The 461,373-nt window shown below is 73.6% G+C and carries 341 protein-coding genes, 1 pseudogene and 1 riboswitch (2 of these 343 running past the window's edge); of the genes and pseudogenes, 133 read left to right on the top strand and 209 right to left on the bottom strand.

Annotation, left to right across the window (positions count from 1 at the left end):
* Window positions 1–714, bottom strand: partial view of an ABC transporter ATP-binding protein gene (locus GA0070562_RS07370; RefSeq protein WP_091417448.1) — the 5' portion only. 1,224 nt of this gene lie to the left of the window's left edge; the window shows 714 of its 1,938 coding nt (coding positions 1–714); its start codon is at window positions 712–714; its stop codon lies off the left edge, out of view.
* A 247-nt stretch (window positions 715–961) separates the two neighbouring features.
* On the opposite strand from GA0070562_RS07370, the gene pgi reads away from it, so the two are divergent.
* Window positions 962–2,596 (top strand): glucose-6-phosphate isomerase, encoded by a 1,635-nt coding sequence (gene pgi, locus GA0070562_RS07365; protein ID WP_091418453.1) that lies wholly within the window; start codon window positions 962–964, stop codon window positions 2,594–2,596.
* Window positions 2,597–2,640: 44 nt separating this feature from the next.
* On the opposite strand, the gene GA0070562_RS07360 is transcribed toward pgi, so the two are convergent.
* Together GA0070562_RS07360 and GA0070562_RS07355 are read right to left on the bottom strand one after the other, a co-directional pair.
* Complete coding sequence (locus tag GA0070562_RS07360; protein WP_091417445.1) at window positions 2,641–3,051, bottom strand: hypothetical protein; 411 nt, start codon at window positions 3,049–3,051, stop codon at window positions 2,641–2,643.
* A gap of 37 nt (window positions 3,052–3,088) precedes the next feature.
* Window positions 3,089–3,631, bottom strand: a complete 543-nt coding sequence (locus GA0070562_RS07355) for a GNAT family N-acetyltransferase (protein WP_091417441.1) — start codon at window positions 3,629–3,631, stop codon at window positions 3,089–3,091.
* Window positions 3,632–3,690: 59 nt separating this feature from the next.
* Here GA0070562_RS07355 and GA0070562_RS07350 point away from each other — a divergent pair, with 59 nt between their 5' ends.
* Together GA0070562_RS07350 and GA0070562_RS07345 are read left to right on the top strand one after the other, a co-directional pair.
* Complete coding sequence (locus GA0070562_RS07350) at window positions 3,691–5,025, top strand: SWIM zinc finger family protein (RefSeq protein ID WP_091417438.1); 1,335 nt, start codon at window positions 3,691–3,693, stop codon at window positions 5,023–5,025.
* Window positions 5,022–7,577, top strand: a complete 2,556-nt coding sequence (locus GA0070562_RS07345; RefSeq protein ID WP_091417435.1) for a hypothetical protein — start codon at window positions 5,022–5,024, stop codon at window positions 7,575–7,577. The genes GA0070562_RS07350 and GA0070562_RS07345 overlap by 4 nt, the downstream gene beginning before the upstream one ends.
* 175 nt (window positions 7,578–7,752) lie before the next feature.
* On the opposite strand, the gene GA0070562_RS07340 is transcribed toward GA0070562_RS07345, so the two are convergent.
* From GA0070562_RS07340 to GA0070562_RS07325, 4 genes are all read right to left on the bottom strand, one after another.
* Complete coding sequence (locus GA0070562_RS07340) at window positions 7,753–8,205, bottom strand: DUF4383 domain-containing protein (RefSeq protein ID WP_091417432.1); 453 nt, start codon at window positions 8,203–8,205, stop codon at window positions 7,753–7,755.
* A gap of 79 nt (window positions 8,206–8,284) precedes the next feature.
* Window positions 8,285–9,430 carry a GTPase HflX gene (hflX, locus tag GA0070562_RS07335; protein ID WP_091417429.1) on the bottom strand — a complete coding sequence of 382 codons (1,146 nt, stop codon included), beginning with the start codon at window positions 9,428–9,430 and terminating at the stop codon, window positions 8,285–8,287.
* A gap of 31 nt (window positions 9,431–9,461) precedes the next feature.
* Window positions 9,462–9,929 (bottom strand): EVE domain-containing protein, encoded by a 468-nt coding sequence (locus GA0070562_RS07330; RefSeq protein ID WP_091417425.1) that lies wholly within the window; start codon window positions 9,927–9,929, stop codon window positions 9,462–9,464.
* A gap of 49 nt (window positions 9,930–9,978) precedes the next feature.
* Entirely contained in the window at window positions 9,979–11,259 is a 1,281-nt protein-coding gene (locus tag GA0070562_RS07325; RefSeq protein ID WP_091418451.1) for a hypothetical protein, read from the bottom strand.
* A gap of 299 nt (window positions 11,260–11,558) precedes the next feature.
* Between GA0070562_RS07325 and GA0070562_RS07320 the strand changes: the two genes are divergently transcribed.
* The 5 genes from GA0070562_RS07320 to GA0070562_RS07305 all read left to right on the top strand — a co-directional run bounded on the left by GA0070562_RS07320 (window position 11,559) and on the right by GA0070562_RS07305 (window position 15,887).
* On the top strand, window positions 11,559–13,034 hold the full coding sequence (locus GA0070562_RS07320) for an NAD(P)/FAD-dependent oxidoreductase (RefSeq protein WP_091417422.1): 1,476 nt from the start codon (window positions 11,559–11,561) through the stop codon (window positions 13,032–13,034).
* 69 nt (window positions 13,035–13,103) lie between these two features.
* A riboswitch (SAM riboswitch) is annotated at window positions 13,104–13,214 on the top strand.
* A gap of 33 nt (window positions 13,215–13,247) precedes the next feature.
* A complete protein-coding gene (locus GA0070562_RS30880; protein ID WP_255474118.1) occupies window positions 13,248–13,373 on the top strand; it encodes a hypothetical protein in 126 nt (41 codons plus the stop codon).
* A gap of 107 nt (window positions 13,374–13,480) precedes the next feature.
* Complete coding sequence (locus GA0070562_RS07315; protein WP_091417419.1) at window positions 13,481–14,335, top strand: ABC transporter substrate-binding protein; 855 nt, start codon at window positions 13,481–13,483, stop codon at window positions 14,333–14,335.
* 38 nt (window positions 14,336–14,373) lie between these two features.
* Complete coding sequence (locus tag GA0070562_RS07310) at window positions 14,374–15,150, top strand: amino acid ABC transporter permease (protein ID WP_091417415.1); 777 nt, start codon at window positions 14,374–14,376, stop codon at window positions 15,148–15,150.
* Window positions 15,147–15,887, top strand: a complete 741-nt coding sequence (locus GA0070562_RS07305) for an amino acid ABC transporter ATP-binding protein (protein ID WP_091417412.1) — start codon at window positions 15,147–15,149, stop codon at window positions 15,885–15,887. Before GA0070562_RS07310 ends, GA0070562_RS07305 begins: the two co-directional genes overlap by 4 nt.
* A 64-nt stretch (window positions 15,888–15,951) precedes the next feature.
* On the opposite strand, the gene GA0070562_RS07300 is transcribed toward GA0070562_RS07305, so the two are convergent.
* The 22 genes from GA0070562_RS07300 to GA0070562_RS07195 all read right to left on the bottom strand — a co-directional run bounded on the left by GA0070562_RS07300 (window position 15,952) and on the right by GA0070562_RS07195 (window position 36,679).
* A complete protein-coding gene (locus GA0070562_RS07300) occupies window positions 15,952–16,872 on the bottom strand; it encodes a carbohydrate ABC transporter permease (protein WP_091417408.1) in 921 nt (306 codons plus the stop codon).
* Entirely contained in the window at window positions 16,869–17,894 is a 1,026-nt protein-coding gene (locus GA0070562_RS07295) for an ABC transporter permease (RefSeq protein ID WP_091417405.1), read from the bottom strand. Before GA0070562_RS07295 ends, GA0070562_RS07300 begins: the two co-directional genes overlap by 4 nt.
* Window positions 17,891–19,570, bottom strand: a complete 1,680-nt coding sequence (locus GA0070562_RS07290) for an extracellular solute-binding protein (RefSeq protein WP_091417402.1) — start codon at window positions 19,568–19,570, stop codon at window positions 17,891–17,893. Before GA0070562_RS07290 ends, GA0070562_RS07295 begins: the two co-directional genes overlap by 4 nt.
* 107 nt (window positions 19,571–19,677) lie before the next feature.
* Complete coding sequence (locus GA0070562_RS07285; RefSeq protein WP_091417399.1) at window positions 19,678–20,367, bottom strand: RibD family protein; 690 nt, start codon at window positions 20,365–20,367, stop codon at window positions 19,678–19,680.
* Entirely contained in the window at window positions 20,364–20,993 is a 630-nt protein-coding gene (locus tag GA0070562_RS07280; protein ID WP_091417396.1) for a GTP cyclohydrolase II, read from the bottom strand. The genes GA0070562_RS07285 and GA0070562_RS07280 overlap by 4 nt, the downstream gene beginning before the upstream one ends.
* A gap of 69 nt (window positions 20,994–21,062) precedes the next feature.
* A complete protein-coding gene (locus GA0070562_RS07275) occupies window positions 21,063–21,959 on the bottom strand; it encodes a lysylphosphatidylglycerol synthase transmembrane domain-containing protein (protein ID WP_225853238.1) in 897 nt (298 codons plus the stop codon).
* A gap of 138 nt (window positions 21,960–22,097) precedes the next feature.
* Window positions 22,098–22,907: a small ribosomal subunit Rsm22 family protein gene (locus tag GA0070562_RS07270; RefSeq protein WP_091417389.1), complete on the bottom strand. Its 810-nt coding sequence runs from the start codon at window positions 22,905–22,907 to the stop codon at window positions 22,098–22,100.
* Window positions 22,904–23,941 carry a glycosyltransferase family 4 protein gene (locus tag GA0070562_RS07265; RefSeq protein WP_091417386.1) on the bottom strand — a complete coding sequence of 346 codons (1,038 nt, stop codon included), beginning with the start codon at window positions 23,939–23,941 and terminating at the stop codon, window positions 22,904–22,906. Before GA0070562_RS07265 ends, GA0070562_RS07270 begins: the two co-directional genes overlap by 4 nt.
* 4 nt (window positions 23,942–23,945) lie before the next feature.
* A complete protein-coding gene (locus GA0070562_RS07260) occupies window positions 23,946–24,344 on the bottom strand; it encodes a 6-pyruvoyl trahydropterin synthase family protein (protein WP_091418448.1) in 399 nt (132 codons plus the stop codon).
* Between the two features lie 2 nt (window positions 24,345–24,346).
* Window positions 24,347–25,366 (bottom strand): zinc-dependent alcohol dehydrogenase, encoded by a 1,020-nt coding sequence (locus tag GA0070562_RS07255; protein ID WP_372443302.1) that lies wholly within the window; start codon window positions 25,364–25,366, stop codon window positions 24,347–24,349.
* 49 nt (window positions 25,367–25,415) lie between these two features.
* Window positions 25,416–25,688, bottom strand: a complete 273-nt coding sequence (locus GA0070562_RS07250; protein WP_091417380.1) for a hypothetical protein — start codon at window positions 25,686–25,688, stop codon at window positions 25,416–25,418.
* 95 nt (window positions 25,689–25,783) lie between these two features.
* On the bottom strand, window positions 25,784–26,839 hold the full coding sequence (locus GA0070562_RS07245) for an ABC transporter ATP-binding protein (protein ID WP_091417376.1): 1,056 nt from the start codon (window positions 26,837–26,839) through the stop codon (window positions 25,784–25,786).
* The gene (locus GA0070562_RS07240) at window positions 26,836–27,633 is read right to left on the bottom strand and encodes an ABC transporter permease (protein WP_091417374.1); all 798 of its coding nucleotides are present in this window, start codon (window positions 27,631–27,633) and stop codon (window positions 26,836–26,838) included. The genes GA0070562_RS07245 and GA0070562_RS07240 overlap by 4 nt, the downstream gene beginning before the upstream one ends.
* Window positions 27,630–28,412 (bottom strand): molybdate ABC transporter substrate-binding protein, encoded by a 783-nt coding sequence (gene modA, locus GA0070562_RS07235; protein WP_091417371.1) that lies wholly within the window; start codon window positions 28,410–28,412, stop codon window positions 27,630–27,632. The genes GA0070562_RS07240 and modA overlap by 4 nt, the downstream gene beginning before the upstream one ends.
* Window positions 28,409–28,810: a TOBE domain-containing protein gene (locus GA0070562_RS07230; RefSeq protein WP_091417368.1), complete on the bottom strand. Its 402-nt coding sequence runs from the start codon at window positions 28,808–28,810 to the stop codon at window positions 28,409–28,411. The genes modA and GA0070562_RS07230 overlap by 4 nt, the downstream gene beginning before the upstream one ends.
* 94 nt (window positions 28,811–28,904) lie before the next feature.
* Complete coding sequence (locus GA0070562_RS07225; protein ID WP_091417364.1) at window positions 28,905–31,055, bottom strand: heavy metal translocating P-type ATPase; 2,151 nt, start codon at window positions 31,053–31,055, stop codon at window positions 28,905–28,907.
* Between the two features lie 108 nt (window positions 31,056–31,163).
* Entirely contained in the window at window positions 31,164–31,640 is a 477-nt protein-coding gene (locus GA0070562_RS07220) for a macro domain-containing protein (RefSeq protein WP_091418445.1), read from the bottom strand.
* A 29-nt stretch (window positions 31,641–31,669) separates the two neighbouring features.
* Window positions 31,670–32,050, bottom strand: coding sequence for a DUF1622 domain-containing protein (locus tag GA0070562_RS07215; protein WP_091418442.1), 381 nt, complete (start codon window positions 32,048–32,050; stop codon window positions 31,670–31,672).
* A 90-nt stretch (window positions 32,051–32,140) separates the two neighbouring features.
* Window positions 32,141–32,806, bottom strand: a complete 666-nt coding sequence (locus tag GA0070562_RS07210; RefSeq protein WP_091417361.1) for a TcmI family type II polyketide cyclase — start codon at window positions 32,804–32,806, stop codon at window positions 32,141–32,143.
* A 53-nt stretch (window positions 32,807–32,859) separates the two neighbouring features.
* Window positions 32,860–34,086, bottom strand: a complete 1,227-nt coding sequence (locus tag GA0070562_RS07205) for a cytochrome P450 family protein (RefSeq protein ID WP_091417357.1) — start codon at window positions 34,084–34,086, stop codon at window positions 32,860–32,862.
* Window positions 34,083–34,403 carry a putative quinol monooxygenase gene (locus GA0070562_RS07200; protein ID WP_091417354.1) on the bottom strand — a complete coding sequence of 107 codons (321 nt, stop codon included), beginning with the start codon at window positions 34,401–34,403 and terminating at the stop codon, window positions 34,083–34,085. The genes GA0070562_RS07205 and GA0070562_RS07200 overlap by 4 nt, the downstream gene beginning before the upstream one ends.
* Window positions 34,400–36,679, bottom strand: a complete 2,280-nt coding sequence (locus tag GA0070562_RS07195) for an FAD-dependent oxidoreductase (protein WP_091417349.1) — start codon at window positions 36,677–36,679, stop codon at window positions 34,400–34,402. The genes GA0070562_RS07200 and GA0070562_RS07195 overlap by 4 nt, the downstream gene beginning before the upstream one ends.
* 182 nt (window positions 36,680–36,861) lie before the next feature.
* On the opposite strand from GA0070562_RS07195, the gene GA0070562_RS07190 reads away from it, so the two are divergent.
* Window positions 36,862–37,620, top strand: a complete 759-nt coding sequence (locus GA0070562_RS07190) for a class I SAM-dependent methyltransferase (protein ID WP_091417346.1) — start codon at window positions 36,862–36,864, stop codon at window positions 37,618–37,620.
* Window positions 37,621–37,753: 133 nt separating this feature from the next.
* On the opposite strand, the gene GA0070562_RS07185 is transcribed toward GA0070562_RS07190, so the two are convergent.
* Both GA0070562_RS07185 and GA0070562_RS07180 read right to left on the bottom strand, forming a co-directional pair.
* Complete coding sequence (locus tag GA0070562_RS07185; protein ID WP_091417343.1) at window positions 37,754–40,468, bottom strand: helix-turn-helix transcriptional regulator; 2,715 nt, start codon at window positions 40,466–40,468, stop codon at window positions 37,754–37,756.
* 95 nt (window positions 40,469–40,563) lie between these two features.
* Window positions 40,564–41,451 carry an alpha/beta hydrolase family protein gene (locus GA0070562_RS07180; RefSeq protein ID WP_091418440.1) on the bottom strand — a complete coding sequence of 296 codons (888 nt, stop codon included), beginning with the start codon at window positions 41,449–41,451 and terminating at the stop codon, window positions 40,564–40,566.
* Between the two features lie 134 nt (window positions 41,452–41,585).
* Here GA0070562_RS07180 and GA0070562_RS07175 point away from each other — a divergent pair, with 134 nt between their 5' ends.
* Window positions 41,586–42,911, top strand: coding sequence for an aminotransferase class V-fold PLP-dependent enzyme (locus tag GA0070562_RS07175; protein ID WP_091417339.1), 1,326 nt, complete (start codon window positions 41,586–41,588; stop codon window positions 42,909–42,911).
* A gap of 13 nt (window positions 42,912–42,924) precedes the next feature.
* Here the strand turns inward: GA0070562_RS07175 and GA0070562_RS07170 are convergent, their stop codons facing one another.
* From GA0070562_RS07170 to GA0070562_RS07135, 8 genes are all read right to left on the bottom strand, one after another.
* Entirely contained in the window at window positions 42,925–43,806 is an 882-nt protein-coding gene (locus tag GA0070562_RS07170) for a DUF1963 domain-containing protein (protein WP_225853237.1), read from the bottom strand.
* 55 nt (window positions 43,807–43,861) lie between these two features.
* Window positions 43,862–45,016, bottom strand: a complete 1,155-nt coding sequence (locus GA0070562_RS07165; RefSeq protein ID WP_091417336.1) for a glycoside hydrolase family 26 protein — start codon at window positions 45,014–45,016, stop codon at window positions 43,862–43,864.
* A complete protein-coding gene (locus GA0070562_RS07160; RefSeq protein WP_091417332.1) occupies window positions 45,010–46,878 on the bottom strand; it encodes a glycosyltransferase family 2 protein in 1,869 nt (622 codons plus the stop codon). Before GA0070562_RS07160 ends, GA0070562_RS07165 begins: the two co-directional genes overlap by 7 nt.
* 105 nt (window positions 46,879–46,983) lie before the next feature.
* Window positions 46,984–48,090 carry a glycosyltransferase family 39 protein gene (locus GA0070562_RS07155; protein ID WP_091417329.1) on the bottom strand — a complete coding sequence of 369 codons (1,107 nt, stop codon included), beginning with the start codon at window positions 48,088–48,090 and terminating at the stop codon, window positions 46,984–46,986.
* Window positions 48,091–48,297: 207 nt separating this feature from the next.
* The gene (locus GA0070562_RS07150; RefSeq protein ID WP_091417325.1) at window positions 48,298–50,622 is read right to left on the bottom strand and encodes a beta-xylosidase/alpha-l-arabinosidase; all 2,325 of its coding nucleotides are present in this window, start codon (window positions 50,620–50,622) and stop codon (window positions 48,298–48,300) included.
* A gap of 39 nt (window positions 50,623–50,661) precedes the next feature.
* On the bottom strand, window positions 50,662–51,528 hold the full coding sequence (locus tag GA0070562_RS07145; RefSeq protein ID WP_091417322.1) for a carbohydrate ABC transporter permease: 867 nt from the start codon (window positions 51,526–51,528) through the stop codon (window positions 50,662–50,664).
* Window positions 51,525–52,523 (bottom strand): carbohydrate ABC transporter permease, encoded by a 999-nt coding sequence (locus tag GA0070562_RS07140; RefSeq protein WP_091417319.1) that lies wholly within the window; start codon window positions 52,521–52,523, stop codon window positions 51,525–51,527. Before GA0070562_RS07140 ends, GA0070562_RS07145 begins: the two co-directional genes overlap by 4 nt.
* Window positions 52,520–53,788, bottom strand: coding sequence for an ABC transporter substrate-binding protein (locus GA0070562_RS07135; protein WP_225853191.1), 1,269 nt, complete (start codon window positions 53,786–53,788; stop codon window positions 52,520–52,522). The genes GA0070562_RS07140 and GA0070562_RS07135 overlap by 4 nt, the downstream gene beginning before the upstream one ends.
* Before the next feature lie 177 nt (window positions 53,789–53,965).
* Between GA0070562_RS07135 and GA0070562_RS07130 the strand changes: the two genes are divergently transcribed.
* Both GA0070562_RS07130 and GA0070562_RS07125 read left to right on the top strand, forming a co-directional pair.
* A complete protein-coding gene (locus tag GA0070562_RS07130) occupies window positions 53,966–54,970 on the top strand; it encodes a LacI family DNA-binding transcriptional regulator (protein ID WP_091417312.1) in 1,005 nt (334 codons plus the stop codon).
* A 210-nt stretch (window positions 54,971–55,180) separates the two neighbouring features.
* On the top strand, window positions 55,181–56,374 hold the full coding sequence (locus GA0070562_RS07125; RefSeq protein ID WP_091417308.1) for an endo-1,4-beta-xylanase: 1,194 nt from the start codon (window positions 55,181–55,183) through the stop codon (window positions 56,372–56,374).
* A 69-nt stretch (window positions 56,375–56,443) separates the two neighbouring features.
* Here GA0070562_RS07125 and GA0070562_RS07120 read toward each other — a convergent pair whose 3' ends face one another.
* The 4 genes from GA0070562_RS07120 to GA0070562_RS07105 all read right to left on the bottom strand — a co-directional run bounded on the left by GA0070562_RS07120 (window position 56,444) and on the right by GA0070562_RS07105 (window position 58,981).
* On the bottom strand, window positions 56,444–57,004 hold the full coding sequence (locus tag GA0070562_RS07120) for a DUF5872 domain-containing protein (RefSeq protein ID WP_091417304.1): 561 nt from the start codon (window positions 57,002–57,004) through the stop codon (window positions 56,444–56,446).
* Between the two features lie 37 nt (window positions 57,005–57,041).
* Window positions 57,042–57,596, bottom strand: coding sequence for a hypothetical protein (locus GA0070562_RS07115; RefSeq protein ID WP_091417301.1), 555 nt, complete (start codon window positions 57,594–57,596; stop codon window positions 57,042–57,044).
* A gap of 67 nt (window positions 57,597–57,663) precedes the next feature.
* Window positions 57,664–58,377, bottom strand: coding sequence for a hypothetical protein (locus GA0070562_RS07110; RefSeq protein WP_091417297.1), 714 nt, complete (start codon window positions 58,375–58,377; stop codon window positions 57,664–57,666).
* Window positions 58,370–58,981: an RNA polymerase sigma factor gene (locus GA0070562_RS07105; protein ID WP_091417294.1), complete on the bottom strand. Its 612-nt coding sequence runs from the start codon at window positions 58,979–58,981 to the stop codon at window positions 58,370–58,372. The genes GA0070562_RS07110 and GA0070562_RS07105 overlap by 8 nt, the downstream gene beginning before the upstream one ends.
* Before the next feature lie 40 nt (window positions 58,982–59,021).
* Here GA0070562_RS07105 and GA0070562_RS07100 point away from each other — a divergent pair, with 40 nt between their 5' ends.
* Together GA0070562_RS07100 and GA0070562_RS07095 are read left to right on the top strand one after the other, a co-directional pair.
* Window positions 59,022–60,596 (top strand): FMN-binding glutamate synthase family protein, encoded by a 1,575-nt coding sequence (locus tag GA0070562_RS07100; RefSeq protein WP_091417290.1) that lies wholly within the window; start codon window positions 59,022–59,024, stop codon window positions 60,594–60,596.
* A 56-nt stretch (window positions 60,597–60,652) separates the two neighbouring features.
* A complete protein-coding gene (locus tag GA0070562_RS07095; protein ID WP_244253764.1) occupies window positions 60,653–61,855 on the top strand; it encodes a sugar efflux transporter in 1,203 nt (400 codons plus the stop codon).
* A gap of 12 nt (window positions 61,856–61,867) precedes the next feature.
* Here GA0070562_RS07095 and GA0070562_RS07090 read toward each other — a convergent pair whose 3' ends face one another.
* Complete coding sequence (locus GA0070562_RS07090) at window positions 61,868–62,518, bottom strand: class I SAM-dependent methyltransferase (protein ID WP_091417284.1); 651 nt, start codon at window positions 62,516–62,518, stop codon at window positions 61,868–61,870.
* A 175-nt stretch (window positions 62,519–62,693) separates the two neighbouring features.
* On the opposite strand from GA0070562_RS07090, the gene GA0070562_RS07085 reads away from it, so the two are divergent.
* The 3 genes and pseudogenes from GA0070562_RS07085 to GA0070562_RS30980 form a co-directional block, all read left to right on the top strand.
* Window positions 62,694–62,924, top strand: a complete 231-nt coding sequence (locus tag GA0070562_RS07085) for a DUF2188 domain-containing protein (RefSeq protein WP_071094595.1) — start codon at window positions 62,694–62,696, stop codon at window positions 62,922–62,924.
* A gap of 235 nt (window positions 62,925–63,159) precedes the next feature.
* On the top strand, window positions 63,160–68,622 hold the full coding sequence (locus GA0070562_RS07080) for an ATP-binding protein (RefSeq protein WP_091417281.1): 5,463 nt from the start codon (window positions 63,160–63,162) through the stop codon (window positions 68,620–68,622).
* Window positions 68,623–68,760: 138 nt separating this feature from the next.
* A pseudogene (locus tag GA0070562_RS30980) lies at window positions 68,761–68,910 on the top strand (SCO5389 family protein); the annotation flags it as partial.
* Window positions 68,911–68,945: 35 nt separating this feature from the next.
* On the opposite strand, the gene GA0070562_RS07070 reads toward GA0070562_RS30980, so the two are convergent.
* The gene (locus tag GA0070562_RS07070; protein WP_013286817.1) at window positions 68,946–69,350 is read right to left on the bottom strand and encodes a Fur family transcriptional regulator; all 405 of its coding nucleotides are present in this window, start codon (window positions 69,348–69,350) and stop codon (window positions 68,946–68,948) included.
* A 228-nt stretch (window positions 69,351–69,578) separates the two neighbouring features.
* Between GA0070562_RS07070 and GA0070562_RS07065 the strand changes: the two genes are divergently transcribed.
* Genes GA0070562_RS07065 through GA0070562_RS07055 form a run of 3 tightly spaced genes read left to right on the top strand, consistent with a single transcriptional unit; the run spans window position 69,579 to window position 72,012 of the window.
* Window positions 69,579–70,142 (top strand): copper chaperone PCu(A)C, encoded by a 564-nt coding sequence (locus GA0070562_RS07065; RefSeq protein ID WP_091417277.1) that lies wholly within the window; start codon window positions 69,579–69,581, stop codon window positions 70,140–70,142.
* Window positions 70,139–71,365 (top strand): Dyp-type peroxidase, encoded by a 1,227-nt coding sequence (locus GA0070562_RS07060; protein WP_091417273.1) that lies wholly within the window; start codon window positions 70,139–70,141, stop codon window positions 71,363–71,365. The genes GA0070562_RS07065 and GA0070562_RS07060 overlap by 4 nt, the downstream gene beginning before the upstream one ends.
* A gap of 20 nt (window positions 71,366–71,385) precedes the next feature.
* Window positions 71,386–72,012: a copper resistance CopC family protein gene (locus tag GA0070562_RS07055; protein ID WP_091417270.1), complete on the top strand. Its 627-nt coding sequence runs from the start codon at window positions 71,386–71,388 to the stop codon at window positions 72,010–72,012.
* 115 nt (window positions 72,013–72,127) lie between these two features.
* Here GA0070562_RS07055 and GA0070562_RS07050 read toward each other — a convergent pair whose 3' ends face one another.
* From GA0070562_RS07050 to araB, 9 genes are all read right to left on the bottom strand, one after another.
* The gene (locus tag GA0070562_RS07050) at window positions 72,128–73,117 is read right to left on the bottom strand and encodes a LacI family DNA-binding transcriptional regulator (protein WP_175438669.1); all 990 of its coding nucleotides are present in this window, start codon (window positions 73,115–73,117) and stop codon (window positions 72,128–72,130) included.
* A 317-nt stretch (window positions 73,118–73,434) separates the two neighbouring features.
* Entirely contained in the window at window positions 73,435–75,504 is a 2,070-nt protein-coding gene (locus GA0070562_RS07045) for an RICIN domain-containing protein (protein WP_091417266.1), read from the bottom strand.
* A 248-nt stretch (window positions 75,505–75,752) separates the two neighbouring features.
* Window positions 75,753–77,255, bottom strand: coding sequence for an L-arabinose isomerase (gene araA, locus GA0070562_RS07040; RefSeq protein WP_091417261.1), 1,503 nt, complete (start codon window positions 77,253–77,255; stop codon window positions 75,753–75,755).
* Between the two features lie 26 nt (window positions 77,256–77,281).
* Window positions 77,282–78,274: a galactofuranose ABC transporter, permease protein YjfF gene (yjfF, locus tag GA0070562_RS07035; RefSeq protein WP_091417258.1), complete on the bottom strand. Its 993-nt coding sequence runs from the start codon at window positions 78,272–78,274 to the stop codon at window positions 77,282–77,284.
* The gene (locus GA0070562_RS07030) at window positions 78,271–79,341 is read right to left on the bottom strand and encodes an ABC transporter permease (protein WP_091417255.1); all 1,071 of its coding nucleotides are present in this window, start codon (window positions 79,339–79,341) and stop codon (window positions 78,271–78,273) included. The genes yjfF and GA0070562_RS07030 overlap by 4 nt, the downstream gene beginning before the upstream one ends.
* Complete coding sequence (locus GA0070562_RS07025) at window positions 79,338–80,879, bottom strand: sugar ABC transporter ATP-binding protein (RefSeq protein ID WP_091417251.1); 1,542 nt, start codon at window positions 80,877–80,879, stop codon at window positions 79,338–79,340. Before GA0070562_RS07025 ends, GA0070562_RS07030 begins: the two co-directional genes overlap by 4 nt.
* 72 nt (window positions 80,880–80,951) lie before the next feature.
* Window positions 80,952–81,947: an ABC transporter substrate-binding protein gene (locus GA0070562_RS07020; RefSeq protein WP_091417248.1), complete on the bottom strand. Its 996-nt coding sequence runs from the start codon at window positions 81,945–81,947 to the stop codon at window positions 80,952–80,954.
* A 100-nt stretch (window positions 81,948–82,047) separates the two neighbouring features.
* Window positions 82,048–82,728: an L-ribulose-5-phosphate 4-epimerase gene (locus GA0070562_RS07015; protein WP_175438668.1), complete on the bottom strand. Its 681-nt coding sequence runs from the start codon at window positions 82,726–82,728 to the stop codon at window positions 82,048–82,050.
* On the bottom strand, window positions 82,725–84,407 hold the full coding sequence (araB, locus tag GA0070562_RS07010) for a ribulokinase (RefSeq protein ID WP_091417244.1): 1,683 nt from the start codon (window positions 84,405–84,407) through the stop codon (window positions 82,725–82,727). Before araB ends, GA0070562_RS07015 begins: the two co-directional genes overlap by 4 nt.
* Before the next feature lie 640 nt (window positions 84,408–85,047).
* On the opposite strand from araB, the gene GA0070562_RS07005 reads away from it, so the two are divergent.
* A complete protein-coding gene (locus GA0070562_RS07005) occupies window positions 85,048–86,703 on the top strand; it encodes a glycoside hydrolase family 27 protein (RefSeq protein WP_091417242.1) in 1,656 nt (551 codons plus the stop codon).
* Window positions 86,704–86,762: 59 nt separating this feature from the next.
* Here GA0070562_RS07005 and mmsB read toward each other — a convergent pair whose 3' ends face one another.
* The 7 genes from mmsB to rph all read right to left on the bottom strand — a co-directional run bounded on the left by mmsB (window position 86,763) and on the right by rph (window position 96,658).
* Complete coding sequence (mmsB, locus tag GA0070562_RS07000) at window positions 86,763–88,013, bottom strand: multiple monosaccharide ABC transporter permease (protein WP_091417239.1); 1,251 nt, start codon at window positions 88,011–88,013, stop codon at window positions 86,763–86,765.
* On the bottom strand, window positions 88,010–89,548 hold the full coding sequence (gene mmsA, locus GA0070562_RS06995) for a multiple monosaccharide ABC transporter ATP-binding protein (RefSeq protein ID WP_091417233.1): 1,539 nt from the start codon (window positions 89,546–89,548) through the stop codon (window positions 88,010–88,012). The genes mmsB and mmsA overlap by 4 nt, the downstream gene beginning before the upstream one ends.
* Window positions 89,549–89,630: 82 nt before the next feature.
* A complete protein-coding gene (gene chvE / locus GA0070562_RS06990) occupies window positions 89,631–90,770 on the bottom strand; it encodes a multiple monosaccharide ABC transporter substrate-binding protein (RefSeq protein ID WP_091417176.1) in 1,140 nt (379 codons plus the stop codon).
* 201 nt (window positions 90,771–90,971) lie between these two features.
* Window positions 90,972–92,324: a glycoside hydrolase family 10 protein gene (locus tag GA0070562_RS06985; protein ID WP_091417173.1), complete on the bottom strand. Its 1,353-nt coding sequence runs from the start codon at window positions 92,322–92,324 to the stop codon at window positions 90,972–90,974.
* A gap of 184 nt (window positions 92,325–92,508) precedes the next feature.
* Window positions 92,509–93,603: an oxidoreductase gene (locus GA0070562_RS06980; protein ID WP_091417170.1), complete on the bottom strand. Its 1,095-nt coding sequence runs from the start codon at window positions 93,601–93,603 to the stop codon at window positions 92,509–92,511.
* Between the two features lie 42 nt (window positions 93,604–93,645).
* Entirely contained in the window at window positions 93,646–94,014 is a 369-nt protein-coding gene (locus tag GA0070562_RS06975; protein ID WP_091417166.1) for a MerR family transcriptional regulator, read from the bottom strand.
* A 49-nt stretch (window positions 94,015–94,063) separates the two neighbouring features.
* Window positions 94,064–96,658: a rifamycin-inactivating phosphotransferase gene (gene rph, locus GA0070562_RS06970; protein WP_091417163.1), complete on the bottom strand. Its 2,595-nt coding sequence runs from the start codon at window positions 96,656–96,658 to the stop codon at window positions 94,064–94,066.
* Between the two features lie 299 nt (window positions 96,659–96,957).
* On the opposite strand from rph, the gene GA0070562_RS06965 reads away from it, so the two are divergent.
* Both GA0070562_RS06965 and GA0070562_RS06960 read left to right on the top strand, forming a co-directional pair.
* A complete protein-coding gene (locus GA0070562_RS06965; protein WP_091417160.1) occupies window positions 96,958–101,106 on the top strand; it encodes a SpoIIE family protein phosphatase in 4,149 nt (1,382 codons plus the stop codon).
* Entirely contained in the window at window positions 101,103–101,402 is a 300-nt protein-coding gene (locus GA0070562_RS06960; RefSeq protein WP_091417157.1) for an STAS domain-containing protein, read from the top strand. The genes GA0070562_RS06965 and GA0070562_RS06960 overlap by 4 nt, the downstream gene beginning before the upstream one ends.
* A gap of 31 nt (window positions 101,403–101,433) precedes the next feature.
* Here GA0070562_RS06960 and GA0070562_RS06955 read toward each other — a convergent pair whose 3' ends face one another.
* Both GA0070562_RS06955 and GA0070562_RS06950 read right to left on the bottom strand, forming a co-directional pair.
* Complete coding sequence (locus tag GA0070562_RS06955) at window positions 101,434–102,315, bottom strand: universal stress protein (RefSeq protein WP_091418429.1); 882 nt, start codon at window positions 102,313–102,315, stop codon at window positions 101,434–101,436.
* Between the two features lie 21 nt (window positions 102,316–102,336).
* Window positions 102,337–105,051 (bottom strand): cation-translocating P-type ATPase, encoded by a 2,715-nt coding sequence (locus GA0070562_RS06950; RefSeq protein ID WP_319616876.1) that lies wholly within the window; start codon window positions 105,049–105,051, stop codon window positions 102,337–102,339.
* A gap of 110 nt (window positions 105,052–105,161) precedes the next feature.
* Here GA0070562_RS06950 and GA0070562_RS06945 point away from each other — a divergent pair, with 110 nt between their 5' ends.
* The 4 genes from GA0070562_RS06945 to GA0070562_RS06930 all read left to right on the top strand — a co-directional run bounded on the left by GA0070562_RS06945 (window position 105,162) and on the right by GA0070562_RS06930 (window position 107,994).
* Window positions 105,162–105,974, top strand: coding sequence for a hypothetical protein (locus GA0070562_RS06945; protein ID WP_372443294.1), 813 nt, complete (start codon window positions 105,162–105,164; stop codon window positions 105,972–105,974).
* Window positions 105,975–106,015: 41 nt separating this feature from the next.
* The gene (locus GA0070562_RS06940) at window positions 106,016–106,204 is read left to right on the top strand and encodes a ribonuclease (protein ID WP_091417150.1); all 189 of its coding nucleotides are present in this window, start codon (window positions 106,016–106,018) and stop codon (window positions 106,202–106,204) included.
* Window positions 106,205–106,238: 34 nt separating this feature from the next.
* Window positions 106,239–106,712 (top strand): hypothetical protein, encoded by a 474-nt coding sequence (locus GA0070562_RS06935; protein ID WP_091417147.1) that lies wholly within the window; start codon window positions 106,239–106,241, stop codon window positions 106,710–106,712.
* Window positions 106,713–106,788: 76 nt separating this feature from the next.
* Complete coding sequence (locus tag GA0070562_RS06930; protein WP_254663748.1) at window positions 106,789–107,994, top strand: MFS transporter; 1,206 nt, start codon at window positions 106,789–106,791, stop codon at window positions 107,992–107,994.
* 48 nt (window positions 107,995–108,042) lie between these two features.
* Here the strand turns inward: GA0070562_RS06930 and GA0070562_RS06925 are convergent, their stop codons facing one another.
* The gene (locus GA0070562_RS06925; protein WP_091417144.1) at window positions 108,043–110,223 is read right to left on the bottom strand and encodes a carbohydrate-binding module family 20 domain-containing protein; all 2,181 of its coding nucleotides are present in this window, start codon (window positions 110,221–110,223) and stop codon (window positions 108,043–108,045) included.
* A 412-nt stretch (window positions 110,224–110,635) separates the two neighbouring features.
* On the opposite strand from GA0070562_RS06925, the gene GA0070562_RS06920 reads away from it, so the two are divergent.
* Window positions 110,636–112,282: a right-handed parallel beta-helix repeat-containing protein gene (locus GA0070562_RS06920; protein WP_091417139.1), complete on the top strand. Its 1,647-nt coding sequence runs from the start codon at window positions 110,636–110,638 to the stop codon at window positions 112,280–112,282.
* A 40-nt stretch (window positions 112,283–112,322) separates the two neighbouring features.
* On the opposite strand, the gene GA0070562_RS30605 is transcribed toward GA0070562_RS06920, so the two are convergent.
* Window positions 112,323–112,958 carry a hypothetical protein gene (locus GA0070562_RS30605; protein WP_244253763.1) on the bottom strand — a complete coding sequence of 212 codons (636 nt, stop codon included), beginning with the start codon at window positions 112,956–112,958 and terminating at the stop codon, window positions 112,323–112,325.
* 244 nt (window positions 112,959–113,202) lie between these two features.
* On the opposite strand from GA0070562_RS30605, the gene GA0070562_RS06910 reads away from it, so the two are divergent.
* Window positions 113,203–113,505, top strand: a complete 303-nt coding sequence (locus GA0070562_RS06910) for a hypothetical protein (protein WP_091417136.1) — start codon at window positions 113,203–113,205, stop codon at window positions 113,503–113,505.
* Window positions 113,506–113,552: 47 nt separating this feature from the next.
* On the top strand, window positions 113,553–114,167 hold the full coding sequence (locus GA0070562_RS06905; RefSeq protein ID WP_091417132.1) for a helix-turn-helix transcriptional regulator: 615 nt from the start codon (window positions 113,553–113,555) through the stop codon (window positions 114,165–114,167).
* 96 nt (window positions 114,168–114,263) lie between these two features.
* On the opposite strand, the gene katG is transcribed toward GA0070562_RS06905, so the two are convergent.
* From katG to GA0070562_RS06890, 3 genes are all read right to left on the bottom strand, one after another.
* Complete coding sequence (gene katG / locus GA0070562_RS06900; RefSeq protein WP_091417130.1) at window positions 114,264–116,540, bottom strand: catalase/peroxidase HPI; 2,277 nt, start codon at window positions 116,538–116,540, stop codon at window positions 114,264–114,266.
* Window positions 116,537–116,992, bottom strand: coding sequence for a Fur family transcriptional regulator (locus tag GA0070562_RS06895; RefSeq protein ID WP_091417126.1), 456 nt, complete (start codon window positions 116,990–116,992; stop codon window positions 116,537–116,539). Before GA0070562_RS06895 ends, katG begins: the two co-directional genes overlap by 4 nt.
* Before the next feature lie 135 nt (window positions 116,993–117,127).
* The gene (locus tag GA0070562_RS06890) at window positions 117,128–118,129 is read right to left on the bottom strand and encodes a glycoside hydrolase family 11 protein (protein ID WP_091417122.1); all 1,002 of its coding nucleotides are present in this window, start codon (window positions 118,127–118,129) and stop codon (window positions 117,128–117,130) included.
* Window positions 118,130–118,648: 519 nt separating this feature from the next.
* On the opposite strand from GA0070562_RS06890, the gene GA0070562_RS06885 reads away from it, so the two are divergent.
* Entirely contained in the window at window positions 118,649–120,232 is a 1,584-nt protein-coding gene (locus GA0070562_RS06885) for a ricin-type beta-trefoil lectin domain protein (protein ID WP_091417119.1), read from the top strand.
* A gap of 31 nt (window positions 120,233–120,263) precedes the next feature.
* Here the strand turns inward: GA0070562_RS06885 and GA0070562_RS06880 are convergent, their stop codons facing one another.
* The 5 genes from GA0070562_RS06880 to GA0070562_RS06860 form a co-directional block, all read right to left on the bottom strand.
* Complete coding sequence (locus GA0070562_RS06880; RefSeq protein ID WP_091417116.1) at window positions 120,264–120,743, bottom strand: hypothetical protein; 480 nt, start codon at window positions 120,741–120,743, stop codon at window positions 120,264–120,266.
* Window positions 120,744–120,787: 44 nt separating this feature from the next.
* The gene (locus tag GA0070562_RS06875; protein WP_091417112.1) at window positions 120,788–122,440 is read right to left on the bottom strand and encodes a class I adenylate-forming enzyme family protein; all 1,653 of its coding nucleotides are present in this window, start codon (window positions 122,438–122,440) and stop codon (window positions 120,788–120,790) included.
* Between the two features lie 116 nt (window positions 122,441–122,556).
* The gene (locus GA0070562_RS06870) at window positions 122,557–123,321 is read right to left on the bottom strand and encodes an ABC transporter permease (protein ID WP_091418421.1); all 765 of its coding nucleotides are present in this window, start codon (window positions 123,319–123,321) and stop codon (window positions 122,557–122,559) included.
* A 23-nt stretch (window positions 123,322–123,344) separates the two neighbouring features.
* Window positions 123,345–124,322, bottom strand: coding sequence for an ATP-binding cassette domain-containing protein (locus tag GA0070562_RS06865; RefSeq protein WP_091417109.1), 978 nt, complete (start codon window positions 124,320–124,322; stop codon window positions 123,345–123,347).
* An 85-nt stretch (window positions 124,323–124,407) separates the two neighbouring features.
* A complete protein-coding gene (locus GA0070562_RS06860) occupies window positions 124,408–125,568 on the bottom strand; it encodes a glycosyltransferase (RefSeq protein WP_091417105.1) in 1,161 nt (386 codons plus the stop codon).
* Between the two features lie 71 nt (window positions 125,569–125,639).
* Between GA0070562_RS06860 and GA0070562_RS06855 the strand changes: the two genes are divergently transcribed.
* A complete protein-coding gene (locus GA0070562_RS06855; protein ID WP_091417102.1) occupies window positions 125,640–126,578 on the top strand; it encodes a 3-oxoacyl-[acyl-carrier-protein] synthase III C-terminal domain-containing protein in 939 nt (312 codons plus the stop codon).
* Window positions 126,579–126,598: 20 nt separating this feature from the next.
* The gene (locus GA0070562_RS06850) at window positions 126,599–127,642 is read left to right on the top strand and encodes a 2-hydroxy-acid oxidase (protein WP_091417098.1); all 1,044 of its coding nucleotides are present in this window, start codon (window positions 126,599–126,601) and stop codon (window positions 127,640–127,642) included.
* On the opposite strand, the gene GA0070562_RS06845 is transcribed toward GA0070562_RS06850, so the two are convergent.
* The 6 genes from GA0070562_RS06845 to GA0070562_RS06820 form a co-directional block, all read right to left on the bottom strand.
* Window positions 127,547–128,572: an aminotransferase class I/II-fold pyridoxal phosphate-dependent enzyme gene (locus GA0070562_RS06845; RefSeq protein ID WP_254663747.1), complete on the bottom strand. Its 1,026-nt coding sequence runs from the start codon at window positions 128,570–128,572 to the stop codon at window positions 127,547–127,549. The genes GA0070562_RS06850 and GA0070562_RS06845 overlap by 96 nt on opposite strands.
* Window positions 128,572–129,846, bottom strand: a complete 1,275-nt coding sequence (locus GA0070562_RS06840) for an FAD-dependent oxidoreductase (protein WP_091417092.1) — start codon at window positions 129,844–129,846, stop codon at window positions 128,572–128,574. Before GA0070562_RS06840 ends, GA0070562_RS06845 begins: the two co-directional genes overlap by 1 nt.
* Window positions 129,843–131,543: a prenyltransferase/squalene oxidase repeat-containing protein gene (locus tag GA0070562_RS06835; RefSeq protein WP_091417089.1), complete on the bottom strand. Its 1,701-nt coding sequence runs from the start codon at window positions 131,541–131,543 to the stop codon at window positions 129,843–129,845. The genes GA0070562_RS06840 and GA0070562_RS06835 overlap by 4 nt, the downstream gene beginning before the upstream one ends.
* Entirely contained in the window at window positions 131,540–132,577 is a 1,038-nt protein-coding gene (locus tag GA0070562_RS06830) for a UbiA family prenyltransferase (RefSeq protein ID WP_091417085.1), read from the bottom strand. The genes GA0070562_RS06835 and GA0070562_RS06830 overlap by 4 nt, the downstream gene beginning before the upstream one ends.
* Entirely contained in the window at window positions 132,574–133,593 is a 1,020-nt protein-coding gene (locus GA0070562_RS06825) for a polyprenyl synthetase family protein (RefSeq protein WP_091417081.1), read from the bottom strand. The genes GA0070562_RS06830 and GA0070562_RS06825 overlap by 4 nt, the downstream gene beginning before the upstream one ends.
* A 251-nt stretch (window positions 133,594–133,844) precedes the next feature.
* On the bottom strand, window positions 133,845–134,870 hold the full coding sequence (locus GA0070562_RS06820; RefSeq protein WP_091417077.1) for a methyltransferase: 1,026 nt from the start codon (window positions 134,868–134,870) through the stop codon (window positions 133,845–133,847).
* 162 nt (window positions 134,871–135,032) lie between these two features.
* On the opposite strand from GA0070562_RS06820, the gene GA0070562_RS06815 reads away from it, so the two are divergent.
* Window positions 135,033–135,896 (top strand): TauD/TfdA dioxygenase family protein, encoded by an 864-nt coding sequence (locus tag GA0070562_RS06815; RefSeq protein WP_091417074.1) that lies wholly within the window; start codon window positions 135,033–135,035, stop codon window positions 135,894–135,896.
* A gap of 7 nt (window positions 135,897–135,903) precedes the next feature.
* On the opposite strand, the gene GA0070562_RS06810 is transcribed toward GA0070562_RS06815, so the two are convergent.
* Complete coding sequence (locus GA0070562_RS06810) at window positions 135,904–137,115, bottom strand: cytochrome P450 (protein WP_091417071.1); 1,212 nt, start codon at window positions 137,113–137,115, stop codon at window positions 135,904–135,906.
* A gap of 157 nt (window positions 137,116–137,272) precedes the next feature.
* Here GA0070562_RS06810 and GA0070562_RS06805 point away from each other — a divergent pair, with 157 nt between their 5' ends.
* Window positions 137,273–138,436: a nucleotide disphospho-sugar-binding domain-containing protein gene (locus tag GA0070562_RS06805; protein ID WP_091417069.1), complete on the top strand. Its 1,164-nt coding sequence runs from the start codon at window positions 137,273–137,275 to the stop codon at window positions 138,434–138,436.
* A gap of 10 nt (window positions 138,437–138,446) precedes the next feature.
* The gene (locus GA0070562_RS06800; RefSeq protein ID WP_091417064.1) at window positions 138,447–139,649 is read left to right on the top strand and encodes a cytochrome P450; all 1,203 of its coding nucleotides are present in this window, start codon (window positions 138,447–138,449) and stop codon (window positions 139,647–139,649) included.
* A gap of 3 nt (window positions 139,650–139,652) precedes the next feature.
* On the opposite strand, the gene GA0070562_RS06795 is transcribed toward GA0070562_RS06800, so the two are convergent.
* Window positions 139,653–141,062 (bottom strand): condensation domain-containing protein, encoded by a 1,410-nt coding sequence (locus GA0070562_RS06795; protein WP_091417061.1) that lies wholly within the window; start codon window positions 141,060–141,062, stop codon window positions 139,653–139,655.
* 65 nt (window positions 141,063–141,127) lie between these two features.
* Here GA0070562_RS06795 and GA0070562_RS06790 point away from each other — a divergent pair, with 65 nt between their 5' ends.
* The 3 genes from GA0070562_RS06790 (at window position 141,128) to GA0070562_RS06780 (ending at window position 143,501) form a co-directional block, all read left to right on the top strand.
* Entirely contained in the window at window positions 141,128–141,808 is a 681-nt protein-coding gene (locus tag GA0070562_RS06790; RefSeq protein ID WP_091417058.1) for a 4'-phosphopantetheinyl transferase family protein, read from the top strand.
* Window positions 141,809–141,894: 86 nt separating this feature from the next.
* Window positions 141,895–142,176, top strand: coding sequence for a phosphopantetheine-binding protein (locus tag GA0070562_RS06785; RefSeq protein WP_091417054.1), 282 nt, complete (start codon window positions 141,895–141,897; stop codon window positions 142,174–142,176).
* 11 nt (window positions 142,177–142,187) lie between these two features.
* Window positions 142,188–143,501 (top strand): glycosyltransferase family 2 protein, encoded by a 1,314-nt coding sequence (locus GA0070562_RS06780; protein WP_091417049.1) that lies wholly within the window; start codon window positions 142,188–142,190, stop codon window positions 143,499–143,501.
* A 49-nt stretch (window positions 143,502–143,550) separates the two neighbouring features.
* On the opposite strand, the gene GA0070562_RS06775 is transcribed toward GA0070562_RS06780, so the two are convergent.
* The 4 genes from GA0070562_RS06775 to GA0070562_RS06760 all read right to left on the bottom strand — a co-directional run bounded on the left by GA0070562_RS06775 (window position 143,551) and on the right by GA0070562_RS06760 (window position 147,418).
* Complete coding sequence (locus tag GA0070562_RS06775; protein ID WP_208576304.1) at window positions 143,551–144,783, bottom strand: beta-ketoacyl-[acyl-carrier-protein] synthase family protein; 1,233 nt, start codon at window positions 144,781–144,783, stop codon at window positions 143,551–143,553.
* Window positions 144,784–144,854: 71 nt separating this feature from the next.
* Entirely contained in the window at window positions 144,855–145,115 is a 261-nt protein-coding gene (locus tag GA0070562_RS06770; RefSeq protein ID WP_091417045.1) for an acyl carrier protein, read from the bottom strand.
* Between the two features lie 96 nt (window positions 145,116–145,211).
* Entirely contained in the window at window positions 145,212–146,465 is a 1,254-nt protein-coding gene (locus GA0070562_RS06765; RefSeq protein WP_091417039.1) for a cytochrome P450, read from the bottom strand.
* Complete coding sequence (locus GA0070562_RS06760) at window positions 146,456–147,418, bottom strand: PaaX family transcriptional regulator (RefSeq protein WP_091417037.1); 963 nt, start codon at window positions 147,416–147,418, stop codon at window positions 146,456–146,458. The genes GA0070562_RS06765 and GA0070562_RS06760 overlap by 10 nt, the downstream gene beginning before the upstream one ends.
* A gap of 255 nt (window positions 147,419–147,673) precedes the next feature.
* Here GA0070562_RS06760 and GA0070562_RS06755 point away from each other — a divergent pair, with 255 nt between their 5' ends.
* From GA0070562_RS06755 to GA0070562_RS06635, 25 genes are all read left to right on the top strand, one after another.
* Window positions 147,674–149,023, top strand: a complete 1,350-nt coding sequence (locus tag GA0070562_RS06755; protein ID WP_244253808.1) for an extracellular catalytic domain type 1 short-chain-length polyhydroxyalkanoate depolymerase — start codon at window positions 147,674–147,676, stop codon at window positions 149,021–149,023.
* A 145-nt stretch (window positions 149,024–149,168) separates the two neighbouring features.
* Window positions 149,169–149,549: an ArsR/SmtB family transcription factor gene (locus tag GA0070562_RS06750; RefSeq protein ID WP_091418419.1), complete on the top strand. Its 381-nt coding sequence runs from the start codon at window positions 149,169–149,171 to the stop codon at window positions 149,547–149,549.
* Window positions 149,503–149,970: an SRPBCC family protein gene (locus tag GA0070562_RS06745; RefSeq protein WP_091417031.1), complete on the top strand. Its 468-nt coding sequence runs from the start codon at window positions 149,503–149,505 to the stop codon at window positions 149,968–149,970. Before GA0070562_RS06750 ends, GA0070562_RS06745 begins: the two co-directional genes overlap by 47 nt.
* Complete coding sequence (locus GA0070562_RS06740; RefSeq protein WP_091417028.1) at window positions 149,963–150,388, top strand: DUF6069 family protein; 426 nt, start codon at window positions 149,963–149,965, stop codon at window positions 150,386–150,388. The genes GA0070562_RS06745 and GA0070562_RS06740 overlap by 8 nt, the downstream gene beginning before the upstream one ends.
* Before the next feature lie 133 nt (window positions 150,389–150,521).
* Complete coding sequence (locus GA0070562_RS06735; protein WP_091417025.1) at window positions 150,522–151,652, top strand: ABC transporter permease; 1,131 nt, start codon at window positions 150,522–150,524, stop codon at window positions 151,650–151,652.
* On the top strand, window positions 151,649–152,374 hold the full coding sequence (locus GA0070562_RS06730; protein WP_091417023.1) for an ABC transporter ATP-binding protein: 726 nt from the start codon (window positions 151,649–151,651) through the stop codon (window positions 152,372–152,374). The genes GA0070562_RS06735 and GA0070562_RS06730 overlap by 4 nt, the downstream gene beginning before the upstream one ends.
* Window positions 152,375–152,434: 60 nt before the next feature.
* Window positions 152,435–153,019, top strand: coding sequence for a TetR/AcrR family transcriptional regulator (locus GA0070562_RS06725; protein ID WP_091417020.1), 585 nt, complete (start codon window positions 152,435–152,437; stop codon window positions 153,017–153,019).
* A 490-nt stretch (window positions 153,020–153,509) separates the two neighbouring features.
* A complete protein-coding gene (locus GA0070562_RS06720) occupies window positions 153,510–155,537 on the top strand; it encodes an oxidoreductase (protein WP_091417018.1) in 2,028 nt (675 codons plus the stop codon).
* A gap of 63 nt (window positions 155,538–155,600) precedes the next feature.
* Window positions 155,601–156,677 carry a class I SAM-dependent methyltransferase gene (locus tag GA0070562_RS06715; protein ID WP_091417014.1) on the top strand — a complete coding sequence of 359 codons (1,077 nt, stop codon included), beginning with the start codon at window positions 155,601–155,603 and terminating at the stop codon, window positions 156,675–156,677.
* Complete coding sequence (locus GA0070562_RS06710) at window positions 156,677–156,988, top strand: hypothetical protein (protein ID WP_091417013.1); 312 nt, start codon at window positions 156,677–156,679, stop codon at window positions 156,986–156,988. The genes GA0070562_RS06715 and GA0070562_RS06710 overlap by 1 nt, the downstream gene beginning before the upstream one ends.
* Window positions 156,988–157,374: a nuclear transport factor 2 family protein gene (locus GA0070562_RS06705; RefSeq protein WP_091417010.1), complete on the top strand. Its 387-nt coding sequence runs from the start codon at window positions 156,988–156,990 to the stop codon at window positions 157,372–157,374. The genes GA0070562_RS06710 and GA0070562_RS06705 overlap by 1 nt, the downstream gene beginning before the upstream one ends.
* 132 nt (window positions 157,375–157,506) lie before the next feature.
* A complete protein-coding gene (locus tag GA0070562_RS06700; RefSeq protein WP_091417007.1) occupies window positions 157,507–158,619 on the top strand; it encodes an ABC transporter substrate-binding protein in 1,113 nt (370 codons plus the stop codon).
* A gap of 25 nt (window positions 158,620–158,644) precedes the next feature.
* A complete protein-coding gene (locus GA0070562_RS06695) occupies window positions 158,645–159,475 on the top strand; it encodes an ABC transporter ATP-binding protein (RefSeq protein ID WP_175438667.1) in 831 nt (276 codons plus the stop codon).
* 12 nt (window positions 159,476–159,487) lie between these two features.
* Window positions 159,488–160,348, top strand: coding sequence for an ABC transporter permease (locus tag GA0070562_RS06690; protein ID WP_091417004.1), 861 nt, complete (start codon window positions 159,488–159,490; stop codon window positions 160,346–160,348).
* A 100-nt stretch (window positions 160,349–160,448) separates the two neighbouring features.
* Window positions 160,449–161,195: an SDR family NAD(P)-dependent oxidoreductase gene (locus GA0070562_RS06685; protein WP_091417002.1), complete on the top strand. Its 747-nt coding sequence runs from the start codon at window positions 160,449–160,451 to the stop codon at window positions 161,193–161,195.
* 36 nt (window positions 161,196–161,231) lie between these two features.
* Window positions 161,232–162,596: a M20/M25/M40 family metallo-hydrolase gene (locus tag GA0070562_RS06680; protein ID WP_091416999.1), complete on the top strand. Its 1,365-nt coding sequence runs from the start codon at window positions 161,232–161,234 to the stop codon at window positions 162,594–162,596.
* A complete protein-coding gene (locus GA0070562_RS06675) occupies window positions 162,593–163,420 on the top strand; it encodes an alpha/beta fold hydrolase (protein WP_091416995.1) in 828 nt (275 codons plus the stop codon). The genes GA0070562_RS06680 and GA0070562_RS06675 overlap by 4 nt, the downstream gene beginning before the upstream one ends.
* Entirely contained in the window at window positions 163,417–163,881 is a 465-nt protein-coding gene (locus GA0070562_RS06670; RefSeq protein WP_091416993.1) for an Ohr family peroxiredoxin, read from the top strand. The genes GA0070562_RS06675 and GA0070562_RS06670 overlap by 4 nt, the downstream gene beginning before the upstream one ends.
* The gene (locus GA0070562_RS06665; protein ID WP_091416990.1) at window positions 163,868–164,857 is read left to right on the top strand and encodes an EamA family transporter; all 990 of its coding nucleotides are present in this window, start codon (window positions 163,868–163,870) and stop codon (window positions 164,855–164,857) included. The genes GA0070562_RS06670 and GA0070562_RS06665 overlap by 14 nt, the downstream gene beginning before the upstream one ends.
* A gap of 45 nt (window positions 164,858–164,902) precedes the next feature.
* Window positions 164,903–165,760: an IclR family transcriptional regulator gene (locus GA0070562_RS06660; protein WP_091416988.1), complete on the top strand. Its 858-nt coding sequence runs from the start codon at window positions 164,903–164,905 to the stop codon at window positions 165,758–165,760.
* Window positions 165,753–166,952: a CaiB/BaiF CoA transferase family protein gene (locus GA0070562_RS06655; protein ID WP_091418413.1), complete on the top strand. Its 1,200-nt coding sequence runs from the start codon at window positions 165,753–165,755 to the stop codon at window positions 166,950–166,952. Before GA0070562_RS06660 ends, GA0070562_RS06655 begins: the two co-directional genes overlap by 8 nt.
* Before the next feature lie 31 nt (window positions 166,953–166,983).
* A complete protein-coding gene (locus GA0070562_RS06650; RefSeq protein WP_091416985.1) occupies window positions 166,984–167,823 on the top strand; it encodes a cyclase family protein in 840 nt (279 codons plus the stop codon).
* A complete protein-coding gene (locus tag GA0070562_RS06645; RefSeq protein WP_091416983.1) occupies window positions 167,816–169,222 on the top strand; it encodes an MmgE/PrpD family protein in 1,407 nt (468 codons plus the stop codon). The genes GA0070562_RS06650 and GA0070562_RS06645 overlap by 8 nt, the downstream gene beginning before the upstream one ends.
* Before the next feature lie 22 nt (window positions 169,223–169,244).
* Entirely contained in the window at window positions 169,245–170,708 is a 1,464-nt protein-coding gene (locus GA0070562_RS06640) for a dihydroorotase (RefSeq protein ID WP_091416978.1), read from the top strand.
* Between the two features lie 12 nt (window positions 170,709–170,720).
* Window positions 170,721–171,578 (top strand): HpcH/HpaI aldolase/citrate lyase family protein, encoded by an 858-nt coding sequence (locus tag GA0070562_RS06635; protein ID WP_091416975.1) that lies wholly within the window; start codon window positions 170,721–170,723, stop codon window positions 171,576–171,578.
* Between the two features lie 58 nt (window positions 171,579–171,636).
* On the opposite strand, the gene GA0070562_RS06630 is transcribed toward GA0070562_RS06635, so the two are convergent.
* The 13 genes from GA0070562_RS06630 to GA0070562_RS06570 form a co-directional block, all read right to left on the bottom strand.
* Window positions 171,637–172,272: a GntR family transcriptional regulator gene (locus tag GA0070562_RS06630; protein WP_013286904.1), complete on the bottom strand. Its 636-nt coding sequence runs from the start codon at window positions 172,270–172,272 to the stop codon at window positions 171,637–171,639.
* Between the two features lie 29 nt (window positions 172,273–172,301).
* Window positions 172,302–173,051, bottom strand: coding sequence for an SDR family NAD(P)-dependent oxidoreductase (locus tag GA0070562_RS06625; RefSeq protein WP_091416970.1), 750 nt, complete (start codon window positions 173,049–173,051; stop codon window positions 172,302–172,304).
* A complete protein-coding gene (locus tag GA0070562_RS06620; protein ID WP_091416967.1) occupies window positions 173,048–174,205 on the bottom strand; it encodes a CaiB/BaiF CoA transferase family protein in 1,158 nt (385 codons plus the stop codon). Before GA0070562_RS06620 ends, GA0070562_RS06625 begins: the two co-directional genes overlap by 4 nt.
* Window positions 174,202–175,086, bottom strand: a complete 885-nt coding sequence (locus GA0070562_RS06615) for a hydroxymethylglutaryl-CoA lyase (RefSeq protein WP_091416965.1) — start codon at window positions 175,084–175,086, stop codon at window positions 174,202–174,204. The genes GA0070562_RS06620 and GA0070562_RS06615 overlap by 4 nt, the downstream gene beginning before the upstream one ends.
* Window positions 175,083–175,514, bottom strand: a complete 432-nt coding sequence (locus tag GA0070562_RS06610; protein WP_091416962.1) for a GlcG/HbpS family heme-binding protein — start codon at window positions 175,512–175,514, stop codon at window positions 175,083–175,085. The genes GA0070562_RS06615 and GA0070562_RS06610 overlap by 4 nt, the downstream gene beginning before the upstream one ends.
* Before the next feature lie 10 nt (window positions 175,515–175,524).
* Window positions 175,525–176,733, bottom strand: a complete 1,209-nt coding sequence (locus tag GA0070562_RS06605; protein WP_091416958.1) for a CaiB/BaiF CoA transferase family protein — start codon at window positions 176,731–176,733, stop codon at window positions 175,525–175,527.
* Window positions 176,730–177,029: a NifU family protein gene (locus tag GA0070562_RS06600; RefSeq protein ID WP_052166116.1), complete on the bottom strand. Its 300-nt coding sequence runs from the start codon at window positions 177,027–177,029 to the stop codon at window positions 176,730–176,732. The genes GA0070562_RS06605 and GA0070562_RS06600 overlap by 4 nt, the downstream gene beginning before the upstream one ends.
* A complete protein-coding gene (locus GA0070562_RS06595; RefSeq protein ID WP_091416954.1) occupies window positions 177,019–178,059 on the bottom strand; it encodes an amidohydrolase family protein in 1,041 nt (346 codons plus the stop codon). The genes GA0070562_RS06600 and GA0070562_RS06595 overlap by 11 nt, the downstream gene beginning before the upstream one ends.
* Entirely contained in the window at window positions 178,056–179,153 is a 1,098-nt protein-coding gene (locus GA0070562_RS06590; protein WP_091416950.1) for an ABC transporter permease, read from the bottom strand. The genes GA0070562_RS06595 and GA0070562_RS06590 overlap by 4 nt, the downstream gene beginning before the upstream one ends.
* Window positions 179,150–179,926 carry an ATP-binding cassette domain-containing protein gene (locus GA0070562_RS06585; protein WP_091416947.1) on the bottom strand — a complete coding sequence of 259 codons (777 nt, stop codon included), beginning with the start codon at window positions 179,924–179,926 and terminating at the stop codon, window positions 179,150–179,152. The genes GA0070562_RS06590 and GA0070562_RS06585 overlap by 4 nt, the downstream gene beginning before the upstream one ends.
* The gene (locus tag GA0070562_RS06580; protein WP_091416943.1) at window positions 179,923–181,131 is read right to left on the bottom strand and encodes a substrate-binding domain-containing protein; all 1,209 of its coding nucleotides are present in this window, start codon (window positions 181,129–181,131) and stop codon (window positions 179,923–179,925) included. Before GA0070562_RS06580 ends, GA0070562_RS06585 begins: the two co-directional genes overlap by 4 nt.
* Window positions 181,132–181,401: 270 nt before the next feature.
* The gene (locus GA0070562_RS06575; RefSeq protein WP_091416940.1) at window positions 181,402–181,779 is read right to left on the bottom strand and encodes a metal-sulfur cluster assembly factor; all 378 of its coding nucleotides are present in this window, start codon (window positions 181,777–181,779) and stop codon (window positions 181,402–181,404) included.
* Complete coding sequence (locus tag GA0070562_RS06570; protein WP_091416937.1) at window positions 181,776–182,885, bottom strand: amidohydrolase family protein; 1,110 nt, start codon at window positions 182,883–182,885, stop codon at window positions 181,776–181,778. Before GA0070562_RS06570 ends, GA0070562_RS06575 begins: the two co-directional genes overlap by 4 nt.
* Before the next feature lie 337 nt (window positions 182,886–183,222).
* Between GA0070562_RS06570 and GA0070562_RS06565 the strand changes: the two genes are divergently transcribed.
* From GA0070562_RS06565 to GA0070562_RS06540, 6 genes are all read left to right on the top strand, one after another.
* Window positions 183,223–184,068, top strand: a complete 846-nt coding sequence (locus GA0070562_RS06565) for an ATP-binding cassette domain-containing protein (RefSeq protein ID WP_091416934.1) — start codon at window positions 183,223–183,225, stop codon at window positions 184,066–184,068.
* Between the two features lie 44 nt (window positions 184,069–184,112).
* Window positions 184,113–185,219 (top strand): sugar ABC transporter substrate-binding protein, encoded by a 1,107-nt coding sequence (locus tag GA0070562_RS06560; RefSeq protein WP_091416930.1) that lies wholly within the window; start codon window positions 184,113–184,115, stop codon window positions 185,217–185,219.
* Window positions 185,220–185,280: 61 nt separating this feature from the next.
* A complete protein-coding gene (locus tag GA0070562_RS06555; RefSeq protein ID WP_175438666.1) occupies window positions 185,281–186,207 on the top strand; it encodes an ABC transporter permease in 927 nt (308 codons plus the stop codon).
* Entirely contained in the window at window positions 186,204–187,223 is a 1,020-nt protein-coding gene (locus GA0070562_RS06550; protein ID WP_091416923.1) for an ABC transporter permease, read from the top strand. The genes GA0070562_RS06555 and GA0070562_RS06550 overlap by 4 nt, the downstream gene beginning before the upstream one ends.
* 47 nt (window positions 187,224–187,270) lie before the next feature.
* Entirely contained in the window at window positions 187,271–188,476 is a 1,206-nt protein-coding gene (locus GA0070562_RS06545) for a CaiB/BaiF CoA transferase family protein (protein ID WP_091416921.1), read from the top strand.
* Window positions 188,477–188,513: 37 nt separating this feature from the next.
* Window positions 188,514–188,933 (top strand): GlcG/HbpS family heme-binding protein, encoded by a 420-nt coding sequence (locus GA0070562_RS06540; RefSeq protein ID WP_091416916.1) that lies wholly within the window; start codon window positions 188,514–188,516, stop codon window positions 188,931–188,933.
* A 53-nt stretch (window positions 188,934–188,986) separates the two neighbouring features.
* Here GA0070562_RS06540 and GA0070562_RS06535 read toward each other — a convergent pair whose 3' ends face one another.
* Window positions 188,987–189,616, bottom strand: a complete 630-nt coding sequence (locus tag GA0070562_RS06535; RefSeq protein ID WP_091416912.1) for an enoyl-CoA hydratase/isomerase family protein — start codon at window positions 189,614–189,616, stop codon at window positions 188,987–188,989.
* A 9-nt stretch (window positions 189,617–189,625) separates the two neighbouring features.
* Entirely contained in the window at window positions 189,626–190,393 is a 768-nt protein-coding gene (locus GA0070562_RS06530; RefSeq protein WP_091416908.1) for an enoyl-CoA hydratase-related protein, read from the bottom strand.
* A gap of 215 nt (window positions 190,394–190,608) precedes the next feature.
* Between GA0070562_RS06530 and GA0070562_RS06525 the strand changes: the two genes are divergently transcribed.
* Genes GA0070562_RS06525 through GA0070562_RS06475 form a run of 11 tightly spaced genes read left to right on the top strand, consistent with a single transcriptional unit; the run spans window position 190,609 to window position 202,325 of the window.
* On the top strand, window positions 190,609–191,763 hold the full coding sequence (locus GA0070562_RS06525; RefSeq protein ID WP_091416904.1) for an acyl-CoA dehydrogenase family protein: 1,155 nt from the start codon (window positions 190,609–190,611) through the stop codon (window positions 191,761–191,763).
* Window positions 191,760–192,593 carry a cyclase family protein gene (locus GA0070562_RS06520; protein ID WP_091416900.1) on the top strand — a complete coding sequence of 278 codons (834 nt, stop codon included), beginning with the start codon at window positions 191,760–191,762 and terminating at the stop codon, window positions 192,591–192,593. Before GA0070562_RS06525 ends, GA0070562_RS06520 begins: the two co-directional genes overlap by 4 nt.
* Entirely contained in the window at window positions 192,590–193,228 is a 639-nt protein-coding gene (locus GA0070562_RS06515; RefSeq protein ID WP_091416896.1) for a TetR/AcrR family transcriptional regulator, read from the top strand. The genes GA0070562_RS06520 and GA0070562_RS06515 overlap by 4 nt, the downstream gene beginning before the upstream one ends.
* Complete coding sequence (locus tag GA0070562_RS06510; RefSeq protein ID WP_091416894.1) at window positions 193,225–194,559, top strand: phenylacetate--CoA ligase family protein; 1,335 nt, start codon at window positions 193,225–193,227, stop codon at window positions 194,557–194,559. Before GA0070562_RS06515 ends, GA0070562_RS06510 begins: the two co-directional genes overlap by 4 nt.
* Complete coding sequence (locus GA0070562_RS06505) at window positions 194,559–195,725, top strand: thiolase family protein (RefSeq protein WP_091416889.1); 1,167 nt, start codon at window positions 194,559–194,561, stop codon at window positions 195,723–195,725. The genes GA0070562_RS06510 and GA0070562_RS06505 overlap by 1 nt, the downstream gene beginning before the upstream one ends.
* On the top strand, window positions 195,722–197,125 hold the full coding sequence (locus GA0070562_RS06500) for a 3-hydroxyacyl-CoA dehydrogenase NAD-binding domain-containing protein (protein ID WP_091416885.1): 1,404 nt from the start codon (window positions 195,722–195,724) through the stop codon (window positions 197,123–197,125). Before GA0070562_RS06505 ends, GA0070562_RS06500 begins: the two co-directional genes overlap by 4 nt.
* On the top strand, window positions 197,122–197,952 hold the full coding sequence (locus GA0070562_RS06495; RefSeq protein ID WP_091416873.1) for an SDR family oxidoreductase: 831 nt from the start codon (window positions 197,122–197,124) through the stop codon (window positions 197,950–197,952). Before GA0070562_RS06500 ends, GA0070562_RS06495 begins: the two co-directional genes overlap by 4 nt.
* On the top strand, window positions 197,949–198,743 hold the full coding sequence (locus GA0070562_RS06490) for a CoA transferase subunit A (RefSeq protein ID WP_091416871.1): 795 nt from the start codon (window positions 197,949–197,951) through the stop codon (window positions 198,741–198,743). Before GA0070562_RS06495 ends, GA0070562_RS06490 begins: the two co-directional genes overlap by 4 nt.
* Window positions 198,740–199,468 (top strand): co-chaperone HscB, encoded by a 729-nt coding sequence (locus GA0070562_RS06485; RefSeq protein WP_091416869.1) that lies wholly within the window; start codon window positions 198,740–198,742, stop codon window positions 199,466–199,468. The genes GA0070562_RS06490 and GA0070562_RS06485 overlap by 4 nt, the downstream gene beginning before the upstream one ends.
* Window positions 199,465–201,579: an acyl-CoA dehydrogenase family protein gene (locus GA0070562_RS06480; RefSeq protein WP_091416866.1), complete on the top strand. Its 2,115-nt coding sequence runs from the start codon at window positions 199,465–199,467 to the stop codon at window positions 201,577–201,579. The genes GA0070562_RS06485 and GA0070562_RS06480 overlap by 4 nt, the downstream gene beginning before the upstream one ends.
* Window positions 201,576–202,325: an enoyl-CoA hydratase gene (locus tag GA0070562_RS06475; RefSeq protein ID WP_091416863.1), complete on the top strand. Its 750-nt coding sequence runs from the start codon at window positions 201,576–201,578 to the stop codon at window positions 202,323–202,325. Before GA0070562_RS06480 ends, GA0070562_RS06475 begins: the two co-directional genes overlap by 4 nt.
* A gap of 69 nt (window positions 202,326–202,394) precedes the next feature.
* Here the strand turns inward: GA0070562_RS06475 and GA0070562_RS06470 are convergent, their stop codons facing one another.
* The 7 genes from GA0070562_RS06470 to GA0070562_RS06440 form a co-directional block, all read right to left on the bottom strand.
* Window positions 202,395–203,294, bottom strand: a complete 900-nt coding sequence (locus GA0070562_RS06470; protein WP_091416860.1) for an ROK family protein — start codon at window positions 203,292–203,294, stop codon at window positions 202,395–202,397.
* A 95-nt stretch (window positions 203,295–203,389) separates the two neighbouring features.
* Entirely contained in the window at window positions 203,390–204,844 is a 1,455-nt protein-coding gene (locus GA0070562_RS06465) for an argininosuccinate lyase (RefSeq protein ID WP_091418411.1), read from the bottom strand.
* 47 nt (window positions 204,845–204,891) lie between these two features.
* Window positions 204,892–205,713, bottom strand: coding sequence for a creatininase family protein (locus tag GA0070562_RS06460; protein WP_091416857.1), 822 nt, complete (start codon window positions 205,711–205,713; stop codon window positions 204,892–204,894).
* Window positions 205,701–207,449 carry an ABC transporter permease gene (locus GA0070562_RS06455; RefSeq protein ID WP_091416854.1) on the bottom strand — a complete coding sequence of 583 codons (1,749 nt, stop codon included), beginning with the start codon at window positions 207,447–207,449 and terminating at the stop codon, window positions 205,701–205,703. Before GA0070562_RS06455 ends, GA0070562_RS06460 begins: the two co-directional genes overlap by 13 nt.
* Window positions 207,446–208,519, bottom strand: coding sequence for an ABC transporter ATP-binding protein (locus tag GA0070562_RS06450; protein WP_091416847.1), 1,074 nt, complete (start codon window positions 208,517–208,519; stop codon window positions 207,446–207,448). The genes GA0070562_RS06455 and GA0070562_RS06450 overlap by 4 nt, the downstream gene beginning before the upstream one ends.
* 61 nt (window positions 208,520–208,580) lie before the next feature.
* Window positions 208,581–209,633, bottom strand: coding sequence for an extracellular solute-binding protein (locus GA0070562_RS06445; protein WP_091416845.1), 1,053 nt, complete (start codon window positions 209,631–209,633; stop codon window positions 208,581–208,583).
* A 250-nt stretch (window positions 209,634–209,883) separates the two neighbouring features.
* Window positions 209,884–211,032, bottom strand: a complete 1,149-nt coding sequence (locus GA0070562_RS06440; protein WP_091416842.1) for an ROK family transcriptional regulator — start codon at window positions 211,030–211,032, stop codon at window positions 209,884–209,886.
* 522 nt (window positions 211,033–211,554) lie between these two features.
* On the opposite strand from GA0070562_RS06440, the gene GA0070562_RS06435 reads away from it, so the two are divergent.
* Entirely contained in the window at window positions 211,555–214,275 is a 2,721-nt protein-coding gene (locus tag GA0070562_RS06435) for a sugar-binding protein (RefSeq protein ID WP_091416839.1), read from the top strand.
* A gap of 94 nt (window positions 214,276–214,369) precedes the next feature.
* On the opposite strand, the gene GA0070562_RS06430 is transcribed toward GA0070562_RS06435, so the two are convergent.
* Window positions 214,370–214,948, bottom strand: coding sequence for a VanZ family protein (locus GA0070562_RS06430; protein ID WP_091416836.1), 579 nt, complete (start codon window positions 214,946–214,948; stop codon window positions 214,370–214,372).
* A 590-nt stretch (window positions 214,949–215,538) separates the two neighbouring features.
* On the opposite strand from GA0070562_RS06430, the gene GA0070562_RS06425 reads away from it, so the two are divergent.
* Together GA0070562_RS06425 and GA0070562_RS06420 are read left to right on the top strand one after the other, a co-directional pair.
* Window positions 215,539–215,835, top strand: a complete 297-nt coding sequence (locus GA0070562_RS06425; protein WP_091416833.1) for a DUF1540 domain-containing protein — start codon at window positions 215,539–215,541, stop codon at window positions 215,833–215,835.
* 150 nt (window positions 215,836–215,985) lie between these two features.
* Window positions 215,986–216,768 (top strand): DUF2470 domain-containing protein, encoded by a 783-nt coding sequence (locus GA0070562_RS06420; protein WP_091416830.1) that lies wholly within the window; start codon window positions 215,986–215,988, stop codon window positions 216,766–216,768.
* On the opposite strand, the gene GA0070562_RS06415 is transcribed toward GA0070562_RS06420, so the two are convergent.
* The 4 genes from GA0070562_RS06415 to GA0070562_RS30210 all read right to left on the bottom strand — a co-directional run bounded on the left by GA0070562_RS06415 (window position 216,765) and on the right by GA0070562_RS30210 (window position 220,076).
* Entirely contained in the window at window positions 216,765–217,988 is a 1,224-nt protein-coding gene (locus GA0070562_RS06415) for an MFS transporter (protein WP_091416825.1), read from the bottom strand. The two genes, GA0070562_RS06420 and GA0070562_RS06415, sit on opposite strands and share 4 nt — an antisense overlap.
* Window positions 217,988–219,403: an FAD-dependent oxidoreductase gene (locus GA0070562_RS06410; protein WP_091416822.1), complete on the bottom strand. Its 1,416-nt coding sequence runs from the start codon at window positions 219,401–219,403 to the stop codon at window positions 217,988–217,990. The genes GA0070562_RS06415 and GA0070562_RS06410 overlap by 1 nt, the downstream gene beginning before the upstream one ends.
* A 97-nt stretch (window positions 219,404–219,500) precedes the next feature.
* Window positions 219,501–219,830 (bottom strand): ArsR/SmtB family transcription factor, encoded by a 330-nt coding sequence (locus GA0070562_RS06405; RefSeq protein ID WP_091416818.1) that lies wholly within the window; start codon window positions 219,828–219,830, stop codon window positions 219,501–219,503.
* 84 nt (window positions 219,831–219,914) lie between these two features.
* A complete protein-coding gene (locus GA0070562_RS30210) occupies window positions 219,915–220,076 on the bottom strand; it encodes a hypothetical protein (protein WP_175438665.1) in 162 nt (53 codons plus the stop codon).
* Between the two features lie 77 nt (window positions 220,077–220,153).
* On the opposite strand from GA0070562_RS30210, the gene GA0070562_RS06400 reads away from it, so the two are divergent.
* The 5 genes from GA0070562_RS06400 to GA0070562_RS06380 all read left to right on the top strand — a co-directional run bounded on the left by GA0070562_RS06400 (window position 220,154) and on the right by GA0070562_RS06380 (window position 223,345).
* Entirely contained in the window at window positions 220,154–220,537 is a 384-nt protein-coding gene (locus GA0070562_RS06400) for an ArsR/SmtB family transcription factor (protein ID WP_091416814.1), read from the top strand.
* 79 nt (window positions 220,538–220,616) lie between these two features.
* Complete coding sequence (locus tag GA0070562_RS06395; RefSeq protein ID WP_091416810.1) at window positions 220,617–221,342, top strand: arsenate reductase/protein-tyrosine-phosphatase family protein; 726 nt, start codon at window positions 220,617–220,619, stop codon at window positions 221,340–221,342.
* Complete coding sequence (gene arsB / locus GA0070562_RS06390) at window positions 221,339–222,424, top strand: ACR3 family arsenite efflux transporter (RefSeq protein ID WP_091416806.1); 1,086 nt, start codon at window positions 221,339–221,341, stop codon at window positions 222,422–222,424. Before GA0070562_RS06395 ends, arsB begins: the two co-directional genes overlap by 4 nt.
* A 58-nt stretch (window positions 222,425–222,482) precedes the next feature.
* Entirely contained in the window at window positions 222,483–222,890 is a 408-nt protein-coding gene (locus GA0070562_RS06385; protein ID WP_091416802.1) for an arsenate reductase ArsC, read from the top strand.
* Between the two features lie 149 nt (window positions 222,891–223,039).
* A complete protein-coding gene (locus GA0070562_RS06380) occupies window positions 223,040–223,345 on the top strand; it encodes an ArsR/SmtB family transcription factor (RefSeq protein ID WP_244253760.1) in 306 nt (101 codons plus the stop codon).
* 61 nt (window positions 223,346–223,406) lie between these two features.
* On the opposite strand, the gene GA0070562_RS06375 is transcribed toward GA0070562_RS06380, so the two are convergent.
* On the bottom strand, window positions 223,407–224,714 hold the full coding sequence (locus GA0070562_RS06375) for an FAD-binding oxidoreductase (RefSeq protein ID WP_091416794.1): 1,308 nt from the start codon (window positions 224,712–224,714) through the stop codon (window positions 223,407–223,409).
* Between the two features lie 46 nt (window positions 224,715–224,760).
* Between GA0070562_RS06375 and pdxR the strand changes: the two genes are divergently transcribed.
* Window positions 224,761–226,203 (top strand): MocR-like pyridoxine biosynthesis transcription factor PdxR, encoded by a 1,443-nt coding sequence (pdxR, locus tag GA0070562_RS06370; protein WP_091416791.1) that lies wholly within the window; start codon window positions 224,761–224,763, stop codon window positions 226,201–226,203.
* A 227-nt stretch (window positions 226,204–226,430) separates the two neighbouring features.
* Window positions 226,431–228,671, top strand: a complete 2,241-nt coding sequence (locus GA0070562_RS06365; protein WP_254663746.1) for an MMPL family transporter — start codon at window positions 226,431–226,433, stop codon at window positions 228,669–228,671.
* A 56-nt stretch (window positions 228,672–228,727) separates the two neighbouring features.
* Here the strand turns inward: GA0070562_RS06365 and GA0070562_RS06360 are convergent, their stop codons facing one another.
* The 23 genes from GA0070562_RS06360 to GA0070562_RS06250 form a co-directional block, all read right to left on the bottom strand.
* Entirely contained in the window at window positions 228,728–230,032 is a 1,305-nt protein-coding gene (locus GA0070562_RS06360; RefSeq protein WP_091416784.1) for a methylaspartate mutase, read from the bottom strand.
* Window positions 230,029–230,496, bottom strand: a complete 468-nt coding sequence (locus tag GA0070562_RS06355) for a cobalamin B12-binding domain-containing protein (protein ID WP_225853066.1) — start codon at window positions 230,494–230,496, stop codon at window positions 230,029–230,031. The genes GA0070562_RS06360 and GA0070562_RS06355 overlap by 4 nt, the downstream gene beginning before the upstream one ends.
* On the bottom strand, window positions 230,493–231,116 hold the full coding sequence (locus GA0070562_RS06350) for a DsbA family protein (RefSeq protein ID WP_091416781.1): 624 nt from the start codon (window positions 231,114–231,116) through the stop codon (window positions 230,493–230,495). The genes GA0070562_RS06355 and GA0070562_RS06350 overlap by 4 nt, the downstream gene beginning before the upstream one ends.
* Before the next feature lie 21 nt (window positions 231,117–231,137).
* A complete protein-coding gene (locus GA0070562_RS06345) occupies window positions 231,138–231,953 on the bottom strand; it encodes an alpha/beta fold hydrolase (protein ID WP_175438664.1) in 816 nt (271 codons plus the stop codon).
* A 76-nt stretch (window positions 231,954–232,029) separates the two neighbouring features.
* Window positions 232,030–232,287: an acyl carrier protein gene (locus tag GA0070562_RS06340; RefSeq protein ID WP_225853065.1), complete on the bottom strand. Its 258-nt coding sequence runs from the start codon at window positions 232,285–232,287 to the stop codon at window positions 232,030–232,032.
* Between the two features lie 27 nt (window positions 232,288–232,314).
* Window positions 232,315–232,797 carry a 3-hydroxyacyl-ACP dehydratase FabZ family protein gene (locus tag GA0070562_RS06335; protein ID WP_091416774.1) on the bottom strand — a complete coding sequence of 161 codons (483 nt, stop codon included), beginning with the start codon at window positions 232,795–232,797 and terminating at the stop codon, window positions 232,315–232,317.
* Window positions 232,790–233,209 carry a 3-hydroxyacyl-ACP dehydratase FabZ family protein gene (locus GA0070562_RS06330; RefSeq protein ID WP_091416770.1) on the bottom strand — a complete coding sequence of 140 codons (420 nt, stop codon included), beginning with the start codon at window positions 233,207–233,209 and terminating at the stop codon, window positions 232,790–232,792. The genes GA0070562_RS06335 and GA0070562_RS06330 overlap by 8 nt, the downstream gene beginning before the upstream one ends.
* A gap of 84 nt (window positions 233,210–233,293) precedes the next feature.
* Window positions 233,294–234,034 (bottom strand): 3-oxoacyl-[acyl-carrier-protein] reductase, encoded by a 741-nt coding sequence (gene fabG / locus GA0070562_RS06325; protein ID WP_091416767.1) that lies wholly within the window; start codon window positions 234,032–234,034, stop codon window positions 233,294–233,296.
* Complete coding sequence (locus tag GA0070562_RS06320; protein WP_091416763.1) at window positions 234,034–234,276, bottom strand: MbtH family protein; 243 nt, start codon at window positions 234,274–234,276, stop codon at window positions 234,034–234,036. The genes fabG and GA0070562_RS06320 overlap by 1 nt, the downstream gene beginning before the upstream one ends.
* Complete coding sequence (locus GA0070562_RS06315) at window positions 234,273–249,287, bottom strand: non-ribosomal peptide synthetase (RefSeq protein WP_139135440.1); 15,015 nt, start codon at window positions 249,285–249,287, stop codon at window positions 234,273–234,275. Before GA0070562_RS06315 ends, GA0070562_RS06320 begins: the two co-directional genes overlap by 4 nt.
* Window positions 249,288–249,292: 5 nt before the next feature.
* Window positions 249,293–258,508, bottom strand: a complete 9,216-nt coding sequence (locus GA0070562_RS06310; RefSeq protein ID WP_091416755.1) for a non-ribosomal peptide synthetase — start codon at window positions 258,506–258,508, stop codon at window positions 249,293–249,295.
* Window positions 258,509–258,615: 107 nt separating this feature from the next.
* The gene (locus GA0070562_RS06305) at window positions 258,616–259,404 is read right to left on the bottom strand and encodes an ABC transporter permease (RefSeq protein ID WP_091416752.1); all 789 of its coding nucleotides are present in this window, start codon (window positions 259,402–259,404) and stop codon (window positions 258,616–258,618) included.
* The gene (locus GA0070562_RS06300; RefSeq protein WP_091416749.1) at window positions 259,401–260,363 is read right to left on the bottom strand and encodes an ATP-binding cassette domain-containing protein; all 963 of its coding nucleotides are present in this window, start codon (window positions 260,361–260,363) and stop codon (window positions 259,401–259,403) included. The genes GA0070562_RS06305 and GA0070562_RS06300 overlap by 4 nt, the downstream gene beginning before the upstream one ends.
* Window positions 260,364–260,406: 43 nt before the next feature.
* Window positions 260,407–261,423, bottom strand: a complete 1,017-nt coding sequence (sbnB, locus tag GA0070562_RS06295; protein ID WP_091416745.1) for a 2,3-diaminopropionate biosynthesis protein SbnB — start codon at window positions 261,421–261,423, stop codon at window positions 260,407–260,409.
* Window positions 261,424–261,439: 16 nt separating this feature from the next.
* On the bottom strand, window positions 261,440–262,429 hold the full coding sequence (gene sbnA / locus GA0070562_RS06290; RefSeq protein WP_225853064.1) for a 2,3-diaminopropionate biosynthesis protein SbnA: 990 nt from the start codon (window positions 262,427–262,429) through the stop codon (window positions 261,440–261,442).
* A 269-nt stretch (window positions 262,430–262,698) separates the two neighbouring features.
* Window positions 262,699–263,646: a beta-ketoacyl-ACP synthase 3 gene (locus GA0070562_RS06285; RefSeq protein ID WP_091416742.1), complete on the bottom strand. Its 948-nt coding sequence runs from the start codon at window positions 263,644–263,646 to the stop codon at window positions 262,699–262,701.
* Between the two features lie 22 nt (window positions 263,647–263,668).
* Window positions 263,669–264,385, bottom strand: coding sequence for a 2-hydroxychromene-2-carboxylate isomerase (locus tag GA0070562_RS06280; RefSeq protein ID WP_091418401.1), 717 nt, complete (start codon window positions 264,383–264,385; stop codon window positions 263,669–263,671).
* Window positions 264,382–265,284, bottom strand: coding sequence for a hotdog family protein (locus tag GA0070562_RS06275; RefSeq protein ID WP_091416738.1), 903 nt, complete (start codon window positions 265,282–265,284; stop codon window positions 264,382–264,384). The genes GA0070562_RS06280 and GA0070562_RS06275 overlap by 4 nt, the downstream gene beginning before the upstream one ends.
* The gene (locus GA0070562_RS06270) at window positions 265,281–266,105 is read right to left on the bottom strand and encodes an alpha/beta fold hydrolase (RefSeq protein WP_175438663.1); all 825 of its coding nucleotides are present in this window, start codon (window positions 266,103–266,105) and stop codon (window positions 265,281–265,283) included. Before GA0070562_RS06270 ends, GA0070562_RS06275 begins: the two co-directional genes overlap by 4 nt.
* Window positions 266,102–267,019 (bottom strand): beta-ketoacyl synthase N-terminal-like domain-containing protein, encoded by a 918-nt coding sequence (locus tag GA0070562_RS06265; protein WP_091416730.1) that lies wholly within the window; start codon window positions 267,017–267,019, stop codon window positions 266,102–266,104. Before GA0070562_RS06265 ends, GA0070562_RS06270 begins: the two co-directional genes overlap by 4 nt.
* Window positions 267,009–268,136 (bottom strand): beta-ketoacyl synthase N-terminal-like domain-containing protein, encoded by a 1,128-nt coding sequence (locus tag GA0070562_RS06260; RefSeq protein ID WP_091416725.1) that lies wholly within the window; start codon window positions 268,134–268,136, stop codon window positions 267,009–267,011. Before GA0070562_RS06260 ends, GA0070562_RS06265 begins: the two co-directional genes overlap by 11 nt.
* Entirely contained in the window at window positions 268,114–269,235 is a 1,122-nt protein-coding gene (locus tag GA0070562_RS06255; protein ID WP_091416722.1) for a beta-ketoacyl synthase N-terminal-like domain-containing protein, read from the bottom strand. The genes GA0070562_RS06260 and GA0070562_RS06255 overlap by 23 nt, the downstream gene beginning before the upstream one ends.
* On the bottom strand, window positions 269,232–270,440 hold the full coding sequence (locus GA0070562_RS06250; RefSeq protein WP_091416717.1) for a beta-ketoacyl-[acyl-carrier-protein] synthase family protein: 1,209 nt from the start codon (window positions 270,438–270,440) through the stop codon (window positions 269,232–269,234). Before GA0070562_RS06250 ends, GA0070562_RS06255 begins: the two co-directional genes overlap by 4 nt.
* Before the next feature lie 280 nt (window positions 270,441–270,720).
* On the opposite strand from GA0070562_RS06250, the gene GA0070562_RS06245 reads away from it, so the two are divergent.
* The 3 genes from GA0070562_RS06245 (at window position 270,721) to GA0070562_RS06235 (ending at window position 273,124) form a co-directional block, all read left to right on the top strand.
* Window positions 270,721–271,266, top strand: coding sequence for a DUF3995 domain-containing protein (locus GA0070562_RS06245; protein WP_091416714.1), 546 nt, complete (start codon window positions 270,721–270,723; stop codon window positions 271,264–271,266).
* 164 nt (window positions 271,267–271,430) lie between these two features.
* Complete coding sequence (locus tag GA0070562_RS06240; RefSeq protein WP_175438662.1) at window positions 271,431–272,447, top strand: sensor histidine kinase; 1,017 nt, start codon at window positions 271,431–271,433, stop codon at window positions 272,445–272,447.
* Window positions 272,448–272,467: 20 nt separating this feature from the next.
* Entirely contained in the window at window positions 272,468–273,124 is a 657-nt protein-coding gene (locus GA0070562_RS06235; RefSeq protein WP_225853063.1) for a response regulator, read from the top strand.
* A gap of 60 nt (window positions 273,125–273,184) precedes the next feature.
* On the opposite strand, the gene GA0070562_RS06230 is transcribed toward GA0070562_RS06235, so the two are convergent.
* Window positions 273,185–273,967: an AfsR/SARP family transcriptional regulator gene (locus GA0070562_RS06230; RefSeq protein ID WP_091416704.1), complete on the bottom strand. Its 783-nt coding sequence runs from the start codon at window positions 273,965–273,967 to the stop codon at window positions 273,185–273,187.
* 265 nt (window positions 273,968–274,232) lie between these two features.
* On the bottom strand, window positions 274,233–274,763 hold the full coding sequence (locus GA0070562_RS06225; RefSeq protein ID WP_208576252.1) for a hypothetical protein: 531 nt from the start codon (window positions 274,761–274,763) through the stop codon (window positions 274,233–274,235).
* Between the two features lie 229 nt (window positions 274,764–274,992).
* Here GA0070562_RS06225 and GA0070562_RS06220 point away from each other — a divergent pair, with 229 nt between their 5' ends.
* The gene (locus GA0070562_RS06220; RefSeq protein ID WP_091416700.1) at window positions 274,993–275,667 is read left to right on the top strand and encodes a pyridoxamine 5'-phosphate oxidase family protein; all 675 of its coding nucleotides are present in this window, start codon (window positions 274,993–274,995) and stop codon (window positions 275,665–275,667) included.
* Window positions 275,668–275,715: 48 nt separating this feature from the next.
* Here GA0070562_RS06220 and GA0070562_RS06215 read toward each other — a convergent pair whose 3' ends face one another.
* A complete protein-coding gene (locus tag GA0070562_RS06215) occupies window positions 275,716–276,621 on the bottom strand; it encodes a helix-turn-helix domain-containing protein (RefSeq protein ID WP_244253759.1) in 906 nt (301 codons plus the stop codon).
* 297 nt (window positions 276,622–276,918) lie between these two features.
* Between GA0070562_RS06215 and GA0070562_RS06210 the strand changes: the two genes are divergently transcribed.
* From GA0070562_RS06210 to GA0070562_RS06185, 6 genes are read left to right on the top strand one after another with little or no spacing between them, the layout of a single operon-like run.
* A complete protein-coding gene (locus GA0070562_RS06210) occupies window positions 276,919–277,293 on the top strand; it encodes a cupin domain-containing protein (protein ID WP_091416694.1) in 375 nt (124 codons plus the stop codon).
* On the top strand, window positions 277,286–278,650 hold the full coding sequence (locus GA0070562_RS06205) for a class I tRNA ligase family protein (RefSeq protein WP_091416691.1): 1,365 nt from the start codon (window positions 277,286–277,288) through the stop codon (window positions 278,648–278,650). The genes GA0070562_RS06210 and GA0070562_RS06205 overlap by 8 nt, the downstream gene beginning before the upstream one ends.
* Window positions 278,643–279,686 carry an NAD(P)/FAD-dependent oxidoreductase gene (locus tag GA0070562_RS06200; protein ID WP_091416688.1) on the top strand — a complete coding sequence of 348 codons (1,044 nt, stop codon included), beginning with the start codon at window positions 278,643–278,645 and terminating at the stop codon, window positions 279,684–279,686. The genes GA0070562_RS06205 and GA0070562_RS06200 overlap by 8 nt, the downstream gene beginning before the upstream one ends.
* Entirely contained in the window at window positions 279,686–280,945 is a 1,260-nt protein-coding gene (locus GA0070562_RS06195; RefSeq protein ID WP_091416684.1) for a SidA/IucD/PvdA family monooxygenase, read from the top strand. Before GA0070562_RS06200 ends, GA0070562_RS06195 begins: the two co-directional genes overlap by 1 nt.
* Before the next feature lie 5 nt (window positions 280,946–280,950).
* The gene (locus GA0070562_RS06190) at window positions 280,951–281,325 is read left to right on the top strand and encodes an avidin-fold protein (protein ID WP_244253758.1); all 375 of its coding nucleotides are present in this window, start codon (window positions 280,951–280,953) and stop codon (window positions 281,323–281,325) included.
* Window positions 281,318–282,013, top strand: coding sequence for a LysE family translocator (locus tag GA0070562_RS06185; protein ID WP_091416678.1), 696 nt, complete (start codon window positions 281,318–281,320; stop codon window positions 282,011–282,013). Before GA0070562_RS06190 ends, GA0070562_RS06185 begins: the two co-directional genes overlap by 8 nt.
* A gap of 58 nt (window positions 282,014–282,071) precedes the next feature.
* Here GA0070562_RS06185 and GA0070562_RS06180 read toward each other — a convergent pair whose 3' ends face one another.
* Genes GA0070562_RS06180 through GA0070562_RS06170 form a run of 3 tightly spaced genes read right to left on the bottom strand, consistent with a single transcriptional unit; the run spans window position 282,072 to window position 287,138 of the window.
* A complete protein-coding gene (locus tag GA0070562_RS06180) occupies window positions 282,072–283,595 on the bottom strand; it encodes a class I SAM-dependent methyltransferase (protein ID WP_091416675.1) in 1,524 nt (507 codons plus the stop codon).
* 34 nt (window positions 283,596–283,629) lie between these two features.
* Window positions 283,630–285,420 carry an ABC transporter ATP-binding protein gene (locus GA0070562_RS06175; RefSeq protein WP_091416672.1) on the bottom strand — a complete coding sequence of 597 codons (1,791 nt, stop codon included), beginning with the start codon at window positions 285,418–285,420 and terminating at the stop codon, window positions 283,630–283,632.
* Window positions 285,417–287,138 carry an ABC transporter transmembrane domain-containing protein gene (locus GA0070562_RS06170; RefSeq protein WP_091416669.1) on the bottom strand — a complete coding sequence of 574 codons (1,722 nt, stop codon included), beginning with the start codon at window positions 287,136–287,138 and terminating at the stop codon, window positions 285,417–285,419. The genes GA0070562_RS06175 and GA0070562_RS06170 overlap by 4 nt, the downstream gene beginning before the upstream one ends.
* A gap of 170 nt (window positions 287,139–287,308) precedes the next feature.
* Between GA0070562_RS06170 and GA0070562_RS06165 the strand changes: the two genes are divergently transcribed.
* On the top strand, window positions 287,309–289,339 hold the full coding sequence (locus tag GA0070562_RS06165; protein ID WP_091416665.1) for an acyl-CoA dehydrogenase family protein: 2,031 nt from the start codon (window positions 287,309–287,311) through the stop codon (window positions 289,337–289,339).
* 36 nt (window positions 289,340–289,375) lie between these two features.
* Here the strand turns inward: GA0070562_RS06165 and GA0070562_RS06160 are convergent, their stop codons facing one another.
* Together GA0070562_RS06160 and GA0070562_RS06155 are read right to left on the bottom strand one after the other, a co-directional pair.
* A complete protein-coding gene (locus tag GA0070562_RS06160) occupies window positions 289,376–290,353 on the bottom strand; it encodes an HAAS signaling domain-containing protein (RefSeq protein ID WP_175438661.1) in 978 nt (325 codons plus the stop codon).
* Window positions 290,350–290,688 carry a PadR family transcriptional regulator gene (locus tag GA0070562_RS06155; protein ID WP_091416661.1) on the bottom strand — a complete coding sequence of 113 codons (339 nt, stop codon included), beginning with the start codon at window positions 290,686–290,688 and terminating at the stop codon, window positions 290,350–290,352. The genes GA0070562_RS06160 and GA0070562_RS06155 overlap by 4 nt, the downstream gene beginning before the upstream one ends.
* A gap of 429 nt (window positions 290,689–291,117) precedes the next feature.
* Here GA0070562_RS06155 and GA0070562_RS06150 point away from each other — a divergent pair, with 429 nt between their 5' ends.
* From GA0070562_RS06150 to GA0070562_RS06140, 3 genes are all read left to right on the top strand, one after another.
* Window positions 291,118–292,362, top strand: coding sequence for a cellulose binding domain-containing protein (locus GA0070562_RS06150; RefSeq protein WP_091416657.1), 1,245 nt, complete (start codon window positions 291,118–291,120; stop codon window positions 292,360–292,362).
* Between the two features lie 287 nt (window positions 292,363–292,649).
* A complete protein-coding gene (locus GA0070562_RS06145) occupies window positions 292,650–294,842 on the top strand; it encodes an ATP-binding protein (protein WP_091416654.1) in 2,193 nt (730 codons plus the stop codon).
* Entirely contained in the window at window positions 294,839–296,875 is a 2,037-nt protein-coding gene (locus GA0070562_RS06140) for an ATP-binding protein (protein ID WP_091416650.1), read from the top strand. Before GA0070562_RS06145 ends, GA0070562_RS06140 begins: the two co-directional genes overlap by 4 nt.
* Before the next feature lie 4 nt (window positions 296,876–296,879).
* On the opposite strand, the gene GA0070562_RS06135 is transcribed toward GA0070562_RS06140, so the two are convergent.
* From GA0070562_RS06135 to GA0070562_RS06075, 13 genes are all read right to left on the bottom strand, one after another.
* The gene (locus GA0070562_RS06135; protein ID WP_091416646.1) at window positions 296,880–299,309 is read right to left on the bottom strand and encodes a hypothetical protein; all 2,430 of its coding nucleotides are present in this window, start codon (window positions 299,307–299,309) and stop codon (window positions 296,880–296,882) included.
* Window position 299,310: 1 nt separating this feature from the next.
* Window positions 299,311–299,946 (bottom strand): helix-turn-helix transcriptional regulator, encoded by a 636-nt coding sequence (locus GA0070562_RS06130; RefSeq protein WP_175438660.1) that lies wholly within the window; start codon window positions 299,944–299,946, stop codon window positions 299,311–299,313.
* A gap of 119 nt (window positions 299,947–300,065) precedes the next feature.
* The gene (locus tag GA0070562_RS06125; RefSeq protein WP_393352779.1) at window positions 300,066–300,365 is read right to left on the bottom strand and encodes a YbaB/EbfC family nucleoid-associated protein; all 300 of its coding nucleotides are present in this window, start codon (window positions 300,363–300,365) and stop codon (window positions 300,066–300,068) included.
* Window positions 300,366–300,418: 53 nt separating this feature from the next.
* Window positions 300,419–303,706, bottom strand: a complete 3,288-nt coding sequence (locus GA0070562_RS06120; RefSeq protein WP_254663745.1) for a right-handed parallel beta-helix repeat-containing protein — start codon at window positions 303,704–303,706, stop codon at window positions 300,419–300,421.
* A 4-nt stretch (window positions 303,707–303,710) separates the two neighbouring features.
* Window positions 303,711–306,866, bottom strand: a complete 3,156-nt coding sequence (locus tag GA0070562_RS30600) for a hypothetical protein (protein WP_091416635.1) — start codon at window positions 306,864–306,866, stop codon at window positions 303,711–303,713.
* 7 nt (window positions 306,867–306,873) lie between these two features.
* Entirely contained in the window at window positions 306,874–308,229 is a 1,356-nt protein-coding gene (eccB, locus tag GA0070562_RS06110) for a type VII secretion protein EccB (protein WP_091416631.1), read from the bottom strand.
* A gap of 6 nt (window positions 308,230–308,235) precedes the next feature.
* A complete protein-coding gene (eccD, locus tag GA0070562_RS06105; RefSeq protein ID WP_091416628.1) occupies window positions 308,236–309,645 on the bottom strand; it encodes a type VII secretion integral membrane protein EccD in 1,410 nt (469 codons plus the stop codon).
* Between the two features lie 13 nt (window positions 309,646–309,658).
* Window positions 309,659–313,618: a type VII secretion protein EccCa gene (eccCa, locus tag GA0070562_RS06100; protein ID WP_091416624.1), complete on the bottom strand. Its 3,960-nt coding sequence runs from the start codon at window positions 313,616–313,618 to the stop codon at window positions 309,659–309,661.
* Window positions 313,615–314,013 carry a hypothetical protein gene (locus tag GA0070562_RS06095; RefSeq protein ID WP_091416619.1) on the bottom strand — a complete coding sequence of 133 codons (399 nt, stop codon included), beginning with the start codon at window positions 314,011–314,013 and terminating at the stop codon, window positions 313,615–313,617. The genes eccCa and GA0070562_RS06095 overlap by 4 nt, the downstream gene beginning before the upstream one ends.
* A 2-nt stretch (window positions 314,014–314,015) precedes the next feature.
* Window positions 314,016–317,471, bottom strand: coding sequence for a hypothetical protein (locus GA0070562_RS06090; protein ID WP_091416615.1), 3,456 nt, complete (start codon window positions 317,469–317,471; stop codon window positions 314,016–314,018).
* A 42-nt stretch (window positions 317,472–317,513) separates the two neighbouring features.
* Entirely contained in the window at window positions 317,514–318,359 is an 846-nt protein-coding gene (locus GA0070562_RS06085) for a hypothetical protein (protein ID WP_254663744.1), read from the bottom strand.
* A gap of 126 nt (window positions 318,360–318,485) precedes the next feature.
* Complete coding sequence (locus GA0070562_RS06080) at window positions 318,486–318,788, bottom strand: WXG100 family type VII secretion target (RefSeq protein WP_091416607.1); 303 nt, start codon at window positions 318,786–318,788, stop codon at window positions 318,486–318,488.
* Window positions 318,789–318,825: 37 nt separating this feature from the next.
* The gene (locus GA0070562_RS06075) at window positions 318,826–319,146 is read right to left on the bottom strand and encodes a WXG100 family type VII secretion target (protein ID WP_091416604.1); all 321 of its coding nucleotides are present in this window, start codon (window positions 319,144–319,146) and stop codon (window positions 318,826–318,828) included.
* A 252-nt stretch (window positions 319,147–319,398) separates the two neighbouring features.
* Between GA0070562_RS06075 and GA0070562_RS06070 the strand changes: the two genes are divergently transcribed.
* The 9 genes from GA0070562_RS06070 (at window position 319,399) to GA0070562_RS06030 (ending at window position 344,969) form a co-directional block, all read left to right on the top strand.
* Window positions 319,399–319,809, top strand: coding sequence for a YbaB/EbfC family nucleoid-associated protein (locus tag GA0070562_RS06070; protein ID WP_091416601.1), 411 nt, complete (start codon window positions 319,399–319,401; stop codon window positions 319,807–319,809).
* The gene (locus GA0070562_RS06065; RefSeq protein ID WP_091416598.1) at window positions 319,806–320,702 is read left to right on the top strand and encodes a WXG100 family type VII secretion target; all 897 of its coding nucleotides are present in this window, start codon (window positions 319,806–319,808) and stop codon (window positions 320,700–320,702) included. The genes GA0070562_RS06070 and GA0070562_RS06065 overlap by 4 nt, the downstream gene beginning before the upstream one ends.
* Window positions 320,703–320,728: 26 nt before the next feature.
* Window positions 320,729–340,759, top strand: a complete 20,031-nt coding sequence (locus GA0070562_RS06060) for a DUF6531 domain-containing protein (protein WP_091416595.1) — start codon at window positions 320,729–320,731, stop codon at window positions 340,757–340,759.
* Window positions 340,760–340,837: 78 nt separating this feature from the next.
* Window positions 340,838–341,161, top strand: a complete 324-nt coding sequence (locus GA0070562_RS06055) for a YrhB family protein (protein ID WP_091416592.1) — start codon at window positions 340,838–340,840, stop codon at window positions 341,159–341,161.
* Between the two features lie 63 nt (window positions 341,162–341,224).
* Window positions 341,225–341,590 (top strand): type VII secretion system-associated protein, encoded by a 366-nt coding sequence (locus tag GA0070562_RS06050; RefSeq protein ID WP_091416589.1) that lies wholly within the window; start codon window positions 341,225–341,227, stop codon window positions 341,588–341,590.
* Window positions 341,587–342,087, top strand: a complete 501-nt coding sequence (locus GA0070562_RS06045; RefSeq protein ID WP_091416586.1) for a type VII secretion system-associated protein — start codon at window positions 341,587–341,589, stop codon at window positions 342,085–342,087. Before GA0070562_RS06050 ends, GA0070562_RS06045 begins: the two co-directional genes overlap by 4 nt.
* Window positions 342,084–343,007 (top strand): hypothetical protein, encoded by a 924-nt coding sequence (locus GA0070562_RS06040; protein ID WP_091416583.1) that lies wholly within the window; start codon window positions 342,084–342,086, stop codon window positions 343,005–343,007. Before GA0070562_RS06045 ends, GA0070562_RS06040 begins: the two co-directional genes overlap by 4 nt.
* Window positions 343,008–343,134: 127 nt before the next feature.
* Complete coding sequence (locus tag GA0070562_RS06035) at window positions 343,135–344,073, top strand: hypothetical protein (RefSeq protein WP_091416580.1); 939 nt, start codon at window positions 343,135–343,137, stop codon at window positions 344,071–344,073.
* The gene (locus GA0070562_RS06030) at window positions 344,070–344,969 is read left to right on the top strand and encodes a GlcNAc-transferase family protein (protein ID WP_091416576.1); all 900 of its coding nucleotides are present in this window, start codon (window positions 344,070–344,072) and stop codon (window positions 344,967–344,969) included. Before GA0070562_RS06035 ends, GA0070562_RS06030 begins: the two co-directional genes overlap by 4 nt.
* Here the strand turns inward: GA0070562_RS06030 and GA0070562_RS06025 are convergent, their stop codons facing one another.
* The 3 genes from GA0070562_RS06025 to GA0070562_RS06015 form a co-directional block, all read right to left on the bottom strand.
* The gene (locus GA0070562_RS06025) at window positions 344,970–347,159 is read right to left on the bottom strand and encodes a S8 family serine peptidase (RefSeq protein WP_254663743.1); all 2,190 of its coding nucleotides are present in this window, start codon (window positions 347,157–347,159) and stop codon (window positions 344,970–344,972) included. It abuts the gene before it with no gap.
* A 176-nt stretch (window positions 347,160–347,335) separates the two neighbouring features.
* Window positions 347,336–347,767 carry a hypothetical protein gene (locus tag GA0070562_RS06020; protein WP_091416571.1) on the bottom strand — a complete coding sequence of 144 codons (432 nt, stop codon included), beginning with the start codon at window positions 347,765–347,767 and terminating at the stop codon, window positions 347,336–347,338.
* 40 nt (window positions 347,768–347,807) lie between these two features.
* Entirely contained in the window at window positions 347,808–348,209 is a 402-nt protein-coding gene (locus GA0070562_RS06015; protein WP_139135439.1) for a hypothetical protein, read from the bottom strand.
* 509 nt (window positions 348,210–348,718) lie between these two features.
* Here GA0070562_RS06015 and GA0070562_RS06010 point away from each other — a divergent pair.
* The gene (locus tag GA0070562_RS06010) at window positions 348,719–351,403 is read left to right on the top strand and encodes a CHAT domain-containing protein (protein WP_139135438.1); all 2,685 of its coding nucleotides are present in this window, start codon (window positions 348,719–348,721) and stop codon (window positions 351,401–351,403) included.
* Window positions 351,404–351,526: 123 nt separating this feature from the next.
* Here GA0070562_RS06010 and GA0070562_RS06005 read toward each other — a convergent pair whose 3' ends face one another.
* The gene (locus GA0070562_RS06005; RefSeq protein ID WP_091416558.1) at window positions 351,527–352,267 is read right to left on the bottom strand and encodes an alpha/beta fold hydrolase; all 741 of its coding nucleotides are present in this window, start codon (window positions 352,265–352,267) and stop codon (window positions 351,527–351,529) included.
* 183 nt (window positions 352,268–352,450) lie between these two features.
* On the opposite strand from GA0070562_RS06005, the gene GA0070562_RS30875 reads away from it, so the two are divergent.
* The gene (locus GA0070562_RS30875) at window positions 352,451–352,780 is read left to right on the top strand and encodes a TetR/AcrR family transcriptional regulator (RefSeq protein WP_091416556.1); all 330 of its coding nucleotides are present in this window, start codon (window positions 352,451–352,453) and stop codon (window positions 352,778–352,780) included.
* On the opposite strand, the gene GA0070562_RS05995 is transcribed toward GA0070562_RS30875, so the two are convergent.
* The gene (locus GA0070562_RS05995; RefSeq protein ID WP_091416553.1) at window positions 352,683–353,588 is read right to left on the bottom strand and encodes an AraC family transcriptional regulator; all 906 of its coding nucleotides are present in this window, start codon (window positions 353,586–353,588) and stop codon (window positions 352,683–352,685) included. The genes GA0070562_RS30875 and GA0070562_RS05995 overlap by 98 nt on opposite strands.
* Window positions 353,589–353,742: 154 nt before the next feature.
* Here GA0070562_RS05995 and GA0070562_RS05990 point away from each other — a divergent pair, with 154 nt between their 5' ends.
* Complete coding sequence (locus tag GA0070562_RS05990) at window positions 353,743–354,048, top strand: putative quinol monooxygenase (protein ID WP_091416550.1); 306 nt, start codon at window positions 353,743–353,745, stop codon at window positions 354,046–354,048.
* A 54-nt stretch (window positions 354,049–354,102) separates the two neighbouring features.
* On the top strand, window positions 354,103–355,071 hold the full coding sequence (locus tag GA0070562_RS05985; RefSeq protein WP_091416547.1) for an alpha/beta hydrolase: 969 nt from the start codon (window positions 354,103–354,105) through the stop codon (window positions 355,069–355,071).
* A gap of 61 nt (window positions 355,072–355,132) precedes the next feature.
* Here the strand turns inward: GA0070562_RS05985 and GA0070562_RS05980 are convergent, their stop codons facing one another.
* On the bottom strand, window positions 355,133–357,166 hold the full coding sequence (locus GA0070562_RS05980) for a hypothetical protein (protein WP_091418394.1): 2,034 nt from the start codon (window positions 357,164–357,166) through the stop codon (window positions 355,133–355,135).
* 165 nt (window positions 357,167–357,331) lie between these two features.
* On the opposite strand from GA0070562_RS05980, the gene GA0070562_RS05975 reads away from it, so the two are divergent.
* A complete protein-coding gene (locus GA0070562_RS05975) occupies window positions 357,332–360,091 on the top strand; it encodes a matrixin family metalloprotease (RefSeq protein WP_139135437.1) in 2,760 nt (919 codons plus the stop codon).
* A gap of 12 nt (window positions 360,092–360,103) precedes the next feature.
* Here GA0070562_RS05975 and GA0070562_RS05970 read toward each other — a convergent pair whose 3' ends face one another.
* The 5 genes from GA0070562_RS05970 to GA0070562_RS05950 all read right to left on the bottom strand — a co-directional run bounded on the left by GA0070562_RS05970 (window position 360,104) and on the right by GA0070562_RS05950 (window position 372,017).
* Window positions 360,104–361,999: an ABC transporter ATP-binding protein gene (locus GA0070562_RS05970; protein WP_091416539.1), complete on the bottom strand. Its 1,896-nt coding sequence runs from the start codon at window positions 361,997–361,999 to the stop codon at window positions 360,104–360,106.
* A gap of 118 nt (window positions 362,000–362,117) precedes the next feature.
* Window positions 362,118–366,377, bottom strand: a complete 4,260-nt coding sequence (locus GA0070562_RS05965; protein WP_091416535.1) for an FG-GAP repeat domain-containing protein — start codon at window positions 366,375–366,377, stop codon at window positions 362,118–362,120.
* Between the two features lie 139 nt (window positions 366,378–366,516).
* Window positions 366,517–368,220: a bifunctional 3-(3-hydroxy-phenyl)propionate/3-hydroxycinnamic acid hydroxylase MhpA gene (gene mhpA, locus GA0070562_RS05960; RefSeq protein WP_091416532.1), complete on the bottom strand. Its 1,704-nt coding sequence runs from the start codon at window positions 368,218–368,220 to the stop codon at window positions 366,517–366,519.
* Window positions 368,221–368,335: 115 nt separating this feature from the next.
* Window positions 368,336–371,440, bottom strand: a complete 3,105-nt coding sequence (locus GA0070562_RS05955) for an ATP-binding protein (RefSeq protein WP_254663742.1) — start codon at window positions 371,438–371,440, stop codon at window positions 368,336–368,338.
* 34 nt (window positions 371,441–371,474) lie between these two features.
* Entirely contained in the window at window positions 371,475–372,017 is a 543-nt protein-coding gene (locus GA0070562_RS05950; RefSeq protein ID WP_091416528.1) for a DUF1697 domain-containing protein, read from the bottom strand.
* 177 nt (window positions 372,018–372,194) lie between these two features.
* Here GA0070562_RS05950 and GA0070562_RS05945 point away from each other — a divergent pair, with 177 nt between their 5' ends.
* Window positions 372,195–372,608, top strand: a complete 414-nt coding sequence (locus tag GA0070562_RS05945; RefSeq protein ID WP_091416525.1) for a DUF4260 domain-containing protein — start codon at window positions 372,195–372,197, stop codon at window positions 372,606–372,608.
* 8 nt (window positions 372,609–372,616) lie between these two features.
* On the opposite strand, the gene GA0070562_RS05940 is transcribed toward GA0070562_RS05945, so the two are convergent.
* The 4 genes from GA0070562_RS05940 to GA0070562_RS05925 all read right to left on the bottom strand — a co-directional run bounded on the left by GA0070562_RS05940 (window position 372,617) and on the right by GA0070562_RS05925 (window position 375,718).
* Entirely contained in the window at window positions 372,617–373,258 is a 642-nt protein-coding gene (locus GA0070562_RS05940) for a M23 family metallopeptidase (RefSeq protein WP_091418387.1), read from the bottom strand.
* A gap of 52 nt (window positions 373,259–373,310) precedes the next feature.
* On the bottom strand, window positions 373,311–373,760 hold the full coding sequence (locus GA0070562_RS05935) for an HAD domain-containing protein (RefSeq protein ID WP_393352785.1): 450 nt from the start codon (window positions 373,758–373,760) through the stop codon (window positions 373,311–373,313).
* Between the two features lie 61 nt (window positions 373,761–373,821).
* Window positions 373,822–374,769 (bottom strand): hypothetical protein, encoded by a 948-nt coding sequence (locus GA0070562_RS05930; RefSeq protein ID WP_091416519.1) that lies wholly within the window; start codon window positions 374,767–374,769, stop codon window positions 373,822–373,824.
* A gap of 91 nt (window positions 374,770–374,860) precedes the next feature.
* The gene (locus GA0070562_RS05925) at window positions 374,861–375,718 is read right to left on the bottom strand and encodes an SDR family NAD(P)-dependent oxidoreductase (protein WP_091416516.1); all 858 of its coding nucleotides are present in this window, start codon (window positions 375,716–375,718) and stop codon (window positions 374,861–374,863) included.
* Window positions 375,719–375,883: 165 nt separating this feature from the next.
* On the opposite strand from GA0070562_RS05925, the gene GA0070562_RS05920 reads away from it, so the two are divergent.
* From GA0070562_RS05920 to GA0070562_RS05905, 4 genes are all read left to right on the top strand, one after another.
* Window positions 375,884–376,810 carry a helix-turn-helix transcriptional regulator gene (locus GA0070562_RS05920; RefSeq protein ID WP_091416513.1) on the top strand — a complete coding sequence of 309 codons (927 nt, stop codon included), beginning with the start codon at window positions 375,884–375,886 and terminating at the stop codon, window positions 376,808–376,810.
* Window positions 376,811–376,876: 66 nt separating this feature from the next.
* On the top strand, window positions 376,877–377,566 hold the full coding sequence (locus GA0070562_RS05915) for a 4'-phosphopantetheinyl transferase family protein (protein WP_091416510.1): 690 nt from the start codon (window positions 376,877–376,879) through the stop codon (window positions 377,564–377,566).
* Between the two features lie 108 nt (window positions 377,567–377,674).
* Window positions 377,675–377,860, top strand: coding sequence for a Trm112 family protein (locus GA0070562_RS05910; RefSeq protein WP_091416507.1), 186 nt, complete (start codon window positions 377,675–377,677; stop codon window positions 377,858–377,860).
* Between the two features lie 245 nt (window positions 377,861–378,105).
* Window positions 378,106–379,404, top strand: coding sequence for a zinc metalloprotease (locus tag GA0070562_RS05905; RefSeq protein WP_139135436.1), 1,299 nt, complete (start codon window positions 378,106–378,108; stop codon window positions 379,402–379,404).
* Between the two features lie 70 nt (window positions 379,405–379,474).
* Here GA0070562_RS05905 and GA0070562_RS05900 read toward each other — a convergent pair whose 3' ends face one another.
* Window positions 379,475–379,891, bottom strand: coding sequence for a nuclear transport factor 2 family protein (locus GA0070562_RS05900; protein WP_175438659.1), 417 nt, complete (start codon window positions 379,889–379,891; stop codon window positions 379,475–379,477).
* Between the two features lie 180 nt (window positions 379,892–380,071).
* On the opposite strand from GA0070562_RS05900, the gene GA0070562_RS05895 reads away from it, so the two are divergent.
* Window positions 380,072–381,640 (top strand): class I adenylate-forming enzyme family protein, encoded by a 1,569-nt coding sequence (locus tag GA0070562_RS05895; RefSeq protein ID WP_175438658.1) that lies wholly within the window; start codon window positions 380,072–380,074, stop codon window positions 381,638–381,640.
* Window positions 381,641–381,681: 41 nt separating this feature from the next.
* Here GA0070562_RS05895 and GA0070562_RS05890 read toward each other — a convergent pair whose 3' ends face one another.
* Window positions 381,682–383,091, bottom strand: coding sequence for a cation:proton antiporter (locus GA0070562_RS05890; RefSeq protein WP_091416494.1), 1,410 nt, complete (start codon window positions 383,089–383,091; stop codon window positions 381,682–381,684).
* Between the two features lie 100 nt (window positions 383,092–383,191).
* On the opposite strand from GA0070562_RS05890, the gene GA0070562_RS05885 reads away from it, so the two are divergent.
* Together GA0070562_RS05885 and GA0070562_RS05880 are read left to right on the top strand one after the other, a co-directional pair.
* Window positions 383,192–383,908, top strand: coding sequence for a PIG-L deacetylase family protein (locus GA0070562_RS05885; protein WP_091416491.1), 717 nt, complete (start codon window positions 383,192–383,194; stop codon window positions 383,906–383,908).
* A 36-nt stretch (window positions 383,909–383,944) separates the two neighbouring features.
* Window positions 383,945–384,718, top strand: coding sequence for a class I SAM-dependent methyltransferase (locus GA0070562_RS05880; RefSeq protein WP_175438657.1), 774 nt, complete (start codon window positions 383,945–383,947; stop codon window positions 384,716–384,718).
* A gap of 66 nt (window positions 384,719–384,784) precedes the next feature.
* On the opposite strand, the gene GA0070562_RS05875 is transcribed toward GA0070562_RS05880, so the two are convergent.
* From GA0070562_RS05875 to GA0070562_RS05860, 4 genes are all read right to left on the bottom strand, one after another.
* A complete protein-coding gene (locus GA0070562_RS05875) occupies window positions 384,785–385,987 on the bottom strand; it encodes a cytochrome P450 (RefSeq protein WP_175438656.1) in 1,203 nt (400 codons plus the stop codon).
* A gap of 106 nt (window positions 385,988–386,093) precedes the next feature.
* A complete protein-coding gene (locus GA0070562_RS05870; RefSeq protein WP_091416480.1) occupies window positions 386,094–388,505 on the bottom strand; it encodes an ABC transporter ATP-binding protein/permease in 2,412 nt (803 codons plus the stop codon).
* On the bottom strand, window positions 388,502–389,440 hold the full coding sequence (locus GA0070562_RS05865; protein ID WP_091418385.1) for an ABC transporter permease: 939 nt from the start codon (window positions 389,438–389,440) through the stop codon (window positions 388,502–388,504). Before GA0070562_RS05865 ends, GA0070562_RS05870 begins: the two co-directional genes overlap by 4 nt.
* Before the next feature lie 53 nt (window positions 389,441–389,493).
* A complete protein-coding gene (locus GA0070562_RS05860) occupies window positions 389,494–391,077 on the bottom strand; it encodes an ABC transporter substrate-binding protein (RefSeq protein ID WP_091416476.1) in 1,584 nt (527 codons plus the stop codon).
* A 169-nt stretch (window positions 391,078–391,246) separates the two neighbouring features.
* On the opposite strand from GA0070562_RS05860, the gene GA0070562_RS05855 reads away from it, so the two are divergent.
* A complete protein-coding gene (locus GA0070562_RS05855) occupies window positions 391,247–391,627 on the top strand; it encodes a VOC family protein (protein ID WP_091416473.1) in 381 nt (126 codons plus the stop codon).
* Between the two features lie 70 nt (window positions 391,628–391,697).
* Here the strand turns inward: GA0070562_RS05855 and GA0070562_RS05850 are convergent, their stop codons facing one another.
* Both GA0070562_RS05850 and GA0070562_RS05845 read right to left on the bottom strand, forming a co-directional pair.
* Window positions 391,698–392,915, bottom strand: coding sequence for a cytochrome P450 (locus GA0070562_RS05850; protein WP_091416470.1), 1,218 nt, complete (start codon window positions 392,913–392,915; stop codon window positions 391,698–391,700).
* Window positions 392,916–394,127, bottom strand: coding sequence for a cytochrome P450 (locus GA0070562_RS05845; RefSeq protein WP_091416466.1), 1,212 nt, complete (start codon window positions 394,125–394,127; stop codon window positions 392,916–392,918).
* Between the two features lie 84 nt (window positions 394,128–394,211).
* Here GA0070562_RS05845 and GA0070562_RS05840 point away from each other — a divergent pair, with 84 nt between their 5' ends.
* On the top strand, window positions 394,212–395,354 hold the full coding sequence (locus tag GA0070562_RS05840; RefSeq protein ID WP_175438654.1) for a winged helix DNA-binding domain-containing protein: 1,143 nt from the start codon (window positions 394,212–394,214) through the stop codon (window positions 395,352–395,354).
* Window positions 395,355–395,501: 147 nt separating this feature from the next.
* Complete coding sequence (locus tag GA0070562_RS05835; protein ID WP_139135435.1) at window positions 395,502–396,737, top strand: glycosyltransferase; 1,236 nt, start codon at window positions 395,502–395,504, stop codon at window positions 396,735–396,737.
* A gap of 58 nt (window positions 396,738–396,795) precedes the next feature.
* Here the strand turns inward: GA0070562_RS05835 and GA0070562_RS05830 are convergent, their stop codons facing one another.
* From GA0070562_RS05830 to GA0070562_RS05720, 23 genes are all read right to left on the bottom strand, one after another.
* Window positions 396,796–397,566, bottom strand: coding sequence for a TylF/MycF family methyltransferase (locus tag GA0070562_RS05830; RefSeq protein ID WP_091416457.1), 771 nt, complete (start codon window positions 397,564–397,566; stop codon window positions 396,796–396,798).
* A gap of 140 nt (window positions 397,567–397,706) precedes the next feature.
* Entirely contained in the window at window positions 397,707–399,239 is a 1,533-nt protein-coding gene (locus tag GA0070562_RS05825; RefSeq protein ID WP_091416453.1) for an MFS transporter, read from the bottom strand.
* An 84-nt stretch (window positions 399,240–399,323) separates the two neighbouring features.
* Window positions 399,324–399,968, bottom strand: coding sequence for a TetR/AcrR family transcriptional regulator (locus GA0070562_RS05820; protein WP_091416450.1), 645 nt, complete (start codon window positions 399,966–399,968; stop codon window positions 399,324–399,326).
* A 76-nt stretch (window positions 399,969–400,044) separates the two neighbouring features.
* Window positions 400,045–401,169 carry a DegT/DnrJ/EryC1/StrS family aminotransferase gene (locus GA0070562_RS05815; RefSeq protein ID WP_091418383.1) on the bottom strand — a complete coding sequence of 375 codons (1,125 nt, stop codon included), beginning with the start codon at window positions 401,167–401,169 and terminating at the stop codon, window positions 400,045–400,047.
* Entirely contained in the window at window positions 401,166–401,777 is a 612-nt protein-coding gene (locus tag GA0070562_RS05810) for a dTDP-4-dehydrorhamnose 3,5-epimerase family protein (RefSeq protein WP_091416446.1), read from the bottom strand. The genes GA0070562_RS05815 and GA0070562_RS05810 overlap by 4 nt, the downstream gene beginning before the upstream one ends.
* Before the next feature lie 35 nt (window positions 401,778–401,812).
* A complete protein-coding gene (locus GA0070562_RS05805; protein WP_276526474.1) occupies window positions 401,813–402,814 on the bottom strand; it encodes a Gfo/Idh/MocA family protein in 1,002 nt (333 codons plus the stop codon).
* On the bottom strand, window positions 402,793–404,223 hold the full coding sequence (locus GA0070562_RS05800; RefSeq protein WP_091416443.1) for an NDP-hexose 2,3-dehydratase family protein: 1,431 nt from the start codon (window positions 404,221–404,223) through the stop codon (window positions 402,793–402,795). Before GA0070562_RS05800 ends, GA0070562_RS05805 begins: the two co-directional genes overlap by 22 nt.
* A gap of 143 nt (window positions 404,224–404,366) precedes the next feature.
* A complete protein-coding gene (locus tag GA0070562_RS05795; RefSeq protein ID WP_091416439.1) occupies window positions 404,367–404,771 on the bottom strand; it encodes a DUF3224 domain-containing protein in 405 nt (134 codons plus the stop codon).
* Window positions 404,772–404,813: 42 nt separating this feature from the next.
* Entirely contained in the window at window positions 404,814–405,566 is a 753-nt protein-coding gene (locus tag GA0070562_RS05790) for a thioesterase II family protein (protein ID WP_091416435.1), read from the bottom strand.
* Between the two features lie 7 nt (window positions 405,567–405,573).
* The gene (locus GA0070562_RS05785) at window positions 405,574–406,815 is read right to left on the bottom strand and encodes a hydroxymethylglutaryl-CoA synthase family protein (RefSeq protein WP_254663740.1); all 1,242 of its coding nucleotides are present in this window, start codon (window positions 406,813–406,815) and stop codon (window positions 405,574–405,576) included.
* Window positions 406,812–407,072 (bottom strand): acyl carrier protein, encoded by a 261-nt coding sequence (locus GA0070562_RS05780; protein ID WP_091416431.1) that lies wholly within the window; start codon window positions 407,070–407,072, stop codon window positions 406,812–406,814. Before GA0070562_RS05780 ends, GA0070562_RS05785 begins: the two co-directional genes overlap by 4 nt.
* Window positions 407,069–408,031, bottom strand: coding sequence for an LnmK family bifunctional acyltransferase/decarboxylase (locus GA0070562_RS05775; RefSeq protein WP_254663739.1), 963 nt, complete (start codon window positions 408,029–408,031; stop codon window positions 407,069–407,071). The genes GA0070562_RS05780 and GA0070562_RS05775 overlap by 4 nt, the downstream gene beginning before the upstream one ends.
* A gap of 23 nt (window positions 408,032–408,054) precedes the next feature.
* On the bottom strand, window positions 408,055–429,291 hold the full coding sequence (locus GA0070562_RS05770) for an SDR family NAD(P)-dependent oxidoreductase (protein ID WP_091416428.1): 21,237 nt from the start codon (window positions 429,289–429,291) through the stop codon (window positions 408,055–408,057).
* Window positions 429,292–429,304: 13 nt separating this feature from the next.
* Window positions 429,305–442,162 carry a non-ribosomal peptide synthetase gene (locus GA0070562_RS05765; RefSeq protein WP_217493415.1) on the bottom strand — a complete coding sequence of 4,286 codons (12,858 nt, stop codon included), beginning with the start codon at window positions 442,160–442,162 and terminating at the stop codon, window positions 429,305–429,307.
* 160 nt (window positions 442,163–442,322) lie between these two features.
* Window positions 442,323–443,267 (bottom strand): DUF6039 family protein, encoded by a 945-nt coding sequence (locus GA0070562_RS05760; RefSeq protein WP_091416421.1) that lies wholly within the window; start codon window positions 443,265–443,267, stop codon window positions 442,323–442,325.
* Window positions 443,264–445,600, bottom strand: a complete 2,337-nt coding sequence (fabD, locus tag GA0070562_RS05755) for an ACP S-malonyltransferase (RefSeq protein ID WP_091416418.1) — start codon at window positions 445,598–445,600, stop codon at window positions 443,264–443,266. Before fabD ends, GA0070562_RS05760 begins: the two co-directional genes overlap by 4 nt.
* A 12-nt stretch (window positions 445,601–445,612) precedes the next feature.
* Window positions 445,613–446,386 (bottom strand): enoyl-CoA hydratase-related protein, encoded by a 774-nt coding sequence (locus GA0070562_RS05750; protein WP_091416413.1) that lies wholly within the window; start codon window positions 446,384–446,386, stop codon window positions 445,613–445,615.
* Between the two features lie 20 nt (window positions 446,387–446,406).
* Complete coding sequence (locus tag GA0070562_RS05745) at window positions 446,407–447,321, bottom strand: DUF6039 family protein (RefSeq protein WP_208576407.1); 915 nt, start codon at window positions 447,319–447,321, stop codon at window positions 446,407–446,409.
* 116 nt (window positions 447,322–447,437) lie between these two features.
* The gene (locus GA0070562_RS05740) at window positions 447,438–448,172 is read right to left on the bottom strand and encodes a Crp/Fnr family transcriptional regulator (protein ID WP_208576406.1); all 735 of its coding nucleotides are present in this window, start codon (window positions 448,170–448,172) and stop codon (window positions 447,438–447,440) included.
* A complete protein-coding gene (locus GA0070562_RS05735; protein ID WP_139135434.1) occupies window positions 448,169–449,308 on the bottom strand; it encodes an alpha/beta fold hydrolase in 1,140 nt (379 codons plus the stop codon). The genes GA0070562_RS05740 and GA0070562_RS05735 overlap by 4 nt, the downstream gene beginning before the upstream one ends.
* 53 nt (window positions 449,309–449,361) lie before the next feature.
* Complete coding sequence (locus GA0070562_RS05730; protein WP_091416403.1) at window positions 449,362–450,309, bottom strand: chlorinating enzyme; 948 nt, start codon at window positions 450,307–450,309, stop codon at window positions 449,362–449,364.
* 45 nt (window positions 450,310–450,354) lie between these two features.
* Entirely contained in the window at window positions 450,355–452,163 is a 1,809-nt protein-coding gene (locus tag GA0070562_RS05725) for an amino acid adenylation domain-containing protein (protein ID WP_244253919.1), read from the bottom strand.
* A gap of 432 nt (window positions 452,164–452,595) precedes the next feature.
* A complete protein-coding gene (locus GA0070562_RS05720) occupies window positions 452,596–453,177 on the bottom strand; it encodes a Crp/Fnr family transcriptional regulator (RefSeq protein ID WP_091416396.1) in 582 nt (193 codons plus the stop codon).
* Between the two features lie 418 nt (window positions 453,178–453,595).
* Between GA0070562_RS05720 and GA0070562_RS05715 the strand changes: the two genes are divergently transcribed.
* Window positions 453,596–455,134 carry a class I adenylate-forming enzyme family protein gene (locus GA0070562_RS05715; protein ID WP_175438652.1) on the top strand — a complete coding sequence of 513 codons (1,539 nt, stop codon included), beginning with the start codon at window positions 453,596–453,598 and terminating at the stop codon, window positions 455,132–455,134.
* A gap of 27 nt (window positions 455,135–455,161) precedes the next feature.
* Here the strand turns inward: GA0070562_RS05715 and GA0070562_RS05710 are convergent, their stop codons facing one another.
* Window positions 455,162–455,986, bottom strand: coding sequence for a Rossmann-fold NAD(P)-binding domain-containing protein (locus GA0070562_RS05710; protein WP_091416389.1), 825 nt, complete (start codon window positions 455,984–455,986; stop codon window positions 455,162–455,164).
* A complete protein-coding gene (locus tag GA0070562_RS05705) occupies window positions 455,983–456,396 on the bottom strand; it encodes a nuclear transport factor 2 family protein (protein ID WP_091416386.1) in 414 nt (137 codons plus the stop codon). Before GA0070562_RS05705 ends, GA0070562_RS05710 begins: the two co-directional genes overlap by 4 nt.
* A 105-nt stretch (window positions 456,397–456,501) precedes the next feature.
* On the opposite strand from GA0070562_RS05705, the gene GA0070562_RS05700 reads away from it, so the two are divergent.
* Window positions 456,502–457,050, top strand: a complete 549-nt coding sequence (locus GA0070562_RS05700) for a TetR/AcrR family transcriptional regulator (RefSeq protein WP_091416383.1) — start codon at window positions 456,502–456,504, stop codon at window positions 457,048–457,050.
* 18 nt (window positions 457,051–457,068) lie between these two features.
* Here the strand turns inward: GA0070562_RS05700 and GA0070562_RS05695 are convergent, their stop codons facing one another.
* Together GA0070562_RS05695 and GA0070562_RS05690 are read right to left on the bottom strand one after the other, a co-directional pair.
* Window positions 457,069–458,205 carry a hypothetical protein gene (locus GA0070562_RS05695; protein ID WP_091416380.1) on the bottom strand — a complete coding sequence of 379 codons (1,137 nt, stop codon included), beginning with the start codon at window positions 458,203–458,205 and terminating at the stop codon, window positions 457,069–457,071.
* A gap of 147 nt (window positions 458,206–458,352) precedes the next feature.
* The gene (locus tag GA0070562_RS05690) at window positions 458,353–459,393 is read right to left on the bottom strand and encodes a DUF4034 domain-containing protein (protein ID WP_091416377.1); all 1,041 of its coding nucleotides are present in this window, start codon (window positions 459,391–459,393) and stop codon (window positions 458,353–458,355) included.
* Between the two features lie 108 nt (window positions 459,394–459,501).
* On the opposite strand from GA0070562_RS05690, the gene GA0070562_RS05685 reads away from it, so the two are divergent.
* On the top strand, window positions 459,502–459,858 hold the full coding sequence (locus GA0070562_RS05685; protein ID WP_091416373.1) for a nuclear transport factor 2 family protein: 357 nt from the start codon (window positions 459,502–459,504) through the stop codon (window positions 459,856–459,858).
* Window positions 459,859–459,872: 14 nt separating this feature from the next.
* On the opposite strand, the gene GA0070562_RS05680 is transcribed toward GA0070562_RS05685, so the two are convergent.
* Together GA0070562_RS05680 and GA0070562_RS05675 are read right to left on the bottom strand one after the other, a co-directional pair.
* Window positions 459,873–460,244, bottom strand: coding sequence for a nuclear transport factor 2 family protein (locus GA0070562_RS05680; RefSeq protein ID WP_091416370.1), 372 nt, complete (start codon window positions 460,242–460,244; stop codon window positions 459,873–459,875).
* Between the two features lie 200 nt (window positions 460,245–460,444).
* Window positions 460,445–461,373: the 3' portion of a glycoside hydrolase family 64 protein gene (locus tag GA0070562_RS05675; RefSeq protein WP_091416368.1), read on the bottom strand. It continues 664 nt past the right edge of the window; the window shows 929 of its 1,593 coding nt (coding positions 665–1,593); its start codon lies off the right edge, out of view; it ends in the stop codon at window positions 460,445–460,447.

Raw genomic sequence — 461,373 nt, 5'->3', positions numbered from 1 at the left:
CCAGTCGACGTGCTGGCGGCGGGCCATCCGCACCGCCGTCACCGCCTCCGGCGCGGCGGCGACGACCAGGCAGGGCAGCAGCAGCGGGTGGATGATCGTCACGGCGGTGGCCGTGGCGATCACGCCGACCACGCCGGTGACCAGGTTGACCGTGTCGTTGACCAGGGAGCCCGCCTCGGCCAGTCCCCGGTCGCGGGCGCGGTCCATCTCCTCGGCGAAGCCGGCGTCGTCGAAGGCCGCCAGTTCCACGGCGGACGTCGTCTCGAACAGCCGCCGCTCCACTGTGAAGTTGATCTGCGGTACGAGCCGGGCCTGCGCCCATCCGGCGGCGATGGTCAGCGCGCCGCGCCCGGCGACGGCGGCCGCCGCCACTGCCAGGGCGGGCAGCGCCGCCCGGATCCGGTCCGGTGTCGGACCCGCCGCGAACAGTTGGTGGAGCACTCCGGTGGTGGCGAGCAGGCCCAGCGTGGTGAGCACGCCGGCGGCGACGTTGAGGCCCAGCGAGGCGGCGGTGTCCCGGCGGCTGGTCGCCCAGGCGAGACTGATCGCCTCGCGGATCAGCGCGGGCAACCGGCGCGCCACCGACCAGAAGCCGGTGTGGGCCAGTTCGGTGGCCCGGTGCATCCAGTGCGGATCGACGAGCTCGGGCAGGGTCGTCTCCCCTACCGGTTCCTCCGGCTCGGACGGCGGACGTGGACGGATCACCCCGGCCATGGCACCCCCTCGACGCGTTCGGGCAGCAACGCTGGATACTACGGTCCGCTATCGAAGGATGTCACTCAGTAACCGGCGTGTCGTACAGACGTCCCAACGGCGTGTCCCGGAGCGGTGGCCGGAAACACCCGCCCACACGGTGATCGCGGCCGGGTCGCGTCGCGCGCGACCGGTCCGGGTGGCAGGCTTGTGGGGTTCGCCGGCGCAGGCCGGCCGACCGCCCGTCGTGAAGGAGAAGATCGACCCGATGGCTGTGGACGTCACCACCACCGACGAATGGCAGGCGCTGCGCAAGCACGCCGAGGCGATGCGCGGCACGCACCTGCGCGACCTGTTCGCCGCCGACGGGCAGCGGGGTGAGCGGCTCACCGGTGAGGTCGCCGACCTGCACGTGGACTACAGCAAGAACCTGGTCACCGACGAGACGATCGCGCTGCTCGGCGCGCTCGCCGAGCGGGTCGGGCTGACCGACCGGATCGCGGCCATGTTCGCCGGCCGGCACATCAACGTCACCGAGGACCGGGCGGTGCTGCACACCGCGCTGCGCCTGCCCCCGGACGCCTCGCTCACCGTGGACGGCCAGGACGTGGTCGCCGACGTGCACGCCGTGCTGGACCGCATGGCGGCGTTCGCGCAGCGGGTGCGCTCCGGCTCGTGGCGCGGCCACACCGGGGAGCGGATCACCACAGTGGTCAACATCGGCATCGGCGGCTCCGACCTCGGGCCGGTGATGGCGTACGAGGCGCTGAAGGCGTACCGGGACGCGGGCATGAGCTGCCGCTTCGTGTCCAACATCGACCCGACCGACATCCACGACAAGACCGCCGACCTGGACCCGGCGAGCACGCTGTTCGTGGTGGTCTCCAAGACGTTCTCCACCCAGGAGACGCTCGCCAACGCCGACCAGGCGCGGCGCTGGCTGCTCGCCGGGCTGGACGCGGACGACGACGCGGTCGCCCGGCACTTCGTCGCGGTCAGCACCAACGAGCAGCGGGTCCGGGACTTCGGCATCGACCCGGAGAACATGTTCGGCTTCTGGGACTGGGTGGGCGGACGCTACTCGCTGCCGTCGGCGGTCGGCCTGTCGGTCATGCTGGCGATCGGGCCGGACCGGTTCCGCGAGATGCTGGCCGGCTACCACGCTGTCGACGAGCACTTCCGGTCCGCCCCGGTGGAGCGCAACGTCCCGGCGCTGCTCGGCCTGCTCAACGTCTGGTACACCGACTTCCTCGGCGCGGAGACCCACGCCGTGCTCCCCTACTCGCAGTACCTGCACCGGTTCCCCGCCTACCTGCAGCAGCTCACCATGGAGAGCAACGGCAAGTCGGTACGCGTCGACGGCTCGCCCGTGACGTACCCGACCGGGGAGATCTTCTGGGGCGAGCCGGGCACCAACGGCCAGCACGCCTTCTACCAGCTCATCCACCAGGGCACCCGGCTGATCCCGGCGGACTTCATCGCGTTCAGCCGGCCCAACCACGACCTGGGCGACATGCACGACCTGTTCATGTCGAACTTCTTCGCCCAGACCGCCGCGCTGGCGTTCGGGCGCACCCGGGAGCAGGTGGAGGCCGAGGGCACCGCGCCCGAGGTGGTGCCGCACCGGGTGATGGCGGGCAACCACCCGACCACGTCGATCCTGGCGCCGAAGCTCACCCCGTCGACGCTCGGCCAGCTGATCGCGCTCTACGAGCACATCGTGTTCACCGAAGCCGCGATCTGGGACATCAACGCCTTCGACCAGTGGGGCGTGGAGCTGGGCAAGGTGATGGCCAACCAGCTCGCGCCGAAGCTCACCGGCCCGGACCCGGACCTGGCCGACGTGGACACCTCGACCGCCGAGCTGATCCGGCGCTACCGGGCCGAGCGCGGCCGGAGCTGACCGCATGCCCGTGGCGTCCCGCGTACACGGCGGGACGCCACGGGTCAGCGGCGCAGCAGGTCGGCGTGCGCGGCGCGCAGCCGGGCCAGCGCCGGGTCGCCGGCCGGGGCGCGGCGGTCGAGTTCGGCCCACGCCTCGGCGAGCGCGTCGGCCAGCGCCCGCAGCTCGGCGGCGTGCCGCCGGCTGGACTGCCGGTGCAGCTCCTCCAGGCGGCGGGCCCAGCCGGCGCTGATCGCGGCGACGCGTTCGGCGTCGGCGCGGGCCTGGGCCCCGGTGCGGGCGGCGGACGCGGGCACGATCGCGGCGACCGGCCGGGGATCGCCGTCGCGGGTGACGAGCGTGACGGTGTCGGTCAGCTCGGCCAGGGAGACGAGCTGGGTGAGCCGGGTGCGGACCTCGCGCAGCGGCAGGGCGCGCGGCTGGGGGGACCGGTCGGCCAGTGCGGGGACAGCCATGGACACATGTTCACGTCCGGGTACGACAAATTCCCGGTCAGGCGGTCCACTCCGGTGCCAGGACGGACCATACCTCCAGGTCGGCGCGCCCGTCGGGCGTCGGTGCGGCTCCGCGCATGACGCCGTCGCGGCTCATGCCGAGCCGCCGCGCGACGGCGACGCTGCGCTCGTTGCCGGCCTTCGTGACCCACTCGACGCGGTGGATGCCGCGCTCCCGCACCGCCCAGTCGATGACGAAGCGGGCGGCGCTGGTGACCAGGCCCTGCCCCTCGGCGCCGGGTTCCAGCCAGCAGCCGGCCTCGCACACCCCGCGATCGGTGCTCAGTGACACGAACAGCACGCCGCCGACGAGCGTGCCGCGCTGCCAGATGCCCCAGATGCCGCCGTCGTCGCGGGCCCACCGGTCGGCGTACGCCTGCAGGACCTTGCGGGCCGACTCGGCGTCGGTGGCGACGAAGGACGCGCCGACCCAGGGCGAGATGTGGTCGCGGCAGCGGTCGAGGTTGGCCAGGAACTCCTCGGCGTGCCAGGGCGACAGTGGACGCAGCTCGGCGTCGTCGGTGAGGGCGTGGGCGAACATCCGAGGAAGCTAGCAGGACCGTCGTCGTTTTGTCGGTCGGTCCCTCTACGGTCGGCGCCGTGAACGCCGTCCAGACGTACCGATATCTTCAGCCGTCCGCGCTGCGCACCGCCGGTCTCGACCTGCAGACCTGCGGCGGCCCGGCGGCCAACCCGCGCTTCTTCGCCGGGTTCCTCACCGCCCCGGCCGCGGCGGCGGCCGGGCTGCTCGCCGTCGCCGAGGTGGCCCGTACCCGCTACTACCAGCCGGTCAACCCGGCCAGCCTGGACCCGGTGGTGACCGGCAGCCGGGGTCGCCTGCGGTTCGAGTCGTTCTCCGGCTGCTGCGGGGTGTACGCGCGGATGGACGTCCTGCCGGCCGGGCTCGACGGGGACATCAGCGGCCACGGCACCACGAACGTGGACGTGAACCCGCCGTTGCGGGAGGCGCTGGCCCGGGTGGGCGGCATCGAGCCGCTGCACGTGGCGGTCGGCCCGGAGGACCTGACGGTATCCACGATGGACGGCTCGGTGGTCGAGCGGAAGGTGCCGCTGCCCGGCCGCTGGCTGCGCGGTTTCGCCGAGGTGCACGTGCTCACCGCCGGCTTCGAGCCGCGCGCCGAGATCGCGGCGGCGGAGGCGGCGGCGTTCCTGCGGCGGCTGCCCGCCGCCGGCGACCGCAGTGTGCTGTGGGCGGTGCCCGCCGGGCGTACGCTGCGGCTGACCTCCCGCCCGGTGCCCGGCGCGGTCTGCCTGGCCGGCGCGGGCCGGCTCGCGGCGCTGCGCGGCGTGCTGCGCCACGCGCGCACCCTGCGGGTGTACGGCCCGGCGGCGCGGGCCGGCTCCCCCGCCGTGCCGAGCACGTGGGAGTTGGACACCGGGGCGCTGCGGCTGTCGCTGACGCTGTCCCCCGAGCCGTACCGGGGCTTCTCCGGCGAGGGGGCGGCCCTGGCGGCGCTCGCGGGCGACGACGTGGTCGACGACGCGGAGCTGGTCGGCGCGCTGCTCAACTGGGATCCGACGATCGACGTGGCCGCGCTCGCCGACGCCGCCGCGCTGCCCGACGAGCGGGTGCGCGCCGCGCTCGCCCAGTTGGGCACCGCCGGGCGGGTCGGTTACGACGTGGCCGACGGGGCGTACTTCCACCGGGTGATGCCCTACGACGCGGGCCGCGTGGAGCGGGACAACCCGCGGCTGGTCGGCGCGCGTGCGCTGGTCGAGCGCGGCGCGGTCGAGCGAGACGGCGAGAACGCGACGGTACGCACCGACGCCGAGACCTACCGGGTACGCCGGCACCCGAACGGCGCGTACTCCTGCACCTGCCGCTGGTGGGCGCGGCACCGCGGGCAGCGAGGGCCGTGCCGGCACGCGCTGGCCGTGTCGATGGTCGCGGCGCCGGTGGAGGTACTGTCGTGACCGGCTTCGTCGAGGCGGTGGTGCGCGGCAGGATGTCGGAGGTCCGGTCGGCCCTGGCCGGGTTGGACGAACCGGCCCGGCGGGCGCTCGGCGACGAGCTGGTCGCCGACGTGCGCCGCAGGCGGGACGCCTGGTGGTGGCAGGGCGAGGCGGCAACGCTGGCGGTGGCTGCGGTGGGGACGCTGAGCACCCCGACGAAGGTGGCCGCGCTGCTCGGCCGCCGCTCGGTCTGGCTGAGCGGCGTCGACGCGGCGCCGGTGGTCGACACCGCCCGGGAGCGCGGGGTGACCTGGCTGGCCGAGGTGGCGCACAAGCTGGCCGACCGACTCCCCCGAGACCGGATGGTCGCGGGCTGGCCGTTCGTCGCCGGTCTCCTGCTGGCGGAGAAGGCGCCGCCGCCGACCGGGGACGACTTCGTGCGAGGGTGGGCCGCCGCGCAGGGCTGGCCGGATCCGCGCGGAACCCGTCCGCCGACTGTGGACCGGCTGCGGGCGGACCCGTTCCTCGACGCGCTGTTGCCGCGCCTGTTCGAGGTGGACGGGGTGGGCACCGAGCTGGCCCGCGGCGACGGCGCGGGCACGGACTCGAATGCGCTGCCCCGGGCGCTGGCGGCGCTGGCGGCGGAGGGCCGGCTCGACCGGGCGGCCCTGCTCAACGGCGTCCTCGGCCGGTTGCTGCGCGGCGACCGGCCGGGCGCGCTGCGCCCGTTCCTGGCGCTGCACGACCTGCTCGCGCCGACCCCGGACGAGGTGGCGGTGCGGTCGAACGCCTATCTGCGGCTGCTCGCCGACGGTCCCGGACCGGTGGCCCGCACCGCCCAGCGGACGCTACGGGAGGCCGGTGACGCCGCCGAGCCGGAGGCGCTGTGGGAGGCCGCCCGGACGGTCCTGGCCCGGCCGGAGAAGGCGCTGGTCCGGGCGCAGGTGTCCTGGCTCGACCGGCTGGCCCGGCAGCACCCGGATCAGGCCCCGGAGATCGGCGCGGTGCTCGCCGTGGCGGCCGACCACCCGGACGCCGGCCTGCGCGAACGCGCGCTGACGCTGGCGCAGCGGCACGGTCACCGGCCGGTTGCCGTAGCCACGGTGGTCGAGGCCCACGACGACCTGCCGCCGCCGCTGCCGGCAGCGGCCGCCCCGCCGCCGATCGCCGGGGTGGACGAACTGGTCGAGGAGATCGCGGCGTCGCTCGGCCGGCGCTGGCCCGCGCTGACGACGGAACGCGTCATGGACGGCCTGGTCCGGCTCGGCACCGCCGACCGGGAGCGGCTCACGGCGGCGCTGCTGCCGGTGGTACGCCGCGAGCAGGTCGGCGTGTGGGACCATCCCTGGGCGGTGTCCAACCAGTCGGTGCAGATGCACGGGCTCCTGCTGGCCGTCTGCGGTGCGCCCGAGGCGGCGACCCGCCGCGACCAGTGGAGCACCCTGCTGGCCGATTCCCGCCCACGCGCGCCGCTGCCGTTGCGGGGCGGCCCACCGGTTCCGGCCACGCGTCGACCCGCGCCCGTCCAGCTCGCCTGCACCCGGCTGGCCGAGATCGGACAGCGGCTGGACGGACGCGACGACCCGGGCCTGCTGTCCGCGCCGACCTCGGTCACCGGGGCGATCGAGCCGGTGGTGCTCTACGAACGGCTGGCCGCGCTGGGTGACCGTCCGGCGTGGCGCTGGGATCTCGCACAGGCCCTGCTGCGCCTGCCGGCCGGCCTAAACGAGCCGCTGGCCGAACGCGCCGCGGCGCTGCGCACGCCGGCCGGTGACGAGCTGGCCCGCTGGCTGCGCGGCGACGCCGTGCCGGCCACGGCGCAGCAGGTGGTGACAGTGGGCCGGCGGGCGCGGTCGGCCGGGTACGACTGGGGCTACGACCAGCTGCCCGAAGGGCGGACGCTCGTCGCGCTCACCCCGCCGGACGGCGTCGAGGACCGGCTCGGCCTGCTCACCCTGAAGCCCACGCCGATCGGCCGGTGGACCGACGGCTGGGGCGACGTCTGGCCGGCCGTCCTGCCCGGGCACCGGGGCGTGGTCGCCGCCCACGTGCTGCCCGAGGTGGCCGGCGCCGCTCAGGAGGACACCCTCGGGCACGGCGCGGTCCTGCCGGTGCTGGCCGAGTGCACGGGAGTGGGCGGCCCGGCCCTCGATCTGGCGCTGGCCTACGGGCTGTGCGCCCGCCACGAGGCGGACCGGGTGGCCGCGCTCGACGCGGTGCTGATCCTCGCCGCCGCCGGTGACCTGGACGCGCCCGCGACCGGCGGGCATCTCGGCGCGCTGGCGGCCGGCGGGCAGGTGACGCTGACCCGGGCGGTCACCCCGCTGCGCGACGCGGTCGCGGCGGGTGCCCGGCTGAGCGTGTGGCGGCTGCTCGCCGCGGCGTTGCCGCCGTTGCTGGCCGCCCCGGCGCCACCGCGGGGCACGCCGGACCTGCTCGCGCTGGCGGCGGAGACGGCGACCGCGACGGGCGTCCGGATCGAGGTGCCCGGCCTGGCCGACGTGGTGGCCCGGGGTGGTGGAAGCCGGCTGGTCGCCGAGGCCCGGCGACTCGCCGTCGCCGTGGCCGCCTGAACCTACGCCTCGTCACCCGAGCGGGCAGCGGGCCGGTACGCGGATGCGCGCCGGCCCGCCGTCTCAGGGCAGAACTCGTGCGTCCCGACCGAGTCGGCTACCACGCCCGGCGCGTCGGGTTGTCAGGCGCGGCGAGTCCGGGGCGGGTTGTGAGGCGCGACGCCCGGGCGGGCTGTCAGGCGCGACGCCCCGGGCGGCGGGTGAGCGCCACCCCGAGGGCGATCATGCCGACGCCGAGGAACAGGTGCAGCCAGTTGTCGGCGCCGTTGAGCGGCACGAAGTTGGCGCCGCTGTCGTGGTCGATCACCAGGCCGTAGAGCCAGAGCACCAGGTAGATGGCGCCGCCGCCGATCAGGTACGCGCGGGCGCCGGAGACCGTCCGGGACAGCGCCAGCCCGGCCACGCCGAAGAGCAGGTGCACGATGTTGTGCAGGACCGACACCTGGAACAGGCCCAGCAGTTTCGCCCGTGACTCGTGCCCGGCGAACATCATCGTGTCGTAGTTCGTGGTGATGCCGGGGATGAACCCCAGCACGCCCACCACCAGGAAGACGATGCCGACCACCAGGGCGGCCCGGCGTACCGGGGACGCGGGCGCGTTGCGGGCGACGCGGGAAGAACCGGCCATGAGTGACACCTCCGTTGCCGAAGTCTTCCGTGCTCACTGCGGCCGGGGAGCCGAATCCGTCCGGATCCCCGGATCGAGATCAGCGACTCAGCCGGGCGGCCAGTTCGGCGCGCAGGCGGTCGACGCCCTCACCGGTCACCGCCGACACCGGCACCGCCTCCGGGCAGGCCCGGCAGAGCGCGTCCACCCACTCCGGCGGCGCAACGTCGATCTTGTTGAGCACGAGCAGCTCGGGCAGGTCCCCGGCGCCGATCTCGTGCAGGACGCCGTGCACGGTGGTGATCTGCTCCAGCGCGTCCGGAGCCGAGGCGTCGACCACGTGTAGCACGAGGTCGGCGCCGGTCACCTCCTCCAGCGTCGAACGGAACGCGTCCACGAGCTGGTGCGGCAGGTGCCGGACGAAGCCCACCGTGTCGGTGACGGTGTAGGTGAGATCGCCGGTGGAGATCCGCCGGACCGTCGGGTCGAGCGTGGCGAACAGGACGTCCTGCACCGGCGCGTCGGCGCCGGTCAGACGGTTGAGCAGGGCGGATTTCCCGGCGTTCGTATAGCCGGTGATCGCGACCGAGGGCACACGGTTGCGGGCCCGCCGCCCCCGTCGGCGTTCCCGGCGCCGGGACAGCTCGGCCACGTTGCCGCGCAGCCGGGTGGCCCGCTGCCGCAGCCGGCGTCGCTGCGTCTCCAGCTTCATCTCACCGGGGCCGCGCACGCCCATGCCGGCGCCGCCGGCCATCCGGCCACCGCCCACCCGGGACATCGACCGGCCGTCGCCGCGCAGCCGGGGCAACTGGTACGCGATCTGGGCCAGTTCGACCTGCAGCCGGCCCTCGCTGGTGCGGGCGTGCTCGGAGAAGATGTCCAGGATGAGCGCGGTGCGGTCCACCACCCGTACCCCGGTTCGCTCCTCCAGGTTGCGCACCTGGCCGGGGCTCAGCTCCCCGTCGGCGATCACCACGTCGGCCCGGTTGCGGGCGGCCACCTCCGCCAGCTCGTCCGCCTTGCCCGCGCCCACGAAGGTGGCCGGGTCCGGCTTGGCGCGGTTCTGCACCACCGCGCCGGCGACGGCGAGCCCGTCGGTGTCGGCCAGGCGCCGCAGCTCCGCGAGCGAGGTGTCACTTCCCGGGCCGCTGCCGTCGCTCTGCTCCGGGTGCACCGCGACCAGCACGGCCGTCGGCCGCCGTCCCGCCGTCGCGGCGGCGTCGCCCATCAACCACGTCCCGGCCATCGCCCACCTCGCCTCTGAAGGTGGCTCCGATCTACCCCGCAGCTCCCGGCCCATGCGCCCCGTCGGGCAGGTAGCCGCACAGTGCCTCGAACTGGGCCACGGTCAGGTAGGACGGGTTCGCCGCCTGCGGTTGCCGCAGCACCTCCGCGCCGGCCAGCCGCGGGTCGGCCCGCAGCAGGTCGCGGCGTACCCGCAGCGGCTCGTCCAGGATCGTCAGGTCCAGCGGCGCGGTCCACGGCCGGCCCGGCGCACCGGGCTCGGAAGCGGCGGCGATCCGGCCGACTCCCCAGACGCCGTACGGCACCCGGCCCCGGCTGCCGCTGGCCCAGAACACCACCGGCTGGCCGGCGCGCATCAGGCGTACCCGGTAGCCGGGGCGGACGCACCAGCCGGTCACGCGCGGGTCGGCGGCGAAGCGGGCCGTCAGGTCCGCCGCATCGGCGTTGCCCTTGATCAACCACGCACCGAGGTCGTCCAGGGTCACCCGCCGATCGGTCATCCGCCCATTCTGCGGCCCGCCCGGCCGTCCCGCGCGGTGGCGACGGCGGTCAGATGATCAGGTGGGTCCAGTAGGTGAGCCAGACCGCGAACAACGCACCCTGGAGCAGCGCCAGCGCGGCGGTGAGCCAGCCGTCGAGGCCGGGCCGCCGCGCCCAGCGGGCCAGCACGAACGCGACCGGGAAGGCGGCGAGCAGGTAGCGCAGCAGGCTCTTGTACACCGGCGGCCCCATCGACAGCGGCACCAGCACCACGACGAGCGTGTAGACCAGATACGGCCAGTCGGCCCGGCGGCGCAGCCCGACGGCCGCGACCGCCACCATCGCCACGGCGATCCAGACCCGCAGCGCGTCGGCGGAGTTGCCGCCGAACAGCGCGGAACCGGCCACTCCCAGGGGGTTCTGCAGCCGGATCCCCCAGCCGGTCTCCTGGGCGTGCTGGTAGGCGAACCAGTCGCCGCTCTGCCAGCGGCAGAACGCCATGAACGTCAGCCAGCCCGCCGGCACCAGCAGCAGCGGCCAGCCCTGGCGCAGCAGGCGCGGCCACGCCCGGGGTCCGGCCCGCCAGCCGTGCTCGCGCAGCAGCACCAGCGCCAGCGGCACCACCACGAGGAAGCCGACCGAGCGGCTCATCGCCAGGAAGTAACCGATCACGCCGACGAGCAGCCAGCGGCTCCGCTCGGCGTACCAGAAGGCGGCCAGCGCGAGGCAGACGAACAACGACTCGGTGAGCGCCGCCTGGAACAGGAACGCGGTCGGCAGGAGCAGCAGGTACCGGACCGCTCGCCGGGCGTCGTCCGGTCCGGCGCCGCCGAGCAGCCGGCCCCCCAGCCGGTACGCGAAGTAGAGCTGGAACACCAGCGCCACGTTGCTGATCAGCAGCAGCGCCCAGGCGGTGTGCCCGCCGAGCAGCGGCGCGAGCGGCCGGGCCAGGAACGGGTAGAGCAGCGGGAAGCCGAAGTCGGTCCAGGGCCGGTCCAGCGGCAGCCGGGCCAGGTGGTCGTAGAGGAACGAGTCCCAGGCGAACCAGAGCGAGATCCAGCGGTGCGACGAGATCGCGTCCTGCTGCTCCCGCATGCCGGTCTCGTCCGCCGGCGGTGCGCCCGGCACCCCGTCCCAGGCGGTGAGCACCAGCACGCCGACCAGGGTGAGCACGAGCTTCGAGCCGACGAAGACGGCGAGCACGAATCCCCAGGGCTCGGGCACCCGGCGGGCCGCCGAGGACGCGCGCGTCCACCACCGGGTACGCCCGGAGCGCGCAACGCCGCGGTGGCCGCCCGCGCGGCCGGCCCCGGCCGTGCCGCCGGCGTCGGCCCGCCGCTCGTCCGCCATCACGCTCCCACCGGTCGGCCCCTGGCCGACGTGCCCGGCCGGAAACCCGGCCCGCATTCCCCATCCGGCCCCGCCCACACCCGCACGGCCCCGGCCCCGGCCCCGGCCACGTCGATCATGAGGTTGGCGGCGACAAATCGGACGCCAGACACCGTCAACTTCATGATCGACGGGGCCGAGCGGGGCGGTGAGAGGGCTGAGCGGCCGGCGGATCGGTGTGGGCCGGCAGGTGAAGTTGCCGGCAGGACGGGTAAGGGCGGTGCCGCATCGGCAGGCTGGCGGCGGGGGGCGCGGACGGCATGGGTGATGGCGACGGAACCGTGATCATCGGGGCGGGACCGGCCGGGTTGACCGCCGCGTACGAGTTGCTGCGGCACGGTCGGCCGGTCCGGGTCTACGAGGCCGATGACGTGGTCGGCGGGATCAGCCGGACGGTGGAGCGTGACGGCTGGCGGTTCGACATCGGAGGGCACCGCTTCTTCACGAAGGTGGCCCGGGTCGAGGACTTCTGGCACGAGATCCTGCCGGACGAGGACTTCCTGCTCCGGCCGCGGATGAGCCGGATCTACTACCGGGGCGCGCTGTTCGACTACCCGCTCAACGCCGGGAACGCGCTGCGCAACCTCGGGCTGCTGGAGGCGGCACGCTGTCTGGGCTCGTACGGCCGGGCCCGGCTGCGCCCGCCGAAGGACCAGTCGCACTTCGAGGGGTGGGTGTCGGCGCGGTTCGGCTGGCGGCTCTACTCGATCTTCTTCAAGACGTACACGGAGAAGGTCTGGGGGATGCCGGCGGACCGGTTGCAGGCCGACTGGGCCGCCCAGCGGATCAAGAACCTGTCGCTGGCGACGGCGATGCGCAACGCGCTGCTGCCCCGGCGCAACCGCACGGACGTGACCAGCCTGATCGAGGAGTTCCAGTACCCGAAGCACGGCCCGGGGATGATGTGGGAGCGCTGCGCCGAGGAGGTCGCCAGGCGCGGCGGCACGGTGCGTACCGGCGCCTGGGTGACCGAGGTGCACCGCGATCCGGCCGCGCGGCGGGCCACCGCGGTGACGGTGGCCGACGCCGGCGGGGAGCGCACGGAGCCGGCCGCGCACGTGATCTCCTCGATGCCGATCTCCGCGCTGGTGCGGGCGATGCGCCCGGAGGCGCCGCCCGAGGTGCGGGCCGCCGCCGACGACCTGCGGTACCGGGACTTCCTGACCGTGGCGCTGGTGGTGCCGGAGGAGTTCTCGTTCCCGGACAACTGGATCTACGTGCACGACCCGGCGGCCCGGGTGGGCCGGATCCAGAACTTCGGCTCGTGGTCGCCGTACCTGGTCAAGGACGGGCGGACCTGCCTGGGGCTGGAGTACTTCGTGTTCGAGGGCGACGAGATGTGGCGGACGCCGGACGCCGAACTGGTCGGGTTCGCCACCGCCGAGCTGGAGCGGCTGGGCCTGGTCAAGCCCGGGTGCGTGGAGGCGGGCTACGTGGTCCGGATGCCGAAGGCCTACCCGGTCTACGACGAGCGGTACCAGCACAACGTCGACGTGATCCGGGACTGGCTGGCCGCGTACGTGCCGAACGTGCACCCGGTCGGCCGCAACGGCATGCACCGGTACAACAACGCCGACCACTCGATGCTGACGGCGATGCTGACCGCGGAGAACATCGCGCACGGCGCGGAGCACGACGTCTGGACCGTCAACGTGGAGCAGGACTACCACGAGCAGCGCAGCCCGTCGCGGCACGGCACCGGCCGGGACGCGCCGGTCGTCCCGGCCCGGCGGTAAGGCCCCGGGCGTGAGGGTGGTCATAACGGCTGGACGGCAGCCACGGCGGTGCTGCTAGCCTTCTGGGCAGGTCATGAGCGCCAGCGCGAAGCCCCGGCTCGCTGGCCGGCAACCCTCCTCCGCGGTGGGGTGCCCCGGGTGAAGACCAGGCACCGGCAGCCGCCGGTGCAAGCGTGGCCTGGCACCCAGGTCAGCAACAGACCAGGGAGACCGATGTCTGCACCAACCTCCACCCCCTCCGGCGACGTCGCCGCGTACCCGGCCCGCTTCGCGCTGGTCAAGCGCCGTCACGTCGACCTGATGCGGGTGTGCAGCGACGCCTGTCGCCTCGCGCGCTGAGCGAACGCCACCCTCCTTTCCCCGATCCACCCTTCTCCGGCCCGGCCGTCCGTCCGGCGGGCCGGCGTCGACGCGCGCCGCGCGTCCATCCACTCTGGAGAGACATCGTGCGTTTCCGTACCGTCCTGACCCGTGCCGCCGCCGTCGGCGCGGCCGCCCTGCTCGCCGTCACCGCGCTCACGGCCTGCGGCAACGACGACACCGCCGCGGCCGACAACCCGTACGGCCTGCTCCAGCCCGGCGTGATCCGCGCCGGCACGCTCACCGACGCCCCGCCGAACGTCTTCCTCAAGGACGGGAAGTTCACCGGCTTCGACAACGAGCTGCTGCGTGCCGTGGCCGACAAGATCGGCCTGAAGGTGGAGTTCGTCGGCACCGACTTCTCCGGCCTGCTCGCCCAGGTCAACAGCGGCAAGTTCGACGTGGGCAGCTCCTCGATCACGATCACCGAGGCGCGGAAGAAGACAGTCGACTTCGGCAACGGCTACGACTTCGGCTACTTCGGCCTGGACGTGCCCGCCGGCTCCTCGATCACCGGGTTCGACCAGCTCACCGGCAAGCGGGTCGTGGTCGTCCAGGGCACCGTGCAGGACGACTACGCCACCAAGCAGAACCTCGACCCGGTGCGGGTGCCGGACTACAACAGCGCGATCAACCAGCTCAAGGCCGGCACGGCCGACGCCTGGATCGCCCCGGCCGAGATCGGCGACAAGTCCGCCGCCGACAGCAACGGCAAGATCAAGGTCGCGGCGAAGCAGCTCAGCCCCACCCCGACCGCGTACGCGGTGGCCAAGGGCGACGACAAGCTGCGCGAGGCGCTGAACAAGGGCCTGGACGAGGTGATCGCCGACGGCACGTGGAGCCGTCTGCAGGCCGAGTACTACCCGGGGCGGCCGGTCCCGGCCGACTTCAAGCCCGGCAGCGGGTCGGTGGCGGTGCCGTCGCCGTCGGCCGCCTCCTGAACCGGTAACCGAGCACGAGCGGGGCGGACGGAGCGGACATGGATCCACTGAGCACGCTGTGGGAGACGTTCTTCGACTGGGACTCGATGCGCGAGGCGCTGCCCGAGATGCTCACCGTCGGGCTGCCCAACACGCTCACCCTGGCGGTCTCCGCCGCCCTGCTCGGCTCGGTGCTGGGCATGCTGCTGGCCGTCGCCGGCATCTCGCGTACCCGATGGTTGCGGTGGCCGGCGCGGGTCTACACCGACGTGTTCCGCGGCCTGCCGGCCGCGGCGACCATCCTGCTCATCGGCGTCGGCCTGGCGCCGCTCGGCATGCAGGTGTGGGGCCCGAACCCGTATCCGCTGGGCGTGCTGGCGCTGTCGCTGATCGCCGCCGCCTACCTGGGTGAGATCTTCCGGGCCGGCATCCTGAGCGTGGAGGCCGCCCAGTTGGAGGGCGCACGGGCGCTCGGCTTCTCCTGGGGCGAGGCCATGCGCCTGGTGATCATCCCGCAGGGCGTACGCCGGGTGCTGCCCGCGTGGGTCAACCAGCTCATCGCGCTGATCAAGGACTCCAGCCTGGTCTACTTCCTCGGCCTGCTGGCCAGCCAGCGGGAGCTGTTCCGGATCGGGCAGGACTACGCGGCCAACACCGGCAACCAGTCGGCGCTGCTGCTGGCCGGGTTGTTCTACCTGTTGCTGACCGTGCCGCTGACCCACGCGGTCAACTGGCTGGACCGGCGCCTGCGGCAGGGCCGGCCGGCCGCGCCGCCCGAGCCCGAGCCCGACGCCGAGCCGGTCGACGTCACCCCGTCCGGGAGGGAACCGCGATGACCACCACCACGACCTCGGTCAGCCTGGCCGTCCGCGACGTGCACCTGGCCTTCGGCGCGCACCGGGTGCTGCGCGGCGCGGACCTCGACGTGGCCCGGGGCCGGGCGGCCTGCGTGATCGGCCCGTCCGGCTCCGGAAAGTCGACGCTGCTGCGCACCATCAACCGGTTGATCGAGCCGGACCGCGGCGACGTGCTGCTGGACGGGCGCAGCGTGCTGCGCGACGACCCGGACGCGCTGCGCCAGCGCATCGGCATGGTGTTCCAGCAGTTCAACCTGTTCCCGCACCTGAGCGTGCTGCGCAACATCACGCTGGCGCTGCGCAAGCTCAAGAAGCTCGGCGAGGACGAGGCGGTGGCGCTCGCCCGCGCCCAGCTCGACCTGGTCGGTCTGGCCGGCAAGGCCGACGCGCGGCCGGCGCAGCTCTCCGGCGGCCAGCAGCAACGCGTCGCCATCGCGCGGGCGCTCGCGCTGCGCCCGCAGGTGATGCTGTTCGACGAGGCGACGAGCGCGCTGGACCCGGAGCTGGTCAAGGGCGTGCTCGCGGTGATGGCGGACCTGGCCGCCGCCGGGATGACGATGGTCGTGGTCACCCACGAGATGGGGTTCGCGCGCAGCGTCGCCGACACGGTGGCGTTCATGGACGCGGGCGTGGTGCTGGAGGCCGGGCCGCCGGAGGCGGTGTTCGAGGCGCCGGAGCACCCCCGTTTGCGGCGCTTCCTGTCCCAGGTGCTCTGACGCGCCCAGGTGCTTTGACGCGCCCAGGTGCTTTGACGCGCCCGACGCGCGGTGAGGCGCCGCCTCAGCCCTTCACCGCGCCGATCAGCACGCCCTTGACGAAGTGCCGCTGGATGAACGGGTAGACCGCGACGATCGGCGCGACGGTCAGCACCACCACCGCCATCTTGACCGCCTCGGTCGGCGGCATGGTCACCCCGCTGCTGGCGCCGGAGGTGTGCGGGGCCTGCCCGGCCAGCAGGTAGCTCTGGAGCACCCGCTGGATCGGGTACATGTCGTTGCGGTCGATGAACAGCAGCGCGTCGAACCAGACGTTCCAGTAGCTGACCGCGTAGAACAGGCCGACCACCGCGATCACCGCGCGGGACAACGGCAGCACGATGCGCGCGAGCGTCCGGAAGTCGCTCGCGCCGTCGATGCGGGCGCTGTCCAGCAGTTCCGACGGGATGCCCTGGAAGAACCCGCGCACCACGACCAGGTTGAACACGCTGATCGCCGGCGGCAGGACGAGCGCCCAGATGGTGTCCTTCAGGCCCAGCCCGGTGACCACCAGGTAGCGCGGCACCAGCGGCGGGTAGACCAGGAACGGGATCAGGAAGTACGCGAGCAGCCAGCGGTGTCCCAGCGAGCCGGGGCGGGACAGCCCGTACGCGGCGAGCACGGTGACCGTCAGCGCGATGGCGGTGCCGAAGACTGTGACGAGCGTACTGATCCACAGCGCCCGGGTGACCGCGCCACCGGCGAAGATCGTCTCGTACGCGGATGTGTCGACGCCGCGGGGCACGACCACCAGGCCGCCGGCCCGCGCGATGGTCTCCCGGGAGGAGAGGCTGGTCACCAGGATCACCCAGAGCGGGAACAGCACGCCCGCCACCAGCACGGTGAGCACGACGGCCTTGAGCCCCTGACCGACCGGTGTGGGCGGTTCCTGCCACACCGGCCGGCGGGATCGGTCGCCGGAGGGCCGGCGGATGAGAGTGGTCATGACTTCGAGTAGATCCCTCGTTCGCCGAGCATGTGCGCCACGCGGTTCGCGGCCAGGATCAGCACCAGCCCGATGACGGCCTTGAACAGTCCGGCCGCAGCGCCGTAGCCGTAGTTCCCGGTGGCGATGGAGAAGTGGTAGACGAAGGTGTCGAGCACCTCGGCGGCCTGCCGGCCGACGGCGTCGCGTTGCAGCAGGAACTGCTCGAACCCGACCGAGAGCGCGTCGCCCAGCCGCAGGATGAGCAGCAGCACGATCACCGGGCGCAGGCCGGGCAGCGTGATGTGCCACAGCCGCCGCCACCGGCCGGCGCCGTCGGCGGCGGCGGCCTCGTAGAGGTTCTGGTCGATGGTGGACAGCGCGGCCAGGAAGACGATGGTGCCCCAGCCGACGTCCTTCCACACCGCCTCGACGGTGACCAGCACGATGAACGTGTCCGGATTGGTCATCACGTTCCACGGCTGCAGCCCGGCCTCGCGCATGCTCTGGGCGAGCAGCCCAGCCCCGCCGAGCATCGCCACGAAGAACGTGACCACCAGCACCCAGCTGAAGAAGTGCGGCAGGTACACGATGGTCTGGATCAGCCCGCGCAGCCGGCTGGACAGCAGGTTGTGCAGCGTGATCGCCAGCAGGATCGGCAGCGGGAAGAAGAAGACGAGCTGGAACGCGGTGATCGCCAGCGTGTTGCGGAACGCGTCCCAGAACGCCGGGTCTTCGAACAGCAGCTGGAACTGCCCGAATCCGATCCAGTCGCTGTGCAGGAACGCCTGCCACGGGTTGTCGCCCAGGTAGGGGTTGTAGTCCTGGAACGCGATCACGTTGCCGGCGATCGGCAGGTAGCTGAAGATCAGCAGCACGAGGAAGCCGGGCGCCACCATGGCGAGCAGTTGCCAGTCCCGGCGCAGCCGGGTGCGCAGCGGCACCCGGCGGCGGGACGGGCGACGGCGGGGCGGGCGGCCCGGTGGGGCCGGCGCGTCCGGCCGGGCCCGTTCGGGCCCGGCCAGGACGGCCGGCTCGTTCACCGGCCCTCCTTGGACAGCGAGTCGGCGAGCAGCTTGCGGGCCTCCTCGCCGCCGTTCGCCTTCCACTCCTTGACGATGGCGTCCACGTCGGCGAGCGGACGGCGGCCGCGCAGCACGTCGGTGAACTTGTCCTCGGTGGGCACCTGGTTGGCCTTGTAGGCGGCGGGCATCTCCAGCTTCACCCCCGCCCAGGGGTTGGGCTCCATGTGCTTGACCATCTCGTTGGAGTACGCGAGCACGTCCGGCACGAAGCGCGGGGTGTCCGGGAACGGCCCGATGGTGGGGTTGCGGCCGCTGATGAAGAAGTACTGGTTGGCGATCTCCTTGAACGCCAGGTCCGTCTTCACCGGCCCGTTCGGCGACGGGGTGTGATGCTTGCCGGCGACGCCGAAGTCCCGCAGCTGCGCCTCCTGGCTGCCCAGCGGCGCGGAGCACCAGTTGATGATCCGCAGCAGCTCCTGGACCCTGTCCTTGCCGAGGCCCTTCTTGACGAACGTGTAGGAGATCGGCTCGTCGTCGCCCCAGACCAGCGGGTCGCCGCCGGTGGCGGAGAAGATCGGCACCGGCTGGATGTTGAGCCGGGGGTTGGTCTTCTGGTGCTCGGCCTGGGCGCCCTGCCAGAAGCCGACGCCGTCCTGGAGGAACACGATCGCACCGTTCTTGGCGAAGAGCTGCTTGGCGTCCGCGCCCTTGCTGGCCACGATGTCCGGGTGGACCAGGCCGTCCGCGTAGATCTTCGCCATCACCTCCAGCGCGCGGCGGAACTCCGGGGTCTCGTACTTGAACTCGGGGGTGCCGTCGGACTTGACCCGCCATCCGCCCTTGTGGCCCGGCACCCGGTGGAACATCTGGATCATGGCGAAGACGTCGTTGAACGCCCACACCTTGCGCGCCGGGTCGGTCACCTGCTTGGCCGCGGCGAGCAGGTCGTCCAGGTTCGCCGGCACGGCCAGGCCACGCGCGTCGAGCACGTCCTTGCGGGTGAACAGCGCCCACGGGAACGGCCCGTCGGTGGGGTTGGGCACCGACATGAGCCGCTCGTTCCAGACCGCCCGCCGCCAGGCCCCGGTGGGGAAGCTCGCCAGCATCGGGTACGCGGCGGCGGCGTCGCCGCTGAGGTGGTCGGTCAGGTCCTCGAAGAGCACCTTGATGGCGTCGGCGAAGCGCGGGATCTTCTCCACCTCCCACCCCGGTACGCACAGCAGGTCCGGCACGTCGCGCGCGCCGAGCATCGCGTTGAGCTTGTCGGCGTACGTGTTGCCGTCCTGGATGGTGAAGTTGACGGGCGTGCCCAGCTCGGCGTTCACGGCCTGGAGGTAGGCGCTCTGTGCCACGCCGGGCGGCGCCGGACCCCAGGCGGGGGTCATCGCGGTGACCTGCTTGCCGCTGGTGCCGGGCTTGTCGGTGACGGCGTCGATCAGATTCGCCGGGTAGCGGGTGTAGCCGTCGGGCACCGGGCGCGTACCCGTGATGTCAGGTGTGATGCCGCCGGGCAGGTCCTTGCGGGTGGGCAGCAGGCCGGAGACGGCGTCGAGGTTCTGGGCGGCGCCGGAGCCGGCCGGCTTCTCCGAACAGCCGGCGAGCAGCGGGCCGGTGGCGGTGGCGGCCACGCCGAGGCCGACCAGGCCGAGGAAGCGGCGGCGGGATGAGCCCGGGTCGGGGTGGTGCGCGGTCATCGGTCCCCCTTCGGGAAGGGAAGCGCAGTGGATTAGTTCGTATGGATGGTCAACAAACTAATCACGACCGTGAGCTTGCACAAGGGCGGACCGGATCGATACGGCGGTCAGGCCGGACAGCGGTCGGACAGCGCGTAGCGGGTGAGGACCACGTCGCCGATCTGGCGCACCTCAACCACCCGGGCCCGACGGCCCGGGTGCCACGGGAAGCGACCGTCCCCGACGAAGCGCGGCGCCCGCCCGTCCCCCACGAAGAACGGCGCGACCACCAGGTGCAACTCGTCGGCCAGGCCGGCGGTGAGGAACTGGCGGTGCATCGAGCCGCCGCCCTCCACCATCAGGCGCGTCACCCCGCGCCCGGCCAGGTCGGCCACCACCGCCTCCGGGGTGGCCGGCTCGCCCGCGTCGACCACTGTCGACACCGCGCCCACCTGCTCGCGGGCCTTGTCCACCACGCCGGTCGGGCAGTACACCAGCTTGAGGCCGTCGCCGACGGTGAAGAACCGGGCCCGCGGGTCGAGGTCGCCGCTGCCGGTGACAGTCACCTTCACCGGCGACGGCGGCAACCCGCGCGCCACCCGCTCGGCGCGGCGGCGCTCGCTGCGCACCAGCAGGCGGGGGTCGTCGCGGCGCACTGTGGCCGCGCCCACCATGATCGCGTCACACCCGGCCCGGATCGCGTCCACCCGGTCCAGGTCGTCGTCGTTCGACAGCAGCAGCCGCTCGGTGGTCGCGTCGTCGATGTAGCCGTCGATCGACATCGCGCAGCTGAGCAGCACGTACGGACGGGTGGTCACGGCACGAACGGCAGGTCGAGGGCGTGGTCGGCGCGGGTCACCTTGGCCGCCAGGTAACCGGCGTTGGCAGGCGACAGGTGCACGCCGGTGGACACCCGGTCGGCCACCGTCACGCCCAGCCGTTCGAGCTGGGCCGCCTTGTCCGGGTTGTTGCTGAGCAGGGTCACCCGGTCCACGCCCAGCGCGGCGAGCATCTGCGCGGCCACCGTGTAGTCGCGCTCGTCCGCGCCGCGCCCGAGCGCCAGATTCGCCTCGTACGTGTCCAGGCCGCCGTCCTGGAGCGCGTACGCGTCGAGCTTGGCGTACAGGCCGATGCCGCGCCCTTCCTGCCGCAGGTAGAGCAGGTAGCCACCGGCCTCGGCGATCCGCTCGACCGCCTCGCGCAGTTGCGGCCCGCAGTCGCAGCGCTGGCTGCCGAACACGTCCCCGGTGAGGCACTCGCTGTGCGGGCGGACCAGCGGCGGGTCGGCGTCGGCGTGCTCACCGAGCCCGAATGCCAGGTGCTCGCGACCGTCGACGAGACCGTGGAAGGTGTGCACGCGGGCCGTGGTCACGTAGCCGTCGGGGAACCGGAGCGGAACCGTGACGCGGGTCCGGACCGTCGCGGTGGGCAGCGTTTCGTCCATGGTTCTCCTGTCGTCCGGTCGCCGGGCGGACCCGGCGACGCACACCTCGCTCCCCCACCGTAGGCGGGATCACCGACAGTTGCCGGGCTCGCGCCGGGGCGTCCGCCGTGCCAGCAGCACCGCGGCGCCGGGCAGGCTGGCCACGAGGACCAGCGCGCCGTACACCGTGCCGGTCGCCACACCCTGCGCGGCGGTCAGCCCGGCCGAGGCGAACGCCCAGGCGGCCACCCCCTCGCGCGGCCCGAATCCGCCCACGTTCAGCGGCACCGCCATGGCCAGCAGGGCGAGCAGCGTCAACGGCAGCAGGTGCGACAGCGGCGCGTCCGCACCGGCCGTGCGCGCGGCCACCACGAACGTGGCCAGGTGGCCGGCGAACACCACTGTCGAGGCGATCACCACACCGGCCCAGGTCCGGCGGCCCAGCACTCCGGAGCGGACGTCGGCGAGCGCGGTCCGGGCCGCCCGGGCGAAGCGGGACGCCCCGGAGCGGGGCACCGCGCGGGCGGCCAGCACCAGCGCCAGCGCGACCACGGCCAGCACGGCGGCCAGCACCGGCAGGTACCGGCGCACCGGCGACGGGAACGCGGCCAGCAGCGCCACCGCGATGACCACCTGCACCACCTGCCCGGCGGTGCGCTCCCACACCACCGCCCGGACGCCGCGGGCCACGTCGCCGGCGTCGCGTCCGTGCCGTACCGCCCGGTGCACGTCGCCGAGCACGCCGCCGGGAAGCGTGGAGTTGAGGAAGACCGCCCGGTAGCAGTGCGCCACGGCGGCTCGCATCGGCAGGCGTACGCCCAGCCCACCGGCGACGAGCGACCAGCGCCAGGCGCAGCAGACGGTGGTGATCACGCCGATGCCGAGCGCGGCGGCCAGCGCCGGCGCGTCAATCAGCCGCAGCCCCGCCAGGAACGGGCCGGTGCCCACCGAGGCGACGAGCGCGGCGAGCACCGCGAGCCCGAGCAGCGGGCGTACCCAGGCCCGGCCCGGCCGGGCCGGGCGCGGGGCGAGCGTGACGGCCGGTACGGGTCCGGCAACGGCGACGTGTGACAAACGGTCCTCCCTTGTTCCCACCGGTTGTCACGTGCCGACGGCCGGTACGGTTCAGCCGGCGAGCAGGTCGGCGTGATGCAGCACCACCTCGAGCCGGCCGGCGGCGGCCTCGGTGAGCCGCCACTTCTGATACGTCGCGGCGGGCCCGGACAGATGCGGTCGTTCCTCGACCGCCGCGCCGATCCAGCCGGTGAGCCACTCGGCGGCCAGTTCCGCCTGCTCCGGGCCGAGCCGCCAGGGGGTGGACCGCACGCGCGTCTCGACGCCGTGGCGGCGGAACGCGGTCACGGCGACGTCCACCGCGTCGGGTCCGAGCAGGATCCGTCCGTCGACGGTACGGCGCTGGTGGGCGTTGAACGCGGCGGTCAGCTCGGCGTCGAGCGGGTCCGGCGGGGTGAACTCGGCCCGTCCGGTCACGGTGAGCGCGAACAGCGTCGGGTGACCGGCGCAGGCCGCCACCATCCGCTCGACCTCCTCGGCGGTGAGCATGTCCAGCAGCGCGGACGCGGTGACCAGGTGGGCGTCGGCCAGGTCGGCGGCGGTCAGCCGGGTGACGTCGGAGCCACGCGTGGTCACGGTGACCTGGGCGCCGTCGGCGGCGGTGAGCCGTCCGGCCCGGGCCAGCGCCAGCAGGTCCGCGTCGCGTTCGTGCAGCACCCAGCGTTGCGGGCCGGGCAGCCGGGGCGCGAGCCAGCGGGCCATCGAGCCGGTGCCGCTGCCCAGGTCGTGCACGACGAGCGGCCGGTCGGCGGGCAGCCGGTCGCGGACCGCGTCGGCCAGCTCGGCGCTGCGGGCCGCCGCGTCGGCGGGCTCGCGCAGCCGCAGCCAGTCCGCGAAGCCGGGCGGGAGTGAGGTGGTCATGCCTCGGTCGCCTCCTTGAGCGCCGTCGCCAGCCGGTCCACTGTGACCGGCCAGCCGGTGAGGGTGTGCCGCCGCTGCCGGGCGGCGCGGCGCAGCCGGTCCCGCAGGCCCGGATCGGTGAGCCAGCGGCGCAGCGCCGCGGCGGTCGCGCCCGGGTCGCCCGGCGGCACCAGCAGACCGGGCCGGTCGCCGCCGGGGGCGTGCCCGAGCGTGTCCGGCAGGCCGCCGGTGTCGCTCGCCAGCACCGGTACGCCCCGGGCCAACGCCTCGGTGACCACCATCCCGTACGTCTCCCGCCGGGAGGGCGCAACCAGCAGATCGGTGGCGGCGTACGTGGCGGCCAGGTCGGGGCCGGTGCGTGGACCGGTGAGCCGGACCCGGCCACCGAGACCGGTGGCGGTCAGCCGAGCGCGCAGCCGGTCGGCGAACGCCCGGTCCCGGTCCGGCGGACCCACCCAGTCGCAGGTCCAGTCGAGGTCCGCGACCTCGGTGAGCGCGGCGGCGAGCACGTCGTGGCCCTTGACCGGGGTGACCGCCGCGACGCAGAGCAGCCGTCCCCCGCCGGGCGTGCCGGAGGCGACGGGCGCCGGGTCGACGCCGGGCGGGGCGACAGTCACCCGTCCGGGTGACAACCGGTAGCGGTCGAGCAGCCGATCGCGGGTCCACTCGCTGGTGGCGACCACGGCGGTGGCCGCCGCCAGCGACCGCGCCTCCGTCTCGCCCTCGATCGGCAGGTGCACCAGGATCACCAGGCGCAGCCGCGCGGCGTGCGGGGCGAGCACGTCCGGCACGGTCGAGGCGACCAGTCCGTCCAGCAGCACCGGAACGCCGTCGGGCAGCCCGCCGAGCAGCCCGGCCAGGTCGGCGCGTTCCCGTGGCCCCGGGTGCGGCCAGCCGCCCGGCACCTGGTGCTCGCGTACCGTCCAGCCGCGCCCGGCCAGGCCCCGGCAGACGTGGCGGTCGTAGGCGTTGCCGCCGCTGGGGTCCGCCGGGTCGTCGATGTCGCCCGGCAGCACCACGTGGACGGCTGTCATCCGGTCAGAGCGACCGCTCGTAGCTCGCCCACGCGATGTGCGACTCGTGCAGGGTGACGGTGATCCCGGCCAGACCGCGCGCGCCCTCCCCCAGCCGGCCGTCGTGCACCGCGTCGGCGAGCCGGTCGGCGATCGTCCGCGCGAGCACCTCGGTGGTGGTGTTCACCCCGGCGAAGGCGGGCTCGTCGTCCAGGTTGCGGTAGTTCAGCTCGGCGAGCACGGCCTTGAGCTGCCCGGTGGCCAGCCCGATGTCGACCACGATCCCGTCGTCGTCCAGCTCGGCGCGGCGGAACGTGGCGTCGACGACGAACGTCGCCCCGTGCAGCCGCTGGGCCGGGCCGAAGACCTCGCCGCGGAAACTGTGGGCGACCATCATGTGGTCCCGGACGGTCACGCTGAACACGATCACTCCTCGCCGTAGGTGATGAGATGACACAGCGCCGGCAGCTCACCAGAGGCGAGCCGGTCCAGCACGTCGGGCAGGTCGTCGAAGCGGGACCGGCCGGTGAGCAGCGCGTCGAACGCCGGGTCGGCCAACAGGTCCAGGGCGAGCGCGAGCCGGTCGGCGTAGCTGCGATCGGCCCGCCGGGGCGACACGGTGCCGACCTGGCTGCTGCGGATGCCCAGCCGTCGGGAGTGGAACGCGCCGCCCAGCGCCAGCGTGACCGGGCGGTCGCCGTACCAGCTCAGCTCCAGCACCGTGCCCTCGGGGCGCAGCAGCTCCAGGCCGCGTTGCAGTCCGTCGGAGGTGGCGCTGGCGTGCACCACCAGGTCGCGCTCTCCGGTCGCGTCGGCCGGGGCGGCGAAGTCGGCGCCGAGCGCGGCGGCCACATCGGCGCGGGCCGGGTCGGCGTCGACGAGTTCGACCCGGACGCCGGGGAAACGGGCCAGCAGCGCGGTGACCGCGCAGCCGACCATCCCGCCGCCGATCACCGTGACGCGGTCCCCGACCAGCGGCGCGGCGTCCCAGAGCGCGTTCACAGCGGTCTCCACGGTGCCGGCCAGCACCGCGCGCTCCGCCGGCACACCGTCCGGTACGACAGTCACGGCGTCCGCCGGGACCACGTACGCGCTCTGGTGCGGGTACAGGCAGAAGACGGTACGGCCGAGCAGCCCCTCGTCGCCCGCCTCGACGGTGCCGACGCTCAGGTAGCCGTACTTGACCGGGGCCGGGAAGTCGCCCTCCTGGAACGGCGCGCGCATCGCGTCGTGCTGGTCGGCCGGGACACGGCCGGTGAACACGAGCGTCTCGGTGCCGCGGCTGACGCCGGAGAAGCGGGTACGGACCAGCACCTCACCTGGACCCGGCGCGGCGAGCCGGACCGGCCGGATCTCGCCCTCGCCGGGGGCGCGAAGCCAGAACGCGTGGGCGTCGACCGTCACGAACTCTCCTCTTCCCCGCATTCCGACCGAGTTGTCGATCATAAACACGGAAGCGGGGCGTCCACGGTTCGAACCGCCCGCGACCCGATGCTCAGGCGGCGCGCCGGCGCTGCTCCGTACGCCAGGTTTCGGGCTCGGCCCGGTCGGCGTGCCGGTCCCCGGCCAGTTCCATGGCCCGGTGGGCGGCGGTCAGCGCGTCACACGGCGCGACCTGACCGTCACACAACAGGCTCTCGCACCGGCCGGACTCGTCGGGCCGGTGGGCGGCGGCCACGTCGTACGCGGCCCGCCAGAGCAACGGGTCGGTGACTCCCCGTGGCAGGTCGGCGTCCTGACTGGACCTGTTGCGGATCGTGTCGGGCACCGTGTCCCCCTTTGCGTCGTCGCTACCGTCCCAGTGACCGGTTGAGCGCAGATCAAACCTCTCACCTGCGCACATGCCGCGGCCAGCGGTGTTTGTCACGCCGGGTAGGCGCGCGTCTCGGCCGCCTTGACCGCCGCCCAGACCGGCCGCCCGGGAATCAGTCCGAGGTGGGCCGCGGCGGCGGGCGTGACGTCGGCGGCGACCTCGACCGGCCCGGTGAGCTGCACACGCAGGTTGTCGCCGTGGCGTTGCACGCCGGTCACGGTGGCCGCCCAGACGTTGCGTGGACTGCCCTCGGGCCGGGACGGGTGCAGCGCGACGGCGGCCGGCGGGTAGGCGACGAACGCCTCACCGTGGACGGTGTCGGCGGTGGTGAGAGTCAGCTCACCGACTGTGACGGCGTGCCCGTCGGCACGGCCGCGGTGCAGGTTGAGGCCGACCAGCCGGGCCACGTAGTCGGTGCGTGGCCGGGCCGTGACGGTGGCCGCGTCGCCCTCCTGGACCACCCGGCCGTGCTCCACGATGACCAGTCGGTCGGCGAGCACGAGGGCATCGAGGGGGTCGTGGGTGACCAGCAGTGTCGCGCCGGGGTGCGCGCCGAGGTGGCGCTGGAGTTCGGCGCGGGTGTCCAGCCGGGTCCGCGCGTCGAGCGCGGCGAGTGGCTCGTCGAGCAGCAGCAGCGCCGGGTCGACGGCGAGCGCGCGGGCCAGCGCGACCCGCTGCGCCTGCCCGCCGGAGAGCTGCCGGGGCCGGCGCCGGGCCTGGTCCCCGAGGCCGACCCGGTCCAGCCACTCCTTGGCCCGGGCGCGGGCGGCACGCTTGTCGGCGCCCCGGCGGCGCGGCCCGAACGCCACGTTGTCCAGCGCGCTGAGGTGCGGGAACAGCAGATAGTCCTGGAACACCACGCCGACCGGCCGCCGCTCCGGTGGCGTCCACACCCGGCGGTCGGGCCGGTCCAGGTCGGCGCCGTCGAGCGTGAGGTGACCGGCGGCGAGCGGGTGCAGCCCGGCGAGCACCCGCAGCGCGGTGGTCTTGCCGGCGCCGTTCGGGCCGAGCAGCGCCACCACCTCACCGGCGGCGATGCGCAGCCGCACGTCGAGGGTGAAGCCGTCCCGCTCGGCGACCAGGTGCGCGTCCAGCAGCGCGGTCATGTGCTGCCGACCCAGCGGTCGCGCAGCGCGGCGAGGATGACCACGGAGACGGTGAGCAGGATCAGGCTCAGCACGATCGCGGCCTGGAGGTCGGTCTCCAGCGCCAGGTAGACCGCCAGCGGCATGGTCTGGGTGCGGCCGGGATAGTTGCCGGCGAACGTGATGGTGGCGCCGAACTCGCCGAGCGCGCGCGCCCAGCAGAGCACCGCGCCGGCCGCCACGCCCGGGGCGACGAGCGGCAGCGTGACCCGGGTGAAGGTGGTGAACCGCCCGGCGCCGAGCGTGGCGGCGGCCTCCTCGTACCGGGGGTCGGCGCCGCGCAGCGCTCCTTCGACGGCGATGACCAGGAACGGCATGGCCACGAACGCCTCGGCCAGCACCACCCCGGCGGTGGTGAACGGCAGCGTCACGCCGAACGTCTCGTCCAGCCACGACCCGATCAGCCCGCGCCGGCCGAAGACCAGCAGCAGCGCCACGCCGCCGACCACCGGCGGCAGCACCAGCGGCACCGTGACCAGCGCCCGGACCAGCCGCCGCCCGGGGAACTCCACCCGGGCCAGCAGCCACGCCAGGGGTACGCCGAGCACCACGCAGAGCAACGTGGCGACGGTGGCGGTCTCCAGCGACAACCGCAGCGCGGTGAGCACACCCGGTTCGGTCAGCCGCCGGGGCAGCGTGGTCCAGGGCGCCCGGAGCAGCAGACCGGCCAGCGGCAGGACGAGGAAGGTCAGGCCGAGCCCGGCGGGCACGAGCAGGGCGATCGGCACCCGCTGCCGGCGTACTGTGCGGCTCATCCGCCGGGCGGGGCCTGGAACCCGGCGGCGGTGAGCACGGCGAGCCCGGCGTCGGAGCGGACGAAGTCGACGAAGGCGCGGGCGCCGGCCGGGTTGCCGGCGGCGCGCAGCACCACGATCGGGTAGTCGTTCACCGCGCGCGCGGACTCGGGGAACTCGACCGCGTCGAGCCCGGGTGCGGCGCGTACGTCGGTGCGGTAGACAAGCGCGGCGTCGACCTCGCCGAGGCGCAGCTTGGCCAGCGCGCCCTTGACGTCCTGTTCGAGCGTGGCGGGCGTCAGCCGCACACCCGCCGCGTCGACCGCGGTGCGCGCGGCGGCGCCGCAGGGCACCTGCTCGGCGCACAGCGCCACCTTGACACCGGGTCGGGCCAGGTCGGCCAGGCCGCCGACCCGGGCCGGGTTACCCCGGGGTACGGCGACGACGAGCTGGTTGCGGACCAGCACGGCCGGTTCGCCGGTGGCGTCACCGGCGTCGGTGACCGTCTTCATGGTGGCCGGGGAGGCGGCGGCGAACACGTCGGCGGGTGCGCCCTGGGTGATCTGGGTGGCGAGCCCGGAACTGCCGCCGAAGTTGAACGTGACGCTGCTGCCCGGGTGGGCGGCCTCGTACTCCTTGCCGAGCCGGGTGAACGACTCGGTGAGCGAGGCGGCGGCGAACACCGTCACCGGGCCGGCGACGTCGGGCCCGGCCGGTTCGTCCGCGCCGCCGCACCCGGTCAGGCCGAGCGCCCCCACCAGCGCGGCGGCGAGCGCGGCGCGGATCCACCGTACGGTCACGGGCTGGTCCTTCCCCTGGGGGTGGAGGCGCGCTCGACCACGACGGTGGTCGACTTGATCACCGCGACGGCGACGGAGCCGACCTGGAGGTCGAGGTCGTCGACGGCCTCGCGGCTCATCAGCGACACCACCCGGAACGGCCCCGCCTGGATGTCGACCTGGGCCATCACGGTGTCCTTCACGACGGCGGTGACGATGCCGCGCAGCCGGTTGCGGGCCGAGGACAGTTCGGGGTGGCCGGGGGCGCGGACGAACGCGGCGACGTCGGCGCCGTCGAGCACCCGGTGGCCGTGCTCGTCGCGGGTGGCCGGCAGCCTGCCGGCGTCGATCCAGCGGCGGACCGTATCCGCGCTGACCCCGAGCAGCTCGGCTGCCTCGCCGATCCGGAACACCGTCACGCGCTCACCCTAACGGGCCGCAGGTGCGGGCCGGAAGGGGCAGTATCGCTCGCAACCGCGGGCCTCCGGCCGGTTCAGGGCCCGGAACTGCGGCTCATTCGGCAGGCGCGATCCGGACCCGGCGCAGCAGTTGGGCGTTGAGCGCCACCACGATGGTGGAGGCGGACATCAGCACCGCGCCCAGTGCCGGGCTGAGCGCGATTCCCGCCCAGGCCAGCACACCGGCGGCGAGCGGGATCGCGACCACGTTGTAGCCGGCCGCCCAGGCCAGGTTCTGCCGCATCTTGCGGTACGACGCGCGGGACAGCCGGATCACGCCGCCGACGCCGCGCGGGTCGGAGCCGGCGAGCACCACCCCGGCGGACTCGATCGCCACGTCGGTGCCCGCGCCGATGGCCAGCCCGACGTCGGCGCGAGCCAGCGCCGGGGCGTCGTTCACGCCGTCGCCGACCATCGCCACCGTGAGTCCGCGACCGCGTAGCTCGGCCACCGCCTTGTCCTTGTCGGCGGGAAGCACCTCGGCGAAGACCTCGTCGACGCCGGGCCGGAACCCGAGGTCGGCGGCCACCGCCTCGGCGACCGGGCGCGCGTCGCCGGTGATCATCACGATCTTGCGTACGCCGAGGTCGCGCAGCTCGGCCACGGCGGCCCGCGCCTCCGGGCGGACCTGATCCTCCATCGCGAACGCGGCGGTCACCTCCGGCGGGCCGCCCTCGGGCAGCCGGACCAGGTGCAGCACAGCGGCGCCCCGGCCCGACCATTCCCCGGCCGCACGGCGCAGATCGTCCGGCACCGGGGCGCCCAGTTCGCGCAGCAGCGCCGGCCCGCCGACCGCCCAGTCCACGCCGTCCACTGTGGCCCGCACGCCACGGCCGGCCAGCGCCCGGAAGCCGCGCGCGACCGGACGCGCCGGGCCGGCCTCGGCCGCAGACGTCGGCCCGGCGTCGGGCTCGGCCGCAGACGTCGGCCCGGGAGGGGTCGGCCCGGCGTCGGACCCGGCCGGGGACGTCGACCGCGCGTCGGCGGCGGCGACGAGCGCCCGGGCCAGGGGGTGCTCGCTGTCGGCCTCCACCGCGCCGGCCAGGGCCAGGGCGGCGCCGGAGTCCAGCCCGGCGGTGGTGGCCACGCCGGTGACCGTGTGCCGGCCGGTGGTGAGCGTGCCGGTCTTGTCGAACAGGACGGTGTCGACGGTGCGCATCCGCTCCAGCGCGAGCCGGTCCTTGACCAGGATGCCGGCGCGGGCCGACAGCGCGGTGGACAGCGCCACCACCAGCGGGATCGCCAGGCCGAGCGCGTGCGGGCAGGCGATCACCAGCACGGTCACGGTCCGTACCACCGCCTGGTCGGGGTCGCCGAGCAGCGCCCAGACCGCGAACGTCGCCAGGCCGGCGAACGCCGCCAGGTAGAACAGCAGCGCGGCGAACCGGTCGGCGAGCACCTGCGCGCGGCCGCCGGATGCCTGCGCCTGCGCCACGAGCCGCCCGATGCCGGCCAGCGCGGTGTCCGCGCCGACCGCCTCGACGCGTACCCGGATGGTCGAGTCGGTGGCCACGGTGCCGGCGACCACCCGGTCACCGGCGGAGCGGGCCACCGGCCGCGACTCCCCCGTGATCATCGACTCGTCCAGCTCGGCGGCGCCCTCGACGATCCGCCCGTCGGCCGGCACCCGCCCGCCCGGCCGGACCAGCACCAGGTCGTCCACCCGCAGCTCGGCGACCGGCACCGGATGCGGCCGCCCCGCGTCGTCCAGGCGCTCGGCGTCGTCGGGCAGCAGCGCAGCGAGCGCACCCAGCGCACCGCGTGCCTGCCCGACGGCCCGCATCTCCTGCCAGTGGCCGAGCAGCATGATGGTGACCAGCGCGGCCAGCTCCCACCAGAAGTCCAGGTCGAACAGGCCGATGCTGGTGGCTGCCGAGGCGACGTACGCGACCACGATCGCCATCGAGATCAGCAGCATCATCCCGGGGGCACGCTCGCGCAGCTCACGCAGGCCGCCGGCGAGGAACGGCCAGCCGCCGTAGAGGAAGACCACGGTGCCGAGCACCGGGCCGACCCAGCGCACGCCCGGGAAGTCCAGCGAGTAGCCGAACCAGTCCATCACCATGTGGCTGGTGACGACGATCGGCACGGTGAGCGCCAGGCTCAGCCAGAACCGGCGGCGGAACTGCTCCGGGTCGTGCCCGGCGTGGCCGCCGCCATGACCGCCACCGTGGTGGCCGGTGTCGTGACCAGATCCGTGCTCCATCGCACCACCATACCCCCTGGGGGTACCAGTCGGCATTGGCTCGGCGAAGTGGCGGAGACAGTGCCCGTCGATACCGTCACGTGGCGCGACGGAATCGATCAGCTCAGATCAGGAACGGTCGTAGACGGTCACCGGGATGCCGCGCTCGGACAGCGCGCGCCGGATCAACGGCTCGATCCGCTGCCACGAGCCGCCGGCCAGCCCGCAACCGATACGGGGCATGTGCACCGACGCGCCCAGTTCCTCGGCCTGGACGGCCAGCGCGGCGAGGCAGCGCTCCACCGCGTCGTACCGGATCGGCGGACCGGCGCTGCCCCGGCGCATTCCGCGCTGGCCCACCATGTTGGCCACCCACAGGTCCGGCGCGACCCGCACCAGCCGGACGGCGCCCAGCCCGAAGTCGTTGCCGGCCCGCTGCCGGTGCCACTCCCGGTAGTCACGTTCCGGCTCCGGCCAGCGCCGCGAGACGGCGAGGACGAAGCCCTTTCCCCAGCCGCCCAGATCGTTGCAGACGTGGGCGATGATCTTGCGCCCCTTCGCCTGCGGGCTGGTCGCGTCGCCGCGCGCGATTCGGAGTTCCGCCACGCACGGATACTGCCGCAGGCGTACGACGCTCACTGGGGGCGGGCGCCCACGCTCGGCCGCTCGGCCGGAGTCCGGCCCTGCCAGGGCCAGCGGCCGTCCAGCTCCACCTCCAGCGAGAAGCTGAGGAACGTACGGACCAGCACGATCAGCGCCAGCACGCCGACGCTGGTGAACGTGGGCGACACCGCGACCGTACGGATGATGTCGCCGCCGACCAGGAACTCCAGGCCGAGCAGGATGGCCCGGCCGACCCCCTGCCGGTACGCCCGGTAGTGCGCGACCACCTGCCGGGTCCGGGCGCAGCGCACCGCGAACACCGCCGTGGCGACCGCGACGCCGAACGCGATGACGAGCACCCCGGCCAGGTCCAGCAGCGCCCCGACGTGCTGGACGATCTCCTTCGTCGACACCGGCACCCCCGCACCAGCCTGGCGTACGGCCGGTGGCGGGGGCGGCGTTTCCGCGCCCCCGCCACCCGGTGGGCGGGAGCGCGGATCGGGTCAGTCCTGGGCCTGCCAGCGGTAGAAGACGCCGGCGACGGAGTCCTGCGGGCCCTGCCACCGGTCCGGCCGGTACGGCTCGATGTACGGGCCCAGGTCCTGCATCACCTTGCCGAAGGCCGGCTTGTCGCCGTGCCGGTCGCGGGTGGCCTCGGCCGCCGACGACTCCTGTTCGAGCAGGTGCACGTAGACGTCGTCGATCGAGTAGAGCCAGCGGCCGGTGACGCCGAGGTCGGCCGGGAGCGAACCGGCGTCGGACTCGCCGAAGACCCGTGCCACGTCCGGCTCGGCGCCCGGCTTGATCCGCCCGACGATCACGGTGAGCGTGGTGTCGGCGGGCGGCTCGCCCTCGGGCGCCCAGTGGTAGAACTCCTTGGCCACCGAGTCCGACGGGTTCTTCCAGTAGCGCGGGTACGGCGTGACGTACGGGCCGATCTCCTCGGCGATCTTCTGGAAGGCGGGCAGGCCACGGGTCTGCCCGGAGATCCGCGGGTCCTGCTCCCGCTCGATCACGTGGATGTAGAGGTCGTGGTGCGACAGCAGGTACCGGCCGATGACGCCCAGGTCCTGCGGCCGGGTGGCCTGGTCGTAGTGGCCGAACACGCCGCCGACGATCTGCTCGCTGCCGGGGACCATGTGACAGACGATCACGTTGCGGAAGACCATGACTGCTCCTTGATGATTGCGACGGAGGGCGGCGGCGCGAGGCGGCGGCGCCGTCAGGCGGTGAAGGTGACCGGCAGTTCCAGCAGGCCGCGGAACGGCGAGGCGGCCGGTAGCCGGCGCACCTCGGCGAGCGGTACGCCCAGACGCAGCCCGGGCAGCCGCCGCAGCAGCGCGCCGAGCGCGAGTTCGGCCTCCATCCGGGCCAGCGAGACGCCCAGGCAGTAGTGGACGCCGTGACCGAACCCGAGGTGCGGGCCCCGGACCCGGCGCAGGTCCAGCCGGTCCGGGTCGGCGAAGTGCGCCGGGTCGTGGTTGGCCGCGTTGATCGCCACCCCGACGATCGCGCCGCGCGGGATGCGTACGCCCTGGTAGTCGACGTCCTCGGTGGCGATGCGCGGGCTGGCCACGGGCAGCGGCCCGTCGAACCGGAGCAGCTCCTCGATGGCGGCGGGCAGCAGGCGGGGCGTTGCGCGCAGCAGTTCCATCTGCTCTGGGTGGGTCAGCAGGGCCAGTACGGCGTTGCCGAGGAAGTCGGCGGTGGTCTGGTGCCCGGCGAACAGCAGCAGGAAGGTGGTGGTCACCAGTTCCGCCTCGGACAGCGTCCCGTCCTCGTCGACCGCCTTGATCAGCGCGCCGATGATGTCGTCGGCCGGGTCGTCGCGCTTGGCGCGGACCAGCCCGGCCAGGTACTGGTGCAGCCGGAGCTGGGCCTCCTGCACCGCCGCCCGCTCCTGGGCCGGAGGTCGGCTGGTGGAGCCGGAGGTGCGGATGACCTGGGTCCAGTCCAGCACCCGGTCATGGTCGGCCGGCGGCACACCGAGCAGTTCGCAGATGACTGTCATCGGCAGCGGGATGGCGAACTCGTGCATCAGGTCCGCCTCGCCGTGCGGCGCCATCTTGTCGATGAGCTGGTCGACGATCGACGCCACCCGGGGGCGCAACGCCTCGATCCGCCGGGGCGCGAACGCCTGCGACACGACCCGGCGCAGCCGGGTGTGCTCCGGCGGGTCGGAGTTGAGCATGTTGCGGTTCAGGCCCTCGGAGTTCGGGCCGAAGATCTTCAGGTAGTGCTGCTCCGGGCCGTACAGGTCCTTGGACAGGCGCGGGTCGGTCAGCGCCGTGCGCGCGTCGTCGAAGCGGGTGATCAGCCAGGAGTCGAAGCGCGGCGAGCCGACCGGGCAGACCGGCCGGTCCGCGCGCAGCCGGGCCAGGGTGGGGTACGGATCGGCCGCGAACGCGTCGGTGTAGAGCTCGCTCGCCGGCAGCACGTCGTCTGTCATCGCCCCTCCCCCGGCTCGCCGGTCACGCTGTGCAGCACCTGGTAGGTGTGCCGGTCGGCGGACTCGCGCAGCTCGCGGATGATGCTCAGCAGCCGGTCCCGGTGTGTGCTGCGGCCGAACGCGTCGAGCCGCTCGCGGTCCGCCCAGTCGCTGATGATCAGGTAGCTGCGTGGGTCGTCGGCGTCGCGGACCAGGTCCTGGTGCAGGCAGCCGTCCAGCGTGCGGATCTGTTCGGCCGCGGTGAGCCACTCGGCCTCGAAGCGCTCCTCGCAGCCCTCCCGGGTCCGCATCGACAGCACGGTCCGGACCCGGCTCACCTGGCGCTCCCGAACACCAGGTGCAGGTGCTTGCGCAGCGCGTCCGGGTCGACGGGCGCGCCCCGGAACCCGACGTGCCCGTCCGGGCGGATCAGGTACAGACCGGTGCCGTCCAGCCCGTACGCGGCGCGGAAGCGCCGCTCGGCGTCGCGTACCACTGGTGGGTCGAGCAGTCGCGGTTCGTCGGCGTCCGGGTCGAGCAGCAGGTACGCCTCGATTTCCCCGCCGGCCAGCCGGCGCGCGTCGGCGCACAGCCCGGTGAACGCGGCCAGCTCCCCCGCGCCGGCGGTGCCGTCGGCGTAGAGCAGCAGCGTGTGGCGGGTGCCCCGGGTCAGGTCCCGCAGTCGCAGCGGGTGGCCGACGCCGCGGCGGCGCAGCCCGTCCACGTCCGGCGCGCGGTCGCCGGGGCGGGGCGCGTCACCGAGCGCTGCCGGGTCGGCGACGGTCTCCCCGACCAGCGGGCTGCCGGCGTAGCTGAGCAGCATGGACATCTCCTGGAGGAACTGCCGTTCCAGGTCGGCGCGGTCCACCTCCTCGGTGCCGGCCATCCGCACCGCGCGGCCGACGATCTCCTCGCCCTCCGGCCGCCGTTCGGTCTCGTAGCTGTCCAGCAGGCCGGGCGCGGCGAGCCCGCGTACCGCCAGGGCCAGCTTCCAGGCCAGGTTCCAGGTGTCCTGGATGCCGGTGTTCATGCCCTGCCCGCCGGCGGGCGGGTGCAGGTGGGCGGCGTCCCCGGCGACGAACACGCGGCCCTCGCGGTAGCGGTCGACGATGCCGTGGCTGATCCGGAACACCGAGGACCAGCGCAGGTTGCTCGCCCGGGTACCGGGTGGCGCGAGGCGGTCCAGCGCGGCCTGCACGTCGGAGATGGTCGGCTCGTCGAGTTCCTCGCTGAACCCGGGCGGGGCGTCGCGCCCGCCGGTCTGGGCGAAGAACCGGGGCGGGGCGAGGGTGGCGATGCGGTAGCGGTGCTCGCCGCGCAGCGGTACGCAGACCAGCATCCCGTCCATCTGCCCGTCGGTCATGTGCAGGAACCGCAGCAGGTGCCCGTCCGGCATGTCCCAGTCCACGTCGACGTCCACCAGCATGAACAGCTGCGGGAACCGGCCCAGCCCGCCGGTGAAGGTGAGCCCGAGCCGCTCCCGTACCCGGCTGTGCGCGCCGTCGGCGCCGACCAGGTACGCCGCGCGTACCGTCTCGGTGCCGCCGTCGGCGGTCCGGACGGTGGCGGTCACGCCCTCGGCGTCCTGGGTGAAGTCGACCAGTTCGGCGCCGCGCTGCGGGCGCACCCCGAGCGTGGCCAGCCGGGCGGTGAGGATCCGCTCGGTCTCGTACTGCGGCAGGCCGAGGTGGGCGTACGGCAGGCCGGGCAGCTCCCAGCTCATCCGGTGGGTCTGCTCGCCGTTGACGAAGACCATGTTGCCGGTGAGCCAGATGCCGGCGTCCATGGCCTCCCGGACGACGCCCTGCTCCTCCCAGATCTCCATGGTGCGGCAGTGCACGCCGATCGCCTTGTCCGCGTGACCGGGCGGGGTGACCTGTTTGTCGATCACCAGGCAGTCGATGCCCCGCCGGGCCAGTTCGACGGCGGCGGTCAGCCCGGTGGGCCCCGCCCCGACGACGAGTACGTCTGTTGTCCTGTGCACGTCGGCCTCCCAGCCCGTGGTGGGGTGTCGGCGGTCGTCCGCGTCGGGCACGACGTGGAACAGCCGGCGCCGGATGTCGAGAAGGAACGGTGCGATCGGTCCGGCCTGCGCCGAGGCGTGGGCCGGGTCGCCGATCCAGGCGAGGAACGGCGCGGCGCCGTCCCACTCGGCGAAGATGTGGTGGATGTCCGAGCCGGGTTCGCGCAGCAGCTGTTCGCGGCGGTAGCCGGGTATCGAGGTCATCCGCCGGACCACCTCGGGGTAGCCCCGATGGAACTCGGCGAGCCGGTCGAGCGGCACTGTCAGCTCGACGTCCACGTAGACCGGGCCCGTTCCGTCCCCGGTCTCGCGCATCAGCGGGTACTCGGGGCCGTCCGCCGGCTCGGCCAGCGGCCGGAGCAGGCCGGCCAGGCGGGCCGCCACCGGCCCGCGCCGGTACGCGCGCAGCGCCGCCTCGTCGGCCCACTCGGTGACGACGACGAAGCCGCTCGGGTCGAGGGCGTCGCGCAGCAGCTCGTGCCGCAGGTTGCCGGCCAGGGCGCCGAGCTGCCCGGCGACCGTCTCGAAGGCCGGCCCGACCGCGGGCTCGCAGCCGGTGCGCGCGCGCAGCCGGAGCATCGTCCTGATCATGCAGCCCCCTCGAACGGTGCCGTCGTCGTGCCGCGACCCTGCCGCAGCGCGCGTCACCCGCTCGTCACCGTCGGCCCGCCGCACGTCCGGTCCCGGTGACGCCGTCGGGACGCTCCCCACTTATTGCAAAAGTTTGGCAACAAGCCTCGACAGGGCCCCTAGCGGTAACTATCGTGAGCGGCATGACTCCTTACGACTTGGACGTGCGCGCCTGGCAGGACAGCTGGGACCGGCAGCAGGAGACGTTCATGCCGGACCGGGAGCACCGCTTCGACGCGATGCTCGACGCCGTCGAGGCGGTCACCGGCGACCGGCCGCCGCGGGTGCTCGACCTGGCCGGCGGCACCGGCTCGATCAGCCTGCGGGCGCTGGCCCGACGGCCCGACGCCGAGGTGACGGTGCTCGACCTCGACCCGGTGCTGCTCACCCTCGCCGAGGCGGCGCTGGCCGGCCGGGCCACTGTGGTGACCGCCGACCTCAACCGGTCCGACTGGGCCGCCACCCTGCCGCACCGCGACTACGACGCCGTACTCACCGCCACCGCCCTGCACTGGGTGGACGGTCCGCGCCTGGCCGAGCTCTACCGCGAGATCCGCGACGTGCTGCGCCCCGGCGGCGTGTTCGTCAACGCCGACCACATGCCCGACGACGCGATGCCGACGCTCACCGCACGGCTCGGCGAACGCGCACGGGCGCGCCGGGACGCCCGGCACCGCGCCGGCGCGGCGCTGTCCTGGCCGGACTGGTGGGCGCAGGCGGCCGACGACCCGGTGCTCGGCCCGCTCGTGGAGAAGCGGCGGCAGATCTACCCGACCGGGCACAGCCCGGAGTGGAGCCCGCCCGCGGCGTGGCACCTGGACGCGCTGCGCGCGGCCGGCTTCGCCGAGGCCGGCGTGCTCTGGCGCGGCGGCGGGGACGCCGCGGTGGCCGCGCTGCGCTGACGGCGTCGCGGCCGGACACCGCTCGCCCCCCGGCCCGGCCCGGCCCGACTCGCCGCCGGGGCTCGGCACAGCCCGCGCGTGGCCGGGCGCGACGACGGCCGCGACACGACGCGCACCGAGCCGGCCCGCCCGATCAGGACAACAGGCGGGCCAGTTCGGTACGCGAGCGCACGCCGAGCCGGTGGAAGACGTTGCGCAGGTGGTGGTCGACGGTCCGGGTGGACAGGCACATCCGGGTGGCGATCTCCCGGTTGGTCGCCCCTTCCGCGACCAGCCGGGCGATGTGCAGCTGCTGCCCGGTCAGCAGCTGCTCCGGACCGTGCCGCACCGGCCCGACCGACTCCCCCGCCGCGCGCAACTCCTCCCCCGCCCGGTCGGCCCAGACGGTCGCGCCGAGCAGCGTGAACGCCTCCCGGGCCCGGTGCAGGTGCGCGCGGGCGTCCCGGGGCCGGCGCCGGCGGCGCAGCTCGCGGCCGAACAGCAACTCGGTGCGGGCGCGCTCGAACCGGTCGGTGTCGGCCGGGTGCAGCCGCAGCGCCGCGTGGAACTCCCGTTCGGCCTCCGGGCCGCCGCGCGGCGCCAGCAGCGCCCGGCAGCGCGCGGCGAGCGCCCGCCGCGACGGGCTCGCCGTGCTGCTGGCCCAGTGGTCGAACACGGCCAGCGCGGCGGCCGGCCGCCCGCCGTCGTGGGCGGCGGCCTCCACCAGGTACGGCGTGGCCATCACCTGGACCAGCACCTGCCCCCGGCCGGTGCCGGTACGGGCCAGCGCGGACAGCCGGGCCACCGCGTCGGCGTACCGGCCGTCGATCAGGTCCAGCACGCCGAGCGCCCAGCGGGCGTACGCGTCCGGCCGGCTCCCCGGCGCGGCCCCGTCACCGATCTCGGCGATCCGGGCCAGCGCGGCGTCCCGGTCGGCGCGGACCGCGGCCAGCACGGCCAGGATGCCGAGGTGCACCTGGGCGCACACGTGCTGGCCACCGGCGCGGGCGGCGTGCACGCCCTCGCGGGCGGTCTCCGCCGCGGCCTCGTGCCGGCCCAGCCAGTATTCGGCGACGGCCCGCAGCTCCAGCGCCCGGGGCAGCAGGGACAGCTGGCCGCGCGAGCGGGCCACCTCCACCGCCCGGCCGGCGAGCCGGTGCGCGGGACCGTCCACGGCGACCAGCAGGGCGGCCGCGGCGGCGCAGACGAGCGCGCCAGGGGTGAGCGCGGGCCCGGTCAGCCGGCCGCCGATCACGACGACCCGGCGCAGCGCCGGGCCGCCGCGCGCGTGGTCGCCGCGCAGCGTCGCCCCGACGCCCTCGGCGAACGTGGCGAGCAGGTCGAGTTCGGGCGGGTCGCCGGGCCGCCGCAGCGCCTCGGCCCGGCGGGCCACCTCGGCGTACCGGTACTGGTCGCCGGTGACGCAGATGGCCTCGCCGGCCCGGACCAGCGCCAGCAGCGCGGCCCGCCGGTCGGCCGGCGCGATCGCGTCGGCGGCGGCCAGCAGCGTGGCGACCGCTGCGGCGGGCGCGTCGCAGCGCAGTTGCATGTCGCCGCGGAGCAGGTCGGCCCGGCCGTGCGCCGGTCCCGCAGTCAGGCGCCGTAGCAGCCCTCGGGCCTGGTCCGGGTCGCCGGCGGTCCAGGCGCACCGCGCGGCGGCGATGGTCAGCTCGGCGGCGCGGCCGGGGTCGGGGCTCAGTTCGGCGGCGCGGCGCAGCACGACCGCCGCGGCGGCGCGGTCCGGCACCTCGTCGACCGCCGCCGTCAGCTCGGCGGCGAGCACGTCGGACGGACAGTCGGCGGCGGTGGCGTGGCGCAGCGCCCGGCCCAGCGCGCCCTCGGCCAGCGTGCCGGCCAGCAGCAGGTGGGCCGCGCGCAGGTCGGCGAGCGGCGCGACGGCGGTGATCATCGTCCGGGCGAGCGGGTGCGGGAACGTCACCCCGCCGGGCCCGGTGCGCAGCAGGCCGGCCGCCTCGGCGGGGGCGAGCGCCTCGAGCGTCAGGCCGGCCGCCCACGCGGCACGGACGAGCGTGCCCGGGTCGTCACCGGGGTCGAGCGCGGCCAGCAGCACCATCCGCCGGGTCGGTACCGGCAGCCGGTCCAGGCGGGCCCGGTACGCGGCGGCGAGCGCGCCGTCCACCGGCGGCGCGTCGGGCAGCGGCGCCTCGCCTCGCCACTGGCCGGGGGTGAGGCTGCCCGCCAGGTCGGCGAGCGCGGCCGGGCTTCCTCGGCTGAGCGCGGCCAGCGCGGCGGCCACCGGCGCGGGTGGCCGCTCCCGCAGCCCGGCGAGCATCGCGCGGCACTCGTGGGCGTCCAGCGGGCGCAACCCGTGGGCCGGTACGCCGTCGACAGTGGCCGGCGCGGTGGCGCTCAGCAGCATCGCCACCGGCAGCCGGCGCAGCCGGCGCGCCACCACGGCCAGCGTCCAGGCGCTCTGCGGATCGCCGGTGTCGAGGTCGTCCACCGTGCACAGCAGCGGCCGGTCCGCCGCCACGGCGGCGAGCAGGGACCGCACCGCCGCGGCCAGGGCCAGCCGCTGCTCGGCCGGGCACCCGTCGCCGCCGAGCGCGCGGCGCAGCAGCCGCCGCTGCCGCACCGGGAGCGCCGCGTCCGCGTCCAGCACCGGGTCGAGCAGGCGGTGCAGCCCGGCGTAGGGCAGTGTGGCCTCGTCGGCCAGGCCGGCGCCGGCGAGCACCGCGCGCTGCCCGGCCCACCTGCGGGCGTACGCCAGCAGGGCGCTGCGCCCGGAGCCGGGCGGCCCGTGGAACAGCAGCGCGCCGCCGTCGTCGCGGTCGAGGAGGCGGCGGATCGCGTCGCACTCGTCGTCCCGACCCCGCAAGGCTATGTGCACTGTCGATGCAGAAACCATGCATCCAGTGTCACCTATGGGCAACCCGTCGGAAAAGAGGCGGACACGCTGTCGGGGTGGCCGCCGTACGGCGGCCACCCCGACAGCGGTGGGGTTCAGGAGCTGGGGCAGGTGTTGCGGTACTCCTGGATCGCCGACCCGCTCGGGCCCGGGCAGAGGAACTGCTCGTAGCGGGTGTCGTCGTCGACGAACCGCTTCAGCCAGGCCACCATCTGCTTCGCCGTCGGCGTGTTCGTCGTCTGCGGGAAGAAGTGGCTCGCGCCGTCCAGCTCCAGGTACGCCTTCTCCGAGGACGCCGGGATGCTGTTGTAGAACGGGATCGAGTGGGTCGCCACCGGCGCCACGCTGTCGGTCTCGCCGCCGATGATGAGCGTCGGCACCCGCACCTCGGACCAGGTCTTGTCCAGGTTCCACGGCGCGAGCGGGACGGCGGCCTGCAACGACGGCCGGGCCGCCGCGGCCTCCAGGCTGCCGCCGCCACCCATCGAGTGCCCGGCCACGGCGAGCCGCGAGGAGTCGATCCGGCCGCGCACCGAGCTGCGCTGGGTCAGGTAGTCCAGCGCGGCCAGGAGCTGGCGGCCCCGGCTGTCCGGCTGGTCCAGCCGGGTGTTGGTCTCGATGCCGATCACCACGAAGCCGTGCGAGGCGATCCGCGGTCCGAGCCAGCTCAGGCTGGACCAGGCGGCGGTGTAGCCGGGCGAGATGGCGACCGCGCCGAAGGTGCCCTCGGCGGTGCTGGTCGGGTAGTAGATGACGCCGCCGCCGAAGCCGGTCACGCTCAACGACGAGACGTTGATCGACGAGGTGGCGAACGGGCCGCGGCTGGCCTCCAGGATGGCGCTCGTGGGCGCCGGGCCGCGCTCGTAGGGGCTGGCCGCGCTCGCCGCGGCCGGGACGGCGAGGGCGCCGCCGGTGGCGAGCAGTGCCGCCACGGCGAGACGGGCGAGGGCACGGACGGGGGTACGGGAACGGGTGGTGGGCACGTCGGTCACTCCTTGCGCCGGAATTACATCGACATGCGTCAGCATCCGCGTCCGGGCCACCGGCGCGCATCGGTGAAATCACCGGTCCCCGGGCGGTGACCCGGCCGTGACGTGCACGGCGGACGATGGACCCCATGCATCCGACCCGACGGCCCCTGACCCGGCGGCACCTGCTCGGCGCGACCGCGGCGGCCGGCGTCACCGGCCTGGCCACCGGCTGCGACCCGGACCGCCCGGCGGGCGGGACCGCGGTGTCCGACGACGCGCCCGCCCTGGATCCGGCCAGCTGGGACAGCGTCCGCGCCCAGTTCGCGCTCGACCGCTCCCGGGCGCACCTGGCCACGTTCGTCTTCGCCCCGCACCCGGCCCCGGTACGGGCCGCCGTGGCCACCCACCGCGCCGGCCTCGACCGGGACGCCTCCGGCTACCTGGCCGCGAACGAGGAACGGCTGGACCGGGCGGTGCTCGCCGCGGCGGCCGGGCACCTCGGCGCCCGCTCGGACCACATCGCGCTCACCGACTCCACGACCATGGGCCTCGGCCTGCTCTACGGCGCGATCCGGCTGCGACCGGGCGACGAGGTGCTGACCACCGAGCACGACTTCTACGCCACCCACGAGTCGCTGCGGTTGCGCGCCGAACGCGACGGGGTGACCGTACGCCGGGCCCGCCTCTACCGCGACGCGGCCACGGCCGGGGCGGACGAGATGGTCGCGGGCCTCACCGCGGCGCTCACGCCGCGTACCCGGGTGGTGGCGCTGACCTGGGTGCACTCCAGCACCGGCGTGAAGCTGCCGGTACGCCGGCTGGCCGAGGCGGTCCGCGAGCGCAGCCCGGAGGCGTTGCTCTGCCTCGACGCGGTGCACGGCTTCGGCGCCGACGCGTCCACACCCGAGCAGCTCGGCTGCGACGTGCTGGTCTCCGGCTGCCACAAGTGGCTGCTCGGGCCGCGCGGCACCGGCCTGGTCTGGGCCGCCGAGCGGGCGTGGGCCCGGATGACGCCGGTGATCCCCAGCTTCGACGGACGCGACATCGGTCGCTGGCTCGCCGGCGGCACGGGTGGGCAGCCCGTGCCGCCGGGCCCGGCGCACACGCCCGGCGGCTACCACAGCTTCGAGCACCGCTGGGCGCTCGCCGACGCGTTCGCGTTCCACCGGCGCATCGGCCCGGCCCGGGTCGCCGAGCGCACCCGGGAGCTCGCCGGCCGGCTCAAGGAGGGGCTGGCCGGCATCCGGGGCGTCCGGCTGGTCACGCCGCGCGCCGCCGACCTGTCCGCCGGTGTGGTCTGCTGCGAGGTGCCCGGCGTGCCGGTGGGCGAGGCGGTGAACCGGCTGTGGTCGGCCGGTGTGGTCGCCAGCAGCACCCCCTACCGGCCGTCGTACCTGCGCTTCGGCGCGACGATCGCCAACGGCGAGCAGGACGTGGAGGCGGCGCTGCGGGCGGTCCGCACGCTGGCGTGAGCCGGCACGGTCGTCACTCGGTGAACTCGCAGAAGGACAGCGCCCTGTCGAACCGCCGGGCGGCGAGGTCGTCGTGGCGGATCAGGAACCGCGCGTTGACGAACTCCTCGTCCGGCACGCCGAACTGGGCCAGCGGCACCCACTCGCGCATCACCCGCTGCCGTTCCTCGTACAGGGCCACCATCTGCTCCGGGCGGGGCAGGGACCTCGCCTGCCGCTCCCGCTCGGGGTCCATCATGATCACCTCAGGGGGGTCCTGCGCCGAGATGGTGTAGCCGCCGATGAAGACGTCCTCCGGCAGCCACCAGTTCCGCTCCGGCCAGAGCTGCTCGAGCAGCGCGCTCATCTGCTTGAGGTGCGGCATGTCGCGCAGGAGCTGGATCTGGGTGGCGCTCAGCCACTCCTCCGAGCGGTCGAGCCAGTCCGGCAGCTCCGCCTGCAGCCCCGCGTACATCTCGTGCTCGGGGGCGAGGAACGGCTCCATCTCGGTGTCGGCGGGCACGACGTACTCACCGTCCACCGTCTCGGCGCCGGCCGGGACGTACACGACCCGCGCGAACTCCTGCTCGGGCTCGATGCCGCAGGCGTCCAGTGCGCTCTCCTGGTCGAGGAAGAACAGCAGCGTGCCGTCTGCCGGCAGGGCGAGGTCGGGCACCCGGGGCAGCGCCGCGCAGTCGAGCCGGAGCAGGAACGGCAACGGGAAACCCTCCGAGCACGTGGGCCACGGCATGCCCACCGGCAGCCGCGGCCGCCCGCCCCGCCGCCCGACATGCACACCCTCCTCGCGCTGGCAGGCGTGGATCTGGAACCGGATCAGCTCCGCGAAGCGGGCCACCTCGTCCTCGGGCACACCCTGCTCGATCGCCGCCCGCCGGAATTGATCTCTCTCGTCCATGATCGTGGAGAGTAGCCGCACCGTCCGACATGGAGTGTGCCCGGCACGGGCGGGATCAGGGCCCGGCGCGCGGCCGCACCGCCGGTGACCAGGTCACGTCGTAGCGCTCGGCGGCCACCGCCTCGGCGAACGCGGTCGCCGCCGCCGGTGAGCCGGCGATGCGCCAGTCCTTCTCCTTGTCCACCTCGAACCAGATCAGCCCGATCAGGTTCGGATAGCGGGGCAGGGCGCGGAACGTGTCCCGGATCCACCGCGCCTTGTACCCGGCGGCGTCGGCGGCGCCGGTCTCGGTGACCACGAGCGGCTTGCCGGTGACCTTGCGGATCTCCGCGATCGTCGGACCGAAGATCTGGTCGAACGACCAGTACGTCTTGGTGAACGCGCCGCTGCCGTAGTAGCCGGTGACGCCGACCCAGTCGACGAACTCGTCGCCCGGGTAGAGGCCGGTGAGCCCGGCTGTCGTCTTGTCCCAGCGGGCGTTCGGGCTCCACACCCAGGTGACGTTCGTGGCGCCGGCCTCGGCGAAGAGGTCGTGCACGTGCCGCCAGGCCCGGACGTAGTCGCCGGGGCGGTTGCCGTTGGCCCGCTCGCACCAGGGGTACCAGTCGCCGTTCATCTCGTGCGCGAAGCGGATCGCCACCGGGTAGCCCAGCGACCGGACGCCGTCGGCCCAGGAGCGCACGTACGCGTCGAAGTCGCCGCGCGCGATGCGGGCCAGCCGGTAGTCCGGCTGGGTGGCGCGCAGCCGGTCGATCTGCCGGTCGGTCAGGCCGGTGCGGCGGGCCGCCTTGTCGACCGTGTGGTCCCACGGCTCCCAGCCGAGCATCGGCATCATGCCCCGCTCGGCGATCCGGTCGAACAGGCTCCGGTCGAAGGCGGCCGACGCCCAGTCGGCACCGAAGAGCATCACCTGCGGCGACCGCCCGGCCGCCTCGGCGAACCGGTCCACCGGCGCGAAGTCGTACGGGCCCTTGTCGGTCATCACCCCGAAGAACGCCTGCCCGGCCGGGGGGAACGGGCCGCCACGCGGGCTCGGCACGACCGCGGCCGGCACGTCGGTGCTCGCCTGCGGCGTCGCCGGGGCGGGCCGCCGCGCCGAGGCGCCCGTGCCCGGGTCGCGCCACGCGCCCGGCGCCACCACGAAGGCGTACGCGAGCAGCAGCAACCCGGCCAGCGCCAGGCCCATCCGGGGCAGCGTCGGCCTCAGCACGGCACACCGCCGTCGGTCACGGCCCGAGGCACCACCTGCGGTTCCCGGGCCGGTTCGGCGGCCCGGTCCCGCCGGGCCCGCAGACTCTCCGCCCAGGAGATCAGCGGTGGGGCGAGCCCGGTCAGCAGCGTCAGCGCCGGCCAGACCCGCAGCAGCGGGTAGTCGTGGTCGAGCGCGAAGCTCGCCGCGAGCAGCCCGGCGGCGGCGAGCGCCCAGCACAGGTGCAGCCGGAACGTGCGCGGCGACTCGACGGTGCGCAGCGCGCCCTTGGCGGTGACCACGAAGCCGAGCTTGCGGCGCAGCAGGGCGCCCACCGCCGCGGCCACGTAGACCGGGCCGGCGAACAGCGCGAGCGCCATGCCGACCATGCCCACCTCCTCGCGCTCGTGCGGGGCGATGTTGAAGCGGCGCAGCCAGAGCCAGAGCAGGAACCAGGTGCCGATGGTAGAGCCCCACAGCGTCGCCCAGACCTGCGGGTCGAGCCGGCCCGCGTCGACGCCGGTCAGCAGGTACAGCGCGGTGGCGGCGTTGCCCAGCAGCAGGCTCACCGCCACGCTCGGGTAGTAGAACTGGAGCAGCCGGTACTGCCAGCGACGGCGGGACGGCAGGTCGCGCGGCGTACGCAGCTCGCGCCGGAGCAGGATCTCGCAGATCCCGGCCGCCCAGCGCTTCTGCTGGTTGAAGTAGTCCGCCCAGGAGGTCGGTCCCTCGCCGAGCGCCACCACGTCCGGGGTGTAGACGCCCTTCCACCGGTTGCCGGTGGCCGGGTTGACGGCGGCGTGGACGCGGATGCTGGTGAGGTGGTCCTCGATGATGGAGTCCTGGTAGCCGCCGATGGTCCGCCAGGCCGCCGGCCGGTAGAGGTGGCCGGTGCCGGTCAGCAGCGGCGCGTCCAGGCCGTTGCCGCCCCGGGCGATCAGCCCGTTGTAGAGGTACTGCTGCACCGAGGCGCCGTGGGCGACGAAGTTCTGGTGCATGTTGCCGTAAACCTGGGGGGTCACCACGAACGCGACGTCCGGGTCGCGGAAGTAGCCGAGCGTGCGTTCCAGGAAGTTCGGCAGCGGCACGTGGTCCGGGTCGACGTTCGCGACCACGTCGTAGCGGTGCTCGTGCTCGGCCCGCCAGGCGTTGTGGTTGCCGGACTTGGTCCGGGCGCGGAACTCGCCGCCGGGCCGGTTGTACTCGGGCCGGCCCTTGCGGGTGAAGTGGCGTACGCCCAGCCGCGCGGCCATCGCCCGTACCGCCGGGTCGTCGCCCTCGTCGAGGATCCACACGTCGACGTGCCCGCAGTAGACGATCTCCCGCAGCCGGCGCAGCGTCCGCTCGGCGACCTCGATCGGCTCCTTGCTCGGCACGATGGTGGTGAGCAGGGCGACCCGCAGGCCGACCGGCGGGTCGACCGGCACCGGGTCCCGGGCGTGGTACGCGAAGACCCAGACCACCACGTTCTGCGCCAGGCGGATCAGTTCGACGCCGACGACGACGCAGAACGCGAGCCGGGCGGCGACGGTCTGCCAGCCGCCGAGCCCGACGACGCCGGGGCCGGGCACGTGCTGGGGCAGCAGCAGCCAGCCGACGAAGACCAGCCCGGCGGCGCTGTTGACGAGCACCAGCAGCGTCAGGACCAGTCGCGCGGCGACCGAGGCGGCGGGGCGGAACTCGACCGCCGCGTCGGGGCGTCGGGGCGGGCGCAGCGGGCCGGCGGTGGCGCCGCAGCGCGCGTACGCGAGGCGGGCGCGGACGTTGCGCTGCCGGCGGTCCGGATCGGCGGGCGTCCCGGGCGGGGCGGGCGCGATCGGGCGGGCGCCCGGTGTCCCGGCCGTCGTGGCGCGGGACGGGCGTGTATCGGCGGCGACGGCCACGTTTCCCCCATGGTCTGCATCCGGCTCAGGAGCCGTCCGAATGCTAAGCCGACAATCAACCGCAAAAAGGGCGAATCAGGCAGACATCGCCCGTTCGTCGACGGGTCACGACGGGAGTTGCGCCGCCACCCCGAGCACCGCGACGAGAGCCAGCACGGCGAGCGCACCGGCGGCACGCGCCCGGGACAGGGCGACCCCGCCGAGCACCGCCCAGGCCGGCACCGTGAACAGCAGGTTCGCCGCCGACCAGACCGGCACGGCCTGCGCCAGCCCCAGCAGCGCGAGCGCCGGCACCAGCGCCCAGGCGGTGCAGATCGCGGCCGGGTACCGCAGCGGAAGGCTGAACAGGGCCAGCCCGGCCAGCACACCGCCGAGCGCGGCGACGCCGAACAGTTCCCCGGGCGTGGCCGCGAGCACCGCGGCGGCCGGCCGCGCGCCGGACGCCAGGCGCCCGCCGTCGCGCAGGGCGGAGCCGAGCAGCGCGGCGAGCGGGAGCAGCCCGAGGGCCACGGCGGCGAGCCACCGGAGAGCACCGGGGCGACGGAACGCCAGCACCGCCCAGCCGTGACCGGCGAGCAGCAGCAACGCCACCGGCTGGCACAGACCCAGCAGCAGCACCGCGCCCGCGTAGGGCAGGAGCCGGCGCGGACCCGGCCGGTCGAGCAGGGGCAGCAGCAGCCAGGTGGCCAGCACGGCGGCGAAGACCGCCAGGGCGTACGGCTGCGCCTCCTGCGCGTACCGGGTCGAGGTCGGCAGCACCGCGAAGATCACCCCGGCCGGCAGGCCGGCGGCGGGCGTGGCGGTCCGGGCGGCGAGCGCGCCGACGAGCGCGGCGGCCCCGACCATGGCCAGCAGGGACGGTACGCGCAGCGCGAGGTCCGCCGCGCCGAACAGCGCCGCCCAGCCGCGCATGAGCAGGTGGTACGGCCCGAGCGCGACGTCGCCGGTCAGCGCGGCGCCGATCCCCTGCCACTGCGACGTGGCCGCGCGCCGGGTCGCCAGTTCTCCGGCGCTCGGTCCCGATGTCGTGATCCGGGCGACGCCGAACGCGCCCATCAGGACCGCCGGCACCAGCCACGCCGCGATCCGCCATCGGAGCACGCCGGTCGCGGCGCGGACGGCGGCCCGGCGTGGCCGGTCCTCCTCGCCCCACGGGTCCTCGACCGCTGCGTCCCCGAGCCGGGGCAGGACCATGGTGTCCGCGTCCATCATCGTGACTCACGCATCCCTGTGGGTGCCGGCGACCGGGATCCAGCCGGCCGGGCGGCGAGACGCGAACCCGCGCACGGCGGGCGGCACCGGAAGCCCCGGCTCACGGGCTGGATGACATCCTGGAGCCTACTGAGTCAAAAACGACATAACGCCAATATGCGCTGAAAGGGTCCGCCGACCGCCCCGTGGACGACCGGCGGACCCGGCTCAGCGAAGGTCGGTCGTGGTCCAGCGGGGCGAGTCGGCGGTGACCGCGACGGTGTCGCCGGTCAGCGTCGTCCGCGCCTGGGCGTCACGCCGGGCGCTCGTGCCCACCCAGACGTCGACCTCACCGGGCTCCACCACGCGGGTCAGCGTGCGGTCGCTGAACGCCAGCCGCGTGGTCGGCACGGTCAGCTCGACCGTGACCGAGGCGCCCGGCTCCAGGCGCACCCGCCGGTAGCCGAGCAGCTGCGCGACCGGCCGGGTCACCGAGGCGACCAAGTCCCGGCCGTAGAGCTGCACCACGTCGTCACCGGCGACCGGGCCGGTGTTCGTCACACGCACCGACACCCGCAGCGCCCCGTCGGTCGGCACCTCGGCCGGCACGGTCAGATCGGCGTACGCGAACGTGGTGTAGGACAGCCCGTGCCCGAACGGCGCCACCGGCGTCGCCGGCAGGTTGGTGCCGTTCATACCCTCGCCCAGCTCCGGGTGCAGGTACGAGTACGGCTGCGCGCCGGCCGAGCCGGGCAGGCTGACCGGCAGCCGGCCGGACGGGTTGACCCGCCCGGAGAGCACACCCGCGATCGCCCCGGCGCCCTCCTCACCCGGGAAGAACGTCTGCACCACCGCCGCGCACCGGGTCAGCGCCCAGCCGAGCGCGTACGGGCGGCCGGTGAGCAGCACCAGGACGACCGGAGTGCCGGTGTCCAGCACCGCCTCGACGAGCTGCCGCTGCACGCCGGGCAGCTCCAGGTCGTCCCGGTCGCACCCCTCGCCGACCGTGCCGCGCCCGAACAGGCTGGCGTGGTCGCCCATCACGAGGACTGCCACGTCGGCGGCGGACGCGGCGGCGACCGCCTCGTCGAACCCGGACCGGTCCGCCGAGTCCACCGCGCAGCCGGCCGCGAAGGTGACCCGGTCGGCGCCGAACTCGCCGCGCACCGCCTCCAGCACGGTCGGCACCTCGAAGCCGGTCTCCACACCCGGGTGGTGGGCCAGCACGTGGTTGAGGAACGAGTAGCAGCCGAACAGCGCGCCCTGCCGGTCGGCGTTCGGCCCGACGACCGCCACCCGGCGGCCCGCCGGCAGCGGAAGCACGCCCTCGTTGGCGACCAGGACGACCGACTCCTCGGCGAGCCGGCGCGCGATCGACCGGTGCTCCGGCGAGTCGAGGTCGATCGCGCCCGGCGGCTGGTCGTCGAACGTGGCGTCGAGCAGTCCGAGTTCCTGCTTCTGGCGCAGGACGCGCAGCACCGCCCGGTCGACGAGCGCCTCGTCGACAGTGCCGGCCCGCACCGACTCGGTCAGGGTCAGGTAGGCGTCGCCGGTGGGCAGTTCGATGTCGAGACCCGCGCTCAGTGCCTGCACGGCCGCGTCCGCGTTGTCGGCCGCGACGTGGTGCAGCAGGTTGAGGAAGGCGACGCCGTAGTAGTCGGCCACCACCGTCCCGTCGAAGCCCCACCGGTCCCGCAGCAGGTCGGTGAGCATGGTCGGGTCGGCGGCGACCGGCACGCCGTCGATCTCGGCGTACGAGTGCATGACGCTGCGGGCGTCACCGTCGCGGATCGCCATCTCGAACGGCGGCAGCAGCACGTCGGCGAGTTCCCGGGGACCGGCGTGCACGGGCCCGAAGTTGCGCCCGGCCCGCGAGGCGGAGTAGCCGGCGAAGTGCTTCAGTGTCGCGAGCACGCCCTGCGACTGGAGTCCTCGCACGTACGAGGTGCCGATGGTCCCGACGAGGTACGGGTCCTCGGCGATGCACTCGTCGACCCGGCCCCAGCGCGGGTCCCGGATCACGTCCAGCACCGGGGACAGCCCCTGGTGGATGCCGAGCGCGCGCATCGAGGCCCCGATGGCCGCCGCCATCTCGGTGACCAGGTCGGGGTCGAACGCGGCGCCCCAGGCCAGCGGCGTCGGGAAGGTGGCCGCCTTCCACGCCGACAGGCCGGTCAGGCACTCCTCGTGCACGATGGCCGGGATGCCCAGCCGGGTGCCCGTCACCAGGTCCCGCTGGAACTTCCACAGCCAGGCCGCGCGGGCCGCGGAGTCGACCGGGCGGGTGCCGTAGGGGCGGGTCAGGTGACCCAGCCCGTGGCGGGAGAAGTCCTCGAGCCGGCCGGTGTCGGCGAACTCGCCCTGCAGGGGCGCGACCGCCTCACCGTCCTCCTTCTCCCAGAACCCGACGATCTGCGCGACCTTCTCCTCGATCGTCATGCGAGCGAGCAGTTCCCGTACGCGCGTCTCGGGGTCGTGTCCGTCCGGCCGGTCGTGGCCCGAACCTGCCTGAGCCGGTACCGGCCCGTCCACCACCGCGTGGACCTCTGTCATGGTGTGCCTTTCCACTGGTTGTGCTGGTACCGCTGCCGCTCAGCCCTTGACCGCGCCCTGGAGACCGCCCACGATCTGCTTCTCCGCCAGGGTGAAGAACAGCAGCGCCGGCAACATCGCCAGCGACGTGAAGGCGAGGACCCCCGCGGTGTCGGTGGTGTACTGGCTGGAGAAGTTCTGCACGCCCAGCGGCAGGGTGTGCAGGTTGACGTCCCCGAGGACGAGCAGCGGCAGGAGGAACGCGTTCCAGCTCGCCACGAACGCGAGGATGCCGACGGTGACGACCGCGGGCCGCGACAGCGGCAGCACGATCCGCCAGAGGAAGCCGAGCCGGCCGGCGCCGTCGATGGCGGCCGCGTCCTCCAGCTCCCGCGGGATGGCCGACAGGAACGGCCGCAGGATGACGATCGTGAGCGGCAGCGAGAAGGCCACCTGCGGAAGGATCACCGCGTAGTAGGAGTTGATCAGGTTCAGGTCACGCAGCAGGAGGTACAGCGGCAGGATCGCCGCGCCGGCCGGGAAGAGCAGGCCGAGGGTGAAGAAGGTGTAGAGCGCCTCGCGTCCCCGGAACGTGTACCGGGCCAGCACGAACGCGGCGGCCATGCCGAGCACCACCACGCCGAGCGTGGTGCCGAGCGCGACCACCGCGCTGTTGAACGCCTGCCGCCAGAACCCGCTCTGCGTGAGCACCCGGTAGTAGTTCTCCCAGACCCACGGGTCCGGCAGGCCGGCCGGGTCGTCCACGATCTGCGGCGTGGTGCGGAAACCACCGATGACGACGTACACGACGGGCGCGATCGACACGGCCGCGACCGCGAGCGCCAACGCGTACGTCAGCGGCGTGTTCCACTGCACCGGCCGGCGCCCGGCGGAGGGGGCGGGTACGGAGTTCACGGCCACTGTCACTTCACCTTCCGGGTGATGGCGCCCTCGATGTCACGGCGGAGCAGGAACCGCTGGAACAGCAGCGCCGCGACGAAGGAGATGACGAACAGGATCACGGCCACCGCGTTGCCGTAGCCCCACAGCCGGGCGAAGAAGCCGTTGTCCACCATGTACGTGGCCATGGTGGCCGAGGCGCCGAGCGAGCGCACCGCGGGCACTGAGGTCACCCAGACCATGTCGAAGACCTGCAACGAACCGATCATCGACAGGAACATCCAGATCCGGATGGTGGGGCCGAGCAGCGGCAGCGTGACGTGGCGCTGGATCTGCCACCAGCTCGCGCCGTCGATCTCGGCCGCCTCGTTCAGCTCCGGTGGCACGTTCGACAGGCCGGCGAGCAGGAGGATGATGGCGAAGCCGACGTACTTCCAGGTGAGGACGAACAGCAGCGTCCAGATGACCACGTCGAGGTCGGCCAGCCACGCCTGCACGAAGCCGCCCAGTCCGACCGACCGCAGCAGCGCGTCGAGCGTGCCGCCGTCGGTCAGGATCAGCTTCCACATGATGCCGACGGTGACCTCGGCGAGCACGTACGGCACGAAGACCAGCAGGCGGAAGGCCGAGCGTCCGCGGAAGCGGCGGTTGAGCAGCAGGGCGATGCCGAGCGCGACGGGCCCCTGGATGAGCAGCGAGCCGAACACGATGATCGCGTTGTTGCGCAGCGCGTCGAGGAAGATCGGGTCCTGGAACGCGAGCGCGTAGTTGCGGAAGCCGACGTACTCGGTGGGCGGGCCGACGCCGCGCCAGCGGAACAGGCTGTAGTAGAACGCGAAGCCCATCGGCACCAGCACGAACAGCACGTAGATGAGGACCGCCGGCGTGGTGAGCCCGATGATCTCGTACCACTTGCGGCGGGTCTCGGCGCGGCGTGAGGCGGCTCGTGCGCCGGGCCGGAGGCCCGCCGGCGGCGCGGTCACGCCGCCGGCGGGCATACGGGTCTGCGATGCGGACGTCACTTGCTTGCGGCCGCCTTCATGGCCGAGACGACCTTCTCAGGTGTCCCGTTGCCGGCGAAGATCGCGACGATCGCATCGTTCATCGCGTTGCCGACGGTGCTGCCGAAGGCGGTGTCGAGCCAGAGCTGCACGTAGGTGGCCGAGGAGGTGGACTCCAGGATGGACTTCAGGGCCGGGTCGGTGACGCCGTCCGCCGCGCCCTTGGCGACCGGCAGGCCGGTGCCGGTGGCGGCGTAGCCCTTCTGCACCTCGGGGCTGACGAGGTACTTGAGGAACTCGACGCACTCGGCCGGGGCGTTCTTGGAGCAGGCGAAGCCGTCGCCGCCGCCCAGGGCGGCCTTCGGGTCACCCGCGGAGCCGGAGATCGCCGGCACCGGGAACCAGCCGAGGAACTTGCCCAGGGCCGCCTTGTCGGTGGCGACGGTGTCCAGGGTGCCGCGGTTCCAGTCGCCCATCAGCTCCATCGCGGCCTTGCCGTTGGCGAGCAGGCCGTTGGCGCTGGTCGGGTCGTTCTGACCCGGCGTGGCGATGAAGTTGTTCTGGAACGGCTTGGTGTCGATGAAGGCCTTCAGGTCCTGCCCGGCCTTGACGAAGCACGGGTCGTCGAAGGTCCGGTCCTTGGTGGCCTTCTTCAGCGTGTCGACAGAGCAGGCACGCAGCGCGAAGTTGTACCACCAGTGCGCGGCGGGCCACTTGTCACCGGCGCCGAGGGCGATCGGGACGACGTTGATGGCCTTGAGCTTGGCGACCGCGGCGTTGAGTTCCTCGAAGGTGGTCGGCGGCGCCGTGATGCCCGCCTTCGCGAACATGTCCTTGTTGTACCAGATGCCCTCGATGCCCATCCGGTACGGCAGGCCGTACTGCTTGCCCTCCACCTGCCAGATCTCGGCGGCGTTGCCGATGTCGGCGACCTCGCCCTTCACCTGGTCGGTGATGTCCTTGAGGTAGTCGGCCTCGACCTGCTCGCGCATCTCGCCGCCGCCCCACGCCTGGAAGACGTCCGGCGGGTCGTTGCTCAGCAGCGCGGCGGGCAGCCGGGTGCGCTGGAGCTGGTTCGTCTCGATCGCCTCGATCTCGATCTTGACGGTCGGGTGGGCGGCGGAGAAGTCCTTGGCGACCTTCTCCCAGTACGTCTTGCCGGGCCCGTCCTGCGAGGCGTTGTGCCACCAGGTCAACGTCACCGGGTTCTTGTAAAGCTCGCTCTCGGCGGCCTTCTCGTCGTCGCCACCACCGCTGCACGCGGAGGCCAGCAGAGCGCTTGTCACAAACAGTGCCAGGACGGCACCAGCACGGCGCTTCATCGCCATAGATGTCTCCTCGACCACTTAGCCGGGTTACCTGCCGGGGAGTTTTACAGGGCCGTAACGTGAAGTCAATCGGTATCGATAACGTTTTCGACATCGTCTTCGATCCGGCCGGGAGCGCCCTCTATCATCGTCGGCGTGGTGTTCGAGCAGCGCGTCAAGATGTCGGACGTGGCACGTACGGCCGGCGTCTCGGTGGCAACCGTATCCAAGGTTGTCAATGGCCGGTACGGCGTCGCGCAGGCCACCGTCGAGCGCGTCCAGCAGGTCATCCACGAGCTCGGGTACGAGGCCAGCCTGGGGGCGCAGAGCCTGCGCAGCCACCGCACCAACGTGCTGGGCATCCTGGTCGCCGAGTTCGAGCCGTTCTCCACCGAGCTGCTCAAGGGCGCGTCCCGGGAGGTCGCCGGCAGCGGTTACCAGCTGCTCGCCTACTCCAGCGGTGACGGCGAGGGCGCGGCCATAGGGTGGGAGCGGCGCTCGCTGGCCCGGCTGTCCGGCACGCTCATCGACGGCGCGGTGATCGTGACGCCGACCGTGGTCGAGACCAAGCACGGCTTCCACGTGGTGGCCGTCGACCCGCACACCGGCCCGTCCGGCCTGCCCACGGTCGACTCCGACAACTTCGCCGGCGCGGTGCTGGCCACCGATCACCTGCTGTCGCTCGGGCACCGGCGGATCGCGCACATCAGTGGCCGGCCCGACCTGGAGTCGGCCCGCCTGCGCGAGGCCGGGTTCCGCAAGGCGATGGCCGACGCGGGCGTGCCGGTGGACGAGCGGCTCGTACGGGTCGGCGGCTTCCGTACCGAGACCGCCGCCAGCACGGCCGCCGAACTGCTCGCGCTCCCCGACCGACCGACCGCGATCTTCGCCGGCAACGACCTCTCGGCGATCTCCACCGTGGACGTCGCCCGCGGCCTCGGCCTCGGCGTACCGGACGACCTGTCGGTCATCGGCTTCGACAACATCCCCGAGTCGGCACTCGTCGACCCTCCACTCACCACGATCCGGCAGCCGCTGCAACGCATGGGCGCCGAGTCGCTGCGCCTGCTGATCGACCTCATCGCGGGCGTCGAGAGGGACACGCACATCCAGCTCCCTACCGAGCTGGTCGTCCGGGCCTCCTGCCGCGCGCTGCGCTGAGGCACCACCTCACCCACACGGTCCGGGTGATTGACGGACGGCTATCGGCGTCCGTAATGTTTCGGGCTACTTCCGGAAGCCAGACCGGAAGTTTCGGAAGCCCGCACCGTCCGTCCACCCGGGCGCCCGCCGGTCCGTTCCACGCCGCGGCGTTCCCGGCACCGCCACCGCCGGCCCCCGGCTGTGCGCACCCTCCCGAAAGGAACGACCATGAAGCTGAGACGTTGGCTCGCCGCAGGCGCCGTCGCCGTCGTGACCGCCACCGCCCTCAACGTCGTACCCGCGACGGCCGGACGGCCGTACGACCCGGCCGCGCAGAGCCTGCGGGAGCTGGCCAAGCGCCACGGCCTGTACGTGGGCACCGCCGTGGACATGGCCGCTCTCAACGACGCCGCCGAGCCGCGGTACCGCGAACTGGCCGCGTCCGAGTTCTCCACGGTCACCGCCGAGAACGTGATGAAGTGGGAAAGCCTCGAACCCACCCGGGGCACCTACAACTGGGGCCCGGCCGACGAGCTGATCGACTTCGCCCGCAAGAACAACCAGCGGGTCCGGGGCCACGTGCTGGTCTGGCACAACCAGTTGCCCGCGTGGCTGACCAGCGGCGTCGCGGACGGCTCGATCAGCAAGGCCGAGCTGCGCCAGATCCTGCGCAACCACATCACCGCCGTGGTCACCCACTTCAAGGGCAAGATCTGGCAGTGGGACGTGGTGAACGAGGCGGTCAGCGACCCCTGGGACACCCCGTCCACCCTGCACTACAAGGGATTCTGGGCGCAGAACCTCGGGCCCGGCTACATCGCCGACGCGTTCCGCTGGGCCCGCGCCGCCGATCCGAAGGCGCTGCTGTTCTACAACGACTACAACATCGAGGCGTTCGGCTCCGGCAACCCGGCCGACGACAAGACGCAGTTCGTCTACAACATGGCCCGTGACCTGCGGGCCAAGGGCGTGCCGATCGACGGCGTGGGCGCACAGGGCCACCTGGGCACCCAGTACGGCAACTTCAGCACGCTCCAGGTGGCCGCGGCGCTGCGCAAGTTCGCCGGGCTCGGGCTGGCCACGGCCCTCACCGAGGTGGACGTGCGCAGCCAGATCACCGAGGGGGTGGAGGCCGGCGACTCCGCGGAGATCAACCCGCGCCTGCAGGCGTCCGCGGCGAACTTCAGCGTGCTGATGCAGGCCTGCCTGGCCGAGCGGCACTGCCTGTCGTTCACCCTCTGGGGCTTCACCGACAAGCACTCCTGGGTGCCCGGGGCGTTCTCCGACCCGCCGGAGGGCCTGGCCACCGTGTACGACGAGAACTACCAGCCGAAGCTCGCGTACCACGAGCTGAAGTCGGACCTGATCTTCTCCGGTCCGCCCTACGTGCTGCCGCGCATCCCGCAGCACCCGCGCCGCTAGACGACGAGCGCACCACGGCGGGGCCGGTCCGGTGACCGGCCCCGCCGCCTGTGTCCGGCCGGTCCGCGCTCACGCCGCCCGGCGCCGGCCCAGTTCCGACTCCAGCCGTCCGATGAGCGTCTTTCGGGCCTTGCCGCCGCGCTCCCGGCGCAGCGCCGCGTCGAGCTGGCGGGTGTCGAGGTCGCGGACCAGCTTGACCGCCTCGGTCACCGGCAACTCGTTGATCTGCTCGGCGGCCGTGGCGTCCCGGCGGGCCCGCTTCGCCGGGCCCGTGTTCGGCACGTACTGGCGGCCGGAGCGCGACGCGCGGCGCTTGCAGGTGTCGGTGGCGCGCCGTTCGTTCTCCGACAGCTCCTCCCACGCCTGTTCGGGCAGGTAACGGCGGGTTTCGCCGCCGTTGCGGGCGCGCGTGTCACCGCTGCGGGTCTGCCACTTCTCGCCGCCCCAGCGTTGCAGCGAGCGCTGCCGTGCGTCCTTCGGGCCCTCGAATCCCCCGCCGGCCTTCTTGTACTCGTTCGTCAGCAGCTGCGACTTGCGGGCCGACCACTGCCCCGGCCGTCCGCCCTTGTCGGAGGCGCGGATCTCGGCCTTGAGGCGCTCCCGCAGTTCCGGCTCGGTGTACTTCGCCATGACGCAGCGTTACCCGGACCGGCAGCGGCCATGCCGGTCAGCGGGGCGCCGGCCGGTAGACCAGATCCATCGTGTCGGTGCGGCCGGACCAGTCCAGTCGCAGCCGCCAGCACCCGGCGGCCGGCAGGTCGACGATGGACGGCCCGGGTCCGCCGTCCACCTCCCGGACGACCGGGGTGTCCGTCCCGTCCCGCGTCGCGGTGATCACCAGCGGGGTCCGCTGCGCCGGATCGGACCGGCCGGTCTCGGGGCGGGCCACCCAGAGGATCTTGTTGTTCGCGCCGTCGTCGCGCGCGTGCACCAGCGGGTACGCGAACAGGATCGCGACGATGTCGCCCCGGGTGCCGAAGACGTGCCGCACCCGGGTGTCGCCGCTGAACCCGGCGTCCGCCCAGTCCGGCAGCCGGCCGGTCTCCAGCCGTTCGGCGCAGGCCGCAGGCACGGCCGGTTCGGTGGCGGACGTGGTGGCCGGAACCGTGGCGGGCGTGGTGGCCGGAACCGTGGCGGGCGTGGTGGCCGGGACAGCGGCCGGGCCGCTGCAACCGGCCAGCAGCAGGACCGACACCAGCAGGACTCTTCTCGGAACGGACATCCGGCCTCCCCCGTCGACGACTCTCGTCTTCAGGACACCGCCCGGCGCCCCGAGGTTCCCGCCGCGCTCACTCCACCGAGGACGCGACGTCGAGCGCCTGCTCACGGGTGAGATCCCCCTCCAGCCGGTAGCTCACCCCGGCCCGCTCCCAGATCAACGTGGCGGCGGACAACCGCGCGGTGGCGACCCGTTCCGTGCCCGAGCGGTCCACGTACGCGAGCGCGTGCGGACCCCCGACCCAGATCGCGAACTCGCCGCCGACCTGGGTGAGCGTCACGTCCGCCCCGGCGGACCGCTTGTGGAACACGATGTCGAGCGAGCCGTCGAAGGCGTCCAGCCGGACCGTCCCGCCGCGGTAGAGCAGGCTGACGACCCGGTGGGCGCCGGTGCCGTCCGGATCGGCGACGAGCACGCGTTCCGGCGCGCCGAGGCGGGCCGGCACCCGGATCGGGAAGCGGACCTGCCGCTGCGCCTCGGCGAGCGCGACCTGGTGCTGCGCGGGCAGCGGTGAGGGCGTGCCGGCGGGTGGCGGCGCGGGTGCGGTGTCGACGACGACACCGGAGAACCGCAGCAGCCCGGTCACCGCGCCGGCGACCGCCGCCCGGCCCGGGGGCAGCGCCGCCACGAGCAGGGCGGCGAGCGCGGCGGCCAGCACGTACCGCCACCGCCGGCGCGGCGCCGGCGCGTCGAGCCGGGCGCGGACCCGCGTGGTGAGGTCGGGCGTACGCGCCGGCTCCAGCCAGCCGGTCAGCTCACGAAGCTCCCGTTCCAGGTCATCCACGTTGCGCCCCCTCCCGGTCCAGCAGGGCACGCAGCTTCGCGAGCGCCCGGTGGGTCCGTGACTTCACGGTGCCCCGGGGCAGCCCCAGCACGGTCACCGTCTCGTCCTCCCCGAGGTCGAGCAGGTAGCGGCAGACGATCACCTCGCGGTCGCGCTCGGGTAGCCGGCGCAGCGCCCCGACCAGCGCGGCCCGTCGCTCGGCCGCCAGCACGGCGCCGAGCCCGTCGTCGGCGGTGACCGTCGCGACCGGGTCGGCCGCCGCCGCGCGCAGCGTCAGCCCGTCCCGCCGGTTGCGCGTCCGGTGCAGGTTCCGGGTCTCGTTGGCGACGATCGCGAGCAGCCAGGACCGGAACGACGCCTCGGACCGGTAGCGGGACAGTTTCCGGTACGCCTTCACGAACGCCTCCTGGACCACGTCCTCGGCGTCCGGACCGGCGCCGAGCAGCACCGCCGTCCGGTACGCGGACGCGGTGTGCCGGGCGACCAGGGCTTCGTACGCCTCCCGGTCGCCGGCGCGTACGCGGGTGACGAGTTCTTCGTCGTCCAGGGCAGCCTCCGCCGTCGGTCTGCTTCCATGACACCGCCCGGGGCGGCCGGGTTCCATCCGGCGTTTGACCGGGTGCCGGGCCGGAAAGAGTGGCGGGATGAGCTGGGCGAGAAGAGCCGTACCCGCAGCCGTCGCCGCCGTCGCCGCGCTGGCGGCGCGGGACCTGCTGCAACGCGACCACGCGCTGCGCCGCAACTTCCCGGTGCTGGGCCGGGCCCGGTACCTGATCGAGTCGATCGGCCCGGAGCTGCGGCAGTACATCGTGGCCGGCAACGACGAGGAGCGGCCGTTCACCCGCGACCAGCGGCGCTGGGTGTACGCCTCGGCCAAGCAGGAGAACAACTACTTCGGTTTCGGCACCGACAACGACATCGAGCACACCGCCGGCTATCCGATCATCAAGCACCGCACGTTCGGCCGGGCGGTGCCGCCGTCGGCGCCGACCGCCGGGCACGACGTGACGCTGCCCTGCGCCAAGGTGCTCGGCGCGGCGCGCGGCCGGGCGCACGCGTTCCGGCCGGAGTCGGTGGTGAACATCTCCGGGATGAGCTTCGGGTCGCTGTCCGGCAACGCGGTGGAGGCGCTCAACCGGGGCGCCGCGCTGGCCGGCTGCCTGCACAACACCGGCGAGGGCGGGCTGTCGCCGTACCACCGCAACGGCGGTGAGCTGGTCTTCCAGCTCGGCACCGCGTACTTCGGCTGCCGCGACGAGCGCGGCCGGTTCAGCCTGGAACGGCTCAAGGACCTCGTCGCGGCCGAGCCGGTACGGGCGCTGGAGATCAAGCTGAGCCAGGGCGCCAAGCCGAGCCTGGGCGGCCTGCTGCCGGCGGCGAAGGTCTCCGCCGAGATCGCCGCCACCCGGGGCATCCCGGCCGGCCGCGACTGCGTCAGCCCGTCCCGGCACGCCGAGTTCTCCGACTGCGACAGCCTGCTGGACTGGGTGGAGCTGCTCGCCGCCGAGACCGGTCTGCCGGTCGGCATCAAGTCCGCGGTCGGCGACCTGGGGTTCTGGGAGGAGCTGACCACGCTGATGCGCGACACCGGGCGCGGCGTGGACTTCGTGACCGTCGACGGCGGCGAGGGCGGCACCGGCGCCGCACCGCTTATCTTCAGCGACTCGGTCTCGCTGCCGTTCCAGCAGGGCTTCTCCCGGGTCTACCGGACGTTCGCCGAACGCGACCTGCACGAGCAGGTGGTGTTCGTCGGCGCCGGCAAGCTCGGCCTGCCGGACAACGCGGTGGTGGCGTTCGCGCTCGGCGCCGACATGGTCAACGTCGGGCGGGAGGCGATGCTGGCGATCGGCTGCATCCAGGCGCAGAAGTGCCACACCGACACCTGCCCGACCGGCGTCGCCACGCAGAACGCCTGGCTGGCCCGGGGTCTGGACCCGGCCCGCAAGTCGGTGCGGGCCGCGAACTACATCCGTACGCTGCGCCGCGACCTGGTGAAGGTGGCCGAGGCGTGCGGCGTCGAGCATCCCGGACTGATCGGCACCGACTCGGTGGAGATCCTCGACGGCCGGACCTCGTCGATCCCGCTGGACCGGGCGTTCGGCTACCGGCCGGAGTGGGGGATGCCGTCGGCAGCGGACCGGGCGGAGATCGTCCGGCTGATGACGGCCGAGGCCCCGCAGGGCGGCAGCGCACCGCCCTCCCCCACCGCCGTCGGCTAGCCCGGACAGCGGAAACTCGGTCGGCCGCCGCACCGCCGCCGCGTACAGTCCGCCGCATGGCTGTGGACACGAGGCCGGCGGTGCGCGCCGGCCGATTCCGGCTGCTCCCGCTGGGTGTGGTGTTCCTGACCGTCGGCCTGTCCACCGCCGTGGTGCTGCCGTTCCTGTCGCTGTTCCTCGACCGGGAGGTCCACGCCGGCCCGTTACGGGTGACCGTGTTCCTGGTCGTCGCCCCGCTGTCCGGCGTGGTCGCCTCCGCGCTGATCGGCCGGCTGTCGGACCGCCGGCCGATCCGGCGCGCGCTGCTGGTCGGCGCCGCGCTGGCCGGCGTGGTGGGCACGGGCCTGACCGCGTACGTCCGCGACTACTGGATCCTGCTGGCGCTGACCGCGACCGCCACGGCACTGGCGAACTCGCTGTTCCCGCAGTCGTTCGCGTACACCCGGGCGCTGTTCGACAGGGACGATCCGGCGCGGGCCGCGTTCGGCGTCAGCCTCATGCGTACCGTGTTCTCGCTGGCCTGGGTGGCCGGGCCGGCGCTGGCCGCGGTGCTGCTCGACGTCGGCGGCTTCCGCCTGGTGTACGGCATGGCCGCCGTCATGTACGCGCTGGCCGCGCTGGTGGCCGCGTTCCGGCTGGAGGAGCTGCCGCTGCCGGCGCGGCCGGTCGCGGCCGATTCGGACGGCGCCGCGCCCGGCCCGCCCGGCGCGTCCCGGCTGCGGCTGGCGCTGACGGCGCTCACGTTCGTCCTGCTCCAGTGCCCGCTGACGGTCGGCGTGCAGGCGATGTCGCTGTTGATCGACACCGAACTGAACGACGACCCCTCCCGCGCCGGCCTGGTGCTGGGCCTGTGCGCGGCGCTGGAGATCCCGCTGATCCTCGGGCTGGGCGCGCTGACCGCGCGGGTCCGGCTGCGGACGCTGGTCCTGGTCGGCGGCGCCTGCGGGGTCGCCTACTACGCGACCGCCGCGCTGGCGCCGAGCGTGCCGTTCCTGCTGTTCGCGCAGCCGGTGAACGCGCTGTTCATCGCCGCGGTGTCCGGCGTCGGCATCGCCTACGTGCAGGATCTGCTGCCGGGCGAGCCGGGCCGGGCCACCACGCTGTTCACCAACACGTTCCCGATCGGGGCCATGCTCGCCGGGCCGTTGCTCGGGATCTCCGCGCAGGTCGGCTACCGGTGGGCGTACGGCATGAGCACCGCGCTGTGCGCGGCCGGGCTGCTGGTGCTGCTGCTGACCCGGCCGTCCGCGCGGGCCTGACCGGCGCGGCGGTCAGCGCCGCCGCACCAGCACCACGTGGTCGATCAGCTCGCCGGTCTGGCCGTCCGGGCCGGTGGCGGTACGGCGCGCCGCGCCCAGCCGCTCGGTGTCCCAGCCGTCCGGGTCGAGGTTCATCGCGGCCAGGATCTCCTCCGGTTCGGCGAACCGGTGGTGGCCGGTGTCGGGCCCGGCCCAGGGCGGCGGCGCGCCGTGCTCGACGACGAGCAGCCGGCCGCCGGGCGCGACCGCCTCGGCCGCCGGGGGCAGCACCTTCTCCCGGGGCAGGACCAGCGGCGACTGGAAGAACTGCGCGGACACCAGGTCGTAGCGGCCGGGCGGGAAGCCCTGGGTGAGGTCGTGCCGGACGGTGGTGATCCGGTCGGCCACCCCGGCCCGCTCGGCCTCCACGGCGAGGCGGTCCAGCGCGACGGACGAGATGTCCACGGCGGTGACCCGCCAGCCCTTCGACGCGAGCCACACCGCGTCGCCGCCCTCGCCGCTGCCCAGGTCGAGCACGGTGCCCGGGGTCAGCGTGCCGGCCACCTCGGCCAGGACGGGGTTGACCCGGCCGCTCCAGATCCGGTCCCGCTGGCCGTACCGCTCGTCCCAGAACCGGGCCGGGTCGGTGTACGCCGGGTGCTCGTGGTGGTGGTGCCCCGTCATGTCTGCCTCCTCGCCGCCGGTCGTCTCCCGACCGGCCCCGCCATCGTGCGTCGCCTCGGACCGAACAGCAAGGAACCTTGCCGTTCCGGCAAACCGCTGAGCGACCGCAGGATTAACGCACCGCGCCCGTGGGCAGACATTTGTCATCGGACACGCGAACGAGGGAGCTGACGGCATGGCGAAGGGCGACATCGACACCTACCAGCAGGACGGGCAGTGGAAGAACCGCCCGGAGGGCAACGAGCGCGCGACCAGCCGCCACGACACCAAGGCGGAGGCCGAGGCGGCCGGCCGGGAGATGGCGGCCGAGCGCGGCACCGAGCACGTGATCAAGAAGCAGGACGGCACGATCGGCGAGAAGAACACGTACCCCCGCAGCCGCGACCCCCGGGAGATCCCGGGCTGAGCACGCAGCGCAGACGCCATACGGCGCCGGACCCGAGCGGGTCCGGCGCCGTATCGCGTACCGACGGGTAGTGAGTGGCTGGCTAAAAACTTTTGTTCGGTTCCCACAACGGTCCCCGCTCAGGCTTCGGCCGTTACGACATGGCGCCGCCCGCGCACAGGCGGAAAGGTGAGGCGAGCCGGGGGCATCGCCGCGCCCGGCGCGCAGGAGTGGGTCAACCGAAGGGGACGGTCACGTGTTCACCCGTGTCGCCATCGTCAACCGTGGTGAGGCCGCGATGCGGCTCATCCACGCGGTCCGGGAACTGGCCGCGGAGACCGGCAGCCGGATCGAGACCGTCGCGCTGTACACCGACGTCGACCGTACCGCCACCTTCGTCCGCGAGGCGGACGTCGCCTACGACCTGGGCCCCGCGTCCGCCCGCCCGTACCTCGACCTCAAGGCCTTGGAGCGCGCGCTGGTCGAGACCGGCGCGGACGCCGCGTGGGTCGGCTGGGGTTTCGTGGCCGAGGACCCGGCGTTCGCCGAACTGTGCGAGAAGATCGGCGTGACGTTCGTCGGGCCGAGCCCGGACGCCATGCGCAAGCTCGGCGACAAGATCGGCGCGAAGCTGATCGCCGAGGAGGTCGGCGTGCCGGTCGCGCCGTGGAGCCGCGGCGCGGTGGAGAGCCTGGAGGACGCGCTGCGCGCGGCGGCCTCGATCGGCTATCCGCTGATGCTCAAGGCCACAGCCGGTGGCGGCGGGCGCGGCATCCGGGTCATCCGCAGCGATGCCGAGCTGGCCGACGCCTACGAGCGCACCAGCCAGGAGGCGGCGCGGGCGTTCGGCAGCGGCGTGGTGTTCCTGGAGCGTCTGGTCACCGGCGCCCGGCACGTCGAGGTCCAGGTGATCGCGGACGGCCAGGGCACCGCGTGGGCGCTCGGGGTACGGGACTGCTCGGTGCAGCGGCGCAACCAGAAGGTGATCGAGGAGTCCGCCTCGCCGGTGCTGAGCCCGGACCAGACCGCGGAGCTGAAGGCGTCGGCGGAGCGCCTGGCGGTGGCGGTCGGTTACCGGGGCGCGGCCACTGTCGAGTTCCTCTACCACCCGGGCGACCGGCTGTTCGCGTTCCTGGAGGTCAACACGCGCCTGCAGGTCGAGCATCCGATCACCGAGTCGACCACCGGATTCGACCTGGTCAAGGCGCAGCTGCACGTGGCCGGCGGCGGCCGGCTGAGCGGTGAGCCGCCGGTCGAGCGCGGGCACGCCATCGAGGCGCGGCTCAACGCCGAGGACCCGGACCGCGACTTCGCCCCCTCCCCCGGCCGGATCACCCGGCTCGACCTGCCCGCCGGTCCCGGTATCCGGGTCGACACCGGGGTCAGTGAGGGCGACACCATCCCGGCCGACTTCGACTCCATGATCGCCAAGATCATCGCGTACGGCCGGGACCGGGACGAGGCGCTGGGCCGCCTGCGCCGGGCCATGGCGAACACCACTGTGGTCATCGCCGGCGGCGCGACGAACAAGAGCTTCGTGCTCGACCTGCTCGACCAGCCCGAGGTGATCGACGCCAGCGCGGACACCGGCTGGATCGACCGGGTACGCGGCGAGGGCCGCCTGGTCGCGCACCGGCACTCCGCCGTGGCGCTCGCCGCCGCCGCGATCGAGGCGTACGAGGAGGACGAGACCGCCGAACGGCAGCGGCTGCTGTCCACCGCGGCCGGTGGACGTCCGCAGGTGCAGCACCGCAGCGGCCGGCCGCTGGACCTGAAGCTGCGCGGCGTGACCTACCGGATGCGGGTGGCCCGGGTCGGCGCGCACCGGTTCCGCGTCGGCGTCGAGGCCGGGGGCGACGTCCGCACCGCCGACGTCGAGCTGGACCGCTTCGACCGGCACACCGGCCAGATCGCGGTGAACGGCGCCCGCTTCCGCCTGCTCACCGACACCCACGGCCCGATCCACCTGGTCGAGGTGGACGGCGTGACGCACCGGATCAGTCGCGACGAGGGCGGCGTGCTGCGCTCCCCCATGCCGGCGCTCGTGGTCGCCACGCCGCTCCAGGTCGGCGCGGAGGTCGAGGCCGGCGCGCCGGTGCTGGTGCTGGAGGCGATGAAGATGGAGACGGTGCTGCGGGCGCCGTTCCGGGCCCGCCTCAAGGAGTCGTCGGTGGCGGTGGGCACCCAGGTGGAGGCGGGCGCGCCGCTGCTGCGCCTGGAGCCGGTCGCCGAGGACGACGCCGAGGCCGCCGACGGCCCGGCCGGTCCCGTTGTCGAGCTGGACCTGCCCGTGGCGCCGGCGGACGTGCCGGCGCGGTCCCGGGCCGAGCGCGGCCAGGAGGACCTGTGCGCCCTGCTGCTCGGCTACGACGTCGACCCGCACGACGAGCGCCGGGTGCTCGACGACTACCTGGACGCGCGGCGCGCGGCCACCGAGGCGGGGCACCGGCCGCTGGCCGAGGAGCTGGAGCTGGTGAACGTCTTCGCCGACCTGGCCGAGCTGAGCCGCAACCGCCCCGGCGACGACGGGCCGGCCGGGCACGTGCACAGCGCCCGCGAATACTTCCACACCTACCTGCAGAGCCTCGACGTCGAGCGGGCCGGTTCCCCGGAGTCGTTCCGGACCCGCCTCGCGAAGGCGCTCGCCCACTACGACGTCACCGAACTGGACCGCTCCCCCGAGCTGGAGGCCGCGGTCTTCCGGATCTTCCTGGCCCAGCAGCGGGCCGCCGCGGACGCCGCGGTGATCGCCACGCTGCTGCGCTCCTGGCTGCGCGAGCCGCCGCCGGACGAGGCGCTGCGTGAGCCCGCCGGCCTCGCGCTGGAGCGCCTCGTCGCGGCGACGCAGGTCCGCTTCCCGGTCGTCGCCGACCTGGCCCGGGGCGTGGTGTTCGCCTGGTTCGCCCAGCCGCTGCTGCGCCGCAACCGGGCCCGCGTCTACGCCCAGGTCCGCACCCACCTGCGGCACCTCGACGCGCAGCCGGACGCGCCGGACCGCGCCGAGCGGATCGCCGAGATGGTCCGCAGCACCGAACCGCTGGTCCGGCTGCTCGGTCAGCGCCTGGTCCGCGACGACCTGGACAACGTGGCCATGCTGGAGGTGCTGACCCGCCGCTACTACGGCAACAAGGCGGTCACCGAGGTCCGCACCCGCACCACCGGTGGTTGCACGTTCGTGGTGGCCGGGCGGGACGGGTCGAGCGTGGTCTCGGCCGCCGTACGCTTCGACGCGCTCGGCGACGCGCTGCGCGGCCTGGCCGAGGTGGCCCGCGACTGCGAGGCCGTCGACGCGGACGTCTACCTGGCCTGGGAGAACCAGCCCGCGGACCTGGACGCCACCGCCGCCGCGCTGCTGGACGTGGTCAACGCGCACCCCCTGCCGCAGCAGGTACGCCGCCTCACCACCACCGTGGCCGGGCGCGGCGGCGCGGTGATGCACCACCACGTCACGTTCCGCCCCGCCGAGGGCGGCGGGATGGCCGAGGAGCGGCTGATCCGCGGCCTGCACCCGTACATCGCGCAGCGGATGCAACTGGAACGGCTGCGCGAGTTCGACCTGACCCGGCTGCCGTCGCTGGACGAGGAGGTCTACCTGTTCCAGGCGGTGGCCCGGCAGAACCCGTCCGACCAGCGGCTGGTGGCGTTCGCGCAGGTGCGTGACCTGACCGGGCTGCGGGAGCAGGACGGCCGCCTGGTGGCGCTGCCGACCACCGAGGACACGGTGGCGGCCTGCATCGACTCGATCCGCCGGGCGCAGTCGCGGCGGCCGTCGAAGTCGCGGTTCCCGACCAACCGGATCGTCGTCTACGTGTGGCCGCCGAGCGAGCTGACCCGCGAGGAGATGGAGCTGATCGCCGGGCGGGTACGCCCGACCACTGTGGGCGCCGAACTGGAGGAGATCCTGTTCATCGCGCGGCAGCGCGACCGCCGTACCGGCGAGCTGACCAAGGTGGGCGTGCGGATCACGTTCGACGTGAGCGGGCACGCGCAGCTGACGGTGGGCGAGCCGCCGGCCGAACCGGTCGAGCCGCTGGACGACTACCGGCTGAAGGTGCTGCGCGCGGCCGGCCGCAACACGGTCTACCCGTACGAGCTGACCGGCCTGCTGGGCGACTTCGTCGAGCACGACCTGGACGCCGACCACCAGCTGGTGCCGGTGGACCGGCCGAAGGGCCGCAACACCGCCGCGATCGTGGCCGGAGTGGTGACCACGCCGACGCCGCGGCACCCGCAGGGCGTGACCCGGGTGGTGCTGCTCGGCGACCCGACCAAGTCGCTGGGCGCGCTGTCCGAGCCGGAGTGCCGGCGGGTGATCGCCGCGCTGGACCTGGCGCAGCGGATGGGCGTGCCGCTGGAGTGGTACGCGTTGAGCGCCGGCGCCCGGATCTCGATGACCTCCGGTACGGAGAACATGGACTGGGTGGCCGCGGCGCTCAAGCGCATCGTCGAGTTCACCCAGGACGGCGGTGAGATCAACATCGTGGTGGCGGGCATCAACGTCGGTGCCCAGCCGTACTGGAACGCCGAGGCGACGATGCTCATGCACACCAAGGGCGTGCTGGTCATGACGCCGGACTCGGCGATGGTGCTCACCGGCAAGCAGTCGCTCGACTTCTCCGGCGGCGTCTCCGCCGAGGACAACTTCGGCATCGGCGGCTACGACCGGGTGATGGGCCCGAACGGGCAGGCGCAGTACTGGGCGCCGGACCTGCCGGCCGCGCGGGACGTGCTGATGGCGCACTACGACCACACCTACGTCGCGCCGGGCGAGCACGCCCCACGCCGGGCCGTCACCATGGACCCGGTGGACCGGGACGTCTGCGGCTACCCGCACGCGGTCGCCGGCAGCGACTTCGCCACGGTCGGCGAGATCTTCTCCGCCACCGCCAACCCGGACCGCAAGAAGCCGTTCGACATCCGTACCGTCATGCGGGCGCTCGCGGACCAGGACCACCCGGTGCTGGAGCGGTGGGCCGGCATGGCCGACGCGGAGACCGCTGTGGTGCAGGACGTGCACCTCGGGGGCATCCCGGTGTGCCTGCTCGGCATCGAGTCCCGCTCGGTGCCCCGGCACGGCTTCCCGCCCACCGACGGCCCGGACACCTACACCGCGGGCACGCTGTTCCCGCGCTCGTCGAAGAAGGCCGCGCGGGCGATCAACGCGGCCAGCGGCAACCGGCCGCTGGTCGTGCTGGCCAACCTGTCCGGCTTCGACGGCTCACCCGAGTCGATGCGCAAGCTGCAACTGGAGTACGGCGCGGAGATCGGCCGGGCGATCGTCAACTTCCGCGGCCCGATCGTGTTCTGCGTGATCTCGCGCTACCACGGCGGCGCGTTCGTGGTATTCTCCAAGGCGCTCAACCCGGACATGACGGTGCTGGCGATCGAGGGGTCGTTCGCCTCGGTGCTCGGTGGCGCGCCCGCCGCGGCCGTGGTGTTCGCCGGCGAGGTCGCCGCCCGCACCGCCGCCGACCCCCGGGTACGCGACCTGGAGGCGAAGGTCGCCGCCGCGGCCGGCACCGAGCGGGCGACGCTCACCGCCGAGCTGGACGAGCTGCGCTCGTCGGTGCGGGCGGAGAAGCTGGGCGAGGTGGCCGCCGAGTTCGACCGGGTGCACAGCATCCAGCGCGCGGTCGAGGTCGGTTCGGTCGACGCGGTGATCCGCGCCGCCGAGCTGCGTCCCCGTGTCATCGAGGCGATCGAGGCGCGCCTGCGCTGACACGTTCCACCGCCGGACGGCGGGCGGGCCTGCGGGTCCGCCCGCCGTTTCGCGTGCGCCGGTGCCTGACGGGCTGCCGGCCGCGTGGCGCGCTCAGTTGGGAATGGAAGCCGTGTTCGTTAGCGCTCCGGAGGAGACATGTCGTTCGCCGACAACGTGGTGCCGCCGCCCGGCGACGCCAAGCGCGGGCAACTGCTGCGCGCGCTGGCCGGCGACGCGATCCGCGCCGGCCTGGAGCGGCACTTCGGGGTGACGCCGGCGTTCCGGAACTGCCACCGGTCGCCGCGTTCCGTCCCGGCGCGGGCGGGTCATCGCGCGAGGGCTCAGGCGGCGCAGCGGTCGCAGGTGCCGAAGATCTCCAGGGTGTGCCCGACGTCGGTGAAGCCGTGCTGCGCGGCGACCTGGTCGGCCCACCGCTCCACGGCCGGGCCGGCCACCTCCACGGCCCGGCCGCAGCGGCGGCAGACCAGGTGGTGGTGATGGCGGCTCTGGCTGCACCGGCGGTAGAGGTGCTCGCCGCCGGGCAGCCGGGCCGAATCGATCTCGCCGTTGTCGACGAGCATCTGGAGCGTCCGATACACCGTGGTGAGGCCGACCTTCGCCTGCCGCTGGACGAGCATCTGGTGCAGCTGCTGCGCGCTGTGGAAGCCGTCCAACTCCCGCAGCAGCGCCAGCACCTCGGCGCGCTGGCGGGTGTTGCGGGTCGCCCCGGTCGTCGCCTGGGTCACCGTCGCCTCCCTCGTCCGGGCGCCCGCCCGGCACCCTCGTCCGGCCGCGGCCGCGCCCGGCGCGCCACGTGACACCCGGAACCATTATGCCTTCCGGACGCACCGCCGATCCCGGGTCCACGACGGTCCGCCGGCCGGGTGTGACGTGCCTGACCGCCCCGGCCGGAACTATCCGGCGTACCGCGCCGACCAACGGTACGAACACCGGATCTTCGAGGGGACGACGTCATGCCCAGCACCACCACCCGCCGGTTGCCGCGCACGGCGGCCCTGATCGGCGCCGCCGTGCTCGCCGCGTCGGTCACCGCCTGCGGATCCTCCGGCACGGAGTCCACCGCCCCGGCGGCATCGGGCTCGACGTCGGCGGCGGCGAGCGCGGCGGCGGGCGTGCTCACCGTCCGCGACCCGTGGGTGAAGGCCGCCGACAAGGGCATGACCGCCGCGTTCGCCACGCTCGCCAACGACGGCGACACCGACGTCACGATCACCGGGGTGAGCACCGACGTGTCCCGGGCCGAGATCCACGAGATGGCCATGACCGACGGGAAGATGGCGATGCGGCAGAAGCAGGGCGGCGTCGTGGTCGCCGCCCGGTCCCGGGCCGCCCTGGAACCCGGCGGCGACCACCTGATGCTGATGGACCTCACCCGCCCGGTGCGGGCCGGCGACCAGCTCGACATCACGCTCACCTTCGCCGACGGCCGGACCCAGACGTTCACCGCCGTGGCGAAGCCGTTCACCGGCGCCCAGGAGACGTACGCGCCCGGACACGGCGCGAGCCCGGCCTCATGACCGGCACCGGCGCACCCGCCCGCCGGGTGAGCCGGCGTGGCCTGCTCACCGGCGGCGCGATGGCCGCCGGGGGCGCGCTGGCCGGCGCGGGCACCCTTGCCGCCGTCCGTCCCCAGGGGGTACGCCCCGACAATCCCGTTCCGGTGGCACAGGTGGGCAGCGCGGTCGAGCCGTTCCACGGCGCCCGGCAGTCCGGGGTCACCACCGACCCGCAGGCGCATGCGGCGTTCGTCGCGTTCACGCTGCGCCCCGGCACCGACCGGGCGGCGCTCGGGCGGATGCTGCGGCTGCTCTCCGACGACGCGGCCCGGCTCACACAGGGCCGCCCGGCGCTGGCCGACACCGAGCCCGAACTGAGCGTGCTGCCGGCCCGGCTCACCGTCACGTTCGGCTTCGGTCCCGGGCTCTACGCCGCCGCCGGGCTCGACGAGCGCCGGCCCGCCTCGGTGGCCGAGCTGCCCGCGTTCGGCATCGACCGGCTGCAACCCCGCTGGTCCGGTGGGGACCTGCTGCTCCAGATCTGCGCCGACGACCCGCTCACCGTCGCCCACACCCAGCGGGTCCTGGTCAAGGACAGCCGCCCGTTCGCCGTCGTCCGCTGGGTGCAGCAGGGGTTCCGCCGGGCGGCCGGCGCCGAGCCGGGGCGTACCCAGCGCAACCTGTTCGGGCAGCTCGACGGCACCGCCAACCCGAAGCCCGGCGCGCCGGCCGACACCGCGGTGTGGGTGACCGACGGACCGGACTGGCTGCGCGACTCGACCACCCTCGTGGTGCGGCGGATCAGCATGAACCTGGAGACCTGGGACCTGCTGGGCCGCAGCGACCGGGAACTCGCCGTCGGGCGGCGCCTCGACACCGGCGCGCCGCTGACCGGCCGGACCGAACACGACGAGCCGGACTTCGCCGCGCTCGGCCCGGACGGGCTCACCGTCATCCCCGACTTCTCGCACCTGACCCGCGCCCGCGTCACCGACGACCGGCAGAAGATCCTGCGCCGGCCCTACAACTACGACGGCGTGCCGACCCCCGAGGGGAACGCGGACAGCGGGCTCGTCTTCGCCTCGTACCAGGCCGACATCGCCCGCCAGTTCCTGCCCGTCCAGCGCCGGCTCGCCGAGCGCGACCTGCTCAACGAGTGGACCACCCCGATCGGCTCCGCCGTGTTCGCCGTACCGCCCGGCTGCCCCGAGGGCGGCTGGATCGGCCGGCAACTGCTCGGCTGACCACCACAGGAAGGCGCGTCATGCGTACCCGATCCGTCACCGCGCTGCTCGCCGCGGTCCTCACCGCGCTGCTGCTGGTCCCGGCCACGCCCGCGGCGGCGCACAACTCGCTCCAGGGGGCCACGCCCGCGCGCGACGCCCGGCTCACCGCCGCGCCCACGCAGGTCACGCTGCGGTTCCTGCAACGGCTGAACCCCTCCTTCACCACCATCACGGTCAGCGACGCCGGCCAGCGCAAGGTGCCCACCTCCGCGCCGGCGGTGGACGGCGTCACCGGCACGGTGACGATCGACGAGCCGCTGGGCAACGGCACCTACACCGTCGCCTACCGGGTGGTGTCCCGCGACGGCCACCCGGTCCAGGGGTCGTACCGCTTCACCGTCGCCGACCCGGCCGCGCCCGCGCCGTCGGCTTCCGCGTCGGCGGCGGCGCCCGCGTCGACCGGCGCGGACACCGCGGCGGGCGCGGGCAGCGCGTCCGGCGGCCCGTCGGCCGTGGACGAGCCGGACGCCTCCGGTCCGCGGGCCGGCGACGACGGCCCGCCGGTCGCGCTGCTCGCCGGTGGGGCGGTCGCCGGGCTGCTCGTGGTCGCCGGGATCGCGCTGCTGGTCGCGCGCCGGGCGCGCGCTCGTCGCACGGACCACTGACGACCGGACGCACGGCGGGATCGGCGGCGGGGTGCACGGGCCCTCGGCGGGCCGGCCTCGGGTGAGCGAGCGCCGGCCCCTCAAGCGGGCCGGCGACGGTGAGCAGGCCGCGGGCTCAGCGGGCGGGCGGCGGGCCGACGCTGCGGCGCGGCACCAGCGTCGGCGCGATCGTCTGCCGCAGCGGCCCGACGGTCGGCGACTCGATCTGGGCCAGGAGCAGGTCGAGGCTGGCCGCTGCGACCGCGCCGAAATCCGGCCGCACCGTGGTGAGCGGCGGGATGAAGTACGCCGCCTCGGGCACGTCGTCGAACCCGACCACGCTGATGTCGTCGGGGACCCGGCGGCCGTGCTCGTGCAGCGCCCGCAGCACGCCCAGCGCCAGGTGGTCGTTGGCGGTGAAGACGGCGGTGACCTCCGGCATCCGGGCCAGCATCTGCCCGCACCGGTAGCCCGCCGCCGCTGACCAGTCCGCCGGGACCAGCGGGGGGATCTCGGCGCCCGCCTGCCGCAGCGCCTCGCGCCAACCCTCGATGCGGCCGGCACTGTCGAACCAGTCCGACGGGCCGGACACGTGCCAGACGGTGCGGTGCCCGGCGGCGAGCAGGTGCTCGGTGGCCGCCCGGGCGCCGGCGACCTGGTCGACTGTCACCAGTGGGATCGGCCGCCGTGGGTCGCCGTCGACTGTCACCAGCGGTACGTCCTGGGGCAGCCGTTCCAGCGCCTCGCCGGCGGACTCGACCGGCGCGATAACCACTATGCCGGCGACCCGGTGCGCCAGGTGCCGTTCCACGGCGGCCGAGATGGAGCGGTGGTCGAGGTCGCTGACGCTGCCGACGCTCACCGCGAAACCGGCCTCGGCGGCCGCCTGCTCCAGCGCGGCCAGCAGTGACGCCGGGCCGTAGAGCGTGGTGTTCTGCGCGACCACGCCGATGACCTGGGACCGGCCGGTCACCAGCGCGCGGGCCGCGCGGTTGGGCCGGTAGCCGAGTTCGGTGATGGCGGCCTGCACCCGCAGCCGGGTCTGCTCACGCACGTTGGGATGCCCGTTGAGCACCCGGGAGACCGTCTGGTGCGACACCCCGGCGAGGCGGGCCACGTCCGTCATCGCAGGACCGCGCACGGCCACCTCACTTTCGCCACTGCCCGCGGCCACACCCGGTCGATCTCGACCGGACCGGCCCGGGTGGCGACAGTCTACGCCAGCGGTCCCATCGGTATCGGCACCGTGGGTCGACCGTTCCCACCGTGGCGGGGCGATATCGCGGAATCGGCCGACGGCTCATTCCCTTCCGATACGCAGCGGCGTGAACAGGCTGCTCGGGAGCGGTGGAATTGAGCCCGGGGTGCGGCATTTCCGGCGATTGCCGGTGCCCCACCCCGGGCTATTGAAGATGTGTCAACGGCCGCGAATGGTGACCGTTGTCACGGTGTTGTCAGCGAGAACTGCCGCACCGTCACCGCGCCACCGAGCGATTGGGTGGCGTAGTTGAAGAAGCCGAACCGGTACCCCATGAAGAACTGCCACGCGTTGTTGAGCGTCAGCGCGTTCCCGAGCGGTACGAAGTTCACCCCGTCGGTGCTGTACGAGAAGCGCGCCTGCCGTCCCGAGCCGGGCCGGATGTCGGCGTTGGCCCGCAGCCAGATCCGCCCGCCGGACACCGCCGCACTGGCGATCTCCGTACCGGTGCTGGTGGTGTTCCAGTTGTTCGAGCCCATGGTCAGGCCGTTCGTCATCACCACCCGGGTCGCGCCGTTGTCACGCCGTACGCCGATCCAGGCCGAACTGTCCCGCAGCATCGCCAGGCCGGCCCGGTCACCGTCGCGCATGCCCGAGTAGTCCAGCTCGATCGTGCCGGTCGAGGTGGGGCCCTGGATGCGGTGGGTCAGCGTGTTGCGGGCCCGGTACAGGTCGTTCGTGACACTCGCGGTCTGCAGGCGCAGGCCGTCGTTCACCGACCACCGGCTGTTGTCCGGGTTGTGGTTCCACTCGTACTGCACGCCGAGCGTGGTGCCGGAGAACGTGTCGGTGCCGGTGAGCGGCTTGACCGGGCGGGTCGGCAGCGGGTTGGGGTAGCTCGCACCCCAGGCGCCGTTGACGGTCTGCACCTGCGGCCAGCCGTCGGAGGTCCAGGTGATCGGCGCCAGCGTCGGCATCCGCCCGCCCGGGTACGCGTCGGTGAACGCCATGTAGTACCAGGCGCCGGTCTGCGTCTGCACCAGCCCGCCCTGGTGCGGCACGCCGCCGCCGGAGATCGGGCCGGGCAGGTTGAGCAGCACCTGCCGCTGCTCGTACGGGCCGAACGGGCCGTTCGTGGACTTCAGCACGTACTGGCCGTTGGCCGGACGCGTCAACCAGATGTAGTACGCGCCGTTGCGCTTGTAGAAACGCGCGCCCTCCAGCGTGCCGATGCTCGACGGCGTCTGGTAGACCTGCTGGGCCCGGACCTGGCTGCGCCCGTCGGCGGAGAGCTGGGCCACGCTGATCGTGCCGTTGCCGTACGCGACGTACATGGTGTCGTTGTCGTCGATCAGCATGCCGGCGTCGTAGTAGCAGTTGGGGATGGTGGCCAGCCGGCTCCACGCGCCGTCGACGGCGCCCGCCGTGTAGATGTGGGTCTGCGCGAAGTCGATGCAGCCGGCCCAGTAGAACGTGCGGTTGCTCGGCCGGTAGTTCAACGTCGACGCCCAGATGCCGTCCACGTAGGCGTGCTCGCTGGCACTCAGGTCGTACTTCGAGCCGAAGTCCAGCCGCGGTACGGAATGCCCGGCGAACTCCCAGTTCACCAGGTCCCAGGAGCGCAGCACCGGCGCGCCGGGCGAGTAGTGCATGGTGGAGGCGGACATGTAGTAGACGTCGCCGACCCGGATGATGTCGACGTCGGCGAAGTCCTGCCAGACGGCCGGGTTGGTGAAGCTGCCGCCCGGGTTGCCCGGGTTGTCGCCGACGCGGACGAGCTGCCACTGCTGGTTCGCGCCGTTCCAGTCGTCGTACTGGACGATGTTGCCGCCGTCGGCGGTGGAGGCGTTCTGCACCTCCATCACCTTGTTCGAGTTCCGGTTGATCAGCCGGACGTACCCGCTGTCGGAGTCGGCCAGCCGGAACTGCTGGTTGGTGCCGCCGTGGTCGGTCCACTGCACCACCGCCGCGCCGTTGGCGGTGGACGCGCCGGTCACGTCGAGCACCTTGCCCGAGTGCCGGGAGCGCAGCCGGTAGTAGCCACCGCCGGAGTCCACGAACTGCCACTGCTGCCAGGCGCCGTCGTTGCGCGTCCACTGGGTGATCCGCGCGCCGTCGTTCGTCGCCTGGTTGTACAGGTCCAGCGCCTTGCCGCTGTTGCGGTTCACCAGCACGTAGTACGCGCTGGTGTCCACCGTGGCGGCCGATACCGGCGCGGGCACGGCACCCACCACCACGCCGCCGACAAGCAGCGCCACCACCCCGGCCAGCAGCCGGGACAGGCTTCCACGTCCACGGGACAGTCGAGCCGTCACCACGATCCTCCTTCGTCGACCGGAGCCCGGGCGCGGCGGCACGCGCCGACGACGGCAGCGTTATCGCTAACAGCGACGCCCACCCAGGCGAGAGTCGGATCCCTGGCAACTGCGGCGCAGATCGCGCCCGGAACGGCCCGCGAGCGGTGCCGGTGACCCTATCCATCGACTGTGAGCGATAACATGCCGTTCGTCAAGGCGTAACGTGCCGCCCGCCGCGCGGGCCGGCACGGACGGCGCGCGGCGGCTCAGAAACCCCGGGCGAGCCGGTAGTACGCCTGGTTCCAGCGCAGCTCGTCGGCGAAGCGGTGCGGGCGCGTCTCGGCGTCGATGACCACCAGCTCGGTCCGCGCCATCGCGGCCAGGTCGCGCAACTCCTCCATGCCGACGGCCTGGGAGAGCACTGTGTGGTGCGGCGCGCCGGCGGTGATCCACGCCTCCGCCGAGCCGGCCAGGTCGGGCTGCGGACGCCAGACCGCGCGCGCCACCGGCAGGCGGCGCAGCGGGTGCGGCGGCGGCACCACGTCCACCGCGTTGGCGACCAGCCGGAACCGCTCTCCCATGTCCGCCATGCCCAGCACGACCGCCGGGCCGGGCGCCGCGTCGAAGACCAGGCGTACCGGATCCTCCCGCCCGCCGATGCTGAGCGGGTGCACCTCCGCGCTCGGCACGTCGGCGGCGATGCTCGGGCACACCTCCAGCATGTGCGCGCCGAGGATCAGCTCCTGACCGAACGTCAGGTCGTAGGTGTAGTCCTCCATGAACGAGGTGCCGCCCGGCACACCGACGGCCATCGCCTTGAGCGTGTGCACCAGCACCGAGGTCTTCCAGTCCCCCTCGCCGCCGAAGCCGTAGCCGTCGGCCATCAGGCGCTGCACCGCGATCCCGGGGAGCTGGCGCAACCCGCCGAGGTCCTCGAAGTTCGTGGTGAACGCCCGGAAACCACCGGCGTCAAGGAACGCGCGCAGGCCCAGCTCCTGGCGCGCCGCGTACCGCAGCGAGTCGTGCCGGTCCCCGCCGGGCCGCAGCTCGGACGCGACCCGGTAGGTGTCGTCGTACTCCTTGACCAGGTCGTCGACCTGGGCGTCGGGCACCTGGTCGACGGCGGCGACCAGGTCGTTGACGCCGTAGGTGTTGACCGAGACGCCGAAGCGCAGCTCCGCCTCGACCTTGTCCCCCTCGGTGACCGCGACGTCGCGCATGTTGTCGCCGAAGCGGGCCAGCCGCAGCGTCCGCACCGCCGACCAGCCGATCGCGGCGCGGGCCCAGGCCGCGACCCGCCCGACGACCCGGGGGTCGGTGACGTGGCCGGCGACGGTCTTGCGGGCCACCCCGAGGCGGGTCTGGATGAACCCGAACTCCCGGTCGCCGTGCGCGGCCTGGTTGAGGTTCATGAAGTCCATGTCGATCTCGTCCCACGGCAGCGCCACGTTGGCCTGCGTGTGCAGGTGCAGCAGCGGCGTGCGCAGCGCGTCCAGCCCGGAGATCCACATCTTGGCCGGGGAGAACGTGTGCATCCAGGCGATCACCCCGACCGCGCCCTGCGCCGCCGCGTCCCGGCAGGCCGCGAGGATGTCCGCGCTCGAGGTGAGGACCGGCTTCCAGACCACGCGTACGGGGATGTCCGGCGACTCGTCCAGGCGCGCGGCGATCTGCCGGGACTGCTCGGCGACCTGCCGCAGGGTGTCCTCGCCGTAGAGGCCCTGGCTGCCGGTGAGGAACCAGACCTCGGGCTGGGGGTGAGTTGCCATGTTGTTGCCTTCCGCGCTAGGAACCGTCACTTGAACCGGATGCCGATGAGGCGCTGGAGGAGGATGAACGCGAAGAGCAGGCCGCCGATCACGATCTTGGTCCACCAGGAGTTGAGGCTGCCGTCGAACGTGATCAGGGTCTGGATCACGCCGAGCACCAGCACGCCGAGCACGGTGCCGAAGACGTACCCGGAGCCGCCGGTGAGCACGGTGCCGCCGATCACCACGGCGGCGATCACGTCCAGTTCCATCCCGACGGCGATCAGCGGCGCGCCGGAGAGCGTGTAGAACGACAGCAGGATCCCGCCGATCGCCGAGCAGAGCCCGCTGATCGTGTAGACGGCGATCCGGGTCCGCGCCACCGGCAGGCCCATCAGCAGCGCCGACTGCGCGTTGCCGCCGACCGCGTACACGTTGCGGCCGAACCGGGTGTACGCCAGCACGTACGCCGCGATCAGCACCACCGCGAACGCGATCAGCACGCTGATCGACACGAAGTTGCCGGCCGGATCGCCGATGCGCTGCTGCGACATCGAGGTCCAGAAACCGTCGGTGATGGAGATCGAGGAGTCGCTGATGAACGTGCACATGCCCCGGGCGAAGAACATCCCGGCGAGTGTCACGATGAACGGCTGGATCTCGAAGAAGTGGATCGCGCAGCCCATCAGGAAACCCAGCGTCGGGCCGATCAGCAGCGCGATCACCAGCACCAGGGCCGCGGGCAGGCCGTCGCGCAGCAACGACGCCGACACCATCGCGGTCATCGCCACCACCGAGCCGACGGACAGGTCGATGCCGCCGGTGAGGATCACGAACGTCATGCCCACCGCGACGACGAGCAGGAAGCCGTTGTCGATGAAGACGTTGAAGACGACCTGGACGTTGGAGAAGGCGCGGTACTGGGACACGCCGATGCCGTACATGACCAGCAGCAGGGCGAGCGTGGCCAGCACCGGGACGTGCCGCCGGGGCAGGCTGGGCCGCCAGGACCGGCCGGTGGTCAACGACGTGCTGCTCATGCCGGCACCTGCTCCTTCTCCCGCTGCGGGGCCGCCGGGCCGGGTTCGGCCCCGCGCCGTCGCCGGCGCAGCCGGGCGCGGAACGCCGGGGCCTGCACGAGGCAGACGGCGATGACGACGACCGCCTTGAACAGCAGCGACGTCTGCGGCGAGATGTTCATGGCGTACACGGTGGTGGTCAGCGTCTGGATGATCAGCGCGCCGAGGACGGTGCCGCCGAGGGAGAACCGGCCGCCGGCCAGCGAGGTGCCGCCGATGACGACGGCCAGGATCGCGTCCAGCTCGATCCACAGGCCGGCGGCGTTGCCGTCGGCGCTGGAGACGTTGGCGGTGACCATGAAACCGGCGAGCGCGGCGCAGACGGCGCTGATCACGTAGACGAGGAAGACGATGCGCCGCGACCGGATGCCGGCGAGGCGGCTGGCCTCGGCGTTGCCGCCGACCGACTCGACGATCAGCCCGAGCGCGGTGCGCCGGGTGAACGCGGCCACGAGCAGCGCGGCGGCGAGCGCGATCAGGATGGCCAGCGGCAGCGTCAGGAAGTGCCCGAGCCCGATCGCCCGGTACGGCCCGGAGTTGATCGTGATGATCTGGCCCTCGGTGACCAGCTGGGCGATGCCCCGCCCGGCCACCATGAGGATCAGCGTGGCGATGATCGGCTGGATGCCGATGACCGCGACCAGCACCCCGTTCCACGCTCCGAGCACCAGCGCGGCGCCGAAGGCCAGGGCGAGCGCGGTGGCCACCGTGGCCGGGCTGTTCTGGTCGGCCGCCCCGCTGATGTGCAGGCAGGCGATCGCGCCGCTGATCGCGCAGAGCGAGCCGACCGACAGGTCGATGCCGCCGGTGGCGATGACGAGCGTCATCCCGAGCGCGACCAGGATCAGCGGCGCGCTCAGCCGGAGGATGTCGATGGGCGTGCCGTACAGGTGGCCGTTCTTGACCTCGACGGCCAGGAAGCCGGGACGGTAGACGGTGTTCGCGGCGATCATCACCACGAGCACCAGCGCCGGCCAGAACAGGCGGTGGGCGGTCAGCGGGCGGAGGCGGTCGGCGACGGCGGTCATCGGGTCACCTCCTCCCGGGGCGTTCCACTGGCGATGGTGCGCATGACGCGGTCGGCGTCGAGCGTGTCGTCGTTGTCGAGCTGGGCGACCATCTCGCGGTCGCGCATCACCGCGACCCGGTGGCTCAGGCGCAGCACCTCCTCCAGCTCGGCGGAGATGAACAGCACCGCCATGCCGCCGTCGGAGAGCTGCACCACCAGCTTCTGGATCTCGGCCTTGGCGCCGACGTCGATGCCGCGGGTCGGCTCGTCCAGGATCAGCAGGCGCGGCTCGGTGATCAGCCAGCGGGCCAGCAGCACCTTCTGCTGGTTGCCGCCGGAGAGGTTGCGCACCGGCAGCTCCGGGTTGGCCGGACGGATGCTCAGCGCCTCCACGTACCTGCGGACTAGCTCGTCCTGGCGGCGGCGCGGGATCGGACGCAGCCAGCCGCGCGCGGCCTGCATCGCCAGGATCATGTTCTCCCGGACCGACAGCTCCGGGACGATGCCCTCGGCCCGGCGGTTCTCCGAGCAGAACCCGACGCCCTGGGCGATGGCCTGCATCGGGTTGCGCACCGGCGCCCGGCCGCCGTCGAGCCGGACCTGGCCGTGGTCGGCCCGGTCCGCGCCGAAGATCAGCCGCGCCACCTCGGTCCGGCCGGAGCCGAGCAGGCCGGCCAGGCCGACCACCTCACCGGCGTGGATGCGCAGGCTGAACGGGGCGACCGCGCCGCGCCGGCCCAGCTCGGCGGCGTCCACGAGCGGTGCCTCGCCGCCGGCGTCGACCGTGGCGCGCTTCTGCTGCTCGTCGAGCCGCTCCAGCACGTCCAGCTCCTGCCCGATCATCTTCTCGACCAGGCTGAACTGCGGCAGCTCCTCGGTGCGGTACTCCCCCACGAGCCGGCCGTTGCGCAGCACCGTGATCCGGTCGGCGATGCCGTAGACCTGGTCGAGGAAGTGGGTGACGAACAGGATCGCGATCCCCTCGTCACGCAGTTGCCGCATGATCCGGAACAGCTGCGCGACCTCACCGGCGTCCAGGCTGGACGTCGGCTCGTCCAGGATCAGAACCTGGGCCTGCACGTCGATCGCCCGGGCGATGGCGACCATCTGCTGGACCGCGAGCGAGTACGAGCCGAGCGGAGCGCTGACGTCGAGGTCGAGGTCGAGCCGGGCCAGCAGGTCGCGGGCCCGGCGGCGCATCTCGCCCCAGCGCACCGCGCCGAGCCGGCGGGGTTCCCGGCCGATGAAGACGTTCTCCGCCACCGACAGGTTGGTGCAGAGGTTGACCTCCTGGTAGACGGTGCTGACACCGGCTGCGGCGGCCTGCATCGGACCGGTGAACGAGACCTGTTCGCCGTCGAGCGTGACGACGCCCGCGTCGGTCCCGTAGACGCCTGTCAACACCTTGATCAGGGTGGACTTGCCGGCGCCGTTCTCACCCATCAGGGCGTGGACCTCGCCCGGGAACAGCCGGAAGTCGACGTCGTGCAGCGCGCGGACCCCGGGGAAGGTCTTGCTGATACCGGTCATGGTCAGGACCGGACGGTTACCCGTCATCCCATCGGACCTCTTCTTCGACGGTGGTGGTACGGGGGCCGCCGTCCGGTGCGACGGCGACCCCCGGGTGGCTCAGTACTTGCGGTTGGGCAGTGCCTCCTTGGCCTGCTCCTGGGTGAACGTGGTCTCCTCGGTCTCGATCCGGGCGGGCACTTCCTCGCCGGCCTTGACCTTCTTGGCCAGGTCCATCAGCTGCGGGCCGAGCAGCGGGCTGCACTCGGCGATGAAGTTGAACTTGCCGTCCGCGAGGGCCTGCATGCCGTCCTTCACCGCGTCGACGGTGATGATGGTGATGTCCTTGCCGGGCGTCTTGCCGGCCGCGGTGATCGCCTCGAGCGCGCCCAGGCCCATGTCGTCGTTGTGCGCGAAGAGCACGTCGATCTTCGGGTTGGCCTTGAGGAACTGCTCCATCACCTGCTTGCCGCCGGCGCGGGTGAAGTCACCGGACTGCGAGGCGACGATCTTCAGGTTGGGGTTGGCGGCGATCGCCTCGGCGAAGCCCTTCTTCCGGTCGTTCGCCGGAGCGGAGCCGGTGGTGCCCTGAAGCTCCACGATGTTCACCGGGCCGGACGCCGCCTTCTTCTGCTCGACCAGCCACTCGCCGGCGAGCCGGCCCTCCTTGACGAAGTCCGAGCCGAGGAACGTCTTGTAGAGCGACTTGTCGGCCGAGTCGACGGCGCGGTCGGTCAGGATCACCGGGATCTTCGCGTCCTTGGCCTCCTTGAGCACCGTGTCCCAGCCGGACTCCACCACCGGCGAGAAGGCGATCACGTCGACCTTCTGCTGGATGAAGTTGCGGATCGCCTTGATCTGGTTCTCCTGCTTCTGCTGCGCGTCGTCGAACTTCAGCTCGATGCCGGCCGCTGCCGCCGCCTCCTTGATCGAGGTGGTGTTGGCGGTGCGCCAGCCGCTCTCGGCGCCCACCTGGGAGAAGCCCAGGACGATCTTGTCGTTGCCGTCGCCGGAACCGCCGCCGGTGTCGCTGTTGCCGCACGCGGCCACGCTGGCGGCGAGCAGCACGCCGGCGAACGCCGCGATGACCGTGCGTGCCGTGCTCCTGCTTCTCATCGATTCTCCTCCGGGGTTGGATGTTCCGGGCGCGCGAGCCGGCGGAAGCCGGAGCGGCCCGGGTGTGGTGGTGGTGAGGGGTGCGCGGCGCTGTCCGGGGTCAGTGCGCCGGCGGGCGTTGGCCGTACACGTTCTGGTAGCGGTCGTAGAGCGAGTCGATGTCGGCCGGTGCGATCGGCACCGGCTGCCCGAGCGCGCGGGCCAGGTGTGCGGTACGGGCGACGTCCTCGCACATCACCGCGGCCTTGACCGCCGCCCGGGCGTCCTTGCCGATGGTGAAGACGCCGTGGTTGCGCATGAGCACCGCCGGTGAGCGGTGCCCGGACAGCGTGCTGACGATGCCCTTGCCGATGTCGTCGCCGCCGATCAACGCGAACGGGCCGATGGGGATCTCCCCGCCGAACTCGTCGGCCTGCGCGGTCAGCCAGCACGGGATCGCCTCGCCCCGGGCGGCCCAGGCGGTGGCGTATCCGCTGTGGGTGTGCACGACGCCGCCGACCTCGGGCATCGCGCGGTAGACGTAGGCGTGCGCGGCGGTGTCGCTGGACGGGGACGTGCCGTCGACGACCGTGCCGTTGAGGTCGCAGACCACCATGGTCTCGGCGGTCAGGTCGTCGTAGTCGACCCCGCTGGGCTTGATGACCATCAGCTCCTGACCGGGTACGCGGGCCGAGACGTTCCCGGAGGTCCAGGCCACCAGGTCGTAGCGGGTCAGCTCGCGGTGCAGCCGGGCCACCGTGTCGCGCAGCGCGGCGACCTGGCGGGTCACCTCGGTGTTCATCCGACCACCTCCAGGGTCGCGGCGGTACGGTCCGCGGCGGCGTCGACGGCCGCGTTCCGGATCGCCCGCAGGCGGAGCATGACGTCGTTCGCGCCGCGACCGAAGTGGTCGTGCAACGCGCGGTACTCGGCGTACAGGGCGTCGTAGGCCCGCACGTTCTCCGGGACGGGCCGGTAGACCGCCTCGTCGATGCGCCCCATGGCGTCGGACGCCTCGTGGATCGTCGGGTACGCCCCGGCGGCCACCGCCGCGTGGATGGCCGAGCCGAGCGCCGGGCCCTGGGCGGAGCCGATGATGCTCAGCGGCCGGTTCGTGACGTCGGCGTAGATCTGCATGAGCAGCCGGTTGGAGGTGAGCCCGCCGGCCACCACCAGATCGTCGACCGGCACGCCGGCCTGCGCGAACGCCTCGACGATCATCCGGGTGCCGTACGCGGTGGCCTCCAGCAGCGCCCGGTAGACGTCCGGCGGCCGGGTGGCCAGCGTCAGCCCGACGACCATCCCGCTGAGGTCGTGGTTGACCAGCAGGGACCGGTTGCCGTTCCACCAGTCCAGCGCCACCAGGCCGTGCGCGCCGACCGGCTGGGCGGCGGCGGCCTCGGTGAGCTGCTCGTGCGAGTCGAAACCGGCCGGGGCGGCGTGGCGTACGAACCAGCCGAAGATGTCCCCCACGCCGCTCTGCCCGGCCTCGAAGCCCCAGGCGCCGGGGCTGATGCCGCCGTCGACCACGCCGCACATGCCCGGCACCTCGGCGGGGTGCGTGCCGTTGAGGACGTGGCAGGTGGAGGTGCCCATGATGGCGACCAGCCGGCCGGGCCGCAGCGCCTGGGCCGCGGCGGCGGTGACGTGCGCGTCGACGTTGCCGGCCGCGACCGCGATGCCCTCGGGCAGGCCGGTCCAGGCGGCGGCGCGGGCGCTGAGCGTGCCGGCGCGCGCGCCGAGCGGCAGCAGCGGACCGTCCAGCTTGGTCACGAAGTCGGCGAAACCGGGGTCGAGCGCGGCCAGGTAGTCGGACGACGGGTACCGGCCGTCCTGCCGGATGCCCTTGTAGCCCGCGGTGCAGACGTTGCGCGTCTCGGCGCCGCAGAGCTGCCACACGATCCAGTCGGCGGCCTCGACGAAGCGCTCGGCCCGCCGGTAGACCTCCGGGTCCTCCTCCAGGATCTGCAGGCCCTTGGCGAACTGCCACTCCGCGGAGATCTTGCCGCCGTAGCGGCCGAGCCACGGCTCGCCGCGTTCGGCCGCCAGCGCGTTGATCCGGTCGGCGTGCGGCTGCGCGGCGTGGTGCTTCCAGAGCTTCACCCAGGCGTGCGGCCGGTCGCGCAGCTCGGGCGTCTCGCACAGCGGCGTGCCGTCGGCGAGCGTCGGGAGCACGGTGCAGGCGGTGAAGTCGGTGCCGATGCCGACCACCCGGGACGGGTCCACGCCGGCGTCGGCGAGCGCGGCCGGGACCGCGTGGCGCAGCACGTCGCGGTAGTCGTCCGGGTCCTGGAGGGCCCAGTCCGGGGGCAGCGGCGGACCGCCGTCGGGAAGCGCGGTCTCGATGACCCCGCGCCGGTACTCGTGCACCGCCGTGCCGAGTTCGGCGCCGTCACGGACGCGGACCACCAGCGCCCGTCCGGACAGCGTGCCGAAATCGACCCCGATCACGTACCGGTCGGACGCGTCCACTTCGCTCATTTGTCCCTCCGCCGTGTCACGGAGTTAGTGTTAGCGCTCACATATACATCCGTCAAGACACGTCCAAGCAACAGCTGCGTAACGAGCGGCGGCGCCCGGGACCGGCGTCCACCGCCCCGCGCGGACCGGCCCGGCCGCCGGCCGGGAGATCCACGCCGACGGCGCGGCCCGACTTCGGGCCGGCGGCCTGTTAACGACAACAATCGATGGAACTTCCGGAAATTCTCTCGGCGCTCCCGCCACCCCGGGTCCGAACGCCCGGACGCCGCCGCCTGACCGCTCAGAGGGCCGCTCAGCGGCTCTTTTCCTCGCCGCGACGCCCTCGGCAGCCAGCCGTCCCGGGTCGCCCGAGGGCCGCCAGCCTATTTACAGTGTTTGATGTCAGCGATAACATTTCGCCATCCCCACGCACTGTGGCGCCGCTGTCCGGGAAACCCCGGCGCCGCAGTCGGGCGGCGACGGACGGCGACCCCGTCGACCGCCGGAACCCCACCACCCACGAGCGCCCGCCGGCACCGACCGGCCGCTGGAACTGCCGTGCCGCGTCCGTCCCCTGGACCACGGGCGACGCCGTGCGACCGGCGGGCCGCTCCCTTCCGGGCACCGGCACGGACGGCGCCCGGCCACCGAGGAGGACCCAGTGCGCAAATGGACCCGACGGACGCTCGCCGTCCTGGGCGTCGCGGCGGTGGCGCTCGCCGCCACAGTCACCGACCAGGCCGTGGCCCCGCGTCCCGCCCGGGCGCTGGACAACGGCGTCGCCCGTACCCCGCCGATGGGGTGGAACACCTGGAACACCTTCGGCTGCAACATCAACGAGACCCTCATCCGGCAGACCGCCGACGCGATCGTCAGCAACGGCCTGCGCGACCTCGGGTACAAGTACGTCGTCGTGGACGACTGCTGGTTCGACCCGAACCGGGACGCGCAGGGCAACCTCCAGGCGCACCCGCAGCGGTTCCCCAGCGGGATGAAGTCGCTCGGTGACTACCTGCACGCCCGCGGCCTGCTGTTCGGCATATACCAGGTGCCGCTGGACAAGACCTGCGCCCAGGTCGGCGGCGCGTTCCCCGGTGCCACCGGCAGCCTCAACCACGAGTACCAGGACGCGCGGCAGTTCGCCGCGTGGGGCGTGGACTACCTCAAGTACGACTGGTGCTCCGGCACCGGGACGATCAACGACCAGGTGGCGCGGTTCGGCATCATGCGTGACGCGCTGGCCTCCACCGGCCGGCCGATCGTCTACAGCATCAACCCAAACAGCTACCACGCCAAGACCGGGCCGCAGCGCAACTGGAGCGACGTGGCGAACCTCTGGCGGACCACCGAGGACATCACCAACGCGTGGAACACCGGCCAGACCAACGGCTACCCGATGGGCATCCAGAACATCGTCGACGTCACGGTGCCCCTGGCCGGGTACGCCGCCCCCGGCGGGTTCAACGACCCGGACATGCTCGAAGTCGGCCGAGGGGGCATGAACGACACCGAGATGCGCAGCCACTTCGCGCTCTGGTCGATGCTCGCGGCGCCGCTGATGATGGGCAACGACGTACGTTCGGCGAACGCGGCCACGCTGGCGATCCTGCGCAACGCGAACCTGGTCGCGATCAACCAGGACACGCTCGGCCGCCAGGCGGTCCAGGTCTCCTTCGACGGCACCCGGCGGGTGCTGGCCAAGCCGCTCGCCAACGGCGACGTGGCGGTCGCCCTGTTCAACCAGGGCGGCTCGACCACCACCGTCTCCACCACGGCGGCGGCGGTCGGCAAGAGCGGCAGCTCGTTCACGCTGCGCGACGCCTGGACCGACGCCACCTCCAGCACCAGCGGCGCGATCTCCGCCAGCGTCCCGGCGCACGGCACCGTGGTCTACCGGGTCAGCGGCGGCGGCACCACCACCCCGCCGCCGGTCCCGACCACGTTCCGGCTGCGCAGTGAGTCGTCCGGCCGGTGCCTCGACGTCGACAACGCCGGCACCGCGAACGGCACCGGAACGCTGATCTGGGACTGCCACAACAACGCCAACCAGCAGTTCACCGCCAGCGGGCAGGCGTTGCAGGTGCTGGGCAAGTGCCTGGACGTGCCGACGAACGCGACGGCCGGCACGCGGGTGCAGATCTGGGACTGCAACGGCGGCACCAACCAGCAGTGGACGATCAACGGCAACGGCACGGTGAGCAACGTGCGCTTCCCGTCCCTGTGCCTCGACGTCGACAACGCGGGCACCGCCAACGGCACCCGCGTGATCGTCTGGACCTGCCACGGCAACACCAACCAGCGGTGGAGCCGGGTGTGAGCGGCTGCGGCCGGTGAACGGCGGTCGGCCGGACGAAGGGGCGAGCGTCCGGCCGGCCGTCACCGGGCGCCGGCGGCCCGGCGCTTGTTCCAGATGTCGAACGCCACCGCGACGAGGAGCACCAGGCCCTTGACCACCGACTGGACGGACTGGTCGACGCCCATGAGCTGCATCCCGTTGCTCATCACCGCCATGATCAGGCCGCCCACCATGGCGCCGACCACGGTGCCGACGCCGCCGGTGACGGCCGCGCCGCCGATGAACGCCGCCGCGATCGCGTCCAGCTCGAACATGTTGCCCGCCGCCGGCTGGGCCCCGTTGGACCGGGACGAGTAGATCACGCCCGCCACGGCGGACAGGAAGCCCATGTTGACGAAGATCCAGAAGTTGACCCGCTTCACCCGTACGCCGGACAGCATCGCCGCGGGCAGATTGCCGCCGATCGCGTACACCTGACGGCCGAACACCGTACGACGGGTGAGCAGGCCGTAGATCAGCACCAGCACGGCGAGCACGATCAGTACGATCGGCAGGCCCCGGGCGTGGGCGAGCTGCCAGGCGAACCACATGACCACGGCGCCGACCACCACGATGCGCAGGACGAACAGCGGGAACGACTCCACCGGCTGCTCGTGGCGCACCCGGGCGACCCGGGTCCGGAACACGCTCACCGCGTACCCGACCACGGCGAACGCGCCGATGAACAGCGTGAAGGCGTCGAAGCCCTGACCGCCCAGCAGGCCGTTGAGGAAGCCGGCGGCGACCCGCTGGTACTCCTCCGGGAACGGCGACAGCGAGATGTTGTCCAGCACGCGCAGCGTCAGGCCACGGAACAGCAGCATGCCGGCCAGGGTGACGATGAACGCCGGGATGCCGGCGTACGCGACCCAGAGCCCGTGCCACGCGCCGACCGCGACGCCCACCGCGAGCGCGGCCAGGACGCCGGCCCACCAGGGCATGCCCTCACGGATGACGAGCACCGCCGATACCGCTCCGGTGAGCGCCACCACCGATCCCACGGACAGGTCGATGTGCCCGCCGATGATCACGATGACCATGCCGATCGCGAGCACCAGGATGTAGGAGTACTGCAGGACGATGTTCGTCAGGTTGCCGGGGCTCAGCGAGACGCCGTCGGTGAGGACCGCGAACAGCGCCACGATCACCACCAGCGCGATGTAGATGCCGCTCTGCCGCAGGTTGCCCAGGATCAGCGCGCGCGGGTCGCTGGTGCCGGTGTGCAGGGTCGCCGCCGCGCCGGTGTCCGGAGTGGCGATCTTCGAGGCGGGGGGAGGCTTCGTGCTGGTCATCGGACGAGATCCCTGTCCTTGGTCATGAGTTCCATCAGGTTCTCCTGGGTGGCCTCGGCCACCGGCATCTCCCCGGTGACCCGGCCGGCCGCCAGGGTGTAGATCCGGTCGCACATGCCGAGCAGCTCGGGCAGTTCGGAGGAGATGAGCACGACGGCCTTGCCGTCGGCCACCAGCCGGTTGACGATCGTGTAGATCTCGAACTTCGCGCCCACGTCGATGCCCCGGGTCGGCTCGTCGAGGATCAGCACGTCCGGGTCGGTGAACAACCACTTCGCCAGCACGACCTTCTGCTGGTTGCCGCCGGAGAGCTTACCCACGACCGACATCACCGTCGGCGCCTTGATGTTCATGTCGCGCCGGCCCTGCTCGGCGACCTGGATCTCACGGTTGCCGTCGATCCAGCCACGCCGGGCCAGCTTGTCGAGCGCGGCGGCCGAGACGTTTCCCCGCACGTCGTCGATGAGGTTGAGGCCGTAGTGCTTGCGGTCCTCGGTGGCGTACGCGATGCCGTTCGCGATCGCCTCGGCCACCGTCCGCGCCCGCACCTCGCGGCCCCTGAGGAAGAGCCGGCCGCTGATGTCCCGGCCGTACGCCCGGCCGAACACGCTCATCGCCAGCTCGGTGCGCCCGGCGCCCATCAGGCCGGCGATGCCGACGACCTCCCCGGCACGCACGTGCAGCGAGGCCCGGTCGACGACCAGGCGGTCCTGCGTCGGGTGGCGCACCGACCAGTCCTCGATGCGCAGCACCTCGTCGCCGGGCGTCACGCTGCGGGTCGGGTAGAAGGCGGCCAGGTCGCGCCCGACCATGCCGCGGATGATCCGGTCCTGGGTGACGGCGCCGTCGGACATGTCCAGCGTCTCGACGGTACGGCCGTCGCGGATCACCGTGGTCGAGTCGGAGACAGCGGTGATCTCGCCGAGCTTGTGCGAGATCATGATGCAGGTGATGCCCTGGTCGCGCAGCCGGCGCATCAGGTCCAGCAGGTGCGCCGAGTCGACGTCGTTGAGGGCGGCGGTCGGCTCGTCGAGGATCAGCAGCCGGACCTTCTTGGACAACGCCTTGGCGATCTCCACGAGCTGCTGCTTGCCGACACCGAGCTGGATGACCGGGGTGACCGGGTTCTCGTGCAGCCCGACCGACCGCAGCAGCGCCGCGGCCTCCGCGTTGGTCCGGTGCCAGTCGATGAGTCCGCCGCGGCCGCGGCGCTCGTTGCCGAGGAAGATGTTCTCGGCGATCGACAGGTAGGGCACCAGGGCGAGTTCCTGGTGGATGATGACGATGCCGCGGGCCTCGCTGTCCTGGATGCCCCGGAACCCGACCGGCTCGCCGTCGAAGACGATCTGGCCGTCGTAGCTGCCCGCCGGGTAGACGCCGGACAGCACCTTCATCAGGGTGGACTTGCCGGCGCCGTTCTCACCGCAGATCGCGTGGATCTCGCCGCGCCGTACGGCGAGCGAGACGTCCTGCAGCGCGGTCACGCCCGGGAAGGTCTTCGTGATGCCACGCATCTCGAGGATGTGATCGCTCATGGGTATCCGTCCTGCTCGTGGTCGTGGTGTCCGGAGCGGACGGGCCCGGTGGCGCGACGGCCGCCGGGCCCGTCGCCGCGGGTCAGCCGGCCCGGCCCGCGGCGACCTCCTGCTCGGTCAGGTAGCCGGAGTCGATCAGGACGGACTTGATGTCCTCCTTGTAGACGGTCTGCACCGGCAGCAGGAACGCGGGCACGACCTTGACGCCGTTGTTGTACGCCTTGGTCTCGTTGGCCTTCGGCTCCTCCTTGCGCAGGAACGCCTCGGCGGCGATGACCGCCTGCTCGGCCAGCAGCCGGGTGTCCTTGAACACCGTCGAGCTCTGCACGCCGTCGTTGACGAGCTTGACCGAGGCGACCTCGGCGTCCTGGCCGGTCACCACCGGCATCTTCTTGGCGCCGCCGCGGTATCCGGCGTTCTGCAGCGCGGTGATGATGCCCCGGGACAGGCCGTCGAACGGCGACAGCACGCCGTCGACCTTGCTGCCGTCGTTGTAGCTGGAGGTGAGCAGGTCCTCCATCCGCTTCTGCGCGGTCTCCTGCTGCCAGCGCAGGATGGCGGCCTGCTCGATCTTGGTCTGCCCGGACTTGACCTTCAGCGTCCCGGCGTCGAAGTACGGCTTGAGCGTGTCCATCGCGCCGTTGAAGAAGAACCCGGCGTTGTTGTCGTCGAGCGAGCCGGCGAACAGCTCCACGTTGAACGGACCGGTCGCGGTGCCCTTGGCGCCGTCCTTGGTGAGCAGGCCGAGCCCGACCAGGAGCGCGTTGGCCTGCGCCACGCCGACCTTGTAGTTGTCGAAGCTGACGTAGAAGCTGACGTTCGGGCTGTTGCGGATGAGCCGGTCGTAGGAGATCACCGGGATCTTCGCCGCCGCGGCGGCCTGGAGCTGGCCACTGAGCGCGGTGCCGTCGATCGGGGCGATGACCAGCACGTCCGCGCCCTGGGTGATCATCTGGTCGATCTGCTGCGACTGCGTCGGGATGTCGTCCCCGGCGTACTGCAGGTCGACCTTGTAGCCCTTCGCCTGGAGTTTCTCCTTCACCGAGTTGCCGTCGGCGATCCACCGTTCCGAGGTCTGCGTCGGCATCGAGACGCCGATCGTCAGGTCGCCGGGCTTGGCCGAGTTGGTGTCTCCGCCGCCTCCCGCGCCCTCGCCGCTGCAGGCGGCCAGGCTGATCGCGAGCGCGGCACCGCTGAGTGCGGCCAGAAGTCGTCTGCGCACGAGCGTCCTCCCTGTCGTGGCGGTCCCTGTGACACAGGTAACCCTCACGGGGAGTGTTAACGCTCACAAGTTGCCCCGTCAACCAATCGCGCGAAATGCGCACGTCTCTTTCTCGTAACAGAGACGGCAGTCCAGGTCGGACGGGGCGCCGTGGCGGAGCACCGCGGGGGCGACCGTGCGTCGCCCCCGCGGTGGCCCGGCTCAGGTCGCGGAGCAGGTGGGCGTCATGCCCGATCCGCTGCCGTTGCCCTGGAACCCGAACTCGGTGCTCTGGCCGGCGCCGAGCTGGCCGTTGTAGTCGACGTTCGCGAACCGCACCGTGCCGCTGTTCCCGCTCGCGGTGGCGCTCCAGGTGTTGGTGATGCTCGCGCCGCCCGGCAACGTCATGGTGACAGTCCATCCCCGGGTGCCCGACGAGCCGGCTGTCACCTTCACGTTGGCAACGAAGCCACCGGTCCAGGAGTTCAGCGTCACCGAGGCCGAACACCCGCCCTGACCCGGCGGTGGCGTCGTCGGGTTGTTCGGCGGCGGGGTCGTGGTCGGCGGCGGGTTGTTCCCGCCCGCGTTGAGCGCGTCCAGCACAGCGTTGTACGCCGCCTTCTTGTTGCCGGAGCAGTCGAACAGCAGCGCGTTGTCCGAGCCGCGCCACGAGTCGCAGTCCCGTACGCCCCACACCGTGATGCCGGTGCAGCGCGACACCGCCAGGCAGGCACGGGTGACGGCGGCGTAGATGTTCGCCTGGTTCCCGCCGGTCATCACGTCCAGCTCGGTGATCTGCACCTCCACGCCCAGGTCCGCGAAGCGCTGGAGGTTGGCCTGGTAGTCACCGGGGATCGTGGTGCCCAGGTGCGACTGGAAGCCGACGCAGTCGATCGGCACGCCACGCGACTTGAAGTCGCGGACCATGTTGTAGATGCCCGTCGACTTCGCGTTGATGCCGTCGGTGTTGTAGTCGTTGTAGCAGAGCTTCGCGCCCGGGTCCGCGGCGCGGGCCGCGCGGAACGCGGCCTCGATCCAGTCGTTGCCGGTGCGCTGCAGGTTCGAGTCGCGACGCCCGCCGCTGCCGCCGTCGGCGAACGCCTCGTTCACCACGTCCCAGGCGTAGATCTGCCCCCGGAAGTGGGTGGCGACCTGGGTGACGTGGTTGATCGCGGCGTTGCGCAGCGCGCTGCCGGACAGACCCTGCGCCCACGACGGCTGCTGCTGGTGCCAGAGCAGCGCGTGCCCGCGCACCGACATCCCGTTCGCGCGGGCGTGGCTCACCAGCCGGTCGCCACCGCCGTAGCTGAACCGCCCCTGCTGCGGCTCGGTGGCGTCCCACTTCATCTCGTTCTCGGCCACCACGGAGTTGAACTCGCGGTTCAGCACCGTGGCGTACGTGTTGTCGGACAGCTTGCCGGTGGCGACAGCGGCGCCGAAGTAGCGGCCCTTCTCGGCCGCCGCCGCGCGCAGCGTGGTGCCGGCGCTCGCGGACGGCGCCAGGGCCACCGCCATCCCGGCGGCGAGCGCGCCGGCCAGGATGCCGGTGGTCAGCAAGGCTCTCTTTCGTCTCATGCGGATTCCTCTTCCGGGGGTTGCGCGATGGTGGTGGTGCGACTCCTCGACCCCCGCGTCCGGCGGCGGTGGTGTCGAGGTACGACCAGCGCGGCTCGCCCGGTGAGCCTTGCGGCGCTCATGCCCTGCCATCGACTGTGAGCGATAACATCCCCCGGCGTCAACCCCTGCGAGCACCCCGGTCCTAGGGGTACACGTCCTCGTGCGCCTTGCGGTAGTCGACGATCTCGCCCAGCCGGCCGGCGGCGGCGTGCGTCGCCCACGCCGGGTTGCCCAGCAGCGCGCGGCCGAGCGCGACCAGGTCGAACTCCCCGTCCACCAGCCGCGTGGCCAGGCCCGCCACCGACTCCGGACCGTCCGGGCGCAGGAAGTCCCGCCGCAGCCCGACCGAGCCCACGGTGATCGACGGCAGACCGGTGAGCCGCTTCGCCCAGCCGGCCAGGTTCAGCCCCGAGCCGGGGAACGCGGGCTCCCAGAAGCGACGTTGCGAGGCGTGCAGCACGTCCGCGCCGGCCTCGGCGAACGCGGTGAGGATCTGCGCCAGCTCGGCCGGGGTCTCGGCGATCCGCGCGTCGAACGCCCGCTCCTTGAACTGGGAGAACCTGACGATCACCGGGCGGCCCGCCGGGACCTGCGCGCGGACCGCACGCACCACGGCAGCCGGGAACGCCGCACGCCGCGCCGGTGACCCGCCGAACGCGTCGGTCCGGCGGTTCGTGTACGGCCACAGGAACTCGTCCAGCAGGTAGCCGTGCGCGGCGTGGATCTCGATCGCGTCGAACCCGGCCCGCACGGCGACCCGGGCCGCGTCCGCGTACGCCGCCAGCAGCAGGTCCGCGTCGGCGGCGGTCATCGCGTGCGGCGCCCGGCGGCCCGGCTCGCGTACCCCCGAGGGGGTCCACGCCGGACGGCCGTCGACCGGCTCGCGGAGGCTGCCCAGGTGCCACAGCTGCGCGGCGATCCGGCCGCCGGCGGCGTGCACAGCCTCGACCACGCCCCGCCAGCCGGCCTCGGCCGCACCCGCCGTCATCCGGGGCACGGTGTCCGCGTGGCCGGCGCTGGGATGGTCGACGAGCACGCCCTCGGTGACGATCAGGCCGATGCCCGCCGCGGCGCGGCGCCGGTAGTAGTCCGCCATCTCCGGCGTCGGCACGCCACCCGGCGCGCGGTTACGGGTCATCGGCGCCATCACGAAGCGGGACGGCAACGGCAGTCCGGCGACGGTGACGGGTTCCAGCAGCGGCGCCACCGGCGATGCGGTGTCCAGGGTCGCGTTCATGACCGGACGTTAGGAGTTGACACCGGTGTCAAGGGCAAGCGCTCAGGCGGCCGGATCCCGGGTGTCCTCGGTCACGCTCATGTCGGACACCACGTCGTCGAGCACCGCGACGGCGTGCGCGAGCCGTGCCATCTCCGCGGTCATCCGGGTCCGCTCCTCCCGCAGCCGGTCGGTGAGCCACGAGGTGCGGATCTCCGGATCGGTCACGCAGGGCAGCAGCTCGGCCATCCGGCGGCTGCTCAGCCCGGCGTCGAACAGCCGCTGGATGAGCCGGACCCGGTCCACCGCCGACTCGGCGAAGACCCGCTGCCCGCTCGCGGTGCGCATGGCGGCGAGCAGGCCCTGCTGCTCGTAGTACCGGATGGACCGGGCACTGACCCCGGTACGCGCCGACAGCTCCCCGATCCGCATCGCGCCTCCCCCGCTCGCCGGAGTTCCATCATCGAGCATGCCGCACCGGTCAGGACAGCAGCTCGACGTACCCGTCGGTGCCGTGCACGCGGATCCGCCCGCCGTCGGGGATCAGCCTGGTCGCGTCCGGCACCGCCACCACTGCGGGCAGGCCGTACTCGCGGGCGATCACCGCGCCGTGCGTCATCAGGCCGCCCACCTCCGTCACCAGGCCCGCGGCGCCCACGAACAGCGGCGTCCAGCTCGGGTCGGTGTGCGCGGTGACGAGGATGTCGCCCGGCTCCAGGTCGGCGCCGGCCAGGTCCGCCACCACCCGCGCCCGCCCCTCCACGACGCCGGCTGAGACCGGCAGCCCGACCAGGGCGCCGGCGGGCACGTCGTCGCGCCGGTACGAGCCGTTGATCGCCTCGCCCTCGGAGGTGAGGACCCGGGGCGGGGTGAGCGCCTGGTGCGCCCGGAACTCCTCCCGGCGCCTGCGGATCAGCCCGACGTCGACCCGGCCGGTGGCCGCGACCTCGCGGAACTCGTCGAACGTCAGGTAGAAGACGTCCTCGGCAGCGGCGAGCACACCGGCGCGCGCCAGCCGGCCGGCCTCGGCCATGAGCGCCTGCTTGTAGACGGCGTAGCGGCTCACGATGTCGTACTTCGGGTACTCGCGGTAGCCGACGAACGTCCGTACCCGCTCGATCATCGCCTGCGTCTCGGCGGCCCTGCGCTCACCGTCGGGCAGCGCGCGCAGGCGGTCGAGCACCTCCCGGGCCTTCTCCTCGGCCCGCTCCCGGCCGTGGGCGAAGCGGCGCGCGGCCGCGCCCGGTGCGAAGTTGCGGACGTTGTCCAGGATCAGCGGCACGAGCGTGGCGGGACGCTCGCTCCACCGGGGCCGGGTGATGTCGATCTCGCCGACGCAGCGCATGCCGTACCGGTCGAGGTAGCCCTCGACGGCCGCGCGCGCCTGCGCGCCGCCCGGCAGTTTCGGCAGCTCGTCCAGGAACCCGTCGTCGGCGACGTCCCGCAGGAAAGCGACCACCTCGGGGTACGCGCGGATCACGTCGGCCACGTCGAGCAGCGCCAGCCCCATCTCGGAGGTGACGTTGCCGGGCGCGGACAGCGTGAGCGTGTCGGCCGCGTCGCGCTCGCCGAGCCACTCCCCCAGCTTGTCGTTGAGCCACCAGGTGGCCTGCATCCCCGCCATGATCGCCTGGCCGCTCAGCGGATCGGTGAGCACCCGCTTGTGCTCGGCGAACGCCTCGACCAGGAAGTCGAACAGCTCTGGTCCGGTCCGGGCGCTGATGTCGCGGCGCAGGGCGGCGAGGGACTCCCGGCTGCGCTCGACGAGCGTGGCGACGATCGCCGGGTCGGTGTCGATCGGGGGCGGCGGGCCGCCCGCGGGCGGGCCGGCCGGGGCCGGGTCCGGCGCGGGCGGCACGACGTCCCGGGCGAGGACCGTCTCCAGCGCGTCCCGGGTGAGCGGGTCGGCCCGGCCGATCATGCCCAGGAACGCGGTACGGCCCGCCGGGGTGGACAGGTGCGGCGTGGCGTCGACGAACAACCGGCCGCCCGCCTCGTGCATCGGCGCCATCGCGGTGAGCCGCCACATCGACAGGCCCAGCGGCTTCATGGCGTCGGTCATCATCTGCTGGTGGCCGACCGACAGGTAGACGTGGAACCGCCCGTCGACGGCGGCCGCCGGCACCGGGAACAGCGTGGTGATCGGCCGGCTCTGCAGGACGTGAATGTCGTCGCCGGTCAGGGCCCACTCGATGTCCTGCGGGCACCCGAAGCGCGCCTCGATCCGCCGGCCCAGCGCGGCGAGGCGTACCGCCTGCGCGTCGGTCAGCGCGGCAGACGCCTGGCGCGCCGGGTCGACCGGCGTCTCCCGGGTGCCGCCGCCCGGCGCCGCGTGCACCGCCCGCGACTTCGCGCCGATCGTCCGGCCGGCCACAGCGCCGTCGCGCACCGTGAAGACGTCCGGGTTCACCAGGCCGGAGACCAGGGCCTCGCCGAGACCGAAGCCGGCCTCCACCGAGACCACCGTCCGGTTCCCGGTGACCGGGTCGGCGGTGAACATTATCCCGGCCGCGTCCGGGAAGACCATCCGCTGGACCACCACGGCCATGTCCACGGCCCGGTCGTCGATGCCGTGGCGCCGCCGGTAGGTCACCGCCCGGTCGGTGAACAGCGAGGCCCAGCAGCGGCTGACGTGCCGCAGCAGCTCTGCCGTGCCGACCACGTTCAGATAGGTGTCCTGCTGGCCCGCGAACGAGGCGGTCGGCAGGTCCTCCGCCGTCGCGCTCGACCGCACCGCGTACGCGGCGTCCGGACCGAGCCGGGACAGCGCGGCGGTGACCGCCGCCGCGACGTCGGCGGGCAGCGCGGTCCGCTCGACTGCGCGACGGACCTCGGCGGCGGCCGTCCGGATCGCCGCCGGGTCGTCCGCGTCCGCGCCGGCGAGCCGGTCCAGTGGACCGGTCAGCGACGGTGTCCACGCCACCAGCCGGAAGGCGTCCGTCGTGACGCAGAAACCACTGGGTACGCGCACCCCGTCGATCCGCGTCAACGCCCCCAGATGCGCGCCCTTGCCGCCGACCGCGCCGATCCGCGACTCGTCCACCTCGTGCAGTTCCCACACGTACCGTCCGGTCATGCCGTGCCCCCGTTTTCGCAGCTCAACCCGCATCGGCCGATGATTGTGCGGCATGACCGGGGCCTTGCGGCAAGGCCCGGGGTGCGGTATATGTTGATAGTGGCGAGGAGACCTGTCTCTTTGCCTTTCTTTTTGTGGTCGTCACGTCCCCCTGCCCTGACCCGCCGCCGTCACGTGAGTCAGATCTCCCCGCCCCGGGTGGAGTGCCGAGGGCGCCACGGGGCAAGAAGCGACCACGAGGCCGCGGTGCGACATGGCCCGGACGAGCGGGATCGGGTGGGGTGGGGGAGACTCGTGCGATGAGCGGCGCTGACACCGACCCGCGTACGCGTGCCGACGTCTTCGCCGTCGACGGTGAGATCGGGCCGGACCTGGCGCGGGTCCGCTGGTCGAAGCACCCCCTGGGGCCGCCGGACACCTGGCCGCAGAGCCTGCGGACCGCGGTGCGGATCCTGCTGTCCTCCCGGTTCCCGATGTGGATGGCCTGGGGGCCGCAGCTCACCTTCTTCTGCAACGCCGCCTACCGGCGGGACACGCTCGGCCGCAAGTACCCGTGGGCACTGGGGCGCCCGGCGAACGAGGTGTGGGCGGAGATCTGGGACGACATCGGCCCCCGCGTCGACACCGTGCTGCGCACCGGCGAGGCGACCTGGGACGAGGGCCTGCTGCTGTTCCTGGAGCGGGCCGGCTACCGCGAGGAGACGTACCACACGTTCTCCTACAGCCCGTTGCGCGCCGACGACGGCAGCCTGGTCGGGATGCTCTGCGTGGTCAGCGAGGACACCGAGCGGGTCATCGGTGAGCGGCGGATGGCCACGCTGCGCGACCTCGGCTCGGACCCGAGCGTCATCCGCACCGAGCAGGAGACGCTCGCGTTCGTCAGCCGCCAGCTGGCGCGCAACCCGCAGGACCTGCCGTTCACCCTCACCTACCTGTACGACGGCGACGGCGGCGCCCGGCTGGTGGAGGCGACCGGGCTGGCGGCGGACCACCCGGCGGCCCCGGCCACGCTGTCCCCCGGCGACCCGGCCGCCCCGTGGCCGGCCGACGCCCTGACCGAGGGCGATCCGGTGCGGGTCGCGCTCGACGGCCCGGCCTTCACGGACCTGCCCACGGGTGGCTGGCCCGCCGCGCCGACCGAGGCGCTCCTGGTGCCGCTGCGGCAGCAGGGCGGGGCGCCGTACGGGTTCCTGGTCGCCGGGCTGAACCGCTACCGGGCGCTGGACGACGGGTACCGCGGCTTCGTCGAGCTGACCGCCGGGCATCTGGCCACCGGCATCGCCAGCGCCCGCAGCTACCAGGCGCAGCAGCGGCGCGCCGAGGAGCTCGCCGAGCTGGACCGCGCGAAGACCGCGTTCTTCTCCAACATCAGCCACGAGTTCCGCACCCCGCTCACCCTGATCATGGGCCCGCTGGACGAGCTGCGCGGCCGGTTGCAGGGCGCCGACGAGCGGGTCCGCGCCGAGCTGGACGTGATCCGCCGCAACGGGCTGCGCCTGGGCAAGCTGGTAAACAGCCTGCTCGACTTCTCCCGAATCGAGGCCGGGCGGATGCAGGCCCGCTACGAGCCGGTGGACCTGGCCGCCGTGACCGCCGACCTGGCGAGCGTCTTCCGGTCGGCGATCGAACGGGCCGGCCTGTCCTTCGAGGTGGACTGCCCGCCCCTGTCCGAGCCGGTGCACCTGGACCGCGGCATGTGGGAGAAGGTGGTGCTCAACCTGCTCAGCAACGCGCTGAAGTTCACCTTCGACGGCACGATCGGGGTGGAGCTGCGCGACGAGGGCGTCTCGGCGGTGCTGCGGATCTCCGACACCGGCATCGGCGTCCCCGCCGACGAGATGCCGCGCCTGTTCGAGCGGTTCCACCGCATCGAGAACGCCCGCTCCCGTTCCGACGAGGGCAGCGGGATCGGCCTCGCCCTGGTCAAGGAGCTGGTCATGCTGCACGGCGGCGACATCGACGCGGACAGCGCGGTGGGCCGGGGCACCACCTTCACGATCCGGTTGCCGTTCGGCACCGCGCACCTGCCCGCCGACGCGCTCGCCCCGGCGGGAAACGGCCGGACGCCGGCGTCGGCCGAGCCGTTCGTGCAGGAGGCGCTGCGCTGGCTGCCCGCCGACCCGGGCGACGCCGTCGCCGGGGACACCCCGGCCGACGGGCCGGTGCAGCCGCTGCCCGGCGGGGCGCCGGCCCGCGTCCTGGTGGCCGACGACAACGCCGACATGCGGGAGTACCTCACCCGGCTGCTGCGCTCGGCCGGGCACGAGGTGCAGGCGGTCGCCGACGGGCGGGCCGCGCTGGACGCCGCCCGCGCGCACACCCCCGACCTGGTGGTCAGCGACGTGATGATGCCCCGCCTCGACGGCCTGCAGCTGGTCGCCGCGCTGCGCGCCGACCAGCGTACGGCCGGTACTCCGGTGCTGCTGCTGTCCGCCCGCGCCGGTCAGGAGGCCTCGATCGAGGGGTTGGAGGCCGGCGCCGACGACTACCTGGTCAAGCCGTTCCCGGCCGCCGAGCTGCTGGCCCGCGTACGCGCGAACGTGGAGCTGGCCCGGCTGCGCAACCACCACGCCCGCTGGCGTACCGCGCTCGTCGACTCGTTGCAGGAGGCGTTCTTCGTCTGCGACGAGGAGGGCGCGGTCGTCGAGATCAACGCGGCGTTCACCGGCATCCTCGGCTACGGCACCGAAGGGCTGCCCTACCCGGCGGTGCACCCCTGGTGGCCGGACCGGGAGGCCGAGCCCGAGGCGCACCGCCAGGTGGCGGCCGCGTTCTCGACGCTCGTGGGGCAGACCCGTGGCACCTACACCGTGCCGGTCACCCACCGCGACGGGCACCGGATCTGGATCTCGGCCGCGTTCAACCAGGTCAACGACCCGGACAGCGGCCGCCGGATGATCGTCGGCACGTTCCGCGACGTCACCGCGGAGCACTACGCCGTGCAGCGGGAGACCGCCCTGGCCGGGCTCAGCATGCGGCTGTCGCAGGCGGACGACCTCACCGACGCGCTGCTCGGGGTGCTGGACGAGCTGCGCAAGCTGTGGCGGGCCGCCGGCGTGCTCACCGCCGTCTTCAGTGACCTGCCGACCCCCGACGTGACCGCCACCGACCCGGCGGCACGCTGGGACACGTTGCCGCAGGAGCGTCGTCAGGCGTTGCTCGCGCTGCGGGACACCCCGCTGCTGACGCCGGTGGCGACGCGTACGCACGGCGCCGGCATCGCCGTCGAGCACCCGCACGGCACCATGGCGCTCTGGATCGACCTGGGCGAGAAGCGGCCCTTCACCGAGCAGGACCAGACCCTGCTGGCGCTGCTGGCCGGCCACATCGGTCAGGGACTGCACCGGGCGCACCAGATCGACCAGCAGCGGGAGACCGCCCTGGCCCTGCAACGGGCGATCCTCGGCCCGGCGCAGCTGCCCGCCGGGTTCGCGGTCCGGTACTCCCCCGCCGCGATGCCGCTCAAGGTCGGCGGCGACTGGTACGACATGGTGGAACTGCCGGACGGGCGGATCGGCATCGTGGTCGGCGACTGCGTGGGACACGGCCTCGGGGCCGCGACAGTGATGGGCCAGCTGCGCAGCGCCTGCCGCGCGCTGCTGTTGCAGGATCCGAGCCCGGCCCGGACGCTCGCGGCCCTGGACCGGTTCGCCGCGCTGCTGCCGGGCGCCTCCTGCGCCACCGTCTTCTGCGGCGTCCTCGACCCGGCCACCGGCCAGATGCGCTACTCCAGCGCCGGTCACCCACCGGCCATCGTGGTCCGCGCCGACGGCACCCCCGAGCTGCTGCAACACGGCCGGTCCCGGCCGCTGGCCGTACGTCCGGGCCAGGAACGCCCGGAGGCGGAGGCGACGGTGCAGCCGCGGGCCACCCTGATGCTCTACACCGACGGCCTGGTGGAACGGCGCCGCCAGCCGATCACCGCCGGCATCGCCCGCGCCACCGACGCCATCCAGCGGGGGCACCGCGCGCCGGTCGAGGTCCTGGCGACCGAGATCATGGAACGGCTCACCCCCGACGGCGGCTACCACGACGACGTGGCCCTGCTGCTCTACCGCCACCCCGGGCCGTTGGAGCTGGAGTTCCCCGCCGAGTCGACCCGGCTGGCCGAGGTCCGCACCGCGCTGCGGGGATGGCTGGACCGCTGCGGGCTGGCCCCGGCCCACGCCTACAACATCCTGGTGGCGGCCGGTGAGGCGTGCGCCAACGCGATCGAACACGGGCACCGCGACGATCCGGGCGGGCGGATCCGGCTGCGCGCCGCCGCCACGGCCGGCGACCTGCGCCTGAGCGTCACCGACAGCGGCCGATGGCGGGACCGGAACCGGCCTCCCGACCCGCACCGCGGCCGGGGACTTGTGCTCATGCGCGCGCTGATGGACAACATCAGCGTCACCCCGGGAGCCACCGGCACCACAGTCGACATGCAGGCGAGGATCACGCCATGAGCACGTCCCTGACCCTGACCACGAGCGACAGTCCCGACGGCGCCCGCGTGCTGGCCGCCGTCGGTGAGATCGACATGAGCAACGCGTCTGCCTTCGCCGACGCGCTGGCCGAAGCGGTACGCCCCGACGGTGAGCCTCTGGTCGTGGACCTCACCAAGGTGGAGTACCTGGACAGCGCCGGGCTGGCCGCGCTGTTCCCGCACGCCGGCCGGATCGCGCTGATCGCGGGCCCGCTGCTGGAGCCGCTACTGACCATCTCCGGGCTGGCCGACCTCACCACGGTCCGCAGCGCCTGACGCCGTCGCGGCGTCAGGCGCCGTCGCGGCGTCAGGCGCGGTCGCGCACGATCATCAGCGGCGAGTGGGCGTGGTGCAGCACCGCGTGGCTGACCGAGCCGAGCAGCAGCCCGCCGAGCGCGCCCCGGCCGTGCGCGCCGACCACCACCAGCTGGGCGTCCTTCGACTCCTCCACCAGCACCCGGGCCGGAGCGCCGCGGATCGACCGCTGCCGCACCGGCACGTCCGGGTAACGCTCGGCCCAGCCGGCGATCGACTCGGCGACGACCCGCCGGGACTCCTCGGCGAAGGCCTCGGGGTCGTACACCAGCGGCAGGATGTCGCCGGGGCCGATCGGCGTGGGGTACAGCCAGGCGTGCACCACGATCAGCGGCGCGCCGCGGCGGGCGGCCTCCTCGTACGCGGACCCGACCGCCGCGGTGGACAGCTCGGAGCCGTCGACACCGACCACGACCGGGCCGTCGGCGCGCGCCTCGCCGCGCGTCACCAGCACCGGGCACTGCGCGCGGGCCGACACCTGGAGCGTGACCGAGCCGATCAGCAGGCCGGCGAACCCGCCCAGGCCGCGGTGGCCGAGCACGATCAGCGCGGCGTCGCGGGACTCGGCGACCAGCACCGCCGCCGCCGCGCCGTCGACCACCACGCCGGTGACCGGCACGTCCGGCGCCACCTTGCCGGCCTCGGCGACCGCCTCGGCGACGCACCGCTCCGCCTGGTTGCGCAGGCCGGCGCCGGCGGGCGCGCCCGGGGCCGGGGTGAGCGGCGCGCGGGTCAGCGGCCAGATGAACGCGTGCACCACCTGCAGCGGCCGGTTCCGGTCGGCGGCCTCGCGGGCGGCCACCCGGACCGCGTCCAGCGAGGCGGCCGACCCGTCCACGCCCACCACGACGGGGGCCCGCGAGTGGATCGTCATGACGTCCTCCTTCACTCGTCCTCAGCCTGCCCGTCCGGCGGCCGACCCGGCAGGGCCAGCGGTCCCGGCGTTGGGGTCGTCGGTCCCGGCGTTGGGGTCGTCGGTCCCGGTCCGGGAGGCGTTGCTCCCGCGGAAGCGGCGGGTCAGCCGCAGCACCAGACCGGGCAGCACGCCGATCGCGGCGCAGGCGAGCAGGTCGAGCGCGCCGAGCGGGGACGTGCCGAGCAGCTCCCGAAGCGGCGGCAGCAGCACGCCCGCCACCTGGAGGACCGCGGAGACCGCGACCGCCACCGGCAGCGCGAGGTTGCGCTCGCGCGAGCCCGGGGTACGGGTGGCGCGAACGGCCAGCGCCACACCGAGCTGGGCCAGGCCGAGCACCACGAACACCACCGACTGCCACGGCCGGTCCGCCGCGGCGGCCCACACGCCGGCGCCGAGCGTCGCCGCGGCGATCAGCCCGCCGGTGAGCAGCACGTCCCGGCCCAGGCCGCCGCCGAGCACCGACTCCTGCGGCGAGCGGGGCGGCCGGCGCAGCGTGCCCGGCTCGGCCGGTTCCGCGCCGAGCGCCACACCGGGAACGCCGTGGGTGAGCAGGTTGATCCAGAGGATCTGCGCCGGCAGCAGCGGCACCGGCAGGCCGAACAGCGGGCCGAGCAGCATCACCGCGATCTCGGCGACGCCACCGGCGAGCGCGTACCGCAGGAACCGGCGGATGTTGTCGTAGATCCGGCGGCCCTCGCCGATGGCGGTCGCCACAGTGGTCAGGTCATCGTCGACGAGCACCAGGTCGGAGGCCTGCCGGGCCACCTCGGTGCCGCCGCCCATCGCCACGCCGATGTCCGCGCGGCGCAGCGCCGGGGCGTCGTTGACGCCGTCGCCGGTCATCGCCACCACGTGCCCCTGGGTCTGCAGGCCGGCGATGATGTCGAGCTTCTGTTCCGGCTGGGTCCGCGCGTACACCCGGGTCTCGGGGTGGGCGCGGCCGGGGTCGCCGTCGTCGCCGTTCGCCAGCGGGTCGCCGTCGCGCCAGAGCCCGAGCCGCCCGCCGATGGCGGCGGCGGTCGCCGGGTGGTCGCCGGTGATGAGGACCAGCCGGATGCCGGCCTCCTCGAAGCCCGCGGCGATGCCCGGCGCCGCCGCGCGCAGCGGGTCGCCGACCGCGACCAGGCCCAGCGGGCGCAGGCCGGCCGGTCGGGCCGGGTCCGGCAGGGTGTCGACCACTGCCGAGGCCACCGCCAGCACCCGCAGCCCTTCGGTGGCGAGCCGGTGCGCGGCGCCGGTCAGCTCGGCCAGTTCCCCGGCGTCGGCGTCCACCAGCGGCGCGGCCAGCAGGTTCTCCGGCGCGCCCTTGCAGACCACCAGGTAGCGCCCGTCGCAGCGGCGGTGCACCGTGGTCATCCGGCGCAGGTCCTGGTCGAACGGCGCCTCCGCCACCCGGGGCCAGGCCTCGCGGGTGGTGTCCGGGTCCAGGCCGCAGCGGGCGCCGAACGTGACCAGCGCCGCCTCCAGCGGGTCACCGATCGCGGTCCACTCCGGCCGCTCGTCGGTCGGCGGCGTCACTGTGGCGTCGTTGCAGAGCAGCCCGGCGCGGGCGAGGGCGCGCAGTTCCTCCGGGGCGCTCACCGGTTCGCCCCGGTGGTGCACCTCGCCGTCGGGCGCGTAGCCGGTGCCGGTGACGGCGTAGCGGTCGCGGCCGGGGACGACGGCGTACTGCACCGCCATCCGGCCCTCGGTGAGCGTGCCGGTCTTGTCGGAGGCGATCACGGTGACCGAGCCGAGGGTCTCCACCGCGTGCAGCCGGCGGGGGATGGCCCGGCTGCCGGCCATCCGGCGCGCGCCCAGGGCGAGCGCGAGCGTGACGACAGCGGGCAGCGACTCCGGCACGGCCGCCACCACGAGGCTGACGGCGGTGACCGCCATCTGCGTGACCGGCCGCCCGTCGAGCACGCCGATCGCGAAGACCAGCCCGGAGAGCACCACGGCGGTCAGGCCGAGCACCCGGCCGAGCGAGGACAGGCGTCGTTGCAGCGGGGTGGGCGCCGGCCGGGTCGCCGCGACCAGGGCGCTGATCCGGCCCAGTGCGCTCGCCGCGCCGGTTCGCACCACGGTCCCGGTGGCGCGACCGGTGGTGACCACCGTGCCCGCGCTGGCCTCCTCCCCCGCGACCCGGGCCACCGGCACCGACTCGCCGGTCAGCGCCGACTCGTCCAGGCTGAGGCGTACCGCGTCGGTGAGGTCCAGGTCGGCGGGCACCACGTCGCCGGCTTCCAGCCGGACCAGGTCGCCGCGGACCAGGTCGGCGGCGGGCAGCACGAGGTCACGGCCGTCGCGGACCACGCGCGCGGTCGGTGCGGCGAGCCGGTCCAGCGCGGCGACCGCCCGGTCGGCGCGTACCTCCTGCACCACGCCGATCGCCGTGTTGATCAGGACGACCAGCACGATCACGGCGGTGTCCGGGTAGTCGCGCAGCAGCGTGGTCACCACGGCGGCGGCCAGCAGGAGCGCCACCAGCGGGTCGGTGAGCTGGCGGAACACCCGGCCGGCCAACCCGCGCTTGCGCGGCGCGGCCACCGTGTTGGGCCCGTCGGCCCGCAGCCGGGCGGCCGCCTCGGCCGAGCCGAGCCCGGTCGCGGGGGCCGGCGAGATCTCGGTGGGCGTCGTCGCCGCAGCAGGCCCGCCGTTGATCACCACATCGTCCTCCATGTCGTCGCCGCCCACGCCGGGCGATCCCAGCATGCCGCGCGGGCGGGCCCGGGTCGCAGGGCCGAGGGCCTGCCGGACCCGGGACCAACGGCCCCCCGCGTACGGGGCAGCGCGACTCCCGGCTCGCCGGTAACGTCCGCTCGGTGAACCGGACAGGCAGCTCCGCCGGGGCGACACCTCCGTCCCGTAACCCGTGGATCCGCTGCGCGGTCGCGGTGCTCCTCGTCGCATCGGCCGGATGCGGGAAGGGGATCGGGGAGGAGAGCGGCGACGCGCTGGCGCGCGACACCGCGGCGGCGGAGGCCAAGCAGCTCAACACCGACCTGGGGCACCGCAACCGGGCACGTGACGCCGGGTCGATCGCGGCCGCCGAGATCAGCCAGGAGCCGCAGGACGCCGCGTCGGGCGGTGGTGCGACAGTCCGGCGGGAGGCACTGGCCTGGTCCGGCCGCACCGCCGGGGACGAGCGGGCCACAGTCGACGTGCGGTTCGTGGTGACAGTGCCGGAGCAGCCGCCGGTGTCGATCGGCGGTGCGAGCAACAGCGCCGGTGAGGCCACCCGCTGCTACCGGTACGAGTTCGAGCTATACCGCTACACGACGTATCACGAGATCGACTGTCCGAGCGGCCCCGCTCCCTCGCCACCCACCGCCGCGCCGGTGCCGAGGGTGCCCGACGACGGACGGCAGCGGCTCACCGCCGTGCTGCGCACCGCCACCCCGGACACGCTGGCGGGCGCGGTGCGGGCGGCGTTCCCGCAGGACTGGATCACCGTCGACACGACAGTGCACGAGGGCGCGCTCGTCGCCGCCGTCGGCGTACCGGCCGAACGGGACTGCCTCCTGCTCGTCCGCACACCGGCCGGGAAGATCGAATCCCCCGGGTACGACCGGATCTGGCTGGAGCCGGGCGAGACGGGCTGCCGCACCGCCCTCTACGTGGCGCCGCCGCGCTGACGTACCGGTTTGCCGCGCGGCCGCCGGGGCACCTGACGGTCATGACTGATCCGAGGCAGTTCCAGCGACAGCAGGAGAGCGCGCTCGAGCGCGGGCAGGTGTTCCAGGACGCCGAGGGGCGGCGTACCCGGGATCCGGGCGCCGGGGTGGAGAACGCGGAGAGCGAGGCCGACCGCAACGCCGAGCACCTGGCGCGTGGTGACGTGGGCCCGGGCGTCCCGGAGGACTGACGCCGACGAAGGGGTGTCAAGGTAGCGTTGACGGGTGACCCTGGCCGGCCTGTCCGAGATCGCCGCGGCCCGGGTCCGGTTGGACGATCGCGAGCTGGACCTCATCGACCGGGCCCGGCACGACGGCGCCACCTGGGCCGAGATCGCGCGTTCGCTGGGCCTGGGCAGCCGGCAGGCCGCCGAGCAGCGCCGGCAGCGCCTCGTGGCGGCCCGGCGGGGCCGCCTGGCCGCGCTCGACCCGGCCGCCTCCTCCGACGTGCCGGCGCTCCGGGCGGCAGTCGCCGACCTGCACCGCTGGATCGAGACGGACCGCTCGTGGGACGGCTGTTTCCCCCGCGCGGCGTTGACGCGCCGCACCTGCGCGCTCGCGCTCGACGCCCCGGCCGGGCCGCTGTATGCGCTGGCCGCGCACCTCGCCGACGATCTGGCCGGAGCGGGGCGCCGGCTGCCGGCTCCGGTACGCGACGCCGCCCGCCGCATCACGGCGGCCCTGTCAACGGAGCATTGACGCCGGCCGAAGCCATTGCGCCACTGCGACTCAATTCCCGAGGATGAGTCCTTCAGGCTCAACTCTCGGGGGATTCATGCGCCGCAACACCTTCCTGTTCGTGGCCGTCTCGATGCTGGCCGGCCTCGGCGGCAGCGCCATGGCCCTGGTCTCCGGCATCTGGATCCTGGACCTCACCGGCTCCACCGGGCTCGCCGCGCTGGCCGGTCTCTGCGTCTACGCCCCGACGCTGGCCGGACCGTGGCTCGGCGGCCTGCTCGACCGGGTGCCCCGGCGTCCCCTGGTGATCGGCGTCAACCTCGCGCTCGCCGCCGCGCTGCTGAGCCTGCTGGCCGTACGAGGGCCCGGCCAGGCGTGGCTGATCTACGCCGTCTCGTTCGCCTACGGCGTCGGCTACGTGCTCGTCGACGCCGGCGAGACCGCGCTGCTGCCCGCCGCGCTCCCCCCGGCCCGGCTGGCCGACGTCAACGGGTGGCGGTCGAGCGCGCAGGAGGGCATGAAGCTGGTGGCGCCGCTGGCCGGGGCGGGCCTGTACGCGTGGCGGGGCGGGCACGTCGTCGCGGTGCTCGCCGCCGCCGTACCGGTGCTCGTGGCCGCCCTGTACGGCGCGTTGCGCCTGACGCGGACCGACCCCGCTTCCCCGGCCGCACGCCCGGCGCGAGTGCGGGGCGGGCTTGCCGCGCTCCTGGCCCGGCGCGCGGTACGCGTACCCGTGGCGCTCGCGGCGGTGTCCATCGCGATGTCCGGCTTCACCACCGCGGCGCTGTACGACGTGGTGGTGACGGACCTGGCCATGCCGTCGACGTTCCTCGGTGTGCTCGCGAGCGCACAGGGCGCCGGGTCACTGCTCGCCGGGCTCGTCGTCGGCCGGTTCGCCCGCCGCCGCGGCGAGATCGCGGTCGGTGCCGCCGGCGCGGTCCTGTTCGCCGTCGGCTGTCTCGGGCGATGCCTGCCGTGGTGGCCGGGCACCGTGGCCGCCTCGGTGGTGGCCGGTGTAGGTCTGCCCTGGACGCTCGTCGCGGCGGTCACCGCCGTGCAGACCTACACGCCACCGGCGATGCTGGGGCGGGTCGCCGGGACCGCGAACACCGCGATGTTCGGCCCGATCACGCTGGCCGTCCCGCTCGGGTCGGCGGCGGTAGCCGTCGGCGGGCGGCCGCCGTTGGTGGTCGCCGCCGTGATGTGCCTGGCCGCCGCGCTTGCGGCGGCTCATGGCGGACGCCGCCGGGGCGGAGCCGCCACCCCGGCGCAGGCCGGTGACGAGGCCCGGGTCCGGGCCTGACCGGATGCGGCCCGTCCCCAGGGGTGAGGGGGACGGGCCGCACGATCGTCAGCGCCAGGTGTCGGTGACGGCGCGGGTGCCGCCGGCCGGCGTGGTGAGCGTCCGGTTGGCGCCGGACTCCCAGGTCACCGTGCCGTCCGGGTTCTTCTTGACGTACTTGTACTCGACGGCGGTGTTCGCGGGCAGGTCGACCGTGGCCCGCCAGACTGGGTAGGCGGCGGACGAGAGCGCGACGGCGGCGGCCGGGTTCCAGCCGCCGAGCGCCGGTATGTTGCCGACCACGAACACGTTCTGCCCGTAGACGGTGGTCGCGGTGGCGGAGAACGTGGTGGCCACAGTCGTGGTGACGGTGTCGCCGCGGAACGTCTCGGTCACCGCGTACGTGCCGCCGGCCGGGGTGGTGAACGTCCGGTTCGCGCCGGACTCCCAGGTGACGGCGCCGGCGGAGGTCAGCTTGACGAACTTGTACTCCACGGCGGCGGACCGGGGCAGGCTGACGGTGGCGCGGTAGGCGCCTCCGCCCTGCGCGGCGAGCTCGACTCCGTTCGCGGGCGTCCACGAGCCCAGCTCGGGGATGCCGCCGACGACGTAGACGTCCTGCCCGGCGGCCAGGTTCGCGGTGACGGTGAACGTGGTGGCGATCCGGTCACCCGGGCTGACCGTCGGGGACGCGGTCGGGGAGGCCGTCGGGGACGGGCTCGCGCCCGGCCGGGCGTTCACGTGGATGGCGACCGCGTCGTTGGCCGGGACGGTCACGGTGGCCCGGCCACCGGACACCGTCACCGTGGAGCCGGTGCAGCCGCTGCCGGTGGCGACGCCGGAGACGACGTCGCAGTACCGGCCGTCGGCGAGACCGGTGACGAAGGTGGCGGTGGTGGCCGAGCCGGAGTCGTTGATGCCGATCCACGCCCGGTCGCCCCGGTGGAAGCCGATCACGTTGCTGTTCACAGTGGTGAAGTCCGAGACGGTCTTCACCGGGCGGGCCGCGTTGGCCCAGCCGACCATGCCCTTGACGCCGGTGGTGCGGCTCAGGCAGTTCCAGACGGCGCCGCACACCGTGTCGGTGACGCGCCCGGTGCCGTCGTGCGGCGGGGACTGGTTGCGGTTGGACCAGGTGAAGCTGTCGTAGACCGACGGCCTGCCGTGCGGGTAGGCCAGCGCGAAGTAGTTCGCCAGCACGTAGTCGGTGCCGTTCTTGTACGACAGCACCACGCCGTCGCGCTCCAGGTCGTGGTTGGTGACCATGGAGAAGACGTTTGCGCTCGGCGCGTCGAGGTTCCAGTTCGGCACGTTCGCCAGCGCCGAGATGGAGCCCTGGAACGCCGAGCGGATGCCCTTGGCGTACGCGAAGTCGAGCACGTCGCCGTTGCCGATGTACGCGCGGGCCTGCAACGCCGGGTTGCTCGCCCCGTCGAAGATCTCCTGCGCCACGTAAGGTCGCCGGCCCTCGGCGACGGTGTCGTTCAGCTTGCCGAGGACGGCCGCGAAGTCGTCCTTGCGGATGTGCTTGACCGCGTCGACCCGGAAGCCGTCGACGCCGAGCCCGATCAGGTCGTTCAGGTACGCCGCGATCTTGTTCCGGACCGTTTCCTTCTCGGTGTAGAGGTCGGACAGCGACAGCAGCTCGCAGCTGGTCACCTGGGCCTCGTTGTTCCAGTCGCCGATCGCGCCGCCGGTCGGGCAGTTGTCGCCGGGGCGGTGGAAGTCACCGTCGCCGTACGGCACGGCCGGGTAGCTGTAGCCGGAGAACTCGGTGCCGGCGTAGCCGCGCGTACCGGCCGGGTTGTTGGTGCCGGCCATGTGGTTGACCACCGCGTCGACGTAGACGCGCACACCGGCGTTGTGGCACGCGGTGACCATGGCGGCGAACTGCTGGCGGTTGCCGAACCGGCTGTCCAGCCTGTACGACACCGGCTGGTACACCTCGTACCAGGGGTAGGCGCCGTCAGCGCTGGCGGGCAGCTTCACCGACTCCTGCGGCGGCGCCACCTGCACCGCGCCGTATCCGGCCGGTCCGAGGTGGTCGGTGCAGGCGGCGGCGACCGACGTCCAGTTCCATTCCCAGAGGTTGGCGGTCACCTCGCTGTCGTTGAGCACGACGGCGGCGCGGGCGGGGGTGGGGACGGTGGTGGCAGCGGCGACGGCGACCGTGCCGCCGGCCGCGACGAGCGCGGCGGCGAGCAGCAGGCGACCGGCGCGGCCACGGGGGTGTGGCCTGGTGGATTGCATGGTTGGGGGACCTCTTCCGTGGGTTCGAAAGGGTGAGCGGGGGTGGGGCGGCCGTCCCGGGTGACGAACACGATGCGCCATCCATGAAAGTCTTTGCAAGAGCTTGCGGCAAAGTTTTCGAAACCAGCAGGCAATACGAAGCGGCCCGCGTTCCCGGCCACCAGCGGCGATCCATGCTGGACCCGGTGAACCAGGGTCGGTCGCGGTTCCCGCTGCTCGGGACACGGTGAACCGCTTTGCGGGATGACCGCAACTTCCGAGCAGATTTTCCAACGTTTGCGGGCCGGCGACTCCGACCTGAGCCGATCCGGGCCTGCCGGGGGCCGCCGGCACGTACCGTGTCGGTAGATCCCGCTCACGGACGGCTCACACGCCGTGCCCGTGCGCGCCGTCCTGGCCCGAGGGAGATGCCGTGACCGCAGCCGGTGTCCGCCGGCACGCCGTGGCCGGCGCGCCGCTGCTGTGTGACGCCCGGGAGCACGGCCTGACCGGTGACGGGGTGACCAACGACCAGCCGGCCCTGGCGGCGCTCGTCGACCGGCTCGGCGACGCGTACGACGCCGACGGCCGGGCCAGGGTGGTCTACTGCCCGCCCGGGGTGTACGCCGTCCGCGACGCCGCCACCGTCTGGCGCAGCGGGGTGTCGCTGGTGGGCGCCGGGCCGGGTGCGACCCGGTTCGTGCTGAGCAACGAGGGCAACCGGGCGCAGCCGGTTCCGCTGGCGTTCCACACCGCCGAGCAGCACGGGGCGAGCCCGGACCGGCATCTGGCCTACTGCACGTTCGCCGACTTCGAGATCGACGGTTCCGGGGTCGCGTCGGCCGACTACAACCCGCTGGCCAAAGGGCTGGGGTTGCAGTACGTGACCGGGGGCGTCTTCCGCAACCTGTTCATCCACCACACCGCCGCCACCGGGTTCGGCTGCGACTTCCTCCAGGACACGGTGGTCGACAACGTCCGGGTGCTGGAGTGCGGACGGATGGACGACGGCCTGGAGATGGGCGGCGCGGGCATCGGCATCGGCATCGGCGGGTGGGGGCCGGTCGAGCGGCTGACCATCGCCGACTGCACGGCCGTCGGCAACGCCACCAACGGGATCTTCGTCGAGATGCAGTACGCGGGCCGGCCGCAGCCCCGGGGCATCCGGATCATCGGCTGCCACGCCGAGGGCAACCGGTTCGGCATCTCCGACTGGGGCGCCGACGGGCTGATCGTCACCGGCTGCACGATGGTCGGCAACCTGGAGGCCGGCTTCCAGGTCTCGGCGAAGGGCACCACCGGCGTTCCCGGGCGCGGCGGCCTGCTCACCGACTGCCTGATCGACGGCAACCTCCGCGACGGGGTGAACATCGGCAACACGCGGGGTCCCTACACGGTGCGGGGCAACCGGATCACCGGCAACGGCCGTTACGGCTACCACCACCAGGATCTCGGCGAGGGCAACCGGGCCACCGCCGAGGAGATCGTCATCGAGAGCAACGACATCTGGGGCAACAGCCTCGACGGAATCCGCTCCGACCGCCCACTGCGGGACGCGGTGATCATCAACAACCGGATCCGCAACAACGGCCGCCAGTGCGCCCCGGCCGCCACCGGCGGCGGCGAGTCGGTCCGCTACACCGAGACCACGCTCGTCGACCAGCGTGCCCGCTGGCCGCGGGACGGGCACCGGGGCAAGCGCCTGCGAGTCGGCCGGCGCTTCGCGGTGGTCGCCAGCAACGACGAGACGACGCTCGTGCTCGCGCCGAACCGCCCGGGCATCGACAGCTCCTGGAGCGCCGACATCCCGTCGCCCGGTACGCCGTACGAGCTGCCGGACCCGCCGCCGAACCGGGCCGGTGTCACGCTGAACGCCACCTGCGACTCGGTCACCGTGCGCGGCAACCTGATCCGGGACAGCGGCTCCGGCACGCAGACCGCCGGCATCTGGATCACCGAGCGCGGCAGTTGCCTGAACTGCCGGGTGGTCGAGAACGACCTCGACGGCAACCACACCGCGATCCGCGCCGACACCCCCGCCCTCGGCGGGCACTGGGAGGGCAACCACGGCGACCAGTGACCGCCCTGGTGTGGGGCGGCGGGCGCGACCGGCGCCCGGGTCAGAACCGCCGGCGCGGCAGCCAACCCAGGAAGCGAGCCCTGGCCTGGGCGGGTGGCAGGGCCGGAAGGTCCTTGGTGGCGGCGACGAGACAGGCGCCGAGATAGACGGCGAGCCCGGCGGTCGTACCACCGAACTCGACGAGCAGCTGACTCTGCTTCGTGGGACACGGCCAGGCGGCGGCGCAGCCGCTGCACCGCCAGCTCGGCGGCAGCGGCAGATGTGCGGGCGGGGCGTAGTGGCGGGACGCGCTGTTGCGGCCACGCCGGTCCGGGCGCGGCCGTCCGGCGCCGGGCGCCGGCCCTGCGAGGCGCTGGCGGACACGGGTCAGCGCCGCGCCGACCCGGACCAGTGCCTCCACCCCCACCCGCTGGGCCAGCACGGCGGTCAGCAGGTGATGCCCCAACACGTCGAACTCGTCAAGGGTCCATCCCCGCCGCTGGCAGAAGTCGCGCAGCGCATGGCCGTCCGCGCGGGACGGATGCGCCAGCGCCTCCTGCAGCGTCTCCCGCACCGCGACGCTCAGGGCCGGCTCGTTCCCCCGGAGCCGGCCGGCCACGCGATGATCGTCCACGATCTGCCGGAGCGACTCCGCCGCCGCCTTCCGGGCCACGTCCCGCGCATACGCCATGTCCACCTGCGCCCCCTCGACCACCGCCCCCAGCGAGCCACAACGGGGCCGACTTTTCCGCACCGGCGGAATGCGGGGCTAGGCCCCTCAGCGCACGAAAGGCATGCCGCTGATCGCTTAGCGCAAAGTCCATTGATGGGATTGGGGATGTCCAGGAATCCCATCAAGCAATAACATTCGGGAGATGAGATTCCTTCGCTCCCCGCGGTGACGACTTCCACTCCCCGGACGGACACGGCAGGGAGACGACGTGAGGCCCAGCTCCATCGTCAGCCATCACTTCAGGAGCCGGCGGCCGGACCTCATTCACCATTACCTCACCGAGGCGTACGGCACGCGGGGCATGCGCATCCGCGGGGGCGGCGGGTTCCGGCTCAGCCACCGACGGCTCAACGCCGGCTCGTTCCGGGTGGACCGGGTCGCGCAGTCGGGCGATCTGCGCATCGACGTCGAGCAACTCGACTCGGTGGTCGTCTGCCAGAGCACGAGCAGCATGGTGAGCCGCATCAGTGAGGGCGAACTGCATCCCTCCGCCCCGGTGACGTGTTCCTGAACGCCCATCCGGGCCGTCCGTACCGCCTACGGTGGCGCTGCGGAGAGGTGCTGCTGGTCCAGCTGGACCCGGGCCTGCTCCAGCAGGTCGTCTCCCCTGCTCCCGGACGCCGGCCCGCACCCATCCGGTTCACCGACCTCCAGCCGGCCTCCCCGGTTCTGGCCGAGCACTGGCGGCTCACCGCCCGCTACGTACGCCTCGCCGTGCTGGGCAACCCCGAGGCCGGCCGCCAGCCGCTGGTGCTCGCCACGGCGGCGCGCACCCTCGCGGCGGCCGCGCTCGCCGTCTTTCCCAACACCGCTCTGACCGATCCGACGCCGCAGGACCGCCGGGACGCCTCGGCGCCGGCGCTCCGCCGGGCCATCGCCTTCATGGAGGAGAACGCGCACCGTGACATCAGCCCGGCGGATGTCGCAGTCGCCGCCGCCGTGTCCGTACGATCCCTGCAACTGGCCTTCCGGCGGCATCTGGACAGCACGCCGGCCGCCTACCTGCGGCGCATCCGGCTGGAGCGGGCACACCAGGAACTGCGCATGAGCGATCCGAGACGCGAAACCGTCAGCCGGATCGCCACCCGATGGGGATTCCTGAGCCACAGCAGGTTCACCGCTCACTATCGGTCCGTATTTGGCATCCCACCGAGCCGTACGCTGCACGGCTGACCCGGCCGGACCTGTGCCGGGCGACCGGCCCCGGCAACGGGGCGAGCCCCGGCCCGTCGCGGCGCGACGGACCGGGGCTCGCTCAGATGCGGCGGATCAGGCCAGGTCGAAGCGGTCCAGCTCCATGACCTTCGTCCAGGCGGCCACGAAGTCGCGGACGAACTTCTCCCGCGCGTCGTCGCTGGCGTAGACCTCGGCCAGCGCCCGCAGCTGCGAGTTGGAGCCGAAGATGAGGTCGACCGCGGTGGCGGTCCACTTCACCTGGTCGGTCGCCAGGTCCCGGATCTCGTACACGTGCTCCTCGGACTCCGCCGCCTTCCACCGGGTGCCCGGGGACAGCAGGTTGACGAAGAAGTCGTTGGTGAGCACGCCGGGCCGGTCGGTGAGCACGCCGTGCGCGGCGCCGCCGACGTTGTTGCCGAGCGCGCGCAGACCGCCGACCAGCACGGTCATCTCCGGCGCGGTCAGGTTCAGCATGTACGCGCGGTCGATGAGCAGAACCTCCGGCTGGGTCTTCTCGCCCGGCCGCAGGTAGTTGCGGAAACCGTCGGCACGCGGCTCCATCACCCGGAACGACTCGACGTCGGTCTGCTCCTGCGTGGCGTCGGTACGACCCGCGTGGAACGGCACCGTCACCTCGACGCCGGCGTCGCGCGCCGCCTGCTCGACAGCGGCCGAGCCGGCCAGCACGATCAGGTCGGCGAGCGAGATCTGGGCGCCGCCGGCCGCGTTGAACTCCTGCTGGATGCCCTCCAGGGTGCTCAGCACGGTGGCGAGCTGCTCGGGCTGGTTGACCTCCCAGTTGCGCTGCGGCTCCAGCCGGATCCGCGCGCCGTTGGCGCCACCGCGCTTGTCGGTGGAGCGGTAGCTCGCGGCCGAGGCCCAGGCGGTGGAGACCAGCTGGGCGGTGGTGAGGCCGGACTCCAGCACCTTCGCCTTGAGCGCGGCGACGTCGGAGTCGCTCACCAGCTCGTGCTCGACGGCCGGTACCGGGTCCTGCCAGAGCTGGGCCTCGGGCACCCACGGGCCGAGGAAGCGGCTGACCGGACCCATGTCACGGTGCAGCAGCTTGTACCAGGCCTTGGCGAACGCCAGCGCGAACTCGTCCGGGTTCTCCAGGAACCGGCGGGAGATCTTCTCGTACGCCGGGTCGACCCGCAGCGACAGGTCGGTCGTGAGCATGGTCGGCTTGTGCTTCTTCGACGGGTCGTGGGCGTCCGGGATGATCGCCTCGGCGTCCTTGGCGACCCACTGCTTGGCGCCACCGGGGCTGGTGGTCAGCTCCCACTCGTAGCCGAAGAGGATCTCGAAGAACCGGTTGCTCCACTCCGTCGGGCGGTCGGTCCAGGTCACCTCGAGACCGCTGGTGATCGTGTCGCCGCCCTTGCCCTCGCCGTACGTGCTCAGCCAGCCCAGGCCCTGCGACTCCAGCGGCGCGGCCTCCGGCTCGGGACCGACGTGGCCGTCGGCGGGGCCGGCGCCGTGGGTCTTGCCGAAGGTGTGGCCGCCGGCGATCAGCGCGACGGTCTCCTCGTCGTTCATGGCCATCCGGCGGAACGTCTCGCGGATGAAGTGCGCCGCGGCGAGCGGGTCGGCGTTGCCGCGCGGGCCCTCCGGGTTGACGTAGATCAGACCCATCTCGGTGGCGCCGACGCCGGCCACCATCTCCTTCTCGGAGGAGTAGCGCTCGTCGCCGAGCCAGGCGTCCTCGGGGCCCCAGAAGATCTCCTCCGGCTCCCAGACGTCCTCACGGCCGAAACCGAAGCCGAAGGTCTTGAAGCCCATCGACTCCAGGGACACGTTGCCGGCGAGCACCAGCAGGTCGGCCCAGGAGATCTTCTGGCCGTACTTCTGCTTGACCGGCCAGAGCAGCCGGCGGGCCTTGTCCAGGTTGGCGTTGTCGGGCCAGCTGTTCAGCGGGGCGAACCGCTGCCCGCCGTCGCCGGCGCCACCGCGGCCGTCCTCGATGCGGTAGGTGCCCGCGGCGTGCCAGCTCATCCGGATCATCAGGCCGCCGTAGTGGCCGAAGTCGGCCGGCCACCAGTCCTGCGAGGTGGTGAGAACCTCGGCGATGTCCCGCTTGAGCGCCTCGACGTCGAGCTTGGCGAACTCCCTGGCGTAGCTGAACTCCGGGCCCAGCGGGTTGCCCTTGGAGGAGTGGGCGTGCAGCACCGACAGGTCGAGCTGGTTGGGCCACCAGTCGCGGTTGCTGCGCGGACGACCGCCGGTCTTCGGGGTCGGCGAGTCGATCGCCGGGTTCTCGCTCTCGCTGCCGTGCGCGGTCACGGAGTCGTGCGCGACCGGGCAGCCGGCCGCCTCCTTGGCGTCCACGCCCTGCGGGCTGACGGGCCGGTTGTCCTGGGTGTCGCTCATCTGTTTCCTTCCGAACTGGCGGATCGCTGGGCGGTACGGTCGGCCGCGCAGCCGGGGCAGGTGCCCCAGTAGACGACCTCCGCCTCGTCCACCACGAAGCCGTGGTCGTCCGAGGCGGTGAGACAGGGGGCGCGGCCGACGGCGCACTCGACGTCGGCGATGGCGCCGCAGGAACGGCACACGACGTGGTGGTGGTTGTCTCCCACCCTCGACTCGTAGCGGGCCGTGGCGCCGGCCGGCTGGATGCGCCGGATCAGCCCGGCGTCGGTGAGTGCCCGGAGCACATCGTAGACCGCCTGGTGGGACACGGTGGGCTGGTCGGCGCGGACCAGGGCGATCACCGTGTCGGTGTCGACGTGTGGATGGTCACGCAGCGCGGCCAGCACCGCCAGGCGGGGCCGGGTCACCCGCAACGAGACCGCCCGGAGCTGCGTCTCGAAGTCGGCCGTCATGCGACGACCTTAGTCCGCTCTTTTGGAATGAATCAAGTTTTTGCCCAGGTGTGTCGGCTGTCACATCAGCACACTCCGGGCACACGAAAACGGGGGTGCCGCGCCAGGCGCGGCACCCCCTCCCCGGAAGAGGGCTCAGGCGGCGGAACAGCTCGCCGTCGGTGTGTTGCTGTTGCCGTTCTTGTAGAGCGTGATGCCGAAGCTGTTGCCGTTGCCGTTCGGGCGTGCGGTGAGCGTGCCGCTGGTGCCGCTCACGGACGCGTTCCAGCTGTTCTGGAGGCTCTGCCCGCCCTGGGTCTGGATGCTGACCACCCAGTTGCTGGTGCCGCTGACCGAGAAGGTCACGTTGAACCGGTCGCTCCACTCCTCGGCCCGGCTGACGCTGACCGTGCAGCCACCGTTGTTCGGCGGCGGGGTGGTCGGGTTGCCACCGCTGGTCCCGCCGATCGTGATGTTGGAGTTGCCGCTGCTCTGGTAGCCCTCGGTGGCCAGGATCTGGTAGTCGTGCGAACCGAGGTTCATGCCGTAGCGCGACCAGGCGTCGAAGTGGTTGCCGGCGGTGATGGTGCCGCCCACGCGCTTCGACTGCCGGACGCTCCAGTACTGGTAGAACGTCCGCGTCCCCTCGATCGAGGGGGCGTTGACCCGCTGGGTGCGGTAGACGTCGTACGTGCCGCCGTCGGAGGACACCGAGCCCATGTAGCCGCTGCCCGGCGGGCGCCAGCTGCCCCAGCTGTCCACGATGTAGTACTCGACGAGCGGGTTGCGCGTCCAGCCGTAGAGCGTCAGGTACGCGTTGCCGGACGGGTTGAAGCTGCCGGAGTAGCTGACCGTCCGCCGCCCGCCCGGGTTCCAGCCCTTGCCGGCGACGAAGTTGTTGATGTTGCTCCACTGGGTGCTGTACTGACCGCCGTTGCCCATGGTCATGGACACGTTGCCACTGTCTTTCCAGAAGGAATAGAAGTAGCCGTTGTTGGTGCCGGTCGAGTTCGACGTGACGGTGGTGTCGGCGTAGGCCGGACCGGACGTGACCGCCGTCGCCCCGGCGGCGATCAGCGCCACGGCGCAGGCGCCGCCGAGGACCATCCTGAGGCGTCCGCGGCTGCGAATGCCCGTGCGGACGGGGGCGTCTTTCATGGACGGGTTTCCTCCCTGTGACGGCTGGCGGGCGGCCAGCCGGGTGGCGCGAGCAGCGGGTGCTCGCCCGCCCGCGGGACGGCGGGACCGGGGCGACAGCCGCGCCACGGTGGTGGTCGGACATCGACGTCAATCGAGATACGCCGATGGCCACAGTATTGGAGGCCCGGTTCATCCTGTCAACAAGTTCCGGAAATGTTGTGGTAACCGCTCCGCTACCCCTGAACGGGCGTTGCGGCTGCCGGAAAGGGCGTCCGATCAGCGCGGACGAGGCGGCGACAGTCGATCGGCCACCGTCTGAAGCGGCAAAATCCCGAAACTTTTCGGACTCGTTCCGGATCAACACCGTCACCATCCGCCCGGATACCGGCACGGCGGCGGCCGGACCGTCCACATTTGACGCCTCGCCGGTCGGTCGGTTCAATGACGGCCGGACCGGAGTCGGACCCGATTCCGGCCGGGTGAACCGAGGACGTCGCGTACCCGTCCGGCGTACGTCATCACCGGAAGGACCGCCCTGTGACAGCCGATGCCCCCGGCCCGCGCCCGCGGCCGCGCCGGATCCCACGCGGCGCGGTCGCCGCCGGCGCCGCCGGGCTGGCGGCGCTGATCCTTGCGGTCGCCGCACTCAGCGGGACCGTCGCCGCCGCCCGCGACGACGAGCCGGCCGGCCGGAGCGTCTCCGCCGAGCACCTGACCGCGATCCGGACCGCGGCCCGCGCCTGCCCCGCGCTGACCCCGGCGCGGCTGGCCGGGCAACTGATGGCCGAGTCGGGTCTGGACGCGCGGGCCGAGCGGACCGCGTCCGGCGGCCGCGGTCTGGCCGGCCTGGACGACGAGCGGTGGCGGACCTGGGCGCCGTGGCCGGACGCGCAGCGCACGGACGCGGCCGCCAACATCCTCGCGCTCGCCCACCACATGTGCGATCTGGCCGGGCAACTGCGCGCGGCAGCAGTCCCCGGCGACCCGTGGCGACTGTCGCTCGCCGCGTTCCACACCGGTTTCGACGAGGTCCGCGAAGCCGAGGGGGTGCCCTCGGCAGCGGTCCCGTACGTCGACGAGGCGAGCCGGTACGCCGCCTACTACGGGCGGCAGGACGGTTTCGCCGGTACCGGCCCGGCGGGCGGCGAGAGCGAGCGCCGGCAGCCCAAGGCGGTCCCCGCCGCGTACGTGCGCCTGGTGGTACGGGCCGGCTCGGTGTGCCCGCAGGTGCCGCCGGCCACTGTCGCCGCGCAGCTCATGGCCTCCTCCGGCTTCGACCCGAACCTGCTCGGCGACGGCGGCCGCAAGGGCGTCGCCCAGTTCCGGCCCGAGCTGTGGCGTGCGTACGGGCCGTCCGGCGCCTCGCCGTGGGATCCGCAGGCGGCCGTACCGGCGGCCGGCGCCACGCTCTGCGCGCTGCGGCGGGAACTGGCCGCGCTCGACGGCGACCCGGACCTGCTGGCGCTGGCCGCGTACCGCAACGGGACCGACGCCGTACGCCACACCGGCGGCGACTTCGACGCCGGGACGCAGGCGTTCCTGCGCACGGTCCGGGAGTTCGCCGACTTCTACGCCCTCGACGGCCGGCTGCGCGGTACGCCCGCGAGTTCCGGCGCACCCGCCACCCGGACGCCCACGGCGAAGCCGCCGTCCTCGTCGGTCACGCGCCCGTCCACGCCGACGCCGACGGCGGGCACGTCGAAGGAGCCGGAGAAGCCGCCCGCACCGGTCCGTCCGGCCGGCACGAAGCAACTCGTCGGCAAGGAGACCGGCCTGTGCGCGAGCGGCGGCAGCGGGGACGGCGTACGCGTCGTGCTGCGGGCCTGCCGGGAGGAGCGTTCCCAGTGGTGGACGTTCGCGTCCGACGGCAGCGTCCGGGTCGACGGCGGCCTCTGCCTGGACGTGGCCTGGGGCGAGAAGCGCGACGGCGTACCGGTGCAGACCGCGTGGTGCAGCGGCAACCCGGCGCAGAAGTGGGAGTGGATCGAGAGCCAGGGCCGGCGCTCGCTGTTCAACCGGGCGACCGACCGCTGCCTGGACGTCGACGGCCACGCCGCGGGCGCGCCGCTGAACGCCTGGACCTGCGTGTTCAACGTGAAGCAGACCTGGTCGCTGCGCTAGCGGCGCGACCAGGTCTGCCGACCGGGCCGGGTCAGGGAGTCGAGCCCAGGACCAGCCCGAACGCCCCGCAGCAGACCACGCCGAGGACGGCCAGCAGGACCAGCATGACGCTGTAGTTGGACCACAGGCCGAACCGGGTGACGTCGGTGCCGTACCCGTCGTAGACCCGGTTGCGCCATCCGCCGAAGCGGAACGCGAGGTGGTGCGCGGCCCCCGGCTGCACCGCGAGCGTCGTGGTGACGAGCGGGACGCCGACGAAGTCGGTGTACCGGACGTCGTGCGCGCCGGCCGGCACCGCGACGTGCCAGGTCCCCTCGCCGGGGATCGCGACCACCTGGCGGTCGATCTTGAAGCGGCTGGTCACCGGCACGGGGATCAGGTACGGCCCGCGGTTCACCGAGACGACGAGCACGCCGCAGCCGGGCGGCGGGGTGATCGGGTGCGGGTAGGCGATCAGCGGGCTGACGCCGCCGGGCATCGGCGGGTACGGCTGCGAGGGGAGGTAGGACACGGCTGGATTCTGGCACGGCCCCGCCAGCCGTCGATCTCCCCCGGTCAGCCCGCGCCGGGCGCTCCGGCGTCGGCCAGCAGCCGCTGTCGCATCAGGAACTTGCGGACCTTTCCGGTCGGCCCCGTGACCACGTCGTCGTCGGGGACCGTCACCACCCGGCGCAGCGTCACGGCCACCGCCGGCCCCAGCGCGGCCCGGACCCGGTCGGTCCGGTCGTGCGCCGGGTCGGCGTCGGCGGCGAGCAGGAGCAGCACGTCGGTGACTGTCGTGCCGTCATCCCCCGTCGCCGCGAGCACGGTGCAGTCGCGGACGTCCGGGCAGTGCCTGAGGATGCGCTCCTCGGACAGCGCGGTGTACAGCCAGGTGCCGCCGCCCAGGTCGACCGCGTCGCTGGCCCGGTCGACGTGGTGGTAGTCGCCGGCCGCGTCGCGGTACATCAGGTCACCGGTCAGGTAGTAGCCGCCCAGCCGGGTGCGGTACGTGGTGACCGAGTCGTTCCAGTAGCCGAGCGCCAGCGTCGGCGACTTGAGACCGACGTGCCCCACCTGCCCCGGCGGGACCTCCTCGCCGGTGTCCACGTCGAGCAGGGCGATCTCGGCGAACGGGTACGGCCTGCCGACGCAGCGGTCGTACCGGTCGCTGCCGAGCCGGTGGGTGATCCGGAACGCGCCGTGCCCCATCTCGGTGGAGCCGAGCATGTCGACGAACTTGGAGCCGGGCACGTCGACCATGCCGTCGCGGGTGTACGCGGGGTGACTGCCGACCGCGACCAGCCGGCGTACGTGCGCCTCGTGCGCGCAGTCACCGGTGTTGAACCAGTTGCGCACCGAGCTGAGGTCGCGGGTGGTGAGGTCGACCCGGGCCAGCTCGGACCAGGTCACCGCGAAGCCGAAGACGCCGGTGGGACGCCACCGCTCGATCGCGTCCAGGATCGTCTCCGCGCTGCGCTCGAACGGGCCGCCCTGCGCGGACAGGCACAGCAGCTGGTAGCCGTTGCAGAGCGCCTGGTTGAGCGTGATGATGCCGGCGGCGTGCGCGGCCGGCAACGCGGACATCTCCCGCACCTCGCCGTACGGCCGGGACTCGGTGAGCCGGACCGCGCGGATGGCGGCGAACAGGCCGTGGTGCGAGTGGACGATCGCCGCCGGTACCCGGGTGGTGCCCGAGGAGTGGGTGATGACCACCGGGTCCTCGGGGTGGTGCCGGTGGTGCGGCGGCGCCTGCGCCGGGTCGCCCGTGCCGGTCTGCGCCGCGTCGCCGAGGATCTCCACGCCGAGGTCGTGCTCGGCCAGGGCGGCGTGGTCGGCGTCGACCAGTACCCCGGCTCCGCGCAGCCGCCTGATGAACTCGGCCGCCAGCGGGATCGGCATGTTGCCGTTCATCAGCGCCGGGATCGCGCCGAGCCAGGTCAGCGCCAGGAAGTTGAGGAACACGTCGGGCGCGGAGGTCACGTACACCGCGACCGGGTCGGCCCGGCGGACGCCGCGCGACCGGAACCAGGCGGCCCGGGCCGCGACCCGGTCGGTGAGCCTCGCCAGCGACAGCGGCGTCCAGGCGGGGATGCCGTCGACGTCGGCGTCGAACGTCACCCGGGGCGTCTCCATGTCGGCGCCGTGCTCGGCCAGCCGGAGCAGCACGTTGCCCGCGCCCAGCTCCATGTCGGCCGCCAGCGTCGCCCGGAAGTTGTCGGCACCCAACTCGTCGCCTCCTCAGCTGACACGCGTCACGGCCGCGCCCCGTACCGGCCGCCGAGCGGGGACACGATCAGGCTAGAGCGCCCGCCACGCTGAGACAATGGCCGATGTACGCGCGGTCATGAGACGTCGCGGTTGAACAGGTGCGACGACCAGAACAGACTGGCGGCGGCCAGCCCGGACATGATGAGCGCGCCCTGCCACACGACGGTCTGGGTGATCTGCCCGGCGAACAGCGCCCGCATGCCGTCGGTGGCCCAGGCGAACGGGTTCCACACCGCGACCCGCTGGATCCACATCGGCGCCAGCACGAGCGGGATGAGCACGCCGGCGAGCAGCGACACCGGCTGCCCGACGGTGTTCACCAGCACGCCGAGGCTGTTCTCGTTGCGCACCAGCAACGCGATGTCGTACGAGATCGAGGTGCTCAGCAGCACCATCACCGACAGCAGCGCGTACGACACCAGCAGGTTCGCCAGGTGCACGCGCAGGCCGAACGGCAGCGCCACCAGCGTGACGACGACCGCCTGCACCACGTTGAGGCACACATGCATCAGCGCGCGGCCCAGCAGCAGGCCGGTACGGCTCACCGGCGTCACCCGGCACCTGTCGATGATGCCCGCGCGCAGCGCGCTGAGCAGCCCGTAACCGGCGAACAGGCCGCCGAACAGACCCATCGCCACGAACAGGCCCGGTACGTAGATGCGGTACGCGTCGGCGTACGACGAGGCGCCCCGGTCGACCATCACCACCTTGAGGAACGGCGCGAAGAGGATCAGGTAGGTGATCGGCTGGGCCAGGCTGAACGCGACCATCACCGGGTTGCGCACCATCAGGCCGACCTCCTGCTGGAAGATCAGCCAGGTGTCGCGGACGAGCTTCACGCCGTACTCCTCTCGGCGGCCGGTCACTCCGCGAGCGACCGGCCGGTCTTGGCCAGGAACACGTCGTCGAGGCTGGGCCGGCGGGCCTCGATCGCGCCGGGCTCGATGCCCCTGTCGTAGAGCGCCCGCATGATCTGCGGGATGGCCGTGGCGGCGCTGTCGACGTAGAGCCGCAGCGTGCCGTCGACCGGCTCGGCCGCGTGCACGTACGGCGCCTCGGCCAGCAGCTTCGTCGCGGCCGGCAGGTCCCCGGCGGCGCCGTCGGCGACGTCGGTGGCGGCGAAGTCGATCGCGACCACGTCGCCGGAGATCTCTCGTTTGAGGTCCGACGGCGTGCCCTCGGCCACGATCCGTCCGGCGTCGATGATCGAGATCCGGTCGCAGAGGCTGTCGGCCTCGTCCAGGTAGTGCGTGGTGAGGAAGATGGTCATGCCCTCCTCGCGCAGCCGCCGCACCTCCTGCCACATCCGGACCCGGCTGGGCGGGTCGAGCCCGGCGGTGGGCTCGTCCAGGAACATGACCCGCGGCGAGTGGATGACGCCGAGCGCGACGTCGAGGCGGCGGCGCTGCCCGCCCGAGTACGTCTTGATCTTGCGGTCGGCGAACTCGTCGAGCTGGAACGCGCGGATGGCCCCGACGGCCAGCTCCTGCGCCACGGACTTCGACAGCCCGTGCATCCGGGCCTGGAGCACCAGGTCCCGCCGGGCGGTGGAGTCGTCGTAGGTGCCGCTGGCCTGCGCCACGAAGCCGATCCGCCGCCGGACCTGCGCGGGTGAGCGCAGCAGGTCGACACCGGCGATGGTGGCCGCTCCCCCGCTGGGCCGGATCAGCGTGGCGAGCATCCGCAGCGTGGTGGACTTGCCCGCGCCGTTCGGGCCGAGGAAACCGACGATCTCGCCGCGCCGTACCGCGAAGTCGACGCCGCGTACCGCGTCGACTGTGGTGGCGCCCCGCCCGCGCCCGACCCGGAAGGACTTGCGAAGGCCGGTGGCCTCGATCATCGAGCCTCCTCGTGCGGCACGACGCCTGCGCGGGTGCGTCAGGTCAGGCTAGTTCGGCCCCGACGGTTGGACAACGGTCGATGCGTCAGGCGTCGGGAGCCGTCCGTGCCAACGCGGCGAGGTGCGACGCCGCCGCGCGGGCGCCGCCGGCCGCCGCGAACGACTCCCCCACCCGGCGCGCTCCCGTCCGGTACGCCGGTTCGTCGAGCACCGCGCTCAGCGCGGCGGTCAGCTCCGCCGGGGTCGCCGAGTGGAAGGAGACCTCCCGGCCGGCGCCGGCCCGGCGTACCTGACGCGCCACCGCCGGGTGGTCGTGCCGGATCGGCGCGACCACCACCGGCACGCCGTGGGCCAGCGCCTCGGAGACCGTGCCCAGCCCGCCGTGGGACACCAGCGCGTCCAGCCGGGGCATCAGCTCCAGCACCGGCACCCGGGGCACGACGAGCACGTGCGGCGGCGGGTCGGGCACCAGGCCGGCGCCCGCGGTGAGGATCACCTGGATCCGGTCGGCGAGCGGCACGGTCGCCGCCGTCATCCGCCGGTAGAAGTCGGCGGCCAGGTGCTCGGCCATCGTCCCGACCGTGACGAGCACATGCCGTCGGCCGGGATCCCACACCTCCCAGGCGAACGCGGGCGCGTTCGGCCGCCGTCCCAGCGCCGGCCCGGTGAGCACGCAGTGCGGCGGAAGCGGCACCGGGCCGGTCAGCGCCGTCGTGGTCAGGCCGATCACGAGGTACGGCGAGAAGCGCAGGTCGATCGTCTCGTCCACCGGCAGGTCGGTCATCGCCCACACCCGGGCGACCTGGGCGCGTACCCAGTCGGTGAACTCGGGCATCTCCTCGGTCGGCGGCGTCAGCTCCAGCATGCCGACGCAGAACGTCGCCCACGGCAGCCGGCGGCGGTGCGCGGCCAGCGCGCCCGCGAGCGCGTACTGGTCGGCCACCACCACGTCCGGCCGGTACCGCTCGACCGCCGCGTCGGCGGCGTCGCGGACGAAGCGGTTGGCGGGCAGCACGTGCCCCTCCCAGAGGCTGCGCACCGAGGCCGCCCCGGACGCGCCGTCGGGGCGGTAGTAGCGCTTGCCGGTGGGGAACAGCGTGGCGTCCGGGCCGACCAGCGGGTGCAGGTCGCTGCGCGGCCCGACCCAGGCCACCTCGTGCCCGGCCGCCTCCAGTTCCTGGGCGATGGCGACCGGGGCGTGCAGATGGGACTCCACCGGCAGCACGACGAACAGGAAGCGAGCCACGTCGATATGATCGCACGCGCGTTGACATCCATCGGCGTCACTGATCTGATCCGTGACGTGACGGTACGCGCATGACGGCGATCGACGCCGTCTCGGTGTTCCTGCCGCAGCGCCGGGTGCCGGTCGAGAGCCTGGCCGTGCCGCTGGGCCTCAGCGACATGCAGGTCCGCCTGTTCCGCCGCTTCCACGGCCTGACCGAGGTCCGCCGCGACCCCGGGCTGTCCCTGACCGACCTGCTGATGCGCGCGGCGGCCGGCCTCACCACGCTGTCCACGCTGCGGCGGCGGGTGCGGTTCGTGGTGTACGGGCGGGCGTTCCCGGTGGTCACCCCCTATCCGGTCAACCCGCTGCACGAGGTGTGCCGCACGCTCGGGCTGGGCCACGCGCTCGCGTTCACGCTCACCCAGCAGTCCTGCGCGAGCGCGCTGGCCGCGATCGACGTGGCCGGGCGGCTGCTCGCGTCCGAACCGGACACGCCGGACGGCCCGCCGCTCGCGCTGGTGCTCACCGGGGAGAAGGCGTTCACCCGTGACGCCCAGTTCATCCCGGAGACGTCGGTGTTCAGCGAGGGCTCCTCGGCCTGCCTGCTCAGCGCCGGTGGCGGCCGCGACCGGCTGCTCGCGTACGCCTGCCACCAGCGGGGCGAGTTCGACGTGGCCGGCGGCGAGTCCCCGGCGCGGTTCCAGCGGGCGTACCGGCCGGCGCTGGCCGAGGTGATCGGCCGGGCGCTGGACCGGGCCGGGATCGGGCTGTCCGAGCTGCGGCTGGTGCTGCCGCACAACGTCAACCTGATGACCTGGAAGCGGCTGTGCCGGCTGATCGGGCTGCCGCTGGACCGGGTGCTGCTGGACAACGTGACCGACACCGGCCACGTGTTCTGCGCCGACGCGTTCGTCAACTACCGCACCGCCCGGGAGCGCGGCCTGCTCCGGCCGGGTGACCGGTACCTGGTCGCGGCGGTGGGCGCCGGGGACGGCGCGACGTTCGCCGCCATGGTGTTCGAACACTGACCGGCGTACGGGAGGCCACCATGGACGACGGGCTGCGCCTGCTGCGGGCCGCGCGGCACACCGTCACCGGCCCGGCCGCGCTGCTCGGCGATCCCAGGCTGCGCAGCCGTGCCGCCGAGTACCTGACGGACCTGACCCGGCCGTACGGGCGGCGGGTGCCCGACGGCCTGTTCGACGCGCCGCCGGGAGCGCTCGGGCAGTCGTACGGGGAGATGGCCGCCGAGCTGATCCCGGCCGTCGTGCCGCCGGACGAGCCGGTGGACCTGCTGGTGCTGGCGTTCGCCGTGCACGACATGCTGCCCGGCCGGGCCACCGCCGCGTATCTCAGTCACGTCTGCCCGGGCACGCCGATGTCGTTCGCGCTCTGCGACCAGGGCTCGGCGGCGGCGTTCACCGGGCTGCGGATCGCCCGCGAGTACGGGTGCCGCCGCGCCCTGCTGGTCACCGTCGAACAGGCGGTCCTGCCCTACGACGCGGCAGTGCCCGTACCGGCCCGCCACCGGGCCGTGGCCATGCTGTACGGCGCGCTCGCCGGCGACGGCGCGCACGGCGACGCAACCGGCAACACCGCGCGGCCCGGCGACAACGGCGCGACCGGCGGCGACGGTGGGGCCGGCGGTCCCGACCGGATCGAGCTCGGCGGCGGGGCGCGGGTGACCGCGCTGCGCCAGCACGCGGACGTCGGCACCGGCGACGTGACCGCGCTCGCGGCGGCCGAGGTGCGCGAGCTGACGTCCGGACGTACCGATGTCGCGGTCGTGCTCGGCGCGGACCTGGCCGCCGCGTGGCCCGGCCCCGGCGGCGGCGCGGTGACGACCGGTCCGCCGCGGCAGCCGTCCACCGGTGTCTGGTGGGCGCTGCTGGACCGTCTGGCCGGGGACGCGGCACGGCCCCGGCCGGTGGTGGCGGCCGACTACGAGCCCGGCCTGGGCTACCTGAGCGTCGTCGCGCTGGAGCCGGCCGGACGGTCAGAGCCCGTCGGCGAGCGCGGCGCGCACGAACGCGCACAGCCGCTCGTTGGCCTCCGGGGAGCCGACGGTGATCCGGACCCCGGCGCCTGGTAGCGCCATCACCAGGATGCCCGCCTCCCGGGCCCGCTCGGCGAACGGCACGGCCCGCTCCCCCAGCGGTAGCCACACGAAGTTGGCCTCGCTGGGCGCCACGGTGAGCCCGAGGCCGCGCAACGCGCCGATCAGGCCGGTACGCGCCGCCACCAGTTCCGCGCACCGCCGGGACAGTTCCGCGCCCACCTCCGGCGTCAGGCTCGCCACCGCCGCCGCCTGGGCGAGGGCGCTCGGGAAGAACACCGCCCCGGTGAGCGCGGCGGCCCGGGTGAGCCGGGGCGGCACCACGGCGTACCCGACGCGCAGCGCGGCCAGCCCGTACGCCTTGGAGAACGTGCGCAGCACGCAGACGTTGTCGTACGCCCGGTACAGGTCCATCCCGTCCGGCGAGCGCGGGTCGGTGACGAACTCGCGGTACGCCTCGTCCACGATCACCGGGACGTCGGCCGGGATGCGGTCCAGGAACGCCTCGACGTCGTCGCGGCGCAGCGCCGCCCCGGTCGGGTTGTTGGGATTGCACAGCAGCACGCACCGGGTCCGGTCGGTGACCGCGTCCGCCATCGCGGGCAGGTCGTGGCCGTACCCGTCCATCGGAACCGGCACCGCGCGGGCGCCGGCGTTGCCGATGATCAGCGGGTACCCCTCGAACGACAGGGCCGGGTGGACGACGTCCGGGCGCGGCCCGAGGGACTGCACGAGGTGCTGGCACAGCCCGGCCGAGCCGGGGCCGACGAGGATCGCCTCCGGGCCCACGCCGAGCCGCGCCGACAGCGCCGCCACGAGCGCCGACGACAGCCGGTCCGGGTAGCGCTGGAGCGTCGCGGCGGCGTCCTCGACCACCCGCCGCACCCCCGGTAACGGCGGGTAGGGCGTCTCGTTCATGGACAGGTCGGCCGGCGGTTGCGTCCCGACGGCGGTGGCAGGCGTCATCATCGCTCACTTTCCGACGGGACCGGCGGGGACGTGGTGTGCGCGTGCCGGTCGGCCAGCAGCCCGAGCTGGTACAGCCGGTCGACCGCGGAGAGCGGCCGGACGTCGGTGCCGGAGAGGTTCCCGGCGGTGAGCCCGAGCAGCCGGGGGTTGGCGGCGGTCCGCCGCATCATCCGCGCGCCGAGCAGCTTCGGCAGCCCGGACACGGCGGTGATCATGCGGGAGGCGTTGTGGCTGACGGTGGCGACGTGGTCCAGCCGGGGCCGCCGCGCCGCCTCGAAGGCCCGCAGCGCCCGGTCCACGGCGGCCGGTTCCGGCGCGCCACCCTCGGCGGCCAGGCAGGCCGCGAGCGTCTCGGCGTCACCGAGGGAGCTGTTGACGCCCTGCGCCGCCATCGGGTGCACCGCGTGGGCGGCCTCACCGGCGAGCGCGAGACCCGGTACGGCCAGTCGTGCGCTGCGCAGCCGGTAGACCGCGAGCAGCTGGCGCCGGTGCAGGCTCACGCGCACGGCCGGGCCCAGCCGGCTGATCGCCGGGACGTCGGCGAGCAGTCGTCCGCACCACGCGTCCAGGTCGACCCGTCCCCGGAACTCGCCCGGCGCGACCTGCACGTAGAGGCGGCACCGCCCGCCCGGCAGCGGGTAGACCAGGCAGAGTCCCCGGCCGGTGCGGTAGGCGGACACCTCGTCGGCCACCTCGGCACCGGCCACGTCGAAGGCGACCAGGCCGTGCGGGTACTCCCGGCGCTCCACGCCGATCCCGGCCGCCCGGCGCAGCGGCGAGGACATGCCGTCGGCCGCGACCACGAGCGGCGCCGGTATCTCGCGCTCGGCGCCGTCCACGACGGCCCGGACGCCGCCGACGCGGCCGTCGCTGTCGCGCCGGACACCGGTCACCCGCACGCCCCACCGGACCTCCACGGTGGCGGGTAGCCGGTCGGCCAGGACCGCGCGCAGGTCGCCGTAGTCGGCGCAGAGGATCTGCCGGTACGCGCCGGGCAGGCTCGCGTAGTCCAGGCAGAGCAACGGCTCGCCGTACGCGTCGCGGATGGCCAGCCGACCGACCGGGCGTGCGCCGGTGGACCGCAGGGCGTCCAGCGTGCCCCAGGAGTCGAGGATGCGTACCGTCTCGGGCTGGAGGATCTCGCCCTTGGCGATCGACGCGGGGGCGCGCTGCCGGTCGAGCACCAGGACCCGCAGCCCGAGTGCGCCGAGCGCGTAGGCGCAGGCCAGCCCGCCGGCGCCGGCCCCGGCCACCACGACGTCGGCGGTCATCGGGCCACCGCGCCCGGTGCGGCGCCGGATCGCGCGGCGGCGGCGCTGCGGTACTCACCGAGCGCCCGCAGCGCGAGCGCCTGGGTGATCACCGCGTTCGGGTACCGCATGTGGTGGCGGATGTAGTTGCAGACCCGGGCGGCGGGCCAGGCGCCGTCCGGCCCGGCGGCGGCCACCAGCCAGGCCACGCCCCGGTCGACCGCGTCGGCGGCGTCGGGATCGCCGACCGCGATCAGGCCCTGTACGGCCCAGGCCGTCTCCTCGACGGTGCCGTCGGTGCCGTCGCCCGGCCCCCACGAGCCGTCGGGCAGCTGGGTGTCGCGCAGCCACCGGGCCGCGCGGCGCACCACGTCGTGCCGGGCGTGCCCGACCCGGGACAGCGCGGCGACCACCACAGCGGTGCCGGAGGTGTGGTCGCGGTACCAGAGGTTCTCGAACGTGCCGTCGGGCGCGGCGCGCGTCAGCAGCCAGGCCGCCGCCCGGGCGACGGCCGGATGGTCGTCCGGGTGCCCGGCGTCGTGCAGCGCGAGGATCGCCTGGCTGGTGATGGCCGGGCAGGGGCCGTCGTTGGCGAGCTTGGTGTCGCGGACCCAGAGGCTCCACGAGCCGCGGCTGTCCTGGCGGCCGGCCAGCCACGCCAGTCCCTGGCGCAGCACCGGGTCGGCCCCGGCGCCGGGGAGGCCGGCGAGAGCGGAGAGGATCTCGGCCGACTCCAGCGTGACCGGCCAGCCGCGGGCGTTCGAGTAGCTCCACCCGCCCGGCGGCACGCCCAGCACCTCGAACGCCTCCGTCTTGCGGGCGGCGTGGAGGAAATCCCGGGTGGCGTGCAGCCGGGGATCGTCGGCGTAGCCGGCCGCGATCAACCCGGTCGCCGCGTACCCGGACCGGGTGAGGTCCAGGTTGGTGACCGCGTCCCAGGCCCCGTCGGGGCGTACCGCCCGGCGCAGCCAGCCGGTGACGGCACGCGCGATGTCCGGCGCCTCGCCGCTGCGGGCCAGGCCGAGCAGGACGAGTGCGGCGGGCCACGGATCCTCGCTGAGCGCTCCGGTACGGCCCTCGTGGTCGTGGATGGACCGGAGCAGCCGTACCGCCGCCGGACGGGCCCGGCGCAGCGTGGCCCGGCGCAGCCGGCCGGCGGGCAGCATGTCGGACTGCATGAGCGCGAGCCCGACGAACGGCGCGGTACGGAACGACAGGCGCTGCCGGCGTACCCGGTCGAACAGGACGATCTCCAGCGGCAGCCGGCGCAGCGGGCCGGCCTCGGCGGTCATCCCGGCCATCGTGAGCAGTTGCCGGCAGAGCAGCGAGATGGCCGGATCGGTGATCGTGTCGACGCCGCCGAGCGCGGCCAACCGGGCCCGGCCCGCCGCGACCGCGTCGGCGCTGCCGGAGGGCGCGCTCAGGGCCAGCGCCGCGACCGCCACGGCGGTGGGTACGACAGCGGTGCCGGCGCCCACGACGCCACCCCAGCCGCCGTCGTCGTGCTGTGCGCGGCGCAGCCAGGCGGCTCCGGCGTGGACCAGGTCGGCGCCACCGGACGGGTCCGCGGCGTGCAGCGCGGCGACCGCGCCGGCGGTGCCGAGCACCGAGGCGGGCGGGTCGTCACCGAAGGCGCCGTCGGGACGGCGGCGGCGGAACAGCGCCTCGGCGCCCGCGGCCACCGCCTTCCCGACGGCCTCGGCGGTCACAGCGGTCATGGCGCGTCCTCCAGAGGCAGTCGACTGTGGGCGGCGAGGGTCAGGCCCGCGACCGGCGGGCCGAGTTCGTGCCGGACGCGCATGCCGCGCTGCGCCAGCCAGGTCAGCAGCACCATCGGCAGCGCGAGCGCGAGCTGCACGGCGACGCCGAGGCCGAGGCCGACGGCCGCCGAGGCCAGCACGACCCGCTCGACGACCAGGACCGAGTGGGCGCGCAGCGCCACCAGGACGGGCATCCCGTCGCGGCGCGCCACCAGCGGGGCAAGCGCGACGACGCCGGTGACCAGGACGACGAGCACCGTGGCCAGGTACGCCGTGCGGGTGCCCGGCCCGGCCAGCAGTCCGGCGGTCACGGCGGCGCCGATCGTGACGGCGTAGAGCGCCACCACGGTCCGCACGGCCACCGGCACGCCCCGCCCCACCGGCAGCGTGCGGTAGCCGCCGGCGCGGTCGCCGTCGATGTCGCGCAGCGCGCCGACCAGGTTGGACATCGCATCGTGCGACCAGAAGGCGACGACGAGCGCGAGCAGCACCGGCACCGCCCACGGCCGGTGCGGCGCGAGGCCGGCGGCGAGCGCGCCGTAGCCGAGCGCGACCGCGCCGAGGGCGCCGCGGACCAGGTTGCCGGCGATCCCCCGGGCCTTGAACCACCTGCTGTACGCGACGATGCCGCATCCGGCCAGCAGCGCCGCCACTGTGGTGCCCCAGCCACCCAGCACGGCCAGGACACCGAGCGCGGCGAAGCAGGCGCTGCCGCACCACAGGGCCGTGCCCGCGCCCAGCCGGCTGGACGGGATCGGCCGGTGCGGCTTGCTGCCGGCGTCCAGGTCCCGGTCGAAGTAGTCGCCGAGATAGTGGCCGCCCAGCCAGCCGGCGGTCGGCGCGGCCCAGGCCGACAGCAGCAGCCACGGATCGCGCCGGCCACCGGCCACGGCGGCGCCCGCCAGGCCGACCAGCCCGACGTACCAGAGGGTGTAGGGCCGCCAGGTCTCCACGTGGGCCCGCAGTGCTCGCACGGCGCCGGCCGTGCTCACGCCATCTCGCTCGTCATCCAGGCCGCGATGCCGGTGAGCACGTCCGCGCTCGCGGACGGGGTGAGCACGGCCAGTTCCGCGCGGGCCCGCTCGGCGTGCTCCACCATCCGCCGCCGGGCGCCGTCGACAGCGCCCGCGTCGCGGAGCAGTGCGGTGACCCACTCGACGTCACCGGGGCCGGCGCCGCGCCGGTGCAGCACCGCCAGCAGCTCCACCCGGGCCGCGTCGCTGATCGCGTCGTACGCCAGCAGCAGCGGCAAGGTGGGCCGGCCGTTGTTGAGGTCGCTCGTCGCGGGTTTGCCGGTCTGTTCCGGGGTGGACAGGTAGGACAGCAGGTCGTCGCGGATCTGGAACGCGGTGCCGACGTGCTCGCCGTAGCGGGCCAGCGCGGCCGACACCCGCGGTTCGGCGCCGCCGAGCAGCGCGCCGATGTGGCACACGGCGCGGAACAACGAGCCGGTCTTGAGCCGGATCATCTCCGGATACCAGCGGGCGCCCGCGTCCAGGTCGCCGACGAGCCGCTCCTCCATCGCCTGGCCCCGGCACAGGTCCTGGCCCGCCTCGGCGAGCGCGGTCACGGCGGCGACGACCGACGCCGGGGGTACGGCCCGGCCGCCCTCCACGATCGCCTGGAAGGCGTGGAAGATGAGGTGGTCGCCGGCCACGATGGCGCCGGGGATACCGTACGCGACCGGGACGGCCGGACGGCCGCGGCGCAGCGTGTCGGCGTCGATGATGTCGTCGTGCACGAGCGTCGCGACGTGCAGGTACTCGGTGCCGAGCGCGGCCGCGAGGACGTCCCGGGGTGATCCACCCACCGCCTCGGCGGCGTGCAGCGTCATCATCGGACGGAGCATCTTGCCCGCCGGCAGCAGCGCGTAGCGCACGATCGCGTCGAGCCGGTCGGGCGTCTCCGGCCACCGCCGGCCGAGTTCGGCGCGCAGCAGCCGCCCCGATTCGCTGCGGGCCAGGTCGTCGATGAAGGACGGATATCGCGTGGAGCCAGCAACCGTCATGACGCGTCGACCCTTTCGCCAGGGATCGGCTAGTCGCCACGCGAGACGTTACCGCTCGGCCCTCCCGTGAACAACCATTGATAAATGCGCATGGATATGGGTGGCCGCAAATGTCGTGACAGCATTCTTCAGCACATTGACCGATGCCCAGAGAAATCCGCCGTTTGACCCACGGCCGCCATGTCGATGCATATACGTCAATGTTCGGGCGCACGGGGCGGCATCGGACAGGTGCGACCCGCCCGGCCCGCTCAGCCGCCGGCGGCGAACTCCATGAGTGTCAGCCCGTCGGTGCCGTGGTAGGTGCGCCGGGGCGCCAGCCCCGCCGCGGCGGCCAGCGCGGCGAACTCGGGCAGCCCGCGCTCGCGGCCGCCGACGAGCACCAGCATCCGCAGGTCGTACGGCGACAGGTGCGGCACGTGCGGCACCGTCGGCAGCACCTCGATGACGAGTACCCGGCCCGTGCTCCCGGCCGCCTCGGCACAGCGCCGCAGGATCGCGGTGGCGTGGGCGTCGCTCCAGTCGGTGAGCGCGCGGGAGACCACGTACACGTCGGCACCGGGCGGCAGCGGGCCGAAGAAGTCCCCGACCACGGCCTCGGCCCGGTCGGCGAGGCCGCACCCGGCGAACGTCGCGGCGGCGGTGGCCACCGGCTCGTCGCGGTCGACGAGCGTGCCCCGCAGGTGCCGATGGGCGCCCAGCACCTCCCGCAGCAGCCCGCCCGCGCCCCCGGCCACGTCGACCACGCGCCCCACCTCGTGCCAGGGGTAGAGCGCCGCGACCTCCGGCGCGGTGAACCGCTGCTGGCTGAGCATCAGCGCGTCGAAGTAGGCCCGGTGGTCCGGGTTGGCGTCGAGGTCGGCCCAGAAGTCGCGCCCGTGCACCTCCCGGTAGCCGGGCCCGCCGGTGCGGATCGCATGGGGCAGGCCCGTCCAGGCCAGGTCCATCCGCGCGCCGAGACCGGCGAGGTCCAGGTAGGCGCCGTGGCCACCGCCGGCGCGGTCGCAGAGCAGCTCGCCGACATCGGTCAGGCCGAACACGTCCGGCGACACCTCGACGAACACGCCCCGGTGCACGAGGTAGCGCAGCAGGCGGCCCAGCGCGGAGACGTCCGCGCCGCAGGCGTCGGCCAGCTCGCCCAGGCCGGTGACGCCCGCGGCGATCCGGTCCGGCACGCGCAGCGTCACCGCCGTACGCACCGCGAACGGGGTGGCCAGGTCGGTGAGCCGGTCGAGCCGCTCCCCCGCGTCACCCTCGATCGGGGCATCGATCGACACCGGCGCCTCCTCCCGCGTCGCGGGCCGGCAGCGCCGCCCCCCGCCGGTGCGAATGCTTCCAGGCCTACGGCGGGTGAGTCAACGACAACGGCTGGTTAGGACATTCATGAACGTGGAACAATGCGCGGACCAGCCGTGGCGCGCAGACCGGAGGGATCACCGATGACCACATCCATCGCGGCCGAGGTCCGGCTCGTCTCCGGCGCGCTGGGCGCCGAGGTCCACGGCATCGACCTGAACACGCTCACCGACGAGGGCTTCGCGCTGATCCACGACCTGCTGCTGAAGCACCAGGTGGTCTTCCTCGCCGGCCAGACCGGGCTGACGCCGCAGGCGCACGTCGCGTTCGGCCGCCGCTTCGGCGAGGTGGAGCTGCACCCGTACCTGCCCCGCCTGGAGGGGCACCCGGAGATCGTCGTGATCGACTCCGCCGACGGCGGCAAGGTCGACGTCTGGCACACCGACATGACGTTCCACCAGAGCCCGCCGATCGCCTCGATCCTGCACCTGATCCAGCTGCCCGAGGTCGGCGGCGACACCATGTGGACCAATCAGTGCCGGGTCTACGAGGCGCTCTCCGCGCCGATGCGGGACCTGCTCGACGGACTGACCGCCATCCACGTCATCCGGATCGGCACCGAGTTCACCAGCCGCGCAGAACACCCGGTGGTCCGGGTGCACCCGGAGACCGGGCGCCGCTCGCTGTACGTCAACCGGCTGTTCACCTCGCACATCCCGCAGCTGACCCGCAACGAGAGCGACGCGCTGCTGGAGCACCTGTTCACCTTCTCCGAGAGTCCTCAGTTCACCTGCCGCTACCGCTGGCGGACCGGGGACGTCGCGGTGTGGGACAACCGGGTCACCCAGCACTACGCCGTCAACGACTACGACGGCCTGCGGCGCGGGCAGCGGATCACCGTGCTCGGCGACCACCCGGCCGGGGACGCGCCCCGGTGGGAGCACTACGTCCCGGCGCCCGGCCAGCGGTACTGGCCGGACCGGGTGAACGCGGTGGAGAGCTACTGACCGCCGGTCACCAGGTGACCGGGAAGGAGGCGATGCCGCCGTTCATCCGGTCGTGCCGCCACGGGATCTCCGCCGGCGGCACCGCCGGCGTCAGCCCCGGCATCCGGGTCAGCAGCGCGCCGAGCGACAACTCCACCTGCATCCGGCCCAGCGCCGTGCCGAGGCAGAAGTGCGGCCCGAACCCGAAGGTCAGGTGCGGTACGCCGGGCCGGCGGTCGATGTCGAAGACGTTCGGCTCGGGGAAGAACCGGGGGTCGCGGTTGCCGGCCCACGGGATCGCCATCACGCAGTCGCCGGCCCGCATCCCGACGCCGCCGAGGACCAGGTCCTCGCGGACCACCTGCACACGGAACATGGCGCTCACCGACGTGTAGCGCAGGATCTCGTCGGTGGCCGCGGAGAGCTTGCCCGGCGCGGCGCGCAGCTTCGCCAGCTGCGCCGGGTGCCGGAACAGCGCGAGCAGGCCCGCGCTCGTGGAGTTGATCTCCAGCCCGCCGAGCAGCACGCCCATGGCCAGCTCGACCAGTTCGGCGTCGGCCAGTTCGTGCGCGTCGCCGCCGCGGACCCAGGCCGAGAGCAGGTCGTCGCCGGGCTCGTCCCGCTTGCGCGCCAGCTGCCCGGCCAGGTAGTCCCGCAGCTCCGCCTGCGCGGTGGCGGCGGCCGCCGAGCCGTACGCGGTGACCGAGTTCAGCCCCTCGATCCAGCCGTAGAACCGGGGCCGGTCGGCGGCCGGAACGCCGAGCACGTCGCAGACCACGAGCACCGGCAGCGGCGCCACCAGTCCGGCCACCACGTCGGCCGGGCGGGGACCGGCGAGCATGGCGTCGACCAGTTCGTCCACCAGCCGCTGCACCCGGGGGCGGAACGTCCCGATACGCCGGGCGGTGAACGCGCGACCCGCCACCCGCCGCACCACCGCGTGCGCCGGACCGTCCATGTTCAGCTCGCGGGGACCGCCGCCGTCCGGTGTGGTGGTCGCGCCCAGCGGGAGCCGGGAGAAGCGGGGGTCGGCCAGTACGGTGCAGCAGTGCTCGTAGCCGAGCACGAGCCAGGCGGCCCGCCCGTCGGGCAACCGGACCCGGCTGACCGGCTCGGTGACGACCATCTCCAGCAGCTCGGCGGGAAGGTCGCCGGTGAACGGTTCGAACGGATAGGAACGCAGCCCGGAATTGACTGTCACGGCGCCACCGGCCGGCTGATCGCGGTCCACGTCCGACATCGGCTAAGAGTCCAGCATCGGTTAGTCCGGCGTCAATATCCGCCGCATGCGTCCGCGACCTTCCGCGTACCGGTGCCTATCCCCTAGCATCGGTTCTCCAGGGCTGCCGTTTCGCCGCGCGGATTGGTGGGATTTGACTGCGCCGCTGCGAATTCTGATGTCGACGTGGGGCTGGCGGTCGCATTTCTACAGCCTGGTCCCGCTCGGCTGGGCGTTGCAGGCTGCCGGCCACGAGGTGCGGGTGGCCAGTCACCCGTCGATGGCCGCCACGATCAGCGCGGCCGGGCTGGCCGCCGTACCCCTGGGCGAGGACGTCGACTTCGCCGAGGCGTTCGCCGGCCGGATCGGCGCGGTGGCCCCGCTCGGTGGTTCCGCGCCGGCCGGCGCCGTCGAGCCGGCGATCACCGCCGACGGCGGGGTGGTCCGGTTCGCCGACGCCGTCCTCGACGACCTGGTCGCCTTCGGCCGGACCTGGCGGCCGGACCTGGTTCTCTGGGAGCCGTTCAACCTCGCCGCGCCGGTGGCCGCCGCCGCGCTGGGCGTGCCGGGCGTGCTGAACCTGTGGGGGCCGGACTCCTCGACCACGCTGCGCCTGGACCCGGACTCGGTGGTCGGGCCGCTGGCCGCCCGGTTCGGACTCTCCGCCGCCGACGTTCCGCTGGACGGCGTCCTGACGCTCGATCCGGTGCCGCCGCCCATGCAGGTGCCGATGCGGCGTCCCGGCCGTCCGGTGCGGTTCGTGCCGTACAACGGTCCGGCCGTGGTGCCGGACTGGCTGCGCCGCCCGGCGGACCGGCCCCGGGTGTGCGTCACGGCGGGCACCATGATGGCCGGCGCCGGACTGCACGACCGGCTCGACCTGGGCGGGGTGATCCGGGCGGTGGCCGGGCTCGACGTGGAGGTCGTCGTGGTGGTCGAACCGCGCCAGCACGAGGGGCTGGGGCCGCTGCCGGCCCGGGTCCGCCTGGTCGACGGGCCACTGGCGGTACGGCTGGTGCTGCCGACCTGCGCCGCGCTGGTGCAGCAGGGCGGGGCCGGCACCACCATGACCGCGCTCGCGTACGGCGTGCCGCAGCTCGTCCTGCCGCAGGTCAGCGACCAGCACTTCAACGGCGAGCGGCTGGCCGCCACCGGCGCCGGCGCCTCGCTGACGGGAGAGCGGGCCACCGCCGCCGCGGTGCGGGACCTCGTCGGCGAACTGGCCGGCGACGGGCCGCGGCGGCGGGCCGCGGCCCTGATGCGTGACCGGGTCCACGCCATGCCCGCCCCCGCCGAACTGGTGCCGACGCTTGCCGCCCTGGCCCGGGGCGGCCCGATCTGAGGAGTCGCAGATGACGCAGGAGCCACCGGCCATCACCTACCCGCTCGCGCCGGCTCCGACGATCTACCACCCGTCGCCGGACTACACCCGGATGCGCGAGACGTGCCCGGTGGCCCGGGTCGAGCTGCCCGACGGGGCGTGCGCGTACCTGGCCACCCGGCACGCCGACGTGCGCCGGGTCTTCACCGACCAGCGGTTCAGCCGGGCCGCCGCGGCCGGCCCCAACCGCCCGACCCGGGAACTCGGCTCGCTCGCGGAGGACTCGCTGATCGGGATGGACCCGCCGCGGCACACCACGATGCGCCGGGCCGTCTCGCACGCGTTCACCGTCCGCCGGGTGGAGGAGCTGCGCCCGAGGGTGTCGGCGCTCGTCGACCGGATGATCGACGACCTGGAGGCGGCGGGTCCGCCGGCCGACGTGATCACGCATGTCTCCGGCCCTCTGCCGATCTCTGTGATCAGCACGCTGTTCGGTATCCCGGACCGGGAGCGGGAGCGGGTACGCCAGTGGTCGGACGCGCTCGTCGGCGACTGGGACGCCGACCCGGAGGCTCCCCGGGCCGCGCTGGAGGCGTTCCGCGAGCTGATCGACCAGCGGCGCCACGAGCCCGGCGACGACCTGATGAGCGCGCTCATCGCGGTCTGGGACGAACACGACGACCTGACCGAACGGGAGCTGGTCTCGGTCACCGCCGGGATCTTCGTGGGCGGGCACGAGACCACCACCAACCAGCTCAACCTGTTCCTGCTCGTGCTGGCCCGCCATCCCGAGCAGCTCGCCGCGCTGCGCGGCGACGATCCGGTGGCGGTCGCCCGGGCGGTCGAGGAGCTGTCCCGCTTCATCCAGCTCGGCGACAACGGGGTGCTGCTGCCCCGGGTCACGACCGAGGAGGTGGAGCTGGGCGGCGTACGACTGCCGGCCGGCGCCGCGGTGCTGCCGGCGATCGCGTCGGCCAACCGGGACGCCACCGTGTTCCCGGGTGCGGACACGCTCGACCTGAGCCGCGTCCACAACCCGCATCTGGCGTTCGGCGCCGGCCCGCACCACTGCCTGGGCGCGGCGCTGGCCCGGATGGAGTTGCAGGAGGCGCTGGGCGCGCTGCTGCGGCGGCTACCCGGGCTGCGGCTCGCGGTCGACGAGTCGGAGCTGCGGTTCCGGCCGGGCCTGGTGGTGCGCAGCCTGGAGTCGCTGCCGGTGACCTGGGACCGGTGACCGTCAGCCGCCCGCCGATCCGGTGGTGACCCGGGTCGGCGCGGCGGGGTCGAGGGCCGCCTCCACCGCCACCTCCTCCACGCCGCGCAGCAGCCGCTCCGCCTGCTCCTCGGTGAAGCAGCCGAAGTCGAAGATCACCTGAAGGTGGACCGTCTCCGGCTGGTCCTCGACGGTGATGAACATCTGCTCGGGCAGGTGGTCCAGCGGGCCGTCCCAGACCAGGAACGTCTCGTCCGCCCGGCGGCGGATCCGCTCGGCGGTCACCGGGTCGTCGTGGAGCCCTCCGTCGGCCGCCTGCCGGGTGGTCACCCGCCGGTCGTTGATCCGGCAGGTGATCCGGGCCGGGTACCCGCGTTCCGCGTCCAGCCGGTCCGATACCTCGGCGAGCTGGGCCGGGTCGTAGTAGGCGTACTTGCCGGCGGAGACCGCGGCCCGGCGGGCGCGCGCCACCACCTCGTCCACAGTGGTGTCCGCGGTGTCGACTCTCAGCACGCCGTTCTGGCTGAGCGGGGCGATGGCCTCGGCGAAACCCGGCCGGAACCGGTTGCCGACGATGAGCTTCGCGGTGAGCGGGCTGACCCCGGTGGCCCGCCCGATCGCGACTGCGATGACCGCGAGCAGCACGCGCGAGGTGTCCGTCCGGGTCCGCGCCGCGATGGCCCGCACCGCCAGGTACGCCGCGGGCGAGCTGAACCGGCCGTGCCAGTACCGGTGGCCCCGGCGCCCACCGGCGGCCGGCTCACCGAACGTCAGGGGCGGGACGTCCCGCAGGTGTCCGGCCCAGTGACGCACGGCCCGGTCGCTGACCCGGCGCAGCGGCGGTGTCTCCTCCCGCCGGCCCAGGTCGAGGATCTGCACGGTACGGGGGTCGGCGACCCGGCGGTCCGGCCGGCCGGCCAGGCCGAGGTCGGCCAGGATCAGGGACGTGGCGGTGCCGTCCACCACGAGGTGGTCGATGGTCAGCACCCGGTGCACCAGGGCGCCGCGGTGCCGGATCACCGCCATCTTCACCGACCAGTCCCGGTAGAGGTCGTAGTGGCTCAGCAGACGGGCGTGGCCCAGGTCGTAGGCGAACGCAGCCACGTCGGCCGGGTCCGCGTCGTCGGGTACGTCCACCACGTCCAGGACCGTCTCGCCGGCGGCGGACACGACCTGGCACGGGCTGCTCCCGTCGACGGCGCCGAGCCGCATCCGCAACGCCGGGTGCCGGGCCATCAGCGCGGCGAACTCGTCCGCCACCTGCTCGACTGTGACACCCGCCGGCACCGGGTGGGCGCCGCTGACGTTGTGCGTCCAGCCGGTCTCCCGCATGTCCTGCATGATGGCCTTCTGCCCCCAGGTCAGGGGCGCGGTGCCGGCGCCCGGCCCGGCGAACGCCACGGGAACCTGGGCCTGGACCGTCTGCGCGAACACCCGTTCATCAGAGCAACGCGTATCGGCGTGTGTCAACGTGACGGCGCACGGTTACGCTGCCGTCCATGCGGGACGCCGTCCGGGTCTGGATCCTTGCGGCAGCGGTGCCGGCGGGCGAGCTGGCCCGGTACCGGGCGGTGCTCGACGCGGACGAGCGGGACCGGGCCGCGCGGTTCGGCACCGAGGTGCTGCGGGACCGGTTCACGGTGGCGCACGGCGCCCTGCGCGTCCTCGCCGGGCGGGCCACCGGCACGCCACCGGCGGCGCTGACCTGGCGCCGCGGCCGGTACGGCAAACCGGCGCTGACCGCACCGTGGAGCGGCCTGCACACGAGCCTGTCGTACTCCGGCGATCTCGTCGCGGTCGCGCTCAGCGAGGGCCGTCCGGTCGGGGTGGACATCCAGCACGTCGCGCCGGGCGGGGATCCGGTGTCCGCGTCCGCGCGCTTCTTCGACCCGCGGGAGGCACGGCACGTCGCCGCCGGGCCGGACCAGGCCGGCCGGGCGCTGCGGTTCACCCGGCTGTGGGCCCGCAAGGAGGCGGCCGTCAAGGCGGCCGGGGGCCGGCTGTGGCCCAACCTCGGGATGCCGGTGCACCGGGGCGACGTGGTCGAGTGCGTCGAGCCGGCGGGACCGCACCGGCTCACCGACCTGCCCACGCCAGCCGGGTACGCGGTGGCGGTCGCGCTCGCCGGGGACCGGCCGTACGACGTCGACTGCCGCACCGACCTCGGTCACGACGAGTGACGATTGCCGTACCCGTTGACACCCGCCGATGTCCCCTGCTCTGATGGCTCCATGCCGACGCGCATGATCGACTCGCGGGACGCCCGGTGCTAGAGCACGACGCGCCGGCCGCCGCGCCGCCCCGTGACCAGGTCGTGGACCGCCTGACCGTGTTGCTGACCCGGATGCTCCGGCCGGACGCGCCGGTCACCGAGCAGACCCAGTTGATGGACGAGCTCGGCCTCAGCTCCTCCCTCGGCCTGGAGTTGCTGCTGGCGCTGGAGGACGAGCTGGAGATCCAGATCGACGTCGAGGAGCTGGACGAGGACCGGATGGCCACGCTCGGCGACCTGGCCGACTACATCACCGCCAACTCCACCCCGCGCTGAGCAGGCCGACCATGGACCGGCCGAGCCTGAGCGTCGTGGTGCCCGCGCACGAGAACGGATCGGCGCTCGACGCGACGCTGCGCTCGCTGACCCGGCAGACGCTGCCGCCCGGGGACTTCGAGGTGGTCGTCGGCGACGACGGCTCGGCCGTGGCGCTGGGCCCGGTGGTGGACGCGTACCGGGACCGGCTGCGGATCGACTACGTCCGCAGCGAGCGGAACGGGGGCCGCAGCGCCAACCGCAACGCGGCGGCGGCCCGCGCCCGCGCGGACACGCTGATGTTCCTGGACGCCGACACGGTGGCGCATCCTGGGCTGCTGCAACGGCACCGGGACTTCCACGCCGGACGGGCCGGCCGGCCGGGGGTACTGCTCGGCCAGCGGTACGACCTGGACTGGGCCGGCGCGGACGCGCTGCGCCGAGGCGAGCCGGTCGCCCCGGCGATGCTCGACGCCGAGCGCGGCGACCCGCGGCTGGAGGACATCGCCCTCCCTCAGAGGATGGACGACTTCCCGAGCGCGCCCTGGGTGCTGGGCCTGACCCACAACGCGTCGGTGGACCACGAGTCGTTCCGGCGGGTCGGCGGCTTCGACGAGGCGATGGTCAAGTGGGGCTTCGAGGACCTCGACTTCTTCTACCGGGTGTTCCACCTGCACGGCGCACCGCCGGAGCTGTTCCGGCTGGACGTCGACGCGCTCTCCTACCACCTGCCGCACTTCCGCAAGACGTCCAACGGGCTCGCCTCGATGGACAACATGAAGTACCTGCTGCGCAAGCACCTGCGCTACGACGTCGAGGTGCTGTACGGGCTCAACACGTTCGGCCGGCACCTGGGCCGGATCCGGCTCTACGGCCAGGCGATCGAGGCGTACCGGGCCGGTGGGCTGGGCCGTCCGGACGTGCTGCCCGCGTCGCTGCGCGACGAGCTGGCGGTGAGCGCCGCGCTGGTCGTGGGCAACGGCGTGTCCGCGCTGGCCCTGGGCGCCGGGTCGCACACGTTCGACCACGACGCGCCGGTCGGCGAGACGAACTCGCACCTGCTCGGCACCGTGCTCCAGCAGTTCAAGGCCGGCGCACTGGACGCGATCGTCAACGTCGACATGTGGCGGTGCCTGCTGCCCGAGGACCTGCCCGCGTTCCTCACCCGTGGGCTGCTCAAGGCCGACCGGATCGAGCTGGTCGCCACCCGTACCGGCCCGGACCAGCGCGCCCTGCTGCCGGTGCCGCTGGTCGCCGACCTCGACTACGTGGCCGACATGCTGCGCCCGCACTTCGCCGTCGCCGTCGCCGCGTACGATGCGGCCACGGTGATCACGCTCCGCTGAGGCCCAGCCGGCCGGTCAGACGGGCCGGCCGGTCAAGCGAGCCGGCCGCTCAGGCGGGCCGCGCCAGGACGAGGCTGACGTTGTGGCCGCCGAAGCCGAACGAGTTGGACAGCACCGCGTCCACGGCCGACGCCCGCGCCTTCTCGCGGATGTGGTCGACCTCGCCCGCCCGCTCCGGGTCGTCCAGGTTGTGCGTGGGTGGCAGCAGACCGCGACGCAGCGCCTCGACCGCGACGGCCGCCTCGATCACGCCGGAGACGCCGAGCATGTGCCCGGTCACGCCCTTTGTCGAACTCAGCGGTGGCGGGCCGGCGCCGTAGACCTCGGCGAGCGCGGCCAGCTCGGCGGCGTCCCCGGCCCGGGTGCTGGTGCCGTGCGCGTTGACGTACCCGATGTCGCCCGGCACCAGCCCGGCGTCGCGGACGGCCATCCGCATGCACGCGGCCGCGCCGGCGCCGTCGGGGCGCGGCGTGGTCGGGTGGTGGGCGTCGTTCGTGGCGCCCCAGCCGAGCACGTCGGCGTGGCGGTGGGCGCCGCGCGCGACGGCGTGTGCGGCGCGTTCCAGCACGAACACCCCGGCGCCCTCGCCGAGGACGAGGCCGTTGCGGCGGCGGTCGAACGGGCGGCTCGCGACAACCGGGTCGGCCCAGCCGCGGGCGAGCGCCCGGGCGTTGCCGAACGCGTACGCGAAGGTCGGGAACAGCGGCGCCTCGGCGCATCCGGCGAGCACCACGTCCGCCTCCCCGGCGCGCAGGATGCGCAGCGCCTCACCGATCGACTGCGCCCCGGCCGCGCACGCCGTGCCGATTGACGAGGTGTAGCCGTGGACGCCGAACTTGATCGCGATGCGGGCCGCGCCCATGTTCGGCAGCGTCCCGGGCAGCATGTACGGGCTGACCCCGAACCGGCCCCGCGCGGCGCGGCCGAGCACCTGTTCCTCCAGCATGGACAGACCGCCGACGCCGGAGACGATGACCGCCACCCGGTACCTGTCGACGTCCTGGCCGATCCGCAGTCCGGCGTCGGCGAGCGCGTCCTCGGCGGCGCGCAGCACCATCACGATGGACCGGTCCACGACGCGGGACTCCGGGCCGGGCAGCACGCTCGCCGGGTCGATCGCGGGGGCGAACGCGGCGACGTCGACCACGCCGTGCAGCGGATGGTCGGCGGGCGGGCGGGAGAGCCCGGACCGGCCGTCGCAGACCGCGTCGAACACCTCGGCGGCGGTGGAGCCGACCGGGCTGACCAGCCCGATCCCTGTGACGGTGACCGGTTCGCGCATGCTCACCGGCCCCGGTGTGCCGGGCGGGCCGCCGGGACGCGGCGCGGCCGGGTGCCGTGCCCCGGCATCGGTCAGTGCGCCGAGGCCGGTGCGATGCGCGCCGCCACCGCCCGGCTGAACTCGCCGACGGTCATCATCGCGAGTTCCTCCGCCTCGTCGTCGTCGAAGGCGACTCCGAACCGGTCCTCCACGCGCACCGCCAGCTCGGCCAGGCCGAGGGAGTCCACGTCGAGCCCGGCGGGACCGAAGACGGTGTCGTCGTCGACGTCCGAGACGTCGTACTTCATCTCGGTGAGTGCGGCGAGGAGGAACGCGCGGATCTCGTCGGTCATGTCCGGTGTTTCCCTTCCACGGTGTCCTGGCGGCGCGCTCGACCTGCTCGACGGAACCTGTGAGGCGCGGAGCGGACACTCCGCGTAGTATCGACCTTACTCGATCGGGTTGGTTTGGCAAGGTGCCCGGTCGGCCAGCCGGACCGGCAATCGGTCGTACCCGCGCAGCATCAGCGCGCGGCGCGGCCCGGGCTCGGCGGCCAGCGCCGGGAAGCGGCCCAGCAGGCGGGGCAGGACCAGCCGCCCCTCGGCCCGGGCCAGCGTCGCCCCGAAGCAGTAGTGCGGCCCGGCGCTGAACGCCAGGTGCCGGTTGTCGGTGCGGGACGGGTCGAACCGGTCCGGGTCGGGAAAGCGGCGCGGATCCCGGTTCGCGGCGCCGGTCAGCACCACCACCGTCCGGCCGGCCGCCACCGGCAGGCCGGCGACCTCGGTGTCCGCGGCGGCGTACCGGACCGCGAAGTGCACCGGCGGCTCGTACCGCAGGATCTCCTCGACGTACGACGCCGCGAGCGACGGATCGGCGCGCAGCGCGTCTCGCGCGTCCGGCCGCTCGGTGAGCAGCACCAGGCCGTTGCCGAGCAGGTTCGCGGTGGTCCGGAACCCGGCGTTGTACATGATGATGAGGTTGGCCAGCAGCTCGTCGGCGGTCAGCCGGCCGGGCTCGGCGTCCAGGCCGCGCAGCAGCGCCGAGACGAAGTCGTCGCGCGGCCGCGCCCGGCGCGCGGCGACCAGGTCGGTGAAGTACGCGGTCAGCTCCGCCGCCGCGACGTTGGCGGCCCGGACCTCGCGCATGGACCGGCGGCCGATCTCCAGCACCGCGTCGAACGCGCGGACCCGGGACGGGAACCACTCCCGGTCCGCCTCCGGCACGCCGAGCAGCTCGCCGATGACGTCACTGGGCAGCCGCAGCGCGAAGCGGGCCATGAAGTCGACCGGACGGCCGTCCGCGCCGTCGGCGGCGAGCCCGTCGAGCAGGCCGTCGGCGATGCGCCCGATGGCCGGCTCCAGCGCGGCGACCCGGCGCGGGGTGAGCGCCTGGGAGAACAGGTGCCGGACCCGGAGGTGGTCGCCCTCGGCGGCGTTGAGCATCGACGACTGGAGGATCCGGATCACCTGGTGTTCGCGCCAGCGCACCCCGACCCGGTCCAGGTAGTCGGCGCCGAGCACCCGGAAGACCGGGTCGCGCAGCACCCGGTTGACCGCGTCGTACCCGTGCACGACGAGCGCGTGCGGGTCGGCCGGCCGCAGCGCGACCGCCTCCCCCGCCTCGTGCAGCCGGGCGTAGAACGGGTACGGGTCGCGCCGCACCTCGTCACCGAGCAGCTCGTCGAGGGAGATGGTCACGCGCACGGCCCCTCCTCGCGTACGCCGGCGAGCATGTCGGCGGTGGTGTGCGCACGGATGCCGGGCGGCACCGGGTCGGCGAACCGCGCGACGACCGCCCGGACGTGGGTCTCGGCGGCCTCGGCCAGGCCGTCGTAGACGGCCGCGAACAGGTCCCGGGCCGCCCGGCGCGGCCATCCGGCGGGCAGCAGTTCCAGCGGCAGCCGCGGGTCGAGCGTGGGGAACCGCCGGTACGTGTCCATCACCTCGGTCCGCGCCCGCACGGCGGCGGCGCCGTCGACGGATCCGAGCCGCGACACCAGCGGCGTCCACCGGCGCAGGAACGCCTCGTAGTGTCCACTGATCGCATCGACGTCCCAGGCGTCCACGGGGGCGCGCTGGCCGATCGCACCCAGCGCGTCCTGCCGCCCCCGGAACACCGTGACCGCGCCGAGGGCGAGCTGGGCGAGCCGGGCCCGCGCGGGCCCGGCCAGCTCGTACGGCGAGATCCACAGCCCGTCGTAGAGCGGCGCGAAGCCGAGCCAGCGCAACTGGCCGCGCAGCGCCCGGCGCTGGGTGCCGTGGTCCTGCGGCAGTGAGAAGGCGACGATGGTCCAGCACCCGTCCCACGCCTGCGTCTCGGCGGTGGAGGCGGTGATCCAGTTCCCGCCCGCGGACAGGTCGGCGGCGGCGGCGCGACTGAGCCGGTAGAAGCTGTTGCGGCCCTGCCGGGCGCCCTCCAGCACACCGCGGCGGGCCAGCCGGCTGATCGCGGTACGGGCGCCCGCACTGGTCACGCCGGCCTCGCCGAGCAGCGCGACGATCGCCGCGGACGGCAGCGCGGCGCGGGTACGCAGCGTGTAGTCGGTCAGGAGCGTCACCGCGACGCTCTGCGGAGAGGTGCCGGCCTGCCGCCGGGGCAGCCGCGGCGCCGGCCCCTCGTCCGGGTAGATCTCCTCGATGTCGAACGGGCTTGCCACACGCGCTCCGGGCTCGGCTCAGGGACGGTGCACCGACTGTAGACGAACGCCGCCGCAGCTCATCGGAGCACATCGATTGACACTTCGACGTCCGGCCGGAACACTATGTGCCATACGACGGAGCCGGGCCGGGCGAGCCACGTCAGTGGGTGAGGCGCGACACCGCGGCGGCCCGGGTCGCCGGCGCGGCGCGCACCCGCCCGTCCCCGCCCGCACAGGGCGATCGAAGGAGTCTCCGTGAGAATCAGAGCCAAGATGGTGGTGGCCCTGGCCGCGTCGCTGGCGGCGGCCGGCCTGGTGATCCCCACCGTCCAACCCGCGTACGCGGCGTCGCTGACCGAGGTGACCAGCTTCGGCGACAACCCGGGCCGGATGCGGATGCACGTCTACGTTCCGGACGCCCGCCCGGCCCGGCCGGCCACTGTGGTGGCCATGCACGGCTGCGGCGGTTCCGGCCCCGGCTTCTACTCCGGCAGCGAGTTCGCCGGGCTGGCCGACCGGTACGGGTTCATCGTGATCTATCCCAGCGCGACCCAGCAGGCCGGTTTCGGCAACTGCTTCGACACCTGGTCCGACGCGGCCAAGCGGCGCGGCGGCGGCAGCGACCCGGTGTCGCTCATCTCGATGGTCCGCTACGTCCAGCAGCAGTACGGCGCCGACCCGGACCGGGTCTACGCCACCGGCAGCTCGTCCGGCGGCATGATGACCAACCACATGCTGGCGCTCTACCCGGACGTCTTCAAGGCCGGCGCGGCGTTCATGGGCGTGCCGTTCAACTGCTTCGCCGGCGCCGCCGACTATCCGCCCGGCTCCAGCCAGTGCACCGGCGGGAACATGAACCGCACCCCGCAGCAGTGGGGTGACGCGGTCCGCCAGGCGTACCCCGGCTACACCGGGCCCCGTCCCCGGGTGCAGTTGTGGCACGGCACCAACGACACGCTGGTGCCGTACTCGCTGCTCCAGGAGACGATCGAGCAGTGGACGAACGTGTTCGGCCTCAGCCAGAACCCCACGTCCACCGACACGCCGCAGTCCGGCTGGAACCGGCGGCGCTACGCCGACGCCAACGGCACGGTCCAGGTCGAGGCGTACAGCATCCAGGGCGCCGGGCACAGCCTGCCGTCGGCGGGCATGGCCGCGGCCGCGGTGGCGTTCTTCGGCCTGACCAGCACTCCCGGTCCGACCACGCCGCCGCCCGGTCCGACCACGCCCCCGCCGGGCCCGACCACGCCGCCGCCCGGTCCGACCACACCCCCGCCGGGCCCGACCACCCCGCCGCCCGGCACCGGCGCCTGCTCGGTGAGCATCGAGCTGAACGCCTGGAACAACGGGCTGACCGAGAACATCACCGTCACCAACACCGGCACCGCCGCGGTGAACGGCTGGTCGCTGGCGTTCACGCTGCCCGGCGGCCAGACCATCACCTCGGGCTGGAACGCGTCCTACTCCCCCGCCTCGGGTCAGGTGACCGCGCGCAACGTCGCGTACAACGCGGTCATCCCGGCCCGCGGCTCGACCACCATCGGCTTCCAGGCCACGCACACGGGTAACACCGCCCGGCCCGGCTCGTTCAGCCTCAACGGCTCACCCTGCACGATCGCCTGACCGGCACCCCGCACTCCGGCGTTTCTTCCCACGGCGCCGGGGACGGCCCCGCGACCCGAGAGGTAGCGGGGCCGTTTCGCGCGTACGCCACGCCCACCGCGGCAAAACGTTGAACCGAACGGTTCAGTGTCGTACGGTGAACCTCGTGGTTCAGCAAGAGACGCTCGACCGGGTGTTCGCCGGCCTGGCCGATCCGACGCGACGCGACATCCTGATCCGGCTCGGCGCGGGGCCGGCCACCATCAGCGAGCTGACCGAGCCCACCGGGATGAGTCTCACCGGCGTGCGCAAGCACGTGCGCGCGCTGGAGGACGCGGGCCTCGTGGTGACGCGCAAGATCGGCCGGTCCCGGCAGTGCCGGCTCAGCGAGGCGCCGCTGGACCAGGCCATGGCCTGGATCGCCTTCTACCGACGGCTCTGGGCACGTCGCCTCGACGGCATCGACGCCTACCTCACACTCACCACGAAGGACCGCGACCATGACACTCCACATGCGAGTGACACGACACCTTCCGGGCACCCCTGACGAGGCGTTCGACGCCTACACCGACGCGGGCAAACAGAAGATCTGGTTCGGCATCCTCGACGAGGAGCCCGGCATCGTGGAGATCGACGTCGACCTGCGGGTCGGCGGGAAACAGACCGCCGTCTGGGGTCCCTCCCCCGACATGCTGTTCCGTGAGACGCAGACGTTCCTGGAGATCGACCGCCCGCACCGGCTGGTCACCGAGTCGACCGGCGCCGGCCCGGACGGCGCGACGCTGACCACGCGCATCGAGGTCACCTTCGAGGCGAGGGACGGCGGCACGCTGATGACTGTGGTGCAGAGCGGCTTCCCGACCCCGCAGCTGCGCGACTTCTTCGTCGGCGAGGTCTGGGCCGGGGCGTTCGCCCGCATCGAGGCCTACCTGATCCGAGAGCACGCAGAGGAGACCTCCCGTGGCTGACCTGTCCCGCACCGCCGTCGTCGCGCTCGCCACCGCCGTCGCGGTGGTCGTCAACCTGGTCGTGTACGCGATCGGCCGCGCCGCCGGCGGCAGCTTCCTGTTCACCGCCGACGGCCGGCGGGTGGAGGTCGACGCGGTGACCGTCGCGGGCTTCAGCGCGCTGCCGCTGGCGCTCGGGCTCACCGCCGTCGCCCTGCTGGCCTCCCGGTTCGCCTGGGTGGTCCGGGCCGCGCTGACCATCGGCCCGGCGCTCGCGGTGCTCACCATCGCCACCATGACACTGCCCGCCGACCTGGACACCACCAGCACGATCACGCTGGCGGTGTGCCACCTCACGCTCGCCCCGATCATCGTCGTCGCGGTGACCGCTCTCGGGCGGCGCGCGCGCCGCGCCACCGCCGGCCCGGTCGCCGCCTGACAACGGGTGCGGCCGGCCGTGCCGGCCGGCCGTCACGGATTGTGGTCGGGTAGACAGCCGCCGCCACCTTTTTGCCGACACCGCGTTGTTAACATGGCGACATGGTGTCGACAAGTTTGAGAGGTGGCGGCTGATGTTCCTGGCCATTCGCGAGCTGGGGTTCGCGCGGCTGCGATTCGCCCTGATGGGGGCCGTGATCGCGCTGATCTCGGTGCTGATGGTGATGCTGTCCGGCCTGTCCGTCGGGCTGGTCCGCGACGGCGTCTCCGGCCTGCAGAACCTGCCGGTCACCTCGTTCGCCTTCGCCCACGGCGTGCAGCACGACTCGGCGTTCTCGCGCAGCGTGGTGGACGCCTCGGCGGTGGACACCTGGCGCGACCAGCCGGGCGTGGCGGAGGCGACCCCGTTCGGCAACACGCTGATCAACGGGCGCACCGACGGGGGCACCGAGGTCGACCTGGCGCTGTTCGGCGTCGAGACCGACTCGTTCCTGTCGCCCGCCGTCAGCGAGGGCGACCGGCTCGGCCCGGCGGACGGGATCGTGGTGAGTCCCACCGCCATCGACGCGGGCCTGCGCGTCGGTGACACCGTGACGGTGGACCGGCTGGGCACGCGGCTGCGCGTCGTCGGCGTCACCGAGCAGCAGGACACCTTCGGCCACGTCGACGTGGCGTACGTGCCGCTGGCGACGTGGCAGGCGGTCAAGTCCGGCACCCCGGCCGGCGCGCAGGTGCCGGCGCAGGCGACCCAGGAGATCACCGCCGTCGCGGTCCGTGCGGCCGACGGCGACTCGGTGGACCTGGCCGCGGGCGACAAGGCCGCGGGCACGGAGAGCCTGACGCTCGACGAGTCCTACGGCGCCTCGCCGGGCTACACCGCGGAGACCACCACGCTCCAGCTGATCCAGGGCTTCCTCTACGCGATCTCGGCGCTCGTGGCCGGCGCGTTCTTCGCGGTCTGGGCGATCCAGCGCCGGCAGGAGGTCGCCGTGCTGCGGGCACTGGGCGCCTCGACCCGCTGGGTGCTGCGCGACGCCCTCACCCAGGCACTGATCCTGCTGGCCCTCGCCATCGCCGTCGGCATGGGTATCGGCCTCGGCCTCGGCGCGCTGATCTCCGGCGGCAACGTCCCGTTCGCGCTGCACCCGCAGAGCATCGCCGCCGCCGCGGCCGGACTGCTCGTGCTCGGCCTGGTCGGCGCGGCAGCCGCCGTCGTCCGCCTCACCTCCATCGACCCGGCTACCGCCCTGGGAGGCAACCGATGAGCAGCCGGACCACACCGTCCCCGTCGGCTCCGGGCACCACCCCGGCCGACCTCGGCCTGGTCATGCGCGGCGTGCACCTGCGGCACGGCGACGGCGCGGAGACCGTGCACGCGCTCGACGACGTCGACCTGACCGTCGCGCCGGGCGAGCTGGCCGCGATCGTGGGGCCCTCCGGCGCGGGCAAGTCCAGTCTGCTCGCCGTCGCCGGCGGGCTGGCCCGCCCCGACGAGGGCACGGTCACAGTGGCCGGGCACGACATGACCGTGTCCAGCCGCCGGGCGCGCACCGAACTGCGCCGCCGGCACGTGGGGTTCGTGTTCCAGTCGGGCAACCTGCTGCCCGCGCTGACCGCCGCCGACCAGCTGCGCCTGCCACTGCGGCTGGGCGGACGCCGGGACCGGTCCGGACGCGACCCGCTGCAGATGCTCGCGCACGTCGGCCTGGCCGGGAAGGCCGACCGCCGGCCGCACCAGCTCTCCGGCGGCGAGCGCCAGCGCGTCGGCATCGCCCGGGCGCTGATGACCGAGCCCTCGGTGCTGCTGGTGGACGAGCCGACAGCGGCGCTGGACCGGGCCCGCAGCCACGACATCGTCCAGCTGCTCGCCCAGGAGGCGCGGGAGCGTTCGGTGGCCGTCGTGATGGTCACTCACGATCACGACGTGCTGCAATACTGTGACACCATCTACGAGATGATCGACGGCAAGCTCGCCACGAGCAGCTGATCGACGAGCAGGGAGCGACGCGGACCGGACACGGGCGGCGGGAGACACGGGGAGGTCGGTGTGCCGAAGATCCAAGCCTCGACCGTCGCGGAACACCGGGCCGCGCAGCGGGCGGCGTTGCTCGACGCCGCCCGCACCCTGCTCTCCGAGCACCCGGAAGAGATTCCGAGCCTGGCCGACGTCGCCCGGCACGCCGGGCTGGCCCGGTCCAGCGCGTACTCGTACTTCAAGTCCCGCACCGACATGTTCGACGTGCTGGTCGCCGACACCTTCCCCCGGTGGTCGGCCTTCGTCGAGAAGCAGATGGCCGAGGCCCGCACGCCGGGGGCGAGGATCCTGGCGTACGTCGAGGCCAACCTGCAACTGGTTGCCCGGGGCGACCACGCGCTGGCCCGGGCACTGGCGTCGGTGGGCAACAGCGAGGTGCTGGCGACCTCCAGCCGGCTGCTGCACGACAGCCTCGAGGCGCCGCTGCGCGCCGCCCTCACCGAGCACGGGGCGAGCGACCCGGACCGGATGGCGGAGCTCGTCCAGTCGGTCGTCTACGCCCTCAGCCGCATGATCGAGAACGGTCTCGACCTTCCGGCGGCCAGGGGCCTCGCCCGCGAGCTGCTCACGCCGTACCTGCGCTCGGACGCCGGCTGACCGTCCGCCCCTGAACTCCGGCGCGGCGCTACGGCGTCCGGCCGTCACCACACCTGCTGAACAACGTCGGCCCGGGTCGTCGCCGGCAGCCGCACCACGGGTGCGCGCCCGGTCGACGACCCGGGCCGACGCGCGTCCGGAGCCGGCGCCCGGAGACGCACCGGCGTTCCCGGAGAGGACGCCCGCCGACACGGTCCGGCGCAGCCGTCCGAACGATCGGTACGGGCCGCCGACCGGGGATCGGCGGCCGGCACTGCCGTCCGATCAGGAGCATCCGAACGACCGACCGCAGCATCGACGGTCATCATCGGTCACCGTTCCGCCTGGTGGAACAGCAGCTCAAAGGCGGTGCGGCGGGCTAAGTTACTGATCGGTAGCCCGTTGACGGCATGTGAACCCGGCCCTACCGTTCCACTCAATCGAACGGCGTACGGTTCAACCGAACGCCCTCGGCCTCGCCGAGTGCGGCCCGAAACAGGAAGTCCGAGGCATGCCTGACGACAAGCTTCTCGCTCTTCTCTCCCCCACCCGGCTGGGTCGTCTCACATTGCGGAACCGGGTCTTCGTCCCCGGCCACACCACCAACTTCGGACTGAACAACGCGCCCACCCGCCGCCACGTCGCCTACCACGCGGAGCGGGCGCGCGGTGGCGCCGGCCTGATCATCACCGAGGCGATCCGTGTGCACCCCACGAGCGCGGGCCGCAGCATCAGCCTCGGCAGCTTCGACGACTCGTCGATCCCGGCGTACGCGGCGGTGACCGAGGCCGTGCACGAGCACGGCGCCCGCATGTTCGCCCAGATCATGCACGCCGGGCGGCAGGCCAACGGCGACGCGACCCGCACCGCCGCCTGGTCCTCGTCGCCGGTGCCGTGGGCGGCCGGCTCGCACGTCCCGCACGCGATGGGGCGCCGGGACATCGCCGTCGTCGTCGCCGCGTTCGCCGCCGCCGCGCGCCGGATGCGCGAGGCCGGCTTCGACGGGCTCGAAGTGCACGCCGGCCATGGCCACCTCCTCCAGCAGTTCCTCTCCCCGCACACGAACACCCGCGACGACGCGTACGGCGGCAGCCTCGACAACCGGATGCGCCTGACCCGCGAGGTGCTGACCGCGGTGCTGGCCGCCGCCCCCGAACTGCCCGTCGGGCTGCGGGTCAGCGCCGACGAGTTCCTGCCCGGCGGCCTCGACCCGGCCGCGGTGCTGGAGATCGTCGGCAAGCTGCGCGCCGAGTTCCCCCTCGCCTACGTGCACGTCAGCCACTCCGCCTACCACGGCAGCTGGTCGCTGGCGACGCAGATGGCGGACATGAGCTTCGGCCACGCCCCGTTCCGGCACCACGCGGCGCTGTTCAAGCAGGAGTTCCCGGACCTGCCGGTGCTCGCGGTGTGCCGGCTGGACAGCCTGCCGGAGGCGGCCGAACTCGTCGCCGCCGGCGAGGCCGACCTGGTCGGCCTGGCCCGCCCGCACATCGCCGACCCGCACCTGGTCCGCAAGGCCGAGCAGGGCCGCCAGCACGAGGTACGCGCCTGCCTGGCCTGCAACCAGGGCTGCATCGGCCGGCTGGAGACCAGCCTGCCGATCTCGTGCGTGGTCAACCCGGAGGTCGGCGCCGAGCGGGAGTGGGCCGACGCCTGGCCGGAGCTGCCCGGGCCGTCCGGCGCGCGGAACGTCCTGGTCGTCGGCGGTGGGCCGGCCGGGCTGGAGGCCGCCCTCTCCGCGCACCGGGCCGGGCACCGGGTGACCGTCGTGGAGGCACGGGACCACCTGGGCGGACAGGTGGAGATGGCCGCGCGCGTACCCGGACGGGAGCGGCTCGGGCTGCTCACCCGTGACCTGGCCCGCGACGTGGCGGCCGCCGGCATCCCGGTCCGGCTCGGCCACCGCGCCGGCGTCGACGACGTGCTGACCGGTGGCTACCAGGACGTCGTCCTCGCCACCGGCTCCCGGCCCGCCCGCCGGGAGCTGCCCGGCGGCCCGCCGGTGATCGACATCTGGCAGGCCGTCGACAACCTGGCCGACCCCGGCTACCGGCCGGCCGGTGCCGTCGTCGTGCTGGACGACGAGGGCACCTGGTCGGCGGCGTCGGTCGCGGAGGCGCTCGCCCGCCGGGGCGCCCGCGTCCACCTCGTCTCCCCCACCGCCACGGTGAGCGCCAAGATCACCACGTACTCGCGGCTGGCGCTGCTCAAGCGCTTCGCGGACCTGGGGATCGCGGTCCACCCGATGCGGACCGCCCGCGCCGCGGGCGCCACGGCGGTGGCCCTCGGCGGCCCGCTCGCCGGCGGCGACACGATCGTCGAGGACGTCACCACGGTCGTCGACGGCGGTTCGGCGCAGGCCGCGGACGAGTTGTACCGGCAGCTCGACGCGCTGCCCGACGGCCCCCACATCCACGTCGTCGGCGACGCGAACGCCCCCCGCACCGCCTTCGAGGCCGTCTACGAGGGACGCATGGCCGGCGCGTTCCTCGGCGCCTACGACACCGCGTCCGCCCAGCGCGTGCGGTACGCCCACTGACCCGTCCACCCCGGTAGCGGTGCACCGCGGACCGGACCTCCCCCACCTGCAGAGGAGACAAGCATGCTGGACATCGAGGAGCGCCTCACCCTGGATGAGCGTTCCGCCGTGGACTTCGTCCTCGGCCTGCGCAAGCGCTGGGCGGACACCGTCTACCCGGCGCTGCGCGAGGAGTACGGCGCCACCGGGGCGTCGGCCACGACGATCGCCGACGCCGGTCAGGTGCTGCGTGGTCTTCCGCTCTACCCGTGGTTCAGCCACCTGGAGCGGGTGCAGCAGAAGATGCTCTGGAAGGTCGCCGGCGACGCGGTGCTCAGCCGCCGCGAGGAGCTGACCGACCAGCTCACCTCGCTGCCCGAGCAGCCGAAGGGCTCGCTGGAGCTGAACCCCGGCCTGGAACTGCCCGACTGGTACACCGACTACGACATCCACATCCAGCCCGGCAGCTTCTTCTCCGACGACATGTCCGCCTACGTGTACGAGTTCGGCGCGCGCATCGTCATGCTGCGCGACAACGACGGCTACAAGTTCCACACGCTGTTCGCCAGGACCGCGCTGCCCGAGCTGCCCGCGGCGACCCGGATCGTCGACATCGGGTGCGGTTTCGGCAAGAGCACCCGCCCGCTGCCGGCCAAGTACCCGACCGCGCAGGTGATCGGCGTGGACCTGGCCGCGCCCGGTCTGCGCCTGGCCCACGCCGAGGCCGAGGCGACCGGACTCACGATCGACTACCGGCAGGCCGACGGCCGGGCCACTGGCATCGAGTCGGACAGCTGCGACGTGGTCACCGGCACGATGGTCCTGCACGAGATGCCGGCCGCCGCGATCCGGGAAACGATCGTGGAGGCGGCGCGCCTGCTCAAGCCGGGCGGCTCGCTGCGCTTCCTGGAGTTCATGCTGACCGGCGACCCGGTGCGCGACGCCACCGTCTACGAGCACGCCGAGCGCAACAACGAGCCGTTCTTCCACGACCTGTTCGGCTCGGACCTGATCGAGGTCTGCACCGAGGCCGGTCTGACCGACGTGTCGTGGACCCCGTTCGACGAGCGCCGCAACGGCGTCCAGCCGCAGGGCTGGGGCGACCGTCCCGAGTGGCACTTCCCCTGGGCCGTACTGGCCGCGACCAAGCCGGAGGCGTGATGAGCACCGAGTTCGACTACTTCGGAGACCCCAAGGTCGGCAAGCTGCTCGACCTGGTGCTGCAGCTCTCCACCGAGCTGCACGTGACCCGCCAGCGGGTACGCGTCGTCGAGGCGCTGCTGACCCGCTCCGGCGCGCTCACCGCGGGCGCCGTCGACGAGTTCGTCTCCACCGAGGAGGAGCAGCAGGTCCTCGACCGCGAGCGGGACGCGCTGCTGGCCCGCCTGATGCGCATCCTCACCGAGCACGGCCCCGCGGAGCACCCGCTGCGGGACCAGTGGGAGGCGGCCCTGAGCGAGAAGACGGGCTGATGACCACACCGGACGCGCCCGGCCTGATCGACAGGTACCTACAGCTGTGCGAGGACCGCGAGCTCGACGAAGCAGGCCGCTTTCTCGCGGAGCGGGCCCGGTTGGTCTTCCCGGGCGGCCGGGAGTACTCGTCGCTGCGGGAGATGGCGGCCGCGTCGACCGGAACCTACCGGTGGGTGCGCAAGCACCGGGACCGCTACCTGGTGGGTGACGCCGACGGGCGGGTCACTGTGACCTCGCTCGGGCGGCTGTACGGGGAATGGCTCGACGGCACTCCGTTCGAGGACATCCGCTACGCGGACGTGTTCGTGCTCGACGGCGGACTGATCGTCGAGCAGCACGTCTACAACGATCTGGCCCTGGTCGCGCAGCAGCGCGACGCCTGACCGGCACTGGTCGCGCAGCAGCGCGACGCCTGCCGGACAACGGTCGCGCGGCAGCGCGACGGCTGATTCCCCCACCTCCGCCGCCCCGGCGGCGGAGGTGGTCTCCCCCGACTCATGACGAGGTGTGTGCATATGAAACGAAAGTGGGCTCTGCTCCCGGCGGCGCTGGCCGCCGCGCTGGTCCTGTCCGCGTGCGGCGGCGGCTCCGACGACGACGGCGCCGGCGGCGAGGGCAAGGAGGCGAAGCTGACCATGGCCATCGCCTCCGCCGTGATCGGCCCGAAGGAGGAGGTGGCCGTCTACGCGGTCGCCAAGGAACTCGGCTACTTCGCCGAGGAGAAGCTGACCGTCGAGACGATCAACGCCGACGGCTCGGTCGCCGCCCTCCAGGCGGTCGCGTCCGGCAGCGGCGACATCACCCCCGCCGACGCCGGCTCGGCGCTCGGCGCGGTGGAGAAGAACGTGCCGATCAAGGCGATCGGCGGCCTGGTGCAGAACTGGCCGTGGGTGATGGCGGTCAAGCCGAACTCCCCGATCACCGGCGGCGCGGACCTGCGCGGCAAGAAGATCGGCGTGATCAGCCTGGCCTCCGGCTCGGCCCCGTACGCCCGCGCCTACGTCAAGGCCGCCGGTCTCGACCCGGCCAAGGACGTCGAGCTGCTGCCGGTGGGCGTCGGCGCGCAGGCCGCCGCCGCGCTCAACGACGGCAAGGTCGACATGCTGGCGCTCTACACCCAGGCGTACGCGGTCATCGAGAACGCCGGCACCGAGCTGAAGTACCTGACCAACCCGGACGTGTTCAGCGGCATCCGGTCGCTGACCTTCAGCGTCGGCGCCCGTGACTTCGACGCCAAGAAGGACTCGTACGAGCGGTTCCTGCGCGCGGCGTACAAGGCGATGCTCTTCTCGGCGAAGAACCCCGAGGCCGCCATGAAGATCGGCTACAAGGTCTTCCCGCAGATCCTCGCCGGCAAGTCCGCCGACGAGCGCCTGAAGGCCGACACCGAGAGCCTGACCGCCTGGCTGAAGACGGCCACCCCGGCCAGCGGCGACCCGGAGCAGTTCGGCGACTGGGGCGCGATCAGCGACGACGAGTGGGCGAAGACCCAGGCGTACACCAAGGAGGCCGGGCAGATCACCGGTGACGTCGACATGAAGAAGCTGTGGGACCCGAGCCTGCTCTCCGGCGCGAACGACTTCGACAAGGCCGCGGTGCTGAGCAAGGCCGCGAACTACACCGCCTAGGCAGCGGACAGCGGAAGGGATTTCGATGGCCATCAAGGCGACGGCCCGCCGGGCGCAGACGCAGGCTCCGGCATCGGTGTCGGAAGACTCCTGGATCGAGATCGACGGGCTGGACAAGGAGTACCGGCCCCGGAAGTCGGCACCGACCCAGGCGCTGAGCGACATCAACCTGACGGTACGTCGCGGCGAGTTCATCTCGGTCGTGGGACCGTCCGGGTGCGGCAAGACCACATTGCTGAAGATCCTCGCCGGGCTCAGCCCGAAGTCCGGCGGCGCGGTACGGATCGCCGGGCGGGACGTGACGAAGCCCCTTCCCGAGGTCGGGATGGTGTTCCAGGCACCCACGCTGCTGCCGTGGCGCACCATCTTCGACAACGTGATGGTGCCGGCGGAGATCCAGCGACTGGATCCCCGCCGGCACCGGGAACGCGCGCAGCAGTTGCTCGAGATGGTCGGTCTCAACGGCTTCGAGCAGAAGTACCCGCACGAGCTCAGCGGCGGCATGCAGCAGCGGGCCGGCATCTGCCGGGCGCTCGTGCACGACCCGGCGGTACTGCTGATGGACGAGCCGTTCGGCGCGCTCGACGCGATGACCCGCGAGTACATGAACGTGGAGCTGCTGCGCATCTGGCAGGAGAGCAACCAGACGATCGTGCTGGTCACGCACTCCATCCCGGAGGCGGTGTTCCTCTCCGACCGGGTGGTCGTGCTCAGCCCCCGGCCGGGCCGCATCGCGGAGGTCCTGGACATCGACCTGGAGCGGCCGCGTGACCTCGGCGTCATGTCGTCCGACCGGGCCGGGGTCTACGTGGAGCGGATCCGCCGACACTTCAACGCCGCCGGCGTTATCGACTGACGAGGGACAGCCATGGCAACAAGCAACCTGGTCCGCGAGCCGGCCCAGCCACCGGCGCCGTCCGCCCGGCCCGCCCGGCCCGCCCGGCGCAAGTTCGACCTCCGCGAGAAGCCCCAGCTCTGGCTGGTCCCGACGGTCTTCGTCGTGGTCGTGCTGGCCTGGGAGTACGGCGTCCAGCTCATCGGCGTCGACGAGTACGTCCTGCCGCTGCCGTCGAGCGTGGTCGAGTCGCTGTGGCAGCAGCTCGGCGACGACCAGTTCTGGGGTCACTTCTGGGTGACCACCCAGGAGGCGCTGCTCGGGTTCGTGATCGGTGTCGGGGCCGCGCTGCTGCTCGGCACGTTCATCTCCCAGATCAAGATCGTCGAAGCCACCCTGATGCCGTACATCGTGGCCTTCCAGACCGTGCCGAAGGTCGCCCTGGCCCCGCTGTTCGTGGTCTGGTTCGGTTTCGGCCTGACCAGCAAGGTGGTCATGGCCGCGGTGATCTCGTTCTTCCCGATGCTCGTCAACGTCATCGAGGGTCTGCGTGCCGCCGACGCCGACAAGATCCAGATGCTGACGGTGTTCGGCGCGAGCAAGACCCAGATCTTCCGGATGGTTCGGCTGCCCAGCGCGCTGCCGTTCATCTTCGCCGGCCTGGACATCGGCATCGTCTTCGCCATCCTCGGCGCGGTCGTCGGCGAGTTCATCGGCGCCAAGGAGGGCCTGGGCTACCTGCTGCTGCAGACCAACTACAACTTCGACATCGCCGGCATGTTCGCCGTCCTGGTGGTCCTGTCGGTGATGGGTCTGGTGGCGCACTTCGTGATCCGGCTGCTCCAGAAGCGCCTGGCCTTCTGGGCCGAGGACACGAAGGTGATCGGCGCGTGACGACAGCTGACGGGACCGTCGTCACGCGTGCGGAGCACCGGCCGGGCGTGGTTCACGCCCGCCCGGCCGGTGGCCGAACGGGAGAGGCAGGACACGAGACATGAACACCGACCCGAACCGGTTCGACGGACGGGTGGCCCTGGTGACCGGGGCGGCCCGCGGCATCGGCGCCCGCATCGCCGCGACCCTCGCTCAGCGCGGCGCTACGGTGGCGCAGGCCGACCTGCTCGACGACTGGGCGGAGGCCGAGCTGACCGGCGGCGCGCACACCCGGCACCGGGTGGACGTCCGGTCGGCCGCCTCCTGCACCGCCCTGGTGGCCGAGGTCCTGGACTCCCACGGCCGCCTCGACCTGCTCGTCAACAACGCCGGGATCGTCCGGCGCGGACCGGCGGCGACGATGTCCGAGGAGGACTTCACCGCCGTCCTGGACGTCAACCTGACCGGTACGTTCCGGATGTGCCAGGCCGCGTACCCGGCCCTGCGGCAGACCCGCGGCGCGGTGGTGAACATCGGCTCCACGAACGGGCACATCGCGGTGCTGAACACGCTCGGCTACTGCGTCAGCAAGGCCGGCGTGATGCACATGGCGCGCGTGCTGGCCCTGGAGTGGGCGCCGGACCGGATCCGGGTCAACGCCGTCGGACCCACGATCGTGCCCACCGACATGACCTCCGACGTACGCGGCGACGAGGCGTACCTGGCCGACAAGATGGCGAGCATCCCGCTGGGCCGGATGGCGCAGCCGCAGGACGTCGCCAACGCGGTCGCCTACCTGCTCAGTGACGCCGCCGCCATGACCACCGGGCAGACGATCTTCGTCGACGGCGGCGTCACCATCCACTGACTTTCCCCCTCTCCGACCCCTTCTGTGAGGACCACCATGCCCAAACCGGATACCGCGGCCGCTCTCGCGGCCGTCGACGCGCACTTCGACGAGTTCGTCGAGGAGCTCCAGCAGCTGTGCCGCATCCGCAGCCGCCGCCAGGAGCCGGAGCAGATGGAGGCCACCGCCGAGTTCATCGCCGGGTCGGTCCGCCGCTGGGGCGGCGAAGCCGAGATCATCCCGTGGGAGCAGTCGTACCCGTACGTGCTGGCCGAGGTGCCCGGCGAGGGTGACAAGGCGCTGCTGCACTTCACCCACTACGACGTGGAGGTCGAGCCGGCCGGTGACGACGCCGACTGGATCAGCCCGCCGTACGCGGCGGAGATCCACGACGGCCGGCTGTACGCCCGGGGCGTGGCCGACGACAAGGGCGTCGTCATGTCCCGTATCCACGCGGCGGCGGCCTGGAAGCTGGCCGGGCTGACCCCGCCGGTGACCAACCGGATCATCTTCGAGGGCAAGAAGTGGCTGCACAGCCCGGGCCTGGGCTCGTTCGTGCAGGCGCACGCCGACCGGCTCGCCAGCGACGCGGCGCTGTGGGAGAACTCCTGGCTCGACGGCGAGGACCGGCTGCTGCTCAAGCTCGCCGAGAAGGGCGTGCTCTACCTGCGCCTCACCGCGCAGACCCTGCCGCGCGACCTGACCAGCCAGAACACCGCGCTGCTGCCGGCTGCCACGGCCCGGCTGGCCGCCGCCCTGGCGCAGCTGCAGCGGCCCGACGGCACCGTGACGATCCCCGGTTTCGCCGACGACGCGCGGCCGCCGACCGACGAGGAGCGGGCGCTGCTGGAGAAGGTGGCGTTCGACGGGGACTTCCTGCGCAAGCGGGCCCAGGTCGACCGGTTCACCGGTGACCTGGACGACCAGGCCGCCGCGGTGGCCATCCGGACCGTGCCGACGCTCACCGTCGCGGGTTTCGCCGGCGGCGACATGCGCGACGACGTGACGCTCGGCATCCCGTCGACCGCCTCCGCGAAGCTGGAGATCCGGCTGGTGCCGGGCCAGGACCCGGACCGGGTGCTCGGCTGCATCCGCGACCACCTGGCGGCGACCGGCGTCGGTGACCTGCGCATCGAGGTGATGGCGACCAGCCGGCCCAACCTCACCGACCACCGCGACCCGTTCGTCGCGCTCGTCGCCGACACGGCCCGCCGGGTGTACGGGACCGAGCCGGTGATCGAGCCGTACACGCAGTGGATCGGCAACCAGGGCGTGATCGCCGACCGGCCGATCGTCGGCGTCGGCGTGTCCCGGGCCGACTCCGGTGTGGACGGCCCGAACGAGAACATCCGGCTGGACGACTACAAGGCCGGCATCAAGCACGTCATCGAGGTCATGGCGGCGCTGGCGGTGGCCGAGTGACCCGGGCCCGCGGCGTGGCCCGCCGCGCCTACGTCGACGTGCCGTGGGGGCAGGTGCACTACCGGCACGGCGGCGACGCCGACGCCCCGGTGCTGCTGATCCTGCACCAGTCCCCGCTCTCCTCGGCCACCTACGACGCGGTGATCGAGCCGCTGGCCCGCCGCGGCCTGCGGGTGATCGCCCCGGACACGCCGGGGTTCGGCATGTCCGACGCGCCGCCGCGCCCGTGGTCCATCCCGGAGTACGCGGCCGGGGTGTGGCAGTTCGCCGACGCCCTCGGACTGTCCCGGGTGCACCTGCTCGGCCAGCACACCGGCGCGATCGTCGGCGCGGAGGCGCTGATGTCGGCGCCGGAGCGGGTGCACCGGCTGATCCTCCAGGGCATCCCGCTCTACGACGAGCAGGAGCGGGCGGAGAAGAAGCGGTCGTACGCGCCCGGCTACGTGCCGGCCCGCGACGGCGGCCACCTGAAGGTGATCTGGGACCGGGTGTACGGCCTGTACCCGCGCCTGACCCCGGAGGAGGCGGACCGCCAGGTCACCGAGTACCTGCTGACCGGCCCGGACTACGCCACCGCGTACCGGGCGGTGTTCGACCACCACGTCGACACCACGGCCCTGGACGCGCTGCCCGTCGTGCTGCTGCACGGCGCCGACGACCTGCTGGACCGGATGACGCCGCAGGTGCGGGCCGCGCTGCCCGGCGCCGAGCTGGTCACCATCCCCGGTGGCACCGACTTCGTGGCCGACGAGCAGCCGGAGGCGTTCGCCGACGCGGTCGCCGCGCAGGTGCACGCCGACCTCGGGCGGGAGGTGGCGGCATGAACGCCGGCACCCCGGTCACCGAGGCGAAGGTCGTACCGGCTAACACGCTCTACACCGCGACCGTCGAGGTCTCCGGCGGCCGGGGCGGCAGCGCCCGGTCGCTGACCGGGTCGCTGCGGGTCGACCTGACCCGCCCCGTCGAGCGGGGTCCGGACGCGCCCGGCACCGACCCGGAGGAGCTGTTCGCGGCCGGGTACGCGGCCTGCTTCGACAGCGCGCTCACGGTGGCCGCCCGGCAGGCCGGCATCCGGCCCGGTCCGACCACTGTCACCGCCTCGGTCTCCCTCGGGCAGACGCAGGACGGCCGGTACGCGATCGCCGTGGTGCTGGACGTGTCCGCGCCGCAGTGCCCACAGGCGGAGCTGGAACGCGCGGTGGAGCTGGCCGACCGGATGTGTCCCTACTCGAACGCCCTGCGGGGCAACACCGCGGTGGCGATCCGGGTCGATGGCCACCGCTGACCTGACCCGGCCCGCAGCGGTCCGCCACCCGGCGGATCCGCCGCGGCCCGCCGGCCCGATGGCCCTGGCCGTCGGGCTCGGCGCGGTCTACCTGATCTGGGGCTCGACCTACCTGGGCAACCGGGTGGCCCTGGACAGCATCCCGCCGCTGGTCGCCACCTCGGCCCGGTTCCTGGCCGCCGCGCTGCTGCTGTTCGCGGTGGCGGCGCTGCGCCGGGGACCGGCCGGGCTGCTGCTGCCCCGGCGGCAGTGGGGCGGGGTGGGCGCCAGCGGGCTGCTGATGGTCGGTGCGGGCAGCGCGCTGCTCGCACTGGGCCAGCAGTACGTGCCGACGGGGCTGACGTCGCTGCTGGTGGCGGGCATGCCGCTGTGGGTGCTGGTGTTGCGGCTGGCGGTCGGTCCACGGCCGTCGGCGCTCGCGGCCGTGGGCGTACTGGGCGGGGTGGCCGGGCTGGCGCTGCTGTTCTCGGTGCCGACGCAGGGGTGGCACCTGGGCGGGATGCTGCTGGTGGTGGTCTCCACGATGGTGTGGGCGCTGGGCTCGACGCTGTCGCAGCGGCTGCACATGCCGGCCGACCACCTGGTCGGCACCGGCTGGCAGATGCTCGTCGGTGGCGTCGCGGTGGCGGTGGCCGGCGTGGTCAGCGGTGAGCTGGGGCGGTTCCGCCCGGGCGACGTGACGGGCCGGTCCTGGCTGGCGTGGACCTACCTGATGCTGGTGTGCACAGTGGTCGGCTTCAGCGTCTACACGTGGCTGCTGCGCAACGCGCCGATCCAGCTCGCGTCCACCTACGCGTACGTCAACCCGGTGGTGGCGGTCCTGCTCGGCATGATGGTGCTGGATGAATCGTTGTCCGGACGACAGGTGCTCGCCGGTGCCGTGGTGCTCGCCTCGGTGGCGCTCGTCATCGCGCGGGAGCGACCCCGGCAGGCCGACGGCCTCCCGCCCGGGAAGACCCCCGTCGCGCCCGCCTGACGCCCGGCGACCCCGCCCACGTACGTCGACACTGGAGGAACAGAGATGATCACGACAGCGGTCGTCGAGAGCAGCGCCGGCCGGACCCGCTCCGGTCTGGGACGCGCCCTCGACATCGTCAACATCATCGCCGAACGGGCACCGGAGACCCTCGGCGTGTCGACGATCGCGCGGGAACTGGGCCTGCCGAAGGCGGTCGCCCACCGGATACTCAAGGAGCTGGTGGCCGACAACTTCCTCACCTTCAACGAGGAGACCAAGCGGTACCGACTCGGCACCGGCGCGCTGGCGGTGGGCCTGGCCGCGCTGCGTGCGCTGGACGTGCCGGACATCGCGCGCCGGTACCTGGTCCGGCTGGTCCGCGACAGCGGCGAGACCGCCACGCTGTCGGTGCGGCAGGGCTGGTCGCGCGTCTACATCGACCAGGTGCTGTCGCCGCACGAGGTCCGGATGTCGGTGTCCCTGGGCACCAGCCACGCGCTGCACTCCGGGTCGTCGTCGAAGGCGATCCTGGCGGCGCTGCCGGACGCCGAGGTCGACGACTACCTCGGACACCACCCGCTGGACGCGGTCACCCCGGCCACCATCACCTCCACCGCGAAGCTGCGGGCCGAGCTGGCCCGGGTCCGCCGCCAGGGGTACGCGGTGAGCATGGGCGAACGGCAGAACGGCGCCGGCAGCGTCGCCGCCGTGGTGCGGTACGCGACCGGGCAGGTGTTCGGCTCGATCTCGCTGTGCGGGCCGCAGAACCGGTTCACCCCGGAGGTGTGCGCCGCGCACGGGGCGCTGGTCGCCGCGGCGGCGGCGGAGATCTCCGCCGAACTGGGTTTCCGGCCGCCGGCGCAGCGTGCCGCCGGCCGGACGGGTCAGGAACAGAACTGGGGAGGTGGAACAGGTGAGTGACGGACCGCTGACGGGCCTGCGGGTGCTGGACGTCTCGACGATCCTCGCCGGGCCGCTGTGCTGTCAGATCCTCGGCGACTACGGCGCCGACGTGATCAAGATCGAGCACCCGACCATGGGTGACAGCATGCGCGGCCACGGCAAGGCCAAGGACGGCCATCCCCTGTGGTGGAAGGAGATCTCCCGCAACAAGCGGCTGGTCGGGCTGAACCTGTCCGCGCCGGAGGGCGCGGCGCTGCTGCTGCGGCTGGCCGAGCGGGCCGACGTGCTGGTGGAGAACTTCCGGCCGGGCACGCTGGAGCGCTGGGGCGTCGGGCCGGAGGAGCTGCACCGGGTCAACCCCGGTCTGGTGATCGCCCGGATCACCGGCTTCGGGCAGACCGGCCCGTACGCCTCCCGGGCCGGGTTCGGCACCCTGGCCGAGGCGATGAGCGGCTTCGCCCACCTGACCGGCACCGCCGACGGCCCGCCCACGCTGCCCGCGTTCGGGCTGGCCGACAGCATCTGCGGCATCGCCACCTCGTCGGCCGTGATGATGGCGCTGTGGCACCGGGAGCGCTCCGGCGGCCGGGGCCAGGTCGTCGACATGAGCCTGCTGGAACCGATCATGACCGCGGTCGGTCCCGGCCCCACCGTCTTCGACCAGCTCGGGGTGGTGGAGCAGCGACAGGGCAACCGCTCGACGAACAACGCGCCGCGCAACACGTACCAGACCAAGGACGGCTCGTGGGTGGCGATCTCCACCAGCGCCCAGGCCATCGCCGAGCGGGTGCTGCGGCTCGTGGGCCACCCCGAGGTGATCGACGAGCCGTGGTTCCGTACCGGCGTCGGGCGGGTGGCGCACGCGGACCTGCTCGACGAGTACGTGGGCTCGTGGATCGCCGAGCGGACCCGCGACGAGGTGGCCGCCGCGTTCGCCGAGGCCGGCGCCGCTGTCGCCCCGGTCTACAGCGCCAAGGACATCGTCGAGGACCCGCACGTCCAGGCCACCGAGATGATCACCACGGTCGACGACCCGGACCTGGGCCCGATGCGGATGCACAACGTCATGTGGCGGATGTCGGAGACGCCGGGCCGGATCCGGTTCACCGGCCGCTCCCCCGGCGCCGACACCGACGCCCTGCTCGTCGAGGAACTCGGCTGCGACCCGGCCGAGATCGCCGACCTGAAAGCCCGTGGCGTCGTCGCCTGACGACGCCGACAGCCGAAACGCGAGGAACCCCGTGGGCACCACTGCCAGAACCGCCGACCGCCTGCTCGACGCCGTGCAGGCCGGCGTCACGATCTACGACCTGGGCCGGCGGCTGACCGCCGGCATGCCGCAGTCACCGAACCACCCCGCGTTCGGGCTCACCCTGCCGCGCCGCCACGGCGACATGGTGCGGGCCGACGGCGGCTCGGCCGCCAACGACCTGCTGGTGATGGGCACGCACGTCGGCACGCACGTCGACGCGCTGGCGCACGTCTCCCAGGACGGCCGGCTGCACGGCGGCGCCGACGCCGCCGCGGCGCAGGTCGGCGGCCGGTTCGACGAGCTGGGCGTGCACACGGTCGCGCCGATGGTGCGCCGCGGCGTGCTGCTGGACGTACCGGCCGCGCTGGGCGTCCAGAGCTGCGAGCCCGGCTACGAGATCACCCCCGCCGACCTGGACGCCGCGGTGTCCCGGCAGGGCACGCCGGTGGGCGCGGGCGACGTGGTACTCATCCGCAGCGGGTGGGGCCGGCTGTTCGACCACGAGGACCGCAACCAGTACATCGGCAAGGACTCCGGCGTACCGGGGGTCGGCGCGGACGGCGCCACCTGGCTGGCGCAGCGCGGCGTGCACGCGGCCGGCGCGGACACCATCGCGTTCGAGTGCCTGCCGCCGGGCAAGGGCCACAGCTCGCTGCCGGCGCACCGGATCCTCCTCGTCGAGCACGGCATCTACCTGATCGAGACGATGGCGCTGGAGGAGCTGGCCCGCGACGAGGTGCACGAGTTCACCTTCGTCATGGCGCCACTGCCGCTGTACGGCGCCACCGGCTCCCCGGTGCGCCCGCTGGCGGTGATCAGCCGTGGCTGAGCCGACCCTGGGCCGCCACCTGGCCGCCTTCGCCGCCGACACCGCCGCCGAGACGCTGCCCGACGAGGTGGTCGCGAGCGTCCGGGCCCGCGTCCTGGACGTGCTCGGGCTCTGCGTGGCGGCCCGGCCGCTGCCGACCAGCCAGGCGGCCCTGGACTACGTCGCCGAGCAGGGCGGCCGGGGCCAGGCCACCGCCGTCGGACTGGACGAGAAGGTCCCGGCGGCGCTGGCCGCGTTCGCCAACGGCGTGCTGGCGCACTCGCTCGACTACGACGACACCCACCTGCCGTCGGTGCTGCACCCCAGCGCGTCGGTGGTGCCGGCCGCGCTCGCCGCCGCCGAGGCGTCCGGGGCGTCCGGGCGGGAGACCGTCGCGGCCATCGCCGTCGGCTTGGAGGTGTGCGTCCGGCTGGGCATGGCCGGCTACGACCCGGCCGCCGGCAACTCCGTCTTCTTCGAGCACGGACAGCACGCCACCTCGATCTGCGGCACGCTCGGCGGCGCGGTCGCGGCGGCCCGGCTGCTGAAGCTGGACGCCGACGGCGCGCTCGACGCGCTCGGGGTGTCCGCATCGATGGCGGCCGGGCTGATCGAGTCCAACCGCAACGGCGGCACCGTCAAGCGGATCCACTGCGGCTGGGCGGCGCACGCGGCGGTCAGCGCCGCGCAGCTGGCCCGGCACGGCGTGACCGGACCGCCGACCGTGCTGGAGGGACGCTTCGGCTTCTTCCAGGCGTTCCTGCGCGGCGAGTTCGACGGCGACGAGATCGTCCGCGGGCTCGGCACCGACTGGGCGGTGCCGGGCATCTTCTTCAAGCCGTACCCGGCGAACCACTTCACCCACGCCGCGATCGACGCGGCGATCGCGCTGCGCGAACGCGGGTTGCCGCTGGACGAGATCGAGTCGATCACGCTCGGCGTGCCGACGCCGACGGTGCGCACCATCGGCCAGCCCATCGAGCGCAAGCGCACGCCGCAGACCGGCTACGAGGCGCAGTTCAGCGGCCCGTACGCGGTCGTCGCCGGCCTGATCGGCGGCGGCGGTCTCGGCGTGGACCTCGCCGACTTCACCGACGCCCTGGCGCACGACCCGCAGCGGCGGGCGCTGATGGCGCTGGTCGACGTGGTGGGCGACGAGCGGTGCGACGCGATCTTCCCGCACCAGTTCCCGGCGGTGCTGCGGGTGGTCACCCGCGACGGGCGGGAGTGGGTGCAGGAGGTGCTCGCCAACCGGGGCGGGCCGCAGCGTCCGCTCAGCGACGCCGAACTGGCGGTCAAGTTCCGCACGAACGCCGCCGCGCTGCCGGAGGCGACCGCCGACCGCATCGCCGAGGAGGTCCACCGGCTGGACCGGGCCCCCGACGTCCACGGCCTGATGGGCCTGATCAACCGCCGCTGAACCGAGCACGAGGAGCAACACCATGAGCACGTACGACCTGCTGCTGACGAACGTCCGCGTGGTCCGGCACGACCGGCCCGAGCCCGAGCTGATGGACATCGGCGTCACCGACGGGCGGATCAGCCGCGTCGCCCCGCAGATCGACCGGGCGGAGGCCGCCCAGGTCGTCGACGGCGGCGGCCGGCTCGCCTTCCCCGGCGTGGTCGACGCCCACCAGCACTGGGGCATCTACAACCCGCTGAGCGAGGACGCCGTCTCGGAGAGCCGCGCGTCGGTGCAGGGCGGCGTCACCACGGCGCTGAACTACATGCGCACCGGGCAGTACTACCTCAACCGCGGCGGCCGCTACGCCGACTTCTTCCCCGAGGTCCTGGCCGCCACGGAGGGCCGCTCCTACATCGACTACGGCTTCCACCTGGCGCCGATGTCGCGGGAGCACATCGGCGAGGTGCCGTCGCTGGTCGAGGAGCACGGGGTCACCTCGTTCAAGATCTTCATGTTCTACGGCAGCCACGGCCTGCACGGCCGGTCCGCCGACCAGAACTCGTTCCTGATGATCCCGGAGGGCGAGCGGTACGACTACGCCCACTTCGAGTTCGTGATGCGAGGCGTCCAGGCGGCCCGGGAGCAGTTCCCCGAGCTGGCCGACGAGATCTCGCTGTCGCTGCACTGCGAGACCGCCGAGATCATGAGCGCCTACACCAAGCAGGTCGAGCAGGACGGCACGCTGCGCGGGCTGGAGGCGTACCACGCGTCGCGGCCGCCGCACTCCGAGGGACTGGCCGTGTCGATCGCGTCGTACCTGGCGCACGAGACCGGGCTCCCGAAGATCAACCTGCTGCATCTGACCTCGGAGAAGGCGGTCGACGCGGCGCTGCGGATGGCGCGGGCGTTCCCGCACATCGACTTCCGCCGCGAGGTGACCATCGGCCACCTGGTGGCCGACATCGACACCGCGCACGGCCTGGGCGGCAAGGTCAACCCGCCGCTGCGCCCGCGCGCCGACGTCGAGGCGCTCTGGGGGTACGTCCTGGACGGCAAGATCGACTGGGTGGTCAGCGACCACGCCTGCTGCAAGGACGAGGTCAAGTTCGGTGAGCCGCGCGACGACATCTTCGTCGCCAAGTCCGGGTTCGGCGGCGCCGAGTACCTGCTGCCCGGCCTGGTCACCGAGGGCAGCCGGCGCGGCCTGTCGTACCAGCGGGTGGCGGAGCTGACCTCGTGGAACCCGGCGCAGCGCTTCGGCCTGCGCAACAAGGGCGCGCTGGTGCAGGGGTACGACGCCGACATCTGCCTGGTCGACCCCGACTCGACCTGGACGGTGCGCGCGGAGGACTCCGAGTCGACCCAGGAGTACACGCCGTTCGAGGGCTTCGAGCTGACCGCCCGGGTCACCGACACCTTCGTCCGCGGGCAGCACGTGCTCGTCGACGGCAAGGTGACCGGCGAGCCGGCCGGCCGCTACCTCGCCCGCCCGCAGCGGTAGGGGGAACGACAGATGGCGGTGGCGCGCAGTTACCTGTACGTGCCGGGCGACCGGGCGGACCTGCTGGACAAGGCGGCCGGGCGGGGCGCGGACGCGCTCGTGCTCGACCTGGAGGACGCGGTCACACCCGCTCGCAAGGCGCAGGCCCGGGAGACGGTCGCCGGGTACCTGGGCGCCGCCGCGCCGTCCGGCCCCGCGCTGTGGGTGCGGATCAACAGCGACCAGGTCGAGGCGGACGTCGAGGTGCTCTCCCCCGCGGCGGCCGGGGTCTGGGTGCCGAAGGCCGAGCCGGAGCTGCTCGCCGAGGTCGACGCCGCGCTGACCCGGGTGCAGCGGCGGCTCGGCCCGGACGCCCCGGCGTTCCGGGTGGTCGCGCTGATCGAAACCGCCCGGGGTGTGCTCACCGCGCCGCAGGTGGCCACCGCGCCGCGCGTGCTGCGGCTCGGCCTCGGTGAGGCGGACCTCGCCGGTGAGCTGGGGTTGCAGCCGGGGGCGGACCGGGCGGAGTTCGCCCCGATCCGCTCCCAGGTCGTCGTCGCGTCGGCGGCCGCGGGCATCGCCCCCGCGGTGGGGCCGGTGGAGACGACGCTGCGCGACCCGGAACGGCTGGAGCGGACCACCCGGGCGCTGCTGCGGCAGGGCTTCCGGGCGCGCAGCGCCATCCACCCCGGGCAGGTCGCGACAATCAACGAGGTGTTCACCCCCACCGCGGAGGAGGTGGCCTCCGCCCGGGCCGTGCTGGCGGCGCTGGAGCAGGCCGAACGCGGCGGCTCCGGGGTGGCCACCGACGCCGACGGCCGCCTGCTGGACCGGGCGGTGGTGCGTGCCGCCACCGAGGTGGTACGCCGCGCCGAGGCGTCCGCCGGCTGACCCGTGACGCCGGGCCGGTGACCGTCGGCAGGTGCGACGCGTCCCGGTCCGGCACGGGTCAGGGCGTACCGAGGGTGGCGCGGGCGGCCAGGATGTGCGCCCGCATCACCGAGCCGGCCCAGGCCCGGTCGCGCGCCTCGAACGCGTCGATCAGCTCCCGGTGGTGCGACATGCTGCGCGCCATCGCCGCCTCGTCGTACCGGCGGAACGTGCGGTTCACCAGCGGCGTCTGCACCACCGCCCCGAGCAGCGCGCTCAACCGGCGGTTCCGCCCGGCGCCCAGGATGATCTCGTGGAACTGCGCGTTGCAGACCGCGATCCGGTCCGCCCGGTCCCGGCGCTGGCCGGCCGCGTAGCCCTCCATCTCGGCGCACAGCTCGCGCAGCCGGGCGATCTCCTCCGGCGTGATCCGGGTCGCGGCCAGCTCGGCGCCGTACCCCTCCAGCAGGGCGCGCAGCTCGAAGATCTCCTCCAGGTCCTGCTCCCGCCAGGCCGGCACGGTGGCGCCCCGGTTGGCCTCCCAGTCCACCAGGCCCTCGGCGTGCAGCCGGCGCAGCGCCTCCCGTACCGGGGTGCGGCTCACCCCCACCGCGGCGGCGAGATCCTCCTCGGAGAGCTTCTTCCCCGGCTCGTACGCCCCGCCGAGGATGCGCGTCTTGATCGACTCGTACGCCGACTGCGTGGCCCGGCCCATGCGTCCCCCTCTGTTCACCGATGGTGAACCTACATCGACGCGGTGGAACCACCGTTGACGGCGTACTCCGAGCCGGTCACCTGCCGGGCCCGGTCCCCGGCGAGGAACAGCACCACCTCGGCCACGTCCTCCGGCTCGTTCATCCGGCCCAGCGGCAGCCTGCGCAGCTCGTGCACCACGTGGTCGGCGGCGGCGGTGACGCCGATGCCCAGCCGGAGCGCGACCGACTCCAGGTAGGCGTCCATGGTCGCGGTACGGGTCGGGCCGGGCGCGACGGTGTTCACCCGCACACCCCGCGAGCCGTACTCCAGGGCCAGGCCCTTGGCGAGGCTGAGCAGCGCGGCCTTGCTGACCGCGTAGTCGATCATGTGCGGCTTCGGGTGCCGCGCGGCCTCGGAGCCGATGTTCACGACGCTGCCGCCGCCCCGCTCGACCATGAGCGGCACGAGCGCGCGGCACAGGCGCACGCAGGACATCACGTTGACGTCCCAGGTGCGCTGCCAGGCCGCGTCGTCGATGTCGGTGAACGCGTCCCGGTACGGCGCGAGCGCCACGTTGTTGACGAGCACGTCCGCGCCGCCGTACCGGCTGGTCACCTCCCGCACGACGGCGGCCACGCCGGCCGGGGTGCCCAGGTCGGCGGTGACCGCGGCCCCCGCGCAGGCGGACACGTCCAGGTCGGCGGAGATCACCTCGGCGCCCTCGCCGGCCAGCCGGTGGGCGACGGCGAGCCCGATCCCCGATCCGGCGCCGGTGACGACGGCGACCATGCCCCTCATCCGCTGCTCCCCTCGGTGCCGCCGCCGGCGAGCACCTCGTCGTTGTGCTCGCCGAGCGTCGGCGCGAGCCGGCCGGCCCGCAGCGGCGAGGCCGACATGGCGATCGGCGAGGCGATGCTGCGCAGCCGGCCGGCCACCGGATGCTCGACGATCGACACCAGGCCGGACCCGTCCCGCTCCTCCTCGCGCAGGATCTCCTCGTAGCCGGCCAGCGGCGCGCACGGCACGTCGATCGCCGACAGCTCAGCCAGCCACTCGGCTGTGGTACGCCGGCGCAGCACCTCGGCGACCACCCGGTAGAGCCCGTCGGCGTTGGCGATCCGCTTGCCGACCGTGTCGTAGTCGGGATGGCTCAGCAGGTCGGCGCGCCCGACCAGGGTGAGGAACCGTTCCCACTGCCGGCCCGTGTAGATCAGGACGCACAGGTGCCCGTCGGCGGTGGCGTACGGACGGCGGTTCGGCGCGGCGGTACGCGGGTAGAGCGGCGGCCCGGTCGGCGGGTCGAACGTCCAGCCGTCGAGCTGTTCGAGCAGCCCGAAGGCGACCATCGTGTCGAACATCGGCACCTCGACCCGCTGCCCCTCGCCGGTGGCGTCCCGGTGCCGCAGCGCGGCGAGCACGGCGGTGGACGCGGTCAGCCCGGTGATCTTGTCGGCGAGCGGCGTGACGACGTACCCGGGCTGCTCCTGGTTGACGCTCTGGAGCCGGGCGATCCCGGAGGCGCCCTGGATCACGTCGTCGTAGGCGGGCCGGTCGGCGTGCCGGCTGGTGCCCCGGAAACCCGGGATCGCGCAGTAGACGATCGCCGGGTGCAGCGCGCGCACGTCGTCGTAGGTGAGCGCGAGCCGGGCGGCCGCGGCCGGGCGCATGTTGTGCACCAGCACGTCCACGGCCGGCACGAGCCGGTCGAACGCGGCCCGGTCGGCGGGCGCCTTGAGGTCCAGCAGGACGCTCTTCTTGCCCCGGTTCATGTTGAGGAACACCGCCGCCATCCCCGGGGTGCGGGCGGCGCCGAGCTGGCGGGCGATGTCGCCGCCCGGCGGCTCCACCTTGATCACCTCGGCGCCCAGGTCGGCCAGCATCAGCGTGCAGTACGGACCGGAGAACGTGCTGGTCAGGTCCAGCACCCGCAGCCCGGACAGCGGCCCGGTCACGGGAACCCGCCGGCCCGGCTCAGCATGCCCGGCAGCTCGGCGCCGAACACCTCGCCCAGCCACCTGGCGTTGCCGATCGCCGCGTCCAGCGACACCCCGGTGGGTGTCCCGGAGCGTTCCAGCGCGTACACCACGTCCTCGGTGGCCACGTTGCCGGTGGCGGCCGGCGCGAACGGGCAGCCGCCGATGCCGCCGACGCTGGCGTCGATCGCCCGCGCACCGGCCCCGACGGCGGCCAGGACGTTCGCCAGCCCCAGGTTGCGGGTGTTGTGGAAGTGCCCGCGCAAGCTCGCGCCGGTGCGCCCGCGCACGGCGGTGAAGAGCCGCTCCACCTGGGACGGCACGGCCACGCCGATGGTGTCGGCGAGCGCCACCTCGTCCGGCGCCACCGGCGCCAGGTCGTCGACGACGCGCAGCACGCGCTCCGGCGGCGTCTCGCCCTCGAACGGGCAGCCGAACGCGGCCCCGACCGTGACCGACGTACGCAGCCCCTGCTCGCGTGCCCGGGGCAGCAGCCGCCGCACCTCCGCCACCGCCTCGGCGGTAGAGGTGCCCTGGTTGCGCCGGCAGAACGTGTCGGTGGCGACCACGACGAAGTTGACCTCGGTGACGCCGGCGGCGACCGCCCGGTCCAGGCCGCGCCCGTTCATCACCAGGCCGATCGAGGCCAGGCCCGGCTCGTCGCGGACCAGCGCCGTCAACGCGTCGGCGTCGGCGAGCTTCGGCACCTTCGCCGGGTTGACGAAGCTCGTCACCTCGACCCGCCGGCTGCCCGCCGCGACGGCCCGGCGCACCAGTTCGGCCTTCTGCGCGGTGGTCAGCTCCGCCGGGTGGTTCTGCAGGCCGTCGCGGGGGCCGACCTCGACGATCTCGACGTTCAAGACAGCGCCTTCAGTCCGGCCTGCGCGACCTCCATGTCCTGCGTGTAGTGGCCGCCGCTGACCCCGATGCCGCCGACCAGCACGTCGTCGACCTTCACCGGATAGCCGCCGCCGAAGGTCACCAGCCGGTCGATCGCGGGCGGCGCGCCCATCGCCAGCGGGCCGTCGTCCTTGATGAAGTCGTACCAGCCGTCGCTGCTGAGCCCGAAGCCGACAGCCGTGTACGCCTTGTCCTGCGCCAGCTGGACGCTCACCAGCGGCGCGCCGTCCATCCGCTCGTACGCCTTGAGCACGCCGCTCTCGTCGCACACCGCGACGGTGACCGCGAAGCCCATCTCCTCCGCTCGGGCGACGGCGGCGGCCACCATCGCCCGCGCGGCCTCCGCGGAGACCGAGCGCTTCTTCACCACGTACGGGTTCTTCGCCATGACTGCCTCCTCAGATCGCGCCGGCGGCGCGCAGTTCGGTGATCCGGTCGTCGGCCAGGCGCAGCACCTGGCGCAGGACCTCGTCGGTGTGCTCACCCAGCCGGGGGCCCACCGAACGCAGCCGGCCCGGGGTGCGGGACAGCCGGGGCGCGACGTTCTGCATCGGGAACGCGCCCATCTCCGGGTGGTCGAGTTCGACGATCGCCTCGCGCGCGGCGAAGTGCTCGTCGGCGAGCATCTCCCGGGCGGTGTAGACCGACCCGGCCGGTACGCCGCCCAGATGCAGCAGCCGCAGCAGCGCGGCCGGTTCGAACGTGACGGTCCACGCCGCGATCAGGTCGTCCAGTTCGGCCTGGTGCGCGCCGCGGGCGGCGTGGGTGGCGTACCGGGGGTCGTCTACCAGTTCCGGGCGGCCCATCACCGCCGCCAGGCGGCGGAACACCGTGTCCTGGTTCGCGGCGATCAGCACTGTGGCGCCGTCGCGCGTCGGGTACGCGTTGCTCGGCGCCACGTTGGGCAGGATCGAGCCGGTCCGCTCCCTGATGTAGCCGGTCAGCGCGTACTCCGGCACCAGCGACTCCATCAGGGCCAGCACCGACTCGTAGATCGCGCTGTCCACCACCTGCCCCTGGCCGGTGCTGCTCGCCACCCGCAACGCCATCATGGCGCCGAGCGCGGCGAACGTGCCGGCCAGCGAGTCGCCGAGGCTGACGCCGATGCGGCTCGGCGGCGTGGACGGGTCGCCGGTGACGTGCCGGATCCCGCCCATCGCCTCGCCGATCGAGCCGTAGCCGGCGCGGGACGCGTACGGGCCGTCCTGCCCGAACGCGGTGACCCGCACGACGACCAGCCGCGGGTTGATCCGGTGCAGCTCCTCCGGCGCGAGCCCCCAGCGTTCCAGCGTGCCCGGGCGGAAGTTCTCCACGAACACGTCGGCGCCGGCGAGCAGGTCGCGCATGAGCTGCTGCCCCTCGGGCATCCGCAGGTTGCAGGTGACCGACTTCTTGTTGCGGGCCACCACCGGGAACCACAGCGACTTGCCGTGCGGCTTCTCCCGCCCCCACTGCCGCATCGGGTCGCCGCCGTCCGGCTGCTCGACCTTGATCACCTCGGCGCCGAAGTCACCGAGCAGCTGCGCGCAGAACGGCCCGGCCAGCAGCACGCCGGCCTCCACCACCCGTACGCCGGTCAGCGGCCCGTCGGGAAAGCTGCCGGTCATCCGGCCGGCTCCGACAGTCCGAACATCTTCTCGATGCGCGCCTCGGCGAACCGGGAGACCGCGCCCGCCCGGGTCACCGACCGGACGCCCTCGATCTTCAGCAGCGCCGGGCGGACCAGCGAGCCCATGGTGACCGGCGCCGACGGGCAGGCCGCGCAGCGGCCGTGGAACGTCACCCGGGCGTCGCCGTCGGCGTCCACGTCGACGGTGACGCCGCCGCCGTGCGCCTCGACGAGCTGGCGCACCTTGCCGTCCAGGGCCCGGTCGGCGGCCTTCGCCGTCTTGTCAGCGCCCATCCTTGCGGCCCTTCTTCGCGGACTTCTTGCCGCTCTTGCCGTACAGCTCCTTCTTCTTGGCCTTCACGTCGATGCCGAGCACCCGGGCGAAGTTCAGGCCGAAGATCTTCTCCTTGATCTCGTCGGTCAGCTCCGGGTAGCCGTAGCCGTCCTGGAGGTCCTCCGGCATCTGCATCTCGGCGAACAGGTCGATGTACGCCTGCACCTTCGGCCAGACGAACGCCTCGGAGCCCCACAGCAGCCGGTCCGGGCCGACGTGCAGCAGGCACTTGCCGATGGCGTGCAGCGCGGCGCGGGGCGCGACCGGGTACTGGTTGATCCAGGCGGTGAGCGCGAGGTGGATGTTCTCGTACCGGGCGGCGATGTTGATCGTCTCGTTGATGAACGGCTCACCGAGGTGGTGCACGATGAACGTCATCTCGGGGAAGTCCTGCGCCGCGCGTTCCAGGTCGTACGGGGCCAGGTCGGCGATGTGCTGGGTGTTGAACGCCAGCCCCTTGTGGAACTGCACGTTCGTCACGCCGTGTTCGAGGGCGGTCTCCCACAGCGGGTACGCGACCTGCCGGTCGTCGATCTTCCAGGACAGGCCGCCCGAGTGCGCCTGGTAGAACTTGAAGCTGGTGGCGCCCCACTCCTCGATCTGCCGGATCATCTCGGTCACCGCGCCGTAGCGGCCGTGGGTGATCGGGTCGACGCCGCCGCAGAACAGCACCCGGTCCGGGTACGCCTCCTTGAGCTTGTAGTTGTTCTCCGCCGGCGAGAAGCCCAGCTTCCAGCCGCCGTGGCTGGGCACCGTCTGGGCCATCGCCATGTCGGTGTCGGACTCCTCGAACATCAGCCGGTACGCGTCCTCGACCGACAGCTCGCGGCCGGAGATGTCGTCGTACGGGTAGCCCGGGGCGGAGTACTTGCGGGCGTACTCGACGAGCGCGTTCGTCGACTTCTTGCCGCCGTGGTCGAAGTCGATGTTCTCGTCGGTGAGCTTGTACATGTGGATGGCGTTGTCGAGGACGAAGAAGCCGTTCTTCATGGGGTGGGGCGTCCCTTCGGGGTGGTGTCGTGCTCCAGGCGTTCGACGTGCCGGACCGCGAGCTGGCGGCGGCGCCGCACCGACCACGCGGCGACCGAGACGCCGGCGATGACGGCGAGGCCGTTGAAGACGCGCTCGATCCAGGTCGCGGCGCCGAGGTGTTGCAGGCCGGCGATGGTGAAGGTGATGAAGTACGCGGCGATCACCGTGCCGAGGATGTTGACCCGGCCGGGTCGCAGCGCGGCGGCGCCGAGGAAGGCGGCGGCGAAGGCGGGCAGCAGGAACTGCTCGCCGACGGTGGGCTGGGCCGAACCGATCCGCGAGGCCAGCAGCACCCCGGCGAGCGAGGCGAGCACTGCCGCGCCGACGAACGCCCGGATGGTGTAGCTGCGCACGTCGATGCCGGCCCGGGCGGCGCCGCGCAGGTTGCCGTCCATCGCGTAGAGCCGCTGCCCGAACGGTGTCCAGACGACGATGAACTCCAGCGCCAGCACCAGCACCACGAGGTAGATCAGCGGCAGCGGGACGCCGCCCAGGTCGCCGCGGGCGATCTCGGTGAACGCCGGCGGCACGTTCTGGTACAGCACCCGGCCGCCGGTGACCATGTAGAGCAGCCCCATCAGCAGGCTGCCCACCGCGAGCGTGGCGATGATGGAACTCATGCCGAACTTCAGCACCAGCAGGCTGTTGAGCAGGCCGACCGCGACACCGACGGCGAGCACGGCGACCAGGGCCAGCCAGATCGGCACGCCCTGCACCGCGATCAGCCAGATGCTCACGCCCTGCGCCAGGCCCAGCATCGGGCCGACCGACGCGTCCAGGTAGTGCGCCAGCAACGGCAGCGTGGCGGCCATCGCCACGATCACCGTCACGGTCTGGTTGACCAGGATCAGCCGGAAGTTGGTGGTGGTGAAGTACGTGTCCGGGGTGAGCACGGAGAAGACCGCGATCACCAGGACGAGCATGCCGAGCAGCCCGAACCGGCTCACCCCCTCGACCGCCCGCTCCCCGGCCCCGGCGCGGGACCGGTCGGCGCTCTGCTTGACGACCGCACGGCCGCGGCCCGGGGGCGTCTTCGTCGCGGCGGCGGTCATCGGACCGCCTCCCCCGCCGTGGCGAGCGTGCCGGCGACGATCAGCTGCACGCACCGTTCGACGTCGAGCCCTTCGGTGGGGCCGTGGTAGACGTTGCGGCCGCCCTTCATCACCAGCAGCCGGTCGGCCATCGACAGGATCTCCGGGATCCGGTGGCTGATCACGATGACCGCGTAGCCCCGGTCGCGCAGCCGGCGGATCAGGGCGTTGACGCCGTCGGACTCGGTGGTGCCGAGCGCCGCGGTCGGCTCGTCCATCACCATCACGCGCGGCTCGTTCTCGGTGACCAGCGCGCGGGCGATGGCGACCATCTGCCGCTGCCCGCCGGAGAGCCCCTCGACCAGCACGTTCATGTCGTGCAGGTCGATGCCCAGTTCCTCCAGCACCGCCCGGGTGCGTTCGCGCATCGCCCGCTTGCGCAGCACGGGCAGGCCGCGTACGCCGCCGGTCCACTCGCGACCGAGGAAGACGTTCTCGACGATGCTCAGGTTGTCGGAGAGCCCGAGATCCTGGTAGATCATCTCGATCCCGGCGGCGCGGGCCGCGCCGATGGTGTGCGGCGTCAGGTCCCGGCCGGCCACCCGCAGGTGGCCGGAGTCCGGTGCCAACGCGCCGCTGACCATGCTCATCAGCGTCGACTTGCCGGCGCCGTTGTCCCCGACGACGCCGAGGATCTCGCCCGGGCGCACGTCGAAGGAGACGTCGGTGACGGCGCGTACCCGGCCGTAGGACTTGCTGACGTCCACCGCCTCCAGCACCGGGGCGGCACTCATCGGGCCTCGCTCCACATCTTCTCGTAGCGCTCGGCGTAGTTCACGTAGCCGTTCCAGTCGACAGCGCCGTCCTTGGGGGCGTTCGTCTTGTCGAAGACCGTGGCCGGGATGCCCTGCTCGGCGTCGGGCAGCGCGGGCTGACCGGCGGCCAGCCGGCCCACCTGGTCGATGGCGGCGTAGGCGTTCCAGCCGCGGATGGCGCCGAAGTCGGCGAGCTGGTCACCGGCGGCCACGCTGCCCAGCCGCTCCGGCTCGGCGTTCTTCGACAGCACCTTGATGTCGTTGCGACCGGCGGCCCGGATGGCGGCGATGACGGACTCCACGCCGTTGCCGTACGGGGTGAGGATGTACTGCAGCTTGTCGCCGTGCTTCTGGATCAGCGAGGTGGTGATGTTCTGCATCTCGATCGGGTCGACCGCCTGCGCCAGCGTGCGCTCGCGGACCTCCAGCAGCTCGCAGCCGGTGCAGCCGGCGAGCACGCGCTTGCTGGCGTTGAGCGCCTCGACCAGGTGCGGGTAGCCGACGTCCCAGAGGAAGACGACCTTGGCTTTGCCGTTGGAGTCGGCGACGGCCTTCGCCGTGGCCAGCACCGCCTGGAACGTCTCCCGGCTGGACACGTGCGCGTCGTAGCCGACCGCGCCGCCCTCGGCGACGGCGGAGACGCCCACCACCGGGATCTTCGCCTTCTGCAGCTCGGCGATGCCGTCGGCGACCTGGTTCTCCGGGATGGCGACGGTGATGACGGCGGTGGGCTTGTTGGCGGCGGCGGTGGCCAGTGCCTTCTGGTAGCCCTCCGGGGTGCCCTGGCCGTCCAGGATCTCGGCGCTCCAGCCGAGCTTCTCGGCGATCGCGGTGGCCCGCTTGCCGACCTCCTCGCACGAGGTGCCGATCTTGCAGACGATGATGTTGAGCTTGCCGTTCGCCGGTGGCTTCACCGAGGTCGTCGGCCCGGACCACTCCTCGTAGACCTTGATCTTGTCGAGGGTGATGTCGGCTTCCTTGCCCTCGAAGTAGAGCATTCCGCCGGTGCCGGCGGCGATCAGCTTGCGGGCCGTCTCGGTGTACTCGTCGTTGACCGCGGCGGGCGTGTCGGAGGCCGCGCTGTCCTCACCCGATCCGCAGGCGGCGGTGGTGAGCAGGAGGGCGGCCACCCCGAACGCGGCGGCGGCGGCGCGGAGCCGGCGGGCTCCGGAAGTGTGTGTCACGGTGCTACTCCCTCAGTGGGTGGCAGGCGTCGAAGAGAAGCGAGTCGATGAGTCGGCGCAGGGAGGGGCGAAAACGAACCCGGCGCGTGACGGGCGCTTCGGGTTGCATGCAATCGCAGTCCAACACGATCAACATCGACAGTCAATAGTTCACAATGCCGAAACATAAGCCCTGTAAGAGAGCGCTTCACCAGCCCCCGAGGGAGGCGTATTCGCCCCGACCGGGCGGAGAAATTGTATTTTTCCGACCTGAAGCTTTCGGGGTACGCGTCAGCGGACGGGTGCCGCGGAACGCCCGATGCGCAGGACCGCCCGGCCGTGCTCGGTCATCATCGCCTCGGACCAGTCGGTGCTCTCGCCCCACTCGACCTCGACGTCGTCGACCTCCGGCGCCACCCGTCCGATCTCCCGGCGCACGCTCTGCTCGAAGAACGGCGTGTACATGCAGAACGGGCCGGTGGTGATCAGGTCGAGCGTCACCCGCAGCCGGCCGTCCGGCTCCCGCCGCGCCCGCACGTCGCGTACCAGCCCCATGTCGACGATGCCCACGCGCCGGCCGACGCCCAGCCCGCAGGGGTCGTAGACGGTGTTGCACGCGCTCAGCAGACGTGCCCGCAGGTCGGCCGCGGCCGGATCCACGCCGCTCACGCGGCCAGCCGTTCCCGGTGGCGCGCCCACGGCCGGGGCGCGTGCGCGAGATAGTCCTCGCGCCGCCGGGCCAGCTCGTCGTCGGCCACCGCCGCGCGCACCTTCGCCTCGTCCAGGCCGTGCAGGCGCAGGGCGTTGCCGCCCATCAGCTTGGCGAGCACGTCCGGGGTGAACTCCGGGAAACCCCAGCCGTCGACCAGGTCCCGGGGCATCTCGAAGCCCATCAGCGCGTCGATGATCGGCTGCGGGTGCGCGGACGGCACGCCGGTGGCGAACATGATGCGATCCGTGCCGCCGTGCATCATGAGCATGCCGACGATCTCGGCGAACCGGCGCGGTTTGCGCACGATCATGTTGGACACCGACTCGATCGTCGCCCAGATGTTCGGGTGCGTACGCAGTTGCAGCGCGCAGTCCTCCAGGAACGCCCAGCCGCTGTGCACCACCTCGAACGTCAGGCCCGGGAAGGCGATCGCCGCGCAGGTCACGTCGTCGACGTGGTTGAGCACCCGCGGTCCGGCCCCGGCGGGCACCGCCTTGTGCGCGCCGATGTGCGTGACGCCGAGGTCGAGCGCCTTCTGCAGGAACGGGAACGCCAGTTCGCGGTCGTCCAGCAGCATCAGCTTCGAGGAGTTCACCTCCGGGTCGATCAGCCCGTTGGTCGGATAGAACTTGAAGCCGTCGATGTCGTCCTCTTCGGCGCGCTGCTGCATCAGGTCCAGCTCGGCGGGGCCGCGCAGCGGATCCACCGGCGCGAACAGCAGCACCCGGTCCGGGTACCGCCGCTTCAGTTCGCGGCCCAGCTCGTACGGCGAGGCGCCGCCGTCGAAGAACCCGTCGATCTCCACGCCGTGGTAGATCATCACGTCGACGGCGCTCTCCACGAACACGATGTCCGCCAGTTCCTCGGCGGTCCAGCCGGCGGTGAACTCGTCCCGCGTCATCAGGTATCCGGGCGCCGGCGACTCGACCGAGGTGTGGCCGATGCGGTACAGCGCGTTCACCATGCCGTCGTACGCGGCCTGGGAGCAGTGCGGCGCCCGGTTTCCGGGCCGGAAGTCGTACCCGTGGACGACACCGTCCACCACGACCATCCCATTGATCATGTCAACTCCGTTCTCCTGTCGACGGGAGCGCGACGAGCGGTGGACGGGCGCGGCCGGTCACCCGCGCCGGCCGCCCGTCGCGGCAGTGCGCGGTATGTGATCGCGGCCACCATCGGCCCGAGAATGTACACAACATAGGGGCGCAGTCCGGAGCGGTCAAGACGGTCCCATCGTCGGCGCAGAGGGCCGACGTGCGCCACGACCGGCATCCCCACCTCGTGTTTTTCCCGATTTTCTAGACACGTCGGGTCGAATGACACCCGGCGACGAGCACGGCACGGACTGCTTCGCCGTGAATCCTTGACAGTGATTGCATACATTGCTTGACTCTCTCGCCATGACAGAGCAGGCAGCGGCAGTCCCTCGTCCCGGGGACGTCGAGCGCCGCCGGGACGAGGTCCCACCTCCCACCACCACACCGGTCCTCCAGGCGCGCGGCATCGCTCGCAGCTTCGGCGCCGTACGGGCACTGCGCGACGCGTCGCTGACCCTGCGGCGGGGCGAGGTCATGGCGCTGATGGGCGACAACGGCGCCGGCAAGTCGACGCTGGTGAAGACGCTCGCCGGCGTGGTCACGCCGGATCGCGGCGAGATCCTGGTCGACGGCGCACCCCGCCGGTTCGCCGGTCCCGCCGACGCGCTCGACGCCGGCATCGAGACCGTCTACCAGGACCTGTCGCTGATCGACTCGATGAGCGCGGCGGAGAACGTCTTCCTGGGCCGGGAGCCGCTGGGCCGCGGCCCGATGTCCCGGCTGCTGCGCCTGGTGGACCGCCGGGCGATGGCGGAGCGGACGCAGAAGGCCGTCGACCGCATCGGCGCCCGGCTGCCCTCGCTGTCCTCGCACGTGTCCTCGATGTCCGGCGGACAGCGCCAGGCGCTCGCCGTCGCGCGGGCCACCATGTGGGGCCGCAACATCGTGATGCTCGACGAGCCGACGGCGGCGCTGGGCGTCACCGAGTCCGGACACGTCCTGGAGATCATCACCGCGCTCAAACAGCAGGACATCGCCGTCCTGATGATCTCGCACAACCTCGAACACGTCTTCCGCGTCGCCGACCGGGTCACGGTCATGCGACAGGGACGCACCGTCGGCGAGCTGACCACAGCCGAGGCGTCCTCCGGCGACATCGTCGCGCTGATCACCGGTGCGGCGCCAGCCGCGGCGGCGACCGAGTCCTGACACCGGCCACACCGGCCGAAGCAAACCCGAGAGAAGGGATCAGAGTGAGACGCAGATCGTTCGCGAGCGCCGCGCTCGTCGTCGCGCTGGGCATGACGGCGGCCTGTTCCACCGAGGGAGCGGCCCCCGCGGCCCCCGCGGAGGGCAAGGCGCTGGAGGCCAAGGACGTCCGGATCGGGTTCGCCAACTTCGCCGAGCCGGCCAGCCCCGTGCTCGGGGCCATCGACGTCGGCATGCGCAAGGAAGCCGAGAAGCGCGGATGGGAGATTCTCGTCCTCAACAACGACCGGGACGGGCCGACCGCGGTGGCGAACGCCGAGACCATGGTCTCCCGCGGCGTCACCCACGTCGTGGAGTTCCAGGGTGACGGCAAGGTCGCGCCGCAGATCATGGACATCTTCAACAAGGCCGGGATCCCGGTCATCGCGATCGACATCGCCCACCCGGGCGCGCACTTCTTCGGGATCAACAACGTCGAGTCGGGGCGGCTCTCCGGCCGGGCCGGCGGGACGTACGCGAAGCAGAAGTGGGACTGCAAGCCGGACCTCGTCACCGTGCTGGAGAACGAGGAGTCCGGTGACGTGGCGCTGCTGCGCACCGAGGGCATCCTCAAGGGACTCAAGGAGGTGTGCCCGGACATCGACGGCGTCATCACCCGGCGCAACTCGCCGACCACGCCGGACGGTTCCCAGGGCGTCGCGCGCGACATCCTGGTCTCCAAGCCCGACGCGAAGAAGATCCTGGCGCTCGGCGGCAACGACAACATGATCATCGGCACCATCAACGCCGCGGAGCAGCTCAGTCGCGCCGGTGACATCTACGGCTACGGCCTCGGCGCCGACCTCATGCTGTTCGGCGTCGACACACCGGGTCTCGGCGGCTCGACCGCGTTCTGGTACGAGGGCTACGCCAAGCAGATCTACACGATCCTCGACCGGATGGTCGCCGGCGAGAAGATCCCCGTGGTCGACTCGCCGAAGGACCCGAACGCGCTGTTCAACCCGGTCTGCGCGTTCCCGAAGGACGCCGTGTCGTCCATTCCCCCGCTCAAGGAGCGGATCGACGCGCTCTACGCCAAGGACGCCCCGGCCAAGTCTGCCGCCGAGCAGTACTGTCCCGCGGGCACCGAGACGTACGGGCTCGGCAAGTGAGCACCTGACCATGTCCGTGTCTGCCCCGCAGGCAGCCGTCCGGCGGAGCACGGTTCTCCCCGTGCTCCGCCGCCACGGCGCCACCCTCGCCCTGGCCGCGCTCTGGGTCGCGCTGGTGCTGGCCACCGCCGTGAAGTCGCCGGCCTTCCTGTCCCATCAGACCGTCATCGCGGTGGCCTTCAACATGGCGTTCATCGGCGTCCTGGTCGTCGGCGTCAGCCTGGTGATGCTCAGCGGCGCCGAGTTCGACCTGTCCGTCGGCGTGACGGCTGTCGCCGCCGCGCTGATCGCCGCCCAGTTGCTGACCGACGGCGCGTCGTTCGCCGTGGTGCTGGTGGCGGTGCTGGTGTTCGGCACGCTCATCGGCACCGTGAACGCGGCGCTGATCGTGCGCGTGCGCATCCACCCCATCGTCGCCACCCTCGGCACGATGTTCCTGGTCAGCGGCACCACCCGGCTGTTCATCGAGTTCGTGCCGATCCCGCGCGACAGCTTCCTGCGCCGGCACGTCGCCGGCGACCTGTTCGGCGTACCCCGGGTCTTCTGGATCATGGTGGTGCTGCTGGCGGTCGTCGCGTTCGTGGCCGGCCGCACCCGCCTGGGCCGGCACCTCGTCGCGGTCGGCGGCAACCGGCAGGCCGCGCTCGTGCGCGGCCTGCGGCCGGACCGGATCCAAGCCGGCGCCCTGGTGTTCTGCGGGCTGGTCGCCGGCCTCGCCGGGCTGGTCCTCGCGTCCCAGGGCGACATCGTCCAGTCCACGCTGACCCCGGGTACCGAGTTCCGGGTGATCTCGATCCTGCTGCTCGGCGGGATGGCGCTCACCGGCGGCCGGGGCAGCTTCCTCGGCGTCGCCGCCGCGCTGCTGCTGCTCAACACGCTGCCCACGGCCATCGTCACCTGGGGCGTCTCGTCCAGCTGGCAGCCGGTCGTCGAGGGAGTCGTGCTCGCGGTCGCGCTCGCCGTCAACAGCGTCAGGAGCGCACCATGACGACCTCGGGTACCCGGCCCGGATGGACGGCCCTGCTCAACCGCCCGTCCACCACGAGCGTGCTGCTGTTCGTGGTCGCCGTGACCGCCGCGCTGAGCTTCGCGCCGGACTTCGCCACCCGCGCCAACATCTCCAGCATGCTCGGCGACCTGCTCGCCCCGGCGATCGTCCTGCTCGCGGCCAGCCTGGCCATGACCGGCGGCGTCGCCGACCTGAGCGTCGGCTCGGTCCTCGGCCTCGGCGCGGTCGTCTACGCCACCGCCTACACCGCCTCCGGCTCGTGGCAGGCCGGCGTGCTCGCCGCGCTCGGCGTCGGGCTGCTGGCCGGACTCACCAACGGCGGCCTGGCGCTGGTGTTCGGCGTCTGGCCGCTGATCGCCACGCTGGGCATGCTCGTCGCCGCCCGTGGCCTGGCGAAGGTGATCAGCGACGGCAGCTCGGTGGCGGCGTACACCCCGGAGCTCAGCACCGCACTGAAGACCACGGTCGGGCCGCTGCCGGTGCCGGTCCTGGTGGTGCTGGGGCTCGCGCTGGTGTGCAGCGCGCTGGTCCGCCGGTCCCGCTGGGGCACCCACCTGCGCGCCACCGGCGGCGACGAGGTCGTCGCCGCTCGCGCCGGCATCCGGGCCGGCCGGGTCCGGCTGGCGCTGTTCGTGCTGACCAGCACCGCCGCGGCGGTCGCCGGCTGCGTCCAGGTGATGCGCACCGGCGCCTCGGCCGTCACCCTCGGCGAGGGCACCGAGCTGTACGTCTACGGCGCGCTGCTGATCGCCGGGTTCCGCCTCGCCGGCGGCGGGCACGGGAGCCCGATGACGGCGTTCCTGAGCCTGCTCTCGCTGAGCATCGTGCTGAACATCTTCCGGCTGCGCGGCATGCCGCTGCCGCTGGGCGACATCCTGCTCGGCGTCACGCTGCTGGGCGCGGTCTCGCTCGGCTGGATCCGCCAGCGCACGCAGCGGCACTCCCCCGAGCCGGAACCCGAGCCGGAGGCCCGGCCGAACGCCGTGCCGGCCTGACCTCCGCCCGCACCCAACGAGACGACCGACGAGAGAACAGGGACGACATGAACGACTATGCCCGCGGCCCGCTGTCCGGCTTGCGCGTGATCGAAGCCGGGGTCCTGCTGGCCGGGCCGTTCTGCGGCCAGATCCTCGGCGACCTGGGCGCCGACGTGATCAAAGTGGAGGAGCCGGGGCGGGGCGACCCGATGCGCGAGTGGGGACGCGAGCGCCCGTACGGCAAGTCGCTGTGGTTCCCGGTCCTCGGCCGCAACAAGCGTTCGGTCACCCTCAACCTGCGCGTCCCCGACGGGCAGGAGGTACTGCGCCGGCTCGCCGCCGAGGCCGACGTGCTGGTGGAGAACTTCCGGCCCGGCACGCTGGAGCGCTGGGGCGTCGGCCCGGACGTCCTGTGGGAGATCAACCCACGGCTGGTGATCGTGCGGGTGTCGGCGTACGGGCAGTCCGGACCGTACGCCGAACGCGCCGGGTACGGCTCGATCGGCGAGGCGATGGGCGGCATCCGCTACACCACTGGTGATCCCGACTCGCTGCCCAGCCGGGTCGGCATCAGCATCGGCGACTCGCTCGCGGGCACGTTCGCCGCGGTGGGCGCGATGGGCGCGCTGCGGGTGGCCGAGGCGACCGGCCGGGGCCAGATCGTCGACAGCGCGATCTACGAGTCGGTGCTCGCGCTGATGGAGTCGCTGGTGCCGGAGTACGCGCTCGGCGGCTACATCAGGGAACGCACCGGCTCGATCCTGCCGAACATCGCGCCGAGCAACGTCTACGTCGCCTCCGACGGCGGCATGGTGGTGATCGCGGCCAACCAGGACACCGTCTTCCGGCGGCTGGCCGAGGCGATGGCGCAGCCGGAGCTGGCCGTCGACCCGCGGTTCGCCGGCCACACCGACCGCGGCCGGCACCAGCGCGAGCTGGACGAGCTGATCGCCAAGTGGTGCGCCGGGTACGGCGGGGACGAGCTGCTGGAACTGCTGCACCGCCACGGTGTGCCGGCCGGGCGGATCTACACCGCCAAGGAGATGCTCACCGACCCGCACTTCGCCGCCCGGGACGCGATCGTCCGGCTGGAGCACCCGGACCTGGGCGAGTTCCCGATGCAGAACGTCGTGCCGAAGCTGACCGCGACGCCCGGCGGGATCCGCGGCGTCGGGCCCGAGCTGGGCCAGCACACCGACGAGGTGCTCCGCGACGTCGCCGGACTCGACGACGACGAGATCTCCCGCCTGCGCGCCGCCGGCGTGGTCTGAGCGCCTGCCCCACCCCACCACCACGAAAGGAAGTCCCATGTCCCACTACACCAAGACGTCCGTCACGATCGACGCGGCCCAGCGGATCCTCGCCGCCGCCGTCGCCAAGGCGGAGCAGATGGCTCTGCCCTGCGTCATCGCCGTCGTCGACGAGAGCGGCGTGCTGAAGGCGTTCGCCCGGATGGACGGCGCCGCGCTGCTGTCGGTGCAGGTCGCGCAGGACAAGGCGTACACGGCGGCGGGCTTCGGCATGCCCACCGACGGCTGGTACGACTTCATCAAGGACGACGCGCCGCTGGCCACCGGCGCGCCCGCCGGCATCGACCGGCTCGTCGTCTTCGGCGGCGGCTACCCGATCACCGCCGACGGCGCGGTGATCGGCGGCATCGGGGTCAGCGGCGGGCATTACACGCAGGACATGGAGGTGGCGCGCGCCGGCCTGGACGCCGTGGCCTGATGCTCCGGCACGGGGCCCGGGGGACCGCCGGGGCGGCGGTCCCCCGCCCCGGCTCACTCGACGCCGGCCAGCCAGGACTCGTAGTCCAGCGCGGCGGTCAGCTCCGGCCGGTCCCGGCCGCGCAGCGCGCGGGCCAGCGCGGACGCCGTGCCGGGGGCGACAGTGGCAACCCGCGCGGCCAGCGCAGCCCCGGCGTCCGGGTCGGCCGACACCGAGCCGACCAGTCCGTGCCGCAGCGCCTCCTCGGCGTCGAGCGTGGCCCCGGTCCAGGCCAGGTGTGCCAGCACGCCGGTGCCGGCGACACCGGCGAGGAACCGTCCGGCGCCGCCGGCCAGGAACGCCGCGGGCGAGCCCGTGCCGAACGTCGCGGTGGGCGCGGCGACGCGCAGGTCCGCCGCGAGCGCCAGGCCGAACCCGAGACCGCGTACCGCGCCGTCGACGTGGACGATCACCGGGCCCGGCGCGGCGTGTACCCGCAGCACCAGTTCGTGCAGCTGTCCGCGTACCACCGGCTGGGCGAGGTCGTCGGGCTCGTGCCGCCAGGCGTCGCCCTGGACGCGGATCAGCAGCGGCTCCCCCGGCGCACGGGCGTGCCGCTTGAGCGCGTCGAGCAGTGCGGAGCGGGCGGCCGGACCGAGCCGCTCGCCGGCGCCCGGGTCGGTGGCCTCGTGTACCTGCGTCACGTCGTTCTCCTATCGGCCGGTGAAGCGGGCCGGACGCTTCTCCAGGAACGCGTCGATGCCCTCGATGTGGTCGTCGGTGGACAGCAGCGTCAGCAGCAGCGAACGCTCGTGGGCGAGGCCGGCGGTCAGGCCGACCTCCTCGGCGGTACGCAGCGCCTGCTTGCCGAGGCGGGCCGCGACCGGGCTGCGGGCGGCGATCGAGGACGCCAGCGCGATCCCCGCCTCGACCACCCGTTCGGCGGGCACCACCTGGCTGACCAGACCCATTCGCTGCGCGGTCCAGGCGTCCACCAGCCGGCCGCCCAGCACCAGCTCGGCGGCCCGGAAGCGGCCGGCGACACGGGCCCAGCGCTGGGTGCCGCCGGCGCCCGGGATGATGCCGAGGTTGATCTCCGGCTGGCCGAACACGGCGGAGTCGGCCGCGACCACCGCGTCGCACGTCATCGCCAGCTCGCACCCGCCACCCAGGACGTATCCGGCGACCGCGGCGACGGCCGGCTTGCCGAAGCGGGCGAACCGGTTCCAGCACTCCAGCCGCTCGGAGAGCAGGTAGTCGGCCGGGGACGTACGGCGCAGCTCGCGGATGTCCGCGCCGGAGGCGAACAGCCGCGGGCCGCCGGTCAGCACCAGCACCCGTACCTCCGGGTCGGCCTCGGCCCGGTCCATCGCCGCGGCGAGCGCGCACAGGACGTCGGCGCTGAGCGCGTTGCGTGTCTGCGGCCGGTCGATCGTGGCGACCGCCACCGCGTCGTGTACCGCGTAACCGACGGGTTCCACGGATCACCTCCCTGTCGTCCGGACCAGGCGAACATACTCGCCGGTATGTCGTCAAGATCCGAGTACCCGGCGCGGAAAGCGAGATTCACAAGGAAGAACAGCATCCGGGATTTGCTTGACACCGATCATGAACACCGCCTAGACATCTCGACATACGCAACGGTATGGCGCGGCGCGCAACGACCGGCCCGCGCCGGAGAACCGGGAGGCACCACGTGTCCGTGATCTGGGAGCCACGCCTGGACGACGAGGGACGCCACTGGCGCGACCTCGCCCGGGACGTGGCGGCGCGCCACTTCGCGCCGCTGGCCGAGGAACTCGACCGGGAGCAGCGCTACCCGTGGGAGAGCGTGCGGGTGCTCGTCGAGCAGGGGCTGGCCGGGCTGCTCGTGGAACGCGAGCACGGCGGGCAGGGCACGTCGTTCGTGACCGCCTGCGCGGTCATCGAGGAGGTCTCCCGCGCCTGCCCGTCGACCGGCGCGATCCTCACCGCGTACGCGCTCGGCGCCACCCCGCTGATGCTGGCCGGCACCCCCGGGCAGCGCGAGCGCTACCTGGGCGGGCTGGCCCGGGGCGAGGCGATCAGCTTCGCGCTGACCGAGGAGGGCGCCGGCAGCGACGCCGCCCGCATCCGCACCACAGCCGAACGCGAGGGCGCGGGCTGGCGGCTGCGCGGTGAGAAGATCTACATCGGCAACGGCGGCGCGTCGCGGTACTACGTGGTCTTCGCGCTCACCGACCCGCAGGCCGGCACCCGCGGCATCACCGCGTTCCTGGTGGACAAGGACGCCGACGGCGTGGTCATCGACCGGTACGAGGACAAGATGGGCATCCGCGGGACGCTCACCAGCAACCTCAAGCTGGACACCTGGGTGCCCGACGGCGACGTGCTCGGCGACCTCAACCGGGGCATGCGGCTGGCCATGCAGACGCTGTCGGCCGGGCGGATCAGCGTGGCCGCCCAGTCGCTGGGTGTCGCGCTCGCCGGCTTCGACGTCGCGTCCCGGGAGGCGGCCCGGCGGGAGACCTTCGGCCGGCCCATCATCGACAACCAGGGCATCTCGTTCCCGCTGGCGGACGTGGCCACCGGCATCACCGCCGCCCGGATGATCACCTTCGAGGCCGCCCGCACGCACCAGGAGGGCGGCGACGTCGGCGTCCTCGGGGCGATGGCCAAGCTGTACGCCAGCGAGGTCGCGCACCGGGCGGTCGACACGGCCGTGCAGGTGTTCGGCGGCGACGGCTTCTGCAAGCCCTGCCCCGCCGAACGGCTCTACCGGGACCAGCGGATCCTGGAGATCTACGAGGGCACCTCGGAGATCCAGCGGCTGGTGCTGGGCCGGGCGATCAAGGCGTCGGTGGCGGCATGAGCGCGTCCTGGCAGCTGAGCGTCGACTGGCCCGCGTCCGGCTCCACCCGGGTGTTCGACCTGGCACAGCAGATGTACACCGGCATCCCCCACCACCCGAACCACCCGCCGTACAGCTTCACACTGACCAAGCGGCACGGCGAGATCATGTACCCGGACGGCGTCTCCGCCGCCGCCGAGATGATCACCACGGGCGGGCACGTGGGCACCCACGTCGACGGGCTCGCCCACGTCTCCCGACTCGGCCGGGTGTACGGCGGCGTGGACGTCACGGCGAGCCAGTCGTACGCCGACGGGGTGCCGGACGTGTCGGTGCACGAACTGCCGCCGGTGCTGGCCCCCGGTCACCTGGTGGACGCGACTGTCGCGCTCGGCCGGCCGCTGACCCCCGCCGACGGCGTCGGCGCGGAACTGTTCGAGCGCTGGTTCGCCGACCGGCCCCGCCCCCGCCCCGGTGACGTGGTGCTGGTGCGTACCGGCTGGGACGAGAAGTGGACCGACAATGCCGCGTACCTCGGTGTCGCCACCGGAGCGCCAGGCGTCGACGTCAGCGGGGCGCGCTGGCTCACCGACCACGGCGTCGTGGCGGCCGGCGCGGACACCATCGCGTTCGAGCACATGCCCAGCCCCGCGCTGGCCGTGCACTGCCACCTGCTGGTCGACCACGGCGTGCCGATCATGGAGGCGATGAACCTCGCGCCGCTGGCCGCCGAGCGGGTCTGGGACTTCTTTTTCATCGCCGCCCCGCTGTCCATCCGGGGCGGCACCGGGTCGCCGATCCGCCCGCTCGCCGTCGTACCCGACACCACCGCACCGGAGACCACCGTATGACCGCCGACGACGACACCGCCGCGCATCTGCCCGCCCCCGGCCGGCGGGACATCCTGGAGGCGGCCGCCACCGCGTTCACCCGCAACGGGTACGCGGCCACCACGATCGACGACATCGCCCGCGAGATGGGCGCCACCAAGGGCCGCGTCTACCACTACTACCGGGCCAAGGCGGACGTCTTCCTGGACATCGTCACCGCCGGCATGCAGGAGCTGATCGACGGCATCGAGCCGATCGCCGGCAACGGCGGCCTCGACCCGGCCACCCGGCTCTGGCGGATGGCGCACCACCACGCCGGGCTGATGATGACCCGCAACTCGTTCCAGCGGGTGGCGATGCGCGCGGTCGAGATGCGCCGCCTCGGCGAGGCGCCCGCCCAGCAGCAGGCCCTGGAGACCGTGATCGCCATGCGCGACCGGTACGAGCAGATCTTCGCCGACGTCATCGACGAGGGCCGCGAGGCCGGGGAGTTCCGCGAGGTGGACAGCCGGCTGGCCACCAAGCCGCTGCTCGGCGCGCTGAACTGGATCAGCCTCTGGTACGACCCGCAGCGCGGCGACTACAACACCCGCCAGCGACTCGCCGACGAGTACGCCGACTTCATCGTCGGCGGGCTGCGCCGGAGCCCGCGATGACCGGGCCGCTCTCCGAGCGCCACTGGCACGAGGCCGAGACGTGGCCCCGCGAGCGGCTGGCCGCGTACCAGCTCACCCGGCTGAGGGCGCAACTGTCCTACGTGTACGCCGCCAGCGACTTCTACCGGACCCGGTGGGACGCGCTCGGCTTCCACCCGGGCGACGTCCGCGAACTCGCCGACCTGCGCCGTCTGCCGCTGGTCGGCAAGGCCGACTACGTGGCCGACCTGGCCGCCCACCCGCCGTGGGGCAGCGCCGTCGCGGCGCCGGTCGCCGACCGCCGCCGGGTGCACTTCTCCTCCGGCACCACCTCGAACCCGACACCGGTGCTGTGGACCGCGCACGACCTGGACCGCTGGGCCGACCTGTACGCGCGGGCCGCGTACAGCCAGGGCGTCCGGGACACCGACGTGTACCAGTGCCTGTTCAGCTACGCCTGGTTCGTCGGCGGGCTCGGCGCGACCGCCGGCTACCAGCGCATCGGCGTGACGCTGCTGCCCGCCGGATCCGGCGACACCCAGCGTCAGATCGACACCATCTTCCGGTACGGCACCACAGCCGTCGGCGGCACACCGTCGTTCATGCTGCACCTGGCCGAGACCGCGGAACGCGCCGGCACCCCGCTGCGCCACTCGCCGGTGCGGCGGATCCAGGTCGGCGGCGAACCGGGCGCCGGGGTGCCGGCCACCCGCGCGCACATCGAGCAGCGGTGGGGCGCGAAGTGCTTCGACGGGTACGGCAGCCTGGAGTTCCAGCCGATCGCCTGGGAGTGCGAGGAACAGGCCGGTGGCCACCTGGCCGAGGACTTCGCGTACGCGGAGGTGCTCGACCCGTACACCCACGAGCCGGTGCCCGACGGCACGCCCGGCCTGCTGGTGCTGACCCACCTGGACAAGCGGGCGACGCCGCTGGTGCGCTGGGCCACCGGCGACGTGGTGGTCCGCGACAGCGCCGCCTGCCCGTGCGGGCGCACGCTCGCCCGCCTGCCCGGCGGCGTCGTCGGCCGGGCCGACGACATGCTCGTGGTACGCGGGGTGAACCTGTTCCCGTCCGCCGTCGAGCAGGTGGTCCGCGCCACCCCCGGCACGTGCGGCGAATACCTCATCGTCCTCGACGAGGACGTCACCGACCCGGCGACCGGCTACCTCACCGGCATCAAGCTGCGCGTCGAGGTGACCGGCGACGACCAGCGGGTCGCCCGCGAGCTGGCGCACGCCGTGCGCGCCGAGCTGACCGTGCGCGCGGTGGTGGAGACCGTCGCCGAGGGCACGCTGCCGCGCAGCACCCACAAGAGCAAGCGCGTCGTACGCGCCGACCGAGAGGCTCCGTGATGGACAGGCAAGCGTTCCTGGTCGGCGCCGTGCGTACCCCGCACGGCCGGTACGGCGGCGCGCTGCGCGACGTGCGGGTGGTACGCCTGGGCGGGCTGGCCGGCGCCGAGGCGCTGGCGCGGGCCGGCGTGCCCGCCGAGGCGGTGGACGAGACGGTGGTGGCCAACTGCCGCCAGGCCGGCAACGGCCCGAACCCGGGACGGCAGATCTCGCTCGCGGCGGGCGTGCCGGTACCCGCACCCGCGCAGACGATCAACATGGCGTGCGCCTCCGGCCTCAAGGCGGTGCAGCTCGCGCACCGGTCGGTACTGTCCGGCGAGGCCGACGTGGCGCTGGCGGTGGCCGCCGAGAGCATGAGCACGATGCCCTACCTGGCGCCGTACACGCTGCGCTGGGACGGCGTGCGCCGCGGCGACGTCCTGCTCCAGGACGGCTGGCGCGACGGCGGCACCGACCCGATCTGCGGCATGAGCATGGGCGAGACGGCGGAGAAGGTGGCCCGCGAGTTCGGCGTGTCCCGCGCCGACCAGGACGCCTGGTCGGCGCGCAGCCACCAGCGGCTGGCCCGGGCCTGGGAGTCCGGCGCGACGGCGCAGGAGGTCCTGCCGCTCGACGAGCTGGACCGGGACGAGACGGTACGCCCCGACACCACACCGGAACGGCTCGCCCGGCTCCGCCCGTCGTTCACCGACGGCGGCACCGTCACGGCCGGCAACGCCAGCCAGATGGCCGACGGCGCGGCGGCGCTCGTGGTGGCGAGCGGCGAGGCGGTACGGCGGCACGGGCTGACCCCGCTGGGCCGGATCGTCGGGTTCGCGGCCGTCGGCGTCGACCCGACCATGATGGGCGTCGGACCGGCCGAGGCCATTCCCCTGGCCCTGCGCCGGGCCGGCCTGACCGTCGGTGACGTGGATCTGTTCGAGATCAACGAGGCGTTCGCCGCGCAGATCGTGCAGAACGTCCGCGCGCTGGGCCTGGACGAGGAACGGGTCAACGTCAACGGCGGCGGCATCGCCCTCGGCCACCCGACCGGCCAGAGCGGCGCCCGGCTCGTCGTCTCGCTGCTGCACGAACTGGCCCGCCGCGACGGCCGGTACGGCGTGGCGAGCCTGTGTGTGGGCGGCGGGCAGGGCATCGCCGCGGTGATCGAGCGGGTGACCCGGTGATCGCCGTCGTGGTCGGCCTGGGCCCGATGGGCCGGGGCATCGCGCAGGTCCTCGCCGCGGCGGGGCACACCGTACGGGTCGTCGACGCCACCGCTGAGCTGGGCCGCGCCGGCCTGGAGCGGATCCGCGCCGACGGCGCGACCGGCGACCTCGACGCCGCCGCCGACGTCGAGACCGCGCTCGCCGGCGCCGACGTGCTGATCGAGGCGATCGTGGAGGACATGGCCGCCAAGCGCGACCTGCTCGCCCGGGTCGCCGCCGCCGGCGGGCCGGACCTGCTCGTCGCCTCCAACACGTCGTCGCTGAGCGTCAACGAGATGGGCCGCGCGTTCGGTGCCCCGGAACGCCTGCTCGGGCTGCACTTCTTCAACCCGCCCACCCGGATGCGCCTGGTGGAGGTGATCGTCGGCGCGGCCACCGGCGAGGCGACCGTACGGCGGGCGCTGGCGCTCGTGGACTCGCTCGGCAAGACCGCCGTGGTGTGCCGGGACTCGCCGAACTTCATCGTCAACCGGGTCTGCCGGCCGCTGTACTACGAGGCGCAACTCCTCCTCGCGCAGGGCGTCGAGGCGGCGGTGGTGGACGCGGTCGCCCGGGGCGCGCTCGGGCACCCGATGGGACCGCTGCAACTGCTGGACTTCACCGGACTGCACACCCACCTGGCGTCCTCGGAGACCGCGCTGCGCGAGTTCGGCGACCCCCGCTACCGGCCCATCCCCCAGGTACGCGGCCTGGTCCGGGCCGGCCTGACCGGCAAGGCCGCCGGCCGCGGCTTCTACGACCACGCCACCGAGCCGCCGCGCGAGGCCAACGCCCGGGTCGTCCGGCGGCCCGGGCCACCGAACGGTCCGGCGGCCCGCGTGGTCGCCCTCGGCGCGCCGACCCCGCAGCGGGTGGCGGAGCTCGCCCGGCTGGCGGCGCGCCAGAACGTGGTGCTGGACAGCTCGGACGCCGGCTGGGCCGAGGTGCTGCCCCCGGAGGTCGGCTGGATCCGGCTGCACCGGCGCGCCGACGACGCCGTGTTCGCCGAGGTGGTCGAGGACCCGGTCGCGGGCATCGCCGTCCCCGGCTTCGTCAACCGGCTGCTCGACCACCTCGGCGCGCCGTCGGTGCGGGTGCCGGCGCTGCCCGGCCTGGTCGGCGACCGGCTCGCTTACTGCCTGGTGAACGAGGCCGCCGCAGTGGTCGAGGAGGGCACCGCCACCGCCGACGACGTGGACGCGGCGCTGCGCCTGGCGATGAACCACCCGCGCGGGCCGTTCGAGACGCTGCGGTCCGCCGGGGCGGCGACCGTGTACGAGGCGCTGCGGTCGATGGCCGACGCGTTCGGCGACCCCCGCTACCGCCCGGCGCAACTGCTGCGACGGCAGGCGATCGGCGAGGCGAGGGCCGCCCGGTGACGCGGGCAGCGGACACCGGCGTGGGCGTGCTCCGCGCGGGTGTGCTCGCCGGACGGCACGCGGTGGTGACCGGCGCCGGCAGCGGCATCGGCCGGGCGGTCGCCGTGCGCCTGGTCGAGCTGGGCGCCCACGTGACCGGGCTGGGCCGGCACGCGGACACGCTCGCCGCCACCGGCGAGGCGATCACCGGCGAGGCGGCCACCGGGGACGGGCGCTACACGTACGCGGTCTGCGACGTCCGCGACCACGACCGGGCCGCCGCCACCATCGCCGAGGTGGGCGACGCGCACGGCATCGACCTGCTGGTGAACAATGCCGGCGGGCAGTTCTTCGCCCCCGCCACGCGGATCTCGGCGCGCGGCTGGGCGGCAGTCGTCGACCTGAACCTGACCAGCGTCTTCCACCTCACCACCGCCGCGTACCCGTACCTGCGGCGTACCCGCGGGGCGGTGGTGAACATGTCGCTGTCCGGTGTGGAACGCGGCGGCCAGGGCATGGCGCACGCCGTCGCCGCCCGTGCCGGCGTGCTGGGGCTGACCCGCACGCTGGCGCTGGAGTGGGCCGCCGACGGCATCCGGCTCAACTGCCTCGGACCGGGCACGGTGCTCACCGCCGCGCTCGACGCCGAGGCGGACCGGCACGTACGGGACAACCTGGTGGACCGGGCCACGCCGCTGCGCCGCCCGACCCGCGTCGAGGAGGTCGCCGAGCTGGTGGCGTTCCTGGGCGGCCCGGCCGCCGCCATGATGACCGGCCAGCTCATCCAGCTCGACGGCGGCGCGCACCTGGGCCCGGGGCTGCACATGCTGGCGGAGGCGTACCGGTGAGCCGCGCACTCGCCGACGTCGTGGCCGCGCACGTACGCCCCGGCCGGCGGGTCTACCTGGGCAACTTCGGCGCGCAGCTGTTCGCCGTGGGCCACGAGATGATCCGGCAGCGGATCCGGGACGTGGACGTGGTGATCGCCTCCGGCGGGCTGTTGATGGACCAGTTGCTCGGCGCCGGGGTGCTGCGGTCGGCGACGTACGGCCACTGCTGGAGCCCGGTCGGCCCGGCGCCCGCCTGGAACTTCCGCCGCGCCGCGCAGGACGGCGACAACCGCGTCACGCTGCACGAGCTGAGCCTCGGGCTGCTCACCGCCGCGCTGACGGCCGGCGCCTGGCGGGTGCCGTTCATGCCGGTGCCGGACCTGCCCGGCACCGGCTACCTGGACGAGGACTGGAGCCGGGGCCGGCTGTCCCGGGTGGACTCGGCGTTCGGGGCGGCCCGGGTGGTCCGCGCGGAGCGGCCCGACGTGGCGTTCGTCCACGTGGACCTTGCCGACGCCGACGGCAACGGGGTGATCCGCGGCCCGCTGGGTGAGGTGCTCGTCGCCGCCCAGGCGGCCCGCCGCACCGTGCTCGTCGCCGAGCAGGTCACCGACGCCGAGACGGTACGCGCCGCCGGGATCAGCATTCCCGGGCTGCTCGTCGACGCGGTGGTCGAATCCCCCGGCGCGGTACGCCCGGACGGCGCGGTCGGCCGGTACCCGCGCGACGTGCAGGCGTACCAGCGGTACGCGCGCTGCTCGGCCACTGCTGACGGCTTCCGGCGATGGCTGGCCGAGGAGGTGCTGTGACCACCGCGGACTTCCTGGTCCGGGCGGCGCGCGAGTTCCGGCGCGGCGGCTGGGTGTTCACCGGCTTCCACTGGCCGGTGCTCGCCGGCCAGTGCGCGTACGCGCTGCCCGGCGCACCGTTCAGCCAGGTCTTCGAGGCCGGCGCCAGCGCGCACCGGTCCGGCGCCGACGTGCCGACCAGCACCACCGACTATCCGGCGTTCGCGGGCGGGTTCGGCTGGCTGGGCGGCACCGCCGACGTGCTGCTGGCGATGGGCCACCGGTTCGACCGGGTGGTGCTCGACGCCGGCAACGTCGACCTGCGCGGCCGGATCAACTCGTCGTACCTCGGCCCCCGGGAACGACCCACGGTGCGGCTGCCCGGTGGCGGGGGCGCCGCCGACATCGCGGCGGCGGCGCGGGAACTGGTGCTGCTGCACGGCGCGACGGATCCGCGCCGGATCGTGCGGGCGGTCGAGCACGTGACCGCCGCGCCGGCCCCGGACGCGCTGGTGCGGCTGCACACCCGGTGGGGCGTGGTCCGGCTCGGCGCCGATCCCCGGCTGGAGGAGGTCACGCCGGACGGCGAGGTGCTGCGCGACCACCTGACCGCGCTCGGCGTACCGGTCGACGGCGCGGCGCCCCGGCCGCCGGTCAGTGCCGCCGAACGCGCCGCGGCCGTCGGCGTGCTGCGGCGGGCCGCCGTACGCGGCTACTCAGTGGCGAAGGGAACGGACAGAGGATGACTGACGACGATCTCGGTGAGCTGCGCCGGCAGGTACGGGACCTGGTCGGCGAGTGGCGCGACGGCGACCGGTTCCGGCCGGTGTGCGACGCGTGGCTGCGCTCGTACGACACGGAGTTCAGCCGCGCGCTGGCGGACCGGGGCTGGATCGGCCTGACCTGGCCGCGCGAGTACGGCGGGCAGGCCCGCTCGAACCGGGCCCGGCTGGTGGTCACCGAGGAGCTGCTGCGCGCCGGAGCGCCGGTGGCCGCGCACTGGATCGCGGACCGGCAGATCGGCCCGGCCGTCCTGCGGTACGGCTCCCCCGCGCTGCGCGAGCGGTACCTGCCGCTGATCGCCGCCGGTGCGGTGACGTTCTGCCTCGGCATGAGCGAGACCGAGTCCGGCAGCGACCTCGCCTCGGTGCGTACCACCGCCCGCCCGGACGGCGACGGCTGGCTGCTCACCGGCGGCAAGATCTGGACCAGCCACGCGCACCGGTCGACGCACGCCTACGTGCTGTGCCGCACCGGCACCGGCGGCGACCGCCACGAGGGCCTGACCGAGCTGATCGTGGACATGTCCGCGCCCGGCGTGACCGTCCGGCCGATCGTCGACCTGCGCGGCGAGCACCACTTCAACGAGGTCGTCTTCGACGACGTGCACGTGCCCGGCGACCATGTGCTGGGCACCGCCGGCAACGGCTGGACGCAGGTCACCGAGCAGTTGTCCTTCGAGCGCGGCGGGATGGAGCGGGTGCTGAGCACGTACCCGCTGCTGGCCGCCACCGTCGACGCGTGCGCCGACCGGCGGGACGCGGACGCCGCGCTGGGTGAGGCGCTGGCCCGGCTGGCCGGGCTGCGCGGCCTGGCCTGGCGCATCGCCGGTGAGCTGGACGCCGGGCAGGCCCCGGTGCACGCCGCGGCGGTGCTGAAGGACCTGGGCACCGAGTTCGAGGCCGACGTCAACGAGATCGCCCGTACCGTGCTCGACGTCGAGCCCGACCCCGACGCCGACGGGCCGGCCGGGCTGCTCGCCCAGGGGCTGCTGGCCGCGCCGGGTTTCTCGATTCGCGGCGGCACCACGGAGGTGCTGCGCACCATCATCGCCAAGGGCGCCGCCCGGTCGCCCCGGCGCGGCGGCGACGAGCTGCGGGAGCTGACCGACGACGTGCTCGGCGGGCACGGCGGCGACCCGGAGGGCCTGCCCACGCTCTGGTCCACAGTGCACGGGCTGGGCTGGACCGGCGTGTCGGTGCCGGAGAGCGCGGGCGGCTCGGGCGGCACGCTCACCGACCTGGCCGCGCTCGTACGCGGGCTGGGCCGCCACGGCGTCTCCCTGCCGCTGGCCGAGACCGTCCTGGCCGCCCGGCAGTTCGCCGCCGCCGGTCGCGGCCTGCCCGACGGCGTCGCCACGGTGGTCACCGGCGACGGGATCGCGGTGACCGGCGGCCGGCTGCGCGGCACCGCCGCCCGCGTGCCGTGGGTCGCCGCCGCGCGCACGCTGCTGGTGTACGCGGGCGACGAGACGTTCGCCGTAACCGCCGACCACCCCGGCGTCCGGGTCACGCCCGGCCGCAACCTGGCCGCCGAGCCACGCGACGACGTGACGGTCGACGTGCCGGTCACCGACGGCATGCGGCTCACCGGTGCCGCGCCCGCCGGGACGGTACGCGCCGAGGCGGCGCTGCTGACCGCCGCCGCGCTCACCGGCGCGCTGGAGACCGCTGTGGAGCACACCCGGCAGCACGTGACGACACGGGAGCAGTTCGGCCGGCCGCTGCTGGCGTTCCAGGCGGTCGGGCAGACGCTGGCCCGGATGACCGCGCACACGCTGCTGGCCGGCACCGCGCTGGACGCCGCGCTGGCCGGGCCGGACCCGCTGCGGGTCGCCGCCGCACGGGTGCTCACCGGCCGGGCCGCGACGCTCGTGGCGCGGGGCGCGCACCAACTGCACGGGGCGATGGGCGTCACCCGCGAGCACCCGCTGCACCTGTCCACCCGCAGGCTCTGGTCCTGGCGGGACGAGAACGGCACCCAGCAGTTCTGGGCCCGGACACTGGGCGCGGCGCTGGTGCCGCGCGGCAGCGCCGGCGTCTGGTCCTGGCTGACCGATGAGGAGACCGATTCATGAGCAAGGTGCAACTCGACAACGCCGACGGGCGCTGGACGCTCACGCTCAACGACCCGGACCGGCGCAACGCCATCGACGCGGAGATGCGCGACGCGCTCGGCGACGCGATCAGCGAGGTGGCGGCCGACCGGCACGCGCGCACGCTCGTGGTCACCGGCGCGGGTACGGCGTTCTGCGCGGGCGCCGACCTGCCCGCCATGTTCGGCGAGCCCGGCCGGAGCGTCGCGGAGATCCGCGCCGACCTGCACCGCGTCTACGACAGCTTCCTGCGGGTACGGGCGCTGCCGATCCCGACGATCGCCGCGGTGCAGGGACCGGCGGTGGGCGCCGGGCTGAACCTGGCGCTGGCGTGCGACACCCGGATCGTCGGGCCGAAGGCGAAGCTGATCGCCTCGTTCACGAAGCTCGGCCTGCACCCGGGCGGGGGCTGCACCTGGTTCCTCACCCGGGCGCTCGGCCCGGAACGCGCCCTGCAACTGCTGCTCGACGGCGGAAGCGTGGACGGACCCGAGGCGGTACGCGTCGGGCTCGCCGCGACGCTCGCCGACGACCCGCTGGCGGCGGCACACGAGCGCGCCGGGCGGTGGGCGGCGCTGGACCCGGCGCTGGCCCGGGACATCAAGACGTCGGTGCGCACCGCCGAGACGGCCGGTTTCGCCGCCGCTCTGGAGTTCGAGTCGTGGGCGCAGGCGTCCTCGGCGACCGGGCCGGCGATCCAGGAGGCGGTAGCCGCGTTCCGCAGGTGATCCGGCCGCTGCCGGACCGGGCGGGGCGCGCTGTGCGCCCCGCCCGGCGGCGTTGCGCCGCCGTTCCGGTCAGACCACGGCGGGCTGGGCCTCGGTGGCCATGACGAGCGCACCGAGCAGCGCGGCGTCCTGCGCGAAGTCCGACAGCACGATCTCCGGCGGGTACGGCAGCGTGTGGGTGAGCCGTTCGGTCAGCAGCTCCCGCACCAGGTCGTTGCCGGCGACGCTGCCGACCAGCACGATCCGCTGCGGGTCGAGCAGCAGACAGCACGTGACCAGCTGGCGGGCCAGTTCGTCGACGCGCAGCCGGAGCTGATCGCGTACCGGGCCGGGCTGCTCCGCGGCGGCACACAGGCCGGCCGCCCGGCCGTCCACCCCGAGCCGCTGCGCCAGCTCGTCCAGGGCCCGGCCGGAGAACGTCGCCTCCAGCATCGGTTCCAGGCGGGGCGGCCAGCTGAGGTCGGTCAGTCCGTAGGCGATCTCGCCGGCCGCGCCGTGACGGCCCGGCAGCACCTCGCCGTTGACCGTGACCGCCGCAGCCACCCCGGTGCCGAGCCCGACGACGAGTCCGGGATCGGCGTCGCGCAGCGCCCCGAGCCGCAGCTCGGCGTAGGCGGCGGCCTTCAGGTCGTTCGTCACCCGCACGTGCGCGAGGTTCAGGTGGGCGCGGACCGCGTCGGCGAGCCGCAGCTGCTCCCAGCCGGGCACGTTCGGCGCCAGTTCGATGCCGTGGTCGTGGACGACGCCGGGCGAGGCGATGCCGGCCGCGACGATCGTGCCGCCGGTCTGCTCGGCGAGTTCGCACGCCCGGTCCAGTGCCCGGGTGAGGGCCTGCTGCGCGCCCTGCTCGGCGATCGTGGGCAGGCGCTCGGAGGCGAGCAGCCGGCCGTCGGTGTCGCCCACGCCGATCGCCATCTTGGTGCCGCCGAAGTCGATGCCGAGCAGGCGTGGATTTGCCGGTCGTTCCATGGTGATGTCAGATCGCCCTTCGGGCCGTCGGTCCAGATCACGTGGTCGCCGCGACACGACGTCCGCGACCACGGCCAGCTGCGTCTGCCGCCCCGTCACGGGCCTACCCTCGCCGCGACCGCCTCGGCGAGAGCCGCGTCGGCACGGGTCAGCCGCTCGCGCAACGTCTGCGCCCGCTCCTGCACCGCGTCGAGCATTGTAGACAGTCGTCCGACCTGGTCCCGGACGGCCGCCTCGCCGGGGCCGTCGGCCTGGGCGCGGCGCAGCACGAGTTCGGGGCGGACCGCGGCGGCCAGCAGGTCCCGTACCGCGGCGTCGTCGAGCGTCAGACCGAGGTCGGCGGCGGTCGACCGGACCAGCTCCTCGGTCCAGGTCGCCGGCGCGCCGCCGCGGACCAGCAGGCCGAGCAGCGAGTGGGCGCCCCGGAACGGCACGCCGTGGCGGGCCAGCGCGTCGGCCGCCGCTGTGGTGGTGGCGCCGGAGGCGACGATCTCCTCGCCGGACGGCGGGCGCTGCGGGTCCAGCTTCTCGATCAGGCCGCCGAGCAGGGAGAAGAACCGGTACGCCCGGTCGTCGCCCTCCCACAGCCGGGCCTGCACGTCGGTGGTGGCGTTGTTCGAGTCCTCCCACCAGGCGGCGCCGACGTTGTTGAGCACGCTCGCCGCGTCGGCCGCGGCGGCGCCGGCCATCGAGACGAGGTGTTCCAGCACCACCGGGTTGCGCTTCTGCGGCATGATGCTGCTGCCCTGGGTGAACTCGCCGGGCGTGACCACCCAGCCCCAGCTCAGCCAGTCCATCAGGGTGCGGGCGAGCCGGGCGCCGGTGGCGAGCGCCTGCGCGTTGAGCGTGGCGACCCGGACCAGGTGGTCGGCCCCGGCCACCGCCTCGTACGAGTTGACGATGAGCTGGTCGAAGCCGAGCAGGTCGGCCAGCCGCCGGGGCGAGATGTCCAGGTCGGTGCCGGCGAAGGCGCAGGAGCCCAGCGGCGAGCGGTTCATCTCGTCCAGCAGGTCGGCGTACGCGGCGGCCTCACCGGCGAGCGCCTCGGCGTAACCGGCGAAGACGTGCCCGATGCTGGTCGGCTGGGCCGGGCGGCGGTGCGTGTAGCCGGTGACCACCACGTCGGCGTGCCGGTCGGCGCGGTCCAGCACGGTCCGGCCGGTGGCCAGCAGCGCGTCGAGCACCTGGAGCAGCTGGTCGCGCAGCACCATCCGGAAGACGCCGGCGTCGAGGTCGTTGCGGCTGCGCGCGAGCTGCACGCTCAGTTGCGACACCTCGATGCCGGCGGCGGCGGCGAGACGCTTCTCCAGCGTGTAGTAGACGTCCTCGACGCTGCCGTCGTACTCCAGCTCCTCGGGCCGGTCACCGGTGAGGGCGACCAGGCCGCGCAGCATCGTCGCGGCGGCCTCGTCGGAGATCAGTCCCTGCTCGGCGAGCATGACGACGTGGGCCTTGCTGGCCGTGACCATCGCCGGGTAGAGGGGGGCGACGTGGTGGTCGAACACGACGCGGAGATGGTGCTGTTGGTAGACGGTCAGTGACGGGCTCATGGTGGCCTCCCGAGGTGGTGCGTTGTCGTGCGGCATGCCGCGCGTGGTCATCCGGTCGTCTGGTCCGGCCCGTCGGCGCCGGGCGGCCCGGGCAGCGGCGCGGCGAGCCACGCCCCGACCAGCTCGCGCAGGCGTGCGCCGGCGGTGACGCGGATCCGGCCGCCGGCCTCCTCGCCGGCCAGCGAGATGTGGCCCGACCAGCCCTGCCAGGGGTCCGGCCGCGACTCCACCAGCACGTACGGGTACGGGGTGGGCAGCTTCGGCTTCGGCGGCAGGTCCGGCGCCGCGTCCAGGCGCACCGCGGCCGGATCGAAGGCGAGCACCGCGGAACTCTCGTACGCGCCGCCGTGCCCGCGCGCGGGCAGCTCCCCGAACATCCCGGCCGTCTCGTCCGGGCCGACGAGCTGGAACCAGTTCACCAGCATCATGCTGGCCCGGTGCCGCCCGGACACCCACTCCATCGCGGCGCGGACGGTGGACATGTTGGCGTCGTGCCCGTTGACCACGAGCACCCGGGTGAAGCCCGCCTCGACGATGCCGGCGAGCACGTCGGCGAGGTAGCCGACGGCGATCTCCGGCCGCAGCGCCACGGTGCCCGGCCACTGCCGGGTCTGGCCCGGGCAGGCGGCGTACGGCGTGGCCGGGAAGAGCACCGCGCGGGCGGACCCGGTGGCCAGTTCCCCGGCGAAGCCCTCGGCCAGGATCAGGTCGGTACCGATCGGCAGGTGCGGACCGTGCCACTCGACCGCGCCGACCGGCAGCACCGCCAGGTCGGCCGCCTCGGTCACGGCGGCGAACGCGTGCCCGGGTACCCGGGTGACCGGGAGCAGCCCTCCCCCGGTCCGCCACCGCTCGATCAGTTCGTCCACTGCTCGGCCCTCCGGGTCGCGGTCCGGCTGCTCTCCAGCCGCCCGGAGAACCACATCACCACGAAGATGAGCAGCACCTGGAGCATGCCGTAGGCGGCCGCGGTGCCCAGCTCGAAGCTGTACATCCGGTTGTTGATGGCGACCGAGATCGGCACCGTCGACGAGGTGTAGATGAGCACCGAGGCGACGAACTCGCCGACGCCGTGCACGAACGCCAGCAGCGCGCCGGCGAGCACGCCGGGCAGCATCAGCCGCACGGTGATGGTGTAGAACGCGCGCAGCCAGGAGGCGCCCAGGTTGCGCGCGGCGTCCTCCAGCGACGGGTCGATCAGCGCCAGGGTCGCGGAGCTGGACCGGAACACGATCGGCAGGAACCGGACGAAGTAGGCCAGCGGCAGGATCCAGAACGTGCCGACCAGCACCTGCCCGAAGCTGAACGCGTTGCCGGTGCTGAACGCCGAGATCAGGTTGATCGCCACGACCGTGCCGGGCAGCGCCCAGGCGATCATCACGGCCACGTCGAGCAGGCCGCGTCCGACGAACGTGAGCCGCCGCACGGCGTACGCGATGAGCACGCCGATCACCACGCAGCCCACGACCGCGATGAGGCTCATCTGCACCGAGTTGAGGATCGGCTGGAACGCCTTGGGGTCGGTGAAGATCGTGACGAAGTTCTCGAACGTGTACGTCGGCGGCAGCACCTCGGTGGTCCAGGACCGGTCCGCGGAGAACGCGACGAGCGCGATCGCGCCGACCGGGGCCAGCAGGACCAGCGTGGCCAGCACCGAGGCGAGCGGGGCGAGCCAGCGGCCGATCGGGTTGGTGATCTCCCGCCGGACCGCCGAGACGCCCTTGGACTGCGACTGGTAGTTGCGCCGCCCCTCGTACCAGCGCATGGCCAGCAGGAAGATGATCGAGACGATGCCGAGCACCGAGGCGTACGCCGAGGCCATCGGCAGGTCGCCGTTGGTGCGGTTGATGTAGATCTGCATAGTCATGGTCTGGCTGACGTTGAACAGCAGAGGCGCGGTGTAGGACGCCAGCGACGTCATGAAGACCAGCAGCGAGGCCGAGATCAGCGCCGGGGTGAGCATCGGCAGCAGGACCGTGCGCCACACGCGTACCCGGCCCGCGCCGAGGTTGTACGCCGCCTCCTCGACCGAGGGGTCCATCCCGGCCAGCGCCGCGGAGGCGGCCAGGTAGAAGAACGGGTACATGGTGAACGTGTGCACCACCAGCACGCCGGCGATGCCGTCGAAGGCCAGGACCGGCTTGTCGGTGCCGAGCAGCGCCTGAAGGCCACGCGGCACGATGCCGATGTTGCTGTAGAGCAGCTGGAAGGAGACGGCCCCGATCAGCGGCGGCAGGGCCGCCGGCACCAGGATGAACGCCTCGATGAGCCGCCGGCCGCGGAAGTGGAAGCGCTTGAGCAGGAACGCCATCGCCACGCCGACGACGCCGCAGAGCAGCACGCTCGCCGCCGAGATGAACAGCGAGGTGAACAGCGACTCGCGGGCCACCCCGGAGGAGGAGAGGAACTGGAGGTAGTTGTCGGTGCCGTTGGCGCTGACGCTCTCCCGGAAGGTGGCGAACATCGGCTGGACGACGAAGCCCCAGAGCACCAGGACCAGCGGCAGCACCAGCAGGTAGGGGAACCATCGGGAGTTCGCTCCGCCGGCCAGGCGCCGGCCGAGGGCCGCCGCCCAGCCGGGGGCGGTCGGGGTCGCAGCGGTCACGGCTTGACCACCCAGAGCCGCTCCGGTACGAGCCGCAGGCCTACGACGTCGCCGAGCGCCATACCGGCGGGCGCGTCGACCAGCGCGGCCATCACCTCGTCGCCGTCCACGTCGACCGTGACGTGGGTGGCCATGCCGGTGAACTCGACGTGGCTGACCCGGCCCCGCAGGGACGCCGTGTCGTCGTCGCCGCCGAGCGCGATGTGCTCGGGGCGCGCGGAGACTAGTGCGGTGTCGCCTTCGGCCAGCCCGTGTCCGGCGGGAGCGCCGACCTCGATCGAGGCGCCGCCGGGCAGGCGTACCTGGACGCGCTGCTCCCCCGCGCCGGTCACCGGCAGGCTCAGCACGTTGCTGCGTCCGATGAACCGGGCCACGAACGCGTTCGCGGGCTGGTAGTAGACCTCGTGCGGGGTGCCGACCTGCTGGACCCGGCCGGACTCCATGACCGCGATCCGGTCCGACATCGCCATCGCCTCGGCCTGGTCGTGCGTGACGTAGATCGAGGTGGTGCCGCTCTCCCGCTGGATGCGCCGGATCTCGGCGCGGGTCTCCTCGCGCAGCTTCGCGTCGAGGTTCGACAGCGGCTCGTCGAGCAGCATGGTGCGCGGGCGGATCACCAGGGCCCGCGCCAGCGCGACGCGCTGCTGCTGGCCACCGGAGAGCGCGTCGATGCGCCGGTCGCCGTACCCGGCGAGGTGCACCTGGGCGAGCGCCTCCTCCACCCGGCGGGCCTGGTCGGCGCGGGAGACCCGGCGGACCTTGAGCCCGTAGGCGACGTTCTGTGCCACCGTCATGTGCGGGAACAGCGCGTAGTTCTGGAACACCATGCCGGTGTCCCGCTTGTTCGGCGTCCAGTGCGTGACGTCGTCGTCGCCGAAGTGGATGTGACCGGAGGTCGGGAAGTAGAAGCCGGCCACCATGCGCAGCGTCGTCGTCTTGCCACAACCGCTCGGTCCGAGCAGCGTGAAGAACTCGCCGGCTCCGATGGTGACGGTGACGTCATCGACCGCCGCGGAGTCGCTCGACTTGGCGAAGCGCTTACTGACCGCCGTCAGTCGGACATCGATCATTTCGTGGGTCCTTCCAGGACGAAGCCGGGCCATGCCGGAGCACGGCCCGGTTCCGAGCGTCTTAGCCCTTGCCCTTGATCTGGGCGTTCCAGTGGGTGATCCAGGCGGTCTCGTTCTTGCCGATCACGTTCCAGTCGACGTCCATCGGCTTGAGGTCGAGCTTGGTCAGCCACTCGGGCTTCTCGGCGATGTCGACAGCGGGGATCTGGAAGTAGTCCTTGGCCAGGCTGGCCCGCAGCGAGTCGTCGAACAGGAACTCGAGGAACTTCTTCGCACCCTCGCTGTTGCCGCCCTTGACCGCGGCCACGCCGTCGACGAGCACCGGCGCGCCGGAGGCCGGCATCACGTAGCCGAAGGGCATCTTCTCGTTGGCCTGGAGCAGGATGTCCTGGAGGTTCCAGGCGCTCACCACGCCCTGCTCACGCGACATCTTCAGGTAGAGGTCGCTGGGGTTGGCGGCGTACTCGACGGTGTTGGCGTCGAGCTTGCGCAGCCAGTCGTAGCCGGGCTGCGGGTTGGACCCGTCGGCCGTGTAGCGCTGGATCATCGAGGCGTAGATCGAGCGCATGGTGCCGGAGGCGGCCACGTCCCGGATGATGATCTTGTCTTTCCACTTCGGGTCGACCAGGTCGTCCCAGTCCTTCGGCGCGGTCTCCGGGGTCAGCGCCTTGTTGTTGTACATGATGACCTCGGGCAGCAGGATCTCGCCGAACCAGCGGCCCTCGGCGTCCTTGTACCGCGCGTCGATCTTCGAGGCGAACGACGGCTGCCAGGACTCCAGCAGGCCCTCGGACGCGCCGGCGGCGAGACCCTGCTGGGTGCCGCCCCACCAGACCGACGCCTGCGGGTTGGCCTTCTCGGCGCGGACCCGCTCGAGCACCTCCTGGGCGCCCATGTTGAGCACCTCGACCTTGCCCTTGTACTCGGGGTTCTTGGTCGTGAACTGCTCGACCACGTAGTCGGTGACCGACTTGTCGCGGGCGCTGTAGATGACGACCTTCTCGGCCGACGCGGAGCCGGAGGAGCCGGTGTCCTTGTCGTCGTCGCTGCTGCCGCACGCGCTGACGGCCAGCAGCGCGCTGAACGCGACGGCCAGGGCCAAACGACGTTTCATTGGTACCTCCACTTTGCGGGGGAACTATCGGAAGCGGGAAAAGACGGTGTGCGATCCCGACCAGGGGCGCCGGCGGGTTCGCCGGTTCCCCGGGACGGGGTCGAAGGTCCGCGGGTCGCACGCCCGGACCGGGGCGCGTCGTACCGCGCCGCGACCGGTCGTCCCGTGTGGAGACGCGGTCGCCGCGACGGTGGCGGTGACGGTGGGTGGGTGTCGGGGTCGGGTCGGGGTCGTCGAGGTCAGGTGGTGGTCAGGGAAGCGAGGGCCGGGGCACGGCGGCCGAGAGCGCGTAGCTGATCGCTCCGTGCAGCACGGCCTGGTCGCCGAGGGTGGCCCGGCGCACCTCGGTGGGTGCCGGGGTCCGGGCGGAGACGAGGGTCTGGAGCTGGTCGAGCGCCGGGTCGTCGAGTTCCGCGGCGGCGCCGCTGAGCAGCACCAGCCCCGGATCGACCACGCAGGCGCAGGAGAGGATGAGCCCGGCCCAGGCGCCGAGGACCTCGTCGAGGTAGTCGCGGGCGGGCGCCGAGGTCGCGGCGAGCCGGCTCAGCTCCCGTACCGGCGACTCGGGCCGGCGGCCCGGGTTGAGCGCGACCACCCGCTCCGCGATGGCGTTGACCGACCACCGGGCCTCGAACTCGCCGACGCCGCTGTAGCGGCGCTCGGTCGCGCCGCCCAGCGGCAGGAAGCCGACCTCGCCCGCGGCTCCGCTGGCGCCGCGGCGGACCTTGCCGTCGAGCACGAGGCCGGCGCCGATGCCGTCGGCCACGTGGATCAGCAGCAGGTTCGCCACGTCCGCGCCGGCGCCGGCGACGCACTCGCCGGCGGCCATGAGGTTGACGTCGTTGTCGACGACCACTGGTACGCCGAGCCGCCGTTGCACCGATTCGCCGATCGGCCACGCCTCGACCAGCCCGACCGACGGCGCGAGGCGTACCGCACCGTTGCTGGACACCCCGGGCACCGCGATCGCGACGCCGCGAAGCGACGGCAGGTTGTCGCCGACCAGGTCGAGGACGAACTCGCAGACGGTCTCCACCACGTTCGCGCCGAGCCGCGCGACGCGGTGCGCGATGACCGCGCCCTCGCTGTCGGCGATCTCGCAGCTGATCCGGGGCGGCTCCAGCGACACCGCCGCGACGAGCTCGGCGCGGGGGTTGAACTCGAGCATCTCCCGTGGCCGGCCGGTGGTTGGCGCGCCGGGGCCGCGTTCGATGAGGTAGCCCTCGGCGACGAGTTCCCGCACGAGCGCGGTCACAGTGGCCGCCGAGAGGCCGGTCATCTCGGCCAGGTCCACGCGGGACAGCCGCCGGGCCTGCCGGGCGGCCAAGATCACCGAGAGACGCTTGATCTCACGGGACCGCTCACGGCTGACCGGGCTGGTCGGGGCTTTGTCAGACACACTTTCTTCCTAGTGAGAAAAAATTCTGGCGTCAAGTAACGAGATGATCTCGGTCCGCGGACCAGGGAAAATTCTCCGGCCGACAAGCCGGTCGGGCCGGGGCCAGCCCGACATGACAGGCAAAAACGAGCCCTCCGGTCCACATTGGGGCCACAAACCCGGACATAGCCTGTCCACAGGTCATGGTCGACCTCCCGATGATCGTCCTGAGCAGGGCCGATCGTTTATTCGGATAAGGAAGAAAGTCGTCCGGAGCTATTGACGACGGCTTCGCAAGATCCCTAGGTTACGGCCCGAAGGCCTTCCGGTGGACCGACGTCGCCACCGTGCGTACCGCTCACGCCGTGACGGTTCGCGAGCACCACCATCCCGTTGTCGAGCACCACGACCCCGAGGACCCCCCGGTCCTCAGTGGACAGCTGTCTGCATCACGGCCCGGCACGAGCCACGTGTCAGCCGGCCCGTGCCGGGCCGACCGTCCCCAGCCGCAGCACTCTCGCTTCGAGACGAAGAGGTATGCCCATGAGATGGCGCACCAGCGCAGCGATCGCCATGTGCGGTCTGCTGTCGTTGGGCCTGGCCACTCCGGCCCAGGCCAACCCCCAGCAAGCAGCACCGAAGCCCCAGGCCAAGAAGTCCGACAAGCCGGTCGACCTGGACATCATGTTCATCGGCGCCCACCCGGACGACGAGGCCGGCCAGCTCGGCATGCTCGGATACTGGAACGAGTATCACGGCATGAAGGCCGGCGTCATCACCACCACCCGCGGTGAGGGCGGTGGCAACGCCACCGGTCTCGAGGAGGGCCCGGAGCTCGGCATCCTGCGGGAGGCCGAGGAGCGCAAGGCCGTCGGCTGGGCCGGCGTCGAGCACATCTACAACCTGGACGCGCTGGACTTCTGGTACACCGCCAGCGCTCCCCTGACCGAGGAGGTCTGGGGCCACCAGGAGACGCTGTCCCGGATCGTGCGGGTCCTGCGGACCACCAAGCCCGAGGTCATCCTCACGATGAACCCCTCGGCGACCCAGGGCAACCACGGCAACCACCAGAAGGCGGCCATGCTGGCCGTGGAGGCCTTCTACGCGGCGGCCGACCCGAAGGCGTTCCCGGAGCAGATCAAGAAGGAAGGGCTCAAGCCCTGGCGGGTCTCCCGCATCTTCCAGACCGGTGGCAGCGGCACCACCGGCACCAACGGCCCCGCCTGCGAGACCACGTTCACGCCGGCCGAGGCCAGCAACGTCATCTTCGGCACCTGGCAGGGGTACGAGTCGGCGCGGCACGACGGCAACCGGTGGAACACGGTCCAGACCTGGGCCCGCCGGGAGTACGTGTCGCAGGGCTGGGGCAACAGCTCCTTCCCGACGACCAACCCGGACGCCATCGGCTGCAACCGGCTGACGCTGATCGACACCCGCACGCCGTACCCGGACCCGAACGTGGGCGCCGGCACCGGTGCGCTGCAGGGTGCCACCCTGCGTGCTCCGGGCGGCCTGCCGCTCGGCACCGAGATCCACGTGCGTCCGCGCAACTGGGAGGCCGTCGGCGGCCAGCCCATCAAGGTGGACACCGTCCTCTACGCCGAGAAGGCCGTACCGGGGGCCAAGGTCACCCTGAACGTCCCGGCCGGCTGGAGCGTCAGCGGCAACGGCAACGTCGGCACGCTGACCCCGGGCAAGGAGGTCGTGAAGACCTTCACCGTCACGCCGCCCGCGCAGGTCGAGGTGGGCACCCGCTTCAAGCTCGACGCCACGCTCACCAGCAAGAAGGACGGCAGCGGCACCAGCAGCGCCCGGGTTCAGGGCACCGCTCCGGTGCGCGGCACCCTGGAGCCGCTGGAGGAGATCGCCGACTTCCGCGCCTGGACCGTGCGCAACAAGACCCAGCAGCTCGACGCGCTCATCGAGTCCCTGCTGAACATCCCCAGCGGCGGCACCCGTAGCGTCAAGGTCAACCTGACCAACCACGGCACCCGGGTCGAGTCCGGCGCGGTCAAGCTGAACGTCCCCGCCGGCTTCTCGGTGGCCGAGCAGCAGGTGCCGTACAGCGGCCTCCGGCCGGGCGCCAGCACCTCGGTGACGTTCACCGTCACCAACACCGACACGTCGCTGCCGACGGCCAACCGGGCCCCGGACAACGGCGCCTACCGGGTGCAGATCGAGACCAGCTACACCGGTGGCAGCGCGAGCGAGCCGGGTGCGTTCAACCTGGTGCCGACCACCACGATCCCGAAGGCCGCCACCGCGCCGACGGTGGACGGCCACGGTCACGACCACGAGTACACCGGCGAGGTCATCGACATCTCGACCCGCTGGGAGGGCACCGCCGCCCCGGCGTCGGACATCTCCGGCACCGCCCAGCTCACCCACACCGACGACGCCCTGTACGCCATCTTCAACATCACCGACGACGTGCTCGGCACCGTCCTGCCGCCGGAGGACTGCAAGCGTCCGCGGCGTAACGACAACATCGAGTTCGGCATCGACCCGCGCGGCAACTCGGCGAACACCTCCACGGTGTTCAACATGGCGCTCTTCCCGGCCACGAACGACCCGGCCAACGGGAACCCGCCGTGCTTCGCCCGGGAGCGGGACAACCACCAGGGCGGCCCGGAGACCGCGCCGGGTGTGGAGATCGCCTCCGTGGTGACCAGCAACCCGTACACGGGTTACCGGATCGAGGTCAAGATTCCGTTCAGCGTGCTGCCGGACACCATCGACCCGAGCCGGATGGGCCTGAACATCCTGGTCAACGACTCGGACACGCAGGACCTCAGCTCGCAGACCCGGGTCGGCTGGTCGACCTGGAGCGGCGTGCGGGCCGACCCGTGGCGCTGGGGCAACGCGCTCCTGCCGGACCTCCCGGCGAAGCCGTCGGCGCCGAAGGCTCCGATCATGCCCGACACCGCGGCGCTGAGCGTGGAGTCGCCGCAGACCCTGCTGCAGTCCGTCTCGGACGGGGTCGCACCGGGTGGTTACGCCAAGCTGGCGGACAACACCGTGAAGATCAAGAAGGTCACCCGCAGCGCGAGCAAGGTGTCCGTGCAGCTGCAGGTGAAGAAGGCCGGCACCGCCCGAGCCTTCCTCTGGGACGGCACCCGGGTCGTGGCGGAGGCCGAGGCCGAGCTGCGCAAGGACGGCACCCTCGTCCTGCCGCTGAGCGGGTCGCTTCCGGCCGGCACCTCGCTGCTCGTCTCGTACGAGCACGGCGGCGCCACCACCGCTCTGGCGAAGAAGATCTGCTGAGCGGAGACTGATCGCGTCGACCTGACGCACGCGATGGGCCGGGCCGGCAGGCCCGGCCCATCGTGCCGTCCGCGCAACCCGGGCCGCGCCCCGCTCAGCGAACCGGCGCCGGACCGGTGGCGGCCGGTGACACCTCGGCCGGCTCGCGCCACCAGCGGCGCGACGCCAGCGCGGCCAGCCCGGCGCCGGCGGTGTTGAGCAGGACGTCGTCCACGGAGGACACCCGGTCCAGCCGCAGGACGTACTGCGCGACCTCGACCACGGCCGAGCAGCCGGCCGCGAGCGCCAGGATCCGCGGCACCGACGCCAGCGCCGCGAACCGCAGCGGGGCGAAGAACCCGAGCGCTGCGAACACCAGCAGGTTGCCGACGATCTGGACCGTCACCGTCAGCGGCCCGCTCGCGAGGACGGTGAGCAGGTCCCGCAGCGGCACCAGGCTCACCCGGCCGGGGACCACGCCGGCGCCGTCCCCCGGCAGCATGATCATCCAGACCCACGGCACGGTCCCGTAGACGATGCCCACCTCGGCCAGCGACCTCCGCCGTGCCGGCCGCGTGCCGCCGCGCCTGCCGGCCAGGAGCCACACCACGAGCGCGGCCGCCGGCAACGCGGCCACCGTGAGCAGCACGACCCCGTTGATCGTGCCGAACCAGCCGTGCCATCCCTCGATCACGCCGCCTCCGCCCGGATCCGCCGGGCCCGCACCGGGCCCACGGTCCGCTCAGGGTGCCACGGCCGCGCCGACCGGTGACACCGGCCCGGATGCCGTCGCGTACGCGGCGCCCGCGCCCACCGTCTCCGGATTCGCATTCCGCCGCCGGGCCGGTCGCGAATCCCCGTCGATCGCCGATTTCCCGGCCGGTATTTAGGCGCGGGCCGCAATGGTGCCGGCCGTTTCGGGACACACGGTCGTCACGCGCTCACCCATTCCACCGCGACCGCCGGGTATCCGGCCGGTGGGCAGCAAGCATAACCGCAGATGAGCCGCGGTCCGGCCGGTGGAAATCACGCATCCGCTTTCACGCCGGCAGCGGGTAAAGAAAGACTCACCTAACCAAGGCAAGCCTTATCTTCGTCGTTCGGGATTCCGCGCGGAAACGGCGACTAACGGCCGCGAAACCCGCATTCCGTTGTTAAGGTGAGCATGATCCGCACTGGCGGCCGACGGGTTTGAGGACCGGCCGCACGGCAAATACCAGATGGCATTCGAGCACCACGAGGCCGGCCGTTCGCGTCCGCCGGCCCGCATGACTTGGAGGCACCATGAAGACCCTGTTGCAGTCTCCGCCGGTACGTGAATGCGCCGCCACCGCGTGCAGCTTCAACGACAGCGGCTGTCACGCCCCCGCGATCACCGTGGCGGCGACCGCCGACGCGGCCTCCTGCGCGACCTTCGTCGAGTCGTCGCTCAGCGGCGGGATGAAGGAGGTCACCGGCGCGGTGGGCGCGTGCGCGCGGGCCGAGTGCGTGTACAACACCAACCTCGCCTGCACCGCCGAGTCGATCACGGTCGGTCCGGGCGCCACGGTCAGCGACTGCCTCACCTACCAGCCCGCCTGACAAACCGGACAGCACGCCCGCACGGGTCACGACGGTCACCGTCGTGACCCGTGCCGCGTCTTCGGCACCCGACCCGCCGTTGCACAGGTAAGCCTACCTACTACCGTCTGACCTGGGCCGACTTCACCCTTCCCGGCCGAGGAGACAGACATGGCGTTGCACCCCGCGGGGCGTCCGGCCCCGGCGGCCGGTGTCGTCCCGGTCGCCGCAGGGCCGTCGGCGGGCGGTACGGGCACCCCCACGCCCCACGACGCCGTCGCCGCCCGGTGCGTACTGACCGCCGCCTCCTCACTGCGGCTAACGCTCGGCGACACCACCGCCGACCTCCTCTCCGCCCACGCCGTCCTTCCTGACGGCACGGTCGTCCTCGCTGTCGACGCGATGAGCCGCACCGGCGGCCTGCTGGTCGCCGCGCGCGGCCACACCGGTGCGGTACGCCTCGACGTGACCCACCTCGCCCCGGTCGCCGTACGCTCCCGGGTGCGCGCCCGGCTGCGGATCCTCGGCACCGCCCGCCGGTTCGACCCGGCCGCCCTCGACTCCTGCGATCCGGCCACCGTGATGTCGCTGCTCGACCTGCCCCCGGTGGCGCTGTGGGCGATCGCGCCGGACGAGGTCGTCCTCGACCGGACCGCCGATCCCGTCTCGGTGGACCTCGGCGCGTACCGCGCGGCCCGGCCGGATCCGATCGCCGTCGACGAGGCCGCCCACCTCGCGCACCTGACGCGCTGCCACCGCGACGTCCTCGACCGGCTCGGCACGCTCGTCGACCCCGCCGCTTCGGCGCGCGTCGTCCCGGTCGCGCTGGACGCCGAGGGCATCGTGCTGCGCGCGGAGCGGCCGGACGGCCACACCGACACCCGGCTGCCCTTCGCCCGCCCGGTCACCGCCGGCGCCGGCCTGGCCGAGGCGCTGCGGACGCTGCTCGCCTAGGGCCTGCCGCTCCCGACGGAGCGCATCGCGGCGGCGGCGAGAAGGCAGGCCGTGGTGACCGCGGCGAGCAGGAGGTGGTAGCCGCCGTACGCCAGAAGCACGGCGGCAAGAAGGGGTGCGGCGGCTTTGGCGGTGGTGACGGGGGCGGTGAGTCGCCCGGCGATGGTGGCGTAGGCGGCGGTTCCGTAGCGGTCGGCGAGGATCGCGGGGGTGGCGAGGCTGGCGATGCCGAAGCCGAGGCCGAATCCTGTGACGGTGACGACGGCGCCCACCCGGCTTCCCGCGGTGAACGGCATGGCGAGGACCGCGGCGGCCTGGACGGCGAAGACCGTGGCGACGACGGCGGTGATCGGGAGGCGGCGACGGGCGCCGGTGAGGACGAGTCGTCCGGCGACCGACAGGACGCCGAGGAGACCGGCGACGGCGGCGGCGAAGGTCGCGGGGTGGCCGCGGCTGGTCAGATAGCCGACGAGGTGGACGCCGATGGTGCCGGTCGCGGCGCCGTGGGCGACGAGGGCTGCGGCGAGGATCCAGAACCGCCTGTCGCGCATCGCGGCGCGGGCCGCCGCTTGTCGCGGGACGACAGGTGACGCCGCGAGGGTGGCGGGGGCGAGGTGCGGCGGTGTGCGGACGGCGAGGGCGTGCAGGGGGATGGTCACCGTGCCGTGGACGGCGGCAAGAACGAGGAGCGCGCCGCGCCAGCCGAGGTGGGCGGCCAGTACGCCGGTGAGCGGCATGAAGATGGTGCTGGCGAACCCCGCCACGACGGTGATCGCGAGCAGCGCGGCGGGGCGTCTGTCGGGGGCGAACCAGGAGATGACGACGGCGAAAGCGGGTTCGTAGAGGACCATCGCACCGGCGATGCCGATGCCGACCATGACGACGTAGAGCTGCCCGACCGTTCGGACCTGGGACCAGGCGATCAGGAGGGCGGTGGCGGCGATCGAGCCGGCAGTCATGAGGGTTCGTCCGCCGTGCCGGTCGAGCCACCTGCCGACGGGGATGGCCATCAGCGCGCCGGCGAGGACGCTGGCGGTGAGCGCGCCGGTGACGGCGGTGGTGGAGGCGCCGAGGCCGGCGGCCATGGGGCCGAGGAGGACCGCGTAGGCGTAGTAGAGGGTGCCGTACCCGATGGTGCTGGTGACGGCGAGGGCGGCGACGACGCGCCACCCGTGACGCCCGCCGGCCGTGAGGCCGGCGGGCGCCGTCGTGGTGGTCATCAGCTGGTGCAGCAGCCGCCGGTCTGGCCTCCGGCCGGGGTGTCGAGGCTGACCAGGTTGAGCGGTGCGGAGAGCAGGCCCCCGGAGATTCCGGTCGTCAGCCCCTGTGCGGCCGGCTGGGCGGCCGGGTCGGGGCCGCAGCAGCCGTCGGTGCCGGTGGAGTCGGCGGGGTTGCTGTTGCAGACGCCGGTTTCGGGCAGGTCGAGCTGGACGTCGCGGGCGGCGTCCCAGTCGCCGGCAAGAGCGGCGACGACGGAGCGGACCTGCTCGTAGCCGGTGGCCATGAGGAACGTCGGCGCGCGGCCGTAGCTCTTCATGCCGACGGCGTAGTAGCCGACCTCCGGATGTGCGAGTTCGGCGGCGCCGTGCGGGGGAACGGTGCCGCAGGAGTGCTCGTTCGGGTCGATCAGCGGGGCGAGGGCGCGGGTGGCGCCCATGACCGGGTCGAGGTCCAGGCGCAGCTCGGCCGCGATCGAGTGGTCGGGGCGGAATCCGGTGGCGGCGACGATCCGGTCGACGACCATCTGCTCATCGCTACCGTCGGCGTGACGCACGACCACGGCGACCCGGCCCTCGGCCGGGGTGAGGGCGTGCACGGAGAAGCCGGTGAGCAGCCGGATGCGGCCGGCGTCGACGTGGTCGCGAAGCCGGGCGCCGAGCGCGCCGCGGGCGGGCAGGGCGTCGGCGTCTCCGCCGCCGTAGGTGCGGGCCGGGCTGGCCGAGCGGATCGCCCAGATCACCTCGGTGCCGGGCTCGGCGGTGGCCAGCTCGGCCAGTGAGAGCAGGGTGTTCGCGGCGGAGTGGCCGGCGCCGACGACGAGGGTGCGCCGGCCGGCGAAGCGACGCCGGTCGGCGCCGAGCACGTCGGGCAGTGCGTGTTCGAGGAACGCCGCCGCGTCCTTCTCGCCCCGGGCGGGCAGGCCGGAGGCGCCGAGGACGTTGGGGGTGCCCCAGGTGCCGGAGGCGTCGATGACGGCGCGGGCCAGCAGTTCGTCGCCGTCGGCGAGGCGAATCAGGAACGGCGTCTGTCCGCGGCCGGCGGTGCGCAGCCGGTCCAGGCCGAGCCGGCTGATCGCCTCCACCCGCGCGCCGTAGCGCAGGTGGGGCTTGAGCTGCGGCAGGTCCGCGAGGGGCTGGAGGTAGTCGGTGACCAGCTCGGCGCCGGTGGGCAGGGCGTCCTCGGCCGGGGCGATCCAGCCGGTGTCGTCGAGTAGCCGGCGGGCGGCCGGGTCGGCGTTGTACCGCCACGGGGAGAACACCCGCACGTGCCCCCACTGCCGCACCGCCGCGCCGGCGGTGTCGCCGGCCTCCAGGACGAGGAAGGGCAGGTCACGCTCGCGCAGGTGGGCGGCGGCGGCCAGACCCACCGGGCCCGCGCCGATCACCACGACGGGCAACTCGTCCAGGACACTCATCGGGAACTCCTCTGTATTGAGAACTGTCGAATCAAGGAGGTGCGGTGGTGCCGCGCGGACGGCACGGACCGGGATCAGGTGACGGCGCGGCCGGCCGTCAGCAGGCTCCGACCGGATCGGGAGCCGGGCGGCCCATGACGACGTCGGCGGCGGACGGGAAGCATCCGACACAGGCGTCGTTGATGCGGTAGTGGCGTGCGGTGCCGACCGGCTCGACGAGCACGAACCGCACCTCGGTGAGGATCTTCAGGTGCTGGGAGACGGTGGACTGGGCGAGCCCGACGGCGGCGACGATCTCCCCCACGCTCATCGGCCGGGCGTGGCGGGCCAGGTACTCCACGAGCTGCACCCGCGTCGGGTCCGCGAGTGCCCGGAACCACGAGGCGTAGGTCTGCGCGGTGCCGCGGTCGAGGAGGTCGCCCACCATCACTCCCTCTATCGTCCATCGCCGATTAACGATCGGAGCGTACCAGGCGCGGGAACGGGTGACCCGCAGGGCGGTGGCCCCTTCTCAGCGGGGAGCGGTCAGCGCGTAGGCGGCGGTGCGGGCGCGGTCGTGGAGGCGGTCGATCCGCTGCGCGGGAGTGGACACCCGGGCACAGGAGTCGCAGAACCGGACTCCCGCCAGGACTGACGGCCGACGACGCGGGAAGCCGAACATGGCGAGCCTCATTTCCTCGGGGCACCCTGTCTAGATGCCTGTCTAAACAGAGATTTGCACGCTGATTAGATAGATGTCAACCTAGAGGCATGCCGAAGCACCAGGCGCCGATCCCACTCGTCGACCTCAACGCCGACGCGCCGTGCTGCCCCCCGCTGGCGCAGCGCCGGGTCCCGGCCGAGACGGCCGCGGTGCTGGCACCCGCGTTCAAGGCCCTCGGCGATCCGGTACGGCTGCAGCTGATGTCGATGATCGCCTCCGCCGACGGCGGCGAGGCCTGCGTGTGCGACCTGACGCCGGCGTTCGACCTGACCGGGCCGACGATCTCCCACCACCTCAAGACCCTGCGCGAGGCGGGCCTGGTGGACGCCGAGCGGCGCGGCACCTGGGTCTACTACCGGGCGCGGCCACAGATCCTGCGCCAGCTCGCCGGCCTGCTGGCGAGCGAGCCGACCGCCGCGACGCAGCGGTAGACCGCCGCGCGGCGCCCTGCGCTTCGATCCGCTCGATGCCGGCTTGACGCTCCCGGATTACTCAGCGATGATTGAGTCAATGGACATTGAGCATTATTCGCTGGTCGAGCGTGCGCGGATCCACGCCGCGCTGGGCGATCCGGCCCGCCTGGCCATCGTGGACGCGCTCACCCTGGGCGACGCCTCCCCCGGGGAGATCGCCCACGCCCTGGACATGCCGACGAACCTGGTCGCCCACCACGTCAAGGTCCTCACCGACGCCGGCCTCGTCGTCCGGGGCCGGTCGGAGGGCGACCGGCGGCGCACCTACTTGCGACTCCGACCGGCCGCCCTCTCCGCTCTCGCGCCGCCGCCGCTGGCGGCTGCGCATCGGGTCGTCTTCGTCTGCACCCACAACTCCGCCCGCTCGCAACTGGCCGCGGCGCTGTGGAAGCGACGCACCAACGGCGACGCCGCGTCCGCCGGCACCAGGCCGGCGCCCCGGGTCCATCCCCGCGCGGTCGCCGTGGCCCACCGCCACGCCCTCGACCTCGACCCGGCCGGCACCGCACACGTCGACGACGTCGTCCGGGACGACGACCTGGTCATCGCCGTCTGCGACAACGCCCACGAGGAGCTCACCGGGCCGGTCCGCCCCCGCCTGCACTGGTCCGTGCCGGACCCGGCCCGCGTCGACACCGACGAAGCGTTCGAGGCGGCCTACGCCGACCTCGCCGACCGCGTCGACCGCGTCGCCCCGCACACCGCGGCGACCTCACCCGACGCGCACGCGCCGGCGCCGACGATCCACGGGAGACACCCATGAGCACCGCCACCAGAGCCGACCACGCCCCACCGGTGGTGGCCCGCCTGTCGCGCCTCGACCGGTTCCTGCCGGTCTGGATCGGCCTGGCCATGGTCGCCGGCCTGCTGCTCGGCCGGATCGTTCCCGGACTGGACGACGCTCTCGACGCCGTCGAGGTCGGTGGCATCTCCCTGCCCATCGCTCTCGGCCTGCTGATCATGATGTATCCGGTGCTGGCCAAGGTCCGCTACGACCGCCTCGACACGGTCACCGGTGACCGGCGTCTCCTGGTCTCGTCGCTGATCCTCAACTGGATCGTCGGTCCCGCCGTCATGTTCGCCCTGGCCTGGGTGTTCCTGGCCGACCAGCCGGAGTACCGCACCGGTCTGATCATCGTCGGTCTGGCCCGCTGCATCGCGATGGTCATCATCTGGAACGACCTGGCCTGCGGCGACCGGGAGGCAGCGGCGGTCCTCGTCGCCGTCAACTCGGTGTTCCAGGTCCTCGCCTTCGGCCTGCTCGGCTGGTTCTACCTGTCGGTACTGCCCGGCTGGCTGGGTCTGGACGGCGCCGCGCTGGAGGTCTCCGGCTGGGACATCGCCGGCAACGTGCTCGTCTTCCTCGGCATCCCACTGCTCGCCGGCTACCTCTCCCGCCGCCTCGGCGAACGCGCCAAGGGCCGCGACTGGTACGAGCAGCGATTCCTGCCCAGGATCGGACCCGTCGCCCTGTACGGACTGCTGTTCACCATCGTCGTCCTGTTCGCTCTGCAGGGCGAGGCCATCACCGGCCGACCGGTCGACGTGGCCCGCATCGCCCTGCCGCTGCTGGCCTACTTCGCCCTCATGTGGGCCGGCTCCTACCTGCTCGGCCGGGCCGTCGGCCTGAACTACGAACGCACCACCACCCTGGCGTTCACCGCGGCGGGCAACAACTTCGAACTGGCCATCGCGGTCGCGATCGGCACCTTCGGGATCGCCTCCGGCCAGGCCCTGGCCGGCGTCGTCGGCCCACTGATCGAGGTACCGGTCCTCGTCGGCCTGGTCTACGTGTCGCTGTGGGCCCGCGCCCGCCTGTTCCCCGCGCCGGGAACCCGGCCATGAGACGCCTCGACTGCGCCGCGGCACGCCGCGCGGCGACCACCGGAACCAGGGAGATCCGATGAGCGACAAGCCCAGCGTCCTGTTCGTCTGCGTGCACAACGCCGGCCGTTCCCAGATGGCCGCCGGGTGGCTGCGCCACCTCGCCGGCGACACCGTCGAGGTCCGCTCCGCCGGCAGCGCACCCGCCGGCGAGGTCAACCCTGCCGCCGTCGAGGCCATGCGGGAGGCCGGAATCGACATCACCGACCAGACCCCCAAGCTCCTGCGGTACGAGACGGCGGAGTCCTCGGACGTCATCGTCACCATGGGCTGCGGTGACGCCTGCCCCGTCTTCCCGGGCAAGCGGTACGAGGACTGGAAGCTCGAAGACCCCGCAGGCAAGGGTCTCGACGCGGTACGCCCCATCCGGGACGAGATCCGCACCCGGGTGGAACGGCTGCTCGCCGAACTGCGCCGCAGCGCCTGACATCCGCCCTGACTGTTCCGCGGCCGGACGGCGGTCGGCAGCTCCCGGCGTGCAACTGACGGTGATCCGCTCCTGGTTGCACGGGCAGGCGGCCGCCGTTGGTGCAACGATGCAAGCGTGCCATCTCGCCGCTTGCCGGCGAGCCGATCATGCGTGCCGATGCCGAACGGCTCGCGGGAGTCCTGAAGGCGTTCGCCGACCCGGCCCGGTTGCGCCTGCTCAGCCTGATCCAGTCCGCTCCGGAGGGCGAGGCGTCCGTCAGCGACCTCACCGCGCCGCTCGGTCTCTCCCAGCCGACCGTCAGCCATCACCTTCGGATCCTCACCGGGGCCGGCCTGCTCGAGCGTGAGAGGCGGGGTGTGTGGGCGTACTACCGCCTGGTGCCGTCCGCGATCTCGGCGATCGCCGAGTCGTTGACGCCGCCTCGTAAACAGCCGACGAAGAAGGTCCGCTGAGCGGGGGACTGCCGGGCTGCCGCGCGTGCCCACCGGCCTGACCGGGCCGTGCCCCGGAACGTCAGCCGGCCACCGGGAAGTTGGATCGGACGAGCGCGTCCGGGTCGTGGCGGCGCTTGACCGCCCGGAGCCGGTCGAGGACGGCAGGGGTGAACGCGTCGGCCACCGTCTCGTCCCGGTTGAGGAACGTCACCGGCTTGCGCCCGCTGACCGGCAGGGCGCCGGCTAGGTCCCGCTGCCGCGCCGTGACGGCCGCCGGGTCGGTGGGGACGCCGAACAGATAGAGCGCGTACGGCTCGGTGAGCGGGCCGTGCGGGCTGTCCGAGGCCCGTGCGAGGGCACCGCCCAGGTGCCGGAGCTGCACGCTCAGCAACGGGGCGATCGGGTCGGCCAGCAACGCCTCGGCCGCGTCGTCGTCGAGGCGGGTCAGCAGCTCGGCCCGGGAGACACCCGGGCTGGGGTCGGTGGGTTCGGCGGTGATGCCGCCGAGTTCGGTGACCGGCATGATCCGCCTGCTGTCGGAGACCGGCGGGGGCAACACGTCCAGCGGCGCGAGCAGGTCCCGCGCCCCGCTCTCCTCGCCGAGGTAGGTGACGTCGAGGGCCACCGTCGGATCGGCGCCGGGGAAGTGCAGCAGGTCCACCCACACGGTCAGCTCGTCGGGCGCGGTGGCGGTGATCCGCCGGAACGCACCCAGCACGTCCCGGGCGTGCGCCGCCGCCCACAGCATCCGCCCGCCGAACAGGCACGGCGCGGGATGCAGCGCGAGTTCGAGCGCGGTGACGATCGCGAAGTCACCGCCACCGCCGCGCAGCGCCCAGAACAGGTCGGGGTCGGTCTCGGCGGTGACGCGCCGGTGCCGCGCCTCGGCGTCCACGACGTCGAACGCCGTGACGGCGTCGGACACCCAGCCGTACGCGCGGCCGAACCAGCTCAACCCGCCGCCGAGCGCCACCCCGGTCACGCTGACCACCGGGGAACTGCCGGGCAGACCGGTGAGCCCGTACGGCGCCGCGGCGGCCTGGAGCCGGCCGGACGGCACACCCGCGCCGATCCGGGCCCGGCGGGTGTCCGGGTCGATCTCCACGGTGTCCAGCCGGCCCGTGCGCAGCACTATCGCCCCGTCGGCACGGCCGGTGGCGCCGTGCCCGTTGGGCTGCACGGCGATGCTCAGTCCGGCCGAGCGGGCGTACCGGACGAGCGCGACGACGTCGTTTGCGTCGGCGGCCTCGACCACCGCCGCCGGTGACTGCTCGACGGCCAGGTTCCAGGCCCGGCCGGCCACGTCGAACCCGGCGTCCCCCGGCAGCAGGACCCGGCCCCGGACGGCGGAGCGCAGCGGGTGCGGGGCGTTCGTGATCGTGTCCATGAACCCACCGTAGGGCCGGAAAAGGCCCGGACTAGGGTGCATTCGCATGGCGGATTCGTGGGCCAATCCGGCGCAGCGGCTCGGCAGTGACCTGCACCTGGAACTGTCCCGGGCCGGCGGCCGCCGGTCCGCACTCACCTCCGCCCTGCGGGAGGCCGTCCGGGACGGGCGACTGCCCGCCGGCGCCCTCCTGCCGCCGTACCGTTCCCTCGCCGCCGACCTCGGCCTGGCCCGCAACACAGTCGCCGCCGCGTACGCCGAACTGGTGGCCGAGGGATGGCTGGTCGCCCGCCAGGGCGCGGGTACGCGGGTGGCGCCGCGCACCGAGCCCGTCCGAGCCGCCCGCGTGCCGAGGCAGACGCCCACACGTCCGGCCCCGGCCGTGCACCAGCTGCGGCAGGGGCAACCGGACGCCGCCTCCTTCCCCCGCGCCGCCTGGCTGGCGTCCGCACGCCGCGCCCTGAACGCCGCGCCGAACGAGGCGTTCGGGCCGGGTGATCCGCAGGGCCGCCCGGAGCTGCGCCGGGCACTGGCCGGGTACCTTGCGCGGGCACGGGGTGTCCGCGCCACCCCGGAGCGGATCGTGGTGTGCTCCGGGTTCGCGCACGCGCTGCGCCTGCTCTTCGGCGGCCGGGTCCTGCGCGGCCCGCTGGCCGTGGAGTCCTACGGCCTCCCGTTCCACCGCGCGGTCCTGGCGGCGGCAGGCGTCCGTACCGTCGCGCTCACGATCGACGCGGACGGCGCCCGCACCGACGAGCTGCCCCGCCTCGCCGGGGTACGGACGGCGCTGCTCACGCCCGCGCACCAGTTCCCCACCGGCGGGCCCCTGCATCCCCGGCGGCGTCTCGCGGCGGTGCGGTGGGCGGAGGCCCGCGACGCGCTGGTCCTGGAGGACGACTACGACGGCGAGTTCCGGTACGACCGGGAGCCCGTCGGTGCCGTCCAGGGCCTGGACCCGGAGCGGGTCGTCTACCTCGGCTCGGTGAGCAAGAGCCTCTCCCCCGCGCTGCGTCTGGGCTGGATGGTGCTGCCCGAGCGGCTCGTGGGCCCGGTGCTGGCCGCCAAGGGCGAACGCGAGGCGTGGGCGGGTGTGACGGACCAGCTCACGCTCGCCGACTTCCTCGACTCCGGCCGGTACGACAGGCACGTCCGCCGGATGCGGCAGCGTTATCGCGCGCGCCGCGACCGCCTCGTCGCCACGCTCGCCGCCCACGCCCCGCACGTCACCCCGACCGGTGTCGCCGCCGGACTGCACGCCGTGCTGCGCCTGCCGCCGGGAACCGAGCGCCAGGTGGTCGCGGCCGCGGCCCGGCAGTCGATCGCGCTCGACGGGCTGGCCGGCTTCCGCCACCCGGCCTCGACGATGCCCGCCCTCGACGGCCTCGTGGTCGGCTACGCCACCCCCTCCGAGTACGGATACGGGCCCGCGCTGGAGGCACTGTGCCGGATCCTGCCGGCGGCCGCGCTTGCGCGCACGCCGCCCGGCTGACGTACCGCCCGCCCTCGGCCGGTCGCCCCCGTCCTCGATCGGGTGGTGCGCCGCCGCCCAGGCACGAGGGCGGCATCGAGGCTGCTTCGAGGTCCCGCTGATTCAGTCGTGGTGAAGGCTCGACGACGAGCCGCGAACCGATCGACGGCCGCGCCGGCAGGCACGGCACCGTCCAGGATGGCGGAGGACCGACATTGACCACGGTAGGAGCCCGGCGGAAAAGAAGTGTGGCGGCGCGCCTGGGCGGGTGGAGCGCGCGTCACCGGTGGTGGGCGATCCTGATCTGGCTGTCCTTCGTGGTGCTCGCCACGGTGGTCGGCAACGCGGTGGGCACCACGCCGATGCAGAGCTACGAGGGCCAGAACGGTGACTCGCGCCGAGCCCAGCAGATCATCGACGAGGCGGGCTTTCCCGACGTGGCCCGCGAGATGGTGCTCGTACAGGCCCGTGACCACGGCGTCACCGTGGACAGCCCGGAGTTCCGCCAGACGGTGCAGGAGATCCGCAGCGCCGTCGAGGCCACCGGTCAGGCCACGCGTGTGACAACCCCGTACGACGGGACGGCACCGGCCCCGCGCACCGCGGACGGCACGACCGCGCTGGTGCTGTTCGACATGACCGGGGCCGGTGACAGCGCCGACGAGCGGGTTCAGCCGGTCCTGGACGCGGTCGCGGACGTACAGGACCGTCACCCCGGGCTGCGGGTGGAGCAGGCGGGCGCCGCCAGCGCACAGCGGCTGGCCGGGGAGGCGGTCAACGACGACTTCCGGCGAGCGGAGGCCCTGTCACTGCCGATCACCGCGATCATCCTGCTGATCGCCTTCGGCACCCTGCTGCCCACGCTCATCCCGCTCGGCGTGTCCATGACGGCGTTCTTCGCCGCCACCGGCCTGCTGGCCCTGGCCAGCAAGGTGCTGCACGTCGCCGACACCACCACCAACCTGATGCTGCTGATCGGGCTGGCCGTGGGTGTCGACTACTCCCTGTTCTACGTCCGGCGGGAACGGGAGGAGCGAGCCCGCGGCCGGTCCAGGGAACACGCGCTGGAGATCGCCGCGGCCACCTCCGGCCGGGCCGTGCTCATCTCCGGCGTCACGGTGATCGTCGCGATGGCCGGCATGTTCCTCACCGATCACGGCGTGTTCATGGGCTTCGCCCAGGGAACGATCCTGGTCGTGCTCACGGCCATGGTGGCCTCGGTGACCGTGTTGCCCGCGACGCTCGCGGTGTTCGGCGACGCGGTTGACGCCCGGGTGATCCACGGCATCGTCCGGGTGGGGACCCGGGGACGGGTCACCTGGCCCCGCCGCCTCGGCGGCCGTGCCGGAGGCGGCCGGGCGTGGAACGCCGTCCTCACCGCGGTACTGCGCCGTCCATGGACCGCCACCCTCGTCACCGCCGGCGTGCTCGTGGCGCTGGCGGCGCCCGTCATCGGCATCCGGCTCGGCCAGCCCGGCATCGACGACCTCCAGGGCGACTATCCGATCGCGGCTACGTTCAAGGCGATCGACAGGTCCTTCCCGGGTGGCAACGAGCCGGCCACTGTCGCGGTTCGGGCGAATGACGTGTCCAGCCCGGAGATGCGGGACGCCATCGAGCGCCTCAAGGGGCAGGCCCTGTCCACCGGTGTGGCGCACGAACCCGTGAGCGTGCAGGTCAACCCGGCCGGAACAGTGGCCACGGTCCAGCTCAGCATCGGCTACGGCGACCAGGGCCGCGCGGCGGTGGCGGCCCTGCGGGAACGGATCATTCCCGAGACGGTGGGCGCGCAGCCCGGGGCGCGCGCGTACGTCACCGGCAACATGGCCGCCACCGTCGACTTCAACCGGCAGATGGCCCGCACCGCACCACTGGTGCTGGCGTTCGTGCTGGTGTTCGCGTTCCTCCTGCTGCTGGCCAGCTTCCGCTCGATCACCCTGGCGATACAGGCGATCGTGCTGAACCTGCTCTCGGTGGCCGCCGCCTACGGGGTACTGGTGCTGGTGTTCCAGCACGGCCACGGCGCGGACCTGCTCGGTTTCACGCCGGGCCCCATCGTCAACTGGCTGCCGCTGTTCCTGTTCGTCATCCTGTTCGGGTTGTCCATGGACTACCAGGTCTTCATCCTCAGCCGGATCCGCGAGGCGTACGACAGCGGGATGACCACCGAGCAGGCGGTCAGCGCCGGGATCCGGTCCTCCGCCGGGGTCATCACCAGCGCCGCCCTGATCATGGTGGCGGTGTTCGCGGTGTTCGCGACCATGTCGCTGCTGAGCTTCAAGCAGATGGGCGTGGGGCTGGCGGTGGCCATCCTCATCGACGCCACAGTGGTGCGCGCGGTCCTGCTGCCGGCCACGATGAAGTTGCTCGGCACCCGCGCCTGGTACCTGCCCAACTGGCTGTCCTGGTTGCCCACGCTTCCGCACGGCGAGGTCACCGAGGAGGCCGACGATCCGGCGGTGCGGCCCGATCCGGTGGCGGTGAGCTGATCAGCGCCATCGGGGCCGTCGTACCGGACACACGTCCGGTACGACGGCCCCGACCGTCAGCCCGCCAGCTCCCGGACGCCGTCGCGCCCGACCGCCGACGCCGCCTCCTCGTCGTAGCGGGCGGCCACGTGCGACAGCGCGGTGAGCAGCCGCTCACTTGTCATCTCCCCGCCGCCGCCGCGCCGGTCCACGCGTACCGGCATGCGGCCCGGCCGGGCCCAGACCAGCCGGCCCCGGTCGGTGAGATAGCCCCGGGCCTGGCCGGCGTTGTCCGGGTGCAGGCAGTACGGGATGTCGAGCACGCCCCGCTCGAAGGCCCGGCAGAGCGCGAGACCCACGTCCGGGTCGAGTTCCAGCACCGCTTCGACAAGCGTGCGCGCCTCGGCGTAGATGCCGGTGTCGGCGACGCTCGGCCGTGCCGGCGGCTCGGCCGCGGCCACCCGGGCGGCGTGCACGAGCGCCGCGACGTTCTCCTCGACGGTGGGGATGCGGTGCGCCTCGGCCGGGGTCTTGACGATCAACCGCGCCGCTCCACCTCGTACGGCGAGACGCGCGGCCGCCCCGAGCAGCCGCAGCGCACCCGGCCGCGTGCGCGGATACACCCCCATGTAGGTGTACAGCACCACATGGGTGTCCAGTCCGGGCAGCAGCTCGCCGGTCAGCCGGTGCAGCGCCGCCAGCGCCTCCTCGTCCTGTTCGGCGCACGTCTGCTGGGCGTAGCTGAGTGACAGGCTCCGCAGCCCGTGCTGCCGGAAGAACATGCCCTCGAGCACCGTCACGGCCACCAGCAGGCTGGGCGGGCAGAGTTGCCCGAGCAGACAGCCGCCGAAGCTCTCCAGGTGCGGCTCCACACCGGCGTCGCGCATCCGGGCGAAGCGGGCGCAGCAGCGCGCCCAGCTGCGCACCGCCTCGCGCAGCGGCACCCGGCTGTACGGCAGGCAGTAGGAGACCGGGCCGCCCTCGGTGGCGTCCACGCCGGTGCGCAACAGCGCGGCGAAGATGTCCTCGGGCAGCGCCGAGCCGTGCCGGACCTGCACCGGTACGCCGTGCCGGCGCGCACCGTCGAGCACCCGGCGGGTCACGTCCGGCGGGTGCGCCACGATCGGGTACCCGTTGAGCGGCGCACCCTCGGCTAGGGCGCGTTCGGCCGCCTCGTGGTCACCCAGCCGGGTGTAGCTGTCGAGGGTCAGGGTGGCCACCGTCGTGGCCGGCGCCCGGGCCACAGCGTCCAGTCCGGCCCGCATCGTGGCGGGGTCGCCGAAGCCCATCCGGGGCTGCACGACGAGCGCGCCGCGGGCCCGCGCGGCGGCGACGGCCGCAGCGAACGGGCCCGGCGCCACGACCGCACCGGCCTCGTTCATCCGGGCCGCCCGGTGGTCGTCAGTTCGGCCCGGCCGAGGTACTCCAGGAACCGGTCGCGGTCCGCGCCGTCGTGGAACACGGCGGTGTAGCCGGCCGCGAAGAGCTCGGCGACCTGCGCCGGGCCCAGCTTCCCGTCGACGCCGAGCTTGCCGCCGATGACCAGGGGCAGGCCGGCCAGCTCCGGGTCGGCACGCAGGACGGCGGCGAGCCGCTTGCCGTCGGTGCAGCCGTGCCCGTTGACGCTGGAGACGACCGCCAGGTCCGGCCGGTGGGTGCGGCACGCGGTGGCGAACAGCTCCGCCGGCACACAGGCACCGAGGTTGATCACCCGATGGCCGGCCTCCTCCAGCAGCAGCTGGAGGTAGACCAGGTTCCACGTGTGCGCGTCCGAGGAGACCGTGCCGAGCACGACGGTGCGGCCACCGCGCGCGGGAGGCCGCTCGACGACCGGCGACAGGGTCACCCACGTACCCCCGCGGCCAGCGCGGCGTCGAGGAACCCGTCGATCCGCTCCAGGCCCCAGAACCGGTGCCGCCCGACGACGAAGTACGGAACCGCGAAGATGTCGTCCTGGTAGGCGCCGGCCAGCGCCGCCACGGCCTGGGCCCGCGTCGCCGGATCGCAGGCCGCGGCGTTCGCCCCGGCCGGGTCGACGCCCGCCTCGATCGCCGCGGCGGCCACCACCGCCGGGTCGCTGATGTTCTCGCCGCGTTCCCAGCGGGCCGAGACCATCGCCTGATAGAACTGCCACCCGCGCTGGTGCTCCCGGGCGTAGAGCCAGGCCATGTGCGGGATGGACCAGTCGACGTCCACCTCCGTCGGCCACACCATCCGGTATCCGAACCGCTGGGCCAGCCGCTCGGCGCCGACCAGCAGGTAGGTGTGCTTGGCTCGGCTGACCGGCGTGTCCAGGAAGCTCGCGTCCGCCTCGGCCAGCGCGGTCCGCATGGTGTCGTCGGGCACCCAGTGCGGCACGAAGGTGACCACGTCCGGGGCATCCGGCCAGCGTTCGGTGAGCTGCCGCACGGCCAGCCAGCTACGCGGGCTGCGGAACGAGAAGTAGAGCCGGGGAGGCTTGCGCATGTCGGGTGTCGCTCCTCGTGATCAGACCAGGGTGGGTACGGGCAGCGTCGCGAGGAACCGCCGGACCTCGCCGGCGACCTCGGTCACCTGCTCCAGATGGCAGAAGTGACCGCCGTCGGGTCGGGTGTGGGCGGTGGCCGACGGCATGGCCCGTAGCAGCGCGTCGGCGCGGGGTCCGGCGAGGGCCGGGTCGAGCGCTCCGCTGACCACCAGCGTGGGCTCGCGGACCGCGCTCAGGTCGAGGTCGGCGGTGGTGACGAACTGGCGGAGCAGCGCCACGAAGCCCAGCGGGCCCACCCGGTCGAGTGCCTTGGCGACGACCGTGCCGACCAGGTCCGTCGGGAGTGTCCGCCCCCGCTCTCCCATCCGGCGGCGCACCCCCTCGCCGATCACGCCGCGGAACCGGGCCAGCTCGCGCTCGAAGAGCTGCCAGGTGACCGGGTCGTCGGAGGGCCGGAAGTACGGGGCGAGCAGGACCGCGCCGGCCACCGGTGGCCGGTCCGTCGCGGCGAGCAGTTCCAGCACCCCGTTCGCACCGAACGAGTGCCCGACGAGCACGGCGGGCGGCTGGGGCAGCAACTCCAGTGCGCGCCGTAGCAGCACGGACGGTCCGGTGCGGTGCACCCAGCCGTAGTCGGCACCGGCCCGCCAGGGCAGGTCCAGGGCGTAGGGAGTCCACCGCGAGCCGGCGGTCAGCTCGTTCGCGAACGGCCGCCAGGTCTGCCAGGAGTCCTCGAGGCCGTGCACGAACACGAGCGCGGGTCCGCCGCCCGCACCGCGGTGCACGGCGAGGCGTTCGCCGTCGTATTCGGTCTCGCCGACGGGGTACCAGGTCACGGCGCACCTCCGGGCGGCCGTCCGCCGCGGGGCCGACATGCGGCGGCGCCCGCGGCGGGACAGGGGTCGAGTCGGATCAGTCCTGCCAGCCGGCGTACTGCTTGACGACGTCGTGCACCGCCCGGAGGTTCTCCATCCGGGGCAGTTCGGTCTGCGGGATCTCGATCTTGTACATCTTCTCCAGACGCGCGAGGATCTCGATGGCGCGCAGCGAGTCCGCGTCGTGGTCGTCGACGAAGTGGCTGGTCTCGGTGATCTCCTCGGGCTCGACCTCGAGCACCTCGGCGACGACCTCGCGCAGCTCGTTCATCCGGTCACTCATGACCTGGGTCATCTGTCTTCCCTTCGTGTGTCGGTTGGCTCAGTCGGTCGGTCCGGCGGCCAGTTCGGATTCCGGCCGGGCGACCGCGAGCATCGAGCCGACGACGGCGATGCGCCGGTCACCGACCCAGGTCTCGCCGCGCATGACCGCGCTGTTCGGTTTCAGCGACTCCACCACCACCTCGTGGCGCATGACGTCGCCCGGGTACGCCGCGCCGGCGAACCGGAAGTCGCGGGCCGCGCCGAAGACCAGGGTGCCCCGGGGTTCGTCGCCGCCGGCCCGCGCGGAGAGCACCCAGAGCGCCGCCCCGGCCTGCCCGAGCGACTCCACGATCAGCGCCGGCGGGAACGCGTACGCGCTCGCCGGCAGGCCGTCGGTGAGGCCGGCGAAGCAGGGCTCGGTGCCGGTGACGGCCTTGACCGCGACGATGCGCCGGCCCGGCTCGACCTCCAGGACCCGGTCGATCTGCAGGATCGGGTGCCGGTGCGGCAGGATCGCGGTGAGCTCGGCGTACTCAAGCATCGGCCGGCTCCTGCGACAGGACCAGCAGCTCCAGGCTCACCTTCGCGGTGACCTCGCCGTCGTGGCGACGGCAGTCGGCGTCCACCCGCACCCGCTGCCCGCCGTCCGGGTCCTCCCGCAGACGGCACGCTGCCGTCAGGACGTCCCCCGGCAGCAGGGGCGCCCGGAACCGGACCGACCGCACCGCGGCCAGCTCGACCCGCACCCCCGGGCCCCGGCCGGCCTCGACGGCCCGCCGGGCCGCCTGGTGCACGGTCTCCACCGTGAACACGCCCGGGTAGATGGGGAAACCGGGGTAGTGACCCACCAGGTACGGGTCGTCGGCCACGATCCGCTTGACCGCGGTCACCCCGTCGGCGTGCACCTGCACCTCGTCGACCGCGTCCAGTGGCACGGCGAAACTGCGGCTCATGGCTCTCCTTCGCGATCCGCTACGGGTATTCCATCCGCGCCGGCTCGAGACCGGCTCAGGGCCGACTCAGGGCCGGCTCGGGCCTCAGAGCACGATTCCGCCGTCGACCTGGAGCACCTGGCCGGTGATGTAGGCGGCGCGGTCGGAGGCCAGGAAGGACACCAGGTCCGCCACGTCGGCCGGCTGTCCGAGCCGGCGCAGCGGGATCATGCCGGTGGCCTTCGCCCTGGCCTTCTCGGTCAGCCCGGCGGTCATGTCCGTCTCGATGAACCCGGGCGCCACCACGTTCACCCGGATGCCGTACGGGCCCAGCTCCTTGGCCATCGCCCGGCTCAGCGAGTTGATCCCGCCCTTGCTGGCCGAGTAGTTGGCCTGGGCGGCGTTGCCGTACACGCCGGCGACCGACGACACGTTGACCACCGTGCCGAGCTTGCGCTTCATGAAGCCGAACGCGACGCTGCGGCAGAAGTTGAACGTGCCGGTGAGGTTGGTGCCGAGCACCGCCTGCCAGTCGTCGAACGGCATCAGCACGAGCGGACTGTCCCGGATGATGCCGGCGCTGTTGACAAGCGTCCGTACCGGCCCGAGCTCCGCCTCGGCGGCGGCGACGAACTCGCTCACCGCGTCCGGGTCGGCCACGTCGCAGGCGGCGTGGAAGCACCGCACCCCCCGCTGCTTGATCCCGTCGGCGGTCTCCGCTGCCGCGTCGCCGCCCGCGCGGTAGCAGAACGCCACGTCGTACCCGTCCTCGGCCAGCCGCAGCGCGACGGCGCGGCCGATGCCGCGGGAGCCTCCGGTGACGAGCGCGGTGCGTTGCTCCACCACTACTCCCCCGGCTCCGCGCGCTCGGCGCCGTCCGCGGCCATCGCCGCGACCAGGCTCTTCGGCCGCATGTCCGTCCACTCGCGCTCGACGTGATCGAGGCAGGCCTGCCGACTGTCCTCGCCGAAGCTGACCTGCCATCCCTCCGGCACCGGCACGAACGACGGCCACAGCGAGTGCTGCCCCTCGTCGTTCACCAGCACCAGATACCGCCCCTCTTCGTTCTCGAACGGGTTGCTGCTCATCTGTCCCCCTCGGGGTCGGCGCCGGCGCGGACGCCGGCGGTGGTCTGGTCGCCGGCGGCGGCGGCGGCATGCCCGCCGGTCCCGGCGTGCGTGTCGTCGGCGGCGTGCCGGTCGGCCTCGGCGTCGATCGCCGCGAGGCGGTCGGCGAGCACCCGGCCGACGGCGGCCAACGGCTCCGGCTGGGTCATGTCGTTGTGCCGGCAGTCGACGTCGTGCGTGCGCACGCCCGACAGGTGCGGTCGCCACGCGGCCACCGGGTCCAGGCTGGGCGCCCGGTCCCGGGTGGCCACGAACAGCAGCGCGTCGAGGTCCACGTGCCCCGGCCGGTGCTCACGGGCCAGCCGGGTGTTGTTGGCGAACACCTCGTACAGCGCGGTGAGGTGTCGCGCCTCCAGCCGGCCGAGCACGCCCTCGTTGCGGTTGAGCAGCTCGGCCACCTGCTCCTCGCCGGCCGGCGCACCGTCGGCGTCGGCCGGGTAGCCGGCGAGCTGAAGCATCCCGGCGAGGAACTCCGCGCGGTTCAGCGTGCCCCCGTCGGCCCGCTCCGCCTCGGTCTTCGGGAACGCGTCCAGCATCGCCAGCAGTGCCACCCGCTCCCCCCGCGCACGCAGCCGGGCCGCGATCTCGTGTGCGACCAACCCGCCGAACGACCAGCCGAGCAGGTGGTACGGGCCGGTGGGCTGGACCTCGCGGATTCGGGCCAGGTAGTCCTCGGCGACCCGCCCGACACTGTCCGGCAGGTCCTCCTGCCCGGCCAGGCCGGCGGACTGGAGCCCGTAGATCGGGCGGTCGGTGAGGTGCCCCATGAGGCCGGAGTAGGACCAGCTGAATCCGCTTGCCGGGTGGATGCAGAACAGCGGCGGCCGGGCGCCGTGGCGGCGCAGCGGCAACAGCACCTCGAACGCGCCCCGGCCGTCGTCGCCGGTGTCCAGCCGGTCGGTCAGCTCGGCCACCGAGGGCGCCTCGAACAGCGTACGCAGCGCCAGGTCCACCCCGAAGGTGGCGCGTACCCGGCTGATCAGCCGGCTGGCCAGCAGCGAGTGCCCGCCCAGGTCGAAGAAGCCGTCGTCGATGCCCACCTCGGACACGCCGAGCACCTCGGCGAACAGGCCGCACAACACCCGCTCGCGATGGCTGCGCGGGCCGCGCCGGTGGGCTCCCGCGCCGGTGTCGGTCGTGTCCGGCACCGGCAGTGCGCCCCGGTTGAGCTTCCCGTTCGGGGTCAGCGGCAGGTCGTCGAGGACCACCACGGCCGCGGGCACCATGTACTCGGGCATCGCCGCGGCCACCAGCGCCCGCAGCGCGGCCGGCTGCGGCGACGCGCCCGGGGCCGGCACCACGTACGCGACCAGCCGCTGGTCGCCGGGGCGGTCCTCGCGGACGACCGCCGCGCACCGGGCGACCTCGTCGGAGGCGGTCAGCAGCGCCTCGATCTCGCCCAGTTCGATGCGGAAGCCGCGCAGCTTGACCTGGTCGTCGACCCGCCGCAGGAACATCAGCTGGCCGGTGTCGGTCCAGCGCACCACGTCACCCGTGCGGTACATCCGGGTGCCGGGAGGGCCGAACGGATCGGCCACGAACCGGCCCGACGTCTGGCCCGGCCGGGCCAGATACCCGCGGGCCAGGCCGCCACCGGCCACGTACAGCTCGCCCGGTACGCCGGGCGGCACCGGACGCAGCCGGGCGTCGAGCACGTACAGGCGGGTGTTCGCCAGCGGCCCGCCGATCGGCAGCGGCCCCGGCGGCACCTGCCGGCCCGGCTCGATCCGGTACTCGGTGCAGTTCACAGTGGTCTCGGTCGGGCCGTACATGTTGTAGACGGCCACCCCGGGATGCCGCTTGCGCCAGTCGTCGACCACCTCGCCGAGCAGCAACTCCCCGCCGAGCAGCAGTTCGTCGGTCGGCGCGTAGTCGTCGGGCAGCGCGGCCAGCAACGGCAGGTGGCTGGGAGTGGCCTTGAGGAACGTGCAGGCGTGCCGGGCCAGCCGCCGCCGGGTGGCCGGATCGTCGTCCAGGCCGGCGACGTGCACGGTGCCGCCGACGGTGAGCGGCACCCACATGCCGGTCACGCTCAGGTCGAACGACACCGACGAGTGCAGCAGCACGCTGCCGCGAACGCCCCGGTAGCCGCCCCCGGCGAAGGTGAGGTAGTCGGTGAGCGAGCGGTGCTCGATCACCACCCCCTTGGGCCGCCCGGTCGAGCCGGAGGTGTAGATGACGTACGCCGGGTTGTGCGGCCGCGGGGCGGCGCGGCCGGTGCCGGGCGACGGCTCGGCGGCGACACCGTCGGGCTCCACCTGATCCACCAGCAGCCGCGGCACGTCGCCGGCCCGCCCGGCCGGCAGGGCGGTCGCCGTGGCCGCGTCGGTGAGCAGCAGCGCCGGTACGGTGTCGGCGAGCATGAAGGCGATCCGGTCCGCCGGGTAGCCCGGGTCGACGGGCACGTACGCGCCGCCGGCCTTGAGCACCGCGAGCAGCCAGCCGACCAGCCGGGCGGAGCGGGGCAGCGCCACCGCGACGAACCGCTCCGGTCCCACGCCGTGCGCCACCAGCAGCCGGGCCAGCCGGTCGGTCTGCTCGTCCAGTTCGGCGTAGGTCAGCTCGGTGTCGGCGTCGACCAGGGCCGGGGCGTGCGGCGTACGGGCGACCTGCGCGGCGAACAGCTCCGGCAGGGTCGCCGCCGGCACCGGCGCTGCCGTGTCGTTCCACGTCACCAGCACCTGCCGGCGTTCCTGCTCGGTGAGCAGGTCCACCGCGCCGATCGGCTGCTCCGGGTCGGTGGCCAGCGCGTCGAGTACGGCCTGGAACCGCGCGGCGATCCGCTCGACCGTGGCGTGGTCGAACAGGTCGGCGCTGTACTCGATCCGGCCGGACAGGCCGGCCGGCGCGTCGTCGGCGTCGGCCCGTTCGGCGAGACTGACGTTCAGGTCGAACTTCGCCCCGCCGGTGCCCGCGGTCAGGGCGGACACGGCCAGCCCGGGCAGCGCCACGTCGAGCCGGGCGTGGTTGTGCACCGCCAGCACCACCTGGAACAGCGGATGCCGGGCCACCGACCGGGCCGGGTTCAGCACCTCGACCAGCCGCTCGAACGGCACGTCCGCGTTCGCGTACGCGGCCAGGTCGGTGGCGCGGACCCGGTCCAGCAGTTCGGCGAAGCTCGGGTCACCGGCGGTGTCGGCCCGCAGCACCAGCGTGTTGACGAAGAAGCCGACCAGCCCGTCGAGGGCCTCGTCGACCCGGCCCGCGACCGGCGTGCCCAGCGGGATGTCCTCCCCCGCCCCGAGGCGGGTCAGCAGCGCGGCCAGCGCGGTCTGCGCGACCATGAACAGGCTCGCCTGCCGGTCCCGGGCCAGGCCGGTCAGCCGGCCGTGCAGCTCGGCCGGCACCTCGAAGGTGACGCTGCCGCCCCGGCGGGAGGAGACCGCCGGCCGGGGCCGGTCCACCGGCAGCTCGAGCTGCTCGGGCAGGCCGGCCAGGGCGCCGGCCCAGTAGGCGGTCTGCCGGCCGGCCAGGCTCGCCGGGTCGGCCTGGTCGCCGAGGGCCTGCCGCTGCCAGATCGCGAAGTCCGCGTACTGCAACGGCAGCGGGGTGAACTCCGGCGCGCGTCCGGCCCGGCGCGCCGTGTACGCGGCGGCGAGGTCCGCCGACAGCGGTCCGGCCGACTGCCCGTCGCTGGCGATGTGGTGCATCAGCAGCAGCAGGACGTGGCTGTCCGTGGCGAGGCGGAACAGGTGCGCGCGCAGCGGCGGCTCACCGGCCAGGTCGAACCGGTGCCCGATCGCCGCGGCCAGCACGGCCGGCAGCTCACCGGCGGTCACGTCCCGCTCCGCCAGCGCCGGCACGGCTGCCGCCGGGTCGAGGATCCGCTGGTACGGCTCGCCGTCGACCTCGACGAAGACGCTGCGCAGTGTCTCGTGCCGGGCGGTGACGTCGGCCAGCGCGGCACGCAGCGCGCCTCCGTCCAGCTCGCCGTCGAGGCGCAGCGCCAGCGGCACGTTGTAGCTGACGTCGGAGGCGTCGAATCGGTTGAGGAACCACAGCCTGCGCTGCGCGTACGACACCGGCACCAGCGGCGGGCGCGGGGCCGGGCGCAGCGGCGGACGGCTGTCCTGCCCGGCCAGCAGCCGGGCGGCGAGGCCGGCGACGGTCGGGGTCTCGAAGACCGACCGGACCGGCAGTTCCACGCCGAAGACCGTACGGACCCGGTTGACGATCCGGGTGGCCAGCAGCGAGTGGCCACCGAGGGCGAAGAAGTCGTCGTCCACACCCACCCGGGCGGCGCCGAGCACCTCGGCGAAGACCCCGCAGAGCAGTTCCTCCTGCGGCGTGCGGGCGGCCCGGCCCGCGCCGCCCGTGGAGAAGTCCAGCGTGGGCAGCGCCCGGCGGTCGACCTTGCCGTTGGCGCTCAGCGGTAGCGCGTCCAGGACGAGCACCGCCGAGGGGACCATCGCGTCCGGCAGCCGGCCGGCGACGTGCTCGCGCACCGTCTCCGGTGCGGCGTCGCCGACCACGTAGCCGACGAGCCGGTTCGTGCCGGCCGGGTCGGTGTTCACCGCCACCGTCGCGGCGGTCACCCCGGGGGCGCCGCGCAGCGCCGCCTCCACCTCGCCCAGCTCGATCCGCTGTCCACGGATCTTGACCTGGTCGTCGGCGCGGCCGAGGAACTCCAACTGGCCGTCCGCGCGGTGGCGGACCCGGTCGCCGGTGCGGTAGAGCCGGGCGCCGGGCCGGCCGGAGAACGGGTCGGCGACGAAGACGGCGGCGGTGCGCGCCGGGTCGCCCAGATAGCCCCGGCCGACCCCGACGCCGCCGACGCAGAGTTCGCCCGGCACGCCGGGGGGCACCGGCTGGAGGTTCGCGTCCAGCACGTACAGCCGGGTGTTGCGCACCGCGCGGCCGATCGGCACCCGGTCACCCGCGGCGTCGGCCGGCACCGTGACGACCGCGTGGGTGACGTCGTCCGAGCACTCCGTCGGCCCGTACGCGTTGAGCAGCGGGACGGAGGGGTAGCGGGCGAGCCACCTGTGGCACAGCTGCGGTGGCAGCGCCTCGCCGGTCACCAGCAGCCAGCGCAGTGCCGGCAGTCGCGGCGGCGGCGCGCCGGCGTCCCACGCGTCCAGCGCGGTGCGCAGCAGCGACGGCACCACCTCCAGGACGGTCACCCGGTGGGCGTCCGCCCGGCCGAACAGCGCGCCGGGGTCCAGCGCCGTCTCGTCGTCGACGACGTCCACCGCGCCGCCGGTGAGCAGCGAGGCGAGCATCTGCCACACCGACACGTCGAAGGTGAGCGCGGCGTTCTGCACGACGACGTCGCCGGCGGTGAGATCCAGGTCCTCCACCTTGGCCAGCAGGTGGTTGAGCATCCCCTGCCGGTGCACCATGGCGCCCTTCGGGCGGCCGGTGGAACCGGAGGTGAAGATGACGTACGCGAGGTCGTCCGGGCCGGCCGTCAGTGGCGCCGGCGGCGTCACCGGACCGGTACCCGCCAACGGCAGCACGGTGATCGGCACCCCGGCGCGGGCCACCACCTCGGCCGCCGCCGCCTCGTACGCGGGGTCCACCAGCAGCCACCGGCTGCCGCTGCCGGCCAGCAGGTCGGCGTTGCGCGCCACCGGCGAGCGCGGGTCCAGCGGCAGATAGGCGCCGTCGGCGGTGAGCGCGGCCAGCACGCCGGTGACGGCGTTCACGCCCCGGTCGGTCAGCAACGCGACGAGCGCGCCCCGCCCGGCACCGGCGGCGCGCAGCCGCGCGGCGAGGGCGTCGGCGCGGGCGAGCAGCCCGGCGTAGGTGACGGTCTGCCGGGGGTCGGTCACCGCCACCGCGTCGGGTCGGGTGGCGGCGACCGCCCGGATCAGCGCCACCGTGTCCTCGTCGGGCAGCGGCCGCCCGGTGACGTTCCAGTCGTCGAGCACGAGCCGCCGTTCGTCCCGCCCGACCACGTCGACGACGCCGATCGGCGCGTCGGGGGTGGCCACCGCCGCCTCCAGCATGCGGATGAGTCCGGCGAGGATCCGCTGGGCGGTCGCGTCGTCGAACAGGTCGGCGCTGTAGTCCAGCCGCCCGTCGATGCCGCCGTTCGCGCCCGGCCGTTCGGTGAGGTCGATCGACAGGTCGAACTGGGCGGCGTGCGCGCCGACCTGGTCCACGGTGACCCGCAGCCCCGGCAGGTCCAGTTCCACTGTGGCGTTGTTCTGCAGGACCACCATGACCTGGAACAGCGGGTTGCGGGCCATCGACCGGGGCGGGTTGAGGATCTCCACCAGCCGCTCGAACGGAGTGTCCTGATGGGAGTAGGCGGCCAGGTCGGCGGTGCGGACCCGGTCGAGCAGCTCCCGGAAGGTCGGATTGCCGGCGGTGTCGGTACGCAGCACCAGCGTGTTGACGAACATGCCGACCAGGTCGTCGAGGGCCTCGTCGGTACGCCCGGCGATCGGGCTGCCGATCGGCACGTCGGTGCCGGCGCCCAGCCGGGTGAGCAGGGCCGCCAGGGCCGCCTGGAAGACCATGAACAGGCTCGCCCCGGTGGCGTGGGCGAGCGCGTCGAGCCGCTCGTGCAACGCCGGTTCGACGACGAAGCTCAGCATGCCGCCCTGGTGGGTGGCGACCGGCGGGCGCGGCCGGTCGGCAGGCAGCGTCAGCTCCTCCGGGACGCCGGCCAGGGCGTCGCGCCAGAACCGCACCTGCTCGGCGATCGCGCTGCCCGGGTCGGACTCGTCGCCGAGCACCGCCCGCTGCCAGATGGCGTAGTCGGCGTACTGCACCGGCAGCGGGCCGAACTCCGGCTCGCGGCCGGCGACGCGGGCGGCGTACGCGGTGGAGAAGTCCCGGCCCAGCGGCGCCATCGACCAGCCGTCACCGGCGATGTGGTGCAGCACCAGCAGCAGGCGGTGCTCCCCGTCGCCGAGGGCGAAGAGCCGGGCCCGCAGCGGCGGGTCCACGCCCAGGTCGAAGCCGCGCGCGGTCTCCGCGAGCAGAAGTTCACGCAACCGGTCCGGGTCGGCCGGCTCGGCGGTGACCTCCGGGCAGGCCGCGTCCGGGTCGAGGACCACCTGGTACGGGTCGCCGTCGACGTCGGGGTAGACGGTGCGCAGGCTCTCGTGGCGGGCGATCACGTCGCGCAGCGCGGCGCGGAGGGCTGCCACGTCCAGCTCACCGGTCAGCCGCAGCAGGATGGGGATCTTGTACGGGGAGTCGGCGCCGGAGAGCCGGTTGATGAACCAGAGCCGGTTCTGCGCGTAGGACAGCGGGATACGGTCCGGGCGGGGCATCGGCGTGAGCGCCTGCCGGGCCGCCTTCGCCCCGCCGAGGCGCTCGGCCAGGCCCGCCACGGTGGGCGACTCGAACAGATCCCGGATGGCCAGTTCCGCGCCCAGCGCGGTGCGGATCCGGCTGACCAGGCGGGTGGCCAGCAGCGAGTGGCCGCCGAGCGCGAAGAAGTTGTCCTCGATGCCGACCTCGGTCAGGCCGAGCACGTCGGCGAAGAGCGCGCAGAGCGTCTCCTCCTGCCGGGTGCGCGGCGCCCGGCGAGTGGAGCCGGCCGTGTAGTCGGGTGCCGGGAGGGCCCGCCGGTCCACCTTGCCGTTGCCGGTCAGCGGCAGGGCGTCGAGCGTCACCACCGCGGCCGGGACCATGTACTCGGGCAGCACCGTGGCGGCTCGGGCGCGCAGCGTCTCCGCCTCGGGGGTGGGTGCGTCGGCGGCCGGCACGACGTACGCGACGAGCCGCTTGTCGCCGGGGCGGTCCTCGCGCACCACCACGGCGACCTGGCCCAGGCCGGGTTCGCGGGCCAGCACCGCCTCGATCTCGCCGAGTTCGATCCGGAAGCCGCGGATCTTGACCTGTTCGTCGGCGCGGCCGACGAACTCCAGTGCGCCGTCGGGGCGCCGGCGCACCACGTCGCCGGTGCGATACATCCGCTCCCCGGCCGGGCCGAACGGGTCGGCCAGATACCGTTGCGCGGTCAGCCGGGGCCGGTTCAGGTAGCCCCGGGACAGTCCGGCTCCGGCGACGTACAGCTCACCGGCCGTCCCGGGCGGCGTGGGACGCAGGAAGTCGTCGAGCACGTACAGCCGCATGTTGTCCAGCGGCCGCCCGATCGGCACCGAGTCGGGCACCTCGGCCACCGCGCGCATCAGGTGGTGGGAGGCGAAGGTGGTGGTCTCGGTCGGGCCGTAGCCGTCACCGACCACCAGGCCGGGACAGGCGGCCAGCACCCGACGCACCATCGGTGCGGGCACCACGTCGCCACCGGTCCAGACCTCCTGCACCCGGGCGAACGCCTCCGGGGCCTCCTCGGCCAGCAGCCGGAACAGCCCGGCGGTCAGCCAGAGCGCGCTGACCGCGCCGCCGGACAGGACCGCCCGCAGATCGTCCATGGTCAGGTCGCCGGGCGGCGCGACGACCAGCAGGCCGCCGCTGAGCAACGGCACCCACAGCTCGTACGTCGAGGCGTCGAAGGCCAGCGGCGAGTGCAGCAGGACGCGGCGCTGCCGGTCGGTACGCCAGCAGCGGTCCCCGGCGAGGCTCACCACGTCGTGGTGGGTGACCATCACGCCCTTGGGGGTGCCGGTGGAACCCGACGTGTACATGACGTAGGCGAGCTGCCGGGGATGGGCCGGCCGGTCCGGGTCGGCGTCCGGCCGGGCGGCGATCTCGGCGGCGGTGGTCTCGTCGTCGACCGTCACCGCCGTCATGCCGTGGTCGAACCGCACATGCGCCATCGCGCGGTCGGTGAGCAGGACCGAGCTGCCGGTGTCGCCGGCGATGTGGGTCAGCCGGTGCGCCGGGTAGCGCGGGTCCAGCGGCACGTACGCGGCACCCGCCTTGAGGATCGCCAGCACCGACACGACCTGGTCGACCGAGCGTTCCTGGAGCAGGGCCACCCGGTCCTCGACCCCGACACCGAGCGCGACCAGGTGCCGGGCCAGCCGGTTCGCCCGGGCGTCCAGGTCACGGTAGGTCAGGCCGGCGCCGTCGACGGTGCGGACGGCCACCTGGTCCGGGGTACGGGCGGCCTGCGCGGCGAACCGGCCGGCCACCCCGCCTGCCGACTCCGGCTCGGGCTGCCCGCTGTCCTTCCACTCGGCCAGAACCAGGTGCCGCTCCGCGGCGGTCAGCACGTCCAGCCGGCCCACCGGCGTGTCGGCGTCGACGGCCACCGCACCGAGCAGCCCGAGCAGCCGATCGGCGAGACGCCGCGCGGCCTCGGCGGGGATGAGGTCGGCGCGGTGGTCCAGGTGCAGGCGGAGCCGCTCCCCGGGGATCGCGGTGACGGTCAGCGGATAGTGGGTGGCATCCCGGCCGGACACCCCGGTCAGCCGCAGACCGGAGCCGGGCAGGCTGAGCAGCTTCGGGTCCAGCGGGTAGTTCTCGAACACCACGAGGGTGTCGAACAGCTCGGCGTGCCCGGCCAGCCGCTGCACCTCGGTCAGCGGAAGGTGCTGGTGGGCCATCAGCGCGGACTGCCCGTCCTGCAGGCGGGACAGCAGCCCCACGAACGGCTCGGCCGGGTCCAGCCGCAACCGCACCGGCAGGGTGTTGATGAACAGGCCCACCATGGTCTCCACGCCCGGGATCTCCGGAGGGCGGCCGGCGACGGTGCCGCCGAAGACGACGTCCTGCCGGCCGGTGACCGCGCCGAGCAGCACGCCCCAGACGCCCTGCAGGATCGTGTTCAGGGTGATCCCGTGGCGGCGGGTCTGCGCCCGCAACGCGGCGGTCAGGTCGGTCGAGAGGTCGACGGTGAGCCGCTCCGGCGGTTGCGGCGCCCGGGCCGGGTCGGCCGGTACGAGCAGGGTGGGCTCGGCCAGGCCGGCGAGCGCGTCGGTCCAGGCGTGCTCCGCGGCCGTCCGGTCCTGCGCGCCCAGCCAGGCCAGATAGTCGCGGTACGGCGCCACCCGGGGCAGTTCCCGGCCGCCACCGGCGTAGAGGGTCAGCAGCTCGCGCATCAGCGTCGGCACCGACCATCCGTCCAGCAGGATGTGGTGGTTGGTGAGCACCAGCCGGTGCGTGGTGTCGCCGAGGCGCAGCAGGGTGAACCGCAGCAGCGGTGGGCGCGTCAGGTCGAAGCCCTCGGCCCGGTCGGCGACGAGCAACTCGCGGGCCCGCTCGGCCCGCGCCGCGTCGGTCAGCGCGCGCAGGTCGTGTTCCCGCCACCCGGCACGCAGCCCGGCGGCCAGCACCTGGACCGACTCGCCGTTGGGACGCTGCCGGTATCCGGCCGTCAGGTTGGGGTGGCGGGCCAGCAGCGCGTCGGCGGCGTCGCGCAGGGCCGCCCCGTCGAGTTCGCCGGCCAGGTCGAAGCAGAGCTGCACGGTGTAGACGTCACGGTCCGGCCCGTCGTAGAGGGCGTGGAAGAGCAGGCCTTCCTGCAAGGTGGACAGCGGCAGCAGGTCGGTCGCGTCCGGCCGGGCGGCCTCGATCGACTCGATCTCCTCCTGGGACAGCGGCAGCAGGAGGTCCGACGGGGTGTGCCCGCCGGCACCCGGCGTGGCGGCGTGCCGGACCAGGGCCTCCAGCGCGGCCAGCCAGTCGTCGGCGAGCGCCCGCACCTCCGCCTCGGCGAGCAGGGTCTGCGGCCAGGCGAAGGTGGCGGCCAGGTGCGGACCATCGGCGTGGTCCCGGGTGACGGCGGTGACCTCGACGGCGTGCGGCACCGCCAGGGCCCCGTCCGCGCCGCCACCGATCGCCTCGGCGTCAGCGGCGACCGCCCAGTCCGCGTCGCCGCGGTCGTCGGCCCGGAACCGGCCGAGGTAGTTGAAACCGATCTGGGCCGCGGGCGCCGCCGCCAGCCGGGGAGCGGTCTCGGTGTTGAGGTGCCGCAGCAGCCCGTACCCGATGCCGTTGTCCGGCACCGCCCGCAGCTGTTCCTTGACCCGCTTCACCGCCCGGCCGGCGGCCGCGCCGCCGGCGAACGCCTCGTCGAGATCGAGCGGCCCCGGGTCCAGGCGGACCGGGTACATGCTGGTGAACCAGCCGACGGTGCGGGACAGGTCCAGCCCCGCGTCGAGCTCTTCGCGGCCGTGCCCCTCCAGGTCGATCAGCAGGTCGGTGCGCCCGGCCGCGCCGCGCCGCCGTCGCCACCGGCCGACGGCCAGCGTCAACGCGGTGAGCAGCACGTCGTTGACAGCGCCGTGGAAGGCAGCCGGCACCCGGGTCAGCAGCGGCCCGGTGCGCTCCGCGGGCAGCGTGACGGTCACCGTCCGCCCGCTGTCCACCGTGTCCCGGGCCGGGTCCAGCGGACGGTCGGCCAGCGGGGCCTCGGCATCGCCGAGCCGGGCCAGCCAGCCGTCCAGTTCGGCCACCCGTTCCGGCCGCGCCGCCTCGGCGGCGAGCCGGCCGGCGAATCGGCGCAGCGAGGCCCGCACCGGCTCCAGCTCGGGGGTACGCCCGGCGGCCACCGCCCGGACGGCGGCGGCGAGGTCGGGCAGCAGGATCCGCCAGGAGACCCCGTCGACCACCAGGTGGTGCAGGGCCAGCAGCAGCCGGCCGGGGCGGTCCGGACCGAGGTCGAACCACATCGCCCGCAGCATCCGTCCCGCGACCGGGGCCAGTCCGGCCTGGACCGTCTTCGCCTGCTCCTCGACCAGCCCGCGCAGCGCGCCGGCGTCGAGCCCGGCGGCGTCGACCCGTGTCACCAGTTCCGCGGCTGCCACAGCGCCGCGCTCGCCGACGACCTGCCGCCACTCACCCGACTCGTCGACGATCAGCCGCATCCGCAGCGCGTCGTGGTGGTCGAGCACCGCCTGCACGCCGGCGACGAGGTGGTCCGACCGCAGCCCGGCCGGCGTGTTCACCAGCATGGACTGGTGGAAGCCGTCGACCGGCCCGTCGCGTTCGCGCAGCCAGTGCACGATCGGTGTCAGCGGCACCTCCCCGGTGCCGTCGTCGTCGGCCACCGCCGTGGCGTCGACCACGACAGCGGCCCCGGCGAGCGCGGCCACCGTACGGTGCACGAAGACGTCCCGGGGGGTGAACGACAGGCCCGCCTTGCGGGCCCGGCTGACCAGCTGGATCGAGACGATGCTGTCCCCGCCCAGGTCGAAGAAGCTGTCGTCGACACCGACCGCGTCCAGGCCGAGCACCTCGGCGAAGAGCCCGGCGAGCAGCGACTCGCCGGCGGTGGCCGGGGTACGCCCGCCACCGCCGGAGCCGAACCCGGGTACTGGCAACGCGCGGCGGTCCAGCTTCCCGCTGGGCGTCAGCGGCAGCGCGGGCAGGCCGACGACCGCCGCCGGCACCATGTACTCGGGCAGCTCGGCGCCGACGTGGGCGCGCAGCGCCACCCCGTCGACAAGCGCGCCGGGAGCCGGCACGACGTAGCCCACCAGGCGCCGTACGCCCGGCTGGTCCTCGCGGACGACGACCGTCACCTGCGCCACGGCCGGATGGCGGGCGAGCACCGCCTCGATCTCGCCCGGCTCGACGCGGAAACCACGGATCTTCACCTGGGCGTCGGCCCGGCCGACGAATTCCAGCGCCCCGTCGGAGCGCCAACGGACCAGATCGCCGGTGCGGTACATGCGCCCGCCGGGCTCGCCGGACGGGTCCGCCACGAAGCGGTCGGCGGTCAGCCCCGGCCGGTCCAGGTAGCCGCGGGCCAGGCCGGGTCCGGCGACGTACAGCTCCCCCGCCACACCGGGCGGAACCGGACGCAGGAACCGGTCGAGGACGTAGGTCCTGGCGCCCGCGATCGGGGTGCCGATCGGCGGGGCGCCGGCGCCGGGGACCAGCGGCGCGCTGAGCGTGGCGGCCACGGTGATCTCGGTCGGACCGTACGCGTTGACCATGCGCCGGCCGGGCGCGAACCGGGCGACCAGGTCCTCGCCGCAGGCGTCACCCCCGACCACCAGGGTGCGCAGTACCGGCGGGGCCACGTCCGGCAGGCCGGCCAGGGCGGCCGGCGGAATCAGCGCGTGTGTCACCCGCTGGTCGACCAGCACCGTCGCCAGGTCGTCACCGACCAGCGGCCCCGGGGAGGGCACGACGAGCGCCGCCCCGGCGCCGAAGGCCGCGCACAGTTCCAGAACTGACGCGTCGAAGCTGGGCGAGGAGAACTGGAGCACCCGGCTGCTCTCGTCGACGTCGAAACCGGTGACGACCGCGCGGGTGAAGCTGGGCAGCCCGGCGTGGGTGACGACGACGCCCTTCGGCCGGCCGGTCGAGCCGGAGGTGTAGATGACGTACGCCGGGTGTCCGGTCCGCAGCGGGGCGAGGCGCTCGGCGTCGGTGAGCGGCCCCGCGGGCTGCGCCGACCAGTCGGTGACCGTCGACTGCTCGTCCAGCCGCAGGTGCGGCACGCCGGTGTCGGGAAGCGCGATCCCGGTCATCGTGGCCAACAGCACCGGCCGGGCGTCCCGGAGCATGAACGCGATCCGGTCCGACGGGTAGTCGGGGTCGACGGGCAACCACGCACCGCCGGCCTTGCTGACCGCGAGCGCGGCGGTGACGAGTTCCGGGCTGCGCGGCAGGACCAGCGCCACCGTCCGCTCCGGGCCCACGCCGTGCGCGATCAGCAGCCGGGCCAGCCGGTCGGCGACCGCGTCCAGCTCGGCGTACGACATGGTGTCGTCGTCGCAGATCAGGGCCGGCGCCTCCGGGCGGGCGGCGACCTGGGCGGCGAACAGGTCGGGGAAGGTGCGCGGCGGCACGGCGGCCGGGCCGGTGGCCCAGGTGCCGAGCACGACGGCGCGTTCCACGTCGTCGAGCACGTCGAGCGTGGCCACCGGGGTCTGCGGCGCGTCCACGACGGTGCTGAGCAGGCGGACCAGACGGTCGGCGATCCGGCGGGTGGCCGGCTCGTCCAGCAGGTCCGCCCGGTGGTCCAGCCGGAGGGTGAGCCGCTCGCCGGGCAGCACGGCCAGGGTGAGCGGGTAGTGGGTGGCGTCGTGGCCGGTGACCGCCGTGACCCGCAGGCCCGTGCCGCCCAGGTCCAGCGCGGACGGGTCCAGCGGGTAGTTCTCGAAGACCGTCAGGGTGTCGAACAGATCGCCGGAGCCGGCCAGCCGGCGGATGTCGGCCAGGCCCAGGTGCTGGTGCGCCATCAGCGACGCCTGCTCGTCCTGCACCCGCACCAGCAGGGCAGCCAGGGACTCGGCCGGGTCGAGGCGGATCCGCACCGGCACCGTGTTGATGAACAGGCCGAGCATCGACTCCACGCCGGGCAGTTCCGGTGGCCGGCCGGCCACCGTGGCGCCGAAGACCAGGTCGTCGTCGCCGGTGAGCGCGCCGAGCAGCAGGGCCCACGCGCCCTGTACGGCCGTGTTGAGCGTGACGCCGAGCCGGCGGGTGGCGGCGGTGAGCGCGCCGGTCAACTCCTCGGGCAGCGACACGGTGAGCTGCCGCGGGGTGGTCGGCCGGCGGCCCGGGTCGGCGGGCGCCAGCAGCGTCGGGCCGGCCAGCCCGGCCAGCGCGTCCCGCCAGGCCTGCTCGGCCGCGTCCCGGTCCTGCCGGTCGAGCCAGCCCAGGTACTCGCGGTACGGGGTGACCGCCGGCAGCGTCCGGTCGTGTCCGCCGGCCACGTAGTGCGCGAACAACTCCTTGGCCAGCAGCGGCATCGACCAGCCGTCGAGCAGCACGTGGTGGTTGGTGAGCACCAGCCGGGACCGGTCCGGCCCGGTACGGATCAGCGCGGCGCGCAGCAGCGGCGGCCGGGCCAGGTCGAAACCGGCGGCGCGGTCGGCGGCGAGCAGCCGGGCCACCTCACCCTCGCGTCCGGCCACCGGATGGCCGCTCAGGTCGTGCTCCTGCCAGGCGGGCGTGACCTCGCGCGGCACCACCGCCACCGATTCCCCGGTGCGGCGCTGCCGGATGCCGACCCGGAGGTTGGCGTGCCGGGCCAGGATCGTGCCGACGGCGTCCCGCATCCGGTCGCCGTCGACCGGACCGGCCAGGTCCAGCACGAACTGCACCGTGTAGAGGTCCGATGCCGTCCCGTCGTAGAGCGCGTGGAACAGCAGGCCCTGCTGCAACGGCGACAGCGGCAGGATGTCCTCGACACGCGACTGCTTCACCACGGCTACTCCCACTCCGCTTCCAGTTCGTCCTCGAACTCGTCGATCTCGTCCTGGGACAGCGAGCCCAGGGTCAGGTCCGACGGGGTGTGCCCGCCGGTGCCACCCGATGCGGCGTACGCGACGACGCCGTCCAGTGCGGCCCGCCAGTCGTCGGCGAGCTGCCGCACGTCGGCCTCGTCGAGCAGTTCGCCGGGCCAGCGCCACACCGCGGTGAGCCGGGGCCCCACGTCGGTGTCGGCCGTCCAGGCGGCCACCTCGACCGGGTACGCCACCGGCTGCTCCGGGTCCGCCCCGCCGCCGATGACCACCCCGGCGCCGGCACGGTCGGCACCGCTCAGCCGGCCGAGGTAGTTGAACATCACCTGCGCCCCGGCCAGTTCGGACAGCGCCCCGGCGGTCTCGTCGTTGAGGTGCCGGAGCAGGCCGTACCCGATTCCGTCGTCGGGGGCGGCCCGCAGTTGCTCCTTGACCCGCTTCAGCGCCACGGCGACGGCGGGGCCGCCCTCGCGTAGCTGATGCCAGTCGACCGTCCCCGGATCGAGTCGGACTGGAGCCAGGCTCGTGAACCAGCCGACGGTGCGGGACAGGTCGATGCCGGGCAGGTCGGCCCGGCCGTGCCGCTCCAGGTCGACCAGAACCGACGGGTCGTCGCCCAGCCCGCGCCGCGCGCGTCGGCGCGCCACCGCCAGGGCCAGGGCCGCCAGCAACGCGTCGTCGACCCGGGCGTGGAACAGCGCAGGCACGGCGGTCAGCAGCGATCGGGTCCGGTCGACGGGCAGTTCCACGCGGATCTCGGCCAGCGTGGCGACGGTGTCCCGGTACGGGTCCAGGGGCCGGGTGGCAACCGGTGGCTCCACCTGGTCGAGCAGCTTCGTCCAGAACGGCAACTCGGCCAGCCGGCCAGGGCTGCGCGCCTCCCGCACCAGGTACCCGGCCCACTCCCGCAGCGACGTGCCGACCGGGGTGAGCCGGGTCGGGGTACCGGGCACGGCGTCCAGCGCGGCGGTCAGGTCGGGCAGCAGAATCCGCCAGGAGACCCCGTCGACGACCAGGTGGTGGGCCAGGATCAGCAGGTTGCCCGGCTGCCCGGGCGCGCCCTCGCACCACACGACACGCAACATCCGGCCGGCGGCCGGGTCCAGCCGGAGGCGCGCCGCCTCGGCCGCTGCGGCGAGGTCGGCTCCCCCGGGTCCGGCGTGCGCGCCGGTGCCGGCCGGCCGGTGGGTGATCAGGTCCTCCGCCGCCACGGCGCCGCGCGGACCGATCACCAGTCGCCGCCGTCCCGCCTCGCCGGTGAGCCGCATGCGCAACGCGTCGTGGTGGTCGAGGAGCGCCTGCAGCGCGTCGCGCAGCCGGTCGGCGGTCAGCCCGGCCGGCGCGGGCACCACCACGGACTGGTGGAAGCCGCCCAGCGGACCGGCCCGCTCCAGCCACCAGTGCACGATCGGGGTCAGCGGCACGTCGCCGATGCCGGCGTCGGGGTCGGTGACGGCGGCGGTGGTCTCCCGCGCCACCGCCGCCAGCGCGGCGACGGTCTTGTGGGTGAAGACCTCACGCGGGGTGAGTTCCAGCCCGGCCGACCGGGCGCGGCTGACCAGCTGGATCGAGATGATGCTGTCGCCGCCGAGGTCGAAGAAGCTGTCGTCGGCACCGACCCGGGGCAGCCCGAGCACCTCGGCGACGAGCCCGGCGAGCAGTTCCTCGCGCGGGCCGGACGCGGCGCGGCCGTCGGCGGTGACCACGACGAAGTCCGGCGCGGGAAGCGCCGCCCGGTCGAGCTTGCCGTTCACGGTGACCGGCAGGGCGTCGAGGGTGACCACCGCCGCCGGCACCATGTGGTCGGGCAGCCGGCCGGCGACGTGCTCCCGTAGCGCGCTCGCGTCGATCTCCCGCCCGGTCGCCGGGACGGCGTAGCCGACGAGGCGTCGCGCCCCTGGCTGGTCCTCACGGGCCAGGACCACGCACTGTCCCACCGACGGGTGGTCGGCGAGGACCGCCTCGATCTCGCCCAGCTCGATCCGGAAGCCACGGATCTTGACCTGGTGGTCGGTGCGGCCCACGTACTCCAGCACCCCGTCGGCGCGGCGGCGGACCATGTCCCCCGTCCGGTACATGCGCTCGCCGGGAACGACGGACGGATCCGTGGCGGCCAGCATCGCGGCGAACGGGTCGGCCACGAACCGCTCCGCGGTGAGCCCGGCGCGCCCCCGGTAGCCCCGGGCCAGTTGCACACCCGCCAGGTACAGCTCGCCGGTCACGCCCGGCGGCACCGGGCGCAGGAAGCCGTCGAGCACGTACAGCCGGGTGTTCCAGACCGGCACGCCGATCGGCACGGTGCGTTCCGCCGGGCGGCACGGCCAGTACGTGACGTCCACCGACGCCTCGGTCGGGCCGTACAGGTTGTGCAGCTCGACGCCGTGCTCACCGGCCGGGTCCACGGTGGCGAAGAACCGCTCGCCCAACTCGGCGGGCAGTGCCTCGCCGCTGCAGATGACCCGGCGCATGCCGACGCACCCGGCGGCGGCCGGCTCGGCGAGGAACGCCGCCAGCATGGACGGGACGAAGTGCAGCGTGGTCACGCGCTCGGCGCGGATCAGCTCGGCCAGGTACGCCGGGTCCCGGTGGCCCTCGGGCCGCGCCATCACCAGGGTGGCGCCCACGACGGTGGCCCAGAAGAACTCCCAGACCGACACGTCGAAGCTGGACGGGGTCTTCTGCAGCACCCGGTCGGCGTCGGTGAGCCGGTACTCGTCCTGCATCCACGCCAGCCGGTTGACGATGCCGGCGTGCGGCACCACGACGCCCTTGGGCCGGCCGGTCGAGCCGGAGGTGTAGATCATGTACGCCGGGTTGGCGGGGCGCAGCGGCGCGTGCCGGTCGGCGTCGGTCAGCGCGGCCGGGGACATCTCGGCCGTCGCACGCCGGACCTCGTCGGTGTCGAGCACCAGCGCGGGGGCGTCACCGGCCGGCCCGGCGGTCGCCCGGGTGGTGAGCAGCAGCGCCGGGCGCGCGTCGTCGAGCAGGTACGCGATCCGGTCGACCGGATAGTCCGGATCCACCGGCAGGTACGCCGCCCCGGCCTTGAGCACCGCCCAGAGCGCGACCACCAGTTCCCGCGAACGGGGCACCGCGACCGCGACGAACCGCTCGGGGCCCACCCCGTGGCCGACCAGCAGCCGGGCCAGGCGGTTGCTGTCCCGGTCCAGCTCGGCGAAGGTCAGCTCGCTGCCCTCGAAGACCACCGCGACGGCGTCCGGGGTGGCCGCCACCTGCCAGGCCAGCAGGTCGGGCAGGGTGGCCTCCGGGACGGGGTGAGTGGTGGCGTTCCACTCCACGAGCATCCGGCGCCGCTCGGCCGGGGTGATCGGTTCGAGGCGGCCCACCGGGGCGGCCGGGTCCGCCGCGATGTCGCGCAGCAGCCGGCACGCCCGGTCGAGCAACGCACCCGCGCCGTCCTGGTCGACGACGTCCGGCCGGAACTCCAGCCGCAGCCCCAGCCGGTCGCCGGGGACGAGCACCAGGCTCAGCGGGTAGTGCGTGGCGTCCAGCCCGTGCACGCCGCGTACGGACAGGCCGGTGCCGGCGAGGTCGAGCACGCCCGGGTCCACCGGGTAGTTCTCGAAGACCACCAGCGTGTCGAAGAGTTCCCCGTGCCCGGTGAGCCGCTGGATGTCGGCCAGCCCGAGATGCTGGTGCGGTTGCAGCGAGCTCTGCCGCTCCTGGACGCGGCGCAGCATGGCGGTGACCGGTTCGGCCGGGTCCAGGCGTACCCGCACCGGGACGGTGTTGATGAAGAGTCCGACCATCGTCTCGACGCCGGGCAGTTCGGCCGGGCGGCCCGCCACCGTGGCGCCGAAGACGACGTCGTCGCGGCCGGTGAGGCTGCCGACGAGCACCGCCCAGGCGGCCTGCACCACGGTGTTCAGGGTGACCCCGGCGGTACGGGCCGTTCGGGTCAGGGCGTCGGTGAGCGACGCCGGCAGCTCCCGCAGGAGCTTCGCCGGCGGCATCGGGGAGCGTCCGGCGACGGCCGGCGCCACCACTGTCGGCTCCGTCAGACCGGCGAGGGCGTCGCGCCACGCCGTCTCGGCCGCGCCGCGGTCCTGCCGGGCTCGCCAGGCGGGGTACGCCCGGGTGTCGGTGACCGGCGGCAGCCCGTCGCCCCGGCCGCCCGAGCGGTAGAGCGCGAACAGCTCACCGGCGAGCACCGGCATCGACCAGCCGTCCAACAGGATGTGGTGGTTGGTCAGGACCAGCCGGTGGCGGCCGGCGGGCAGCCGCACCAGGGTGAAGCGCAGCAGCGGCGGGCGGGACAGGTCGAAGCGCTCCGCCCGGTCCGCGGCGAGCAGACCGTCCAGCGCTTCGTCCAGCCCGGCCGGTGCGACGGCGGACAGGTCCGGCTCCCGCCAGTCCACCTCCACCGAGTCCAGCACCACCGCCGCAGGCCGGCGCAGCCCTCGGTGGACGAAGCCGCTGCGCAGTCCGGGATGCCGGTCGAGCAGCGCCTGCGCGGCGGCCCGCAGGCGCTGACGGTCCGGCGTCCCGTCGAGGTCGAAGACGAACTGCACGGTGTAGACGTCGGGGGCCTGCTCGTCGTAGGCCGAGAGGAACAGCAGCCCCTCCTGCAGCGGGGCCGGCGGCAGCACGTCGGCAAGCGCCGGGTAGGCCGCCTCGAGCCGATCCACCTCGTCCTGGTCGAGATCGGCCAGCGGCAGGTCGGAGGGGGTACGGCCACCCTCCGGCTGGTTCGCGTACGCCGTGATCGCCGTCAGGGCGGTGAGCCATCCGTCGGTCAGCTCCCGCACGTCGTGTGCGGTCAGCACACCGTCCGGCCAGCTCCACTCGGCCGTCAGCAGTGGCCCGTCCGGCCCGTCCACGACAACCGCGTTGATCTCCAGCGGGTGGGCTACCGGCAGCGCGCCGACGCCGCCTGCGGCGACCGCGCCGTCGATCATCCGCACCGACCAGTCGCCGGTGCCGGCGGCCAGCCGCCCGAGGTAGTTGAACCCGATCTCCGGCCCGGACGGCGTGGCGGTCGAGTCGCCGGAGCGGGCCGCCCGCAGCTGTTCCTTGATCCGCTTGACCGCCCGGCCGGCAGCCGGACCGCCGGCCCGCGCCTCGGCGGGGTCCACGTCGCCGAGGTCGAGTCGCACCGCGTCCAGGCGGGTGAACCAGCCCACCGTGCGGGACAGGTCCAGACCGTCGACGTCGCCGCGACCGTGTCCCTCGACGTGCACCAGCAGATCCGTGCCCGGGCCCGGCCGGCGGCGCCGATCCGCCACGCTGACGGCCAGCGCGGTCAGCAGCAACTCGTCGACGCCGGCGTGCCTGCGGGCGGCGGCGCGTAGCAGCATCTCGGTGCCGGGCACGGGCAACCCGACCGTTCGGCGCCGCGCCGTCGCCTCGGTGTCGTCCGGCCTGATCGGCCGCCGGGCCAGCGAACTCTCCAGACTGGACGGCGTCGCGTCGACGGCCGTGACGGTCCGTTCCGCGACGCGCCGGGCCCAGGTGCGGTACGACGTGGGCACCGGAGCCAGCCGGGGCTGCGCGCCGCCGCCGGCCGCGGCCACGGCGGCGGCCAGGTCGCCCAGCAGGATCCGCCAGGACACCCCGTCCACGGCGAGGTGGTGCACGGCGAGCACCAGCCAGCCCGTGCGGCCGGCGCCGGCGTCGCCCCAGACCGCCCGCACCAGCCGTCCTTCGGCCGGGCGCAGCCCGTCCACCGCTTCCGCACGGGCGGCGCGGATCGCGTCGTCCTGCTCGGCCGGCCCGGTGGCGTCGATCCGGCGTAGGCAGGCGGCGGCGGCGACGGCGCCGCGCGGCGGGACCGTCAGCCGCCACGCCGTGCCGTCCCGGTCCAGGATCATCCGCAGCGCGTCGTGCTGGTCGAGCAGCGCCTGCACGCCGGCCGTCAACTCTGCCCGGCCCAGGCCGGCGGGGGTACGCACCACGACGCTCTGCGCCACCGCGTCGACCGGGTGCGCCGTGCCCGCACGCTCGCGCAGCCACTCGACGATCGGCGGCAGCGGCACCTCGCCGAGAGCGTCCCGCGGGTCCTCGGCGTCGGTCCCGTCGAGGTCGCCGGCCACCCGGGCCAGGGCGGCCGGTGTCCGGTGGGTGAACACGTCGCGCGGTGTCAGCCGCAGCCCGGCCAGCCGGGCCCGGCTGGCGAGCTGGATCGAGACGATGCTGTCCCCGCCCAGGTCGAAGAAGCTGTCCTCGGCGCCGACCGTGGGCACCCCCAGCACCTCGGCGAAGAGGCCGGCCAGCAGCGTCTCGCGGCGGCCTGCGGGAGCCCGGCCCGCACCGGCCGCGGCGGCGAAGTCCGGTGCCGGCAGGGCCCGCCGGTCCAGCTTCCCGGTGGGGTTCAGCGGCAGCGCCGCCAGCGACACGAACGCCGCCGGCACCATGTATTCCGGCAGCGCCGCGGCGAGGTGATCGCGCAGCTCGGCGGCGGTCGGGGCGGCGCAGGCGCCGGCCGGGACGACGTAGCCGACGAGATGGGTCACGCCGGCGTCGGCGCGGGCCGCCACAGCGGCCCGGCCCACCCCGGGGTGGGCCAGCAGGACCGCCTCGATCTCGCCCAGCTCTATCCGGTAGCCGCGCACCTTGACCTGGTCGTCGACGCGGCCGAGGTAGTCGATGTCGCCGTCGGCCAGCCAGCGGACCAGGTCGCCGGTCCGGTACATGCGCGTGCCGGGCGCCCCGAACGGGTCCGCGACGAACCGCTCGGCGGACAGGCGGGGCCGGTGGAGATACCCCCGGGCCAGTCCGGCCCCGGCGAGGTAGAGCTCGCCGGCGGTGCCGGGCGGCACCGGACGCAGTGCGGCGTCCAGGATGTACGCCCGGGTGTTGGTGGTCGGCCGGCCGATCGGCGGGGCGGCCCCGTCCTGGAGGTCCCCGCCGGGCCAGGCGGTGGAGTAGACGGTCGCCTCGGTCGGGCCGTAGATGTTCGCCACCCGCGCACCGGGCAGCGCGGCGCTGATGTCCCGCACCGCCGCGGCCGACAGCGCCTCACCGGCGAGCACGACGACCTCGGCGTGGGCGTCGACGGCCCCTTCGGCCAGCAGCTGCGCGAACGCCGACGGCACCGCGCTGATCAGGCTGCCGGACCAGCCGGCGGGGCGTTCGGCGAGGGCGAGCAGGTCGTCGACCACCTCGATCTCGCCGCCGCACGCCAACGGGCCGAACATCTCGAACACGGAGACGTCGAAGTTCAGCGAGGTGCTGGCCAGGACCCGGCGCAATGCCTCCGGGCCGATCTCGGCGACCGCCCAGCGGGCCAGGTCGACGACGTTGTCATGGCTCACCACGACGCCCTTGGGCCGGCCGGTGGAGCCGGAGGTGTAGATCACGTACGCCGGGCTGGCGCCGCGCAGCGGTCGCAGCCGGTCGGCGTCGGTCAGGTCGGTGTCGTCCTGCCCGGCGAGCGCGGCGACGACCGTGGGTCCGTCCAGGGGCAACAGCTGGCCGGCGGCGGAGGCCGGCAGCCGGCCGGCGACGTCGGTGCCGGTGAGCACCAGCCGGGGGGCGGCGTCGGCCAGCATGAACTCGATACGATCCGGTGGATACCGCAGGTCCACCGGCAGATAGCCGGCGCCGGACTTCAGCACGGCGAGCAGGGCGACCATCATCTCCGCCGACCGGGGCAGCGCCAGCGCCACCAGCCGCTCGGGCCCCGCGCCGCGGGCGACGAGCACCCGGGCGAGCCGGTTCGCCGCGGCGTTGAGCTGCGCGTACGTCAGCGTGGTGTCGCCGCAGGTCACCGCCGGGGCGTCCGGCGTGACGGCCACCTGCCGCTCGATCAGGGTGGACAGCCGTACGTCGGGCACCGGCGAGGTGGTCCCGCCCCACTCCCCCAGCACGGACCGCCGCACGTCGGGTCCGGTCAGGTCCAGCCCGCCGGTCGGGGTGTGCGGCGCCGCCGCGGCGGCAGCGGCGAAGGTGTCCAGGAAGGCGGCGAGCCGGCGGGCGTGCTCGCCGACCTGTTCCGCGCCGTAGTAGTCGGCGTTGGCGTCCAGGTCCAGCCGGGCGTCGCCGTCGCCGCGCCGGCCGTCGAGCACGACGGCCAGGTCGTCGACCGGGCCGCCGGCCAGGTTGTGGTCGACGCCGGTGGCCGCGCCGAATCGGACACGACCGCCGTCGGGGTCGGCGCCGAGCAGGATGTTGACGTGCGGGCCGAGCACCGACGCGCCCCCGGTGAGGCCGAGGTCGCGGTGCAGGTCCTCGAAGCGGTAACGCTGGTGGCGCAGCGCGGCGTGCAACTCCCGGGACACCTCGGCCACGAACTGGCCGAGCGGCGTGCGGGGCCGCACCGCGACGCGCAGGGGCGCGATCGTGGAGACCGTTGCGGGTACGCGGCGCGCCAGGGAGCTGCGGCGGGCAGTCGACGGCAGGGCCAGCACCACGTCCTCGTCGCCGGTGAGCCCGTTCAGGTACGCGGCGACGGCGGCCACCACGATCGTCGGCACGGCGACGTCCCGCTCGCGCGCGGCGGCACGCAGCCGTCGCATCGTCGCGGAGTCGACCGTGGCGCTGCGCCGGATCAGCCGGCGGGCGGTGGTGGGCTGCCGGCCGGCGAGGCTGGTCGGGGTGGGGCGGTCGGCGAACCGTCCGGTCCAGTAGCGGCGGTCCCGGTCGAACCGTTCGCCGGTCCGGTCGGCGGTCTCCTCCGCCACCAGCGCCCGCAGCGCGCCGAACGGCGCGGAGCCGGGTTCACCGCCGCCGCTCAGCGCGGTGTAGACCTCGGCCACCCGCCGGGCCACCAGGACCATGCCGTACCCGTCGAGCGCGATGTGGTGGTAGCACTGGTACCACAGCGTGCGATCGTCGGCGAGGCGCAGCAGCGCGTAGCGGAAGACCGGTTCGCGGTGCGGATCGACGGCCCTGGACCTGTCGGCGTGCATCCACGCCGTCGCGGCCGCGTACGGGTCGGGCTCCTGCCGCAGGTCGAGTACGGGCAGCGTCCAGTCGACGCCGGGCAGCACCGACAGCACCGGGCGTCCGTCGGCGGGCTCGTCGACCCGCACGCGCAGCGCCTCGGTGTCGGCGACGGTACGGCGCAGCGCCGCCTCGAACGCGACCGGGTCGACCGGACCGGCGAGGTCGGCGTACTCGGCCAGGTTGTAGACGGGGTTGTCCGGCTCGAGCCGCTGGGCCAGCCAGATCCCGTACTGCGCGGTGGTCAGCGGACAGGGGATGTCCTCGTGGTCGGGCACGGCAGTCCTCCGGGGCTACGGACGCGGCGGGTTCGTGGATGGCCGAGCGCGCCCGCGCGGGCCGCCGGCTGCCCGGCCGGGTCGGACGCGACCCGGCCGGCGACGGGTCAGCGGCCCCGGGCCGCCGCGCGGTACGTGTGCGCGGCCAGCGTGGCGCTGATCAGCAGCAGCGCGACGGTGAGCAGCAGCGACGCGGCGACCGGGTGGCGCATCGGCAGCGCGTCGCCGGTCGTGCCCGGGTTGCCGAACAGCTCGCGGCAGGCCGCGACGACGGCGGAGAGGGGGTTCCACTCGCAGGCGGTGCGCAGCCAGTCGGGAAGCCCGCGCAGCGGGATGAACGCGTTGGACAGGAAGGTCATCGGCATGATGACGAGGAAGGCCACCGCGCTGACCGTCTCGGCCGAGCGCAGCCTCAGTCCGAGCAGGACGCCGATCCAGGAGGCGGCGAAGCCGAGCAGGAGCAGCAGGCCGAAACCGGCGAGCACCTGAGCCGGCCCGGTGTGGGTACGCCAGCCCATCGCGTAACCCACGACGGCCATCGCGACGCAGGCGATCACCACGCGGGTGAGGTCGGCCACGGTCCGGGCCAGCGGCACGGCGAGCCCGGCTATCGGCAGCGACCGGAACCGGTCGTCGATGCCGTTGCCCAGGTCGTCGACCACGCCGAGCGCGGTGTGCTGGAGGTTGGTCAGCATCATCTGGGCGAAGATCCCGGCCATCAGGAACTCGCGGTACCCGCCGTCGGGCACCTCGATGACGCTGCCGAACAGGTAGCCGAAGATCACCACGTAGGCGACCGGCATGACTGTCACCCCGAGCAGCCGCATCGGTACCCGGCCCAGGTGGCGCAGGTGACGGCCCACCAGGGCCGACGTCTCGACGGTCAGGGTGGTCATGCCGCTGCCTCCGACTGCTCGGCGGAACTGCGTCCGGTGAGATTGAGGAAGACGTCATCCAGCGTCGGCGCGCAGCTGGCGAACGACTCGACGTCGACGCGGGCTGCGGCGAGCGCCGCCGCGGCGGCCGCGAGGCCGGTCAGCCCGTCGCCCATCGGTAGCCGCAGGCTCACCCCGTCGTCGTCGAGCACCGGACGGTGGGTGGTGACGGCGGTCAGGGCGGCGACGGCCGCCGCACGCTGCGCCGCCTCGCGTACCCGTATCTGGAGGTGCTCGTCGCCGACCTTGCGCTTCAGCTCGTCCGAGGTGCCCTCGGCGATGACCTTCCCGCCGTCGAGGACCAGGATCCGGCCGGCGAGATGGTCGGCCTCTTCGAGGTACTGCGTGGTGAGCAGCACCGTGGTGCCCTTGGCGACCTGCTCGCGGACCATCGCCCACAGCGTGCGCCGGTTCGTGACGTCCAGGCCGGTGGTGGGCTCGTCGAGCACCAGCACCGGGGGGTCCGCCACCAGGCTGGCGGCCAGGTCGAGCCGGCGACGCATGCCGCCGGAGTAGGTCCGGGCGGCCCGTTCGGCGGCGTCGGTGAGCTGGAAGCGCTCCAGCAACTCGTCGGCGCGGGTGCGGGCCGCCCGCCGTCCGAGATGGTGCAGGACGCCGATCAGGACCAGGTTCTCCCGGCCGGTGAGCAGCTCGTCCACGGCCGCGTACTGGCCGGTGAGACCTACCCTCCGGCGCACCTCACGCGGCTTGCGGACCACGTCGTAGCCGCAGACCCGGGCGCTGCCGCCGTCGGGGGTAAGCAGCGTGGAGAGGATCCGCACCATGGTGGTCTTGCCGGCCCCGTTCGGGCCGAGCAGGCCGAGCACCGTGCCGGCCGGCACGGCGAGGTCCACCCCGGCAAGGGCGGTGTGGGTGCCGTAGCTCTTGCGGAGCCCTTCGGCCTCGATCGTCAGGTCCATGTGCCATCCCATCGGCGGTCGTCGTGCGAACGGTGCGCGGACATCAGGTCGCCGACGGGAAGAAGTCGGCGACGGTACGGCCACCACCTGCGGCGCGTACCCGGTCGAAGGCCCAGGCCCCGACGGCGAGATCGAGCACGCCGAGGCCGAACGGCGCGAAGATCGCGGCTCGGTCGGGGTCCCGGCGCACACGGCCCCGCAGCACGTCGGCGACGGTGCCGTCGACGAAGTCCCGATGCCCGACCCGTTGCTCGGCCAGGTGCAGCGAGGTGCGTTCCCGGACCGCGTGGTCGACGTCGTCGGTGATGTTCTGCCCGGCCAGCACGACCTCGGGTGACAGGTCCCGCAGCGACAGGTGCAGCACTGTCGGGCGGTGGGCGAGCAGCGCCGGGTCGTGCAGGTGCGGTTCCCCGGCCACTGTGGCCAGCACCACCAGGTCGGCGCCGAACGCGTCGGCGGCCTCCGGGACCACCTTGACCGCGCCCACTCCGTCGGCCCGCACCGTGGCGGCGAATCGACCGGCCGCCGCCGGATCCAGGTCGAACAGTCGGTACTCGTCGATGTCCCAGTCCAGGTCACGCAGGAAGCGGCGGACGTGCTCGGCGATCAGGCCGGTGCCGATGAAGCCGACGCTGGGCGCCCGCCGGCAGCCGACCAGTTCCTCGGCGCCGAGCACGGCGGAGGCCGCGGTGCGGGTCGCGGAGATCAGCGACGACTCCAGGCAGGCGTACGGATGACCGGTGGCCAGGTCGTTGAGGATCAGAACCGCCGAGGCGCGGGGAATGTCGTGCGCGGTGTTGCCCGGGAAGCTGGCGATCCACTTGATGCCGGCCACCTCGAAGTCGGCGCCCAGGTAGGCGGGCAGGGCGATGATCCGGTCCCGGGGCAGGTCGGGGAAGCGCAGGAAGCTGCTGTGCGGCAGCGCGCTGGCGCCCTCGTCGTGGGCGAGATAGCAGCGGCGCACCGCGTCCAGGCAGGCCGGCCGGTCGGCCTCGACGGCCGCCGCCACCTCGGCCGCGGTCACCACCGTGAACGGGGGGATGGTCGGTCGATCGGTCATGCTGTTCGGGTTCCTCTCAGACCAGCGCCACGGTCGGACCGCGGTCGCGTCGGGCGGCGAACCGGTCGACCCACTCCGGGTCGTACACCGTGTCGGCGTAGCCGGTGCCCCGGTCGGCGCACAGGAAGGCGACTGTGGGGCGCGGCCCGCGATGGTCGGCGAAGTAGCGTTCGATCGCGCTGTAGACGCTTCCGGTCGAACCGCCGGCGTACAGTCCGTGCCGCTGGAACAGCTCGTGACAGCCGCGTACCGCGTCCAGCTCGGGCACGATCACCACGTCGTCGATGTGTGCCCGGTCGACCAGGGGCGGCACGATGCTCGAACCGAGACCGGGCAGACGGCGCTTGGCCGGTGGGCCGCCGAAGATGACCGACCCCTCGGCGTCGACGGCGACCACCCAGGTGTCCGGGCGCAGCCGCTTGAGCCGGGCGGACAGTCCGGCGATGGTGCCGCCGGTGCTCACCCCGACGAACAGGTAGTCCACCCGGGGCAGGTCTCCGCACAGCTCGGCGCCGGTGAGCAGGTCGTGTGCGTCGACGGCATCCTGATTGGCGTACTGATTGGGCCAGTAGACCCTCGGCAGTTCGGCGCGCAGCTCCTCCACCCGGCGCAGCCGGGTGCCGAGATAGCCGCCCGTCTCGTCGGGCTCGGTCACCTTCTCCACCCGGTCGCAGAGCCGGCGCAGGTACGCCTCGGTGGCGGCGTTGACGTTCGGGTCGACGACCGGGACGAAGGTCAGCCCCAGCCAGCGGCAGAACGAGGCGAGCGAGATGGCGAAGTTCCCCGAGGACGACTCCACCACAGTGGTTCCTTCGACGACCTCACCGCGCTCGACGGCCCGCCGCAGGATCCAGTACGCCGAGCGGTCCTTGGAACTGCCGTTGAGGTTGACGTACTCCAGCTTGGCGAACAGGTCCAGCCGGTCGTGGCGAAGCTGCACCAGCGGGGTACGCGGCATCGCCTGCCCCACCACCGCCAGCTGTTCCAGCAGGGACTCATGACTCACGGCTATCACTTCCGCACTGCGGCATCACTGCGGCTCCCGATCCGGCTCGATGGTGGGCCCAGCGGCTCAACGGAGACGACCGGCGGGCGGATGAATGGATGGCACAACGCCCGCTCACCGTGGGGCATGCGGCTCGGGGAACCCTCGGACCGTGATCGGGCCCGGATAGCGGCCCGCTCGAGCCGCGCGGACCGGGACTGTCCGGACCGGCCGCCTCCGGCCGGGTCCGCCCGGCGCGCTCGTGGCGGCGCCGGACGGACCCGGAGGCGTCAGGGGCAGGTCACCACCTGACCGGCGAAGGTCAGTCCGCCGCCGAATCCGAGCAGCAGCACCGGCGCGCCCTCGGGCACCTCCCGCCGCTCCACCAGTTTTGCCAGGGCGATCGGTGTGCTCGCCGAGGACGTGTTGCCCGAGGACACGATGTCCCGGGCGATCACCGTCTTCTCCGTGACGCCGAGATCGCGGGCGATCGCGTTGATGATGCGCAGGTTCGCCTGGTGCGGCACGAACGCCGCCAGGTCCTCCGGCTCGACTCCGGCCCGGCGGCACGCCTCCCGCGCGACCGGCGTCAGCGCCGTCGTGGCCCAGTGGAACACGGTCTTGCCGTCCTGCTCGATGTGCGCCGAAGCGCCCTCGATCCGGATGGCCGACCCGCGTTGGGCGGACCCGCCCCACACCACCGGGCCGACGCCGGGTCGTTCGGCGCCGACCAGTACCGCCGCCCCGGCGCCGTCACCGAACAGGATGCAGGTGCTGCGGTCCTGCCAGTCGACGTAGTCGGTGAGGCGCTCGGCACCGATCACCACGGCGGTCGCCGCGGCACCGGCCCGGATGGCGTGGTCGGCGGTGGCCAGCGCGTAGGAGAATCCGGAACACGCGGTGTTGACGTCGTAGGCCGCCTGCCCCGACATCTCCAGGTTCGCCGCGACCCGGCTCGCCACGTTGGGCACGCGGTCCACCGCGGTGCACGTGGCGACCACCACCAGGTCCACCTGGCCCGGCTGGACACCGGCCGCGCTGAGCGCCTTGCCCGCGGCGGCGGTGGCCATGTCGGCCACCGACTGGTCCTCGGCGACGTGCCGGCGTTCGATGCCGACCCGGCTGCGGATCCACGCGTCGTCGGTGTCGACGCGTTCGGACAGCTCCTCGTTGGTCAGCACCCGCGGCGGCTGGTAGTACCCAAGACCGGCGACGCGGGTTCCCGCCCAGTTGCGCACAGTGGTCTCCTCTCCCGCCCGGTCAGCCACAGCCGCCGGGCTCGTCGTGATCGAAAGAGCCGATCGTCGCGAGCGCCGCCACCGGAAGACGGTCGCTCGGGTCCGCCGCGCCGCCCGGCTGCGCGGCGCTCCGCGCGCGCACCGCCGACTCGACCTCGGCCACCCGGTCCACGCCCCAGAAGCGGTGCCGTCCCACGATGAACAGCGGGATGCCGAACACCTCGTCGCGGTGGGCGCGGACCAGCGCGTCCAACCCCAGTTCGCGAATCCGGTCGTCGTCGGCGGCGGCCATCAGTTCAGCCCCGGGCAGTCCGGCGGCGTCGCAGGCGGCCCGAAGCGTCTGCGGGTCGCTGATGTTGTCGCCCCGGTGCCAGCGGGCCTCGGTGACGACCCGGTAGAACCGCCGCTCGCAGCCCAGTTCGCGGGCACGCAGCCAGCCCAGGGCGGACGGCTCCCACCAGGGCGCGACGTCCACCGGCCAGACCAGGCGGTAGCCGAGGCCGGCGGCGAGGCGCTTGGTGTCGTGCAGGATGTACAGGTGCTTGGCCTTGCTCATCACCGTGTAGTGGAAGTCCGCGCCGCGGTCGGCGAGAGCGGCGCGCATCCGGGTGTCGGGATCCCAGAAGGGCACGTACTCGAACCGGTCCGCGAAGTCGGGCACCCGTTCTTCGAGCTGCCGCAACGCCATCCAGCTGAACGGGCTCTGGAAGGAGAAGTACACCCGCGGGCGGTCGGTCACGCGGCGCTCCACAGCAGCGCGGCCTGGGTCGGTCCGTCCATCACGGCGACCTGGCCGGCGTCCGGGCCGCTCGCCACCCCGTACCCGTGGGTGATCGACCCGGTCGCGGTGGGCACGATCACGCCGTCGCGTACGACATAGCAGTCCATCCGGCCGGTGAACATCACGTCCTTGACGATGTCGTCGACTGTGAAGACCGTGTGCAGCTCCTCCTCCAGGCGCGCGTCGGCGAGCAGCCGCACCTGGGAGCGCGTCACCGCCGGGATCCAGTTCCGCTCGGTGAGCATGCGCCGGATCGAGATGCCGCGCTCCGCCAGGTAGCGGTGCACCACCTCCTCCAGGTCCCGCACGTAGCCGGAGTGCTGCATCCGGTCGGAGAACTGGCAGTGGGGGTACGGGATGGTCTCGGACCACCGGAAGCCGGGCCGGAACGCGGCCGGCGTGGGGCCCGGCGCCCGCAGCTGGGCCAGGTCGGTCACCACCCGGCCGGCGATCTCCCGCGGCAGCTCGCCGGTGACGCCGGACGGCGCGACGAAGGCCACCCGGACCTTGCCCTTGAGCACGGGGACCGGTCGTCCCTCCCGCTCCACCAGCAGGGTGACCGCGAAGGTGTCCTCGGCACCGCCGGAACCGCCCACCGGGACCGCCTCGGCCCGTACCTCGTCGTCGACGAAGACCGGGCCGGGAAGCCGGAGCGAGTGTTCCACGAAGGACAGCTGCACGCCGTGGTCGTGGAAGAGCCGACCGGGTCCGGTCCCTCGGTCGCGGTAGTGCTGGAGCACCACGTCCTCGGCCAGGTACACGAACTGCTTGAAGCCGACCCAGGTCCCGATGTTGGCGCCCTCGTAGCGAGGGCGGCCGCGACAGGTGGTGGGCTGGGCGTCGACGGCGAGAGTCATGCGTAAACCTCCATGGTCGGGCCGGCCGGCGCGGCGGCCGGTACGACTCGGTCGAAGAACTCGGCGCACTCGGCGGCGACCTCGGCCGCCTGGGTGACGTGGCAGAAGTGGCCGTAGTGCGGGTGTACGCGGACCCGCGCCGCCGGCATCACGGCGAGCGAGTCCGCCCGCGCCCCGGCCAGTCGCTGGTCACCGAGACCGGCCAGGACGAGCGTCGGCGTGACCACCCGGGCCAACTCGGGCCGGGGCGTCGCCAGCAGCCGGTCGAGCACCACCTCGGCGGCCCCGTCGGGAACCCGTTGCAGGGCCTTTCCCACCATCACGGCCAGCACGTCGTCGGCCACCGCCTCCGCACGGCGGCCGAGCCGGACCCGCAGCCCGTCGGCGACCACCTGCCGGATCGCGGCCCGGGTGCGGGCGACCAGCACCGGTCGCGGAGCCCGGCCCGCGGGGCGCACCAGGGGCGCGATCAGCACTGCGGCGCGGGCCGCGGGCCGGGCCGCCCCGGCGAGGTGGTCCAGGACCGCGTTGGCGCCGAACGAGTGCCCGACCAGGACGTCGGCGGGTTCGGGCAGCTCCGCCAGGGCGGTCCGCAGCCATTCGGCGGGCCCGGCGGACGTGGCCGCCCATGGGGTGGCCGGGCCTTCGACGGCGCCGCACCACGGCGCGTCGACGACCCAGCAGCGGTAACCCGGACCGAGCCGCCTGGCGAGTTCCTGCCAGGTGCCACCGTGGTCGGCCAGTCCGTGCACCGCCGCCAGCACCCGTCCACGCCCCGCCGGCGGAACGGCACCGGGCCCGGTGAGCAGCCGCCAGGTCACCGGCGCCCCCGGTGGCGGCTCAGCCGGCCGGTGGCGAAGCCGTCGTCGGCAGAGCCGCAGGTCACCGCCGCCTCGGTCGCGTCGCCCACACCGGCCGGCCGGTCCGCCGGATCGGCGAGCCACCGGGCGGCCAGCGCGGTCTGCAGCACGCCCGTCGCGCCGTACCCGGACGCCAGGACGCCGGCCAGGTCGGCGCTGGGGGCGTCCGCACCGGACAGCCGCACCACCGGCCCGGCGTCGGCCGGAACCGGCTCCGGCGCGCTGTGCCGGCGCACCGAGCGCAGGCGTACTCCCGGGCGGTCCGCCGCGGTGAGCACCACGCACGCGGCGATGCCCTCGGGCGGTCCGGGCGGCAGTCCGGCAGCGGACCGCAGCGCGGCGGCGACCGCGTCGCCCGGTTCGGCGCCGACGACGACGGCGCGACGGGTCCGCCCGCCGCGCACCAGCAGGGCACCGAGGCGCACGGCGTCGAGCCCGCCCGTCGCCCCGGAGCAGACCATCAGGTTGGGGCCGGTGAAGCCGTACCGGATGGCGATGCTGCTCGCGATGATGTTGCTCGATGCGTTCGGGGCCTGCATCGGGCTCACCCCGCGCAGACCGCCCGCGCGGACCTGGTCGACGATGTCGCAGACGGTGGCGACGTTGCCCAGGTTGGAGCTGACCACCACTGCCGTGCCGGCGGCGCCGGGCACCGGTCCGGTGGGCCGGCCGGGCGGCAGCCCGAGAGCCTTGTGCACGGCGCACATGGCCAGCCGCACCGCCGGTTCCTTGAACAGCAGCCCCTTGCGCCCGAGGAGGCCGTGCGCCTCGTCCGGGCCGCAGGCCGGCGTGGTGTCCGAGGCGATCAGCAGGCCCGGGGCGACGGCGGGCACGTGTACGGCCGCCGCCTCGATCAGCACCCCGTCAGCGGTCATGCCGCACCTCCACCAGACAGACGGCGTTCACGCCGCCGAAGCCGAACGCGTTGACCTGGGCGACGTGCGCGCCGGTGCGAGCCGGCCGGCCGATCACCAGGTCCAGTGGCGCCGCCTCGGCGATCGGCATCCGCAGTCCGGTCACCGGCGGCACCGTGCCGTGCCGCAGCGCCTCGACGGCGACCAGCAGGCTCATCAGTCCGGCGCTGCCGGAGGTGTGCCCGATCGCGCCTTTGATCGCGGTGACCAGTGGCGGGCGGCGTACGTCGGCGAACAGTCCGGCCAGCACCCGGGCCTCGGTGGGATCGTTCAGCGCGGTGCCCGTGCCGTGCGCCAGCACCAGGCCGACGTCGGCGGGGCGCAGGCCGGCCCGCTGGTAGGCGTCGGCCATCGCGGCGCGCAGGCCCTCCGGGTCCGGGGCCGTCTCGTGGTAGGCGTCGCAGGACATGCCCACGCCTCGCAGGCGCACCTCGGCCTCGCTGTCCGGCACGGAGCGCAGCACGACTGCCGCCGCGCCGTCGCCGAGCAGCACCCCCCGGCGATCGGCGTCGAACGGTCGTACCGCGTCGCTGGACTCGTCGCCGACCCGTCCGATCATCGCGAGCATGCTCTCGGTCATCGCGTCGGCCCCGCAGGCCACCACCGCGTCGGCCTCGTCGAGGCGGATCAGGTCGGCGGCGAGCGCCAGCGCGTGCGACGACGCCGAACAGGCGTTGGAGACGGTGACCACCTCGGTCACGCCGGGCAGCGTGTCGCGGACCGCGCCGGCGAAGTGCAGCGCGTGCGGTTCCACAGGCAGGCCGTCGGCCCGCCACCGTTCCACAGCGCGCAGTTCCCGCAGTCCGGTGCCGACGATCACGACGATCCGTTCCCGGGCGCCGTCCAGGCCGGCCTGCCGGGCCGCCTCGGCCACGCATTCGGCGAGCCAGGCGCTGGCCCGGTACGGACGCTCCTCCTCGACGGCGTCGACGTGGTAGCCGTACCGCACGTTCACCTGGTCCGGGTTGACGTACCCCAGTGGCTGGCGACCGGACTTCCCGGCGAGCAACGCGGTGAACGTCTCCGCGGTGCCGCCCAGCGCGGTGCGCATGGCACTACCGGTGATTGCGAGAGCCATGCCCGGTCCCCCTCAGCAGGGCCGCGCCGACGGTGCCGTCGGGGCTGCCGGCGACGATCAACGACAGCGAGCCGTCGTCGGGCGTACGCCGGTGGTGGGCCAGCAGCACCGCGACCTGGAGCGCGCCGGCCGCGGTCGGGCAGTCACCGGCGACGCCGGTGACGGAACTGCGGTCGGCCTGCCGGCCGACGGTGGCGTCCAGGGCCCGTTCCTCCTCGGCCGCACCGCAGGAGAGCACGCGCGCGAGGTCCGTCGCGGCGACGCCGGCGTCTCGCAGCATCCGGCGCACCAGGCCGGCGAGCGCGGTCGCGACGTCCATGCCGGCGCCGGTGTGCGCGACGTCGACCGCCACGATCTCGGCCGACGGTGTGCGTCCGGCGGCCCGCATGGCGGTGGCGTCCTCGACCAGGAAGACCGCGCCGCCCTCACCGCCGGCGGTCGCCGGGGCGCCGTCGGAGCCCGGGCTGCCCGCCCAGGCCATGTGCGGGGTGTACTCCTCGACCGCCCCGACCAGCAGTGCGTCCGCCCGGCCGCGCCCCAGCATGGTCCGGGCGTAGCGCAGCGCGGTGATGGTGGCCGTCCCCCCACCGGCGAGGGTGGCGTTGACCCCGCGCAGCCCGTGCCAGATGGCCGCCTGACCGGCGGCGCAGTTGAGCACCGTGTTGGGGAAGAGGATCGGGTTGACCAGGTAGGGCTTGTCCTGCACGTGGGTGTCGCGGCTGTAGTCGCTCGTCGACTGGAGGCTCCCGACACTGGTGCCGAGCACCACGCCGACCCGCTCCCGGTTGTCGTCGTCGACGACCAGGTCGCTGTCGGCGAGCGCCTGGCGGCAGGCGAGCACCGCGAACGCGGTCCGGCGGTCGAGGAAGCTGGTGCCCTTGCGGCCGAGATGGTCCCGGGCGCGGAAGCCCGCGAGGGCGTACGCCCGCGGGTGCGGCACCGGCTCGTCGGTCAGCTCGGCGGCGTCGACAGTGACGTCACGGCCCGCGCGCAGGCCGGCGGTGAACTCGTCGGCGCCCAAGCCGTACGGCGACACCACACCCCATCCGGAGATGCCGAGCACTGTGGTGATGCCGGGAAGGTCGGTGGTCACTGTCATGCGAGCCGTCCCAGGATCGTGATGGCGTTGTTGCCACCGAAGGCGAACCCGTTGACCTGGACGATCTGTGCCTGCGCGGGTCGGGCCCGGTTCGGCACCACGTCGAGGCCGGGCATCGCCGGGTCGGTGGTGAGGTGGTTGATGGTGGGAGCGAGGAAGCCGGACGACAGGGCCAGTGCCGCGGCGACGGCGCTGAACCCGCTCGCCGCGCCCATGGTGTGCCCGAGCATCGACTTGACCGAGCTCATCGGGGGCAGCCGGTCGCCGAACACCTCGCGGACCGCCTCGTACTCGGCGGCGTCGTTGGCGGGAGTCGCGGTCCCGTGGGCGCAGATGAAATCCACCTCGTCGGGCTTGATGCCGGCGTCCCGGTGGGCCAGCCGCATGCACCGGGCCACGCTCGCCGCGTCCGGGGCGGTCGGATGCTTGGCGTCGCAGGTGAGGCCGTAGCCCAGCACCTCGCAGTAGATCCGGGCCCCTCGGGCCTGGGCCGAGTCGAGGCTCTCCAGGAACAGCGCCACCCCGCCTTCGGCGGTGATGACCCCGGCGCGGTCCCGGTCGAACGGCGCGCAGCGTTCGGCGGCCAGGGCGCCCAGCCGGTAGAACCCGGCGTGCGCCCACCGGCACACCGAGTCGGCCCCACCGACGATCATGTAGTCCTGGTCGCCGGCGGCGATGGCGTCGAAGGCGTACCCCAGTGCGTAGTTGCTGGCCGAGCAGGCCGTCGAGACGGTCGTCGTGGTGCCCCGCAGGTCGAGCTCGCGGCTCACCGCCTCGGCGACCCGACCGGCCGGCATCTGACGGGCCAGCGACCGCGGCGTCGGCCGGTAACCGTCACGCAGCCAGTGCTCCGTGAGTCGCTCCACCACCTGTGATTCGCCGCTGGTCGTGCCCATGCAGACACCCACGCGGGCCGAGCCCGCCGCGACGTCGAGCGCCCCCGCGTCGGTGAGCGCGAGCCGGGCCGCCGCGGCGGCGAAGAGGCTGCTGCGCCCCCATTCGGCGGGATCGATCCGGCTCACCATGTCGTACGGCTGGAACTCGTGCACCTCGCCGGCGCGCTCGGTCACGAAGCCGGTGGTGTCGAAGCTGGCGATCGGCGTGATTCCGCTGCGTCCGGCGCGCAGCGCGGCCGCGAAGACGTCGATGCCTGTGCCGATGCTCGAGACCGGCCCTAGCCCGGTCACCACAACCCTTCGGTTCATCACTGGGGTGTCCTCCGTGAGTCCTTGGGCCGCGGTCGCGGGAGCGCCGGGGCGCCACCCCGCCATCCGTGGCGTGGTCGGATGCCACCCTCGGGCCGCGGCCTTGTGCGGGCCTCGCGGCGCCCTCGACATCACCTCGAGCAGGGCAACGGCACGTCGAGCAGGCCTGGAGAGTGCTTCGAGGAGGACGGGTGACCGTCGGGCGGGCCGGCGTTCCGCCGGCGCGGGACTTCATCGATACCATCCGACGGACCGCCGCACCGACCGACCGGGAGGACCCTTGAGCCGCAGCACCGTGACGAACACCGACGGCCGGAGCGGCGACGGCACCACCGGCGTGCGGCCGGGCTCCTGGGCCGGGTACGGCGCCTGCATATGGGCACTGCTGTTCGCGGGGCTCAGCTTCTACTGGGCGGCCGGCGGCCTCCTGGGCCAGGGCACGATCGGCCCGGCTGTCGAGGAGCCGGCGCTGGCCCGGGAGCCGGCGTTCGTCGCGCTGCTCTGGGGCACCGCGGTGCTCAAGCTGCTCGCCGCGCCGCTGGGTCTGGCGCTGGCCACCGGACGCCCGCGCTGGGTGCCGCGCTGGCTGCTGCTGCTCGGCGGCTGGGGCGCGGCGGCGTTGCTGTCTCTCTACGGCCTGGCCAACCTGACGCAGCACCTGCTGATTGTGGCCGGCGTCGTCGATCTGCCCGCCGGGCTCGGATCGGCTCTGCCCTGGCATCTGTTTCTCTGGGATCCGGTCTGGCTCTCCGGTGGGGCCCTGTTCACATTGGCCGCAATTTCCTACACTCGACCGCCGGGGCTACTCAACAACACAAAACGGTGAACTGAGGAGATTGTCCCGGCGAGATCTTGCCCACTCGGCACGGCCAATGGAAACTATCCTTCGCAGGCCGGTCGGGGCGAGGGGGCAGAGGGCTTATGGATACGAACGCGCTCGCCACAGGCTTGTCCGTAGCGAGCGCGTTCGAGGGCCGGCACGCTGCAATTATGGCCACCTTTCGGAAGCGTCTCCTGACGGTCACCGGTGAGCTGGGCCTCGACCAGGACCAGATGGACCAGATAGTCGCCCAGGCCGGGCAGGTGCTGGACGACGTCACGGCGAGCCTGCGCACCGGTCAGCCCGAGATCAACGAAGTGCGGATCGGCCTCGCCTCGCAGGCCGGCCCGAAGCCCGCCCCCCGAGCCGTGATCCACCCGGTCGACTCGCTGCGGGCCGCGAACGAACTGATCGAGCCCGTGCTGGACGCGGTGATCGAGACCGCGGCCGGTCTGCCCGACGCCACGTGCATCTTCCGGACCGCCAATCAGGCGCTGCAACGCAGCGTCCTCACGCGCATCCGCTGGTCCTCCGAGTCGTACCTGGCGTTCCTGCTCGACCGGGTGCGGCAGGCCCAGATGGCGGAGCGCCGCCGGATCGCCCGGGAACTGCACGACCGGGTGGGCGGGCCGACAAGCGTGGTGAACCGCAACCTGCAGCTGGCCAAGCGGTACGCCGAGGTCGACCTGAACCGGCTCCAGGAGAAGGTGGAGGTCGCCTACGAGGCCAGCGTGCAGAGCATGGACGCGCTCCGGGGCGTGGCGACGGACCTGCGCCTGGAGTCCGAGTTCAACAACCTGGAACAGGCTCTGCGCGGGTTCGTCTCGGCGATGACCGACGGCAGCGCGGTGGTCGACCTCGCGATCAGCGGGGACGAGTCATGGGTGCCGGCCGAGGCGCTCGCGGAGCTCTTCCTCGTGGTACGTGAGGCGCTGCGCAACGCGTTCCACCACGCCGGCGCGAGCACGATCGTGAGCCACATCGACATCGCACCGCACGAGGTACGCGCCTGGGTGGGCGACGACGGACAGGGCTTCGATCCGGCCTCCGGCCGGTCCGTGCACGGGCACGGGCTGACCTCCATGCGCGAGCGGATCGAACTGCTCGGTGGGAAGCTCGTCGTGCAGACCGCACCGGGGCGCGGCACGCACATCGAGATCTTCGTCCCCCTGTCGAGGAAGACATGACACCGCCTGCTGAATCCGACGTGTCCATCACCATCGTGCTCGTCGACGACCACGCACTGTTCCGGCACGGCCTGCGCGAGCTGCTGTCGATGGAGCCCGACCTGGTCGTACTCGGCGAGGCCGGCACGGGCGCCGAGGCGGTGGTGATGGCGGCGAGGCACCGGCCGGACGTGATGCTCCTCGACGCGGGCATCCCGGGCGAGCAGGCCGCGGCCACCATCGCCCGTACGCTCGCCGTCGCCCCGGACACCCGGATCATCATCCTCAGCATGTTCGACGAGCCTGCCGTCGTGAAGGAGCTGCTCGGCGCCGGAGCCCAGGCGTACCTGGTCAAGACCGTCACCCGCGACGACCTCGTGGCGACGCTGCGCAGCGTGCGGGGCGACGGCGACCGGGTGATGCTGTCGATCTCGCGGGAGAGCTTCGAACGGGTCAGCGACGGCCGCTCCAGCATCCTGTCCGCCCGCGAGGCGGAGATCCTCGCCCTGGTGGCCCAGGCGTACAGCAACTCGCAGATCGGGCGGCGGCTGGACATCACCGAGGGGACCGTCAAACGGCACCTGCGCAACGTGTTCACGAAGCTGGGGGCGGTGTCCCGGCTCGACGCGGTGAACAAGGCCGTGGCGTCGAACCTGATCACGGTGGAGAAGCCGGCCGCGCCGGCGCCCCGAGGCTAGCCGTACACGCTCGGGCCCCATGTCGTCACCACGCCGACATGGGGCCCGGGTCGGCTGGGCTCAGCCGGCCGGCACCAGCAGGCGCGCGTCCGCGCCGTTGAGCACCTGCCGTTGGAGGTCCTGCAACTCCGGCGTCGGTTCGAGACCGAGTTCCTCGGACAGCGTCTGCCGCAGGCTCTGATACGCGCTCAGCGCTTCGGCCCTTCGCCCGCACCGGCTCAACGACGAGATCAGGTGGGCGTGGAGCCACTCGTTGAGCGGGTGCGCCGCGACCAGTGCACGCAGCTCGGTGACGAGTTCCCGGTGCCGGCCGAGCCGGGCGTCGGCCTCGATGCGCAGCTCCAGCGCCCGCATCCGCAGCTCGGCCAGGTGGGTGACGTCCGCACTTGTCCACGCCCCGACGCTGACGTCGTCGAGCACCGGCCCCCGCCACAGCGACAGGGCACGGCGCAGCACCTGGACGGCCTCGACGGGCCGTCCCTGGTCCAACAGGCCGTCACCCTCGCGACAGAGGCGGGCGAAGAGGGTGGCGTCAAGCTGGTCCTCCCGCATCGACATGCGGTAGCCCGCCGGGCGGGTCACGAGAAGCTGGCCGGAGGGCCCGGTGGCGCCGACCCGCTCGAACAGGTTACGGAGCTGGTAGATGTACGTCTGCGTGGTGGTGGCCGCGCTCCGGGGCGGTCGGTCGCCCCACAACCAGTGGAAGATGCTGTCCTGGCTCACGGTCTGGTTCGCCCGCAGCAGCAGCAGCGCCAGAACGGCCCGCACCTTGGGTGCGGTGGGGGCGCAGTCGACACCGTCGTGCCGCACTTCCAGGCCGCCGAGAATGTTGAAGCGGAGCATTGTGTACCCTCTTCTCTTCGCAACTGGCGTAGACGCTAATCGTCGACCAGCCGGAATCCGCTCCCGCTGCGCCCAACGTGATCATCACGGCCACCAATCGGAACGCGGCAGTACGTCTTTAGAGGTAGTTCATCGAATCCGCCGCATGCTCAGCCGACATTCCTCAGATCAAATAAATCGCATGGCCAGCCGCGCTTTGCGAATACTATTCGCACCACTTCCGGGGCACCCCGAACAGCGCCGCAACAGCGCGCGGAGCAGGCCGTCAGGCCCCGGCGTCCCGCGCGGTCGCCTCCGCCAACGACTTGATGTTGAGGAGTTGCCTGCGCCCCATGAGCGCGTCACCGACGGCCAGCGCGCTGCGGCGGGCACGCTCGAACGTGGTCGAGGCGCCCACGTCGAGCCGCCCGACCAGTCGCGTGCCCTGCGGGGCGGGACTGACCCGGTAGGTCACCGCCACCTCGCCGTAGCTACGTCGATGGCGATCGGCGATGACGCCGGTGAGGTGGTCGTCGAGAGCGAACTCGGCCACCGTGAAGATCAAGAACTTCTGCCCCGCCGCCAGCTTCTCCGCGCCCGGAGTGAGGGTCCGCGGGCTGCGCCGTCCGAGGTTGTCGACCAGGTCGTAGCTGTACGGCGCCACCTTGAGCTGGCACAGCCACCGGTAGACCACCGGAACCGGCGCCGCCACGTCCACCGCCCGGACGAACGAGCGGAACGGCACGGTCAGGTACCGATCGCACGGATAGCGGTCGGCGACCTCCTCCGGCGTGGCGTTCCATACCCGAGGGTCCAACCGCCGCAGTCTCTCAATCAGCACAACTGTCCGCCTTGTCGATGAGCCGGCCGGCCACGCGCCCCGGTCGGTGCGCGCATTCGCCGATCGACCAGTGAACTCCGCGCGGGTCGAGAGTGCGTCGACGACGGCTGGAAGCCGTCCGCCGGCGCACCGCCCGACCGGGCACCGGTCCTTGATGATCCGGAGCCGGCCCGGTAGAAACGGCGGGGCCGACAGGAGATCACTCATGACCGATGCCCACGGGCAGTTGTCCGCGACGCCCCGCACGAGCCTGCGCCGGATGAAGGAGAAGGGGCACCACGACCGCGCCGCCCTGCTCGACGTGCTCCGGGCCGGGTTCGTCTGCCACCTCGGCGCCCTGGTGGACGGTGACCCGATGGTGGTACCCACCGTCTACGGGTTCGACGACCGCCACCTCTACCTGCACGGCTCGGTGGCCAGCCGGAGCCTCACCACCGACACCGACGTCTGCGTCACGGTCACCGTGGTCGACGGCCTGGTGCTGGCGCGCTCGGTGTTCGAGCACGGGGTCAACTACCGCAGCGCGATGGTCTACGGCCGGCCCCGGTGGGTGACCGACACCGAGGAGAAGCTGCACGGCCTGCGGCTGCTGACCGAGCACGTGGCACCCGGCCAGTGGGACCACGCCCGCCGCCCGAACCGGCGGGAGCTGGCGGCCACGGCCCTGCTGGCGCTGCCGCTGGCGGAGGCGTCGGTCAAGACCCGCAGCGGCCCGCCGGACGACGGCGACAGCCCGGACGCCGCGCTCGGGCTCTGGGCCGGCGAGCTTCCGCTGGTGGCGCGCTGGCAGCAGCCGGTGACCGATCCGGCGCTCCCGCCGACGGCACCGGTGCCGGCACACGTGGCCGCCCGCGCCGGCACCCGCGTCGACAGGCACTGACCGCCCGGGGCGGCCGCGCACACGCGACCGCCCCGGTCCGGCGGCGTCCTACCGCAGCCGCCGGGCCACCTCCGCGAGCGGCAGCCGGGGCTGGACGGCGGCGCGGGCGGCGACCACGGCCAGCGCCCGGGGCACCCCCGCGCAGTGGGCGATGATCTGCCGTACCGCCTCGCGTTCGGCGGTCAGCCGGCGCTCGCCGAGACGGGCCGCCAGCAGTTCCCACGCCTCGCCGGCAGCCAGCTCGTCCACCACGACCGGGCGCGCCGCCTCGCCGACGACCAGTCCGGTGAGGCGGTCCCGGCTGGTCACCACCACCATGCAGCCGGGGACGCCGGGGAGCAGCGGCCGTACCTGGTCGGCGTCGCGCGCGTCGTCGAGCACGATGAGCATCCGGCGTCCGGCGAGCACGCTGCGGTAGAGACCGGCGCGCGCGGCCGGGCCGCACGGAATGCCGCCCGGTACGTCGAGCGCCTCCATGAGGCCACCGAGCGCCTCCGCCGGCGCCACCGCCGGGCGGCGCGAGTCGCTGCCGCCGAGCTGGACGTGCAGCACCCCGTCGACGAACCGGGCGGCGGACCGGTGGGCCCAGCGCAGCGCCAGCGCCGTCTTGCCGATTCCGGAGCGTCCGGACAGGACGCACACCACGACACTGGACATCCGTCGTGGTCCGCCGTCGAGCAGCCGGTCGAGTTGCCGCAGTTGTGCCGAGCGCCCGGTGAAGCCGGGGATCTCCAGCGGCAACTGCATGGGACGGATCCGGGCCGGCGCCGGATGGGCCGGCAGGCCGAGCACCTCGCGCAGCAGCCGGACGGTCGCCGGCCGCGGGCTGGTCACCCGCGACGACTCCAGGTTGCGGATGCTCCGGACACTCAGGCCGGTGCGGGCGGCCAGCTCCTCCTGTGTGAGGTTGGCCCGTCGCCGAGCGGTAGCGATTTCATCACCCAACGTATCCATGTAGCCGATCACAGCGTCGTCTCCGTACCGGTTCTGGCGGATTCGTACAGGCGGACCACCGCGGCGTGACAACTGAGCGGGCAATCAGCAGCGCCATTGCCGGTGATCTGCCGGTGAAGCTCCTGTTAGCCAGCCGAGGTTAGGTCCACAGTGGTTCCGACGCTATCGACCGGAGTCGAATTGCCACCCGGGCGGGAGACCGGCATGGCGTCGCACAAGCACCACTTCCGGTCACTCTCCGCAAACCTGATCCGTCCGGCGCGCCCGACGGGAATCGCGCCGACCAGGAGGACGAACATGCGAAGGTACGTCAGCGACACCGCCGAACTCACCGACGAGTACGGCATCCAGATCGGCCGCTGGACGCAGTACCGCGATCTCGGCCCGTTGCCGTTCGACGCCATGTGGTGCGTGATCCCGCCCGGTGGCAGCAGCAGCGAGGACATCCACCCCGAGGTGGAGTTCGCCGTGGTGACCCGCGGCACCGCCATCTACGAGGCGGGCGGCGAGAAGGTCGAGGTGCCGACCGGCGGGGTGATCCTGCTCGAACCCGAGCAGCGTCACGTCATCCACAACCCCTCGCCGGAGCAGCCGCTCACCATCCTCAGCATCTACTGGATGCCCCGCGCCGACGGCGCCGCCGACGCGGGCGACGGGACCGGCCGTGGCTGACGGACGGACCGCCGCCGGCGCGGTGCTGGTGGTGACGCCGCCACCGACGCCGAACGGGCCGCTGCACCTCGGGCACCTGAGCGGCCCGTACGTCGCCGGCGACGTCGCGGCCCGCGCGCTGCGTGCCGCCGGCAGGCGGGTGGTGACCCAGTGCGGCCTGGACGCGCACCAGAACTACGTGCTGGCCCGGGCGCAGGCGCACGGCGAGACCCCGGCCGACACGGTCGCCCGCTACGGGTCGTTGATCCACGCCGCGTTGCGCGCCGCACGCATCCGGTACGACGTCATGGCCGACCCGCTGGAAGACGAGAGCTACCGCCGGGCGGTGGCCGGCCTGCTCACCGAACTGGTCGAGGCCAAGGTGGTGGAGGTCGCCCCGGTGTCGCTGCGCGCCTGCGCGGCCTGTGGGCGGACCCTGCACCACGTCCGGGTCGCCGGGCGCTGCCCGGCCTGCGGCGCCGGCGCGAACGGCGGCACCTGCGAGGGGTGCGGTGGCTTCTGCACCGCCGCGAACCTGATCGGCGCGCGTTCGACCTGCTGCGAGGCGTCACCCGAGCCGGTCACGCACACGGTCCCGGTGCTCCGGCTCGACGACCACCGGGAACGACTCGCCGAGTTCTGGTCCCGCGCGGTGCTGCCGCCCCGGCTGCGGCGCCTCGTCGCGTCCCACCTCGACGGCGGGCTGCCGGAGGTGCCGCTGGCGTACCCGACGGACTGGGGAATCGAGTGGGACGACGGCCTGCGCATCGACGTCTGGGCCGAGATGGCCCTGGCCAACCTGGTCCTGCCCGCCCGCCACCTGCGGCCGGACGCGGACACGCTGGCCGGGTACCTGGACGCGTGGCGTGACGTGGACGAGCAGTGGATCTTCCTCGGGATCGACAACGCCTTCTACTACGCGCTGCTCATCCCGGCACTGCACCTGGCCGCCGGGCTGCCCGACCGGCCGACCGGGCTGGTGGTCAACGAGTTCTACCGGCTCACCGGCTCCAAGTTCTCCACCAGCCGCGAACACGCGATCTGGGCGCACGAGTTCCTGGCCACCGAGGACCCGGCGGTGATCCGGGCGTTCCTGAGCTGGGACCGGCCGGACAGCTACGAGTCGGACTTCCGCCCCGAGGCGTACGAGGCGTTCACCGCCCGGTACGCCGCGACCCTGGCCGGCACCACCGCCGGCCTGGACGGCGTCCTGGCCGACACCGAGCTGACCCGAGGCGAGCAGGCGCTGCGCCTGGAGCACTTCGACCCCGCCACCGCGGTCCGGGCGGCGCTGGCCGCGTACCCCGGCCGGCCGGAGCGGGCGGCCCGGCTGCTCGGCGTCATCGGCGGCGCGGAAGCGGCGGAGTCCGATGGGTGAGCCGCGCGTGCTCGTCGTCGGCGCGGGCGTGAGCGGTGTCCTGCTGGCCCGGCGGCTGCGGGACGCGGGCGCCGAGGCGGTCCTGATCGGGCCGTCCGACAGCGGCGCGGCCGGACGGCCCGCCGACGCGACGGCCGCGTCCGGTGGGCTGGTGCGGGCCTTCGAGCCCGATCCGGCCGCCCGGTCCCTGGCGGCCGCGAGCCTCGCCGAGCTGCTGGGCGACCCGTCCCTCGCGACCGCCGCCGGGTGGCGGCGGACCGGCTCGCTCTACCTGCTCGACGCCGGGGCGGCGGCCGGCGTGGACGGCGCCGAGGTGCTGACCCGGGACGAGGTCGCCCACCGGTTCGGCTTCGCCGGGCTCCCGGACGGCACGGTGGGGATCTGGGAGCGCCGGGCCGGCTACCTCGATCCGGACCGGCTGCGCCGGACCGTCATGCGTGGCCTGGACCGCACCGAGACGACACCGGTGGCCCGCCTCGACGACCGCGTGGTCGAACTGCGCGACGGCCGCCGCCTCACCGGCGACCTCGTCGTCGTGGCCGCCGGCGCCTGGACCCCACGGCTGCTGCGCGCCGCCGGGCTGCCGACCTCGCTGCGCACCAAGCACATCCAGTACACCCGTCACGCCACCGGCCGGGCCGACCTGCCGTGCTTCGTGGACGAGACCAGCGGTCTCTACGGCCGGCCGGCCGGTCCGGGGCGCGTGCTGCTCGGGCTGCCGAGCGACAGGTGGGACGTCGACCCGCCGGCACCCGAACCGGACACCGCACTGGCGGCACGGGTCCGGGCGGTGGCCACGCAGCGGCTGCCCGGCCTGGATCCGCGACCGGTCGGCCCGCCGGTGAGCGCCGCCGACTGCTACAGCGAGCCCGCCGGCCTGGCCCTGCGCCACGTGGCCGGCGCCGTACACACGTTCACCGGCGGCAGCGGCGGCGCCGCCAAGACCGTCCTGGCCGCCAGCCGGCTCGCCGCCACCGCCCTGCTGAACACCCGAACCGCGATCCCTGTCCCCCACGGCCAGACAGAGGCAGACTGATGACGCAGACCTTTCACACAGTGGGAATCGGCGCCGGGCCGGCGAACCTGAGCCTCGCGGCGATGTACGACACCCTCGCACCGCACGACATCGCGTTGTTCGAGGCGCGGGACCGGCCGGGCTGGCACGACGGGATGCTGCACAGCGGCGTACGCATGCAGACCGGCTGGGTCAAGGACCTGGTCTCGCTCTACGACCCGACCCACCCGCTGTCGTTCCTCAACTACCTGGTCACCACCGGCCGGGTGTACGCCCTGCTGGGCGCCGGGTTCGACACCATCCCCCGGATCGAGTACCAGCAGTACCTGGTGTGGGCGGCGGGCCAGTTGCCGCGCATCACGTACGGCACCCGCGTCGACCGGGTCGAGTTCGACGGTGCGATCGTCAGCCGCAGCGGCGGTGCGGCCCTCGCCCGCTCCCGGCACCTGGTGCTCGGCAGCGGGACCGTCGCTTTCGTACCGGACTTCCTGGACGCCCTGGATCCCCGGCACCTGTTCGTCGCCGACGAGCTGCACCGGCGACTCGCCACCGTGCCGGACGAGCCGGACCTGCCGTGGATCGTGATCGGCAGCGGCCAGACCAGCGCGGAGTGCGTCGCGGCGCTGCTCGCCCGCGGCTGCCGCGACATCAAGTGGATCGGGCGGCGGTCGTGGTTCGCCCCGCTGGAGGACTCCCCGTCGGCGAACGACCTGTACCGGCCCGCCTACCAGGAGGCGTTCCTCACCCTGTCCCGGGACGTGCGGGAACGCCTCGTCTCCGGCCAGATCCTGACCAGCGACGGCATCTCCCCGGGCACGTTGCGCGGCGTCTACCAGCACAACTACGAGGAGCGGCTGCGTACCGGCCGGTTCCCGGTCACGATCATGCCGAGCCGGACCGTGACCGGAGCCCGGCAGCTCGACGGGGAGGTCGAGCTGGAGTGCCTGACCGCCGGCAGCGGCGAGGAACGGCACCGGGCGGTGAACCTGGTCGTCGCGGCGGGACGCCGGCAGGCGCCGCTGCCCTTCGATCCGGAGCTGACCGCGCTGCTCGACCTGGACGAGCGCGGCGAGCCGATCATCGAGTCGGACTACTCGATCCGGTGGAAGCACGCCGACGACCACAAGATCTTCGTGCTGAACCGGGGGCGGTACGTCCAGGGGCTCGTCGACTCCAACCTGAGCATCCTGCCGATCCGTAGCGCGATGATCCTCAACTCGATCGCCGGCCGCACCGTCTGCCGGTTCCGCGACGACTACCTGAGCACCCGATGGGCGTGAGCGCGATGACGTCATTCGACTACGACGACCGGATCTTCGTCTCCGTCGACCACGCCGGTGACGCCGATCCGCTGCGGGGGCACTACCACCAGCGCGGCGACCTGGTCTGGGCGGAGATCTCCGGCGGCCCGGTACGGCACGGCCGGCTCGCCGGCACCTGCGACGCGCAGGGCGTGGTGCGCTTCGCGTACCTGGAGGTGCTCACCGACGGCAGGATCGTGGTCGGCGAGTGCGAGTCCCGGCCTGAGCGGCTGCCGGACGGCCGGATCCGGCTGCGCGAGCAGTGGCGCCGGCACGGGCCGCGCCGCGACAGCGGCGTCTCGGTCATCGAGGAGGCCGGCCCGGCCCGTGTCGAGGCGAGGGAGGAGCAGCGTGTCTGACATCCAGATCGTCAGCTTCGTCGCCGCGAGCCTGCTCATCATCATCGTGCCGGGCGTCGACTTCGCCCTGGTCACCCGGCAGACCGTCAGGTACGGGCGGCGGGCCGGATTCGTGGTGCTGGCCGGGCTGTTCGCCGCCGCCCTGGTGCACGCCTCGCTCGCCACCGCCGGTCTGTCCGCCCTGCTGGTCTCCTCACCGGCGCTCTACACGGTGCTGCGCGTCGCCGGTGCGCTGTACCTGCTCTACCTGGGCGGCACCATCCTCTGGGCCACCCGGCCCCGCCGGACAGCCCCGGTGGCGCAGCCGGTCCCGGTCGGCGCGGGTGGGGCCGGTGCCGGCACGGACGTCAGCGCGCCGGTCCGGGACACCCCGGTCGCCGACGAGCCGCACGTGGCCCGGCGCTCGTTCGTCATGGGCGTCACGAGCCAGCTGCTGAACGTCAAGGTGGTCGTCTTCTACGTCTCGTTCGTGCCGCAGTTCGTCAAGCCCGGCGACGGGGCGGCGGCCCGCACGGCGGTGCTGGCCGCCACGTTCATCGGCCTCGCCGTGCTCTGGTGGGCCTGCTACATCCTGCTCATCGACCGGTTGCAGCCCTGGCTGACCCGGCCCTCGGTGCTGCTGGTGATCGAACGGCTGACCGGGCTGATCCTGATCGTCCTGGCGGTGCGGATCGCGCTGAGCCACTGAGCCGAACCGCGGCGCCCGCCGGCCCGGCCGCACAGCCGGGCCGGCGGGCGCCGTGGTGTCAGTCGTTGCGCGGGCGGTGGGCGACGGTGAGGACGTGGGTGGTCGGCCAGTCCAGCGGCCGGCCGTCCAGGCCGGTGAGGGACGCGACCGGCGCGATCCGGTTGTCGACCACCCAGTCGTTGCGGACCGGCGCCGAGGCCGGGCCGATCTCGAAGCCCGCCTCGGTGAGCAGCGCCGTCCAGTCGGCGAAGCTCAGGCCGCAGAACTGCTCCTTCGTCTCCGACAGCCAGTTGTCGGTGTAGTCCTTACGGGTCAGGTAGTCCATCGCCGCGCCCAGGCCGAGACGTACCGCGCCGTCGGCCAGCGGCTCGTATTCGAAGCCGAACGCGAAGTCGACGGCGAACTGGTCCAGCCGCGCCCGCGTCGACAGTCCCGAGACGTACCGCCGGACCTCGGCCGAGGTCAGGTCGGCCAGATCCAGGCGGGGCGAGGCGGGGTTGTCGCCGTCGTCGGCGGCCAGCCGCAGGATCACCTGCCGCCCGGGGTCGTCCGGTCCGCACACGTCACTGTTGATCCAGACGCCGCCGGGCACGGTGTGGTCGTGGATGCGGCGGGCGAACTGGAGCAGCGACTCCCGCTGCCGCCCGTACGACCAGATCTCGTGGGTGAGCGCGAAGGTGAGCGTGGTGTCCACCGACCGATCCTTGAACACCGCGCCGCCGAGGACGTTGCGGTGGAAGAAGTACACGTTGGCGTTGCGGAACACGCCCTGTGCCTTCTTGTGCAGGCACTCCTGGTAGAGGTGGCGGGCCACCTCCACGCCGATCAGGTCGCTCTCCCGCAGCGCGGCCTCCCGGTCGGCCAGCTCCAGCACCGCGCCCGCCCCGCAGCCGATGTCCACGATGCGTCCGGGCTGCACGTACCGGCGCACCGAGTCCCACTTGCGTTGCGCGGCCGAGGCGAACGCCTCCACGTACGTCCGGTAGTCGCGGGTCACCGTGAGGCCGCCCTCGTCGCCCACCAGCGGGTCGTTCACCACCGACCGGATCGCCTCGACCAGGCGGTAGCGCTCGAACACGTCGATCGTCGCCGGGTGGGTGAGCGTACGCCAGGTCTCGTCGCCGCCGGCCAGGCGCAGCAGCACGTCCCACGGCCGTTCGGGCGTCTCCGGCAGGTCGGGGTCCGCCTCGACCAGCGCGATCGCGAAGCCGAGCCGCTCGTACAGCTTCGCGACCTCCGGTGTGGAGCAGGCCACCACCGTGTCGGCGGGCGTGAGTTCGAGCCCGGTGGCCACCGCGATGCTCTTGAGCGTGACCTCCGCGAACGCGTCGGTGTACGCGGTGTCGAAGATCGGCACGGCCAGCGAACGCAGCCCGGTCAGCACGCTGAACCGCTCGATCGCGGCCTCCCGCCTGTGGTATGCGACGGGGTTGCGCCGGGTGTTCTCGTGGTTGGCCGACGTCACCGCCCAGACCACTGTGGCCTCGTCGCCGGCGAGCCGGCGCAGGTAGTCGGCCTGGAACCGGGTCAGCAGGTGATGCCGCCCGGGGAACAGCACGAAGCGGGTCGGCAGGTCGGTCATGGACACCTCGCCTGGGCGGTGGAGCGGTCGGTGATCATACGGGGACGCGCCAGGAACGCCACAGATGGCCGTACCGGCCGTCGGCGGCCAGCAGCTCGTCGTGCGTGCCCTGCTCCACGATCCGGCCGTGGTCGAGCACGACGATCCGGTCCGCGGTGACCGCCTGGCTGAGCCGGTGCGCCACGATCAGCGTGGTACGCCCCCGCGTGGCCGCCAACGCCGCCCGGTCCAGGTCGCGGGCTCCGGCGCTGCCGGCCTCGGCGGTCGCCTCGTCCAGTACGGCGACGGCGGGCGCGGTGAGCACCAGCCGGGCCAGGGCCACCTGCTGGGCCTGGGCGGCGGTGAGCCGGTGGCCGCCCTCGCCCACCGGCGTCGCCAGCCCGTCCGGCAGGGCACGCAGCCAGGTGGTGGCGCCGACCCGCTCCAGCGCGTCGAGCAGCTCGGCATCGCTCGCGTCCGGGGCGGCCAGGCGCAGGTCCTCGGCGAGCGGCCCGGCGAAGACGTGCACCTCCTGGCTGACCAGTGCCACGTCGCGCCGGGAGGTGACCTCGCCCGCCCCGGTCAGCGGCACGCCGTCGAGGCGTACCGATCCGTCGGTGGGCGCGATGATCCCGGCGGCGATGCCGGCGAGTGTGCTCTTGCCGGCGCCGCTGGCGCCGACGAGCGCGACCCGCTCCCCCGGTGCCAGGCGCAGCTCGACGTCGGCCAGCACCAGCGGCCCGTCGTCGTAGTGGTGCCGGCGCACGGTGACGTCCAGCGCCGCCGGGCCGCGCGGGCCGGCGGGCGGTGCGGCCGGGCCGGGCGCGGTGGCCGGTGCGGTGTCGGGCAGGTTCGCCACGCCGACCAGGCGGGCGAGGCTCGCGCCGGCCTGCAACACCGAGTCGGACTCCATCAGCAGCAGGCCGATCGGGTTGAACAGGCGGTGGAAGTAGAGCGCGGCGGTGGTCGCCGCGCCGACGGTGACCAGGTCGTCACGGACCAGGAAGAACCCGGCCACGAGCACCGCGGCCAGGCCGAGGAACTCCGACCTGTTGATCCGCAGCCCGAAGCGGGTGTGCAGGTTGAAGATCTCCAGCGACAGGTCGCGGGCCAGGCCGGACCGCTCGGCGATCGCCGCCACGTGCGCGTCCTCGGTCCGGTACGCGCGCACCGTCGCCGCGCCGCGCAGCGCGCCGGCCAGCGCCTGCGTCCGCTCGCCGGTGGCGACCCGCTCGCGGGCGTAGTACGGCATCGAGCGCCGCAGGTACCAGCGCAGCGCCAGCGCGTACGCGGGCGCGGCCACCAGCCCGGCGAGGCCGAGCCGCCAGTCCAGCGCGACCAGCCCGAACACGGTGAGCACGACGGACAGCAGTGCGCCGACGAACGCCGGTCCGCTCACCGCGATCACGTTCGTCACCACCGCCACGTCGTCGCCGACGCGGGCCAGCAGGTCACCGGTGCCGGCCCGCTCCAGCGTCGCCGACGGCAGGTGCAGCGCCCGGTCGAGGACGCGCTCGCGCAGCCGGGCCAGCACCGTCTCGCCGAGCCGGGACGCGAGCGCGGCGCCGAGCGCCGTGAGCAGGCCGGTGACCACGGCGGCGGCAGCGATCACCGCCACCCGGCCGGCGATCCGGGAGACCGGGGCGTCGGCGATGACGTCGTCGACCAGGCGGCCGAGCACCCAGGGCGCGACCAGGCCGCCCGTGGCGGCGGCGACGAGCACCGTCGCGGCGGCGGCGGCGAGGCCGGGCCGGGCGCGGAACTGGGCGCCGAGCGTGGTCCAGGTCTGCCGGGCGGACGCGACCGGCAGCAACGTCCGGCCGGGGGTACGCGGGTCAGCGGTCACCGCAGTGTCTCCTCGCGGTAGCGGGCGTCGGAGGCCAGCAGGCGTTCGTGCGGTCCCTCGGCGGCCACCCGGCCGTCGGCGATCACCACCACCCGGTCGGTGATCCGCAGCAGGGCGGGGCTGCTGGTGATCAGCAGCGTGCCCCGGGGCGCCACCCGGCGCGCTGCGGCCAGTCCCTCGGCGAGCTGCGCCTCGGTGGCCGCGTCGACGGCGGTGGTGGGGTCGTGCAGCACCAGCACGGGCGGGTCGGCGTGCAGCGCCCGCGCCAGCCCGAGCCGCTGGCGCTGTCCCCCGGAGAGGTTCGCGCCCCGCTCGACGAGCCGGTGGTCGAGGCCGCCGGGGTGCGCGTCCACCACGTCCTGGGCGGCGGCGGCCCGGACGGCGGCGTGCAGCCGCGCCTGGTCGGTACGGGCACCGGCGGCGAGGTTGGCCGCCACCGTGCCCTCGAAGAGCGTCACGTCGTGCGGCTCGACCAGCACGGTGCCGCGCAGCGCGTCGACGTGCAGGTCGTCGGCGGGTACGCCGTCGACACGCACGGCGCCGCGGCGCGCGTCCGGCGGCACCCGCCCGGACAGCAGCGCCACCAGCGCGTCGGCGTCGGCCGGGTCGTACGCGAGCACACCGACCACCTCGCCGGGGCCGACGCGCAGGTTCACCCCGTCCAGTCCGGCGTGCCCGACGTCGTCGAGGGCCAGCCGTGGCCCGTCCGGGTGTGCCGGCGCCGGCGCGTCACCGGGCCGGGTGAGCGGCTCGGCGCCGAGCACGCGCGCCACCCGGGCGGCGGAGGCGCGGGCCATCGCGAACAGCTGCACGCACCAGCCCATGGTCTGCACCGGCTCGGCGACGAACTGCGCGAGCCCGACCACTGTGACCAGCTCGCCGATGGTGAGCCGGCCGCGCAGGGCGAGCCAGCCGGCCACTCCGGCGACGGCCGCGAGGAACAGGCCGTTGGCGGCGGTGGTGAGCCCGAGGTGGAGCCCCTTGGTGTTGGCGGCGCGCAGCGTGACCGCGAGGGCGTTGCGGCTGGCGGCGGCGTACCGGCCGGCGGCGTGGTGCTGGGCGCCGATGCCGCGCAGCACGCGCAGGCCGGAGACGAGGTCCACGGCGAGCGCGGTGGTCTCGGCGAGGGCCTCCTGTTGGGAGGCGCTGCGCCGGGACAGCAGCGGCGCCATCCGTTGCAGCACCAGGACCAGCACCGGTACGCCGACGAGCACGCCGAGTCCGAGGGGGACGTCGATGACCAGCAGGGCGGTCGCCGCGACGGTGAGCGCGGTCACCGCGGCGACGCCGAACCCGGCCACCCGCACCACGAGCGCGGAGAGTTCGGCGTCGGAGGCGGCGACCGAGAGCAGCTCGCCGTCGCGCAGGCCGGAGCGGTGCCCGCGCGGGTCGAGCGCGCGCTCGGCCATCTCCACCCGCAGCAGGTGCGCCTCCCGCTCCACCGCGGCGAATGCCTGGCGGGCGCCGTTGCGGTAGGCGAACGCGAGCACGGCGAAAAGGGCCGCGAGGCCGGCGACCGAGTACGCCAGCGCCCACGGGTCGCCGGTCACCACGGCGCGGTCGATGATGAGGCCGATCGCCACCGGCACGAGCGCCTCGGCGACCTGGTGCAGGCCGAGCAGCGTCACGCCGATCAGCACCGGCCGCCGCTGGCGGCGCAACGCCTGACGGAGCACGTGCCGGGCCGTGACGGCGCTGCCGACGGGGAGCGGGGACACGAGGGGTTGCCTCCAGTGATCGAAGTGAGGACAGCCTAACCTCAGGCCTCGTGGTGGCCGAGCCGGGTGGCACGGCTCACCACGGCCTCCGCCAGCGGGGCGCGGTGACCGCCGGTAATGTTGATCAGGCCGAGAGTGCACCCATATGTCCGCCGCCCCGAGGAGCGACCATGCTCGATCAAGCGTCCGGCCGCATCGACATCGCCCGCCTTCAGGAGACGCTCGACGGACCGTGGGCCGAGGTCCGTCAGGCTCACCGCAAACACCTCGACGAGCGTTTCCTCCCGGTCTACGGCGAGACCGGCGACGAGGCGCGCCAGCGCATCACCCGGCTGCTCGGCGAACTGCCGGTCGAGCTGGGCATCGCCGCGGGCTTCCCGGCCGAGTACGGCGGCCGGTCCGACGTGGGCGCCTCGATCGTCGCCACCGAGATGCTGGCCCAGGTCGACCTGTCACTGATGGTGAAGGCCGGCGTGCAGTGGGGCCTGTTCGGCGGCGCGGTCGCCGCGCTCGGCACGAAGCGGCACCACGACGCCTACCTCCGGGACATCGTCGAGGGACGAATCTTCGGTTGCTTCGCGATGACCGAGACCGGCCACGGCTCGGACGTGCAGGAGCTGCGCACCACCTGCGTGTACGACCCGCAGACGCAGACCTTCGACCTGCACACGCCACACGAGGCGGCGCGCAAGGACTACATCGGCAACGCGGCCCGGGACGGTCGGATGGCTGTGGTCTTCGCCCAGCTGATCAGCGGTGGGCGCCGCCACGGGGTGCACGCGTGGCTGGTGCCGATCCGCGACGAGCACGGCAACCCGATGCCCGGCGTGACCATCGGCGACGCCGGGCCCAAGGCCGGCCTGCTCGGCGTCGACAACGGGCGGCTCAGCTTCGACCACGTACGGGTGCCGCGGAACATGCTGCTGGACCGGTACGCGCAGGTGGCCGAGGACGGTACGTACACCAGCCCGATCGAGAACGACTCCCGCCGCTTCTTCACCATGCTCGGCACGCTGGTGCGGGGCCGGGTCAGCGTGGGCGGCGCCGCGTCGGCGGCCACCAAGGCGGCGCTCGCCATCGCGGTGCGGTACGGCGACATCCGCCGCCAGTTCAGTGACGCCGAGGGCGACCGCGAGGTGCTGCTCAACGACTACCTGGCCCACCAGCGCAAGCTGCTGCCCGCACTGGCCACCACGTACGCGCTGCACTTCGCCCAGACCGAGCTGGTCGCCGCGCTCGACGAGATCCAGGGCGGCGACGGGCCGGTCGACGAGCACCGGCAGCGGGAGCTGGAGTCCCGGGCCGCCGGGCTCAAGGCGGCGCAGACCTGGCACGCCACACGCACCATCCAGGCGTGCCGGGAGGCGTGCGGCGGCGCCGGTTACCTGTCGGAGAACCGGCTGCCCAGCCTCAAGGCCGACACCGACGTCTTCACCACGTTCGAGGGCGACAACACGGTCCTGCTCCAGCTGGTCGCCAAGGGGTTGCTGACCGGCTACCGGGACGAGTTCGGCTCGCTGGACGGCTGGGGGCGTGCCTCCTTCGTCGCCGAGCAGGTACGCGAGATGGTGCTGGAGCGCACCGCCGCGCGGGCGCTCATCGCGCGGCTGGTCGGCGCCGTGCCGGGCCGGGACGACGAGGTAGCCGTCACCGACCGGGGCTGGCAGCTCAAGGTGTTCGAGGACCGGGAGGAGCACCTGCTCGACAGCGCGGTCCGCCGCCTGCGCGGTGGCGCCTCCAGCAAGAAGGACCGTCCGTTCGACATCTTCAACGACGTCCAGGACCACGTCCTCGCCGTCGCCGCCGCGCACGTCGACCGGGTGACCCTGGAGGCGTTCGTAGCAGGTATCGACGCCACCGCCGACCCGGCGGTCAAGGAGCTGCTGTCGCGGGTCTGCGACCTGTACGCGCTGAGCGTCATCGAGGCGAACAAGGGCTGGCTGCTGGAGCACGGCCGGCTCACCCCGGCCCGGTCGAAGGCGATCACCGGCGTGGTGAACGGGCTGCTCAAGGAGCTGCGCCCGTACATGCGCACGCTCGTCGACGGCTTCGCCATCCCGGACGCGTGGCTGCACGCCGCGATCCTGCGCGAGGAGCCCGCCCGGCAGGACGAGATGGCCGCGCACGACGCCGCCGACCCGCAGGCCGCCGGGACCGATTCGCCGGGCGGCGTCGCCGACTCGGCGGCCGCCGCCCCGTAGGCGGCCGGCCGGAGACGCCGGCGTCACGGCCCTCGGTCAGCCTCCGGGGGCCGGTGCGGGGCGCGTCCGTGCCGGTCGGCCGGTTGTCCCGGCCGGTTCGCCGTCGGCCGCCCGCGACGCGGCGTACGCGCCGGCGCCGATCGCCAGGTACAGCCCGCCGAACAGCCAGAACGCGGCGAACAGGAAGCCGCGCTCGGCCATCGAGAGGATCATGACGAGCGCGCCGGCCAGGGCGGTCGCCGCGTATCCCGCCCGGATGCCGTACGCGCACAGCGCGCCGGCCGCGAGTGGTCCGGCGATCCACAGCGCCGCGCCCACCCAGCCGACACCGACCGAGCCGCCGGCCGACGCGACCGCCACGAGCACGCCGGGCAGCGCCACGAAGCCGCCGGTCAGGTAGCTCCACCACCGTCCACCGGCGCCTCGCCGCACGGCCCACGGCACGATCGCCGCCGCCCAGGCCACCAGCGCGAGCGGGAAGTAGTACAGGCCGATCTCGCCGGCCGCGCAGGCGGCCACGGTCAGGACCGTCGCGGCGGCGAACCGTGCTGCGCCGCGGACCCGGCCGGGCAGCACGAGCGGCGCGGCCACGAGGAGCGCCGGCAGCAGGGTGAGCATCGCGATCCCGGGGCCGAACCGGCGGACGACGCCCTGCTCGCCGGAGTCGGCCCCGAGCGGGTCCACCGGCACCGTGGACGGCAGCAGGAAGCTCACGCACACGGCGATCAGCACGCCGGCCGCCACCGCGACCACTGACAGCGTCCGGGCGGCCCGCTCCGCGCCGTCCCGGACCGGCAGGCCCAGTTCCTCCCGCGCCTGGCTCGCCACGGCGTCCGCACCGCCGAGACCGGCGAGGATCTCGGCGATGTCGCGTCCACCGTCCAGCGCGTCCGCGATGTGCGCGCGGACGTCCGCGACGATCTCGCGCGCCGGGTCCGGCGGGATCTCCGACAACTCCGCGTCGAGTGCCCGCAGGTAGGTCTCCGCCGCCTCCGGGAGGCCGTCGTCGCTCATGTCTCCTCCACCATCAGCTCGTCCACGTGCGGCTGGATCTCCCGCCACACCGCCGCGAACATCCGCAGGTGCGCCCGCCCCTGATCGGTGATCGTGTAGTACCGCCGGGCGTGCCCCTGCTCGGGCGCCACCCACCGGGTCTCCACGGTGCCCGCCTGCCGCATGCGGGCGAGCAGCGGGTACAGGCTGCCCTCGCTCGCGGTCAGGCCACGGACGGCGAGCCACTCGGCCAGCTCCAGGCCGTACATGTCGCGTCGCGAGAGCAACGCGAGCACGCAGTACTCCAGCACGCCCTTGCGGATGTTCGTGGTGATCCGCTCACGTGCGCCGTCCATGCATCGCAAGATACCTTGTTATGCAAGGCATGTGGCGCGAGGGGTCCGCGGTACGCCCCGCACGGCGTACCGCGGACCGGCGTCGCGGGGCTTGTCAGAGCGTCCGGTAGGAGCCGAAGGTGCCGCGCGTCGTCCAGCCCCGGAAGAGGCCGAGCCCGTACCCGTGCCCGCCGCAGTCGGCGGACTGGTAGCCGATCACGTTCTGGAAGCCGCCGCTCCAGCCGAGCAGCCAGTCGGCGTCGGCCGGGAACGGGCGGCAGGCATCGACCGACGTTTATTGACACATTTCGTTACGGCGGTGATAGTGACTGCAAAGCTCCCGCCGGTCCCTCCGCTGGGACGCATCGCGGCGGCGCCACATCGACGTGGCCGACACACCGCCACCACCACCATCCAGGGAGCGCCGTCACGACGTCCCCTGGAGGGCGCATGAGAAGAAGATCGAAGATCTACGCCGGGCTGGCGGCCGCCCTCGTCCCGCTCGCCTCCGTGATCGTGGCGCTCGGCGCGACACCCGCGGGCGCCGCGATCGGCGGCTCGGGGCCCTACCCCGCCGACTACGAGACCTCGTCGAGCCTGCCCAACCACACCATCTTCCGGCCCCAGACGCTCCCGTCCGAGCGCCTTCCCGTCCTGGTCTGGGGCAACGGCGCCTGCTCGGCGAACGGCCTGTCGCAGGGCAACTTCCTCCGCGAGATCGCCTCCCACGGCTTCCTCGCCATCGCCAACGGCGCACCGAACGGCTCCGGCTCCACAAACTCCCAGATGCTCACCCAGTCCATCGACTGGGCGGTGGCGGAGAACTCCCGGTCGGGCAGCAAATACTTCAACCGGATCGACACCACGAAGATCGCCGTGGCCGGGTTCTCCTGCGGGGGCGTGGAGGCGTACGCGGTCTCGAACGACCCGCGCGTCACCACCACCGGCATCTTCAGCAGCGGCCTGCTCAACGACGCCGACGACTACCAGCTGCGGAGACTGACCAGACCGATCGCGTACTTCATCGGCGGGCCCAGCGACATCGCGTACCCGAACGCGATGGACGACTGGGGCAAGCTGCCGGCCGGGCTGCCCGCCTTCATGGGCAACCTGAACGTCGGGCACGGCGGCACGTACGACCAGCCCAACGGCGGCGAGTTCGGCCGGGTCGCGGTGCTCTACCTCAAGTGGCGCCTGAAGGGCGACATCAGCGCCGGCGCCAACTTCGTCGGCCCGGACTGCGGCCTGTGCCGCAGCCAGTGGAGCGTCCAGCAGAAGAACCTGACGCTGGACGGCCCGCCGCCCACCACTCCCCCGCCCACCACTCCCCCGCCCACGACGCCCCCGCCGACCACGCCGCCGCCCACGACCCCGCCGCCGACCACACCGCCGCCGGGCGGGGCCTCCTGCACCGCCGTCTACACCGTCCAGGACCAGTGGAACGGTGGCTTCGTCGCCAACGTGGCGGTCACCGCCGGGAGCACCGCGCTGACCGGCTGGCGCGTGACGCTCACGCTGCCCGGCGGCGCCGCGATCAGCTCGCTGTGGAACGGCGTGCCCAGCGGCACCAGCGGCACCGTCGCCGTGGCCAACCAGAGCTACAACGGACAGCTGGGCGCGGGGCAGACCACCACCTTCGGATTCCAGGGCATCGGAACCGGCGGCGGCGCCACCGCCACCTGCGCCGGGAGCTGAACCACCTCGTCGGGGCCGGTGCCGGACGCCGGCCCCGACGAGGTGAGTATCGTCTCGCCGCGACCCCTGGCCCGCCACCGGTCCGTCGTGGACGGTACGGACCGGGCCCGGGAAGACTGCCTGCTAGCGCGACCGGCGGGGGGCCGAGCCGAGCGCCGCACGCACCGGAAAGTCCTGTGCCGTAAGCCTTCCCGTCATCCACACGAAGTTGACATGGTTGATGGTTGGGCTAGGGTTCCGCCGAACGGTTGTCACCGAGTCAGGTATCCGGTCACCACGAGGACGGCATGACGGCACAGTGCAGTGGCTTCGACGTCCGCTTGCTGGGCAATCTCCGGATCACGTACGCCGGGCGGGAACTGCCGCTGCGCTCGGCTCAGCGCCAGGCCGTCTTCAGCGCGCTGGCGCTCACCCCGGAGCGGGGCCTGTCCCGGGACGAACTGATCACCGCCGTCTGGGGTGACCACCCGCCGGCCAGCGCGTCCGGCAACCTCTACACGTACGTCTCCGCCCTGCGCCGGATGCTCGAACCGGACCGCGACAGGTGGTCCTCCGGCCGGGTGCTCACCTCCGAGGGCGGCAGCTACCGGCTGCACCTCGACGCCGACGCCGTCGACGTGCACCGCTTCGAGCGGTTCCGCGAACGCAGCCGCGCGCCCCGCGCCACCGGGGACACCGCCGGCGAACTGGCCGCGCTGGACGCCGCGCTGGCGCAGTGGCGGGGCGACGAGGCGCTCGTCGGCGTACCGGGACCGCGGGCCGCCGGCCATCGGATCCGGCTCGGCGAGCTGTACCTGACCACTGTGGAACGCCAGGCCGAGCTGATGCTGGGCCTCGGACGCGGCGCCGAGGTCGTCGACCGCCTGCTCGCGCTCGTCGGCCGCCACCCGGCCCGGGAGAGCCTGTACGCGGTGGCGATGCGGGCGCTGGCCGCGCAGGGCCGTACCGCCGAGGCGCTCGCCCTCTACGCCACGCTGCGGGAACGGCTGGTCGAGGAGTCGGGCACCGAACCCGCCGCCGTCGTCCGGCAGATCCACGACCAGCTGTCGGGCGGGACCACGACCCCGCAGCGCGGCCCCGGCCCGGTCCCGCAGCGGCACCCCGGCTTCCGGGGCCGTTCCGCCGCGCTGGCCCGGCTGCGGTCGGCGGTCACCGGCCTGGCGGACGGACGCGGCGGCAGCGTCTGGATCAGCGGCGAGGCGGGCATCGGGAAGTCGGCGCTGCTGGCCGAGGGACTGAGCGGCGCGGCACCGCTCGGCGCCCAGGTCGGCTGGGCCGTCGGCGACGAGCTGGCGTACCGGATGCCGCTGAGCATCGTGCTGGAGTGCCTCTCCCTGGGCAACGACGCGGACGGCCTGCCCGCCTCGCTGCACGCCTGCTCCGGCGGGGCGCCACCGACCATGACCGTGATCGACACGGTCCAGCGGTTCGTGGTCGAACGGTGCGCCGAACGGCCGCTGCTGCTGGTCCTGGACGACCTCCAGTGGGCCGACGACATGTCGCTGCTGGTCTGGCACGCGCTGCACAAGCTCACCACGCGGTTGCCGCTGCTGCTCGTCTCCGCAGCCCGCCCGGTCCCGGCCGGATACGAGGTGCGGCTCCTGCGCCGGGTGCTGCCCCGCGACGGCACCACGCTCGTCGAACTCGGCCCGCTGGACGACGACACCGCGACCGCGCTGGTACGCGACTGGTCCCGCCCGCCCGGCCCGGGCGCCGGCACCACCCGCTCGTTCGTCGCGGCGGCCGCCGGGAACCCGTACTACCTGCGGCATCTCGTGCTCGCCGACCGCGACGGCCGGACCGCCGACACGCCCGGCCCCGAACTGACCGACGCGGTCTCCCGGCACCTGCAACCGCTCGCCGACGACACCCGCCAACTGCTGCGGGCGATCGCGTTCCTCGGCAACAACTACCTGGTCGCCGACCTGGCCGCGGTCACCGGCAGGTCGGCGCCGCAACTCGTACCCGCCGTGGAGGAGGCGCTGGCCGCCGGGGTCCTCGTGGAGGACGGGCGCCGCCTGCGGTTCCGGCATCCGGTCATCCGCCGGGTCCTGCGCGGCGCGATCCCGACCGCGCTGCGGGTGCTGATGCACAGGCAGTTCGCCCAGCGGCTCGCCGAAGCCGGCGGCGACCTGGGCCGCGTCGCGGGCCAGTTGCTGGCCGGGCCCGTGCCGGTCGACGCGTGGGTGCAGGACTGGCTGACCACGCACGCCGCGCAGCTGAGCGCCGTCGCCCCCGCGCCCGCGATCGCGGTGCTGCGGCACGCCGTCGCCTCACCCGGCCTCTCCGGGCCGTCCCGCGAGCTGCTCACCGCGGAACTGGCCCGGGTGCTGCACCGCTGCGGGCTGCCCGCCGGGGCCGAGGCGGGCTGGGTGTCGGCGCACACCGCGGACGCCGCGACGCGCGCCGAGATGAGCCGGATCGCCGGCCTGGACGGACCGTCCCCGAGCGTCGGACCGGCGGTCGTCGGACACCGGTGAGGAGACTGCGCGTCACCGTTCTGGGGCCGGTACGCGCCTGGAACGGCGAGGTCGAGATCGACCTCGGACCGGCCCGGCGGCGGGCCCTGTTCGCGATGCTGGCCGCGAACGCCAACCGCCCGGTCACCCGCGACGAGCTGATCCGGGCGCTGTGGGGCGAGTCGGCGCCGAGCGCCGCCGCGGGCAACATCTACACCTACGTCTCCGGCCTGCGGCGCAGCCTGGGCCCGGCGGGAGGGCTGCTGCGCTCCGGCCGGACCGGATACACGCTGCGCCTCGAGCCGGGCGCCCTGGACGCCGACCGGTTCGAGGCGCTGTGCGAGGCGGCCGTGGCGCCTGCCGCCGCCGGGCGGCCCGGACAGGCCGTCGCCCTGCTCGACGAGGCGCTCGCGCTCTGGCAGGGCGAGGCGTACGCGAACGTCACCGGACTCTTCGCCGACCTCGACCGGCACCGCCTGACCGAGCTGCGGATCGCCGCGGCGGAGCGCCGGGCCCGGCTGGTGCTGTCCGGCGGCGGCGACGACGCGCTGATCGCCGACCTGACCGCCCTGGTCCGCGACCACCCGCTGCACGAGCCGTTCCACGAGCTGCTGATGCGCGCGCTGCACCGGGCCGGGCGGGGCACCGAGGCGCTCGACGTCTTCCACGCGGCACGCCGGGTGCTGGTGGGCGAACTCGGCGTCGAGCCCGGCCCGGCCCTGCGCGAGTTGCAGAGCCGGATCCTCGCCGAACCGGCCCCGCCCGCACCGGCCGTACCGGTGACGCCGGCAGCGGTGGCCGCGCCGGCCGTACCGCGGCGGGGTCGGCTGGTCGGGCGCGACCGGGAGCTGTCGTTGCTGCGTGGCCTGCTGGGCGCGGTGGGTGAGGGCCGCAGCGCGATCGTGTGGATCGAGGGCGAGCCGGGCATCGGCAAATCCGCGCTGCTCGACGCGGCACTGCACGAGGCGCGGGCGCTGGGCCACCGGGTCGCGCGCGGCAGCGCCGAGGAACTCAGCAGCCGGATCCCGCTGCATGTGATGCGCCGGGCGCTGCGGCTGGAGGACGGGCCGCACGACGACCCGGCGACGGCCGCCGACCGGGTGCTCGACCACGTCCGCCGGCTGACCGCCGAGGGCCCACTGGTGCTGGCCGTCGACCACCTCCAGTGGGCCGACGAGGCGAGTCTGCTGGCCTGGGAGCGGCTGGCCGCGCTGACCCGGTGGCTGCCGCTGCTGCTCGTCGCGACCGCCCGACCCGAGCCCGGCCGCCGCGACCTGGCCCGGCTGCGGCGTGGGGTGAGCACCCGCGACGGGCACCTGATCCGGCTCACTCCCCTGCCCCCGTCGGACATCGAGCAGATCTTCGGACGCACGGTGGGCGTGCCGCCCGGCGCCACGCTGCGGTCGCTGGCGCCGCTGGCCGCCGGCAACCCGCTGTACGCCCGGGAACTGGTCACCGGCCTCGTGGCGGAGGACGGGGTACGGGTGGTCGACGGGCTCGCCGAGGTCGACGCGCGGGCCGACGAGATGCCGCGCTCACTTCTGGACACCGTGCGGGCCAGCCTCGACCACCTCTCCCCCGGCGCGCGGGAGGCGCTGCGCTACGCCGCCCTGCTCGGCGACGCGTTCGCCGTCGCGGAGGTCGCGGCGGTCACCGGGCGCACGCCGTTCGACCTGATGGCCGACCTGGAGGAGGCGGTCGCCGCCGACGTCCTCGTGGACGCGGGCAGCGAGCTGGCGTTCCGGCAACCGGTGCTGCGGCGGGCGCTCGCGGGCAGCATCCCCGCCGCGCTGCGACCGACGCTGCACCGGCACGCGGCGCAGGCGCTCGCGGACAACGGCGGCTCCGTCGCCCGGGTCGCCGACCACCTGCTCGCCGGGCCGCCCGAGGTGGACGAGTGGCTGGTGGGCTGGCTGGTCACGCACGGCGCCGAGCTGTCCCGGCAGGCCCCGCAGCCGGCCCGCGAACTGCTGCGCCGCGCCCTGGCGGGCCACCGGCTCCCGCAGGCGTGGCGGGCGACGCTCGCCGCCCTCCTCGACAGTCTCGACCGGTAGCGCCTCAGCGCAGCCCGGGTACGCCCACGAACCGGCGCGCGGCGGCCACCGGGACCGGCGTGCCCGGGCCGGTCCGGCGCGCGAGGTGCTGACGCAGGGCGGCCAGGGCGAGGGCGTCGAAGCGTACCCGCCCGTCGACCGGCGGCTCCTCCACCGCCAGTTCCCGCAACAGCAGCCGGGCGGGGGCACCGGCCTCCGGCTCCTGCACCTGGAGCACCGTGAACGCGGTGCCGGGAAGGAACAGGACCCGGGCCGGGACGCCGTCGCCGGTCTCGAACGCCGCCGTGCGCCGCGCGGTGGCCGACCAGATCAGCACCTCGACCGTGGCCGGCAGGTCGGCGGGCGGCTCGGCGAGCGCGTTGGTGAACCCCCAGTCGGTGAGCACCCGCCGCCGCGCGATCCGCCGCAGCTCCGCCGTGGTCAGCTCGGCGCCGGCGTACGCGACGCCGCGGTGCACGGGCAGCCGGCGTACGCCCGCCGACACGCACCTGGCGAACGGCACGTGACCGCCCGGCTCGGCGGACCGCAGCGCCTGGTCGAGGCCGTCTCCCGCGGCGGAGAGGTAGAGGCGGACCGCTGTGGCGTACTCCGCCGCGTCGGCGCCGCCGGCGAGCGCCGGGTACGCGGCGAGCACGCCCGCCACGTCGGCGGAGACGGCGGCGATCTCCCGGCGGAACGCGCGCCGGAACCAGGCCCGCTCCTCGTCCAGGTCGGGCCCCGGGCGTACGCCCCGCGCGTCGTCGCCGGGCGTGCGCTGGAAGCGGACGGGCGCCGGCGCGGGACGGTGCACCGGCAGCGTCATCGTCGGGCTGGTCGCCCAGCCCGCGCCGCCGCCGAGCACCGGACCGGCCACGTCGGGCACCGCCGCATCCGGCCCGGCCACGTCTGGTTCCGCGCCGTCGAGCCCGGCGACGCCCGGCCCGGCGCCGTCAAGCCCGGCCACGTCCGTCCCCGCCCACGGAAACCCGGCCACCTCCGGCCCGGCGCCGTGAAGCCCGGCGCCGTCCGGCGGGGCCGGGTCCGGCGGTACGGCGGGAACGGCCACGCCGCCGGCCCTCACCTCGTCGGTCGCCGGCGCGGGCAGGCCGGCCACGGTGACCGGCACCGGTTCCGGGACGGGCGCCGGCACCGGCGGTGCGGGAAGCGGGTCGGCGGCGTGACCCGTCGTGTGCCGGTACGTCCCGGCCTCGATCCCGCGGGCCGAGAGCCCCGGGCGTCCCGGCGCCACGACCGAGGACGGCTGCACCGCCGCGCGCCGACGGGTCGCCGGATCCAGCCGCGCCGCCAGGTCACCGGCCAGTTCGCGGTGGCGGTCGGCCGCGGCCGGTGCCGGGTCGTCCACGACCAGACGGACGCGGTTCGGGTCCATCGGGACCGCGCGGATCCGGTCGGCGTGGCGGGGCGGCTCCGGGGCGCGCAGCCAGAGGCCGGACGGGATCACCTCGACCACCGTGTCGTGCGCGTACTGGTAGACGCGCGGGCCGACCGGCTCGCCGAGTTCCGGCGGCGCGCGGTGACGCAGGATGCGCGGCGTCACCGCCTTCGCCCCCAGCGTCTCCCGGGGACGGTAGGCCAGTTCCTCGGCGAAGACCTGCCAGCCGGGCCGCCCGTCGGCGTCGACGGTGAACATGGCCGGGCCGTCCGGGCGGCCGGTGGGCACGCCGGTGAAGACGCGTACCGGGCAGCGCAGCAGGTCGGCCAGCGCCTGCCCGAACTGCTCGCCGTCGGGCAGCGCGACCGGGCCGTACTGGACGAAGCGGGCGTGCTCGCGGCCCTCGGGCGCCAGGCCGCGCCAGAACCGGGCGATGTCGTCGAGACGCAGCGGAGCCGTCCCGGGGCAGCCCACCAGGACCGGCATCGCGTCCGGCAGGCACGGCATCGTCGAGGTCAGGTGGCTTCCGTGTACGGCGACGGCCGCCTCGTCGCGGCTCTCCCGGAGCCACACACCGCCGGGTAGCGGCTCGGCGGCGCAGGTCGAGCTGACCGTCAGGTGGTCGACGGCGGCGCCGTCCCAGGCCGGTACGGGATAGCGCTTCGACTGCCAGACCGGCGTGTGGCCGCGCCGGTAGCAGACCCACCCGCCGAGATCGGTGGCGTGCACGAAGAGCAGCCCCGCCGCGCCCGGGATCATCCGCCCGAACGGGGCGATCACCGGCCGGCCCAGCCGGTCGGAGAGCCACTGGCCGGCGAGCGCCCCGGTCTCCGGGCGAGCGCCGCAGACCACCAGCCGGATACCCCGGCGCAGGCGCTGCCGGCGCAGCTCGGTCGCGACCGTGTCCCAGATGTCGAACGGCAGTTCGTGTTGCAGGTCCAGGATCACGATGTCGTTGTCGGGATCCCGGTCCACCGACAGCGCGACCGTACGGGCCTCAGTGCTGATCCGCTCACTGGCGTGCAGCACCAGGGCGTTGCCGACGGTGTGGCGCGTGATCACCTCAGATCATGCCGGAGCGCAGGGCGTAGGCCACCGCGTGCGAGCGGTTGCGCAGCTTCAGCCGGTGGTTGAGGCCGTAGATGACGTTCTTCACCGTGCGTTCGGAGTAGCGCAGCTCGTCGGCGATCTCGTTGGTGTCGAAGCCCTCGGCCATCAGCCGCAGCACGTCGATCTCACGCGCGGTCAGGCCGGAGGCGTTGAGCCCGTTCGGGTTGAGCACGTCGCGCTGGAGCCGTTCGATGTGCTTGAGCAGCTCACCCACCAGGTTCGGAGGCAGCACGCCGCCGCCGGAGGCGGCCGCCCGGACACTGTGCACGAGGCGTTCGGCGGTGACCGCCGCGCGCGGCAGGACAGCCACGACCCGGCACTCCACGGCGGTCAGCAACTCCTGCTCGCTGACCTCCGTGGTGACCAGGACGACCGGGGCGCCGATCTCGGTCGCCGCGAGGCGCAGCATGGCGATCACGTCGGTGGTGAGCCGTTCCACGGCGACGACGAGCACCTGCGCCCGTGTCCGGTCCGCGCTGTCCAGCAGCGTGATGTCGGAGCGCGACCGGAGGTGGGCGGTCAGGCCGGTGTGGGTCAGCGGGTCGGGCGCGTGCACAAAGACGGCAACTTGCTCCACAGCCATCTCCATCACTGTCAGTAGGGGGTGACAGTCTCATGGAGAGTCCTTCAGGAAATCTCCACACTCTCCTTCCCGATGGCACCGAGCCGTGAAGATCTACCCAAAAGGCCTGGTCAGACTTTTTTCAGTCAGTGAAGATTGATTTCGACAGGGCCCATCTTCTCCGTCGCGAGCGTCCCGGCGTTCGCGGCAGCGGCCTGGATCGCCTCCATGATCGCCGCCTGCAGCGACGCTGCGTCACGCTGCTCGTACACCCGGGGGTCGACCCGGACGGCCTGGACCTTGCCCAGGCCGCTGGCCATGACGACCACCGTGGCGTCCTGCGAGCGGCCGGTGACGATCGCCCGCTCCAGCTCCGACTGCGCGTTGCGCATCTGGTCCTCCAGGCGCTGCGCGTTCTCCATGAACTCCTGGAACGAGGGTGGGATCGGCGTGGACTCGGGCTGCATGCCGGGCCTTTCTGTGCGGAACGGGTGGGTGGTCAGCCGACGGCGGCCAGGCCGCCGAGCCGCTCGCCGACCGCCGGGCCGGGCGCGGCCAGGTCGGCGAGCGCGAGGGTACGGGAGCCGGTGCGCCGGGTCAGCGCCAGCGAGAACTGGTGGGCGGCGTGGACGGTGCGCTCGGGCAACCGCCCGGCCATCTGGGTCAGTGCGGCCCGGACGTCGTCGGGCACCTCGTGGCCCCGCCGCACCAGGTGCCGCAGCACGACAGCGGCCAGCTCGTCGGCGCTGAACTCGGGCACCGACCACTGCTGGCCGAACACCTCGTTCACCGCCGGCACCGCGGCCCGCAGGCTCGCCAGGGCCGCCTCCTCGCCGGTCAGCACCACCACCGGATCACCGAGCCGGGAGCGCATCCGGCCGACCAGCGCCTCGGCGATCTCCGGCGCGACGCCGGAGGAGTCGTCGACGTAGTCGAGCTGCAGCACGCCGCCGGCCGCGTCCTCGAGGACCGCGTCCACCAGGCTCCCGGCCTGGCCGGGCCACTGCGGCGCCAGCTCCCGGCTCGTGCTCACCCGCACCAGTTGACCGACCGGCACCAGGCCCAGCTCCGACAGACAGGCCGCGTACAGCCGGGCGTACTCGCTGCGGCCGCTCCCGGCCCGGCCGCCGAGCAGCACGTTGCCGGTACGGCCGGGGCCGCGCCGGCGGTTGCGTCCCTCGCAGAGCTGCAGCAGCGTCTGCCCGGCCGCCTCCTTGACCCGCTGCCCGCCGACCAGTCCGCAGATCCGCTTCCAGCTGCGGGCCGCGTTGATCGCGCCGGTCGGGTCGGTCGCCGCGTCGGGTTGCTCGCCCTGCTCGACCGGCAGGTCCTCCAGCAGTGCCAGCTCGGGTTCGACGTCGGCGGCGGTGAGCCGGTTGAGCTCGCTGTCCTTCGTGGGCGGCGTGGTGGCCAGACGCGACGCCTGGTTGTTGATCAGCGCCTCGAACAGCTTGCGGGCCACCCGGCCGTTGCCGAACGTGGCGTTCTTCGGCACCCGGGTGAAGTACGCGGTGAGCGCCTCCACCGCGTCGTCGGTCAGCTCGTAGTAGTGCTTGCTGACCAGGTTCGAGGTGATGGTGACCAGTTCCTCGACGGAGTAGTTCGGGAACTCGACGGTGCGGGTGAAGCGGGACGCCATACCGGGGTTGGAGGCGAGGAACTGCTCCATCAGCTCGGAGTAACCCGCGACGATCACCACCAGCTCGTCGCGGTGGTCCTCCATCATCTTCATCAGCGCGTCGATGGCCTCCTGGCCGAAGTCCGGCCCGGAGCCGCCCGACCCGCTGGACAACGTGTACGCCTCGTCGATGAAGAGCACGCCGCCGAGCGCCTTGGTGACCAGCTCGGTCGTCTTGATCGCCGTGGAGCCGATGTACTGGCCCACCAGGTCGGCCCGCGCCGCCTCGACCATGTGGCCCTTGGACAGGATGCCCAGTTCCTTGAGCACCGAGCCGTAGAGACGGGCCACGGTGGTCTTGCCGGTGCCGGGCGGGCCGGCGAAGACCAGGTGCCGGCTCATCGGCGGCATCGGCAGGCCCATCTGGAGCCGGACCTGCGACATCTTGATCAGATTGATCAGCGCGGTGACCTCCTGCTTCACCCCGCGCAGACCGATCAGCCCGTTCAACTCGCGAAGCGGCTCGCTCAGCTCGTCCGCGCCGCTCTCCGCCGCCGTGCCGTCGGCGTCGGCGACCGGGACCGGCGCGGCGGCCGGCGGGCCGCCGGGAGTCGGGGTGGCCTGCGGACGGCCCACCGTCAGCGCCTCGGTGGTCACCGTGGCGCCGGGCGCGCGCCGGACGTCGTCGCCGCCGCTGTCGCGCACCACGCACCGGGTGAGCGCGACCGGCTCCACGGTGTCCACGCCGATGCCGGCCGCGCCGCTGCCGAGCACCTCGCCGTCGCTCACCGACCCCCGGGAGCCCGCCTCGAAGACGATCCCGTCGGCCCGGGCGTCGCGCACCCGGGTCTGCGTCACGGTCGCCGATCCGGTGACCCGCAGGCCGTCGCGGACCGCGCCGACGATCTCGCTGTCGTCGAGCTGGAGCGCGCCCTCGGCCAGCACGCCCGAGCCGCGCAGCAGGGCCGCGCGCAGCGTCAGGTCCGCGCCGGCGCCCACCCGGACGGCTGCCGCGCCGGTACCGGTGAGGCGGGCCTCGTGCACCACACCCCGCGCGGGTCCGGTCAGCGCCAGCGCGGTCGCCTCGCCCGCGTCCACCACGAGATCGGTGCCCTCCAGCGAGGCGCCGTCCTGGACCAGCACCCCGCCGCCCGTGGTGATCTCGGCGCGCAGCCGCTGGAGTACGACAGCCGACTCACCGGTGAGCACGGCGACGTTGTCGCGCGTGCCCCGCACGGTCAGCCCGAGGAACCGGGGCGCGCCGCCGTCGACGGCGACACCCACCGGCGCGTCCTGGACGGTGCAGTCGGTGAAGGTCGGCCGGCCGCCGCCGAGCACCTGCACGGCGGTGTGGCCGGCGCCGCCGAACGTGCAGTTCCGGAACGACGGCGACGCGCCCTCCGCGATGTGCGCCGACTGCACCGCGGCGCCGGTGAACGTCGAGTCGCTGATCTGCACGTCCGCCTCGCCGCGGACGAAGACGTCGACGTTGCCGCTGCCGGTGACCGACAGGCCCCGGATACGGGCCCAGGCGCGCTGCTCGACCACCAGGGCGGGCTTGCCGGCCCCGGTGATCTCGCACTGCTCGATCGTGAGCCGGGCGTCGCCGCCGGCGCACACGCTGTTCGCGCCCGCTGTGCGCAGGCGGCAGCGGCGCAGCGTCAGGGCGCTCTGCTCCCCCACCACCACGCTGCTCGTGGCGACGTCGTGGACGTCGGTGTCCTCGATCGTGCTCGACCCGGCCGACATCACCACCACGCCCGCGCCCGCCGAGCTGGTCAGGTCGCAGCCGCGCAGCGCGACGGTGCCCTGCATACGGGCCAGCAGCGTCACCCAGGAGGCGCCGCTGACCCGGCAGTCGTCGAGCGCCACCTCGCCCGCGTACACGTCGACCGCCGCCAGCGTGGTGTCGGCGCTGCTGAGCGTGATGCCGCGCAGCTGGGCGCCCTCGCCGCGCACGACGAGGACGCTGCCCTCCTCCACGTGCACCTCGACGGTGCCGGGCTGGGCCGCGCTGATCGTCACCCGGTCGCCGACCACGAGCTTCTCGACGTACCGGCCGGGGTGGACGTCGATCGTGGCGCCGGGCTCGGCCCGGGCCAGCGCGGAACCGATCGTCGGATAGGAACCGGGCTTCCGGTCGCCCACCACAAGAACCTGCCGACTCACCGCGTCATCCCTTCCGGTCCAGCCCGGGCAGCACCCGCAGGCGCCCGCGGGCCGCCGCTCCGATGCGTACCCGGGGCTCGGCCGTGGCCCACCGGTCCACGCTGCGCCGCAGCGACGTGATCGCCAGCTCGTCGAGCGACACCCGGTTGGAGTCGACCCGGCCGGTGTCGTCGATCTCGTTGGCGCCGATCTCCCGCAGCATGACCGCGCCGCGCTCGCCCGCCGAGGGCCGGCGCAGGTCCAGCACCTTGAAGTTCGTACCGGGCAGGAACAGCACCCGGTCCTCGACGTGCTCGTCCCCCTCCGGTTCCAGCAGGCTGGTCCGGCGGGCGGTCATCGACCAGATCAGCACGTCGGTGTCGCCGTCCTCGGACGCGCACGGCTGGGTCAGCGCGTTGACGAAGCTCCAGTCGGTGACCAGCCGCCGGTCCTGGTAGAGCGCCCATTCCCCGTCGGTCGGCGACAGCCGGTAGACGGTGGTGCCCCGGAACGACGGCATCCGGGAGACCCCGGCGACCACGCAACGCGCGAACGGCACGTGCGGTCCCTTGCGGCCGGAGCGCAGCCCGGCGTCGACGCCCGGTCCCCGGCCGGTCAGGTAGAGCCGCAGCGCGACCGAGTCGGCGAGCACGTCCTCGGTGGACACGCCGGAGCCCTGCATGCCCGGGTGCTCCGACATGATCCGGGACACCGAGCTGGCCATCACGTCGAACTCGCGGCTGAGCGTGCGGCGCAGCCAGGCCCGCTCGTCGGCGAGCCCTTTCTTCTCCGACAGCAGCGCGCCCGCGCCGGCCGAGGGCACCGGCTGCATCCGCGCCTCGGCGGCCACCTCGGACGGCTCGGCGTCCTCCGCGGGTTCGGCCTGCCCGGTCGGCCCGGTCGGCCCGGCGGTCTTCGCGGGCTCGGCCGCGTCCGCCGGGCCGGCCCCGGCGGACGGGACGGAAGGCAGGTCGACGGCTGTCGGCGGCGGGGCCGCGACCGGCGCCACCGGCCCGGCCGCCACCGGCGGGGTCGCGAGCGCCTGGCCGAAACCGGCGGGCATGGTCGGCGGCGCCGGCTCGCCGAAGCCCGTCGGCATGGTGGGCGGCGCGGGGTACGGGTCCGGTGCGGCGTCCTCGACAGGTGTCGCCGAGGGCACGCTCCCCGGGTCGGCGGCGACCACCGGCCCGACGGCGACAGGCCCGGCCGGTGCCGCCGGCGCGACGGGCGTGACCGGCTCCACGGGCGTGACCGGCTGCACGGGTGCGACCGGCACGACGGGGACGTCCGGTCCGGCAGCGGTGGCCGGCACGGCGTGCGCGACCGGCGGCGTGTGGGCGGCCACCACCACGGGGGCGACCGGCGGCGCTGCCGGAAGTGGCACCGCGGGCGGAGCCGGCAGCTCGGACACGACCGGCACCATGGGCGGCTCGGGCAGGTCGGCCGTGACCGGTGGCGCCGCCGGGAGCGGCACCGCCGGCGGAGGCGGCAGTTCGGACCCGACCGACGGCGCTGTCGGAACCGGCACCGCGGGCGGAGCCGGCCGCTCGGAGGCGAGCGGCGCTGCCGGCGGGTCCGGGAGCGCGGACACGAACGGCACCGCGGGCGGAGCCGGCAACTCGGACCCGAGCGGCACGACCGGGGGCGGCGGCAGTGCAGGCGCGACCGGAAGCGGCATCGCGGGAGGTGCGGGCAGCGGCGGCGCGGAGGCCGGCCGCGACGCGGTGGCCTGCTCCCGGTCGGCGGGGAGAGCGGGGACCGGTGCGGGAACGGCAACCACCACGCTGTCCGCCGCGGGCGGCGCGACCGGGGCCGGCGGGGCGACCTCCACGTACGCGGGCACCGGCACCGTCGTGCCCACCGCGCGCACCTCGGCCTCCAGGTCGATGACCACCTCCGCCCGGCTGGCCGGTTTCGCGCCGGGCACCAGCACCGACGCCGGCATCAGCGCGCGGCCCGCACCCGCCATGCCGTCGACCCGTGCGGCCAGGTCGACGGCCAGTTCCCGCATCCGGTGGGCGGTGGAGTGGACGGTGTCGTCGAAGACGAGCGTGCCGCTGCCCGCGTCGAGCATCGCGGACCGGACCTGCTCGGCGTTCTTCGGCTCGGCGGTGGAGCGTACCCAGAGGCCGGTCTGCACCACCTCGACCACCGCGCCGGGGGCGAACCAGTAGACCCGGGGCGCGACCTCCTCGGCGCCGGCCAGCGGCGGGCGGTGGCTGAGCACCGTGGGCCGGCGAGCCCGCGAGTTGGGGTGCGCCCGGGGCGAGTAGGACAGTTCGAGGGCGTACGGCGCCCAGCCGAACGCGCCGTCCGGCAGCACGGTACGGATCTCGTACCGCTGCGGGCTGCCGATCGGCACGCCGGTGTAGCAGGTGACCTCGGTGTTCAGCAGGTCGGCGAGCGCCTGGCCGAACGCCTCGCCCTCGGGGATCCGGACCTCGCCGAACTGCACGAAGCGGACCCGCTGCCGGTTCTCCTCGTCGAGCCCGCGCCAGAAGCGCACCACGTCGTCCAGCGACAGCGGCGCCGTGCCGGGGCAGCCCAGCAGCACGGTCATGGTCTCCGCCTGGCAGGGCACGTACGCGGTGAGCCGCTGCCGTTGCGGGTCGACCACCTGAGGGTCGCGGTTGCTGTGGATCCAGACCCCGGCCGGTATCGGCTCGATCTCGGCGGTGGCGCTGGACGGCCGGGTGTCGATCGCGGCCCGGTCCCATCGCGGCGTCGGGTAGCGCTTGGCGTCCCAGGCCGGCGGCCGGCCGGGCCGGAACCGCACCCAGCCGCTGCCCGGTGCGGAGTGGACGAACAGCGTCCCGGCCGAGCCGCGTACCAGGTCACCGTCCGGGGCGACGACGGTGCGGTTGAGGCGTTCGGAGAGCCACTGACCGGCCATCGCCGCGGAGTTGCCGTGCCGGCCGCAGGCGATCAGCCGGATGCCGCGGCGGCGGCGCGGCAGCACCCCGGCCATGGCCTCCCACGCGCTGATCGGCATGCCGTCGCCGAGGTCGAGCACGACCACGTCGTTCTCCGCGTCCTCGATCATGGACAGCGCCAGCGACTGGGCCTCGGGACTGATGGCGTCCTCGGCGTGCACCACGAGGGCGTTGCCGACGGTGTGCTGGACGACGCCCTCGGGGCGGTCCTTGCCGCCACCGAACAGGTCCCGGATCCGGGTTGCCATGATCGACCTACCCCACTTCTGTGGCCGCGAGGGCCCTCATGCTCAGCGCCGGTCCCTGGGGCACCAGCGCGAGCAGCTCTCTCGGGAAGGGAACGTTCACGACCCGGTCGAGCTTCAGCGCCCGTACCGCGTCCTGGTCGCCGATCGGGTACGCCTTTCCGTCGTCCGCGATGTACGTGGGCAGGGGTTGCGCCGCCCCGGGGCCGACCGGCGCCGGGAGGACCGCCATGCCGCTGCCGGGTGCCAGGAGCACCGACGTGCGGCCGTCGGGGCGGACGCCGGAGCGGGCGAGCGGGACGAGCACGGCGGTGCTGTCGAACCGCGTTCCGTCCACCGGGCTCTGGCGCAGGCACAGTGCGTACGGGCCGGGTTCCTGCGGGGTGAGGCCGGTCAGGTCGGGCAGGCGGGTGAGCAGCGACCGGTCGGCCGACATCCGCGCCGCGGCGAGGCCGGCGGCGCTCAGCTCCACCGGCTCCTTCCCGGAGGTGGTGGTGGCCAGCAGGAACTCGGTCCGGCTCAGCGGTGCGAGGCCGTCGCGGCGCAGCACCAGCAGTTGCTCCGCGCCGGTGTCGGGCCGCTGCCGGAACAGCGTGCCGATCGGGTACGTGCGGTCGCCGACCCGCCCGGAGCGGCCCTCGCCGGGGATCGAGGCCGGTGCCAGGTCCGGTCCGTCGGGCAGGAAGTCGAGCCAGTCCTCCGGTGCGGGCACCTTGCGGGTGGTGGTGGCGCCGAGCGCGGCGAGCACGGCCGGGTCGGCGACGCGGTGCTTGCGGCCGGCGGTCACCAGGTAGGTCGGCCCGTCGGCGCCGCGGACGACGGCGAAGCGGTCGGCCGGCACCGGTACGGCCTCGGCGCGCGGGTCGAGGTTGATGCCGAGCCGGTCGCCGGGGTCGTCGGCGACCGAGCCGGGCAGGCAGGCCAGCCACGGGCCGGCGGCCATGGAACCGGTGGCGACCGACTGCGGCGCGCCGTCGATGCCGATCGACGGTCCGCGCGGAACGTCCTTGATCGACTCCTTGGAGATCAGCTTCACGGTGGCGCCGCCGCCCTGGATCAGCATCGCCGAGGTGAGGTTCGGCGTCGGGCGCAGCACGCCGCCGAGGTAGACGTACCGGTTGCCGCTCTCCTTCTCCACCAGGATCACGCCGCTCTTGGTGTACGCCTTGCTGCCGCCCGGGACGATCCAGCCGTAGACGGCGAAGCCGGCCACGACCAGGACGCTGATGAGCACGCCGAAGGCCAGGCCGGTGACGGCGCGCCGCCCGGGTATCTCCGCTGTCGACGGGTCACCCTGCACCAGGGCGGAACTCAGCCGGCCCATCATGAACTGGTGGGCGTGCACGTGGTCGCGCTGGGTCTGCACGGCCGGCTACCCGAAGAGCCCGCGGGCCCAGGCGTAGAGCCCCAGCACCTGGGCGAGCACCGGCAGCACGGCCAGGCCGGTCGCGACGTCCAGCCCGCCGGCCGTGTACTCCCAGAACGGCAGCATGCGCCGCGGCCACGGCCGCAGGGCGGCCATCACGAGCGGCACCAGGAGGGCGACGAGCCCGCCGAGCAGGACGTACCGGCCGGTCGGGGCGAGCTTGTCGGAGAACATCAGGGCCACCATGAGGTAGCCGACGGTACCGGCCGCCACCAGGGCGACCCGCTGCCAGAACCCGAAGAAGGTACGCGAGCGCAACAGGATTGCACTCGATGTCACGAGCACGAGTGTCCATCCGGACCAGCCCGGCACCCGCATGGTGTGGTGCATCAGCACCGGCAGGACCAGGGCGGACGCGGTCATGCAGGCGGTCAGGTAGGTGTCCGCCTCGTCGGCGCGCGACTTGACCAGGTCGGAGTCCTCCGGCTCGATGTCGTACGACATGTCGGCGCCGGTCTTCGGCAACTGCGGTCCGCGCAGCCGGGCCAGCTTCACCGCCGCCCTGGGCGCGATCACGATCAGCACCAGGATCACCGACACGGCCACGGCGGAGACCTTCGGCGCGCTGAGCGCGAAGCCGTCGCCGGCCAGCAGCACGAGCACCACCATCGCGGCGGTCAGCGCGACGATCAGCAGCGGGGCGAACGGCATGACCGGCGTGACCGTACGCTGCGCGACAACCAGGAGCGCGGTGACCGTGACGATCGCGACGGCCGCGGCCAGCGCGGCGTCGGCGTTCCAGGCGACGCCGTCGGCGTCGCCGTCGACGGCGCTGGACGCGGCGACCGCCGCGAAGAACGCCGCGCCGCCGCCGAACAGCAGCGGGAACGCGCCGTCGCTCTGCTGGCGGGCGCTGACCAACGCGGCGGTGAACAGACCCGCCGCGAGCACCGCGCCGCCGATGACCTGGGGCAGCACCGGCCCCCGGTCCACGAGTACGGCGGCGATCAGGCCCATCGCCACCAGGGAGAGGACGAGGAACAGCACGCGGCGGTACTCCGGCTGCCACCGGTCGGCCCGCCGGTTGACCACCGTGGCGACGCCCTCGGCCAGGTCGTCGAAGTCGAGTTCGGGCAGCGGGTCCTGCGCCGGGCGCAGGTGCAGTTCCTCGCCCTCCAGCCAGTCCAGGCTCTCCGGCGTGCCGGACAGCTCGAACGGCGCCTGGCCGAGGCGTTGCAGCACCCACGACTCGTCGGGCACCTCGCCGTCGGGCACCCGGGCCAGGTCGGTGGTGTGCCGCACCAGCAGCGGCATCAGGTTCGCCACCGGCATCCGCGCCGGCACGGCCAGGTCGGCCCGGCGGGCCGGCCCGATCACCGTGATCCGGCACAGTTGGTCGTTCAGCGCTGCGGTCACCAGCGAGCCTCTCTCATCGGGCCGTGTCCGACACGAAACCGGTCTGCATCAGGCGTACGCCGCGCCGGGTGACGAGCTGGGCGCGCCCGGGCGGCAGTTGGCGGGGCTTCGCCTCGCCGAGGAACTTGCCCTCCTCCTTGGGGTAGGAGAAGAGCGTCGCGGGCGTGCCCAGCTCCCACATCCGCCGGATCACCGGGTCCATCATGGCCCGCATCGCGCCGGAGGTGCTCCGCGCGACGATCACGTGCAGGCCGATGTAGGCGCCCTGGGCCAGCAACGGCAGGAGCGGGTCGAGCGTCGAGCCCATCCCGGTGCTCTTGGTCATCAGGTCGTAGTCGTCGACGATGACGAACAGCTCCGGCCCTTCCCACCAGTCGCGCTTGCGCATCCGCTCGGACGAGACGTCCGCCCCGGGCATCCGCCGGTTCATCGAGACCGACGCCTGGCCGGCCAGCTCGTGGATCTTGTCGCCGGTGAACGCGAAGCCCACCTGGTACGCGGCGCCGATCGCCGTGTCCAGGTCGCGGCGCGAGTCGCCGAGCACGACCTTCGCCCGCTCCGGTGGGTAGTTCTGCTGGATGGACCGCAGGACGAGCCGGAGCAGGTTGGTCTTGCCGGTCTCGCTGTCGCCGAAGACCAGCATGTGCGGGGTGGCCATGAAGTCGTGCCAGACCGGGGCGAGACGCTGCTCGTCCTGGCCGATGACGAACTTGAAGTCGGACTCGGGCGGCGGCAGCGTCTCGACCATCAGGTGCGCCGGGAGCATCCGTACCGGCGGGGCGGCCGGCCCGGGCCAGAACGTGCCGATCTCCTCGACCACCGACTTGGTCGCCTCGGCCAGGTCGCCCACCTCGGAGCTGCCGTCCATCCGGGGCAGCGCGGCCAGGAAGTGCAGCGCGCCCTCGGTGAGACCGCGGCCGACCTGGTTGGGCACGGTGGCCGCCTTGCGGGAGCCGTGCTCGGACTCCATCGCGTCGCCGAGCCGCAGCTCCAGCTTCGTGCCGAGCAGGTCCCGCATCCAGGTACGCAGCTCCGACCAGCGGGTCGCGGTGACGATGACGTGCACGCCGAAGGACAGGCCACGCGAGGCGAGTTCCTGGAACTTCTGCTCCAGCTCCTGGAAGTCCTGCTTCATCGTGTACCAGCCGTCGATGACCAGGAAGACGTGCCCGAAGCCGTCCTCGATCACCCCCTCGGCGACCTTGGCCAGGTAGCTGGACATGGAGTCGAGGCCGTGCCGCGCGAACTCCGCCTCGCGCTTCTCCATGACCTGGAGGACCTCCTCGACCGTCCGGACGACGCGGTCGCGTTCCATCCGGGTCGCGATCGAGCCGACGTGCGGCAGGCCGGCGATCGAGGCGAGGCCGCCACCGCCGAAGTCGAGGCCGTAGAACTGGACCTCCCGCGGCGTGTTCGCCAGCGACAGCGCCAGGATCAGGCTGCGCAGCAGTGTCGACTTGCCGCTCTGCGGGGCGCCGGCGATGCCGACGTGGCCGTCCGCGCCGTTCAGGTCGACCACCAGCAGCTCGCGCAGCTGCTCCGCGGGCCGGTCCACGACGCCCACCGGAACCCGCAGCCCACCCTGGACGGTCGGGTCGTCGATGGTCATGCCGCGTACCGGGTCGGGCAGGACGCTCGGCATGAGCGAGTCCAGGCTGGGCGCGCTGGACAGCGGTGGCAGCCAGACCTGGCGGGCCGGCGGGCCCGAGCCGGCGAGCCGGTCCAGCAGCACCTCGACCAGGCTCGGCCCGTTCGCGTCGGCGGCGGGCTCCTCCACCTGCTCGGCCGGGCGCTCCGGTCCGGGGTCGTGGCGTACCGCGACCTGCCGGGTGGTGAACGGCACCACGTCCGCGGTCGGCTCGTCCCCGGCGTCCACCACGCCGCCGCGGCGTCCGGTTCCGGTGTACGCCCCGGAGACGTACGCCGCCTTGAAGCGCACCAGGTTCGTGGTGTCCACCTTGAGGTAGCCGTTGCCGGGCTCGGGCGGCAGCTCGTACGCCGCGCCCACGCCGATCACCGACCGCGACTCCATCGAGGAGAACGTGCGCAACGCCAGCCGGTACGACAGGTGCCCCTCGACCCGGTTGATCCGGCCCTCGTCCAGGCGCTGGGAGGCGAGCAGCAGGTGCACGCCGAGCGACCGGCCGAGCCGGCCGATGGACACGAACAGGTCCATGAACTCGCTCTTGCTGGACAGCAGCTCGCTGAACTCGTCCACGATGATCAGCAGCACCGGGAAGGGCACGAGCTGGGCGCCGTTGCCGCGTGCCTTCTCGTAGTCGAACAACGAGGCGTAGCCGCTGGCGCGCAGCATCTCCTGCCGCCGGGTCATCTCGCCGTTGAGCGCGTCCTGCATGCGGTCGACCAGCGGCAGCTCGTCGGCCAGGTTGGTGATCACCGCCGAGGTGTGCGGCAGCTTGTCCATGCCGAGGAAGGTGGCGCCGCCCTTGAAGTCGACGAGCACCAGGTTGAGGATCTCCGAGCTGTGCGTCGCGGCCAGGCCGCAGACGAGGGTACGCAGCAGCTCCGACTTGCCCGAGCCGGTGGCGCCGATGAGCAGGCCGTGCGGTCCCATGCCGCCCTGCGCGGACTCCTTCAGGTCCAGCTCGATGACCTCGCCCTCCTCGGTGACGCCGATCGGCACCATGAGGCGGTTGCGCTGCGGGGTCCGCGTGCGCCACAGCGTCTGCACGTCGAAGGTCATGGCGTCGCGGATGCCGAGCAGCGTGGTCAGCTCGAAGCTGGTGTCCAGCGGCTCGTCGGAGACCTCCAACGTGCCGCTGGTCCGCTTCGGCGCGATGATCCGGGCCAGCGCCTCGCACTGGGTCTGGTCCAGCCCGTCACGCGTGGCCGAGCCGGTCGTCGCGCCGGCCGGGAACTCCACCACGTCGTCGGTGACGGTGAGCCGCAGCACCTTGGGGCCGCCGGGCATCGCGCCGGTCAGGTCGAGCAGCACCACGTTGCGGATGCCCGCGCCGAGCAGGCGGGAGCTGTCCGGCAGGTCCACCAGGTGCGCGACGATCACCAGGAACGGCTCGCTCGTGGTCGGCTTGACGGCCCGGTCGTGGTCGCCCCGGTCGGTGATCTCGGGGCCGAGCATGTCCATCAGCGCGTCGTGACTGCCGGCGAACATCCGGACCGGGCCGGCCGCGTCGTACGCGGTGGGGTGCGCGTTGTGCGGCAGCCACTTGACCCACTCCCACGGCCCCCGGTGGACCTCGGCGGCGAGCACGGCGATCCGCAGCTCGTCCGGGGCGTGGAAGGTGGCGAGCTGCGCCACCATGGCGCGGGCCAGGTCGATCGCCGGGTCGATCGCGCCCTCGAACTCGACGCTCGTGAAGCTCGGCAGGCCGACGGAGGTGGGGATGCCGGACACCGTCCGGTACGCCTCGGAGAACCGCCGCAGCGAGATCGACGACAGCGGTTCGAGATCCTCGATCGGTTTGGTGGACGGCGGGTTGAACTTCAGCATCGCGGTCTGCCGGCCGAGACCGATCCGGACCCGGCCGAAGTCGTCGTGACTGGGCCGGCGCTCCCACAGCCGGCTGCCCATCGCGATCGACCACAGCCAGCCCGGCTGCGGGTTGTTCCACAGCACGTGGCGGCGCTGCTGGTCGGCCGCCTCGCGCGCCTGCTTGCGCAGCTGCCCGATGTAGCGGAGGAAGTCGCGCCGCTCGCCGCGCATCTTGCGCTTGCGCTCGGCGGCCGCGCGGCCGATCTGCATGACGCCCATGAGCAGCATGCCGCCGGCCATCGCGCCGCCCATCACGTACATGATCGGGGTGCGGTTGTAGAGGCCGAACATGGCGAGCATCGCGCCCATGCCGAGGCCCATCGGCACGACCATCGCGAACGAGCGGAAGTCGAGCGGGGCCTCCTCCGCCATCAGCGGCGGCTCCTGAAGCTCGATCGAGCCTTCCGGCGCCTCCGGGCCCGGCGCGCGGGGCGGGCGCTTGACGGTGACCGTACTCATCCGATCGTCCCCGCGTCGGCGCCGTCGCCGCCCCAGACGGTGCGCTCCTGGCGCAGCAGCTTCACCGCGTAGCGGTCGTTGCGGTAACGCTCGGCCACCTTGACGTCGTCGTCCTCCTCGGCCTGGCGCTTCTTCTCCTTCTTCGCCCGCTCCTCCTCGTCCCGGCGGCGTCGCTCCTGCTCGGCCCAGAACGCCTCGGCGCGGGCGGCCGCCGCCTTCTCCTCCTCGGCGAGCGACGTCGTGAACTCCGCGTCGCTGACGCCAGGCTCGCCGCACGCGCGCATCTTCTCCAGGTCGGCGCCGAAGAAGTCGAACGTGCCGTCCGCCGGCCGGGGCGCCTTCGCGGGCGCCACCCGCCGCCACACGGCGCGCGGGGGCTGCGGTGTCTCCGACATGGTCACCCTTCCCTGCCCTCGTCCGCTGCCGGACCGGTCAGCCAGTCGGCGTCGCTGAGGTCGTCCCAGCCCGTCGTGTCGTCGGGGTCGTCGTCCGGGCGGACCAGTGGCACGTGGTCGTCGGCCGCCGGCCGGGCGCGGTCACCGCCCCAGACGGCGTCGTCCTCGCGCAGCCCGGCGGCGGGCTCCGGGTCGGCGCCGGGCTCGCGGTCGTCGTCGCGATCGGAGCGACGCCGGACGGTACCGGCCCGGGCGGGGTCGTCGGGGTCCGTGCCGGACGCCGCGCGGCCGGACGCCTGCGGGCCGGGACCGGCGAGTCCGGCCACGGCGGCGGCGCCGGCCAGACCGAGCGCGCCGGGGACCGCGACCGCCACCTCGCCCTCGGCCACGACGGCGGCCACGCCGGCCTTCCGGTGCGTCCCCTCCGGAGCGCCGCCTCCCGGCGAGGCCGTCTGGTGCGACTGCGCGGTTGGGTTCCCCTGCGCGGGCGGGTTCGGCTGCGCCGGCGGATTCGACTGTGCGGCCTGGTTCGGCGCGGTTGCCTGGGCGGGTGGGTTCGGCACCGGGCCGGATTGGGCGGGCAGGCCCGGCTGGCCCACGATCACCGGAGCCGCCACGACACCGCCGACCGCCGGCTCCGCGAGGGCTGGAGGCGGCGCGACGGCCGGAGGCGGCGCAACAGCCGTGGGCGGCGCGACGGCCGCGGGCGGCTCGGCCCGCGGCGGCGGTTCCACCGCCGGGGACAGGTCGACCACGGTCGGCACCTCCACCGCCGTCGGCGGTGCGATCACCTCGGGTACGGGCACACCCGGCGACGTACCGCCGATGGTGGACACGGGCGCTGCCGGAACCTCCGGCGCGGCCGGTTCCTCGGCGGCGGCCTCCGGCGCGCCCGGACCCGGGCCGGCGGGCGGACCGTCCGGACCCGGTTGCGAGCCCGGCACGCCGGTGACCGGCGCGGAACCGTCGGGGCCCGTGCCGCCGCCCGCCGTGGCGTCGCCCGGCCCCGGCTGCGGGCCGGGCACACCGGCGACCGGTGCGGAGCCGTCGAGTCCCGCGCCACCGGCCGCCGTGCCGCCGCCCGTCTCCGGCGCGCCGTCCCCCGGTCCGGCCGGGGTCCAGTCGGCCTCGTCCGGCCGGATCAGGCCGGACGCGTCGGGCGCGGTCCGGGGTGTGGTCCCGGCCGGCGCGTTGCCGCCCGGCGGGCCGGCGATCGGTGGCACCACACCGGCCGTCGGCGGCGTCGCACCGGTGCTCGGCGGCACGACCGGCGCGGAGTGGGCCGGCTCCCCCAGCCCGACACCGCCCGCGTCCGCTCCGGTCGGCGCCTGCGGTGTGCCGGTGTCGGGGGTCGACGGGCGCCAGTCGTCGAGGTCGGCCTGGATCAGCCCGGAGGCGTCGGGCGCGTCCGGCACACCGCCGCCGGGCGTGCCCGCACCGGCGCCCGGCGCACCCGGCGCTCCGGGCATCATCGGCATGGCGGGGCCGGCCGGCGCCGCCACCGGCGAGTCGACGCCGACGCCCGGAGCCACGGGCGGGGCGGCCGGGATCTGCGGGCCGTCGACGCCGAGCCCGTCACCACCGGCCGGCGCACCGCCCGACCCGTCCGGTACGCCCGCGTCCACGCCCACCGGTCCCCAGGTCTCAGGATCGCCGCTGACGAGTCCCCGGGCGTCGGGCGACTCGGTCCCACCGGGATTGTTCGCGCCGCCCGCGGGCCCCGGCATGCCGGGCATGGGCGGCATGCCCGCACCGAGCCCCGCACCGCCGGACGAGGCGCCGGCCGGCGCGCCGGGGACCTGCACACCGTCGAACCCGGGTGACCGCCAGTCCGCCTCGTCGCCCTCCACCAGGCCCTTGGCGTCAGGCGCCTCGGGGACGCCGGATCCACCACCGGCACCGGCGCCGGGAGCGCCCGCGCCGGGCATGCCCGGCATCATCGGTGACTGGAAGCCACCGCCACCGGGCACGGCGCCACCGGGGGCGGCCGGGATGTCCACACCGCCGACGGCGCCGGGGGCGAAGTCGTCGCTGTTGCCGAGCAGCCCGTTCGCGTCCGGCTTCTCCGGCAGGCTCGGGCTACCGCCCGCGCCGGGGCCGGCGCCGCCGGGCGAGCCGAAGCCGGGGACGCCCGGCGCGGTGAACCCGCCGCCCGGTCTGCCGATGCCTGCGCCTGTGCCCGCCCCGGGCTTCAGGCCGCCCACCTCACCCGGTCCGGAGAACGACGGCGGCTTGACCGAACCGGCGCCGCCCGCGCCGCCGCCGAGGTTGGCCGAGCCCGGCGGCTTGATGCCCGGCGGAACCACACCGGGGACGAACCCACCCGGCACGCCGCCACCGCCCGGTAGGCCGCCACCTCCCGGTTGGCCCCCACCGCCGGGGAAGCCCACGCCCCCCGGCCCGTTGATGCCCGGCGCGTCGAAGCCGGGCAGCCCGCTGCCGCCGCCGGGTGTGGGACCGCCGATCGCACCGGGTCCCGAGAACGACGGCGGGGTGATGGTCCCCGGACCCTGGCCGAGGCCCGGGCCGCCGATACCGGACAGGTTCGGCGGGGTGATCGTGGGCACCGTGATGTTCGGCGGCGCGTTGACGGGTGGAGTGGTGACGCCACCGACGGCGGGCGTGGTGAACACCGGCGGGGGGACCGTCGGCGGGGTCGTGAGGTTCGGCGTCGTGAGGTTCGGCGTCGTGAAGTTCGGCATCGTCGGCGTGGTGACGCTGGGCGTGGGCATGGTGACCCCGGACGTCCCCGCCTTGTCGGTGGTCATCTTGTACTGCTCGGCGACCGTGTGGACGACCTCGGACATCTGCTGGGCCATCGGCTTCTCGTACTCGGTGCCGCTGATCGGCACCGGGCCGCTGCCGCTGCCGACGCCGTTGTTCGAGGCGATCGACGCCCAGGCGCGGTCCAGGTAGCTGATCGTCTGCTGGGCCCAGGACAGGTGGTTGGCGGCGTCGTAGAGCTGCGACGGCAGCGAGTTGCGGTTGGTCGAGGAATTGATGCTGTTGGCCGCCGTGGTGGAGTCCGGGATTGCGCCGCCGGCCAGGTGCTCTGCCTGCTTGCCGAGCAGGTCGGCGTAGTAGTTCATCTTGTCGCGGAACCCGTTGGCCGCCGGCCCCTTCCACGCCTTGTCGTCGCCGACCATCGAGGTGACAGCGGTACGGATGGTCTGTTCGAGCCAGATCAGCAGGTCCTGGGTCGCCTGGAAGGCCTGCGCGGTCTCGACGACGGACCGGACGCTCACCAGCGTTTCGGCGTGGTCCCGCCCGCTCTCGGTGGTCAGCGCGGCGCCGCCGTTCACCGCGGCCTCCAGCTTCCGCCAGCCCCGGGTCTCCTTCGCCCAGGTCTGGTAGTCGTACAGGTCGCTGACGGGGACCACCTTCGGTGGGAAGGTGGCCGCCTCCTCCGCGGGGTCGTTCCACCCGTCGAGCTTGCTGTCACCGAGACCGTTGCCCATGCCCTGTCCCTCTTCGCGAGCGGCGAGACCTGTTCGCCCGCGTCAGTTTCCGTCGGTCTTGACGATCTTCTGGCCGTAGGTCTTCAGGTTCTCCAGGCCCGTGAAGGAGTCGCCCATGATCTCGCTGAGCTTGTCGGTGGTGAGGGCGTTGAGCTCTTCGAGGTTCTCGTACTCCGCGGCCATCTTCAGCAGGGCGGCCTGCACCGCGAGCAGGGCGGTGTCCATGTTGACGAGCATGTCCTTCATGTCGCCCTTGACGCCGCCGTCCTGGGCCGTCGCCCCGACGATCGCCTGCCGCAGCACCTCGGCCCGGGCGAAGGCGCCGGGACGCGGGTCGATCGCGCCCACCTGGTCGGCCGTGGTGAGCAGGATCTTCCCGGCCCCGGTGATGCTGCCCAGCACGTGCTCGGCGAACCACTTCAGCGCGGCGGTGTTGACCGCCACGCCGCTGGTCGAGGCGGTGTCACCCTTGAACGTCGGGTTGACTGCCGGCGGTTTGAAGCCCGAGTCGGTCGAGATCTCCTCGTCGATCCAGTCGGACTGGTCGGTGAACGCGGGCGGCTTCACGTTCGACGGGTCGGTGATGTTGTCCTTGTAGGTCTTGACGAGGTTCTTCCAGCCGTCGGTGTCGAGGATGTTCTTGTCGTACCAGTCGCGGGCCTCGATCCACTCCGGATGCTCCGCGCGGACCTCGTCCTTCCACTTCTCGAAGTTCACCCCGGTGCGGCTGTTCTGGTGCTTGTTGTAGAAGGCCATCCATGAGTCGTACGCCGCCTGCACGGTGCCGTCCGGCTTCTTGAGGAAGTCGTCACCCATGCCGTAGGCGTCCATCGCGCTGATGGCTTTGTCGTTGGGATATCCCCAGTCAATGGTGGCCAAGGAACTCACTCCACTCGAATGTCGACGGCGGAACGAAGGCGCAGACCCCAGCGGCCCGGGTCGTCGAGCTCACCGGGCCGGGGACGGACAACGTGGTAGGCCGCCACGCCGCGTCCACGGCGGCCGTCGAGCGGATCAGCCGCCTCGGACGTCGTTCCAGATCATGGCGTGACGCTGCTCGGTGGTGCCGTAGTTGTCGGAGATCTGCAGCAGAGTCTGGCGGGCCTGCTCCAGGTAGCCGACCATCGAGTCGGCCGCCTGGTTCCAGGCCAGCTTCGAGACCTTGTACTGCTCCTGGGCGGCACCGGTCCACTGGGCGAGGCTCGCCTCGACGGTGCGCTCCATCTCCTCCAGCGACGACTGGATCTGGCCGTTGATGCGGTTCATGTCGGTCAGCACGGCGTCTGCCTGCACGAAGTCGAAGGTGTAGTTGGACATGTCAGTCCTCTCGGGAGATCGGGGGTCGGGGTGCGGCTCAGATGCCCGGCAGGGCCGCGCCGAAGGAGTTGGCCACGCTCGACGCCTCGTCCTCGGCCGTCTGGTAGCCCTTGGTGGTGACACCCATGACCTCGAGCATGTTGAGCAGCTCGTTGATCACCCGCTGGAAGGCGTTCTCCCAGTTGTCCATGGCCTGGTTGAAGCCCTGCGACGCCTGGCCGGTCCAGGAGGAGATCAGGATGGCCATCTGCCCGTTGACCGCGCGCAGCTGGCCGGTGAATTCGGTGGCCTTGTCGGAGAACTCCTGGGCAGCCCGCTGCATACCCTCTTCGGTGGTGCTGACGATCGGCATCGTCACGGCCGGACTCCTCATGTCAGGGAAAGGTGGCAGGGAAGAGTGTTGATCCGCGGCCGTGCCCCGCGGCAACCCGGTCGCGCCACCATGTCCGAACGTCACCCAACATTGCACGGCCGCGCCCCCGGAACGGGCGGCGCCGGCCGACAGCCCGGGAAGAGTGGTTGCACTTTCATGCACTGATCCCCGGCCGGAGTTCCGGCGCGACCGGGGCGGCGTCTTCACTGGACCGCGACGTCGAGGGAGTGGTCCGTCGTGAACTACAGCGAGCGCATCGAAGGTCTGTTCCAGGAGTACGAGCGGCAGCGCAACAGCCTCGCCGAGATGCAGGCCCGGATGAGCGCGCTCTCGGCCACCGCGACGTCACCGCGACGCGAGGTGAGCGTCACGGTCGGCCAGAACGGCGTGCTGACCGACATCCAGTTCCCCTCCGGCGCCCACAAGCGGCTCACCACCGCCGACCTGACCCGGCTCATCCTGGAGACCTACGCCGACGCCAAGGAACAGGTCATGAACCAGGCGGCCGAGGTGCTGGCGCCGGTGCTGCCGGACGGCCTCGACGCCCACAAGCTGGTCCGGGGCCAGGCCGGGGCCGACGCGTTCCTGCCCAAGGAACCCCGCATGGTGACGAGCGTGCGGGAACTCCTGACCCGGGGGCCCGAATGATCAGCAACAATCCCGGCGGGCGGCTGTGGGTCGACCCGGACGGCGTGGAAGGGCTCGGCAGGGCATACGAGTCGCACGTGCAGCTCTACGAGTCCTACCTCACCCAGTTGACCGCCCTGCGCGCCCGGTACGCCAACGCCTGGGGCGACGACGACATGGGCGAGCAGTTCTCGACCAAGTTCCTGGAGGGCCTGGACAACCTCGAAGCGATCATCGGCGGCGTCAAGGGCACCCTGCACTACACCGCCCAGGGCCTCACGGAGAGCGGCCGGGCGTACCGGGAGGCGGACGAGGCCGCCCTGGACGTCAGCCGGAAGATGGCCAAGGACTTCGACCGCCTGGACGGCCCCACGTACGCGACGCGGGCAGCGGTCACGGGCCGGGTGCTGGAGCCCACCGCGGAGGGTGAGCCGCGCCGGCGCCATCTGCTGTCCCGCAAGCTGGCGGTCAGCGAGCCGGCCGGTGAGCCGGTCACCGAGCAGGCCCGGCTCCTCCCGCAGCAGCAGGGCACGCCGCTGCGGTCGGTCCGGCCCGCCGAGCCGCTCATCCCGGCCACCGCCGCCCTGCCGGCCATCTCGTCCTACTTCGTGCAGCCGGAGTACGCGACCGCGCACGTCGGCGGCCGGCCGCTGCCCGAGGAGTACCGGCTGATAGCACTCAACCCGTTCGAGGACGGCAGCACCCGGGTGGACGCGAACCTCTACGACTCGATCACCCCGCTGACCGGTACACCCGTCACCACTCCGGACGGCACGACGATCGATCCCGGACAGGGCCGGTTCTTCGTCGTCAAGGAGAACCCGGCCGTGGACCCGACCGTGCCCGGCTACCAGCCGCTGTACCTGAGCTACGCGCCCGACGGCACGCCCACCCCGATCATCCCCGGCGCCTGAGCCACCCACCCGCGCCCCGGTAGGACATGCCCGACTTCCACATCCCCAACGACCCGCAGTGGCAGTGGGCGTACGACCTGATCCTCGTCGCCGTCGGCGAGGAGTACCCGAAGGCCGACCCCGCCGCACTGCGGGCCATGGGCGACGAGTTGTACGCGCTCAGCAGCACCGTCCTCAACGGGATGGGCGCCACCGCCAACCTCGGCTACGGGCTGGCCGGGAGCCTGTCCGGCCCGGCGATGGACGCGTTCCAGCAGTACCAGGTCGGGATCACCAAGAACGTGCCGGCCGGCGGCAACATCGCGCTGGCTCTGGGCGGCTCGGCCTACAACTTCGCGCTGGACTCGGAGAACACCCAGTACAACATCGTCATCGCGGCCTTCACCCAGGTGGTGGAGATCGCCATCGCGCTGGCCTCCGGCTTCGGCGCCGCAGCGGTGCCCGCCCTGATCAAGATCGGTCAGGAGATCGTCGGAGCGTTGATCAGCCTGTTCCGCCAGCGGCTGCGGAACGTGCTGATGCGGCTGGCCTGGGAGGCGTTCCAGGAGGGCCTGGAGGAACTCTGGCAGAGCGCCGCCGCCCAGGTCACGCAGATCATCGAGGGCAACCGCAAGTCCCTCGACTACAAGGATCTGGCGATGGCGTTCGCCGGAGGCGCCTTCATCGGCGCGGGCGTCAGCGGCGTACAGATGATCGGCGGCAAGTTCTTCCCGAAGATCAACAACAACGTCCTGTCGCGGGAGGGCCTGTCGGCACTCGCCGAGACGCTGTTCGAGGGCCTGTTCACCATGATGGTCGGCGGCGGCGGCTTCAACCCGTGGGCCACCATGAGCTCGTCGATGATCGGCGGGATGGCCCACCACTACGCCACAGTGGTCGGCCAGAGCTACGGCCCGGGCGCCGCTGCCGGAGCGCCACCGCCGACGATCGAGACGAACAACCTCACAACCACAGCGCCCACGCCTCCGCCCACGGCCGTGGACGGACCACCCGTTCCCCCACCCGCCGGCTCCTCCGCCGGCCCGGGCAGTCAGGGCGGCGGCCCGGGTCCGCAGCCCTCGGGCGGGCCGGTCGCCGGGGGTGGCGGTCAGGGGCCCGGCCAGGGCGATGCCGGGAGTCAAGGGCCGGCGCAGCAGGGCTCCGGGAACCAGGGCCCCGGCAGTCAGGGCACCGGCCAGGGCAGCGCCGCTCCGGGCACCCAGCCCTCCGGGGGCCAGACCACGGGCGGGCAGACCCCGGGCGGTCAGACTGCGGGCGGGCACGCCCCAGGCAGTCAGACCGCTGACGGCCAGATCGCGGGCGGTCAGACCCCGGGCAGCCAAACCGACGGCGGGCAACCCGCGGGTGGCCAAACCGCAGGCGGGCAGACGGCGGGCGGTCAGACGGCTGATGGCCCATCGTCGAGCAGTCCCACCGCTGATGGCCAGACCGGCGGAGGTCAGGTCCGCGACGGCTCACAGGACGGGGCCCAGAACGGCAGCACGAGCCCGAACGGCAGCACGAGCCCGAACGACGCCGGAGGCCCGAGCCCGAGCGGGCACGGCACCGCCGGTCAGGGCGCCGACGGCGACTCGCGTGGGGTCGGCGGTGCGGCCCCGGGGTCGGGCCTGGTCGCAGGCGGCGAGGTCACCACCCCGCGCGCCGACTCGACGGGCACGCCGAACGGCACCCCGGCGGGCAGCGGCACCGGCACGCCCACGACCGGTACGCCGGCCGCGGTCGCGGACGTCACGGCTCCGTACGGCGGCGGCCTTCCCGGTTTCGATGCTCCGACGCCGAGCAGCGGGCCGACCGATCTCGACACACCGGCGCCCGTGACGTCGCCCACCGCCACCCCCGGCCCGGCGGCTGTCCCGGCGTCGTCGCCCAGCCAGCCGGCCGGCGCGGCCACGACAACCGGCGACCCGGCACCGTCCACCGTCACGCCGAGCGCCGCCGCATCGAGCGCCGGCACTCCGGCCACCGTCATGCCCGGCCCGGCCGCACCGACGACCACCGCACCGACCACCGTCACGGCGAGCACCGACACGCCGTCCACGAGCCCGCCGTCCACGAGTTCACCGACCAGCGCGCCGAGCACCGGCACGTCGACCACGAGCACATCGACCACCGGCACGCCGCCGTCGGCCCCGACGACGACCGGCCAGCCGGCCGCTCCGCCGCCTGCCGTCGTCGGCGCCGTGGAGGCGCCCCCACCGCCACTGGCACCCGTCGAGGGCATCTCGGTCGACGGTCCGGCCGTGGTTCCGTCCCCGTCGACCGATTCCCATGCCGACACGACGTCCACACCGCAGCCCGCGGTCGCGGCGCCAGGCCCGCTCACCTCCACCGCCGTCGACACCGCGACGGCCGACGTCCCGTCGGGCGTCCCGGTGGAAGCCGACGACCGAGGCACGGGGGCGGACCGGACCGGTGCCCCTCAGGCGGATGCCGTCGACACCACGCCGACGCCGGACGGCCCGACGCCGACAGGGCAGCACGACACCGCCGGGCCGACGCCGGGCGGGCTGCAGAGCGTCCAAGCGCCGCTCGCCGTCGCGGACCTGCCCGCGCCCACCCGCACCGGGCCGAGCCCGCAGTTCCGGCAGGCCAAGGCGAGCGCGGAGCCGAAACGGCTGCGCACCGAACGGTACGTGCCCTGGAAGGACACCGTCGTCCCCGGCACGCACCTGCTGCGCGGTGAGATCACGACGATCGACTTCACCACCCGGGAGTTCACCGCCGACGGCCGGGACTACCGGTCGTTCGACGTACACCTGGATCTGGTCTCGAAGAACGACCGGATGTCCCCCGAGGAGCTACGGGGCTTCGCCGACGCGGTGCGGCGCACCGTCGACGAGATGGTCAACGGCCGGTACACGCTGCCCGACGGCCGGCTGCTGCACATCGACCTGGTCGTCGACACACCACCGTGGCGCGACGGCATGACCCGTGACTGGCAGGCCGACCCGCGGCGCAACCCGCCGGTCGAGGTGACCTCGGAGACCGGGGTCAGCACCGACCAGCACCGGTGGAACACCGGCGACCGCCTGCCCGTGATGGTGCACGAGGTGATGCACTACCTGGGGGCCAAGGAGGGTCACCAGGCCCCCGAGCACCTGTTCACCACCGCCGGCCGCCCGGGGGTGATGGGCCTCGACGTCGACACCCTGCCGGCCTCGTCGGAGCAGGCCACGACCTCGGCCGGGCCAACCGGCTATCTCACGGCCGTGGACCTGGCGACGATCCACGACACCGCGCTGACCGCCGGCCCGGTGCGCGACCTTCCGGTTCCGCAGACGCCGCACGACCAGACGCCGGACCCGCGTCCGAACCCGCAGATTCCGTCCCGCGCCCCGGCCCCGCCACCGCCGCCCGGCATGCCGGGCATGCTCCCACCGCCACCACCGCCGGGCATGCGGCCACCACCCGGCGTGCCGCCACCGCCGCCGGCCGGTCCCACGACCCAGGCTGTCGACCTGACCCCGACGGACCTCTCACCCGCCACGCTGCGCAGCCGTGCGCCGCGGCCCGTGCCGACCCCCGTCGGCCAGAAGCTGAACGAGAAGTACGACGTCGTGCACGTCGTGGACCAGGGATCGCCCGGCCTGGGCCACCAGGCAGCGACGATCGCGATGCTCGACGGGCTGGCCGCCACCGGCTACCGGGGCACGGTCGTGCTCACCTATCCCGGCAACAAGACGCCCTACTACGCCGCGCAACTCGGCCGGCAGGAGGAGTTCGAGACCCCGGCGGGCTCGTACGACCTGTTCCACCGGGAGTGGACCGGCCACCGCGGCGGGATGGACGTCGTCATGCGTCCGCAGGGGCCGCCCGGCACGCGCGAGGAGGCCTGGAAGACGACGGACTGGCCCGGCGCGCCACGGGCCAAGGCGTGGCAGGTGGCGCGGCAGCAGGAGTTCCGGGACAAGAAGGTCCGCGAGCAGAACCACACCCAGAGCCTGCGCCTGGACGAGGTCGGCAGCAGGCCGCTCCCCGCGGGCAACGTGCTGACCGTGCTGCCGGCCGTCGACGTACCGAAGAACGACGACGGCTCGGAGCGGACCGCGGAGCGGAAGCAGGAGTGGTTCCAGCAGGCGTGGGCCGGTCCGCTGCGCGACGCCGCCGGTGGCAGGGACCACGACGTCGTCACGCTCCAGCCGTTCCTGTGGGACCAGTTCCCCCGGCAGGTCCGCAGCACCACCGGGACGGTCCAGGCGGAACTCGACGAGACCTCGACCGGAGTGCCGGCCTACCGCCGTCCACCGCCCGCCGATCCGCCGCCCGCCCGGGACGTCATCACCACCACCGGCATTCCCGGGGCCGACGACCTCGCGGCCCTGGTCGACGACGACGCCACCGACGTGGTGCTCGTCTACTACGGGGACACGCCCGACACTCCCCCGCACCAGGCGGTCGTCGACCGGCTGGCCGCCGCCCGCCCCGACCGGCCGACTGTCGTCCTGGTCCTCGGTAACGGCGAGCGCGGCTTCACCACGAGCAACGCCGACGTCCACGTCGCGGCGCTGCCCCGCGTCACACCGGAACAGATGGCCGGGCTCCAGGACCGCGCCACGCTCGTGGTCACCGAGGGCGCGAACACCTGGCAGGAGTCCCTCGCGGCGGGCAAGCCCACGCTCTCCGTGACCGGGACCGCGGGTGACACCCGGCCGTGGGAACACGAGCCCGCACCGGTCCGGAACGACTCCGCCGGAAGTGGCCACGACCTGCTCGTGAACGCGTCGGAGTACCTGCGCAGCGGCGGCGACCCCGCCACGGTGCGGGACTTCGTCCAGGACGACGACGGCGGCGTGCGCACGTACTTCGACGGGTGGCGGGACGCGCTCGGCCGGACCGGCTCCGACCAGGTCGACCAGGCCCTCGCCACGGTCACCGGCCTGCCGCTGGACCCGGACGCCCGCCCCCGCACCGACACCGCGCCGGGCGCTCCCCCGGTCGACAACACCTTGCGCGTCCCGGGAGTCCCGCCGCCCCGGCTCGCCGCGCCCAAGACCCGCGACGAGATCGACCGGGCGCGCGCCGCGCAGCACGACACCGCGCCGCGCCGGGTCGCGAACACCAGCGCGTACGACGTCATCGACCGTGGACCCCATCCCGACACCCGCGTGCCCGACGTGGTCGCGCGCTCGTACGAGCAGGCCGGCCTGCCCCTTCCGGCGGACGACCGGCCCCGCCCGCGCCTCGACGCGGTCGACAACCGGATCGCGTACGACCATCGGGTGCTGGACCTCGACGGCCGCAGGGTGCAGGACTTAACGGTCAGGGTCTTCCTGGACGCCCGCGACGACACGGCGGCGGCCGCCCGGCCCGACGTCGAGACCCGGGTACGCGACGCGGTCGACCGGATCTACAACCAGGGCTTCCGGATCGGCGCCGATCAGCTGAACGTCACTGTGGAGTTCACGACCCGGCCCAGCGAGGCGCACGCCACGGTGGCGCTGCACGGCACCCCGTCACCGACCACCCAGACCAGCTGGTCGACGCACTCCTCCGACATGGATCTCGCGCACGAGATCGGGCACTTCCTCGGCCTGCGCGACGAGTACCCGGTGGCGGGCCGCGCCCTGGACGGCACGTTCGTCAAGGGCGACAACTCGTTGATGGCGACCACCACGCCGGGCCAGGACCCGCGGCTGCTGGCGCGCAACGTGAACCGGATCGCCGGTCAGCGGTCCGACGTGCTCTCGCCCGACCGCGGCGGGCTGCCGCCCCGCACGGTGCCGGTCCGGTTCGAGCCGGTACGGGTGGCGGGCGGCCGTAACGCGCGGTTCGACGAGCTGACCCGGCACACCCGCGAGGTCGGCCCGGGCAACTACCGGCAGGAGACGGCCGACCTCAGGGAAGACGGGGCGCCGATCGGGTTCGTCGTCAACTCGATGCTGCCCGCCGACGACGTCGACCAGATCCCCGAGGTGGTCCGCGCCGTCACCGAGGGCCTGGACCCGGGCACCACAGTCGTGTTCGTCTTCGGCGTCAACACCACCGCCGAGGTGCCCGACCTCGCCTTCCGGGAGGCGGTCGCCCGGGCGGCCCGGCTCGCGGAGGGCCTCGACGTGCCGGTGGCGGTCAACGGCTACGCGGTCGGCACGAAGAACGGCAAGTTCCCGTACGGCCGCACCCGCAACCAGGTGCTCCGCGACCCGGACACGGTGGCCGCGATCCAGGGCCTCGCGCAGGGCGGCCCGGACGGCGGGGCCCGGCGCTACCCGTACGTGTCGATCCAGGACTTCGACCGGGGCGCCCGTACGACAGCCGACGGCACACACGTCTTCGACCGCGTCGACCGCGAGACCCGCTTCGACCCGGACGCGACCGGACCGCAGGACGAGCCGCCGGCCCGGCCTCTGATGATCTCCGGCGGTTACCGCGTCGGTGACACCGAGGACCTGATCCGGCGTACCCGCGAACGGCTGGAACGACGCGCACGCGACCACCGGGCGAGGATCGACGACCTCACCGCGCACGGCGGCCCGGGCTCGGGCAAGGAACTCGGGATCGAGCGGCAGAAGCTGACCGCCGTCCAGGAAGGGCTCGCCAGGCTCGACACGCAGGCCGGGCGGGACGCCTTCGTCCGGGACTTCACCACAGCGGTGGACGAGGACATGCGGTCCCGCGACCGGCAGGCCACCGTCCACCCGATGCTTCCGTACTCGCCGGAGCCGAACCTGTTCGTCGACGGCCTGCTCACCCTCGGCCGGCCCGACGTCCGGTTCGGCGACGCGGGCGCGGAGTTCCTCCTGCTGGCCGAGAGTCTGCACCAGGCGTACGGCGAGGAGCTGGCCGTCGCCCACGGCGCGGCGACGCCGGCCGACCTGCCCGCGGACGTCCTCACCGTCGATGTCCAGGTCGAGTCGCAGAACAACAGGCATCCCGACCGCGATCTGGCCTTCATGACGGACTTCGTGGGCGCCGCCACGCCCACCGACCTGTCCCGGCTCGCGGCCGACTTCGCCGTCGGCAACTTCCTGCCGCAGTCGCACGCCGTGCCGACGAACGTCAACCGGCAGCTGTTCTACACCGAGGGCACCGGCTTCAAGGAGTACCGGGCCGACCTGCGCAAGCCGGCCGTCGCCGCCCCGAAGCCGTTCGCCGCGCCCACCCAGGTCGCACCCGGCTCGCAGACGTGGCAGCAGACGCTCACGCCGCAGCAGCTCCGGCAGCTCGGCGCGCAACCGCACAACCGGTACCTCACCGCCGTCTCACTGCCGGCGCCCGGCGCCGCCCCGGCACCGGCCGTCCCGCCCGCCGTCGACCCCGACCTGGACCCGGCGCGGCCGGCGCGCACCGTGGGCCTGCCGAACAGCCAGCGCCTCGTCGCCGCGCACCTGCTGGCGACGTCCGACGACTCAGGGACCGTCCAGCAGGAGTTCGCCGCCGCCACAGCCGTCGCCGACCGCGGCGGGCTCGGCCGGCAACCGGGTTCCCTCTACGACACCATCGCCGCAGAGCTGCCCGGCGACGACGCGGACGACCTGCGGATACGCACGCTGCGCGCCGGCCGGGACGCGATGAGTCTCGACGAGGCCGCGGCGATGCGGCAGCGCAACCCGTACGACAACGGCCACTTCGTCCGCGCCGTGCTCGCCCCCGACCCCGGGCCGCAGCGCCGCGACACGCCGATCGACGACGCCGAGCGGCGACGCGTCGCCAACGCGCACGACGTGGTCGAGTTCGCCGCCGCCCGCGGCACCCAGGTGCACCTGATCGTGTACGACGACCCGGCCGGGCCGCCGCGCGACCACCCGGTGGTCGGCGCCAGGCCGCGTGCCCGGCTGGAGCTGCTGCGCACGATCGATCCGTCGGGTCACGTCACCTACGCACGCCATGTGCCACCGTCGTCGACCCCCGCGAGCGACACCGACAGCGACAGCGATTCGGGCGGCTTCGACCTGTTCGGCGGCGACGACGACTACGGCGGCTTCGGCGACGGCTTCGCCGACCACGACAGCGACCGCGACGGCGACAGCGACAGAAGCGACGACGGTCTCGTCACGTCCGCGCCGGCCGACGACCCGGCCACCCGGTCGACCGCCGACGACACCACCACCGCGGAAGAGACCGCAGCGGTAGAGACCACCACCGGAGAGGACACCGCGGGCGGGACGTCGTCGGCCACCGGGACCACCGCGGCACTCCCGTCGCCCGATGCGGTACGCCGGAGCCTGCCGTCGTACCTGCGGGAGAGCCGGACCCTCGGCCTCGCCGAACAGTTGCGTGCGACCGAGAACGCGGCGCTCGGCACGGCGCTGCGGACCCTCGACCCCGGCCTGTCAGACGACGTGGTCGCCGCGGTGGAGGCGGACAGCCGCGACGACGTGGACCAGTTCCTCGGCGAGGGCCGCCCGTACCCGGTCACGATCGGCGGGCGCCCCGCCGAGCTGCGGGTCACCGCCGTCCTCGACTGGGACGCGCTCACCGTGGACCGGGCCCACGACGACCCGCGCAAGGTCACCGCCAAGACCCGGGAGAACCTCACCCACACGTTGCGCCACAACCGGGACCGGCACGTCGAGCCGAAGGTGACGCTCACGGCGATGCCCGGTGTCGTCATCGGGATCGGCGGCTCGGTGCCGACGGCGCCCACCGTCGAGTACACCGTCGCCCACAAGGACACGTACACGTCCACCACCACTGTCAAGGTCACCGGACTGACCGAGGTGACGGTGCCGATCCGGTTCGTGGCCCGGCTCGTGCGGCCCGGCCGTCCCGCCGCCGAACCGGTCGAGACCTCGGGGAGCGTCGCTCTCGCCGTACACACGGGGTTGCGGACGGGCGACGCGACCGCGCCGGCCGCCGCGGACCGCACGCTCGACGCGGCGGTTCCGGACCGGTTCGGGGTGGAGAGTGTCCGGAGCCGGCCGGCCGATCCGGGTGCCACGTTCTTCGACCAGGTGGAGGCGATCCTCGCCGAGGACGGCATGGCCGACCTCGTCCGGATCGGCGCGCCCGGTCGTCCGGTGATGCAGAAGCTGCTCAGCGACGCGACGTTCTCCGGCAGCCTGCCGGCGATGGTGGTCACCGACCCGGCGAACGTCCACGACGGCTGGGTCCGGTCGGGTTCGCTGCCGCGCGCCGCGCGCGGCGGCTGGCGGCGCTTGTTCCCGGGCCGGGCCCGGCAGGTCGAGGTCCGCCTGGTCGCCCGGCGCGTCGAGGAGGTGGAGCGGGTCGACGGGCTCACGCACGTCGACACGTCCGCGCTCGGCAGCGAGGGCACGAGCGCCGCCGCCACCAAGCGGCCGTGGGGTCTGTGGGGCCTCGCGGGCGCCGGAGTGGACGTCGCGCCGCTGAGCCTGGTGGTCGGGCCGCGCGTCGGCGGCGGCCGGGAGCGCGGCACCACCCAGACGATCGCCGAGCGGACCGGCGGCAAGCAGACGGTGACGGGCACCGCGCCCGGCGTCCGCTACCGGGTCGAGTACGGCGTCCAGGTGCGCGTCCTGGGCCGCGCGCCGCGGATGCTGTCCGGTGCCGTCGACGCGCTCCAGTGGACAACCGGCGACCGGCTGCCCGGCACCGCCCTCGACCCGGACGGCCGGGAGTGGCGCGGACGGCGCGGGGCCGACCGGACCCACTTCGCACCGGCACGCGTCGAGCAGGGCGAGTCGTTCGGCGGCGCGTACCTGACCCGGGTCGGCGACCGGAGCCTCTACGAGACGGTCGCCGACGCGGTGCGGTCGGTTCCCGGTCACGAGCGGTTCCGCCTGGCCACCCGCGACGAGATGCTGCGGCACTTCGGCGACGAGCAGCTCGCCGACGGGCTGACCCCCGAGCTTCAGGCGGCGTTGACCCGGTCCACCGACCTGCGGACGCAGCTCTCCCCCGACCAGCTGCGCCACCTGGCGGACCGGATCGTCGGCCCCGGGCTGAAGATCCCGCTGATCCGCATCGGCACGTTCCACGACCACGTCACGGTGGTGACCATCCGGGGCAGCCTCGGCGACGTGTCCGACGGCGACCTGCTCGACCACGACAAGATCGGCACCGCCGCCAAGCGGACCGCCAGGTCCACGGTGACCAGCGCCCGCGACGACAGCCGGTCGGCCGAGCTGAGCCTGGAGCCCCGCATCCTGGGCCCGCTCGGCCAGGCCGCCTCGACGTTGCTCGGCGGCCCGCGCGCCGCGCTCACCTGGGGCACCACCGACGAGAGCGCCGTCACCGGCGGGCAGTCCACCGAGAGCGACCACGGACCCTCGCTCGACGACGACGGCAAGCCCACCGGGGTACGGCTGCGCGAGTTCGCCGCCACCCTCGACCTCACCGTCAGCACCCGGTCCACGGTGCGGGTCAACCAGGCCGGGCGGCAGCTGTCCCTCGGGGCGTACGGCCGGGACGTGCCCACAGTCGTCGCCACGTCCGAGCAGCGTCCCCGCACGCACCGCCTCGACGTGCGCATGCTCGTCCCGGAGACGCGCGTGTCCCGGCAGCGCCCCGCTGCGGAGCCCGGCCCGGTCCCCCGCGACGTGGAGACGATGGCGTACCCGCCTCCGCTGAGCCGGATGACCGGCGGGCCGCACGATCTCGACGGACGCCGGGTGGAGTCGTTCGTCGGCGCCGACCGGTTGCAGGAAGCGGTGGTCGAGACGCTGCGCGAGGCCGGCCGGGACGACGTCTACGCCGTCGAGGACGGCCTGATCTCCACTGTGGTCGCCGACGAGCTGTCGCCCGAACGCCTCACCGGTGACGCCGAGCTGTTCAGCCGCCCGCTGGCGTTGAGCAACCTGTGGCACGGCCGCCGGGCCGCCGACGCTCGCGCCGACGTGCGGGTACGGCTGCGGCCGGCCAACCCGACAGTGCTCGACGGCGCCGAGTTCGCCCGGGTAAAGCGGACCTTCGCCAGCGGCACCGCCCGCAAGACCACGAACGCGCGCGCGATCGAGCTGAGCGTCTCCGGCACCGGCGTCGCCTCGGTCAGCGGGCCGGTCGCCGACCACGGCGGCAGCACCGGCCGGCCCGGCGGTGCCGTCATCCTGTCCGTCACGCCGTGGCGGCGGGCGTGGGGGCGGATCAGCGAGCGCAGCGTCTCGGGCGTGTCCAAGCTGCGCCTCGGCGGCGGCCGCGCCGAACGCGAACTGCTGGTGCGGGTGGACGTCGAGGCGGAGGTGGTCGCCGAGGCCCGGCACGACAGCAACCTGCGTCCGCTGGGCCGCTGGCCCGGCTCACCGGCCCGGCGGGCCGGCCGCTGGCTCACCCTGCCCGGCGCGGTCGTCATGCGGATGACCCCGGCGGAGCTGAAGCGGCTCCAGGACCGCGACCGCGCCCGCCGGCACGGCACCGCCGAGGTACGGCTGCAGTTGGAACACGCCGAGCGGGCCGGGACGCTCCGCGCCGACCAGGACGAGCAGCGCGACCGGATGGCCCGCGAACAGGCCACGGAACGCGGGAACCTGCTGCGGCGGCAGCACACCGAGCAGCGCGACGCCCGCGCCTACGTCGACCGGGTCCACCGGGACCGCGCCGTCGACGCGGCGGCCCGGCAACTCGTTGACGACTCCTTCGCCGCGCTTCAGGGCCGCCACCGGCGCGAACTCGGCGAGCTGACCGCCGCGCACGACACGGCCACGCAGGAGCTGCTGGCGGCGCAGGAGCAGGAGCGGGCCACGCAGGCCGAGCACCAGCAGCGGGAACGCGACCTGGTACGCGAGGCACAGCAGCGGCAGGACGAGGACGCGGCCGGCCCCGGCACACCGGCCCACGCGGCACAGCCGGAGTTCCGGCCCGGACCGCGACGATCGCTCGGCATCGGCGGTGTCACCACCCACATCGACCTCACCGACCGCATCCCGCACCTGCGGCGTGCCCTGGCCCGGGAGTCGAGCGAGGACCTCGCCCAGGCGATCCTGCCGTCCACCCGGGACCGCGGCCCGAACGACCCGATCCGAGGGCTCGGCAGCACCGGCTTCCTCGGCGCCGCCCACCTGCACCTGGCCGACGCGCTCAACGGTGGCCGGAGCGAGACGGTACGGCTGGAACGGCGGTTCCGGGGCGCCACGTACCACGTCACGCTCACCGCCGAGCCGGTCGGCGAGCCGAGCTTCACCGGCATCGACCTGGTCGACGAACTGTCGGTCACCGACCGCGCTGTGGTCGGCGAGGCGCAGATCCGCACCACCTCGCGGACGGCGGCGCAGGTCACGCTGACCGGACGGGCGCAGGGCACCGAGACCGACCGGGCCGACGGCGACGCCACCCGCACCACCGGGCACGGCCCGGCCTCCGGCACCGTCGCCGCCGGCCTGACCGGCACCGCCGCCCTCGGCAACCAGGCCACCAAGTCGACCGAGCGCACCGGCCGCACGTACGAGCAGTCGCTGACCGTCTCCGGCCCGGTGCCCACGTACCGCGGGCCGGTGCGCCTCACCGTCACCGTCACCGGCAGAGGGCTGCCCGAGGGCGGCGTGTCGGTCCACGCGGTCCACGACGTCACCACGTACTCGGCGACCGAGGGCAGGGAACCGGCCGCGTCCGGCCCGGTCACAGCGGTTGCCGCCGAGCAGACCACCGACGAAGGGCGGCGGCGGTGGCGCGAGGAGGCCGGCTTCGACCGGCTGCCCGAGCCGGGCCGGTTCGCCGTCGAGGACGTCCTGGTCGACGTGCCCGGCCTGCACGACGCGGCTCGGCAGGCGCTCGTCGCCTCCGGCGCCACGCCCGGCCGGGACGTCGACGCGGCGCTGCGCGACACACTGACCGTGAGCCGGATCAAGGCGCTGCCGGCGATGCTGAACGGCGCGTTCCCGCTGCCGATGCCGGCCGGAGCCGGCCGCGACCTGTTCCTCGACGCCCGCCTGGTGGCCCGCCCGAAGCTCCTGCGCGCGGACGCCACAGTGAAGATCGGCGGCTCGGCGAAGCGCAACGCGGACACCGAGTACGAGCAGACCGCCGGCCGTTCGTTCGCGCTGAAGACGGCCGGGCCGCTCGTCGTCGGCGGCGTCGGCCATCCGGGCGGCGCGAGCCGGGTGGGCGAGCGGCAGGACTTCGCCGCCGTGAACGCGGCCACGCTGGTCGAGCAGCAGCTCTACCGGACCGACCCGGGCGCCCAGGTGAAGGACGAGGGCAAGGTCGCCGCCGCCACGACCGGCAAGCCGGCCCGGCGCACCGACCCGGACGACAAGCTCACCGCCGCGGTCGAGTACGACGTCGAGTTCCGTTTCGTCGCCCGGTCCCGCGACGCGGCCGGCAAGCACCGGGCCGGCACCGAGGTCCGGGTGCCGGGCGGCTTCGTCGTCCGGCTGGACGAGGCGGCGGCCCGGGACGTCACCGGCCGGGACCTCCCCCCGGGTCTGCGTACGTCGGCGCTCGCCGTCGCCGACGCGGCCAAGACGCTGTCGGCTGCGGCGGCCCGCCTGGACGGGCTGACCTCCCGGACGGACGCGGACGCGGAGGCCGTCGCCGAAGCCGAGCGGGCTGTGACGGAGGCCGAGAACGCCTGGTGGGCCGCCTACCGCGCGCACGAGGCCGAGGTCGCCCCGCCACCGGCCCCGGTGCCGCCGGTGAACGTGCCCGCCGCCGAGGTGGCCACGCCCACCGCGCAGGCCCCCGTGGTCGGCGACCCGGTCGACGTCACCACGGGCCGGGTCGTCTACACCGAGGTGGACGCCCGGCTCCCCGGGCTCACCCTGGAACGGACCCACCGCTCCGACTACCGGTGGGGCCGCTGCTTCGGCCCGACCTGGGCCTCCACGCTGGACCAGCGCGTAGTCACCGACGACACGTACGCACGGTTCCTGGCCGCCGACGGCTCCATCCACACGTACCCGATGCCGGCCGAGGGCGACGAGGCGCTGCCGGTCGTCGGCCCCGGCGGGCCGCTGCGCCGGCTGGCCGGCGGCGGCTGGCTGCTCACCGAGGCGGGCCGGTCGCTGCTGTTCGCGCCGGCCGGCCCGCACGGCGACGCCTGGCTCACCGACGTGGTCACCGACCACACCGGATGGCGGATCGAACGCTCCGGCGACGGCACACCCGAACTGCTGCTCTCCACGTCCGGCCTGGTCGTGGTGCCGCACCTGGCCGGCGACCTGGTCGTCGGCGCGCACGTCCGCGCCGCGGACGACACGGTGCACCTGCCCACCTTCGGGTACGACGACCGGCGGCGCCTGGTCGCGGTCCGCAACTCCTCCGGCCACGAGACGCGACTGCGCTACGACGACGCGGGCCGGCTCGTGCGCTGGCAGGACCGCAACGGCGAATGGTTCGGATACGACTACGACGAGGCGGGCCGCTGCGTCCGGGCCGGCGGCGGCGGTGACTGGCTGCGCTACTCCCTGCGGTACGACGACGGCGTCACGCACGTGACGAACTCGCTGGGCCAGGTGACCCGGTACGAGTTCGACGAGCAGCACCGGGTCACCGCGATCGTCGACCCGCTGGGCGCGACGGTCCGGCAGGAGTGGGACGCGGCGCACCGGCTGCTGTCGCGCACCGACCAGCTCGGTCGCGTCACCCGGTTCGACCCCGAGGCGCGCACGCTCACGCTCCCGGACGGCTCGACCCACCCGGTCCCGCCGCGCCGGCCCGCGCCCGCGCCCACGGGCGACATCGAGTTCGACGCGTTCGGACGGGTCCGGGCGACCTGGGCCCCGGACGGCGCGGTCACGACGTACGGCTGGACCGCCGAGGGGGATCTCGCGTGGCGGGTCCGCCCGGACGGCTCCACGCAACGGTGGTTCTACGACGGTGAAGGGAATCTGGTGGACGTCATCGACGCATCAGGAAGGGCGGTGAGCTTCGAGTACGGCCCCTTCGATCTGCCCACGGCACGGGTGGATCAGGCGGGGAACCGCACCGAGTTCACGTACGACACGGAACTACGGCTGACAACGGTGCGGAATCCGGCCGGTCGGACGTGGCGCTACGAGTACGACGCGGCCGGCCGGCTGTGCGGGCAGACCGACTTCGACGGTCGTGCCCAGCGCTACGAGCACGACGACGCGGGCCGGCTGGTCGCGCACACCGACGCCGCCGGCACCGTCACCCACTACCGCTGGGACGCGCTTGGCCGGGTCGTCGAACGCCGGGTCGGCGACGCCGTCACCCGCGTCGAGTACGACGCCGACGGTCACGTGGCCGCCGTGCTCAGCCCGGACGCGCAGGTGCGGTTCACCCGGGACGCGGACGGCCGGGTGGTGTCCGAGACGATCAACGGGCGGACGGTGCGCACCTCGTACACCGCCTCCGGCGCGGTCGAGACCCGCACCACGCCGTCGGGCCGGTCGAGCCGGTGGACGTTCGACGCCGACGGGCGCCCGGAGAGCCTGACCGCCGGGGAGCACCTGCTCGGCTTCACCCACGACGACGCCGGCCGCGAGATCGGCCGGACCATCGGCGGCCTGGTCGCGTTGCGGCAGACGTTCGACGCGGCCGGCCGGCTCACCGGCCAGCACGTCGCCGACGGCGCCGAGCGCCGCTACACCTACGACGCCGCCGACCGCGTCACCGCGATCGCCGACTCACTCGCCGGTGACCTGGCGTTCACCGCCGACGACACCGGCCGCATCCGGGCCGTCGACGGCGACGCCCCGCAGCGGTACGACTACGACGAGGCAGGCAACCTGGTCGGCGCCGGCGGCGGGCGCTGGGAGTTCACCGGCACCATGCTCGTGCGCTCCGACGACGCGCGGTTCTCCTACGACGCGAAGGGCCGCCTCACCGGCCGGGTCGACGACGCGGGGGCGTGGCGGTTCCAATGGGACGTCGAGGACCGGATGGTCCTGGCCGTCACGCCCGGCGGCGACCGCTGGCGCTACCGCTACGACGGCTTCGGCCGGCGCATCGCCAAGCAGCGCCTCGGCGACGACGACCAGGTGTTGGAGGAGGTGTCCTTCGCCTGGTCCGGCGACCTGATGCTGGAGCAGACGCACCGCGACGCCACCGGCGCCACCACCACGACCACGTGGGACTACCGCCCGGACGCCCCGGTGCCGGTCGCGCAGACCGACGGCGGCACCCTCCGCACAATGATCACCGACACCATCGGCACCCCGACCCACCTGGTCGACCCGGGCGGCGGTCTGCGCTGGTGGTCGCGGGGTGACCTGTGGGGACGCGGCGCCGACCGCACCGCGACGCCGCTGGCCTTCCCCGGGCAGTACGTCGACGCCGAGACCGGCCTGCACTACAACCGGTTCCGCTACTACGACCCGGCCACCGGCCGGTACGTCAGCCCCGACCCGCTCGGCCTGTCCGGCGGACCGAACCCGACCGCGTACGTCAGCGACCCGCTCACCGTCGCCGACCCGCTGGGCCTGACCAGTTGCACGCCCGCCCCGGCGACGCCGCACCCGCTGGCCACCGTGGAACCGGCGCTCGCCGCGCCCTCCGACCAGACGCCCAGCAGCCTGCCCACGAACCCGGCACCGCCGCCGCCGAGCGCGCTCTACGGCATGCCGTTCCAGGTGCAGGTCGCCATCCTGGACGAGCACGGACAGGTGCTGCGGTACGAGACCCGGATGCGCGACACGCCGTCGCCGCCGCCGGTCACCACCCCGGCCGGCGCCGTCGGGTATCACGCCCGCCAGTGGTTCGACGACGTCGCGCCGGCGTCGCGGGCCGACCTCCAGGATCCGAACTCCGCCGCGTCCCGGAGCTACCAGGAGATCCGCGAAGCGGTGTTCCCGCACATCGGCACGCGGCCCTACACGGGTGTCCGGTCGGACGCGATCGGCCACCAGAACGAGCCGCTGGTCGGCGCGCTCAACTACTACAACACCACCACGACCACGCGCCGGGGTGTGACGCGGACGCACATCGGCCTCGGCAACCGGATCGCCGAGGAGCGCGGCGGCGGCCGGCGGACCGCGAGCCAGATCGCCAGGTACCTGCGCGGCCGGATCAGGCTCGACCAGATCGAGTCCGAGGCCGGGCGGGACTTCGCCCGGATCGTGAGCTTCGCGGAGAACGCCCGCGGCTACGAGTCGGAAGTCAACTCGCTGCCCGTCGCGCTGGACTACATCGCGCACGCCGAGCACGGGCGGGACGCCGCCGACCGGTGGCGCGACATCCCGTCGTGGTTCCCCCCGGCCGCGCCGGGATACGCCGGCGACGAGTTCGTGCCCCGCGAGAGCCGGCCTCCGGTGGCGAGCATCATGCCGCGCCAGCGGCCCAACGCGATCACCGACACCGCCCCGTACTACACCGAGACCGAGTTCACCGGCGCGCCGGCGCCGGTGGCGAGTTCGTCGAACGCCCGGATCGTGACCGTCGCGCCGCGCAGCGACAGGTCACGCAGCCCGGAGCGCCGGGGCGGCAGCAGCCGTCGCGGGCGCCACGGCGATCCCCGGTACGGCTTCCAGGGCCCGCAGACCGGCACCACCGACGTCCGGGGCGCCGCTGCGCCGGTCACCGACCCGTTCCGTACGCCGCTCGCCGACCAGTTGGCGGCGGCGCAGGGCGACCCGACCGCGCAGGCCCGGATCCTCGACTCGTTCCGGGACCAGCTGTCGTACGAGTACACGTTGAACGACGGTTCGACGCTGCGGGTGCTGGCCGCCAACCTGCACGGCGACACCGCCGACACGGACGCCGACCTCGGCACGCTCGACGCCGTCGACCGCGACCACCTGCGCCGGATCAACGACAACCGGGACGCCGGCAGCGTCACCGCCAACGTCGACTGTGTGCCGCTCACCCTGGCCGTCGACGCGTACCGGCAGACCGGCGCGGTCACCCAGGTGCCGGCGCAGACCCAGCCGATGGAGATCGGCGAGGTCATGAAGCGGTACCCGGGCCGCGGTGTGGACGAGGTCGGCAGCATTCGCGGCCTGATGGAGGCCCTCGGCGCCATGCCGAACGGCACCACCGCGATCGTCGGCCTGCGGCCCGGTGGTCCGGGGAGCGTCGGACACGTCATCAACGTGTCGAAGGACGGGCAGGGCCGGGTCACCTTCGAGGACGCCCAGGTCCCCGGGCTCGCCACGCTCCCGGCGATCTCCCCCGACGGCTCGGTCGTCGTCATCCGGACCAGCGACCCGGCACCCGGCAGCGACGTCGACATGGCCTCGGTCCGGGACACCGACTCCGACACGGACATGGCCTCCGTCCGCGACGCCGACAGCGACGCCGACATGACGTCGGTCCGCGACGGCGACAGCGACGTGGACATGGCGGACTTCTCGCCGACCACCGAGACGTTCGCCGGTGTGGCACCGGAGGCGGTGGCGAAGACCACCGCGCAGACGCCGACGGTGGGTGACCCGATCGACGTCACCACCGGCCGGATGATCCTCACCCACACCGACGCGGTCATGCCGGGGCTCACGCTGGAGCGGACCTACCGCTCCGACTACCGGTGGGGCCGATCCTTCGGCCGGGCCTGGGCCTCCACCCTGGACCAGCGGATCATCGTCGACGGCGAGCAGGTCCGCTACCTGGCCGCCGACGGCTCGCTGCTCACGTACCCGCTGCCCGCCGAGGGTGAGGTGGCGCAGCCGGAGACCGGCCGGACGCTGCCGCTGCGCCGGCTGATGGGCGGCGGCTGGCTGCTGACCGACCCGACGTCCGGCCGTAGCCTGCTGTTCGCCGCGGCGTCGGACACCGAGTCGCTGCTCACCGACGTCACCGACGGCGGCCTCCGCTGGACGATCGTCCGCGACCGCCGGGGTACGCCGACGCGGCTGCTGTCGTCCACCGGGGCCACCATCGCGTTCACCTCGTCCGCCGGGCTGGTCACGATGGTCTCCCTGCCCAACGCGGCCGGTGACCTGATGGCGGCGTCGCAGTTCGGCTACGACGCCGACCTCAACCTGATCGAGGTGACGAACTCGTCGGGCGACCCCGAGCGCTTCACGTACGCCGACGGGCGGCTGGTGCGCTGGGAGGACCGCAACGGCGAGTGGTACACGTACACCTACGACGAGGCCGGCCGGTGCGTCGCCACCGACGGCAGGGGCGGCTACCTGCGCTACCGGTTCGACTACCAGCCGGGCCGCACGGTGGTGACCGACTCGCTCGGCGCGGTGCGCGTCTACGAACTCAACGACCGCTTCCAGGTGGTCGCGGAGACCGACGCGCTCGGCGCGACCACGCGCAACGTCTGGGACGAGGCGTACCGCCTGCGGTCCACGACCGACCCGCTGGGCCGCACCACCACGAGCGAGTACGACGCGCTCGGGCGGCTGGTCTCGGTCACCCGGCCGGACGGCAGCCGGTCCGTCACCACGTACGACGAACTCGGTCGCGCGGTGTCCTGGACCGACTTCGACGGCAGCACCCGTAACCGCCAGTTCGGCCCGGACGGCCTGATGGTCGCCGAGGTGGACGCCTCCGGTGAGGTGGTCCGGTACGAGCAGCCGGCCGCCGACGGCCGGGGCACGACCACCCACGTCGGCCCGACCGCCGTCGTGCACGATCCGGCCGGGCAGATCACTTCGGTGAGCACCGGGCAGGGCGAGACGGAGTACGTCTACGACGCGCTCGGCCGCCTGTTCAGCATGCAGGACGACACCGGTCTCACCGAGTTCGGCTGGACGCTGGAGGGTGACCTGGCCTGGCGGGAGAACCCGGACGGCTCGGTCGAGGAGTTCCTCTACGACGGCGAGGGCAACCTGGTCGAGTGGGTCGACGCCACCGGCCGCCGGACGATCCGCGAGTACGGCGCGTTCGACCTGGTCACGGCCGAGATCGACGACGAGGGCAACCGCACCGAGTACGCGTACGACACCGAGCTGCGGCTGGTCCGTGTCACCAACCCGGCGGGTGCGACGTGGAGCTACACGTACGACCCGAACGGCCGGATGGTGTCCGAGACCGACTTCGACGGCCGCACCCAGCGGTACGTCTACGACACCGCCGGGCAGCTCGTCGAGCGCACCGACGCGGCCGGCGAGGTCACGCACTACGCGTACGACCTGCTCGGCCGGCTTGTGGAGCGGCGCACCGGCGAGGCGGTGACGCGCCTCGCGTACGACCCGGCGGGGCGGGCCGTCTCCCCCGAGGGCGGCGACTCGCAGGTCCGGCCGGAGCGCGACGCCGGCCCGGTGGTCGCCGAGACGGTGAACGGCGCCACGATGTCCACCTCGTCCGGCGGTTCCCTGCCGGAGCCGCGCACCGCGCCCGTACCCCGGCGGTGACCCGCCGCCCGCCCCGGCCGTCACGGCGGCCGGGGCGGGCACCCCGTCCGACCACCATCGACAGAGAAGGACTACCCGATGAACGCCGACGACGCCCGCACCCGGGCGCAGGCCGCGCTGCGCCGGCTGGAGAACCCGGCGCAGCCGCTGACGCTGCTCGCCCCGGACGTACCGGCCGAGTACGAGTGGTGCTGGGTGTACCCGTTCAACACGGTCCGGGCCACCGAGACCGGCAACATCATGGACACGCTCGCGGTGGGCCCGCTGGTCGTGCCCAAGAACGGCGCGGAGCCGTGGGTGGCGCCGTCCGGCCCGCCGCTGGAGCGCTGGCTCAACGAGTACGCCGCGCGGGAAGGGCTGCCGGCGGTGCCGGTCCCGGCCGCACCGGACCCGTTCGCCTGATCCCGGACGGACGGCCCGCCGTGACCGTACCGTCACGGCGGGCCGCCGCCACCTGGAGGAACCATGACCCACGACGCCGAGCCGCTCGACGTGCTGCTGCGCCGGATGATGCGCGGCGACGCCACGGTCGAGCAGGTGCAGGCCGCGCTGCGCGCCTCCCCACTCGACCTGGCGATGAACGGCGACGGCCGTCCCCTCGTCGTCCGCTCCTTCGACGAGATGCGGTGCGTGGTCGTGGCCACCTCGGCCGACGAGCGCGCACGCACCTTCGCGCCGCAGTGGCGCCGGGTCGAGGCGGCCGAGCTGGCCGAGCTGCTTCCGGACGGCATCGACCTCCTGGTCGACCCGGGCGGCCCGGAGCCGGTACGGCTGGCCGCCGCGATCGTCTGGCACGCCCTCCAGTACGCGGACGAGGACGCGGGCGGATGAGCGACGACGAGTTCCTGTTCCTGCTCGACCCGGAGTGGCCGGCAGGCGCGGACGACGAGCCGCCGTTCGAGGCGGTCCTCGGGGTGTGGCAGGTCGACGGGGACGGCGAGGTGGGCGAGTTCCGGCACAGCCCGGACTACCGCCCGCACTTCCCGGACTCCCCCACCGACCCGGTTGACGCGCTGCTGCGCCTGGCCGCGGCCGGTGCGGCGCAGCCGGCGCACCTGCGGTCGGTGCTGCGCGCGTCCACCCTCCACCTGGCCGTGAACGGCGACGGCCGGCCACTCGTCGTCCGCGCCCCCGACGACGAGCGGTGCGTGGTGCTCGCCACCGGCGAACCCCACCGGGAGCCGGTTCCGGCCCCCGGATGGCGGCTGCTGGACCTGGCGGAACTGGCCGACGTGGCCGGTGACCGCGACGTGCTCGTCAACCCCGGCGGCGCCACGCCGGCCCGCCTGGCCGTCGCCTTCCTGCGCGAGACGGCGGCGACGCGATGAGCACGGGCCTGCTGCACCTGCTCTGCCTGCGCGCCGCTGGCCGGATCCCGGACGGCGACCTCGCCGGCCTGCGTACCCTGCTCGCCCGTGGCGACCACGGCGCCTGCGCGGCACGGCTGCTCGGCGCGTTCCCGCAGTCCGCGGCGGAGATCGCAGCGCTGGCTGCGCTGCTGCCCCCGGAGACGCCGCTGCTGCCCGGCCCGGCGGCCGACGAGGACGTGGACGCCGACCCGGCGGCCCTGTTCGTCCCGTTCCCGCCCGCCGACCTGCCGCTGTACGCGACGACCGCGCCGCTTGTGGTGGACGAGACAGCGGGCGGCACCGTGGACGACCTCGACCGGGTGCTGCTCGACGTGCTGGACCCGGCGCGCACCGCCGGGGTGTGGCGCTGCTGGCGGATCACGCGGGGACCGGACGACACGGTGGACGCGGTGCGCGTCTACCTGGTCGAGTCCACGGCGCCCGACGACGAGCTGCCCGCGATCGCCGAGCGGGGGCAGCGGGCGCTCGCCGACGCCGGGCACGCCGCGCCGGTCGAGGTGTACCGGCCCGATCTGCCGCTGCCCGCGTACCAGTGGGCGGCCCGGTCCCGGTCCGCGCTGATCCGGGCCCCGCAGCCGCCCGGCGAGGTGCGCCTGGCCGCCGACGGGGAAGCGCGGCTGCCGGTCGACGACGACGAGGTCCCGCCGTTCGTCACCTACCTGCGGTCCGCGCCCGCCCTGACCGCGCACCTGCGTACCGACGGCGCCTGGGTCTGGCCGGCCGGCCTGGCCGACCGGTTGCTCGACGAGGGCGCGCTGGCCGACGAGGGTCTGCTGCGGCACCTGCGCCGGTGCCGCGCCGACCCGCCGTCGCCGGCCGGGGCGGTCGCCGTCCACCGGGCGCTCGCCGCGCTGGTACGCACCGGGGCGCCGCTCTGAGCGGGTGCACGAACGCCTCGGGTCGCGGTGTCCTTCGGGCACGGGCCCCGGCTCCACGCGGCGCTCCCGTCGGCCGCCGTGGTCGAATGCGCCGACGCCCGCCGACGAGAACGCGAGGAGGCCCGGAATGACGGAGCAGGACCAGCTGCACACCGCGCTGCTGCACCTCGGCGGCCGGGTGCCGGACGCGATGCTGGCCGAGGCGCGGCTGCGGCTCGCCGACACCGGCACGGTGTCCCCTCCCGAGCCGCCCGGACCGGTCGACCTGGCGTTCACGTTCGCGTCGGCCGTACCCAATCCGCGTGTCTTCGGCGGGCGGGTGCCGCCGCTTGCCGATCTCACCGGCCGCGAGGGCCTGATGGACGACACCGACCGGGTCGCGGTCGCCGCCGCGCGGCAGCAGCCCGGCGCGGTGGCGCTGTGGCGCGGATGGCGGATCGCTCCGGAGTGGGCCGCCTCGGTGATCCCGCCCGCTCCGGTCTACGTGCTGGAGACGAACGGCCCGCAGGCCGGGACGGCGGCGACAGTGATGCGGGCGCTCGCCGCGGCCGGGATCTCGGCCCCGCTGGTCGAGGTGTACCGCCCCGGCGACAAGCTCCCGCCCTACTCGGCCGCGGCCCGCCGGTCCGGCGCGCTGCTCTGGGCCGACCGGGACGCGGAGCCGCCGCGGATCGCCCGCGTCTTCGACGAGGTCGACGACGACGGGGCACGCTTCGCACCGGGCCACGAGCGGCTGTCCGGCACGGACCTCGCCCGGGCGGCGGCGTACCTCGACGCGGGAACGCCGGTGCTGGCCACCACCGCGCGCGGGCTCGACGTGGTGGAGCCCGAACGCGGACAGGTCGTGCCGATGACCTACCGCACCGACGGGCGCTGGCTCTGGCCCGAGTCCGTCGGCTACTACCTCCAGGCGTACGGGCTGGCGCCGGAACCGGACCTCCTGGCCCACATCCGGTCGCGCGGCGACCGGCTCCCGGTCACCGACCCCGCCGACGAGCACCGCGCGCTGGCGCTGCTGTTCCAGTCGTACGCGCTCGTCCCGGCGGAGGCGGAGGCGGACGCATGACGATCTTCGTGGCGATCGCGTCGTACCGGGACCGGGAGCTGGTGCCTACGGTGCTGGACTGCCTGGCCAAGGCGGCGCGCCCGGAGGACGTCCGCATCGCGGTGTGCTGGCAGCACCTCGGCGACGAGGACATCTCCGCCATCCGGGATCTGCCGCAGGTGGACGTGCAGGAGTACGACGCCCGCGACAGCCGCGGCGCCTGCTGGGCCCGGGACAAGACGTTCCAGCGGTACCGGGGCGAGGACTGGCTGTTGCAGGTGGACAGCCACACCCGGTTCGCGCCGGACTGGGACGTACGGATGATCCGGATGGCACGGGAGACGGGTGCGGCGAAGCCGGTCCTGACCGCCTACCCGGCGAGCTACGAGCCCGATCAGGAGTTCACCTGCGCGGGCGTGCCCGCCGAGATCGTCGTCAGCGACTGGACCACGTTCGGCGTACCGGTCTTCGGTCAGCGCCTCATCGAGGGGGCCGCGCCGGGCGTACCGCCCAAGCCGGCACTGTTCCTGGCCGCCGGGTTCCTCTTCGCGCCCGGCTCGTTCGTCACCGACGTGCCCTACGACCCGGGCATCTACTTCCACGGCGAGGAGATCACGCTTGCCCTGCGCGCCTACACGTGGGGCTACGACCTGTTCCACCCCACCGAGGTGCTGACCTGGCACTACTACATCCGGCAGGACAGGCCGCGGCACTGGAGCGACCACGTCGAGTCCGACTGGGCCCGCTACGAGGAGCTGAGCCGCCGCCGGGTGCTCTACATGCTGCACACCCCGCCGGTCGACCGGCTCGGCATCGGGCCGGTACGTACCCTGGAGCAGTTCGTGGCGCACACCGGCTGCAACTTCACCCGCCGCACCTGGACCGACATGCTGGCCCGGGAACTCGTGCTGCTCTGATCAGGTGCCCCGCACCGGCTCCTCGGCGCCGCTCGACCAGCGGGTCTCGGCGATGGCGGTGGCGAGCCGCGCCAGTTCCGGATGCCGCTGCGCGTACGACGTGACGTGCTCGGCCAGCTCGTGCTGGGACTGCCACCGGATCTTCCCGGCCCGCACCAGCGCCCGGTCCAGCGCGAGCGGGTCGCCGCGTAGGTGACGCCGGACGTCCACCAGGACGCCGGTGAGCGACTGCTCCTGCTCGTCGGTGCCGGGCAGCGCCGTCACCATCGCCGGCAGCGCGGCCACCGTCTCGTCGTCCATGCCCGGCACCAGGCCGATGAGCGCCTTCTCCCGCGCCTCCGGCCGGGTCTCGGCCAGGTACGCCATCCCCGCCTCGTCGGCGGCCAGGTGCCGTAGCGCGGGGTCGCGGCTCAACTCCGCCACCGCCGCCGTCACGTCCGGCCGAGTGCCAGCCGGAACAGCGTCGTCGGGAGCGGTGTCATCGACAACGGTGTCATCGGCATCGGTGTCGACGGCATCCACGACGGCCGGGCCGGTTCGGGCCGGGCCGATGACGGCCGGACCGGCGAGGGCCGGGCCGGCGCCCGTCCGGACGGTCGGGACCGGGGCGGCCACGGCCGGATCGGTCCGTGTCGCGGCGAGGTCCGTCCTGCCGGTGTGGACGGACGGGGATGCCGCCTCGGCCCCGGCGGGTGCCGCCTCCGGCCGCCCGGCACCGCTCCGCGCCGACCGGCGTGCGCGCAGACCCAGCAGCAGGGCGGTGAGCGCCGCCAGCCCGGCGAGCGCCAACAACGCCGCCCGGCGGCCGATCCCCGTGGAGCCGGCCGCCTGCTCGGCCGCCTGCGCTCGGGGCGCCTCCTCGGGCAGCACGGCGGTGACGGAGGCCGTCAGGTCGATCTCCGGCGCGACGCCGCCGGTGGTCTTCGCGGTCTTCAGCACCCGGTTGCTGACCTGCGCCGGGTCGAGATCGGGGAACGCCGACCGGATCAGCGCCGCCTGCCCCGCCACGTACGCGACGGCGAGGTGGGTGCCGGTGCCGCTCACCGGCCGGGCACCGGTGATGCCGAGGCTCGCCACGTCGACGCCGGGCGCGACCACGTCCACGCCGCCGGACCGGTAGCCGTCGGCCGTACCCCCGTCGGCCCCGATCCCGCCGACGCGCAGCACCGCGTCGTACAGCGACACGTCCGGGCTCGGCGGCGCCGACTCGCTCGCGGCGCCCACCACGACCACCACGCCGGCGTCGACCGCCTCGTTGACGGCGGACACCACCTCGGCCTGACCGAGGTCCACCTGCGGCCCGACTGCGATGACGGAGGCGCCGGAGCCGGCCGCCGCCCGGATGCCCGCCACGCTCGCCGCGGCCGAGGCCCCGGCAGTCCGGCCGGCCACCCGGACCGGCATGACCGCCGCGTCCGGTGCGACCCCGGCCACTGTCGACCCCTTCACCGGCTGCGCCACGATCAACCCGGCCATCGCCGTACCGGTGCCGAGACAGTCGGCGTCACCGCGAGCGCCACCGGTCGCCCGGTCGACGCCCGTCGTCACCCGGCCGGCGAGCGAGGGCAGGCCGCCGGCGACACCGGAGTCGACGACTGCGACGAGCTGATCCCGGCCCCGGCTGTGCGGCCACGCCTGGTCGGCGGCCACGCGCGGACCGGCCCACGACGAGGTAGCGCGCGACGTCGTGACGGTGCCGCACCCCTTCGGCGGGCGGACGGCCGCGTCGCCGTCGGCGGCGGGTTGCCGCCCGGCCGGCGTGGACGCGCCGGGTGCCGGCTTCGCGGCCGGCGGGACGCCCTGGCGGACCTCGCCGCCGTACGCGTCCCACGGCAGTACGAGCACCCAGCCGGCCCGGAGCCGGGAGCCGTCGGTCAGTGTCGCGCCGTCCGGCTGGATCCGGCCGGTGTTGAGGGCGAACAGCTCGGCGGCTCGCGCGCCGTCGCCCAGGAACCGCTCCGCGATCTCGGTGAGGTTCTCCGGCTCGCCCTGGTGGGCCGCCTCGACCGTGTAGTACTTGACCTGGTCACCCTCGGCGCGGGCGGCCGGCGCGAGCGCGTTGACGCCGCCGGCACCGGCCGCCGGCGCGAGCGGCGTCAGCGCGAGCACCGCGGACGCGACGACTGCGGCGAGCGTGGCCCCGGACGTTGCGTGGTGCCGCGAACGCCGGGCGTCCGAACCATCCGTCATCGATCCACTCTTGAACCCGGTCGAGGAGACTGTCCATACCAGACGGGCAGGCTAGCATCGCGCATCCCCGATGCACGGCGGCGGTGGTGCACCGGCCGGGCGCTCCGGTCGAGTACGCCGTCATTCGCGGAGGGCCTCCGGCTCTCCGCGAATGAGCGGGATCTACGGTTCCGGTGTCACTGGCCGACGCCGCCCTGGGTCCTCGCGCTCTCCGCGTCGGCCAGCAGCCGCGCGATAACGGTCTTCCGCCGGTTGACCACACCGGCGAAGTTCACCAGGATCCCCATGTACTCGACCGTTCTCGACGCCCACATCTCCACCCGGGAACCCCCGCCCGGATGTGGTTCGATGTCGATCGACATCGTGACACCACCCCGGAATCCACGTCGCCGCATGTTGATCATTCCTGGGCCGCTCGTGCCGGTCCACAGCACGCTGCGAGAACCGCCGAACGCCTCTCGTACGGCCTCGATCGCCTGGGCTGGATCGCACGTGGTGTCGACGACCGTGGTCGCGACGGCGTTCCGCGTCTCGATGAACTGCCAGACGAAGAAGCCGATTAACGCGGCCACGATCCCGAAGCAGACTAGTCCTTCCACGGTGTTCATTTCCTCCTTGCGATCGGATGACGTCGTCGCGACTGCGGATTCAGCCGCGTTGTGCGCGGATCTGCTGGAGTCGTTGCTGCTCGTAGCCGGTGAGCAGGGCGACCGGAAGCCCACGGGAGGCCTTGAAGGCGATGCCCGCGTCGATCAGCGGCAGCGCCGCGGGAATCGCCAGCGCGTCCCCGCTGAACATCTCCCAGACGAGCCGGGCCGCACCGAAGGTCGCGAAGCCACCCTGGTCGTCGGCGACGAGGTCGCCCAGGGCGGCCAGGAAGCCCTCCCGGTCGCTTGTCGCGTACCCGTACAGCGACCCGACGCGTTCCCACATGCTGCTGTCGTCGATCCCGCTGCCGTGCACGTCGAACGAGTACCGGCCGAAGAGGTCGAGCCACCGCACCATGTCGTCCGGAAACGGCGAGCTGGGCGGTCGTCGGAAGAATGCCATGCCCCCTGCTGACGGACAGCTGTCCGTCAGCAGGGGGCGAGGACCGGCAGCCGATGCCGGCCACGCACACGAGGACGGTCACCCCGTTGGTTCGACGCCCGCCACGTACCTCCTACGGATACCTGGCACCACCCGAGGCGACAGTGCGGGGTTGGGAGTGCCGCAACGACGGCTGCGGCACCGGCGACGTGCCGGCGCCCCGGTCGTGGCCGCACCCGTGCCCGAGGTGCGGGAGGCCGACCGACGCGACCTTCGAGGAGCCGTGGGCGCACGAGGCCAGGGGACAGCGAATCAGGCACGACCTGAACAGCCCTGACGACACTCTGCGGTGGATAGCCGGGGCCGAGCGGTATGTCTGGGCGTACAAGGACGCCCACCTGCGGGGTAACCCGGCCGCGGCTCGCCGGGTGTGGCTGGCGCACCGTCAGGCCCGGCCGCCGCAGTGGCCGAGCACCGACGGCTTCGACCGGACGTCGTGGAGTCTGCACGAGCTGGTCCTGGTCGCCAGCGTGTTCGACGACCTCGACCTGGCGATAGAGGATCTGCTGAGCTGCCATCCGTTCGTCGACACCCGGAACGTGGACGAGGACAGCAGCAGAAGGACGACGGCCCGCGGTTACGTGACCATGTGCCTGATGGTGCTGAAGCGCCAGTCCTCCATCGGTCACCCGCAGGAGAACGAGCTACTCACCGCGCTGCGCGACGTCGCGGACCGCATCTTCGGCGTCCTGCTGCCCGCGCATCACGCCAGCTTCCGAGAGATCGCCGAGATGCGGGCGCTGCACCACACTCGTGCCGCTCTTGGGCGGAGCAGGTCGGCCTCCGTTCTCGTGGCGGGTATGCCGGCCGTCCTGGCACCGCGCGTCTTCCGGGGAAGGCCCGCGACAACCGGCGACGTGCCGGACCTCGCCACCGTTGCCCTGTCGGACGAGGGGCGCGTCCTCGCTGTCGCCGAAGCCGCCCTCGCCATGGCGGAGACCCACGACGACACCGCGCCGCTCGATCAGTTGATCGACCGACTCGACCTCACAGGTTCCAGCCGCGGTCTGCTACGTCTGCTACGGGGCCGCCGTCACGTGATGAACGGGAACCTCCGCGCGGCGGTCGCGGAACTGACGAGCGGCAGGCAGGCGGAGGACAGGCTCTCCCGAGCGTTGCGGCCACAGATCCTCGCCACACTCGGACTCGTAGTGGCGGGCAGCCATCCGCATCGACTCGACGAAGGCATCAGATGGTGCCGGTCAGGCCGAGCCGCCGGCCTGCGTCTGTGGAGCCGTACCACCGTCGCGGACGCCGCCCTGGCCAGGCTGCTGTTACGGCGGGCCATGTCCTCCGGGGCTTCGTCCGCCGCCGGTGACATACGCGAAGCGGTGCGCCTGGTCCGTGGCCGCTGCCGCCCCTGGCGCCGCCCTGACGCAGACGATCGCCTACTGCTCCACGAGGCGCTGTCCGCCCGGGACGCGCTGACCGGCACACCGAACGACGAGCGCCGCCACCGGGCGTGGCGCGAGTCGATGGACGTCACCGGGACCATCGCCGCTCGGGCTCGGCTGGCGGTGGCGTGGGCGGAGTGGGCCGTCGGCACCGGTGATGCCGGGTACGCCGCCGAGGCGTACCAGTACCTGGTCGATCTGGCCTCCCAGGACGTCGTCACGCGATACGGAGCACGCGCGAAGCAGCGGGTGCTCGCCGCCGCGCAGGAGTACGCCGAGGAGGCCGGGTACTGGCTGGCGCGATCCGGACGATATCGGGAGGCGGTGCTCGCGCTGGAGACCGGCCGGGCGGTCGGACTGACCGAAGTAATCGGCCGGGACGATGCTGCCGTGTTCCAGCGTCTCCGGGCGGCCGGCCGGGCGGACCTCGCGGAGGAGTACCGGCATGCCGTCGAGGACTTCAATGATCGGACGCGGCTCTCGTCCCCCGATCTACGGCAGTCGTGGTCGCACCTCCGTGACGTCGCCGGGCGCGTCGCGGCGGTGACCGGAACGGACCCGCTCGCCCTCTTCGCCGACTACGACACCGTCACCGCCGAGACCGACGACGGCGCCCTGGTCTACCTCGGCGCCGCGAAGGCCGGCGGGTACGCGCTCGTGGTCGCCGCACGGCACGACCCGCAGTACGTCGACCTGCCCAAACTGGACCGCGCCACGATCGTCGAGCTGGTCCGTGATGTGGTGGCCGGGACCGGGACGGCATCCGGTCGCGCCGTCTCCTTGAGGACGAGCCCACTCCTGCCCGAGCTCCGCGAGATCGAACCGCTCGACGTACCAAGCGTCGACCGGACGGCCGGGGCGCTTCGCGCACTCTGGGAGGCAGGGCTCAGGGACGTCGTTCTGTGGAGCGCGAGGGGACAGGTGGTCACGCTGGTGCCCGTCGGCCTTCTCAGCCTCCTGCCGCTGCATGCTGCCGGAGTGCCCGGGATCCCCGGTGACGAGGACACCGAGTGGCGTCACGTCGGGCAGTTCTCGGCGATCCGGTACGCGCCGAACGTCCGTAGCCTGCGGCGATGCCGCAACACTGCCCGACGACTCGCCGGCCCGGAGCAGACATTGCTCGCCATCGACGTACCTGATGGGCACGGCACGAGCCTCGGCGAACACCTTCGGTATGTCGGCCGGGAGACTGCTGAGATCACCCGCCGGTGGAGCGGCCGGCCGACGTCGCCACGGCACGGCTGCACGTGGGCGGAGTTCCACGCGGCAGCTGATGAACACACCGTGTGGCACATCGCCTGCCATGGCAGCGTCGACCCTGATTCGATCATGGACAGCAGGCTGTACTTCGCCGACCGGCAGGTCACGCTCGAGGAGCTACGGCGGACCTTGAAGCCGAGCCGCCGCCGTCTGGCCGTGCTGTCCGCCTGTCAGACCAACCGCAGTGGGTCGGCGCTGCCCAACGAGACGGTCGGCCTGCCCTCGGCCTTGATCCAGATCGGATTCGCCGGGGTGATCGCAACCGCCTGGTCCGTCGACGATCTCGCCACCACCTACCTGATGGTCACGTTCTACCGCCTGTGGTGCCAGGAGGGCTGCGAACCTGCCGTCGCACTCAACCGGGCCCAGCGGTGGCTCCGCACCGCCACGCGGACCGACTTGGCCGCCCTGCTGCCCGATGTCGATCCCCCCGGCCAGGCGGACGACCGCCCCTACGTCGACCCGAGGTACTGGGCCGCGTTCGCGTACACCGGAGCGTGACCGCGAACCATCGCATCACCGCGCGTGTGTCCGGCGGATGTCCACCAACCCGGCGACGCTCGCTGCGACGGTCGGCACACCCCCTAGAGCGTCCTAGGACATTGGCATGCCGGCCGCAGACGGCTACTGCGCGCCGGCGCGCGCCGCGGTGTCGATGAGGTCCGCGACGGCGGCCGGCTGCGAGACGGTCACCGCGTGGGACGCGTCGACCTCGACCGTCGTCGACCCGGCCCGCTGCGCCAGGAAGCGCTGCAGGTCCGGTGGGATCGCCAGGTCCTGGGTGGTGACGAGCGTCCAGGACGGGATGCTCTTCCAGGCGGCCCGCGTCACGCTGTCGGTCAGCGTGTTCGCCGCGGCCGGCCGCTGCGTGGCCGCCATCACCGCGGCGGTCTCACGGGGGACGTCGGGGGCGAAGAAGTCCGGGTAGCTCTCCTGCCTGACGTACTGGTCCATGTCCGCGCTGCCGTCCTGCACGGGGATCGGCACCGCCTGGATGTTGTCGGCGAGCCGGCTGCCGGGGAACCTCGCGTTCAGGTCGGCCACCGATTCGCCGACGTCCGGGCTGAAGCTGGCGACGTACACCAGGGCCCGGACGTTGGCGGCGCCGTCCGCGGCCTCGGTGATGATCGCTCCGCCGTACGAGTGGGCGGCGAGCACTACCGGTCCGGGCAGGCTGTCCACGAGGGCACGCAGGTAGGCGGCGTCCCCCGCCACGCTGCGCAGCGGGTTCGCGACGGCGATGGCCGGGTAGCCCCGGCGCCGGAGGTCGGCGATCACCCCGTTCCAGCTCGCCCCGTCCACGAATGCCCCGTGAACGAGCACGACAGTCGGCATTCCGGTCTCCGGCTTCGGTGCGGCATTCATCTGACATTCCTTTCGGCAGGCCCGGCGGAGACTCCAATATCGGGCACGCGCGGAATCGCTGTCAGCGGAATGGGGAAACGTCGGCGAATGGTCACACCGACCCTCCCGCCGCTATCCGAGGTGCCCGAATCCCGCAACCGGTTCCCATGAACGCCCGGCTGAGAGAATGCTGAGAACAACCAGATCGTCGCCGAGGCGAAAGTCACCCGTGCCACCTTTTACCGGCACTTCCCCGGCAAGGACGATCTCATTCGGGCCTATCTGCGCCGGGTGCACGAAATGGACCGCGCCGCCGTGGAAGCGGCGACGCCGGACAACCCTTCTCCGATCGATCGCCTACTGGCCGTCACCCTTCCCCGCCCGTCCCTCGTGGCCCGGACGAGCGCGACGGCGGCGGAGTCGCGTACGTCTGCGGTCAGACGACCGCGGGCACGCGGCCGGGGGCGGTGCCGCGCAGGCGGGCGGCGTCCTCGCGGGGAGGCACCCCGAACTGGCGGCGGTACTCACGACTGAACTGCGACGGGCTCTCGTATCCGACGCGCGCGCTCACGCCGGTGACGTCGTGGGAATGCGTGGCGAGCAGGAGCCGGGCCTCCTGCAACCGGATCTGCTTCTGGAACCGGATCGGGCTCATCGCCGTCACGGCCTGGAAGTTGCGGTAGAAGGCCGACTCGCTCATCCCGGACAGCCGGGCCAGCTCCTCCACCCGGAACGACTGCGCATAGTGGTCACGGATCCACCGCACCGCCCTGGCGACGTGGCTGAGGCTGCTGTCGGCCAGGCCGAGCTGCCGGACGGCCCCGGTCTGTTCCCCGGTGAGCAGGTGCCACAGGATCTCCCGCTTGACCAGGGGCGCGAGCACCGCGACGTCCCGGGGCCGGTCCAGCAGCCGCAGCAACCGGATCACCGCGTCGACGAGCTCGTCCGGCGCGTCGCTGACCACCATGCCCGAGGGCGCTGCGCCGGGCACGGGCGGGAGGTCGCCCGGCGCCGCCTGCAACAGCAGCTCCGCGACCGTGGGCGGGTGCAGCACCAGGCCGAACCCCAGCGCCGGCATGTCGGCGCTGGCCCGGGTGAAGCGGCCGGTGACCGGCAGGTCGACCGACGCGACGAGGTACTGCCCGGCGCGGTACTCGTACACGCGGTCGCCCAGCGCCATCTGCTTCGCCCCCTGGGCGATGAGTGCCATGACGGTGCCCGACATCGACGTGGCCGGCGGACTCTGCCGCTCGACCTTCGAGATCAGCACGCCGTCGATGGCGGTGCTCATGTCCGGCCGCGCGTGACGGGCCAGCAGCGCTCGCAGCTCAGCCAGATCCACCCATCGATTAAAGCATGGCCGATCCTCGCAGGCTGAGTAGGATCAGGCAAGTCTTCGCGAGCATGTACCTAACGTTTTCCGTGCTCATCCTGCTTCCATTGAGGAGTCGGATTTCCGGGACCAGCCCGGATACGACAATCCAGGAGGCACCGCGATGACCGTCCGCCACGGGTTCCACGCCACCATGACCGCACGGCCGGGAAGGGCTGACGACCTGGTCGGGCTGCTGCTCGGCGCGCCGTCCCTGCCCCATCCGGACTGCCTCGTCTTCCTCGTGTCCCGGTCGGCCTCCGACCCCGACGTCGTGCACGTCGTCGAGGGCTGGACCAGCGCCGAGGCTCACCGCCGGTTCTTCGCCGGTGCGGAGGCCCAGGATCTCGTCGCCAGGCTCCAGCCGCTGCTGGCCGGCGAGTCGGCGTACACGGACGCGGTTCCGGTGGGCGGGAAGGCGCGTTTCTGAACCGGCTGCCGCCGCCGGCCCCGCCCCGACCCCCTCACCGGAAGGACCCCTCTGATGAGCTCCCCTCGACCCAACCTCGACCCCGAGTTCCTCGCGGCGTTGGCCGACCTGCCGTCCATGCCGCCACTGGGCCCCGAGGTGATCGAATTCGTACGCCGGCTCCCCGAGCCGCCGATCGAGACCCACCTGCGCGACCGCGCGGTGCGACGGCGTGAGGTCACCGTCCCCGCCGCGGACGGAACGCCGATCCCGCTGTCCGTCATCAGCCCGGCCGCGCAGACGGCCGGGGCGCCCTGCGTCTACTGGATCCACGGCGGCGGGATGATGTGGGGAGACCGCTTCTCGAACATCGACATCCCGCTGGAGTGGCTCGACCGGTTCGGCGCGGTCGTGGTCACCGTCGACTACCGGCTGGCCCCGGAGGCCACCGGCACGACCTCGGTCGACGACTGTCACCACGGTCTGCGCTGGGTGGCCGACAACGCCGCCGCCCTCGGCATCGACCCCGGCCGTGTCGTCGTGGCCGGCGCCAGCGCCGGTGGCGGCCTGGCGGCCGGGGTCACGCTGATGGCACGCGACCTCGGTGGACCGGCGGTCGCCGCCCAACTGCTGTCGTGCCCGATGCTCGACCACCGCAACGACACCACGTCCAGCCGGCAGTACACCGGCCCGGACGGCGTGTGGACCCGGGAGATGAACGAGTTCGGGTGGCGCAGCGTCCTCGGCGACCGGACCGGCGAGGAGGTCTCCCCCTACGTCTCCCCCGCTCTCGCCGGGGACCTGTCCGGCCTGCCGCCCACGTACATCGACGCCGGGACGGCGGAGGTCTTCCGCGACGAGGGCGTCACCTACGCGAGCCGGATCTGGGCCGCCGGAGGCCAGGCCGAACTGCATGTGTGGGCCGGCGGCTTCCATGGTTTCGCGGCGCTGTTCCCGCACGTGCGCGTGTCGGCCGCGGCCCGGCGGGCTCAGGCCGACTGGCTCGCCCGGGTCCTGGACCCCCTCCCCGGTCACCGGGGCTGAGCCCCGGGAGGCACGGCCGGCGCGAACCGCTCGCGCCGGCCGTGCCTCCGGTGGGGCTACGTCACGGGCAGGGCCCGCCCGCGCAGACGTCGATCACCTTGCCGGTGAGCAGGAACACCGCCTTCTGCCGCTGGGCGCCGGGCTGGGCGCGCGGGAACTCGTGCGAGTCCTCGCCGTACTCCGGTCCGGCGGGCGCGAGGTTGGTCGGCGGCGGCGCGTACGCCGCGCCGCTGTTCCAGACCACAATGGCCGAGCCGGCGTACGGGTATCTGCGGATCGGCTCGATGCCCCAGAACGGCCGCACGTCCGGCGACCAGCCGGGGGCGAGCGCCGGGGTGTGCAGGCGGGCGCCGATGGTGCGCGCCTGGACCTCCGCCGCGGCGGTCGAGACTTGCTGGTCGGCGAAGGCGACGTGCATCAGCACCCGGTGCGCCGGGGTGCGCGGCAGCGGCCGGTCGGTCATGTGCTGGGCGTACCCGTTTGCCTCGGACCGGTCCCACAGCATCTGGAGCAGACCGAGGACGATCTGCTGGTCGATCTTGTCCGGGTAGTAGCCGTCCAGGACGGTCTGGAACGGGGCGAAGTCGACGCTGCGTTGCAGCAGCGTGGAGTAGTTCATCGCGGGCACGCCGAGCACCGAGCGGGTCCAGTCCTGGGCGATGGCGGTGAGCGCGCCGCCGTTGATGCCGCCCTGGCTGTTGCCGTCGTAGTGCAGCCCGCCGGCCACGTCGATCAGCGGCCGCCCGGCCGCGTCGCGGAACGCCGGATGGGCGGCGAACCCGTTGCGGTGGATCATCGTCCGGCCCAGGAAGAGGAAGTTCAGGAAGCTCTGCTGGAGCCGGTCGGCCACCGCCGGGAAGGCGCTGAGGTCGGTAAAGGCTCCCGCCACGTACGGGACGTCGGCGGCGGCCATGCCGATCCAGCTCGTCGCGCAGAAGGTGAAGTCGTACGTCTGCGACATGGTCTTGACGTTGCCGGCGTTGATTTCGGTCGGCCGGCCGAGCAGGCCGTGGCCGTAGAGCGAGAGGTGCGCGGGTCGCGCGGCGGACGCGCTGCGCGGGATGTTGCAGACGAAGTCGGCCGCCACTGTCGTGCCGGACGGTGTGGGCAGCGCGTCGCGCGTCGGCGGGGTGCCGTCGCCGCCGGGCGGCCCGTAGTGCAGCCGCGAGCCCGGCCCGCCGTCACCGGTCAGATAGGACGGTATGGCGACGGTGCCGGTCACCTGCCGGGCGATCAGCGGATCCTGCTCCGGCGTGTAGTCGGTGACCTGGGTGACGGTGAATGAGGGCGCGCTGCGGCCGAGCGCGGCGAACGCGCCGTCCCGGACCGCCAGCATCCGCCCGGTCAGGCCCTGCCGGCTGGCGACCGTGAAGTCCCAGGCCAGGTAGAGGCTGTGCCGCTTGAACCCGGCCCGGCTCAGGTCGGCGAGGATCCGCTTCATCTGCGGTGCGCGCGGGTCCCGACGCTCCAGGCCGGCGCCGGTCACGTACCGCCGGAACGCCTTCGGCGCCGGGATGAGCGCACCGTCGCCGTCGCGCATGCCGCGCAGGCCGACGACGTAGCGGGCGCCCTCGGTCAGCGCAACCGCCGGCCGGATGATCAGCACCTGCCGGTCCGGGCTGCCTGCGGCGTGCGCGTCCCGCTCGGCCCAGTACGGCGTACGCCGGCCGGTGCGGGCGTCGAGCAGCACGATCGGCGCGTCCGGCGCCAGCGAGCGGCCGACGTCGGTGACCGGCGCGATCCGCGTCCGCGCGGTGTCGAGGCCGGGTACGCGCGCCAGGATCGGCGAGCCGGGGCTGAAGCCGTCCTGCCGGTTCCACTCGGCCGGGTCGATCGGCACGCCGAGCACGTTGGCGGGCATCGCGGAGGCCGCGAACCGGACCCGCTTGCCGGTCGGGGTGCTGCGGTCCGGGACGGTGAAGTAGTCGTTCGGGAACGGCAGCAGGCAGGCCGCCGGATCGATCGGCTCGCAGGACCGCTGCCCGGCCGGCGGGGGAGGCGCGGACGGTGCCGCCGCGGCACCGGAGCCGAGCAGCACGGCCGATGCGGTCACCAACGCGGACACGGCGAGACGGAGCCGTCTGGGGGTGGGCACGCGTGTCTCCTTCGACATCGGACGGTGGTGTTCTTCCTACGCTCGTGAACGATTCTCGGCAAGGGCACGCACATCGACACTGCCGGATCAACGACGAAGAATCCGCAGGTCAGGCGCACAGTCATACGGTGGGTGGCGAAGCGTTCACGTCCAGTGGAGGACGTCATGACCACTCCCGCTCCCACACCACCACCTCAGCTCCAGGTCGCCCTCGGCACCGCCGCGGACCCCGGCTCGGTGCACGCCATCACGGACACCGGCACGGCGTTGCTCGTCACCCACTACCCCGCGTCCGGTGCCGGCCGGCTGCACGTGCTCGACCCGCGTACCCTCGCCCCGGTCCGCCCGTCCCTGCCGGTCGGTCACGAGCCCCGCGCGGTGGCCTGGCACCCCGGACGCGGGCAGGCGTACGTGATGAACCGGGGGGTGCAGAGCTACAGCGTCTCCCGCTGCGACCTGGCCACCGGGACGGTCACCGACATCCCGATCGGCTTCGGGCTGATCGCGATCGCCGTGGATCCGGTGGCCGATCTGCTCTACACCGCCGACTGGGCGCACAAGCGCCTGCACGTGATCGAGCTGGCGGACACCACGCAGCGGCGCGTCGTGCCGCTGCCGTCGGCGCCGAACCGGCTCGCGGTGGCCCAGGACGGCACCGTCTACGCGGCGCTGTACGTCAAGGGCCTCGTGCCGGCCGACGACGCGCTCGCCGTGGTGCGTCCGGACGGGACGCTCACCGTGGCGCCGATCGAACCCGCCCACCTCCAGCCGGGCGGGGTGGCGGTCGCACACGACGGGATGATCTACGTCGGCTCGCTCGGCGGCGGCACTGTGCACCCGCTTTTCGGCGTGCACGATCCGGACACCGGCCAACGGCTCGGCGAGGTGCGTACCGCGGCCGGCGTCCGCGACCTCGCGGCCGTGCCGGGGCTGTCCCGGGCCTGGCTCGCCACCGACAAGGGCGTCCAGCTCGTCGACACCACAAACCCGTACGCGCCGCGCACGCTCGACCCGATCACCACCGGCCACGCCCCGTACGCGGTGGCGGTCACCGCCAACGGCACGGCGCACGTGGGCGACGTGGTGGACGGCACGGTGTCGCTGATCCGGCCGGACGTGGCGAATCTGCCCCTGGACGCGGTCGCCACGCTGCTCACCGAGGCGGGGTTCGCCCCCACCACCGGGCTGGGCGCGGCGATCCGGGCGTACCAGACGTTCCACGAGCTGCCGGTGACCGGGCGGCCCGACGCCGTCACCGCCGCTCACCTGACCGCACCGGGCTGCGGCACCCCGGACCGGACGACCACCACCGGTTTCGTCCTCCAGGGCGGGCACTTCCGGCACACGAACCTGACCTACCACCTCGGTGACATGACGATGCCGTACGGCCGGGACGAGTTCACCGACGCGCTGAAGCACGAGCTGATCCAGGTGTCGTTCGACGTGTGGCGCGAGGTGCTGGGCGAGAACTGGTACGGGCCGTTCGAGTTCACCCGCGTCTTCGACCCGGCCGAGGCGGACATCGTCTTCTCCGTCGGCGACGACCCGGTCTTCCACGACACCGGCTGGTTCCGGACCGTCTACGCGGTGACCAAGTGGGGCGCCGCTCCCGGCTGGCCGGATGCGGGCGGCCAGCTTCCGGTCATCTTCAACCGAAAGATCAACTGGGACGCGCACGGGTACTTCGACGTCGACCTCCACGGCCCCGACTTCCGGCACGTCGCCACGCACGAGATCGGCCACGCGTTCGGTCTCAACCACGGCAAGAGCGGCAACGTGATGCACCGCAACGCGAGCTGGTACCGGGTGCCCAAGTCCGACGACCGCAACGGCCTGTTCGCCATGTACGGGCGGCTGCCGTTCACCGACGGCGTCGGCATCCGGGTGCTGCCCGAGGTGGACCACGTCGCCTACTCCGACTGCGAGCGGCACCTCGTGGTGCACTACCCCGAGGGCGACGGGTGGACGTGGACGCGGCTCACCGCGGACGTCGGCGCGCCCCGGATGGCCCGCGGCAGCTCCCCGTCGCCGTTCTTCGCGCACGACGGCGTGCCCTCGTACGTCTACGCGGGCGACGGCGGCCACATCTACCAGATCTGGTACGACCAGGGCCAGTGGTGGTGGGGTGACCTGACGCAGGACAGCGGCGGCCCGCCCGCCGTGCGGTACGGCCCGAACGCCTACCGCAACGGCGACACGCAGCGGGTCGTGTACAGCGCCACGGACGGCCGGACGATCCGGCTGTCCCAGGCGCCCGGCGAGGGCTGGGTCTGGCAGGACGTGTCGGTGGAGGGCGCGGTCGCCGCCGACGGCACCCCCTACGGGTACGTCGACGGCGTCACCGGCCTCGACGTGATCGTCTACCGGGACGCCGAGGAGCACCTGCGGATGCTGTGGGAGGGCCCCGAGGGCTGGGGTCAGATGTCGCTGACCTGGGCCACCCAGGCGGAGAACCCGCTGCCGCTGACCATGATGCCGGTGTGGGGCGAGCACCGCGCCGGCGAACGGCACCGGGTGTTCGGCCTCGACCACCGGCAGGACATCCGGATGTACGCCGTCGGCGACGACGGCGCCTGGCACACCCGGTCGCTGACCGCGGAACTCGGCCTGCCCGAGTGCAGCGCGTCGGCGGTGCAGCGGGTGCCCGGCGCGGACGGGGCACCCGACGGCTGGCTGCTGGTCTTCGCCGACTTCGACGGCGGGCTGTGGGAGCTGACCGGCGACGGCGACACGTGGCAGGCCGAGCGGGTGCAGATCGACGGGATGCCGCCGGTGGGGCGCAGCGTGCTGTCGGTGTGGCTGGGCGGCGGTCGCCTGCAGATCACGTACACGGCGGCGAACGGCAACATCCAGTTGCTGTCCCGCGCACTCGGCGACCACGACTGGCAGCGCACCAACCTGACCCGGGTGTCCGACGTGGTGTGAGGGGCGCGGCGCTCAGCCGGTGGCGGCGCGTTCCCTCGGGACCTCCGGCTTCTCCTGGCCGAACTGGGTGCGGTACAACTCCTGGTACCGTCCGCCGGCGGCGAGCAGGTCACCGTGCCGTCCGCGTTCCACCACGCGCCCGCCCTCGATCACGAGGATCTCGTCGGCCGCGCGGACGGTGGACAGCCGGTGCGCGATGACGACACTGGTCCGGCCGGTCAGGGCCTCGGCGAGGGCGTCCTGCACGGCGGCCTCCGAGGTGGAGTCCAGGTGCGCCGTCGCCTCGTCGAGGATGACCACCCGGGGGCGGGCCAGCAGGAGCCGCGCGATGGTGAGCCGTTGGCGTTCCCCGCCGGACAGCCGGTACCCACGTTCACCCACGACGGTGTCGAGCCCGTCCGGAAGTGACCGGATCAGCGTTCCCAGGCGGGTCCGCCCCAGGACATCCCACATCTCGTCCTCGGTCGCGTCCGGCCGGGCGAACGCGAGGTTGGCGCGGATGCTCTCGTGGAACAGGTGTCCGTCCTGCGTGACCATGCCGAGTGCCGCCCGGACCGACTCGGTCGACAGGTCGCGGACGTCGACGTCGGCGAGCTTCACGGCGCCGTGCTCGACGTCGTACAGGCGCGGTACGAGCTGGGCGATCGTCGACTTGCCGGCTCCGGAGGAGCCGACCAGGGCGACCATCCGCCCCGCCTCCACCCGGAACGACACGTCGTGCAGCACCTCCTCGCCGCCGCGCGTGTCAAGCTTCGCGACGTCCTCCAGGGACGCGAGCGACACCCTGTCGGCCGACGGGTAGCCGAACCGGACGCTGTCGAACTCCACGGCGACCGGCCCGTCGGGAAGCGGACGCGCGCCGGGCCGGTCGAGGATCAGCGGCCTGAGATCCAGGACCTCGAACACCCGCTCGAAGCTCACCAGCGCGCTCATCACCTCGACCCGGGCGCTCGCGAGCGACGTCAACGGCGCGTAGAGGCGCGACAGGAGCAGCGCGAGCGCGACCACGGTGCCGGCGTCGAGGTTGCCCCGCAGGGCGTAGACACCACCGAGCCCGTACACCAGGGCCAAGGCCAGCGAACCGACGACAGTGAGCGCGGTGATGAAGACCCACTGGAGCATGGCGGCGCGGACACCGATGTCGCGGACCCGCCGCGCCCGGGCCGCGAACTCGGCCGACTCCTCGGCCGGACGCCCGTACAGCTTGACGAGCGTCGCGCCGGGCGCCGAAAAGCGTTCGGTCATCCGGTTGCTCATGGCCGCGTTCTGCTCCGCCGCCTCGCGCTGCAGACGGGCGAGCCGGGAACCCATGCGGCGTGCGGGCAGGACGAAGACCGGCAGGAGGAGCAGCGCCAGCAGCGTGATCTGCCAGGAGAAGCTCAGCATGACCGCCAGGGTCAGCAGCAGCGTGACGGCGTTGCCGACCACTGCCGACAGGGTGTCGCTGAAGGCCCGCTGTGCGCCGATCACGTCGTTGTTCAGGCGGCTGACCAGCGCGCCCGTGCGGGTCCGGGTGAAGAACGCGACGGGCATGCGCTGGACGTGGTCGAAGACCGCCGTCCGCAGCTGGACGATGAGGCCCTCCCCGATGGTGGCGGACAGGTACCGCGTCAGCAGCCCAAGGCCGGCCTCGGCCAGCGCGATCACGGCGATCAGCACCGCCAGCCGGACCACGACGCCGCTGTCGGCGCCGCCGACGATCGCGTCGACCACCCGCCCGGCCAGAACCGGCGCCGCCACGGTGAGGACCGCCGTCACCACGCTCAACAGCAGGAACGTGACGATCAAGTTACGGTGCGGCCGGGCGAACCCGGCGACGCGCCGTAACGTCGCCCGGGACAGCGGTCGCTCGTCCTGCGCGTTCATGGCGTGGTGCAGGGACGTCCACGCGGTCACTTCCATGCTCATGCCGTACCTCCGCGAGGAGGCTAGAACCTCGCGTCCGCTTCAGGTCAAGCCGCCGCACGGGCTGCCGCCCGCCGCCCGGAGAAGGACGGCGGGCGGCGGAGCGACAGCGGGTGGCGGGCTAGCCGGCGACCACGACGCGGCCCTCGTTCAGCGGTTGCAGGTGCGCCGGGTCGAGATCGTCCGGTGCGCCCCGGCCGCTGTCGTAGACGACGCGCCCTCCGTCGCTCTCCCAGATCCTGATCCGGAACCGGTCCACGTCCCGCCCGTCGGGCGCGTCGGAGACGGTGAGCTGGTACGCGTACCCCGGCCGGCCGTTCACAGTGCCCTCGCCCTGGTACCGGCCCACCGACCCGGCGACGGCCAGGCGCTCGTGTGTCGTGCCGGCGAACGTGAACCCGCGGTCCGGCAGCCGGAAGGTGGTCGTGCCGAACGGCGTGGGCGAACCCTTCACCAGGCCCGCGACGAAGGCGAACTCCCCCGGCCCGGTGGCGGCCACGTCCGCGCTGAGCGCCCCGGCCGGTGAGACGATCGCGCCCGAGCCGGCCACAGTGACGTCCGACGGGTCGTAGACCACGATCCGTACCTGCTGCCGTCCGGTGCCGCCGTCGTCGCCGGTCACGGTGAGGCGCGCGACGTGCACACCGGGCCGCAGCTCACCGCCGGCGACGCAGACGCCCTCGTTGCGCTCCCCGGTGACCACCCCGGGCGTGGCCGGGGCCGGACCGTCGCCGTCCCAGTCGACCGCGCACCGGTGCGTGTCCGGCACACCCGGGTCGGTGAACGTGGCCCGTACGGTGACCGGCCCGGCCACCCGCAGCTCCTCGTCGAGCGCGATCGGGCTCACCTCGATCGGCCGGTTCGCCACTGTGACGGTCACCGTGTCGGTGGTGGTGCCGTGGCGGGCGTCGGTGGCGGTGAGCTCCAGCCGGTACGTGCCGGCCCGGTCGGCTCGGAACGACGGCGTGCCGGCCGGGCCCTCCAGCCGCGGGCCGCCGCCGAGCCCGCCGCCGTCCGGCTGGGCGAGCACGGTCCAGGACAGGGTCACCGGGTCGCCGTCCGGGTCGGTGGTGCCGGTCGCGTCGAGGGTGACGGTGTCGCCCTCGACGACGGTCCGGTCCGGCCCGGCGTCCGCGGCCGGCGGGCCACCGGCCGGCAGAACCCGGCCCACAGTCACCTCGGTACGCGCGGTGGCCCGGAGGCCGTCGGCGTCGGTGGCGGTGACCGTGACGACGTGCCGTCCCTCGCTGAGCTGCCCCGGCGTACGGGTGGCGCCGGTGCCGAGGTCACCGTCGCGGTCGGAGGTCCAGCGCACGGCCGATCCGTCCAGGTCGCCCTGCTCCGGGTCGGTGACGGTCGCGGCGAGCGTGACGGTCTGCCCGGTGGCGAAGAACGCGCCGCCGATCGGGGCGGTGATCCGTACCGAAGGGTTCTTGCCGGCGACGGTGAGCGGGCCGCTCGTCGCGTCGGCGGTGTTCACCCCGTCGGTGACCCGCACCCGCAGCCGGCCGGTCGCCGCGCCGCCGGTGCCCGCGAGCTGCGCGGCGTCCACCGTGTACGACGTCCCGGTGAGCCCGGCGGCCAGCACCCGCCAGTCGTCGGCGCCGTCCGGGCTGTACAGGACGCTCGCGGTGACCGGGCCGCCGTCGGCGTCACCGGCCGTCCAGCCCACTGTGACCGGCCCGGTCGCCGGCACCGACGCGGGCGGCGCCTCGCCCGCCAGCGCCACGACGGGCGGGCTCGCCGACACCGGGAGCGTGGCGAGGTCCCGCCCGGCGCGGGTGTCCACGAGCGTCACCCGCCGGGTGCCGGGGACGAAGTCGACGACCTCGTGGAACAGCCGGGTCGCGGCGTGCTCGGTGGCCGCCGCCGGGGTGAACGGGTGCTCGGCGAGCGTCGCCCCGGCGGCGTCGAGCAGCCGCAGCGCGTACGGGCCGGGCGTCGTGGCCGGGCGCTGGGTGGTGCGGGTCAGGCGCTGCCCGGTGAGGGTGGCGGCCCCGTCGCCGACGGCGCCGGACAGCGCCAGCAGGTCACCTGTCGCGCCCTGCTGGGCGGGCGGGTTCTGGACCCGGTTGCGCCACAGCCGCCACAGGTCGTCGGAGACCCACGTGCGCGGGCAGTAGCTCATCAGGTCGGCGACCGGCGGGCTGGTGTCCGGCGCCCAGACGACCCGGCGCGGAGCGCCGACCGAGTGGTCGCCGATGTCGTAGCCGGCGAAGCTGGGATTCGCCGGGTCCGGTCCGCCGATGGTGCCGCGCGGGTACGGGTAGGACCGGGGCCCGGTCTCGTCGCCGGGATTGTCCGTGCACTCCACGTGCGCGGCGCCGAGCAGGTGCCCCAGCTCGTGCTGGATGGTCGAGGGGTTGTGCGATCCGCCGACCGCCACCCACCCGGGGATGTTCTCGGCGACGCCGCCCATCCGGTCCCGGTTCACCATGACCAGGTGGTAGACGCCGGGTTCCCGCGTTCCTGCCGTCGCCCGCCGGTAGCTTTCGAGCACCGAACGCGCGTCCTGCGCGTCGAGAAAGAAGCTGTCGTCGCCGATCCAGAAGAACGGGGTGTCGTCGCGGTAGTCGGCGCGGGTGACCTCCAGCCGGCTCGTCGGCAGCGTGCGCCGCAGCAGCGACTCGGCCCGGTCCAGGTCGGACTCGGGAGGCAGCACGGTCTGTCCGTCGCGCCGGTAACCGAACCGGATCAGCTTGACGCGCACCGGTTTGGACGCCTGGAAGCGCACCGTGCGTTCGACGACGTTGTCCAGGTAGTCGGGCTCGGTGACGCGGCGATCGGGGTTGATCTCGACCCGCAGTCTGACCTCTCCCTCGCTCGTCCACTGGGTGGGCAGCTCGAACAGGAACCCGCCGCCCAGCTGTCCGCGCCGTACCGTCCGGTCCGGCACCAGCAGGCGGCCCGGGTTGGCCGGTGCGACCGGCGGGCCCAGCGACGTGCCGTCGGGCCGGAACCCGTGCAGGGCGGCCGTCACCGCCGGCGTCGCCGCGTCGGTGCCGACGTACGCCCGCACGACAGTGCGCCGGTCCGCGACCAGGTCCACGGAGTTGCCCAGGTCCTGGATCACCTGGGTGGCCTCCACCCCGCTCACCGTCAGGTTCGGCCCGGGTGCGGTGCAGGTGTTCAGGTAGACGCGCAGGGTGTTGTCGACCTCGTCCAGGACGGCCACGTCGAGGGACTGGTTGTTGTCGAACCGGCCCACTGCCGCCTGCACCGGCCGGCTGCCCGCCGCGAGCACCGCCGGGCTGCCGAACGTGCCGTCACCGTTGCCGGGGAAGACGTAGACGGCGCGGCTGGCGTAGCCGACCACCACCAGGTCCGGACGGCCGTCCCGGTTGACGTCGGCGACGTCCACGTCGTGCGGGCCCTCGCGTCCCGGGGTCAGCGGGCCCAGGTCCAGCGAGGGCAGCTCCCGGGGAGCGGGCGGGAAGCCGCCGGCCGGCGGGTCGCGGAAGTCACTCCACAACCGGATCCGGTCATCGCCGAGGATCGCGACGGCCGCGTCGAGCCGACCGTCGAGGTCGAAGTCGGCGATCACGGGCTTCCACGCCTCGCCCAGCCCTTCGACCCGGGGTGCGGGGCTGTTGCTGCCGTCGCGGATCACCGACACGGTGCTCTGCACGCGGCTGCTGAACAGCAGGTCGGGCACGCCGTTGCCGGTCAGGTCGCCGGCGGCGAGGAAGTCGGGCCGGACGTACGCCGCCTGGTCGCCGAGGGGGAACCTCGCGTCGAAGGCGCCGCCGTTGAGGTTGCGGAACACCCGTACCCGGTCGTCGTCCGGATCGCTCTGCACGGCGGGGTCGACGGCGGCGAGGTCGGGCAGCAGGTCGTGGTCGAAGTCGGCCACCGCCACGTCCGCCACGCTGCGGCCGGCCAGCACGTGCCCTCCGGGACCGAACCTCGGGTCGCTACCGGCGGTCCCGAACCAGATGCCCACCCCGTCGGTGGTGGCGACGGCGTAGTCCGGTTTGGCGTCCCGGTTGAAGTAGCCGACCGTGATGGCGCGCGGCGTGCCCGAAGCGGGATAGACCTCGGGCGCTCCGCCGGGCGTCTCCGACGTACGGAACGTCCCGTTGCCGACGGCGATGAGCTGGTGCACGTCGCCGTCACCGCTCGCCGACGCGACGAGCAGGTCGTCGAAGCCGTTCTGGTTGGTGTCGACCGCCTCGACGTCACGAGGAGCGGCGATCCCGGCGACCGCCGGCATCGCCGTGAACCCGAACGTCTCGCAGCCGGCGGAGAGGCCCGCTCCCGGCGGGCCGGCGGCCCGGACCGGCGCCGCCGCGCCGGGCACGCCCGCCCCGGGACCGAGCAACGCCACGGCCAGAGCGGCCGCTGTCGCGCCGGCCCACGGGCCGAATCTTCCTGATCGCATCACTGTCACCTTTCCGTGCGCACCGGCCGGAGGGCACGGCTACGCACAGTCGTCGAAGGAGATGAGAGGTCTCGATAAGTCCACGGAAGCCGATTGCGCCGCCGCTGGTCGTACCGCCCGTGTCCGGACGGCGAGCCGGTCACCGGGCCGGCGCCGCCGCCTCCGAGCCGTTCGGAAGCGGCTCGCCCGGACCGTCGGGCGGTACGCCGAGGGCGGCCGACAGGTCCCGGGCGGCCTGCTCGACGCCGCCGGGCCGCACCAGCGCGAACACGAACCGGTCCGGCCGCAGCACCACCAGGTCGGCGCCGTGCCGCCGCAGCCACCCACCGAGCACACCGTCGGCGTCCACGACGTCGACCCGGTCCGGCCGGCCGTCCCCCGGCTGGCCGGCGAGCGGGTCCGGCAGGCCGGCGAGCGGCGTGCCGGGCGGATGGACCGCGACGAACCGCACCGGCAGCCCCTGCCACAGCGGTCCGGGCGGGCTGTCCACGCCGGCGCGACCCAGCACGACGAAGCCGCCGCCGAGCGCCTCGTCGAGCAGCCGCTCGCCGGGCGCACCCGGGACGAGGACCCGCGGCTGGGGGAACATCGTCCCGACCACGCCGTCGCGCCGCCCGCCGGCCATCAGGCCCCGCCGGTACGCCGGGACCGGCTTGAACTCGAAGCGCTCCACGAACCGCCGTACCCGGGGAACGGTCTGGACCGCCCGGAGCGCGGTGTCGCGCAGCCCGGCGGTGATCCGGTTGCGGGCGAGGAAGACGTGTCCCAGCCGGACGCTCGTCCGCGCCATCTCCACCGTGTGCGGGCGCCGCTCGGTCTCGTACGTGTCCAGCACGGTGTCGTCGGCGGCGCCGGACAGCACCAGCGCCAGCTTCCACGACAGGTTCGCCGCGTCGCGCAGCCCGCTGCACAGGCCCTGGCCCATGAACGGGGGCATCTGGTGGGCCGCGTCACCGAGCAGGAACACCCGTCCCTCCCGCCACCGCTGCGCGACGAGGTGGTGGAAGGTGTAGACCACCGCCCGGGTGACGGCGAACCGGTCCGGGTCGACGTACGGCGAGACGAGTGCGGCGATGGTCTCCGGCCGCTGCACCTCGTCCTCGGTCTCACCCGGGCGCAGCATGAACTCCATCCGGTAACTGCCGGCCGCGCCGGGAGAGACGAACGCCGGGCGTCGCCAGTCGCAGACGAACGTGGTGTCGGGCACCCGTACCGCGTCGGGCGGCACGTCGCCGGAGACCGCCAGCCACGGCTCGGCGTAGCTCGCCCCGGACAGCGGGATCCGGACGGCGGCGCGGGTCGCGCTGCGGGCGCCGTCGCAGCCGAGCACGTACCGGGCGCGGACCGCCCGTCGCTGCCCGGTGGCCACGTCGGACAGCAGCACGGTCACGCCGTCCTCGTCCTGGGTGAGGCCGACCAGTTCGGTGCCGAGCGCGAGCTGGACGTGCGGGAACCGGTCCAGCCCGGCGCGCAGCGTGCGTTCCAGTCGCGGCTGGTCGAAGAAGCGCAGCGGCGCGTGCCCGTACCCGAAGTCCGTCTCGGACAGCTTCATCCGGGCGAAGACCCGTCCCGCGCGGTTGACGTACTCGACCAGCGACGGCGCGATCATCTCGTCGCGTACCTCGTCGAGCAGGCCGGCCTGCTGGTAGATGCGCAGCGCCTCGTCGTCGCAGGAGAAGGCCCGCGGCTGACCGTGCGGGGCCGCGCTGCGTTCGACGACGAGCGTGGTGACGCCGCGGGCGCCGAGCAGGTTGGCCGTGAGCGCGCCGACCGGCCCGCAGCCGATGACGGCGACCTCGACCTCCTGGACCTCCTGGTGAGCCGGCGGCTGAACTGATCCCATCGTGGTGCCCCTTCGGAACGTGGTCCCGGACGGCTCCGGCCGTCCGACACCACCAGGGCACCAGCCGGGCGTGGAAGGGGTGTGGAGACGGCGTGGAGGCGGGCCTCCACACCGGTCAGAAGGCGGCGAACCGGGGCAGCAGCAGCCCGGCGCCCTGGTCGGCGGCGATCCGCGCGCCGAGGTCCCACGCCGCGCGGTCGCGCCGGGCCGCGCCGCGGATCCGGTGCAGCTCCGCCACGAAGACGTGCTCGCCCACGCGGTCCGCCAGTGCCAGCGCCTCCTCGGCCAGCGTCGCCGCGGTGTCCGGACGGCCGCCGGTCAGGTACGCCTCGGCCATCGCGCAAAGTGTGATGGTCCGGGTGGACCGCAGCCCGGGCCGGTAGAACTCCTCGGCGGCGGCGCGCATCGCGTCGAGCCGTCCGTGGTCGCCGCCGCGTGCGGCGGCCCACTCCAGGAAGTACGCGCCGGTCGCCGTCATGTGCGGCAGGCCGGTGGCCCGGCCGATGTCGCGGCACCGTCGCCCCGCCGCGTCGGCCGCGGCGACGTCGTGTTCCTGCATCGCCAGCCAGGCGGCGTAGAGCGCCGCGTTGGCCCGGCCGTACGGGTCGTCGAGTTCCTCGGCGAGGGCTTCGGCGGCGGCGATGTCGGCCCACGCGCCGGCCGGGTCGCCGCGCATCGAGCGCACGAGCGCCCGGAAGTTGTGGCAGGCCAGCACCGGACGTCGCCCGACCTCGCGGCGCAGCAGCGCCCGGTCGACGGCACGCAGCCGATCGATCCCCGCGGTGAGCCGCCGCTCGCCCTCGGCCTGACGACCGGTGAAGTAGCCGATCGCGCCGAGCAGGTACTCACCGGCGACGGCGATCAGCCCGCTGCCGTCGTCGGGCGCCCGTACGAGCCGCCCGGCGAGGTCGGCGCAGATCGCGAACTCGGCCCGGTTGGCGGCCAGTTCGCCGAGCACCCAGAGCGCGTGGCGGATGTCGGTCTCCGGCCCCACCAGCGTCAGCAGCTCGCGGGCCCGGGCGCAGACCCGGTCGACCGCGTCGCTGCCGATGCCCACTGTCATCTGGAGCAGCGCCGCGCGGTGCAACTGGACGGTCAGCTCGGTGACCGCCGCGTCGGGCGTGACCCGCGCGGACGGAGCCAGCCGGAGCGCGGCGCGTTCCAGGTGACCGAGGGCGTCCTCGTAGGCGACCCGGCGGGTGGCGTCGTCGGCGGCGCGCAGCGACCACCGCAGGTGATCCTCGCCGTGGCCCAGCCCGACCGCCTCACCGTAGTGGTGGGCCAGCTCCGCGGGCGCGGTGCCGGCCGACTGCTCGTACGCGGCGGCCAGCCGGGCGTGCAGCGCGGCCCGGCGCGGCGGCACCAGCTCGGCGTAGGTGACCTCGGCGATCAGCGGATGGCGGAACGCGAGCGCGCCCGGCCCGGTCTCGACCACCAGAGCGGCCGGGTACGCCGGGGCGAGTTCCTCGGCGACCGCCTCGGCGGTGCTGTCCAGCGCCGCCGCCAGCACCGCCAGGTCCAGGTCGTGTCCGGCCACGCTGAGCAGGTCGAGGCATCGCCGGGTGGGGCCGGGCAGTCCGGCCAGCCGCAGCCGCACGGTGTCCCGGATGTTCGGTGGCAGCTCCGGGTCGGTGCCCGGGTCGGTCCGGGACCGCAGCAGCTCGGTGAGGAAGAACGGGTTCCCGCCGGTCCGGGTGACCAGCCGGGTCACGACCGGCTCCGGTGGCGCCTCGCCGGTGCGGTCCCGGACCAGGTCGGCGACCGCTGCGGCGTCCAGACCGGCGAGCCGGACCTGACCGAAGCCGGGCCCGCGCACCAGCTCGGCGACGGTCGCCACCAGGGCCGGATCGTCGTCGTACGGCCGTAGGGTGGCGACCACGAGCGCCCGGGACGCGGGCAGGGCGGCGGCCAGGAACCGCAGCAACAGCAGGGAGTCCGGGTCGGCGGCGTGCAGGTCGTCCAGGACCACGAGCAGCCCGCGTTCCCGGGCCGCCGCGTGCACCAGTTCGGCCACCGCCTCGTACACCTGGAACCGCGCCGTGGGGTCCAGGCCGCGACCGTCCGCCGGTCCGCTCGGCGCGCCCGCGGCGAATCCGTCCAGCCGGCTCGCCGAGCCGGTGGCGTGGGCCTGCGGCATCGCCACCAGCGCGCGTACCACCTGGCTCCACAGCCAGAACGGCGGCGCCTGCCCGACGTCCGGACAGCGACCCCAGACCACCGGGACGCCGGTCGCGGTGGCGCGTGCGCCGAGCGCCGCGGCGAGGCTCGTCTTGCCGATGCCGGCCTCCCCCACCAGGGTCAGCACCCGCCCGCTGTGCCCGGTGGCCGCGTCCAGCGCCTCGCGCAGCCGCTCCAGCTCCGCGTCCCGGCCCACGAGCGGGCCGCCGTCGCGCTCCGGCCAGGCCGCACGGCCGGCCTCCACCGGGTGGCCGGCGTCCGCGGGACTGCTGTGGTCCGGCGGTACGGCCTGCTCCAGGATCAGCCGGTGCACCGTGCGGATCTGCTCACCGGGGTCGAGCCCGTACTCGCCGGCCAGGATCCGGCGGCCCTCGTCGAAGACGGCGAGCGCCTCGGTCTGCCGCCCCGAGCGGTACAGCGCCAGCATCAACTGCGCCCGGGCGCCCTCGCGCAGCGGGTTCGCCGACACGAACCGGCGCAGCTCCGGCAGCAGCGTCGCGTGCCGGCCCGCCGCGACGGCGGCGGTCAACCGTCCCTCCTCGGCGCTCAACCGCAGCTCGGCCAACCGGGCCGCCTCCGGCCGCACCGCGGCCAGGTCGGCCACGCCCGCCAGCGGCTCACCGCGCCACAGTGCCAGCGCCTCGGTGTACGTCCGCTCGGCGGCCGCCGGCTGCCCGGCCGCGAGCGCGTCCGCCGCCCGGTCCACCAGGGCGCCGAACCGGGTCGCGTCCACCGCGTCGGAGTCGACCCGCAGCTCGTACCCTCGGGGGTGGCTGCGCAGGATGCGCGCCGGCTCGCGGTGGGACCGTTCCGGCTCCACGGCCCGCCGTAGCCCGGCGACGTACGTGCGCAGCGTGGTCTGGGCGCTGGCCGGCGGTCGTGCGTCCCAGAGTGCGTCGACCAGCCAGTCGGCGGCGACGAACCGGTTCGGCCGCAGCAGGAACAGGGCGAGAAGTGCCTGCTGCTTCGGCCCGCCGAGGGGCACCACCCGCCCGTTCCGGACGACCTCCGGCGGACCCAGCACCCGGAACTGCACAGTCACAGCGACGACGACCTCATCGTGTCCGGTGCCGGGGTCAGGCCGCCGCCGCCATCTCACGCAGCTTGAGCACCGAACGCCAGTTGCGGGTCGTCCCGACCACACCGGTCTTCTTCTCCACGAAGGCGTTGCCGAGCTTGCTCCGCCCGTATCCGTCCGGTACGTGCACGAACACGTCGCGGCCCAGCAGCGTCAGCGTCCCGGTCTCGCCGGGCGGGGAGGCGAGCGCCGCCTGCTTGTCCGCGCCCGGATCGCTGCTGAGCATGGTGACGAGCAACTTCGTCTGATCGGTCTGCACGGCGAGATAGGGATTGGCGGCGATCATCGCGTCGAGTTCGGGCAGGCTGCGCAACAGCACCGGCACGTCCCGGCCCCACCGCTGCGTGACGGCCCGGCCGATCTCGGCCAGGATCGCGGCCTCGTCGGTCTCCGGGCAGCCGAACACGACGTTGCCGCTCTGGATGTAGGTCGCCACCCGATCGAAGCCGCAGGAGACGAAGACCTCCTTCAGCTCGGCCATCGCCATGGAACTGGCGCCACCGATGTTCACCGCGCGCAGCAGAGCGACGTATCTCGCCATGACCGAGGATGGTAACCGGCCGGGCCGCCGCCGTGGTACGTCCGCGACGTCGACGCACCGGGCGGTCGTCGCCTGCGTACGCTGTCCGGGCAGGCTGACGACGCGCGCCGGCTGCCTCCGTCCACCGCGGCCACCGGGGTGCGCGCCGGTCCCCGGACACAGACATCGAGGTGGGAGATGCCGCAGCTGAACCCGGTCGTGGCGCAGCGCGCCGAGGCCGTCGCCGTCGCGGCCCTCGCCGTCGTCGTGACCGTCGCGGCCGGATACCCGTGGTGGTCGCTGCTCGCCCTCTTCCTCGTCTTCGACCTGTCCATGCTCGGCTATCTGCGCGGGCCGCGCGTCGGCGCCGTCTGCTACAACCTGGCGCACTCGTACACGCTGCCGGCGGCGCTCGGCGTGGTGGCCGTGGCGGCGGCCGCGTCCGGCGACCGGATCGACTGGCTCGGCGTCCTGGCCGTCGCGTGGGCGTTCCACATCGCCGTCGACCGTGCCCTGGGCTACGGCCTCAAGACGGGCGAGGGGTTCGAGCACACCCACCTCGGCCTGATCGGGAAGTCCCGCCGCACCGGATCGGCCACCGACGGACGCTGACGGCCCGGTCACGGGCGCGTCGGTTCGCAGTTCGCGCTGGTCAGCCGGACCGAGTACTCGCGGTCGTCGGACGTGATCCCGGAGGGCACGCCGTCGAAGTGGGTCTCCACCTTCTCCCAGCCCCGGCGCTGCTCGTAGTGCAGGTGCGGCGCGCCGGAGTTCCCGGTGCTGCCGACCCGACCGAGCTGGTCCCCCCGGGCCACCCGTTGACCGGCCCGCACCGACGGCGGTTCGAGCAGGTGCAGATACTGCGTCTCCCACTTGCCGCCGTGGTCGATCTTGACCCAGTAGCCGCCGCCGCGCCCACGCGGCCCGTCGGGATCCTGCGGCGTACGACCGCCGAGCGAGCCGTTGATCCCCGCCACCGTGACGGTGCCGGCGGCGGAGGCGAGCACCGGCCGCCCCCACGCCTCCCCCGAGGTCGGGAAGAGGTCGACGTCGTAGTCGTCGTGCCCCGGATAGGTGGACAGCCGCCACGTCTCGCCGCAGGCCACCGGAAGCTGGAAGTCCGGTCGCGGGCCGGGCGGCCGCAACAGCGGCACCACGACCACCGCGGCGGCGACGAGCACCGCGAGGACGCCGGCGATCAGCAGGACGCGCGGGATGCGGCGGCGCGGGCGGTGGGAACGGTGTGGACGCTCGGTGGTCATCGGTTCGAGCATGACAGGCCGTGCTGTGGACAGCCGCCGCGCTTCCCGAGGTCTACCCGCTCAGCCATCGGGCGACGAGCCGGTGGTCCGCGTCGGTGAGGCCGCGGCGTGCGTCGACGCGGTGCAGGAGCGCTGAACCGCTGTGGTTCCCCGCCACCCACCTCCGGTCGGCGTCGGCGATCTCGTCGTCCAACCAGACGAACCGGCGTCCGGCGGCCCACTCGACCAGCCGGCGCGTCTTCCAGTGCAGCCGGCCACCGTCGTCGTCCTCGTCGTCCGGCCAGTCGACGACCGGCAGCGGGGGCAGGCCGAGCCGCGGGGCGAGCACCTCGTTGGCGTCGTGCATCCAGGTCGTGGCCCACACGAGATCACACGGCAACGCGGCCAGCCGGCGGCCGTGTCCGGCGTCGAGACCGGCCAGCAGCGGGTTGGTGCCGTCCTCCGACGGCCCGGCGGAACCGCCGAAGGGCAGGAGTGTCCCGTCGACGTCCAGGAACAGCAGCGGACGGCCGGTCCCCACCGGCCGTGACGAGGGGTTCGCGGGCCCGGTCGTCATCCGGGCGTCAGGTCAGCTCGATGACGGGCCGGGTCAGGATCTCGTCGGCGTACCCGTCTTCGGAGGCGAGCCACTGGCCGAACTCCTCGTCGCGGTACGCGGTCGCGAGGGTGAGCCAGCCCAGGAAGAAGCCACTGCCGCCACAGGTGGCACCACCGCCGTCGCCACCGCACACGACGGTGCGCTCGGTCGTCGCCTCGTGCCGGTAGGGGTCCTGCCCGATCGCCAGGCCCCACAGGTTCTCCTGCCGGTGCGGGCCGGTCTCGTGGTCGTACGGATAGCCGTCGCCGGGGCAGTCGTCACCCCAGCGGAACAGCGTCGTCGCACCGGCGCCACACGCCCACTCCCACTCGTCCGGGGTGGCCGTGCGCAGGCCGAGGCTCGCGAGCCCGGCCATCGCCTCCTCGTACGAGACGTCGCGGATCGCCCGGGCGCGCACCACCTGCCCGGTCCGGTCGAACTCGACGGTCAGTCCGTCACCGCCCGATCCGACGGTGCGCACCCCGCCGACCCGCCCTCCGGCCGACGCGACCAGTTCCCGCACCTGGGGGTCGTCCGGCGCCAGCGGAATCTCGCACGGGTCGAACGCGTCCACCGCGACCAGCATCGCCGGCATGTCGACGCCGCGGACGGGCGACGTCATCGCGTCGACGTACTCGGTCAGCGACGGAAGCCCGAACTCGGCGGCGCTGTCGGCGTAGTCGGCGGCCTGGCGCGGATCGGGCCGGAACCGGCCCGCGTCGTAGCCGAGCGTCGGCCGGCCGCCGGGTACGAGCGCGAACCGCATCCCGCCGCGGTCGAACAGCGCCGTCCGGTGCGACCGCCCCGCGTACGCCGTGTTCCGCACGGCGAGCGCTGTCAGCTCGTGCCGCTCGGCGATGTCCTCGGCGATCCGGCCGGCAGCGCCGTCGGAGAGATCGTTCCACTGCGCGAAGCTGAGATCGGCGTACGGCACCGCGAAAGGATAGCCACGGGCTCCGACAGTGTCCGGGATGCCCGCCGGCCCGCCTCCACCTTCGAGACGGGCCGACGCGGGCACGGCGCGGTCAGGCTTCGTCGACGTCCGTGGTGAGGGCCAGCTCGCGACCGGCCTCGATGTCGCCGAGCAGCGCCGCCACGCGGGCCTTGGCCAGGTCGTAGGAGTCGGATCCGAGCACCTGGTGCAGCGGGGCATCGCCGCGTACGGCCACCTCGATGACGGCCGCCGCGGCCTTGACCGGGTCGCCGAGCTGGGTGCCGGGCATGGCCAGGTGTGCCTCGGTCATCTCGCGGATCGCCTCGTAGCCGTCGGTGGTGCGCGCCGGGAGGCCGAGCGACGACGGACGCAGGAAGTCGGTACGCGTGTACCCGGGTTCCACCACGTTGACCTTGATGCCGAGGTCTGCGACCTCGGCCGCGAGCGAGTCCGACAGGCCCTCCAGGGCGTACTTCGCCGCGCAGTAGAGGCCCCAGCCGGGGAAGGCGGTCAGGCCCAGGATCGAGGAGACGTTGATGATGTGACCGCTGCGGGCGGCGCGCATGCCGGGCAGGGCCGCGCGAAGCACGTTCCAGACGCCGAAGATCTGCACCTCGAACATCGTCCGGACCTCGGCGTCGCCGGCTTCCTCGACCGCGCCGAGGAAGCCGTAGCCGGCGTTGTTGACCACGACGTCGACCCCGCCGAAGCGGCCGGTGGTGGCGCGGACGGCCGCTGCCACCGCCGCCTCGTCGGTCAGGTCGAGTTCGAGCGGGAGCAGGCGCGCGCGGTCGACCGGTCCGAGGGCCGCGTCGAGGCGCGTGGCCGACCGGGTCGTCGCCGCGACGTTGTCACCCCGCTCCAGCACCTGCCTGACCAGTTCGAGGCCGATGCCGCGGGAGGTGCCGGTGACGAACCAGGTGGCCGGACCGTCGGTCGGGAAGGACATGAGAGCTCCTACGTCTCGGTGTCGTCGCGTCCCCGGCTGGGAACACGTCCCATGCTGCGGACGAGGGAGGGCCGAGAACACGGTGAGGCAGGCCCAGCGCTGCCGGGGAACGACGTACCCACCCAGGCGGTGTCGCGGGCGTCGCCCGCGGCCGATCATTGAGTCATGGCGGGACACTCGGACCTCGGCCGGTTCCTTCGTCGGTGCCGGGCCGACCTGACTCCGGAAGCGGCCGGCATCGCCGCCGCGACGCAGGGACGCCGCGTCCGCGGACTGCGCCGCGAGGAGGTGGCCCTGCTCGCCGGCGTGAGCGTCGACTACTACACCCGGCTCGAACAGGGCAGGCACACCAGCCCCTCGGCGGCGGTCGTCGACGCACTGGCGCGGGTCTTCCGGCTCGACGCCGCCGCCCGCGCCCACCTCGCCGACCTCGCGCGGCCGGCCAGGCGCGGCAGCCAGCAGATGCCGGCCCAACGGGTACGCCCGGCGATGCACCAGCTGATCGCCTCGATGACCGAACACCCCGCGCTCATCCTCGGGCGCCGTACGGACGTGCTCGCCTCCAACGCCCTCGCCCGTGCGCTCCTCACCGACTGGACGCTGCTCCCGCCTCGGCACCGCAACTACATCCGGTGGGTCTTTCTCGACCCGGGCGCCCGCGACGCCTTCCCGGACTGGCCGACGGTGGCCGCCGACGTGGTCGGCACGCTGCGCCTCTACGCCGGCCGTCATCCCGACGATCCGCGGCTCGGCGAACTCGTGGGCGAGTTGAGCATCAAGAGCCCGGAGTTCCGTACCTGGTGGAACGGCCGCCATGTGCACGAACGCACGCACGGCACCAAGCGGATGAACCACCCGGCGGTCGGGCCGATCACGCTTCGCTACGAGGCCCTCGCCCTGCCCGGCGACCCCGACCAGACGCTGTTCGTCTACGCCACCGATCCCGGCAGCCCGTCGCACGACAACCTGCGCCTGCTGGGATCCCTGACCGCCCGGACCAGGACGGCGCCCGGCAGGGCCGCGTCCACGCCGAGCCCGCGGACGCACGAGGCGCCCGGCGCGAGCACGACCGGACCCGCCGACAGCCCGTGAAGCGCGTCGCCATGGCATCTGCCGATAAGCTGCGGCCATGCGATCGGCGCGGCTGGACGGACGCCGATGATCGCCGGTGCGGACGACACGGATGCCTGCACGGTGTGGGTCGCGGACGTCGCCGCCGAACGGCCGTTCCACAGTGACCTGCTCGACCCGGACGAGCGTGGCCGCCGCGCCGCCCTGCGCCGACCCGCCGACCAGGCCCGGTTCACGGTGGCCGCGGCGATGATCCGGCTGGTGGCGGCCGGCCTGACCGGGACGCCGCCCGCCACGATCGCCGTGGACCGCCGCTGTCCCGGCTGCGGGCGGGCGCACGGCAAACCCCGGCTGCCCGGCACCGGTCTCGAAGTCTCGGTGTCGCACTCGGCGGATCGGGTGCTGCTCGCGGTGACCCGTGCCGGCCCGGTCGGCGTGGACGTCGAGCGGATCACCGACGCCGACACCTCCACGCTCGCCGGCCGGGTGCTCGCGCCGGGTGAACCGGTACGCCGGCCCCGGGACTTCTTCGTCTACTGGTGCCGCAAGGAGTCCGCGGTGAAGGCCACCGGCGACGGCCTGCGCGTCCCGCTGTCCGAGGTGGTGGTGCGGCCGGCCGATGCGCCGGCCGGCCTGCTGTCCTACCGGGGGTCGCGGCTCACCGCCGCCATGGCCGACCTCGACGTCGGGCCGGGCTACGCCGCGGCGGTCACCGTGCTGACCGGCCGTCCGGTACGGGTGTGGCTGCGCGACGCGGGCACGACCCTCACCGAATAGGTTCACGGCCGGCGCGAAGTGCGCAATTCTGGGCAGACACGGAGCGAATCGCTGCCCAGCTTGGGTGAACGCGATACCGCACCGACGCCTGATCGAGAGTGAGGCCCCATGTCCCTGGACCCGTTGCTGCTGGACATCATCCGTTGCCCGGACGAACCGGACGCGATGTTGCGGCACGACGCCGACCGACAGCAGCTCACCTGCGTCTCGTGTGGCCGGGTGTTCCCCGTCCGGGGCGGGGTGCCCGTCCTGCTGCCCGCGTCCGCCTCCGGCGGCAGCAAAACCGGAAAATAGACAAGATTGAGCGTTGCTCGCCTCCCGGAGGTGCCAGGGTGACCGCAGCGATCCCCGACGGGAGGTGATTCCCATGAAGAAGCTCGTCGTTCGCAAGCTGGAGACCGTCAAGACCAGCGCTGCCGCCGCCTGCGCCAGCGTGAACTGACACCAGCAGCTCAGGTAACGGCAGGGGTCCGTGCCGGTCGACCGACCGGGGTGGACCCCTGTCGCTGTGTCCCATCCAGAAAGGACGGCTGCACGCGATGACTGCCTACCCCGCTGATTCCCTCGTCACCGTACGACCCTTCGCCCAGCGCCCGGACGGGGACATGGTCGTCATCGGCGACCTCGACCGACAGGTCTTCCTGAGCATTCCGGCCGAGGGCCTGGACATCCTCCAGAACCTTGCCGACGGCGCCACGGTCGGTGAGACGGTCCGGCGCTACCGCGACAAGTACCACGAGACACCCGACATCGACGACTTCCTCGACGTGCTGACGGAGGAGGGATTCGTCGCGCCCGGCTCGGCGACCGCATCCGTCGCGGGCTCGGACGCCGCGCCCGCGTCGAACGTCCGCTGGAGCAGCCACCTGGAGTGGTTGTCGTACGAGACGTGCCGGCGCCTGGTCAGCATGCCGGTGCTCGTCGCCGCCGCCGTCGTGGTTCTCGGCGCGCTGGTGCTCGTGGCCCTCGACCCGGGCGTGCTCCCGTCGGCCACCGTCCTGGTGTTCCGGGACAACTTCGCCGTCTCCATGACGCTCACCGTGATCGTGATGCTCGCGGGCATCATGGTGCACGAGTTCGCGCACGTCATCGCCGCCCGCGCCGCCGGGATCCCGGCGCGCATCGGGATCGGGCACCGGCTCTACATCATGGTCATCGAGACCGACATGAGCGGGATGTGGCTGGCGTCCCGGCGCGAGCGGCACATCGCCTTCCTGTCCGGGCCGATCGTCGACGCCGTCTTCGCCTCCGGCATCATCGCTGTCCTGTACGCGGCCCGGCACGGCGCCCTCGAGCTGTCGCCGTTCGCCGCCCAGCTGACCGCCGCCTTCCTCTGGACCTACCTGAGCCGGCTGCTGTGGCAATGCTTCTTCTTCCTGCGCACCGACTTCTACTACGTCTTCTCGACCGCGACGGGCTGCCGGGACCTGAAGGCGGACACCGAGAACTTCCTGCGTAACCTGCGGGCCCGGGTGCTGCGCATCGGCTCCCGCGTCGACCAGTCGGGCATCCCCCGGCGGGAGATGCGCGCGGTGCGGGCGTACTCCGGTTTCTTCCTGCTGGGCAACGTCATCACCATCGCCGCGCTGCTGTTCGTCACGCTGCCGATCCTGTACGGGTACGGCGTGGAGATCGGCCGGTTCCTCACCGGGCGGCCCAGCGGCTTCTCGTCCATCGACTTCATCGTGCTGTTCGTCCTGGCCGCGATCATCGACGGCGGCGGCCTGTTCCTCTGGCTGCGCAGCCTCTACCGGGGCTTCCGGGCTCGCCGCGCCGCGGCCGCCCAGCCGGCTGCCGCCACCACGGCGGAACCCCCTGTGACGTCCGCGGCCCGCTGACCGGGTGTGGGGTGCGGAAACGGCGGCAGCGCCCGCGAACGGCGGGCGCTGCCGGAGGGGACGTCGGAGGCTACGAGGTGACGGCGTCCGTGTTCTGCGCCTCGGCCGCGGCCTTGCGCCGCTCCGCCTCGGCGAACCAGTCGCGCATCCCGCCCTCGATGCCGGCGGTCTGCCGCCAGATGCGGCCGTCGCGCAGCACGTAGGTGCCGAACCCGACCTCCGCCTCCCCCATGACGGTCATCTCGGATCGCACCATGATGGTGTCCTCCGACTCGGCGTACTCCAGGAGCTTGACGGTGTCGGCGCCGAGCCCCATGTAGCCGCCGAAGGTGGCACGGATCTCGTCGTGCCCACGCAGGACGCCCTGGAACCGGACGACCACGGCCTCCGGGTGGTACGTGTCCATGACACCTTCGACGTCGCCCCGGGCCAGGCAGTCCACCTGGCGGGCGAAGACGGGATGGACGTTGTCGGGTAGCTGCACCACGCCGGATCCTCCTTCTTCCGCTGCGACGGCCCACGGCGGCCGTCGTCGCACGGTATCGACGGGCGCCGGGTGCCCGGCGCTCAAACTTGAGCAGCGCCGGTGCCGACAATGGAGGGACATGGACCACGTCCTCGACCGCGCCACCCCACACCCCGTCTACCCCGCCGGAGGGATCAGCCCATGGACACCGCCGACGACCGAGTCGTGACCTTGCCGGAACTGATGAACCGACAGCTCGACCGGCATCCCGACGCCGTCGCGCTGATCGTCGACGGCGAGCAGTACCTGCGCTACGCGGAGTGGGACCGGCGTGCCGAAGCGGTCGCCCGTACGCTGCTGGACCGGGGCGTGCGCCCCGGCGACCGGGTGGCGTTGCTCGCCGCGGCCCCCGACTGGATCGAGTACGCGGTGGCGTACCTGGCCGCCAAGAAGGTCGCGGCGGCCACCGTGCACCTGTCCGAGGCGCTCACGCCCGCCGAGATCGAACGCCGGCTGGCGCTGTGTGAGGTCAGCGGCGTGCTGTGCACCTCCGGTGTGACAGCGCCCGAGCAGGTACGGCGTCCGGCGGGCGCCTGGGTGGCGACGGTCGGTGCCGACGATCCGGAGCCCGCAGCCGGCGAGCCGGTGCGCGTCACCGGCGACCCGGACGATCTCGCCGAGATCATCTTCACCTCCGGCACCACGGGTGACGCGAAGGCGATCGCCGTGACCACCCGGATGCTGACCTGGGGGCTCGATCTCGAGGAAGACGTCGTGGAGATCGAGGGCGTCGCAGAGACGGCGCTGTACGGCAATCCGATCGGGTCGAGCCCCGGGATGATCGTGGTGATGACCCCGATGGTGGCGCATCCACCCGTCGCCCTGGCGGTGACCCGGCACGATCCCGACTTCCTCGGCGGACTGATCGAGCGGCTGCGCGTGCAGGCCCTGTACGTGCCGCCCGCGATCGCCGGCCGGCTCGCGGACGCGGCGATCGACAAACGGCACGACCTGTCGTCGGTCGTCGAGTTCACCACGTCGTCGTCGGCGCTGCCCGTCCCGGTCACCGCGCGCCTGGCCGAGATGTTCCCGAACGCGACGATGAACCGGGCGTACGTGTCGCTGGAGTCGGTGCCGGCCTTCACGCGGATCACCACGCCGCCGTGGGCGACCCATCCGGACCGGGACTACTTCCAGCGACCGGAGGCGGCCTCGGTCGGCACACCGCGCTTCGGCGCCCGGGTGTCCATCCGGGACGCCGAGGGCAAGGAGCTGCCGCCGGGGCAGGTGGGCGAGATCTGGCTGCACACGCCGGCGCCACAGCGGCGGTACTACCGCAGCCCGGAGGCGAACGCCCGGACGTACGTCGACGGCTGGGTCCGGATGGGCGATCTCGGGCACGTCGGTGAGGACGGGCTGCTGTACGTCTTCGACCGGGTGGCCGACGCCATCCCGGCCGCGACCCGGCTGATCTCCACCCTGCCGGGTGAGGCGGCGCTGCTGCGGCACCCCGCGGTGAGCGAGGCGGCGGTGTTCGGCACCACCGACCCGGTCACCGGCCACCAGGTGCCCGCGGCCGCAGTGGTGCTGCGGTCGCCGGCCACCGACGCGGACCTGACCGCGTTCGCGGCCGGCCTGCTGCCGCCGGACGAGGTGCCGGTCGTGTTCCACCGGCTGGAGACGCTGCCGCGCGGCACGCTCGGCAAGGTGCTCAAGCGCGAGCTGCGCCGCCGGTTCCCGACCGCGCCGCTGCCGGTCACCGCCCCCTGACCCGGTACGGCGGCACACGGCCGCCGTACCGGTCCCGCCGGTCAGCCGGAGCCCGCCGCGACGGGCTCCGGCTCCGGCGCCTCCTGTCCGGGCCGGCGCAGCAACGCCAGCAGCGGCGCCGCCATCGCCGTCGACACCAGCGCCATCAGCACCAGCATGGTGAACAGCTCCGGGGTCAGCACGCCGATGTCGAGCCCGATGTTGAGCACGATGAGCTCGGTCAGGCCCCGGCAGTTCATCAGGGTGCCGATCTGGAGGCCGGTGCGCCAGTCGGTGCCGACGGCCCGCGCCGCCACCGCCGTGCCGACGAACTTTCCGGCCACCGCGACGAGCAGGACCACCCCGGTCCACGCCCAGAGCGACGCGTCCAGCCCGAGCGACCCGATCTCGGTGCGCAGGCCGCTGGAGACGAAGAACAGCGGCAGCAACAGCGACATGGTCAGCCCCACGACGGCCTTGCGCACCCGGTTCGACCACCGGCTCTCGGCCGGGCAGATCAGCCCGAACAGGAACGCGCCGAAGATGGCGTGCACGCCGATCAGCTCGGTGAACCAGGCGGACGCGAACAGCCCCACCAGGGCGACCAGCACGGCCAGGTCCGGGCGCGCGTCCAGCACCGGCCGGGCCCGGTGCAACAGCGGGCGTACCCCGCACAGCAGCACCGCGGTGAAGGCGGCCGTGAGCGCCACGGTCATGGCGACCCCGGCCGTGGTTCCGGCGCTGACCAGCGCCAGCACCATCGCGAGCAGGAACCACGCGGTGACGTCGTCGACGAGGGCGCAGGTGAGGGCGAGGGTGCCGATCCGGGTGCCGTGCAGCCCGGTGTCCTGGAGGATGCGGGCCAGCACCGGCAGCGCGGTGACGCTCATCGCCACCCCGACGAAGATCGCGTACGAGGCGATGCCGACCTGCGCCGGCCGGAACTGGTCCGCGGCCACCAGCGCCAGGCCCACCCCGAGCATGAACGGCAGGGCGATGCCGACGTGACTGACCACCACGGCGAGCGACTCCTGACCGCGCAGCCGGGCGGCGTCGATCTCGAGGCCGGCCAGGAAGACGAAAAGCACCACGCCGAGCTGGCCGAGGATGCCGATCTGCGGCAGCACCGAGGCCGGCAACAACGTCCCGGTGGCGTCCGGCCAGAGCGCGCCGAGCACGGACGGGCCGAGCACGATGCCCGCGGCGATCTCGCCGATCACCGCCGGCTGCCCGATCCGTGTCACCAGCCGCCCGGCGATCTTGGACGCGACGACCACGACCACGATGGCCATGAGGAGCTGAGCGAGCGTGCCGGAGTCGACCTTCGCGTCGGCCGTGCCGGACCCGGCCGGGTTGTCCGCCCGGCGCAGGAAGTAGTAGGCGAGCAGGGCGGGGACGACCACCATACCCAGGTAGATGACCGCGGCCCGGGCCTTGCCCAGGGGACGCATTCTGATAGGCGGCACCGCCATCGGGACCTCCTCTCCCAGGTCCCATCTGCTCACCCCACCGAGGTCCGGATCTGCTCACTATTGAGCGACACCCGCCGGTGCCACGGTGTTAGCTCCAGTCATGCCCGAGGACCTGCTTGCCCTGCCCACCGACTGGTCTCGCGCCCTGGCCGTGGTGGCCCACCCCGACGACCTGGAGTTCGGCGCCGCCGGCGCGGTGGCCGCGTGGACGGCGGCCGGCAAGACGGTGGCCTATCTCCTGGTGACCCGGGGCGAGGCCGGCATCGACGCGATGGCGCCCGCTGAGGCGGCCGCGGTGCGCGAGGCGGAGCAACGCGACAGCGCCGCCGTCGTCGGCGTGACCGATGTCGAGTTCCTCGACCACCCGGACGGCACCGTCGAGTACGGCGTTCCGTTGCGCCGGGACATCACCGCGGCGATCCGCCGCCACCGCCCGGAGCTGATCGTGACGTTCAACCACCACGACCGCTGGGCCAGTGGCAAGCTCAACAGCCCGGACCACCGTCACACCGGGCAGGCCGTCCTCGACGCGGCCGGCGACGCCGGCAACCGGTGGGTCTTCCCGGACCTGGGACCGGAGCCGTGGGGCGGGGTCCGGTACGTGGCCGTCGCAGGCTCCCCGGTGCCGTCGCACGCCGTCGACATCACCGGCACGATGGACCTGGCGGTCGCCTCGTTGCAGGCCCACCGGGCCTATCTGGAGGGTCTGGGGCCGACCATGTCGGACGTACGAGGCCCGCTGACGGCGATGGCCGAGGCGAACGGCGCGCGCTTCGGCGGACGGCTGTCCCTGGCTTTCGAATTGCTGAGTCGTTGAGCTCACGGAGAGGTTGCCCACACTATGCTGGACCGCATGGCTGACACCGCACCACCGGCAGAAGACCAGAAACACGAACCGGTGGTCAGCGAGGCCGCCACGAACTACGACCGGGGCCACGGCGGTGAGGAGCGCGGCCGTGAGGTCGGCGCCGAGCTGGCCCCGCACCTCGTTCCCGGCCCGGTCGCCGAGGTGGGCACCGGCACCGGTCTGATCGCGTTCGGTCTCCGCGAGCTCGGGCACCCGGTCGTCGGGGTGGACATCGACGGCGAGCTGCTGACGGGGGCCTACGCACGGCTGGGCCCCAGCGTGGTGCAGGGTGACGCGCAGGCGCTGCCGTTCGCCACCGGATCCCTGTCCAATCTGGTGTACGTGCACGTCCTGCACCTTCTCGACGACATGCCCGGCGGCCTGGCGGAGGCGGTGCGGGTGCTTCGTCCGGGCGGGCGGCTGGTCGCCGTGCACGGCGTGCCGACCACCGATCTCGGCGACATGGCCGAGCCGTTCGCGCCGCTGGTGCCGCTGACCTACCTCAAGGACGAGCCGCACTGGCTGGACCCGGCCGCCGAGGAGGCGGGGCTGCGCCTGGTGCACCGTGGCCACGCCGGCGGCTACGAGGGCGGGATGAGCCCGGCGCAGTACGCGTACAGCATCGAGAAGAAGTTCTGGTCCTACCTCACCGACATGGACGACGAGACGTGGCGCACCACGGTGGTCCCGGTGATCGACGGCCTGCGTGCCCTGCCCGACCCCGACCGTGAGCGCAACCTCCAGTGGCACGTCCACCTCGGGGTCTACGCCCGCGACTGATCCACCACTGCGACAGACGAGAGCCGGGCCGGTCTTCACCGGCCCGGCTCTCGTCTTGTCACCGCGCTACCAGACGACCTGGAGCGCCTCGATGCCGTGGATGAACCGCTCGTCACCGCGGAAGTGGATCTCGTCCGGGGTCTGCGCCGGACGCAGCCCGGGCAGCCGGCGGAACAGCGTCGCGAACGCCACCTGGAGTTCCACCCGGGAGATGAACTGCCCGACGCACAGATGGATGCCGTGGCCGAAACCGAGCTGCTCGCCGGCGTCGCGGGCGATGTCGAACCGGTCCGGGTCGGGGAACACCCGCGGATCCCGGTTGCCGGAGGCGAACACCACCAGCAACCCGTCCCCCGCGCGGACCATCTGGCCACCGACCTCCACGTCCTCCATCGCCACCCGGCGGCCGCCGAACTCGACGACGGTCTGGTGCCGCATGAGCTCCTCGACGAAGCCGGGGACCAGAGCGGGGTCGTCGAGCAGCGCCTGACGCTGGTCGGGGTGCTGGTCGAGCACCACCAGACCGAGCGGGAGCTGATTGGCCGTCTGCTCGAAGCCGACCAGGATCATGACGGTGACGAACCCGACGACCTCCTCCCGGGTGAGTTCGCCGGAGCGCTCCTGGCCGTGCACGAGCCGGCTCAGGACGTCCTCGCCCGGTGCCGGCAGTTCCGCCTTCTCCTCGGCCAGCCGGTGCACGTACGCGACCAGCTCGTCCCGGGCCGCCTGCCGCGCCGCCCGGCCGATGCTCTGCTGGTCCATGATCCGGGTGCGCTGGAGGATGAACTCCGCGTCGGAGTGCGGCGCGCCCAGCAGGTCGCACAGCACCCGCATGGCCATCGGCCGCGCGAACGCGGCGACGAAGTCGACCGGTTGCCCCTGGGCGATCATCTCGTCGAGCGTCACGTCGACGACCTGCTGCACCGCCGCGCGGCTGCTCTCGGCCCGCCCCGGGGAGAACTCGCCGGCCAGCGCCCGGCGCAGCCGCGTGTGCTCCGGCGGGTCCATGGTGAACGGGACCCCGGCGCCGGGCGGCTTGGTGGTCATCCGGGCCGGGAAACCCTGGCGGGTGAAGTCGGCGCTGAACCGGCTGTCGCGCAGCACCGCGCAGATCTCCTCGTGCCGCGTCACCAGCCAGACCCTGGTGCCGTCCATCCGCAGCTCCACCTGCCTCAGCGGCTGGTCGAGCAGGGCGACCAGGTCGGCGGGCAGATCGAGTGGTTCCTCTCGACGCATCGGGAAGGTGGGCGTGGTGGTCGTCGTCTCCATGTTGGGCTCCCGAGAGTCGGCGCGTCCGTCACAGACCGGATTGCGACACGCTGTCATTTCACCGGTGCCGCCGGCCGCTCAAATGTGAGCACCGGCGGGCCCGTGCTCAGGGCACGGTTCCGACGCTCTCGGCGTCCGCCACGACGCCGTCGGCGACCCGCAGCACGGCGCCACCCATCCGGCGTACCACCAGGTCGTCGTGAGTTACCACGACCACGGCGACGCCGGTGTCCCGCCGGAGGCGGTTGAGCAGGTCGAGTACCGTCGCCGCGACCGTGCGGTCGAGCGCGCTCGTCACCTCGTCGCAGAGCAGCACGTCCGGCCGGGCCGCCAGCGCGCGGGCCAGCGCGACGCGTTGACGTTCGCCGCCGGACAGCTCGGCGGGCCGCCGGCCGGCGTGTTCGGCCGAGAGCCCGACCTGTTCGAGCAGGTCCACGGCGCGCGCCGCGGCCTCGTGCGGGGCGGCGAGACGGAACTGACGGATCGGACGCGCCACGATCTGCCCGACCGTGTGCCGCGGGTTCAGCGAGTCGTACGGATTCTGCGGCACGAGCTGAAGCCGGCGGCGTTGTTCGGCGCTGCGCCGGGCCACGGACGGCGCGACGTCGTCCCCGGCGAGCTCGATGCTCCCGGTGCGTGCGGGCACCAGCCCGGCCACCGCCCGCAGAAGCGTGGTCTTGCCGCTGCCGGAGGCGCCGACGACACAGACGCAGCCGCCGGGCGCCACCTCCAGGCCGGCGCCGGTGAGCACCGGACCCGTTCCCGGCAGGTCGACCGACAATCCGCGCACCCGCAGGATCGGCTCGGCGTCGCGGGGATCGTGGTCCGACGGTCCGGGCGCGGCGGCGGCGACGAGCGCCCGGGTGTGCGGGTGGACCGGCGCGGTCAGGATGCGCGCGGCCGGCCCGGACTCGACCATCGCGCCGCCGTACATCACCACGACGGTGTCCGCGACCGCGGCCACCGCGGCGATGTCGTGGGAGACGATCACGGCCGCGGTGCCGGACGCCCGGCAGATGCCGGTGAACTCGGCCAGCAGCCGCGCGGTGTTGGCCGGGTCGAGGGCGCTGGTCGGCTCGTCCAGCACCACCAGCGCGGGTTCGTGCGCCAGCGCGATGGCCAGCGACAGCCGCTGCAACTGACCGCCGGACAACTGGTGCGGCCAACGGCTCCGGAAGGCCGGGTCGTCCGGCAGGTTGGCCCGGCGCAGCGCGGCGGCGGCCCGCTCGGCGCGCTGCGCGCGTGGCACGCCGCGTGCCCGCAGCACCTCGTCGATCTGGTCGCGCACCCGCAGGTGGGCGGGCATGGCGGTACGGGGGTCCTGCGCCACGTACGCGGTGTGGTCGGCCCGGAACCGGCGCAGGGACCGCTCCCGGAGGCCGGTCAGCTCGGTGCCGAGCACGTTCACCGCGCCGCGGGAGCGGACCAGGCCGGGACGGGCGTGACCCAGCAGGGCGAGGGCGGTCGTGGTCTTGCCGCTACCCGACTGCCCCACCAGAGCCAGCACCTGTCCCCGCCCGACGGCCAGGGTGACGCCGTCGACGACGGCCCGGCCGTCCGCGACCGTCTCGACGGTCAGGCCGCTGACCGACACGACCGCGTCCGGCACCGTGTCGGCGCCCTCGTCGGCCGCCGGGGCGCCGGCCGACATGGCCGGCCGGCGACGGAACCGTGGCACCCGGACGCCCTGCGACGACCCGACCAGCCGGTCGGCCAACACGTTCGCGCTCAGCAGCAGGGTCAGCAGGATCACGGCCGGCGCCAGCACCGCGAGCGGTTGCAGGCCCAGCCCGCCCCGGTTCTCGAAGATCATCAGCCCCCAGTCGGGGGACGGCGGCTGCACGCCCAGGCCGAGGAAGCTGGCCGTCGCCACCGCGTACACGGCCGAGACGAACCGGACTCCGGCGTCGGCCGCCAGCACCGGCGTGAGGTTGGGCAGCACCTCGCGCCCGAGGATCGACATGGTCGACTCGCCGCGGGCGACGGCGACCTCCACGTAGTCGTGGGCGAGCGCCTGCCCGGTGGCCGTCCGGGTCAGCCGGACGACGTCCGGCAGCAGCACGATGACGATGGCGACCGCGGCGCCGAACACGCCGCGGCCCAGGCCCGTCACGACGACGGCCAGCAGCACCAGCGCCGGCAGGCCCATCAGGACGTCGGCCAGGCGCATCACGACGGTGCCGGTCCAGCCGCCCCGGAATCCGGCGAGCATCCCGGCGGTGGCGCCGGCCAGGTACGTGAGCACCAGGACCGCCACCGCCACCAGGGCGAGCGTCTGGCCGCCGGCGAGCACCCGGCTCAGCACGTCGGCGCCCAGATAGTCGGTGCCCAGCGGCGCCTTCGCGCTGGCCGGCGCGAACGGCATGTCGACGCTCTCGGTCGGGTCGTGCGGCGCCAGCAGCGGACCGAACAGGGTCAGCGCGGCCACCAGCACGAATGTCACCGCGGCGGCGACCGGACGGCGGCGCCGGGTGACCGGCCCGAGACCGGTGGCGGGACGAATGGCGACGTCGGTCATCGGGGTACCCTCCGCAGCGGATCGAGCAGCGTGCCGACGACGTCCCCGGCGAGGTTCACCAGCACCGTGACGGCGGCCGCCAGCAGGCCGACCGCCTGCACCACCGGCACGTCCCGGGACGCCGACGCCACCACCAGGGCCGAGGCGAGGCCCGGATAGCCGAAGAGAGTCTCGGCGATCAACGCGCCGCCGAGCAGGAACGTGACGTACCGCGCGAACAGCGGCACCACCGGCGGCAGCGCGGCCGGCAGGATGTAGCGCCACACCACGCGCCGCTCGACCACGCCGTTGAGCCGCGCCGACTCGGCCGCCTCCCCCACCGCGCTCTGCGCGACGCCGGCCCGCACCACCCGGGTGTTGTGGGCCAGGCACACCGTCAGCAGGGTGATCACGGGCAGCACGAGGATCTCCGGCCGGTCCAGCGGGCTCTGCCCCGGCGGCAGGAAGGACACCGCGGGCAGCCAGCCCAGCTGGACGGCGAACACCACGGCGAGCAGCGTGCCGGTGACGAACTCCGGTACCGACATCAGCGTGAGGGTGCTCTTGGACACCGCCCGGTCCGCCAGCCGGCCGGCGCGCAGCCCCGCCCAGGCACCCAGGACGACGGCGAGCGGCAGCAGCAGCACCGCCGCGAGCCCGCCGAGCAGAAGCGAGTTGCCGGCCCGCGCCGCGACGATGTCCGCCACCGGGACGCCGCTGGCGTACGACACGCCGAGATCGCCGCGGAACAGGCCGCCGAGCCACTCGACGTAGCGCAGCGGTGCCGGGCGGTCGAGTCCCAGTTCCGCGCGGCGTGCCTCGATCGCGGCCGGGCCGGCGTCCGGGCCGAGACTGGCGCTGGCCGCGTCACCGGGCGCGATCTCGGTGGCGACGAAGACCACCACCGAGACCGCGAACAGGACGAGCAACCCGGCCACCAGGCGACGTGCCGTCATGACCGCGACGACACGCCACAGCGGGCCGGACGTGGCCCTCCCGGTCACCAGGGTCATGCCAGGAAGGCGTCGCGGAAGCTGGGGAAGCTCGGGTAGCCCAGCGACTGCACGTTGTGCACCTTCGGCGTACCGGCCGACACGATCGGCGCCCGGGCCCAGACCAGGTCACCGCCCTCCTCGTACAGGTAGCGGTGCAGGTCGCCGACCGCGGCGCGGCGCTGCTCGTCGTTGACGGCGGTGCGCAGCCGGGCGGTGAGGCCGTCGACCTGCGGGTTGGCCACCCCGGTGAAGGGCAGCAGCGCGTCGCTGCCGTAGAAGAACATCACGTCCAGCGGCAGCGGGCGCGGCTTGCGGTTGGCGGACTGGAACGGCGCGCCCACGAACACCTTGGGGTCGGCGAAGAAGTCCGCCGCCGGCACCTTGTCGAGGTTGATCGTGATGCCCGCCTTTCGGGCGTGCTCGGCGAACGCGGCCGCCCCCTCCAGCAGGCCGTACTCGTAGTCGCTGGTCCGCAGGGTCAGCTTCAGGTCGCTCATGCCGGCCTCGGCCAGCAGCGACTTGGCGCGCTCCGGGTCGTACTGCCGCTGCGGCAGGTCGTCGAGGTAGTAGGGCAGGTGCTTGCCGAGCAGGTCGTTGCCGACCTCGCCGAACCCGAGCGTGACGTTGCGGACCATCACCTCCCGGTCGACCGCGAGACGCAGGGCCTGCGCCACCCGCGGATCCTTGAACGGCGCCTTGTTGCGCTTCATCGCCGCACCGAAGTTCGCCCACTCCCACTTCGGCGGGATGATCAGCTGAAGGGCCTGGTTGTCGCGCTCGGCGCGGGCCGCGGTCAGACTGATGCTGCCGGCGTAGTCGATCTGCCCCGCCTTGAGGGCGTTCATCCGCGCGTCGGCGTCGGTGATGGTGAGCAGCTCCAGCTCGTCCAGGTAGGGGCCGCCGACGTCCGAGCGCCAGTAGTCGGGGTTGCGCTTGAGCAGCGCGCCCTGACCGGCCTTGTACTGCGCCAGCGTGAACGGCCCGGACCCGATCGCCTTGTTGAGGTCGGTCGTGTCCTTGGAGAAGATGAAGATGCCCTGCGACAGCATCAGGTCGAGGAAGCCGTGCGGCCGCCGGGTGGGCAGGATGACCGTGCGGTCGTCCTGCTTCTTGGCGTTCGCCAGGTCGATGTCCATCAGCAGCGGCGCGACGCTCGACTTGTTGCTGACGTGGGTCCGCAGCGTGTGCAGGACGTCGTCCGCGGTCACCGGCTTGCCGTTGGTGAACCGCGGGCCGTTGCGCAACCGGACCGTCCACTGCGTACCGTCGGCGTTCGGCTCGATCGACTCCGCCAGCACGTAGCTCGGCTTGCCCGCGGTGTCGATCTCGACGAGCGAGTCGAACAGCACCCGCGTGCGCACGTAGTCGATGGCGGTGTTGGTGTTCTGAAGGATGTTGCCCGACTCGTTGCTGCCGCCGATGAAGGCGGCACGCATGCGCCCGCCCTTCTTCGGCGCCGCACTCGCCGACGGTGCGGCGGCCGGGGTGGAGCCGCCGCTGTTGCACGCCGCCAACCCGGGCAGGGCGGCGGCAGCGGCGACGCCCGCCACGCCGCGAAGAATGGAACGCCGGGACAACCCGGATTGGCCCTCAGTCATCGTGGTTCCTCCCGTACAAACCGCTGACTGTCCTGTGTCAGCGGAACCTACGGTCGCGGCGTCGCCCGGAACTGCTCAAGGTTGAGCACCGCGCGGACACGGACGGGCAACGATCGCGGTGCGCAATGTTGAGCGGCTCGGCCGCCCCCGGCCGCCCTACTGTCGCCGCATGGCTGCCATTCCATATCTGAAGTACGAGAACGTCGGCACCGCACTCGACTGGCTGGCGAAGTCGTTCGGCTTCACCGAACAGCAGCGGTACGCCGGCCCGGACGGCGCGGTCTTCCACGCCGAGATGACCACCCCCTCCGGTGACCTGGTCTACCTGGCCGGCCCCGGGGAGGGCTACCGCAGTCCACGGCGGCTCGGCGAGGTGACCGTGATGATCTCGCTGGAGGTCGACGACGTCGACGCCCAGCACGCCCTGGCCACCGCGGCCGGCGCGACCGTCCAGATGCCCCCGACGGACACTCCGCAGGGCATGCGGGTGTGCAAGGTGGAGGACCTGGAGGGACACGAGTGGTTCTTCACCAAGAAGATCACTGATTGACTGCCCGCCGAACACGACGGTGGCCGCACACCTCGGGTGTGCGGCCACTTCGTCGTGCGGGATGTCGGCGCTACCAGCGCACCGGCATCCCGGTGAGGCTGTGGATCACGACGTTCTTGCGCCACGGCAGCTCTTCCTCGGGCACCGCCAGCTCCAGCTTCGGGAAGCGGCGCAGCAGCTCGCCCAGCCCGACCTGGAGTTCGATGCGGGCCAGCTGGGCGCCCACGCAGTGGTGGATGCCGTGGCCGAAGGTGGTGTGCGGCCCGGGGGTACGGGTGATGTCGAAGCGGTCCGGGTCGGGGAACACCGAGGGATCCCGGTTGGCCGAGTTGGTGATGGCGATGACGCCCTCGCCGGCCCGGATCGTCACGCCGCCCAGCTCGACGTCCTCGAGCGCCACGCGCATGAGCCCGCCGGCCGCGCCGCCCGGGATGTAGCGCAGGGCCTCCTCCACCGCGCCGGGCAGCAGGGAGTCGTCGGCCTGGAGCATGGCACGCTGCTCGGAGTGGCGCATCAGCATGAGCACCGCGTTGGCGAACCGGTTGGCCGTCGTCTCGTAGCCGGCCACGATGAGACCGCCGGCGAACGAGATGAGCTCCGGCTCGGTCAGCCGGTCCTCCTGGTCACGGTAGTTGATCAGCACACCGAGCAGGTCGTCGGTCGGCGCGGAACGCCGGGCCTCGACCATGGCGGCCAGGTAGCCGATCAGCGCGTTCCGCGCGGCCATCGCGTCCTTCATGCCCTCCGGCGAGGTCGCGAACATGGCGTTGGACCAGCCGCGGAACCGGTCGCGGTCGGCCGCCGGCACACCCAGCAGGTCACAGATGACGATGATCGGCAGCGGGCTGGTCAGCGAGGCCACCAGGTCGGCCGGCGGCCCGGCCTGCTCCATGGCGTCGAGCAACTCGGTGACGGTCCGGCGCACCTCCTCGCGCATCGTCTCCATGCGGCGGCTGGTGAAGGCCGGCGCGACGAGCTTGCGCATCCGGGTGTGGTCCGGCGGATCCTTGCTGACCACCGAGTTCGGGTCGCCCTCGATGCCCGGCATGAGCTGCGGCGCACCGGGACGTGACGCGGCGGCCCGGCTGAACCGGAGGTCGCTGAAGACCTTGCGCACGTCCTCGTAGCGGGTGGCGATCCACGCCTCGTCGCCGCTGGGCAGCTTCACCCGCGCGAGCGGCTGCTCCTCGCGTAACCGGGCGTACTCCGGCGACGGTTCGAGGCTCGACGTGATCGGGAAGGGAAACGGCAGCGCCGGACGTTCGGTCGACACATCGGGGGCACTCATTCAGTTCTCCTCGTTCTCCGGGGACCAGACAACCGGCAGGCTCTTCACGCCGTAGACGAACATGTCGTCACGGAACTCGACGTCGTCGACGTCGACGGCCAACCTCAGGGTGGGCAGCCGCCGGAACAGCGTCTGCCAGAGCACCTGCAACTCCATCCGCGCCAGGACCTGCCCGAGGCACTGGTGGATGCCGAAGCCGAAGGCCAGGTGGTCGGTGGCGACCCGCTCGAGGTTCAGCACGTCCGGGTCCTCGTACACCCGGTCGTCCCGGTTGCCGGAGGCGAGAACCGCGATCACGCCCTCACCGGCACGGATCACCTCGCCGGCGACCTCGACGTCGGCCACGGCGGCGCGGCGCAGGCCGTACGCGATGATCGTCTGATGGCGCAGGATCTCGTCCACCGCGCCCACCGACGTCGCGGGGTCCAGCATGGTGGGGATCTGGTCGGGGTGCCGCAGCAGCGCCAGCGTGCCGATGCCGATCTGGTTGGCGATCGTCTCGTAGCCCGCGATGATGAGCAGCGTGGCGATGCCGGCGACCTCCTCCCGGCTGATCCCGTGACGGTCACGCCCGGTCGTCAGGCGCGACAGCAGGTCGTCGGCGGGGTCGGCGTCCTTCGCGTCGATCAGCCGGTCCATGTACGCCCACAGCTCCGTGCGCACCTCCTGGCGCCGCGCCGGTGAGGCGTTCTGGTCGCCGATGACCGCGGTGCAGCGCTCGAAGAACGGGCGGTCGTCGTACGGGACGCCGAGCAGCTCGCAGATCACCAGGATGGGCAGCGGGAACGCGATCGCCTCGAGCAGGTCGACCGGCTGCGGCCCGGCCACCATCCGGTCGACGAGCGTGTGCACGATGCGCTCCACGTGCGGGCGCAGCTCCTCGACCCGCCGGGGCTTGAACTCGTTGAGCAGCGCACGGCGCAGCCGGGAGTGGTCCGGCGGATCCATCCGGATGAAGGTCCCCGGCCCCGGGGGCTGGACAGTCATCCGCGCCGGGAAGCCGGGCGTGCTGAAGTCGGCGCTGAACCGCGGGTCCCGCAGCACGGCCCGTACGTCCTCGTGCCGGCTGACCAGCCACACCTCGCTGCCGTCGAAGTCCAGCCGGACCCGGGTGATGGGACGTTCGGCCCGCAGGCGGGTGAACTCGGGGGCCGGGTCGAACGGGCAGCCGCGCGACAGGGGGTAGGACACTGGCTTACTGACGCTGTCCACGCCTCCTTCCTACCCGCCGACACGGTCACCGACTGCTCACTAATGAGCACTGCCGGTCGGGCCGGGCTGACGTACGATCCGCGGATGCCCATGTCCGACCAGGCCCTCAACCGCGCGCTGCTCGCCCGGCAGGGTCTCATCGAACGTCATCGGCGCCCCCTGGCGGAGGTGGTGGAGTCCGTCGGCGCGCTCCAGGCCCAGCACTGGCCGGCGGTGGCCCAGGGACTGTGGACCCGGGTCGACGGCCTGACCACCGGCGACCTGTACGCCGCACTCGGTCGCGGCGAACTGCTCCTCGGCACGTCGCTGCGGCGTACGCTGCACCTGACCAGCGCCCGCGAGCACGCGGCGTACGCGGCGGCTGCGGACGGCGCGGGGGTCAACGAGTGGCGGCGGGCCAAGGCCGAGCCGACCGCCCGGGCCGGCGAACTCCGCGCCGAGCTGCTGCGCCACACCTCCCGGCAGGCACGCACCGGCGACCAGATCGCCGAATTCGTCGAGGACTGGATCAAGCGGCACCCGGACACGTTCGACGCCGCCGAGGCGGACGCGCAGCGGCAGTACAGGTGGCGCGCGTTCTACACCTGGAGTGCCCTGGTGCGCGCGCCGGAGGACGGCGAGTGGTCGGGCCGGGCGCCGGCCGCCTTCCGCACGGCCCCGTGCCCGCCCGGATCGGACCGGGCCCCCTCCCCCGACGACGCGCTGGCCGACGTCGTACGCCGGCACCTGCGGGCCTTCGGTCCGGCGGCGGCCGAGGACGTCGCCGCCTGGACCGGCTGGCGCGTCCCGCCGGTGCGCGCGGCGCTGGAGCGTCTCTCGTCCGAGCTGGAACGCTTCACCGACGGGGCCGGGCGGACCCTCTACGACGTGCCGGACGGCCCGCGGCCCGAGGCCGGCACCGAGGTGCCCGCCCGGCTCCTGCCGGCGTTCGACAGCACGCTGCTGGCCTACACGCCCAAGCACCGCGGACGCATCCTGCCGGACGACGTCAAGGACCGGGTGTACGCCCGGGCGAACCTCCAGATCAAGCCGACGGTGCTGGTGGACGGCGTGGTGGCCGGACTGTGGAAGATCAACGCGACGAAGCGGACGGCCACGATGACCGTCACCGCCTTCCGGCGCCTGGACAAGAAGACCCGCGGCGCCGTCGAGGCCGAGGCCGGGGAGCTTCTGCGATTCGACCAGCCCGACGTGCCGCAGCACCGGGTGGTGTTCGACGAGGGCTGACGCTCAGTAGTGAGCAGACGCGAGCGGTTGCCCGGAATAGAAAGGCATGCACCAATCGGCGACCCTGTGAGGAGTGTATCGGATGCCTCCGATGACCGCTCGTGATCCAGACCGCGGACACCGTCCGCCGAAGTGGAGGTGACGGCGATGCGCCTGCTGTTCACCTCCATTCCGTCGACCGGGCACCTGCATCCACTCGTCCCGCTCGCGATCGCCGCACGCGCCGCCGGACACGAGGTCGCCTTCGCCTGCGCGGAGTCGATCCGGTCCGCGGTCGAGGAACTGGGCTTCCGGACGTTCGCGGCCGGGCTGAACCGGGACGGCGACGGCGATCCCGAATTCGACGCGCTGAAGGTACGGGCCCGCCGGCTCAGCCCCGGGCCGGAGATGGACCAGCTGGCCATCGCCGACGTCATCTACGGAGTGCGGGCCCGGCGGATGCTGCCGGACCTGCTGGAGATCTGCAGGCAGTGGCGCCCCGACGTGGTCGTCCGGGAGAACTTCGAGGCCGCCGCGGCGGTGGCCGCCGAACGTCTCGGCATCCCGCACGCCAGCGTGGACATCATGCCGCTGTTCGACACCGGGCCGATGCAGCCGGCGGTCCAGGAGCAGATCGACCGTCTGCGCGCGGACGCGGGGCTGGGCCCCGACCCGGGGCTGCACATGCTGCACCGCCATTTGCACCTGTGCTTCGCGCCGCCGAGTCTGCTCAACCCGGCGATCCCCAAGCCCGCCACGCTCCGCACGCTGCGCCCGACCTTCTACGACCAGGTGGGGAGCGAGGCGTTGCCGGACTGGGTGGCCCGGATGCCGGCGCAGCCCACCGCGTACGTGACGGTCGGGACGGTGGCGAACCGCTGGCGTACCGACGTCTTCCCGGGGATGGTCCGGACCATCCTGAAGGGCCTGCGCGACGAACCGATCAACGTGGTGGTCACGGTGGGCCGTGACGCCGACCCGGCCGAGCTCGGCCCCCAGCCGTCCAACGTGCACATCGAACGGTTCATCCCGCACAGTCTGCTGCTGCCGCACTGCGACCTGGCGATCACCCACGGCGGTTTCGGCACCGTCATGGGCTCGATCGACGCCGGCCTGCTCCAGGTGCTGGTGCCGCTGCTGGTCGACGACCCGCACAACGCCCGGCGCTGCGCCGAGCTCGGCCTCGCGCGGATGATCCGGCCGGAGGAACTGACCGCGGACCGGACCCGCGAGGCGGTCCGGGACGTGCTGCGTGACCCGGCGTACCGTGCGAACCTGCAACGGATCAGGGCGGAGATCCGGGCCCAGCCGGGACCGGACCTGGCGGTGGGCCTGCTCGAGTGCCTGGCCGTGGACCGGGAGTCCCCGGTGCGGCCGGCGGCCCGGCCCTGCGCCGGCGTCTGACCACACGCGCGCAGACGATCGGCCCGGTCCCTCGCCGAGGGGCCGGGCCGACGCCGGCTCAGGCGCTGCGCCGCCAGTACGCGGACGCCCCGTCGATGGGCAGGACCTCGTCCTTGATGGCGTGCTGGTCACGGAACTCGTCGATGGCACGGCGGCAGCTCCGCAGGGCGTAGTCGTCGACGATGACGAAGCCGCCCGGCGACACCTTGTCGTAGAGGCTGTTCAGGGCGTCCATCGTCGACTCGTACAGGTCGCCGTCGAGCCGGAGGATCGCGATGCGCTCGACCGGCGCCGTGGGCAGCGAGTCGCGGAACCAGCCGGGCAGGAACTGCACCTGGTCGTCGAGCAGGTCGTAGCGGGCGAAGTTGGCCTTGACCACCTCCATCGGCACGCCCAGCGTCTCGTTGGCCCGGTGCAGGCCGAGCCGCACGTCCAGCGGGTGCCCGTCCTCGCCGACGTCGGGGATGCCCTCGAACGAGTCGGCCACCCAGATCCGGCGGTTCTTGACGCCGTACGCCTCGAGGAAGGCGCGCATGAAGATGCAGACGCCGCCGCGCCACACCCCGGTCTCGATGAAGTCGCCGGGCACGTCGTCGGAGAGCACCTGCTCCATGCACTCCTGCACGTTGTCCAGCCGCTTCAGGCCGACCATGGTGTGTGCGACGCTGGGCCAGTCCAGGCCGACGCGGCGCTTCTCCGGGTCATAGGCGGGGTCACCCTGGAACCAGGGGATGGGGACGTGCTCGTAGCCGAGCGGATTGTCCTCGTAGACCACGTTCGTAAGGACCTTCTTCATCAGGTCCAGGTAGAGTCTCCGGCCCGTATCCATGCCTGGACGGTATGGGGAGGCGATCCACGGCTCTGCTCACTTCGACGCAGTTTTCGTGGATTCGCCGAACCGACGACGACGCGGCAGCGCCCTCGTGGGCGCTGCCGCGTGAGCCGGTCTCCGGCGCGACCGGAGTTCGGTCAGCCCTTGGCCACCGGCTCGGCCGGGGCCGGCGCGTCCGCGCCCGCCGCAGGGGTCTCCAGCAACGCCGCGACGTGGCGCCGGCGCAGGAACAGCGCGGTGACCGCCGCGCCGCACAGCAGCAGCACGACGCCACCGGCGAAGGCGACCCGGAACCCGGCGACCTGCGCCGCGAGCTGTTCGGCCGGATCGGCCGCGGCCGGGTCGCCGAGCACGTCGGTGGTGCGCGCCGTGGCCATCGCGGCCAGGATCGCCAGCCCGACGGCGCCACCGATCTGCTGGACGGTCTGGTAGATGCCGGAGGCGAGGCCGGAGTCGGCGTCCGCGGTTCCGGAGGTGGCCAGGAACGTGATCGGCACGTAGGCGATGCCCAGGCCGATGGAGAGCGGCAGCAGGCCGGGCAGCAGATCGGTGAGGTAGGACCCGTCGATGGGCAGCCGGGTCAGGTAGGCCATGCCGAGCGCGCCGAGGCACAGGCCGATCACGGTCACGAGGATGTGCCCCAGGCGCCGGACCAGCGGCTCGGACAGCGTGGCGCCGACCATCACGCCCATCGCCGCGGGCAGGAACGCCAGGCCGCCCTGAAGCGGGCTGTAGCCGAGAGCGCCCTGGAGGTAGAGGGCCGAGAAGAAGAACATCGTCGCGATGCCGGAGGTGAGGAAGATCAGCGCGGCGTCCGCGACGGCGAGCGTGCGCAGCCGGAAGATGCTCAGCCGCATCATGGGCTGCCGGGTGCGGGACTCGATCAGCACGAACGCGGCGAGCAGCAGCACGGCGACGGCGCCCAGGGTCAGCGTCCGCGCCGAGGCCCACCCCCACGCCTGGCCGTTGACCATCGTGTAGACGGCCAGGACGAGACCGCCGGTGACGGTGACCGCACCGGCCACGTCGAGGGAACGGTCGGCGTTCTCGTCGCGCGACTCGCCGATCACGCGCACGGCGGCCAGCAGCACGACCGCGCCGATGGGCAGGTTGACGAAGAAGATCCAGTGCCAGGAGAGGGCACCGGTGAGCAGGCCACCGATGAGCAGGCCGAACGCGCTGCCACCGGCGACCACCGCGCCCCACACGCCGAGCGCCTTGGTGCGTTCGGCCGGGTCGCGGAAGGTGGTGTTGATGATGGCCAGGACGGCCGGGGACACCAGGGCGCCGCCGAGGCCCTGGAGGCCACGGCCGACGGTCAGCACGACGGCGTCGGTGGCCAGCCCGCTGATCGCCGAGGCCACTGTGAACACCACCAGACCGGCGATGAACAGCCGCCTGCGGCCGAACAGGTCGCACAGCCGACCGCCGAGCAGCAGGAAGCCGCCGAAGATCAGGGCGTACGCGTTCACCACCCACTGGAGGTCGGCCTCCGACATGCCCAGGTCGCGGTCGATCGAGGGCAGGGCGACGTTCACCACCGTGGCGTCGAGAGCCACGATGAACTGCGCCAGGGTGACGAGGATCAGGACGATCCAGCGGTTGCGGCCGGCCGGCTCGGACGCGGCGGGCACGGCGGGCCGGGGGTCGGCGGCCGGGGATGGGTCCATGATGGTCCTTCCGGACAGGAGGCGGGTCCGCGGGAGTCAACACCGCGACCCGAAGCGGACCAGCCGGTCCGCTTTCCGAGCATGCTACCGAGAGCGCTCGGACCCCGTCCAGACCTTCGCCAGCTCCTCGTGCGTCGGCGCGGACCGCGGCGGAGTCCCGGATGGCCCGGAGCGCAGCCCGTCGCACACCAGGCCCACGAACCGGTCCCGGAACGCCGGGTCCACCCCGGACAGTGGCACCGCCGCGTGGACCGCCGCCGCGACCAGCAGGAGCAGGTCCGCGGCGGACACGTCGGCCCGGACGGCGCCGGCCCCGCGGGCCCGTCCGACGAGCGCCTCGACGGCGTCGACAAGCGCCCGGTAGCTTTCCCACACCCCGGCCGACCCCGGCGCCGGCCCGTCCATCGCCTCACGGAGGCCACGGTCCTCGGCGAGCGCGCCGGACCACAGCCGGACGAACTCGAACACCGCCGCGCCGGGGTCGCCGGTGACCAGTCCACGCGCCTGTGCCGCCAGCGCGTCCAGCCGCTCCCGGACGATGGCCGCGACCAGGTCGCCCTTCGTGGCGAAGCAGCGGAACGCAGTGCCCTTGCCGAGGCCTGCGGCGTCGACGATCTGCGACACCGGCACGTCGAGGCCCGCCACGGCGAAGGTGCGGGCCGCCACGTCCATCAGCAGCCGCTGGTTGCGGGCGGCGTCGGACCGGGTACGCGCGACACGCTCGGCCATCGTTGTCTCCCAGGTCGTGGGGCGCGGGGTCGGATGCTGCGGGACGCCGCACGGCACGTGACCCGGCGGACCCGGGTCACCAGCCGGCCCGGATCACCTCGGTGATCCTCGACCGGTCGTCGTCGTCCACCCACCAGCCTACGGGTATCGCCACCATCCGATCCGCGACCGCGTCCAGGCCGGGCAGGTCCGTCCGGAACTCGTGGACGCAGCTGTGCAGGTCGTTGCGCCGCTGCACCGGGCTCGCCGCGATGCCCGCCTCGGCCAGCCGCCGGATGAACCCCCGCCGGTCGTCGACCTTGACCGTGAAGATCCATTCCGCGGAGCGCCGGTCCGGCCGGCGTTCCAGCAGGTCCAGCCCGGCCACGCCGCGCAGTTGGTCGGCGTACCAGGCGGCGTTGGCCCGGTGCCGGTCCACCCGTGCGTCGACGGTGTCCAGGTTGGCCAGTCCGATCGCCGCGGCGATGTCGTTGAGGTGGAACTTGTAGCCCCACTCGGTCACGTCCTGGCTGCTGCGGAAGCTCTCGTCGCTGTCGCGGTCGAGGCCCAGCCAGCGCAACCGCCGCGCCCGCCGGCACAGGACGTCGTCGGGCAGCACCACCAGGCCGCCGTCGCCGGTGGTCAGGTGCTTGATCGCCTGGAAGCTGAAGACCGCGGTGTTGCCGTGGTCCCCCACCGGCCGGCCGCGGAGGCTCGACCCCCAGGCGTGCGCGCAGTCCTCGATGACCGGCGGACGGTGGCCCGTCCGCCGGCCCGCCTCGTCCACCACCTCACGCAAGCGGTCGAGGTCGACCGGGTAGCCACCCCAGTGCACGACCATGATCGCCCGGGTCCGCGCCGTGATCTTCGCGGCCAGGTCGGTGAGGTCGATGTTCAACGTGGCCGGGTCGACGTCGACCCAGCGCGGTCGCAGGCCGAGCGCCAGGATCGGCCAGTTCGTCGCGGGGAACGTCAGCGGGGTGGTGAGCACCTCGCCGCCCACCGTCGCCGGACCCGGCGGCCCGGCGAGCAGGTGCAGCGCCAGGTGCAGGCCGGAGGTGGCGCTGTTGACGGTGGCCAGCCGGTCGGTGCCCAGGCGCTGCGCGAGGGCCGCCTCGAACTCGGCCACCCGTGGTCCCTGACCGAGGTAGCCGCTGTCCAGGACCGCCCGTACCCGGTCCGCGGCGTCGGCGGCGACCGCGCTGCGGAACAGCGGAATCACCGCTGCCCCCCGTCGCGGGCCGGCGTCCGGCCGTACGCGGCCAGGCACTGCTCGTACGTGGGCAGCCGGTGCAGCGCGTCCGCCAGCCGGGGCGCGGCGGCGTCCTTGGCGGAGCGGATCACCTCCGGCCCGCTCGGCCAGGGCAGGGCCAGGTCCGGGTCGAGGGCGTCGATGTCGACCATCGTCCCGGGCACGTACTCCTCGGAGCACAGATAGGCCATGCGCACGTCGTCGGTCAGGGCGAGGAACGCGTGCCCGAGGCCGTCGGCGAGGTAGACGGAGATCCCGGACTCGCCGTCCTGCCGGGTCACGTCGAACCGGCCGAACGTCGGCGAGCCCGCCCGCAGGTCGACCACGACGTCGAGTACGGCGCCGCTGACACAGGTCACCAGCTTGGCCTGACCGGGCGGCAACGTGGTGCCGTGGATACCGCGCAGGGTGTGCCGGCGCGACACCGAGTAGTTGACCTGACGCACCACGAACGGGTGCCCGGTGACCGCCTCCAGCGCCTCCCGGCGTACCGCCTCGAAGAACTCGCCCCGGTGGTCGGGCAGGCGACGCGGCGTGATGCGGTACGCGTCCCGGACGGCCATCGCGGTGATGTCCATTGTCGACCTTCCCGTGCGGCGCGGCCGCACTCCGTTCAGGGCTGCGTCCGCAGTGCGCGCCGAGCCACCTCGTCCACCAGTTCCGCCTGCACGAGCGACGCGGCGGCGGCAGGTTCGCGCGCCGCCGGGTCGGTCACCATCCGCGCGAACTCCTCCCCCATGCGGGCGAACTGGTCGTCGGCGGCGAGCGACACCTCCTCGGTCCGGCCGTCCCGTTCCACCCGCAGCAGCGGCCGGTGGTCCACGGGAGCGCTGTACGGCCGGTCGAGCACCATCCGGCCGCTCGATCCGTGCAGCTCGTAGGAGGCCCGGTAGGCGTGGGCCATGCCGAAGGTCAGAGCGGCGGTGACCCCACGCGGACCGACCAGCAACGCGCTGCCCGCCACGTCGACGCCGTCGTCGTTCAGGCGCAGCGCCGCCCCGGCAACGCGCAGGCCCGGGCCCAGCAGGCGCATCGCCGTCCGCAGCGGGTACACCCCGGCGTCCAGCAGGGCGCCACCGCCGAGCTCCCGGCTGTTCCGCAGGTCACCGGGCGGACGCGGAGGGATCGTGAAGGTGGCCGTGAGGTGCCGCAGGTCCCCGATGTCGCCGCTCGCCAGGCGGTCGTACACCGTCCGGTGGCCGCGATGGTGCAGGAAGGCCATGTTCTCCACGAGCGCGAGGCCACGGGCCCGCGCCTCGGCCAGGAGGGCCGCCGTGTGCTCCGCGCCGGTGGTCAGCGGCTTCTCCGCCAGCACGTGCTTCCCGGCGCGCAGGGCACGACGGACCCATTCGCCGCGCAGCGCCGGCGGCAGCGGGAGATAGACGGCGTCCACGTCGGGGCGATCCAGCGCCTCGGCGTAGGTGCCGGCGAACGGCACCCCGAAGCGGCCCGCGAGGTCCGCCGCCCGGGCCGGATCGCGGCTGCCGATCGCGGTGACGGTGGCCGCGCCGCCACCGGTCAGCGCGGGCAGCATCCGCCGGGCCGCGACGTCCGCGCAGCCGAGCACGGCCACCCGTACCGGCCCGGCGGCGCTCACCAGAGCGTCCGGGCGCACGCGAGCAGGCTCCGCAGCTCCACGTTCAGGTAGTTGCCGTGCGAGAGCAGGCCGGCGAGTTGCCCCATGGTCATCCAGCGGAAGTCGTCCGGCGCCTCGACCGGGAACTCGTCGCCGACCTCCACCACCAGGTAGCGGTTGCGCGCGTGGTGGAACCGGCCGCCCTCCTCCGACTGCACCACGTCGTACCGGATCCGCGCCTCACCGGGGGCCGGCACCAGGTCCAGATACCGCGGGCGCTCCCGCGGCGGCAGGTCCCGGTAGTTGACCGGCTGGCACTGCACAGTGGGCCCCAGCTCGACACCGGTCAGCGAGCCCGCGTCGGCGCGGGCCTGGACGAGCCCGTGGAGGACACCGGCGATCCGCTTGACCAGCAGCGCCAGGACTCCCGGGGCGACGGGGGCCAGCAGCGGCTGCTGCCAGGACCGCACCTCACGGCTGCCGGCCAGCACGCTCACCCCGATCACGGTGAAGTACTTGCCACTGACGTGCGCGATCTCGTCGTCATCGCGGCGCCAGCCGTCCGCCTCGGCCTCCGACAGCGGCACCCGGCGCTGCCGCACCTCCCGCACCGCGCGCTGGCGCGTCAGCCATCCCAGCAGCTCGGTCTGCGTGTGCCGCGCGTCGCCGTCGTCCCAGAAGGACCGGCGGACCGCCCCGGCGAACGTGTCGCCGGGCACCGCGACGACCGGGCGCAGCACGGCCGACGGTGTCGCCGGGATGCAGGACATCACCGACCGCGTGTCCATGTTCACCACGTCCGGCCGGCGCAGCAGCGCCGCGAGCTGGCCGAGGGTGAGCCACCGGAAGTCGTCGCCGACCGGCACGTCGTCGGTGGTCTCGACGACCATGTTGCGGTTGCGCTTGTGCAGGAACCAGGAATTCTGCTCGGACTGGAGCACGTCGACGAGGACCCGGCTGCGCGCGGACGGGCGCATGTACTCGAAGTACCGGATCGGCGTGCCGCGGTGCACGCCCGTGTAGTTGCTGCGGGTGGCCTGCACGGTCGGCGAGAGCTGGACCAGCGGGGCGTTGCCCGGCTCCATCTTGGCGTGCATCAGACAGTGCAGGACCCCGTCGAACTCCTTCATCAGCAGGCCCAGCACACCCACCTCGGGCTGCACGATGATCGGCTGGGTCCAGGTCCGCTCGGTCTGCACCCGCAGGCCCTCGATGGAGAAGAACCGGCCGGTGTGGTGCACGAGGTTCCCCGTGCCCGGCTCCTCCTGCCAGCCGGTCAGCTCGCCCAGCGGGACGCGGCGAACCTCGAACGAGTGGGCCCGGGACCGCTCGGCCAGCCACGGCAGCACCTGCGCCGTCGGCGTGACGGCGCTGTCGGTGGCCAGCGCGGACATCACCAGGCGGTCCGCGTCGGCGCGTTCGGCGAGGATCTGCTTGCTGCGGCTCATGGGCACCTCGGCGGTGAGGGATACGCGTCCTCACCGTTCTAGCCGGGCGCCCGCCGCGGGTCTGCTCACAACTGCTCACACCGTCCGGCGACGCGCGCCGGCCCGGCACGGCGGACGCCGTACCGGGCCGGTGGTGCCCGCCGTCAGGCGAACTCGATGTCCATCGTGTACTTCGCGTCGCCCCGGTCCTCGTGCACGCCGACGAAACCGCCCTCGCCACGTGCCCCGGCGAGCTGCCCCGTGCCGCTGTCGGGCAGCACGCTCATGGCGACGGTGGCGGCGTTCTCGTCGAGCTTGCCCCGGTGTTCCAGCACGACGCTGCCCTCCCGGTCGCCGATCCGGCCGACGATCTGCTCGTAGCCGACGAACGTGGCCTTGTCGTCGCTGTGCAGCAGCATCACGTACTCCAGCTTGGCCGTGCCCTGGATGTCGCCGGTGTACTCGTACTCGATGCTCGACCGGACCGCCTTCGGCCCGTCGCCGACCTCCGAGTAGGTGGTGTCCTCCCAACTCTTGAGCTTGCGGACACCGGTGACCTGCTTGGTCATGACATTCTCCTTCGCAAAACCGGGAAACGGCACGCGGCCCGGTCAGGGGCCGACGGGGGTCGCCTGCAACTCGGCGAGGATGACCCGGGTCAGCGGCACGGCCGCGTCGACCAGATAGAAGTGCCCGCCGCGGAACACCCGCAGGACGAACTCCCCGTCGGTGACACTCTGCCACGCCGCCATCTCCAAGGCGTCAACCTCGGGGTCGGTGTCGCCGGTGAACGCCGACACCGGGCAGGACAGCCGGGTCCGCGGGCCCGGCTGGTACGTCTCGTTCACCTCGAAGTCGGCGCGCAGCCGCGGCAGGAAGACGTCGAGGAGCTCACGGCGGCGGAGCAGCTCCGGCGGGGTTCCGCCCATCCGCGCCACCGCATCGATGAACTGGTCGTCGGGCAGCCGGTGCAGGTCCGGCCGCCGCGACGGCATGGTGGGCGGCCGTCGCCCGGAGACGAACAGCCGCCGCGGCCGCGGTCCGTTCCCGCGGGCGAGCAGGTGCGCCGTCTCGAAGGCCACCGCCGCCCCCATGCTGTGCCCGAACAACGCGAACGGCCGGTCGAGGTGCGGGGTCAACGACGCCGCGAGCGCCTCCACCAGGTCCGCCATCCGGCGGTACGGCCGCTCACGCGACCTGGACTCGCGACCAGGCAGGATCACCGGAACCACCGCGACGTCCGGGGTGAGCAGCTCCCGCCACGAGCGGAAGAAGCTCCCGCCGCCGCCGGCGTGCGCGAGGCAGAACAACCGGACGGGCGCCGGGTCGCGCAGGCCACGGGCGCCGAACCAGTCCTGTCTCATCGGCGGCTCAGACCCACTCGTACCGGCGGTGGTAGTTGCGGATGCCGGTCCAGGCCAGCATCCGGGGCCGGCCGGGCACCCGGCCGATCAGGTCGGCGTAGCGGCTCACGTCGACGTCGCGGTTCTCCTCCGGCGTGAGCTTGTCCTGGTTCTCCTTGATCAGCTGAACGTAGTCGGCGAACGTGAGTTCCTGCCGGGCCGCCAGCCGCTCGGCGATGCCCATGCGGGCCAGCTCGGTTCGTGACTGCGGGCCGATCACTCCGCTGTAGAACTCCGCCGAGCAGCCCGAGCCGTACGCGTAGAGGCCGACCCGCGCGCCGTCGGTGTAGCCGGCGTTGTCGATCAGGCTGCACAGGCCCAGGTACACCGACCCGGAGCAGAGGTTGCCCACGATCCGGGGGTAGACCAGCGACGGTACGAGCCGCTGCGCGAAGTCGGCGTCCACGCTCACCGGGGCGGCCGGCGCGAACTCCCGCATCATCTTGCGGTGCGCCGCCCGCACGAGCCCGGCGAACGGCGTGTGCATCACCAGGTAGTCGAAGGTGGTGGCGAAGTCCGCGCCGTCGACCTTGGCGGCGTACCGCGCGAAGCTGTTGGTCAGGCAGTCGAGGTAGGCGAACAGCGACCGGTCGACGTCGGCGATGTCGAAGCCGGGGAACGGCCGGGCGGTGTCCATGGTCTCGTAGCTGTGGTTGCCGAACGCGCCGACGTCGATCGTCAGCACCCGGGGGTCGTCGCTGAGCAGCACCGCCGCGGCGCCGTGTCCGGTGGCCGGCTCGGCGTACTCGGCGCGGGCGTCGACCAGCGCCACGTCGGTGGCGATCACCAGGGCCTTGGCGCCCGGCGACAGGCCCGAGGCCAGGTAGCCGACGGCGAGCTGGGCGGCCGCGGTCGCGGCGTAGCACGCCTGCTTGACCTCGAGGATCCGGCAGTCGCGGCTGAGGCCGAGGTGCTGGTGCACGTAGGACGTGATCGACTTGCTGTAGTCGATCCCCGACTCGCTCGACGTGACGACCAGCTCGATCCGGTTCCGTTCGTCGTCGGTCAGTCGCTCCACCAGGGGCAGCGCCGCGTTCACCGCGTTGGTGACCGGGTCCTCGAAGGGCAGCCCGATCGAGCGCCGGTCCATCATCAGGTTGCTCATCCGGGCCGGGTCCAGCCCTCGGCCCTCGAACAGCGCCGGGACCGGCAGGTACGCCAGACCGCAGTAGACGTTGAGTGCTTCGATACCGATCCGCTGTGCCGTCACCGCCGGCTCGCCTCCACGAGTTGGTCGACCATCCGGTCGATGTCGGGTGTGTCGCTGAAGGTCGACAACGGCACGTCCACGCCGAGCCGGACCGTGACCGCGATGATGATCTCGACGCGGTCGACCGAGTCCGCGCCCAGGTCCCGCAGGTGACGGCCGCCGGTGACCGCCTCCGGCGGCAGTCCCGGAAGGATCGAGGTGATCACCTCCCGCAGGATCCGCTCGACCTCCGCCCGGGTCGGCGCCACGGCCGTCATGCCCGGTCCTCGTGCCGCAGCGTCAGCGTGGACACGGCGAGCACCGCCGTGGTCTCCTGGTCTTCGATCAGCACGTTGACCACCTCCTCGGTGGGATCGTCGCGGTTCTCCCAGGTCTTCATCCGGATCCGCAGCACGGAGTCGAGCTGCGCGTTGCCCAGATAGCACATCTTGTGATCGACGACGACGCGGGCGAGGAACGTCCGGTCGTCGCGGCCGAGGTGGCGCCACAGCCGCAGCAGCGCCCAGTCCACGACGGAGAAGTAGGCGGCGTAGTAGATGAGGCCCACGCCGTTGATGTCGCGGGTGATGTCGATCGGGTAGGTCAGCTCGAAGTCCTCGACACCGGCACGCCATCCCGGACCGGTCGCGTCGTGGAACGTCCCGGCCGCCCGGGCCCGCTGATACACGTGGCGGGGCGAGTACCGCTCCGGCAGCGCCGGCAGGTGCTCGTGGGTGAAGTCGGCCGGCGAGGAGCGGACCAGGTTGCGGTTGCCGCCGTCGCGTCCGCGGGTGATCCACCGGTTGAAGTTCTGCACGTACATGCAGTCGTCCCGCGGCGCGTCGAAGAACTCCACCGGATCGACCGGGCGGCCCGGGTCGTCGCCGCCCAGGGCGATGCGGTGCAGGGTGAGTACGGACTCGCTGCCGAACCCGAACACCGTCGAGTCCACCGTCAGCCGGTCGCCGAAGGTGAAGCGGCGCAGGTGCACCCGTGGCGTGGCGCGGATGTGGAAGTAGTAGAACGCGAGGTACGTCGGGGCGCCGGCCTCGTTGCGGGCGTTGAAGACGTCGGTGCCGCACACCGCGGTGACCGTGTCCCAGGTCCAGTCGCCGAGCTGGCTGACGAACAGGGTGTTGTGGCCGCACATCGCCGGTTTGATGGTCAGCCGCCGGTGCACGGAGCTGCTGTCCAGCAGTGTCACCTCGGGTTGGGCGAGGGGTGGGGTGACGGGCAAGGTGGTCTCCTTCGTCGTCGCCGTCACGGACGGCCGGCCTGGTCGAGGAAGTGCGCCAGCAGGTCGTTGAAGCGCCGGGACGCGGTGAGGCTCGGGAAGTGCCCGGCGTCGGCGAACTCCTCGTACCGGGCGGTGTCGATCAGGCCGTGCAGGAGGTGACCGGTGCGGACCGGCACCACCGTGTCGTGCCGGCCGTGCACGATGAGCGTCGGCGTCCGGATCTCGCCGAGCCGCGGCACCAGCCCGGGGTCGGCCGTGAACTCGTCGAGGTAGCGCAGGCCGGTCTGCGGGTCCATGCTCTCGCAGCGCAGCAGCAGATCCTCCAGCCGCTGCCGGGTGCCCTCGATCTCCGCCGGGTCGGCGTGCCGCATCAGCGTGTCGAAGTCCTCGCCCGCGACCACGGAGAGCCGGTTCATCTCCCCCGACCGGTTGCCGACCTTGTACGAGCTGCCGATCAGGGTCAGCGACGCCACGTCGTCCGGGTGGTCGAGGGTGAACGCCATCGCCATCAGGCCGCCGAACGAGGCGCCGCCCACGTGCAGGGGCCACGTGACGTCCAGACGGCGCAGCGTCCGGTGCATGCGGTCGGCCAGCCCTCGCACCGACAGGTCGCCCGACGCCCGGGTGGCGCCGACGCCCGGGTAGTGCACGACCACCACCTGGTACCGGTCCGCGAGGTCACGCATCTGCGGCCCGAAGAAGCCCGCGCCGATGTTGAACGGGTGCATGAGCACCACGGTGGGGCCGGTCCCGGCGGTGAAGACCTCCACGTCCCCGTCGTCGGCGGGGATCAGGCGACGGCGTACGTCCGGCCGGTACTCGCGCAACACCGCCAGGTTGTCGTCGTGGGGCCGGTGTCCCTCCTCGATCGCCTCGCGGATGTCGTCGGGCATCCGGTCCATCGGGTAGTACGCGGTGTCGGCCGCGACCGCCGGGCCGCCGCCGGGTTCGGCCGGCACCGGCATCAGGTCGGTCACCACGCCGGGGTCACGGAACAGGGCGGCCAGCCGGCGCGCGAGGCCCCGGACGGCCGGCACCGGCAGACCCACCGGAACCGCCAGCCGCAGGTAGCGGCCGGCGATCGCGGCCGCGTCCTCTCCGACGCCGGCCAGGTGCGGCGCGCACCGCACGCCGGCTCCGCGGTACAGCCAGGCCAGCGCGGCGGGCACGGGATGCCGCAGGTCGCGCAACGCCGGCACCGCCGACACGTCCAGCAGTACGCAGTGGCCGCCGGGCGGGCCGGCGACGGGCGCACCGGCGTCGCGCAGGGCCTCGTGCAGCAGACGGGTGGCGCGCATCCGCTCGCGTACCTGCTCCACCACCCGGCCGGTGCCGCCGACGGCCCGCGCGACCAGCTCGCGGTTGGCGAGGTTCAGGTCCTGGCCACGCAGCGACGCCTGCTCGGCCAGGCGGTCCGCCAGCGGCCGCAGCCGCGTCGCCACCAGCCCGCCGACTCCGACGCCGAAGTCCTTGGACACGCTCATGGTGATGCCGTCCGCGCAGTGCAGCAGCTCCAGCGCCACGTCCCAGACGCCCCGGCCCCGGTACGCCGGCTCGTGCTCGACGATGAACGCCGCGTTCTCGACGACGCGGGCGGCGTCCAGGATCAGCGGGACGCCGTGCGCGTCGGCCGCCTCCCGGACCTGCTTCAGGTTCGCCAGCGACACCGGCCAACCGCCACCGGCGTTGGTGCTCAGCTCGACGCAGACGAACGCCACCCGTCCGGCGTTGCCGGCGAGCACCCGCCGCAGGTCGGCCAGGTCGATGTCACCGCGGAACACCGTGTCCCCCGGCGCGCCGGAGGCCGCCGCCGTACGCACCACCGCAGGGGACATGCCGTGGTCGATCTGGTTGTACGTCCAGGACGGGAAGAGGGCGTTGCAGACCACCACCCGGTCGGCGGTCGGCCAGCACCCGAGCAGGCGGGCCTCCGCGGCCCGGCCGGACGGGGTGATCGTCACGTGGTCGAACTGCAACGTCCTGCGCAACCGCTCGACCGGGTCGGCGCCGTCGGCCGCGCCGGTCGTCAGGGCCGCCGTTCCCCGCTCGACGAAGTCCGCCGCCAGCTCGGCCCACGAGTCGGTGAGCAGGTCGAACTCGACCAGGTGGTGCGGTAGCCGCAGGACGTTCCAGTTGTGCGCCGCCAGTACGCGTTCGCGTCCGGCCGCGTCGGTGGGCAGGGCCTGCGGCACGGCGGCGTCCGCGGCGGCGGTCCGCGGCGCGGAGGACACCGGCGCGGGGGCCGGCGCGGTGGGCGCCTCCGGTGCGGGCGCGGGCCCGGCGGGCTGCCCGTCGGCGGCGGCGGCCGTCGTGGGGTTCGCGATCAGCAGGATGATGTTCGTGACGTCCACCGGCGCGGAGTCCGCCGGCTGGCACAGGTACACCGGCAGGTTGGTCGGACGGAACTTGTTCTTGAACCGGAAGTTGCCCTCGCCGGTGAAGATGCCGAGCGACCGCAGCTCGTCCAGCGCCCCGGCCACCGACGGGTCGGCGTTCGGCGACTCACAGATCTTCGCGCCGATCGTCGCTCCGAAGCTGAACATCGTGTCGCCCTCGGCGGCGAGCGTCTCGATGATCCGGACGATCGCGTAGTCGAGGCCGCCCATCGGCGCGTCCGCCGCGTAGAACTCCAGGTCCAGCAGGTGGCCGTTCTCGGACGGGATCCGGGTGACGATGACCGCGTTGACCGGGCGGCCGTCCAGGTGGGTGAGGAACATCCGGTGCCGCGGCTGGAGCCGGCCGGCGAGCAACTCGGCGCGGACCGTCCGCACGTACGGGTTGACCATGTCCTTCGTGCCCGCCCACTGGTCGACCAGGTCGACGATCTGCCGGTCGACCTGGGGGTCGGAGCCCACCCGGTACTCGCTGGTCCGGCACTGCCCGGCCCGCTCGAAGCGGTTGACCAGGTTGCGCAGCCGTTGCAGCCGGTTGCCCTTGAGGGTGAAGCCGGGCAGGTCCTCGAGACGCTGGACGGCGCCGAACGGGGTGGCCGAGAAGGGAACGCCGTCGACCTCGGTCAGCCGGATCATCGACAGCAGGCTCGGCTTGAGGCCGTTGCGCCTCGCCCAGGCCGTCCACTGTGCGGTGAGCGCCGGGAAGCGTTCCTCGGAGCCGACGTAGCTCCAGGCCAGCACGATGTCGTCGCGCCGGGAGAAGTTGAAGTACCCGTCCCGGTCGGCGCCGAGGAAGATCAGCGGCGCGATGTCCCGGCCGGGCAGGCCGCCCTCCTTGCCGTACCGGCGTTCCAGCTCGGCGACGGTCGCCGCGAGGCCGGGTTGCGCGGGCAGGTCCCGCTTGGCCACCACGACCGGACCGTCGTCCTCCGGTGGCGGACCGGCGACGGCGGTGTCCCGGGCCGGTCCGTCCGGTCCGGCGTGCCGGAGGCGCTCGACCGCCCGTACCCCGTGGGCCTCGGTCAGGAAGGCCGCGAGCCGGCCCACTGTCGGCTGGTCGAACAGCAGCGTCTTGCGCAGCGATCCGAAGCGCTTCTCCAGCGCCGCGACGACCTTCAGCATGTCGAACGAGGTGAAGCCGTCGTCCTGGAACGTCCGGCCGCCGTCGACCGGACGGCCCACCAGGTCGCTGATCAGCGTCGCGAGCAGTCCTTCCACGGTGCGCGGGTCCGCCGGTGCCGGCTCGTGCGCGGCCGGTGCGGCCGGTACGGACGTGGCCGAGGTCGGGGCCGGGGCCCGGGTCGGCGCGGCCTGGCCCGGTGCGGCCGCACTCGGCGTGTCCGGGCTCTCTGCGGCCGGAATCGGCGCAGCCGGGCTCGGCGCGGCCGGTGCGGACGCGGCGCGTCGGGTGGCGATGAACGTGGCGAGCTCCGAGACCGTGTCGACGTCGTAGACCTCGGCAGCCTTGAGGCGCAGGCCGTAGGCGTCGTTGACGACGCGGGCGAGGTCGGTGCGCAGGATCGAGTCCAGGCCGAGACCGGAGATGGACTCGTCCACCCCGATGTCCCCGGGCGGCATGCCGAGGATCCGGCCGAGCTGCTCCCGCAGGAAGTCGGCGACCTGCCTCAGATCCCCGGCCTCCGGCGCGGCGACGGACTCGAGAGCCGACGCCGGGGCGGGCTCGGGCACCGGTGCGGGGGCGTACTCGGGAGCCGGTGCGGTGGGCTGCGCGGGCGCCGGTGCGGTGGGCTGGGTGAGGGTGCGGGCGGTGATGTCGAGGGCGGGTGCCTCCAGCGGCTCCGTCGGTTCGGCGAGCACCAGCGTCCCGGGTGCGCTCAGGCTGATCCTCGGCCGGCCGCCTGCGCCGTTGACCGCCGCCACGGCGGCCCGGGCCGGCCGGGCCGGCGGTTGCGGCACCACGGCGGCGACCGGGGTGAGCCGCGTGGTGGGCGCCTCCGTCACGGACCGGAGCGGCGGCGCGACCGGCGAGGGCTCGACCGGTGCGACCGGTGCGGGGGCGTCCGGCCGCCGACTGTCGAACCAGTGGCGCAGCTCGGTGAGCGGCATGGCCGGCAGGGGCAGCCGGACCGGCCGTGGCTCCGGCCAGCGCGCCGGCCAGTCCACGGATGCGCCCTCGGTCCACCCGGCCGCCACCTCGTGCGGGTCCGCGGTGGCGGCCACGGCGGAACCCGGCCCACGCGACGACGCCGTCGCCCGGTAGAGGCCGGGTGCGGTGCCGCCGTCGGCCGCCCGGCTCAGCGCCCGGACCAGTCCGTCGAGGTCGTCCGCCACCACTGCCAGCCGCTCGGCGTACTCCTCCCGGCCGGTCTGGAGCGTGAAGGTCAGCGCGGCCAGGTCGGTGCCGGGATGCCGGCGCAGGTGGCGGGCCATCCGGTCGGCGTACGAGGCGAGCGCCTCGGCGGCCGGCGCGGACAGCACGAGCAGGTGTCCGCCGGCGGGTGTCGATGTCCGTGGCGCCGGGGCCGGGCTGTGCTCCTCGATCAGGACGTGCGCGTTCGTCCCGCCGAAGCCGAACGAGCTGACCCCGGCCAGCCGTGGCGCGTCGCTGTCCCAGGGGCGTGCGCGCTCGTTGACGTACAGCGGCGTGCCGTCGAGCCGGATGTACGGGTTGAGCCGGCGCAGGTGCAGGCTGGCCGGTAGCGTCCGGTGCCGCAGCGCGAGCAGCACCTTGAGCACCCCGGCGATACCGGCCGCCGACTCCAGGTGGCCGATGTTCGTCTTGACCGATCCGAGGGCCACACCGGGTTCGGCCGGCACCGGCTCGCCGCGATCGGCGTACAGGCCGGTCAGCGCCTTCTTGATGCCCTCGATCTCCACCGGGTCGCCCAGGCCGGTCCCGGTGCCGTGCGCCTCCAGGTAGGTCAGCGCCGACGGGTGCACCCCGGCGTCCCGGTGCGCCTGCACGATGACGCGCGCCTGGGCGGCGGGATTCGGGGCGGTCAGCGACGTCGCCCGGCCGCCGTGGTTGACGGCGGTGCCCTTGACCACGGCGTACACGTGGTCGCCGTCGGCCAGTGCCCGGTCCAGCGGCTTGAGCACGATCGCCCCGGCGCCCTCGCCACGGACGTACCCGTCGGCGGACTCGTCGAAGACCTTGCACCGTCCGTCCGGGCTGAGCATGCCGGATTGGGTGAAGGCCGAGAAGAGACCCGGGCTGAGCATCACGTTGACGCCGCCCGCGATGGCCACGTCGCACTCGCCGTCGCGCAGGGCGCGCACCGCGCGGTGGATGGCGACGAGCGAGCTGGAGCAGGCCGTGTCGATCGCCTCGCTCGGACCGTGCAGGTCCAGCAGGTACGAGACGCGGTTGGCCAGGATGGCGTGGGCGATGCCGGTCGCGGTGTGCGCCTCGATCCTGACGCCGTTCTCCCGCAACAGCTCGTCGTAGTCGGTGGTGGACACGCCGGCGAAGAGCCCGGTCGCGGTGCCGGCGAGCTGCGACGGGCGGTAGCCCGCGTCCTGCACGGCACGCCACACGGTCTGGAGGAAGATCCGCTGCTGCGGGTCCATCAGGGCGGCCTCGCGCGGAGAGATGCCGAACTGCCGCGCGTCGAACAGGTCGACGCGGTCGAGGAAGCCGCCGCGCACCGTACGGGTGAGGGGGTCGCCGCGCAGCGCCTCCCGGTCCGCGGGCACCTCGCGGACGAGGTCGTGCCCGGCCACCAGGTGCTCCCAGAACTCGTCGAGGTCCGCGGAGCCCGGCAGTGTGCCCGCCATCCCGATGACCGCCACCGCCCGGCCGTCGTCCGTCTCCTTCGGCGTCACGGGGACGGGCGCCGGAGCGGGGTCCGCAGCCGCGACCGGTCCGGGCGCCGACACCGGGTCGTCCGCCGCCGTCGCCGCCGCGATCCGGTCGCCGTGCTCCTCGCAGAGGAACTCGGCGAGTCCGGTCAGGCGCGGGTTCTCGAACAGTACGGTCGGCAGGAGGTCGAGGTCGTACCGCTCGTTGACCGCGTTGACGAGCCGGGTCAGCGAGATGGAGTCGAATCCCAGTTCCATGAGTTCCGCGTCGAGGTCGACCTCGGCCGGCTCGACGAGCAGGAATCCGGAGGCCATCTCCCGCAGAGCCGCCTCGACCGCGGCCCGGTCGACCTCCCCCGCGGGCGCGCCGGTCCCGGCCGCCGGGGAGCGCCGCGACGCGGGCGGCGCCGAGCGGTCGCCCTGGACGACGGCGACCGAGGTGTCGTCCCCGGCCAGGATCACGTCGAAGGCCCCCAGGCCGGCCGCGGTGCTCATCGGGACCATGCCCCAGCGCTGGGCGAGCAGCGTGCGGGTGGCGTCGTCCACAGTCATCCCGCCCTCCTGCCAGAGCGGCCATCCGATGCTGCGGGTACGGCCCCGGCGGCGGCCCGCCGCCCGCCACTGCTCCCGTACCTCGGCGAACTCGTCGAGGAACGCGTTGGCGTAGGCGTAGTCCGCCTGCCCCGGGTTACCGCTCTCGGCCACGACCGACGAGAACAGCACGAAGAAGTCGAGCGGTTCGTCCCGCGTGGCGGCGTCGAGCGCGACGACGCCTGCCGTCTTCGGGGCGACGACCTCCTCGAACTGTTCGCGGGTCTTGTGCACCGCCCGTGCATCGCGGTGCAGGCCTGCGGCGTGGACGACGCCGTGCACCGGGCCGAGGTCGGAGCGCACGGCGGCCACCAGCCGCTCCGCCGCCCCCGGGTCGGCCAGGTCGGCCCGGTAGTAGCGGACGTCCGAGCCGCCACGACGCAACCGGTCCAGCCGCGCGGACCGGTCGTCGTCCAGGGGGCCGCGGCCGGCCAGGGCCAGCCGGACCGGCCCCGCCTCGGCCAGCCGGGCGGCGAAGACCAGGCCCAGCGCGCCCGCGCCGCCGGTGATCAGGTAGGTGCCGCCGGGCCGGCCGGGCGGCACGTCAGCGGCCTGCGGCACGAACGTCTCCGTGTGCCGGCGCCACCGGCGTCCGGAGTGGTACGTCACCCGGGCCACGCTCGGATCCGTCGCCGCCAGCTCGTCGGACAACAGGGTGGCGACGGTCTCCGCCGGCTGCGACGCCGCCGCGAATCTGACGCAGGTTCCGCTGAACCGGCTGTGTTCCAGGGCCAGGGTCCGCAGGATGCCGGACGCCGCAGCGTACTGCGGCGCGAAGCCCGCCCGCTGGTCCTGCACGCCGGGGTCGGCGTAGGCGTAGACCGCCCGCAGCGCGGCGCCGGGCGACTGTTCCATCAGGGCCGCGACCAGCCAGAGCAGCGACATGGGCCCCTCCTCGACCGAGCGGTGCAGCGCCGCGGGGTCGAACGGGCGGCGCGACCAGTCGTGCAGCACGGCATCGGGCGTCAAGCCCCGCGCCGCGAGATCCTGGGCGAGGCGGCGGTGGTCGTCCCGGTCACCGGGCGCCACCTGGTAGCCGTCGTCGCCGATCCGGGCGAAGCGGTCCCCCGGCCGCACCCGGACCAGCCGGACACCCACCGGCGCGAGCTGGTTCTCCAGCGCGAACCCGAGCATGTCGTCGGCGGTGGCGACGAGCAGCACGGACGGCTCCGGGCGGGCCGGCGCCACCGGCTCGGGCCGCCAGGACGGGCGCGCGTACCGCAGGGTGGGCCCGGCCGGACGCTCCTGGACGGTGACGCCCTCGACGGTGAGCACGGCCCGGCCGGCGTCGTCGGCGACCCGGATGTCGAAGCGGCGCCGGCGCCCGACCTCCTCGGTGGTCGTCTCGCGGACGTACGCCCAGCACCGGGCCGGCAGCGGCCGGTGCAGCGCCAGCCGCCGCAGCCCCACCGGCAGGTACGAGTGGTCGTCCGACGCCCCGCACACGGCGGCGACGGATTGCAGCGCGCCGTCCAGCAGAGCCGGGTGCAGCAGCGGGGCGGCGGCGTCGCCGTCGGCCTCCGGGGCGAGCCGGAGCCGGGCCAGCGCCTCACCGGCGCCGGTCGACACCGCGGCGATCGACCGCATCGCCGGCCCGTAGTCGAGACCACCACGTGCCATGTCGGCGTAGAACGTGTCCACGTCGAGGTGGTCGGGGCACCGCTCGCGCGCCGCGGTCAGATCCACCGGCTCACCCGCGCCCGCCCCGGACGGGCGCAGCGTCCCCGTGGCGTACACGACGGGCGTCTCGCTCGTACCGGTGACCCGGAACGTGATCGTGTCGGCCCGCCGTTCGAGCCCGACGTGCAGCGCCGTCGTATCGGGGCCGACCGCGACCGGGGCCGTGAAGTGGACGTCGTCGATCCGTAGTCCCGGTCCGGCGATCGCGTCGCCGCAGGCGTGCCGGGCGATCTCCAGCACGGCGGCCCCGGCCATCCACGGCCGGCCACCGACGCGGTGCTGGGCGCAGTAGTAGACGGCCGGGTCGATCCGGTGCTCGACGCGGCGGACCAGCCAGTCGGCGTCCGGTGCGGGCGCCGGTTCACCGGCCGCGCCGGGCTGCCCGTCGCCGGACGGGTCGCCCAACCAGTACCGCCGGTGCTCGAACGGGTACGTGGGGAAGGCCACCCGGCGGGGACGGGATCGCGGCCACAGCAGCCGCCAGTCGATCTCCGCGCCGTCCACCCAGGCGCGGGCGATGTCGGTGAGCGCCCGCCGCTGGACCAGGTCCTCCAGGGCGGCCGGGGGCCCGGATCGCGTCGCACTCCGGGTGAAGACCGTGGGCGCGGGCCGGTCCTGCGCGAACGACCGCAGGGCGGCCGCCAGGTCCGCGGTGGTGGCGGCCACCACAGCCACCCGCTCGGTCATCTCCCGGCGCCCGACCTGGCTGCTGTACGCGAGGTCGGCCAGGGAGTGGGCCGCCCCCGCCGCCGTGTCCAGGAAGGCGGCGACGCGGGCCGCGTGAACCGCCAGCCGCTCACCGGTACGCGCGGACAGCACGAAGATCTGCTCGCCCGCCGCCGGAGCCGGACCACCGGCCGCGGGTGTGCCCGCCTCCTCCAGGACGACGTGCACGTTGGCGCCACCCGCACCGAACGAGCTGACGCCGGCCCGGCGCGGGACGACACCGTCCGCGGTGACCGGCCGCTCCCATTCGGTCAGCGTCCGCGGCAGGTGGAACCGCGAACCGGCGAAGGCGATCTTCGGGTTCGGCGTCTCCAGGTTGGCACACGGGACGATGCGCCCGTGGCGCAGTTGCAGCAGCGCCTTGGTCAGTCCGGCGATTCCGGCCGCCCCCTCCAGGTGACCGATGTTGGCCTTCACGGAGCTGATCGCACACGGCTGCCGGGAGTCCTCGGTCCCGCCGAAGACGCGGTTGAGGGCGGCGATCTCGATCGGGTCGCCGAGTTCCGTACCGGTGCCGTGGGCCTCGACGAAGCTGACGGTCGCCGGTTCCACCCCGGCCCGCCGCAGCGCCTCGGCGGTCAGGTCGGCCTGGGCACCGGGGTTGGGCACCGTGTAGCCGCTCGTCTTGCCCCCGGCGTTCACGGCGCTGCCCTTGATCACCGCCCAGATGTCGTCACCGTCGGCCAGTGCCCGTTCGAGCGGCTTGAGCAGGACCGCGCCGACGCCCTCGCCGGGCACGTAGCCGTCGGCCCGGGCGTCGAAGGGACGGCAGCCGTCGGCGCCGGCGAGCATGTTCATCGACGACAGCGCGACCAGGTGCGACGGGTGCAGGATCAGGTTGACCCCGCCGGCGACGGCCATGTCGCACTCGCCCTCGCGCAGGCTCCGGCAGGCCAGGTGCACGGCGGTGAGCGACGACGAACACGCCGAGTCGACCGCGAAGCTCGGCCCGGAGAAGTCGAACGTGTACGACACCCGGTTGGCCACCGACCAGTACGCCGAGTGGGCGCCGGCGAGTTCGCCGCGAGGCCAACCCTGGGCGGCCGCGAGCTTGCCGTAGGAGCCGTACATCAGACCCACGAAGACGCCGGTACGCGGCACGCGTGTGTGCCGGCCGAGGTGGCCGGTCTCCTCCAGCAAATTCCAGCACGTCTCCAGGAACAGCCGCTCCTGCGGGTCGATGGCGGCGGCGTCGCCGGGCAGGATGCCGAACAGCGAGGGGTCGAACCGGTCGATGCCCTCCAGGAAGCCGGCCCACCTGCCGTACGTGCGGTTCGGCTGCCCGCGCCGGGCGTCGAAGTGGGTACGCCAGTCCCAGCGCTCGGCGGGCACCTCGGTCACGCCGCTGGCCCCGGCCGACAGGTTCCGCCAGAACTGCGCGACGTCCGCCGCGCCGGGATACCTGCCGCTGACGCCGATGACGGCGATGTCGGCCGAGGCGACCGGGACCGCAGGCGCCGGCCCGGCTGACGGCACCGGCCCGGCTGCCGGGGTCTCCTCCCGTGGTGCCACCGTCACCGGGGCCGGCGGACGCAGCAGCGTGTCGAGTCGCCCGCCGTGCTCGGCCGCCAGGTGGTCACCGAGCCGCCCGACGGTCATGTGCTCGAAAAGCAGCGTCTGGGGCAGCGGGCCGAGATCCTGTTCGAGCCGGTGCACGATCGACGTGCCGATCATCGAGTCCACGCCGTACGTCTCGAACGTCTCGTCGTCGAGCAGGCTCTCCGGCGCGCACCGCAGCACCTCCGCGAACACCCGTCGCACGTAGTCCCGTACCGCTGCCGCGGACCGGGCCGGCGCCGGGGTCACGGCGGACCCGGCGGGCCCGACGGCGACGGCAGGCTCGGTCGGCTCGGCAGGCTCGGCCGGTCCGGTGGTGGCCAGGCGGATGCCGAAGCCGGGCAGACGGCCGCGCTCGGCCCGGAGCACGAGCGCCTGGGGCGCGCCCGCGCCGAGGATCCGCCGCAGCGCCGCCATGCCGGCCGGCGGCTCGATCGACGCCACGCCCAGAGCCGCGAAACGCTCGGCGTACCGGGCGCCGCGCACCGCGCCGACGCTGCCCCAGTAGCCCCAGTTGACGGTCCGGGCGGGAACGCCGCGACGGCGCAGCTCGAACGCGTACGCGTCCTGGAACGTACTCGCGGCGGCATAGTTGGCCTGGCCACCGGCGTCCACGAACGAGGCCGCCGACGAGAAGAAGATCAGGAAGTCCAGCGTCTCGTCCCGCAGCGCCTCGGCGAGCACCACGCTGCCCCGGACCTTGGGATCGAGGACCTCGGTGATGGACCGTTCGTCGAGGTTGGGCACGGTGCCGTCGTGCCACACCCCGGCGGCGTGCACCGCGCCGTGGAGCCGGCCGAAGCGGGCTCGTGCGGCCGCGACGGCGGCACGCACCGCGGCGGCGTCGGTGAGGTCGGCACGCTGGTACAGCACCGAACCGCCGAGCGACTCGATCTCGCGGATCCGGTCGTCGATCTCGGGCCCCGGCTCGCGGCGGCCGAGCCACACGAGTGCGGCCCGGTGCGTGGCGGCGAGGTGCCGGCTCAGCGCGAGGCCGAGCCCACCGGCGCCACCGGCGACGAGGTACGCGCCGCCGTCGCGCCACGGCGCGGCGGCGTCGGGCGACGGTGGCAGCGGGGCGAAGGCGCGGGTGAGCCGCCGCCCCGGCCGCAGCGCGACGAGCGGCTCGACGAGCGGCTCCCGCCGGATCCGGTCCGCCCAGCCGATTGCGGCGTCCGGGCCGATGTCGACGCAGCCGACCGTCCACCCCGGCGCCTCCGCGGCCAGCGAGCGCGCGGCGCCGAGCAGGCCGGCGACGCTCGGGCGCACCGCCTCCCCGTCGTGCGTCGCGACCGCGCCCCGCGTGACCACCGCGAGGCGCAGGGCGCGGCTGCGGTGTCCGGCGAGCAGCGCCCGCGCCAGCCGCAGGAAGGCAAGCGTCACGGTGGTGTCGGCCGGGTCGGTGGTGTCGTCGCCGGCGACGACGTAGACGGTGTCCACCGGGGTGTGCAGTGCCGCCGCCGGATCTCCGTCCAGGGGCAGGCGCAGCGCCGCGCCCGCCTGCGCGGCGCACAGCTCGTCGGCCAGGCCCCGCTCACCGGTCGTGTGCAGGACCGCCACCGTGCCGGGGTCGCCGGCCGCGACCGGCTCGGCGGCGTCCTGCCAGACCGGGGTGCAGACGAACACCTCGGGCTGCGCCGAGGTGACCCGCTGTGGCCGCAGCGCGAAGCCCTCGCACCGGGCCACCACCGTTCCGTCCGCACCGGCCAGCACCGCGTCGTACCGGCCGTCACCGGTGCGCCGCACGTGCGACCACAGCGGGGTGCGCAGCGGCCCGGTGACCTCCAGGACGTCGATGCCGAACGGCACCAGCGGTCCGTCGGTGCGTTCGGCCTCGAGCGCCGTCACGGTCTGCAGGGCGCCGTCGAGCAGAGCCGGATGCAGCCGGTGTGCGCCGACGTCCGCCGGGTCCGGCCCGGGAAGGTGTCCGAGTGCCTCGCCGTCGCCCACGAACACCTCGGCGAGCGCCTGGTACGCCGGCCCGTACGCGATGCCGGCGGCGGCGAAGCGGTGGTAGATCTCCGCGCCGTCGAGCCGCCCGGCGCATCGGCCGCGCACCGCCGCCGTGTCGAGGTGACCCCCCGGTGACGTCGGCGGCGCCGCCTCGACGGTCGCCTGGGCGTGCACCGGCGCGTCCCCGGCCGTGCCGCCGGTCAGCGTGACGTCGAACCGGCGGGGACCGGAGGGCGTCAGCCGCAGCGCGACCTCGCGTACGCCGGTCACCTCCAGCGGGCGCGACCAGCGCACCGAGGTCAGGCGCCAGGGCGCCGGCAGACCGCGCCGGGCGAGTTCGCCGGCCGCCAGGTCGAGGACCGTGACACCGGCCAGCAGGGTCGCGCCGGCGACGCGATGGTCGCGGATGAGCGCGTCGTCCGGGCGCAGCTCGATCGGCGTCACCGCGGCGACGGATCCGGAGGGCCGCCGGGCCGCCGGCGTGCTCACCCAGTGCCGGTCCTTCGCGAACGGGTACGTGGGCAGGGAGATCCGGCGCACGGCACGGCCACCGTGCTGCGCCGCCCAGTCGACGTCACCGCCCGCGAGGTAGCCGGCGGCCAGATCGCGGAGGGCCGGATCGGCGGCCGGTGCCGGGGTACGCCCGTCGGCGAGTGCGCGCAGCCCGGTGAGGAGTTCGGTACGGTCGCGCGCGGTGACCGCGGCCCGCACCGGGAAGTGCGCCCGGGCGACCCCGAGGGTGAAGGCGAGGTCGCCGAGGTCGGGGCCGGTCGCCTCGACCGCGCCGGTGAGTTGCCGCGCCTGCCGGGCCAGCGCCTCCGGCGTCATGGCGGACAGCGGGACCAGCACCGGGCGGTCCAGCGCCGGCCGTACGGGATCGGCGCTCTCGGGCGGGGACTCGACCACGACGTGGCAGTTCGTGCCGCTGAAGCCGAAGCTGCTGACCACGCCGATCCGGCGGCCCCGGTCGCCGGCCGGCCACTCGACCGGCTCCGGCACCGCGAAGAACGGGCTGTCGGCCAGGTCGATCTTCGGGTTGGGCGTGTCGAAGTGCACGGTCGGGGGCAGGGTGCGGTGCCGCAGCGCCAGGACGACCTTGAGCAGACCGGCGACGCCGGCCGCCAGCGAGGTGTGCCCGATGTTGGCCTTGACCGAGCCGAGCCCGCAGTACCCGCGCCGGGCGGTGTCGCGGCGGAACACCTCGTTGAGTGCCTTGGCCTCGATCGGGTCACCCAGCGCAGTGCCGGTGCCGTGCGCCTCGACGTAGCCGATCTGGTCCGGGCGTACGCCGGCCCGCCGGTGCACCGACTCCAGCAGCGCGGCCTGCGAGGCGGCGCTGGGGGCGGTGATGCCGTTGCTGCGGCCGTCGCCGTTCGTTCCGCTGCCACGGATCACGGCGTGGACGGTGTCGCCGTCGGCGAGCGCCCGGTCCAGGCGTTTGAGGACCACCGCGCCCGCGCCCTCACCGAGGACGATCCCGTCGGCGGACGCGTCGAACGGCGCGCACCGGCCGGTGGGTGACAGCATTCCCGCCCGGCTCGTCCAGACGTGCATCCGTTCGGTGACCATGATGGCCACGCCGCCGGCCACGGCCATCTCGCAGTCGCCGCGCCGGAGGGCCTCCGCCGCCAGGTGGACGGCGACGAGCGACGAGGAGCAGGCCGTGTCGACGGCGACCGCGGGACCGGTCAGGTTGAGCAGGTACGAGATCCGCGCCGCGAGGATCGACATGCTGTTGCCGAGGAAGGCCTGGGCCGAGTCGTCCTGCCCCGCCTCGGCGAGCAGCCGCAGGTAGTCACCGCCGCTGGCGCCGACGAAGACCCCGCATCGGTTCTCCCGGTCCGGCCCCAGCGCGTACCCGGCGTCCTCGAGGCCGGACCACGCCACCTCCAGGAAGACCCGCTGCTGCGGATCCATGGCCTGCGCCTCCAGGGCGGACAGCCGGAAGAACGACGCGTCGAACGCGTCCACGTCGGACAGTGAGGCGGCCCAGCGGCTGTACGTGCGCCCGCTCGCGTGCCGGTCCCGGTCGAAGTACCGTCCGACGTCCCAGCGGTCGCCGGGAACCTCGGTGACACTGCACCGGCCGGCGACGATGTTGGCCCAGAAGGCGTCCAGGTCGGGGGCCTCCGGGAACCGCCCGGCCATGCCGATCACCGCGATGTCGGCCGCACCGGGCCGGTCGTCGGGGCGTACGCCGGTGGCGGGTGCGGGAGCCGGTGCGGGCGGCGACGCCGGGGCGCTGCCGCCACCCGTGCGGGCCGCGACCAGGGTGATCCGGCCGTTGCCGGAGGCCGCGGCGGCGCGTACGGGCGACGCGGCCGGCATCACGGCCGCCGGGGCGGGCAGGCGCGACGCCGGCGCGGGCGACGCCGCGACGGACGGGGACGACGCCGACGCAGCGGCGGGCGACGCCGGCGCGGGCGCGGAGGACGCCGGCGTGGGGGCGGAGGACGCCGGCGTGGGGGCGGACCACGCCGGAGCGGCGGCGGGCGGCGATGGTACGGGCGACGCGGGGGCGGGTGCGGTGACGGCGGCGTCGCCACCGGACGGGGTGTCACCGAACGCACGGCGGAGGAACGGCCGGGCGGCGAACGATCCGTCAGGTGCCGCCGCGGTGCCGGCGGCGCGCAGGCTGGCCGCTCGCGCACCGGCCTCGACCAGGTGTGCCGCCAGGGCGGGGACGGTCGGGTGGTCGTAGACGACGACGGTGTCGAGGTCGAGCCCGAACCGCCGGTTCAGGTCACGGATGATGTCCACCGCGCCGACCGAGTCGACGCCCATCTCGTTGAAAGTCAGCGTGCGGTCGAGTTCCGCCCGGTCGAGGTAGAGCTGCGCGCACAGCACCTCCTCGACCGCGCTGACGGCGGCGTCCCGGCTCACCGGGTTCTGCGCCGCGGCGACGGCCGAGGGCACCGGCGCGGCCACCGACGCGGGCGAGGGCACCGCTACGGGTGACGGCACGGACGCCGGGGGCTCGGCGGCCGGCGCCGGGGATACGTCGGCCGGTGCCGCGGGCGCGGCGGCCGGCTCCCGTGGGGTCGGCGGCCGGGAGAACCCGTCCACCCGCCGGAAGTGCTCGCGGATGCGGCCGAGCGACTCCTCGCCCACGACACGGTCGTGCATGGCGACCTCCCGGTCGATGGCGTCGGCCATCTGCTCGCGGATCCGGGTGCCGAGGTCACGCTTGAGCTCCGTGAGGACCGGCAGCGGCTGCTCGGCGATGCCGCGGGCGATGTCCAGCGCCGCCGGCAGCACCTCGGCCTCCGGCAGGAACGTCGGCTCGGCCCCCCGCGCGGCCAGCGCGTCGCCGCTGAACGACCGGCCGGTGTAGAGCATCTCCGACGCCGTCGAGCGTCCGAACCGCCGTTCCAGCGCATAGGTGGCCCCCATGCCGGGGGTGAACCCGTACCGGGTGAAGTTGGCGCTGTAGACCGCGTCCCGCGACATCACGACCACGTCCGCGTGCAGGCCGAAGATGAGCCCGCCGCCCGAGGCGTGCCCCTGCATCGCGGCGACCACCGGGCGGTCGCAGCGGAGCAGGCCCTCGTAGAGGAACGGGATGTCGGTGAACCGGCCGGCCCCGCCGGCGAGGGTGAGGAGTGCCTCCGGGGTTCCGCCCATGCTGAACACCCCGCCGGATCCGGTCAGCACCACCACCTTGACGTCCGGCCGGCGTTGCACCTCGGCGAACGCCCACCGCAGGCCGTGCAACAGCCCGTCGGAGAACATGTTCGTGTTCGCCGTGTCCCGCATGGTCAGCAGCGCGATGCCCGGATCGAGCACCCGCATCTCCAGCTCCGTCCCGGCGTACGGCGCGACCTCCGCGACCGGCTCGGCCGGCGCGACCGAAACGGCCCGCGCGGGCGACGCCGCCGGTGCCGTCCTGGACTCCCAGCCGCCCAGCCAGTACCGCTCCTCCTGGAACGGGTACGGGGGCAGCGGTACCCGGCGCGGCCGGCGTACGCCGGTGACGGCCCGGTGACAGCGGTCCCACGGCACCTCGCCGCCGGCCACCCAGTGCTCCGCCAGTTCACGCAGGCACCCGTCGCGGAACAGTTCGGCGCACCGGTCCGGGCCCGGCGCGGCGTCCACCGCCGGTGCCCGGTCCCAGACGTGGTCCGGTCCGGCCGGCTCGCCGTCGAGGTAACGCCGGAGCCCGTCGCGGAGCCCGGCGTGGTCGTCCGCGACGATCGCCAGCCGGCGGGCCATGGCGGTCCGGCCCACCTGGGAGGTCCAGGCGATGTCGTCGAGGGCCGGCGCCGCAGGCTCCTCCGCCTCGCATCGGGCGGCGACGGCGTCGAGGGTGCTCTCCGACGACCAGCCGGCCGCGGCGCCACGGTGCGGGAACCGCTCCTGCGCCCGCTGGGCGAGGTCGCGCAGGCGGGCCGGGTCGAAGCCCAGATCGCCCAGCTTCTCCCCCGGGTCCACGTCGTCGACCGGGATGTCCAGCATCCGCGCGGCCTGTTCCCGCAGCCAGGGCAGCGCGGCGGCGCCCGCGGGGCCGGACGGCGCGGACAGGGCGTCGAGGTGGGACCGGGCGTAGTCGCGAAGCGCCTGGTCGGTGCGGGCGGAGAGGACGAACAGGACCGGTCCCGCGGGCGCGGCCGGACGGTCTGCCGGTGCGGGTGCCTCGACGATCAGGTGGGCGTTGGCGCCCCCGGCGCCGAAGGCGCTCACGCCCGCCCGCCGCGGCAGCCCGCCCGGCGGCTGCGGCCACGGCCGGGCCGAACGCTGGACGGCGACCGGTGCGGAGTCGAAGTCGATGTGCGGGTTCAGGTCGTCGGCGTGCAGGGACGGCACCAGCGTGCGGTGCCGCATCTGCAACAGCACCTTGGTCAGCCCGGCGATGCCGGCGGCGCTCTCGAGGTGCCCGATGGCGGATTTGACCGAGCCGATCGCGCACTTTTCGGCGGCGGCGGTCCGGCCGGCGAACGCCTCGGTCAGCGCCTGGATCTCGATCGGGTCACCGAGCGACGTGCCGGTGCCGTGCGCCTCGACGTAGCCGACGCTGTCCACCTCGACGCCGGCGCGGCGGATCGCGTCGGTGATGAGCGCGGCCTGGGAGGTCGGGCTGGGCACGGTGAACCCGGCGGTCCGTCCGGTGTGGTTGACCGACGACCCCTTGAGGACGCCGTACACGTGGTCGCCGTCGGCCAGCGCCCGCGCCAGCGGCTTCAGCACCACCGCGCCGACGCCCTCACCCGGCACGTATCCGTCGCCGTCGCGGCCGAAGCTGCGGCAGCGGCCGTCGGTGGACAGGAACTGCCCCTGCGCGAGCTGGAGGTACTTCTGCGGATGCGCCGTCACGTTCACCCCGCCGGCCAGCGCCAGGTCGCACTCCCCGCGCCGGATGCTCTCGGCGGCGAGATGCACGGCGGTCAGTGAGGACGAGCAGGCGGTGTCGACGGCCATGCTGGGACCGGTCAGGTCGAGGCAGTACGACACCCGGTTGGCCACCGCGGCGTGCATCGCGGTGGGCGCGACGCCGTCGCGGCCGGGCTCCACCATCTGGTAGTGGTTCCACATCACGCCGGCGAAGACGCCCACCGGGTGCGAGGACAGTGCGGCAGGCGGGTATCCGGCGTCCTCGAAGGCGTGCCAGCTCACCATGAGGAACAGCCGCTCCTGCGGGTCCATCCGCTCGGCCTCGCGCCGGGAGATGCCGAAGAAGGCCGGGTCGAAGTGGCCGACCCGGTCGAGGAAGCCGCCCCAGCGTCCGTAGGTGCGGCCCGCGCCGGCGCGCGGGTCCGGGTGGTAGAACCGGTCGTGGTCCCACCGGTCCGCCGGTATGCCGGTCACGCAGTCCCGGCCGGAGAGCAGGTTCGCCCAGAAGGTGTCGAGGTCGGGGGCCAGCGGGTACCGCCCGGCGAGTCCGATCACCGCGATGTCGTCCGGCGCCGGGGTGACGACCGGGTCGCCCGTGGGCGCCGGCGTGGCCGGAGCCGGGCTAACGACACCGGTGCCGCCGTCGGCCTCCCGGGGCGCGGGCAGGAGATCGGCGAGCCGGTCCGGGTCGCCGTACGCCACCACCAGCCGCACGTCGGTGCCCGCGAGGCCCCGCTCCAGCACGTCGAGTCCGGTCGCGGTGGGCATCGGCTCGGTGCCCAGGTCGCGCCGCGCCCGCCGGCCGGCCTCCGGCGTCACGGTCATGCCTCCGCCGGCCCACAACGGCCAGGCGACGGCAAGCGTACGGCCGCGGCGGTCGGCGCGTGCCGCGCGGCGCTCGGCGAACGCGTCGAGGAAGCCGTTGGCGTACGCGTAGTCGGACTGGCCGGGGTTGCCGACGGATGCGGCCAGCGACGAGAAGATCGCGAAGAAGTCGAGGTCGTCGCCGGCGGTCGCCGCGTCGAGGGCCTCCACGCCCGCGATCTTCGGGGCGAGCACGTCGGCCACGTCGTCCGGCCGCTTGCGGAAGTACAGTCCGTCGCGCACGGCGCCGGCGGCGTGGATCACGCCGTCGATGCGCCCGAAGGCGGTACGCACCTCGTCGAGCGCCGCGTCCAGCTCGTCGCGGCGGCTGACGTCGGCGCGCAGATAGCGTACCCGCGCGCCCTGCTCCTCCCAGTCGCGCAGCTGCGCCCGGCGGCCGGCGCTCAGCGGGCTTCGCCCGATCAGCGCGATCCGGGCGCGGCGGGTCCGGACGAGGTGCTCGGCGACCAGGCCGGCGAGGGCGCCGCCGCCACCGGTGACGACGTACACGCCGTCGTCGCGCAGCGGCGCCGCCCCCTGGGCCGGGTTCGCCGGCCGGTACCGGCGGACGTGCCGCCGCCCGTCCACGTACCGGACCGCGGCTTCGCCGTCGGCTGTCGCCAGCTCGGTGAGCAGCGCGGCTGCCATCGCGTCGGGCGGGGCGGCGGCGAGGCGGACCGCGGTGCAGCGCAGCACCGGCGTCTCGGCGCTGATCGTGCGGCACAGCGCGGCCGACGCGTCGGCGCCGGCCGGGACGCCGTGCTCCGGGTCGAGATGCACGGCGAGCAGCCGGCGCGGTGTGGTGGGCTGCCGGTCGACCACCGCCGCGGCGAGCGTTCGCAGCACGTCGAAGTCGCGCCACGCGGAGGCGGCCGCCTCCGCCGGAGCCGGCGCGCCCGTCACGACGACGATGGACGCGCCGCCGGTGTCCCGCTCGTCGACGGCGTCGAGCAGCCGTCGCACGTCGTCGGCGCTCGCCGGGTCGAGCCGGAACCGGTCGCCGGCCGTCCCGGTGAACGCGGCGCCGCCGGTCACGGCGACGATCCGCCGTCCGCCGGTCCGCTGCCGCAACGCGTGGAGCAGGCCGTCGTCCGCGCCGACGACCACGAGCGGTCCCGCGTCCGCCGCACCGGCGCCGGCCGGCGGCGAGGCGGACCAGACCGGGCGGAACACCCGTACGGCGGCCGGCGTCGCCGCGTCGACCCGGTCGTCCTCGCCGGGCGGCCCGTCCGGCGGCCGGAACGTGAACCGTCCGGCGAGGTGCCGGGCGAGGCTTTCGATGTCGGTGAACTCGAACAGCAGCGTGGGATAGAGCGCGGTCCCGGTGACCGCCTCCAGGTCCTCGCTGATCCGCAGCATGGTGACCGAGTCCAGGCCGAGGTCGTAGAAGCCGGTGCCGGTGGCGATCGCCTCCGGGTCCTGGACGAGGGCGTCCGCCACCCGGTTGCGCAGGTACGCGCGGAACTGCTCGTACGGGGTGCCGCCGGGCGTCTCCACGGCGGGCGTGGCGGAGCCGGCCGGCCGTACCGGACCGGCCGGGGCCTGCGCGTCGCCGACGAGCCGGGTGATCAGACCGGCGTGACGGATGCGCTTGCAGGACAGTCCGGTGAACTCGGCGACGAACCGCCCGTGTTCGTCGTGCAGCGTGTAGTCGCTGCGGATGATGTCCCGCGACGCCGCGAACGTCTCCTTGTGCGGCACGTGGACGTACATCCGGCCGCGCAGCGGCGCCGACGACCGGAACCGCTCGATGTGCAGGGGGATGTACGGCTCCTCGGACGCCGCCTCGTTCAGGCCGTACGCGGCGATGGTGGCCGCGTCCAGCATGGCCGGGTGGAGGTGGAACCGGTCGGCGCCGGAGTGTGCGGGCTCCTCCAGTTCGAGTTCCGCGAGCATGTAGCCGGGTCCGATGTGCAGCGGCCCGGTGCAGCGCATCGGCGCGCCGTGGCGGATGTCCTCGGCACGGGCCGCCGCGTACAGCTCGGCCATGTCCCGCCGGCGTACCGCCCCGGCCTTGAGGGCCGCGATGTCGATGTCGGCGCCGCGCTCCTCCCCCGGTCCGGAGGACAGCTCGGCCCGCAGGTTGGCGCGCCACGGCCCGGCCGCCTCGCCGTCGACGACGTCCCGGCTGTGGACCCGGACGGCGCGGGTGCCGTGGTCGTCGGCGGCGCCGACGTGGACCTCGATCTCCCGGTCGACGCCGTCGCGGGTGGCGATCGGCTCGTCGAACAGGATGGCGCCGACGCTCACCCGGCCCAGGTCGGCGCCCTGGGCGAGCAGGATGCGGCTGAGGACGTCCAGCAACGCCACACCGGGCAGGAGGGACACCCCGTGAACCCGGTGGTTCTGCATGATGAAGTCGGTGTGCCGCAGCACCAGGCGGCAGTCGATTTCGGGCGTAGGCATCGGACGAGTCCTCTCAGGTGCCGTTGTGCGAGCCGGCCGACTGTCGCCGCGGGTGGGAGCGTCCCGTCAAGGAGTCCGGGGCGGCCGGAAGGAAGTGCAGGTCGAGAAGGGAGGCGGTCCCGCGGTTCGACGGCGGCGGGGCGGACGCCGGTGCGCGGTCGAGCCAGTGGCGGCGCCGCTGGAACTCCGGCGGCGGCAGCGGCGTCCGGGTCACGGCCGCTCCGGCGCGGTCCGCCGGTTCGACGGCGGTGGCGATCAGGTGGGCGTTGGTCCCGCCGAGGCCGAAGGCGCTGACCCCGGCCGATCGCCGGACGCCGGCCGGGAAGGGCCGGGCCTCGGTGTTGGGGAAGAACGGCGAGGCGCCGAAGTCGAAGCGGGGGTTCGGCACGTCGCAGAAGAGCGTCGGTGGGATCGTGCCGTGCTCCAGCGACAGGATCACCTTGATCAGGCCGGCGATGCCGGCCGCGCTGAGCAGGTGACCGATGTTGGACTTGACGCTGCCGATGGCGCAGAAGCCGCTGCGGGTGGTGGCTTCCCGGTAGACGTCGGTGAGCGCCCGCAGCTCGATCGGATCGCCGATCATGGTCGCCGTGCCGTGCGCCTCGATCATCGCGATGTCGTCGGGCCGCCGGCCGCTGACCGTCAGGGCCCGGCGTACGACGGCGGCCTGAGCAGCCGGGTTCGGCGTGGTCAGGCCCATCGTCCGGCCGTCGTTGTTGACCGCGACGCCGTCGATGACGGCGTGGACGCGGTCACCGGCGGCGATCGCGGCGGCCAGCGGGCGCAGCAGCAGCACCCCGCAGCCCTCACCGGGCACGAACCCGTCGGCGTGCTCGTCGAAGGTGCGGCACCGGCCCGACGGCGACAACGCCCGGGCGGCGCTGAACTCCAGATAGGGCTCCTCGTCGAGCAGGACGTCGACGCCTCCGGCGAGGGCGAACTCCGACTCGCCGGACAGGAGGCTCTGCACGGCCAGGTGCACCCCGACCAGCGCCGAGGAGCAGGCACTGTCGACCACGAGGTTGGGACCGCGCAGGTCGAACTGGTGGGCCACCCGCGCGGCGATGAAGTTCTGGTCGCCGCCGAGGCCGCCGCCGCTGCCGTACCGCCGCCGGTAGCCGGACATCCGGGCGCCGACGAAGACGCCCACGTCGCGGCCCTGCAACTCGGCCTCCGGATAGCCGGCGTCCCGCAGACACGCCACGGTGCCCTCCATGAACAGCCGGATGGCCGGGTCGAGGTGGCGGGCCTCGTCGGCGGTCATGCCGAAGTGGTCCGGGTCGAAGTCCTCGATGCCGTCGAGGAAGCCGCCCCACCGGCTGATGCTGTGCCCGGGCGCCGGCGTGGGCCGGTACAGCGACGTCACGTCCCAGCGCGCCGGCGGCACCTCGTCGACCGCGCATCGGCCGGCCACCAGGTTGTCCCAGAAGGTGGCGGTGTCCGGCGCCCCCGGGAACCGGCAGGCCATCCCGACGACGGCTATCCGGCGGTCCGCCGGGGCGGGCGCGGCGCTCGGCACCGCGACGGCCGGGCCGGTGGCGACGGCGGCCGGCGCGGCGGGGGTCAGGGTGGCGAGGTACGCGGCCAGCCGTTCCAGCGTGTCGTGGTCGAGCAGGGTGCTCGGCTCCAGGCGGCGGGCCAGTCGGTCCTCCAGCCGCTCCAGCAGTTCCCCGAGCATGATCGACTCGACGCCCAGCTCGTCGAAGGGCGTGGCGGGATCCAGGTCGGACGGCGCCGTGCCCAGCACCGCGCAGAACAGGCCGGTGAGCCACTGCGGCACGGGTGACGCCTCCGCCGTACCGGGAACCGCCGTGCCGGAAGCCGGCGGCGCGGTCGCCGGGGGCGCCGCGGCCGGTGACCCGGCGACGGTACGGGCGCCGATCAGGTCGAGCGGGTCGAAGCCGGGTACGCGGCCCCGCCAGGGCAGCAGCACCGTGGCCGGCGGCAGGGCGAGGACCTGTTCCAGCACCGCCAGCCCGTCCTCCTCGCTGAGCGCGTGCAGCCCGGCCCGCTCGCAGGCCCGCGCCGCGGCGGGGCCGGACGCGCTGCCGGTCCAGGCCGGCCAGTCGACGGACCGGAACCACGGGCGGCCGGACCGGACCTGATATCCGGCGTAGAGGTCGAGGAAGGCGTTCGCGGCGGCGTAGTCGGCCATTCCGGCGCCCAGGGCGGGCACGCTCGCCGACACGGACGAGAAGAGCACGAAGAACGACGGCTCGTCGGCGGCGCACAGCTCGGCCAGCACCTCCAGGCCGTCCACCTTGGGTTCGGCGACCGCCCGGATGTCCGCGAGGTCACGACGGCCGAGCGACACGGCGCCGCGTGAGCTGGTGCCCGCGCAGTGCACGACGCCGCCGATCGGTCCGAGAGTCGCCCGTACCTCGTCGAGGAAGGCGGCGAGCCGGGTCCGCTCGGCGAGCGAGCCGGAGAAGACCGCCACCCGGGCCCCGGAGCGTTCCAGCTCGCGCAGGTGCGCCACCGCCTCGCCGGTCGCCGCGTCGGCCGGGTGGTCCCACCGCTCCCTGGGTGGAAGGGTACGCCGCCCGGTCACGACGAGGTTGCGCGCGCCCAGCCGGACGAGCCGCCGGGCCGCCGCGGCACCCAGGCCCCGGGTTCCCCCGGTGACCACGTACACCCGGTCCGGGTCGAGGCGCGGCGGGGACGCGGCCGGCTCCAGCCGGAGGACGCCCGGGACGTACCGGACCCCCGCCCGGTACGCGACCTCCGTGGACGCGTCCGCCGCGGCCCACTCGGCGACGATCTGGGCCGCCGCCTCGTGACCGGTGCCGTCCAGGTCGACGGCGGAGGCGGACGCCGTGGGGTACTCGGCGCCGAGCACCCGCACGAAGCCGGTCAGGCGGGCGCCGGCCCGCCGGGGTTCGGCGCCGGGCAGGTCCTGGAGCCCTCGGGTGACGTGCACGATCCGCAGGTCCACGCCGGGCCTGCTGTCGACGAGGTGCTGCACCATCGCCAGGCGGCCTGCCCACCCGTCGTCGTCCGGGCCGTCGTCCACGTCGCACAGGTCGATCCATCCGCGCACGTCCGGCCGCCGGTCGAGGATGTCGTGGACGGTCCCCGGAATAGCGTCGCCGGTGTCGCCGCCGGGCCCGCCGACGGCCACCAGGACCGTCCGGTCCCGGCCGAGCAGGCCGGCCAGCTCCGCGGCGAGGCGGGCGGACGGGGCCCGGTGCAGGCAGATCACGGTGCCGGCATCCGGATCCTCCGCGGGCGGCGCGGCGACGGGCTGCCAGGTCCGGCCGTACAGCGGCACCGCGGGCGCGGCGCGGGGCGGGACGGCGGGCGTGGCGGCGGCCTCCGGAAGCCAGCACCGGACGGTCGCGAACGGGTACGAGGGCAACGCGACCAGGCGCCGCCCGGACGGGTGCAGCCGGGCCCAGTCGACGTCCGCTCCGCGTACCCACTGCTGTGCCAGCGTCGGCAGCGGCACCTCCGCCGGGTCGGGCCCGACGCGCAGCGGTGCCGCTCCGGCCGGAGCCCGGCCCCGCAGCACGCCCGTCGCGTCACCGGCGAGGAAGCGTTCCAGCTGCGCGGCGAGGCCGGCGACGTCGGCGGCGATCACGGCGAGACGCTCGCGCAGCGGCTCGCGACCCACCTGGAGCGTGTAGGCGATGTCGGCCAGCCGTCCGGGACTCGCGGCGTCGCCGGCCGTCGCGCGTGCCAGCAGCCACCGGGCCAGCCGGCTCGGGTCGGCGGCGTCCGGCGCGCCGTCCGGCAGGCGCCCGGCGGCGATGCCGGCCAGCTCGCGCAGCAGCACGCCGTCGGCCGGCGCCGGGTCCGCGGCGCGCAGGAACCGCACCAGGCGGTCGGCCACCGCCCGCAGCCGTTCCTCGTCGCGGGCGGACAGCACCACGAGCTGGGGGCCGGCCGCGTCGGGGGCGGCGGCGGGCACGTCGTCGTACGCCTCGACGACGACGTGGGCGTTGCTCCCGCCGGCGCCGAACGCGCTGATCCCCGCGCGGCGCGGCGCCGGCCGGCCGGCGCGGTCGGTACGGCCGTCCGGCCAGTCGGCAGCCGTCCGCTGCACGGCGAACGGGACGTGGTCCCAGTCGATGCCCGGGTTCAGCTCGGCGGCGTGCAGCGACGGCGCGATCCGGCCGTGCCGCATCTGGAGCACGACCTTCGTCAGGCCGGCGATGCCCGCCGCCGCCTCGAGATGACCGATCGTGGACTTCACCGAGCCGATCGGGACCGAACCGGCGGGGAGGTCCCCGTACGCGCGGCTGAGCCCGGCGATCTCGATCGGGTCGCCCAGAGCGGTGCCGGTGCCGTGTGCCTCGACGTAACCGATCGTCGCGGGGTCGACGCCCGCCCGGTCCAGCGCCGCCCGGATCAGGTCGCCCTGGGCGACGGGGTCCGGCACCAGGTAGCCGTTGCTGCGACCGCCGTGGTTGACAGCGGTCGCCCGGATGACGGCGTGGATCCGGTCACCGTCCGCGACGGCCCGGCGCAGCGGTTTGAGCAGCACCGCGCCGACGCCCTCCCCCGGTGTGAACCCGTCACCGCCGGCTCCGAAGGCGCGGCAGCGGTGGTCGCCGGAGGTCATGCCCATCCGTCGCTGCTGGCGGAACTTGTTCGGGTGCAGCGAGAGGTTGACGCCGCCGGCCAGTGCCACCTCGCACTCGCCGGCTCGCAGGCTCTGCACGGCCAGGTGCACAGCGGTCAGCGACGAGGAGCACATGGTGTCGACGGCGAGGCTCGGGCCGTGCAGGTCGAAGGCGTACGACACGCGGTTGGCGATGCCCGCGACGGTCGAGCCCGCGTCGACCGGCGGGCCCGCCAGGCTCTGCTCGACGCCGAAGAACGGGTACTCGTTGTGCATGACACCGACGAACACGCCGACCCGCGAGCCGTGCCGGGCGCGCAGCCGGGAACGCGGGTAACCGGCGTCGTCCAGCGTCTCCCAGGCGGTCTGGAGGAACAGCCGCTCCTGCGGGTCCATCAGGTCGGCGTCACGCGGCGTGATGCCGAACAGCAGCGGGTCGAACCGGTCCACGCCGTCGAGGAAGCCGCCCCGCATGAGGTCGACCGGCCACCCGGGCCGGGCGCGCTCGGCCGGCAGCGGACCGACGCAGTCCAGTCCGTCGGCCAGCACCTGCCAGAACCGGTCGAGGTCGGGCGCCTGCGGATAGCGTCCGGCCAGCCCGATGATCGCGATGTCGTCGGAGCCCGGCGCGGCCACCGGCTCCGGCACCGGCGGGGCCGCGGACACGGCCGGTGGTACGGCGGACGCGGCGCGCGCGGCCAGATGGCCGGCCACGCCGGCGAGATTCCGGTGCTCGAAGAACAGGGTCCGCGAGGTCTCGCCGAAGTCCCGCTCCAGGTGGGCGTTGAGCTCGGTGACCAGGTACGACGTCAGGCCGTAGTGCTCCAGCGGCACGGTGGGCCGCACCTGCTCCAGCGGTATGCCGCTGACCTGCGCGAACCGCTGCCGCAGCAGGTCCTCGATCCGGGTGTGGTCCACGGTGACCGCGGGCGGCGCGGAGGCGGGCTCGGGCCGCTCGAACGGCGCGGACGGCAGCGGCACCCGCCGGGCGCCGGCCGGGACCAGCGGGTGCAGGTCCACGTCCTCGCCGCTCAGCCACCGGTCCACCGCGTCGGGCGGGTCCGCCGGGGTCCGGCGCAGGGCGGGATGGGGCGCGTCACGGACGAACGCGCCGAGGGCGTCGACGAGGGTGGCCAGGTCGGCGCAGCGGACGGCGAGCCGGTGCGGCCGGTCGCGGCGACCGGCCAGCAGGGTCAGGGCGACGTCGGCGAGCGCCGGCTCGTCCGGGGTGCCGGTCACCCGCAGCAGGCGCTCGTGCAGGCGCCGGGCGTACTCCCGCAACGCGTCCGGGCCGGCTGCGGACAGGACGACCGGCTGGTCCTCGCCGGCGCGGGGCGTGGCGGCGACCGGGTCGGGCGCCCGCAGCACCGCGTGCGCGGAGGAGCCGGTCGCGCCGATCGCGTTGACCAGGATGCGGCGCGGCGTGCCCGCCGGCCAGTCCTCGGTGTGCCGCACCAGCCGCACCGGCAGGCTGTCCCACGACACGAGCGGGTTCACCCGGTCGGCGACCGCGGTGGCGGCGAGCCGGTCGTGGCGCAGTTGCAGGAGCGCCTTGGTGAGCTGGGACAGCCCGGAGGCGGCCTCAAGATGTCCGATGGCGGACTTGATCGTGCCGGCCGGCACCGCCGCCGGCAGCGGCTCGCGGGCCAGGACCCGGCCCAGCGCCTCCAGCTCCGCGGCGTCGGTCATCGCCGCCCCGGCGGCCGCGCACTCGACGTACCCGATGTCGGCGCCGGTGCGCCCGGCGTCGGCCAGTACGGCGGTCATGGCGTCCCCGAGCGCGTCCGCGGACGGCGCGCCGAAGCGGCCGGTGTGGCCGCCGTGGCCCGCCCAGGTGCCTTCGATGACGCCGTGCACGGTGTTCCCGTCCCGGCCGGCGTCGGCCAGCGGCCGCAGCAGCACCGCGCCGACCCCTTCGCCGGGCGACCAGCCGGCGTGCTCGGCGGAGAAGGCGCCGAGGGCGCCGCCGTCGGTGAGCAGGTCCAGACCGGCCAGTAGTTCCAGGTGGTACGGGTGGGTGAAGAGGTTGGCCGCGCCGACCACGGCCGCGTCGCACTCGCCCCGGCGCAGGCTCTGCACGGCCAGGTGCAGGGCGGTCAGCGACGACGAGCAGGACGTGTTGACGGCCAGGCTGGGACCGGCGAGACCGAAGTGGTGGGAGATGCGGTTCGGGATGTCCGAGGCGACCGCGGAGGTCCGGGTGCGGCCGGTCGCCCGCAGTTCGTCGGCGCCCACGTGCTGGTGGTCGTGCCACATCAGGGCGACGAAGACGCCGATGCGCGGCGCGGTACGGCGCAGGTCCGCCGGTGTGTGGCCGGCGTTGTCGAAGCACTCCGCCACCACCTCCAGCAACTGCCGCAGCTGCGGGTCGAGGGTGCGGGCCTCGGCCGGCGAGATGTGGAAGGCCAGGCTGTCGAAGCCCTCCACGTCGGGAAGGAAACCGCCGGGCACGGGCGGCGCGTCCGCCGGACGCGGCCGGTGCGCGATGCCGGCCCGGTGGACCGGCGGCGCCGCGATCGACACCCGGCCGGCGGCCAGGTTGTCCCACAGCCGCTCCGGGTCGGGGGCGTCCGGATAGCGTCCGGACACGCCGACGACGGCGATCTCCGGGCCCGGCCCGGCCGGTACGGCGGGCGAGGGCTGCGGCGCGCAGAACGCCGGGCGGCCGCCCTCGGCGGTGGCGGTGGGTGTGATGTCCACCGGGCCGGCCAGGAACGCCTGGAGGAACAGGTGACCGTCGTCGAGCCGCAGAGCGGTGCGGACCGGGTCGGGAGCGACCCCGCCGATCGGGCACAGGCCGATGCCGGTGGCCGGCTGCGCCATCATCAGCAGCTGACCGAGATACCCCGCCTCCAGCGCGAGGAACCGGTCGGTGTCCTCGCCGTAGAGCGGTTCGACGGCCGGACGGCGGCCGACGAGGTAGATCTCGAACGCGGCGCGGTCGGCCAGCGGACGGTTGTAGTGGAAGTGCGCGGCCCGGCCCGGGCCGGCCGGTCCGATCAGGCGCAGGGCGTGCTCGACCGGGTAGTAGTAGTAGGCGCCCGGCTCGACCCCGGCCACGCCGCCGGGATGCACGACCAGGTGGACCTGGACCGCGTACGTGTCGCCGGCCGAGGGGTAGAGCGCCCGGGTCCGTTCTCCGGTCTCGACGGTGCGCAACAGGCTGAGCAGGCGGGCGAACGCGTCGTGCGGCACCGGGCCGGACCGGAACTCGCGACGGCTCTGCCGCCACCGGTAGTGCTCGTCGGCCGGCCGCAGGTCGGGCAGCGCCCGGCGTACGTCGCCCGCCTCCGGCGGGCGCAGGTGCGCGCGGGTGGCCTTGAACGCCGCGCGACTGCCGGCGTCGAAGAAGTCCAGGCGCTCGGCGACGTCCGGCTCGGGCGGGGCGACCGGTGCGGTGGCCGCGACCGGCTCCGGCGCGGTGGCCGGAGCGGCGACCGTCCCCTCGGCCGCGACCGGCCCGTCGGCCCCGGAATCAGGTACGGGGGTGGCCGCGCCGAGGCGTGGCGCCAGATGCCGCGCCATGCCCGTGGCGGTGGGTTCGGAGAGCAGGACCGACACCGGGATCCGCTCCCGGTGGCGGCGTTGCAGGGCACCGGAGACCTGCACCATGGTGAAGGACGTCGCGCCCAGGTCCCACAGGTCCGACTCGACGTCGACGTGCGCGACGCCGAGCCGTTCGGCGAACATGGCCGCGATCTCGGCGGCGAGATCGGCCACCCGGATCCTGCCGGCCGTCTCCGGCGCCGCCTCGGCCGTTCCCGAAACCGTCTCGGGCGTCGCCGAAACCGCCTCGGGCAGGTCCGGTGCCGCCTCGGGCATCCCGGTGCCCGGGGGTGCCGGTGACGCCGGAGCCACGCCGGACTCGACCGGCCACGGCAGCGCCGCCCGGTCGAGCTTGCCGTTCGAGGTGGCCGGGAACTCGCCGACGAAGACGACGACGTTCGGCACCATGTAGTCGGGCAGCGCCTCGGCGGCGTACGCGCGCAGGTCACGCACCGCCGGCGTGGGGCCCGGGCGGGGGATGACGTAGGCGACCAGCTTGTTGTCCCCGGCGGCGTCGCTCCGGGCGAGCACCACGACGTCGTGGACGGTCTCGTGCGAGCGCAGGCGGTGCTCCACCTCGCCCAGCTCCACCCGGAATCCGCGGATCTTGACCTGGTGGTCGGAGCGGCCGAGGAAGCACATCGTCCCGTCCGGGAAGTAGGACGCCAGGTCGCCGGTGCGGTACATCAGCTCACCGGGCGTACGGGCGAACGGGTCCGCGACGAAGCGTTCCGCGGTCAGCCCGGGCCGGCGCCAGTACCCGGCGCTGAGGCAGTCCCCGGCGATGTAGAGATCGCCCGCCACGCCGACCGGGCACGGCTCCAGGTCGTCGTCGAGGATGTAGTAGCGCGAGTTGTCGATCGGGCGGCCGTACGGGATGCTGCGCCAGCGCGGATCGACGAACCCGATGCGGAAGTAGTTCGACCACACCGTGGCCTCGGTGGCCCCGCCCAGACTGACCAGGTGCGCGTTCGGGAACACGTCGCGGACCTGGTCGGGCAGGGTCAGCGGGGTGTAGTCACCACTGAGGAAGACCAGCCGCAGGTCGGTGGCGCCGGGGTCACCGACGCGCGCGGGCAGCAGTGGCGCGAGCTGGTGCAGCGTGGTCGGCGCGGAGTTCCAGAAGGTCACCGGCTCGTCGAGCAGCACGTCGAGCAGCAGTTCCGGGTCCTTCTGCTGGGCATCGTCGGCGACGTAGAGGCCGGCGCCGCGCCCGAGCAGCCCGAGGATGTCGAAGACCGACAGGTCGAAGCCGAGGGACGTGACCGACAGCCCGAGATCACGCTCGTCGAAGGCGAAGGTCCGGTACGCCCAGTTGAGCAGGTTCAGCACCGCGCGGTGCGCGACCGCCACCCCTTTCGGCCGGCCCGTGCTGCCCGAGGTGTAGATGACGTACGCGATGTCGTCCGGCCCGCTGACCGGTGGCGGATCCGTACGTGTCTCCGGCGGGCCGGCCGCGGGCGCCTCCGGGTCGACGCGCCGCACCTGGTCCGGCAGGTTCCAGCCCTCGGTGGCGGACCCGGTCAGCAGGAACGCGGCACCGGCGTCGGCCAGCATGAACCCGGCCCGCTCCGACGGCAGTCCCGGCTCGACGGGCAGATAGATGCCACCGGCCTTGAGCACCCCGAGGACGGCCGCGATCATGCCGGGGCCACGCCGCAGGGCGATGCCGACCACGGTGCCGGGGCCCGCGCCGAGGTCTCGCAGCCGCCAGGCGATCGCGTTCGCGTCCCGGTTCAGCTCGCCGTAGCTGAGCGTGCCGGTGGTGGACCGCACCGCGACGGCGTCCGGGCGACGACGGGCCTGCTCCTCGAACAGCAGGTGCGCCGGACCGTCGGCGACGTACGGGACCGAGGTGTCGTTCCAGGCGTACACGACGGTGTCCCGGTCCACGGTGGCCGCCGGCGCGGCGGCGGCCGTGACGAGTTCGGCGATGCCGCGCCGGTATCCGGCGAAGAGCCGGTCGGCGGACCCCTCGGCGAAGTCGGCGTCGACGACGTCCCAGAAGAAGCTGAGCCGGTCGCCGTCGTCGACGGCGTTGCTGTCCAGAGACACGTCCGGGGTGCAGGTGAGCCACGGTCCGGCGGTGACGCCGCCGGGCAGCGGGTGATCGGCCAGTTCCAGGACGGACGTGTAGACGACAGGCAGCGCGAAGGGACGTGACCTCCGCTGCCGCATCACGATCCGGCGCAGCTCGGCCAGGCCGCTCAGCGCGGGCGCCTGCGCGTCCGCCCGGATCTGCGCCTGCGCGTCCCGCGCGAGCGCGATCAGGGCGCGGTCGTCTCCCGGCGTCACGGTCAGCCAGCTCAGGGCGGTGAACTCCCCCGGCCGGTACGGCTCGGCCTCCTCGGTCCAGCGCACCACCGGCACGGTGAACGGCTCCTCGAACTCCGTTGCCAGCGCGCGCGTCAACGCCGCCACGAGCAGCGCGTCCGGCGTCACGCCCTGCGCGGCGGCCCAGGCCCGCACCGACCGCCACCCGTCGACGTGGCCCTGGAGGCGACGGCGGCGGCGGTCCGCCGCGTCCGGGGCGACCGGCAGCGCCGGACCGGGCGGCAGCTGCGCGAAACGCCGCTGCCAGTACGCCGGCCAGTGGCCGTCCCCCGCCGGCGGCTGCCGCTCCCCCTGCGCCCGGAGGTACTCCTCGGCCGGTACGGGCGGCGTCGGCGACGCGTCCGGGTCGGCGTAGCACCGCAGCAGCTCACGGAACAGCACGTGCATGCTGCGCCCGTCGAGCAGCACGAGGTCGAGGGCGAGGTGCAGCGAGGCCCGGCCCGGCGCGGTACGCGTCACGCGCAGTTCGCACTGCGGCGCGCGGCCGAGCGGGAAGGCCGTCCGTACCATCTCCCGCGCCATCGCCGCGTGGACCGCCTCGGGATCCGGCTCACCGCTCAGGTCGATGTCCGGGATCCACCACCAGCGTGGCGGCCGGGCGCTGACGTGCAGGTGCCCGTCGAGGGCGAGCACGCTGCGCAGCGGGTCGTACGCCGCCACCAGGCGCAGCCAGGCGGCCTCCAGACGGTCGAGGTCGAGGTCCTCGACATCGAAGCGGTGATAGACCTGGCAGCCGTTCCACGGCGCGCCGCCGTCGGTGGCCCGGGACACGTAGTAGGCCATCTGAAGCTCGTTGAGCGGCCGGACCTCGACGTCGTCCCCGTCGTCGACCGCCTCCAGCGCGGTGCGGAAGGCGCAGAACAGCGTCTCCGGCAGCCCGGCCGGCAACCGGCCGGCGGCGATGTCCCACCGCAGGCGCAGCTCACCGTCCTGCTCCCACATCTGGTGGTCCAGGACGACACCCGACGTACGGCTGGAGGCGTGGGTCACCGCGGCGGCGAAACCGTGGGGGTCCGGCGCGGGGCCCACGTCGAGCAGGCTGGTGAAGACGACCGGCAACGCCACGTCGGCGGCGGTGCGGTCGCGGCGCCGGCGCTCCCGCAGGGCCGTGACCCCGGAGACGGTCCGGTGTCCCAGGTCCGTCCAGAGCTGCTCGTGCACGGCGCGTACCGCATCGCCGAACGGCAGGTCGGTCATGGCCCCGGTCACGAACACGCTGGTGTCGGTGAACGGCCCGATCAGCTTGTCGGCGTCCCGGGGCAGCTGCGGCCGGCTGCTGGTGGTCAGCACCAGCGAGAACGAGGTGCGACCGGCGTGCCGGGCCAGTGTCTCGGAGAACAGGGTCAGGACCAGGGCCGTCGCGGAGACCCCCAGGCTGTCGGCCCGGGCGCGCAGCACCCGCCACTGCCTGGCGCCCACGCGACCGGTCAGCACCCGGCGGGTGGCCAGGTTCTCCCGCGCCGGTCGCAGGCCGGCCAGCGGTCCGGGCGGCAGGTCGCGCAGCCGGTCGGTCCAGTACTCCAGATCCGCGCGGTAGGCGTCGGTGTCCTGCTGCTCCGCGAGCGCCAGCAGCGCGTCGCGAGCGGTGAACGCGGCCGCCGGCAGGTCCGCCGCGGGGTCGGCGTAGCAGCGACCCCAGTGGTCCAGCAGCAGTGCCATGCCGTGCCCGTCGACGAGCATCGCGTCGATCGCGACGTGCACGGTGGCCACGCCGTCCGGGCCCGGTGTGATCTCGACGGCGTGCATCGGCCGGTCGCCGGGCTCGAACCGGAGGGCGCCGAGGCGGTCACGGACGGCCGCGACCCGCTCGGCGTACGCGGTGGCGGTGGGCTGTGCCGGGTGCACCACCACGGCGGACGGCGGCACGTCCTCGGTACATCGCTGCCGGCCGTCCGCCTCGACCACCATGCGGAGCATGTCGTGGTGGGCCACGACCCGCGCCCACGCCGCGCCGAGCCGGCCGGTGTCGGCGTCCGGCACGACGAACTCGCGGTAGAGGTGGCAGCCGACCGGGTCGTCGGTCAGGTCGGGGTCCTTGCCGAAGACGTACGCCTCCTGCAGCGGCGTCAGGTCGAAGGGCTGCCACCGGTCGGCGGGCCGGGCGGTGAGCGGACTGAGCGCGCCGGCCGCATCCGGTCCGGTCCCGGCGGCGGTGACGAGCTCCAGCAGGTCGGCCGGGGTGGTGCCGGGCCTGAGGCGCTCCATCGGAACCTCGACGCCGAAGGCCACCTGTAGTTCGAGCACCAGCCGTGCCGTGGCGACGGAGCTCAGGCCCGCCGCCCGCAGCGGGACGCCCCAGGCCGGCGGGGGTCCGTCCGGCAGCACCGCCGCGAGGACCTCGGTCAGTCGCGCCGCCGCCGGTCCGCCGGGTCCGTCGCCGGGTCCGGCCGGAGCCTGCCGATCGTGTGCCCCACCGCGTGGTTCCACTTCTCCTCCTGTACGAGGAAAGAGCACGTCCCGCATGCGGCGCAGAGCCGGCCCGCGGTTCGTGTGACGCCACTTCCGACGCTGGTCAGGGACGCTAATCACGACGACGGCGCCCGGCTGCTCATAACTGAGCAACCGGGCGCCGGGGGTGTTCAGCAGGTCAGCGGCCCGCTTCGGGGGCGGTGGCGTACATGCCCCAGTGCTGCGGGGTGAGGGCGGTGTCGGTCATCGAGCCCTGGACGAACATCCGGGCCCAGCTGCCACCGCCCCGCTCCGGCTCGATGCGCTGGCGGAAGAAGATGTCGCGCACGCTCGCGTCCCGCACGTGCAGCTCGAGCAGCCGCTGGTAGGTGGCCAACGACTTGAGGTGGATCAGCCAGTGGATCCGGTCCTGCGTGCCGAACGCCTCCTCGTACAGGAAGGCGGTGGCCTCCCCCGGCAGGTTGCGGTTGATGGCGTCGGCGGCCTCCCGGGCGAACTGCCGGGCCTCCGAGCGGAAGTCGTAGACGATCTCCGCGGTCCGGTGGATGACGATCCCGGCGTTCGCCGAGTGCATGATCTGGTCCGCCGGGATGTCGGTCTGTGCCTGCGCGCCGGGCAGGGTGCTGTTGCCCTGGGAGCGAAAGACCTCGCTGTGCTCCTCGGCGCCGTGCTCGGTGCGGGTGCCGTACATCCCCCAGAACTGGGGCAGCAGCACCGTCTCGCGCAGGCTGCCGTCCAGGAACAGGCGGGCCCAGGTCCCGCCGCCCTTCTCCTCGGGGATGTAGTTGCGGGAGAAGGTGTTGCGGTACGACTCGTCGCTGTCGCCCATGTGCACGAGCGTCTCGTACTGGTCCATCGACGACATGTGGATGAACCAGTGGATCCGGTCCTTGACGCCGAACGTCTCCTCGTACACGAACGCGCTGGCCACTCCGACCTGCTTCGTGTTGATGTACTCGGCGATCTCCCGGGCGAAGGTGCGCCCCTCGGAGCGGAACTCGTTGCGCAGCTGGCCGACCCGCTCGACGATCATGCCGGAGTTGGCGGAGTGGAGGATCTCGTGCGGGCTCAGCGACGTCTGGTGCTGCGCCGAGGGAATGGGGGGCGGACTCTGGTCGGTCATCCTGTCGCTCCTTCGGTGAACTGGTGGTACCGGGTGCCCAGCAGGGCGGCGGCGCCCTCCATGAGGCGCTCGGCGATGACGTCGACGTGCCGATCGCGCCAGTCGGCCAGATCCGTGCCGTCGACGAAGCGGTTGAAGGCACCGATGGCGGGGCCGGTGTGGATCTGGAAGTTGACGCGCTCGTCCAGGACCCCGCGCAGCGCCATCCGGCTGGAGTGGACGAAGTACCAGCGGAACACCAGGGCCATCCGGTGCTTCTCCTGCCGGTTCGCCCGTGGGATCTGCTCGGGGTGCCGCCGTTGCAGATAGCGCCGCGTCTCGTCCCACACCTCGTCGAAGGACCGGCGGAAGTAGGTGTCCTCGATGGTGCGGCGGGTCCGCGCGTCGATGTCGCCGAGCGACTCGTGCTGGCGGTACAGCTGGTAGAGCCGGTTCGCGCGGGCCGGGAAGAGGGTGCCCTTGCGCACCACCTGCACCCGTGCGCCGAGTTCGAACATGTCGCCGGCCGGCGCGTACGTGGTGTCCTGCACGTCGAGCGTGGCGAGGATGTCCTTGACCGCCGGTGACGTTCCGGCCTGCGGGCTGCACTGGTTGACCGACCCGGTGACGACGAACTCGGCGCCCAGCGTGAACGCCGCGGCGACCGCCTCCGGTGCGCCCAGGCCGCCCGCCGCGCCGATGCGGGGCCGTTCCGGGTAGCGGTACTCGGCGACGACCCGGTCGCGCAGCCGGGACATGGTCGGCAGCAGTGTCAGCGCCACCCCGGCGTCGGTGTGCCCGCCGGAGTCCGACTCGACGCAGACGTCCGCGCTGACCGGCAGCTCACGGGCCACGTCGGCCTCGGCGGTGGTCAGCCGGCCGTCGTCCACCAGCCGCCGCAGCAGCGACTCCTCCGGCGGGCGGAGGAACTTCTCGGCGACCTCCGGGCGGGACACCTTCGCCAGGACGTTGCGGACCGCCACCGGCCGGCCGTGGGCGTCGCGGTGGGCGCCGGCGAACCGGGCGTGCACGAGCGGCGCGGTGATCCCGGTGTAGCCGGCGGCCTCGACGAACCGCACGCCGTGGCGCACGTAGAGGGCGGCCACCGCGGCCTCGTGGTCGGGGTCGTCCACGGCGTGCAGCAGGTTGGCGCCGTACGGGCCACCGCGCCCCAGCTCGCGGCCGAGGACACCCAGCGCGTCGTCGATCTCGTCGAGGGTGAGGCCACCGGCGCCGAAGAATCCGAGCAGACCGGCCCGGCCCATCCGGAGCACCAGGTCGACTGAGCCGATGCCCTGGTACATGGAGCCGCTCAGATAGGCGTACCGGACGCCGTAGGCGCGGCGGAACGCCGCGGAGCCGAGCAGTTCCGCGCGCACCGGCCGGGGCACGGCCGGCGGCCCCGCGACAGCGGCCGGGGACGCCGGAGCCGGGGACGCCGAGGGCGCCGGGGCCGAGGGCGCCGGGGCCGTGGCGACGCGTGCCGGAAGACCGGCGGCGGGCGCGGCGGCGGGGACCGTCTCGGCGGTGCGCCAGATCCGGCTGAGCACGGTGCCCGGGCCCAGCTCGGCCACGCCGGTGACGCCGTGCTCCCGCAGCCACCGCACCGTGTCCCACCACCGCACCGCACTGCGGATCTGGCGGCCGAGCAGGTCGGCCACCGCGCCCGGCGGGTACGGCCGGGCGGTGACGTTCGAGATCACCGGCAGGCGTGGCTCGCGGAACGTCACACCGGTGAGCACCCGGGCGAACCGGGCCGCCGCGTCGGCCATGTAGCGGGAGTGGAACGGCGCGCTCACGTTGAGCGGAACGCACCGCACCCCGGCACGTCCGGCGAGCCGGTCGGCCGCCACCCGCAACGCCGGTTGCGGCCCGGAGATCACCACCTGGGCGGGCTCGTTGTGGTTGGCGACGTCGAGGACCCGCAGCGCGTCCTCGGCCAGTTCCGCCGCGAGCTGCTCCATCGGGAGCCCGATGATGGCCATCATCCCGCCGCCGGTCACCTCGCCCATCAGCCGGCCGCGCTCGTGCACCAGACGCAGCCCGGTGTCGAAGTCGAAGCAGCCGGCGGCGAAGAGTGCGCCGTACTCGCCGAGGCTGTGGCCGGCGACGACGTCGGGGGCCCCGCCGTCGTCGACGCGCGCGAGATAGGTGAGGGCGTGCACCACGAACAGCGCCGGCTGGGCGTACCGCGTGTCCCGCAGCCGGCGGTCCGGATCCCGCTCGCACAGCTCCCGTACGGAGTACCCGAGCAGTTCGTCCGCGCGGCGTACCAGGTCGGGGTACCGGGCCAGGACGTCCGCTCCCATCCCGCGTGCCTGCGATCCCTGCCCCGGGAACAGCCAGGCGTCCATGCGCGTGCCTCCTCAGCTCTCCCAGGGGAACTTCCCGTGCGCGGCGAAGTCGGCGATGCGCCGCCGTACCGGCGCCGACGACATGAGCCGGCCGAACTCCCGCACCGCTGCCGCCTCGGTCTGCTCGGAGATGATCCACAGCTGGTCGAAGTAGCGTTTGGTGTCGGCCACCGTCGCCCCGTCGATCCGCGACGCCCGCATCAGCAGCCGGCGCAGCGCGGCGTCCGGGTCGTCGGTGACCTCGTCGACCAGGCCGCTGCGGGCGGCCTGCTCCGCGCCCACGGGGTGGGTGCCCAGGGTCATCGCGTACGCCTTCTGGAACCCGACGCGCCGGATCAGGAACGGGAGCACGCAGCACGGCAGCAGGCCCCACAGCGCCTCCGGCAGGCTGAACCGGCTGCGCGGGGTGGCGTACACGAAGTCGCTGGCGGCGGCGATGCCGACGCCGCCACCGGCAGCCGTGCCGTCCACCTGGGACACCACGACGCGGCCGATGGTCGTGAGGCGCCGGAGCAGGCCGAGGAACTCCCGGGCGCCGTTCTCCGCCAGCTCGTCGGTGCCGGCTCCGGCCGTCCCCGCCTCGGCCAGGTCCATGCCCATCGAGAAGATCCCGGCCTCGCCCCTGATCACGACGAGGCGGCAGGTCGGCGACTGCTCCGCCCGGTCCAGCGCGTGGTGCAGGTCGGCGAGCAGCGCGGAGGTGATGCTGTTCTGCCGGTCCGGGCGGTTCAGGACGACGGTGAGCACCGCCGCCGACTCGGAGAGCCGGACGGTCCGGCCGGGCATCGTCGCTGCCACCGGCCGCGTCAGCGGCCGGTGCGGGCGGTGTGCGGCACCAGCACCGTGTCGTTGATGGATCCCTCGACGAACATCCGGCCCCACGTGCCGCCGCCCTTGTGCGGTGCGACGAACTGCTTGTCGAGCAGCGCGCGGAAATCGTCGTCGGTCTCGGCGAGCCGCATCAGGTGCCGGTACGCGTCCAGCGTCCGCAGGTGGATCAGCCAGTGGATCCGGTCCTGGCGTCCCCAGGTCTCCTCGTACAGGAAGATGGTGGCCTCGCCGGCGAGCGCGCGGTTGATGTGCTCCTGCCACTCGTACGCGAACTGCCGGCCCTCCTTGCGCATCTCGTACTTCACCTGCGCCCGGCGGTGCACGATCGCGCAGGCGTTGGCGGAGTGCAGCATCCGGTCGGCGGGCTGGTCCGTCTGGTGGTGTGCGGGCGCGGCGAACAGGCCGTCCAGATCGTCGTCCTCGTCGGCGTGGGTGAGCCCGTGCTGCGGCACGATGACGGTCTCCTGGAACGTCGCCTCGCCGAACATGCGTTCCCAGTTGCCGCCGCCGCGGTCGGTGAGGCGGTCGCCCTGGGCGATCTCCTTGAAGTCGCTGTCGTGCTCGACCATCTCGAGCAGCCGGCCGTAGTCGTTGGGCGCCCGCATGTGGATGAGCCAGTGCAGCCGCTCCTGCCGGCCGAACACCTCCTCGTACACGAACGCCGTCGCGTACGGGTGCAGCACCTGGTTGTTGTGCTGCTGAAGGCTCCGGGCGAACTCGCGGGCCTCGTCGCGGAACTCGTACGCCACCTGGCCGACCCGGTGGATGATGAGACCGGCGTTGCCGGAGTGCAGGATCTCGTCGGGCGCGGTCGTCGTCTGGTGCTGCGCCGGCAGCAGGAACGACCAGGGGTCGGATTTCGCGGATGTCGGGCGCGACGTGATGGTCACCGGCATTCCCTTCGTTACGGCCGAGGGCGACTACGGCGGGACTTGGTGCGGCGTGTGGACGCTAACCGCGGACCGGGACCGGCACTGCTCAACGTTGTGCAGGACGGGTGGCGCGGTCACATCAGCTTCTGCACATAGCCGGTGAGAAGCTCCTCGTGCACCAGCAGGTACGACTCGCGGGTGCGGCGCACGAAGCCCGCGTCGTGGAACCGCTTGAGGAAGTAGCCGACGCGTGACCGGGTGGTGCCCACCATCCAGGCCAGTTCCTCCTGCGAGATGCGCTCGACGATGCACAGGTACTCGCCCTGCCGCTTGCCGAGCTTGCGGGCCAGTCGTAGCAGGATCGTGGCCAGCCGCTGCTCGCTGTCCATCGTCACCAGCGTGGTGATGATCTGCTGCTGCTCGGACAGCCGGCCGGTCAGATGCCGGATGAAGGCGCCCTGCAACCCGGCCTCGGCCACCGCCTCGAGCAGCCTCGTCTTGGGGATGCGCCGCAGCGCCACCGGGGTCATCGCGGTGGCGGTCTCGATCCGGTTCTCACGCAGGATGCACAGCTCGCCGAAGACGTCCCCGTCGGTGTAGACCGACAGCAGGCAGCGCTTGCCGTCGCGGGACAGGCTGACGGTGCGGACCTGGCCGCTCTCGACCAGGTAGATGTTGCCGTCGCGTTCACCGCAGTTGTAGATGTGCGAGTGCTTCGGCACGCGCATCGTCGTGGCGCTGAGCGCCCGGTCCTGCACCAGGTAGCGCAACTGCTCGCCGAGCGACAGCAGACCGCGCGACATGGCACAGCCTCCCTCCTGGTCGGCCCGTGACTCCTGGTTCTCGGTGCGATGCCGTTCGGCCGTCATGACGCCTCCCTGACGAACGAGGCCGCGAGTTCGAGCAACTCGGGCCGGCCTTCGAACAGCGAGAGATGGTCGCCGGTCGGGGCGACGTGCAGGCGGGCGCCGGGTATCGCGGCGGCGACGCGACGTGAGCCCTCCGGGTGGGCGGTGGCGTCGTCCTCACTCGTGACCACGAGCGTGCGGATCCCGCTCACGGCGGGCAGGCAGGCTCGCGCGTCCGTCCCCATGATCGCCCCGTTGAGCCGGCAGTACCGCTTCAGCAGACGCGGGGTGGCGTACGGGTAGAGCACCAGATGCGCCAGCCCGGGCGGCGTGCCGCGCAGCATGGACCCGCTCATCACCGCGAACATGGACTCGGCCGACACCCGGCCGTCGGCTGTCATGTCCAGCAGAGCACGCAGGTTGCGCTGGTGCTCCGTGCGCGGGCAGTCCGGGCCCAGCTCGTAGTCGCCGTGCCAGAGACTCATCGACGCGACCCGCCCGGGGTGGTCGGCGGCGAACGCGAGGGAGACCACCGCGCCGCCGCACAGACCGACCAGGTGTGCCCGGCTCACGCCGAAGTGCTCCGTCACCGCCAGGACGTCCGCGGCCTGGGCCGGCACGCCGGTGGCGCCGGAGAAGCCGTCGATGTCGCCGAAGAGCCCCCGGGTGTCGTGGGTGAGGACGTAGTGGTCGCGGGCCAGGCGACGCAGCCACGGCTCGCACAGCTTCGCCGGCATCCCGCAGGCGGACACCACGACGACGGCTTCCGCCGCCGGCCGGCCGAGCGCGCGGGCCTGGAGCAGGGTGCCGTCGACGGCCGGCACCGGCGTGACCGGGTACCGCTCGTCGAAGCTGTCCGCGACGGCGGCGGCGACGGCCTCGTCGACGTCGTCCAGCGCGTCCTCGCCACCCGCCGCCTCGGCGGCGGCGCGCAGCCGGTCGCTGACCACCCGCGCGAACGGGTCGAGGTCGGCCGCCGCGGCGGACGGCCGTACGTCGAACGGCGGCGCCCCCAGCCGCCGCCGCACCGCGTCGAGCAGTGCGGCGGAGCAGTCGGCGGCGATCGGGACGGGGCTCGGAAGCACATTGATCAACGGTGTGACGTCCAGTACGGCCGTGGCGAGCCGCCACACGGCCCGGGCTCGGGGTGGGAGCACGTGCCTCCTGACGAAGTGCGGTTCGGGGCAGGATGCGGCCCGGGGCCGGAGGGCTACCGCCGCGTGAAGGCGTGTCCCCGGGTCGTCTCCGTGGACAGCCGGTTGAAGCCGTACCGGTCCTCGCCGCGGACCAGGACCGCGCCGTACCGGTCGAGGCTGACCCGTCCGCCGTACTCCTCGATCTCGGTCGTGTCGGGGTAGACGCGGACGCTCGTCGGCACGTAGCGGGCGGCGAAGCCGAGACGCATCTCGTCGGTCCGGCCGCTGTGCGGCACCGACGCGTGCATGAGCGTGGACCAGAACAGGATCGCCTGGCCCGGCCGCATCACCATGGACACCGCTTTCGACTCGTCCGGCTTGAAGTCCGGGTCCTTCTGGAGTTCCCGATAGTCGTAGCCGAAGAAGCCGCGCCGGACCCCGTCCTTGTCGGCCTGGTTGATCCGGTCGGGCTCGTAGTGCATCTTCTTGGTCTCGTCGTAGTTCATCTGCTGATGCGTGCCCGGGATGAACTGGAGACAGCCGTTCTCCTCGTTCGCCTCGGTGAACGCGGTCCAGACGGTGATCGTGCCGCCGAACTCCTTGACCTCGTCCGGCCAGAGGATCTGCGGCTTGCCGGAGGCGTTGGCGAAGGTGTCCGCCTGGTGCCAGTCGGTGCCCTCGTCACCCGGGTACTTGGGGAAGAACTCGGTCCGCCAGCACAGCAGGTCCGGGCCGAGAACGCTGGCGACCCGGTCGACGATCTGCGGGCGGCTGATGTGGTCGGCGAGGAACGAAGAGTCGAGGTGGCGGTCGTAGTTGGAGATGTTGGTGTTGCCGGACTGCGCCGCCTCGTCCTGGTACACGGCCTTGCTGCGATCGAGCAGCTGGAGCCGCTCACGCCGCCAGGCGGCCTTCATCTCCTCGATCTCGTAGACCTGGAACGGTCCGAAGAAGCCGTTGGCTCGGAAGCCGGCCAGCTCGTCGGGGCTGAGGGAGAAGTCCTGCTTCGGGATGGTGGTCATGGGACTCCAATCGTGGGCGGAGCGGCTGCCGATGCGGACGGTGACTCAGACGGCGACACGGACGCCCTCGTTCGAACCGGCTGTCACACACGCGGCCAGCGTCTCGAGCGTGGCCGAGCCGTCGAGTTCAGCTCCGGTGAGCGAGAGGCCGAAGCGTTCGTTTATGGCCGCGATGATGCGGACGAAGGCCAGCGAGGTGACCCGGGCGTCGAACAGGTCCTCGTCGGCGCGCAGACCGCCGCGGCCGAGGATCTCCTCGACGATCGCGGTGACGACCACGAGCGGGTAGCCGGTGTCACCGGCGGCGTCGGGCACGCGGGAGTCCGTCGCGGCCCGGCTGGTCATCGCCCACAGCGCCTCGTGGTCGGCCTTGCCCTGCGGGGTGAGCGGCACCTCGTCCACCACGTGCACGGCCGAGGGCCGCAGGTGGGCCGGCAGCCGCTCGGCGGCGAGGCCGGTCAGTTCCGCCGCCAGCGATCCGGACCGCTCGGCGCCGGGCGCCGGCACGACGTACGCCACCAGCCGGACGTCCCCGTCACCGTGGTCCCGCGTCGTCACCAGCGCGCCGGAGACCGCCGGGTGGGCGGCCAGGACCGCCTCGACCTCCCCCGGTTCGATCCGGTAACCGCTGACCTTGAGCTGGTCGTCCGACCGGCCGAGATAGACCAGCTCGCCGTCGGCCCGGCGGACCGCCCGGTCGCCGGAGCGGTACCACCGCACGCCCTCCGGGTCGGTCACGAACCGCTCCGCGGTGAGCTGCGGCCGGCCGAGGTAGCCGCGTGCCACGCCGGGCCCGGCGACCTCGATGTCGCCGGGCACGCCGTCGGGTACGACAGCGCCCGTCTCGTCGCACAGCCGGATCCGGAGGTCCGCGATCGGCACGCCGATCGGGCTGACTCCCGGGTCGGCCAGGTCCGCCGAGCGGATGCGCCGGTGCGTGACGTGCACGGTGGTCTCGGTGATGCCGTACATGTTGATCAGTTCGGGGCGGTCGTCGCCGTGCCGGGCGATCCACGGCCGGAGCATCGCGACGTCCAGGCGTTCGCCGCCCAGCACGACGTACCGCAGGTCCGGAAAGCCGCCGGCGGCCCCGGCGGCGTCGGCGGCGATGAGCTGCCGGAACGCCGAGGGAGTCTGGCTGAGCACCGTGACGCGCTGCTCGCGCAGCAGCGTGAGCAGGCGGGCCGGCGCGCGGCGGGCGCCGGCGGGCACGACGACCAGGCGGCCGCCGTGCAGCAGCGCTCCCCAGATCTCCCAGACCGAGAAGTCGAAGCTCCCGGAGTGGAACATCGTCCACACGTCCCGCTCGTCGCACGACACCACCGGCGCGAGCTGCTCGAACAGCCTGATCACGTTGCCGTGCTCGACCATGACCCCCTTCGGCTCACCCGTCGAGCCGGAGGTGTAGATCACGTACGCGAGGTCGGATCGCCCGACGGCCGGCGCCGGTGAGGCGTCCGGCTGCTGCGGCGCGGCGTCGACGAGTTCCACGGCGGCCGACGACGGCAACCGATCGCGGAGGGCACCGGCCGTGACGGTGGTCGTCACGGCGCTGTCGCGCAGCAGGTACTCGATCCGGGTCGCCGGGTAGGCGGGGTCGATCGGCACGTAGGCGCCCCCGGCCGAAAGGATGCCCAGCATGCCGGCGACGAGATCCGGGCCGGGTTCGAGGCAGAGCCCGACGAACGACCCCGGGCCGATCCCGGCCGCACGCAACCGCAGGGCGAGGTGCTCGGCACGCTCCCGCAGCCCGCCGTAGGTGATCGCCTCGTCGCCGGCGACGACGGCGATCCGGTCGGGGTCGTGGATCGCTCGCGCCTGAAAGATCTCATGCAGAGAGTCGCCAAGCACCATTTCTGTCCCTTCCATCCGGTCGGTCACGAGACGGGCATGAACAGCACGAAGTTCTCCGACACCGAACCGCCGGCGCGACCCGCCCCATTACGCGTAGCAAATTTCCACGCCTTTACGACAGTTCCGCGCCGGGCATTCGCTGCAATGGGCACGTTCCCACTCCCCGATCCGACACCGTCTCACCTCGGCGGATTTGCGCCCGTCGGCACGCCGCCGATGCCGGTCACCGTATCGGCGGGCCACCAAACGTGCCTGCTCAATAGTGAGCAGGCACGCCCCGTGACCAGGGAATTGCCCGGTAAAGGCGGGAACCGCGCATCGGTCCACTCTTGGGCGTGGTCGTCCGCCGGAGCCGGGCACGCCGTCCCATGGCGGCGTCGCGCGTGCCGCGGGCCGCGCGACGGCCGGCCACGGTGTCGGGTCAGGGCCGCCTCACACGCCCGCGTGGGCGGCGAGCCGCCGCTCGTTGATCAGGATGAAGGCGCCCCGGGGCGACTCGAGATAGCCGAGCCGGTGGAACTTCTTGAGGAAGTGGCCGATCCGCGAACGGGTGGTGCCGACGAGACCGGACAGCTCGTCCTGGGTGATCCGCTCGTCGAGTCGCAGGCCCGCTTCCGTCCGGTGGCCCAGCTTACGGGCCAGTTGCAGGAGGGTCGCGGCGAGCCGCTGCTCACTGTTCATGGTGACCAGGTTGGTGATCGCCTGCTGCTGCTCGGACATCCGCTCGGCCAGGCACATGACGACACGCTCCATCATCATGTCGTCGGTGACGGCCGACAGCAGGTCGGCCGAGCGGATCCGCCAGACCAGCGCACTGCGCATGGCGGTCGCCGTCTCGTTGCGCACCCCCGGCACCAGACACGCCTCGCCGAGAACCTCACCGGGACCGTGGATCGCCAGCAGGCACTGGCGCCCGTCCCTCGAGAATGTCGAGGTCTTGAGATATCCGCATTGAATGACATAGATAGAGTTGTCGAATTCGCCGGAGTTGTAGAGATGCTCACGCCGCGTCATGCGACGAAGCACACCCGGCAAATTCCGATTAACACTCGACCTCAGCAGAACCTCTCCCAATCCAGCATGATCCGCCGCCTCGAATCTCACCGAATATCCCTCCCCAGGATTAACCGCGCGAGCTTCCTCACAGGACTGCCGAGGTGCCAGAGACCCTACGACACGTACGCAAACACTGCGAGAGGACCGCCCCAACACCGACCGCCATGTTTCATCGACCGAACGGCTGCTGGACAATCGGTCCAGCACAATGCATCGTTATCAATCGGGCGTGGTTCCCGAATCGGACGAGTCGCAAATGGCAGACCTGCGGGCCCCCGGCCGCCGCCGGTGCTCAATCTTGCGCAGTGCGTCCCACCAGGGCCTGCCTACCCTCACGCCGTCGACGGACGGGTCCGGCGGGGAGGCGGGTGGCACCGTGGGCAGTGGCACGTCAGACCGGAGTCGCCTCGGCCCGCCGCCGCGTCTCACCACTGTGCCGGAGCTGCTGCGGGTCCGCGCCGCCGCCACGCCCGCCCGGACGGCGATCAGCGTCGACGGCACGCGCGAGCTGACCTTCGCGGAGTGGGCGACCCGGTCCGACGGCATGGCCCGCACGCTGGTCGACTGTGGCATCCGGCCAGGTGACCGGGTCGCGCTGCGGTTCGGCGGCGCCGACTGGATCGCCTACGCCCTCGCCTGGATGGCGGTCCTCAAGGCCGGCGGCGCGGCCGTGCACCTGTCCGACCGGATGACCGCCGCCCAGCTCACGTACCGATCGGACCGGGCCGAGGCCATCGCGATGATCGATCCGGCCGGCCTGCGGCCCACCGCCCGCGGCACCTGCCGGTCCGTACCGACGGACCGGCTGCACGCCGGCCGCGGCGTCCCGCCCGGTGTGCCGGTCGGGCCCGCGGACGTGTCGGACATCGCGTTCACCTCGGGGACCACGAGCGGGCCGCGGGCGATCGCGGTGCCGCACGGCAACCTCACGTACGGCCGCGGTCAGGCGCCCGACATCCGGCTGTTTCCCACCGAGTCGCTGTTCCTGAGCGCCTGGGTCACCGGCACCAACGCGAGCCAGGCGACGCTGCTGGGCGCCCTGACCGCCGGCCCCGCCGTGCTGGCCCTGTCCCACCTCGACCCGGAGCACGTCGCCGGGACCCTGGCCCGGCACGGTGTCGGAGCGGTGAACCTGCCGCCGGCACTCGCCGCGCGGATGGCCCGGGCCGAGGTGGGCCGCCGGCACGACCTCTCCGGTGTCCGCGCGGTCAACACGGGCTCGGCACCGATCCCCCCGGTGATACGGGCCAGGACCGCCGCGTTGTTCCCGGCGGCGACCGTGAACATCATGTACTCGTCGGCGGAGGCGTCGCCCGCCTACACCGCCGTCGCCCTGCCGCCCTGGTCGGAGCACCGGGACGCCCGGACCTACGACCGGCAGCCGTACGCCGGGTCGGTCGGCCGTCCAGGTCCCGGCACCGACGTCCGCATCGCCGGCGCCGACGGGACGCCTCAGCCGGCGGGCGCGATCGGCGAGATCATGCTCCGCTCGCCCGCGCCGCCCCGGCGCTACGACCGCGACCCCGACGGCCGCGCCTTCGCCGACGGGTGGGTGCGCACCGGCGACCTGGGGCACGTCGACGAGGACGGCCACCTCCACATCTTCGACCGCATCGGCGACCTGGTGGTGCGCCACGGCCGGAGGATCTCGACCCAGGCGGTGGAGGCGGCCCTGCACCGCCACCCGGGAGTCGTCGAGGCGGCCGTCTACGGGTGCCCGGATCCGGTGGCGGGCGAACGGCTGACAGCGGCCGTCGCCGCCGAGCCCGGCGTCGACGCCGACGAGGTGCGGGCCTTCCTCGACGGCCGGCTCGACGAACCGGACCGGCCCGACGTCGTCCGGGTGGTCGGCGCACTGCCCAGGAACCTGATGGACAAGGTGGTCAAGCGCGAGCTCCGCGACCGCCGCGCGTGACGCGCGGCCGATGTCACCGGCCCGGCCTCAGGGCACCCGGGCCGGCCGGTCGCGGCAGAAGTCCCGGAACGATCGGGGCGGCCGGCCGGTCACGTCCGCGACGGTCGTCGTCACCCGGTCCTCCGAGCCCGCGGCGACGGCGGTGTCCAGGCCCGCGAGGAAGCGGGCGTAGTCGGGCGCGAGGCCGTGAGCCTCGTGGTACGCCGTGAGTGCGTCCTCGTCGACGGCACGGTGCCGGACCGGGCGGCCGAGGAGTTCGGTGAGGGTGGCGGCGACGTCGGCGTAGCTCAGCCGCTCGGGACCGGTGATGACGTGCTCGGTGTCGTGGGGCGCCGGGTCGGTGAGGGCACGCACCGCCACCTCGGCGATGTCGGCCGGGTCGACGAACCCCACCCGGGCGTCGCCGGTGGCGCTGACGATCTCGCCACGTTCCCGCGCGCTCGCGGCGTGCGGGTGCTCGCCGACGAAGTTCTCCATGAACCAGGACGGCCGCAGCACCGCCCACTCGCGGATCATCTCGCCGAGCTGGGCCTGCACCTCGCCCAGTCCGGGCGTGCCGGCCTCGATCGCCGACGAGCTGAGCAGGACGGCCCGCCGCACCCCGGCGCGCCGGGCCAGGTCCAGAAACGGCAGCATGGTCGGCGCCGGGTCGGCGTCGCCGAGGGGCGCGATCAGGTAGAGCCCTGTCGCACCGTCCAGCGCCGTGTCGTACGTGCTGCGGTCGTACCAGTCGAAGCGGACGCCCCCGGCGGACGCCCGGCGGCTGGCGACGCGGGCCGCGTGGCCGGCGGCGGCGAGTTTCGCCGCGACGAGCCGGCCCGTCGTTCCCGTGCCTCCGACGACGAGGATCATGCGCGCGCTCCCTCGCCGAACAGCTCCTGCACGGCCAGCGGGTTCCAGTAGTCGCGGTAGTACGCGATGCGCCCGGCCCGGACGGTGAGGACGGCGATGTACCGCAGCCGGTACGGCTCGCCCGTGGCGACGACGACGCCGGTGGCGGTGAACTCGGCGACGATCACCTCCGGGTCCGCTGTCTCGTGCACTGTGACGTCGGCGAGCTCCCGGATGTCCAGGGTCTGCGGGTAGTCGATGAGGTAGTCGTGCAGCTCGGCGCGGCCGGCCACCCGGCTCGGCCGCCCGGGCGGCGCGAACGGGAACTCCATGACGGCGTCGTCGGCGAACAGGGCGATGAAGCCCGGCATGTCCTTGGCGAACAGATGCTCCAGGGCCTGGTGGAAAACGTCGGGGGCGGTGCTCGGCACTGTTGTTCCTTCCGGTCGGCGGGCCGCCGCGGTGATCTACGATAAGCGGACGGCCGGTCCACTTCACCATAGCGGACTGGCGGTCCGTTTGCGGAGGGGGCAGGGATGCGGGCTGACGCGGCGCGGAATCGGGAGGCGGTGCTCGCCGCCGCCGACCGGCTGTTCGAGGCGGCGACCGACCCCGACCGGATCTCCATGGACGACGTGGCCGCTGCCGCCGGTGTGGGCAAGGGCACCCTGTTCCGGCACTTCGGTGACCGGTCGGGGCTCATCCGCGCCCTCTACACCGCACGCGGCGAACAGCTACAGGCGACACTCACGGCGGGCCTGCCCGGCGACTCGCCGGCGGACCGCGCCCTGCACCTGCTGCGGGAACTGGTCCGGTTCAAGCAGGCCAACCGGGTGCTGACGCTGGCCCTGGAGAACGCGGGCGACGGCAGCCCCTACCGCACCGAGTCGTACGAGCACTGGCACACCACGCTGACCGCCGTCGTGTCCCAGGCCCGGGGTCCGGAGTCGGCCGACTACCTCGCCCACGCCCTGCTGGCAGCCGTGCGCAGCGATCTGGTGGAGCACCTGCGCGACTGGCCCGACGAACGCTGGGAAGCGGGGTTGACGGCGCTCACCCGGTCCGTGCTGGCGACCGGGCCGTAGTCCGGTCGACGACTGCCCTCACCTGGTCCGCTCGATCACGGCGGTGAGGCGGAGCCCGGCGGTCGACACGGTGCCGCTCCCCCAGAACGACGAGGTTCCCGGGATGCCGGCCAGGGCGTCCAGGCTCGGGTCGTTGCCGTCGACCTTCGGTCCGTACGCGACACTCCACCGCCCGACGGTGTAGCGCAGCAACAGCGTGCCCGGGTACTCGACGTACGGCGGGATCGGATTCGTGCCGCTGATCCAGACGTTGCCGTTCGCGTCGCCCGCGACCGCGTACACCCAGCCGGCCGATGCCGGTCCGGCCACCCGCTGCCACGTCCGGCCGTCCCAGTGCAGGATGACCGGCTTCGGCGCGGAGTCGTAGTCCTGGGTGCCGACCGCCCAGGCGTCGGTCGACGAGCGGGCCCACACGCCGGTGAGCCGGGTGCTCGGGATCGGCGGCAGTGGCGCCACCCGCCACGACCCGCCGACGCGCTGCGCGATCATCGGCTCCGGGTAGGGCGCGTCGGCGACGTACCGTTCACCGGCGGCGAACACACCACCGTCGGGAGTCCGGGAGACCGCCCGCAGGACACCGTTGAGCCCTTCCGTCCCCGGTACCGCGACCCGGCCGAACCGACCGGTGCCGCCTTCCACGACCAGCGGCCGGCCGCCGTCGTGACCGACGAACACCGCCCGTCCGCCGCCCGTGGCGGCCACGTCCAGCAGCTCCGAGGTCCCGGCCGGGGCGGGCCACGGCGCGTGCGCCGTCCAGGTTGCGCCGTCGAAGTGCCCGGCGTACGACTCGCCGACGCGCCGGACGCCCACCGTCCAGACGTCCCGGGCGCTCGCCGCGTCCACCTTGTACAGCACATGCGCCTCGTGCGGCAGCCGCCGCTCCGTCCACGCCCGCCCGTTCCACTGCAGCAGGGCGTACGGCTGGTCGATCGAGTACCCCGTGTAGGTGGACGCCTGGTAGCCGACGGACCAGGCGTTGGCCGGGCCGGTGGCAGCCACGTCGGTCAGCCGGCTCTCGTGGATCAGCGCGGGAACCGTCGCCGTCCACGTCGAAGGAGTCGCGGCGGCGACCGGCGCGACCGGCGGGAGCAGCACGCCCGCCACCAGAGTGGAGACTGTCGCTACCGACAGCCCGTACCGTGCCGGTGATCCCATGGTGACCCTCTTCCCGGATTGGTGGCCGGACCTCAGCATCGCGCCCCGCGACGCTCCACGTACGCCCGGCCGCTGTCCCGTAAGAGAGTGGTAAGAACGGCTCCTCCGAGGGGGAATCGACTGTGGCCGCGACGGCCTCGCCTGCGGTCAGGCGGCGCGGAGGGCGCGGCGACGGGCCCGGAGGAAGACGGCGTCGTGCCGCTCGTCGCCCCACCAGGCCCACGGAACGCCGGTCACGTACCGGCCGATCGACGCGAACACCGGCGCGGCCTCGGCGTCGCGGCCGGTGCGCACCAGCCCGTACGCCAGGAAGTTCGCGTCGTCGAGCCAGTCGGCGTGCCGGGCCGCCGGCTGGTGGAACCACCGGTTCAGCGCGTTGTCGAGATCCGACTGCATGACCGGATCCTGTCGCCACCGCTCGCCGATCTCCTCGGCGGTACCGCCGTGGGGTTCGCGATCCTGCTCCCACAGCGCCCACTCCGCGGCGGCCCGCACCGGCAGCACGAGTAGTGGTGAGCCGGTGGGCGCCGTGGCGGCGACCGAGCGGGCGAAGCCGAACATCGCCTCGTGCGAGCCGCTCCATTTCCGGCAGTGGTAGGTCAGTTTGAAGACGTGGCCCTGATGGTGCCGGGGATCCCGCTTGGTCAGCTCACGCCACGTCTCCTCGACGTCCTCCAGTGGCGCACTCTCGTCGATCATGAGATTGAGCCGGTGCGCCCACGGGGTGGGGTCGGCCGGTGCGAGCCGCATCGCGACATCGTTCACCTGCCGGGCCAGGTCCAGCAGGCGGTGGAACTCGGCCCACTGCTCCCGGCGTACGTTGGAGGCCCAGTCCCCGCCGCGCACCTCCCACGCCCGTGCCATCAGCGAACGGGCACGGACGAGCTGGGCGTCCGGATCGGCGGGCGCGCGAGAGGCCCAGCGATCGGTCCACGCGTCTGTGGTGTCGACCCGGCCGGTCGTACGGTCGACCCGCGATCCCAGCCCGCGAGCGGTCGATTCGGCCAGCACACGGACGTACCGTGCCCGGCGGTCGTAGTCGTCCCGGGTGGCGGCCAGAGCCTTCCGGGCCGGTCCGATGTCGGAGCCGTACCGCGCCTGCGTGCACGCCTCGCGCAGCAGGGCGTCGTCCTGCGCCGGGTTGGGGTCGATCTGGCGGGTGAGTATCCGCCACACGGTCGAGATCATGATCAAGGATGGTAGATGTCAGCGAACAGCGTGTGGGCCCGCAGCGTTGCCGTTCTGCCGCGAGCTAACCCGCTTGTCGTGGCGCGGGGCGCCGGAGAGGATCGGTGGATGGATCTCCGTGCTGCGGAACGGCGGCTCCAAGCCGCTCAGCGTGCCGCCGATGTCGAGTCTCTCGACGCGCTTCTGCACCCCCGGGTCGTGGGTGCCGGACCGGACGGCACGGTCTTCACCAAGGAGGACGACCTGGAGAGTTACCGCTCGGGTGCCCTGCGGATCACCGAACTGGTGGAGGAGTCGCTCGACGTCCAGGACGACGGTGAGACCGGGGTGACCCGCACGGTCGCCGCGGTGGACGCGGTTCAGGGCGGGGCCGTCGTGTCCGCGCGGTTGCGCTACACCCGGCTGTGGGTGCGTGAGGACGGCACCTGGCGGGTGTTGGCCGCCACCTTCGTCCCGGTCCGGTGAGCGCTCGGACCCGCTCAGGCTCCGGCGGTCGACTCCACCGTGTAGTGAATGGTCTGCGCGACGATCCAGCCGTCCTCGATGACGTACGAGTCGGCGCCGTCGCGGACCCGCGCGCCCGGTGCGTCGGCGGTCCACTCCAGGAACCCGATCCGATCCTCGATCAGCACTGTCGTGTAGGTGAAGTGGGCGCCCGGAAGCTCCGCGCTCAGCCACTGCGCCAGTTTCCGCACCCCGGCGTGCCCCCGGAACACTCCCCTACGATCGAGGACAAGGCAGTCCGGCGACACGTTGCGCTCGATGTCCTCGGCGAACCGGCCCTCGTTCGACAGGCGCAGATGCTCGTCGAGCACCTCGCGTGCCGGGCGCGCCCGCAAATGCTCGGTCATTCACCGCAGCCTCTCGTGCATGGACGACTCACGCCATCATCCAACGCCGAGCGGCCGCCACGTCGCCGATCACGGATCCTCGCCGCCCGGTCGCAGCGAGCAGGCGGCGCGCGCCGGCTCGCCCGGTGGTCGACACTTCCGTCACCCTGCCGGCGGCGGGGACGACTCGCGGTCGGCCCCCGCCACCGTCGCACGGCCGGTCAGCCCTTGCGCCACTTCTGGTTGGCCGTGCCCGCGCAGTCCCGGAGCTGGAGCCTCGCGCCGTCGCCGCCGTTCCAGTCCTTGATGTCGACGCACTTGTTGGCCTGCAGGTTGACCAGGTCTCCGGCCGCGTTCAGGGTGAACTGCTGGGCGCCGGTGCCGTTGCAGGTGTAGAGCTGCACCACCGCCCCGTTGGCGGTGGACCCGGCGTCGATGTCCATGCACTTGTTGTTCTGGCTCTTCAGCGCCGTGCCGCTGAACGTCCACTTCTGCGCGTTTGTGTTGTTGCAGTTCCACATCTGCAGCGGCGCGCGGTCGACGAAGTTGGAACTCGGCACGTCGATGCACTTGTTGTTCCAGTTGCTGACCACGGGCACCCCGGTGGTCGGGGTGCCGCCGCCACCGCCGGTGAACGGGCTGAGGATCAGTCCGGCCGAACGGGGGTCGCCGTCGTGCACCAGCGACTCGAATCCGCCGACGTCGTCGAAGGCGAACGCGTACGCCCGGCCGTCGGTCATGTTGGCGTGGATCAGGCGGGCGTACTGGTTGGTGGGGTTGTTGCGGTAGAAGTCGGCGGCGTTGGTGCCGGGCTGGGTGTCGGCGGTGCCGAGCGTGCCCCGGTTGAGGGCGGCGCAGAGCGTACGCGAGATCGGGCCGACCACCTGGTCGTTCGGCGCGGGCAGGTCGCCGTCGCAGCCCCAGACGCTGGCCGAGGAGGGCCGGTTGAAGGAGGCGACCACCTGGCCGCTGCCGTTGGTGAAGGTCATGGTGTTGCCCGAGGTGCGGCCGTAGTACCGGATGGCCGGCTGGTCGGCGAAGGGCGCCACGGTCAGCGTCTTCGTGGTGTACGCGTTCCAGGCGGAGGCGATGTAGGAGTCGAGGTAGGTGGCGCTCAGCAGGCCGGCCCCGGCCGCCTTGCCCGGAGCCA

The organism is Micromonospora tulbaghiae (assembly GCF_900091605.1).
Taxonomy (GTDB): domain Bacteria; phylum Actinomycetota; class Actinomycetes; order Mycobacteriales; family Micromonosporaceae; genus Micromonospora; species Micromonospora tulbaghiae.
The sequence above is the reverse complement of the archived record's forward strand: the minus strand, read 5'-3'. Positions and strand labels throughout refer to the sequence as shown.

What these genes read in the sequence shown, in the direction of transcription:
- GA0070562_RS06550 (WP_091416923.1), top strand. Translation starts at nt 186,204, where the DNA reads ATGACGACCTCGGGTACCCGGCCCGGATGGACGGCCCTGCTCAACCGC.
- GA0070562_RS06160 (WP_175438661.1), bottom strand. Translation starts at nt 290,353, where the DNA reads ATGAGCGACGACGGCCTCCCGGAGGCGGCGGAGACCTACCTGCGGGCA.
- GA0070562_RS06240 (WP_175438662.1), top strand. Translation starts at nt 271,431, where the DNA reads ATGGCCACCTTTCGGAAGCGTCTCCTGACGGTCACCGGTGAGCTGGGC.
- GA0070562_RS06375 (WP_091416794.1), bottom strand. Translation starts at nt 224,714, where the DNA reads ATGGACACGATCACGAACGCCCCGCACCCGCTGCGCTCCGCCGTCCGG.
- GA0070562_RS05920 (WP_091416513.1), top strand. Translation starts at nt 375,884, where the DNA reads ATGGCGGGACACTCGGACCTCGGCCGGTTCCTTCGTCGGTGCCGGGCC.
- GA0070562_RS06570 (WP_091416937.1), bottom strand. Translation starts at nt 182,885, where the DNA reads ATGATCAATGGGATGGTCGTGGTGGACGGTGTCGTCCACGGGTACGAC.
- GA0070562_RS06670 (WP_091416993.1), top strand. Translation starts at nt 163,417, where the DNA reads ATGAACGCCGGCACCCCGGTCACCGAGGCGAAGGTCGTACCGGCTAAC.
- GA0070562_RS06950 (WP_319616876.1), bottom strand. Translation starts at nt 105,051, where the DNA reads ATGCTGGGATCGCCCGGCGTGGGCGGCGACGACATGGAGGACGATGTG.
- GA0070562_RS06190 (WP_244253758.1), top strand. Translation starts at nt 280,951, where the DNA reads ATGACGTCATTCGACTACGACGACCGGATCTTCGTCTCCGTCGACCAC.
- GA0070562_RS07120 (WP_091417304.1), bottom strand. Translation starts at nt 57,004, where the DNA reads ATGGCGAAGTACACCGAGCCGGAACTGCGGGAGCGCCTCAAGGCCGAG.
- GA0070562_RS05970 (WP_091416539.1), bottom strand. Translation starts at nt 361,999, where the DNA reads ATGAGCATGGAAGTGACCGCGTGGACGTCCCTGCACCACGCCATGAAC.
- GA0070562_RS06630 (WP_013286904.1), bottom strand. Translation starts at nt 172,272, where the DNA reads ATGGGCCGGGCCACGCAGTCGGCGTACGAGTCGATCAAGACGCGCATC.
- GA0070562_RS06405 (WP_091416818.1), bottom strand. Translation starts at nt 219,830, where the DNA reads ATGGTGGGCGACCTCCTCGACCGCGGCACCGCGCAGACCTACGCCTCG.
- GA0070562_RS05950 (WP_091416528.1), bottom strand. Translation starts at nt 372,017, where the DNA reads ATGGCGAGATACGTCGCTCTGCTGCGCGCGGTGAACATCGGTGGCGCC.
- GA0070562_RS05700 (WP_091416383.1), top strand. Translation starts at nt 456,502, where the DNA reads ATGCGGGCTGACGCGGCGCGGAATCGGGAGGCGGTGCTCGCCGCCGCC.
- GA0070562_RS06470 (WP_091416860.1), bottom strand. Translation starts at nt 203,294, where the DNA reads ATGGAACGACCGGCAAATCCACGCCTGCTCGGCATCGACTTCGGCGGC.
- GA0070562_RS07240 (WP_091417374.1), bottom strand. Translation starts at nt 27,633, where the DNA reads ATGAGCCGCACAGTACGCCGGCAGCGGGTGCCGATCGCCCTGCTCGTG.
- GA0070562_RS06340 (WP_225853065.1), bottom strand. Translation starts at nt 232,287, where the DNA reads ATGACCCAGGTCATGAGTGACCGGATGAACGAGCTGCGCGAGGTCGTC.
- GA0070562_RS07360 (WP_091417445.1), bottom strand. Translation starts at nt 3,051, where the DNA reads ATGGCTGTCCCCGCACTGGCCGACCGGTCCCCCCAGCCGCGCGCCCTG.
- GA0070562_RS06260 (WP_091416725.1), bottom strand. Translation starts at nt 268,136, where the DNA reads ATGGCTCTCGCAATCACCGGTAGTGCCATGCGCACCGCGCTGGGCGGC.
- GA0070562_RS06155 (WP_091416661.1), bottom strand. Translation starts at nt 290,688, where the DNA reads ATGGACGGCGCACGTGAGCGGATCACCACGAACATCCGCAAGGGCGTG.
- GA0070562_RS07195 (WP_091417349.1), bottom strand. Translation starts at nt 36,679, where the DNA reads ATGATCAGGACGATGCTCCGGCTGCGCGCGCGCACCGGCTGCGAGCCC.
- GA0070562_RS06305 (WP_091416752.1), bottom strand. Translation starts at nt 259,404, where the DNA reads ATGACCACCCTGACCGTCGAGACGTCGGCCCTGGTGGGCCGTCACCTG.
- GA0070562_RS07020 (WP_091417248.1), bottom strand. Translation starts at nt 81,947, where the DNA reads ATGAGAAGCAGGAGCACGGCACGCACGGTCATCGCGGCGTTCGCCGGC.
- GA0070562_RS06400 (WP_091416814.1), top strand. Translation starts at nt 220,154, where the DNA reads ATGCCGAAGCACCAGGCGCCGATCCCACTCGTCGACCTCAACGCCGAC.
- GA0070562_RS07270 (WP_091417389.1), bottom strand. Translation starts at nt 22,907, where the DNA reads ATGACCACCTCACTCCCGCCCGGCTTCGCGGACTGGCTGCGGCTGCGC.
- GA0070562_RS06585 (WP_091416947.1), bottom strand. Translation starts at nt 179,926, where the DNA reads ATGAGTGCCGCCCCGGTGCTGGAGGCGGTGGACGTCAGCAAGTCCTAC.
- GA0070562_RS05720 (WP_091416396.1), bottom strand. Translation starts at nt 453,177, where the DNA reads ATGACGCGGCGTGAGCATCTCTACAACTCCGGCGAATTCGACAACTCT.
- GA0070562_RS06385 (WP_091416802.1), top strand. Translation starts at nt 222,483, where the DNA reads ATGAGCGACAAGCCCAGCGTCCTGTTCGTCTGCGTGCACAACGCCGGC.
- GA0070562_RS06685 (WP_091417002.1), top strand. Translation starts at nt 160,449, where the DNA reads ATGAACACCGACCCGAACCGGTTCGACGGACGGGTGGCCCTGGTGACC.
- GA0070562_RS06025 (WP_254663743.1), bottom strand. Translation starts at nt 347,159, where the DNA reads ATGACGGATGGTTCGGACGCCCGGCGTTCGCGGCACCACGCAACGTCC.
- GA0070562_RS06700 (WP_091417007.1), top strand. Translation starts at nt 157,507, where the DNA reads ATGAAACGAAAGTGGGCTCTGCTCCCGGCGGCGCTGGCCGCCGCGCTG.
- GA0070562_RS06665 (WP_091416990.1), top strand. Translation starts at nt 163,868, where the DNA reads ATGGCCACCGCTGACCTGACCCGGCCCGCAGCGGTCCGCCACCCGGCG.
- GA0070562_RS05940 (WP_091418387.1), bottom strand. Translation starts at nt 373,258, where the DNA reads ATGACCACCGAGCGTCCACACCGTTCCCACCGCCCGCGCCGCCGCATC.
- GA0070562_RS07340 (WP_091417432.1), bottom strand. Translation starts at nt 8,205, where the DNA reads ATGGCCGGTTCTTCCCGCGTCGCCCGCAACGCGCCCGCGTCCCCGGTA.
- GA0070562_RS06520 (WP_091416900.1), top strand. Translation starts at nt 191,760, where the DNA reads ATGAGCGCGTCCTGGCAGCTGAGCGTCGACTGGCCCGCGTCCGGCTCC.
- GA0070562_RS05905 (WP_139135436.1), top strand. Translation starts at nt 378,106, where the DNA reads ATGACTGCCTACCCCGCTGATTCCCTCGTCACCGTACGACCCTTCGCC.
- GA0070562_RS07015 (WP_175438668.1), bottom strand. Translation starts at nt 82,728, where the DNA reads ATGAACACCGAGGTGACCCGCCAGGTCGCCGCGCTGCGCGACACGGTG.
- GA0070562_RS07105 (WP_091417294.1), bottom strand. Translation starts at nt 58,981, where the DNA reads ATGGAACCCGGCCGCCCCGGGCGGTGTCATGGAAGCAGACCGACGGCG.
- GA0070562_RS06770 (WP_091417045.1), bottom strand. Translation starts at nt 145,115, where the DNA reads ATGACCGACGAGATCCGCGCGTTCCTCCTCGCCGCACTCACCGAGATG.
- GA0070562_RS05965 (WP_091416535.1), bottom strand. Translation starts at nt 366,377, where the DNA reads ATGCGATCAGGAAGATTCGGCCCGTGGGCCGGCGCGACAGCGGCCGCT.
- GA0070562_RS06855 (WP_091417102.1), top strand. Translation starts at nt 125,640, where the DNA reads ATGACGGCGATCGACGCCGTCTCGGTGTTCCTGCCGCAGCGCCGGGTG.
- GA0070562_RS06660 (WP_091416988.1), top strand. Translation starts at nt 164,903, where the DNA reads ATGATCACGACAGCGGTCGTCGAGAGCAGCGCCGGCCGGACCCGCTCC.
- GA0070562_RS07030 (WP_091417255.1), bottom strand. Translation starts at nt 79,341, where the DNA reads ATGACCGCCGTCGCCGACCGCCTCCGCCCGCTGACCGCCCACCGCCTG.
- GA0070562_RS06350 (WP_091416781.1), bottom strand. Translation starts at nt 231,116, where the DNA reads ATGCGCAAGCCTCCCCGGCTCTACTTCTCGTTCCGCAGCCCGCGTAGC.
- GA0070562_RS05850 (WP_091416470.1), bottom strand. Translation starts at nt 392,915, where the DNA reads ATGAGTGCCCCCGATGTGTCGACCGAACGTCCGGCGCTGCCGTTTCCC.
- GA0070562_RS06510 (WP_091416894.1), top strand. Translation starts at nt 193,225, where the DNA reads ATGACCGGGCCGCTCTCCGAGCGCCACTGGCACGAGGCCGAGACGTGG.
- GA0070562_RS07115 (WP_091417301.1), bottom strand. Translation starts at nt 57,596, where the DNA reads ATGTCCGTTCCGAGAAGAGTCCTGCTGGTGTCGGTCCTGCTGCTGGCC.
- hflX (WP_091417429.1), bottom strand. Translation starts at nt 9,430, where the DNA reads ATGGCCGGGACGTGGTTGATGGGCGACGCCGCCGCGACGGCGGGACGG.
- GA0070562_RS06275 (WP_091416738.1), bottom strand. Translation starts at nt 265,284, where the DNA reads ATGACTCTCGCCGTCGACGCCCAGCCCACCACCTGTCGCGGCCGCCCT.
- sbnB (WP_091416745.1), bottom strand. Translation starts at nt 261,423, where the DNA reads ATGACCGATCGACCGACCATCCCCCCGTTCACGGTGGTGACCGCGGCC.
- GA0070562_RS06395 (WP_091416810.1), top strand. Translation starts at nt 220,617, where the DNA reads ATGGACATTGAGCATTATTCGCTGGTCGAGCGTGCGCGGATCCACGCC.
- GA0070562_RS06015 (WP_139135439.1), bottom strand. Translation starts at nt 348,209, where the DNA reads ATGGCATTCTTCCGACGACCGCCCAGCTCGCCGTTTCCGGACGACATG.
- GA0070562_RS06890 (WP_091417122.1), bottom strand. Translation starts at nt 118,129, where the DNA reads ATGAAAGACGCCCCCGTCCGCACGGGCATTCGCAGCCGCGGACGCCTC.
- GA0070562_RS06980 (WP_091417170.1), bottom strand. Translation starts at nt 93,603, where the DNA reads ATGAACGCGACCCTGGACACCGCATCGCCGGTGGCGCCGCTGCTGGAA.
- GA0070562_RS06635 (WP_091416975.1), top strand. Translation starts at nt 170,721, where the DNA reads ATGGCGGTGGCGCGCAGTTACCTGTACGTGCCGGGCGACCGGGCGGAC.
- GA0070562_RS06840 (WP_091417092.1), bottom strand. Translation starts at nt 129,846, where the DNA reads ATGACCGCCGACGTCGTGGTGGCCGGGGCCGGCGCCGGCGGGCTGGCC.
- GA0070562_RS07095 (WP_244253764.1), top strand. Translation starts at nt 60,653, where the DNA reads ATGGCTGTGGACACGAGGCCGGCGGTGCGCGCCGGCCGATTCCGGCTG.
- GA0070562_RS06045 (WP_091416586.1), top strand. Translation starts at nt 341,587, where the DNA reads ATGAGCGACGACGAGTTCCTGTTCCTGCTCGACCCGGAGTGGCCGGCA.
- mmsA (WP_091417233.1), bottom strand. Translation starts at nt 89,548, where the DNA reads ATGAGCGATCACATCCTCGAGATGCGTGGCATCACGAAGACCTTCCCG.
- GA0070562_RS05740 (WP_208576406.1), bottom strand. Translation starts at nt 448,172, where the DNA reads ATGACGGCCGAACGGCATCGCACCGAGAACCAGGAGTCACGGGCCGAC.
- GA0070562_RS06600 (WP_052166116.1), bottom strand. Translation starts at nt 177,029, where the DNA reads ATGGGCGCTGACAAGACGGCGAAGGCCGCCGACCGGGCCCTGGACGGC.
- GA0070562_RS05830 (WP_091416457.1), bottom strand. Translation starts at nt 397,566, where the DNA reads ATGGATACGGGCCGGAGACTCTACCTGGACCTGATGAAGAAGGTCCTT.
- GA0070562_RS06850 (WP_091417098.1), top strand. Translation starts at nt 126,599, where the DNA reads ATGGACGACGGGCTGCGCCTGCTGCGGGCCGCGCGGCACACCGTCACC.
- GA0070562_RS07290 (WP_091417402.1), bottom strand. Translation starts at nt 19,570, where the DNA reads ATGACCGCGCACCACCCCGACCCGGGCTCATCCCGCCGCCGCTTCCTC.
- GA0070562_RS06835 (WP_091417089.1), bottom strand. Translation starts at nt 131,543, where the DNA reads ATGACCGCTGTGACCGCCGAGGCCGTCGGGAAGGCGGTGGCCGCGGGC.
- GA0070562_RS30880 (WP_255474118.1), top strand. Translation starts at nt 13,248, where the DNA reads ATGTCTGCACCAACCTCCACCCCCTCCGGCGACGTCGCCGCGTACCCG.
- mmsB (WP_091417239.1), bottom strand. Translation starts at nt 88,013, where the DNA reads ATGACCAGCACGAAGCCTCCCCCCGCCTCGAAGATCGCCACTCCGGAC.
- GA0070562_RS06050 (WP_091416589.1), top strand. Translation starts at nt 341,225, where the DNA reads ATGACCCACGACGCCGAGCCGCTCGACGTGCTGCTGCGCCGGATGATG.
- GA0070562_RS07305 (WP_091417412.1), top strand. Translation starts at nt 15,147, where the DNA reads ATGACCACCACCACGACCTCGGTCAGCCTGGCCGTCCGCGACGTGCAC.
- GA0070562_RS07050 (WP_175438669.1), bottom strand. Translation starts at nt 73,117, where the DNA reads ATGACGGACGTGGCCCGCCTCGCCGGGGTGTCGCACCAGACGGTCTCC.
- GA0070562_RS05910 (WP_091416507.1), top strand. Translation starts at nt 377,675, where the DNA reads ATGTCCCTGGACCCGTTGCTGCTGGACATCATCCGTTGCCCGGACGAA.
- GA0070562_RS06515 (WP_091416896.1), top strand. Translation starts at nt 192,590, where the DNA reads ATGACCGCCGACGACGACACCGCCGCGCATCTGCCCGCCCCCGGCCGG.
- GA0070562_RS06450 (WP_091416847.1), bottom strand. Translation starts at nt 208,519, where the DNA reads ATGATCGATGTCCGACTGACGGCGGTCAGTAAGCGCTTCGCCAAGTCG.
- GA0070562_RS06410 (WP_091416822.1), bottom strand. Translation starts at nt 219,403, where the DNA reads ATGAGTGTCCTGGACGAGTTGCCCGTCGTGGTGATCGGCGCGGGCCCG.
- GA0070562_RS07355 (WP_091417441.1), bottom strand. Translation starts at nt 3,631, where the DNA reads ATGTTCGCCCACGCCCTCACCGACGACGCCGAGCTGCGTCCACTGTCG.
- GA0070562_RS06250 (WP_091416717.1), bottom strand. Translation starts at nt 270,440, where the DNA reads ATGAACCGAAGGGTTGTGGTGACCGGGCTAGGGCCGGTCTCGAGCATC.
- GA0070562_RS07170 (WP_225853237.1), bottom strand. Translation starts at nt 43,806, where the DNA reads ATGGACGAGAGAGATCAATTCCGGCGGGCGGCGATCGAGCAGGGTGTG.
- GA0070562_RS06925 (WP_091417144.1), bottom strand. Translation starts at nt 110,223, where the DNA reads ATGCAATCCACCAGGCCACACCCCCGTGGCCGCGCCGGTCGCCTGCTG.
- GA0070562_RS06690 (WP_091417004.1), top strand. Translation starts at nt 159,488, where the DNA reads ATGGCAACAAGCAACCTGGTCCGCGAGCCGGCCCAGCCACCGGCGCCG.
- GA0070562_RS07245 (WP_091417376.1), bottom strand. Translation starts at nt 26,839, where the DNA reads ATGACCGCGCTGCTGGACGCGCACCTGGTCGCCGAGCGGGACGGCTTC.
- GA0070562_RS06035 (WP_091416580.1), top strand. Translation starts at nt 343,135, where the DNA reads ATGACGGAGCAGGACCAGCTGCACACCGCGCTGCTGCACCTCGGCGGC.
- pgi (WP_091418453.1), top strand. Translation starts at nt 962, where the DNA reads ATGGCTGTGGACGTCACCACCACCGACGAATGGCAGGCGCTGCGCAAG.
- GA0070562_RS05790 (WP_091416435.1), bottom strand. Translation starts at nt 405,566, where the DNA reads ATGAGACAGGACTGGTTCGGCGCCCGTGGCCTGCGCGACCCGGCGCCC.
- GA0070562_RS07300 (WP_091417408.1), bottom strand. Translation starts at nt 16,872, where the DNA reads ATGACCACTCTCATCCGCCGGCCCTCCGGCGACCGATCCCGCCGGCCG.
- GA0070562_RS06055 (WP_091416592.1), top strand. Translation starts at nt 340,838, where the DNA reads ATGAACGCCGACGACGCCCGCACCCGGGCGCAGGCCGCGCTGCGCCGG.
- GA0070562_RS06985 (WP_091417173.1), bottom strand. Translation starts at nt 92,324, where the DNA reads ATGAGACGAAAGAGAGCCTTGCTGACCACCGGCATCCTGGCCGGCGCG.
- GA0070562_RS07325 (WP_091418451.1), bottom strand. Translation starts at nt 11,259, where the DNA reads ATGGCGGACGAGCGGCGGGCCGACGCCGGCGGCACGGCCGGGGCCGGC.
- GA0070562_RS06080 (WP_091416607.1), bottom strand. Translation starts at nt 318,788, where the DNA reads ATGTCCAACTACACCTTCGACTTCGTGCAGGCAGACGCCGTGCTGACC.
- GA0070562_RS06300 (WP_091416749.1), bottom strand. Translation starts at nt 260,363, where the DNA reads ATGGACCTGACGATCGAGGCCGAAGGGCTCCGCAAGAGCTACGGCACC.
- GA0070562_RS06715 (WP_091417014.1), top strand. Translation starts at nt 155,601, where the DNA reads ATGCTGGACATCGAGGAGCGCCTCACCCTGGATGAGCGTTCCGCCGTG.
- GA0070562_RS05855 (WP_091416473.1), top strand. Translation starts at nt 391,247, where the DNA reads ATGGCTGCCATTCCATATCTGAAGTACGAGAACGTCGGCACCGCACTC.
- GA0070562_RS06610 (WP_091416962.1), bottom strand. Translation starts at nt 175,514, where the DNA reads ATGGCGAAGAACCCGTACGTGGTGAAGAAGCGCTCGGTCTCCGCGGAG.
- GA0070562_RS05975 (WP_139135437.1), top strand. Translation starts at nt 357,332, where the DNA reads ATGACCACTCCCGCTCCCACACCACCACCTCAGCTCCAGGTCGCCCTC.
- GA0070562_RS06165 (WP_091416665.1), top strand. Translation starts at nt 287,309, where the DNA reads ATGCTCGATCAAGCGTCCGGCCGCATCGACATCGCCCGCCTTCAGGAG.
- GA0070562_RS07185 (WP_091417343.1), bottom strand. Translation starts at nt 40,468, where the DNA reads ATGGTTTCTGCATCGACAGTGCACATAGCCTTGCGGGGTCGGGACGAC.
- GA0070562_RS07065 (WP_091417277.1), top strand. Translation starts at nt 69,579, where the DNA reads ATGCCCAGCACCACCACCCGCCGGTTGCCGCGCACGGCGGCCCTGATC.
- GA0070562_RS05890 (WP_091416494.1), bottom strand. Translation starts at nt 383,091, where the DNA reads ATGGCGGTGCCGCCTATCAGAATGCGTCCCCTGGGCAAGGCCCGGGCC.
- GA0070562_RS07210 (WP_091417361.1), bottom strand. Translation starts at nt 32,806, where the DNA reads ATGGTCTTCCGCAACGTGATCGTCTGTCACATGGTCCCCGGCAGCGAG.
- GA0070562_RS07125 (WP_091417308.1), top strand. Translation starts at nt 55,181, where the DNA reads ATGAAGCTGAGACGTTGGCTCGCCGCAGGCGCCGTCGCCGTCGTGACC.
- GA0070562_RS06030 (WP_091416576.1), top strand. Translation starts at nt 344,070, where the DNA reads ATGACGATCTTCGTGGCGATCGCGTCGTACCGGGACCGGGAGCTGGTG.
- GA0070562_RS05875 (WP_175438656.1), bottom strand. Translation starts at nt 385,987, where the DNA reads ATGGAGACGACGACCACCACGCCCACCTTCCCGATGCGTCGAGAGGAA.
- GA0070562_RS06215 (WP_244253759.1), bottom strand. Translation starts at nt 276,621, where the DNA reads ATGGATACGTTGGGTGATGAAATCGCTACCGCTCGGCGACGGGCCAAC.
- GA0070562_RS05770 (WP_091416428.1), bottom strand. Translation starts at nt 429,291, where the DNA reads ATGCCTACGCCCGAAATCGACTGCCGCCTGGTGCTGCGGCACACCGAC.
- GA0070562_RS06265 (WP_091416730.1), bottom strand. Translation starts at nt 267,019, where the DNA reads ATGACCGCTGACGGGGTGCTGATCGAGGCGGCGGCCGTACACGTGCCC.
- GA0070562_RS06020 (WP_091416571.1), bottom strand. Translation starts at nt 347,767, where the DNA reads ATGAACACCGTGGAAGGACTAGTCTGCTTCGGGATCGTGGCCGCGTTA.
- GA0070562_RS06805 (WP_091417069.1), top strand. Translation starts at nt 137,273, where the DNA reads ATGTCGACGTGGGGCTGGCGGTCGCATTTCTACAGCCTGGTCCCGCTC.
- araA (WP_091417261.1), bottom strand. Translation starts at nt 77,255, where the DNA reads ATGGCAACTCACCCCCAGCCCGAGGTCTGGTTCCTCACCGGCAGCCAG.
- GA0070562_RS05800 (WP_091416443.1), bottom strand. Translation starts at nt 404,223, where the DNA reads ATGAGCCGCAGCAAGCAGATCCTCGCCGAACGCGCCGACGCGGACCGC.
- GA0070562_RS06625 (WP_091416970.1), bottom strand. Translation starts at nt 173,051, where the DNA reads ATGAGGGGCATGGTCGCCGTCGTCACCGGCGCCGGATCGGGGATCGGG.
- GA0070562_RS06940 (WP_091417150.1), top strand. Translation starts at nt 106,016, where the DNA reads ATGACTGATCCGAGGCAGTTCCAGCGACAGCAGGAGAGCGCGCTCGAG.
- GA0070562_RS05780 (WP_091416431.1), bottom strand. Translation starts at nt 407,072, where the DNA reads ATGACGGCCGTGGCGCCGACCCGGGCGGAGGTCGAGCGGATCCTGCGG.
- fabD (WP_091416418.1), bottom strand. Translation starts at nt 445,600, where the DNA reads ATGGACGCCTGGCTGTTCCCGGGGCAGGGATCGCAGGCACGCGGGATG.
- GA0070562_RS06145 (WP_091416654.1), top strand. Translation starts at nt 292,650, where the DNA reads ATGACGGCACAGTGCAGTGGCTTCGACGTCCGCTTGCTGGGCAATCTC.
- GA0070562_RS05795 (WP_091416439.1), bottom strand. Translation starts at nt 404,771, where the DNA reads ATGACCAAGCAGGTCACCGGTGTCCGCAAGCTCAAGAGTTGGGAGGAC.
- GA0070562_RS06415 (WP_091416825.1), bottom strand. Translation starts at nt 217,988, where the DNA reads ATGACCACCACGACGGCGCCCGCCGGCCTCACGGCCGGCGGGCGTCAC.
- GA0070562_RS06425 (WP_091416833.1), top strand. Translation starts at nt 215,539, where the DNA reads ATGAAGACCCTGTTGCAGTCTCCGCCGGTACGTGAATGCGCCGCCACC.
- GA0070562_RS06800 (WP_091417064.1), top strand. Translation starts at nt 138,447, where the DNA reads ATGACGCAGGAGCCACCGGCCATCACCTACCCGCTCGCGCCGGCTCCG.
- GA0070562_RS05895 (WP_175438658.1), top strand. Translation starts at nt 380,072, where the DNA reads ATGGACACCGCCGACGACCGAGTCGTGACCTTGCCGGAACTGATGAAC.
- GA0070562_RS06065 (WP_091416598.1), top strand. Translation starts at nt 319,806, where the DNA reads ATGATCAGCAACAATCCCGGCGGGCGGCTGTGGGTCGACCCGGACGGC.
- GA0070562_RS05730 (WP_091416403.1), bottom strand. Translation starts at nt 450,309, where the DNA reads ATGACCACCATCCCGAAGCAGGACTTCTCCCTCAGCCCCGACGAGCTG.
- GA0070562_RS05835 (WP_139135435.1), top strand. Translation starts at nt 395,502, where the DNA reads ATGCGCCTGCTGTTCACCTCCATTCCGTCGACCGGGCACCTGCATCCA.
- GA0070562_RS06230 (WP_091416704.1), bottom strand. Translation starts at nt 273,967, where the DNA reads ATGCTCCGCTTCAACATTCTCGGCGGCCTGGAAGTGCGGCACGACGGT.
- GA0070562_RS05860 (WP_091416476.1), bottom strand. Translation starts at nt 391,077, where the DNA reads ATGACTGAGGGCCAATCCGGGTTGTCCCGGCGTTCCATTCTTCGCGGC.
- GA0070562_RS06220 (WP_091416700.1), top strand. Translation starts at nt 274,993, where the DNA reads ATGACCGATGCCCACGGGCAGTTGTCCGCGACGCCCCGCACGAGCCTG.
- GA0070562_RS05915 (WP_091416510.1), top strand. Translation starts at nt 376,877, where the DNA reads ATGATCGCCGGTGCGGACGACACGGATGCCTGCACGGTGTGGGTCGCG.
- GA0070562_RS06060 (WP_091416595.1), top strand. Translation starts at nt 320,729, where the DNA reads ATGCCCGACTTCCACATCCCCAACGACCCGCAGTGGCAGTGGGCGTAC.
- GA0070562_RS06640 (WP_091416978.1), top strand. Translation starts at nt 169,245, where the DNA reads ATGAGCACGTACGACCTGCTGCTGACGAACGTCCGCGTGGTCCGGCAC.
- GA0070562_RS07330 (WP_091417425.1), bottom strand. Translation starts at nt 9,929, where the DNA reads ATGACCGATCGGCGGGTGACCCTGGACGACCTCGGTGCGTGGTTGATC.
- GA0070562_RS06180 (WP_091416675.1), bottom strand. Translation starts at nt 283,595, where the DNA reads ATGACCGACCTGCCGACCCGCTTCGTGCTGTTCCCCGGGCGGCATCAC.
- GA0070562_RS06720 (WP_091417018.1), top strand. Translation starts at nt 153,510, where the DNA reads ATGCCTGACGACAAGCTTCTCGCTCTTCTCTCCCCCACCCGGCTGGGT.
- GA0070562_RS06195 (WP_091416684.1), top strand. Translation starts at nt 279,686, where the DNA reads ATGACGCAGACCTTTCACACAGTGGGAATCGGCGCCGGGCCGGCGAAC.
- GA0070562_RS05865 (WP_091418385.1), bottom strand. Translation starts at nt 389,440, where the DNA reads ATGACGGCACGTCGCCTGGTGGCCGGGTTGCTCGTCCTGTTCGCGGTC.
- GA0070562_RS07055 (WP_091417270.1), top strand. Translation starts at nt 71,386, where the DNA reads ATGCGTACCCGATCCGTCACCGCGCTGCTCGCCGCGGTCCTCACCGCG.
- GA0070562_RS07280 (WP_091417396.1), bottom strand. Translation starts at nt 20,993, where the DNA reads ATGGACGAAACGCTGCCCACCGCGACGGTCCGGACCCGCGTCACGGTT.
- GA0070562_RS06095 (WP_091416619.1), bottom strand. Translation starts at nt 314,013, where the DNA reads ATGTCGGAGACACCGCAGCCCCCGCGCGCCGTGTGGCGGCGGGTGGCG.
- GA0070562_RS07265 (WP_091417386.1), bottom strand. Translation starts at nt 23,941, where the DNA reads ATGACAGCCGTCCACGTGGTGCTGCCGGGCGACATCGACGACCCGGCG.
- rph (WP_091417163.1), bottom strand. Translation starts at nt 96,658, where the DNA reads ATGACCGGACGGTACGTGTGGGAACTGCACGAGGTGGACGAGTCGCGG.
- GA0070562_RS06330 (WP_091416770.1), bottom strand. Translation starts at nt 233,209, where the DNA reads ATGAGCCGCAGTTTCGCCGTGCCACTGGACGCGGTCGACGAGGTGCAG.
- GA0070562_RS06380 (WP_244253760.1), top strand. Translation starts at nt 223,040, where the DNA reads ATGCGTGCCGATGCCGAACGGCTCGCGGGAGTCCTGAAGGCGTTCGCC.
- GA0070562_RS05985 (WP_091416547.1), top strand. Translation starts at nt 354,103, where the DNA reads ATGAGCTCCCCTCGACCCAACCTCGACCCCGAGTTCCTCGCGGCGTTG.
- GA0070562_RS06895 (WP_091417126.1), bottom strand. Translation starts at nt 116,992, where the DNA reads ATGACGGCCGACTTCGAGACGCAGCTCCGGGCGGTCTCGTTGCGGGTG.
- GA0070562_RS06960 (WP_091417157.1), top strand. Translation starts at nt 101,103, where the DNA reads ATGAGCACGTCCCTGACCCTGACCACGAGCGACAGTCCCGACGGCGCC.
- GA0070562_RS07310 (WP_091417415.1), top strand. Translation starts at nt 14,374, where the DNA reads ATGGATCCACTGAGCACGCTGTGGGAGACGTTCTTCGACTGGGACTCG.
- GA0070562_RS06955 (WP_091418429.1), bottom strand. Translation starts at nt 102,315, where the DNA reads ATGACGATCCACTCGCGGGCCCCCGTCGTGGTGGGCGTGGACGGGTCG.
- GA0070562_RS07320 (WP_091417422.1), top strand. Translation starts at nt 11,559, where the DNA reads ATGGGTGATGGCGACGGAACCGTGATCATCGGGGCGGGACCGGCCGGG.
- GA0070562_RS06320 (WP_091416763.1), bottom strand. Translation starts at nt 234,276, where the DNA reads ATGAGCAGCAACCCGTTCGAGAACGAAGAGGGGCGGTATCTGGTGCTG.
- GA0070562_RS06540 (WP_091416916.1), top strand. Translation starts at nt 188,514, where the DNA reads ATGTCCCACTACACCAAGACGTCCGTCACGATCGACGCGGCCCAGCGG.
- GA0070562_RS06505 (WP_091416889.1), top strand. Translation starts at nt 194,559, where the DNA reads ATGGACAGGCAAGCGTTCCTGGTCGGCGCCGTGCGTACCCCGCACGGC.
- GA0070562_RS06775 (WP_208576304.1), bottom strand. Translation starts at nt 144,783, where the DNA reads ATGCGCGAACCGGTCACCGTCACAGGGATCGGGCTGGTCAGCCCGGTC.
- GA0070562_RS06680 (WP_091416999.1), top strand. Translation starts at nt 161,232, where the DNA reads ATGCCCAAACCGGATACCGCGGCCGCTCTCGCGGCCGTCGACGCGCAC.
- GA0070562_RS07255 (WP_372443302.1), bottom strand. Translation starts at nt 25,366, where the DNA reads ATGATCGACAACTCGGTCGGAATGCGGGGAAGAGGAGAGTTCGTGACG.
- GA0070562_RS06845 (WP_254663747.1), bottom strand. Translation starts at nt 128,572, where the DNA reads ATGACGCCTGCCACCGCCGTCGGGACGCAACCGCCGGCCGACCTGTCC.
- GA0070562_RS07090 (WP_091417284.1), bottom strand. Translation starts at nt 62,518, where the DNA reads ATGACGGGGCACCACCACCACGAGCACCCGGCGTACACCGACCCGGCC.
- GA0070562_RS05680 (WP_091416370.1), bottom strand. Translation starts at nt 460,244, where the DNA reads ATGACCGAGCATTTGCGGGCGCGCCCGGCACGCGAGGTGCTCGACGAG.
- GA0070562_RS06975 (WP_091417166.1), bottom strand. Translation starts at nt 94,014, where the DNA reads ATGCGGATCGGGGAGCTGTCGGCGCGTACCGGGGTCAGTGCCCGGTCC.
- GA0070562_RS06475 (WP_091416863.1), top strand. Translation starts at nt 201,576, where the DNA reads ATGAGCAAGGTGCAACTCGACAACGCCGACGGGCGCTGGACGCTCACG.
- GA0070562_RS06595 (WP_091416954.1), bottom strand. Translation starts at nt 178,059, where the DNA reads ATGAAGAACGGCTTCTTCGTCCTCGACAACGCCATCCACATGTACAAG.
- GA0070562_RS07155 (WP_091417329.1), bottom strand. Translation starts at nt 48,090, where the DNA reads ATGATGGACGCGGACACCATGGTCCTGCCCCGGCTCGGGGACGCAGCG.
- GA0070562_RS05690 (WP_091416377.1), bottom strand. Translation starts at nt 459,393, where the DNA reads ATGATCTCGACCGTGTGGCGGATACTCACCCGCCAGATCGACCCCAAC.
- GA0070562_RS07025 (WP_091417251.1), bottom strand. Translation starts at nt 80,879, where the DNA reads ATGACGGGTAACCGTCCGGTCCTGACCATGACCGGTATCAGCAAGACC.
- GA0070562_RS06930 (WP_254663748.1), top strand. Translation starts at nt 106,789, where the DNA reads ATGCGCCGCAACACCTTCCTGTTCGTGGCCGTCTCGATGCTGGCCGGC.
- GA0070562_RS07100 (WP_091417290.1), top strand. Translation starts at nt 59,022, where the DNA reads ATGAGCTGGGCGAGAAGAGCCGTACCCGCAGCCGTCGCCGCCGTCGCC.
- GA0070562_RS30600 (WP_091416635.1), bottom strand. Translation starts at nt 306,866, where the DNA reads ATGGCAACCCGGATCCGGGACCTGTTCGGTGGCGGCAAGGACCGCCCC.
- GA0070562_RS06825 (WP_091417081.1), bottom strand. Translation starts at nt 133,593, where the DNA reads ATGACGGTTGCTGGCTCCACGCGATATCCGTCCTTCATCGACGACCTG.
- GA0070562_RS06210 (WP_091416694.1), top strand. Translation starts at nt 276,919, where the DNA reads ATGCGAAGGTACGTCAGCGACACCGCCGAACTCACCGACGAGTACGGC.
- GA0070562_RS06790 (WP_091417058.1), top strand. Translation starts at nt 141,128, where the DNA reads ATGCGGGACGCCGTCCGGGTCTGGATCCTTGCGGCAGCGGTGCCGGCG.
- GA0070562_RS06005 (WP_091416558.1), bottom strand. Translation starts at nt 352,267, where the DNA reads ATGAATGCCGCACCGAAGCCGGAGACCGGAATGCCGACTGTCGTGCTC.
- GA0070562_RS07175 (WP_091417339.1), top strand. Translation starts at nt 41,586, where the DNA reads ATGCATCCGACCCGACGGCCCCTGACCCGGCGGCACCTGCTCGGCGCG.
- GA0070562_RS06735 (WP_091417025.1), top strand. Translation starts at nt 150,522, where the DNA reads ATGTTCCTGGCCATTCGCGAGCTGGGGTTCGCGCGGCTGCGATTCGCC.
- GA0070562_RS05820 (WP_091416450.1), bottom strand. Translation starts at nt 399,968, where the DNA reads ATGGCCGAGCGTGTCGCGCGTACCCGGTCCGACGCCGCCCGCAACCAG.
- arsB (WP_091416806.1), top strand. Translation starts at nt 221,339, where the DNA reads ATGAGCACCGCCACCAGAGCCGACCACGCCCCACCGGTGGTGGCCCGC.
- GA0070562_RS06445 (WP_091416845.1), bottom strand. Translation starts at nt 209,633, where the DNA reads ATGAAACGTCGTTTGGCCCTGGCCGTCGCGTTCAGCGCGCTGCTGGCC.
- GA0070562_RS07085 (WP_071094595.1), top strand. Translation starts at nt 62,694, where the DNA reads ATGGCGAAGGGCGACATCGACACCTACCAGCAGGACGGGCAGTGGAAG.
- GA0070562_RS06420 (WP_091416830.1), top strand. Translation starts at nt 215,986, where the DNA reads ATGGCGTTGCACCCCGCGGGGCGTCCGGCCCCGGCGGCCGGTGTCGTC.
- GA0070562_RS06745 (WP_091417031.1), top strand. Translation starts at nt 149,503, where the DNA reads ATGACACTCCACATGCGAGTGACACGACACCTTCCGGGCACCCCTGAC.
- katG (WP_091417130.1), bottom strand. Translation starts at nt 116,540, where the DNA reads ATGAGCGACACCCAGGACAACCGGCCCGTCAGCCCGCAGGGCGTGGAC.
- GA0070562_RS07205 (WP_091417357.1), bottom strand. Translation starts at nt 34,086, where the DNA reads ATGACAGACGACGTGCTGCCGGCGAGCGAGCTCTACACCGACGCGTTC.
- GA0070562_RS05840 (WP_175438654.1), top strand. Translation starts at nt 394,212, where the DNA reads ATGCCCATGTCCGACCAGGCCCTCAACCGCGCGCTGCTCGCCCGGCAG.
- GA0070562_RS06780 (WP_091417049.1), top strand. Translation starts at nt 142,188, where the DNA reads ATGGACCGGCCGAGCCTGAGCGTCGTGGTGCCCGCGCACGAGAACGGA.
- GA0070562_RS05990 (WP_091416550.1), top strand. Translation starts at nt 353,743, where the DNA reads ATGACCGTCCGCCACGGGTTCCACGCCACCATGACCGCACGGCCGGGA.
- GA0070562_RS06755 (WP_244253808.1), top strand. Translation starts at nt 147,674, where the DNA reads ATGGTGGTGGCCCTGGCCGCGTCGCTGGCGGCGGCCGGCCTGGTGATC.
- GA0070562_RS06040 (WP_091416583.1), top strand. Translation starts at nt 342,084, where the DNA reads ATGAGCACGGGCCTGCTGCACCTGCTCTGCCTGCGCGCCGCTGGCCGG.
- GA0070562_RS05810 (WP_091416446.1), bottom strand. Translation starts at nt 401,777, where the DNA reads ATGGACATCACCGCGATGGCCGTCCGGGACGCGTACCGCATCACGCCG.
- GA0070562_RS06480 (WP_091416866.1), top strand. Translation starts at nt 199,465, where the DNA reads ATGACTGACGACGATCTCGGTGAGCTGCGCCGGCAGGTACGGGACCTG.
- GA0070562_RS07190 (WP_091417346.1), top strand. Translation starts at nt 36,862, where the DNA reads ATGACTCCTTACGACTTGGACGTGCGCGCCTGGCAGGACAGCTGGGAC.
- GA0070562_RS05945 (WP_091416525.1), top strand. Translation starts at nt 372,195, where the DNA reads ATGCCGCAGCTGAACCCGGTCGTGGCGCAGCGCGCCGAGGCCGTCGCC.
- GA0070562_RS05750 (WP_091416413.1), bottom strand. Translation starts at nt 446,386, where the DNA reads ATGCCCGGCCGGACCGTCCGGCTCTCCGAGTCGGCGGCGGTGCTCACC.
- GA0070562_RS06435 (WP_091416839.1), top strand. Translation starts at nt 211,555, where the DNA reads ATGAGATGGCGCACCAGCGCAGCGATCGCCATGTGCGGTCTGCTGTCG.
- GA0070562_RS06465 (WP_091418411.1), bottom strand. Translation starts at nt 204,844, where the DNA reads ATGAGCCCGTCACTGACCGTCTACCAACAGCACCATCTCCGCGTCGTG.
- GA0070562_RS06150 (WP_091416657.1), top strand. Translation starts at nt 291,118, where the DNA reads ATGAGAAGAAGATCGAAGATCTACGCCGGGCTGGCGGCCGCCCTCGTC.
- GA0070562_RS06705 (WP_091417010.1), top strand. Translation starts at nt 156,988, where the DNA reads ATGACCACACCGGACGCGCCCGGCCTGATCGACAGGTACCTACAGCTG.
- GA0070562_RS05685 (WP_091416373.1), top strand. Translation starts at nt 459,502, where the DNA reads ATGGATCTCCGTGCTGCGGAACGGCGGCTCCAAGCCGCTCAGCGTGCC.
- GA0070562_RS07060 (WP_091417273.1), top strand. Translation starts at nt 70,139, where the DNA reads ATGACCGGCACCGGCGCACCCGCCCGCCGGGTGAGCCGGCGTGGCCTG.
- GA0070562_RS05725 (WP_244253919.1), bottom strand. Translation starts at nt 452,163, where the DNA reads ATGGTGCTTGGCGACTCTCTGCATGAGATCTTTCAGGCGCGAGCGATC.
- GA0070562_RS06130 (WP_175438660.1), bottom strand. Translation starts at nt 299,946, where the DNA reads ATGGAGATGGCTGTGGAGCAAGTTGCCGTCTTTGTGCACGCGCCCGAC.
- GA0070562_RS06710 (WP_091417013.1), top strand. Translation starts at nt 156,677, where the DNA reads ATGAGCACCGAGTTCGACTACTTCGGAGACCCCAAGGTCGGCAAGCTG.
- GA0070562_RS06865 (WP_091417109.1), bottom strand. Translation starts at nt 124,322, where the DNA reads ATGATCGAGGCCACCGGCCTTCGCAAGTCCTTCCGGGTCGGGCGCGGG.
- GA0070562_RS06565 (WP_091416934.1), top strand. Translation starts at nt 183,223, where the DNA reads ATGACAGAGCAGGCAGCGGCAGTCCCTCGTCCCGGGGACGTCGAGCGC.
- pdxR (WP_091416791.1), top strand. Translation starts at nt 224,761, where the DNA reads ATGGCGGATTCGTGGGCCAATCCGGCGCAGCGGCTCGGCAGTGACCTG.
- GA0070562_RS07150 (WP_091417325.1), bottom strand. Translation starts at nt 50,622, where the DNA reads ATGACAGAGGTCCACGCGGTGGTGGACGGGCCGGTACCGGCTCAGGCA.
- GA0070562_RS05885 (WP_091416491.1), top strand. Translation starts at nt 383,192, where the DNA reads ATGCCCGAGGACCTGCTTGCCCTGCCCACCGACTGGTCTCGCGCCCTG.
- GA0070562_RS05870 (WP_091416480.1), bottom strand. Translation starts at nt 388,505, where the DNA reads ATGACCGACGTCGCCATTCGTCCCGCCACCGGTCTCGGGCCGGTCACC.
- GA0070562_RS05880 (WP_175438657.1), top strand. Translation starts at nt 383,945, where the DNA reads ATGGCTGACACCGCACCACCGGCAGAAGACCAGAAACACGAACCGGTG.
- GA0070562_RS06605 (WP_091416958.1), bottom strand. Translation starts at nt 176,733, where the DNA reads ATGACCGGCAGCTTTCCCGACGGGCCGCTGACCGGCGTACGGGTGGTG.
- GA0070562_RS06590 (WP_091416950.1), bottom strand. Translation starts at nt 179,153, where the DNA reads ATGACCGCCGCCGCGACGAAGACGCCCCCGGGCCGCGGCCGTGCGGTC.
- GA0070562_RS06200 (WP_091416688.1), top strand. Translation starts at nt 278,643, where the DNA reads ATGGGTGAGCCGCGCGTGCTCGTCGTCGGCGCGGGCGTGAGCGGTGTC.
- GA0070562_RS06695 (WP_175438667.1), top strand. Translation starts at nt 158,645, where the DNA reads ATGGCCATCAAGGCGACGGCCCGCCGGGCGCAGACGCAGGCTCCGGCA.
- GA0070562_RS06360 (WP_091416784.1), bottom strand. Translation starts at nt 230,032, where the DNA reads ATGAACGAGGCCGGTGCGGTCGTGGCGCCGGGCCCGTTCGCTGCGGCC.
- GA0070562_RS05925 (WP_091416516.1), bottom strand. Translation starts at nt 375,718, where the DNA reads ATGTCCTTCCCGACCGACGGTCCGGCCACCTGGTTCGTCACCGGCACC.
- mhpA (WP_091416532.1), bottom strand. Translation starts at nt 368,220, where the DNA reads ATGGGATCAGTTCAGCCGCCGGCTCACCAGGAGGTCCAGGAGGTCGAG.
- GA0070562_RS05825 (WP_091416453.1), bottom strand. Translation starts at nt 399,239, where the DNA reads ATGGACCCATCCCCGGCCGCCGACCCCCGGCCCGCCGTGCCCGCCGCG.
- GA0070562_RS07225 (WP_091417364.1), bottom strand. Translation starts at nt 31,055, where the DNA reads ATGGAGCACGGATCTGGTCACGACACCGGCCACCACGGTGGCGGTCAT.
- araB (WP_091417244.1), bottom strand. Translation starts at nt 84,407, where the DNA reads ATGAGCGAAGTGGACGCGTCCGACCGGTACGTGATCGGGGTCGATTTC.
- GA0070562_RS06255 (WP_091416722.1), bottom strand. Translation starts at nt 269,235, where the DNA reads ATGACAGTGACCACCGACCTTCCCGGCATCACCACAGTGCTCGGCATC.
- GA0070562_RS06545 (WP_091416921.1), top strand. Translation starts at nt 187,271, where the DNA reads ATGAACGACTATGCCCGCGGCCCGCTGTCCGGCTTGCGCGTGATCGAA.
- yjfF (WP_091417258.1), bottom strand. Translation starts at nt 78,274, where the DNA reads ATGAGCAGCACGTCGTTGACCACCGGCCGGTCCTGGCGGCCCAGCCTG.
- GA0070562_RS30210 (WP_175438665.1), bottom strand. Translation starts at nt 220,076, where the DNA reads ATGAGGCTCGCCATGTTCGGCTTCCCGCGTCGTCGGCCGTCAGTCCTG.
- GA0070562_RS06730 (WP_091417023.1), top strand. Translation starts at nt 151,649, where the DNA reads ATGAGCAGCCGGACCACACCGTCCCCGTCGGCTCCGGGCACCACCCCG.
- GA0070562_RS05710 (WP_091416389.1), bottom strand. Translation starts at nt 455,986, where the DNA reads ATGATCCTCGTCGTCGGAGGCACGGGAACGACGGGCCGGCTCGTCGCG.
- GA0070562_RS05695 (WP_091416380.1), bottom strand. Translation starts at nt 458,205, where the DNA reads ATGGGATCACCGGCACGGTACGGGCTGTCGGTAGCGACAGTCTCCACT.
- eccCa (WP_091416624.1), bottom strand. Translation starts at nt 313,618, where the DNA reads ATGAGTACGGTCACCGTCAAGCGCCCGCCCCGCGCGCCGGGCCCGGAG.
- GA0070562_RS06335 (WP_091416774.1), bottom strand. Translation starts at nt 232,797, where the DNA reads ATGCTTGAGTACGCCGAGCTCACCGCGATCCTGCCGCACCGGCACCCG.
- GA0070562_RS05760 (WP_091416421.1), bottom strand. Translation starts at nt 443,267, where the DNA reads ATGACCGACCAGAGTCCGCCCCCCATTCCCTCGGCGCAGCACCAGACG.
- GA0070562_RS06965 (WP_091417160.1), top strand. Translation starts at nt 96,958, where the DNA reads ATGAGCGGCGCTGACACCGACCCGCGTACGCGTGCCGACGTCTTCGCC.
- GA0070562_RS06810 (WP_091417071.1), bottom strand. Translation starts at nt 137,115, where the DNA reads ATGTCGGACGTGGACCGCGATCAGCCGGCCGGTGGCGCCGTGACAGTC.
- GA0070562_RS06090 (WP_091416615.1), bottom strand. Translation starts at nt 317,471, where the DNA reads ATGGGCAACGGTCTCGGTGACAGCAAGCTCGACGGGTGGAACGACCCC.
- GA0070562_RS06815 (WP_091417074.1), top strand. Translation starts at nt 135,033, where the DNA reads ATGACCACATCCATCGCGGCCGAGGTCCGGCTCGTCTCCGGCGCGCTG.